Here is a 331,308-nt window from a genome sequence, read left to right as displayed (position 1 = left end):
GGCCCGGCCCGATGGCACTGGCGCTGCCCCTGGCACCCCCGGCGAAGCCCGGCCCGAAGGCGGCAACCGCAACCGCCGGCCCGCGGGTGAGGGCGGCGAACCCCGGCCCCGCCGCGAAGGCACCGAGCCCCGCGCCGAGGGCGGCGAGCGCCGTGAAGGAGGCACTGAGCGTCGCGAAGGGCGGGGCGGCCGCAATCGCCGCGGCGGCCGGGGCCCGGCGGGCGAAGGCGGCGCGCCGGCCAGTCCGGCGCCGACGCCGGCCGGCTCGTAATTCCTGCTTGTTTACCGAATGCCAGCTATTTGCATGACTCAACGCTTTGCTTTTCGTGCGGCCATTGTGGCCGCGCTTCTGTGCGCGCTCACGGGCTGCGACCCCAACCGGGTGTTTGAGCAGAACATTGACTTCGCCAACTACTCCTGGGACGTGCAGCAGAAGCCCGCTTTCACGTTTGCCATCCAGGACACGGCGGCGCGCTATGATGTGTATTTCAACGTGCGGCATGCCTCGGCCTACGGCTACTACAACCTGTACGTGAAGCACACACTGGTGGGCCCGGCTGGCCCCGTGGGCAAGCCGCTGCTGCACCAAATGCTGCTGATGGACCCCAAAACCGGCGAGCCCAAAGGCAGTGGCACCGGCGATATCTACGACATTCAACTCCTGGCCCTGCCCAACCAGCATTTTGCCAAAGCCGGCAACTACACCCTCACCCTGGAGCAGTACATGCGCCAGGACCAGCTGCCGGGCCTCATGGCCGTGGGCGTGCGCGTGGCCAAGCACGAGGCGAAGAAGTAAAATGGGCGAAGGCACGCAGGCCTAAAAGCCAGAACGTCATGCCAAGCGCCAGCGAAGCATCTTTACCGCAATAGTAATTAAGAGTTACTGCTACAGTAAAAATGCTTCGCTGGCGCTCGGCATGACGTTCTTTTTTGCCAAGCGACTCGGCTTTTCTCGGCTTACACTATGCGGGTGACTTCCACCGCGTTCGGGCCTTTTTTGCCGGCTTTGATATCGAACTGGACCCGGTCGCCTTCCTGGATTTCGTGGATGAGGCCGGTTTGATGGACGAAGATTTCTTCCTGGTTGTCGTCGGCGACGATGAAGCCGAAGCCTTTGGTGTCGTCGAAAAATTTAACGGTGCCGGTGAGCATGAGCGGGTGAATGGGGGGTAAATGACTTGCCGGGCATAACGTGCGGCGCCGGGTGCGAGTTGGCAGCCCGCGGCGCCGGAAGGCTCGCGGCGCCGCAAAGGTAAAATTGCCGGACCGAACGCTTTGCCGGTCTGAAATTGACTCCGGCCGGGGAAGGCGCCCGGAAAACAACGGGTTGACCGGCGCGTATAGACGAGCAGTTTATTCTTCACCGAATTCTGGCCCCGTCCTCATGGAAAACGAACCGCTCAACCTCAACACCGAAGACAACGACATTGCGGGCAACCGCATCGACGGGCCCATTGGCAACACGGCCGCCCGGCCCACCGCGCCCAATGCCGGCGTGGGCATCCCTGGCGGCCCGCCCACCACGGGCACGCCCGACGTTGACAGCCCCGAAGCGCCCGCGTCGAGCGAGTCGTTGGCCGACGCCGAAACCGGCGCGGGCCAGGGCGCGGTGGAAGCCAATCCTGCCCAGCAGGAAAACAAAGAAGCCGACCCCGCCGACCTCACGCCCGGCGACACCTACGGCGGCAATTTCAGCAACAGCACCCAGGACAGCTACCGCGACCAGGCCCGCCGCGACAACCAGGACAGCGACCCCAACCGCGGCGAATTTGGCGCGCAGGACCTGGCAGGCACCACCCACGGCGGCTTCGGCAACCAAAACCGCGTAGTGGAATACCAGCCCCATCACTCGGCCGAAGACCAGTATTACGGCGGCGCCGGCCGCCCCGGCGTGCAGGACAACGCCTACCGCCAGTACGACGGCCGCGACGAGCGCCCCGATACCGGCAGTGGCTACGGCTTTGAGCGCGGGCCCGTGCTGGTCAGCGCCCCCGGCGGCCCGGCCACGGGCGCCAGCACCGCGCGCGGCGGCGAGTTTGCAGGCCCCAACGGCGACAACCGCAACCAACCCGACCGCGCCGACGTCAACAGCGCCCGGCAGGTCGACAACGGCTCGGCCAAAAGCCCGACCGATACTGGCTTTGCCCCCGATTACGGCCACACTTCCCTGTGGGGCGCCGCTGAAACCAACGCTGGCCAGCCTACCGGCGAACACCGCAACCAGACCGAAGATTACCTGCCCACGCCCGGCGGCTCTGACAAGCAGGGCCGCCCCGATGCCAACGACCCAACCTACGCCGCCGATGCTCCCGCGGCCAGCGACGAGCGCGGCGAGCGTCCCGCCAGCAGCACGGGCTACGGCGACCGGGGCCGCGAACAGCCCCGCCAAACCCCGGATTTTGGCACCGGCGACGACCGCAACGGCTACGTGCAGCCGCAGGCTAATAACGGCGACTCGGGCCAGGGCGTGGGCTCGCGCGGCGGCTCCTACAACGATGCCTACGACGACAGCCAGCCCGGCAGCAAGGCCGGCTCGCCCGCCCAGGGCGAGCAGCGCAGCGAAGACCGCGCCCAGAACTACGGCCAGGAAGCCCGCCAGGAAAACCGCTCCGGCCAGGGTGATGACGAAGCCGCCGACCACGGCGCGCCGCGCCGCAACGCCGGCCGCGACGGCGAAGCCGACGAATAGTTTTTAGGGCAGGAGGCAAATAAAATCAGAACGTCATGCTGAGCGCAGTGAAGCATCTTTACCGCACAAGTAATTCATTTACTCTCTGCGGTAAAGATGCTTCGGCTGCACTCGGCATGACCTTTTCTTGGTTATCCTCAAACGCACTCTACCGGTGCACCTTTACCTTGATATCGTATTGATAGCGAGGCGGGCCGCCCAGCGGAATGGCGAAGAAGGGCAGCGCCGTGTCGTACTGGTCGGTCACATACATCACCATGTCGTTGGGGGCTGGCTTGGTGGAGGTGAGGCGGAAGTCGAGGCTGAGGCCGTGCTCTTTCTCCGCAATGGGCAGCGTGCTGCTGACCCATTCGCCGTCGCCGCTCATGGCACCGGGCTGGCCGTTTTTGGCAATGCTGAACACATTCAGGGTGGCCGCGTTGTCCACGTCGAAATTGCTTTGCTTGATGCTTACCACCTTGTCGTTCACAAAAGGGTAGAGGTGCACGGTGGTTTTGCTGGCGGTGGCGGGCAGCCGGAAGCAGTACTCGTAGGTGAAGGCATTGCCACCTTCCACCGACACGTTTTCGGTGGGGCTGGTGCTGAAAAAATAGCGGTACAGGTTGCCGTCGTTGCCGCTGAGGCCGCGCGCTACCAGCTTGAACACGTGGCCTTTGAATTCGTCGACCTGCTCGCCTTCCAGCGGGTTCAGCGGGCCAAAGGTGTACCACTTGCCGTCGTACTTGGCGTCTTGCCCGAAGGTGACGCTCTTGAGCAGGCGGCCGGTGGGGGTGGGGTTGGTGGGGCGCGGGTCGCGCGCCTGCGGGCCGCTGAAGGTGCCTGGGCCGCCGTAGAGGCTGAACGAGGTGGTGGTGTTGGCGGGGCCCTTGAGGTCGTCGTTTTTGCCGCCGCAGTCGGGGTCCCACACCCGGATGTAGACGGGGGTGCGCTGGTTTTCAGGGACGAGGAAGAAGAAGGTCTGGCTGAAGTCGTCGTCGCCCCACTGCTTGTCCGACTGCGCGCCGAAGGTGACCAAGCTTTCCACCCGCTCGCCGGGGTTGGGCACGGCCTGGGCGCGGGCCGGCACGGCGGGCAGGGCCAGCAGGCTCAGAAGTGCACTAGTTCCTAAAATCCGGTGTTGAAGCATGCAGCCAAGATACCGAGCGGCAACCAATTGCCGGGTTTGTGGGCCACCGCCTGCGGGAAAACTGTTCGGAATCAGTTGCTAAATTGTATGTTTACGGCTTGTTAACTCCCGCGCCCATGCCCGCTGTCGTTCGCGCCACCTCCGACTTTTTTGACCAACTCACCAACGACCTGCTGGTATTGCGGGTAGTGGCGCAACAGCGCTTCCGGCCCCTGAGCGCCGAGGAACTGAACCGCCGCCCCAGCCCCAGCCGCTGGAGCGCCGGCCAGTGCCTGGAGCACCTCAACATCGTGGGCGGGTACTACTTGCCCAGCATCGCGGCGCGCATTGCCAAGGCCCAGGCCCGCGGCTCGAAGCCGGCGGCCACCGTGAAGCAGGGCTACTTCGGGCGCAAGTTTATCGAGGCCATGCGCACGCCGGCCAGCGTCAAAACCTACGAGTCGCCCCAGCGCTACGCGCCCACCGGCACCCGCCTGCCGCGCACCGTGGCCGAGGTGTTTAGCCGCCAGATTGATGAATTGCTGCGCCTGGTGCTGCTGGCCCGGCAGGTGAACGCCAACGCCATCCGCATTCCGAACGCCATTTTTCCGCTGCTCTTGTTCCGCCTCACCGACCAGCTCGAATACATGGTGGTGCACATTCAGCGGCATATTGCCCAAGCCGAGGCCGTGCTGCTGGGCAACGGCGTGACCAGCGGCGCTAACGCGGCCTGAGGCGCCGCGGCATTCGCTTTTCGACCCAAAAAAGCCCGCCCCGGAGAGTCCGGGGCGGGCTTTTTAGCAACAGCGCCGCAGTGGGTTATTTGCCGCCGAAGAAATAGTTGGCCGACAGCTGAACCACGCGGTTGTAGCTTTTGGCGCCGGTGTCGTTGCCGTCGGGGTCATTAGGCGCGAAGTTCACGAGGCCCAGGCCGTAGCCCAGCTGCGCCTGAAACGGCCCGAAGCGGTAGCCCACGCCGGCGTTGAGGCCGGCGTCGAAGCTGCGCACCGTGAGGGTGGCCGTGGGCGTGCCGGAGGTGCCGGGGTTGTTGTTGGCGTTGTCGTTCTGCTTGTCGCCAAACTCTACTTTGAGCTTAATCGGAATTGACCCCGTGACGCCCAGGGCCAAGAGGTCGGGGTCGTTGGTGTCGATTTTGGCACTGGCCGAGCCGCTGCCGCTCACGCCGAGTGCCGCGTACGGACCGGCAAACACCTGAAAGCCGTCGTGCCCGCCAAAGGTGTACACGAAGTTCAGCGGCAGTTCCAGGTAGCCGACTTTGGGCGTGGCGCTGACGTTGATGGCGGTGTGGTAGGAAGGGTTGCTGCCGGGAAAGTCGGTGCTGCCGGTGTACTCGGCGCCTTTGCTGGAATAAATGAGCGAGGGCTGGAACGAAAAATTCTCGTTGATGCCCACGTTCAGGGTGGCGCCCACCTGCACGCCCGTAATGGACTTGATTTGCTCGTTGAAGCCGGAGTCGGGCGCGCCGCTCTCCTTCACCGTGGAAACGTTCAGGCCCAGCCGGGGGCCGAACTCAACCGAAGACTGGGCTTGGGCGGTGCCAGCGGCTCCGGCAAGGCCCGCCGTGAGGAAAAGGGCAGAGAAAAAGTTTTTCATAACTGGGAACTGAAGAAAGGGGATAAGGGGAAAAATGCCGGCCTTTTGGCCTGGCTGTGAAAGACAAAGGTACGGGGCCGGCCCGAATGGCCCGCCAACGCACTGGACCCGGAAATTCGTCTGTGGCGTGTGCAATAAAATTGCGACGGGCATCTTTAAGGGCGCAATCACCCTGGTGCGTTTCCCCTTGCCTATGCGTTTTCTCCTGTTTTTTGGCCTTATGCTAACCGCTTTTTTTGCCGCCGACTCGGCCGAGCCCACGCCCCCCGGCCCCTACGCTGCCCGCTGGAAGAAAATAGATGCCCTGCTGGCCAAAAGCCAAACCGCCTCGGCGGTCCCGCTGGTCGAGTCCATCTACCAGCAGGCCAAAAAGGAAGGCAACAGCCCGGCTTACGTGCGGGCGCTGCTCTACAAAATCCGGCTGCTGGAAGCAAAAGAGGAAGACGCCGAAGAAAAGGGCATTGCCCTGCTGGAGAAGGACGTGCAGACGGCGCAGTTCCCGGCCCGGCCCATCCTGCACTCGCTGCTGGCCGAGCTTTACACCCAGTACCTCAATGAGAACCGCTACCGCCTCTACCAGCGCACCGCCGGCGCCAAACCCACCGCCGACGACCAGCAGACCACCGACGCCGGCACCGGCCTGGCCACCTGGGACATGGGCCGGCTGGGCGCGGCCATCGTGCGGCACTACTATCAGTCGGTAAAAGACGAGCCCCAACGGCAGCTGAAAACCACCCTGGCCGACCTCGGCGACCTGGCCGTAGGCGGCGATGCCGAAGGCCGCGCCCTGCGCCCCACTTTGTACGATTTGCTGGCCCAGCGCGCCATCGAGGGCCTGAAGAATCAGGAGCTATACGTCACCAAGCCCGAGCAGCAGTTCCAGCTTACAGAGCCTAAGCTGTTTGGCCCGGCCGCCGAGTTTGCGGCCCTGCGCCTGCTCGCGCCGGAGGGCGACTCGCTCAACGGCCAGCTGCACGCACTGCACTTGTTGCAGCGCCTCACCGCTTCGCGCCAGCAGCTGGCCCCCGAGAACCTGGCCGCGCTGGCCGATGTGGACTTGCAACGGCTCGACTACCTGCACGGCATCACCCAGGGCACAGATTTGGCCGCGCAGTATGAGCCGGCACTGGCGCGCCTGGCCGAGACGTACAAGACGTTGCCCATCAGCACGGAGTTTATGGCGCGGCGGGCCGAGGCCGTGCACGAAGCGGGCGACAACGTGGCGGCGCTGGCCCTGGCCAAAGAGGCCGAAGCCCGGTTTCCGAAGTCGCGCGGCGCGGCGCGGGCCCGGCAGCTCCGCGAGCAGATTGAGCGGCCGGAGCTGGCATTTTCGGCGGCCGATATCCTCATGCCCAACCAGCCCTGGCGGCTGGACCTGACGGCCCGCAACGTGACCGAACTGCACGCTTGGGCCTACCGCATTTCGCTGAAGGAGTGGGAGAAATCGGGCGAATACGACGAGAAAAGCCGCACCGTGGCCCAGCGCTACGCCCGGGCCCTGCGTGCCAGGCCGGCCGCGACCTGGGCCGTGCCGGTGCCCGCGCACCCGCAGGACTACAAGGAGCAGAAGCTGGCGGCGGCGGGTGCCGCGCTGCCCATTGGGTATTATCTGGTCATCATCAGCAACCAGGCCGCGAAGCCAACCGAGCAACGGCCGGGCGCGGTGACGAGCTACGGCTTTGTGGGCGCCAGCGAGTTGAGCGCGGTGAACCGGCGCGACCCGGACACGGGCGCTATGCGCCTGCTGGTGCTGCAGCGCCAGAGCGGCGCGGCGCTGGCCGGGGTGCAGGCCCAGGGCACGTACCAATATTACGACAGCAAGAAAGGCAGATGGCTGACCCGCACCGGCAACGTGACGCAGACCACGGCTACCGGCGAAGCCCGCCTGCTCACGCCCGAAAACACCGCGGCCGATGCCCTCGACTACAACAGCCGCATCACGGGCGTGCACCTCTGGCGCGACCAGGATACGCTGCTCCTAAACAACGTGGGCGGCTACTACCGCCCCGACCGCCCGCAGCCCGAACAGGCCCGGCGCCGCACCTTTCTCTTCTCCGACCGTGCCATTTACCGGCCCGGCCAGACGCTGTATTTCAAAGGCATCCTGACCGAAACGCTGCGCGCCAAAAGCAGCCTCGTCACCGGCCAGTCGGTGAGCGTGCGGCTGGTGGACGTGAACGGCCAGACCGTGCAGACATTGCCCTTCACCACCTCCGAATTCGGCTCCTTCAACGGTTCCATCGTGCTGCCGGCGGGCTTGCTCAACGGCGAGTTCCAGCTGCAAACCGACCACGGCAGCCTCAGCTTCGCGGTGGAGGACTACAAGCGGCCCACCTTCCTCGTGACCATTGACTCGGTGCCCGGCCGGCCGCAGCTGGGCCAGCCGCTCACCCTCAGCGGCCGGGCCCGGGCCTACGCCGGCCAGGCCACCGACGGCGCCACCGTGAGCTACCGCGTCACACGCCGCGCGCTGTGGCCACTGTTCGACTACGGCTACGGCGGGCGGGGCCGCTTCGTGCCCGGCGGCAACCAGGGCACCCAGGAAATTGCCCACGGCAGCACCACCACCGACGCCGAGGGCCGCTTCAGCCTCACCTTCACGCCGCCGCTGTTGCCCCAAGCGCCGGGCGGGCGGCGCGGCTGGGAGCCGGGCTACCTGTTTGAAATAACCGCCGACGTGACCGACGCGGCCGGCGAAACCCGCACCGGCACCCGCAGCGTGCCCATTGGCCGCAACCCGCTCAGCCTGCGCCTGGTGGGACCCGAGGTGGCCGACAAAGCCCACCTGCCCACTTACACGCTGCTGAGCACCAACGCCACCGGCGAGCCGCTGCCCGCCGCCGGCACCCTGCGCCTGCTGGCCCGCCGCTTCCGCCCCAACCCGCCCGGCGTGCCCGGCCCGGCCCCCGAAACGCCCGAAAACGAGGCCGCGCCGGAGCTGGTCCGCACCCTGGCTTTTGACACCAAAGCCAGCGCCGTGCTCGACCTGCCGGCCGCGCTGGCTGCCCTGCCCACTGGCCGCTACCGCCTCGAAGCGCTGGCCGCCGAAACCGATACGGCGCGGCTCGACTTTACGCTCTACGACTCGCGGGCAGCCACCGTGCCCTTCGCGACGCCCGACTGGTTTGTGGCCCTGGCCGATACCGTGGCGCCCGGCCAGCCGGCCAGCGTGTTGCTGGGCAGCAGCGAAGCCGGTGCCCGCATCCTGCTGGAAGTGGAGCGCGAGGGCAAGCTCCTGCGCTCGGAATGGCTAACGCTGCGCGCCAACGAGCAGCGCCGCCTCAGCATCGAAAGTGGCCCCGCTACGGCTCTGGGCCCGCTCTACGTTCACACCACGCAGGTGCGCGACAACCGCCTCTACCGCCACGACGCCACCGTGCAAGTCGCGGAGAAGCCGCAGCCGCTCCGGCTGGCCATTGCCACGTTCCGCGACAAGCTCCAGCCCGGCCAGAAGGAAACCTGGCGCGTCACCATCCGCCAGGCCAACGGCAAGGCCGCCGACGCCGAGCTGCTGGCCACGCTGTATGACCAGAGCCTGGACATTTTCCGCCCGCACAGCTTCATGGGACTGGAACTGGGCCCCGGGTATTACCCGGCGCAGCTTGGCTGGCAGGGCAGATTTGGGGAGCTTACCTCAAATGAACTATTCGAGGTAAGAGACCTGGAAGGTCCGAAACAATTAGAATATCCGGAGTTAAATAATTGGGATGGGTATGAATATGCTGAAAGAGGAGGCTTTGGTCGCCTATTCGAGCGTCGAATTCAGAACCCCAAATTCTCATCATCCGGGGGGAGAGCTGGCGGGGTCCAATTAAATGAAGTGGTAGTAGCCGATAAGGCAATGGCCGCGCCCGCGCCAAGGGCTTCGGCCGCAATGGCGAACGCTGCACCGGGAACGAGCACCCAGATTACGCTTCGTGGCAGTAGCGTCGGGGCTCCACCGCCTCCGCCACCCGCCGAAAAGCCCGCCGCCCCCGACCTCGCTGCCGTACCCGCCCGCGCCGACTTCCGCGAAACGGCTTTCTGGCAGCCGGCTCTGCACACCGACAAAAACGGCGACGTGGTGCTCGAATTTCAGATGCCCGAGGCCGTGACGCGCTGGCAGCTGCTGGCCCTGGCCCACGACCGCACCCTGCGCAGCGGCCAGCTCGCCCGGCAGCTCGTCACGCAGAAGGAAATCCAGATTACGCCCAACGCGCCGCGCTTTTTCCGGCAGGGCGACACCTTTACCTTCGCCGCCAAGTTCTCGAACCTGACCGACCACGCCACCCGCGGCACCGCCCAGCTGTTCCTGCTGGATGCCGCCACCGGCCAGGACCTCACCGCCCAGCTGCTGAAAGGCCCGGCGCAGCAAGCCGTGTCGGCCGCCGCGCACCAGAGCGCCGCGCTGGGCTGGGAAATCAGCCTGCCCGGTGATTTTGCACCGGCGGCGGTGACCTACCGGGTAGTGGTTTCGAGCTCCGGAGAGCCGGTTCCGGACCTTAAAGGAGCGAAATCGAAGCGCAAAGGGTCGAAATCGGACCTTAGAGAAGCAAAATTGGACCTCGAAGGGTCGAAACCGGGTCTTTTACTGCCAAAACCGGACCTCGGAGGGGGGATTATGGCAGAAAAAGGGTCGAAATCGAAGCAAAAAGGGTCGGAATCGGACAATATGACAGGTGTTTTTTACTCCGATGGGGAGGAAAGCACCCTGCCCGTGCTCCCCAACCGCATTTTGCTCACCGAGAGCCTGCCGCTGCCCATCGTGGGGCCCGGCACGCGCACGTTTGAGCTGAGCAAGCTCACCAGCACCAGCAGCCCCACACGCCGCAACTACCGCCTCACGCTGGAAATGACGGCCAACCCCGCCTGGTACGCCGTGCAGAGCCTGCCCTACCTCATGGAGTACCCCTACGAGTGCTCCGAGCAGGTGTTCAGCCGCCTATACGCCAACCTGCTGGCTGCCCAAATTCTCCGGTCCAACCCGCGCTTCAAAACCGTGCTGGCCGAGTGGACGCGCCAGGCCCAAAACGGCACCGCCGCCCAGAAAAATGCCCTCGAAAGCAAGCTGGCCCAGAACCAGGAGCTCAAGAACCTGCTGCTGCAGGAAACGCCCTGGGTGCGCGACGCCCAGGGCGAAAACGCCCGCCTGGCCCGCCTCACCGAGCTGTTCGATGAAACCCGCCTGAAGGGCGAAACCAGCCGGGCCCTGCTCAAGCTGCAGCGCATGCAGCTGCCGGGCGGCGGCTTCCCGTGGTTCGAGAAGATGCCGGATGACCGCTACATCACCCAGCTCATCGTGGCCGGCTTCGGCAAGCTGAAAAAGCTGGGCGCCTTCGATGCCAGCCAGGACGCCACCGCGCAGGCCATCCTGCAACCGGCCCTGCGCTACCTCGACGCCGAACTGGCCGACGACTACACTCAGCTGCGCAAAATCAAAGGTGTGAAGCTGGCCGACAACCACCTCGGCGACCAGCAAATCCAGGCCCTGTACGCCCGCAGCTTCTGGCCGAAGCAAGCGGAGGCCGCCGCGTCAAAATCGGCCTTCGCGTACTACCGCGAGCAGACCGCCAACTACTGGCCCGCCCAGACGCGCTATCTGCAGGCCCTGGGCGCCCTGGCCCTGTTTCGCCACGACGCGAAGGCCCCGGCCGCCGCCGAAATCATGCGGGCACTGGCCGAAAACGCCCTGCACTCGCCCGAGCTGGGCATGTACTGGAAGGAAGTGCGCGGCGGCTACTACTGGCGCGAAGCCCCCACCGAAACCCAGGCCACGCTCATCGAAGCCTTCGATGAGGTTCAACACGACCAGAAAGCCGTGGACGAAATGAAGCTGTGGCTGCTCAAGCAGAAGCAAACCCACAGCTGGGAAAGCACCCGCGCCACCGCCGATGCCTGCTACGCCCTGCTGCTACGCGGCTCCGACTGGCTGGCCCCTTCGCAGCCACTGCAAGTTGCGGTGGGCGGCCAGGCCATCAGGCCCGAGGCCGCGCAGGCCGGCACCGGCTACTTCAAAACCAGCTGGCCCGCCGCCGAAATTCAGCCCGCCCAGGGCAAAGTCACCCTCACCAAGCCCGACGCGGGCGTGGCCTGGGGCGCGCTTTATTGGCAGTACTTCGAGGACATCGACAAGGTGACGCCCGCCGCCACGCCGCTCAGCCTGGAGCGCGAGCTGTACCGCGAAACCCGCACCAGCGGCGGCCCGGTGCTGGAAAAGCTCACCCCGGCAGCGCCCCTGAGAATTGGGGATGCGCTGGTGGTGCGCCTCGTGCTGCGCACCGACCGCGAGCTGGAATACGTGCACTTGAAAGACCAGCGGGCGGCGGGGCTGGAGCCCATCAGCCAGACGAGCGGGTACCGCTACCAGAACGGGCTGGGGTATTATGAGTCGCCGCGCGACGCGGCCACCAACTTCTTTTTGGGCCGCGTGCCGCGGGGCTCGCACGTGTTCGAGTACCGGCTGCGGGTGAGCCAGGCGGGCGACTTTTCGGGCGGCCTCAGCCAGGTGCAGTGCCTGTACGCGCCGGAGTTTGGGGCGCATTCGGCCGGGGTGCGCGTTCGGATAGCACCGGCGGCGGTTCAGGGGGAGAAATAGGCCCTTGGGCCGCGGAAAGGGTCTTTGCAGCGTGTAAAACCGCTTTGGGCTTGCATTTAAACGGGGTAGCCTGTAGATTTGTCTTCCGTTGGTTACACAGTATTCGTTTATGAAGCACCTATTTGTCTTCCTTTCGCTGCTGCTCGCGTGGAGCGGCGCCCAAGCCCAAAACGGCGTGCAAACCCCCGTTACGAAGCTTCCCGGCGAAGAAAACCTGAGCTTGCGCGAGCGCGCCGAACGGGACTTTCTGATGCCGGTGCGCCGGAAGAAAATAGTGGCCGAGGCCCCCAAGCCCGCCGCCGACGAAAGCACCGCTTCGCCCGAAACCGACGCCACGGCCCACAACGAAGAAGCCACCGGCGAAGAAGCTGCGCTGACTTCCCGCACGGCCCGCAGCTACGAGGTGCGCCACGCCGAAGCCATGGCCGCCCGCCGGGCTGCCGCCCGCCGCGAAGAAGCCCGCGAAGAAGCCCGGGCCGAGGCGCGCGCCGAAGCCCGCCGTGCCGCCCGCCACGCTTCCTCGCGCAGCCACAGCAGCAAGTCGAAGTCGCACAAGTCGTCATCGCACAGCAGCAAGTCGAAAGCTCACAAGTCTTCTTCGGGCAGCAAAAGCAAATCGAGCAAGGCCAAGCACAAGTCGAAATCGGAGTCCAGCAAATCGAAGGCGAAGAGCAAGAGCAGCAAAAGCAAAGCCTCTTCCAAAAAGAGCTCTTCGCATAAGTCTTCCAAGAGCACGCCTTCAAAGTCGAAGAGCAAATCGAAGAAGCACCGCCGCTAATAGCAACTTGATTGAATCAAAAACAGCAACGCCCGATACTGATGTGTCGGGCGTTGCTGTTTTTACGCGTGGTGTAGAGACGCAACATGTTGCGTCTCGTCGTTGAACGGCCGCAACTGCGCATAACCGCGCAGAGCTAACAACATCAGCAACGACGAGACGCAAAGTATTGCGTCTCTACCTCGTTCTAACAAAGAGGCCCGGCTGTCCTTATAGACGACCGGGCCTTTTTGTTCCGGGGAAACCAGCTTACCGCTTGTTGCGGATAATCAAATTATTGAAGGTGGCCACGTTGCCTTCAGCGCCCTGGGCTACGAGGGCCACGCGCACGCCCCGGTCCCAGGGCGGGAGGTAGGTGCCATTGAGGCTGAAGCTTTCGGTGGGCAGGGGCTGCCAGGTGGCGCCGTCGGTGCTGTAGGCGAAGCGGTAGCGCTGGCCGCCCCACACTTCGAGGCGGAGCGAGAGCGTGTCGCAGGGCGCGTCGAGGAAGACCTGGGCGAGGCACTGCTGCAGGCCGCTTTTCACGTGCCAGATTTGGACCTGGCCGTTGCCGGCCATGAGGGCGAGGGCGTTGTAGGGGTCGCCGACGGCTGCGATGCCGGCGTAAGTGTCGGCGGGCAGGGCGGCGAAGTCGAGGGTGGTGGCGGCTTTGTAGGTGGCCACGTGGGTGCGGCGGGCCACCAGGTTGCCGAGGCGCGAGGCGCCAGCGGCGAGGTGCAGCTGGCCGGCGCGCAGCTCGGTGGCGGGCTTGGGCGCGCTGATGGGCCACTGCCATTCGAGGCCGAGCTGGTCGCCTTCGAACTCGTCGGCCACGTTGAGGCGGGACACGTCGGCGAGGGGGGCGGCCTGGGGGCTGCGGTTCACGAACTCGGGCCACTCCTGCTCGTTCCAGGTGAACTCGGAAAGGAGGCCCTGGCGGCCCACGAACTCGTGGCTATCGGCGAGGTAGGCGTGGTGGAGCAGGAACCAGCGGCCGTCCATTTCGGTCACGGTGCCGTGGCCGGGGCATTTCCACACGTCGTTGCGGTCGAGGATGGGGTTTTGCTGGTGCTTTTCCCAAGGACCCAGCAGGGTGCGGGAGCGGGCCACGCCGGTGGCGTAGTTGCAGCCTTTGCCGCAGCAGGAGTTGCCGGCGAAGAAGTGGTAGAACCAGCCGTTGTGCCGCACCAGGGCCGAGCCTTCCACGAGGGGGCCTTCCCACTTGGCGTCGTTGGTGAACAGCTCGGTGGCTTCGCCGACGAGGGCGGTGCGGTCATCGTTCAGGCGCTGGGCCCAGATGGGGGTTTCCTGCTGGCAGGAGTTGCCGTCTTCTTTCCAGACGAGGTAGAGGTCGCCGTTTTCATCGGGCATCGCAAAGCCGTCGATGGAGCCGGCTTCCTGGCCCACGAGGGGGCCGTGGTCGCGGTAGGGGCCTTCGGGGCGGTCGGCGCTGGCCACGGCCACGCACAGCATGCCGCCCTTTTTGCTGCGGGCGGTGTAGTACAGGTAGGTGCGGCCGTTTTCGTGGTGAAATTCGGGCGCCCAGAAATTGGAACTGGCCCAGTCGGGCTGCTTGTCGGGGAAAACGTGGCCGACCAACTCCCAATCCAGGAGATTATGGGAGCGGAAAAGAGGGAAGATGGCGCCCCACTCGGCGGTGGTGGCGCTGGCCCAGTAGGTGTCGCCAATTTTGGTGACGGTGGGGTCGGGGAAGTCGCCGGGCAGCACGACGTGGTCGTAGGCGGTGCGGGCCGGAAACGTTTGGGGGGCGGCGCCGACGGCAACGGGGGCCAGGGGGGCGGTGAATTCTAGTTCGATGGACACGGTGGGAGGGTGCAAAGAGGATAGAAAAGAAAGCCGGCCGCGTAGGGTTCAGCTTTTCATGCTAGCAAGGTAGGGGTTTGAGTCGAAACCTGCGCTCGAAATGGGATTTTTTAGGATGAGCCCCTGGAAAGAATCGGCGAATAAATGATTTCGCCAAGCGAATTATTTGCGGGTAAACACGTAGGGAATTGGCTGCCGGGTGGGCCTGGGTAATCGGGAGGGGCAATGGATGGCTGGCCCCGGCTGAGAAGTACGTATGCAGATTTGAGGCCAGGCTGGTGACAAGAGCAGCCTTGGGGCCAGGAGGAATTAAACTTTACGAAGAATGCGGATGCTGCTTGCTCCAGGGTTGGGCTTTTGCGGCAGGGGGCAAGGAATAAAAAGTGACGGTTTTATCGGACAGGCGGTGCTGTTGGAAGGGGGAGGCGCTTCAAAACTGGTGGTTTGCGGCGCCCGGGGGGGGGAGGAGTGGCCGGGAGGTGTTGGGGAGGTGCCGGGGGGTGTTTTGGCGAAGTCGGCGGCTGTTTGGACCCGTCCGGACGGTGTTTTGGAAAGGCTGGGGGGTATTTTGGGCGGGGCGGGGCGTGTTTGGGGGCAGCCGGGGGGTGTTTTGGGGAGGACCGGGGGTGTTTGGGCGATGTCGGAAGGTGTTTTGGAAAGGTCGGAGAGTGTTTTGGAATAGTTGGGGGGTGTTTCTGGATTCCGGAGGGTGTTTCCGAATGCCGGAAGGTGTTTTCGAATTCCGGAGGGTGTTCTGGAATGCCGAAGGGTGTTTGGGGTGGCCGGCAGGGGGTGGCGGGCAGGCAGTGTTTGTGCTTAATTCCCTGTACATTGGCGGCCGCAAGGGGTGGCTTGCAACGCTGGGTGGAGCGACTCTACCAACTACTTTACCCCCAAGAGATGGAGCAGTACAAAGAAGACCAACTGGTGATGGTGGGCCGCACGGTGGCCTACCTGACCGAAAACGAGGCGTCGATTGCGGAAAGCGAGGTGGCCGACGCGCAGGCCAAGGACGTGGTGGCGCTCTACACCAAGGTGGCGGGGGCGCGGGGCGGCACGGCCAAGCGCACCAAAAAGCTGACCGAGGCGGCCCTGGCGGCGCGCGCCACGGTGCTGGACCTGCTGCCGGGCCTGCTGGGGCCGCTGGGCCGGGTGGCGGCACGGCTGGACGACACGGACCTGCAGGCGTCGGTGACGCTGAGCAACAAGCAGCTGCGGAAGCTGCGGCCGCTGGCGTTTCAGGGGGAGGTGGGGGCGGTGCTGGGCAGCGCGGCCCGCGCCGACGTAGTGCCGGAACTGGCCAAGCAGGGCCTGCAGGCCAAGCACCTGAAGCCGCTGGCGGCTGCGCTGGATGCTTTCCGGACGGCGCTGCCGGCCGCGCGCAAGAGCATCGACGAGCGGGTGCTGTCGGGGGCGGCGCTGGAGGACCTGCTCGCGGACCTGATGGAGGAGGTGCGCACCCTGGACGAGGACATGAAGGCGTTTAAGCTGATTGACCGGCCGCTTTATGACGGGTACGTGCAGATGCGGATGATACTCGACTCCGGGGGCGGGAAGGCGAAGGAGGAGAAGCCGAAGGTGGCTTAGTTGCTGGGTAGGGCTGGAAATGAGGCCGCCCGCTTCCGGTTGGGGAGCGGGCGGTTTTTTTGTTTTAAAATGGAGTTTGGAATGCTACTTATTGTCGGTTGTTGCGCCGACAATAAGTAGCGTGTTTTGAGGGTGCGGAAACAAACACTAAAAGCATTTGGGCAGGAGGTACGCCACTGGCGTATCGGGCAGCATCTTTCGCAGGAGGAATTGGCTAGCCGCTGCGGTTTTCACCGGACGTACATTGGCCAGATTGAGCGCGGGGAACGTAACCCGTCGTTGCTTAATGTTCTGACCTTGTGCCAGACGCTGGGGGTTTCGTTGCCGGAATTTTTCACCCGTTACGAAGCAGCTCTTGATACGGCCCTTTAATACATCTGGCGGCGGTGCCAATACGAACCGCAACGGGTTGGAATTTGAACGCAGCACGGAACTGCGCGATGCTTTTTTGGAGCATCCGCGCTACGCGCTGCACGGCGACACGGTGGTGGACCGGGCCACCACGCTGCCGGTGGGGGTACTGTTCGAGAAAAACAAGCTGTATAAAAACCTGCTGGCAGCCCGGGGCGTCGATTATACCCAGTTGGTGAGCAAGCGGCTGCTCCCCGATGGGGCCGTATTGGTCGGCGGCACGCTGTACATCATCGAGAAGAAATTTCAGGCCGGCTCGGGCTCGGTGGACGAGAAGCTGCAGACCTGCCACTTCAAGAAGCGGCAATACGAAAAGCTGGTGGCGCCGTTGGGCCTACGTGTGCAATTTTATTACTTGCTGAACGACTGGTTCCGGGACCCGTCTTACCGGGACGTGTTGGAATACATTGAGGAAGTGGGTTGCCGCTATTTCTTCAAAGAGATTCCTTTGGAAAAATTGGGCTTGTAAGCCGTTGCTACTGGTGCATCAAGCGAACTGGGCTTCCGGCGTGGGTGCGTAGTTGCTAATCAATAGTTCACTGATTTTGCCTCGGCCTTTGGCTTTCGAGTTGATGTGCCGTTTGGCCTGGACGCGTCGAATAGTGAAGGCGGCGTATAAGTCATCGAAATACGAGTCGGCAGCATCCGTGTTTTGTGGGTCGGAGTTGCTCAAAAGCCATTGGTGGCCCCTCGCATCTAACCCGTGGCAGAAAGCGGCTAGCCGCTCCTGGGAGGCGGCATCGAAGGTTTCGGTGGCGTAGGCGTTGAAGGCTGCGGTTTTGCTTAAGGGCTTGTAGGGCGGGTCGAGGTAAAAAAAGCTATTGGCGGGCGTATGGTTTAGCACCTGCGCAAAATCGCCTTGCAGGATGGTGACGCGGCTCAAGAGCTTGCTATTGGCCAGAATGGTTTGCGGATGGCAGATGACGGGCTGGTCGTAGCGGCCAAACGGGACGTTAAACCCTCCTTTGCTATTGACGCGGTAGAGGCCATTGAAACACGTCCGGTTCAGGAACATGAGCACGGCGGTGTTGCGCACAGCTTCCAAGGGGCGGGTGTTGAATTCGGTGCGTACATCCTCGAAGTAAGCGCGGCGAGCGGCTTCGGAAGGCAAGAGGCGGTAAGCTTCCTGAATGGCCGAGAGTGCTTTGATTAATGCTTGCGGGCGCTGCTGAATCACCTGATAAGCCGTGGTCAGGTCGGGGTTGACATCGTTGATGATGGCCTGCCTGATATTTGGGTAAGCCTGGAGCATCCAGAACAGGACTGCCCCGCCACCAATAAATGGCTCTACATAAGTGAGGTTGCGCGCATGGCGCAGGCTGTCCGGCAACGCTGATTGAATGGCTGGAATCAACTGCCGTTTCCCCCCTGCCCACTTCAGAAATGGCTTAGCCCCCTGCATTTCTTCAAACAAGTCCATAGCTCAAAGATATAAAGGAAGTAGGCTATTGACAGACAATAAGTATCTTTTTTTGCTGAATGATACGATAAGAAACCAGGATTTTCCGTCAACTGCATCCTTATCACAAATATTGGCAAGCTGCCTTTTTCCACTGTTGCTGCCCCAGAAACGGCGGCGGGCGGGGCGGGCCGTTGGGGGCGGTGGGTGGCGGCGTCAGGCGGCCGTGTCCAGGAGGCGGCGGTGGTAGTTGATTTGGCCGAGGTGGTAGGCCAAGTGGGTGGCGAGGTGCACCAGAAAGTGCCCCGTGGAGGTTTTCGCTTCGAACACCAGCAGGGGGTACTCGGCGTCGAGCTGGGCGTCGGAGAGGCGGGCCAGGGCGGCATCGACCACGGCACGGGTGTCGGCAATTTTGTGGAGCAGCTCGGCGCGGGGGACGTCGCGCAGGGAGAATTCCAGGTCGCGGTGCCGCACGTAGCCGGTGCGGCCCAGCTCGGCGCCGATGTAGGTGTTGAGGTTGCCCACCAGGTGCAGGCACAGGTTGCCGGCCGGGTTGCTGATGCCCGGGGCGGTGCGCCACAGGGCTTCTTCGGTTGGATAGGCTTCGATTTCCTGGTGCAGCTTGTTCAGGTCGCGGGCGAAGAGGGTGCGGAGGGTGGCGATGAGCATGATGAGCGGAAGGGTTTGAGGGTTACGCAAAAGCCACCAGCCGGCCTTCGAGGACGATGCGGGCCTGGCTGGTGAGCAAGACCTTGTCGGCGTGCAGCTCGACCTGCATGGCGCCGGTGCGGGCCGATGATTGGAAGGCCTGCATCACGGATTTGTGGAGGCGGGTGGCCCAGTACTTGGCGAGGAAGGTTTGGACGCCGCCCGTGACGGGGTCTTCGTTGGTGCCGGCCCAGGGCCAGAAGTAGCGGTAGTGGTAGTCGTAGTCGTAGGCGGGGGTGCGGCCGGGGGCCGTCACGAGCACGCCGTTGATGCCGGTGTGGGACTGGAGCAGGGCGGCGAAATCGGGCCGGAGGGCGGCCAGCTGCTGGTCGTCGGCGATTTCGAGGAGGACAATCTTGTTCTTTGGGCTGTAGGCGGTATTCGTTACCGCGGGCAGGCCCAGGGCGGCCAGCAGGGCCGGCGGCGCGGCGACGGGCACGGTGTCGTACACCGGGAAAGTCATGGTGATGTCGTCGGCGCGGCGGCTGATGGGCAGGTCGACCTGCTCGTGGGTGAGGAAGTGGATTTCCGTGTGCAGGGTTTGGCTGAACAGCACTTTGGCCGCGGCCAGGGTGGCGTGGCCGCACAGCGGAATCTCCTGCTTGGGCGAGAAATACCGGATGGCGTAGACGCCGGCGGCGCTGGTTTCGCGCACAAAAGCTGTTTCGGAAAGCCCGAACTCCTGGGCTATTTTCAGCATGGCCTCGGCGCCGATTTCCTGCTGAGGGAAGCACACCCCGGCCGGGTTGCCCTTGAATGGTTCTGTGGTGAAGGAGTCGACGATATAGGTTTCCATCGGCGGTTTCGGTGGGAAGCAACAGCGGCGGTGCTGCGGCGGCGGCAAAGGTAGCTGCCGCCTTATGCCGTCAGAAAAGCCTTCAAATTGCCCGGCCGCCCGCGCCACGGCGGCTACCCGCCGGCCCGCAAGCTACTCAACTCCGGCGGCGGGGGCGGCCAGGAGAAACCGGCCGTGGCGTACGTTTCGGCAGGGTTGGAAAGGAAGCCGCCCGCTTCCGGTGGGGGAGCGGGCGGGTTTTGGTTGAATTTCCCGTGGGCATGGTATCCACAGTTTATAGCAAAATAAAATCATGAAGGTTTATCTTCAATTTTTGCATTCGAGGCATTTCCATTGATTTGCATATCCGCATTAGTGGAGGGGGCAGGATGAATAAAGGTGACCACTCCAGCACAAAGCATACTGGTCAGGGCCAAGCCAAATGATAAACCTGAAAGGATAAAACAAATAAAAGACGTTCTGTATAGGTCCACATTGTCTGGGCACGGTACGTAGATGGCTTGGTTAAAGCATGCCGCAAGAAATGCCAGCCCTGTTCCTGTTAAAACGATGCTTAGCAGAAGCAATATCCAGCAAACAATTAACAAGGATTTACCCCACCAAGATGTTGTGCTATAATTAACGATTTTCTCAGAAAAAGTAATAGACGCAACAAAAGAGGCAACCAATATCGTAAGGAAAGACTTGCCCAAATCCTTTAGCTCAGTATATTCTGTCGCAACAAAATTTTGGTTAAACCTACTTACAAATTGCCCTTCGTAATTTCCGTTTATGTAGCAGTATGGGTGGAAATAATCCACAATTAAATAGGCTATAAACCCAGAGCCTAAGAATATCACCAATATTGTAAGTATTAGAAGTAAAGTGCGTTTCATGGTTTGAGGATGACGCACCAGCCTTGCTTAAAAGGGATGCTGCCTATAGGTTAAAAGAATGATGGCGGCAATTTACTTTGAAAAATTGGTATAATTAAATGTTTTAACGAGTGTTAAGAGGCTTGCTGTTTTACAGGAGTTTCGTGCCTAACGCCAGCCGCCCTTCGCCCTTTCCCGCTGCCCCAGAAACCCCAGCGCCCGCCGCTGCCCGCTGAGCCGGCCCCAGGGTGGGGGCCAAAATGAAGCCGCCCGCTTCCATTGAGGAGCGGGCTGCTTTACTTTCGTACTAGCCCGTGCCGAAACGGCTTGGGCGGGTGAACCCCGACGTTTTAACGCTTCCGGATATGAGCAGCACGAACCCCGCAGTTGATTTTTATTTCAGCAAAAACAAGCAGTGGCTGGCGGAGCTGGAGCACCTGCGGACCTACGTGCTGGCCTGCGGGCTGACCGAGGAATTGAAGTGGGGCGTGCCGTGCTACACGTTTGAGAAGCGAAACATCGGGTTGCTCCACGTTTTTAAGGACTACTGCGCGTTTCTGTTCGTGAAGGGCGCCTTGCTGAAAGATGCCGAGGGGCTGCTGGTGCAGCAAACGCAGAATACCCAGGCGCATCGCCAGCTGCGGTTCACCACGCTTGGGGAGGTGAAGGCGCGGGAGGCGGTGCTGAAATCCTACATCCGGGAGGCCATTGCGGTAGAAAAGTCGGGGTTGAAAGTGGCGTTCAAGCCGAGCGCGGAATACGACGTGCCGGAAGAGTTTCAGCAAAAGCTTGCCGAAACCCCGGCCCTGCAAACGGCTTTCGCGGCCCTCACGCCGGGGCGGCAACGGACTTATCTGCTGCACTTTGCCGCCGCCAAGCAGCCCGCCACCCGGGCGGCGCGGGTGGCAAAATGCACGCCGCTCATTCTTGCCGGCAAGGGGCTGAATGATTAATCCCCCGGCTACGTAGGGCTAACCCGAGGCAGGGCAGCGGAATTACCTTCGCTACGCCCGGCGGCTGAAGTACCGGCTGCACCCGTTGCGGGCTATTCCTTCGTTTTGAACGCTACCTGGTAGGGAACCAGGGGGTGGCCATCGAGGGACTTGAAACCGCTTTCCAGGACGAAGCCGTAGGCGTGGCCGGGCCGCAGGTCGACTTTGTAGGTGTAGGATTTTTGGTCGGCGGAAAAGCCGACGCGGCCGGTGACGGGAAATTGCTCCCGGCCGCCGGGGCCGAGGCCGGTGCCCGTGTTGGGGCTCATGGGGGCAGAAAAGGTGAAGCGCAACTCCTTCACGGAGGCGTCGAGGAAGCCGTCGGGCGAGGGGGCGGGCGTCATGCTCACCACCACGGGGTTGTGGGCGGCGTAGGCGCGCAGCAGCTGGGCTTTGTCGAGGGGCCCGGGGTAGTAATGGGTTTCGCGCAGGAAGGCTTCGACGGCAGCGTCGTTGCCGTAGTCGAGCTCGATGAGGCGCTTGAGGGCGGCGGGCTTGTCTTTGGCTTGCCCGTAGTAGGCTTTGCCGATGGCGTAGCCCAGGTAGTAGCCCAGGTCGGAGACGTGGGCGGGGTCGTCGGGGGCTGGGTTGTAGAACCAGTTGCTGATGGCGGGCGTGAACATCTCGGCCTTGAATTGCTCCTTAAGCTGGGCTTCGTGGGCGGGGCCGTAGGTCATGTAAGGCTGGGCCGGCACGCGGCCGGTTACCAGCTCGGCTATCATGTCGCAGGTGCCTTCGTAGAGGGCCAGGCTCAAGAGCATGTCGCCGGGCTCTTTTTCCTGGGTGTGCACGTATTCGTGCACGCCGGTGAGCACGGCTTTGGCCACGGGGGCGCCCTGGTAGCTGCGGGCGCGGGCGGCGCGGACGGCGGGCGGGAATTCAGACAGGTCGAGGCCCGGCCCGCCCAGGGTCAGCTCGCTGCCGATGAGCACGGCGCCGTCTTTGATGGTGCCGCCGGAGCGAAACAGCCCCACGGTGAAGTAGATGGGCGCCGGGCGCAGGGCGGGATAGAGCTGCTTGAGCTTCTTTAGGTAGGGTTCGAGGCCGGCGGCCACCTCCGGGGCGCGCCGCGTGAAGGGCCGGAGGGAATTCCAGAACTTGGGGTAGCGCCGGATGGCGTGGACGTATTCGGGGGCCGTGTAGCCGCGGACTTCCACCATGCTCTTCAAGCCCGGGGTGGCTTTGGCGATGTAGAGCCGCTGCAGGTACCCGAGCTGCCGGAGGCTGTCGGGGGCGGTGCGGATGCTGTCGTAGGCCACCCAGAAGTTGTCGAGGTCGGAGAAGAAAACCTGGGGCTTCTGGGCGGGCTGCTGGGCGAAGGCCGGGAACAGGCTCAGGAGGGATAGAAGGGTCAGGTAGCAGGTTCTCCGAATGGACATTGGACGTGACCGGGGAAGTGAGGAAGTAGGCTAAAGGTAGCGCGGGGCTGCTTAGGTGGGGCGCCGGGCGGGGGCGCCGGCCGCTTTCGGTTGGGGACCGCCGGGGTTTTGTTGGGATAAAATTCCGGCGGCCCCAACCGTTACGGAGGGAAGCTGTTTAGAAAGCGCTGGCCCAAGCCGGCAGCGCTGAACCGTAAAACCAGAGGCTGTGAGTATTCCATTTGTGACTGAGCACGTGTATGCTGCTTCACTTGAAAAAGTATGGCGGGCGCTGACCGAGAAGGACAAAATACAGGAATGGTATTTCCCTCAGGTCCGAAAATTCGAGCCGGTAGTCGGGTTTCGGTTTGAATTCACCGATGACGGCTCGCCCTACGGGAAAGAATGGGTGGTGACGGAGGTGGTAGACGGGCGGAAACTAGCGCACACCTGGGCTTACAGGAACTATCCCGGCAGCTCGGAAGTGACCTTTGAATTAATAGAACAGGGAGACAAAACCAAGCTTGCGCTTACCCATACAGGCCTGGAGAGCTTCCCGGACGACCCCCACTTTGCAAGAAGTAGGTTCGAGAATGGCTGGGCCCAGATTCTGGGCAGCAACCTGAAGGACTACCTGGAAAGGAAGGGCTGATGAGCTTGTTGGAAAGAAGGCCGCGCCTCTGCAACGGCTACTGCATACCCGCCAGATTACGAACTTAGCAGCCGGCGCCCACTGGCTCGGGGCGAGCCGGAGCGGGGCGGGCAAGCGCGGCTGCGGCCCTGCTTTTGGGCTTGAGCCCGAACAGGATGCGCAGCACTGCAAACCGCTCAATTATCAGGTAGAGGAGCAGGCAGCCGCCGAACGTGCCCAGGGCGATAACCACGAATTTGGCGGCGTTGGTGGCGGGCCACTGCAACACATAGTAGCCCAGCGCGATGAGGACGGTTTGGTGCAGGATGTAGAAGGGAAACACGGCCTCGTTGGCGCGTTGAAGCAGAGACGAGTTGCGGTTGAGGTAGCGCCGGCCGAATCCTGCGCACACCAGTATCCAGCACCAGCAGTTGACGCCCTGCACGGCGCGCTTGATGGCCCCGCCGAGGAGGGCGTAGTAGTAGTCATCGCCCCAGTAATAGAAGCTGAACGCGGCCAGGCCCAGCGCCAGCAACAGGTAGCGCTGCCGCTCGGCGGCCTGCCAGAAGCCCGCCAGCGGCCCCAGCAGGAAGCCGTAGAGGAACAGCGTGAGGTAGAAAGCGAAGTTGAACCAGTCGGAAACCAGGTTGCGGGTATCGGGCCAGTAGGGGCGCAGCGTGAGCTGGATGAGCACGAGCGGCAGGGCAAAAAGCAGCACGGTGCCGTTGCGGCCCAGCCACCGGTTCAGCCCGGCCAGAAAGGGCTGGGCGCCGGGCTTGCGGAGCTGCACAAACAGCGGCAGGCCGAGCAGCGAAAACGGCAGCAGGTAGGCAATAAACCAGAGGTGATTCCAGGTGAAATTGCCCTTCGGCGCGGTGCCGTTGAAGTAGTGCGGGTAAAAGTCGAGCAGGGAAGTGTAGTGCGCACCCTCGGACAGGCGCTGGTAGTACACCTGCGGCACCACTACCACGCACATGCCGAATATGAGCGGCAGTAGCAGGCGCTGCACCCGCTCGGCGGCAAACTGGCCGGCGGTGCGGCGCCCCAGCGCGAAGGTGACGCCAACCCCGGATATCACAAACAGCAGCGGCATGCGCCACTGGTTCAGAAACTCCATGGGCAGCTTCAGGGCGGGGCTGCTGGTCTTGCTCGTGATGTGGAATTCCCAGCCCACGAACACCAGGCCGGTGTGATAGAGGATGAGCAGCCCGAAGGCCAGGACCCGGAGCCAGTCGAGGTCGTAGCGGCGGGCGGCGGGGGCGGGAAATGCAGTGGTGGGGCTCATGGCCAGCGGGGGGTAGGTGAATCGATGCTCAAACCTACCGGAGGCCCTCCCCGCGCCACGACACGCCTCGCAAACCAGGCGTACTACCTTACGAATCCGGACGCGGGGAATCTGCTAACGTGTTGAAATCATTGCGCTAAAGAATTTTTGCGAAACTGCGAGGGCGTGGTGTCGGTGTTCTTTTTAAAAGCCGCGTTGAAGGCCGATTTGGAGTTGAAGCCGGCGGCAAAACCGATTTCCTCCAGCTTGAGGTGGCTGGTTTCGGGCAGTTGGAGTTGCCGTTTTACCTCCTCGATGCGGTAAGTGTTAATGAAGTCGAAGAAGTTTTGTTGACACTGCTCGTTGATGACCTGGGAGAGGTGGTGCGTGGGCACGCGGAGCTGGCCCGCCAGCTCGGTCAACGACAGGTCGGGGTTACGGTAGGGCTGGCCGGCGACCATCAGCGTGCGCAGCCGGCTCAGGATTTCGGTAGAAGCTTCGGGGCTCAGCGCGGTTTTTTCATATTTCCTGCGGGGCGCAGCGGCCTCGGCCGGGGCCTCTTCGGGGGTGGACAGGGCCAGCAGGCTGGACTGCCGGATGGCGTTGCCACTCATGCCGTAGAATAGCAGGGAAATGAGCGCACCCACGTACACGTCGCCGGCATCGTTGACGTCGCCGGTCTGGCGGCGGTAGTAGGTGGTAGCGCCCACGTACACGAGCAGTAGCAGGCCAAAGGACACACCCAGGCCATTGAGCCAGCTAAGCGCCGGGGCCTGGCCGGTGGGCCGTGCGGCGCGGTGCCGGCGGTAGCGCCGCAAGGTGTGCAGCTGCAGGCCCACATACAGCAAAAGGTAGGCACCCAGCACCAGGTGGAAAACCGGGTAAAACTGTTTGTAGGTGGCGAACCACCAGAAGTTGCGCATGGCTTCCGGAGCGGCCGGATGCGGCTGATGAAACGACTCCGCCACGGTGCGCAGCTTCCAGGCGTTGCTTTGGGCAAAAAAGGGAATCAGGTAGATGGCGTGGGCCACGGCGGGCAACCCCAGCAGCCAATAGCGCGGCCGCCACCGAAACGCGGGCTCGGTGAGGCTGCGCGCATACAGCAGCAGCAGGGGCGACACCACAAAGGTCAGTGGCTCGGTGAGGCTCACGAAAAACGGCGCGTACCGGATGTAGCCGGAGTAGCAGAGCAGAATCTCCGTAGTGAGCAGGGCCAGGCTGAACGTGATGGCACCCAGCAGGCGGTTGCTGAGGCGCGCGCCCTGCGTGGAAAAGAGGAAGGTACCGCTCAAAAAGAACCCCTGCGCCGCCCCCAGCAGCATCCACACCGACCATAGATTGAGAAAGGGCTGCATGGGTAGGTGAAGGATTTTTGGTCTCGGCAGTAAGGGTGTTTTGGGTAAATATAGGGGGGTATGGTAGGCGGCTGGCTGTTGGTTTTGGCGTCACTGAGTACGCAGTGGCAGTTTAGCGGCCGGATTACTTCGCCTTGCTAAGGCTACGCAGGCCCGCATAATCCTCAACTCCGGCGGCGTAAGTTTCGATAGAATTGAAAATGAAGTCGCCCGATTTTGGTTGAGTAGCGGGCGGTTTTGTTGTTCGAATGTATGATTACTACAGTTCTGGCGTTCGAGAGCTATTGGCCTAACTTACAATAAGTATCAGTATGCTAAAAATAGTCTTGGCGCTTTGTGCCTTCCTACAAACTCTTTGCGCTTGCGGGCAGTCCGTGACTTTTAATAAGCACGGGTTTTATGTACCGCAGAATTTGACCGAAGCGGACGAGCAATTAGACAAAACGCTGACCGCAAAGGCAAAGACGAAGTTTAAGGCGCTTAGTGAAAGCGACCTGGAGAATGTGAGCGGGGTATTCGTTGTGGAAGAATGGGACGAGGCAGGCAGCCAATTTGTAAAGTTCTTTAGCCAGTATGTAAACCCAAAGCAGGATGCTTGGGGCTATTTGGATTGGCAGGTGCGCAATCGCCTCACTTACTTATCCTATCTGCGCCATCTTAATCATCAGCCGTTCGATTTGGCAAAAGAAGCCCGTAGGATTAATGCCCAGGCGGACTCTGTGGCACGGGCGGATGAACGGAGAAGGCAGCGCAATATTCTGGCAGATTCTATCAATGGGGTATATATCCCCCGAAACCTAAAAGACAGTTTCAGGCGCCTCGATGAATTGCTTTCGGATACGCTGAAGCAAAAGCTCCGGCACCCTCACCCTGAATACGGGTTGGCAGAATTCCACTTCGGCCTTGGGCTCTGGATGCGGAACAGTTGGCAGCTATGGGGCGGGTCCAGGCTGCAGCAGTATTTCGAGGGGCTGGGCGTGCATCACCCCGACGACATGTCGGGCATTATTTTGCGCACTTATAGCGAGCACCTAAACGGAAAAATACTGGATGAGGCGTCTATTAAACCGCTCACCGTGCCTGCGCCCGCCGATGAGCAAGTGCCTGCGGAACCAGTGATTTCCCCGGAAGCACAGGATGATGGCAAATCGTATACGAAAGAGTATAGACGGTTCTTGCGCAAGCGGCGAATAGATGATTTTCAAAGTTTGCCACCAGAGGCCTACGCGGAGTAGTTACCCCATGGCCGCGCCGGTAACGGCTGCGCCAACCGCGGCCGTGGGGCTACAGTGGCTCCCACGTTCCTTTTTTAAAATACATGTTGCCGAATTTGGGAGAGTTAAACACCAGGAAGAAGCTCCACACGTCGCGGTAGACGGTAGGGTCGGTGGTTAGAATGTGATGCGTCGGCGCGGGCATGTGGATAATCAAACGAGCGGAGCCATAGGGTGCGGAAGAAGAAATATACCCTTTATACACGGTTGTCGGCCCATCCTTGGGAGTTGAGTAGAAATGGATGGAGTTGTCGGGATTGATGGTGAAATGGAAATTGTTGTATTGCCAGTCCGCTTGTTTGCCAGGGAAATAGCGGCGGTCAATGACATACTCACCGTAGTAGTCTTCCTGCGTAAGCACCTTCTTCTCGGACAGGGGCCGGGCAACCATTGAAAAGGCACCAAGCGCAATAATGGAAAGCCAGATGATACCCAGTGCTTTGCCAAAAATTGCCTTTTGGGTTAGCGCCCAAATGACCAGCAGAATCAGGGTCAGGGGTATTAGAAATAATCCAAAAAGCATATTGAAACCGAAGCCCGTTGGTATGTTTGATTACGCGGGTTGCTATGATGGCGCTGCCTGCTTCCGCATTGGCCATGCTCCGTTACAAGCACCAGCGTCCCGCCCTGCGCCACGTTCTGCTGCGCCAGCCGCTGCCCGTTGAGCGTGGCCAGAGCGTCAAAACAAGCCTGCTTTAGAAACGCTGTGGAGCGTTGCAAGAATAGTATAGATTAGGCAGCAGCCTAGGAGATTAAAAATAATAAAGCCCGTTCTGTTTCTATTTGTTCTTATGAAATAAAAAACCGAGAATAGTAAATTTAAACTGATTTGGATAGCAAAAAATCTATTGTCCAAGCGCTTTACGCATTCTCCGCCAGCAAAACCTTCAGTGCACATGAATGAAGCAGCTATCATAAATGAAAGCATGAAAAATGCATTGATGGCTAGTATCTGACGGAGTGAGATTCCCTTTAATTTATCGGTCAGCATGTGCGGTTCAGTGTAGGCTGCTGTTAAGTAGGCCTATTCTTTATGCTAGGATTGAAAGAAATGCGCGATAGCGAATTGTTAAATTATTTGGTTTTAACTGGTTTTGCTCCCATCACAAACACCAGCGTGCCGCCCTTCGCCACATCCGCCTGCGCCAGAAACGGCTGCGCCAGCCGCTGCCCGTTGAGCGTGACCGACTGCACGTAGACGTTTTTGGGGCTTTGATTTTTGACCTGGATGGTGAACTCCTTGCCGTTTTCGAGGTGCAGTACTGCCCCGTTCACGAGCGGGCTGCCCAGCGCGTACTGGCCCGACGACGGGGCCACCGGGTAGAAGCCCAGGGCCGAGAAGATGTACCAGGCGCTCATCTGGCCGCAGTCGTCGTTGCCGCCGAGGCCGTCGGGGGTGGGGTGGTACTGGCGGGCGAGGATGTTGCGGACCTGGGCCTGGGTTTTCCAGGGCTGGTCGGTGTAGTCGTAGAGGTAGGCGGCGTGGTGGGCGGGCTCGTTGCCGTGCACGTAGCCCCCGATGATGCCCTCGCGGGTGATGTCCTCGGTTTCGGCGAAGAAGCTGTCGGGCAGGTGCATGGTGAAGAGCGAATCGAGGTGGGGCACGAAGCGGCGGTTGCCGCCCATGCGCGCAATCAGGCCGGCGGGGTCGTGGGGCACGGCGAGGGTGTAGTTCCAGGCGTTGCCCTCGATGAAGCCCTGGCCGTTAGTGCTCAGCACGTCGAAGGTGGGGCGGAAGCTGCCGTCGGCCAGGCGCGGGCGCATGGCGTTCACGTGCGGGTCGAATACGTTTTGCCAGTTGCCGGCGCGCTTGCTGAACTCCTGGTAGATGTCCTGGTGGCCGAGCTTTTGGGCGAGCTGGGCAATGCACCAGTCATCGAAGGCAAACTCCAGTGTGTTAGAAACGGAGGTGCCGCTGCGCTCGCTGGGCACGTAGCCGCGGCTGATGTAGCTGTCGAGGCCGTCGTACCAGCCGTGGCGGGCGGTGGCCACGCAGGCGGCCAGGGCGCGCTCGGCCTGGGCGGGCGGCACGGCGCCATTCAGCACGGCATCGGCCACTACGGATACGCTGTGGTAGCCGCTCATGCACCAGTTTTCGTTGGCGTGGTGGCTCCACACGGGCAGCATGTGCTCGGGGCTCTGGTCGTAGTGGGCCAGCATGGATTGCACCATGTCGGCATTGCGGCTGGGCTGGAGGAGGTTGAAGAGCGGGTGCAGGGCCCGGAAGGTGTCCCAGAGCGAGAAGGTGGTGTAGTTCACGAAGCCTTCGGCGCGGTGGGTTTGCTGGTCGAGGCCGCGGTACTGGCCGTCGGCGTCCTGGTACACGGTGGGGCTGAGGCAGGCGTGGTAGAGGGCCGTGTAGAAGTTCTCCTTGTCGGCCCGGTTGGGCGTCTGGATGCTGACTTTGGCCAGCTCCTGCTGCCAGAGCTGCTGGCCGGCGCGGCGGGTCTGGTCGAAGTTCCAGCCGGGCAGCTCGGTGCGCATGTTGGCCACGGCGCCGGCCGCACTCACGGGCGAGAGGGCGAACTTGACCTTGATTTGTTCGCCCGCCACGGTGGCGAAATCGAAGTAGAGGCGCAGCTGGCGGCCGGCCTGCTCGGGCCAGTTCTTCGTCTGGTCGAAGCGGCCCCAGAAGCCGCGGTAGGTTTCCTTGGCGTCGTACTTGCGCGCGCCGTAGCTCCTGAACGGTTTTGAGAACTGCATGGCGAAGTACTCGGTGCGGGTGCGGCCCCAGCCGGTGGTTTGGCGGTAGCCGGTCACGAGCGAGTCGTTTTCGATGCGCACGTAGCTCCACACGTTCTTGTCGGGGTAGTTGTAGATGCCAGCCATCATATCGAGGATGACATGCGCCGGCTCGGTACCCGGAAACGTGTACTGGTGGAAGCCCACGCGGGTAGTGGCCGTGAGCTCGGCGAGGATGTTGTGGTCGTCGAGCTTCACCCGGTAATAAGCCGGCTCGGCCACTTCGTTCTGATGCGAGAAGGCGGAGCGGTAGCCGCGCTCGGGGTGGTCGGCGGTGCCGGGGTTAAGCTGCAGCGGGCCGGTGGTGGGCATGAGCAGGAAGTCGCCCAAATCAGAGTGCCCCGTGCCGCTGAAGTGGGTGTGGCTGAAGCCCACGATGGTTCGGTCGTCGTAGTTGTAGCCCGCGCAGTACTTGTAGATGTCGGGGTTATACTTGCCGTTCTGCTCGTAGCTCAGCGTGTCGGTATCGGGCGAGAGCTGCACCATGCCGAAGGGCACGGTGGCGCCGGGGTAGGTGTGGCCCATCTTCTGGGTGCCCACCATGGGGTGCGCGTACTGCACGAGGTTTTCTGGGGCGATGGGGGCTTTTTGGGCGAATGTGGGGAGGGCAACGGCCGCGAGTAGCGCCAGGAGAGCTTGCTTCATGCAGCAAGTTAAGCGGAGGCGTCATGGCACGAACCCCCTAAGCTATTCTCCGGTGGCAATGGGGCGCTGCGTGCGCGACCATTCGCTCCAGGAGCCCACGTACAGGTTGGCAATGGGCAGGCCCGCTTGGGCAAAGGCCAGTAGCGTGTGGCAGGCCGTGACGCCCGAACCGCAATGCACAATCACTTCCGACGCAGGACGAGGGCCCAGCACTGCCGTGTATTTCTCCTGCAGCAGCTCCGGCGCCAGATAAGTCCCATCGGCGGCTAGGTTGCTGCCGAAGGGCACGTTGATGGCCGTGGGAATGTGCCCGGCCACCAAATCAATGGGTTCGGTTTCGCCATGGTAGCGGGCGGGCTCGCGCACGTCGATAATCAGGTGCGAGCCGGTTTGAGTCGCACGTTCTACGTCCTCAATCGTGACGGTTGGCAGGCGCCAGCCCGTGGCGCGGTAAGGCGGGGCCGGCGCGGGCACCTCTGCTCCGGCGCTGGTGGGATAGCCGGCCGCGAGGGCCGCCGGGAGGCCCCCATCGAGCACCTGCACCGCTGTGTGGCCCACCGCCGTGAGCATCCACCAGAAGCGCGCGGCGGCGTTGGCGCCCGACTTGTCATCGTAGACCACGACGTGCGAACCAGGCCCGATGCCTAATTGCCCGAGCACATGCGCGAAACCTTCGAGGGAGGGAAGGGGGTGGCGTCCGCCCACGGCCGCATCGGCGGCGGGCGCCGCTAAGTCCCGGTTCAAATCGACGTGACGCGCCCCTTGCAGGTGTTGCGCCTGAAAGTGGTCGTAGGCAGTGCTCCCGCTACGGGCGTCGACGAGCACGAGCGGCTGGGTGGAAACCAGGGCAAGAAGGTCGGCGGGCGTGATGAGGGGCTGCGTTGTCATAAAGCGGCAAAATCCATGACACTGTTATAAAATAAGGCTGCCTTCGAACTCGAAAACAGCCTTATTTTGCAAGCAAATACAAGTAGCCGCGACGGGAATCGAACCCATATCAAGCGTTTAGGAAACGCCTATTCTATCCGTTGAACTACGCAGCCGTAGCGCAAAGGTAAGAACGGGCGCCGCCACCTACGACTTATACAGCAGCGCGATGCCGAACGACAGCGCCGTGAGAATAAGCCCGACCATGAAAATGGTGTAGCTGGTGCGCAGCAGGCCGTACTTGCGGTTCAGCACCTCGCCCAGGTAATAAATGTCGGTGACCATGTTGGTATAAAGGCCTTCTTTTTGGCGCATCAGCTCGCGCATGCCGCCCTGGAAGTTGTCGAGGCTGAGCTTGGTGAACTGCCCGAAAAACAGGAGGTTGACGCGCCGGTTGGTGGCAATTTCCGGGCTTTTCTTTAGCCACTTGAAGGCCGTAACGTCGGGCTGGGCCGAGAGAATGGCCGTGGTAACCGAGCCCAGGGCCGTAATCAATAGGATGGTGATGGGAATGGTGAGCACCGGGTTGCCGCGCAGCAGCGGGCTGAAGGCGGCGGCCTTGCCCATGTTGGCCCCCAGGTAGGTGATGATGACCGAAATAAGCACGGCGTTGAGCTGAATCATCATGCTGGCCTTTTTGTCGGCCATGTCGCTCAGCTTCATGTGGTTCGAGTACATGGTGCGGAACATCGTCTCGATGCCGCGCTTGGGTTCGGCAAAGGTTTCGCTTTGTTCCTTGTGCTTCTTCTTCTGCTTTTTCTCGCTCTTTTTGAGGGCTTCGCGCTGGGCGTCGAGGTTTTCCTTGAAAGCTTTTTTGTAGCGCTCTTTGCCCGCGTCCGACTCGTACTTGTGCTCCAGCATGAAGTTGAGCTGCAGCTCGGCCCATTCCGGGTTGGTGTAGGTTTTGCCCAGCACCAGCTCCCACTCGGTGCGCAGCAGCTCGGCGCTGCTGCGGAAGTCGTCGCGGGCCAGGTTGCTCATGTCGGCGTCGGTGAGCAGCTTTTTCAGCTCCGTGTCCGATTCCTCGTCGCGGTGCGTGGCCTTTATCAGGTCTTTCACCAGCTGCACGCGGCCGGCTTCCACGCCGTGCTCGGCCAGCCAGGCGCCGGCCCGCTCCATGCTGCGGAACTCGTGGCCGTCGTACACGTCGAGGTAGCCGGCGTCGTGAAACCACGCCGCCAACAGCAGAGCCTCGGCGTCGTCGGGGGTGAGGCCGGCGGCGGCGGCCAGCACGCGGCATTCCTTCACCACGGCCTCGGTGTGGCGCAGCGAATGGTAGCTGAGTTGGGCGGGCAGCTCCCGGGCAAACAGGTCGGTGACGTAGGCCTGGGCTTCCTTCACCAGGGGCGAGGCTTTGGCTTTGGGCGGCTTGTCGGCGGCGTCCGCGTCGGGGGCCGGGGCGGGGCTGGCCGGGGCCGCGGCACTGGGCAGGGCAACGGCGGCGGGGGTACTTTCTTTCATGGTGGGCGAAGCTACGGCCGGCTCATCCGGCCGGGGCGCCGGCTTTCAACGCGAAGCGCCGGGCGGAAGTTAAAAAGCCCGGCCTAACCGCACTGCTGCGCTTTGCGTAACGGGCCCTATCCGGCCGGTTCGCAACGGCCGGCTGCTTCCTTATAACGCCGGGCGTTTTGCTTCGGTGCCCCGCCTCGTACCTCATTACATGCACCTACTTCGCCGCCTCACTTTTCTGCTTGCCTGCTGCTTGCCCCTGGCCGCCACGGCCCAGGCCCCCAAGCCGCCCAAACCGCCCAAGGAAACCCAGAAGGAAATTCCTTCGCCCGGCGAGTCGGACCAGAACCCGCACCGCAGCCGCCCCAACTACCGCAAAACCGGCGTGAACTGGGAGCGCAACCTGCCGCCCGACTCGACCCGCATTCGCTACCGCGTGTTCCTCATCGGCGACGTGGGCAACCCCATTCTGCCCGAAAAAGGCGGCGAGCCCAGCCTCAACTTCCTGCGCCAGGAAATCCTGAAAGCCGGCAAAAACAGCACAACCATTTACCTGGGCGACAACATCTACAACTACGGCATGCCGCCGGAAGGCTCCTACGACCGCAAAATTGCGGAAAAGCGCCTCACCACCCAGCTCGACATCTTCAAGGGCTACCCCGGCGAAAAGTACATGACGCCCGGCAACCACGACTGGATTCAGGGCAACCCCGGCGGCCTGGAGCAGGTGAACCGCGAGCAGGCGTTCGTGGAGCAGTACATGATGAAGGACTCGACGGCGTTTTCTTACACCGGCGACTTTTTTGTGCCGCGCGACGGCTGCCCCGGCCCGTTTGAGGTGCGCGTGCAGGACGACCTGGTGCTCATTGCCCTGAACTCGCAGTGGTTTGTGACGCCGCCCGCCAACCGCCCCTCGGGCCGCGACGGCGGCTGCGGCGCCGAAAACGAAGACGACGTGTACGCCGCCCTCGAAGAGGTGATTACCCGCAACAAGGACAAGCACATCATGGTGTTTGCCCACCACCCGCTGTTCTCCGATGGCATTCACGGCGGCTACTTCACCCTGGCCGACCACATTTTCCCGCTCAGCATCGTTTTCAAGTACGCCTTTCTGCCGCTGCCCATCATCGGGTCCATCTACCCGTTTGCGCGCAAGTACGGCGGCATCAACCAGGACATTCCGCACCCGGCCTACCAGGCCTATCGCAAGAACTTGCTGGAAATTTTCGGGCGTCACCCCAACGTGGTGTACGCGGCCGGGCACGAGCACAACCTGCAGTACTACAAGGAAGGCAGCACCCACTTCATCGTGAGCGGCTCGGGCTGCAAAACCCAGCACGTGAAGCCTGGCGACGGCGGCGGGGCCATTTTTTCAGACAAAGAGAAGGGCTGGGCCGAGGTGAACTACTACGACGACGGCCAGGTGTGGACCGAGTACTTCATTCCGCAGGGCAACGGCACCACGGCCCGCCGGGTGTTCCGCACGCCGCTCTACGCCAAAACCACGGGTGCCATTGCCACCAACCCCGCCCAAGCGCCCTCGGAAACCGCGCTGACCACCACCACCGGCGAACCCAACGGCAAGAAGCTGCCCGAAACCGAAGAGGCCCTCAAGCAGGAGAAAAAGGACAAGAAGAAAAAGCGGGAAAAAACCGCCGAGGCCATTGCCAAGGCCCCCATTCCCACCAAGCGGCCCGACTTCAAGGACAGCACCGTGACCGTGGCCATCAACCCGAACTACGACCGGCACGGCGGCTTCCACAACTGGCTGCTGGGCGACCATTACCGCAAGGAGTGGGCCACGCCCGTGAAGTTCCGCACCCTGGACCTGGCCAACGACAAAGGCGGCCTGATGCCCTACAAAACCGGCGGCGGCAAGCAAACGGCCTCCCTCAAAGTGCGCAACGACGCCGGCTACAACTACACGCTGCGCGGCATCGACAAAGACCCCGCCGCCGTGCTACCCGAGCAGCTGCGCACCGGCCTGGCCAAGGCCGTGCTGCAGGACCAGATTTCGGCCCAGCACCCCTATGCCTCGTTTGTGCTGCCGCCGCTGGGCACGGCCGCCGGCATTCTGCACACCAACCCCGTGCCGGTCTACATTCCGCAGGACCCGCTGCTGGGCCAGTACTACGCGCAGTTTGCCAACCTGCCCGCCGCCCTGGAAGAAGACGCCAAAGACAGCCAGGACAACGTGGCCAGCCTCGACTTCGCCACCAAGCTGGTGAGCACCGATAAGATGCTGACCCGCCTGCTCGACGACAACGACAACCAGGTGGAGCAGGTGGCCTTTGCCCGCTCGCGCCTCTTCGATATGTGGATTGGCGACTGGGACCGGCACGAGGACCAGTGGCGCTGGAGCGAAACCAAGCAGAAGGACGGCGACCGCCGCTACACCGCCGTGCCCGAAGACCGCGACATTGCCTTCTTCAAGGGCGATGGGGTGCTGCCCTACCTGATTTCGCGCAAGTTTGCGGTGCGCAACTTCCAGAACTTCGGCTACGACTACGCCGACTACAAGGGCCTGAACCAGACCGGCCTGAGCAACGACCGGGTGTTCATGAGCGGCGTGACGCGCGAGCAGTGGATTGCCCAGGCCGACTACATGAAAAGCCACCTCACCGACGAGGTGATTGAAAAGGCCTTCCGCGACAAGTGGCCCAAGGAAATCTACGACCTGCACGGCAAGGAAATCATCGCCAAGCTGAAAAGCCGCCGCGACCTGCTGCCCGACCTGGCCGGCAAGTACGCCGACGTGCTGGCCGAAATCGTGGAAGTGCGCGGCTCGAAAAAGAACGAGAAGTTCACCGTGGAACGCCTGCCCGGCGACAAAACCCACGTGGTGATGCGCAAAATTAACAAAGAGGGCAAGCTGACCAAGGTGCTCTACGACCGCACCTTCGACAACAAAGTGACCGACGAGGTGCGCCTCTACGGCATTGCCGGCAAGGACGTGTACGACGTGCGCGGCGACGTGAAAAAGGGCCTGAAGCTGCGCATCATCGCCGGCACCGGGCGCGATTCCATCACCACGCGCGACCACGTGGGCGGCCTGCTCCACAAAACCCAGATTTACGACGCCGACACCGGCAACGTGGTCAACGCCAGCGCCGAAGCCCGCCTGCGCCTGGAGCCCGGCTACGAAGTGAGCCGCTACGACTACCCCCACCGTTTCGACCTCAAAGACTACCGCCTCGACTACTTTGGCCCGGCCCTGTACTTTGGCTACAACATCGACGACGGCGTGCTGGTGGGCGGGGGCGTCACCTACCGCCACTACGGCTTCCGCCGCGAGCCCTACTCCTGGGAGCAAACCATCACGGCCAACTTCGCGCCGGCCCGCGAGGCCTACAACTTCCGCTACACAGGCCAGTTTACGCGCATTTTCAAGAAAACAGACCTGCACATCGCGGCCCAGTACTACGGCCCGCAGCTGCTCTATAACTTCTTCGGCATCGGCAACAACACCGTGAACCTGGCCGCCGAAGACGCCGAACGCGGCGTGGTGACCAACCGCACCGTGAACAACTCCTACCGGGTGCGCTTCCAGCGCTTCACCATCGCGCCCACCTTCGAACGCAAGCTGTTCACGTTCCTCAAGTTCGGCATCGGCCCGCAGTACGACCAGTTCCGCATCGAGCGGGACCCCATCGGCACGGCCATCAAGGACAGCCTGACGCAAGGCGGCGCGACCACCTACGAAAACCGCCGCTTCGGCGTGCGCGCCTCCGATTTTCAGACCAACCAGTACCTCGGCGGGCTGCTGTACCTGAACCTCGACGCCAGCTCCTCGGCCAAGAACCCGCGCATCGGCCTGCGCTGGTACAACGAGTTTCAGTACAACTGGCAGCTCAACCAGGAAAGCCTAAGCTTCGGGCGCCTCAGCACCGAGTTCCGGGCCTACCTCACGCCCAACTTCCCCTTCCACCTCACCTACGCCGGCCGCATCGGTTACCAGCACAACTACGGCGACTACCGCTTCTACCAGGCCAACACCCTGGGCGGCACCACTAACCTGCGCGGCTACCGGCGCACGCGCTTTGCGGGCCGCACGGCCATTTACGCCAACTTCGAGCCCCGCCTCGAAATCCTGTCCTTCAACGCCTACCTCTTCCCCGGCAAGCTCGGCATCATGGGCCTGGCCGACGTGGGTAGGGTGTATTCCGACAACGACACCGGCACCTACACCGGCCTCAACGCCTTCCACAGCGGCTTTGGCGGCGGCGTGTACGTCGACATCCTCAAGCAGGCCGTCATCAACGCCACGTATTCGGTGGGGGAAGAAAAGCTGGTTTTTGTCGGCTTCGACTTCCTGTTCTAAGGCGCGCCTCCCAAGCCTGTCACCCAAAAGCAACGGCCACGCTTCATCATTTGATGAAGCGTGGCCGTTGCTTTTACGCCCTGAAAAAATAGGAAATGAATACCCAATCGATTGTGGAAAATGAATGATTGGTGAATTATTGGGTTATTGTAATAAAAATTAATAAAATAATAGAATAATTAACAAAAATTATTTTAAAGCCCTGAATTTTATTGCTGGAAATGCGAAATTATCAATAGCTTGCCGACGTAATTCTTCACATCCCTAAACAAAATTTTCCACATGAAGAAAAATGTTTACGCAGTAGCCCTGAGTTGCTTAGGGCTGGCATTGGCCGCTGCCCCGGCCCACGCCCAAACCCCCACCCACCGCACCTGCGCCTCGCAGGAAGTGCTGGAAGCCCAGCTGGCCGCCGACCCCGGCCTGGCTCAGCGCATGGCCGCCATCAACAACCAGGCGCTGCAGTTTGCCGCCAACAAGGCCGGCGCCGCGCAGCAGCGCACCTCAGCCGTCACGGTCACCATTCCGGTGGTGGTGCACGTGGTGTACGGCACAACGTCGGAGAACATCTCCGACGCCCAGATTCAGTCGCAGATTGACGTGCTGAACGAGGACTACCACAAGCTGAACGCCGACTACACCAAAACCCCCAGCGCCTTTGCCGGGCTGGTGGCCGACGTGGGCATCCAGTTCACGCTGGCCAAGCGCGACCCCAACGGCAACGCCACCACCGGCATCGAGCGCAAAAGCCAGGCCGCCCCGAGCGGCGGCTGGGGCACGGCCGACAAAATCAAGAAAACCACCTACGGCGGCCTGGCCGCCTGGCCCTCCGGCCAGTACCTGAACCTGTGGGTGGGCACCATCGGAGGCGGCATTCTCGGCTACGCGCAGTTTCCGGGCGGCGCGGCGGCCACCGACGGCGTGGTGATTTCGCCCGTGTACTTTGGCCGCACCGGCACCGTGACGGCGCCTTACAACCTGGGCCGCACCGCCAGCCACGAAGTGGGCCACTGGCTGAACCTGAACCACATCTGGGGCGACGACGGCACGGCCTGCACCGGCACCGACAACGTGAGCGACACGCCCAACCAAGCCGATGAAAACTACGGCAAGCCCGTGTTCCCGCAGGTGTCGTGCTCGAACGGCCCCAACGGCGACATGTTCATGAACTACATGGACTACGTGGACGATGCCGCCATGTTCATGTTCTCCACCGGCCAAAGCTCGCGCATGAACGCCCTGTTTGCCAGCGGTGGCGCCCGCGCCAGCTTGCTCACTTCGCAGGGCGGCGTGGCCCCCGGCGGCACCACTACGCCGCCCACCACCGTCACCTATTGCGCCAGCAAGGGCAGCAGCGTGGCCTATGAGTACCTCGACCTCGTGCAGTTGGGCAGCATCAACCGCGCCTCGGGCGCCGATGGCGGCTACTACAACGGCACGGCCCTGAGCACCAGCGTGGCCGCCGGCTCTACCCAGACCATCAGCTTCTCCACGGGCTTTGCCACGTCCTCCACCTACACCGAGTACGTGAAAGTGTACGCCGACTGGAACCAGAACGGCGTGTTCACTGACGCCGGCGAGCTGCTGGTGAGCGCCGCCGGCAGCACCAGCGCGGCCACCCGCACGGGTTCCTTCGCGGTGCCGGCCACGGCCATAAGCGGCAACACCCGCCTGCGCGTGACGCTGAGCGACAACTCCGGCACCACCAGCTGCGGCAGCTACAGCTACGGCGAAACCGAAGACTACACCCTCGTGGTGACCGGCGGCACGGCCCGCACCAGCGGCAGCACCGCCCGCCAGGCCGGCGGCAACGGCGCCGCCGACCGCTACACCCTGTACCCGAACCCGGCCACCGAGGTGCTGAGCATTGCCCGGCCGCTGGGCGCCGACCCGGAGCAGGCCTTCACGGTGCGCGTGTACGACCTGCGCGGTAGCGAAATCCAGGGCCTGGCCTTGGACAACGGCCAGCTGAACGTATCGGCGCTGCGGGCGGGCATCTACCTGCTCAGCGTGAGCGACGCCAACGGCACCACGCACCAGCGGTTTGTAAAAGAATAGCCTAAACCAGCGTGGCGGCCCGCAGCTGCGGCGCTACTAGCAACAGGCAAAAAGAAGGCCCTGACCATCTGGTCGGGGCCTTCTTTTTTGGGCTAAATGGGTCGGGTAGTGAGTTGTGGATAGCAACCATTTAGGAGCACTGGACGAGTTGCGGGAGGCGGAAGATGAAGAAATCAGTAAGAAAATTCATCTAAGCCATAATTGTGTTCGTCTTGAGGGATTAATAAAAAATTCAGAGATGAACAGGCGGATTTTCTCAAAATGAAGAAAATTTTAAGAATATGCTAGCTCAAAAACCAAGCAGGGCGATTATTAAAATTAGATTAAAAGGCGTCATTATTGTCATTTTGCTAAAAATGATGTAACTATGGTGATTGGTTTTGTAATATTTATAAAGGTCCTTCTTTCTATCTGCCGCTCATTTTTCATCACCCATTTTTCTTTTATGAGAACAGCTACTTGGCTAAAAACTTTTACGCAAACGGCGAGCCGACCGCTTTCCCGCGTCAGCGGGCTGGCGGCGGGCCTGCTCCTGATGGGCACCACGGCTTTTGCGCAGCTGGCCGGCACCTACACCATCAACAAAAACCTGCCCACGGCGGGCACCAACTTCGCCAGCTTCACGGCGGCGGCGGCGGCGCTGAATGCGGCGGGCATTTCGGCCCCGGTGCGCTTTAATGTGCTGAACGGGCCCTACACCGAGCAGTTTTCGCTGGGCCAGGTGGCGGGCGTGAGCGCCACCGACACCATTGTGGTGGACGGCGGCGCCAGCAAGCAAACCCTGAGCTACACCGGCGTGGCTGCGCAGCCAGCCGCCGTGTTGCTGAACGGCACGGATTACGTGACCATTCAGAACATGACCATTGACGTGTCGGCGGGCGCCACCTACGGGGTGGGCGTGCTGCTGGTGGGCCAGGCCAACAACAACCGCGTGGCCAACTGTGTGGTGATGGGCACCACGGGCGCTACTTCCACCACCGCCAACGCGGCCATTGCGGCCAGCGGCGGCGTGGCGTCGGGCACCTCGGCCGGCGACGCCAACAACCTGCGCATCGAGAACAATGTGCTCAGCGGCGGCTACTACTGCGTGATTCTGACGGGCACCAGCACCACGGCCCGCACCACGGGCATCCGCGTGACGGGCAATGAAATCCGGGATTTCTACCTCTACGGGCTGGATTTGGAGAATACCAGCGGCATTCAGGCCACCGGCAACGACATCCACCGCAGCACCCGGACCAACGTGAGCACCTTTTACGGGGTGTACCTGATTGGCGCGGTGGGCGCGGCCATTGAGCGCAACCGCATCCACGACACCTTTACGGGCAACCCGGCCAGCACCTCGACGGAGTACGGGATGTACTTCTCGACCGACGGCACGGCCGGCGCCGAGAACGACGTGGTGAACAACGTGCTCTACAACTTCAACGGCTCGGGCACGGAGTACGGCTTCTACAACGTGGGCTCGGACTACGCCCGCTACTACCACAACACGATTTCGCTGGACAATGCCTCGGGCGGCGCCACCCAAACCACCTACGGCTTCTACCAGACCACGGCGGCCACGGGCATCGACTTCCGCAACAACATCGTGAGCGTGACACGCACCGGCGGCACGGGCGAGAAGAAAGCCCTGGGTTTCAACACCACGACGTCGACCATTGCCTCGAACTACAACGACCTGTACGTGCGCACCGGGGCCACCTACTACACCGGCGCCTACGGCACGGCCGACTACGCCACGCTGGCCAACTGGCGCACCGCCAACGGCGGGGCCTACGACCAGAACAGCCTGCAGGCGGAGCCCCAGTTTGTGAACCCGGCCAGCAACCTGCAGCCCACGGCCAACGCCCTGAACGGCGCGGCCCAGCCGCTGGCCCGCGTGCCGCGGGACTTCACCAACGCCGTGCGCAGCACTACCGCCCCCGATTTGGGCGCCTACGAGTTTACGCCGGCCAGCAACGACGTGGCGCTGGAAAGCATTGACGCGCCCACCGCGCCGGCCGTGCCTGGTGCCCGCACCGTCACGGTCACCATTCGCAACAGCGGCCTGGCGCCGCTGACCTCCGTGACCCTGGCCTACACCCTCAACGGCGGCACGCCGGTAACCCAGACCCTGACGCTGACCCCGGCGCTGGCCACCGGCGCCACCCGCGCCGTGTCGTTCAGCACCCAGGCCACCATCGTGGCGGGGGCCAACGTGCTGACCGTGACGGCCAGCCTGCCCAACGGCACCGCCGACGCCAACCCCGGCAACAACACCCAAACCGTGACCCTGTTCACGGCCCTGGCCGGCACGTACACCATCAACAAAAACCAGCCCACGGGCAACGCCAACTTCGCCAGCTTCGCGGAGGCGGCGAGCGCGCTGAACACGAGCGGCATTTCGGGCAGTGTGCGTTTTAATGTGCTGAACGGGCCTTACACCGAGCAATTTGCGCTGGGCCAGGTGGCCGGTGTGAGCGCCACCGACACCATTGTGGTGGACGGCGGCACCGCCAAGCAAACCCTGAGCTACACCGGCACCTCCACCCAGCCAGCCGCCGTGCTGCTGAACGGCACCGACTACCTCACCCTTCAGAATCTGACCATCGATGCCTCGGCGGGCGCTACCTACGGGGTGGGCGTGCTGCTGGTGGGCGCGGCCAACAACAACCGCGTGGCCAACTGCGTGGTGATGGGCCCCGCGGCGGCCACGTCGAGCACGGCCGACGCCGCCATTGCGGCCAGCGGCGGCGTGACGTCGGCTACCTCGGCCGGCGACGCGCGCAACCTGCGCATCGAGAACAACGTGCTCAGCGGCGGCTATTACGGCGTCATTGTCACGGGGACCAGCATTACCAACCGCGCCACCGGCCTGCGCGTGACCGGCAACGAAGTGCGCGACTTCTACTTCTACGGCATCGACGTGGAGAACCAGACCGGCGCGCAGGTGCTGGGCAACAACGTGCACCGCAGCACCCGCGCCGACGTGAGCACCTTCTACGGCGTGTACCTGGTGGGCTCCGTGGGTTCGGCCATTGAGCGCAACCGCATCCACGACCCGTTCACGGGCAGCCCCAGCGACACGGGCATAGCCTACGGCATCTACTTCACGACCTCAGACGGCGCGGTAGGTACCGAGAACGATGCGGTGAACAACCTGCTCTACAACTTCACCGGCGCGGGCACCCAGTACGGCATCTACAACGGCGGTTCGGACTTTGCCCGCTACTACCACAACACGATTTCGCTGGACAATGCCTCGGGCGGCGCCACCCAAACCACCTACGGCTTCTACCAAACCACCCTGGCCACGGGCATTGAGTTTCGCAACAACCTGGTGAGCGTGACGCGCACCGGCGGCACGGGCAGCAAGTACGCCCTGTACTTCGTGACCGCCACCTCGGCCATCGCCTCCAACAACAACGACTTGTTCATTGGCACGGGCCCGCTTTACTTCACGGGGCGCTACACCACCATCAACTACACCGACCTGGCCAGCTGGCGCACCGCCAACAGCGGGGCCTACGACCAAAACAGCGTGCAGGCCGACCCCCGCTTCGCCAACGCCGCCCAGGCCAACTTCCAGCCCACCACGGCCCCGCTCAACGGCGCTGGCGTGGTGCTGGCCCGCGTGCCGCGCGACATTGCCGGCGTGCTGCGCTCGACCCCGCCCGACCTGGGCGCCTACGAGTTTGCGCCCGTGACCGACGACGTGGCGCTGCTCAGCATCGACTCGCCCAACACCACGGCCACGCCCGGCGTGAACGTGCTGCGCGTGACCATTCGCAACAACGGCGTGGGCCCGCTCACGTCCGTCACGCTGACCTACGTGCTGAACAACGGCACGCCGGTGGCCCAAACCTTCACGGGACTCGCCTTGTCCCCGGGCGCCAGCCAGCCGCTCACCTTTTCGCCCGGCGTGAACGTGCCCCAGCCCGGCACCAATACCCTGACCGTGACGGCCAGCCTGCCCAACGGCAACCCCGACGGCAACGCCTCCAACAACAGCCAGACCATCACCTTCGACCAGCCCACGCCGCCCAACGACGAGCCCTGCGCCGCCGTGCCGCTGTCCTTCGGGGCGCCGGCCATCACCTCCTCGAACCTCGGCGCCAGCACCAGCGTGCAGAACGGCATCAACACGCCCGCGGCCTGCGGCGGCGGCAACCTGCCCCGCGACGTGTGGTTCACCTTCACGGCCTCGCCCAGTACGTACCTGTCGCTGACCGGTACCCCCGCCGGCACGGTGCGTGTGTTCAGCAGCCCCAACTGCTCGGCGGGGCCGTTTACGCAGGTGGTGTGCCAGGGCAGCGGCGCGGCCAACACCAGCGTGGGCGACATCGTCTTGACCGGCCAGAACCTGACGCCGGGCCAGACCTACTACGTGGCCGTGAGCGGCTTCGGGGCTTCCGACACGCCGGGGCCCTTCACCATCCGGCTGGCGGTGGTGTTGGGCACGCGCAGCAGCGCCAGCACCGCCCTGTCGGTGTATCCCAACCCCAGCGCCACGGGTGCCCTCACGCTGCGCCTGGCCACGGGCACGGCCGGCACCGGCACCGTAGAATTGCTCAACGCCCTGGGCCAGGTGGTGAAACACCAGGCCCTGGCCGGCACCGGCGAGCAGCAGCTTGCCACCCGCGGCCTGGCCGCCGGCCTCTACACGCTGCGCGTGCGGGCGGGCGCCGAAGTGCTGACCCGCAAGGTGGTGCTGCAATAAGCGGCGCGCCTGCAATGGCATGAGAAGCCCCGGCCGGTTGGCCGGGGCTTTTTTATGGGGTGGCGCGGGCGACTGCTGAGAACGTCGTGCCGGGCGTAGCAGGGCTGCTTGCATGCAGCGGGCTTAAGTGTCGTTTTCGTTGGGCTGAGTCCGGCGGTTGGAGACCTGCGCCTTGCGTCCGGCAACGATGCCGGCATCGTTTGCATAACTTTATCGGGGCCCTGCTATTTATAAATGCTCATTTGCTGACGCTTAGCCGGTAGGTTTGTGTAACTCTATTCCCTCACTGGCTTCGGCCGCACCCACCCCCAATACTTCCTCTATGAAGCACTTGCTTTCTTTACTCTTGCTGTTGCTATTGCCGCTGGCCATGCGGGCCCAGGCGCTCACCATAGTGGAATCGGCCGGCTGGCAGGAGTCGGCCTACGTGCGGTGGCAGCCGCTGGCCACGGCGCAGAGCTACAACGTGTACTACACCGGCGCCGGCGTGGTCAACCAGAAGCTCGACGACCAGCTCATTCGCAACTACGGCTCCTTTTACCGGGCTGATGCCCTGGGCCTGGCGCCCGGTTCTTACACCCTTAAAGTGGCGCCCGTCAGCGGCGGGGTAGAAGGCGCCGCCACGGTGACCGGCTCGCTGACGGTGCAGGCCCAGGACCGCACCGGGTTTGCCTTCAGCAACGGCCGGGTGCCGGGCGCCTACAACGCCAACGGCACCGTAAAGAGCAATGCCGTGATTCTCTATATCACCCAAAACAGCAAAAACACCGTTTCGCTCAACGTGACCGGGGCCACCACCAACCCCTGCGTGGGCCTGCAAACCATCCTGGACGGCTTCAAAAAGGGCCGCGATGCCCGCCCGCTGATTGTTCGGTTCATCGGGCAAATCACCGACCTGAGCTACATGCTGAACGGCGACCTTGTGGTGGAGAACAACAATTTTGCTTCCAGCTACATCACCATGGAAGGCGTGGGCAACGATGCCGTGGCCGACGGCTGGGGCATTCGCATAAAAGGCGCTTCCAACGTGGAAATCCGCAACATCGGCACGATGAACTGCGACAGCGACGAGGGCGACAACGTGGGCCTGCAGCAGGACAACGACTACATCTGGGTGCACAACTGCGATTTCTTCTACGGCCACGCCGGCAGTGCCGCCGACCAGGTGAAGGGCGACGGCGCGCTGGACTGCAAAAAGTCAACCTACGTCACGTTCTCCTACAACCACTTCTGGGATTCTGGCAAGTGCAACCTGCTGGGCCTGAGCGAGAATACGACGCAGGGCTTGTACATCACCTACCACCACAACTGGTACGACCACTCCGATTCGCGCCACCCCCGGGTGCGGTTCTACTCGGCGCACGTGTACAACAACTACTACGACGGCAACGCCAAGTACGGGGCCGGCTCCACGGAAGGCTCCTCGGTGTTCATGGAAAGCAACTACTTCCGCAACTGCAAGTACCCGATGCTGACCTCGATGCAGGGCACGGACGTGTACAACCCCACCACGCAGCGCAACGACTACAACACCATGCCCATCTTCTCGAACGAGGACGGCGGCACCATCAAGGCGTTCGACAACTACATGGCCGGCCAGCAGCGCTTCGTGCCCTACGGCGCCACCGGCTTCCCCAACTCCACGGTTGACTTCGATGCGTACGTGGTGACTTCCCGGACGCAAACCGTGCCCAACACCGTTCATTCGGCTTACGGCAACAACACCTACAACAACTTCGACACCAACCCGGCCGTGATGTACACCTACACGCCGGAGGCCCCCGCCGCGGCCCAGGCCACCGTAATGCTGTATTCGGGGCGCGTGAAAGGCGGCGATTTCCAGTGGACCTTCAATAACTCGGTCGATGACGCCTCTTCGGCCGTCAACGTGCCCTTGCAGAATGCGCTGGTAAACTACCGCACCGGCCTGGTTTCGGTGCAGGGCGATGCGCCAACTCCCGGCGGCGGGGGCGGCACGGGCGGCGGCGGCACCGGTGGCGGCGGCACGGGCGGTGGCACGAGCACGGCCGGCATGGTGCACAACTTCACCTTGTCGGGCACCAGCAGCACGTTCTACACCATCAGCGGCAACCTGTCCACTTCGCAGGGTTCGGTGACGTACAACAGCCTGAACCTGACGCAGTGCCTGAAACTGGAGTCGGCGACGCTGATTTCCTTCACCACCACCGCCACTGCCACCCTCACGCTGGTGTTCAACACCGGTTTCAGCGGCACGGTGAAAATTGACAACGTCAACCAAACCGTTAGCGGTGGCTTGTTCACGATGAGCCTCCCAGCCGGCGCCCACCAAATTGCCAAAGGCACCACCGCCAACCTGTACTACATGAGCACGGTCTACACCGGCGCCCTGGCCACGCTGAAGCCGCAGGCCGAGCTGTCGTTGCAGGTGTCGCCCAACCCGGCCGCCGACGAAATGGTGGTGGGCTGGAAGAGCAAGCGGGCGTTTTCGCTCTACACCGTCACGGGCAGCCTGCTGAAAACCGGCTTCACTAACCAAACCGTTGACCTGAAAGACGTGAAACCGGGCATGTACCTCATCCTGATTCGGGACGAAGAAGGCTACGTGCGGACGGGCCGCCTACTCAAGCAATAGAGGATAAGCACTTATAGCAGCCCGTCATGCAGAGGGGCGCGAAGCATTTTTACCGCAGTAGTAATTAGTTACTATCGCGGTAAAGATGCTTCGCGCCGCTCTGCATGACGGGCTGCATTGGTTTCAGTGCAAAAGCCGTCCGATTTCCTGGCGCACGGCCTGGCCCAGAAAAATCTCGTGGCCCAGGCCGGGCAGCTCAACCACCGTGGCCGGGATGCCTCGCTGCCGCAGCTGCTGGTAATACTCCTGCGTCAGGGCCCGCGGAGCCGTGGAGTCGGCGGCGCCCACCAGCAGCGTCACCCGCGTGCGGGCCGGCACGCGGGCCACCACCTGTTCCGGCGACACGCTGGCTACGGGCTGGTCCCAAATGGCCCCGCCCACGCGGCGCTTCATGTGGGCGCGCCAGGTGGCCACGTTGCAGGGGCAGGAGGCCAGCAGGGCCGCATCGGCCAGGCCGGGGTGGCGGCCCAGCAGGTCGGCGGCGATGGCGGCCCCGCCCGAGTGCCCGGCCACCACCACCCGCCCCGCGTGGTAGCGGGCCCGGAGCGTGGTGAGCGCGCCCGCCACGGCGTCGATAACGGCCGGGGTGTAGTTGTCGCCGGTGGCTTCGCCGCGCTCGCCGTCCGACTGGTGGCCGGCAGGGTCGGTATAGCCGGGGCGCAACAGGCCCACGGCTACCACGTCGGGGTTGGCCCGGGCCACCTCGCGGGCCAGGGTGTACTGGTAGTCGGGCTTGTTGAAGGGGGCATCGCCGTGCAGCACCAGCAGCAGGGTGGGGTGGGGGCTGAGGGTGGCGCTGCGGTAGATTTCGGCACGCAGGCGCTGCTCGCCGGTGCCCACCCACTGGCCGGTTTCGGTGACTTCCGGGGCCTGGGTGGCTTTTGGTGCCGACGGCTGGCAGCTGCTGAGCAGAAGAGCCAGCAGTCCGCCGCTGCTGCTCAGGAAGTTTGGGTAAGTGCGCATGACACAAATAAAAGCCGTCGAACGCAGGCAGGAACAATGGGCTGCTAAACGACCTGCCGCAAACGGCAAACCGACCGGCCGCAACTGCCGCCGGAATACGCTCCATCCCAAGCCAGGCAAAGAGAATCCTAAGCCGCTGCGGTAGCCGGTGCTGCAGTGGCCGGCCAAATGAAAGGCTACTTTTTAGCCGGCGCTTTTCTGGCTGCCGGCCTTTTAGGAGCCGGAGCATCAGCAGTGGGCTTTTTAGGCGCCGAAGCCTTGGAACTCGTCTTTTTGGCGGCGGTGGCTTCGCTTTTGCGCTTGGCAATGGCCCGGCGCCGGGCAATGGCGGCGGCCGTGAGGGGCGGGGCGGGTTCTGGAGTAGCTGCCGTTGCTGCGGCTTTGGGCTTCCTGGCGGCAGCGGCGGGCTTGGCGGCAGCGGGCTTGGCAGGTTTCAGGTTCAGCAGCTTGCTGATTTTCTCGCACAGGCGCACCATCTCCTTGTCGCGCTGCGAGGGCGTGAGGTCGGCCAGCGGCTTGTCGGGCTTGTTGAAGGCCTGCAGCTTGCCCAGCGGCGAGCCTTTGAAGGTGCAATGCCCCACGATGACCGGGAGCAGCGTCACGCCTTCTTCCTTGGCCGCGGCCAGCAGGGGCGGCAGCTCATCGGAATGAATGAAGTCGGAAGCCATGAAGTGGCGGCTCACCAGCAGAATGCCCACCTTGGCCGTGGCCAGCTCCTCCCGGATGCGGGCCAGCCAGGGCTCGCCCTCGTTCAGGTTCTGGTCGCTCCAGATGCGCAGGTTCTCGTAGTGGCGCTTCAGCGGCGCGAAGTGGGTTTCCAGGAGCTTGCGCCACTTTTCATCGGCGTGGCTGTAGCTGATGAAGACGCTGGTTCGGGCAGATGCGGGCATGAGGCGAAAGTACGGCACTCGCCCCATCGAAACCAGCCGGTGCAGCCCGGCCGCACCGGCCGCTTTTGCCGGCCCAATCATTGGTGCCCACCAGGTTTCGGTAAATGGTTGGCTCGGGGCCGAAATAGCCGGTGCGGCCGGCCAGAATGCCCTCGCCGGCTGCCGCTGGCTAAGCCGTTGCGGCTTCTCCGGCGGCGGCCTGCTGGTCATTCAGGCGCTGCTGGTGCTGGGTGCCCCAGGCTTTCAGCACCTCAATCACGGGGTCGAGGGTGCGGGCGTAGGGCAGCACGTGGTAGTCCACCACCACGGGCGGGCCCGGGTGCACCGTGCGCTCGATGAACTGATGCGCCTCCAGCTCCTTCAGCTCCTTGGCCAGCACTTTGGTGGAAATGCCCGGCACGCTGCGCTCCAGCCCGCGAAAATGCCGGGTGCCAGTGCTCAGGGCCACAATGATTTGCAGCTTCCACTTGCCGTTCACCACCAGCAGGGCATTGCGCAGGGCCTGCATGGTGGGGGCGCATTGGGAATGGTCGTCGGGGCGTTTCGTCATGGCAGCAGAAGGGGAGTGGTGAAGGGCGAAGCATGCCTGATTACCAGCAGGTAATCAGGCTACCGCCACGTAATCTGAAGTGGCGGCAAGGTACAAACAAACGGCAACCTGATTACTTGAGGTAACCAGAGTGACGGGCGCAACCAGCCCGGTTGCTTCGCGGGCAAGCCCTTGTCATTGGCCGGTGGGCCAAGGGGCTGGCGCGCAGTTTATCACCTTTTTTCACCCCTTTTGTTTTATGCAGATTCTGCAAGTCATTTCCAGTATTCAGGGCGCCAAGTCGTACAGCACGCGCCTCAGCCAGGGCATCATCGACAAGCTCCTGGCCGCGCACCCGGGTAGCACGGTGGTCGTGCGCGACCTGGCCCGGCACCCGTTCCCCCACCTCGAAGAAGCGCACCTGAATGCCTACTTCACGCCCGCCGAAAGCCGCTCGCCCGAGCAGCAGGAGGCCGTGCGGCACTCCGATGAGGCCATTGCCGAAGTGATGGCGTCCGATGTGCTCGTCATCGGGTCGCCGTTCTACAACTTTAGCATCACCTCGGCGCTCAAGTCCTGGCTCGACCACCTCACCCGGGCCAACATCACGTTCCGCTACACGCCCAGCGGGCCGGAAGGGCTCATCAAGGGCAAAAAAGTGTACGTGGCCATTGCCAGCGGGGGTATTTACTCTGAGGGCCCCATGCAGCCCTACGATTTCGCCGCGCCCTATCTGCGCCAGATGCTTGGCTTTCTGGGCATGCGCGACGTGACGGTGGCCCGTGCCGAAGGCCTGAAGCTGCCCGAATTTGAGCCCACCGCCCTGCAAAAAGGAATTGACAGCGTAGCCGTATAAAAGCCGCTGGGCTTGGCCGGATAGGGCGGCGGCGGAGTAGTCCCGGCGGTGGTTTCCTAGTGTGGAAGCCACCGCCGGGACTATTCTTTGGCTTTGCGGCGCGCCACGCAAGGCCCGGCGGCACCCACGGCGCGCCCATAACCTTTTCCTAACGCCCGGGGTAAGCCAAACGCCGTTAGCTTCGCCCCATGAAAACGCTTTACCTCCTTCGCCACGCCAAATCCAGCTGGAGCTTCGACGAGCTCAGCGACCAGGAACGTCCCCTCAACGACCGGGGCCGCGACGATGCCCCCCTCATGGGCAAGGCCCTGGCCAAGCGCCGCATCTGCCCCGATTTGGTGGTGAGCTCGCCGGCCGTGCGCGCCATGAGCACGGCCGTGCTGGTGGCCCGCGAAATGCAGTACCCGCACGACAAAATCGTGGTGGAGCCCGGCATCTACGGCAGCGACGTGGATGGCCTGCTGGCCATCATTCGGGCTCTGCCCGACACGGCCGCTTCGGTGCTGCTGGTGGGCCACAACCCCACCATCACCGAAACGGCCAACGAGCTGTCGCCCTCGCCCTTCAACGAGATGCCCACCGCCGCCGTGGCCTGCCTGCGCTTCGACACCGATAAGTGGGAGGAAGTGAGCAAGGCCAATGCCGAGTTTTACTTCTACGACTACCCGCGCAACGCGAGCTGAGGAGGCGCTCGCAATGATAAAACCCCTTCTATGAAAGTCCTTTCCCGCGACCTGAGCTGGCTGCGTTTCAACGCCCGCGTGCTGCAAGAAGCCCAAAGCCCGGCCGTGCCGCTGCTGGAGCGGCTCAAGTTTCTGGCCATTTTCAGCAGCAACCTCGACGAGTTTTTCAAGGTGCGGGTGGCCACGCTGCGCCGCCTCACCAAGCTCAAGAAGAAAACCCGCGCCAAGCTCGGCGAGCGGCCCAAGCGCGTGCTGAAGGAGGTGCTGGCCGAAGTGGCCCGGCAGCAGCAGGAGTTCGGGGCCACGTTCCGGGAGCAGCTGCTGCCCGAGCTCAACGCCCACCACATTCACCTGCTGAGCGAAGCCCAGCTCGCCGACAAGCAGCGCGCGTGGGCGGCCCGCTACTTCCGCGACCACGTGCGCGACCTGCTCTCGCCCGTGGCGCTGGATGAAACCCTGCACCACCTGTTTCTGAAGGACCAGGCCGTGTACCTGACCTTCTTCCTGAGCCAGCCGCGCGACCCCAAGGCCAAAGCGGAAGCCGAGCGCGTGCTGGTAATGGAACTGCCCACCAAGCGCCACGGCGGCCGCTTCGTGCGCCTGCCCGATGAGGGCGAAGAGCGGTTCGTGTTGTTTCTGGACGATGTTATTCGGGTGGGCGCGGCCGAGCTGTTTCCGGCCTATGCGCAGGTGGAAGTCAACGCCATCAAGCTCTCGCGCGACGCCGAGCTGGACATCGAGGAAGAGGTATCGGGCGATTTGATGGAGAAAATTCGCAGCAGCCTGGCCAAGCGCGCCACCGGCTTCCCCGCCCGCCTGCTCTACGACCCGCAGATGCCCGCCGAAGCCCTGCGCGCCCTCAAGCAGAAAACCGGCATCACCGCCGAAGAACTGGTGGAAGGCAGCCGCTACCACAATTTTCGCGACTTTTTCGGCTTTCCGGACTTTGGCGAAACCAGCTTTCACTACCCCGAGTGGCCGGCGCTGGCCCACCCCACGCTGCCGCGCACCGGCAGCCTGCTCGATGCCATTGGGCAGCGCGACCACCTGCTGCACCCGCCCTACCAGAGCTTCGACTACGTGACGCGCCTACTGCGCGAAGCCGCCACCGACCCGCGCGTGTCGGCCATCAGCATCACGCTCTACCGCGTGGCCAGCAAAAGCACCGTGGTGAAAGCCCTGCTCAAAGCCGCCAAAAACGGCAAGCAGGTCACGGCCGTGGTGGAGCTGAAAGCGCGGTTTGACGAGGAGTCCAACCTGTTTTGGGCCGACAAGCTGAAGCGGGCCGGCGCCCACGTCGTCTTCACGCCGCCCGAGTTGAAGTGCCACAGCAAGCTGCTGCTCGTCGCGCGCCGCGAAGCCGACGAAACCACCCGCCGCTACGGCTACTTCAGCACCGGAAACTTCAACGAAAGCACCGCCGGCCTCTACACCGACCACGGCCTGTTCACGGCCGACGAGCGCCTTACCCGCGAGTCGGCCGCCGTGTTTCAGTACCTGCTCGACCCCACGGCCGCACCGCCCAAGCTGGAGCACCTGCTGGTGGCGCCCTTCGGCCTGCGCCCCGGCCTCAACGCCTTAATTGACCACGAAATCAAGCAGGCCAAAAAAGGCAAGGACGCTTCTATTATTCTCAAAGTCAATGCCATTGAGGACGAGGGCATGATAGCCAGACTCTACGAAGCCAGCAAGGCCGGCGTGCGCATCGAGCTCATTGTGCGCGGCATCGGCCGCCTGCTGCCCGGCCTGCCCGATTGCAGCGGCAACATCCGGCAGCGCGGCCTCGTGGACCGCTACCTGGAACACAGCCGCGTCTACGTCTTCGCCCACGGCGGCGAGGAAAAAGTCTACGTCTCCTCCGCCGATTGGATGACCCGCAACCTTGACCGGCGCGTGGAAGTGGCCTTCCCCATCCTCGACAACGGCCTGCGCGCCGAAGTGCGCCAGCTGCTCGATTTCCAGCGCCACGACAATGTGAAAGCCCGCGATTTCGACAACCAGTTCATCGCAGCCGCAGAGGGTGAAAAGCCACTGCGGGCGCAGGAGGCCACGTACGCGTGGCTCAAGGGCCTGAAGCGGCGGCAGCGGAAAGCGTAACTTCTAAAACGTCATGCCGAGCGCCAGCGAAGCATCTTTACTGCGATAGTAATTATTTACTTCTGCGGTAAAGATGCTTCGCTGGCGCTCGGCATGACGTTCTTTTTTATCGTCGGCAGGGCTCTGTGCTGCTCCCCTTTACCGCCGCACGCCCGACTTCTCCAGCAGCTTGCGCGGCGGGGTGATGAACAGCTCCAAACTCGCATAAGGCGCGCCATTCAGCTGCGAGTCGATGATTTTTTCGCGGTCGGCGTTGGTGCGGTCAAAGGCGTCGAAGGCGTAGTTGTAGCGGTAGCCGCCCTCGGCGCCCAGCCACAAGAAGCTCAGCAGCTCCCGCTCCCAGCGCAGGCGGAATTTTACTTCGGTTTCGCGCAGCTCCAGCGTGCTAAGGGTGGCCTTGCTGAGGTCGGGCGAGCCGTCGGCGTTCTTGCGGGTGAGGGGCGCACGGCTCAGGTTTACGATGTAGTTGTAGCCGTCCACGGTGTAGCCGGCGTAGAGGATGGAGCTGGGGTTCACGTTGTAGCGCAGCGTGATGCGGGCCGGGGCCAACGCCTCCACGCCCCAGCGGCTGTTGAAGGTGCGGTTGTACACCAGCGCGGGGTAGATGCTGAGCCGCCCGAACGTGTAGCCGTACTGGAAGCCCACGCCCCATGAGAAATTCGGGCTGCGCTTCCAGCCGTAAATGGCCTCGGCCGTGAAGCGCGAATAGTCCGATTTGGTGAGCTCGTCGGAGGTGTAGTCGCCGCTCAATTCGCCCTTCACGCGGGCCAGGTACCAGTGCACGGCGTCCACGGGCCGGATGATGGCAATCTGGGCGGCGGTGCTTTTCAGGCCTTTGTTTTCGATGTTGTCGTAGAGCTCGTAGCTCGTCGGGAGTTGCGCAAACTGGAATTCCTCGCGCTCGTAGCTCAGCCCCACGATGACCTTGAGGTGCGGGTGGTTCCAGGCCGGAATGTAGCCCTTGATGGACAGGCGGGCGTTTTTGGTGGCCTCGGTGCTGAAGTCGTTCAGGCCCTGCACCTGCGCCGACGACGACACCCCGAAGCGCGGCATCCGCTCGTAGCGCACTATCAGGCCCTTGCTCGGGCCCATGCCCAGCACCGAAGGGTTGGCAAACTGCTGCTTGTCCTCGGTGCTGTCGCCGGCCGCGGCCGTGGCCGGCGGGTACACCCGCTCCTGCACCTGGGCGCGCGCCGCGCCGGCCGCCCCCCCAACCACGGCCGCAAGCAGCCCAACCCGAAGAATAAAAGGAGATGACATGGCACGTACCGGGCCCTTATGGCTCGGTTCGGTCCCTTACGCGAAAACTGCCGTTGCGGCTAACGGCCGGGGTTATCAAATGAAGAATAAATGAACCCCAAAACCACCCGAGCAGAAAACCAAAGGGCCCGTTTGCTGGCAAACGGGCCCCTGGGGCAGCGCATGGCGGCCGGCTTACTGCTGCTCGTAGTCGGCGTTTTGGTAGGGGTAGCGCTGCTGGTGCAGGGCGGCCACGCGCTTGCTCAGCAGCTCGCGCAGCTCTTCCAGGTTGGTGCGCTCCTGGGCCGACACGAACACCACCGGGTCGTGCAGCTTGGCCATGTAGGTGGCCTGCAGCTGCTCCAGCGGCGGGCGCGGCGCGGCGGATTCTTCGTCTTCCGCCTCGTGCACTTCGCCAAAAGGGTCTTTTTCGGCCTCGTCGGGCCTGTACTGGTCTATCTTGTTGAACACCAGCAATACCGGCTTATCAGCCGCGCCGATGTCGGCCAGCGTGTCATTCACCACCTGAATCTGCTCCTCGAAGCCGGGGTGCGAAATGTCGACCACGTGCAGCAGCAGGTCGGCTTCCCGGATTTCATCGAGCGTGCTCTTAAAGCTCTCAATCAGCTTGGTGGGCAGCTTGCGGATGAACCCGACCGTGTCGGAGAGCAGGAACGGGCGGTTGTCGAGCACCACCTTGCGCGTGGTGGCGTCTACGGTGGCGAACAGCTTGTTTTCGGCAAACACGTCGGCCTTGCCCAGCACGTTCATCAGGGTGCTTTTGCCCACGTTGGTGTAGCCCACCAGCGCCACCCGAATGCTGCCGCCGCGGGTTTTGCGCTGGGTGTGGGCCTGTTTGTCGAGGTCTTCGAGCTTCTCTTTCAGGAAGGCGATGCGGTCGCGCACGATGCGGCGGTCGGTTTCGATTTCCGTTTCGCCCGGGCCCTTCATGCCCACGCCGCCGCGCTGCTTGTCCAGGTGGGTCCAGAGGCCAGTGAGGCGGGGCAGCAGGTACTGGTACTGCGCCAGCTCCACCTGCGTGCGCGAGGTGGCCGACTTGGCCCGCAGTGCGAAAATGTCCAGAATCAGCAGCGAGCGGTCCACAATTTTCACCAGCAGCTCGGCCTCCAGGTTGCGCAGCTGCGAAGGGGAAAGGTCGTCGTCAAAAACGACCATGCTGCTGCCCTCGTGCTGCACGTAGGCCTTGATTTCGGCCAGCTTGCCCTCGCCCACGTAGGTGCGGATGTCGGGCTTTTCGAGGCGCTGCACGAAGCGCTTGGTGGCAGTGGCGCCGGCCGTTTCAATCAGAAACGCCAGCTCGTCCAGATATTCCTGGGTTTGGGCTTCGGACTGCCGGCGGGGCGGCACCGATACCAGCACGGCGGTTTCCTGCTCCTTGGCGGTTTCGTAGGTGCCATTGTCGGCGGCTTTGGCGAGAATGCGGCCGGCGCGCCCCTTCACGTTATCGGTCGCGCCGATGTGGCGGGTGCTGTTGCTGTGTTTTCTGCCGCCGGATTGGGTGGTTGCCATGGGAAGTTGTCGGAATTGGAAAGGAGTGGCTAAAGCCGTAAACGCAAATTCAGCCAAAAGGAACGTCATGCAGCGCGCAGCGAAGCACCTTTACCGCAGCAGTAATCTAGTCAATTGAGTCACTACAGCAGTAAAGATGCTTCGCTGCGCGCTGCATGACGGGCGTGCCCCGCGCCCCTGCTACTTCAGCGTGAGCGAATACGCCACCACCTGCTGCACCTGCTCGGGCGTGAGCATTTTGCCGAAGGCCGGCATCTTGCCCATGCCGTTGGTCACCAGGTAGGTGCGCCCAAAGGCGTTGAGGTTGCTCTTGGTGAGGTCGTGGGCGCCGTTGGCGCCTTTCTTGCCGTTGGCGCCGTGGCAGCGCACGCAGTTTTTTTGGAAGAGGGCCTGGCCGGGCAGCACCTGCGGCGGTCCCGCCAGCGCCGGTTGCGGCAACAGGAACAGCAGCGTCAAAAGTCGAACATTCATACCGGGGCTAACACAAAATCAGGCCGCAAAGTACCGGAATATTGAGGGAATGAGGGTAGGAGGGGATGGGGGTGGGAGGGAAGGCAGGAGGCGTGGGCGCCCAGACACTAGTTGTAAACGCGCCGTAGGCCCGACCTTTGCCCCCTCATACCCGCCTACCCCCGTACCCCCTTACCCCAAAAAAGTGCGCGTCGCCCTCGTCATCAACACCAGCTGGAACATCTGGAATTTTCGCGCCAGCCTCGTGCGGGCCCTGCAGGCCGCCGGCCACGAAGTGCTGGCCATTGCCCCGCCCGATGACTACTCGCAGCGCCTCGAAACCGAGCTCGGCTGCCGCTACGTGCCCATTCTGATGGAAAACAAGGGCACCAACCCCGTGAAGGACGCCGCCCTCACGCGCCGCTTCTACCAGATTTACAAGCGCGAAAAGCCCGACGTGGTGCTGCACTACACCATCAAGCCCAATATCTACGGCAGCATCGCGGCCCGGCTGGCCGGCATTCCCAGCATCAACAACGTGAGCGGGCTGGGCACGGTGTTCATCGTGAAAAACTTCGTGAGCAAGGTGGCGCTGGCGCTCTACCGCTTCGCCTTCCGCTTCCCGGCCAAAATCTTCTTCCAGAACGGCGACGACCGGCAGCTGTTCCTCGAAAACGGCCTGGTGCGCCGCGAAATCACCGACCTGCTGCCCGGCTCCGGCGTCGACACCGACCGGTTCCGGCCGGCCGCGCAGTTCGTGCGCCAAACCCCGTTCGTGTTTCTGATGGTGGCGCGAGTGCTCTACGAGAAAGGCGTGGTGGAGTATTTCGAAGCCGCCAAAATCGTTCGGGCGGCCGTGCCGGGCACCCGCATCCAGCTGCTGGGCGGGCTCGACGAGGCGGGCGGCGTGGGCGTGCCGCGCGCCACGTTTGAGGAGTGGCTGAAGAGCGGCGACATCGAGTACCTGGGCCGCTCCGACGACGTGGCCGCCCACCTGCACCGCGCCGACTGCGTGGTGCTGCCCAGCTACCGCGAAGGCACACCCAAAACCCTGCTCGAAGCCGCCGCCGTGGGCAAGCCCCTGGTAACCACCGACGTGCCCGGCTGCCGCGAAACCGTGGTGGACGGCCGCAACGGCTTCCTCTGCCAGGTGCGCAGCGGCCCCGACCTGGCCGCCAAAATGCTGCAAGTGCTGCGCCTGAACGACGCCGACCTGCGCGGCATGGGCCAGAACAGCCGCTACCTGGCCGAAACCAAATTCGACGAAAAGCTGGTGCTCGACAAATACGTTTCGGCCGTGGCCGAGGTAAAGAAATGACCCCGCCGGAGGCCCGGGCCCGTCCTACCTTTGCCTCAATGCAAGCTAAACCCCACGCCCTGCCCGGACTCATCGAATTTATTCCCCGCCTCTTCGGCGACCCGCGGGGCGTGTTCTACGAAACCTACAGCGCCCGTCAGATGCAGGCGCTGGGCTTGCCGTCGGAAATTAACTGGGTGCAGGACAACCAGTCGAAGTCGCAGCCGGGCGTGGTGCGCGGGCTGCACTTCCAGCGCCCGCCCCACGCGCAGGCCAAACTCGTGCGGGTGGCCCAGGGCCGCGTGCGCGATGTGGTGGTGGACCTGCGCCGCACCTCGCCCACCTACGGCCGGCACTCCCAGGTGGAGCTCAGCGCCGCCGTGGGCAACATCCTGTTCATTCCCGCCGGCTTTGCCCACGGCTTCATGGCCCTGGAAGACGACACGCTCTTCCTCTACAAATGCTCGGACTACTACGCCCCCGCCAGCGAAGGCGGCCTGCGCTGGAACGACCCCGCCCTGGGCATCGACTGGGGCATCACCGACGCCCTGGTGTCGCCCAAAGACGCCACCCTGCCCACCCTGGCCGAGTTCGAGAGCCCCTTTTAGTAGTGGGTTGGTGAAATGGTGCGGTAGAACGTCATGTCGAGCTTGTCGAGACATCTCGCCGCGGAAAACTAATTACTGGCAGCACGCGAGATGTCTCGGCTGCGCTCGACATGACGTTCTACCGCCGCGCCAACCCACCATCACAGCAGCGGCAGCAGCGTTTCCAGGCCCATGCCGCGCGAGCCTTTGAGCAGGATTTGGCGGCCCGTGAGGGGCTGGCGTCGGAGCCAGTCCACGGCGGCTTCTTTGGTGTGGAAGTGCAGGGTGTTGGCCGGGGCGCACTTGTTCCAGGCCTGCGCCATTTCGGGGCCGATGAGGATGGCGCCGCCCAGCCCCAGGCCAAGAAGCAGCTTGCCCAAAGCGCGGTGCTCGGCGCGGCTGGCGTCGCCCAGCTCGAACATGTCGCCCAGAATCACCAGCTTGTCGGCCGGGGCGCCGGGGCGAGCGGCGAAGCTGCGCAGGGCCGCCGCCATGCTGCTGGGGTTGGCGTTGTAGGCGTCGAGGATGAGGTCGTTGCCGCGCGCGGTGCGCAGCAACTGAGAGCGGTTATTCTGGGGGTTGTACTGGGCCAGCGCGGCGGCCACACGCTCCGGCGCCACGCCGAAGTGCAGGCCCACGGCGGCGGCGGCGGCCAGGTTGGGGAAGTTGTAGTCGCCGGTGAGCTGGGCGGCCACGTCGGTGCCGTCGGCCAGGCGCAGAGCCACGGCGGGCGCGGCCGCAAGCAGCGTGGCCGGATAGGTATCTGCGGGGCCGGGGTAGGTGAGGCGGGTGGGCACGGCCGCGGCCAGGCCGGGCAGGCGGGCGTCCAGCGTGTTCACAAAGGCCGTGCCGCCGGTGCGGGCCAGGTAGTCGAACAACTCGCCCTTGCCCAGGGCCACGCCCTCGGGCCCGCCGAAGCCTTCGAGGTGGGCCAGGCCGATGTTGGTGATGAGGCCGTGGGTGGGCCGGGCCCACTGGCAGTAGTCGGCGATTTCGCCCCGGTGGTTGGCGCCCATTTCCACCACCGCAAAGTCGTGCTCCTCCAGCCGCAGGCGCAGCAGCGTGAGCGGCACGCCGATGTGGTTGTTGAGGTTGCCTATCGTGGCCAGCACCTTGAACTGCTGGGCCAGCACGGCCGTGAGCAGCTCTTTGGTGGTGGTTTTGCCGTTGGAGCCCGTCACGGCCAGCACGGGGTGCTGGAACTGCGCGCGGTGCTCCCGGGCCAGCTCCTGCAGCGCCCGCAGCGGGTCGGGGGCGAAGGTGTAGCGGGCCGGGTCGGTGGCGGCCAGGGCTTCGTCGTCCACCACGGCGTGGCGGGCGCCCTGCGCCAGGGCCTGGGGCGCGAAGGCCGCGCCGCGGAAGCTGGGCCCGTTCAGGGCAAAAAACAGGGTGCCGGGCTGGGGCTGGCGCGAGTCGGTGCTGACGAGGCCACCGGCGGCCAGATAATGGGAGTAAAGCGGGCTGGGCATGAACGGAAACGGGTTGCCGGGTGTAACTTGCTGCAAAGGTGGGCGTGATTTTTGTACTGCGCCGGGCAGTCCTTCTTTCCTTACGTCCGCTCTTGCTGCTTATGCTTCGTTCCTACGTTTTTTTGCTGGCGCTGCTGGCTTTTTCTTTCGCGGCGCGCGCCCAAAGCAACCGCTTTGGATTTGAGTACCGCGCCGCGGCCAAGGTGGTGCACGGCACCGACACCCTGGCCAACGCCTGGGCCGGCGGCCTCAATTCGCCCCAGTTCAGCACCATCGACCTCGACAACGACGGCCAGCAGGACCTCTACGCCTTCGACCACGAAACCAGCCGCAGCTACACGTTCCTGAACGTGGCCGCGCCGGGCACGCCCGCCGACCGCCGCTGGCTCTACGCGCCGCAGTACGAGTCCATTTTCCCGGACAGCCTGCGCGGCTGGGTGCTGCTGCGCGACTACGACTGCGACGGCCGCCCCGACATCTTCACCTTCTACCAGGGCGGCAACATCGTGGTGCTGCGCAACGTGCTGGTGAACGGGCAGGTGCAGTTCCAGGTGGCCAGCCGGCAGCTGCGGTACTCGGGCCCTTTCAGCGGCACGGCCAACCTGCAGATAGGCGGCTATAACCTGCCCGCCATTCAGGACGTCAACGGCGATGGCAAGCTCGACATCATGACGTATGATTTCATCAACTCCATCTTCATCGAGCAGTACATCAACACCAGCCCCGGCACCTGCGGCGGCGCCCTCACCTTCGAGCAAACCGCCACCAACTGGGGCGGCATCCGGGCCGCCTGCGCCTCCTGCGCCGCCTACCAGTTCAACAACCAGACCTGCTTCACGGCCAACAAGACCACGCACACCGGCGGCCATAGCCTGCTGCTGATAGACCTGGACGGCGACGGCGACCAGGACCTGCTCGACGGGCGCGACAACTGCCCCGAGCTTGCGCGCCTGCTCAACCAGGGCACCACGGCGGCGCCGCTGCTCACCCAGGCCGGCATCAGCGCCAGCTTTCCGTCGGCGGCCGCGCCGGCGCGGGTGCCGGTGTTTCCGTCCGGGTATTCCTTCGATGCCAACTTCGATGGCCGCCCCGACCTGGTGGTGGCGCCGAATATGGTGAGCAACACGTCGGACTTGGTGAGCATGCGCAACCACATCCAGCTCTTCACCAACTCGGCCGCCAGCGGCGCGCCCGCGTACGCCTTTCAGCCCAACGGCTTTTTGCAGAACACGATGATTGACGTGAGCGAAGGCGCCGCGCCGGCCTTCGGCGACATCGACGGCGACGGCCTGACCGACCTGCTGGTGGCCAACCACGCCGACCGCGTCAACGGTGCGTACCGCGCCACCATTGCGTACTACCGCAACGTGGGCACCCGCACCCGGCCCGTATTCAAGCTGATAACCGACGACTACCTGGGCTTCAGTGCCCGGCAGCTGCTGGGCATCAAGCCCGCGCTGGTGGACCTGAACCGCGACGGCGCCCTCGACCTGGCGTTTGCCTCCTGGGACCGGGCCACCAACGTGATTGCCTACGTGCTGAACACCGCGCCCGCCGGCGCCCCGGTCGCCTTCAACCAAGCGGCGTCCGTCATTTTCCAGCCGCAAGGCCCGGCCACCTCCACCAAGCCCACCAACCCGGCCCCCACCGACGGCGTGCTGCCCTACGAGCGGGAAGACACGCCTTATTTCACTGATGTGGACAACGACGGCTTCGTCGATATGCTCATCGGCACCAACGAAGCCCGCGAGCCGGGCATGGCCCTGCGCTACTTCCGCAACCGCGGCCGCGGGCCCCTCGACAGCGCCTTTGTGCTGGTGGATAACGACTTTGGCCACATCCGCACCGCCGACGGCTCCCGGCCCGAGAACCTGGCCCCCACCGTGGCCGACTTCGACGGTGACGGCCTGCCCGACCTGCTCACGGCCGACGCCACGGGCTACCTGCGCTTCTTCAGCAACTACCGCACGCAGGTCGGCATCTTCCTGGAACGCACCGATTTGCTGTATAACACTCGCACCAATGCCTACGAGCCCACCCGCCTGGGCCTCGACTCCTACGCCTTCTACGGCCTGGCCGCCGCCGACCTCAACGCCGACGGCGCCCCCGAGCTGCTGGTGGGCACCCAGTCCGGCGGGCTGCTGAGCTTCGCCACCCGCAACCGCACCATCACGGCCACCCGCACCGAAGCCGCGGCCGCCCTGGCCCTGAGCGTGTACCCCAACCCCGCCACGGCCACCGCCACCGTCGAAACCGCCCGCCCCACCCGCCTCACCCTGCTGGACCTGACCGGCCGCGTGGTGCGCACCCTCGACGAGGCCCAGCGCCGCCACGCCCTCAACCTGAGTGGTCTGGCCGCCGGCGTATATCTGGTGCGCGCCGTGGGGCCCGATGGCGCCACCGCCGTGCAGCGGCTGGCCGTGCAGTAAGGCGAAAGGCAGCAGGGTGTGTCATTGCGAGCGCAGCGAAGCAATCCGTTCTGTTCTCAGCGACCCGCCTATCAATGTGACAAAGCCCCTTTGCTAGGCAATAACGAAAGCCCCGACACTGCACAGTGCCGGGGCTTTTTGGTGAAAGGAAGAGTCTGGTGTTGAGGAAGGATTGCTTCGCTGCGCTCGCAATGACAAACGCCCCGCCCCCTACGTGCGCAGCTCAAAAGCGTCCCCATCGTTCAGCGCCGCGAACCGGGCCCGGAAGCCGTCCAGCTCGGCCCGGCGCAGGGCGTGGGTGAAGATGCCGGCCTGGTCATGGGCCTCCACGAGGTAGTTGCCCTGAGCGTCGAGCAGGGCCGAGTCGCCGCTGTAGACGTGGCCTGGGCCGTCGTGGCCGATGCGGTTCACGCCCAGGGCGCAGGCCACGTTCTCGATGGCGCGGGCGCGCAGCAGGGTGGTCCAGGCGGTGCGGCGCACGGCGGGCCAGTTGGCCACATACAGGAGCAGGTCGTAGGGCGCGGCGGGCTGGTTGCGGCTCCACACGGGGAAGCGCAGGTCGTAGCACACCAGCGGGCAGATGCGCCAGCCGCGCCATTCCTCCACCAGGCGGGTGCGGCCCGGGGTGTAGGTGTGCTGCTCGCCGGCCAGCGTGAAGAGGTGGCGTTTGTTGTAGTAGCTCAGGCTGCCGTCGGGCCGCACCCACAGCAGGCGGTTGTAGTAGGCCCCGCCTTCTTCGATGATGACGCTGCCGGTGACCACGGCGTTGTGAGCGGCGGCGTGGGCGCGCAGCCAGGCCACGGTGGGCCCGTCCATGGGCTCGGCCAGGGTGGCAGCGTCCATGCTGAAGCCGGTGGTGAACATCTCGGGCAGCACGATGAGGTCCGTCGGGGCATCCAGGCGGGCCAGGGCCAGGTCGAGGCTGGCGCGGTTAGCGGCGGCGTCCTGCCAGTGCAGCTCGGTTTGGAGGAAGGAAACGGTGAGGTCAGACATGGGAGGAGGTTGTAGCGTGGACTCTGCGAGTCCGCGCCCGGGCGAACGTTCTGGTAATGCGCGGACTCGCAGAGTCCACGCTACAGCTACCGCAGCCGCGCCGCCGCGGCCTCCAGCGTGGTGGCTTCTTTGGCGAAGCAGAACCGAATCAGGCCCTCATCGAACCCGTTGTGGTAAAAGGCCGAAACCGGAATCACAGCCACGCCTTTTTCGCGGGCCAGGTGCTGGGCAAAGGCCAGGTCGGAAGCCGGGGAGAAGGCGTCGTAGCGGGCCAGCTGGAAGTAGCCGCCGGGCACGGGCAGCAGGTCCCAGCCGCCGGCCGTGAGCAGGGCCCGGAACCGGTCGCGCTTTTCCTGGTAAAACGGGGCCAGGCCGCGGGCGTGGGCGTCGGTGGGGTCGGCTTCGAGGGCGTCGGCGAGGGCGTGCTGGGTAGGCGTGCTCACGGCGAAGGTGAGGAACTGGTGCACCCGGCGCACCTCGGTGGTGAAGGCCGGCGGGGCCAGGCAGTAGCCCACCTTCCAGCCGGTGGCGTGGTAGGTTTTGCCGAAGGACGAGAGCACGAAGCTGCGCTCGCGCAACTCCGCGTGCTGGCGGGCGCTGCGGTGCGGGGTGCCATCAAACACCAGGTGCTCGTACACCTCATCGCTGAGCACCAGCGCGTTGGTGCCGGCCAGCAGCTTGGCCAGCGCGTCCCAGTCCTCGGCCCCGAACATGGCGCCGCTGGGGTTGTGGGGCGTGTTGACGATGACCAGCCGGGTGCGGGCCGACACCACGCGGCGCACGGCGTCCCAGTCGGGCCGGAAGTGCGGGGCGGGCAGGCGCACGTAGCGCGGCACGCCGCCCTGCAGCCGGATGGCCGGGCCGTACAAATCATAGGCCGGCTCGAACACCAGCACCTCGTCGCCGGGGCGCACCACGGCGGCCAGCACCGCGTACAGCGCCTCGGTGGCCCCGGCCGTGATGGTGATTTCGGTGGCCGGGTCGGGCGCGGGGGCGTCGGGCTGCAGGCGGGCCACCTGGGCCGCAATGGCCTCGCGCAGCCGCGGCAGCCCGGGCATGGGCGCGTACTGGTGGTGGCCGGGGGTGCGGGCGTGGCGGGCCAGGGCCTCCAGCAGGGCCTGCGGCGGGTCGTAGTTGGGAAAGCCCTGGGCGAGGTTGATGGCGCCGGTTTCCTGGGCCAGCAAGGTCATTTGGGTGAAGATGCTGACGCCGACGTCGGGGAGTTTGGAGGGAAGCAACATGGCAGGGGTTGAAGGCAGGCCACCGGCCGCCGGAGGGTGGTGCAAAGTAAGGGATGGCGAGGCGCCGCCCAAGCCGGGCCAGGCCCGTTGAAAAACACGCGAATCCCGCTGCAGGTTGGGGGGGCCTCCCCCAACGTTGGGCAACCCTCCCCCAAGGCTTGGATTGGGTCCCCTAACGTTGGGGGAGGGCCCCCCAATGTTAGGGGAGGGTCGCCTAATGTTAGGGGAGGCCCCCCCAACGTTAGGGGAGGGTCGCCTAACGTAGGGGGAGGGTCCCCCAACGTTAGGCGACCCTATCCAAGCCATGGAGGAGAAACTCTTTTACAAGTACATGTGGAAGGTGGTGCCCTCGTCCACGGCGCTGCTCACTTCCAGCCGCCCGCCGTGGATTTGCACAATGCGGTTAACCAGGTACAGGCCCATGCCGGTGCCTTCCACGTGGGTGTGGAAGCGCCGGAACAGCTGGAAGAGCTGCGTGCCGTAGCGCTCCATGTCGATGCCCAGGCCGTTGTCCTGCACCGTGAGGATGGGGCGGCCGCTCACCGCGTCGGGGGTGCAGCTGAGGCGGATGAGGGGCACGCGGCCGGGCGCGGCGTACTTCAGCGAGTTGCTGAGGAGGTTGAAGAGCAGGCTTTGCAGGTTGGGCCGCACAAACTGCACGGTGGGGCAGGTGTCAAAATCGAGCTCGAAGCGGGCACCGGCCTGCTTCACCTGGTCCTGCAGGCTGTTGATGATTTCGGCCACCAGCGGCGCGAGCGATACGGGCTCGGCGGGCACTTCCTGCTGCTGGCGCTGCCCGCGCACGATGGCGCTCAGGTCGTCGATGGTACCAAAAATCTGGGCCAGCGCCCGCTCAAAATAGGTGATGAGCTTGATGGCGTCGGGGTCGCGGAAGTAGGCCGTGCGGGTCAACTCCTCAAAGATGCCGGCCATGTTGTTGATGGGCTGCTTGAGGTCGTGGCTGGCCGTGTACACAAAGTTGTCCAGGTCCTCGTTGGTGCGCAGCAGGCGGGCGTTCTGGGCCTCCAGCTGCTGCTGCACCTGCTTGAACTCGTGCACGTCGGTGTTGGCGCCCACCCACACGGCCACCGCGCCGGCCTTGTCCCGGATGGCTTCGGCGCGGGCCAGAAACCAGCGGTACTCGCCCTGCAGGTCGCGCCAGCGGTGCTCGGCCTCGAAAGGTTCGCCGCTGGCCAGGCTGTGCTGCCAGCGCCGCAGCGTGCCGGGCAGGTCGTCGGGGTGAATGAACCGCTCCCAGCCCCAGTCCTGCAGCTCCTCAAGTGTGCCGCCCGTGAAGTCGTACCAGCGCTGGTTGTAGTAGCTCACGCTGCCGTCGGGGCGCGAGGTCCAAGCCATCTGGGGCAGGGTTTCGAGCAGCTGCTGGAAGCGGTTTTGGCTGGCCAGCACCTGCTCCTGCAACTGGCGCTGCTGGTGCACGTCGGTGCTGGTGCCGTACCACTTCAGCACCTGGCCGCCGGGCGCGCGCCGGGCCTGGGCCTGCCCCAGAAACCAGCGGTACTGCCCGTCGTAGCGGCGCAGCCGGAACTCGGCCTCGTAGTAGCGCTGCGAGGCAATGGCCTGCTCCCAGCGCGCCTGCATGTGGGCGCGGTCGTCGGGGTGCACAAACTCCAGCCAGTGGGCGGCGCCGTTTTTCTCCATGGCCACGCCCACGTAGGCCGCAGTGCGGTGGTTGTAGAAGTCCACCGTGCCGTCGGGCTGGGCCGTCCACACCTGCTGCGGAATGCTTTCGGCCTGAATGCGCAATTCTTCTTCGCCCTCGGCCAGGCGCTCCTGCAGCTGGCGCAGCTCCGTCACGTCGGTGTTAGTGCCAAACCAGCGCAGCACCGCGCCGGTGGCCGCGTCCCGGATGGGCCGCGCCCGGCTCAAAAACCAGCGGTACTCGCCGTCGTGCCGGCGCAGCGGGAAGGTATCCTCCCACGGCTCGCCCGCCGCCACGCTGGCCAGGTAGCGCGCGTTGATGCCCTCCACCAGGGCCGGGTCGTGCACCTGCTTCCAGCCCCAGCCCTGCATGGTGGCCAGGTCAGAGCCGGTGTAGTCGTACCACTGCTTATTGTACCAAAAAATACGGCCCGTGGGGTCGGCCATCCAGGCCAGCTGGGCGATGTTGTCGGCCAGGGCGGCAAAGTCGAGGCGGCTGCGCGTCAGCTCCTCGGTGCGCTCCTGCAGCTCGTGGATTTCCACCGTGGCCGCGCTGAAGCCCGCCAGCTGGCCGGCTGCGTCGGGGTAAGGCTGGGCCTTGGTTTGAAACCAGCGCAGCTCGCCGTCGCGCCGCCGCACCCGGAACGTGGCCTGCCAGGCCTCGCCCCGCGCCATGGCGGCCTGGGCCACGGCTCCCACCCGGGCGCGGTCGTCGTCGGCCAGCACCCGCCAGGCGTCGTCGGGCGCGCCGGCGGGGTCCAGGCCGGTGTACTCGTAGAAGTACGGGTTGGTGTAGGTGATGCCGCCGGCGGGGTCAAAGTTGAAGATGAACACCGGCACCGACGCCGTGAGGGCGCGCAGCTGCTCGTCGCGCCGGTTCATCTCCAGGGCCAGGCGCTCGGCCTGCTGGCGGGCGCGCACCCGCTCGGTCACGTCCACGGCAAAGCCCAGCACCCCGGTCACCCGCCCGGCCGCGTCGCGCATGGGCTGGTAGGTGAAGTCGAGGTAGTACTGGGTGAGGGGGAGCCCGCCGTCCGGTCCGGCCAGCGCCAGCGGCACTTCCTGGCCCTCAAAGTTTTTGCCCGTGTGGTACACGTAATCAAGCAGGCTGACGAGGCCCTGCTCCACCACTTCGGGAAAGCACTCGGCCAGCGGGCGGCCCAGCTGGGCGCGCTGGTGCGTGAAGGCGTCGTAGCCCGGGTTGGCAAAGGCAAAGCGGTGCTCGGGGCCCTCCACGGTCACAATGAGCCCCGGCGTCTGGCTCAGAATGGGCCCGAGTTGCTGGTTTTCCGCTTCGAGGCGCTCCTGCGTCTCGTGCAGCTCGTGAATGTCCAGGTCCGAGCCGAACCACTGGCGCGGCCGGCCGGCGGCGCGGGCGTCTTCCAGCGGCTCGGGCACGCCCTGGCTCACAAACCAGCGGTACTGCCCGTCGTACCGGCGCAGGCGCAGTTCGTAGCGCCAGGGCGTGCCGGCGGCCAGGGCGGCGGCGTAGGCGGCGGCCACGCGCGGCCGGTCGTCGGGGTGCAGGCTTTCGCGCCACGCCCGGTCGAGGTCGTCGTCCGGGCCGGTGCCGGTGTAGGCGTACCACTGCGGGCTGATGTAGAGCACCTGCTCCTCCTGGTCGCTGATGAAGGTGATGCTCGGCAGGCTCTCGGTCACGCGGCGCAGGCGCTGGTCGGCGGCCCGGGCTTCGGCCTGCAGGGCTTCGCTGCGCTGGCGGGCCAGCACTTTGTCGGTCACGTCCAAGCCGTAGGCCAGCACGCCGGCGCCGGACTCGGCGCGCAGGGGCAGGTAGCCGTAGTCGTAGTAGCGCGGCTCCACAAGGCCCGTGGCCGGGTCCGGCAGCTCGGTGCGCTCCTCGATGCCGTACCGGGGCTGGCCGCTGTCGCGCACCTGGTTCAGCAGCTGCAGGTAGCCTTGCGCGGTGGCCTCGGGCAGGCTCTCGGCCACGGTGCGGCCCACCACGGCCCGGGGGCCCATGGTTTCGCGGGCTTTGGCCGAGAGGAAGCTGAACGCCAGCTCCGCCCCCTCCATGGTGCTGATGGTGAGCGGCAGCTGGTCAAGAATGCGCTGCATGAACCGCTGCTGGCTTTCGAGCTGCAGCTGGGCGCGGTGCTGGGCGTCCACGTCGGTGCAGGCCCCGAACCAGCGCCGCACCTGCCCGTCGGCGTCGTGCTGCGCCATCACGTGCGACAGAAACCAGCGGTATTCGCCGTCGGTCCCGCGCAGCCGGAATTCTACCTCAAAGGGCTGGCCCGTGCCCAGGGCCGTGCCCCAGCGCGCGTACATGCTGGGCAGGTCGTCGGGGTGGATGATGTTGCTCCACAAAGCGGCGCGCGCGGCTTCGTCGAGCTGCAGCACGTCGTGCCCCGTGTAGTCGATGAAGCGCTGGTTGGTGAATTCGGGCTCGCCGTCGGCCCCCGTGGCCCACACCAGCTGGGGCAGGCTTTCGGCCAAAAAGAGAAACTGCCCGGCCTCCTGCTCGGCGGCGAGCTGCTGCCGCAGTTGCGCGGTCACGTCCAGCAGGCGCACCAGCAGGTAGCGCGGGTGCTCCTGGGGCACGGGCTGCAGCGTGGCCTGCCAGTAGCCCACGGGCTGAGGCCCGGCGGCTTGCAGGGCGGGCGTCAGGGTGTGGGGGGCGCCGGCTTGGGCGGCGGCCAGGCCAGCGGCCCAGGCGGCGGCATCGGCCAGCCGGGCCCCGCCGGCTTCGGCGGCGGCGCAGAGCGCGGGCAGGGGCTGGCCGGGCAGGCCGGTGGCCGCGCCGGGCAGCAGCAGGTGGGTCAGGGCCGCGTTCAGGCCCAGCACGGTGCCGTCGGGGCTCAGCACGGCGTGCGGGGCGGGCAGCATCTCAAAGAGCAGCTCGAAATCCGGAGCGGGCAAAACGGCAGAAACGGGCATAACGGGCAGGCTCAGCAGCAGCAGCCGATAATGTGCCGCTTCCGTTTCCAAAGATAGGCCCGCGCGGGCGGAGGCGGCCCGCGCCCAAAAAAGCCCCGACCGGAGCGGTCAGGGCTTTTTTGAATGAGCAGTGGGGCCCGGCCCTACAGCGGGTTCTTCAGGTCTTTGGGAAAGGCTTTCTGCACGTGCTCCACCTTGGCGGCCGACACGTGGCCGATGTAAGGGTTCTCGGGGTGCAGGCGGTAGTAGCCCTGGTGGTAGTCTTCGGCGGGCCAGAACTTCTGAAACGGCACCACTTGGGTCACGATTTTGCCGCTGTACTCCTTGGAAGCATTCACGCGGGCAATGGTCGTTTCGAGGATTTGCTTTTCCTCCGGCGTGCGGTAGAATGCGGCCGAGCGGTACTCGGGGCCGGCGTCGGGGCCCTGGCGGTTGAGCTGGGTGGGGTCGTGCGAGGCGGTGAAGAAGATGTCGGCCAGCTTCTGGTAGCTCACCACTTTGGGGTCGTAGTAAATCTGCACGGTTTCGGTGTGGCCGGTGGTTTGCTGGGCCACTTGCTCGTAGGTGGGGTTGGCCACGGTGCCGCCGGCGTAGCCGCTCACCACCTGCTTCACGCCCTTTATCTGCTCAAAGGCTTCTTCCTGGGCCCAGAAGCAGCCGCCGGCGAAGGTGGCCATGGCCAGGCCCGTGAGGTTGGCGGGCGCGAAGCCGGCCGTGGAGCGCGGCGGGTTCTGGGCCTCGGCGGCGGGGTGCGAGCCGCAGGCAAAGGCAAACGCCAGCACGCTCAGACTTGTCAGGGATTTCAAACGGTTTTTCATGGCTTGGGAAGTGAGAAACGGCGGCCGGGCGGGCCGGCTTGCGGACAGGTAGACGCGCCCGCGGCCCGGGCCTTACAGCCGGAACGGCCGGTGGCTCAGCTATACGAAATCGGTCCCCGTCCGGCTTGCCCACAAGCTAAACCAACCGGCGAAAGTTCGCTTTGAAAAGCAGGCATTTTGCGGACGGGCGGAAAGGCGGCTGCCGCGGGGAAGCCGGCGCTATAGTACGTATTTATCCAAGCGCCTAAAGTCCGCCTGTAGGCGTTCAATTAAGGGTCGCGGTTAAATTTGCCCGGTTGCGTATCCCTGCCTACGTATTTACCGTAGCAAAGAAACCTGCCCTTCCTTTTCCGCTATGGCCCTACAAACGCTACTTGAAGAACCTCACATCACCATTTTCTACGACCACCTGAACGAATGGCTGCTGGCCGACTGGCACGGCAACCAGGACCTGACCACCGTGCAGCACGGGTGCCAGCAGATGCTGCGCCTGCTGGCCCAGCAGCGCTGCCGCAAAGTGCTGAACGACAACACCCGCGTGACCAGCATGTGGAGCGAAGCCGCCGAGTGGGGCGGGCGGGTGTGGTTTCCGGCCATGCAGGAGGCGGGCCTGCAGTACTTCGCCTGGGTGTATTCGCCCAACGTGTACAGCCGCCTTTCCACCGACCTCACCCTGCAGTTCACGGCCGGCCACTCCGTCGTCGCCACCTTCGACGACCTCGACACCGCCAAAGCTTGGCTCAAGCAGTTGTAGTGGCGCCGGCGCGCAAGCTGAACCTATTTGCCGTATTTTTGCCTGAAAGCCCAGGCCGGCTGCATTTAGCCGCGCCTGTTTTTCAGCTCTTTCGTATGGCTTCAGCCCCTACCGCTTTCACCCTGGTCACGGCCACCGAGCCGCACCGCGTGCGCACCCGCCAAATCATCAAGGCCCACCCCGAGGTGAAGCAGCTGATGACGCGCAACCCCACCACCTTCCTCATCGGCCTGGGCTGCGTGGTGGCGCAAGTGGCGCTGGCCTGGTTGCTGCGCGACAAGGCGTGGTACTGGACCATCCCGGTGGCCTACCTGGTGGGCGCGTTTTTCTCGCACACGCTGTTTGTGGTCATTCACGAAGCGGCCCACAACCTGGTGTTCAAGAAGCTGTGGCAGAACGTGGCCACCGGCATCTTGGCCAATTTTCCGTCGGTGTTTCCCACAGCCATCAGCTTCAAGAATTTCCACATCAAGCACCACGTCTTTCAAGGCGTGCACGAGCTGGACGCCGACCTGCCCGACTGGTACGAGGCCAAGCTGATTCACAACTACAGCATCGGCAAGGCCATCTGGCTGTTTTTCTTTCCGCTGTTTCAGGTTATTCGCACGGCGCGCTGCCGCGAGGTGGCCACCATCGACAAGTACGTGGCGGCCAACATTGTGGCGCAAGTGGCTTTCGATGTCGCCATTGTTTATTTCTTCGGCTGGACCGCCCTGCTGTACCTGTTCCTGAGCTTCTGGTTTTCGGTGGGCCTGCACCCGCTGGGCGCCCGCTGGATTCAGGAGCACTACCTCACCCTCAGCCCCGAGCAGGAAACCTATTCCTACTACGGCCGCTTGAACGGCATCAACATGAACGTGGGCTACCACAACGAGCACCACGACATGCCCAGCATTCCGTGGAACAACCTGCCCAAAATCAAAGCCTTGGCGCCCGAGTTCTACGAGCCGCTGCTGGCGCACACCAGCTACACCAAGCTGTTTTTCCGCTTCCTGTTCGACCAGGAAATCAGCCTCTACTCGCGCATCACGCGCAAGGAGCGCGGCAATGCGACGCTGAAGGACCAGAGCGTGCCGGACAAGGAACTGCTGTCGGTGTAAGGCTGAGTATCAATGCAAGAGCGGCTGCTTCGGGTGAAGCAGCCGCTTTTTTTATGTAGCGTGGACTCTGCGAGTCCGCGCCTGGGCGAACATCCCCACAATGCGCGGACTCGCAGAGTCCACGCTACAGCACCTACGCCTGCTTGGCGAACTGCACGTTGGCAATCAGCTTCACGTCGTCGCCCAGCACGATGGCGCCGGCTTCGGTGATGCCGCCCCAGGTGAGGCCGAATTCCTTGCGGTTGATTTTGCCGCTAACTTCGAAGCCGGCCTTGTGGTTGCCGTAGAAATCGACGGCCGAGCCGCCGTATTCGGCTTCCAGCGTCACGGGCTTGGTCACGTCTTTCATCGTGAGGTTGCCGGTCACTTTATAGGCGTCGCCGTCTTTCACGAAGGCCGTCGACACGAATTTGATGGTCGGGAATTTGGCTACGTCGAAGAACTCCTCGCCCTTGAGGTGGCCGTCGCGCATTTCCTGGTTGGTGTCGATGCTGTCCACGTCGAGCGAAAATTCGAGTTGGGCGTTTTCAAAGTTGTCGTCGCCCGGGCTTTCCATGGTGCCTTGGAACGACTTGAACGAGCCCGTAACGGTAGAGATAACCAGGTGCTTGATTTTGAACTGCACTTCGGAGTGAGTGGGGTCGAGGACCCATTTGGTGGCCGTGGCGGCGGTGGCGGTTTCAGACATGGCGTTTGAAGTTGGTTGGGTGAATAATGAATGCAAAGATAATCAGTGTTGCTACATTTGATGTCGATACATCAATTATTTTTTAGAAGTTCATTTTGACTTGGCTTAAGGCCTGTTGGCAACGGTGCAAACGCTGGCGTACCGTTCTTTAAGGCGCGTTTTCTGCTGACCCGTTTCCCTATGCGTCGTTTGCTCTTGCTGGGGCTGCTGAGTGGTTTGGCCACTCCGCTGGCTTTGGCCCAAAGCCTGCCCGTTCTCTCTCAAAACCCGCCCGGCTTGCGCTGGCACACCGTGCGCACCCCGCATTTCCGGGTGCTGTACGCCGACGGGCTCGACTCGGCCGCGCAGCGCACCGCCGCCCGGCTGGAGCGCTTGCACGACCCCGACGTGGCCACGCTGGGCGTGAGCCCGCGGCCCATTTCGGTGGTGATGCAGAGCCAAACCACCGTCAGCAACGGTTTCGTGACGTTTTTGCCCCGGCACGCCGAGTTTTTCACCACGCCGCAGCAGGGCCTGGGCCTGGGCACCGTGGACTGGCTCGACGGGCTGGTGGTGCACGAGTTCCGGCACGTGGGGCAGTTCGAGAAAGCCCGGCAGGGCATCGGCCGCGTGCTGGGCCCGCTGCTGGGCGACGGCGCCCTGGGCGTGGCCGCCGTGGGCGTGCCGCAGTGGTTTTTCGAGGGCGACGCCGTGGGTACCGAAACGGCCCTCACGCGCAGCGGGCGCGGGCGCATCCCCAATTTCGGCGTGGGCCTGCGCGCCAACCTGCTGGCCGGCCGCCGCTACTCCTACCAGAAAGCCGTGAACGGCTCCCTGCGCGACCACGTGCCCGACTGGTACGTGCTGGGCTATTTCATGACGTCGTACCTGAAAACCCACTACGGCCCGAACATCTGGGCCAAGGCGCTGGACGAATACTACAAGTTTCCCTTCTACCCGTTCTCGTTTTCCAACGGCATCAAGCGCACCACCGGCCTGACGGTGGAGCAGGTCTACGCCCGCGCCATGACGGAGCTGGACTCGACCTGGCGCGCCCAGCAAGCCGCGCAGCCTGCGCCCACGCCGGCGCGCGAGCTGCGGGTAGAAGCTACCGAGCGGGTGTTCACGCAATACGAATACCCGCAATATCTAACCGACAGCACGGTTTTGGCCCTAAAAACCGGCCTCGACTACATCCCGCAACTGGTGCAGCTCAGCCGCCACGGCGCCGAGCAAAAGGTGTTCACGCCGGGCCAACTGAACCTTCCGGAAATGCTGTCGGTGAACGGCGGCAAGGCGGTGTGGCCCGAGTTCCAGCAGCACGCCCGCTGGGGTCAGCGCATTGCTTTGGAACTGAAGGTGTTAGACTTGAAAACCGGCCGGCTCACGCGCATCGGGCGGAGTGGGCGCTACTCGGCTGCGGCCCTCTCGCCCGATGGCACCCGCCTGGTGGCCGCCCGTACCGATGCCAGCTACCACCACGCCCTCTTCATCCTCGATGCTACAACCGGCGCCGAGCTGCAAACCCTGCCCAACCCCGCCAACGACCTATACCTGCAGCCCCGCTGGCACCCCGACGGCCGCCGCCTCGTGGCCGTGACGCTGAGCGCCGCCGGCAAAACCGTCGTCCTCCTCGACCCGAGCACCGGCGCCGCCCGCCCGCTGCTGCCCGTGGCCAACGTGAACCTGGCCAATCCCCAGCCCTGGCAGGGCTTTGTGCTCTATAATTCCGCGCAGTCGGGCATCGACAACATTTACGCGGTGAGTGCCCGCACCGGCCGCACCTTCCGCGTCACGGCCCGGCCGCTGGGCGCCTACCATGCCGCCGTGGCGCCGGACGGCCGCACGCTGGCCTTCCACGACTACCGCGCCACCGGCGCTCGCGTGGTAGAAATGCCCCTCGACAGCACCAGTTGGGCGCCCGTGCCGGTGGCAACTTCTGACGCCCTCGGTCCCTACGCCGATGCCCTTACGGCGCAGGAGCCGGCCGGCCGCGAAGTGGCCCGCCTGCTGGCCCGGCCCGACTCGGCGGCGCCGCGCTACGGGGTGCGCCGCTACTCGCCGCTGGCGCACGCCTTCAACCTGTTCAGCTACGGCGTGGTGCAGAGCCCGGCCGGCAATGCCGTGGCCGTGGGCCTGCGCTCGCAGGATTTGCTGAGCACCACGCAGGTGTTCGCCGGCTTGGGCTACGACCAGACGGAGCGCACGTTCAGCGCCATTGGGGCGCTGAGCTACCAGGGCCGCTTCCCGGTGCTGGACGTGGACGTGACCTACGGCGGGCGCGACGCGGCCGTCATCTCCCAGGGCCGCAGCTACCGCGACCAGTGGCAGTACACCCGCCTCACGGCCGGCTTGCGCCTGCCGCTCAACCTCACGCATTCCAAGTATTTGCAGGCGCTGACGGTGGGCACCTATTTCCTGCATGAGGATGTGCGCAACTACGACCTGCCCACCCGCAAAGTCTCTGAGCCCGCGCCCAACGCCTCGCTCAACGCCATCCAGACCACGCTCAGCTACGCCACGCAGCTCAAGCGCAGCGCACGGAGCGTGGCCCCGAAGTGGGGCGGCACCCTGCTGGGCACCTGGCGCACCACGCCCTTCGGCCAGGGGCTGGAAGCCACGCAGCTGGCGGCGCAGGGCAGCGTGTTTCTGCCGGGCTTGTCGCGCAACCACGCCGTGCGCCTGCGGGCCGGCTACCAGTGGCAGGACCAGTCGGGCGGGCCGCGGCTGTACCAGTTTGCGGCGGCCGTTTCCTTCCCACGCGGCGAGGGCTACACCAGCTTCGACCGGCTGCGCGCGGCCAGCTTCGATTATTACCTGCCGTTGGCCTTCACGCATTGGGAGCTGGGCCGCTGGCTCTACGTGCAGCGCCTGCGGGCCACGCTGTTTGGCGACTTAGCGCAGGGTGACGCCATCCGGGGGCTCGATTTTAAGGTCAATTACCAGAACGTGGGCGTGGATGCGCTGGTGCAGTTCAACGTGCTGCGGCTGCGCACGCCCATTGAGGGCGGGGTGCGGGTGGTATATAGCTCGCAGCTGCGGCAGTGGCTGGTGCAGCCGCTGGCGTTCGATATCCGGATTTGAAGCGGCCATCTGTCATTGCGAGGCCGCAGGCCGTGGCAATCCGTCCTCTCAACACGACCAGCCCCGAATGGTGAAAAAGCCAATTAAAAAGCCCCGGCACCACTGCGGTACCGGGGCTCTCTGATAAAAGGGTGCGTCTGGTGTTGACAGGACGGATTGCTTCGCTACGCTCGCAATGACACGACCCCTACGCCCGAATAACCTGCGGCTTGAGCGTCGTGAGGTCGCCAATCTTCACGGGCTTGCCCGTGTCGATGCTGTGGCGGGCGGCAATGCCGACCAGGCAGGACATGGCCCCGTCGCGGGTGCCGGCCGACTGGCGGTAGGGGTCGGCGCCGGGCTGGAAGATTTGCTTGCGCAGGCGCACGTCGCCGCCGCCGTGGCCTTCCTCGTTGTTAGGCACGCGGATGAGCTCGCGCTTGCCGAAGTTGGGCGTGAACTGGATTTCATCGAAGGGCTCCTCGTCCCAGGTCTGGCGCTCCTTAATCCAGGCTTCGAGGCGGCCCTTGGTGCCGTTGAAGGCAATGCGGTAGCCCTCGTAGGGCGAGTAGGTGGTGAGGCTGTAGCTCACCTGCACCTGGTTGGCGTACTTGATTTGCACGGCCATCTTGTCGAAGATGTCGATGTCTTCCTTCCACACGCAGCCGTCGCGCAGGTAGCCGTCGTACTGCTCGTTGTCGACGTAAATCTTGGTCAGGCGCGCGTCCTTGGTCACGTCCCAGTAGAACTGGCACTTGTCTTTGTGCGGGCAGGGGCGGCAGTGGGTGTGCCGGAACGAGTTGTTTTTGCCGTAGAAATTGAGCTGCCCGTAGGCGTACACTTCCTCGGGGTCGGAGTCGAGCCACCAGTTCAGCAGGTCGAAGTGGTGGGTGGCTTTGTGCACCAGCAGCGAGCCGCTGTTCTGGCGCAGGCGGTGCCAGCGGCGGAAGTAGTCGGCGCCGTGGTGCACATCCAGGTACCAGTGGAAATCGGCCGAGGTGATGTTGCCGATGACGCCCGAGCGCAACATCTCGAACAGCTTCTGGCGGTGCGGCGAGTAGCGGTAGTTGAAGGTGACTTTCACCTTCTTGCCGGTGCGCTTTTCGGCGTCGATGATTTCCTGGCACTTTTTCTCGTCGGTCGTCATCGGCTTTTCGGTCACGATGTTGGCGCCGTATTCCATGCCGCGTACGATGAACTGGTTGTGCGTGGCGTCCACGGTAGTCACGATGAGGACGTCGGGCTTCACCTGCTTCATCATCTTATCGAAGTCGGTGAAGGTGGGGCAGCTCACGCCCAGCATCTTCTTGCCGGTTTCCACGCGGCCGGGGTTGATGTCGCACAGGCCCACGAACTCCATTTTGTCGCCGTGCTCCTTTAGCACCTCCACGCCCCACATGCCCAGGCCGCGGTGGCCGGTGCCCACCATGGCCACGCGGGTTTTGCGGGCGGGCGCCAGGGCCGAGGCCAGCGCATTATTGGTGAGCAGCGAGCCGGCCAGGGCGCTGCCGGTGAGTTGGGTGAAAGTGCGGCGTTCCATGAGGTGCGGTGGGAATGATTGTTGAGGTGAATTTGCCGGTCTTTCCGCGGAAAAGCACCATGCGCGGGCGGGAATAATTGCGCAATCGTTCCCGACGGCGGGCACGAAAAAGCCCCCGCTGCTGGGCGGGGGCTTTTTCGTGGGGTCAGGCCGTAAGGCGGTCAAGCGGTAAGGCCGTCATGTCGAGCTTGTCGAGACATCTCGCGTGGAATAGTAATCAATCAAATAAAAGAATTACTCTAGCACGCGAGATGTCTCGACAGGCTCGACATGACGGTTCTTGGGCTTTTCTCGCCCTTACCGCAGGCGGGTTTCCTGGTGCAGGAAGTGGTCGACGGCGGAGAGGGTTTCCTGGGGGGCGCTGAGGTGGGGGCAGTGGCCGCTGGTTTCCACCACCTTCATGCGGCTGTCGGCCAGCTGCTCGTTGATGTAGTGCCCCACGGCCAAGGGCGCGATGATGTCGTGCGCCGACTGCACGATGAGCGTGGGGATGGTGAGGAAGCCCAGTTCGGCGCGGGTGTCGGAGAAGAAGGTGACGCGGGCGAAGTGCTTGGCAATCTCAGGGTTGGTGCGCACGAAGCTGTTGGTGAGCTCCATCACCAACTCGGGGCTTTCCTTCTGGCCCATCATCACGGGGGCGAAGCCGTGGGCCCAGCCGGTGTAGTCGCCTTCCATGGCGGCCAGCAGCTCGTTGATGTCTTTTTGCTCGAAGCCGCCGGCGTAGCCTTTCTCGTTGATGAAGCGGGGCGAGGGCGACACCAGCACCATTTTGGCAAACCGCTCGGGCTCGCGCACGGCCGCAATCACGCCAATCATGCAGGCCACCGAGTGGCCCACAAACACCACGTCGTGCAGGGCCAGGGCGCTGAGCACTTGCAGCAGGTCGTCGGCGTGGCCGGCCAGGGTGCTGTGCTTGGCGTTGGGCTCGTACGCCTTTTGGTCCGACTTGCCGGCCCCAATCAGGTCGAGCAGCACCACCTGGTAATCTTTTTCGAAGTGGGGTACCACGAGGCGCCAGTCGCTTTGGTCGCCGCCGAGGCCGTGCAGAAACACGATGGTTTGGGTGTTGGGGCCTTTGGCACCGGAGATGGTGACGTGGCTGCGCTCAAGGACGGAAGTAGCAGTTGTTGTCATGCTAAAACAGAAAAAGGGTGAACAATTGGGGATGCAACATACGCCGGTTCCGCACAATATGGATTTCGGGGATGTGAAATATCACAAAAGCACAGCTGTAGGTATAGCATTTGTTGGTTTTTTACCAACGGGAATTCAGTTGCTTAGCCGGAGTCACGGTTGGGCTGCGAGCAGCAGACTATTTTCCGGGCTGGCGGTTACTGCTTTGTGGTGCCGGCTAAAATGGCCTTGCCGGGGCTGTCAGGCAATAAACTGAGCCATAACCTTTGGCTCGGCGGCCAGGTAAGCTAGCCTGTCCATTGCCTTCCACTTTCATCCTTCCTCCTCATGAAATATTCTCTTTGCTGGGTGGCCCTGCTGCTCGGGTGGCTCAGCGCCTGCGCGCCGGCCGTGAACGTTGAGCAGCGCGCCAACGTCGACTTCAACAACTACCGCACCTATGCCTGGGCCGAAACCGAGGTGAAAACCCCGGGCGACCAAAACCCGCTGCTGCGCAGCCCCATCGCGCAGGCCAACATCCAGCAGGCCATCGAGAGCGAGCTGGGCAAGCGCGGCCTGCGCCGGGTGGAGCGCAACCCCGATTTCCTGGTGACCACCCACCTGTTTGTGGAGCAGGCCGAGCGCACCGTGATGAACCCCACGCCTCCGCCATCGGCCTTTGCCTACCCTTACCTGGTGCGCTACCGCGGCGCCCTGCTGCCCGTCAACTACGGTTACTATTACTCGCCGGCCTACTACCAGGGCACCCACACCGAGCAATACCGCGAGGGCACGCTGGTGCTCGACTTCATCGACGCGCGCACCAACAATCTGGTGTGGCGCGGCTCAATGGCCGACCCCGTGAACGACCCCGCCCGCCTGGGCTCGCAGTTTGCCGACGCGGCCAAGGACATTCTGGAGAAATTCCCGAAAGGCAAAACCGGCGGTTCCTGAGCCGGCCCGCCCCGAATGACAACGCCCGACCATTCCTGGCCGGGCGTTGTCATTCGGGGCAGGGCCGAAGACGGGGATAGCGCTAGCGGTTGCCGCCGATACCGGTGCAGCTGGTGGCCGACAGGTTGCTGAGCACCAGGTGCGGCACTTGCAGCCGCGTGCCGATGGCGGGGCAGGGGCGCAACGGGTATTGCTGGTTGGGGTCGTTGCGATAAAAGAAAAACACGCGCTGGCCCACGCGGTTGAGGCTGCCAAAGTCGGGCACGTTGACGGCGGCCACCACATTGGCGCCGAGGCTGCCGGCCGCCTGGCCGATGGGCGTGGCGGCGTCCACGTCAATCAGCACGCCGTCGGGGCAGGCGTCGCCGACGATGACGCCGGAATAGCACCGGGGCGCAGGGAAGCAGGTGGTGGGTTGCGGGGCGGGGTCCTCGCATTTGCGGTGGTGGCAGCCGAGCGTGGCCAGGGAGCCAAGGGCGAGGGCAAGCGTAACGAGTGGGCGCATGGCGGGAGCGGGGGTAAAGGGCTGAAATTCGGTTTCAGGGGCTTGACCGGCCGCGGGGCTGCAAGGTTGCACGGGCGCCGGAGAAGAGGTAGAGCGCGCCATTCGGCCGTCATGTCGAGCGCCGTTTGGCCGTCATGTCGAGCTTGCCGAGACATCTCGCGTGAGATAGTACGTGAGATAGTAACTCAATCGAAAGAAAAGGATTACTATCACGTGCGAGATGTCTTGACAAGCTCGACATGACGGCCAAACGGCGCTCGACATGACGGCTGACCGGGCCGCGCTAGGCTGGCTTGGCGCTGCGGGCGGCGGTGGCGTTGGGCTTGCGCGCCGACTGGAAGGCGGCGAACAGGGTGGGCTGCCGGGTTTCGTAGCGGGCCAGCTGGCGGTCGATTTGGTCGCGGAGCAGGGCCTGGGCTTCGCGGTAGGTGCGGGCGAGGTCTTTGGTGTCGGCGGCGCCTTCGGCCCGGGCGGCGCGGGGGGCGGCCTGCTCGGCCTTGAACTGGGTGAGGGCGTCGCGCAGCTCGATGAGGTCGGCGGGGGCCACGTCGAGGTCGAGCAGGGCCTGGGCGTGCTCGGTGCCTTTGGCGTGGATGAGGGCGCCGAGGCGCACGAGCTCGGCGTCGGGCTTGCGTTCGAGGGTGCGCTGGGAGTAGTCGACGGCGGCTTGCAGGGCCAAGTCTTCGTGGGCGGGGTCGGCGGCGAAGGCGAAGAGGGCGGCGCCGATGTTGTGGGCCGCGGCGGCCACGCGCTGGCGGGTTTTCTTCTTGACGAGGGTGAGGCCGCCCGACTCGGGCCGCTGGGCCTGGTGCTCGGGGTCGAGGATGTTGACCTCGGTTTCGAAGGTGGCCACGGCGGCGGTGAGGGCTTTGTTGCCGGCGTAGTCGGCGGCGTGGTCTTTCAGCACGCGCAGGGTGGTTTGGAACATGGCCAGTTTGGCCCGCTGCTTATCATTCATGGGGAGAATTGGAAAAAGGGTGAACGTGAAAAAACAGCGGAAGCCCCGGCCGCACCAAACGCGGCGGAACTGACAACGATGCCTGCCGCGGCCGCGACGATGGCGGCCGGGCTGGCAAGCCTGCCGGCCAAGCCGACAAGCATAGGTGCGGAGGTGACAAGGGTAGCAGCGGTGACGTCATGTCATGCTGCCGAGGCGTCAAGCATATTTACCATGACGTCATGTCATGTTGCCGGGCTGGCTATCGTGGTGGCCGGGTTGGCAAGCACGGTAGCGGTGCCGGCGAGTGGCGCGGCCGGGGAATGGGGCATCCCGGCGGCGGTTGGTAGCGTGGGGGTTAGGGGTGAGAGCGTGGGGGTAAGCGGTGCGGGAAGGTAGGGAGGATTTGGGAGAATGCAAGTTCCGCCGCGGACTACTTCGACCTACCGCCTTACTTTGTGGAAAACCCTGCTCATTATGCCCACCCCCGCCCAGGCTTCTCCGGCCGTGCCCCGCCTCACCTACCTGCGCATCAAAAACTACCGCGCCCTGCGCGACGTGGAGTTTCGCGACCTCACACCCCTCACGGTGCTCATCGGCCCGAACGGTAGCGGGAAGTCCACGGTGCTGGATGCGCTGGATTTTCTGGCCGAGGCGGTGCGGGGGAATCTGGTGGGGGCGTGGGAAAAGCGGAACCGGTTCCAGGGAATGCGGACGCGGGGGAGTGAGGGGAATATTGAGTTTGAGGTTCACTGTATTGTAGAAGAGGGCAGTATTATATATAATCTATCAGTTGGCGGAGAAGAGGAAACGATTAATGTGGTCAATGAAGTGCTATCCCTAAATAATGGAAAGGACATTCAGCGCATATTCTACTCCGTGCGCGATAAGGCCAAGAAACGCGACTCTACAAGCCACAGAAACGAGTATAGTTCTGATGTGGAAAAATCATACCGCGCAGGCGTACGGGGCGATTTATTAAATCTTTTCATACTTCCAAAGTCACATTGGGAGGTTATTGAGTCTAATACTGACCTAATGGTTAGCGCTATTACTTCCTACCGCTACGTCCACCTCACCGACGACCACCTAAAGGGCTATTCCGACGCCGGCCCGCGCGAAAAACTTTCGCCCAACGGCGACAACCTGCCCAACGTCCTCTACTACCTGCACACCAGGCACCCGGAAACCCTCGCCAACATCACGGCGCAAATGCGGCGCTGGGTGCCGGGCCTGGCCGACATCGTGCCAGAAATCACCTCCGATGAGCGGCTGCTGCTGCGCTTCAAGGACGCGCCGTTTGAAAAGCCGCTGCCGGCGCAATACATGTCGGACGGCACCATGCGGCTGGCCGCGCTGCTCACGCTGCTCTACGAGCCGGATGCGTCCGGGCTGCTGGGCATTGAGGAGCCGGAAAACGAGCTACACCCGCGCTTGCTGACGCGACTAGCAGAGGAGTTAATGAAAGCTTCCGAACAGCGACAGTTGCTGGTGGCTACCCATTCGCCCTTTCTGCTGGATTCATTCGAGCCCGAAGACGTGTGGATTTTGGACCGGGGCCCCGATGGCTACACCAAGGCCACGCGCACGGCCGACATCCCCAACGTGAAGCAAATGGTGGAGGACGGTTCGCCGCTGGGATACTTGTGGACTAGCAATTTCTTCACCGTGGGCGACCCGCTGGCATCCCCCCGTAACGCGGCTCCCGATGCACGTTGAATTTTTGCTGGAAGAGCCTTCAGCCGAAGCGGCGCTGCATCAGTTATTACCTCGCCTGCTGCCACCCGGCGACACGTGGCGCTGTGTGCCGCATCGGGGCAAAGACGCCCTGTTGCTCCGGCTGCCATCCCTGCTGAAAACCTACGCCAGCCGGATTCCGCACGAGCCCGAATTGCGCGTGGTGATATTGATGGACGCAGACTCAGATTGTCGCAAAGTAAAAAAGAAGCTCGAAGACCTAGTGGGCGCGGCGCATCTGCTTACCAAAACAACCGCCGGGCCCAATCAACCTTTTCGGGTGCTGACCAGATTGGCCGTTGCAGAACTGGAAGCATGGTTTCTAGGCGACCGGCAGGCTATTCAAACGGCTTATTCGCGGGTGCGTTCGCATCACTTCAAAGGACTGAACCGTGACCCGGACGCGATAGTAGACACATGGGAAACCCTGCACAAAGTGTTGAGAGAAGGGGGTTATTACGTCAATAAATACCTCAAAATAGAAGTAGCCGAACGAATTGCGGAACAGCTAAGCACCGACTTGGCCCGCAATACCTCCGCCAGCTTCCGCTACTTCTGCGAGGGTTTGGAAGCCCTGCGCTAGCCTCACACTATCGCCTTGCCCTCCACGTCCGCTTCTACCAGCGGGGCCCGGGTCTTGCCGATGATGTAGCGCAGGCCCTTGTCGTAGCTGAAGTAGCTCCAGGTCCACTGCAAGAGCACCATCAGGCGGTTGCGGAAGCCGATGAGCGACACCACGTGCACCACGCTCCAGGCCAGCCAAGCCAGGAAGCCGTCGAGGTGGTATTCCTTGCCGAAGAGCTTGATGTCGGCCACGGCGTGGTTGCGGCCGATGGTGGCCATGGCACCCTTGTCGTCGTAGTGAAAGGGCTCCATGAGGCGGTGGGTGAGCACGCGGTGCAGGTTTTCGCCCAGCCGGCGGCCCTGTTGCAGGGCGGGCTGGGCCACCATGGGGTGGCCGTCGGGGTACTCGGGCGTTTTCATCAGGGCAATGTCGCCGACGGCGAAGACGTTTTCGTAGCCCTGCACGCGGTTGTACACGTCCACGGCGTAGCGGTTGCCGGGCAGCAGGCAGCCCGCGTCGAGGCCCTTGATGGGCGCCCCCGTGACGCCGGCCGCCCAGATGAGGGTGCGCGCCACCAGCTGCTGGCCGGTGTTGAGCGTGGCCGTGTAGCCGTCGTAGGACTTCACCCGCGCATCGAGCCACACCTGCACCCCAAACTTCTGCAAGGACTTCAGGGCCTGCTCCGAGGCGTTGGCCGACATGCCCTTGAGCAGCACCGGCCCGCTTTGCACCAGGTGAATGTCCATCTCCTTGAAGTCGATTTCGCGGTAGTCCTTCGGAAACACGTGGGTGCGCAGCTCGCTCAGGGCCCCGGCAATCTCGACGCCGGTGGGGCCGCCGCCCACAATCACGAAGTCGAGCAGGCTGTTGAGCTGCTCCATGTCGCCGAGCTGCAGGGCCTGCTCGAAGTTGGACAGGACGGTGTTGCGCAGCTCCAGGGCGTCTTCCACGCTCTTGATGGCGATGGCGTTTTTTTCCATCTGCGCGTCGCCGAAGTAGTTGGTGGTGGCGCCGGTGGCCAGCACCAGGTAGTCGTAGCGCACGCAGCCGATGCTGGTTTCCACAATCTGGGCCTGGGCATCCACGGACAGCACCTCGGCCAGCCGGAAGTAGAAGTTGTCCTGCTCGTTCAGGATTTTGCGAAACGGCGACACGATGTCGCCTTCATCCAGCCCCGCCGAAGCCACCTGGTAGAGCAGCGGCTGAAACGTGTGGTAGTTCTGCTTGTCAATCAGCACCACCTGCACCGGGGCGTGGGCCAGCGCCTTGGCCAGCTCCAGCCCGCCGAAGCCGCCGCCCACAATCACCACGCGCGGCTTGCCGAGGTCGTCAATTTTCGTTAACCCTTCCATTGCCATAAAGCTGCGGGCCGGATGGCGGCCGCATGGGGTGGCTTTACCCCGTTTGGGGGAATGGGGTTGTGTTGCGGGGCCGTTCTATGCCCGGGCCAAGGCAACACGTCGCCCGTCATGTCGAGCTTGTCGAGACATCTCGCCCGCTTCGTTGCGCGCTAATCATTCTTAGCCGGCTTTGCAAAGCTTCGCCGCTGATTTCCGTCCCGCCATCCCACGTTTCCAACTCAATGGCCGCCCACGTCGGGTTGAGGCTTTCAACAAGCGCCTCTTTCTTCGCCCTTTCCCACTTCTTGAGTTGCTTTTCCCGCGCAATGGCCTGGTTTGCATCGGGCAATAATTCTGCATACACCAGCAGATTGCATTGGTAATGGCCGGTGAATTTGCCCGTTTCTCCCAACCCGCTGCTATGCTCATCCAATCGCCGGGGCAGGTCATTGGTCACGCCAATGTACAGAACCGTGCGCTTGGGATTGGTGAGGATGTAGACGTACATCGTGCAAGCTTCGTGATTTGCCAGTTCGCCGGCCCATCAGTCATGTCGAGCTTGTCGAGACATCTCGCGTGCCACGACTAATTCCTGATGATTGGATTACTCTCCCACGCGAGATGTCTCGACAAGCTCGACATGACGTTCTTTTTTGTTCTGAACCGCTAATCCGCAGCGCCTACTTCCCGGCCCGGTGAAACACCAGCCGCGGGGCGGCCTTTTCCTTGTCAAACAACCGCAGCTCCTCGCCGCTGATTTCGTAGCGCGCCGTCAGGGCCAGGTTGGTTAGGTAGTGGTTTTCCAGGTCCTGCACCGGGCACGGCACGCGGGTGGGGATGGGCGCCGAAAGCGCCAGCTGCTGCCCGCCGCCGAGCGTGAAACGGCCGCTGAAGTTGTTGCACGGCCCCAGGCCCACGGTGCAGGTGCCCAGCCCCACAAACTCCAGGTAGGAGCCGGCGGTGCCGGAGTAGCTGGCGGCCGCCACCGGAAAGTCGTCGACCTGCGCCAGCATCCAGCGGGCGTCGAGCAGCGTGGCGGCGGTGGGAGAGCCCAGCTCCTCCTTTTCGCAGCTGCTGAGGGCAAGAGTGGCCAGCAAGGCCAGGGGCAAAAGGCGGCGCGAAGGCGTCATCGGAAAAGCAGGCGAAAGAGCGAAGGAGAAATGCAATAATAACAAAAAACCGGCGGCGCGCCCGCGCATTTCGGCATACGGCACCAAGGCAAAACCAGTTGTTTCCGAACTCTTTGCGTAAGCACGGGTGTTGCCGGCCTACTTCCACTGATATTCTTTCCGCTTATGACCGTATTGCCCCTTGCCTCGCTGCTGCTGAGCGGTTTGCTCCTGACCGCGGCCGCCCCCGCGCCCGCCGAGCCCCAGTCCGTGACGGTCACCGTCACGTCCCTGGTATCGACCACGGCGGCCGTCCGGCTGTATTTCTACAACACCCGCGAAGGTTTTTTGAAAAGCGGCAAGTGGGCGTTTTCCAAATCCGTAAAGCCGGCCGGCAAGAGCGAATTCACGCTGCCCGTGGAGCTGCCCCGGGGCGAGTGGGCCGTGGCCATTACCCAGGATTTGAACAACAACGACAAAATCGACAAGAACTTCCTCGGCATCCCCACCGAGCCGTATGCTTTTTCCAACAATGTGCGCCCCACTGTGGCCGCGCCCGGTTTCGATGAGTGCAAATTCATGGTCGACGGGCCCGGCAAGGTCGTCAGTATCGTGTTGAAAGACTAAACGGCATCCCAGTTGCCATAATCCATTCCAAAGTGCCCCCGAAAAGCCGCTTAGCGCCCCCGCGCTGGCGGCTTTTTTGTGCATGGTATTTCTGGCAATAATAATATTTACTCGTCTATGAGTGGGAAGGCTGTGCTATCATTTGTCAAATAATCAGAACTTTAACTGATGCTACGCTTGTACGGAAATGGGAATGGCCTTTAATTTTGCGCAAACATTGCTGTATTCACCTAAATACCAAATCCTATGATGCAAGCCTTTACCCTCCTTCGTGCGTTAGTCGTGGGGAAGTTGGTGCTCTTCTGCGGAGCAGTGGCCTTGGTTGGCATGACCGGTGAAGCGCACGCCCAGTGCACCACCTGCAACATTACCATCACCGCCGCCAATGCCGGCAACAACTTCAGCCCCAGCAACGGCACCATCTGCATTGGAGCAGGCGTCAACTTCACGGGCACCATCAACGTGGCCGGCGACAACGTCACCATTTGCAACAGCGGCACCATGAACGGCACGGTGAAGGTGCCGAACAACACCGCCAACACCATCATTTACAACGGCACTGCCGCAGGCTCGGGCGCGGTCTGGAACTCGTACGTGGGCAATAACTTCAAGGACCCGGTCGTCATCAACAACTATGGCACCTGGAACGGCAGCATTCAGCCCCTGGCCGCCGGCAGCACCGTCAACAACAAGGCCGGCACGACCTGGGCGGTATACACGACCTACGCCGGCAACGTAACCGTGGTGAACGACGGCACCTGGTCAGGCAGCTTGCAGCCGTCGAACGGCGTGGCGTCCGCGATGTCCATCACCAACACGGGCACCTGGTCGGGGTACATCGAGCCGAAGGGTACCATTATTCTCAACAATAGCGGCACGTGGAACGCCACGAGCGTTAACTACACGGGCAGCCTCACCGTTAATCACACGGCCGGCGCCTGGAGCACGGGCCTGACGCCCAGTGGCTCCAGCTCCATCGCGGTCAGCAACAGCGCCAACTGGACGCAGGGCTTCAACTTCCCCAGCCCGGGCCCGAGCCAGTTCACGAACGCCGCCGGGGCCACGGCCACGTTTGGCAGCTACCTCGGCATCGCGGCTTCGACCACCCTCGTCAATAACGGCACCATGAACCTGAATGGCGGTATGGCGGCCATTACCAGCAACTCCAGCCTCACCAACAGCAGCGGCAGTACGTTCAGCGTTACCGGCGGAATCGTGAACAACGGCACCATTACTAACGCCAGCACCATTTCCGCCAGCGGCAATTTTAACAATAACGCCGGTGGCAGCCTCACCAACAGCAGCGGCAGCGCGTTCAGCGTGGGCGGTGAAACCGTTAACAGCGGCACCATTGCCAACGCCGGAACCCTCGCCGTGAGCGCCAATTTTACCAACAGCGCCAGCGGCGTTGTCACGGGCCCGGCGGCGCCCCAGCGCGGCACCATCACGGCCGGCGGCTACACGCAGAACAGCGGCGCTTTCGGCGTGACCGGGCGGCTGAATTTCTGCGACGCCGGCAGCCCCTCCAACGGCTTCGACGCGGCCGGCGGCACCATTGGCAGCGCCACCATCTTCTGCTCGGCCGCGCCGCTGCCGGTGGTGCTCACCTATTTCTCGGCCCAGGCCAGCAAAGGCACCGTGCAACTGCGCTGGGCCACCGCCACGGAGCATAACAGCAAAGCCTTTGTGATAGAGCGCAGCGCCGACGGCGAGGTCTTCGCCGCCGTGGCCGAAACCAAAGCACAAGGCAGCTCGACGCGAGCCATGGAGTACGCCGCCGTGGATGCCAAACCCCTGCCGGGCACCAGCTACTACCGCCTGCGCCAGGTAGACGTGGACGGCACCACCACCTACTCCAAAGCGGCCACCGTGAGCGTAGCCGTCCCCAACCAGCCCGTTGATTTCTACCCCAACCCCGCCGCCGACCGCCTCACCCTGGACCTGAGCACGGCTCCCGCCACGCCCTGCGAAGTGCGCCTCGTGCGCCTCACCGGCCAGCTGTGGCTGCGCGCCAGCCTAACTGGCGGCCGGGCGCAGGAACTGCCGCTTGCAGGCGTGCCCGCCGGCCTGTACCTGCTGCACGTGCGCACGGCGCAGGGCAGCACCGTGCAGCGTCTGGAGAAGCAGTAAGCCCTAAAATCAATCGCCCCGAAAGGGGTGCAGGCCCCGCGCCAGTCGTTCCGTGAGTGTCACGGCGCGGCGGGCGCGGGTTTCTTTTTGCTTGGCCTCATCCACCCAGCGGGCCATGGCGCGGCGGTGGGCACCGCTGTAGTTGTGGAAAGCCGTTTCGGCCTCGGGCCAGGCGGCCAGGGCTTCGGCCAGCTCCGGGGGCAGGTCTACGTGGTCGGGGTTGGGGTCCGGGGTAATGTCGATGTCGAGCCACTGGCCCAGCTCGATGCCCACGGCGCGGCACACGTCCTTGTTCAGCATGAGGTAGCGCCCGCCGCCTTCCAACGGCAGCAGCCCCAGCCGCAACGCGTGCCCCCGAATGCTGACAATGACGCGCTTGGCCGCCTTGCCGCCCAAGGCTACCAGCACCTCGGCCGGCACCACAATGGTTTGAGTGGGCATAAAGCTGGGGCCGCCCGGCTCCAACTGGGCCCGGAAATGGATGGGTTCGGTCATGGCGTATGAATGTTGAGCTGGCCGGTGCGGCCAAAGCTAGCAGCGGCGCTGGTTTTTGCACGCCTTCTTGTCTTCGCGCGCCAAAGCGTTGTCCGCAAACGCCACCAGTTGGCTGGCCAATGGGCGCCGGGTAGTTTTGCCAAAAACGCCATGCCCCCTTCTCCGCAGCAGCAACTTGCGCTTTCCCTGTTTGCCTACGCGGCCCAGCGCGGCACGGCGCCGGCCCGCCTGGAGCAGCTGGCCGGCGTTAGCCCAACGGCGCTGCTGAACGAGCCGGCTGGCCCGCTTTCGGCCAAGCAATGGCACGACCTCTGGCTCAACGCCGCCCACCTGACCGACGACCCCCTGTTTGGCCTGCATTTTGGCGAGGCTGCCACGCCCATGGCCCTGGGCGTGGTGAGCCAGCTGGTGCAAAGCAGCCGCACCGTGGGCGAGGCCCTGACCCAGGCGGTCCCGCTGCTACCCCTGTTTACCGACCAGATTGGGCTGGCAATAACCCATTCGGGGCAACGCTTCTCGCTGCGGTTTCACTTTTTGCCCGGGGCGTCATCGGCGGTGCCAGAAGCGTTGGGCCACCTCATGGAATTCTTTTTGGCGTTTGTGCTACACGAACTGGACGGGCTGGTGCTGGAGCGCATCCGGCCGGACGCGGTCTGGTTTCCGCCCGCCGCGCGCCGGCTGCCCGACCACGCCCGGGCCTTGCGGGCCGCCGCAATTGCCGACGGCCAACCGGGCGAGTACGTGCTGGAAATCGACAACTGCTATTGGGACTTGTCCATCCTCACCGGCAGCTACGAAATGCAGGCGCTGCTGCTCAAAAAAGTGGCGGCGCTGACGGCGGAAAAGCCCGCGGCCGCGCAGCTAAAGGACCGAATAAGCGGGCACCTGCTGGCCAACGCCTATCTGGGGCTGCCGTCGCTGGAAGCGCTGGCGGCCAACTTCTGCCTCAGCCCGCGCAGCCTGCAACGCAAGCTGCAGGACGAAGGCACCACCTACCAGGAAGTAGCCGACGCCGTGCGCAAAACCTTGGCCCTTCACTACCTGCAGGCCGGCCACCACCCGCTGAAAGAAGTGTCCTACCTGCTGGGCTACAACGAGGTGAGCGCCTTTAGCCGGGCCTTTAAGCGCTGGACCGGGCAAAACCCCGGCAACTACCGGGCGGCATAGCAGCAGGCCGCAAACACGGGTTTGATAAGGTGACGCAAACTGGTAACGGGTTGGCGGAAAAAGGTACGGAGCAGGCGGGCTCGGGAGCGAAAATTTGCAACCATGAAACAGCGCTTGCTTCCCCTGCTGGCCATTGGCTTACAGCCGCTTTCGATGGCCGCACCGGTGGGTTTGCCCCCGGCCCAAACCACTTCTCTTTCACCAGCCACCGTCTCATTTTTCACCCCTTTTCCAACACTCCGTTTTATGGAAACCCAACCCCAACAAGTCGTTCACGACTTCCTGACCGCCGTGCAGCACGGCCAATTCGACAAAGTAGGCGCAGCCCTGCACCCCCAGGTGCAGTGGAGCCAGCCCGGCCGCAACCGCCTCTCCGGCCTCAAGCACTCGCGCGAGGAGGTGTTTGGCATGGTGGGCCAAATGCAGGAGCTCACCGCCGGCTCGCTGGTGCTCACCGCCGCCGACCTGATGAGCGTGAACGGCAACCGCGTGGCCTGCCGCGTGCACTGGAAAGCCGCCCAGCCGCCCGGCGCCGTGCTCAACGTCGACAACATCGACGTGTACACGGTTGAAAATGGCCTGATTACGCAAGTACAGGTTTTCTCGGCCGACGCTGCCCAGGAAGACGCCTTCTGGGGCCAATAGCCGGCACGTTTGCCGCTTGGGCTATGGGTGACGCTCCTGAAGCGGCAACCAGCAAACGGACCTGCTTCGCTGAGCTAATGCCAGCCCAGCGGAGCAGGTCCGTTTTTTATGGCTCAATGGAGTTGCTACGCTGCGGCCGGCGCCAGCTCCCGCAGCTGCTTGTTGATGAAGTCTACTTCCTCAAACGTGAGTTCAAAGTCCATGGCGCGGGCGTTTTGCACGGCCTGCTCGGGGTTGCGGGCGCCCACCAGCGCCACCGAAATGCCGGGCTGCGCCAGCGTCCAGCGCAGCACGAGCTGGCCGAGGGTGGCGTTTTTGGTTTCGGCCAGCGGGCGGATTTTGTTGAGCACGGCGTTCACGCGCGTCACGTTTTCGGGCGTAAAAAGACGATGGCCCCGGCGCAGGTCGCCTTCGCCAAACTCCTGGCCGGGCTTCATCTTGCCCGTCAGCAACCCCAGCTGCAGCGGGCTATACACCAGAATAGCCTTGTGGTTTTCGATGCAGTACGGCACCACGTCCTGCTCAATGTCGCGGCGCACCATGCTGTAAGGCACTTGGTTGGAGGCCAGCTGCACCGTCTTTTCGGCTTCCTGCATCTGGGTCACCGAGTAGTTGCTCACGCCGGCGGCGCGCACCTTGCCCTGCTCGATGAGCCGGCTCACGGCTTCCATGGTTTCGTCAATCGGCGTGGTCACATCGGGCCAGTGCTGTTGGTAGAGGTCAATGTAGTCGGTGCCGAGGCGGCGCAGGCTGTCCTCGCATTCCTTGATGATGCTGTCGCGGCCGGCGTACTTGTACACGTCGAGGTCGCGGCCGTCGTTGTCCTTGGTTTTCATGGCGAAGTCGCCCTGAGCCAGGTCCCAGCGCATGCCGAACTTGGTGAGGATTTGGACCTTGTCGCGCGGCAGGCTTTTGATGGCTTCGCCCACAATTTGCTCGCTGAAGCCCATGCCGTACACCGGCGCCGTGTCGATGCTGGTCACGTCGAGGTCATAGCTGGCCTGGATGGCGCCCACGGCGTCGTTTTGCTCGGTGCCGCCCCACATCCAGCCGCCGGCTGCCCAGCTGCCGAAGGTGATGCGCGAAACCGAAACGCCGGAGCTGCCTAATTCTTGAAATTCCATGAGGGGTAAGGGTAAAGTGAAGGCCGGGCCGCAAAGCCGCGCCCAGCGCCAGGGGTGCTAACTGCGCCGCGCGACCGAATGTTGCGCCCCGTGCGCAGCCCCATGAGGTCTGGGTGCCCGGCACCGGTAATTATTTACTCTTGCGGTAAAGATGCTTCGCTCCACGTTCTTGTGCTTACTGCGAAGAAACCAAACCTTTCTGGTGCTTATAATTGTTGTACCTACATCAATTTATTAGGCTATTCCATCATGAAAGTTGAAATCTGTTCCGACGTCGTTTGCCCGTTCTGCTACATCGGCAAGCGCAAGTTTGAGAACGCGCTGAAAGACTTCGCGCACCGCGACGAAGTGGAAGTCGTCTGGCACAGCTTCCAGCTCGACCCCAATTTCCAGCCCACGCCGGGCGAGAGCACCCACGAGGCGCTGGCCAAAAAGAAAGGCGTTTCTACGGACGAAGCCCGCAACATGGGCGCTTACGTGACCAAGGCCGCCGCGGAAGTGGGCCTGCATTACGATTTCGACCGCACCATACCGGCCAATACTTTTCTGGCGCACCAGCTCATCCACCTCGGTGCCCACCACGGCCGGCAAGACGCCACCAAGGAGCGCCTGATGGCCGCCTACTACCTCGAAGGCCAGAACGTGGGCGACCTGGAGACGCTGGTGAAGCTGGGCGCCGAAGTGGGCCTGGACGCCACCGAAATTCGTGAAGCCCTCAAAGCTGGGATGTATGCCAACGCCGTGCGCCTTGACGAGTACCAGGCTCAGCAAATCAACGTGCGCGGCGTGCCGTTCTTCGTGTTTGAAGACAAATATGCGGTGTCGGGCGCGCAGCCCAGCGAACTGTTTGCCGAAGTGCTGGAGAAGGTGTACGACGAGTTCAAGCCCGCGAAGCCGGCGCCGGTGCTGGTGGCCGACGGGCCGGCCTGCGGCCCGGAAGGCTGCGATTAAACATTTTTTAAGTTTGGAACGTCATGCTGAGCTTGTCGAAGCATCTCGCGTGCGGTAGTAAATGATTTACTATTGCACGCGAGATGCTTCGACAAGCTCAGCATGACGTTTCTTTTTGTTTCAATTTCAACGTCGTGTTGAGTCGCGCTCAGCCGCGCCGCATGGGGATGTGCGGGATGCCATCCTCCACGTACATCGGGCCGCACTGCTCGTAGCCGAAGCCGTTGTAGAACGCCTCCAGGTGCTGTTGCGCGCCGATTTTATTGGGTTGCGGGCCGAACAAGGCGTCGGAATGCAACAGGGCCTGGCGCATGAGCTCGCGGCCCAGGCCGAAGCTGCGGTAGGGCTGGGCTACGATAACGCGCCCGATGCTGGCCTCGTCGTAGCACTTGCCGGCGCCGAAGAGGCGGGCGTAGGCCACCAGCTCACCGGCTTCATTGTAGCCCAGCAGGTGGTAGGCGTCAAGGTCCTGGCGGTCAATGTCCTGATACGGGCAGTTTTGCTCCACCACAAACACCTCGGAACGGAGGCGCAGCACGTCGTAGAGAATGAGGGGCGGAAACGAGTCGAAGGCGATGCAGTGCCAGCGGATGGTCATTGAGCGAGGGTTAGTCTTTGGGCATTTGGGCAACTTCCGGCAGCGTCACCACGCGGTAGGCAATGCCGAGGATGGCGGCATTTTGCTCCAAGGTGGTGGTGAAACCGGCCTGGCGGCGGCGCGCGTTCACGCCTGCCGGGTCTTTGATGGGCCAGATGAACGGCGGCTGGGCCTCGCGGCGGCCGGTGGCGGGGTTGGTGTGGCTGTAGCTCATGCCCTGGGTGCCGTAGCGCTGAGGCTTGCCGGCCCGCATGAGTTGGCGGTCCAGCATCTGGGCGTAGAGGCGGAAGGGCAATTCGCCTTTGGCGGCGGCTTTTTTGATGAGGGGCAGGTACTGGCTGATGGCGTCGGAATGCTGGACGACGTTCCAGACGGTTTCGTTCGTGGGCTCGCCCACCAGGCTCTTGCCGGGGTAGCCGTACTGCTTCACAATGGCGCGCACCCGCACCAGGTTGGATGAGTCGGTTTGCAGCATTCGCCGGATGGCGTAGGGCTGCAGCTGGTCCTTCGGCACGCCCAGGGCAGCCGCCAGCGAGTCGGGGCGCCGGCTGAGGCGGCGGTCGAACAGCAGCAGGCGCCAGCGCTGGTCGGCGGCGTAGAGGCTGTCCAACTCGCGTTTCAGCGCGGGGTTCGGCTTCGTTTGGGCCCGCACCGAGCCCGCCGCCGACAGCAGCAACAGCACCAACACAACAACTTTCATACGCGGCGGCAAAGGCAGGAGCGCAAGATAAGAACCGGCCCGAAAAAAGCCCGGCCCGTTGCGCAAACAACGGGCCGGGCCCAACGATTAATTCCAGCCGTTTATTTCTTCGCGCCCGGCTTGTCCTTCTGGGTTTTGGAGAGCGACTCGATGTTGCCGCTGCCCGTGCCCACGCCCTGGTTGGCCGACTTGGTGGTGGAGCTGGACCGCGACGCCCGCGTGGCGCCCGTGGCCGGCGCTGTGTTGATTTTCTTGCCCGTGCGCTGCCCGTTGCCGGCCGACACGTTGGGCGCCGAAACAGTGGGCGAGGGCGCGGACGCATCGGAGGTGCTGCTGGAGGCGCGCTGCGCCGCCGACCCGGACTTGCCCTGGGAAGTGGGCGTTTGGGCCGAAGCCGTGGTGATGCTGGCGGCCAAAGCAGCCAGGATGAGAAGATTTTTCATGAGTGGGAAGGAAGTTGAAATGCGGAAAGGATTATGAACAAGGGATACGGCTTTGGGGCCGCGACTGTTGGTTTAAAAACTACTGTTGCGTTTACCCGGCGCTTTAATAGCTGGCGGCATTAGCGGCATTCACGCGGGCCCCTTTTTATGGCTGCGCGCCTGCCTGAACGGATGCCGGGCTAAGACCGTAGGATGATGACCTTTCCACTCGTAGTCACTGCCTGGTTATGAAATTTTCGCTCAAAACTGCTGCCTATAGCGCGCTGACTGCGGGCTTGCTGTTGGCCGCCGCGCCCGCGGCCCGCGCCCAGGATGCGCCCGTCATGTTTGAAGGGCTGGCGGGCCAGCTGGCCATAAACAACATGCTTTTTGAGAATACCGTGGGCCGCAGCCTGCGGGAAAACGCCACCAACAGCAAGCCCGCCGCCCCGAAAACAACGGTTGCCGCCCTGACTTACACCTCTACGCCCGCGCTCCGGCAAAAAGCTGTGGCCAGCTACGCCACCCAGCTCGCGCGCACCAATCCAACGGCGGCCCAAGGCGTCCGCGAGGGTTTTGGGCCCGGCAAAACCGACTACGGACAAGTGTATGCCAACATCGTGCGCGGCACCGGCCTGCGCGAAAACTCCGCCGCTGATGCCCTGGCGGGCTTCTTGGCGCTCGGCACCCTGATTGCGAACAACGGCCAGGACCGAGCGGCCATCACGCCGGCCATGGCCGGCAGCGTGCGGCGCCAGGCCCAGGTCGTGCTTACGCAAACCCCCACGCTGAGCGCGCCCGGCGCCGCAGCCGAGTTCGGCGAGGCGCTCAAGCTGCAAACCGTGATGCTGGAAGCCGGCTGGCTGGGCGCCTCCCAAAACAACACGCTACCCGCTTACCAGCAAACCATCGCGGCCTTCCTCAAAAAGCAGTATGGTTTTGACGTGAGCCAGCTGACCGTCACCGACCAGGGCCTCACGAAGAAATAATAGGGCCACCGCGCCGCCATCATTCACCATGAAACAACTGCCGCTGCTGGCGCTCCTGCTGGCCACCCAAACCGGCCACGCCCAACCCCGCGTGACGAAGCTGACCGCCACGGGCATTCCCAAAAGCATTGCCTACGCCGGCCACGTGGTGGACGCCGCCCGCTGGACCGACACCCAGGGTGACCACCTCGTAATTGCCACCGAAACCGGCGCCACCGCCAGCAAAAGCCCCGAGGCTGAAGGCGCGCGCGACGCGGCCCTTTACGCCAGCCACTACCTGCTGCAAGGCGCCGCCTGGCAGCCAACCTGGAAAGTGACCGACTTCGTGAAGGAGTGCCCGCTGGACATTGAAGCCAACTTTGTCCCGCATTCCTTCGCCGTGACCGACCTGGACCGCAACGGCCAAGCCGAAGTGTGGCTGATGTACCAAACCGCCTGCCAGGGCGGCGTGGACCCGAACAGCCTGAAAATCATCATGTACGAGGCCGGCCGGAAGTACGCCGTGCGGGGCACTACTCACATCAAGGTATCGGCCACCACTTACGATGGCGGGCAATTTACCTTTGATGAGGCGTTTGGCAAAGGCCCGGCCGCCTTCCGCTCCTACGCCGCTCAGCTCTGGACCAAGTACCGCGGCAACGCCGGCAAATAGCCCCGCCTACGCTGCTACCGCTTCCTCGCTGCCCAGCTCGCTGAGCACCCGCTTGGCCTGCTGAATGGAGCGCACCTCGTCAAACGTCACAATGAGCTGCTCCTTGTGCTCTTTCAGCTTGGCCGTGCGCGGGTGCGTCTGCACGTAGTTCAGGATGGTGCCGAACTGCTCGCCCTGGAAGTAAGCCTTGTGGTCGTCATCAGCGGCTAAGTAGCCTTTCAACGTGTCGCGCTTGAGCGTGATTTTGGTGAAGCCCACCTTGCAGGCCTGCCAGCGCAGCCGCACGATGTCGGCCAGCTGCTCCACCTCGGATGGCAGCGGCCCGAACCGGTCCGTCATGCTGGTGAGCAGCTTTTGCAGCTCCTCCGGCTTCTGGGCGCGGTCGAGCTTGGCATAGAGCTGCAGGCGCTCCGACACGTTGCTCACGTACTTTTCCGGGATGAGGACCTGCTGGTCCGTCTCCACGTTGCACTCGCGCGAGCGGCCCGCGCCGGCCGCCGCTTGCAGCCGCTGGTTGGAGTCGCCCAGGAAAAGGTCCCGGAATTCGGTTTCTTTGAGCTCCGTCACGGCCTCGTCCAAAATCCGGTGGTAGGTTTCGTAGCCCAGGTCGTTGATGAAACCCGACTGCTCGCCGCCCAGCAAATTGCCGGCACCGCGAATGTCGAGGTCGCGCATGGCCACGTTGAAACCCGCCCCCAGGTCCGAAAATTCCTCCAGCGTGCTCAGCCGCTTGCGCGCATCCGAGGGCAGGTTGGCCACCGGCGGCGTGAGCAAGTAGCAGTAAGCTTTGCGGTTGGAGCGACCCACGCGGCCGCGCATCTGGTGCAAGTCGCTCAGCCCGTGCAGGTGGGCGCGGTTGATGATGATGGTGTTGGCGTTGGGAATATCGAGGCCCGACTCAATCAGGTTGGTGCTCACCAGCACGTCGTACTCGCCCTCCACGAACTTCATCATCCGCTTTTCGAGCTGGTCGCCCTCCATCTGCCCGTGAATGGTGGTGATGCGGGCATCGGGCACCATGCGCAGTATCATGGCGGCCTGCTCGTCGAGGTCCTTCACGCGGTTGTGCACGAAAAACACCTGCCCGCCACGCTTCAATTCCCGCGCCACCGCGTCGCGAATCAGAATCTCATCGAACACGTGCAGCTCGGTTTGCACCGGCTGTCGGTTAGGCGGCGGCGTCGCAATCACGCTCAGGTCGCGGGCGCCCATCAGCGAGAAGTGCAGCGTGCGCGGAATGGGCGTGGCCGAGAGTGTGAGCGTGTCCACGTTCACCTTCAGCTCCTTGAGCTTGTCTTTGGTTTTCACGCCGAACTTCTGTTCCTCGTCAATCACCAGCAAGCCCAGGTCCTTGAACTTGATGTCCTTGTTGGTCAGCCGGTGCGTGCCAATCAGAATATCGGTTTTGCCCTCGGCCACGCGGGCCAGCGTCTCCTTGATTTGCTTGGTCGACTTGAAGCGGTTGATGTACTCCACCGTCACGGGCAGCGTGGCCAGCCGGTCGCGGAAGGTCTTATAGTGCTGCATGGCCAGGATGGTAGTGGGCACCAGCACAGCGGCCTGCTTGCCATCGGCCACGGCCTTGAAAGCCGCCCGAATGGCCACTTCGGTCTTGCCAAAGCCCACGTCGCCGCATACCAGCCGGTCCATGGGGTGGGGCTGCTGCATGTCGTTTTTCACGTCTTCGGTGGCCTTGGCCTGGTCGGGCGTGTCCTCGTAAATGAAGCTCGATTCCAGCTCGGCCTGCATGAAGCCATCGGGTGAAAAGGCAAAGCCCGGCGCGGTCTTGCGCTTGGCGTACAGCCGGATAAGGTCGGCGGCAATGTCCTTCACCTTCTTCTTCACCGACTTCTTCTTGTTTTCCCACTCCGGCGAGCCCAGCTTGCTCATCGTCGGCGGCGAGCCCTCCTGGCCACTGTACTTCGCAATCTTGTGCAGCGCGTGGATGCTCACCGTCAGCACGTCGTCGTCGCGGTACACCAGTCGAATGGCCTCCTGAATCTGCCCGTTGATGTCGACCTGCGTCAGGCCTGCGAAGCGCGCAATGCCGTAGTCCTGGTGCGTCACGTAGTCGCCGGGTTGCAGCGTCTTCAACTCGCGCAGCGTCAGCGCCTTTTTCTTCGAGAATTTCTTGGTTTCCTGGGCCCGGTAGTAGCGCTCAAACAGCTGGTGGTCGGTGTACACGGCCAGCTCCAGCTGCTCGTCCACGTAGCCCTCGCGCAACGCCAGCAGCAGGTGCTGAAACTGCACGTTGTTGTCCAGTTCATCAAAAATCGTGCGCAGCCGGTCGGCCTGGCGCACGGTGTCGGCAGCAATAATGGTGGTGAAGTTGCGCAGTTGGTTTTCGCGCAGGTTCTTGGCCATGCGCTCAAATTCCTTGTTAAAGCTGGGCTGCGGCTTGGCCGTAAACTGAAACGTCTCGGCGTTCTTGAAGTGGAAGCGCTTGCCAAACTCCACCACCGCAAACTCATCGAGCAGCTTCTTGAAGTTCTTGCCCGACTCGAACAAATCGGCCGGTTTGCTCACTATTTGCATGCCGTGCGCCTCGCTCAGCATCTGCTCGAAGTTGGCTTCGGCCTTCTCGTACAGCTCGCTCACCACGTCCAGCGTCTGCCGCACGTCTTTTAGCCAAATGCAGGCCGTGCGCGGCAGAAAATCAAAGAAGGCCTCCCGCGTCTCGTGCAGCATTTTGGTCTGCACGTTGGGGATAATGCTGATGCTGGGCCGTGGCTCCACCGACAGTTGCGTTTCGGGATTAAACGTCCGAATACTCTCAATCTCATCGCCGAACAATTCCAATCGAAACGGCAGCTCATTCGCGTAGCTGAACACGTCCACGATGCCGCCGCGCACCGCGTATTGCCCCGCCTCGTACACGAAATCCGTCTTCTCGAAGTCGTACTCGCCCAGCAGCTCACCCAGGAAATTCACGTCCAGCTTGTCGCCCACCTTCGCGTTGAAGGTGTTCTTCACCAGACTCTGCCGGTTGATTACCTTCTCCGTCAGCGCCTCCGGGTACGTCACGATGAACACGCTGTTGCCGGCCGCGGCCACGCGCGTCGTGTTCACCCGGTTCAGCACTTCGGCGCGCATCAGCACGTTGGCGTTTTCCGTTTCGTCGAACTGGTACGCCCGCTTGTAGGAGCTCGGAAACAACAGCGCCTCCGGCCCTTCCGGCAGCAGGTGCTGCAAGTCGGACAGAAAGTAGGCCGCCTCGTCCTTGTCGTGCAGCACAAACACGTGCGGGTGCTGGCCGTGGGCCACGGCGGCGGCCACCACGGCATCCTGGCTGCCCACGAGGCCGCGCAGGTGCAGGCGCACGCCGCTGGGGTCGGGTTTGGCGGCGCCGCGCAGGCGCGCGGCCAGGGTTTGCAGCTCGGGCGAAAGGCGATAGAGGCGGAGAAAGTCGGCTACTTGCACAGAAAAGTGGGCTAGGCGGGCAAATGAACTAGCCCGGCCAGAGAAATTTCCGGTCGGGCTGCGGGGGTAAATACACCGGAGCGGCGGCGAAGGTTTCCGGGGCTGCCCGTAGCTTCGCAGCCCCCGTTCGTCATCCTGAGTGTAGCGAAGGATGACGAACGGGGGCGTGTTCCACAGCAAACATACATTACCCTATAAATGCGCGGCTCTTCTCACCTGGCCATCGGCCTCATCACCGGCGTGGCCATTGCGGGGCTGGTGCCGGGCCTGCCGTTTTCGGTGCCGGGCATTGCCCTGGCCGGCTTTTCCAGCCTCGCCCCCGACCTCGACCACCCCGAAAGCCGCCTCAGCAAGCGCCTCGGTTTCACGCAGAACTACGTGCGCTGGGCCTTTGCCGCCGGCGCCCTGGCCATTGCGGCCTACGCCTACCTGCAGCTCGCGCCCGGCGCCGAACAGCGGCTCTATTACACGGTGGCGTTGGCGTTTGGGCTCATTGGGGTGGGCATGCAAGGCGGCTCGGCGCGGCGGCTGGCGCTGCTGTTCACGGGCCTGGCCACGGTGGTGGCGGGGCTCTACACCGAGCAGCTGTGGCTGAGCTTGCTGGGCACGTTTGTGGCGCTGGCGCCCTTCACCTCGCACCGCTCCTGGACGCACACCATCTGGGCCACGGCCCTCTGGACCTACATCGGCCACTTGGCCAACCAGCACCTGGGCTGGCACGGCGTGGCGCTGTTTGCCGGGGGCGGCTACGCCTCGCACCTCCTGGCCGATACCCTCACCAAAGCGGGCGTGCGGTGGTTTCTGCCGGTTTTCGACTATTCCTTTAAAATTCCGCTCATCAGCACGGGCTCGGCGTCCGGCAACATGCTGGAGGTGGCCATTTGCACCGGCTACGGGCTGCTGGTATTAGGCCTGGTCATAGGCCGAATGGGGTTTTAGCCGGTGAGTAAGCCCAACGCTGGGCGAGCCTAATCGCCAGACCGCGCAACGGCTCGGTTCGGCCCGGCCGGCTTACTGTTGCATAAGTCAGCCAAGACCATTAGCTTCGCAGCAGATATACCGACAAATTACGGCCGTGTTCGCCATGAGACGTGCTATTATCCAGCGTTTTCAATCGATTTCGGACCTTGTCATTCTTTTAGCTACCAATTAACCTAAACCCTTCGAGCAACCGGCCCCTATCCTTAGGCCGCACCCCGCTCTTCAAGTAGTATTACCCTGGCTGGCAAGACGGACAATGGCCTTTTAACGCCGTATCATCGCTGGCTTTTCTACTTCATTCACAATAACTTGTCCCACTCAAAGCACTTTTTCTAACTTTACCCCATTCCATACTCATGAACCAGATGAACAGCCCTTTGATTCGGGTTGGTGTCTTCTATGACGGCAACTATTTTCTAAAAATCAGCGACTATTATTATTTCCAGCACGAGCGCAAGGCCCGCATTAGCCTCGAAGGACTGCACGAATACATCCGCCACCAGGTAGCCGAAGAAGAAGACGTCGACGTGCGCCTCGCCCAAATCACCGACGCCCATTTCTTCCGCGGCCGCCTTTCCGCCACCGAAGCCCGCGACAAAGACCGGCTGTTTCACGACCGCCTGCTCGACGACATTCTGATGAACCTGGGCGTGCAAACGCACTACATGGCCCTCAAAACCCGCGACGGCCGCCTGCAGGAAAAAGGCATCGACGTGTGGCTGTCGCTCGAAGCCCTAGAGCTGGCCCTGCACAAAACCCTCGACGTGGTCGTCCTCATCGCCGGCGACTCCGACTACGTGCCCCTCATCCGCAAACTCAACACCGTGGGCACCCGCGTGATGCTGCTGAACTGGGACTTCAAATACGAAGACTTCAAAGGCGAAACCCGCGTCACGCGCGCCTCGCAGCAGCTTCTGGAGCAGGTGACTTACCCGGTGGCCATGCACGACGTGATTGACCGCGGCCTCGCGCAGCAGGACGAAGTGGTGGAAGCCCTGTTTGTGAACCAGACCGAGCCCGCCGCCTTCGCGCCCAGCACCGCCGCCGCGCCCAAGCTGGCCCGCCCCACCGGCCCCACCGCCGCCGGCCCCGTGGGCACGCTCGGCATGAGCACCATCAAAAACCTGAAAAATGGCTTCGGCTTCGTGGTAATGCCGCCGAACAACCTGTTTTTCAGCTACGCCGACCTCACCGAAGGCGATTTCAACGACCTGCGCGAGGGCGACTGGGTAGAGTTCACGGTGGGCCGCAACCACCGCGACGAGGATTGCGCCCGCAACGTGCGCAAAGTGCCAGCCCCTCAGATGACCGACGGCGACGACGAGTACGAGCCCGTGGGCGTGCACGCCTCAGCCGAACTGTAGGAATCCCCTGTCATTGCGAGCACAGCGAAGCAATCTGTCCTGTTCTCAGCGACTAACTTTTTAATGTGAAAAGCCCCTACACTGCACAGCGTAGGGGCTTTTTTGCGGTTGGTAAAGGCTACATCGCTTAGTCAAGGCTTGTTGCATTGAGAGGACGGATTGCCACGGGCTGCGCCCTCGCAATGACAGGTGGCCCGTCACTCCATCACCAGCTTGGCGAAGTCGCGCTTGTTGGCGGGGTAGCGGTTGAAAGTGCCCAGGCCGCGCGCCACGGCTACGTCTTCCTCGCCTTCTTTTACTCGGTAAATAACGCAGCTACTCACCACCAGCGAGTTGCCGGCGTGGTCGACCACACCGCGGGCCACCAATTTGTCGTGCAGGTGCACGGCGTGCAGGTAGTTTATCTTGAACTCGACGGTGGACACGAATTCCAGCCTGGTGAAGGCCAGGGAAAGGGCCGCCGCGCCCAGGGCCGCGTCCATCAGGCCGGCCAGCACGCCGCCGTGGCAGGTGTTGGGGGAGGAGAGGTGCTCGTCGAGCACGGTCATGCGGTAGTCGGCGCGGCCGGGCCCGGGCACGCTCAGGGCCATGCCGTTGGCGCGGCCGTAGTGGTTCATCTGGTTGTAGGCGGCTATCATGGCGGCCAGCTCGGGCGCGGGACGGGGCGAATGGGGTTCGGACACGACGGGAAAACGAGGGTTGGTTTCGGTTGGCAAGTTTGGTGAAAAATCCGGGGCATTTGCCGAACTTGAGCGAGTTGTTGTTGGCTTGCCGCTCGTGTCACCTCTTGTATTCCTGTTCTATGTCCGCTTTGCCGCTCACTTTCGCCGAGTTTTACCCACGCTACCTGCGCGAGCACAGCCAGCGCGGCACCCGGATTCTGCATTTCGTGGGCACTACGCTGTTGCTTCTTTGCCTGGTGATGCTGTGCGCGAGCGGGCGCTGGGGATGGCTGGTAGCAGGCATTGTGGCGGCTTATGGCTTCGCCTGGGTGGGTCACTTTTTCGTGGAGCATAACCGGCCCGCCACGTTCCAGCACCCGTGGTTCTCGCTGTTGGGCGATTTTAAGATGTACGCGGACTTGTGGCGCGGCCGCGAGAAATTCGGCAGCAGCTAAGTTGCCTGAAACCACAGTGGGTTAGCAATGAGAAGCAACTATAACTGCTTGCGCATCAGAAAATGCGGAATGACGCCGAAGAGCAGGTGCGATGGCTCTACCACCGCGTAGCCCAGCTTTTCATAAAAGCCCACGGCGGATTCCCGCGAGTGTAGCACCACTTCGACAAGCCCTGCCGCGCGGGCTTGCGCCTCCAGATAGGCCACCACCTGGCGGCCCAGGCCGGCGCCGGCGGCCTCGGGGGCTACGGCCATAAAACGGATTTGGCCCTGCCTCTGGCCGGTGGGTTGGAGCATGCCCACGGCCAGCGCGGCAGCGGCGTCATCAGCCAGAATGAGGGCGTGCAAGGTGCCCGGCTCGTCGTCGGCGGGCACGCGCTCGGAGCCGGGGGGCTGCTGCCAGGGCTGGCGCAGCACTTCGTAGCGCAAGCGGTAATAGGCGGCCCACTCGGCGGGCGTGCGGGGCGGGCGAACGGCGGGGGAGGAGGGCATGAGGAAAGAATGAAATCCGGCGCAACTCCGGCCCGTGCGGGGCGTTACCTTTACGCCCCGGCCGCGGCCGGCTTTTCTTCCCAAAACTACTTCTCTTCCCGCTATGGCCTCCTTCGACATCGTGAGCAAAGTGGACCCGCAAACCTTGGAAAACGCGGTGAACACGGCCCAGAAAGAACTCCAGACCCGCTACGACCTGCGCGACACCAAGGGCGGCATCGAGCTCAACAAAAAGGAAAACACCATCCTGCTGTCGTCCGAAAATTCCATGCGCGTGAAGGCGCTGGAAGACATCCTGCTGGGCCGTGTGGTGAAACAGGGCATCGACGGCACCAGCCTCGATTTTACGGCCGATGAGCAGCCCAGCGGCCAGCTCATCAAGAAAACCATCAAGGTGCGCGCCGGCGTGGACAAGGACACGGGTCGCAAAATCATCAAGGCCATCAAGGACGCTAAGGTGAAGGTGGAAGCCCAGATGCAGGACGACCAGGTGCGCGTGACGTCCAAGAAAATCGACGATTTGCAGGCCGCCATCGCCGTGCTGCGCAAGGCCGACATCGGCCTGCCCCTGCAATTTGTGAACATGAAAAGCTGATTTGCTGATTGGGCAATGTGCTGATGTGCTGTGGTGAATGGTCGGGTCTGGCCGACGGTTTTACCCCGCAGCGTTGGCTCATCAACCAAAAAGCACATCCGCACATCATTCAATTAGCAAATCAACATAGTGTACGATTTCGGCGCTTTTGCCCACCCGGCCACCTGGGTTAGCTTGTTGACCCTCACGTTTATGGAAATCGTGTTGGGCATCGACAACATCATTTTCATTTCCATCGTCGTCAACCGCCTGCCGCAGGAGCAGCAGGCGCGGGGCCGCACCACCGGCCTGCTGCTGGCGCTCCTGTTTCGCATCGGCCTGCTGCTGAGCATCTCCTGGATTGTGAGCCTGCGCAATCCGTTGTTCAACCTGCCCGATTTTCCGTGGCTGGACCAGCCCTTTGGCGTGACCGGGCGCGACCTGATTCTGCTGGCCGGAGGCTTGTTTTTGATGTACAAGAGCACCACCGAAATCCACACCAAGCTGCAGGGCGAGGAAGAGGACGAAGCCGGCAGCGGCCCCAAAGCCACGATGATAAGCGTGATTCTGCAAATCATCGTCATCGACATCGTGTTCAGCTTCGACTCCATTCTCACCGCCGTAGGCCTCGTCGACAACGTGCTGGTGATGATTGCGGCCGTGATTTGCGCCATGGGCATCATGCTGGCCTTCAGCGGCGCCGTGGCCAATTTTGTGAACAACAACCCCACCATCAAGATGCTGGCGCTGTCGTTCCTCATCATGATTGGCTTCATGCTGGTGATGGAAGCCGCCCACAAGGAAGTGGAAAAAGGCTACCTCTATTTCGCCATGGCCTTCTCGCTGGTAGTGGAACTGCTGAACCTGCGCCTGCGCAAAAAGACCAAGCCCGTAAAGCTGCGCGACTCGCAGTACGACTAAGCGCCGCCCTCAGGCCAGCAATTGCACCAGCGTGGTGAACAGAAACGCGGCGCCCAAAAGGCAGATGGAGAGCCGGCCTTCAGTGCCTAAGCCCGGCAGCAGGCCCAGGGCCGCGCAAGCCAGCAAGCCTAGCCAAAAGAAGTTGCGCGCCCCCTCGTAGATGGACGCTAGCTCATCAGGCGAATCCGTGGCGGAAAATGCGATGGACAGCGGTGTGCGTAGCAACGGCGTCCGACGAACCCAGGCCGTGGTACCCACCGGGTAGGCGTCGCGCAGTTTCAAAGTGCCGCGGTTCGTTCGGTGAGAGGTCGTTTCGTAGGAGCTGCTTCGGGTATAATGAACTGTTGTTTCGCGCGCCAGCACCTGCTCCACCTGCGTCGAAGCCAGCGCAAAATCGACGGCTAATGTGCCGCACAAAAGCAGCGAGGCCACGAGCAGCGGCCGGGCCAGGCGAAAAAAACGGGCGTATTCCTCCGCATACTTCTCGGCAAGCGGCACCGCACGAGGCCGGGGCGAGCGCCGTCTGGCCGCTTGCCGCGCGGCATCCCGGGCCCGGCCAGGCGAGGAGGGAATGAAAGCCGGCTGTTCTTGAAAACTGGTGTCATAAGCCTGTCGGCGGGCCGGGTCGCTCAGCACCTCATACGCGGCGTTGATGGCCAGGTAGCGGGCGTGGGCGGCCGGGTCGGGGGTGCGGTCGGGGTGGGTGAGGAGCACGAGGCGGCGGTAGGCGCGGCGGACATCGGCGGCCGGGGCATCGGTGGGCAGCTCCAGAGCTTGGTAGTGCGTCATTCGTTCGGGTCCTATGCCACTACCGCGTGGGGCTGCCGCCCACCAGCGCCACCACCTGCAGGACTTGGTCGAGCACGCGGCGCTGGGCCAGCTCCAGCAGGCGCCGGTTAAGCTCTGCCCGGTGGGCGCGGTAGAAAGCATATTCTTCGGCGGTGAACAGGCCGGTTATCAGGCCCGCCACGGTGTAGCGTAGCTTGGTGTTGCGGGCCAGCAGCTCGGCCAGCTGACGCTGCTGGTCGGTGGGGCCGGCCGTCGCCAGGGGCATGTGGTGGTCGAGCACAAAATCGGCCACCACGCTCAGCAGCAGGTCGTTTTGCAGCTTCAGTACGGGGCGAAGCGTGACGTGCAGGAACTCTCCCACCGTGCCTGGCTCCGGCAGGCCAGCAGTGACGGTGGGAATAGACGGCCGCAGGCCAAGCAGTGCCGCTGTCCGGCTATCGCGGCCGGCATCATCAGTGAGAAGAGGATTCATAAATTACTGAGAGGAATAGATGCGAGATGATGAAGAAACTACAACAAAAAAGCGGGCCCGACGCTTCCGCCGGGCCCGCTTCTCAAGCGCTAAGCTAAACCGTTAGTGTTTCACCTGCACTTTGGTGGTGAAAATGCCTTCCGACGTGGTGAGGCGCACCACGTAGAGGCCAGCGGCCAGGCCGCTGGTGTTCAGCTCCACACCGCGTTGCACGGCCGTCACGTTGGTGGTGGTCGAGATAACGGCCTGGCCCACCAGGTTCACCACGCTCAGCTGCACGTCCGACGTGCTGGCCAGCTGGGCCTGTACGGTCAGCACGTTCTGGGCCGGGTTGGGGTAAGCTGATACCATGCTGCCGTTGATGGCGTTGGCGCTTTGGGTGCCCAGCGGCATCGTGGTCGGGTTCAGCAGGCCCACCGGGCGCACGCCGGTCGGCATGTTGAAGGCCGAAGTGATGCCCGTGAGGCCAGGCAGGCCGCCGGGGTAGCCGGTCACCGTCACGCGGGGGCCAGCGTTGGCGCTGTAGCCCATGCCGCGACGGGCAAACACCGTCCAGATAAGGGCCGAGTTGGCGTGGTTGTTTACTATCGAGTCGGCACGCAGAATGGCGTCGCGGGCATCGAGGAAGCTCGGGTTGCACACCTGCAGCTTGCAGCCTTCCAGCACCAGCTTCAGGAACTTGTTGTTGCCGCCGGTTTGCGCCAGGAAGTCGGGGTTGAAGCCATAGCGGTAGATGAACTGCCAGTTCAGGTCCCACAGCGCGGTGGCCCACACTTCGCCAATGTTATGGGTTTCGGTGTAAGCGCCGGTGCCTACTACGCCATAGTCGTAGTTGTTCACGGACAGGTCGTCGGAGTAGGTTTTGATGCGGATGCCGGCGCCGGTGGTGGGCTGGCCTTCTACGTACGAGCCCATGCTGCGGGGCGTGCGGCCCACGTCGCCGACGCGGGTGGTCATCCACAGGGCAAAGAAGTCGCTCCAGCCTTCGCCCATGCCTTGGGTAGTGGCGGTGGTGGTGCTGCCGTTGGGGGTGTATTGTGAAGTCACGCAGTTCGAGTTGGCCGGGCCGCCGGTGAGGCGGGTGCTGATGCCGTGGCCAAATTCGTGGGATACAATGCTGTTGTCCACGGAACCGTCAAAGTCCTGTGCCGCCGCGGCGCAGCCCGTAACCACGGTGCCGGCCCGCAGGGCCTGGAGAACGGTTGCCCCGTCAACCCCGGTGAGGAAGATGGACGGGATGCGAATGCCCACCGTGTCCGTGCCCGTCATGTTCGAGAGCACGGTGGTTGTGGCCACCGAGTCGATGATGATGGCCATGATGGCCCCGTTTTGCTGAGCGCGGCGCACTTTGCCGGCAAAAGAGCTGGGCGTGCGAACGCCGTTGGCGAGTTGGGCGCAGCCGCCGCGCATAATCAAGGCAATCTTGCCGTTCACGTCGCGGGTGTTCACGTAAGGCGTGGCGCAGCCGTGCAGGCCGCCATTGCCCGAAACCCCATCGTTAACAGCCACAACCTGGCCGCACACGCCGTTGGGGTAGGCCGTCAGGGGGCGGCCAAAGTCGGCCGTGCCGAAGGTGAGGGAGCCGGCCAGGGCCGCTGGCGCGGTGATGGTAAAGCTGGGACGCAGGGGGTTGTCAAACAGATACATCTGCATGCGGCCCGACTGACCGTCCACTGGCGTCGAGAAGTTGGCGTTGTTGCGGCCGCTGCCGTCCTGGGCTTCGGCGCGCACGTAGTCGCCGCCCAGGCCCTGCGTAGTAGCGTTCTTGTACTGGAAGTTGCCGGATGCTTCGTCAAAGCCTTTGCTCTGCATCACGTCGTGGAGCATGTTGTTCCAGTAGAACAGGTCCGTGATGGCGGCCGGCTCGTTCGACTTGGCGCTGTTGCCCTGCACGAAGGGAAAATCGAAGTTCAGCGTGGACCCGCCGTCGGGCGAGTTGGTGTTCGAAAGAATGTTGCCGGGGCCGCTGGTCGTGGTCGGGCTGTCGTCGTAGGCCACCACGTTGTTGCCGCGGGTCAGGTACACACCGGCGCCGAGGCGGCTGTAGTTGTTCGGGAAGATGCTGCCGTTGGAAGTGGTGGGGTCAGCAGCGCGGGAGTCCGAAACGTGCCAGCCGTAGGGCGAGAACGCGGCGTGCGGGCTGCTGGCGCCGGGGAAGGTAACGAGGGCACGCGGACCAAACGTGGGGGCTTCGAGCGGCACGGGCCATACGTTCATGGTGTTAGGCGCCCCGAGGGTGCCGCGGCTGGCGGCCGCCTTGGTGGCCGGGGCCGAAACGGCTGCTGGGCGCGAACCCAGGGCGCGGGCCGTGATTTCGCGGAACGAAATTTCTTCGCTCACCACAAAGTCCGACTTGTCGAGCATCTGACCGGTGTGGGCGTCTACGCGCACGGTCCAGTGGTGCTGCTGGTCGAGCTGGGCAATGTTGACGTCCCACACCAGCTTCAATTGGCCGTTGATGGGCAGGTACATCAGGCGCACCGGAATGTCGTACTCCGAGATGCCACCGTTGTTGAACAGGATGCCGTCGGCGGCGCGGGCGTCGCGCACCAGCGTCAGGCCCACCGGCTTGGGCAGGTGCAGCGCGGCGGCGGCGGCATTCACAGCCCCCTCGGCCGTGAGGCTAGGCACGGGCGAAGGCGCCAGGTGGGCGGCGTCTACCACGAAGCCCTGGTGCATGAACAGGGGCTTGCCGTTGCGGTCGCTGTGCACGTCGCCCACGGCGCCGTACACGTCCAGGCCGTTCACGCGCTGGCGCAGGTAGGTGTGGGTGAGGCCGGTGCTCGCGTCAACATACGAGCTGGTGACCGACGGATTGGCGGCGTCGCCGCCGTGCAGGCCCTGCCGCTCGGCTTGCGAGGAGAAATAAGCCAGGGCCTGCGCCGAAGGCGCCCCCGACTGGGCCATGGATACCCCGGGGGCCGCCAGCGTCAGCGCCAGCAACAACCCGCCATGGGATTTGGTAAAGGAAAATGCCATAGTTAAAAAAAGAGAGTGAAGAGGAATTTACAACGTCAAACCGCCCAGGAGTCAGGACAGCACTGCCAAATTTAATATAATCTTTTCACTTGGAACGCATAAGGGAGACAGTATCTCGCTGAAAGTTGCACGCGGCTTACACCACGCCCAGCTTCACCAGCGCGTCCCAGAGCACCACCCCGGCTGCCACGCCCACGTTGAGCGAGTGCTTGGTGCCAAACTGGGGGATTTCCACGGCCAAATCGCACAAGGCGAGCACGGCGTCGTCTACGCCGAACACTTCGTTGCCCAACACCAGGGCCAGGGGCCGCCCCGGCACGGGTTGGAATTTCGGCAACGCCACGCTGCCCGTGGTTTGTTCCACGGCTATGACTTGATAATCAGATTTTTTTAGCTCGGCCACGGCCGCCACCGTTTCCACCCGGTATTCCCAGGCCATCGATTCTTCGCTGCCCAGCGCGGTTTTGGTGATTTCGCGGTGCGGCGGCCGCGGCGTGATGCCGCAGAGGTAGATTTTTTGGAGCGCAAACGCGTCGGCGGTGCGGAAGATGGCGCCCACGTTGTGCATGCTCCGCACGTTGTCGAGCACCAAAGCCACCGGGCTTTTGGGCGTACTTTTGAAGTCAGCCACCGGCAGGCGGTTTAGCTCGGCCATCGTGAGTTTTCGCATGGTCAATTGCGCGAACTTTGTGGCTCGCATCATCGGTTTAAACGTTGCTGATTGATTGGTTTGAGCCGTTTCCCTGCTCCGTGGCGCGGGTTGCCCGGGCCCGACTAAGCCTTTGATATCTTCTCAAAACGCGGACTACAAAGTTCGCGCTACTTTGCTACTTGCCTTGTCTGCACCCAAAAAACAGTTCGTCATCAAGTCCGTCGGTCCCGACCACATCACGCCCGGCTCGCCCGTCGACACGCCCCTGATGAAGCAGTACTACCTGCTCAAGCAGCAGCACCCCGGCGCGGTGCTCCTGTTCCGGGTGGGCGACTTTTATGAGACGTTTGGGGAGGACGCCGTGACGGCCGCGCGCATCCTCGACATCACGCTCACCAAGCGCGGCGGCGGCACGCCCAACGAGATTCCGCTGGCCGGCTTCCCGCACCACGCCCTCGACAATTACCTGCCCAAGCTGGTGCGCGCCGGCCAGCGCGTGGCCATCTGCGACCAGCTCGAAGACCCCAAGCTGGCGAAGGGCCTGGTGAAGCGCGGCATCACAGAGCTGGTGACGCCCGGCGTGAGCATGCACGACAACGTGCTGGAGCGCCGCGCCAACAACTATTTGGCCGCCATTCACTTCGGCAAGGCCGAAGCCGGTATTTCGTTTCTCGACATCAGCACCGGGGAATTTCTGGTGGCGCAGGGCACCCTGGACTACCTCGGCAAGCTGCTGCAGAATTTCAGCCCCGCCGAGGTGCTGTTCTGCAAGAAAAGCCGCGGCGAGTTCGAGCAAACCTTCGGCCCCGATTATTGCACCTACGCGCTGGACGAATGGGTTTTCGGCCCCGACTACGCCCACGACACCCTCACGCGCCACTTCCGCACCACTTCGCTGAAAGGCTTTGGCGTGGACGGTTTAAAAGAGGGCGTCATTGCCGCTGGCTGCATCCTGCACTACCTGGCCGAAACCAAGCACACCGACATCCAACACATCGCCAGCCTCGGCCGTCTGGAAGAAGACAAGTACGTGTGGCTTGACCGCTTCACGGTGCGCAACCTGGAACTGGTGCACGCCCAGCACCCCGGCGGCGTGCCCCTCATCGACGTGCTCGACCAGACCCTGACGCCCATGGGCGCGCGCCTGCTGCGCAAGTGGATAGTATTGCCGCTCAAAGAAGTAAGTCAGATTCAGCGGCGCCTGGACACGGTGGCCGCCCTGGTGGCCGACGACGAGCTGCTGGCCGACCTCACCCAGCACCTGCGCCAGATAAACGACTTGGAGCGCCTGATTTCCAAAGTGGCCGTGCGCCGCGTGAACCCGCGCGAACTGCTCCAATTGGCCCGCGCCCTAGAAGCCGTGGCGCCCATGCGCGAGCGGCTGGCCGCCTCCGGCGTGAAGGCGCTGGTGAAGCTGGCCGACCAGCTCAATCCCTGTGCCACGCTGCGCCAAGACATTCTTACCAAAATCAAACCCGACGCGCCCATCCTCACTAACCAGGGCGGCGTGCTCAACTCGGGCATTGATGCCGAGCTGGACGAGCTGCGGGCGCTGGCGTTTTCGGGCAAGGACTACCTATTGCAGCTGCAGCAGCGCGAGCAGCGCAACACCGGCATCTCGTCGCTGAAAGTGGCTTACAACAAAGTATTCGGCTATTACCTCGAAGTAACTAATGCTCACAAGGACAAGGTGCCAAGCTCTTGGATTCGCAAGCAAACGCTGGTAAACGCCGAGCGCTACGTGACCGAGGAGCTGAAAACCTACGAAGAGAAAATTCTCAACGCTGAAGAGCGCCTGTTCGTCATCGAGCAGAATATTTATAACGAGCTGGTACTGGCGGCGTTGGATTTCGTGCCCCAGATTCAGCAAAACGCCCGCGCCATTGGCGTGATGGACTGCCTGGCCAGCTTTGCCCTCACGGCGCGGCAGCAGCGCTACGTGCAGCCCGTGGTGAACGACGGCACCGTGCTCGACATCAAAGCCGGCCGCCACCCCGTCATCGAGCGCCAGCTGCCGCCCGGCGAAAGCTACATTCCGAACGACATCTGCCTCGACCAGGACGAGCAGCAGATTGTGGTGATAACCGGCCCCAATATGGCTGGCAAATCGGCCCTGTTGCGCCAGACGGCCCTTATTGTGCTGTTGGCCCAAATCGGCTCTTTCGTGCCGGCCGAGGCGGCCACTGTGGGCATTATTGATAAAATTTTTACCCGCGTGGGCGCCTCCGACAACCTAAGCAAGGGCGAAAGCACCTTCATGGTGGAGATGACCGAAACGGCCTCCATTCTGAATAATTTATCAGATAGAAGCCTGGTGCTGATGGACGAAATCGGGCGCGGCACCAGCACCTACGACGGAATCAGCATTGCCTGGGCCATTGTGGAGCACCTGCATAACAACCCCAAAGCCAAGGCCAAGACCCTTTTCGCCACCCACTACCACGAGCTCAACCAGCTGGCCGACGACTGCCCGCGGGTGCGCAACTACAACGTGGCCGTGAAGGAGGCCGATGGCCGCATCCTGTTCCTGCGCAAGCTGCAGCCCGGCGGCTCCGAGCACAGCTTTGGCATCCATGTGGCGCGGCTGGCGGGCATGCCCACCTCGGTGGTGCTGCGGGCCAACGAAATCATGCACCACCTGGAAGTGGAGCGCACCAGCGGTGCGGTAGAAAGCGACGTGCCGACGGATTTTGACGACGTGCTGGCCGGTATTGAGGCCGGTGGGGGCCGTCAGGCCCTGGCGGTGCCGCCGGCGCAGCTACCCGCCGCGCCCAAGCCCCGCACCACGGCGGCCGTGGCCACGGCGCCGCGCGCCCAGCTCAGCATTTTCGAGCCCAGCGACCCGGCCCTGGAGCGCATCCGGGAGCTGCTGCAGCACCTCGACGTGAACACGCTCACGCCCATTGAGGCGCTGATGAAACTGAACGAACTGAAGCTGACGTTAGGGAAAGGGTAATTTTTTTGACCTGAAAATGAAGCTCAAAGGCCGCCGGAGAGAGAAATTCCACTTTCAGCGCTTGCGTCGCCAAAAAAACGCCTTACCTTTGTCGCACCATTCAGCGCTACGCAAGTAGTTCTGAACCTCCCGCGAGAGTAGCTCAGTTGGTAGAGCGCGACCTTGCCAAGGTCGAGGTCGCGAGTTCGAACCTCGTCTCCCGCTCCAAAATAAAAAAACGCTGTCTTCGGGCAGCGTTTTTTATTTATCCGCTTCCGACATGGCCGCTGCGCGCAAATGCCTTAGCTCCGATGACGAATTTCGGCGGGCCGTGGCCGAGAGCTTGTCGGTGCGGCAGGTGTTGGGCCGCATCGGACTGGTGCCAGCCGGCGGCAACTACAAAACGGTACACAGCCGCATTGCCAAGCTTGGGCTTGACACCAGCCATTTCACCGGCGCGGCCTGGAATCAAGGGGGGCGATACCGTAGTTTCGGTCGCAAGGCCACTTTGGCAGAAATACTTGTTGAGAACTCTCCTTATGCATTTACCCACGGCTTACGTGGTCGACTGCTCAAAGAAGGGTGGAAGAAGCACGAATGCGAGGAGTGTGGGCTAAGCAAGTGGCGTGATAAGCCGATTCCGTTGGAGCTTCATCATTTGAACGGAAAGCCGAATGACCATCGAATAGAAAACTTGCAGTTACTTTGTCCTAATTGTCATGCATGCACCAGTAATTACAGAGGTAGAAACAACCTAAGTCGTTGAGCCAGAGTGGTGTAATGGTAGCCACGAGGGACTTAAAATCCCTTGTCTTCACGGACGTACGGGTTCGAGTCCCGTCTCTGGTACTTAAAAGGCCCTTCATTGCAACGTGAAGGGCCTTTTGCTTTGCAGATGCGACGGGCCATGTGTCCAGGCTTGCCTTGCCGCTTCCGCCAGGAAACCGGACCTTTGCCGGCCTGGGTAGTCCTAGAAGGCGCTCAGTTTTAGCCACTGGAAATCGTATGAGCGCATTGTTCGGCCGTTGGGCCTTGGTGGGGCTGGGGGCCCTTGCTTTCTCCTTGCCCGCGCGGCCGGCCCTGGCCCAGGCGCGCCAGGAATACCTGCTTACTACCGACTGGAAATTCAGCAAAGGCGACGTGCCCGACGCTGCCAAGCCCGAGTTTAAAGATGCCAAGTGGCAAACGGTGAGCGTCCCGCACGACTGGGCTATTTATGGCCCGTTCGATGGGAACAACGACTTGCAAAAGGTCAAGATTGAGCAGAACAACGAGCAAACGGCCACCCTGAAAGCCGGGCGCACGGGCGGCCTGCCCTTCATCGGCACGGGCTGGTACCGGCGGCGGCTGGCGGTGCCGGGCTTTAGGGCGGGCAAGCGGGCGGTGCTGCTGTTCGACGGGGCCATGAGCAACGCCCAGGTTTTCGTGAATGGGCGAGAGGTGGGCCGCTGGCCCTACGGCTACAACTCGTTTTCCTTCGACATCACCGCTTTTCTGAAAGCCGGGGCCGACAACACGCTGGCCGTGCGCCTGCAGAATCAGCCCGAAGCTTCGCGCTGGTACCCCGGCGCGGGCCTCTACCGCAACGTGCACCTCCTCCTCACCGACGACGTGCACATTCCCGTGTGGGGTACCTACCTCACCACATCCGACATCACGGCCCAAACAGCCCGGGTGAAGCTGCGCACGCAGGTAGAAGCGCCCACCGGTGCCCGGCCGGCCCTGCGCCTCGTGACCGAAATCCGCGACGCGGCTGGCAAAGTGGTGGCCACGAGCACCAGCAGCCTCGCGGCGGCCGCTAAGCCGGATTTTGAGCAAAACCTGGAAGTGCCGCAGCCGAAACTGTGGTCGCCCGAGACGCCGGTTTTGTACACGGCTTCCTCCCGGCTCTACGCCGGGCAAACGCTGAAAGACGAGTACCGCACGCGCTTCGGCATTCGCTCGTTCAAGTTTGAGGCGGGCAAAGGCTTCTCGCTGAACGGGCAGCCGCGCAAGTTCAAGGGCGTGTGCAACCACCACGACCTGGGCCCGCTGGGTGCGGCCGTGAACCCGGCGGCCCTGCGCCGGCAGCTGGCCTTGCTAAAGGACATGGGCTGCGACGCCATCCGGACTTCGCACAACATGCCCGCGCCCGAGCTGGTGAGCCTGGCCGATGAGATGGGCTTTATGCTGATGGTGGAAGCCTTCGACGAGTGGAAATCGCCGAAAGTGAAAAACGGCTACAGCCAGTACTTCGACCAGTGGGCCGAAAAGGACCTGGTGAACATGGTGCGCCGCGACCGCAACCACCCGTCCGTCATCATGTGGAGCATCGGCAACGAGGTGCCCGACCAAAGCAACCCCAACGGCCCCGTGCTGGCCAAGCGCCTGCAGGACATCGTGCGCCGCGAAGACCCCACGCGGCCCATTGCCGCCGGCATGGACCGGTTCGACGACGATTTCAAGTACGGCTTGGCGCCGGTGGTCGAAATTCCCGGCTTCAACTACAAGCCCCACCGCTACGCCGAGGCGCTGAGCAAGCTGCCCCAAGGCTTCCTGCTGGGCTCCGAAACGGCCTCCACGGTGAGCTCGCGTGGGGTGTACAAGTTTCCGGTGGTGATGGCCAAGGAAAAGAAATACGACGACAACCAGTGTTCGTCTTACGACCTGGAGGCGTGCAGCTGGTCGCAGACGCCGGACGAGGAATTTGCCGCGCAGGACGACCTGCCCAACGTCATCGGCGAGTTCGTCTGGACCGGGTTTGACTACCTCGGCGAGCCCACGCCTTACGACGAGAAGTGGCCTTCGCACAGTTCCATGTTCGGCATGCTGGACCTGGCCGGCCTGCCCAAAGACCGGTACTACCTCTACCGCGCCCGCTGGAACACGGCCCAGCCCACCCTGCACCTGCTGCCGCACTGGACCTGGCCCGGCCGGGAAGGACAGACCACGCCGGTGTTTTGCTACACCAGTTACCCCTCGGCCGAGCTGTTCGTGAACGGTGTGAGCCAGGGACGCCAAACCAAAGCGAAATCCGACCGGCCCCAAACCCGCTACCGCCTGATGTGGAACGACGTGAAATACGCGCCCGGGGCCATCAAAGTGGTGGCCTACGACGCCCAGGGCAAGGCCGTGGCCGAAGAAACCGTGCGCACCGCCGGCCCGCCCCACCACATCAAACTATCCGCCGACCACACAGCCCTCGCCGCCGACGGCCAGGACCTGGCCTACGTCACGGTGCGCGTGGAAGACGCCGAAGGCAACCTCTGCCCCGATGCCGCCGACCTGCTGCAAGTGGCGGTGAGCGGGGCCGGCCGCTTCCGCGCCATGGCCAACGGCGACCCCACCAGCCTGGAGCCATTCCACCAGCCACAGATGCACGCCTTTCACGGCCAGGTGGTGGCCATCATCCAAGCCTCCAACCAAGCCGGCGCGGTGCAGCTCAACGTGAGTGGCGCGGGCCTGCAGGTCGGTGCTATGCAGTTAAAAACGGCCATTAAGTAAAAACTTTGGCCACAAAAAAGCCGGCTGCTTGAGTAAGCAGCCGGCTTTTTTGTGGCCAATTAAGATTCAACCCAAGCTATTCGCGCACGATACGGCGAATTTCGAGGCTGTTGGCGGTACGCACTTGCAGCAGGTAGATGCCGGCACCGCAGCCGTTCAGGCTCAACTCCTGGGCAGTGCCCTGCGGGTTGGGGACAGGTACGGCGGTTTGCGTCACCTGGCGGCCCAGGGCGTCGAAGACGGTGAGCGTGACGGGCTGGGCGTAGCCGGTCAGGGCCACGCGCAGGCGGCCGTCGGGGGTGGGGTTGGGGGCCACGGCCAGGCTCGTGCCCGGCAGCGCCCGCACAGCCGACAGCACCGTCAGCGCCGCCGACATGGGCGAAGTACAGTTAACGCCCCCCGTCGTAACAGTGGCCGTGACGGCGTAGGCTCCATTTGTGGTAATCGCAAGGCTTTGGCCAGTAGCCCCCACCAGAGATTGACCATCACGGAACCATTGGTTACCGATGGCGTAGCTGCTGGTCAGGGTGTTGCCGTTGCGCGTCACAACGGGGGCCGTCACGGCTGGCAGCACGCGCACGACCACCGAAGCCGTGTCGGCGCAGCCGGTGGCCGGGTTGCCCGAAGCCGTTACGCGGTAGCGGGTCGTCACCAGCGGGCTCACCGTGGGGTTGGCCTTGGTTTGGTCGGCGGTGGCCAGGCCCGGGGCCGCGTCAAAACGGAAGGTGTACGTATCGGGGATGCCCGAAGTCGTGGCCGTGGCCGAGAGCACCACCGGAGTGCCGGGGCAGGAGAACTGCGACGCGGCGGTCACGCGCACGGTGGGCGGCGGCGTCACGGTCACCTGCACGGTGTTGGTGGCCGAGCAGCCGTAGGGCGAAGCCCCGGTGGCGGTCACGGTGTAGGTATTCACGCCCACGGTGGTGGGGCGCACGGTTAGGGTCGCCCCGGTGGTGTTGGCCGGGATGCCCGGGCCCGACCAGCGGTAGGTGTACACGTCATTCACGCCAGTGGGGGCATTGGGAATGGATGCCGTCGCGACCAGGTTCACGGCCGCGCCGGCGCACACCTGCGGCAGGCTCCGCGTGATGGCCACCACCGGCGGGCCCACCACGCGCACCAAGATGGACGTCGTGTCGCCGCAGGAGCCTTGGGCGAAGCCCAGGGTCGGCGCAATGGCCAAGCGGTAGCGGGTCGTCACGGTGGGGTTCACGGTGATGTTTTGCGTGTTGGTCACGGCCGGCAAGCCGCTACCCCCCGGAGCCACCGTCCACTGGAAGAAATATTGCTGCGCCTGCGTGGTGTTGGTGGCAATGCGGCGAATGGAGTCCGGGCGTTGCACGTTGCCTTGCAGCGTGAGCGAGCCGCCCGCGCAGATGGCGGGCAGCGTGGCGCCGCCAATTCCCGTGGCGGCGGCGGTGGCCGCGTTTCCTTTCACAATGCGAATCACCACCACGCGGTTCTGGATTCCCTTAATAGGGCAGGCGTCGTCCTCGACGCGGATGTTGAGGCGGATGATGCGGCCCACGGTGGTGGGTGAGGGCTGGAAGAAGAACACGCCCCGGGGATTGGTCGAACCGTTGCCATTCAGGCTGAAGGTACCCACGTCGCCCGAGTCGAGCAGGTTGGGGTCGGTATTGATGTTGGCCGGCAGCGTCACGGTCAGGTGCTGGTTGCGGCTGGGTGTGCGCAGGTTGTCGGGGTCGGTGAAGTTGAGTTCCACGCGCGAGTAGTTGCACGAGCGCACGTCGATGCGGGTCGTATCGGCCGTGTTCACCGTCGTGGTCGTGGAGTTCACGGTCACCGGATTGGACTGCACGGGGTTCGGGGTGCTGTTGGTGCCGCAGTCGATGACGATGATGTTGGCCTCGCGGCGCACCGTGCCAATGACGCGGCGCACGCCGTTGATGCGGCGGTACTCGGTAATGAGCATGGCAATCTGGTACTTATTGGCGCCAGAGTTCGGCTGGGCCGTGGCGTCGAATATGCCGGGCGTAAATGTTAGCGTGCGCGCCTGCTGGTTGAAGCGAACCGTACGCGCCACCTTTGTTTTTAAAGGACAGGTGCCCACCGTATCGAAGCCCAGCTGGATGGGGTGGGTGGGGCTATAAGTGCCGCCCGGAACTCCGGGATAGTTTAAGAAACATGGAGCCGGATTACCGGGAATGGACCCGATGGAGGGGAAGCGGTCAGGAACGGGAAGGGCATTGTACGTCACCGGGGCACCGCAGCCCTGCAGCGGGGCGGCCAGTTGGTACACGAGCGAGTCGCCGTCGGGCTCGGTGGCGGAGTAGGTGATGGTAGTGGGCTGCTTCCAGCACACGTACTGAATCGGAATGTCCTGCGGGTCGAACTGGGGCGAGTTGTTGGCCACGGCCGTCGTGCCCTGGTTGCGGTTGTCGAGCGTGGCTTCCACGTACAGGTCACCAGCCACCACATTGGCCAGGGTGGGGCGGGCGTTGGAGAAGGTACTCAGCGTCCAGTTGCCGGGGGGCAGCGTCACGGTGGTCAGGAAGTTGTACACGTCGTAGTTGGGCAGGCCGGTCGGGCCCTGGCAGGGGCCGGCCGAGGCGGCCGCGCAGAAGGGGTTGCCCGCTTCCACGGCCCCCTGCTGCACGAACGTGGCCGTAACCGAGGCCGTCACGTTGCAAAAAGGAGGCGCGGTGTTGCCGCCGTTGCGGCAGGCCAGCACGAAGTCGCCGGGGGTGGGCAGGATGCCCGTGCAGTCGCGGTAGAGGCGGAACTTGACCCGGTACTGGTTGTTGCCCAGCGACACGTAGGTCATGTCGCCCCCCAGCAAGTGGGAAGCGCGCGCCTCCTGCGCGCTGCCCAGCAGCAAGCTGCCCAGAACCAGTAGAAAGGAGAGAAACGGTAAACGGTTTTTCATAAATGGGAAAAGAAAAAGTGAAAAGAATAAGCGTAAAATCATGGTCAGGCACCGTCTGTGGCCGGGGCGCAGAGCAAAAACAGCCTGGGTATTACCGACCACAGCTTGCCGCAATTGCGTTTCATGCACTTTGCTGCCAACCTGTAGTTGGGTTGGCAGGCTGAATTAATGCGTTGGAAGACAGAGGTAAAAAGGTTTGTGTAGTAGCGCAAGGTTCGGGGCTATAGAGTGACAAGGCACTCTTTTGCCCCCGATAAGAGCATGGACCAGTAAGTGATAATATGCCCATCCTTTTGTATTTAATTAATCCGCAATTTTGGTTCCATAATTCGCCAGTTTGTTTCCGCGTATGACTCTCCCACTACCCGAGCCCGGTGCTCACCTCCTCATTTTCGCCCGCGAGCCCGCGCTGGGCCGCGTCAAAACCCGCCTTGCGGCCGACATCGGCCCGGAGGGGGCGCTGGCGGTGTACCGGGAACTGCTGGGCGTCACGGCCGCTGCGGTGCAGGCTGCCCGGGTGCCGGCCACCGTCTGGCTGGCCGAAGCCCCTGCTCCGGCCGCCGATGCCGCCCGGCCCCGGCCCGAGTGGCCCGGCCTGCCCTGGCGCGTGCAGCCCGCCGCCGGGGACCTGGGCGAGCGCATGAGCCACGCCTTCAGCGAGGCGTTTGCCAGCGGGGCCTCCCGGGCCGTCGTCATCGGCACCGACTGCCCGGGCCTGACACCGGAGCTACTGCTGGCAGCTTTCGACGCCCTGGCTGCCCACGACGTGGTGCTGGGCCCGGCCGACGACGGCGGGTACTACCTACTGGGAATGCGGGAGTTACAGCCAGCGCTTTTTGCCAACAAAAACTGGAGCACGGCCACCGTACTGCCCGATACGCTGGCCGATGCCGCCCGCCTGGGGCTCAGCGTGGCGCAGCTGCCGGTGCTGCACGACGTGGATTCGGGCCGGGATTTGGCGAAGTGGCGGGGTACGGCGAACCAATAAGAACGGTCATGTCGAGCGTGGAGAACGGTCATGTCGAGCTTGTCGAGACATCTCGCGTGAGGAAGTAATTATTTACTCCGGCACGCGAGATGTCTCGACAGGTTCGACCTGACCGTTCCTAATTGTTCGCTAAATCAACAGATGGCCCTTACGCTACGGTGCCGCCGCAACTGGAGCCGCTGCCGGCCGTGCAGCCGTAGCAGTGCTGGTTGATGACGATGGGGCGCTGGGCCAGGGCCGCGGCATCGAAGTCGCGGATGTGCTGCACGGTGCTGGCCACGTGCAGGTCCAGCATCTGGTTGAAGTCGCAGTCGTAGAGGCCGCCGTCCCAGCCCACCGAAATGGTGTTGCGGCACATCACGCCGGCCGCCGCCACGGGGTTGAAGGCGTTGACCAGCTTTTCCATGTAGCCCGCGTAGTTGCCGGACTCAATCAAATAGTCCAGGTAGCGGCTCACCGGAATGTTGGTGATGGCGAACAACTCGTTGAACACGATGCCGTGGTTTTTCAGCAGCGCCTTCTTGAACTGGTCCTGCAGGCCCTTCTGCGAGCCTGGCAGGAAGGCCCCGGCGGGGTTGTACACCAGGTTCAGGACCAGGCCGGAGCCGGGCTGGCCGTAGCCCACAGCGTTTAGCATTTTCAGGGCCTTGATGGAGTCCTCGAACACGCCGTCGCCGCGCTGGCTGTCGGTTTTGGAGGCGCTGTAGAAGGGCAGGGAACTCACCACTTCCACGCCGTGCTTCTTGAAGAACTCGGGCAGGTCGTGGTATTTCTTGTTGGCCACGATGATGGTGAGGTTGCAGCGCACCAGCACCTTGCGGCCCAGCTTGCTGATTTCCTCTACAAACCACCGAAAATCGGGGTTCATCTCGGGCGCGCCGCCGGTGAGGTCCACCGTCGGGATGTCGGTTTGGGCCAGCGCGTCGAGGCAGTACTGCATCGTGTCGCGGGTCATGATTTCCTTGCGGTCGGGGCCGGCGTCCACGTGGCAGTGCTTGCACACCTGGTTGCACATCTTGCCCACGTTGATTTGGAGCACGGCCGGGGCCACGGGCAGCAGCGGAAACAGCGCCGCCTCGCGCAGCTTCTCATGAAACAGCGGCAGGTGCAGCGTCTCGGCCACCTCGCGGCGCAGCACGGTGAGCTGGAAAGCAGAATCAGCCAGTTGATTGCCAGTGGCTTTGAGTGACTTAATCATTCGACTTAAGAAAGAACACGCGGATGGCGACGAAAACCCAACCGTAAGAATAAAAGCAAGTTAATGGACGGAGCCGCCCGCTGAACCTTACGAGAAAGCGGAAGCCCGCAGATTTAACAACCCCGTCATTCGTAGAAATGTCGCATTCGGCGCATGGTAGTCCGCACCACCCAGTCGCCGAGCCGCGGGAAGTAGGTGTGCACCAGCACAATCAACTGCCCCAGGGCCGAAATGACGGTGCGCTGCCGCCGCCGCCGAATGTGCTCCAGGATGATGGCCGCCACCTCGGCCTGGCTTTTCTGCCAGCGCGGCGGGCGGTGAGCTATGGGCACCGGCTGCCCGTCGGCGGCCAGCACGCGCTTCTCGGGGTCGTTTTGGGTGAAGCCGATGTGCACCACCCCGAAATGCACCCCCGTACCGGCCAGCTCCAGCCGCAGGGTGTGGGCCAAGTTGGCCACGGCCGCCTTGCCCGCGCAGTAGGCCGAGCCGCTGGGCATGCCATTGAGGGCCGAAATGGAGGAAATAAACGTGACGCTGCCCCGCGACTTCAGCAGCTGCGGCAGCGCGGCCTTGAGCGGAAACACCGAGCCGTACACGTTGCTGTCGAGCACCTGCTTGAAGACTTCCGGCTGCATGTCGGCGAAATAAGCGCGCTGCGAAATGCTGGCATTGGTGACCAGAATGTCAAGCCGGCCGAAAGCCTCAACGGTCGTTTTGACCAATTGCTCGCAAGCCGCGTAGTCGGTGACGTCGGCCACGCAACTGGCCACGGCAAAGCCGGCCTCAGCCAGCGTGCGGCGGGTGTGCTCCAGCCGTTCGGCGTTGCGGCCGTTGAGCACCACGGCAGCGCCCTGCGCGCAAAGCAGGCGCGCCGTTTCGCGCCCAATGCCCGATTCGGACCCCGTGACAATGGCCACCCGGCCGGCAAACGGGCCCGGCCGGGCATCAGACGTAGCGGTGGGCTTTAAACCAGGCGAAGGATTCGGCAACGGCTTGGGCAATGGGGGTTTGGGGCAGGGCCAGCTCGGCGCGGGCTTTCTGAGCGGTAAAGTAATGGCCGTCGTTGGCCACGGCGGCCATGGCGGCGTTCAGCGGCGCCGGGCGGCCGGTCAGCTTAGCCTTTACGTCGCAGAGCTGGCCATAGATTGTGGCCAGGCCCGCCGGAATGGGCCAGCGCGGCGTTTTTACACCCAAACAACCGGCTATCAACGCAAAAGCTTCGCGGTAACTCAGGTTTTCGTTGCCCAAAATGTATGACTCGCCCACCCGGCCCATCGTCAGGGCGTTGATGGTGGCCGTGGCCACGTCGCGCACGTGCACGTAGTTTTTGCCGCCGGGCGGGTAGCCGGGCAAGCGGCCGTGGTACAGCTCCAGCAGCAGGGCGTTGGAGGTCGGCTTCGCGTCGCCGGGCCCGAGCATGAACGTGGGATGCACCAGCACCGCCGGCAGCTGCCAGCCAGAAACGGCGCGACGTACTAATTCAGCAGCAGCTACTTTGCTGTCCATGTAGTCGAGGCCGTAGCGCTGGCCGGCGTAGGGCCGGGTTTCGTCGCCGGGGCTGCTTCTGGAGCCAAAGCCGAAAACGTTGGCCGTGCCCACGTACACGAAACGGCCCACGCCAGCTTCGCGGGCCATACGCAGGGCATTTTCGGTGCCGCCGATGTTTGCCAGCAGCACGTCGGGGTTGCGCGCCGGGTTCACCTGGGCCAGGGCCGCCGCGTGAATGATGGATTCGCAGCCCCTGACTAGGGTAACCAGAGTGGCCATGTCGATGGGGCGCGCCAGGTCCTCTTCGCAATATTCCACTGCCCACTCCGCCGGGAAAGGCGGCGCGGTGCCGGGCCGCAGCAGCGCCCGCACAATGTAGCCGCGCTGCACCAGTTCCTGCACCACGTGGCGGCCCAGGAAGCCATTGGCGCCGGTAACGAGTGCGCGGCCGGCCATTAGCGGTAGTTGAGGAGGGCCTTGTAGGTGCGCGCGATGCGGGGCGGCGACACGTTGAGAAAGAACATGGCGAAGGCCGTGAGATTGGCCAACTGCACGCGGAGCCAACTGTTGGTTTCGTACTTGCGGGCCGACACCACCACGTCCTGCGGCACGATGTAGAACGAGGCTACCCGCCGAATGTGCCGGATGATTTCGAAGTCTTCCATGATGACGAACCGCTCGTTGAACCCGCCCAGCCGCTGAAACAACTCTTTGGTAATGAATAAGGTCTGGTCGCCACCCCGGCTCATGATGCCCTTAAAGCGCGTGCCGTAGCTGTTGATTCGCAGCAGCGGGTGCCGCGAATCGAAGCGGAAGCGGTAGCAGCCGGCTTCGTGGCCCGCCGCCACGGCCTGTCGGATGGTGGCCACGTAATCGGGGTGAATGCCGACGTCGGCGTGCACAAAGTAGAGAATGTCGCCGGTGGCGTGGGCAGCGCCGAGGTTCATTTGAGCGGCGCGGCCGGGCCGCGGGCTGAGCAGCACGGTGGCACCGGCCCGGCGGGCCAGTTCGGCGGTGCCGTCGGGGCTGTGGGCGTCCACCACCAGTATTTCCGCCTCGCCGCCGGGGGCGTGCCGGCGCAGGTCGGCCACGAGGCGGGCAATGCCGGCGGCTTCGTTGAAGGTGGGAATGATGACGGTGAAGGACATAGGCGGAAAGAAAGCGCAACTTCCGGATTTTTTCAAACCCGAAAGCCCCGTTGACGCCCCGCTTACGCAAACGCGGCCGCAGAGAGTTGGGCCGCTGCCAATCTTTGCGACCAACCGCCGCCGTATATTCCAGTCAACAACCCGAATTTATGAGAAAAAACCTCTTTCTGATGTTGGCCGCAGCCGCCTTCGCTGCCGCGCCGGCTGCCGGGGCCGCGCCGGGGCCGGTGGCTGCGCCCGCCGCAATGCCCGCTCCGGCCGCCGTCGACCATTCGGCTTTCGACAAGCTGCTGAAAAAGCACGTCAGCGCCAAGGGATTGGTGGACTACAAGGGCTTCAAAGCCGACCAGGCCGCCTTCAACCAGTACCTCGACCTGCTCAGCAAAAACGCCCCGGCCGCCAGCTGGAGCAAACAGGAGCAAATGGCCTATTGGATAAACGCTTACAATGCGTACACCATCCGCCTCATCCTCGACCACTACCCGGTGCAGAGCATCAAGGACATTGGCTCGAAAATCAAGATTCCGTTCGTGACCACGCCTTGGGCCATCAAGTTTTTCAGCATCGGCGGCGAGAAGATGAGCCTGGATAACATTGAGCACGGCACGCTGCGCAAGAAGTACGACGACCCGCGCATTCACTTCGCGCTGGTGTGTGCTTCCATGAGCTGCCCGCGCCTACGCAACGAGGCCTACACCGCCGCCAAGCTCGACAGCCAGCTTGATGACCAGGGCCGTGATTTTCTGAACAATCCGGCCAAAAACAAGATTGGCAAAGGCAGCGCCCAGCTCTCGAAATACTTTGATTGGTACAAGGGCGACTGGACCAAAAACGGCCAGTCGGTGGCGAAGTGGGTCAACAAGTATTCGACCACCAAAATTGACGACAAGACGCCCATTTCCTACCTCGACTACAACTGGAGCCTGAACCAGCAGTAGAAGAGCGTCATGCCGAGCGCAGCGAAGCATCTTTATCGCAATAGTAAACCTGATTGCTGCTGCGGTAAAGATGCTTCGCTGCGCTCTGCATGACGTTCAGAATTCAATCGAAACTCTAACATAGCCCTTAATTCTTCTAATGAGTTACCTCGAAACCACTGCCGACGTGTACCGCCAGGCGGCCCAGGAGCCCCAGGTGGGCCTGTGCTGCACCACCAACCCCGTGTGGCAACTGCCCGGCCTCAGCATCCCCAAACGCATGCTGGCCATGAACTATGGCTGCGGCAGCACCGTAAACCCGCGCGACCTCACCAACAGCCCCACCGTGCTCTACGTGGGCGTGGGCGGCGGCATGGAGCTGCTCCAGTTTGCCTATTTCAGCCGCCGCCCGGGGGCCGTCATCGGCGTGGATGTGGTGGACGAGATGCTGGAAGCCTCGCGCCAGAACATGGAAACGGCCGAGCAGGAAAACGACTGGTTCAAGCGCGAATTCATCGACCTGCGGGCCGGCGACGCCCTCAGCCTGCCCGTGGCCGACGAAAGCGTGGACGTGGCCGCCCAAAACTGCCTCTTCAACATTTTCAAGGCCGACGACCTCCGGCGTGCCCTACAGGAAACCTACCGCGTGCTCAAGCCCCACGGCCGCCTCGTGATGTCGGACCCTACCTGCGAGCAGCCCATGTCGGCCGAACTGCGCGCCGACGAGCGCCTGCGCGCCCTCTGCCTCACCGGCTCGCTGCCGCTGCAGGAATACTTGCACATGATTACGGAAGTCGGTTTCGGCACCGTGGAGGTGCGCGCCAAGCGGGCCTACCGCGTGCTGGCCCCCGGCCACTACGCCACCGATGAGCTCATTTACATCGAAAGCGTGGAGGTGTGCGCCATCAAAGACCCGATGCCGGCCGATGGGCCGTGCATTTTCACGGGGCGCACCGCCATTTACTACGGCGGCGAAGAACTGTTCGACGACCAGAAAGGCCACGTGCTGATGGCCAACCAGCCCCTGGCCGTGTGCGACAAAACCGCTGGCGCCCTGCTCGCCCTCGGCCGCGACGACATTTTCGTCTCGCCGTCGACCTACCACTACGACGGCGGCGGTTGCTGCTAGGCAACAGCGCCGGTCAATAGTCGCTTACCCGAACGTCATGTCGAGCCTGTCGAGACATCTCGCGTGCCGAAGTAATCCCTACGTTTGGGTTACTACCCCACGCGAGATGTCTCGACAAGCTCGACATGACGTTCTTTTTTCTCTTCCATTTTTGACAGCGGCTCGCCCTCTACTTCATAGGTTCTTGCTCGCAGTGCTTTGGCTTTGCGCGCTGCCCGTGGCTGCCCACGCCCAGGCCGCCAAACCCGCGGTGGCCGAAACCCGCCGCTACGCCATCGAAGTGGCCGGCATTCAGGTGGGCACCATGACGGCCACGCGCCAGCCACCCGTGGGCCCGGAGCAAGTGTACACGCTGGTGAGCGACGTGAAAGTGAACTTCCTGTTCTACCACCTGAAGATTTACTATCAGGTAATGAACCGCTTCCGCAACGGCCAGCTGTTGCTTTCGACCGTAGAGGCGCACACCAACCAGGGCGATTTTGCGTCGCGCACCGAGTGGAAAGGTGACCATTACACCATCCTCGCCGACCAGTACAAGCACCACTACGAAGCGACCCAAGCCCAGCCCATCCGCTACACCGTCACCGATTTATTTTTTGCCGAGCCCGCCGGGCAGCCGCGCGCTTTCGGGGAGTATTTTGGTGATTATTTCGCCCTGAGCCGAGCCAAAGACGGCACTACCCGCGCCCTGCGCGACGGCCGCGAAGACGAGTACCAGTACGCCAACGGCCAGCTGGTCACCATCATCAAGAAAAACCCGCTCAAAAACTTCATCATCCGGCTGCTGCCGTGAAGGGCCGGGCTACCGGGCCGCGAACGTTTCGCCGGCCCGCACCATGCGGCGCAGCAGCGGGCTGGCGCGGTACCGGTCCTCGTGGTACTCGTCGTACAGGCCATCGAGCGTGGCCAGCACCTGCGGCAAGCCCAGCTCATCGGCCCAGGCCAGCAGGCCTTTGGGGTAGTTCACGCCCTTGGTCATGGCCAGCTCCAGGTCCGTTTTGGATGCCACGTTGAGGGCCAGCGCATCCACGGCTTCGTTGATAAGCATGGCCAGCACGCGGGTCAGAATCTGCTGGCCCAGCTGCTCGTCGCGCGTCGGTTCGGGCGGCGTGGCGTCGGTGGCGTAGCTGTAGAAGCCGCGGCCCGACTTGCGGCCGTAGTAGCCGGCTTCAAACAGGCGCTTCTGGGTGAAAGAAGGCTTGAAGCGCGGGTCGAAAAAGAAAGCGGTGAAGACTGATTCCGTGACGCGGTAGTTCACGTCGTGGCCGATGAAATCCATGAGTGCGAACGGGCCCATGCGGAAACCGCCCAACTCGGTCAGGGCCCAGTCGATGGTCGCCATGTCGGCCACGCCTTCTTCCAGCAGCCGGATGGCCTCGCCGTAGAAGGGCCGCGCCACGCGGTTCACGATGAAGCCGGGCGTGTCCTTGGTCAGCACCGGCAGCTTGCCCCAGCTCTGCACCAGGCGGCGAATTTCCTCGGCCAAGCCTTCGCGCGTTTGCACGGCCGGGATGATTTCGACCAGCGCCATGAGCGGGGCTGGATTGAAAAAGTGGATGCCAATAAACCGCTCCGGCCGCTGACAGGCCGCCGCAATGGAGGCGATGGACAGCGACGAGGTATTGCTGGCCAGCACGCATTCGGCCGAAACCACGGCCTCGACTTGCCGAAATACCTGCTGCTTCACCGCCAGCTCTTCCACAATGGCTTCGAGCACCAGCCCGCAGCCGGCAAAGTCCTGCATGTCGGTGGTGGGGCGCAGCCGGGCCACGGCGGCCTCGGCGGCTTCGGTGCCCATTTTGCCTTTCTCAGCCAGCTTGCGCAGGGCGCTGCCGATGCCAGCCGTGGCTTTTTCCAGCGCCGTGGCGCTTTGGTCCAGCAGGTACACGTCGTGCCCGGCCACGGCCACCACTTGCGCAATGCCCGCGCCCATGGCCCCGCTGCCGATGATTCCAATAGTCATGCTTTCAGGCTAGTTGTGGCATTTGAAGTAGTCGAAGGGCTCCAGGCAATCGTCGCACTGGTAGTGCGCCTTGCAGGCCGTGGAGCCAAACTGGCTCACCAAATGCGTGTGCGTCGACTTGCAAACGGGGCAGCGCACGGCCGTGTCTTTTCCAAAAAGGTTGAGTACGTGGCCGGTAGCCGTGCCGTCCACGGGCGGGGCAATGCCGTAGGCTTCCAGCTTCTCGCGGCCGGCCTGGCTCATCCAGTCCGTCGTCCAGGCCGGGCTGAGTTGGTTGTGAATCACCACGTTCGGGTAGCCCTCGGCCAGCAGGCGCAGCCGGATTTCGGTGGCAATGACGTTCATGGCCGGGCAGCCCGAATAGGTGGGCGTGATGGTCACGGTAATCTGCTCGCCCGCTATGGTCACTCCGCGCACGATGCCCAAATCCAGGATGCTGAGCACCGGCACTTCGGGGTCGCTCACTTCTTCCAGCAGTTGCCAGATGTGGGCTTCGGTAGGAGCAACGGCGTTTACCACGTCAGGCCGGGGTAAGTGCGCTGCATGTATTGCAGCTCCGACAATAAATAGCCCAGATGCTCGGTGTGGCGCCCGTTTTTGCCGCCCTGCTGCGCAAACACCTGGGTCGGCAGCGGCAGCGTGGCTTCGGCAAAAACGTACTCAGTGTGGGCTTGCATGGCCGGCTTCAGCGCCGCGTAGTCGGGCAGCACGCCCACTTCCTGCAGGGCCTTTTCCATAGCCGTGGGCGTAGTCAATTCCTCGCCAAAGCGCCAGAGCGTAGCAATGGCTTTGTCCAGCCGCTGCCGGCTTTCGGGGGTGCCATCGCCGAGGCGAATGACCCATTCCGAGCTCCACTTGAGGTGGTAAGAAGCCTCTTTCACCGACTTCTCCGCAATGGCGGCCAGCTGCGCGTCGGGGCAGGTCAGCAGCGCCTTTAGCAGGTGGTAGTGGAAATTATCGAACAAAAACTGCCGCAGAATGGTGTGCGCAAAGTCGTGGTTGGGCTGCTCCACCAGCAGCGGGTTGCGGTATTCCACGGCGCTGCGCAGGTAGGCGAGGTCGTCTTCGGTGCGGCCCTGGCCCTCCAGCTCGGCGGCGTATTGGTAGTAGCTGCGCGCCTCGCCCAGCAGGTCGAGCGCAATGTTGGCCATGGCCAAATCCTGCTCCAGCACGGGGCCGTGCCCGCACCATTCCGAAAGGCGGTGCGCCAGAATCAGGCTGGTGTCGGCCAGCTGCAGCACGAAGGGAAACAACGGCGCGGTGGCCGGAGCAGCATCAGCAGCGCTGAAATGGTTTTGCGGCAGCATGGCGGTTACATGTGTTTGATGGAATTCGGCACCTCGTAGAAGGTAGGGTGGCGGTACACTTTGTCGGCGGCTGGGTCGAAGAAGGCCTCCGAGTCGTCGGGGTTGGAGGCGTGGATGTGCTTCGACTCTACCACCCAGATGCTCACGCCTTCGAGGCGGCGCGTGTACACGTCGCGGGCGTTTTGCACGGCCATGGTGGCGTCGGCGGCGTGCAGGCTGCCCACGTGCTTGTGGTCAAGCCCCTGCTTGCTGCGGATGAAAACCTCCCAGAGAGGCCATTCAGACTGGTTCATTTTGATTGATTCGACAATTTTTTCTGTCATCCTGAGCGCAGCGAAGGACCTTCTCACGCCGGGATAGTTTGGAGCATTATGATTTGCGCAAACGCGAGAAGGTCCTTCGCTGCGCTCAGGATGACCGACGTTGTGGTTTACGCCACCACCGCTTCCCGTGCGGCGCGCTTGGCCGCGTGGGCATTGGCCGCCTCGCGCACCCAGGCGCCTTCCTCATGGGCTTGCACGCGGGCCTGCAGGCGCTCGTGGTTGCAGAGGCCGTTGCCCTTCACCACGGCCCAAAACTCGTCCCAGTTCACTTCACCGAAGTCGTAGGCTTGGCGCTCCTCGTTCCATTTCACCAGCGGGTCGGGCACGGTCAGGCCCAGAAATTCGGCCTGGGGCACCATCATGTCCACGAATTTCTGGCGCAACTCGTCGTTGGTGAAGCGCTTGATGCGCCAGTTCATGCTCTGGGCCGTGTTGGGCGAGTCGGCGTCTTTCGGGCCGAACATCATCAGCGTGGGCCACCACCAGCGGTTGAGGGCTTCCTGGGCCATTTCCTTCTGCACCGGCGCGCCTTCGCACAGCGTCTGCATCACCTCGAAGCCCTGGCGCTGGTGGAAGCTTTCTTCCTTGCACACCCGCACCATGGCCCGGGCGTAGGGGCCGTAGCTGGTGCGGCACAGCGGCACCTGGTTCAGGATGGCGGCGCCGTCCACCAGCCAGCCCACGCAGCCCATGTCGGCCCAGCTCAGGGTGGGGTAGTTGAAAATGCTGCTGTACTTGGCCTTGCCGGAGTGCAGGTCGGCCAGCATCTGGTCGCGGGTGGTGCCCAGCGTTTCGGCGGCGCTGTAGAGGTAGAGGCCGTGGCCGGCTTCGTCCTGCACCTTGGCCAGCAAAATGGATTTGCGCTTGAGCGAAGGCGCCCGCGTAATCCAGTTGCCTTCGGGCAGCATGCCCACCAACTCGGAGTGCGCGTGCTGCGAAATCTGCCGAATCAAGGTTTTGCGGTAAGCGTCCGGCATCCAGTCCTTGGGCTCGATGCGGATGTCCGCGTCGATGCGGGCCTGAAACTGTTCTTCCGGGGTGAGGACTTTTTCGAGCGTTTCCATGGGACTGGGTGGGGTTTAGAGTGGAAGGATGGACAGTGGAGTACTAATTCAGAACGTCATGTCGAGCTTGTCGAGACATCTCGCTCGGAGTAGTAATTCAATCGTTTCAATCGTTGAAAACGAATTAGTAACACCACGCGAGATGTCTCGACAAGCTCGACATGACGTTCCTTACTGCTTGCTACTGGTCGAAGTCAACCGTGACTTCTGGCGTGGTAGGCCGGGCCTGGCAGGTAAGTACGTAACCTTTGGCCAATTCGGTGTCCGACAGCGAGTAGTTTACGTCCATCTCGGCCGTGCCGGCCGTGACGCGGGCGCGGCAGGTACTACACATGCCGTTTTTGCAGGAATAGGGCGCATCCACGCCAATGGCCAGCAGGGCATCGAGCACCGTGTCGCCGTAGTACGACATGGCCAGCGGGTAAGCGCGGCCGTCGAGGCGCACCGTTACCTGACTTTTTTGGTCGTCGTCGCCTACCGGGCGCGGCGCGGTAGCTTTGGCATTGGCCGGGCTGCTGGTGGAAGCAAACAGCTCAAAATGAATTTTTTCCGGGGCCACGCCGGCCTCGGCCAAGGCCTGCTTCACGCCGTGAATCATCTCCTCCGGGCCGCAGATGTAGGCTTCGTCGAGTTGCGTGGCGGGCACAATCTTTTGCAGCAGCTCCGTGGCCTTGGCGTAGTCGAGGCGGCCGAAAAACAACTCGCTGTCGCCCTGCTCGCGGCTCAGCACGTGGTACACGCTCAGCCGGTTCAGGAATTTGTTTTTCAGGCCCTCAATGGCTTCCTTGAAGATAATAGAGTTGCGGCCCCGGTTGCCGTACACCAGATACACGTGGCTGCCAGGCTCGGTCAGAAGTACTGTTTTGGCAATGCTCAGAATGGGCGTGATGCCGCTGCCGGCCGCAAACAGCACGTAGCGCTTGGCCTGCGTGGGGTGCAGGCTGGGCGAGAAGCGGCCCTGCGGCGGCATCACCTCCAGGGTGTCGCCGGCGTGCAGGCCGTCCACGGCCAGGGTCGAAAACCGGCCTTCGGGCACTTTCTTGATGGCCACGCGCCATTCGTCATCGAGCGGGCTGCTGCAGATGGAGTAGGAGCGCCGCAATTCCTCGCCCTGGTGCTCGCGGCGCAGCGTCAGGTACTGGCCGGGGGTGTAGCGAAAGGTTTCGCGCAGCTCGGCCGGCACGTCGAACGCCAGCGAAACGCAGTCGGGCGTTTCGCGGCGAATGTTTTTGATTTTGAGTTTGTGAAACCGGCTCATGGGTGGGAAGGGGATGAGCTGCGTAATTGACTGGCTAGTCGGGTACTGGCCAGTGTTTGCAAGCAGAAAAAGAACCTTCTGACTGCACTGCAAAGGTAATCAAATAACTGGAAAAGCTAACGAGTGTTTGTTTTGTGGTAATAAGGAAAAATGGATAGCCGGCCAGCTTTTGCCCGCTTCAATTCTGCGCCCGGGCCCCAAAGCCGGAGCGCAGCAGCACGTAGAGGCCGGCCACGGGCAAGGGGCTCACCACAAAATCCAGTAGCTGCCGGCTGAGCCGGTACGCCCAAGCCACGTCGCCGCCCAACTTGCCAAACGCCACCAGCGCCACGTACACCGCCAGCGTGCCTGCATACAGCCACAGCACAAGGCGCCACTGCGCGGGCGACGGCAGCAACAGCCGCAGCAGCAACAAGCAAACGCCCAGATAAACAACCGCATACGTGGCCACGGCGGGCAGCAGCCGTTTCACCACGCTTCCGCTGATGCCCTGCTGCAGGGTTTCGACCTGCTGGCGCAGGCCCACGGCGGCTAGCGCCCACAGCCACCATTTGGTGAGGAAGGCCAGCACCGGCACGTCGTAGACGCCAAGCAGGAGCAACGCGGCCAGCAGCGCGCCCACCAGCGCCCAGCGCACGGGCGCGCTCAGCGAAGGCCCCGGCCGCAGCACCGCGTCAGGCACGGGCGCGGCTGGTTGAAGGTGCTACCGCCAAGCGACGGGCCCACAGCATCCAGAGACCGAAAATGCAGCCGTACACCACGAAATTGAAGGTGTAGTGGTGGTTGAATTCGACGGTTTGGTGGGAGTAGTGGTGGTTGAGGGCCAGGGCCGCCACGCGCAGCACGTTCAGGCCCCAGATGACGGCCACCCCCACCGGCACAAACCACGCTTTCCGCCGCCACGGTCCCGGAAACGCCAGCACAAAGCCCGCAAACAAGGCATACAAAACCAAGCCGTTGCAGGGCGGGTACACGATGACCGAAGGCTGTCCATTCATCAGCACCAGTTGGTCGTAGGTCGGGCCCACGGCCGCATCAAAGCCCAGCGCTTGCAGCAGGCCCACGCTGGCGCGGGTAATCTGGGCACACAGCACCGCATCGAGGCGCCCATCGGGCCCCAGCCACTGCTGGTAGCCAAAAAACCACGCCAGGTACAGGGCCACGGCCACCAGCAAAAAGCGGAACAGCAGCCGGTTGTCGGGCAGGGCGCCGGTGGTGGGAGCAGAAGGAGTCATAAGGCCGGCAAGATACAGGGCGGGCAGCAAAAAAAGACGGCCCTCCCCATTGGGAAGGCCGTCGGAGGGCGCGGGCGTGCCGCAACCGCAATGCTACGCCTTCTTGCGGCGGTCGCGCAGGCGCTTGAGACCGTAGGCCACGCCGCCGGCCAACAGCAGCGAAGCGCCACCGTCGAGCGGCACGTCGGTGGCGGCGGGGGTGCCGGGGGCCGGGCCACCGGTGACGGGGCCTTGAGCCAGAACAGTTTCAGCAAATGCCACAAGCATAACGCATACCGGTAGCAAACGAGTTAGGAAAAATGATTTCATGCGAAATGCTGTAAAGGTGAACGAGGTAAGTGAAATGTCGGCAGTGGTAAATCAGCAAGAGTAAATGTAAAGCAATGTTTTGGAATACAAACCCAGTCCGCACAGGTTATTTGAATTAGCATTCCAAATTCATCCTATTATTATTCAATAACAGTACATTCGATGAGGGCTGGCATGGGAAGAGCATGTATACGCCATCGGCTGCAATCGGGTGTTAAAATTTGCGGTAGCGTCGGATAAAACCTGGAATCTAACGAGATAGGCTTTCCTCTTGGCGGCCGCAACATTGGTACAGGCGTTCGTAATAGTCGCAAATCCATCGATTGCTGCCAGCGTAGAGGCTACTGGTGCTGCTAAGTACGGCAAGGTCCCTGGCCCGCTGAATTGGTCGATAGTGACGTGAAAGAACGCATAAGGCAAAAACAGCCCGTAGCGGAGGCCCCGAAGCTATTCCTTTAGGAGCTTTAAGGGACTTCAATGAGTTAAGGTACCGCTTTCTACAATGGAAAGCTACGTTTCCGCGAAAGGCTCGTCCCCAACAATGTGATTGTAATAACTCGCTGGTAAATAGTTGAAGCAAGTAAGCCATAACATGATGCGTTCTGCACTGGCGGATATTTCTCGGGATAGTTCATATTTATGAAGTAATAATATTTTCTCTTCTCACAGCTGGCAGCTCAACCGGTGCGTGGTGGAGCGGCAAAGGCCAAACCCCAATGGGAACCTACCTTGCGGCTCCTTTTCAGTTCGTTATTTCGTTATGCTCCCTGCTTCCGATACCTCCATTCCAGTGGCTTCCCCCGCCGATTATCACCCCCTCATCCGCCAGGTATTTGCCGAGATGGGCAAGGTGGTGGTGGGCCAGCAGCCGCTGCTCACACGTCTGCTCATTGGCTTGTTCACGGGCGGGCACATCCTGCTCGAAGGCGTGCCCGGACTGGCCAAAACCCTCACCATCTCTACATTGGCCAAGGTGCTGCACCTGCACTTCCAGCGCGTGCAGTTCACGCCCGATTTGCTGCCTTCTGACCTAGTGGGCACCATGATTTACAACCAGAACCAGTCCATCTTCGAAGTGAAGAAAGGACCGATTTTCGCCAACCTTGTGCTGGCCGACGAAATCAACCGCTCGCCGGCCAAGGTGCAGAGCGCTCTGCTCGAAGCCATGCAGGAAAAGCAGGTCACCATCGGCGATACCACTTACCCGCTCGATTTGCCCTTTCTGGTGCTGGCCACCCAAAACCCCGTGGAGCAGGAAGGCACCTACCCGTTGCCCGAGGCCCAGGTCGACCGCTTCATGCTGAAAGTGCACGTCGACTATCTCAAGAAGGCCGACGAGCTGGAGGTGATGCGCCGCATGGCCAACCTCAGCTTCGTGGAAGACGTGCAGCCCGTGCTCACCCAGGCCGACATCTTCGGCATCCGCCAGCAAATCAACCAGGTGCAGATTTCTGACACGCTGGAGAAATACCTCATCGAGTTGGTGTTTGCCACGCGCCGCCCGGCCGATTATGAGCTGCCCGAGTTTGCTCAGGCCGTGCAGTTTGGCGCCAGCCCGCGGGCCAGCATTGCCCTGCACCGCGCCTCCAAGGCCGTGGCCTACCTCGAAGGCCGCGACTACGTACTGCCCGAGGACATCAAGGAAGTGGCCGCCGACGTGCTCAACCACCGCATCCTGCTCACCTACGAAGCCGAGGCCGACGGCATTCGCACCCAGGATTTGATTGAAGCCATCCTGCGCAAGGTGCCCATCAGCTAGCCGCCGCGAAACACTAGGGCATAAAAAAAGGGCTGACCATGCGGTCAGCCCTTTTTTGTGCGAAGTGCGGCAGGTTATTCAACCACCACGCGCTTCACCACGAGGTCGTTGCCCGACTTCAGCTGCAGCGAGTACACGCCAGCGGCGAGGCGGCTCACGTCGAAGTCGGCCGTACCACCAGCCGCCGGCAGGGCCAGCTGCTTGGTCAGCACGGTCTGGCCGAGCGCGTTGGTGAGGGTAGCCGTGGCGGCGTGCAGGCTGCCGGCGGGCACTGCCACTGTGAAGCGCTGGTGCGCCGGGTTGGGGTACAGGCCCACGGTAGCAGCCAAGGCTTCGTTGCGGCTGGCCGTAATGATGCTCACGCGCACGTTGTCGATGCCCATGTCGTCGTTGCCGAAATCGGAAGTGGCCTGGAAGCGAATCACCGCCGTAGCCGAGGTGCTGGGGATAACCACCGATTTGGCCGTAAAGGTCGTGTTGGTGGTGGCCGTCAGCAGGGGCGTGGTGGTGAACGTTGCGCCACCATCGGTGCTGTAGAAAACGTCCACTTTGTCCGTGCCGCTGGGGTTGATGAAGTCAAACGTCAGCGTGCGGCTGCCGGCGCCACCGCTCAGGTTGGCGTAGAGGTCAAACTTGCCCTGGGCACCGATGGCCGAACCGAAGGTGTGGAAACGAGCCGAGTGGCTGCCGGTGCTCGAACGCGTCACGTAGGGAGGGGGGTTGCCGGTCGGAGGGGTTTCGTAGGCTTCGTACTGCCAGCCAGCCGAAGCAAAGCCGTCGTCTTCGCGGCGCCAGGAGTTGTCGCCCGTGGCGGGCGTGTTGCGCCAGGAGTTGCTCGGCACGTCGCGGGTGCCGCCCACGTTAATCCAGGTGCCCTCAAAGCCTTCCGAGATGGGCAGCGCGGCAAAGGTGGCGGGGGGCAGCAGGGTGGTGAAGGTGGTCGTCACCGGGATGGAGTTGGCACCGGCCGAGCAGGAAGTAACCACGCTCACGGTGTAGGTAGTGCCCGAAGCCAGGCCCGACAGCACGATGGGCGAGCCCGTGGGGGCCGGCGTGATGGTGACGGGCGTGCCGTTAGCGGCGGTGTAGGTCACCACGTAGCCGGTGGTGCCGGTGGGCGCCGTGAAGGTGATGGTGGCACCGTTCTGCGTAACGGCGGTCGAGGCGATGCCGGTAATCGGGTTACAAGCCGGGGCGCTGGTCGAAGCGGTCACGGCTTCCAGCATGAAGCGGTAGTCGCGGGTAGCCGCGGTCACGGTGGTTACGTCGGTTGGGGCAGCGGCCGTGATGGCCGAAGCGGTGTAGTAGCGGCCAGCCTGGGTGAATACTTCGGCCTGGGTACCGATGGGGAAGTACTGCAGGGTCTGACCCGTCTGATAGGTCTGGGCCAGGCCCACCAGGAAGTCGCCGGCGGGCAGGGCCACGGGCGTGTTCAGCGTGAAGGTGGTGTAGGTGTCGACGTTGGCGGCGGCTACCACCAGGTCGGCCGAGCGGCCCAGAATGGCGCCTGTGGTGGGGTTCATCACCACGGCATATACCGTTTTGCCGATGGTGGGGCTGGGAGCGCCGGCAAAGTTCACCAGGTAAGCGCGCACCTGGGTCACGTTTATCGACGTGTTGGCCGTGTATTTCACCAGGAAGGCGTTCGTCGAAGTCGTGCTGGCGCCAAAGCCACGAGCCGAAGTTGGCGTGGTGCCGTCAGCGAACGAGTAATCCGAGGTGTTAACAACCTGGGTCACGCTCGAAGAGTTGTTGCCCGTGTTGTCATCGGCGGGCACCGAAACCGTGACGGTGTTATTGCCGGCGGTGGTGGGCACGTACGGGTCAAAGGTTACCGTGGTGCTGGCGCCTACGGCCAGCGAGGCCACCGTCCGCGTGCTGGTGAAAGTGTTGGCACCCGTCACGTTCAGGGTTACCACAATGTTCGTCTGGGCGGTGGTGCCGGTGTTGGTAACGTAGGCGCTCACGGTGTGCGGCGCGCCTTGCGGAATGGGCAGTTTGGTGAGAGCGTACACCATGCGCACGGCTGCGTCGTTGGGCGCGGGCGTGGTGGCGCAAATGTTAAACCGGCCAGCGTCCGTGCCGGGGTAGGTGAACACCCGAACGTAAAGCGTCGAGCCTGGGGCCCGGCCCGTTACAGTCGCGCTCGAAAACTCGTTGGAGGCAGAAATGGCGTCGCTGCAACCAACTTCGGTGAGGGCGCTGCACGTACCGGAGTAGATGAGGATGCCGGTGTCGTCCACGGTAGAACCCGTGAGGGCGCTGGTGGTGACGGTAACTGTGCCGGTGGCGGGCACTACCACGGTGTACCACACGTCGTTGCCGATGGTCAGGGCGGGGTTGAAGCAACCGGTGGAGGTGAGGGCCGGAGCACCCGTCGAAGCCGTAGCTAGGCTGTTGTCAACCACGACGTTGGTGCAGGACGACCCCACCGTCAGCGCGGCGGCGCCAGCGCAGTTGTCGTTGGCCGGGGCCGTGATGGTGCCCGGCGCGAAGCGGTAGGTAACGCCGGCCGTCGGGGGCACGGCATTGCGGATGTTGAGGGTGTTGAGCGTGGTGCCGGAAATGGCATTAGCAAACGTGGCCGTGTTCCAGGCGGCGGCCGACTGCTTGAGGGCCTGCACAAATTGCCCGTTGGCGAAGCCGGAGCCTTTCATGCCGACCTGGGTGAAGCGCAGGGTCGAAGCCGCAGTGCTGGCCGTGGCCGCGCTGTACACGAATTCCACCACGTTGGTGGTTTCGTACAGCTTCACCTGAAAGCTCATGTTGGCGTACTGGGTGGGGTTGGTGGCGGCTTTGTCGCTCACGTTGGTCCACTGAATGGTCGTCACGCGGTTGGGCGCGGTGCCGGTGGTGGCCACCTGGTAGCCCGCGCCGCCGGCGCCGTTGCCCGCCGTCAGGTCAATATTGAACGGAGCGACGATGTTGACGTCGGCCGCGTTGGGGCTTTGGAAGGGGTCAATAATGGTGGAGCCCACCGGCTCGGCGATGAACATGGCCGTGGCCGAAGGGGCCGTGGTGCCGAGCTTCAGGAAGCCGTTGGTGTTGAGCACGAAGTCCGTAAACGTTTGGCCGTTGAAGCTAAACGTGAAGCCGATGGGCGTAGCAGCCGAGTTGGCGTCGTCCGTGCTGGTGGTGGTAATGGCCGTGCCGGTGGTGGCAATGCTGGTGAAGGTGCCGTTCACCACCGTCGCGCTGCTCGCAGGATAGTTGAGGCTCTGAGCATTTGCCGCGACTGGCAGCAGGGGCAAAACCGCCACCGGCAACCACCGACTAGCGGCTTTTAGCCGGGTCTGTAGGTTTGTAAACATGAAAAAGGGGAAAAGTGGGTAATATGAAAATGGAGAAATTAGGCAGTGTGGGTACTGGGAAGTGAGGCAGTGGGCTGATACGATAAACGCCAACCTGCGCCCAAATTACGCATTAGCGGCCAAACCCGTGGGGGCAGCCGGCATTCTAGGGATGGAGAGCCGAAATTAATCGACCGAGCTTACGTAGCGCGCACCAAAGTAGCTGCATTGGCGGCGGGGTTGCAGCCGGCCACGGGCACGAAGGTGCGGGCCGGCTCGCCGGGGCGTTGGGCCAGGCCGTAGGTATAGGTCTTGTCGTAATAATCGAGCACCAACTCCACCATGCGGGCAAAGTCGCCGGCTTCCACGGCGGCCAGGGCCTGCTGGGTGGCCAGGCCGCCCAGGCGCTTGCGCAGCCGCTCGATGGCCGCCGCCAGTTCCGCAGGGTTTTCGGCACCGTACTCGGCGGCCAGCTTGGCCACGCGGGCGGCGCGGGGCACTTCCAGCACGTAGCGCGGGGCGGTGCGCAGCTGCTCAAACAGGGCGGGCGGGATGGTGAGGCGGCCAATCTGACGGCTTTCGTCCTCCACCCACACCGGCGCGTCGGGAGGCAAATCGACCAGGGCGGCGGCCAGGTTGTTTTCGAACTGCTCCTGTGTGGGCTGGGCCGGCTGGCCGATGGCCCCGAAGGCCGAGCCCTTGTGGTGGGCCAGGCCCTCCAGGTCGAGCACGGGCTGCTGGTGCGGCGCGGCGGCCAGGGCGTGCAACACATCGGTTTTGCCGCTGCCGGTGAGGCCGCCCAGCACGCGCCACAACCGGGGCTCGGCAAACGAAGCCAGCACGGCGCGGCGGTAGTCTTTGTAGCCTTTATCTAATAAATGCACCTTAAAGCCGGCCAGCTCCAGCAGCCACAGCACGGCGCCGCTGCGCATGCCGCCGCGCCAGCAGTGCAGGCGCACTTCCTTGCCGGGCGCCAGCTTTTTGGCCTGCTTCACCATCGTCGACATCTTCGGCCCGAAAAACTCCAGGCCCAAATGCACGGCCCGCTCCTGGCTCACCTGCTTATACGTAGTGCCGATGCGGGCCCGCTCCTCGTCCGTGAACAAGGGCAGGTTGAGCGCGCCCGGCACGTGGCCCTGGGCAAACTCAATCGGAGCCCGCACGTCCAGAATGGGGTAGGGCAGGGCCTGGAAGTCGGCAAGGGAATGGCGGGGCATGGGCGGGAAGGTGGAAGGAGATGCCGGCAAAAGTAACGGCCCGGCCCGGCGGAGAAGCCACCGACAGAAACAAGTGAGGCCGCAGCCACAAGTAGCCCAAACGAGACCGGGCAGCGCTGCCCGGTGCCTCTCACCTCCTTAAGAAGCGTCCGGCAGCGCTGCCAAACGCCTCTTACCCTCTTAAGAACAGCCAGGCAGCGCTGCCCGGCCTATTTTACCCCCTTCAGACAGGCCCGGCAGCGCTGCCCGGTGCCTCTTAAGGGGGTAAGAGGCACCGGGCAGCGCTGTCCGGCCCTTCCTACCCCCCTAAGAAGCACCTGGCGCCGACGTTCGGTGCATTCTACCCCCCCCTTAAGAAGCACCAGACGCGCGCGTCCGGCCCTTCCTGCCCACCTAAATTGTGGCCGGACGCGCGCGGCCGGTGCCTCTCAAGCTCTCCGGAGGAACCAGACGCGCGCGTCCGGCCTACCGCAGCTGCCGCCGGTACAGCTGCACCGTGTTTTCGAGGCCTAAGTACAAGGCGTCGCACACCAGGGCGTGGCCGATGCTCACTTCGGCCAGCTCGGGCAGCTGCTGGTGCAGCCAGGCCAGGTTGTCGAGGTCGAGGTCGTGGCCGGCGTTCACGCCCAGGCCCAGCTGGCCGGCGCGGGCGGCGGCGGCGCGGTAGGGGGCCACGGCGGCTTCGCGGTCGTGGGAGTACTGCACCGCATACGCTTCGGTGTAGAGCTCGATGCGGTCGGTGCCGGTGGCCACGGCGGCTTCCACCAGGGCCAGGTCGGGGTCGAGGAAGATGCTGACGCGGGCGCCCTGGCTTTTCAGCTCCGCCACCACGTCCTGTAAAAAGCTGCGGTGCGTAATCACGTCCCAGCCCGCGTTAGAAGTGATGGCGTCGGGGGCGTCGGGCACCAGCGTCACCTGCTCGGGGCGCACTTCGCGGCACAGGCCCAGAAAATCCGGCGTGGGGTTGCCTTCCACGTTGAGCTCGGTGGTGACGATGGACTTGAGGTCGCGCACGTCCTGGTAGCGGATGTGGCGCTCGTCGGGCCGCGGGTGCACTGTGATGCCCTCGGCCCCGAAGCGCTCGATGTCGCGGGCGGCCTGCAGGATGTCGGGGCGGTTGTGGCCCCGGGCGTTGCGCAGGGTGGCCAGTTTGTTGATGTTGACGCTGAGCTTGGTCACGGGTGTTGGGGGAATGAGAGCAGGAGGGCGTGAGGGTAAGAATTGTTGGGAAAGGCTGTCATCCTGAGCGCAGCGAAGGACCTTCTCACGTTTGCTTTGGCTGATTGGTGCTACTCCTTCTGCGTTGGTAAGGTCCTTCGCTGCGCTCAGGATGACAAGCGGGGCCGTAGCTTCGGGCCAAATTTACGCCTCCCTTTCCCCGCAGCCTCTCTCCCTCCGGCCTGCTTACCCTCATTCCTTCATACCCCAGATAACGCCATGCTCAAAGACACCATCGACGCCGCCATCAAGCAAGCCATGCTGGCCAAAGACAAAGTGCGCCTCACCGCCCTGCGCAGCATCAAATCGCAAATCATGCTGGCCGAAACCGCCGAGGGCGCCCACGGCGCCGCCCTCACCCCCGACGCCGAGCTCAAGCTCCTCAACAAAGCCGCCAAGCAGCGCCGCGACGCCGCCGCCATTTACAAGGAGCAATTCCGCTCCGAACTCGAAGCCAACGAGCTGGCCGAGCTGGCCATCATCGAAGAGTTCCTGCCCGCCCAGCTCTCCGAGGCCGACCTCGTGGAGCGCCTCGTGCACATCATCCAGCGCGTGGGCGCCACCGGCCCCTCAGATTTGGGCAAGGTGATGGGCGTGGCCGCCCGCGAGCTGTCCGGCCAGGCCGACGGCAAGCGCATCTCCGACGTGTTGGGCCACTTGCTGAACAACACCAATCTTTGATTTGCTAATCGACTGATGTGCTGATGTGCTGCGGCAAACCGGAAAACAAGACGCATCAACACATCAGCACATCAAATAATCAGCGAATCAACCAATGACGGCCCTGGACATTTTGCTGCTCTTGCCGCTGGGCATCGGGGCCGTGAAGGGCTACCGGCGCGGGCTGGTGCTGGAAGTGGTATCGCTGCTGGCCTTCGTGCTGGCCGTGGTGGGGGGGCTGAGCCTGCTGTCGGCGGCCGTGCCGCTGGTGCGGCAGTACGTGGGCAACGCGTTTGGCCTGTTGCCGCTGGTGTCGTTTGCGCTGGTATTTGTGGGCATCATGTGGGGCGTGCACCTGCTGGGCGGCCTGCTCAAAACCGCCGTGCACCTCACCCCGCTGGGCGTGCTCGACAACCTGCTCGGCGGCGTGGCCGGCGTGCTCAAGTGGATAGTTGGCCTGAGCCTGCTGCTGCATGGCACCCGGCTGGCGGGCCTGCCGCTGCTCTCACCCGGCCTCGTGGCGGGCTCGCAGGTGCTGCCCATCGTGCAGCAAGCCACCCCGCTGGCTCTGCAAATCACGGGCTACGTGCTGCCCTTCGCCCAGGATTTGCTGGTGCGCATGCGCACGGCGTTTGTGAAGGGGTAGCCCGAACGGAGCCAGAACAGTCATGTCGAGCTTGCCGAGACATCTCGCGTGCCACCACTAAATCTTGGGGTAAGAGTTAGGTAAAGCATGCGAGATTTTTTGGCAAGCTCGACATGACGGGCTTTTGCCTCATTCTAAAAGTCTTCATTCAACCCATGCGCCTGCTGCTGCTCGACAACTTCGATTCCTTCACCTTCACTTTGGCCGACTACCTGCGCCAGCTGAACGCCGAAGTCACGGTCCGGCGCAACGATGTGCCGCTGGCCGAACTGCAGAAGCTGCCCTTCGATGCCATCGTTCTCTCGCCCGGCCCCGGCACACCCGCCCAGGCCGGCGTCATGCCCGCCGTCATCGAGCGCTACCACCAGCAGGTGCCCATGCTCGGGGTGTGCCTCGGCCACCAGGCCCTGGGCGAGTTCTTCGGTGGCACTGTGGCCCGGGCGGCGCGGCCAGTGCACGGCAAGGTGTCGGAAATGCGGTGCGAGCCCGATGAGGCGCTTTTTGCGGGCCTGCTGGCCATCCAGCCGGTCACGCGTTACCACTCGCTGCTGCTGCGCGAGCCCCTGCCGCCGGCCCTCGTGCCGCTGGCCCGCACCACCGGCCCGGTGCCCGAGCTCATGGCCCTGCGCCACCGCACGCTGCCGCTCTACGGCGTCCAGTTCCACCCCGAAGCCCTGCTCACTCCGCACGGACTGGCCATTTTGGCCAATTGGCTCCGCTGTTGTATCATTGCCAAAACCGCCGGCAACTGACGAGAAACGAGATGGAATTGCGCCACCAGCACCAACACGGGTACGAGTACGTGGACGAAGGCCAGGGCCCCGTGCTGCTGCTGCTGCACGGCCTCTTTGGTGCCCTCAGCAACTGGCAGGGCGTGGTGCAGGAGTTTGCGCCCGACTACCGCGTCATCATCCCGCTGCTGCCGGTCTACGACATGCCCCTGACCCAGGCCGGCGTGCCGGGCCTGGTGGCCTACGTCGAAGGTTTTGTGAAAGCCCTGGCCCTGCCGCCCACGTTCACCGTGCTGGGCAACTCGCTCGGCGGCCACATTGCCCTGGTTTATACCTTGAATAACGCTGCCCGCGTCAGCCGCCTGGTGCTCACGGGGAGCAGCGGCCTGTTCGAGGACAGCATGGGCGGCTCCTTCCCCAAGCGCGGCAACTACGCCTACGTGCAGGAGCGGGTCGGCTACACGTTTTACGACCCCGGCGTGGCCACCCAGGAGCTGGTCGATGAAGTCTTCAACGTCACCAATTCCAACGCCAAGTGCCTGCGCATTATCGCCATCGCGCGGTCGGCCCAGCGGCATAATTTGAGTAAGGAGTTGACGAAAATCACCGTGCCGACGTTGTTGGTCTGGGGCCTGAACGACACCATTACCCCGCCGCCCGTAGCCCACGAGTTTGCCCGCCTGCTGCCCCACGCCGAGCTTCGCTTCCTCGACCACTGCTGCCACGCCCCCATGATGGAACGCCCTGCCGGCTTCAACGCCTACCTGCGCCGGTTTTTGCGTACTACCGAAGCAGCCATCGCCGTTGCTGCCTAAACGGCGGTTATCTTTTGGCCGGCTCGATTGTTGTTCTTGCCTATTGCCGCCTTTCACCTGCCAATACCCAAGGCATCCACCCGCATTTTCCTATCCCTTTCACCCACTTCATAAGTTATAATTCAACATTCATCATTACTGAGAATTATGCCTGCCCTGCTCGCCGAGGACTTACTCAACGAAATGATTCCGCCCCTGAAAGGCACCGATTCGGCGGGCAAAGCAGCTCGCTGGCTCGATGAATTCCACGTGGCCCAGTTGCCCGTGCTCGACAACCGCCACTACCGCGGCCTCGTCACCGAGTCCGACCTTGCCGATTTCGACGACCCCGAAACCCTGCTCTCCGAACTGCCCCTGGGTTTCGCCGAGGCTTACGTGCGCCCCGACCAGCACTTCTACCGCGTGATGGAGTTGGCCATTGAAAATAAAATTCAGTTGGTGCCTGTGGTCGATGAGCGGCACGAGTACGCCGGCGTCGTCACCATCGCCGACGCGCTGGCCGCGTTCGGCCAGCAGCCGGCCGGCGGCCAGGGCGGCATCATCGTCCTCACGATGGAGGAGCGGGACTATTCGCTCACCCAAATCAGCCGCTACGTTGAGGAAAACAACGCCAAAGTCATCAGCGCGTTGGTGGCGCAGGATGAAGTCGACCCCCAGCGCATTCGCCTCACCCTCAAGCTCAACACCGACAACCTGACCCGCATCACGGCCACGCTGGAGCGGTTTGGCTACGTCGTCACGGCCCAGTTCAGCGGCACCGCTGCCCCCAACGAAGACGAGCAGGAGCGCTACGATGCCCTCCTGCGGTACCTGAGCGTCTAACCACGGGTGCTCGGAGTTATCTTACTGTTTTTCCGGACGCTGCTCTGCCAGGCCCCCGGCCTGGCACCCGTCGATACGCTGCCCCATGCTTTGCGGCCCACCGTGGCGCCCGCCGATACGCTGGTGCGCGTGCTGCCCTGCCCCGGCGTGCAGCGCGCGGCGGTGGGTACCATCCTGTTTCTGGGCAATGCCGTTACCAAGGAGCGCATCCTGCGAGTTGAGCTTGATTTCCGCGAAGGCGACACCCTGGTCGTGGCCGATTTGGCCGCCCGCCTCGAAGCCAACCGCAGCCGGCTGTTCAACCTGCAGCTGTTCCACGCCGTGGTGGTGCAGGCCAGCTGCGCCAGCGGCAAGTGGCTCATCGTGTTTGGCGTGCAGGAGCGGTGGTACCTGTTTCCCGTCCCCATCCTTTCGCTGGCCGACCGCAACCTGCGCTCCTGGCTCGACCGCTCCGACCGCTGGCAGCGCCTCGATTACGGCGTGCACGTGGTGCGCAGCAACTTTCGCGGCCGCAACGAGCAGGTAATGGCCAACCTGCAGCTCGGCTTCAACCGCAAGTATGAGCTGTTCTACGAAGCTCCCGGTCTGGGCCGCCGCCGCCGGCTGGGCTTCGGCGTCGGCGCCTCCTACTACCAAAGCCATTCTTTGGACTACATCACCCGGGCCGACCGCCTCGTGCCCTTCCGGGCCGATGAAAACTTTCCCATTCAGCGGTTTTACGTCATGGGCGGCCTGCGCTTTCGGCACACCGTGCAGTTCCTCACCGCCTTCGACGTTTCTTATCACCGCGAGCAAATCAGCGACTCCATTAATTACCACAACCCAGACTACTACCTGGGGCGCACCCAGCGCGAATACCTAGACTTTACCCTCACCAGCACCCGCAACCAGCGCAACACCTTCGCTTACCCACTCACCGGCCAGTATGCGCAAGTCAGCCTTTCGCACCGGGTTTTCCTCCATGGCGCGGCACCGGGCCTCACCACGCTCCACGCCACCTACTCGCGCTACCTCGCGCTGGGGCATCGGTTCTACTATAGCCTCGGCTTGAGTGGCCAGGCCCGCCTCACCCAGCGGCAGGCCTACGCCGATGTGCGGGCGCTGGGCTACACCGATTTGGTGCGCGGCTACGACGAGTACGTCATCGACGGCCGCCACTACGGGCTGGTGCAGCAGGGCGTTTCTTACCAGCTGCTGCAGCCCCGCGTCATTCAGCTGGGAGCCGTCGACAACCCCAAAATCAACGCCATTCCCATCGCGGTTTACCTTAATATCTTTACCGACGCCGGCTACGTTGTCGCGCCCCATCCATTGCCCCAAAACCGCCTTCCCAATCACCTGCTCAGCGCCGTTGGCCTCGGCTTACATTTAGTTACCTACTACGACCGGGTATTCACCGTGGAATATACGCTGAACGGCTTGGGCCAAACCGGCTATTTTTTCCGGGCCGAATTCCCTATTTAATGGGTTCGTCTCGCCGGTTAGGTTATTTATTTGTTGTGAATCTTCCGGCGGAAACGCGCCCGTTCTTGCGCAATCCATCCGCTGCTCCCGCATGAAAATCGCCATCCTTGGCAAGCCCTTCGACGACGAAGCTGCCCCCGCCATTCAGGCGCTGCTCGATGACTTGGCCGCCCGCCGGGCCGAAGTGCGCATCGGCGAAGCCTTTCGCACCTTCCTCGACAACCGCCTGCGCCTGCCCCCCGGCACCACCGAGTTCCGGCGCGGCGACTCGCTGCGCGGCGTGCAGTTCGTGCTCAGCATCGGTGGCGACGGCACCTTGCTCGACACCGTCACCTACGTGGGCAGCCTGCAAATCCCCATTCTCGGCATCCACACCGGCCGGCTCGGCTTTCTGGCCACCATCACCCCCGACCGCATTGCCCAAGCCATCGATGCCCTCTACAAAGGCCACTTCAACATTGAAGAGCGCAGCCTGATTCGCGTCGATACCGACCCCGATGTGTTTGGCAGCCTCAATTTCGGCCTCAACGAGTTCAGCGTCCTCAAGCGCGACACCTCGTCCATGATTGTCGTGCACACCTACATCGACGGCGAATACCTCAATTCCTACTGGGCCGATGGCTTGGTAGTGGCCACACCCACCGGCTCCACGGGGTACTCGCTCAGTTGCGGCGGCCCTGTTATGCTGCCCCAGACAAACAATTTTATTATTGCTCCCGTATGCCCCCACAATTTGAACGTGCGCCCACTCGTGGTGTCGGACCAAAGCGTGATTTCCTTCGAAATCGAAGGCCGTAGCACCAGCTACATGCTGGCGCTCGATTCTCGCTCCCTGCCCGTCGAAGCCTCCGTTCAAATTGCCGTTCGCCGCGAAACTTTCAACGCCCGCCTAGTAAAGCTCAACCACGTTAACTTCCTTAGTACTTTGCGCAGCAAGCTCAATTGGGGCCTCGACCGCCGCAATCCAGCAGGAATTTAAATAGAAACGGATAGCCTTTTTTGGGAAAAAATCGTTGAAAGTTTTTTTAGTTCCCGATTACGCCTACTTTTGTCACCGTCTGAAACTGTGCATTCACTGCATTGCCCTCAACACCCTGAAACCCGCTTCATCATTTTCGTTGCCTTATGAAAAATATTTTCACTTATTCTTCGGCACTTGTGCTGGGCTTGGCCTTGGTGGCGACGCCTGATGCAGATGCTCAGCAGTTCAGCAAGCGGAAGCAATACAACTCGATTGGCTTCAGCCTGAACGCCATGAACTATTTCGGCGACGTTACGCCGGTAACCAACTTCACGAGCTTGCGCCTGGGCGCTACCCGCGTGGGGGCTGGCGTTTCCATTACCCGCCGTTTTTATCCGCGTATCTCCGGCCGCTTTGGTGTTTCCTACGGCCGCATCAGCGGCGATGACTCGCAGGCTGCTAACTCCAGCGACCCGGATGCTCGTTTCCGCTACAACCGGAACATGACCTTCCGGAACGACATTCTGGAAGCTTCAGCTGTGGCCATCATCGACCTGATTGAGAACCGCAACAACTACCTGAAGCGCCCGGACTTTGTGCCGTATGTGTTCGTGGGCGTGGCTGGCTTCTACCATAATCCCAAAGGCCTCGTAGGCCCCGGTGCTCCCAGCAACCTCACGCAAGGTGAATACGTGGCTCTGGCTGACCTGAAAACGGAAGGCCAGTCGAGCGCCTACGGCCAGACGCAGTTCTCCATTCCCTTCGGCGGTGGTATCCGTTACCGCATCAACCGTAACTTTGACGCCAGCCTGGAAATCGGATGGCGCAAAACCTTCACCGACTACCTGGATGACGTAGGAGGCAAATACGCCGACTTGTCTACCGGCACGCCTGCTCAGCAATACTTCGGTGGCGGCATCACGCGCAGCATCTCGCAGCCGAATGCTGACTTCAACCCCACAAAATTCCCGGGTTTTAACACGCCGGGCGTTGCGCAGCGCGGCGACACGGGCAATAAAACCGACTGGTACATCGTTACCGGCGTAACGTTGAACTACATCTTGACGCCCCGCATCAAGAACCCGAAATTCCGCTAGCCAGCGGCGGCTGGCTGAAACGGTACTTTCCTAGCCAGCAACATACTTTAGATGACAAAGTCAGTTTTCCAAAGTGCACTCCTCGTTTGCCTCGTGCAAGCGGGGAGTGCACTTTTTTGTGCCTCGGCCAATGCCCAGAACACCAGCGAGCTTGGCATCGGCCTGGGTGCGACCAACTACCGCGGCGAAATCTCTCCTGATTATCAGTTGCAGAACAACCGGCCGGCTTTCACGGTCTTCTACCGCAAAGACGTTTCGGTGCCCGTCACGCTCCGGGGCGGCTTCACGGCGGGCTTTCTGCGGGCCGATGATGGCAACGTGACCGGCACGAATGGCGGCGTTCCGCCGCTATTGGCGTACCGGCAGGCCAACACTAAGGGCAGCATCCTGGAAGCTTCGGCCGTGGTGGAGTACAACTTTATGGACTACCATTACCGGAACGATAAAATCCATTTTACTCCCTACCTGTTCGCCGGCGTAGCGGCCTTTTATGCCAGCACTTCCACGGTTAGCAATAGCCTCGGCGGCGATTTCAACCAGGATGGCTCGATGCTGGGCTTCTCCATTCCGGCGGGCGTTGGCTTCAAGTATGCCTTGTCGCAGCACATCAACCTGGGCCTTGAGGTAGGAGTGCGCAAAGCATTCACGGACGAGCTTGACCATTTATCGAAGCAGGACCCATTGCTGGTGAACTCCCACGACCAGGACTGGTACTATTACAGCGGACTCAGCCTGTCGTATACTTTCTATAAAATACCTTGTCCTCCCCAGTACAAGAAGAATAAAAGGCTGCTGAAGTAGCCTCAAACTTGTATTTGGGCATTCTGCCCCGCGGGCCCAAGAACCAGCAGAATAGGCAGGCCGCACCGTGGACGGCGGCTTAATGCAACCATTTCCGTAACTTGCGGGCTCTTTTAGCGAAACCGCAAAGATGACCGGCAAAGCCGAAATTGATACTCAAAATATTCCCGCCCACGTGGCTGTTATCATGGACGGTAACGGGCGCTGGGCGAAGCAGCGGGGCGGCCTGCGCGTGTTTGGGCACCAAAGCGCCATTACGGCTGTTCGCGAAACCGTGGAGGAGGCGGCGGAACTTGGCGTGCGCTACCTCACGCTGTACGCTTTCTCAACCGAAAACTGGAACCGTCCGGCCCTGGAGGTGATGGCCCTCATGCAGTTGCTGGTGCACACCATTCGGCAGGAGACGGCCACACTGCTCAAAAACAGCATCCGCCTCGAAGCCATTGGCGACATCAGCACGCTGCCCAAGAACTGCCAGCGGGAATTGAGCGAAGCCATGGAACTAACCAAAGCGGGCAGCCGCATGACCTTGGTGCTGGCCCTGAGCTACAGCGGCCGCTGGGACCTGACCCAAGCGGCTAGGCGCCTGGCCGCCGATGTAGCTAGTGGCAAGCTGCAGCCCGCCGACGTGAGCGAAACGACCGTGGCGGGCTATCTGGCCACGGCGGGCATGCCCGACCCGGAGTTGCTTATTCGCACCAGCGGCGAGCAGCGCATCAGCAACTTTTTGCTTTGGCAGTTGGCTTACACGGAGTTATACATCACTGATTTGCTGTGGCCGGATTTTCGGAGGGAGCACTTTCAGGAGGCCATACGGTCTTATCAGCGCCGGGAACGGCGGTTTGGCAAAACGAGCGAGCAACTCGCTGTCTCTTAAATTCTTGTAATGTTTCTTGTGCGTAATTTAGTTGTAAAGTTATTCCTGGCCCTGGTGGTTGTGGCGAGTGCGGTGAGCAGTCCGGTGCGGGCGCAGCAAGTGGACCTGGGCGGGACCGATGAGCCGAAAAAATACGAGCTGGGCGGCATCACGGTAAGTGGCGCCCGCTACCTCGACCCCAACACCCTCATCAGCCTGACGGGCCTGCGGGTGGGCGACCCTATTTCGGTGCCGGGCGAGGAAATTGGCAAGTCCATTCGGAAGCTGTGGGCGCAAGGCATTCTGGGCGATGTGAGCGTGACCATTGCGCGCATCGAAGGCACGAAAATCTTTCTGGACTACAACCTGAAGGAGCGCCCGCGCTTGTCGAAATTCACCTTCACGGGCATTCGCAAAGGGCAGACCGAGGACCTGACCAAAAAAATTACCTTGATTCGGGGGAAGGTGGTGACCGATGCGTTGCTGAACAATACCCGGACGCAGGTGCGCAAGTTCTTCGTTACCAAAGGCTACCTGGATGCCAAGGTGAACGTGGTGCAGGTGGCCGACTCGGCGCTGGCCAACAGCGTGGCCTTGCGCATTGACGTGGACAAGGGCTCGAAAGTGCGCATCCACGACATTGCGTTTGAAGGCAACAAGGCTTTCTCGGACCGCAAGCTGAAAGGCAAGCTGAAGAAAACCAAGGAGCGCAAACCCTACAAGTTCTTGACCGCCGGCAAGTTTCAGCGCAGTGAGTACGAAGAAGACAAGAAGAAGCTGCTGGAGTTTTACAACGCTGAGGGCTACCGCGATGCGGCCATCGTGCGCGATACGCTGACGCGGGACGCCCAGGGGCTGGCACTGCGCATCACCGTGGACGAGGGCCCCAAGTACTATTTCCGCCACATCACGTGGAGCGGCAATTACCTCTACGACGACAAGACGCTGGCCAACATCCTCGGCATCAAGCCGGGCAGCCCGTACAGCAAAGAGGTGCTGGACAAGCGCCTGAACTACAACCCCACCGGCCAAGACATTTCTTCGCTGTACCTGAACGACGGCTACTTGTTTTTCACCGTTGACCCGGTGGAAACGAAAGTGGAGGGCGACTCCATCGACATCGAAATGCGCTTGAGCGAGGGCGTGCAGGCGCACATCAAAGACATCAACATATCGGGCAACACCAAAACCAGCGACCATGTGCTGCGCCGCACCCTGCGCACGCTGCCCGGCGACAAATTCAACCGCGAGCTGCTCATTCGCTCGCAACGCGAGATTGCCACGCTCGGCTACTTCGACCCGGAGAAAATCGGCATCAACCCCATCCCCAACCAGGCCGATGGCACGGTGGACATCAACTACACCGTGGTGGAAAAGCCTTCCGACCAAGTGACGCTTTCGGGCGGCTGGGGTGGCTATGCCGGCTTCATTGGCACAGTGGGGTTGGTGTTCAACAACTTCTCGTTGCGCAAAGCCGGGACGCTGCGCAACTGGACGCCGGTGCCCGCCGGCGACGGCCAGCGCCTGGCGCTCAACGTGCAGGCCAACGGCGTGCAATACCAGGCCTATTCGCTTTCGTTCACGGAGCCTTGGCTGGGTGGCCGCCGGCCCAATTCGTTCTCGTTCAGCCTCAACCACAGCGTGCAGCGGGCCGGGGCGGCTTTGGATGCCTCCAACGACCAATTCATTAAAGTGAACAGCGCCACGGTGGGCCTGGGCCGTCAGCTGCGCGTGCCAGATGACTACTTTACGCTCAGTAATTCGCTGTCGTACAGCCAGTACCAGACGCAGAACTACGTAAATATTGCCGGTGCTACCACGGGTACGTTCAACAACATTACGCTGAACACTACCCTGGCCCGCAACAGCATCGACAATCCCACCTACACCCGCCGGGGCTCGTCGTTGAGCCTGAGCCTGAGCCTGACGCCGCCTTACTCGCTGCTTAACCAGAACCACATTAGTAACCAGTGGATTGAGTTTCACAAATGGATGTTCGACGCCTCGTGGTTTACGCCCATTGTGGGCAAGCTGGTGCTTAATACCCGCGCCCACTTCGGCTTCCTGGGCACTTACAACTCGAACCGCGAGATTGGGCCGTTCGAGCGCTTCAAGATGGGCGGCGCGGGCCTGGGCTACAACGGCGGCGGCAACTTTCTGGTGGGCACCGACTACGTGGGCCTGCGCGGCTACGACGACCCCGGCGCCACCTATGCCATTCCGACCGCGCAGAACTCGCAGGCCGGCGGCATTGCCTTCAACAAGTATGTGGTGGAAATGCGCTACCCTGTCAGCCTCAACCCCGCCGCCACGGTGTACGTGCTGGCTTTTGCCGAGGCCGGCAACTCGTATGATTCTTACAAAAACTATAACCCCTACAAGCTGTACCGTTCGGCCGGGGTAGGGGCCCGCATCTTCATGTCGGCATTCGGTTTGCTGGGCTTCGACTTCGGCCACGGCTTCGACAGTGTGATTCCGAGCCTGCCCGACAACTCCAAGCAGGACCCCAACCACTTCCACTTCATCATCGGTCAGCAAATTCGATAGCCGGGCACTAGCGGGCCGCATTTCACGTTTCCTCCAGTATGAAGAACATCGGTGGCCTGCTACTGGCCTTATTGTTGCTGCTTGCCGCTCCGGGCGCCCGGGCGCAGAAGTTCGGCTGGGTTGATTCGGAGTTTATTATGGGCAAGATGCCCGAGTACGCCAAGGCCCAAGTGGAACTCAACGCGCTGTCGGACACTTGGCAGAAGGAGCTCGAAGCCCAGAAAAAGGACCTCGACAAGCTCTACCGCACCTACCAGGCCGAAGAAGTGGTGCTCACCGAGCCCATGAAAAAGAAGCGCCAGGATGAAATCCTGAAAAAGGAGCAAGACATCAAGGCATATCAAAACAAGCAGTTTGGCTACGAAGGCCAGATTTTCAAGAAGCGCCAGGAATTGAACAAGCCGGTGCAGGACAAGATTTTTGAAGCCTGCGAAAAGGTAGCCAAGAAGAAGGCGCTGGCCGTGCTGTTCGATAAATCGGGCGACATGACCATGCTCTACACCAACCCGGCGCACGACTACACCGAGTTTGTGCTGGAAGAACTCGGCCTCGGCGCCGAAGACCGCAACCAACCCGCCAAAAAAGGCCCGGTGACCACCGTGGCCCCGCCCAAAACCCCCATTGACCCCAATTTTGAGACAGATTCCGGCGCGCCCGAGCCAGCGGCCGGCACCAAGGCTCCGCCCAAAACCACTCGGCCCGTGAAGAAGGGCGCGAAGTAATTACCTTTGTCCCAACATTTTTCTGACCCTTTTTCTTTTTGATGAACCTCGTGAAAATTTTTCGTCTGACGCTCGCCGCCGCTCTGCTGACCGCCGGAACCCTGGCCGCCACTTCCGCGCAGGCCCAGGCCCCCCTGAAGATTGGGTACACCGACGTGCAGTACGTGCTGGCCCAGATGCCCGAAAGCAAGCAAATTGAATCGCAGCTGAAAACGTACAACGACCAGCTGGCTGCTCAGCTCAAAAGCAAAACAACTGAGTTTGAAACGAAGGTGAAGGATTACCAGCAGAAATCTGGTACCATGACCGACATTGTGAAAGCCGATACGGAGAAGGGCTTGCAGAGTCTGCAGCAGTCCATCCAGGAATTCCAGCAAAGCGCCCAGCAGTCGCTGCAGCAGAAGCAGCAGACCCTGCTGAAGCCGGCCCTCGACAAGCTCCAGAAGAACATCGACGACGTGGCCACTGAAAACGGCTTCACCTACGTGTTCAACTCCGACGGCGGCGGCAGCCCGCTCTTGCTACACGCCCCCAAAGAAGGCGACATCTCGGACCTTGTGCTGAAGAAGATGGGCATCACGCCCGGCGCCGCGCCGGCTCCCGTCATCAAGACGCCGAGCACCACGCCGACGCCCGCGCCGGCTCCCGGCAAGACCAAAACCAAGACCAAGAATTAAGCAGCACCCGCTGCCCACCCGCCAGAAAGCCGGAGCGTTTGCTCCGGCTTTTTTCGTGTAGCAATCCGCCGATGATACCCAACGACTTAGCAGCAGACGACGACCTCGACGCCGGTGGCGCGGACGGCGACGACCTGTATGAACACCACCGCATTGTGGTAGACCGTGGCCAGGAGCTGCTGCGCATCGATAAGTTTTTGCACGGCCGCTTGCGCAACACCTCGCGCAACAAGGTGCAGGAAGCCATTCGCGCCTCGGCCGTGGAAGTGAACGGCACGCCCGTGAAACCCAACTACCGGGTGAAGCCGCAGGACACCATCACCGTGACCCTGCCCGAGCCGCCGCGCGACGACCGGGTGGTGCCCGAGGAAATGGCGCTGGATATCCGCTATGAAGACGCGGATTTGCTCATTGTGAACAAGCCGGCGGGCCTGGTGGTGCATCCAGCCTACGGGCACTGGCAGGGCACGCTGGTGAACGGCCTGGCGCATCATTTGGCCAACCTGCCCACCGGCCGCAACGGCGAAATCCGGCCCGGCTTGGTGCACCGCATCGATAAGGACACTTCGGGCCTGCTGGTCATCGGCAAAACGGATTTTGCCATGACGCACCTTTCTAACCAGTTTTTTCACCACACCATTCAGCGCAGTTACCTAGCGCTGGTGTGGGGCACGCCGCCTGGGCCTACGGGCACCATTCGGGGGAACATTGGGCGTAGCGTGCGTGACCGCAAGGTGCAGGCCGTGTACCCCAATGGCGAGCAGGGCAAAGCTGCCGTGACGCACTACGAAATTCTGGAGAGCTTTGGCCCCGTCACCTTGCTGCGCTGTGTGCTGGAAACGGGCCGCACGCATCAGATTCGGGCGCACATGCAGTACCTGGGTCACCCACTCTTCTCAGACGCCACCTACGGCGGCGACCGCATTCGGGTGGGGCAGAACACCGGCGCCTACCGCGACTTTGTGGAACGTGCCTTTCAACTCATGCCCCGGCAGGCCCTGCATGCCCGCTCCCTGGGCTTTGTGCATCCAACTTCCGGCGAGCACCTGTTTTTTGAAGCCGAATTGCCCGAAGACTTCGCCGCAGTGCTGGAAAAATGGCGCGCCTGGGCCACTACCTGAGCTAGTTCATCGTGCATACAAAAAGCCCCGACAAATCAATGTCGGGGCTTTTTGTATGCAACCTAAAAATTAGTCAGCTATTTTTTCTTGACCGTGGTGGTCGTTTTCGTAGCCGTCTTCGTGGCGGGCTTCGTCGTCCGGGCAGGGGCTTTCAGAATTTTGATATTGTCCTGAGCGCCTTTGTTGGTGGGGTCGACGGTGAGAACCTGCTCAAAGTACTGGATAGCACCGGCCTTGTCGTTGGCCGTGGCGCTGTACACGCCGAGTTGGCCGTACGACTCAATGACGCCGGATTTGAATTTAGCCGGGTCAGCGCCTTCGGCTTTCGACAGCTCAATGTACTTCTCATAGAAAGGCTTGGCTAGACCTTTCTTGCCCTCCGGGTCGAGGTTGTTATTGACGCGGGCCCGCTCCAGCCAGCCCGGGGCGTAGGTGGGCTTTGCGGTCAGGATGATGTTGTACACGCTGTCGGCACGGGTGTATTGCTTGTCGGCCGAAAGGGCAGTGGCAAGGCGAAATTGGTCCGTGAGGTCGCCTTTGCAGCTAATCAGCTTGTACTGATACACGCTGATGGCGCCTTTGTAATCCTTCTTGTTGGCATAGATGGTCGCCAGGTCGTTCTGGAAGTCGCAGGCCTTTGAAGGGTCTTTGGCGATGATGTTTTTAATGAGCGCCAAAGCTTCGTCGCCCCGGCCCGTTTTGCTCAGGATTTTTGCCTGGTAGATGTAGTCCTCCGAGATAATCTTGTCGGCAGGCGTCACCTTCATGTACGTCTCCATGGCTGCACCAGCACCGGTATAGTCACCGGTTTCGTACAGCAGATAGGCTTTCAGGCGGTTCATCGTGGTGTTCTTGGGGTCAGAAACCAACACTTTGTTCACCTCCGTCAGCGCTTCCGGGTACTTCTTGGTCAGGTACAGGAACGAGGCGTACTGAGCGTCCGTGGCGGGCGAGTTTTCAGCCAGGTCTTTGTACTTCTGAAAGCTGCTCAGCGCGAGGTCGTACTGGCCGGCGTAGTAGTACATGTCGGCCAGCTCGCGGTAAGCCGGCGCGTAGCTGGGGTCCAGCTCAGTGGCTTTGGTCAGGGCCGTGCGGGCTTCGTTGAAGTTGCGCGAGCGCACGTTCAGCACGCCTTTCTTGTAGTAAGCCTGCGCGTAGCTGGGGTTGGCCGCAATGGCGCGGTCGAAGCTGGTCATGGCTTCGCCACCGCCCTGGTCGGAGTGCAGGTAAATATCGCCACGGGCCACCATCAGGGCCGGGTCGTCTTTCTTGAAAGCCGTTTGAGCGGCTGTAAGGTAAGTCTGCGATTTGCCGGCGTCCTTGATGTCGGCTTCCCCGTAGGCCTGCGCAATCATGGTCAGAACCTTGGTGTCTTTGTTTTTGGTGGCTTTGGCTGCCGCGTCAAACTGGGCTTCGGCCGGGCCAAGCTGGCCTTTAGCCAGTAGCGCACGGCCGGCAGCTACCTGGCCGAAGGGCGAAGAGCCGGCGGCCTTGTTGAAAAAGAAAGCAGCCGAATCCGGCATGTCGCGCATCTGATACAACCGGCCCAGCTCGAAAGCTGATTCGGGCGAGGAGCCGGGGCGCAGCATGGCGCGGGCTTCGTTGTAGCGACCCAGCTCGATGGCGCGTTGGGCTTTCTGAACGTCTTGGGCGGTGGCCGCCGTGGTGCCTGCCGCCACAAGCAGGGCGGCGAGCAGCGGCTGTTTCCAGGGCTTGAAACTCATAGGATGGAGAAAAGATGAAAAAGCGTGAGTGAAAAGGGGTACGCGCGAAGGGCGCTTACAGTTTAGGCGTGGTCACGATACGGGCCTGCATTTGGGCGGGCAATAAGCCCGACTTTTGAAATATCAGCTGCCCGTTCTTGCCGGCTATGAAAGATGCAAACCCCGTGCCCAACCCCGCGCGCGCTTCCCGACTGATGACGTAAAGGTTGCGCCGCAGCGGGTAATTCTGCAACTCCGGGTGCTCGGCGATTTGTTCCGGCGTCTTCTCGGCCAGATACACTTGGTAAGGCTGAATGTAGTCGTCGGGGGTGGGGTTGGGGCGGGCCGTGATGCTGGCCACCCGCACCTTGTTGGCAAATTTCATGGCCGCCGGGTCGTCGCGGTCCGAAATCCAGTTCACGCCCACCACCCCGATGGCACTGGGGTGCGTGGCCACGTAGTCGAGCAGGGACGGGTTGGAAGCGGCGGCAAACACTCGCTTCGTCAGGGCGGCGCCGTGGGTCACGGAGTCGCGCACAAATCGCGCCGTGCTGCTGCGGTTGGCGTCAAACACCACGTTGATGGCGTCTAGGCCCTTCTTGCCGCTCACTTGGTTCCAGGTGCTGGTTTTCCCCGTGAAAATGTCGGCCAGCTGCGCCACCGTAAACAGAGAATCCGGATTGGCGCGATTCAGCACGATGGCTAAGCCGTCGATGCCAATACGGGTGATGCGCGGGGTGATTTTCTGCTTTTCAAAGTCGGCCTTTTCCTCGGCATTCAACTCCCGCGACACCACGGCCAGCTTAATCTGGTCATTAATCAAGTCGACCATCACTTTTTCCTCCGGCTGGAAGCTCATCTTGACGTGGGCGTTCGGGTACAGCTTGCCAAATGTGTCAATCTGGGCTTGCAGGATGGGCGCAAACGTTTCGTCCACGCCCACGGCCACCGTGCCGCTGGTGGGCGTGTCCTGCGCGCCCGGCGAGCCCGGCCCGTTGCAGGACAATACGGTAACGGCTCCGGCCAGCACGGCCAGGGCACTGCCAGTCAGCAAGTGCGTGCGCTTAATCATGGTCATCAGAAAGAGGTTTTTTGCGGAAATAGGTCTGGTAGCCGCGGAAAAACCGCAACAGGCCGTAGAGAACGAACACCGAGCCGAGCACCCGGCGGGCGGTTGGGCTCAGGCTGATGATGCCCCCACCAGTAGCCGTGTCGGCCGTCCACCAAAGCCAGACGCCCAGGCCCAGATACACCAGGGCCATGACGAGCACAAAGTAACGCACCAGCCGCTGGGGCGACTTTCCCAGGCGTTCTTCAGTAGTGGGAAGGTTAAGCATAATGAAAAGAATGCAGGAATGAAGATGTATAAACCCGCAAAATGCCGCTAAAGGTTCGGTTAAAAGCCAAAGCGGTACGGCAACCAGCCCACAAAAAAGCCGAAAATTAGCCGCTTTTCATAGCTGCGGCTAATTTTCGGTTTCCGCCCGGCAAATGCAATCAGTGGCTCCGTACCGAAGCTATTATTCAAATTGAAACGTGATGGGCAGGGTAAAGCGCACGGGCACGGGGTGGTTGTTTTGCAAGCCGGGCGTCCAGGCCGGCATCTCGCGCACTACCCGAGCCGCCGCTTCCTCTGTGCCGAAGCCCAAGCCCTTGAGCACCGTTACCTCGCCAATGCTGCCGTCCGTCTGCACCACAAACGAGACGAATACCTTGCCGGAAGCTTGCGCGGCCATGGCGGCGGCCGGGTAGCGCAGGTGCTTTTGCAAGTAGCGCATTAGTGCCGTCCGGCCACCCACGAAATCCGGCATCACTTCCGGCGCCAGCATCGGCGCCACGGGCGCGGCAACAGCCGGGGCTGCCGAGTCCGGCGCCGTGGAAGCCGTACTCTTACCACCGGTACTCCCCGTAGGGTTCTCCACCCCATCCTTGGCTGGGCCTGCAGGTCCAATGTCCGGCGGCAGCGTGGACTCCACCGTGGGCTTCACTTGGTCGTCGGGCGCCACCCGCGTTCTAATAACGTCGTGTGGCGTTACCTTCACTTCGGGCTGGGAAGCCGCGGGCGGTGGAGTCATTGGCTTCACTTTTTCAAGCTCATAGTATCTCGGTTGGGTCGGCTGCAGAACGTCAACAATGGGCGGTGCCTCCACCACATCCGGCCACAGCAGGTTCACTGCCACTGGCAGCAAAAACAGCAGTGTACAAGCCGTCAGGGCAATCAGCAACGCCGACCCTAAGTGGCGCTGGTAAGAGCGGCGTTGCTGATAGGCGCCGTAGGCCTGGTTGCGGCCCTCGAAAACGATGTCATCGAGCGAGCCGGTGAGGGAAGTGAGCGTGGACATGGCAATAGTGGGTTGAAGTGAATGAATCGAACCCAAGCCACGCGGGCGGGGGCCCACCGCCACTGGCTTGCCCTTCCTCAACGTCCAACATATTGGTAATAGTATGCTAGCCTACAATATTTTTTCAAATCAAAAAGACATGCAAACGAAAAACCCCGGACCAAGCCGTGAGGCTCAATCCGGGGTTTCTGTTGCTACGGCCCGAAGGCCATTCGCGGGAGTTATTGAATCTTGAAGGTAATCGGCACCGTGAACGATACGCTAACCGCGCGGCCGTTTTGCTTGCCGGGGATAAACTTGGGCAATGTTTTCACTGCCCGAATCGTCTCCTCGTCCAGGCCGGAGCCCAGGCCTTTCACCACTTTCACGTCCGAAACGTCGCCTTGGGCATTCACCGTGAAGCTCACGAAAATACGGCCTTCGACTTGGTTGCGGAGCGCCAAGGGCGGGTACTTGGTGGCTTTCTGGATGGCGGCTACGATGGCGGCGTTGCCGCCGCCGCCGGGCAGGGTCGGCATCTGCTCCACGTAGGTGTAGACTTTGTTTTCTACAACCTCTTCCACCACTTTGTCGCCTTCACCCGAGAGTTCGGTCAGGTCCACAGCGTCGGTGTTGCCTTTTACGGTCACGGTGGCTACGGTCTTGTCCTTTAGCTCTTCCTGGTCCGGCACCTCCTCCTTTTTCACTTCCTCATCCTTTTTCACCACCGGGGGGGTGAACTTGATGGTGGTAAGCTTGGGCGGCGGGGGCGGCGGAGCCTCGGGCGGCGGGGGAGGGGGTGGCGGTTTGGTTTCGTCCAGGGGAGGAGCGTCCATCAGCACGTTCTCCTGCAGGTTTTTCTTGGGCTCCTTCGGCATCTTATCTTTTAGATACTGCGCGATGAGCGGAAAGAAAACCAACAGCGCGAACACAGCCGTGGCGATGATGAGTGCCCGCGTGACGTGCCGCTGGTACAAGCGGCGCAACACGTAGGCCCCATACGCCTTGTTGCGGCCCTCAAAAACGATGTCGTTTAAGCTGGCCTTGGCGATTTGCGCGTTATCCATCATAAGCCAGATTCTTTAATAAGTTCTAGGTCGTCTTTGGGAGCTTTCACCAAGGCGTACTTCTTCTGGTTCGTGATGTTCATCTCGTCCAGAATGTCTACCATGTTCTTGTACTTGCCATCATCGGTCGGCTTGATGAGGATGATGGGCTCAGGGCGCTGGCGCTGGCGCTCCAACAGCACCTGCCGGATGCCATTCGGGCCGAAATTGGTCACCTTCAATTCGGGCTTGGCAACGCTCTTGTCATTTGGCGTGTTCAGGCCGAAGTAGTAGTACGCCTTGTTGTCTTTGCCGAGGAGGATGGTCATGGCCTGCGAGGCCTTGATTTTGGTGTCCTCCACGTCGTCGGTCTTCTTCACCGGCATCGTGAGCTGCATCACGTTGGGCTTGGCGAAGGTGGTGGTCAGCATGAAGAAGGTGAGCAGGAGGAAGGCCAAGTCCACCATTGGGGTCATGTCGATTTTGGTCGACATTTTCTTGGCCCGCTTCTTCCCACCTTTTCCACCGGAATCGGCTTTGCCTTGAATTTCTGCCATGGGATTTAAGTGAGTGAGGGAAAGGAATTCAGCTCGGTAAACTGCTTATTTGGCAGCCACCGGCTTATTTTCCATGTCCGTAATGAGGTTGAAGCGGTTGATGTCCTTCTCCTGGAGCACCTTGATAACTTGCTGCACCGTGGGCACATCCGCGTCGCCGTCGCCTTTAATGGCGATGTAAGTCGGCTTGTGGAAGATGGCTTGGTTGGCGCGGCGCGACTCCAGCACCCAGTCAACCAGCTGGTTGTTGAGCGAATCGAGGGGCACGCCGGGCTGCTGCTTATTCACCTGCTTGCGAGCTTCCTTGTCCATGTTGAGGTAGGAGCCAAGCTGGTTGATGGGCAGGCCGAAGTTGGGCAGGTCACCGAATTCCTTGGCTTGCTGCGCGGTGAAGTTCACGCCGTACTTGGCGCCAACCCGCTGCAGGGCCTGGATTTTGGTTTGCTTGGCGTCGACGCCAAAAAAGACGCGCTTGTTTTTGTCGACGGTCAGCGTAATCACGTTGTTTTCGGGCAATTTCAGCTCCGAGATGGACGACGGCGTGTCCACCACCACGGATTCCTCGGGGGCAAACTTGGTGGTGAGCATGAAGAATGTCACCAGCAAGAAAGCCAGGTCCACCATCGGCGTCATATCAAGCGACGGCGAGGTACGGTGCGGTTTTACTTTAGGCATTGCGAGGTGGGGTTTAAAACGGGGAGACTCGTTGGCTAGAACGAACCTCCCCGCGTTTTAGTGCATCAGCAAAGGCGCTGACCACACAGAAAATTAAACCGTGCGGGCCGGAGCCGTGGCCGTGCTGCCGTGCTGGCCAGCGAAGGTCTGGATGATGCTGAAACCGGCCTCGTCGATGCTGTAGGTCAGCTCGTCAATTTTGCTGGTGAAGTAGTTGTAGGCAATGATGGCCAGGGCCGAGGTACCGATGCCCAGAGCCGTGTTAATCAGAGCTTCCGAGATACCGTTGGCGAGTGCCACAGCGTCAGGAGTACCGGCCTGCGCCAGAGCGGCGAAGGCGCGAATCATGCCGAATACCGTGCCGAGCAGACCGGTCAGCGTGGCGATGGAGGCGATGGTCGAGATGATAACCAGGTTTTTCTCCAGCATGGGCAGCTCCAGCGCGGTGCTTTCCTCGATTTCCTTCTGGATGGCGAGGACCTTCTGGTCGGTGGTCATGTTGTTCTCGCGAATCATCTCGTTGTACTTGAGCAGGCCGGCTTTCACCACGTTAGCCACCGAGCCTTTCTGCTGGTCGCACACGGCCAGGGCGCCGTTGATGTCGTTGGCGTTCAGCTTCTGGCGCACCGAGCGCACGAAGCTTTCGATGCCTTTCGAGCCTTTGGCTTTGGCGATGGTGAGCATGCGCTCAATGGAGAAGGTGATAACGCAGAGGAACATGGTGAGCAGGAACGGCACGATGAAGCCGCCTTTGTACACCACGCCGAGGTAATCGCCGGGGTTGGGGTTGTTTTCGTTGTTGCCGCCTTGGAAGTGGCTGGCGTCGCCGAACACGAATTTGTAAACGCAGTAGCTAACGACGAAGGCTAGGATAATAACCAGGACGGAGAACAGCGAGGCTCCACCGCTGCTTTGGGCTTCGGCTTTGGCGGCCGTAGCGGCGGGCCGGGGGCTCGTATTCATGGCATTTTTCTGTTCCATTGTTCCGGAGTGTTTGGGGTTGTTGTGTGAAGTAGGTTGAATTGAGTGGGTAAAGAAAAAGCAAAAAGTTGGTTAGAAGCGCAGCAAGCGGCAAAGAACCTTGTCAATCCCGCAATGAAAGTGGACTAGAATAGCACTTACCAAAGTCCGAACTGCTCCAGTGCCGTCTTAGCTGGGCAAACCTAACCAAAAAGCACGGCCCGACCAAAGAAAACTTGGCCGGAGCCAATTGAAGTATAGCGTGAGCGCGGTAGAAATAGGCCAACGCTAATTGGCGCCCTTGGGTTGGGCCAGACGCCGTTTTGCCTCTTCCCAGTACCCGTCCATTTCCGCCAACGTGAGGTCGGCCAGCCGCTGGCCGTTGGCCGAAGCCGCACCTTCCAGGTACTGAAAGCGGCTGATAAACTTGCGGTTGGTGCGCTCCAGGGCTTCTTCGGGGTTAATGCCGGCGAAGCGCGCAAAGTTCACAAGCGAAAACAACAGGTCGCCGAACTCATCGGCGGCGCGCTCGGCCTGCATTTGCCCAGGGTTGCCGTGGCCGTACTCTTCGCCAAATTCTCCTAATTCTTCCTGCACTTTTTGCCACACTTGCTCGGGCTGCTCCCAGTCGAAGCCGGCGCCGCGGGCTTTTTCCTGGATGCGCATGGCCTTTACCAAGGCCGGGAGGGAGGTGGGCACGCCGCTCAGTACCCCTTTGTTGCCTTTTTCCTGGAGCTTGAGCTGCTCCCAGTTGCGCTTCACGGCGTCTTCGTCGTCGGCTTGCACGTCGCCGTAGATGTGCGGATGGCGCGAAATGAGTTTCTCACACTGGGCGTTTAGCACGTCGGCGATGTCGAAAGCGCCTTTTTCGGCGGCGATGCGGGCGTAGAAAAGCAGGTGGAGCATGACGTCGCCCAATTCTTTTTTCAAATCGGGCAGGTCGTCGCGCAAGATGGCGTCACTTATTTCGTACGTCTCCTCGATGGTAAGATGACGCAGGCTGTGCAGGGTTTGCTTTTTGTCCCAGGGGCACTCGGTGCGCAAGCGGTCGAGGACGTCGAGCAGGCGGCCGAAAGCTGCGAGCTGGGCCGGACGGCGAGCGTTGGTAAGCAGGGCCGTAGGGTCGGATGCGGAATTTTCCATTGTTCCAAAGATAAATCCGGCGTCGGCAACCGCCCGATAATGCCTAATTTTGGTCTTTCAAAAAATCTACTGCGTGACTCTCATTAAATCAATATCCGGCATTCGCGGCACCATTGGCGGGCCGGTTGGGCAAGGCCTGACTCCGCTCGACGTGGTGAAGTATGCCGCCGCTTATGGCACGTGGGTGAAATCCCAGGCCACCGCCAGCAAGCTCATCGTCATTGGCCGCGATGCCCGCCTCTCGGGCGACATGGTGAGCCGCCTCGTGGCCGCCACGCTGCAAGGCCTTGGCCTCGACGTGTGCGACCTCGGCCTGAGCACCACGCCCACCGTGGAAATGGCCGTGCCCGCCAAGAACGCGGCCGGTGGCATTATCCTTACTGCCTCGCACAACCCCAAGCAGTGGAACGCGCTGAAGCTGCTGAACGCCAAGGGCGAGTTCATTTCGGACACCGACGGGCAGCAGGTGCTGGCGTCGGCCGAAAGCGAAGACTTTGACTTTGCGCCGGTGACCAAACTGGGCCAGTACACCACCGACAATACCTTCCTCAAAAAGCACATCAAGGCCATTCTGGCGCTGCCGCTGGTGGACGTGGAGGCCATCAGGGCCCGCAATTTCCGGGTGGTGGTGGACGCGGTGAATTCCTCGGGCGGCATTGCGGTGCCGCTGCTGCTGGAGGCGCTGGGCGTGACCACCATTGAGAAGCTGCACTGCGAGCCCACCGGCGACTTCGCCCACAACCCCGAGCCGCTGCCCGAGCACCTGCGCGACATCGCCAAAATCCTGGAAAAGGGCGGTTTCGACCTCGGCATCGTGGTGGACCCCGACGTGGACCGCCTGGCCCTGGTGAGCGAAAACGGCCAGATGTTTGGCGAAGAATACACGTTGGTGGCCGTGGCCGACTACGTGCTCAAAACCCTGGGCGGCGGCAACACCGTGAGCAACTTGAGCAGCACCCGCGCCCTGCGCGACGTGACCGAGAAAGCCGGCGGCCACTACGCCGCTGCTGCCGTGGGCGAGGTGAACGTGGTGACCAAAATGAAGGAAACCAACGCCGTGATTGGCGGCGAGGGCAACGGCGGCATCATCTACCCGGAGCTGCACTACGGCCGCGACGCCCTGGTGGGCATCGCCCTTTTCCTGTCGCACCTGGCCAAAACAGGCCTCACCATGAGCCGGCTGCGCAACTCTTACCCCAGCTACTTCATCTCGAAAAACAAGATTGAGCTGACGCCCGAAATCGACACCGACCAGGTGCTGGTGCAGATGGAAAAGCGCTACGCCAAGCAGCCGGTGAACACCATCGACGGCGTGAAAATTGAGTTCGACAAGGAGTGGGTGCACCTGCGCAAGTCCAACACCGAGCCCATCATCCGCATCTACGCCGAGTCCGATTCCAACGCCACGGCCGACTACCTGGCCCAGAAAATCATCGGCGACATCAAGGAAATCATTGCTGTAAAGGCGTAATCGAGCAGCAAAAAGCTTGTAAAGGCTTCGCAAGGGTCTTTTGCGCACACAAAACCGGTTTGCGAAGCTTCGCAAGCCACTCTGGAACCAACAAAAATGCCTTGCGAAGCTTCGCAAGGCATTTTTGCGTGAATAAAACAGGGTAGCGAAGCTTTGCTAAGCTGTTTTGTGCGTGCAAAAGACCCTTGCGAGGTTGTGGGTGCCTCCGGAGCCGCCCTCGCGTCTGCGTTTTACCTTTGCGGCATGGCCCTCACCACCCCCCCCGCCCCCGCCTTCGTTTACTTCGACAACGCCGCCACCACGCCCCTCGACCCGGAGGTGCTGGAGGCCATGCTGCCCTTCCTGCAGCACCACTACGGCAACCCGAGCAGCCTGCACGGCCCCGGCCGGCAGGTGCGCGCCGCCATCGAGAACGCCCGCAAGACGGTGGCCCACCTGCTGAACGCCGCGCCGGCCGAAATCATTTTCACCAGCGGCGGCACCGAGGCCGACAACTACGCCGCCTTTGGCAGCATTCGCACGCTGGGGCTGAAGCACGCCATCACCTCCAAGTTGGAGCATCACGCCGTGCTGCACCCGCTGCAAGCGCTGGCCAAGACGGGCGAAATCGAGCTGCACTACCTGAAGCACGACGCCCAGGGGGCCTTGGATTTGGGCCATCTGGAAGAGCTGCTGGCCGGGCAGTCGCGCACCTTCGTGAGTTTGATGCACGCCAACAACGAGATTGGCAACCTGAACGATATTGAGGCTATCGGCGAAATTTGTGCCCGCTACGATGCCGTGTTCCACACCGACACGGTGCAGACCATGGGGCACTACCGGCACGACGTGCAGCAGCTGAAAAACCACTTCCTGGTGGGTTCGGCCCACAAGTTTCACGGGCCGAAGGGCGTGGGCTTCATTTACACGCGCAGCGGCCTGCGGGTGAGCCCGCTCATCCACGGCGGCTCGCAGGAGCGCAACGTGCGCTCCGGCACCGAGAATGTGTACGGCATCGTGGGCCTGGCCAAGGCGCTGGAAATTGCGGTGCGCGACCTGGCCGACCACCAGGCCCACGTGCAGGGCCTGAAAACCCGCTTCATCGAAAAGCTGCGGGCCGAGATTGACGACGTGCAGTTCAACGGCCTCTCCGAGCACGCCAACCAAAGCCTCTACACGGTGCTGAGCGTGAGCTTGCCGCCGTCGGCCATCAGCGAAATGCTGCTGTTTAACCTGGACATCAGTAAGGTGGCGGCGTCGGGCGGTTCGGCCTGTACCAGCGGGGCGCAGGCCGGTTCGCACGTGCTGGAAGCCTTGGGCTGCGACCCCGACCGCGCCACCGTGCGCTTCTCGATGAGCAAAATGAACACCGCAGCCGAGGTGGACTACGCCGTGGAGGCGCTGGCCAAGCTCTACCGCCAAGTGGCGGTGTAGGGGAAATTTATCGGGTTTAAATACAGTTTCTGGCCGACGCTTAATTTAATGCTGCCCTAAACTCGGCATCAATAAGTTGAACTGGGTGCCGGGACGAGGTTATTCGAGGGAAGCGTTGGGCTTAGGAGGGGGGCAAAAGACTGGCCCGGTCTAACGCCCGGGCACGTTTGGGCGTAGGAAGGACTGATTTTATCAACTTCCTGTTTTCAAGCGCCAATACTAATGGACCCAACGACCACCTCCCCCGAAGCCACCCCGACTTCTGCCATCAACGACGGAAACGACAACGCCACGCCCAACGGCACGGCCGATACCAACGCCAGCGGCGGCAGTGCCGCCGGCGATTTGCTGGCCAAAGCCCAGCCTTTGCTGGATAAAGCCCAGCAGTGGCTCAAAGACGGCAACGCCAAGGAATTGCTGAACAAGGTGCCGGCTTCGCTGAAGAACGTGGGCACCAGCGCCACCACCGGCTTTAATAAGCTGAGCACGACCCAAAAAGTAGTGGGCGGCGCCCTGCTCGTAGCCGGGGCCACCTACTTGGCGCGCCGTGGCAAAGGCAAGCGCGCCCAGGCCACCACCGTCAACGAGCTGCTGTACTTCGTGAATGACCGCATCGAGGGCTACCGCCGCGCCGCCGACGAAAGCCAGGACGGTCAGCACCGCAGCTTCTACCTGCAGCTGGTGAGCCAGAGCCAGCAGTTCGCCAACCAGCTGAATGCCTACCTCGACCAGGAAGGCCGGGGCCGCCAAAACAGTACCACGCTCAAAGGCAAGCTCTACCGCGCCTTCATGGATGCCAAAGCCGCCGTGACGGGCCGCGACGAGAAGTCCATCATTGGCTCGAACATCTACGGCGAGGAGTGGGCCATCAAAGCTTACGAAGATGCCCTGGACAGCAACACGCTCACCGGCCCCATCCGCCGAGCCGTGGAGCACCAGTTCGCGCAGTCGAAGAAAACCTACAACGACCTGAAGCGCATGGACACCGGCAACCGGTAAGCGGCGTCCAACTTGCGAGTATGTGAAATCCGGCCGTGCGTTGCGCGGCCGGATTTTTTTGTGGAGCATAGACGCGCCAGCCAAGCGGCCGGGGCAGCCGGAAAAAACCGCTCCGGTACATTAGCGTACAGGGAGGGAGATTTTTATTTTCTGCTTCAGCATGGCTGATATCAACATTCAACGCAAAAAGGCCTCGCCGAGCCCCTGGCTGCTGGTGCTGCTGGCCGCGGTAGCGCTGGCGGTGGCTGCATACTTCTTCCTGCGCCCCGACCCCGCCGACGAGCCCACGCCGCCGGCCAGCGCCGCCGGGGCCGCCGCCGACACCGCCGTGAGCACCACGGCGGCCGACACCCTGCCCCGGCAGCCGCTGGGTTCGGACACCGCCGCGCGCACCTTCGGCCAGTCGCACAACCCCGCCGGCCCCGGCGGCACCCCCGACGCCGACGCCGCCAGCACCGAAACCGCCGCCTCGCTGGCCGCCCAGGCCGCTTCCAACCCGGCCGCGCCCGACTACGCCCGCAACGGCCTGCAAAAGCTGACCGGCGTCCTCGTCTCGCTCACCGACCGCGACGACCTGCGCGACGCCGCCATCGCGGAGCAGCGCGACAACCTCACCAGCGCCACCAGCCGGCTGGGCGAGCCCAACATCAGCCTGCGGCCCGGATTTGTGGCGGCGGCCAGCCTCATTCGGGCCATGCAGCAGAAGGCCTACCCCAACCTGGAAAGCCAGGCCAACGAGCTGACGCAGCTGGCCGACCAGCTCTCGGGCCGCAGCGCCACCGCCGCCGACCAGCAGCAAAACAAACGGTTTCTGACCCAAGCCGCCGCGGCCGTGCAGGTGCTCAGCGAGCCGGCCTCCACTTCGTTGAATTAAATAAATCCGAGCTATGGAAACTCCCGTGCTGCGCCGCCTGCGCGACTTAACCGATTTTGAAGTGGCCGACGACAACCCCGACGTGCGCGGCTGGACCGTGCGCGGCGCCGACGGCCAGGCCCTGGGCACCGTGCACGAGCTGATAGTGGAGCCCGAAGCCCTGAAAGTGCGCTACCTCGACGTGGAGCTGGACTCGCGCTTCCACATCAACGAGCACGAAAACCACATCCTGTTGCCCATTGGCGTCGCCGCCATTGATGCCGATGACGACAACGTCTTCGTGCCCGCCCTCAACGCCGAGTCGGTGCTGAACTACCCGCCCTACATCGAAATTCAGATAACCCGCGAGTACGAAGAAGCCATGCTGCGCGCCCTGGGCCAGGAGCCGGCGGCCAATAACCCCCGCTTCTACGAGCAGGAATCTTTCAGCGACGAGAGCTTCTACAGCCGCCGCAAGGCTTCGTAGGGCAGCCCCGCGAAGCTAGTAGAACGTCATGCAGAGCGCAGCGAAGCATCTTTACCGCGTAAGTAATTCCAAATAGCAGGATTAGTTGCGCAGTAAAGATGCTTCGCTGCGCTCGGCATGACGGGCTTGATTAGTGCCACTCGCCTTATTCGCCCAAGTGCTAATTCCGCCGAATCATGTCGGCGACGGCTTCCACCCAGATGGGTTCTGAGTTCAGCGACGGCACCAACTGCCAGTGCTTGCCGCCGGCGGCCTCGAACAACTCCTTGAATTCCTCGCCCACTTCGATGGTGGTTTCCAGGCAATCGGCTACGAAGGCGGGACTGAACGCCAGCACATTGTGGATGCCTTTGGCGGGGAATTCCTTAATGACTTCGTCGGTGTAGGGCTGGAGCCAGGGGTCGCGCAGGCGGCTTTGCAGGCGGCTCTGGAACGTGACGGTGTATTGGTCGTCGCGCAGGCCCAGGGCTTTGGCCAGCAGGCGCGAGGTGGCAAAACATTGCGCCCGGTAGCAGTAGCGGTTGTTCTTGTTGTAGCTAGCGCAGCAGGTGCCCAGCTTGCAGTAGCCCTTGAAGCTGCCCTTGAGCACGTGCCGCTCCGGAATGCCGTGGTAGCTGAACACGATGTGGTCGTAGTCATGCCGGGCCATCTCGGCCTTGCCCCGCGCCGCAAAGCTGCTGATAAAGCCCTCGTCGTCGGCAAAGGTGCTGATGAAGCTGATGCTGGGCACCACCCACCAGTCCTTCACGATGTCCATCACTTTCTCCTGCACCGAGCCCGTGCTGGCTGCCGCGTACTGCGGAAACAGCGGCAGCACGATGATGCGGTCCACGGCCGCGTCGCGCAGCTCCTCCAGCGCCTTCTCAATACTGGGTTTCTGATAGCGCATCCCGAAGGCCACCACGTACTCCGGGCCCAGCGCGTCCTTTAGTCGGGCCTGCAAATCGAGCCCGTGGAAAAGTAGGGGCGAGCCCCGTTCGGTGTCCCAGAGCTGCTGGTAGATTTTGGCCGATTTCGGGGCCCGCAACGGCACCACGAGGCCCTGAAAAAGCGGGTAGCGCACGGCGGCCGGCATGTCAATCACGCGGCCGTCGGTGAGAAATTCGTTCAGGTAGCGGCGCACGTCGGGCGTGCTGGGCGAGTCGGGCGTGCCGAGGTTGACGAGGAGGACGCCGATGCGGCGCGAAGAAGTAGCAGGGGAATTCATTAAGGCAAAGTTCGGAACTGTAGCGTGGACTCTTCGGGTCCGCGCCTGGGCGGACGTTCTCGCAACGCGCGGACTCGCAGAGTCCACGCTACAGGCGCTTGCTCTGCAAACAGCCAGTGGCAGTCTTGGTTCGGAGCCGAAGCCGTAATTGCGCCCGGATTTGCCGCCCAACCCATGACGCCGCCCGATACCCTCGCCGCCTCCTCTCTGAACCTGCTGCTGTGGGTGGCCGGCCAGCACGGCGCCGACGTGCCCGCCCTCAGCCAAGCCATCGGCTTCGACCCCGCCGCCACGGCTGGGCCCGATGCCCGCGTGCCCATTGCCACCATTCAGCGCCTCTGGCCGCTGGTGATGGCCGCCACCCACGACCCGTATTTCGACCTGCACATCGGCGGCCACATCAACTTTGCCACGGCCGGCACGCTGGCCTATGTGCTGATGCACGCACCCACGGCGGGGGCCGCCATCACGCAGCTCTGCCGCTACCAGGACATTGCCTGCCAGGGCGTGCGCACCTTTCAGACGCCCGCCGCCGAGTGGCCCGGCGGCATCTGGCTGAACCTGGAGCTGACCAGCCCCGCCATCGTGCACCCGCGCTACGTGCTGAATTCGGAGCTGTCGATTTACCTGGCCGCCTTTGCCACGCTCACCGGGCAGCCTGTGGTGCCCAAAGCCGTGCGCCTGGCTTACCCACGTCCTGCCGATATCCGGGAACACGAGCAAACCCTCGGGACGACTAATCTGGTGTTCGATGCGCCATTCACGCAGGTTGCCTTTGATGCGGCCACGCTGGCGCTGCCCATCCCGCACGCCAACCCGGCGCTGTTTCCGCTATTCGAGCAGCACGCGGCGGCCCTGCTGGCCCAGCTGCCCACCCAGCAGCCGCTAACGTTGGCCGAGCGGGTGCGCGCCGAAATTGTGCGCCTGCTGAAAGGCGAAGCGCCCACCCTAGCCGCCGTGGCCGACTGCCTGCACCTGGGCGTGCGTACGCTCCAGCTCAAGCTGAAAGAAGCCGGCCACACCTACCAGCAACTGCTCGATGCCGTGCGGAACGACTTGGCCCAGCGCCACCTGCGCGAGCCTCACCTCAGCATCACCGACGTGGCCTTTCTGCTGGGCTTTTCCGAGCCGAGCGTGTTCGTCCGCTCCTTTAAGAAATGGACGGGGCAGACGCCGGGCGCGTTTCGGCGGTAGCTTCCCGGTTGCGGTCGACCCAATAACCCAGCAGCACCGTCAGCCACATGAGTTGCGCGCCCCAGCCAATGAAGGCGACCGAAGTCGGCGGCGGGCTGAAGATGCTGGCCAGGTGCGACACCACCAGAAAAGCCACCAGCCCCAGCAGGCCGTAGCGCCCCACGCCGTTGCGGGCCCGCGTGCGCCGCACATACAGCCCCAGCCCCAGCCCCAGCAGCGCAAATTCGACCACCTGCGTAAGGGCCAGATGATTCCATAGCCCCAGCCCCAGCAGCGGCGAGTGCCCGGGATACAGCGGCAAGTCGGGTTGGTGCACCACCAAGTCGAGCAGCCAGTGGCTGGGCACCAGCAGGCCTACCAGCACCGCGCCCGGCACATTGCGCCGCACCACCCAATAAATCAGGCCCAACAGCAGGCCGCCCACCAGCTCGGCCAGCAAGCTGTGCGTGAACGGATAGTGCACGAAGTCCAGCGCATTGGCCGCCGTGGCGTGCGGCACGATGTTCACGCGCTCCACGCCCAGCAGCAGCAGCGTGGGCCACACCAAATCGGCCAGCTGCGCGGCCAGAAACAGAGTGCCCAGCGACACGCGGGGCTGTTGCGTCTTGGCGCCGAAGGCGACGCCGAAATGTCCGAGAAACATACAATTGCGGGGTTGAAGGTGGATGAGTTGGAGAACAAGACAAAGGTCCGACCCCACCCAAAGGCGCTTGCTGACGCTTTCCGCAAATCGAATTGACCAAAAGCGAAAATCTTCGGCTTTAATGAGCAAACGGGAACGTTAGGCTAAGCTTGTCGAAGCATCTCGCAGGCCACCACCAATTCTCTTTCTGGTCCTTGAATTACTACCTCAGGAGAAATACCTCGGCTGCGCTGGGCACGACGTTCGGTGCGGCTACTTCAGGGCCACCGTAGCTTTTCCGCTCCGAAGGCCGTACCTTTGCGGCCCTGATTATCAAACCCATCCCTCGTGAACCCCGAACCCAAACCCCACCGCGCCGGCTTTGTGAGCATCATTGGCAAGCCCAACGTGGGCAAGTCCACGCTGATGAACGCGCTGGTGGGCGAGCGGCTGAGCATCGTCACGAGCAAGGCCCAGACCACGCGCCACCGCATCCTGGGCATCCTCAACGGCGAGGATTTTCAGCTGATTTATTCCGACACGCCCGGCATCATCCAGCCCAAGTACGAGCTGCACAACGCCATGATGTCGTTCGTGTACTCGTCGCTGGAAGACGCCGACGTGGTCCTTTTCGTGACGGACATCTACGAAAAGCACGACGAGGAACCCGTAGTAGAGCGCCTGCGCAAAATGGTAGATACGCCCATCATCCTGCTGGTCAATAAAATTGACCAGGCCGAGCAGGCCGACGTGGAAGCCAAGCTGGCCTACTGGAAAGAGCAGCTGCCCAACGCCACCGAGGTGCTGCCTATCTCGGCTCTCAATGCCTTCGGCACCGACAACGTGCTGCGCCTCGTGCTCGACCGCCTGCCTCTGCACCCGCCCTACTACCCCAAAGACGAGCTAACCGACAAGCCCGAGCGCTTCTTCGCCGCCGAAATGGTGCGCGAGAAAATCTTCAAGCTCTACAAAAAGGAGATTCCCTACAGCTGCGAAGTGGTCATCGAGGAGTTTAAGGAGGAAGAAACCATCATCCGCATCCGCGGCATTATTTACGTGGAGCGTAGCTCGCAGAAAGGCATCATCATCGGCCAGGGCGGCGAGGCGCTGAAGAAAGTAGGCACCTGGGCGCGCGAGGAAATGGAGAAGTTTTTCCTTAAAAAGGTGTTCCTGGAGCTGCACGTGAAAGTGAACGAGAACTGGCGCACCGACCCGAAAGCGCTGAGCCGGTTCGGGTATCAATAAACAACTGCGTCTGTCATCCTGAGCGCAGCGAAGGACCTTCTCACCGAGGAACGTATCATTCTAACGTGAGAAGGTCCTTCGCTGCGCTCAGGATGACAGAAAAGAATTTCCGGCCATCCATAATTAAATAACCCCGGGCACTGCCGAATCTAGGTCGGGTCGGCGGCTGGGGCAACCAACATGTCAAAGCAAAACACCATCGCCATCGTGGGGCGGCCCAACGTGGGCAAATCCACGCTATTCAACCGCCTCGTGGGCCAGCGCAAGGCCATCATGGACAACGAGAGCGGCGTGACCCGCGACCGTCACTACGGCTACGGCGACTGGATTGGCAAGAACTTCACCGTCATCGACACGGGCGGGTACGTGCACAATTCGGAAGATATTTTCGAGGGCGAAATCAACAAGCAGGTGAAGCTGGCCATTGAAGAAGCCGACGTGGTGCTCTTCATGGTGGACGCTGACGCCGGCGTGCACGGCCTGGACGAGGAGTTTGCGCACGTGCTGCGCCGCTACATCGGCAAAAAGCCCATTTACCTGGTGGCCAACAAGGCCGACACCAACCTGCGCGCCAACGGCGTGGGCGAGTTCTACTCGCTCGGCCTCGGCGACGGCGAAATCTTCGCCATCAGCAGCGCCAACGGCCACGGCACCGGCGAGCTGCTGGATGCCGTGGTGAGCCATTTTGAAGACCCCGGCGTGGAGGAGCCCGAGTCGGAAATCCCGCGCATTGCCGTGGTGGGCCGCCCCAACGTGGGCAAGTCCAGCCTGGTAAACCTGCTGCTGGGTGAAGACCGCAGCATCGTGACGGACATTGCCGGCACCACGCGCGACTCCATTTCGGCCCGCTACAATGCCTTCGGCAACGAGTTTATTCTGGTGGACACGGCCGGCCTGCGCCGCAAAGCCAAGGTGAGCGAAGACGTGGAATTTTACGCCAACATGCGCAGCCTGCGCGCCTTGGAAGAGTCCGACGTCTGCATCGTGATGCTCGACGCCAGCCGCGGCATCGAGGCGCAGGACGTGAACATCATCACCCTGGCCGACAAGAACCGCAAAGGCATCGTCATTTTGGTGAACAAGTGGGACCTGGTGGAGGACAAGCAGACCAACACCGCCAAGGAGTTTGAGGCGAAAATCATGGAAAAGCTGGCCCCCATTGCCTACCCGCCCGTCATTTTCATTTCGGTGCTGAACAAGCAGCGGGTGCACAAGGCCATCGAAACGGCCATTGAAGTGTACCAGAACAAGCGCCGCAAAATCCCGACTTCGCAGCTGAACGACGTGATGCTGAAGGAGATTGAGAAGTACGGCCCGCCGGCCGTGAAGGGCAAGATGATACGCATCAAGTACGTGACGCAGCTGCCCACGCACAACCCGGTGTTTGCCTTCTTCTGCAACCTGCCGCAGTACCTGACGCCGAGCTACACGCGCTACCTTGAGAACCGGATGCGCGAACATTTCGACTTCAAGGGCGTGCCCATCGGCATTGTGTTCCGCAAGAAGTAGCGTCCGTAGATTGAGGAAAATAGCTCGTTCATAAATTCTTCACAAATTTTTGAACGAGTGGGTTACCTAAACAAAGCTGAGGTATAAAGCCCCGAATTTGAAGGTTTGCCTGGTGCAGGGCTTCAGAAGTTGCTTCGTATCTCACCCCACATTTAACCCCAACCCAAGATGAAAAAAGTATTGTTCCTCGCCCTGGCCGCTGCCTCGTTCTCGTTCACCGCTTGCGAAAGCAAGAAAGAAGAGGCCACCGAGCAGGCTGCCGACAACGTAGAAAACGCTGGCGAAGCCAAAGCCGACGCCATGGAAAACCAGGCTGACGCCGTGCGTGACTCGGCCGATGCCAAAGCCGACAAAATGGAGGATGCTGCCGACAAGATGGCTCCGGCTACCGAAACCCCCGCCGAAGAAGTTAAGAAGTAATTCTTGACCTTAACGCCTAAAAAAGCCCCACCGGCAACGGTGGGGCTTTTTTTGTGAAATTACAATTCCGTTTCCGGGGCGCCCAGGCGGCGGTTCAGCACGTTGTCGACCACCTCGAACAAGCGGCGCGGCTCGTAGGTGCGCCAGGGCAGGTCGTCGAGCTGCCCACCGAAGTTGATGTAGTTGTCCACGTTGTACTGCTTCATTTCGCGCTGCACGTGCTCTAGGAAGTTCACGCCCGCAATCCAGCCGTTCTCCACGTCTTCATACCACTCCTCGTAGTACTCGTCGTCGGAACCGTGGAAGTTGAACACGTTTTCGCCCACCAGAATGAACTTGCGAATGCCCTCGTGCACCAGCACATCGATGATGTTGCGCTTGAGTTCCATGATGTCGTTCTCGATGGCGTCATTCCACTCGCCAATGAATTCGAGGATGGCAATGCCGTCTTCGTAATCGGCAAACAGGATTTTGAAGAACAGCGTGTCGGAGCCCAGGCTGTCCCACTGCGGGTGGATGTAATACCCGTAAATGGTGTTGGTGTAGGCTTCCAGGCTGTTTTCGGCCTCGAAGAGGGGCGAGCGGGGGTCTTCGGAAGCAGAATACTGGTCAATCCAGTTGTAGTGCGGCTCGATGGTGTGCATGCGGCGAGAGGGAGCAACGGTTGGTTTGCTCATTCCTAGAAACGACGCACGGCCCGAATCGTTCGGCGGGAAAACTAAGCGGGTGAGGCACAGGCGGTATTTTCAGCTACGCCCGGGCGTCCAGCGCCGCCCGCACGCTGCCGTGCTGCTTCAGCAGCCGCGCCGCTTCGGCTTCTTCGATGCCTAGCTCGTCCATCAGCATCTGCTCGCCGCGGTGCACCAGCTTTTCGTTGGAAAGCTGCATATCGACCATTTTATTGCCTTTCACGCGGCCCAAGCGAATGAACGTGGCCGTGGTAAGCATGTTCAGCACCAGCTTTTGGGCCGTGCCGGCCTTGAGACGCGTGCTGCCCGTGAGGAACTCCGGTCCCGTCACCACTTCCACCGGAAACTCGGCGGCGGCCGCCACGCCGGAATTGGCGTTGCACACCACGCAGCCGGTGGCCAGGCCCGCGGCGCGCGCCCGGTTCAGCCCGCCGATGACGTAGGGCGTGCGCCCCGAAGCCGCAATGCCCACCAGCACGTCGTTGGCGTTGATGTTGTGTTGCTGCAAGTCGGTCCAGGCTTGTTCGGCATCGTCCTCGGCGCCTTCCACGGCTTGCCGGATGGCGCCGTCGCCGCCTGCCATGATGCCCACCACCAGCCCGGCCGGCACGCCAAACGTGGGCGGACACTCCGAGGCATCCACCACGCCCAGGCGCCCGCTGGTGCCCGCACCGATGTAGAATAAGCGCCCGCCATTGCCCAGCCGGGCCACAATGGCTTCTACCAGCCGCTCAATCTGGGGCAGGGCTTGGGCCACCGTTTCGGGCACCGTGCGGTCGAGCTGGTTCATGCCCGCCAGCAGCTCAGCGGTGGAGAGGGTTTCGAGGTTATTGTACTCGGAAGGCGATTCGGTGGTCATGCAGCGGGGTTAAATCAGAAGCCCAATGACGGGAAAGTTATCGAAAACGTTGGCCGTGTGCGGCGCGTCTTTCTCGAGCTCGGCGGTGAGGTCCTGGCCGGCCCAGTGCTCGTAGTGGTTGCCGCGGCGCCACAGCCGCGAGCGACTCACGTCGTAAATCCGGCCCTGGTACGCCACCCAGATTTCGTCGCGGTCCTGGCCGTTGCGCAGGGCCAGCTGGCGGCGGGTGTACGTGGGAAGAGAGTTCATAAGCGAAGCGAGGCGCAAAAAAACGTCATGTCGAGCTTGTCGAGACATCTCGCGTGCTTTCACTAATTAGTTACCCCAGGCGAGATGTCTCGACAAGCTCGACATGACGTTTTTTTTGGTGCCTTATCAGTGCAGCAGTACTAGCTCAGCAGCGCCTGCAGCCGAATCCAGCGTTGCGGCAAGTCGCCTTGTGAGGCGTTCAGGTAGTCTTCATAGGTGCAGGGCACCACGCGCTTCACCGCGTTGTCGCCGAGGCGTTCCACCTCCATCCACCACTTGTCGGCGCGGCGCGATTTGTAGAACACCAGCTTGTCGGGGTTGCCGGGCAGCACCACGGTGTAGGTGAGGAAGCGGAAGGTGCCGAAGCCGGTTTCGGGCCGGCGGTGGTAGAAGCCCTCCACAAAATACCAGAGCATGGTGGCCAGCGTGGCAGCGGCCATGCCGTTGGTGTCCTGGTCGGTGCGGTAGCCATAGAGGCCGAAGGAACTGAGCTGCTCGTTGTGCCCGGCGTACCAGCACAGTTGCGTAGCTTCTTCATTGCCGAGGCCAAACGGGTAGGCCGGGTAGTAGCCCGGCGCGTCCTGCCAGCGAATGGCGGCAATGTCGACGCTTATAAAATCGGCCTGGCGCACCAGCGGCTCGGCCATGCGGCGGTCGGCCCGCACCTCGCCCACGCTCATGGTTTCAAAGTGCATTTTCTCCAGCGCCACCAGTACTTCGGGCGGCGTGAGGTACTGCTGGTGCCCCAAATGGGCCAGGCTGAATACGAAATTGGGCTCGTGCACCAGCATGCGGCGCAGGTGGCTGTCTTCGGGCGGCGTGCCGGGGCCGGGCTCGGCCATGTCGGGCCGCGAGTCGACCAGGGCGAAGCTGATGGCGCGGTTCTGGGTTTCGTAGGCCAGAAACTGGCCGTAGTCGAGGTCGTGGCTGCCGCCGAGCAGGATGGGCACCGTGTTTTCCTCAATCAGGGCGGCTACGATTTCGCGCAGGCGCTGGTAGGTGTCTTCCAGCGTGAGGCCGGGGCGCAGGTTGCCCAGGTCGACGAGACGCAGAGCGCCGCTGCCTTTCTGCAGGCTGTAGAAGCGGTGGCGCACCTCGTTGGCGCCGTGGCGGCTGGGGTGGCCGGTGGCGCTGCCGCGCCATTCGTCCAGCCCGATGAGGGCCAGGTCGGCGGCGCGCCAGTCCGGAAACGTTTCGGTGAAGCGGGTGGCGTAGGCGGCCAGCGTGGTGGGCGCGGGCGCGGCGGCGGTCAGCGTTTCCGGCAGCGGGTCAAAAAACAGGGCCAGGTTCATTCGGGGCGGAAAAGCAAGCGGCCCAAAATTACACAGGAAAAGGGCGCGCCGGCGGTTTTTTGACCGTTTTTGCGGCTCAATTGGTTTTTACCCGTAAGCGCAACGCTGCCCCTGTGCTCCACGGCCGTAGCTTGCCCGCGAAAAAAGCTTTTTATTTAAGGTGAATTTCATTCGCCTGCATTAGTCAATCCCACCCAATGGACGTTCGTCGCGCCTTCGATATCCTCCCGCATCAAGTAGCCAACGCGCCCAAATCGGACGCCCTGGCCTCCAAAATAGATGGCCAGTGGGTGCCCCTCAGCAGTCAGCAGCTGCTCGACCAGGCCAACCTCGTCAGCCTCGGCCTCGTGTCGCTCGGCCTCAAGCGCGGCGACAAGGTGGCCATCATCAGCATGAACCGCCCCGAGTGGATGCTGGCCGACTTCGGCATCTCCCAAATCGGCGCCACCAGCGTACCGATGTACCCCAGCATCACCGTTGAAGACTACAAATACATCTTCACCGATGCCGGCGTGCGCGCCGTGTTCGTGGCCGACCACAAGCTGTTCGACAAGGTAAAAGAAGCCACCCAGGGCCTTGACATTCCCGCCGAAAACGTGTTCACGTTTGATAAAATCGACGGCGCCCGCCATTTTAGCGAGCTGCTGGAAATGGGCAAAAAAGGCAACGCCGCCGACCTGGAGCCGCTGAAAGCCGCCGTGGAGCCCGACGACCTGCTCACGCTCATCTACACCAGCGGCACCACCGGCAGCCCCAAAGGCGTCATGCTCACGCACGACAACATCCTGAGCAACTGCCGCAACTCGCAGCGTTTCGTGCCGGTGAACAAGAACGACAAAGCCCTGAGCTTCCTGCCGCTCTGCCACATTTTCGAGCGCATGGTGACTTACCTGTACATGATTAACAGCGTGAGCATCTACTACGCCGAAAGCATGGACGTCATCGCCGACAACCTGCGCGAGGTGAAACCGCAGATTTTCACCACCGTGCCCCGCTTGCTGGAGAAGGTGTATGACAAAATCGTAGCCAAGGGCCACGAGCAGGAAGGCATCAAGAAAAGCCTGTTTTTCTGGGCCCTGGATTTGGGCCTGAAGTTCGACACCCAAAAAGACCAGGGTTTCCTCTACAACACCCAACTCGCGCTGGCCAACAAAATCATTTTCAACAAGTGGCGCGAGGCGCTGGGCGGCAACCTGCGCTGCATCGTGAGTGGCGGCGGCGCCTTGCAGCCGCGGCTGGCACGGGTGTTCTGGGCCGCCGGCATCCGGGTGATGGAAGGCTATGGCCTCACGGAAACCTCGCCCGTAATCGCCGTGGGCGGCTACGAGCCCGAGAATAACATGATTGGCACGGTGGGCCCGCTCATCGACAACATGGACGTGAAAATTGCCGAGGACGGCGAGATTCTAACCAAGTCGGCCTCCGTGATGAAAGGCTACTACAACAAGCCCGACCTCACGGCTGAGGTGTTCGACAAGGAAGGCTGGTTCCACACCGGCGACATTGGCGAACTGGTGAACGGCAAGTTCTTGAAAATCACCGACCGCAAGAAGGAGATGTTCAAGACCTCGGGCGGCAAGTACATCGCCCCGCAGGTCATCGAAGGCAAGCTGAAGGAAGACCCGCTCATCGAGCAGGCCATGGTGGTGGGCGCCGACCAGAAATTCCCCTCCGCACTGGTCATCCCGGCTTTCTCCGACCTCAAAGGCTGGTGCAAGCGCAACAACGTGAACTGCGACTGCTCCAATGAGGAACTCGTTAAAAAAGAGCAAGTCGTGGACCTGTACGAAGGCTTGGTGAAGAAATACAACCAAAGCTTCGCGCAGTGGGAACAGGTGAAGCGCATCGTGCTGCTACCCGAGCTGTGGAGCGTGGAAAGCGGCGAAATGACCCCGACCATGAAGGTGAAGCGCAAGGTAATAACCGAGAAAAATAAGGACCTCATCGACAGCCTGTATATGCAGGCTGAGAAGCGGTAGGGGCCGCTGGTTGCATTGAGAACGTCGTGCTGAGCGCAGCCGAAACATCTCTACCGCGAGACCAACTCTTGCATGAGGTAAAGATGCTTTGGCTGCGCTCAGCATGACGTTCTGCTTTATCGACATCGTCTCGTTAGACATCCTCTTTACAAAAGATATAGTATGCAAGCCTAACAAATTTTTCGTAAGTTTACCGCACTTACCGCCCGCCCATGAAACCCGAAGAAACCGTCGATTACAACATCAAAGTGGCCTGGCACGCGATTTCGCGCATGTACAACACCCAGGCGGCCCAGAACGACATCACGACCAGTATCGGCTTCGTGCTGCTGAACATCGACCAGGAGAAGGGCACGCCGGCCACCAAAATTGCGCCGCTGCTCGGCCTCGAAACCCGCAGCCTGACGCGCATTTTACGCAGCATGGAGGAAAAAGGCCTCATCTACAAGCAGGCCGACTCGGTGGACAAACGCTCGGTGCGCATCTTCCTCACGCCGCTGGGCCTGGAGAAAAAAGAGGTGTCACGCCAGACCGTGCGCCACTTCAATCTGAAAATCCGGGAGAAAATCCCGCAGAGCCAGCTGGATAACTTCTTCAAAGTAGCGGCCCAGATTACGGGCATGATTGAGGGCAAAACCCTCTTTGAGGACTTCGTGCTGAAACCTTTGCGGCAGGAAACCTCCGCTTCGTAAAAACGAAATCATTGTCATGCTGGCGAAGGAAGCATCTTATCACGGCGGCTTTCGTCAGATTACTCACTCACTTGCGCGGCGGGCGTGATAAGGTCCTTCGCTGCGCTCAGAATGACAGTTTAAAACCACCTTATGAAACGAACCATCAAGAAAGTTGCCGTGCTCGGTTCCGGCGTCATGGGCTCGCGCATTGCCTGCCACTTCGCCAACATCGGCGTGCAGGTGCTGCTACTCGACATTGCGCCCAAGGAACTGCTGCCGGATGAAGAGAAAAAAGGCCTGAAGCTGGATGCGCCCGCCGTGCGCAACCGCATTGTGAATGCCGCCTTGCAGGCCGCCATCACGGCCAACCCGTCGCCGCTCTACCGCAAGGCCGACGCGGCCAAAATCAAAACCGGCAACCTCGACGACAACCTGAAAGACATTGCCGGCTGCGACTGGACCATTGAAGTGGTGGTGGAGCGCCTCGACATCAAAAAAAGCCTCTACGAGCGGGTGGAGCAGTTCCGCAAGCCAGGCACGCTCATTACGAGCAACACCTCGGGCATTCCGATTCACCTGCTGGCCGAAGGGCGTTCCGAGGATTTCAAGAAGCATTTCGCGGGCACGCACTTTTTCAATCCGCCGCGCTATTTGAAGCTGTTGGAAATCATTCCGACGCCGGATACTGACGCGGAGGTGCTGGATTTCCTGCAGCACTACGGCGACCTGTACTTGGGCAAGACTGTCGTGCTAGCCAAGGACACGCCCGGCTTTATTGCCAACCGCGTGGGCGTGTTCGCCCTGCTCGATGCCATGCAGACCATGCAGAAGCTGGGCCTGACCGTGGAAGAAACCGACAAGCTGACCGGCCCGGTAATTGGCCACGCGAAGTCGGCCACGCTGCGCACTTCCGACGTGGTGGGCCTCGATACGACCATCAACGTGGCCAACGGCCTGGCCCAGGGCCTGCCGAACGACGAGGCCAAAGACGTATTCGTGCTGCCCGACTTCGTGAAGAAGATGGGCGAGAGCAAATGGCTGGGCGACAAAACCGGTCAGGGCTTCTACAAGAAAGTGAAGGGTGAAGGCGGCAAGTCGGAAATCCACGCGCTGGATTTGAACACGCTGGAATACAAGCCGAGCCAGAAGGTGAAGTTTGCCACCTTGGAAATGACCAAGAGCATCGACAAGCTGGCTGACCGATTTAAAGTGTTGGTAGGCGGCAAGGACAAAGCCGGCGAGTTTTACCGCCTGAGCTTCGGCAGCCTGTTTGCCTACGTGAGCAACCGCGTGCCGGAAATTTCCGACCAACTCTACAAGATTGATGACGCCCTGCGCGCCGGCTTCGGCTGGGAAATGGGTCCGTTCGAAACCTGGGACGCGCTGGGCCTGCAAGCCGGCACTGACCTGGCCAAAGCGGCTGGCCGCAACGTGGCGCCGTGGATAGAGGAAATGCTGGCCGCTGGCAACACGACCTTTTATAAGGTAGACGCCAGCGGCGCGCGCCAGTTCTACGACCTTGAAAGCAAGAGCTACCAGGCCATTCCGGGCGTGGAGAATTTTATTATTCTCGACAACCTGCGGGCCAGCGGCAAGGTGCTCTGGAAAAACTCCGGCGCCTCGGTGGTCGACCTCGGCGACGGCATCCTTAACGTGGAGTTCCATTCCAAGATGAACGCGCTGGGCCAGGACGTCATCGAAGGCTTGTTGCGCGGCGTGGACATGGCCGAAAAAGGCTACCGCGGCCTCGTGGTGGGCAACGACGCCCCGCAGTTCTCGGCCGGCGCCAACCTGGGCCTTGTGTACATGCAGGCCCTGGAGCAGGAGTTCGACGAGCTGAACCTGATGATTTCGCAGTTCCAGAACGCCATGATGCGGATGCGCTACAGCAGCATCCCGGTGGTGGGCGCCCCGCACAGCCTCACGCTGGGCGGCGGCTGCGAGCTGAACCTGCACTGCGACCGCGTGGTGGCCGCGGCCGAGTCCTACATCGGCCTCGTGGAGTTCGGTGTGGGCCTGATTCCCGGCGGCGGCGGCACCAAGGAAATGACCCTGCGCACGGCCGCCAAGTACGAAGAAGGCGAGCCCGAATTCAACCTGCTGCGCAACACCTACATGACCATCAGCACGGCCAAAGTGTCGACCTCGGCCGCCGAGGCCATGGACTTGGGCTTCCTGCGCCGGGGCGACGAAATCGTGGTGAACTCGAACCGCGTTATCGCCCAGGCCAAAGCCGCCGCGCTGGAGCTGGCCGACGCCGGCTACACCCAGCCCACCCAGAAAACCAACATCAAGGTGCACGGCAAGGGTGCGCTGGCTATGTTCAAGACTGGCGTGTACGCCATGCAGCAAGGCAATTACATCTCCACTCACGACCAGCTCATTGCCGACAAGCTGGCCTACGTGATGTGCGGCGGCGACCTGTCGGCGCCCACCGAAGTGAGCGAGCAGTACCTGCTGGATTTGGAGCGCGAAGCCTTCCTGTCGCTGTGCGGCGAGCGCAAGACGCTGGAGCGGATTCAGTCGATTTTGACGACAGGTAAGCCGTTGCGTAACTAACGGAGTAGGGGCGGGGCTTGCCCCCGCCCGGACGTTCATATCATAAAAAAGAAGTCGTTCAACGACGGGCGGGGTCAAGCCCCGCCCCTACATCACTTATCATGTCTCAACAAGCATATATCGTAGCCGGCTACCGCACGGCCGTGGGCAAAGCCCCGCGCGGCGGCTTCCGCTTCACCCGGCCCGACGACCTCGCCGCCGCTGTCATCAAATACCTCGTGGCCGAAGTGCCCGCCCTCGACCCCACGCGCATCGACGACGTCATCGTCGGCAACGCCGTGCCGGAGGCCGAGCAGGGCCTGCAAATGGGCCGCCTGATTTCGCTGCTGGCCCTGCCCATCAACGTGCCCGGCCTCATCGTGAACCGCTACTGCGGCTCCGGCGTCGAAACCATTGCCATGGCCGTGGGCAAAATCTCGGCCGGCATGGCCGACTGCATCATCGCGGGCGGCACCGAGAGTATGAGCATGGTGCCCACCGTGGGCTGGAAAACCGTGCCCAACTACCAGTTGGCCATGCAGCACCCTGACTATTACATGGGCATGGGCCTCACCGCCGAAGCCGTGGCCAACGACTACAAAATCAGCCGCCAGGACCAGGACGAATTCTCCTACAACTCGCACCAGAAGGCCATCAAAGCCATCGAAGGCGGCAAATTCAAGAAGCAAATCGTGCCCGTGACCGTGGAGGAAACCTACCTCGACCAGGCTACCGGCAAGAAGAAAAACCGCTCCTACGTAGTAGACACCGACGAAGGCCCCCGCGCCGACACCTCGGTGGAAGCCCTCGCCAAGCTGCGCCCCGTGTTTGCTGCCAATGGCACCGTGACCGCCGGCAATTCCTCCCAAACTTCCGACGGCGCCGCCTTCGTGCTGGTAATGTCGGAGCGCATGGTGAAAGAGCTGAACCTGGAGCCCGTGGCCCGCATGGTGAACTATGCTTCCGAAGGCGTCGACCCGCGCATCATGGGCATGGGCCCCATCAAAGCCGTGCCGAAAGTGCTCAAGCAAGCCGGCCTCAAGCTCGACGACATCGACCTGATTGAGCTGAACGAAGCCTTCGCCTCGCAGTCCATCGCCGTGGTGCGCGAGCTCGGCATCGACCCCGAGAAGCTGAACGTGAACGGCGGCGCCATCGCCCTGGGCCACCCGCTGGGCTGCTCCGGCGCCAAGCTCAGCATCCAGCTCTTCGACGAGCTGCGCGAGCGCGGCAAGAAGTACGGCATGGTCACGGCCTGCGTGGGCGGCGGCCAGGGCGTGGCCGGCATCTACGAGCTGCTGAAGTAACCGTCGAATGGTTGGGTGAAGCGCCGAATGGAATTCATCCGACCATTTTCGCTGAACATTAAGAATTGAATAAAGATGGCAACTAATATAGCAGTGGAAAACTCCGTTTTTGACCTTCTTAATGATATCAGAAAGCGTCCAGCAATGTATTTGGGGAAGCCTTCAATACATCATCTGCGATGTTTTCTAGGCGGCTGGTTCTACGGCAAACACCATGAGATTCAAGATGCGGCATTGTTTGATGAATTCGCTTCTTGGATAGAAAAGAAATACGAAGTCAATCAACACAAGGATGGGCAAAGATTATTGAGTTTTTGAGCACTGATGAGATTGATGCTTTAAAGCAATTCTTTGTTCTTCTAGATGAATTTCACGCTTCTCAGGAGAAGTAGTCTACACAAAATAAAAACCCCGCGCAACCGGGGTTTTCTTTCACCGATATAGTAGGCACGCCTAACATTTTTTCTTACCTTGCAACACTAAAACCGCTGGCCCGTTGTTTCTCAAAATAGTAGGCGTGCCTAACACTTTTAACATTCAATATCCAACTCAACCGTCATGGAAGTAACGCAGAATGCCAGCCTGAAAGGCGGCGAGTTCATCATCAAGCCGACGGATGCGCAGAGCGTCTTCACACCGGCTGACTTTACCGAAGAGCAGAACATGATGTACCAGACCTGTCTGGACTTCGTGCAAACGGAAGTGCACCCGCTGCTGGAGCGCCTCGACAACCACGAGGAAGGCCTTATGCGCGGCCTGATGGAGAAGGCCGGCCAGCTGGGCTTGTTCGGCGTGAGCATTCCGGAGCAGTACGGCGGGCTCGATATGGACTTCCCCACGGCCCTGCGCGTGACCGAGGGCGTGGGCGGCGGTCACTCGTTCCCGGTGGCGTTTGCGGCCCACACGGGCATCGCCATGCTGCCTATTCTGTACTTCGGCAACGACGAGCAGAAGGCCAAGTACCTGCCCGGCCTCACCAGCGGCGAGCTGATGGGCGCCTACTGCCTCACCGAGCCCGGCTCCGGCTCCGACGCCCTGGGCGCTAAAACCAAAGCCGTGCTGAACGCCGAAGGCACGCACTACGTGCTAAATGGCCAGAAAATGTGGATTACGAACGCCGGCTTTGCTGATGTGTTCATTGTGTTTGCCAAGATTGACGGCGAGCAGTTCACGGGCTTCATCGTGGAAAAAAACACGCCCGGCCTGAGCCTTGGCAACGAGGAGCACAAGATGGGTATTAAGGGCTCCTCGACGCGTCAGGTGTTTTTGACCGATGCGCTGGTACCCAAGGAAAACGTGCTGGGCGAGATTGGCAAAGGCCACCTCATTGCCTTCAACGTGCTGAATATCGGCCGCATCAAGCTGGCCGCGGCCTGCCTGGGCGCCACCAAAATGGCCGCTTCGTTGAGCGTGAAATACGCCAACGAGCGGGTGCAATTCAAGCTGCCGATTTCGAAGTTTGGCGCCATCCGCGCCAAGCTGGCGCAGCAGGCCATCCGCATTTTCGCCGTGGAATCGGCCATCTACCGCGCCGGCGACGACATCTACCGCATGGAGCAGAAGCTGATGGCCGAAGGCAAAGGCTCGAACGAGGCCCTGCTGGGCGCCGCCCGCGAGTTTGCCGTGGAGTGCGCCATTCTGAAAGTAGAAGGCTCGGAAGTGCTTGACTACGTGGTGGACGAAGGTGTGCAGATTTACGGCGGCTACGGCTTCTCGGCTGACTACCCGATGGACCGCGCCTACCGCGACTCGCGCATCAACCGCATTTTTGAGGGCACCAACGAAATCAACCGCCTGCTGGCCGTTGACATGATTCTGAAGAAGGGCCTGAAGGGCGAAATCGACCTGATGGGCCCGGCGCAGGCCGTGCAGCAGGAGTTGCTGAGCATCCCGAGCCTGAGCCAGGACGAGGAAACCGGCCTGTTTAGCAAGGAATACAAGACCATTGCCAACCTGAAAAAGGCGGTGCTGATGGTGGCCGGCTCGGCCGTGCAGAAGTTCACCGCCACCCTGGCCAAGGAGCAGGAGCTGCTGATGAACATCGCCGACATGGCCATCAAAACCTACATCGCCGAAAGCACCTTGCTCCGCGTGGAGAAGGAAGCGTCGATGAAAGGGGAGGAGGCCGTGGCCGCGCAAATGGACATGGCCCGCGTGTACCTCGCCGACGCCGTGGACATCGTGGAGAAGGCCGCCAAAGACGCCATCGGCAGCATGGCCGAAGGCGATGAGCAGCGCCTGCTGCTCATGGGCCTCAAGCGCTTCACCAAAACCGAGCTGCTGAACGTGAAGGAAGCCCGCCGCCGCGTGGCCGCCAAGCTGATTGAGGCGAACGAATTCGTGTTCTAGGCTGCGTGACACGCAGGTAGTCAGACCATCGTGCAGAGCGCAGCGAAGCATCTTTACTGCCACGAGTAAATGAATGGATTGCGCGGTAAAGATGCTTCGCTCTGCATGACGGGCTAGATTATTATTAAAAAAAGCCGCTCCTGATTTCAGGAGTGGCTTTTTTTATGGCGAAATGACAAGTATTGATGAAATTATATAAAAATGTGGGATAGGTAAGAAGCCTTTGGCAAGCTTGGTTGGTCTGGGAGAAAGAGCAGGGCACGGTGCCGGGCTTGCGTTTCTTTCACACTTTCCTTTTACGGTTTATGAAAAGCTTTACTTTCCTTCTGGTATTGCTGGTGGCAGCGCTGAGCTGGCTGGCCCCCGGCGCGCAGGCGCAAACGTGCGCAGCACCTACTAACGTCAGCGTGACCAGTTCCTCCGACTCGACGGTGGTGGTGACCTTCACGCCCTCGCCCAATGCGGTGAGCTACACGGTGCGCTATTACTGGACCGGCGACAGCACCGCCACCGGCATCCGGACGGTCACCACGACCACGTCGCCGATGACGCTCTGGGGGCTGCACGTGGGCAGCTACTACGTGGTGAGCGTAGTGAGCAACTGCGCTGGCGGAGGCACCGCCGCCAGCCCCACGCAGGTTGTGTTGATAACCGGCACCACGACCACCGTGTGCGCTGCTCCCAGTGCGGTGACGGCCACGGCCACCGGCACCACGACGGCATCGGTGAGCTTCGCAGCGGTGGCCGGGGCCAACGGCTACCAGGTACAGTATTATCCGTTGGGCACGGCCCTGACGACGACCGTTAACACCATTGCATCGCCGGTGGCGCTGAGCGGGCTGCAGCCGAATACGCAATACGGCATTCGCGTCATCACCAATTGCGGCAGCGGGGCTCAGTCGGCGCCGGCTACCGCTACGGTGCGCACCAACGCGCCGGCTGCTCCCTGCGCCACGGTGGGCAACATCAGCACTTCAACCACGACCAGCACGGCAACCCTGAACTTCACGCCGGTTTCGGGCGCTTCGAGCTATACCGTGCAGTACTACGCGGTGGGCGACAGCGTCAACACGCATACGATTGTGGTTTCCGGCTCGCCGGTTACGCTCGCCGGCTTGCTGCCCAACACCAGCTACGTGGTGCGCGTCTTCACCAACTGCACTGCTACCAGCACTTCGGGCCCGAGAATGGTAATTGTGCACACCGCGGCGGTGCCGGTGCCCTGCGGCGCGGTGTCGAACATCGTAGTAACGGGCACCAGCGCCACCAGCGCCACCGTGAGCTTCACGCCGGGCCAGAACAACACCAGCTTCCGGGTTTCTTATTACACCGGCACCGATTCGGCGCGCTGGGTGCTATCCACTTCGTCGCCGGTGGTGCTCACCGGCCTAGTGCCCGGCCAAACCTACACCATCACCGTTTCGAGTGCCTGCGGCACGGGCGGCACGGTGGTCTTCACGGCCGGGGCACCGGTTACGTATTCCTTCCGCGGGGTGTTGGCCCGCCGCAACGCGCTGGATACTGGCAGCGTGAGCGTGTTTCCGAACCCGGCGCATCAGGCGGCCACGCTGGTGCTGCCCGCCGCGGCCGGCAATGCCCAGGCCCGCCTGCTTTTGCTGAATGCCATGGGCCAGCAAGTGCGCACCCTGGCCGTGCCGCTGGGCGCTACCGAAACCCGCACCCAACTCGACCTGGCCGGCCTGGCGCCGGGCCTATATACCGTGCAGGTGCGGGTGGGCAGCCAGACCGCCAGCCAGCATCTGGCAGTAGAATAGCTCCTCGATTGATATTATAAAAAAGGCCGCTCCTGGATTCAGGAGCGGCCTTTTTTCAGTAGGTGGTTTCGGTACTATTCGCGCACCAGCTTTACCTGTTGCGGGCGGCCGTCCAGCGTAAGGTGCAGCAGGTAGAGGCCCGCGGGCAAGCCGCTGAGGCCGCTCACGGTGAGCTGTGCGCTCCCAGCGGGCACGGTCAATTCCTGCGTGCGCACAGTCCGGCCCAGCGCGTCGGTGAGGCGCAGGGTGGTGCGGGCGCTGGCGTTGGCCTGGGTGGTGAGGGCAACGGCATCGCTGTGGAAGGGGTTGGGCGAGACCTGCAGTGCGGTGGCGGTTCCACCGTCAAACAGCACGCTTCTCAGGGAAGAGTAGGTTGTGGTGCCGTCTTTGTCGACCTGCCGGAGGCGGTAGTAGCGCAGGCCTTTTTTGCCTTCTTCCGTATCCAAAAACTGATAAGTGTGAGCGGTTTGGCCATTGCCGGCACCGGCCAGCCGGCCGATGGAGCGGAACTGGGTTTGGGTGCCCGTGGCTACTTCCACCTCAAAGGCCTCGTTATTTATTTCGGTGGCCGTAGTCCACTTGAGGGCCGCGGCGCCGCCCTGGCGGGTGGCCGTGAAGCTGGTGAGCGTGACGGGCAACGGCGTGACGATGGACTGGCCGATGGTGTACACGTCTTTCAGCAAAGCATAGCGGCCATTGGAGCTGCTGCCGGTAGAAAAATACACCCGCACGGTGAGGCTGTCGCCGGGGTGCAGCGCCACGCCCGCTGCCGGCGCGGCGCCCGGGGTGTTCAGGGCAAAGCGGTACGCTTGGTTGGGGCCCGTGTTCTGGTTGGCCAGCGCAACCGGCGCGGCAAAGGCCCCGCTGGCCGAGCCCGGCAGCGCGCCGCTAGGGCCTTTGCCCCCCGCCACATCCACCGAGTCGAGCGCGCCGCCGGGAGTGCTGGGCTTGAAGCCGGTTTTGGAATAAACCACCGCCATTTTGCCGGTCGTATTGTACATGGCTGCCCACAAAACGAGCGAGTCGACCCGCACCGAACCCATGCCGGGCTTGATGACGAACTGCCGGTAGATGGTTCGGTTGGGGTTGCTGCCGGGGCCGCCAACGGCGGTGGTCCACAGGCCGTCGGCCGTCGGCGCAAACGCCTGGCCGTAGCGCGCCGACCGGGCCGGATAAGCGGCCACGGTGGTGCCGTTGGACGGCACCAGCTGCCGCATCGTCGAAATGCTCGCGGCCACCGCCGCCGACCGAATGCCCGCGCTATCGGCGTCCGATACCTTCAGCGACCATTGCTGCAGGAAATTGGGAATAAGGGTGGTGAACGTAAGCGTCTGCACAGCGCTGAGCTGGCCGTTGCTGCAAGTGCTCTGCAGCGTCACGGTGTACGCCGTATTGCCCGTCAGGCCGGTCAGGGCCACGGGCGAAGCGGTGGGTGCCGGGGCCACGGTGATGGCCGAAGCCGGCGTGCTGGTCGGGTAATAAGTCACGACGTAGCTGGCATTGCTGGCGCCCGGCACGAAGCTCAGGCTGGCCGAAGTGGCGGTGATGCTGCCCACGGCCGCGCCTGTAGGGGCGTCGCAGGCCGAAGGGGCCAGGGTCGTGAAGGTTCTGGTAATTACCGTGCCGGAACTGCCGTTGCTGCAGGTGCTTTGCAGCGTCACGGTGTAAGCCGTGTTGGCCGTCAGGCTCGTGAGCGCCACCGGCGACGCCGTGGGTGCGGGCGAAACCGTGACAACCGCCGCGGGCGTGGCCGTGGGGTAATAGGCAACGGTGTAGCTGGTATTGCTCGCCCCCGGCGTGAAACTCAGACTGGCCGAGCTATTCGTAATGCTGCCCACGGCCACACTGGTCGGGTCGGCGCAGGCCACACTTGGCGTAGAAAAATTGCGGTTGATGCCCGTGCTGGTGCCGCCGTTGACGCAATTGCTCTTGATGTTTAGCAGATAAGAGGTGTTGGGCGTCAGGCCCACGAGGTCGATGGGCGTGGTGGACGAGGTGACCGTTACCGTGGCCCCGGGGTTGCCCGACGGATAATACGTCACCGCGTAGCTGACATTATTCGTGCCGGCCACAATATCTACCCGGGCCGTGGTGCCGGTAACGTTCGTGATGGCCGTGGCGCTGTTGGGGTTAGAGCAGCTAAGCGAGGCGGTGGTGAAAGTGGTGGTTTGCACCGAGGTACTGGCGCCGTTGCTGCAGATGCTTTGCAGGGTCACGGTATAGGGCGTGCCAGCCGTCAGGCCCGTGAGCGCTACCGGCGAGGCCGTGGGCGCAGGCGAAACCGTGATGGCCGAAGCCGGGGTGCTGGTCGGGTAATAAGTCACGACATAGCTGGCATTGCCCGCCCCCGGCGTAAAGCCCACGCTGGCCGAAGTGCTGGTAGCACCGCTGACGGCCAGGCCCGAGGGGTCGGCGCAGGCCACGGCCGTGGTGGTAAACGTTTGGGTGGACGTAGCGCTGATGCCGCCGTTGCTGCAAGCGCTTTGCAGCGTCACGGTGTAAGCCGTGCCGGCCGTGAGGCCCGTGAGCGCCACCGGCGAGGCCGTGGGGGCCGGGCTAACCGTGATAGCCGAGGCAGGCGTGCTGGTCGGGTAGTACGTTAGGGTGTAACTGACATTGCTGGCGCCCGGCGTGAAGCTAACGCTGGCCGTTGAAGTCGTGATGCTGCCCACGGCCAGGCCGGTAGCGGCGGCGCACGGCTGGGACGACGACTGCGTCGTGAAAGACGCACTGGTAATGGTCGTGGTGGTGGGAGCGGCCGAGCGCGTGCCCACCACCGTGGCCGTATACGCGGTAGCGGGCGCTAAGCCAGAGAGGTCATAGGTTGCCGTGTAGCCATTGGCGCTGCTGGGCGCAGTTGCCAGCGTGGCGGTGCCGCCCGCCGGCGTCGTGCTGATGGCGTAGGTGTAGCCGCTGGCCGCTGCAAAAGTCGCACTGGCGGTAGTGGCGCCCACCGAGCCAATGGTAATGGACTGACCTTTCACCGAGAAGCTCCGCAGCAGCGCATAGCGGCCGGTGTTGCTGGTTGACACGCCGTAGTAAAGCCGAAAGGCCACCGTGCTGCCGGCTGCCAGCTTCAGGCCGGTGCTGCCGCTCAGCGCCAAGCGCACCACCGTGTACGCGTCGGTAGCGGCCGTCACGTTGTTGGTGGCGTTCAGGCTGGCGCCGTTGCTGACCAGGCCGCTGCTCAACGAACCCGATAAGTAAGTGGTATTCGCGAAGCCATCGATGGAATAGCTCACGCCGACCCGTCCGTTGCTGCCCCCGGAAAGCGCCGTCGAGAACACCAGCGAATCGAGCCGGGCGGCGTAGCCCGGCGCCACAGTGTAAGTAAACTCCTCGTAGCGCGTGGGGGGCGAGGCCGTGCTATTGCCCCAGCTACCTCCATCAGCAGCCGGAGCAAGTGCTTGGCCCAGGCCCGAATACGCCGCCACAGCCGGCACCGTCGTCCCGTTGGCCGTGGTCAGGTTGTTGGTCGGCAGCGGGGCGGCGGCTCCCGTGGTCAGCGTGGGCACCGTGGCCACGGTGCCGGCCGATGCCAGCGTGGCGCTGTTGTTCGCCGTCAGCGCCCACTGCTCCAACACTACTGATTGTGCCCGTCCCGCCCGGGGCAGCACCCCCATCAGCAAGAGCAAAAAGAGGGAAACACGAAGAGTACGCGGGTGTGCTGCAGCCCTGCGGCAAAGAAGTAAAAAGTGAGACATAAAAGGCAAAAAGGGGTGGGATAGGGCATTCCTGGTAAGAATGCATCCGGCAAGGTCTCTTATAAAAGGCCTGTCTTCCCCTCTTTATGCCAGCTTTATTTCCGCAATCGATGTCGGGAACGTTGTCGGAACTTGATTATCCGATTTTCGGAATGTTTACATTCTTCAAAAGCTATTCCCGCGGGTTTATCTCGCCACAATCTTCTCCAGCTGCAACGCCGCCGATTTCTTGCTCGGCCGGCTCACGCCGACGATGGTTTTCTCGTTCAGCCACGTCGTGAAATCCTTCACGTAGGCCAGCTGCTGGTCGTCGGCCACGTTCAGCTTGAGGCGCTCGGGGGCGCCCACCACGCCGGTTTGGGTGTTCACGCGGCGCAGGTAGAGGTCCGATTTCTTGTTGAGGTTTTCCAACGTGAGCAGCTGCAAGGTGTTGCCGAACACGGCGGCCCGGAAACCGATGCCCGTGTAGGCGTCCACGGCCGGGGCCACCTGGTCTTTGGCCACGAGGCTGTGCCAGGTGGGCGCGCCAAACTCATTATATCCAAACAGGTGCAGCTCCCGCGCGTGCACCGGCGACTCGCTGCCGCCTTCCTCAAAATGCTTTTCGGCGATGACTACCAGTTGCTTGTCGGCGTTCAGCAGCATGTCGGCCAGGTACACGTCTTCCAGGCGCTTCACGTCGAGGCCGCTGGCCTTGCTCACTTCGGCCAGGTAGGCTGGCGTAAACCGAAATTCGGGCGAGAACTTCATGTCGCCGCCGCTGAAATCGTATTTCACCACTTTCAGGCTGTAATACTCGCCGGTGGCGTAGTCGGCGCAAAGGGCGGCCGCGTACAGGCTGCCGTCGCTCAGCACCGTGAATTTGGTGTCGCGCACGGTCACGGTGCGCCCGCCAAACACGCCGCCCACGGGCACGCCCAGCACCTTCACTTCGCCCGTGGGGCCGGCCGGGTAGCGGCGCACGGTCAGCTTTTTCATGCCGTCGCTCACCAGCGTCACGTACTGCGTGCCGTCATTGGCCACGTGCACGGCGGGCGAAAAAAAGTCGCCCAATTCGCGGAAATCGTAGGTCTTTTCCTCTAGTTTCAGCAATTCCTGGTCGAAGAGCGTGGCCGCGATGCTCTTCACCTGCTGGCCGTAGGTGAGGTAGCGGAAGGCCAGCAGCCGGCTGCCATCGGGCGAGATGGACACGCCCGGGCGGCGGTCGCGCGGCGCCACGTTCATCACCACTTTGGCGGGGCTGCGCTGGCCGGTTTGCAGGTTCACGCCCACCACGGCCAGGTTTTGGCCGGCGTCGTCTTTGTGGTGCAGCACCACCAGCGCCTGCTTCGAGCCGCGCCCGAAGGCTTCCAGGGTTTCGTCGGGCGTGACGGGAATGGCGGTGCTCCAAAGCTTTTTCAGGTCGGCGTCGTAGCGCTCCACGGCGTAGCCGCCGGCGCTTTGGTGCGCCAGGATGACGAAGCCCGAGCCGTCGGTCAGGGCCAGGGTCTTGCGCGGCACGCGCATGTCGTAGCGGTCGGCGCCCTGCTCGGGCAGGTAGCTAAATGGAGCCGACTTCACTTTCTGGGCCGCGGCCTGCTGCTGGGAGAGGGCCCCGCCCAACGCGCCCAGGAGCCACGCCCGGCGCAGGATATAATTTAAACGCACTCGAATCATAAGAAGAAATTTGAGCCCCTATAGGCCTTCAAAAGTAGCCATTCTACCGTTCGTAATGGCATTTTTCTGGCTTCTCCCCGCAAAGGCAAGGCACTCGTAAAAAAAAGTTATCCCAACCATAACCTGTTTGCAACGCCTCCGTACAGGGAACCCGTTTCCTTTGTAGGGGCAAAAAGCTCACGCAAAATGCCCGCCTCACTCATGGTTTCCTCAGCCCCGCTCACGGCGTAGCTCTTCAGCCCGGACTTGACAAACTCCAGGTTATGAGTTACCTTTGACCCCGCTGTTATATATAGTTATTATGAAATCCCTGCTTAAGTTCTCTCTTTTATCAGCCCTCATCATCGGGGGTAAGTTTGCCAAAACGACCCTCCCGGCCACTGTAGCGCAACCCAATGCCGTTCAAACCCGGCCCGATACCTCTTCCGTTGTCCTGGTGCATCAGGTGCTCACTTCCGAGCCCGTGAAGCCGGCCCGACAGCAAAACCCACCGCAGCAGAGCGGCAGCGGCTTCATAACGGAAATGTTTTAGCGATATTTTTCAACGACTTGTAACAAGGTCGTTTTTTTTTTGCCCGGTTCCCCGGCCGCCGCCCACGGCCGCCTCTTCAGCTGATTCGGCTCCAGTTCACGGCCGTGGCCGGCAGGCTTTCGATGTGCCGCCGAATGTTGGCGTTTTCGGGCTGCATCAGGTTGGGGTCTTCCGTGAGCAGGGCCTGCGCCGCCGCCCGGCTTTCGCTCAGAATACGGCCGTCCTTGGCCAGGTCGGCAATCAGCAGGTCGAGCACGCCGCTTTGCTGGGTGCCCATGAGGTCGCCGGGGCCGCGCAGCTTGAGGTCGATGTCGGCAATTTCGAAGCCGTTGTTGGTGCGCACCATCGTTTCGAGGCGGGTGCGGGCGTCTTTGCTCAGCTTGAAGCCCGTCATCAGGATGCAGTAGCTCTGGTCGGCACCGCGGCCCACGCGCCCGCGCAGCTGGTGCAGCTGCGACAGCCCGAACCGCTCGGCACTTTCAATCACCATCACCGAGGCATTGGGCACGTTTACGCCTACCTCAATCACGGTGGTGGCCACCATAATCTGGGTTTCGCGCTTGATGAAGCGCTGCATTTCGAAGTCCTTTTCCTCGGCCTTCATGCGCCCGTGTACGATGCTGATTTGGAACTCGGGAAAGGCCCGGCTAACGCTCTCGTAGCCGTCGGTCAGGTCCTTGTAGTCCATCGTTTCCGATTCCTCAATCAGCGGATACACGATGTACACCTGCCGTCCCAGCTTCACCTGGTCCCGAATGAACTCAAACACCTTCAAGCGGTTGGCGTCGTAGCGGTGCACCGTCACAATGGGCTTGCGGCCGGCCGGCAGCTCGTCAATCACGCTCACGTCCAGGTCGCCGTACAGCGTCATGGCCAGCGTGCGCGGGATGGGCGTGGCCGTCATCACCAGCACGTGCGGGATGACGTGCGGGTTTTTCTGCCACAGCTTGGAGCGTTGCGCCACCCCAAAGCGGTGCTGCTCGTCCATGATGGTCAAACCCAGGTTGCGGAACTGCACCACGTCTTCGAGTAAGGCGTGGGTGCCCACCAGCATGTGCATGGTGCCGTTGCGCAGCTCCTCGTGCAGCACGCGGCGCTCGCGGGTGGGCGTGCTGCCCGTCAGCTTGCCCAGCTTGATGCCCAGGGCGTCGGCGTACACTTTCAGGCCCACGTAGTGCTGGTCGGCCAGGATTTCGGTGGGCGCCATCATGCAGCTTTGGGCCCCATTGTCGGCCGCCATCAGCATGGCAATGAAGGCCACGATGGTTTTGCCCGAGCCCACGTCGCCCTGCAGCAGCCGGTTCATCTGCTGCCCGGCGCAAAAATCTTTGTAGATGTCGTGGATGACGCGCTTTTGCGCCCCGGTCAAATCAAACGTGAGGTGGTTTTTATAAAAGTCCACCAGCGTCGGCACCTGGTTGAAAATCTGCCCGGCCAGCGTCACCTTGCGCTGGTCGCGCTGCCGCAGCAACTTCAGTTGCACGTAGAACAATTCCTCAAACTTCAGCCGGAACTTGGCCGCCGCCAGCAGTTCCGGGCTCTGCGGGAAGTGAATCTGCTGCAGCGCCTGCGCCTTGGGCATCAGCCCGTAGTGCTGAATCAGGGCCGGCGACAACGACTCCGTGATGTGCGACTGCGCCAGCTTCAGCAACTCCGCCACCATGCGCATGATGGCCTTGCTGTCAACCCGATGATAATTTTTGAGCTTCTCCGAGGTGTTGTACACCGGCTGCAAAAAGCTCTGGCCCGGTTTGTTCTCGCTCACCTCCTCCAGTTCCGGGTGCGCCATCTGCGGGCGGCCGTTGAACATGGTAGGCTTGCCGAAAACGATGTATTCCTGGTTGTTTTTGGCAACCTGCTGCACCCATTTAATGCCCTTGAACCACACCAAATCCAACTCGCCGGTGCCATCGCCCACCTTGGCGGTCAGGCGTTGCTTGGGGCCTTCGCCCACCAGCTCTTTGCCGCGCAGCATGCCCTTCACCTGCACGTAGGGCAAGTCTTCGTTGAGGTCGGCCACCTTATACACCTGCGTCCGGTCGAGGTAGCGAAACGGGTAGCGCTGAATCAGGTCACCGTAGGTGAACAGGCCCAACTCTTTGCCCAGCAGCTGCGCCCGCTGGGTGCTGCCCACCGTGCGCAAAAACTCCAGCCGGGTGTTGAAGAAGTTACTCATTGGTTAGCTATTAGCTGCGAGCCATTAGCCGTTAGCCTGCTAATTATAGATGAACGAAAAGGCCATAAGCTAACAGCCAATAGCTCTCAGCTTAGTTCTTATACTTAAGCGTGTTAAGCATGCGCACCATGTCCGTCTTCACGTACTCAATCACGGGCGCCAGCGAGTCGTTGGCCGTGGCCGTTTTGAAGTACAGGGCGCCCCGCAGAAAGTGGTGCGTGCTGTCGGTGGTGTAAAACTGGAACTGGCTCGGCACCTCGCCCTGCAGCTCAAACACCGAGGCGCGCATGCCGCTCGGCGTCTTCAGAATGCGCTCATCAATGGCCGTGGCCTTGATTTCGTGCTTGCCGGTGAGCTTGCGGGCGTCCTCCATCATCTTGTTATAGAGGCGGCGGTCACGCTGCACGTCCATGTAGGTAATCTGCACGTTGGCGTGCAACCGCGGGTAGTACACGTTTAGCCAGTGCGGCTGCGCCATGTAGGAAGAGTCGCGCTTGATTACGGCTTCCTTCGAGTACTCAAACGAATACGGGTGCCCGGCCGGCAGCTCCTGGTAGCGGTGCGGCGGCAAATCGATGCGGTTGTAGCCCTTGGGCTTGGGCGTGAAGTCCGGCGCCGACGAGCAGGCCGCCAGCAGCGCCAGCGCCAGCAGCCCCGGAAGTTTTTTCAGGTTCGACACCACGTAGAGTAGGTTGATAAGATGGCGGCGCCCGGCCTGCGCCCGCGTCCCAAGCCTCAAAGGTAACCGTTGGCTTGTGCCGAAGGCAACGAAAAAAGCCCCGGGCTAGTGCCGGGGCTTTTCCTGAAAATTGCGAGCCAATTGGAAGAATAAGGCCTAGAAAGGCAACTGGTCCAGCTCCGGCTCTTGGCGAAAGGTTTGCTGGGCTTCGGCCGCACCGGCGCCGCTGGCTTCTCCGGCCGCGCCGGCGGAACCTTGAGGCCGGCCGCCCAGCATCGAAATCTCGTCGGCGATGATTTCGGTGATGTAGCGCGTCTGCTGGTCCTTGTCCTGGTATTGGCGGGTGCGCAGCTTGCCCTCGATGTAGACTTGCTGGCCCTTTTTGAGGTATTTATCGGCCATGTCGGCCAAGCCGCGCCACGCCGAGATGTTGTGCCACTCGGTCCGCTCCACGCGGTTGCCTTGCTTGTCTTTGTAATAGTCGTTGGTAGCGAGGGTGAAGTGAGCCACGCTCACGCCGCCTTCCAAATGCCGCACCTCGGGGTCTTTGCCCAGGTTGCCTACCAAAATCACTTTGTTCACTCCGGCCATATTATTGCACGTTAGGAAATACAGAATCGAAAGGGCCACCCGGCCCTTTCTTGCCTTAAAGTTAAGAACTAAAATGCGAGTCTCCTAATATTTTGCCAAAAATAAAGGCACAAATTTCTAACCGGAATAGCAATTGTGCCCTTACAAGTTCTGGCTGCAATAATTAGCAATCAGCTTGGGCTTAGGCAACGCCTCAATTTCAGCGGCAGAATAGGCGCGCAGGCCTAGGTCGCGCAACGTGGCTTCCGGCAGCGGCTTGGTAAGCGCCAGGGGGTGGAACCTAGCCTCCAGCTTTTGGTGGCTTAGCACGTGGCGGTAAGCCGCGGTAGGCTCGGCGGCCTGGCTGGTGTCGAGGTCGGCGCCTAGCGCATCCAAGTGGCGCACTAGCTCGGCCGGCGCCAGCTCGGGCACAGTAGTTTCGGCCAGCGCGAAGTCGTACAAGCCCTGCCAGATATCTTTCTCGCGACGCTCTCTTAAATAAGTCTGTTCGCCGTGGCGAAGCACGAAATAATGGAAGTAGCGCGTCCGCGCGGCTTTGGCCTTGCTCTTGACGGGCAACAGCGCCACTTGCCCGTGGTTGAAAGCCCAGCACTGGCTTTGCAACGGGCAAAACAGGCAGTCCGGCTTGGCCGGCGTGCACTGAATGGCCCCAAACTCCATAATGGCCTGGTTGAAGTCGGCCGGCGCGGTGGCGGGAATGTGCTGGTCGGCCACGGCCTGAAACTCCTTGCGCGAACTCGGCGCCGCGATATCCGAATGCAGCCCGAAAATGCGGGCCAGCACCCGGTACACGTTGCCATCGAGCACGGCCACGGCTTCATCAAAGGCAAAGGAGGCAATGGCCGCCGCCGTGTAGGGGCCAATGCCGCGCAGTTTCAACAGTTCGGCATAGGTGTTTGGAAATTTGCCCCCGTGCTCGGCCACCACTTGTTGGGCCGTGCGGTGCATGTTGCGGGCCCGGGAGTAGTAGCCCAGGCCCTGCCAGTAGCGCAGCACTTCGGCCTCGGGTGCGGCGGCCATTTCCTGCACCGTAGGGTAGGCCGCCAAGAAGGTTTCGTAGTAGGGGAGGCCCTGAGCCACACGCGTTTGCTGCAAAATCACTTCCGACAGCCAGATAGCGTACGGGTCGCGGGTGTGGCGCCAGGGCAGGTCGCGGTGGTGCCGCGGGTACCATGCCAGCAGGGCGGAGGCCAGAAAGGAAGGGCGGGGGACAGTTTTGGTCAAAATTTTGAAAGAGAATAATTTGGGCCCACCCTTTGTTTAGGAGGGGTGATTGGTAAAACAAAAAAATGGGGTTACCTTTGTGGCCCCAATTCGAGGGCGAACCGCCTACGAGGCAAAGGCTTACGCTGGAATTCGGGACTTTTTTGCCTAAAAACGTAATTTTTTCAACCACCTAAGTACCATACCAACGTGACTAAAGCTGAGGTAATCGCCGAAATCTCCACCAAGACCGGCATCGAGAAAGCAGATGTATTGATGACTGTTGAAGCTTTCTTCAAAGTCGTGAAAGATTCCATGACGGAAGGCAACAACATCTATGTGCGCGGCTTCGGCTCGTTTGTGAACAAAAAGCGCGCCCGGAAAGTGGCCCGCAACATCTCGAAAAATACGTCGCTCATCATCGAGGAGCACTACATCCCGAGCTTCAAGCCGTCGAAAACCTTCGTGGCCAAAATCAAAAACAGCAAGAAGGTAAAAGCCACCGCGGCCAAAGCCTAGTTATCTTAGCGGTTAGCGGTTAGTGGTCAACGGTTAGTGATAATTATTTTAACCACTGGCCATTAACTGCTAACCACTGTAGAATTGCCGGCCGCGCCGCCGGTGTCTTTTCCGCAAGGGAAAGCCCGGCGGCCGGCTTTTTTCAGCCCATGGCTACTACCCGTTCAGCTTCTCATCAATTGGTCGTCCTCGCCGCCGCGCTTGCGCTGGTGGGAGGGCTTTTTGTGTTGCCGAAGGGCATCGTGAAGCCCAAGGAAAGCCGTTCGGAGTTGAGCAAGGACGCTGCCGCCACGGCCAACCGCGACGGCGGCGGACCCGCTACTAACGGTTCCAAAACGGAGGCATCCTCGGGGCCCGTGCCGGCCACGGCCACGGGAAACAACGGCCCGAACGCCGCCGCGCCGCACACCACGGCCACCGCCACCCAGCGGCAGGAACTCAACCGCCTGCTGAAGGAATACGCGGCCGCCACGCCCGCTACCAAAGCCGCGGTGGCCACCACCCTGGCCCGCCGGTACAACGGCGTGGAGCGGTTTGACAGTGCCGGCTATTATCTGGAACAAGTGGCGCTGGCCAAGCCCACGGCTGCCAACTGGCAGCAGGCAGCCGATGCTTACTACCAGGCCTATAGCTTTGCCACCACCGACGAGCGGGTGAAACTGCTCGGCGGCAAGACGCGGGAACTCTACGCCAAGGTGCTGGAAAAAGAGCCCGGCAACCTCGACGCCAAAACCAACCTCGGCATGGCCTACATGGCCTCCGAGAACCCCGTGCAGGGCATTTCGTACCTGCGCGAAGTGCTGGAAGCCGACCCCCGCAATGAGAAAGCCCTCTACAACATGGGCATTCTGGCGGTGCAAAGCAACCAGTACGACAAAGCCGTCCAGCGTTTTAAGGATTTGGTGAAAGTCAATCCGAAAAACGTGAACGGCCAGTTTTACCTCGGCGTAACTTTGGCCCGCACCGGCGCCAAGGACGAAGCCAAACAAGCTTTCCTCGCTGCCAAAAGCCTGAGCAACGACCCCGCCCTGGCCGCTTCGGTCGACGAGGAAATTGCTAAGCTGAAATAGATACCACACAAACAATCACCAACTTAACCCCAAGCATCATGCCCTGCGGTAAAAAAAGAAAGCGTCATAAGATTGCCACCCACAAGCGCAAGAAGCGCCTGCGCAAGAACCGCCACAAGAAGAAGTAAGCCTCACGGGGCGTAGCGGCGGCCGGCAGTTTTCCTAACGGGAAAGGAGCCAGCCGTCTATCTCTCACGTAGCCTCCGACGGAGGCCGCGCAGGTGCTTTTCCCGTGGCTCGCGAGGGAAGCCAGAACTTATGGTTCTGGCTTCCCTTTGCCGGTTTCGGGGTAGGGGTTTGGCGGCATCGTCGGCGGGTTACTTTAACTAAACCAAGGCTTTGAGTAATGAATTAGTCATTAATTCTACTCAGGAAGGCGAGCGGATTGCGTTGCTGCAAGACAAGCGGCTGATTGAATACCATTTCGACCGCAACGACACCAACTATTCGGTTGGCGATATCTTCCTGGGCACCGTGAAAAAGGTGATGCCCGGCCTGAACGCTGCTTTCGTAGACATCGGCTACGAAAAAGACGCGTTTTTGCACTACGGCGACCTCGGCGAGCAGTACAACTCCTTCACGAAGTGGGCGCGCACCGTCCAGAGCGGCCGGGCGCCTAGCGCCGGGCTGGAAAAATTCACGTTTGAGCCCCCGCTGGACAAAGTGGGCAAGGCCGAAAGCGTATTTAAGAAAGGGCAGCAAATCGTCGTCCAAATCATCAAGGAGCCGATTTCGACCAAAGGCCCCCGCGTGAGCACCGACATTTCGATGGCCGGGCGTTATCTCGTGCTGATGCCGTTTTCGAACACCATCAGCGTGAGTAAAAAGATAGTGAGCAAGGCCGAGCGCGACCGTCTCAAACGGCTCATTGCCAGTATTAAGCCGGAGAACTTCGGCGTCATCATCCGCACGGTGGCGGAGGGGCGTGAAGTGGCCGAACTGGACAAGGACATGCAGGACATGGTGGCCAAGTGGGAGCAGATGTACACCACGCTGCGCACTGCCAAGCCCAATGATAAGGTGCTGGGCGAGCTCGGCCGCACCTCTTCCATGCTCCGCGACATGCTGAACGAGTCCTTCGACAGCATCATGGTCGACGCGCCGGCCATGTACGAGGAGATGCGCGACTATATCCAGAAAATCGCGCCCGACAAGCTCGGCCTGCTGAAGCTGCACAACTCGAAAATCAAAATATTCGAGCAAACCGGCATCGAGAAACAGCTCAAAACGTTGTTTGGTAAGACGGTAACCGTGCCCGGCGGCGGCTACCTCGTGATTGAGCACACCGAGGCCCTACACGTCATCGACGTGAACTCGGGCAGCAAGAGCAATCAGGAGAACGACCAGGAGGCGACCGCGCTGATGATTAACATGCTGGCGGCCAAAGAGGTGGCCCGGCAGTTGCGCCTGCGCGACATGGGCGGCATCATCGTGGTCGACTTCATCGACATGCGGTCGGCGGAAAGCCGCAAGAAGGTGGAAGACGCCGTGCGCGACGTGATGAAGCACGACAAGGCCAAGTTCACGGTGCTGCCCATCACCAAGTTTGGCCTGCTGCAAATCACGCGGCAGCGCGTGCGGCCGGCCGAAAACATCGTGACCGGCGAGGTGTGCCCCACCTGCGGCGGCACAGGCAAGATTTCGGCCTCCATCCAGGTTACGGACGACATCGACAACAGCATCGACGACCTGCTGGTGAACCAGAACCAGTCGGGCATTACGCTGTCGGTGCACCCGTTCCTGCACGCGTACTACACCAAAGGGCTGGTTTCGCGTCAGATGAAGTGGTACCTCAAGTACTACAAATGGGTGAAGGTGGTGAAAGACAGCAGCCTGGGCCTCACCGACTACCGCATCGAGGACGAGCGGGGCGAGGAAATCCAGCTGCGTTCGTCGGCCGCCGCCATGAGCCGTTTGCAGGACCGCGAGGTGGAAATTGTGGACTAGCTTTGGCCGGTTTGCAAACAGCTTGAGACAACCAAAAAAGCCCCAGCTTCTCCGGAGGCTGGGGCTTTTTGCTGGGTAATGCAGCGTTAAAACTTGATGCCCACGTCGAGGCCGAAGGAGCTGTTTTTGATGGTGACGTCCTTGAAGCCCCGGTTGCTCTCAAAGTAGTGGTCGATGTCGACTAAGCCGCGGTGGTAGCTGAGGCCGGCGAAAAGCTTCGTGCTTTTGCCTAACTGGTATTCGACCCCGGCGCCGGCCATGATGTCGGCATCGATGAAGTAGATGTATTCGCTGGCCTTGTTTTCTTTGCCGGTAGCGGGGTCGGTGAAAAACTTGTCGCCGTTGATGCGCGTGCCAATGGGCACGTTCAGCGTGGGGCCAACCTGGAAATACAGGCGCGTGGCGGGGGCAATTTCGTTGGTGAAAAGCTTGATGGTAACCGGCAGCTCCAGGTATTGGGTGCTGATTTTGGGCTTTACCGCCAGCGGCGTGTTGCCGGAAATGTCCGTGTAGGAAATGGTGCCGCCTTTGCCGGTGAGCCACAGGCCGGTGCTGAAGGCGTAGTTTTCGCCAAAGAAATAATCGACTACCAGGCCCCCGCCGAAACCGAGCTGGCTGCCGTCGCTCTTGAAAGAGTTGGCCGAGGTAGATTCGGCCCGCAGGCTGGTGATGGATGGCGAGACTTTAAGGCCGATTTCGACCTGGGCGGAGGCCGTGCCAACGGAGGCAAAGAGGGCCAGTGCGGCGAGTACTATTTTTTTCATGCGTACAGATACGGCTACTCTGATGGAAACTACCGACTGCCGGTAGGTTTTTGGCTAATTTTACTCCAAAGTAACGAGCGTGGATACGAATAATTTTGCCTGGCGGCGCTGGCTGCCCCTGTTTTTAGTAGGAAGCCTGGGCCTTGCCGCCTGCAAAAAGGGCCCGGCGGAAAGCTGCCGGGTCGACGCAGCGGCCGATGCGCCGACGGTGCCTGTGAAGGTGCAGCGCCTCGAACAGGCATTTTTTGCTATCAAGGCGCCCGCGGATGCCCAGCAGTTTATGGCGGCGCATCCGGCCTTTGCGCGGTACTACCTGCAGCGCCAGCCGGCCAACGGAAAGGAGCTGGAAAGCAGTTTGACGCAGCTGGCCACCAATGCCGCCTTGCAGCAGCTGGGGCGCGAAACGGCCGCAGCATTTCCAGACAGCGCGGCCCTGCGGCACGACTTGAGCGAGGTATTCCGGCGGGTGCACTACTACTTTCCTGATTTTCGGGTGCCCCCGGCCAATACTTATGTAAGTGGTTTTCTGGCGAAAGATATTTATGTGAACGACAGCTTGTTGGTAATGAGTTTGGACTGGTTTGTGGGGCCTAAAGCCAGCAAGCGGCCCGACCTGCCCCAGTACATGCTGCGGCGCTACACGCCGGCCGGTCTGATGCCGCTGCTGGCGCACAACGTGTCGAGTAAATACAACCGCCACGAGCTGACCGCCAACACCATGCTCGACGCCATGGTGCACGAAGGCAAGGCCCTCTACTTCGCCAGCCAGATGCTGCCCTGCACCCCCGATTCGCTGCTCATGGGCTACACCCGGCGCGAAATGGCTGGCCTGGAAGCCAACGAACCGCGGGTTTGGGGCCATTTTCTGGAGAAAAACCTGCTGTACTCGACCACGCCTTTCCTGCTGCAGAAATACGTAGGCGAGCGGCCCAACGTGCCCGAAATCGATAAAACCTGCCCCGGCCGGGTGGGCCAGTGGGTGGGGCTGCAAATTGTGCGTAAATACATGTCGCTGCACCCCAACGTGCCCCTGGGCCGCCTGATGGCCGAAAAAAATGCCCAGCGCATCCTGAACGAGTCGCACTACCGGCCCATGCACGAGTAACGGCAATCCAGTAATGCCCCAGCTGTCATCCTCATCTGGCGTCCGCGCAGCGAAGGATGATGGCCCCTCGTCATACTCATGCATATTGCCGTTTTCAGCCAGTACCACACCAGTCCCGACTGCCCGGCCACCAGCCGGCACTACACGCTGCTGGCGCATATTGCCAAAACGCACCGGGTAACGCTGCTGACTACGCCCGCCTGGAAAGGCCAGCAGCTCACCCATGAGTTTCCGTGGGTGCCGGCCGGCGTGGAAATCCGCGAAGCCCGCATTCCTTACGACAACAAAATGGGCCCGGCCCGGCGTGCCCTGGCTTTTGCCCAATACGCGGCCTGGGCCGTGCGCGAAGGGCTGCGCATCGACCAGCCGGACGTGATTTGGGGCATCAGTACGCCGCTGACGGCGGCCTGGGCGGCGGCGCAGGTGGCGCGGTGGCGGCGGGTACCGTGGGTGTTTGAGGTACAGGATTTGTGGCCGTCGTTTCCCATTGCCATGGGTGCAGTGCCCACTGCGCTGGCCCGACAGCAGCTTTTTCGGCTGGAAAAACGGCTGTACCAAAGTGCCCAACGGGTGCTGCCGCTCTCGCCAGATATGACGCGGTACGTGACTGATTTGGGCATCGCGCCCGGGAAAGTGGCGACGGTGCTCAACGGGACGGACCTGGATTTGGCGGCCCGGGCCACGCCGGCAGCGGTTGAGGAGCTACGGCGGCGGCAGGGGCTGGTGGGCAAGCAGGTGATTCTGTACGCCGGGACTTTTGGCCGCGCCAATGACATTCCCACGCTGGTAGCGGCGGCCGAAGCCATGGCTGAACAAGGCGGCGAGGTGGTGTGGCTGTTTCTGGGCCACGGGTTTCATGAGCCGCTGATTGCGGCGGCGGCGCGGCGTTGGCCAGCGCATATTCGCTTGGTGGGCGGGCAGGCGCGGCATCAGGTTTTCAGCTGGTTTGCGCTGGCTGAAATTTCGGTGGTGTCGTTTCTCGATTTGCCGGTGCTGGATGCCAATTCGCCCGCCAAGCTGTACGATTCGCTGGCCGTGGGCACGCCGGTTATCGTCACCAACCGGGGCTGGACCAAAGCGCTGGTGGAGCAACACCGCTGCGGTTGGTATGTGCCCGCTGGCAATGCCGACGCACTGGCTGCGAAGCTACGCGAGGTGCTAGCGCAGCCCGGGGCACTGGCTTATGCTGGTGAGCAAGGCCACCGTCTGGCCGCGCAGCAATTTGACCGGCAGCAACTGGCCATAACCGTGCAAACGATGCTGGAGAAAGCTGCTCGATAAATTTTGTACTAAAGCAAAGGAGGTTTGTGCTCCGTTGTGCTGCAAATTGAACTTTGTGTGCTGAAAACCGACGTGGTAGCCGTCAAAACTGACCGATTGAGGCCAGTTAAGCTATTTTCCGGAAATCGGTACATAAGCTGCCGCTTTCCCAAAGTGCTTTTCAAAATAGGCGCAGCTGGGCGCCAGCGGGCAAATGCTGCACTTCGGCGAGCGCGCCACGCAGATGTAGCGACCGTGCAAAATGAGCCAGTGGTGAGCCTTGGGAATTACTTCTTCGGGGATATACCTCACCAAGCCTTTCTCAACGGCCAGTGGCGTGGTGGCCGTTTTCGGCACGAGGCCGATGCGGTGCGATACCCGGAAAACGTGCGTATCCACCGCCATGGTGGGCTGGTTGTAAATGACGGACGCCACCACGTTGGCGGTTTTGCGGCCCACGCCCGGCAGGCGCTGCAACTCATCAAGCTGGCTGGGCACTTCGCCGCCGAAATCTTCGGTGAGCATGCGGCCCAGGCCGGCCAGGTGCTTGGCCTTGTTGTTGGGGTAGGAGATGCTGCTGATGAAGGGCAGAATTTCCTCAGCCGAGGCGGCACCCAGGTGCGCGGCGGTGGGAAACTGGGCCAGCAGCGGGGGCATCACCAGGTTCACGCGCTTGTCGGTGCACTGCGCGCTGAGCACCACAGCCACTATCAACTCGTACGGGTTGCCGTATACCAGTTCCGTTTTGGGCTCCGGGAAGTTGGTGGTGAAGTAGTCGATGAAGTACTGAAAGCGGTCGGCGCGGCGCATGCGGAAGGGAGGCTAGAGCGGGCAAAAATAGAACGGTCATGCGGAACGCAGGGAAGCATCTTTACCGCGCAAGTAATCCGGTTATTCGGGTTTTACTAGTGCGGTAGAGATGCTTCCCTGCGTTCCGCATGACCGTTCTATTGCGGGCGGCTGAAACAGCTGTTTCCTTCAACTCTTGTGCTTGCGGCTCCAGCGGCGGGGCTGCAGCGGCTGCCACAAAAAGTTGAACGGACTCAGGATTTGGCTAAAAAAGTGCGCGAGTAGCGCAAAATGGCCTCGGAGGTGTGGGCCCGCGGCTCGCGGCGAACGCCGTCGAGTGCCCGCTGGGCCAAAAGGAGGTCGGCGCACGTGGCTGCCAGTTCCGGGTCGTGCTGCAACGCCTCCTCTACCTCGCGCTGCCTTTCAGGAGGCAATTCGTTGTACACATACTGGAGCAGTGTCGAATGGGGTAAGGTTTGAATCATAATGATGCAGGGAATTCGCGGTCATTTTCTTCCGCAGGTTTATCAGCGCGTAGCGCATCCGGCCCAGGGCCGTGTTGATGCTCACGCCGGTTGCGTCGGCAATTTCCTGGAAGCTCATGTCGCCGTAGTGGCGCATCAGCAACACCTCCTTTTGGGCGGCGGGCAGTTCCTGGATTAACGCCCGAAGGCGGGTATGGGTTTCCTCGCGGGCCAGGAGGTCGTCCGGGCCGTCGTCGGCAAGGGTGAGGGTGTTGGCCAGCCGGTCGTTGTCGCTGAGGCTGACGTGGGGCGTCCGCTTGCCGCGGCGGAACGAGTCGATGGCTAGGTTGTGGGCGATGCGGCAAATCCAGGGGGCAAACTTGCCCTCTTCGTTGTAGCGCCCGCCTTTCATGGTGTGAATGGCCTTGATGAAGGTGTCCTGCAACAGGTCCTCGGCCACGTCCTCGTCGCGCACGATGAGGAGAATGGTCGTGAACACACGACTGCGGTGCCGCTCCAGCAGGATGGCGAAGGCGGATTCCTGGCCAGCCAGGTAGAGCGAGATGAGCGCGGAGTCGCTCGGTTGCAAGAGGTCCATAAAGGGCTACGGAATAAGGGAACGTAGAGCTTTAGGCCATAGTATGCAGTTACCGAGAAAATTTTTTGGGAGCGACCGGGAGTCGGGTGTTTTACCCGCTAGAATCGTTCCAAATGTAGAGTGATGAAATGCACTTGCGCAAGAGGTGAAAAATAAAAAATGACAAAATTCTGTAGCTTTATCGGAGCAACCTTCCTCAAAACTTCATCTACGCTATACTGGCGCAGAATTGCGCTATAAAAATTCTGAAAAAAGTTTCAAAAATATTTTTTCTTTTTCAACGCCGACGTCGGGCCCACTCGCTTAGCCAGTTACCGATGCGCCCAAGCGGCTGCTGACCTACTGCCCCAGCCACTGGTAAGCGGCCGCTTCTTCGGTAAACAAGGCGGTGAGGTAGCCCTGGCCGGGGCGGGCCGTGGCACTGAGAGCGGCCACTGAGCTGACCGACTGCTGCTGCTGGGCCCGCAGCGGCGAAATCAGAAACGCAATGCGCACCGGCACCGGGTAGCGGCCCGGAAGCTTGGGGAAAAATTCCGTGTTCATCCAAACCGTGAGCTCGGGCGTGGCCAGCTCGTCGCGGCGGCGCAGGTCGAGCAGCCAGCGCCAGCAGCCGAGGGCATCGGCGGCGGCGAGGATGGCGAAGTAGCCGGCTTGCAGCTCGGGCGCGGTGATTTCGCGCTGCCAGCGGGCCACGATGGCCGGCAGGTCGGGGCGGGGCGTTATTTCCAGGCCAAAATCGGGCATGAGCGGGCAGCGGGCAGGCAGTGAATACCAGCCAACAAGATAGGCCAAACGGGCGGGCGGCGCCACGGGCCGGCCGCGGGCCGGCTACCTTTGCCACTGGTTCGCCGTACAGGCGTTTTTCTGAGTGATATGCTGCCTTCCGCTGATTCGGCCCCGGCCCACGACCCCTACGCGGCCCTGCGCGTGCCCGATTTTCGCCGGCTGGTGTCGGCCCGCACCCTGCTCACGGTGGCCACGCGGGTGCAAGGCCTGGTGGTGAGCTGGCAGATTTACCACCTCACCGGCGACCCGCTGGCGCTGGGGTTGATTGGGTTGTCGGAGGCCATTCCGAGCATTGTGGTGTCGCTCTATGCCGGGTACGTGGCCGACACGGTGCGGCGCAAAAACATTGTGGTGCTGGCCCTGGCGGTGCTGGTGCTGTGCGCGGCGGCCCTCACGGCGCTGGCCAGCCCCTACGGCATCGGGCTGCTGGCCAAGGGCGCGCTCTACACGCTGCCGCTGTACGTGGTGATTTTTGTGAGCGGGCTGGCGCGGGGTTTTATGGGGCCGGCGCTGTTTTCGTTTATGCCGCAGCTGCTGCCCGACCGCGCCCTGCTGCCCAACGCCATCACCTGGAACAGCACCACCTACCAGGCTTCGGCGGTGCTGGGGCCGGCGCTGGGCGGCTTTCTCATCGAGCCGCTGGGCGTGGCCAGGTCCTACGCGGTGGGGCTGGCCCTGCTGGTGCTGGCGCTGCTGCAGTTCGTGCGCATTGCCGACCGGCCGCTGCCGCCCATGGAAGGCGAGCGGCTCAACCTGAAAGACAGCGTGCTGAGCGGCCTGCGGTTCATTTTTGGCAACCAGCTGGTGCTGGCGGCGCTGTCGCTCGATATGTTCGCGGTGCTGTTTGGCGGGGCGGTGGCGCTGCTGCCGGTGTTCGCGTCGGACATTCTGAAAGTGGGGGCACGGGGCTTTGGCCAGATGGAGGCAGCGCCCGCCATTGGCTCGGTGCTGATGGCCATTTTCCTGACGTATTACCCCCTGAAGCGCCGGGCTGGGCTGAAGCTGCTGGGGGCCGTGGCAGGCTTTGGGCTGGCCACCGTTTTCTTCGCGCTGTCGAAAAACTTCTATCTGTCGCTGTTCCTGCTGTTCCTCACGGGCGTGTTCGATTCGGTGTCGGTGATTGTGCGCTCCACGCTCATCCACGTCTACACCCCGGAGTACATGAAGGGCCGGGTGTCGGCGGTGAACAACATTTTCATCGGCTCCAGCAACGAGATTGGGGCCTTCGAGAGCGGCGCGGTGGCGCGGGTGCTGGGCACGGTGCGCTCGGTGGTGTTTGGGGGGCTGATGACGCTGCTGGTGGTGGCCATCACCGCCTGGCGGGCCGACAAGCTGCGCAAGCTGGAATCGGGCACGAAGTAGCACCCCCCGGGGCACTGCTCCCGGACCAGCGCGCCGGAGGCTTTGCCCGATGGGCAGAGCAGTGGGAATAAAAAACCGGAGGCTCCGCCCACTGGGCAGGGGCCTGGAAATATGAATCCAAGTGCTCTGCCCATCGGGCGGTGGCCTTGGCGCGTTGGTCCGGGCGCTCTGCCCCTTTGCCTGGCCACCCGCTATAAATCGGGCTCCCGCAGCAGCGCCGCGTATTGTGCGGGCGTGTCCACATCGAGCAGGCCGGCTGGAAAATCCACGCGTTCCACTGCCGGCCCGTGGCTGGCAATGAGCCGGCCCGCGCCCGCTTGGCCCTGCAGCTTCAGCAACTCCGGAAACACGGTTTCGGTGAACACGGCGGGCACGCCCAGCGTGTCGCCATACGCGGCGGCCACGATGGGCGCCTGGGTTTGCCGTTGTTGCTGCACCAGTTGCCGCAGCAATTCCGGCGTCAGCAGCGGCTGGTCGCTGAGCATGATGACGACGGCCGCCGGCTTCGCGGCCTGCACCGCCGCCAGGCCCGCGCGGATGGAGGAGGCCATGCCCGTTTCCCAGTCCGGATTGTGCACGGTTCGGATAGGTAGGCCAGCTACCTCGGTTGCCAAAGCTTCATTTAGAGCGCCCGTTACTAGCACAATGGGGCCGCAGCCGCTGGCCACGGCCGTTTCGGCGGCGTGGCGGAGCAGGGTACGGCCGCGGTAGGGCAGGAGCTGCTTGGGCCGGCCCATGCGGGTGGAGGCGCCGGCGGCCAGGAGGAGGAGGGCGGTGGGGGTAGGCATTGAAAATGGAACTGTCATTCTGAGTGCAGCGAAGGACCTTCTCACGTTGAAACGACTTGTTCAACCGCGATAAGGTCCTTCGCTGCACTCAGGATGACAGCCGGATAAACCGACAGGTGGGTAAACTTACACTGCCTTAGTGCCCAGAATTTTATCTGGCGTGATGGGCAAGTCGCGCACGCGCTTGCCGGTGGCGTGAAACACGGCGTTGGCCACGGCGGCCGACACGCCCACCATCGAAATCTCGCCGATGCCCTTCACGCCCATGGCGTTGATGTAGGGGTCGTGCTCGTCGATGAATTCCACGGTCATGTCCGGGATGTCGGCGTTCACGGGAATGTGGTAGTCGCCGAGGTCGGCGTTGGTGTAGCGGGCGTAATGCGGGTCGCGGGCGGTGGCCTCCATCAGGGCCGCGCCGATGCCGAAGATGCTGCCCCCAATAATCTGACTGCGGGCCGTTTTGGCGTTTAGAATGCGGCCGGCGCCGTGCACGCTCACCCAGCGCGTGACGCGCACGGTACCCAAATCGGGGTCCACCTGCACTTCGCAGAAGTGCGCGCCGAAGGAGTGCATCGAGTGCTTGGCTTCCGATTCGGTGTTGTTCTGGGGGCCGGCGGGGTTGCTGGGGCGGCCGGTTTCGTAGCCCGCGCCGTACTTGCCCTGGCCGGTGCCCTCCACGTCGTCCAGGCCGGCACGCTTCATCAGGGCCATGAAATCTTCGCCCTTGGAAGCATTTTTCTTTAATTGCAAACGGCCTTTTTCCACCGCCACGTCTTCGGCTTTGGCCTGGAAAAGCGGCGATTTGGGGTCTTTGATGGCCATTTTGGTGAGGCGCTCCCACACGTCTTGCGCGGCCATGTAGACGGACGACGACACCGTGCCCGCCGCCACCGAGCCACCCGAGTTGGGCGCCGTGGGCAGCTTGGTATCGCCCAGCTCGAAGCGGATTTTGTCGGGCGCCAAGCCTAGCGAGTCGGCTGCCACCTGCGTCATCACGGTGTAGGTGCCGGTTCCGAGGTCGGTGGCGCCCGCCTGCACCACGGCGTGGCCGTCGGCGTAGAGGCGCACGCGGGCGGTGCCTTGGGAATTGTGCACCGGGTAGCTGGCCGTGGCCATGCCGTAGCCCACCAGCAGGCGGCCGTTGCGGGTGGCGCCGGCTTTGGGGTTGCGCTTGCTCCAGCCGAACAGCTCGGCGCCGCGGGCGTAGCACTGGCGCAGGCTTTTGCTGCTCCAGGGCTGGCCGGTGCTGGGGTCTTTTTCGGCGTAGTTCCGCAGCCGGATTTCAAGGGGGTCAATGCCGAGCTGGTAAGCCAAATCATCCATCGAGCACTCGATGGCGAACGAGCCCGGCGCCTCGCCGGGGGCGCGGGTGAAGGTGGACGTCATCACGTTGGCTCGGCCCAGCTGGTAGTGCGACTCGAACGTGGGGCAGTCGTACAGCAGGTTGATGATTTTGCTGTTGGCCTCGGCGTAGTTGTCCCAGGGCGAGGTGGTGGAAGTTTTCTCGTGGATGAGGGCCAGCAGCTTGCCTTCCTTGCTCGCACCCAAGGTTAGGGTCTGGGTCTGGTCTTCGCGGTGGCCCATGCTCGTGAATTGCTGCTTGCGCGAGAGCACCAGCTTCACCGGCCGGCCCACGGCTTTGGCGGCCTGCACTGTGAGTACGGTGTGCGGCCAGCACGAGCCCTTGCAGCCAAACCCGCCGCCCAGAAACTTGGTAATGACGCGCACCTGGTCCTGCGGCAAACCCAGGTAGGCCGACAGCGACTTCTGCGTGCGCGTCACGCCCTGGGTCGACTCATACACCGTCACGCGGTCGGGCGCTTCCCAAATGGCAGTGGTGGAACCGGGCTCCATGGGGTTGTGGTGGTTGATGGCGTGGGTGTACACGGCCGTCATCTTGATGGGCGCGCTGGCCAGGGCGGCCCGGGCGTCGCCGCGGCGGGTGTAGCCGTCAGCCTTGCCGTCCTGAATTTTCTCGGGGTTGAACAGCTCGGCCCGCTTGTCGGTGTAGGCCGCAATGGGCGCCTCGGCGGCATAGCTCACGCGCACCAGGGCGGCGGCCTGGGTGGCGCGCTCAAAGGTGTCGGCCACAATTAGCGCCACCGGCTGGCCGGCATAATGAATGACGTCCGACGTCATCGGCAGGAAGCCCATGGGCGCGCCAATGGCCTTTTTGCCCTCGGGGTCGTTGGGCGTTTTCGCCAGTTTGGGCAGGTTGAGGTGGGTGAGAATCTGGACCACGCCGGGTTCCTTCAGCGCCAGGCTGGTATCGATGCTTTGGATGCGGCCTTTGGCAATGTCGCTGGTTTTGAGCACGCCGTACACCAGGCCTGGCAGTGGGTATTCAGCGGAATATTTGGCCTTGCCCATCACCTTGTCGCGGCCGTCCACGCGGTTCAGCGGCTGGCCCACCACGCCGGGCGTGGGGGAGGTTTCAAAAAAAGCGGGTTCGTTTTCCATGACCGTTTGATATTGGTTAGAACGACCCGGCAGGCCGTCATGCAGAGCGCAGCGAAGCATCTTTACCGCTTCGTTGTCTCGATTGATTTACTTCCGAGGTAGAGATGCTTCGCTGCGCTCTGCATGACGACCTGAGGGAACCGTTCAGCCTACGCCGCCGACAATTCCAGCAGCGCCCGCACCAGCGTGTTCTGGGCCAACTCTACTTTGAAACGGTTTTGCTCGCGCGGCTGGGCATCGCGCACGGCCGCGGCGGCCGCGGCCCGGAAGGTGGCTTCGGTAGCCGGGGCACCGGTCAGAATTTTCTCGGCCGCCACCGAGCGCCAGGGCTTGGTGCCCACACCGCCCAGCGCCACCCGCGCCGAGCGAATCTGTCCGCCCTGCACATCCAGCCCCACCGCCGCCGAAGCCAGCGCGAAGGCATACGAGGCCCGGTCGCGCACCTTCAAGTACATCGACTTGCGGGCGTGCGCGGCCGCCGGTATCGTCACGGATACAATCAGCTCGCCGGGCTCCAGCACCGTTTCGCGCTGGGGCGTGGTGCCGGGTACCACGTGAAAATCGACCAGCGGCACGCGGCGTTGCTTGCCTTTGGCGTTTTCCAGCAGCAGCACTGCATCGAGGGCCGCGAGGGCCACGCTGAGGTCGCCGGGATGGGTGGCAATGCAGGCTTTGCTGCCGCCGAGGATGGCCAAGTTACGGTTTTCGCCGTCCTGGGCCGGGCAGCCCGAGCCGGGGTTGCGCTTGTTGCACGGAAACGCCACGTCGCGGAAGTAGCCGCAGCGGGTGCGTTGCAGCAAATTGCCGCCGATGCTGGCCATGTTGCGCAGCTGTGGCGAGGCGGCTTGCAGCAGCGACTGCGACACAGCCGGATAGTTCTGCACCACCAGCGGGTGTTCGCCCACGTCGCTCATGCGCTCCAGCGCGCCGATGCGCAGGCCGTCGGCCGTCTGCTCAATGCCCTTGAAGGGTACCAGGTTGATGTCGACCAGCTGGCTGTGGTTTTCCACGTTCAGCTTCATCAAATCGAGTAGCGTGGTGCCGCCGGCGATGAAGGCGGCGCCTTTAGTGCCGGTCACGGCGGCCGTGGCGTCTTTGGCCTGCGCGGTCTGGAGGTAGGAGAAGTTGTTCATAACTCGCTTCTGATTACAGAAAAAACGTCATGTCGAGCGCAGTCGAGACATCTCGCGTGCATCGTCTGACGATTGATTTACTCTGGCACGCGAGATGTCTCGGCTGCGCTCGACATGACGGGCTAATACACACCCTATTACTACCCCTTAAACCCGCTCTTTTCCACCTCGCGAATGGCGGCCACAATGTTGGGATAAGCGCCGCAGCGGCAGAGGTTGCCGCTCAGCCATTCGCGCACGTCGCCGTCGGTTTTGGCGTGGCCTTCCTTGAGGCAGGCCACGCCCGACATGAGCTGGCCCGGCGTGCAGTACCCGCACTGGAAGCCGTCGTGGTCGAGAAACGCTTGCTGCAGCGGGTGCAGTTCTTCGCCTTTGGCCAGACCCTCCACGGTCGTAATTTCCTTGCCCTGCGCCATCACGGCCAGCGTGAGGCAGCTGTTCACGCGGCGGCCGTCCACCAGCACGGTGCAGGCGCCGCACTGGCCGTGGTCGCAACCTTTTTTGGAGCCGGTCAGGTCGAGGTGTTCGCGCAGCGCATCGAGCAAACTCACCCGCGGCTCGGCCTTGATGGTGCGCACGGCACCGTTCACCTTGAGGCGCATCTCGCTCACGCCTTCCACCTTTTTGGACATGGCCGTGAGGCGCTCGGCCTGGCCCATCAGCGGCGGCGCCAGGGCCAGCCCCAGCAGCCCCGAGGCCTGTTTCATGAACGTGCGGCGGCCGTCGTTAGACGGAAGCTCGTCGGAACCCGTGGGGGAGGGGGTTAAATCGTCAGTCATAGCGCTGGGGAGTTGGCTGGACTGATACTACTTGATTCGGGCAGGAATTGTTGGCAGAAGGCCTCAGCTTATTTGCCGGATAACGAATGGATTAAATAGCGAACTATGGTGAGGCTCCAATATTTCAGACCACAGCTGAAGCACCCGGTGCTTCCTCATTTCAACAGCAACCTTGCAGCGGGATTAAAGCACTACGCAACCCGGCTGGCAAGCCTTAGCGCTAAATCCGAAGCCTATTCAAAGCGTAGATAAGGCCGCATCTTCTCAATGTCCGCCGGCTTCAGAACCGGGACCTGCTTCAAATCCTCCACCGTCTTAAAGGGCCCGTGCTGTTGCCGGTAGGCCACAATCAGGCGCGCCCGCGGCTTGCCGATGTAGGGCTGCAAATACATTTCATCGAAGGTGGCCGTGTTCACGTTCAGCGTTTTGGGGGCAAAGCTGGGCGAAACAAACGTGTATTTCTTGAGGCTGTCGCGCAGGTCGGGCGCATCGCGCAGCACAAATACTTCGTCGAGCTGGTCTTTCCGCAGGTAGCCGCCCAACTGGTTACGGTACTTCACCACCCACCGGGCCCGGCCTGCGCCAATGCCGCGAATCTGCATCAGCTGGGTGGTGTCGGCCTGGTTCAGGTCGAAGGGCTGGAGGTTGCGGGGCTTGCGTGGAAACTTGCTGGCCGTGGCGTCGCCTGCGGCAAATGGCGGGAACTTGCCGTCCGGTCCCGGCTGGTTGGCGGCGTAGTCGCGCCTGGGCGCTTCGTCGGGCAGCTGCATGAACGGGGCCAGCCGCTGGTACACGGAGTCTTCCAGCCCGTACATTTTCTTCACCTGCGCCTTGGCCTTGAAGCCGCCGGCGGCCTGGCCGTATTTCACCATGCGGGCCGCCACAAAGTGCGGCACACCGCGCGCCTCCCAGCCTTCGGCCGTCAATTGGTTGGGGTCGAAGGGCGCCAGTTTTACCTGCGCCACCACCGGGTAGCGCGGGCCACGGCGCTCAAATTTCTGGTACTCGCGTTTGGGGTAGCGGGAGGCAAAGCCCTGCTCCATCGTGCGGTGGTCTTTGAGCTGCGCGGCCATTTCGTTCACGCCTTTCTGGTCGGCTGCGGGCAGGTACACGGGCAGCTCGGGCCGCAGCACAACGGGTGCCACAATGGTCAGCAGCATCAGCGCCAGCAGGCCGGCCAGCCCCTTGGCCTCGCCGCGCGAGTAGCCGAAGGAGCGGCGCACCCAGCGCATGGGGCGCGAGTCGGCCCAGGACCAGCGGGGGCGGGGAGGGGAGGGAACTGCCATGCGCGGGCGGGGCCGGCGGGCGGCTCCAGGGGGGTAGAAGGAGAGCAGAAAGCCAGTTCTTTAGGCTGGCACTGCGCAATGATAGGAATAAATCTATCAGTTCTGCTACCCCGCAGTTCGGCTACCCCGGCGGGGGCGCGCTGCCCCGGGCCTAGCTGCGCGTGCGGTTGGTGCTGGGCGTGCGGTTCACCTTGCGGGCGGGGCCGGGGCGCTTCACCGTGACGGGCACGGGACCGCCCGGCAGCCTGGTTTCCGAAGATATCCAGCCGTATACCAGCTTTAACGCCTCGGGAGAGAAGACGGCCTGCGGGGCCGCGTTCACCAGCGGCCACTGGGCCGGCGGGGCCTGAAACAGGTGGTTCACGCCGTTGAGCTTGTAGGAAGTGGCCGTGCGCTTGGCGTGGCGCAGGGCCTTGTAGAGCGGCGCCATGTTGCGCCGAACCGACACCTGCAAGTCGGCGGTGCCGTTGAGCAGCAGCACCGAGCACTGCACCTTGTCGAGCTTGGCCTGCGGGTCAAAGTCGAAGAAATAGCGGGCCCAGGGCGAGGTGAGCTGCACGGCGCGGGCGCGGGCCATGCTGCCGTCGAGGCCCATGTTGGCGCCGGCCAGCAGCGCGGCCACCTTGGTGCGGGCCGCGGCATTGTCGGGCGTCTGGCGGATGACGTTCACCGTGCGCTGGTACACGTCCTGCGCGGCTTTCACCTGGGCCGGGTCGGCGCCGATGAGGCGCATGATTTCGCCCTGCTGGCGCAGCAGCACGTCGTAGCCCGTTTGGCCGTAGCCCGCCAGCGACACCACAAACGCCGGGGCCCGGCCCGGCCCGGCCGCGGCCAGCAGGGCCACGTTGGCGCCCTCGCCGTGGCCCAGCAAGCCCACGCGGTGCGCCGACACCAGCGGGCTGGTGCGCAGGTACGCCAGCGCCGCCTGGGCATCGGTCACCAGGTCGGCGGTGGTGGCGTTGGCGTAGGTGCCGCCCGACTTGCCCACGCCGCGGTCGTCGAAGCGCAGCACGGCCACGCCGTGGCGGGTGAGGTAGTCGGCCAGCTGGCCAAACATGCGATAGCCGGGCACTTCTACCTCGCGGCTCTGCGGGCCCGAGTCGGAGAGCAGCACCACGCCCGCGAAGGGGCCTTCGCCGGCCGGCACCGTGAGCGTGCCAGCCAGGCGCTGCTTGGTGGCGGGGTTGGTGAAGGTGATGTCGGTTTGGCGGTAGGGCGGCGCGGCTTTGAATTTGGTGGCGGCCTGCGCCGATGCCATGGCCCGCTTCAGCACCATGGGCGCCGTCACGCCGGGTTGCTTCCAGGTGCCGCTGAGGGTGGCGCCCTCGTCCTGAATTTTCCCCACGAAGCTGCTTCCCGCCTGCTCAATGCGCAAGGTGAGGTTGTCGTCTTTCACTTCCACATCCACCGGCATGCGGCTGATGCGCTGCTGGGGGGCGTCGAGGGCCGCGTAGTAAGTGCCGTTGGTGAGCGGCACAATGGTAATAACGATGGTGATTTCGCCCCCCAGCAGCTTCAAGGGGCCTCGCCACTGGCCGTTGAGCGGGGCCGGGACCGGCGGAGCCGCCAGTGCCCCGGAGAACGGGATAATCGAAACCAGCAAAAACAACGCGGCTTGTATAAATCGTATCATGGAATCAGACAATAAAACGGAGGCTGAATAGCTTATTAAAGCAAAGCTAAACTGAAAAGTACAACAAAGATTAGGGCGAATGCCTAACGAAGAACTTTAATTCAGCCGGTTTTGAAATAAAAAAGGCCGCTCAAGCGGAGCAGCCTTCAGGGGCAAATTCCAGACTTAGCCCTCGGCTACTTCCTGGTGTGTTGCGCTATCCAGTCGCCGATAAGCCGGAGGGCTGCCGGCGAAAAAGTCTCTTCGATAGTGCCGTACTCATCCGGCCCGCCGGTGTTGGCCGTTTGAAAAAGATGATTCAGGCCGGGCAATTCCTTCGCCGTCACGTCGCGGTTGCCGCCGGCTTTTAAGGCCGCTGCCGTGGCGGCCAGGTTGGGGGTGGCGGGCACCTGCACGTCCTTGCTGCCGCCCAACGCCAGCACCGGGCAGTGCACCTTGGGCAGGGTTTGGGCCGGGCGGTCGGCCAGCAAGTGGCGGTAGAAGGGCGAAGTGGCCACATCGATTTGCGCCTCTACCTGGGCCAGAAAAGCAGGGTCGGTGGAGTTGCCATGATTGAGGAGTGGGCGCAGCTTGGCGCGGGCCTGGGCGTTGTCGGGGTTCTGCTCCACAACTTGTATGACTTGCCGCTGGGCCTTTTCCACGGACAGTAATTGCACGGCGTCGACCCCGCTCAGCTTGGCCAGCCCCAGCACCTGCTGCACTATCAGCTCATCGCCGGCAATGCCGGGCGCCGCCAGCAGCACCAGAAAATCGGGCCCGGCCGGCTGAATGGCAGCCCCAATGGCCGCCGTGCCGCCTTCGCTGTGGCCCAGCGCGCCCACCTGGTTTTTGCGAATGCCTGGCTGGGCGCGCAGCCAAGTCAGGGCGGCCTGGGCGTCGGTGGTGTAGTCGGCGCTGGTCAGGCCTTGTTGGGTGCCGCCGCTCTGGCCCACGCCGCGGTCATCGAAGCGCAGCACGGCCACGCCGTGGCGGGTGAGGTAGTCGGCCAGCACCGCGAAAGGCTGGTGGCCGAAGATGGTTTCGTTGCGGTCTTCGGGGCCCGAACCGGTGAGGAGCACCACAGCGGGAAAAGGACCTTTGTCGGCCGGTACGGTGTAGGTGCCGGCCAGGGTCACGCCGGCTTTTTCGTTGCGGAAGGTGACGTCGGCCGACTGGTAGGGGAAGGGCGGCTGCGGCGTTTGGGGGCGGCGCGCCGCCGGTTTGGCCGCTCCTCCGCGGGTGAGGGTGAGCGGAAATGCCCGCAGGCCCTGCTGCCACTCGCCCACCAGCTGCTGGCCATCGGCCGAGCGGCGGCCGGCGAACTGAGCGGTGGGCTGGGCCAGGCGCAGGTACACGCTGTCGTCCGGCGCGGTGAACTGAATGGGCAGGCCTTTCGCACCTTGCGCCGGGATGTCGAGCGTGGCCGTGCGTGGGCCGGTGGCCGGGTCGGTGAGGTGCAGGATGAAATCGATGGGTCCGACTGCGCCTGTCCAGTCGCCGGTGAGGCTGGGCCGGGCCGTTTGGGCGCAGGCACCGAAGCTGCTGAGCAGCGCGGCAGCGGCGGCAAGGCAAAGGCGAAGGAGCGTGGACATAGGGGAAGATGAGTTATGATGCCAAGACGCTTCGATGAATTTTAAATTGCTCTAAAAGCTCACGGCGAGGCTCACTTTTTTTTGATTTGCTGGCAACTGCGACAACGCATAAAGTGCATTGGCAACGCAATCGGCTGCGCTATAATGAGTGCCAATAAAAACGGACTGTCCATTATAAGAGGCGAGGGTGCTCGAACCCTTTTCTGGTTTTGTGTTAGAAATGAGAAAACGTTTTTTGCCAGCTTTGTCTGGCAATGGAAGGTGAAGGTTCGGATTAGTAGCCAGCACCAAGCAACATACCTCAAGTAGTATGTCCTTCCAAGTAAAAACAGAATTGATATTGCCGTTAGGAAGCCTGAGCTTCTCAGGTTTTTGGCCAGGCTTAAGTGAGGGCAGATGTAGCTGGGCTAAATCGGTGAAGTCATCATTACGATTCTTCTTTAAAACTGCAATACGTGCTTGCTGCGCCTGAGCAACGTCTTTAGTAGATACTAAGGCTGATGAATTACTTTTAGCAGGTCCGCTCGAAACTGTGGTTATACCATGTCCGCTTTGGGCTGCGTCGAGCCATTGTATGAGTTGCAAAGCACAGTAAATGGTGTCGTCTTCGAGCAAGTTGAAGTGAAAGTCGGAAGCAGAATGGCCGGGTTTAAACTCGCGGTAGAAGTGCCAATTAATGCCGTCAGACAGAACGACTTTTAACACGTCGAATCCAAAAGCATAACTCAATAATTGTTGTACAACAGCGAATTTCTCTAGGTTTGAACCTAAGCATTTGGCCTCTAATAAGAGGTCAATTTTGCCAGCAGAGTTGTTTAGAGCATAATCTGCTCTCCAAGCTGTGTTAATGGTTTTTTCTGGCTCAACCATTTGCACGTTTTCGGTATCCCAGCCCAATGCACGTAAGACGGGTTCGATGAGTGCAGCACGAGTGGCAGCTTCACTTTTACGCAGCATTTCAGCATGGACCTGAGCCGAGGCGCGAACAGTTAATAGAACCTGATGTAGCCCGGCAAGTGGGCTTGTAATGGACATGAATTGGCTGAACCTGATTGAATGAAAAGATGCGAACCGTAATGTTAAGGAAAGGAACCCGTATTTGATTGAGTTGCCCCTCTCGCCAAAGCCGTACCTTCGCAACCCCAGCAATTGCCCGCGGCCGAAACCTTCCGGCCCCTCCGCGCTGTTAGTTCGTTTATGCCCAAAAAAGACGCTTTGCAAGTTTCGGCGCCGTCCGACAACGCCATTGACCACCTCGACCCACGCGAATTCATCCTCATCAAAAACGCCCGGGTTCACAACCTCAAAAACCTCAGCGTGGCCCTGCCGCGCAACCAGTTCATCGTCGTGACGGGTCTCTCGGGCTCGGGCAAATCCAGTCTGGCCTTCGATACCTTGTATGCGGAGGGCCAGCGCATGTACGTGGAAAGCCTGAGCAGCTACGCCCGCCAGTTTCTGGGCCGCATGGACAAGCCCGACGTGGACTACATCCGCGGCATCTCGCCGGCCATTGCCATCGAGCAGAAGGTCAGCATTAAGAACAACCGCTCGACGGTGGGCACCAGCACCGAGATTTACGACTACCTCAAGCTGCTGTTTGCGCGGGTGGGCAAGACGTTTTCGCCCGAAAGCGGCGAGCAGGTGCGCAAAGACAACGTGGCCGATGTGGTGGATTTTATGGCCGGCTTGCCCGACGGGACCAAGGCCATGATTCTGGCCCCGCTGCACCGCGCCGACAAAACCCGGCCCATGAGCAAGGAGCTGGATTTGCTGCTGCAAAAGGGCTACAGCCGTGTGGTGGTGGACGGGGTGACTTCGCAAATCGAAGACCTGATAGGGGAGGGACAGCCTGAAGTAAAGGGCGACGTCTACATCATGATTGACCGGGCCGTGCTGCGCCCGAACGACGAGGACCTGCTCTTTCGCCTGTCCGACTCGGTGCAAACGGCGTTTTTTGAGGGCCACGGCACCTGCGTGCTGCGCCTGAACGAGGACGAGTCGCGGACCTTCTCCGACAAGTTCGAGCTCGACGGCCTCACCTTCGAGGAACCCAGCGTCAACTTCTTCTCCTTCAACAACCCCTACGGCGCCTGCCAGACCTGCGAGGGCTTCGGCTCGGTGCTGGGCATTGACGAGGACTTGGTGATTCCGGACAAGAGCCTGACGGTGTACGAAGGCGCCATCGCGCCGTGGCGCACCGAAAAGCAGGGCGAGTGGCTGAAGCCCCTGCTGAAAAACGGCATCCGCTTCGACTTCCCCATTCACCGCCCCTACAACGAGCTCAGCGAAGCCGAGCAGCGCCTGCTCTGGACCGGCAACAAGTTCTTCCAGGGCCTGAACGCCTACTTCAAGTGGGTGAGCGAGCAAACCCACAAAATCCAGTACCGCGTGCTGCAAAGCCGCTACCGGGGCCGCACCACCTGCCCCGACTGCCGCGGCACCCGCTTGCGCAAAGACGCGCAATACGTGAAAATCGACGGCCGCAACATCGCCGACATCGTGCTGCTGCCCATCTCGGAGGCGCTGGCGTTTTTCGAAAACATGAGCCTGAGCGAGCACGACGCCAAAGTGGCCGAGCGCCTCGTGACGGAAATCACCAACCGCCTCGGCTACCTCAACCGCGTGGGGCTGGGCTATTTGACGTTGAACCGCCTGAGCAACACGCTGAGCGGCGGCGAAAGCCAGCGCATCTCGCTGGCCACCTCGCTGGGCTCGGCCCTGGTGGGCTCGATGTATGTGCTTGATGAGCCCAGCATCGGCCTGCACCCCAAGGATGCCGAGCAGCTCATCGGCGTGCTGCGCTCGCTGCAGCAACTCGGCAACACCGTGGTGGTGGTGGAGCACGAAGAAAAGATGATGGAAGCCGCCGACCAGATTATCGACATCGGCCCCGAAGCCGGCAGCGGGGGCGGCAACCTCATGTTTCAGGGCACCATGGCGCAGCTGCTGCAGGACACCGAAACCTACACCGGCCAGTACCTGAGCGGCAAAATGGAGGTGCCCGTGCCCAAGGTGCGCCGCCCCTGGCGCAACGCCCTGGAACTGACCGGTGCCCGCGAAAATAACCTCAAAAACGTGAGCGTGAAGGTGCCGCTGGGCGTGATGACCGTGGTAACCGGCGTGTCCGGCTCGGGCAAGTCCACGCTCATCAAGCGCATTTTGGCGCCGGCCCTGATGAAGCAACTGGGGGGCGGCGCGGGCGAAAGCACCGGCAAGTTCGACCGCCTGACGGGCGTGAACGGGCAGGTCACGCACGTCGAGTTCGTAGACCAGAACCCCATTGGCAAATCGTCGCGCTCCAATCCGGTGACCTACGTGAAGGCCTACGACCAGATTCGGACGCTCTTCTCGGAGCAGCCACTGGCCAAGGCACGGGGCCTCAAGCCCTCGCACTTCAGCTTTAACGTGGACGGTGGGCGCTGCGAAGTGTGTCAGGGCGAGGGCCAGGTGAAAATCGAGATGCAGTTCATGGCCGACATTTACCTGACCTGCGAAGGCTGCGGCGGCCACAAATTCAAGCAGGACATTCTGGAAATAAAATTTCAGGAAAAGGGCATCGACGACGTGCTGGAAATGACCGTGACCGACGCCGTGGAGTTCTTCAAAAGCCAGCCCAAAGTAGCCGAGCGCCTCAAGCCGCTCGAAGACGTGGGCCTGGGCTACATCCGGCTGGGGCAGTCGGCCAACACGTTGAGCGGCGGCGAAGCCCAGCGCGTGAAGCTGGCTTCGTTCCTCACCAAAGGCGCTACCCTTCAGCAAGATAAAATTTTGTTTATCTTCGACGAGCCCAGCACCGGCCTGCACTTCCACGACATCAGCAAGCTGCTGACGGCCCTGAACGCGCTGGTGGAGCAGGGCAATTCAGTGCTCATCATCGAGCACAACGTTGACATTATTAAGTGCGCCGACTGGCTCATCGACCTCGGCCCCGAAGGCGGCCTCAACGGCGGGCACCTGCTGTTTGAAGGCACGCCGGAAGAGCTGGTAAAGCTGAAGGATACCAATCATACTGCGCGGTTTTTGGCCGAGAAAGTGTAACGTTGTGGTCCCAAGCGGCTACCCGTAAGCAACGGAGCGGCGGGGGCATCCGGTTTATGTCCGGATGCCCCCGAGGCTTACGGCGGGCCGGTTGGGCAGCCCCGCGCCTAATCCGCCTTGCCGATAGGTACGTAGATACTTGATTCCCACCCCTGTCTTCGTATGCCCGCCACCGTCACCGCTCCCGACCATTACGCCGCGCCAAACCTCACGACCACCGGCCGGGCCTGGCGCTGGCTGACTGCCCTGGCCATCTGGGGCACCATTTTCCTGAACTATTACGCCAACACCCACCCCTTCAACGGCCAGACCATGGGGCAGGTGTCGGCCAAGTACCCCACGCTGCTCACGCCGGCGGGCTATGCGTTCGGCATCTGGGGGCTGATTTTCCTGGGTTTGCTGGTGTATTCGGTGTGGCAGTTGCTGCCGGCCCAGCAGAAGCTGTCGCTGCCCGACGCCGTGGCCCGGCCGCTCGTCCTGGCCTGCGTGGCCACCAGCGCCTGGGTGGTGCTGTTTGCCTACGAAATGATTTTGCCCAGCGTGGGCGTGATGTTGCTGTTGCTGGGTTGCCTCATTGTGACCTATGGCCGGGCCCGCCGCCGCATTTTTGCCGACGCGGCCCCGGTGTTGGTGGGCGTGCCTTTTTCGCTTTTTTTGGGCTGGATATCGGTGGCTTCGGCCATCAACATCACCGTCGGGATGCGATACTTGGGCTGGCAAACCGCTGAGGGTCTTTCCGTGGTGCTGGTTATGATGCTGTTTTTCGTGCTGGTGGCGCTGGCCTTGCTGATGAGCCGCATTTTCCGCGACCTGGTGTTCCCGTTGGTGGTGGCCTGGGCGCTGGTGGCCATTTGGGTGGTGCGGCTGCGCGAGGTGCCGGAACTGGGCTGGGCCGCCCTGGCGGCGGCCACGGTGGTAGCCATTGCCGGCGTGGTGCTCTCGCGCCTGGGCGGGCGCAAAACGCCCTGGCAGCTGCGCGACGAGGCCGCCGCCGCCATCGAAGCCGAGATTGCCGCCCGCAAAGCCGCGCGCAACGACTAGCCCATACCCCGAAGCGCGGCTTCGGCTTACCCGGCCAATTTATTCCCACAGGCGTATGCGCCGCTTCGGGGTGCTTGGCTTGGCGTAGCTTTGCGGGCACATCCCACCACATTCGCCCCGCTTAGTATGCGCCAAAACCTCGTTGCCGGCAACTGGAAAATGAATCTGACCTACCCCGAGGCCCAGGCCCTGGTGCAGGAAATCGTTAGCCTGGCCGGCGCCAATGCCGCCGGAGCCAACGGCCCCGAAATCGTGATTTGCCCGCCCTTCCCGCTGCTGCACGGCGTGGGCCAGGCCTTGCCGCAGGGCAGCAAATTTCACCTGGGCGCGCAAAACTGCCACCAGAAAGAAAGCGGCGCCTTCACCGGCGAAGTCTCGGCCAAGCTACTGGCGTCGGTGGGCTGCGAGTACGTGATTCTGGGCCACTCCGAGCGCCGCCAGTACTTCCGGGAAGACGATGAGCTGCTGAGCCAGAAGCTGAAAGCCGCGCTGGCCGCCGGGCTGAAGCCCATTTTCTGCGTGGGCGAGTCGCTGGACACCCGCGAGGCCGACGAAACCTTCGACTTCATCGGCAAGCAGCTTGCCGACGGCCTGTTCCACCTCTCCAACGAGGAGTTTGACCAGGTCACCGTTGCCTACGAGCCCATCTGGGCCATTGGCACGGGCCGCACCGCCACCAGCGCCCAGGCGCAGGAAGTGCACGCCTTCATCCGCGAGCGCATTGCCCGGGCCTACGACGCCCAGGCCGCCCTCGACACCACCATTCTCTACGGCGGCTCGGCCAATGCCCAGAACGCGCGGGAGCTTTTTGCCCAGCCCGACGTTGACGGCGGACTGATTGGCGGCGCGGCCCTGAAAGCGGCCGACTTCACGACCATCATTCAGTCGTTCTAATCGTGGCGCGATAGTAGCGTGCGCGCTATCGTTGGCGCTACTGTCGGCGCTGCTTATTCCTGCTGCTATGTTCTTTTCTTTTCTCCTGACCGCCGTTTTGGCGCTGGGCCCAGCCCAGCCGGCGGTCCTGGCTTCGCCCGCGGTGGCCCGCGTGCGGGCCGCCGGTCCGCTGGAGCCCTGCAAGATATTCGGCTCGGTGTACCTCGAAACCGACCCCAGCCGCCGCGGCTACTGCCACGGCACGGTGTACGTGGAGCCCGAAGAAGCCTTCGCCGATGTGCTCGTGTTCAAAGAAAACAACAAGCTTTTTGCCGACAAAGCCGGCCTCTGGGCCGACGCGCCCGCCCGCGACTTTGCCGACTATGTGCTGCTGGTGGTCACGGACCGCAGCCGGGCCGATTTTAGCATTCACTACACCAAAGTGCGCTCCTTTGCCGGCTGCAAGACTAATTGAGTTGAGAGTTAGGAGTTAAGAGTTGAAATCCCAACTGCGGGTTTCCAATTCCTAACTCTTAACTCCTAACTCTTAATTCAACCCAAATGGATTTTATTGAACTGACCGTGGAAGCCCCGCGCGAGCTGGCCGACATTCTCGTGGCCGAACTGGCCGAAGTGGGTTTTGACACCTTTGAGGACAACGACGCGGGCTTCTGCGCCTACACCACCGAAGACGCCTTCAACCCCGACGCGGTGGAGGAAATAATGGCCCGCTACTCCGGCATCGGCGACTTAAACCACTCGCACCGCGTCATCACGCGTCGGAACTGGAACGCCGAGTGGGAGAAGAACTTCCAGCCGCTCGTCATCGCGGAGCGGGTGTCGGTGCGGGCGCCGTTTCACCCCGAGCCGGCGGGTGTCGATTACGACATCGTGATTATGCCGCGTATGTCCTTTGGCACGGGCCACCACGAAACCACGGCTTTGATGATTGAAAACCAGCTCGATGTGGACCACAAAGGCCTGCGCGTGCTGGACATGGGCACCGGCACCGGCATCCTGGCCATCATGGCCGAAATGCTGGGCGCCCGCCAGGTGCTGGCCGTGGACACCGAGCCCTGGACCGTGGAAAACGCTCGCGACAACGCCGCCGAAAACCAGTGCCACAACATCGAGTGCCGCCTGGGCGGCGTGGAAACGCTGGCCCAGGAAGCGCCCTTCGACCTGATTCTGGCCAACATCAACCGCAACGTGTTGCTGGAAGACATGCACGAGTACGCCCGCCTGCTGCCCGGCGGCCGGCCCATCCTGTTCAGTGGCTTTTACGAAGAGGACCTGCCCAAAATCACGGCCGAGGCCGAAAAGCACGGCCTGCGCTACCAGCGCCACCGCACCTTGCGCAGCTGGGTGTCGGCCATTTTTGAGAAAGAGTAGCATGAGGGTTCGGTGAAGGGTGCAAAATGGCATCGTTCCCGGCATCGATTGCGCGAATAAAATCCCATTCGGCGGGGCAATAGGGGAGGGGAGGGGCGTAAGTTTAAGTGGGAATCGGCGGGCGGCTGTGGCGTTTTGGCGCTTGCACAGCCCGCTAGTTCTCGCTCAGACTCCCAACCCCTTCGCAATGATTTCTTTTTCCGCAACTCCTTTTTCTCGTTTCTCGCGGGCTCGTCTTGGCGTGGCCGTGCTGGCTGCGCTGGGCGGCCTGGCCACCGCGCCCGCGCAGGCGCAGCAACTATCTTTTCCGGGCGTGGAAGGCGCGGGCCGCTTTGTGAGCGGCGGCCGGGGCAAGGCGGCCGTGCCCACCACGGTGTATGAGGTGACGAGCCTGGCCGACACCAACACGCCGGGCACCCTGCGCTACGCCCTCAGCCAGTCGGCCACGGTGGCGCCCTACCGCACCGTCGTGTTTCGGGTGTGCGGCACCATTCACCTCACGGCCCGGCTGAACATTCCGGCCAACACCACCGTGGCGGGCCAGACCGCGCCCGGCGACGGCATCTGCGTGGCCGACCGGCAGGTGACGGTGAACGGCAGCAACGTCATCGTCCGCTTTGTGCGCTTCCGCACCGGCGACCGGTACCCGCAGCAAACCGGCATCGGCATGACCAACGGCAACGGCGACGAGGACGCCCTGAGCAGCCAGGAACGCAAAAACATCGTGATTGACCACTGCACCATGAGCTGGAGCATGGACGAAGCCTTCACCTTCTACGGCGCGGCCACCGACTCGATGACCTTGCAGTGGAACCTGATTTCGGAGCCGCTGAACTACTCCTACCACTTCGAAACCGGCGACGCCGACTACGAGCGCCACGGCTACGGCGGCATCTGGGGCGGCCGGCGGGCCTCGTTCCACCACAACCTGTTTGCCCACTGTAGCAGCCGCACCCCGCGCTGGAACGGCACCCGCTACGGCGCCACCATCGGCTCCGAGAACTGCGACTTCCGCAACAACGTCATCTACAACTGGGGCACCGGCGCCAACGCCTACGGCGGCGAAGGCGGGAACTACAACATGGTGAACAACTACTACAAGTACGGCCCCAACAGCGGCACCAGCACCAGCGGCCGCTCCCGCGTCTTCAACCCCTATAAGCAAACCACCGCCCCGGTGCTGCCCTACGCGCAGGTGTACCTGGCCGGCAACTACGTGGACGGCAACCCCACCGTGACCAACCGCAACTGGCTGGGCGTGACCATGCAAGGCGGCAGCCTGGCCGATACTGTGCAATCGAAGGTGAGCACGCCCTTCCCCATTGCGCCCCTCAACACCCAGACGGCCACCGCGGCCTACGCCGCCGTGCTGCAGGGCGTGGGCTGTGTGCTGCCCGCCCGCGACGCCGTGGACCAGCGCATCATCCAGGACGTGCAGAACCGTACCGGGGCCATCATCGACGTGCAGGGTGGCTACCCGCACGGCACGCCCATCAGCACTTCGGAAGGGGCCTGGCCCGTACTCAACTGCGGCCCCGCGCCCGCCGACTCGGACCACGACGGCATGCCCGACGCCTACGAAGCCGCCAACGGCCTGAACCCCAACAACGCCGCCGACCGCCAAACCCTGGCCGCCAATGGCTACACCAACCTCGAAAACTACCTCAACGGCATTGTGGCCGTGATTTCGGGCACCCGGCCCACCGGTGCCACCGTCGAGCCGTTGCACCTGTTCCCGAATCCCGCCGCCGCGCAGCTCACCGTGGAGCACCCCCGCGCCAGCGCCACCGCCCGCCTCACGGTCTACAACTTCGTGGGCCAGCGCGTGGCCTCGTTCGCGCCCGCCGCGGGCGGCCTGAATACGCCCGTCGACCTCGGCGCCCTGGCCAAAGGCAACTACCTGGTGGTGTACACCGACGCCGCCGTGCGCCTGACGGCCAAGTGCACCCACGAATAGGCGAAACGGATACTAACCAGCAAGGCCCCGAAGATGCTCTTTGAGTATTTTCGGGGCCTTTGCTATTTGTGGCCAGACGGGCCTGCTAACTAAGGCTTACGCGCTGCAACAGCGTGCGTGCCAAAAGTAAATTATGCCTACTTTGCTGCGCACCCTGCCGGCCGGGCAGGACAGCTACCGTTTCGTAGTGGATGGCAAACCCCAGGCCCCGCATCATTTCATCGTGCAATGAACCTGTCCATGAACACGAGCCGGGGACGCTCTGCAGGCCCCGGCTCGTACCATTTTCGATGCCTCAGATTAGCCGGCTGGCTGCTGTTGCTGCTGTGCGGCCTGCGTGGGCATGCCCAGCGCATTACGCGGGAAAAAATTGTTAACCGCAGCAGTACACTTCCGTACGTTGGCGCTTTGTACACGCCGGCGGGCGCGCTGCTGCTCACCCACGCCACGTCGCGTCCGGTGCCCACCATCTTCGGACACTATTTTCAGCTGGTATCACGGCAATTAGATTCTTTGGGCAGTGGTCCCGTGGTACCCAATTCCGAATGGCAATCACGGGCCACCGTGCTTGCGCCCACGAGCGGCTACGCGGTGGCCACTACTTTGGCGAGCCCCAACTGGCCGGCCGAGCGAACAGACCTGGCGTTTTACCGTTATGGCAACCCTCTGGCTTTGCCGCGCCTGAGCCGCATTCAGGACCTGGACGGGGGCAGCAACGACTACAGCACCGACATTCTGGCGGCCCCGAATGGCTATTTCATCAGTGCCCAGGTGGGAAACCGGGCCATTCGAAAACTTTTCCGATTGCTCCGAACCGATACGGCCGGGGCCATCCTTTGGCAACGGAATTACGGGGTGGGCGTCAATGATTTTATCACCGGCATGCGCTACACGGCCGACGGCAACTTAGTGCTGGCCGGGCAAAGCTCGGCGGGCCCCAACAACGACCTGCGCCTGCGGCTGCTGTTGGTTAATCAGCAAGGCGACTCGTTGGCCGGCTTGCAGTACGCCTACCCGCCGTCCGCCCCCACTGGTAACGTGCGAGCCAATGGAGCATTTGAAGACCGGCTCCTGGCCCTGCGAAACGGCCATTTTGCTTTGCTGGCCGAATTCGACACGACCGGGGCCACGTATTCGATGCTGCTGAACGTGGACCGTCGCCTGCAGCCGCGGTGGCAGTACATTTTCCGCGCCCCGCCCTTGTTTGGCGTGAGCCGCCGCATGTTTTTTGCCGGGGCCTGCGAGCTGCGCGACAGCTCGGTGCTGGTGCTGGCCACCAACCAAAATAGCTCGGGCCACAACAACCCCTTCTACCTGCTGCGGCTGGACGGGGCCACGGGGCAGCTGCGCAACACTTACCCGCTGCTGAGCAACCTCTGCGCCCAGTTTCACGCCACCAAAATGCTGCCCGACGGCGACAGTGCCCTCTTTGTGCTGGGCACCTGCGTGGGGGGCACGGGTGGGGGCACCTACGCGGCCCACATCAGCCTGCGGGGGCTGCCGGGCGTGGTGCCGCCGCCGGCCGTGCTCGCCCAGCGGCCCGCCCTACGGCCGCAGCTGGAAACCCTCTACCCCAATCCCGCCGATGCCTCCGCCACGCTTACCTATCGCTGCCCGCCGGGCCTGACCGGCGCGGGCACCCTGCGGGTACGCGACGTGCTAGGCCGTGAGGTGCAGCGCCTGCCCGTGCCCGCCCGCCCCACCGGCATGCTGCCGCTGCCGCTGGCCACCCTAGCCAGTGGGCTCTACCTGTGCGAGTTGAGCTGGCCCGGCCAGCCGCCCGCCACCCGCAAGCTGCTGGTGCGGCACTAGCTGCGCCGCGGCATCTCTTCCTTTTCACGATAACCCAATCATGGCCATGCCCTCTGCTACTCTTTCCCGCGTTGCCCTTGCCTTGCTGCTATGGGCCGTAAGGCTTGCGCCCGCCACGGCCCAGGCGCCTCTGAACGATGACCCCTGCGGCGCCATCGTGCTGACCCGTAGCGGCAACCTGTGCACCAGCCCCACGGTGGGCACCAACGCCGGCGCCACCACCACGGTGGTCAGCGGCCACGCCAACCCCACGCCGGGCTGTGGCGGCGGGCCACAACCCCGCGACGTGTGGTACGCGTTTCAGACGGCCGCCACTGGCCTGGCCAGCTTCGGGGCCACCCTCACCGTGACGGGCCACCCCGCCGGGCAGCTGCGCCTCTACGCCGCCCCCAACTGCACGGGGCCCTTCACGTTGGTGGAATGCAGCGCCGCTACTACCTCCAACACCGCTGCCCCGCGCCTAGTGACGGGCGCGCTGCAAGCCAATCGCTACTACTACGTGGCCGTGAACGGCTACGCCGATGCCGACCAGCCCGGCGCCTTCACCATTTGCCTCACCGACGGCCCCGGCGCCCCAGTGTGCGGCGCCCCGTATTTCCTGGGCTCGGGCTCGGTGAATGCCACTTCGGCCCAGATTGGGTTTCAGCCGGGTGCCAACGGCGCCGGGCCCTACCAGGCGGTGCTCACGGGCGGCGGCACCACCCAAACCGTGTCGGTGGCCGCTTCACCGCTGCAGCTTACCGGCCTGTTGCCCGCCACTACCTACCAACTCACCCTCACCGGCCAATGCGCCAGCGGCGGTGCCACACCCAGCGTCGGCTTTTCCTTCACCACCCCCACGGCTTATTGCCTGGCGGGGCTGGGCGGCAGTTGCAGCGGCAACTACATCACCGGCTTTGCCCTCCTCAACACCTCGCTCAACAACTCGACGCAGCTTATGCCCTGCGAGGACGGACGCGGCGCGGGCACACCCACGCTGCCGGCCTACACGTACTACGCCCCGGCCAGCCGGCCCTCCTACACCGCCACGCTGCTGGCCGGTGCTACTTACCAAACCGCAGTGAGCGCCGACGGCAACAGCAGCGTCTCGGCCTGGCTGGACAGCAACCAGGACGGCGCCTTTGATGCCTCCGAGTGGACCCAACTGGCGGTGTCTACTCAAAACGGACAGCCCACCATTGCCACACTCATCGTGCCCGCTACGGCGCTGCCCGGCCCCACGGGCCTGCGCATCCGCAGCCGAACGGCCGGCAGCCCGAACACGGCCGGAGCACCGTGCGCAAATTTTAATTCCGGCGAAGTCGAGGATTATACGGTAACGGTTGCCCTGCCCACTGCCACCCGGCCCGTCGGCGCTGTGCCCGCGCCGCTGCACCTCTACCCCAACCCCGCCGCCGGACAGTTGACCGTGGAACACCCCCGCGCCAGTGCCGCCGCCCGCCTCACGGTCTACAACTTCGTGGGCCGGCGCGTGGCCTCGTTCACGCCCGCCGCGGGCGGCCTGAATACGCCGGTTGACCTCGGGCCATTGGCCAAAGGCAACTACCTGGTGGTGTACACCGACGCCGCCGTGCGCCTGACGGCCAAGTGCACCCACGAGTAGGCTGAGTTTTCTGGGATAGAAAAGCCAGTCATGCAGAGCGCCAGCGAAGCATCTTTACCGCAAGGGTAATTTGATTTACTGCTGCGGTAAAGATGCTTCGCTGGCGCTCTGCATGACGGGCTGATATTCTTATTACTACACCGCCAGCTTCGGCACGGCCGCCGACGACTCGCGCACCACCAGCGTGGTGGGCAGCTTCATGGTGCTCGGGCCGGTGCTTTTGTGCTTGCGCTCGATGAGCTCGATGAGCCGCTCGGCGGCGAGCTGGCCGATTTCCTGGGCCGGCTGGGTCACGGTGCTCAGGGGAGGGTTAAGCAGGTGCGCCGACTGCGAGTTGGTGAAGCTGAGCAGCGACACCTGGCCGGGCACGTCGATGCCGCGCTGGCGCAGCGCGGCCAGGCAGCCCAGGGCCAGCCGGTCGCTGGCCGTAAAAAACGCGTCCGGGGGCGGGGAGAGGGCCAGCAGCTCGTCCACCAGCGGCAGGGCCTCGTCGGGGCCGAAGGTGCCGTAGCGCACCAGGCTTTCATCGAAGGGCACGCCGTATTGTTCCAGAGCGGCGCGGTAGCCGGCCAGCCGTTCCTGCGTGATGCTCAGGTAGGGCGGAATGGTGAGGTGGGCAATGCGCCGCCGCCCCGTCTGGAGCAGGTGCGACGTGGCCGCGTAGGCCCCGCCAAAGTTGTCGGCCACCACCTGCGTCACGTCCAGCTCGGGCGCCACGCGGTCGAACAGCACCAGCGGCATGCCTTGGTCAATCAGGGCTTTGAGGTGCTTCACGTCGGAAGTTTCGCTGCTCAGCGAGAGCAGCAGGCCGTCTACGCGGCGCGACACGGCCTGCTGCACGTTGGCCACTTCGCGCTCGTAGCTTTCGTGGGTTTGGAAGATGATGACGTGGTAGCCGCGGTTGTAGGCAATGGCCTCGATGCCATTAATGGCCTGCGAAAAGAAGTTGTTCGCAATCTGGGGCACTATCACGGCCAGGGCCTTGCTGCTGCTGCCCTTCAGGCTGAGGGCAATGGGGTTAGGGCGGTAGTTGAGGCGCTCGGCGTACTCCATCACCAGCCGCTTGGTTTCGGGGCTGATTTCGTAGCTGTCGCGCAAGGCCCGGGACACCGTCGACGTCGACAGGTTGAGGGCGTGCGCAATGTCCTTGATGGTGACCGGGTCCAAGCGCTTGGGGGTTGGGAGTGAAAATATCGGCAACGGCCCGCGACGCCCGCTGGCCCAAGACTGGACCGAAGCAGCGCCCCGAATGGTTCCGGCCGCCGCGCCCCCGGCCCCAATCCGCACCACGAACCGGGCTGCCGGGGCCGCTGTTTGCCCTTTTGGAAGCCGTAACCGGCCCAAATCTATTACAAGAGTAACGAAAATCCGACTAGGAAGCCGCCCATTGTCGCCCCGGGGCCGCCAGAGCCCGCCAAAAAAGCGGCCGGGCGCTGGCCCGAACCGCGGCTTGCTTCACGGCATCACCATCTTTGTGTTATAATCTCGCGGCGGGCCCTGGCAACGGTCCCGCTCTTTCCCGACCGAAAACAATCATGAAAATAGCGCGTGTGCAAAAAGGAGTAGCGGCCGCCGTATTCGCCGCCGGCGTGGCCCTGACGGCCTTTCGCCCCCGGCCCACCGACGAAACCCTGCTGCAGCGAATTGCCCGGCAGGTGGCCGAATACTACACCGCTGCCCGGGGCGAAAAAGCCTACCTGCACCTCGACCGGCCCGTATACGCCACCGGCGAAACCATTTGGTTCAGCGCCTACGTGGTGGACGCCTCGCAGCACCGGCTCGACTCGCTTAGCCAGGTGCTGCACGTCGATTTGGTGTCGCCGCAGCACCAGGTGGTGGCCCGGCGCACGTTGCAGCTGCGCGGCGGCCGCGCCACCGGCGACCTCGACATTGCCGACTCGCTGGCCGCCGGCACCTACGTGCTGCGCGCCTACACCAACTGGATGCGCAACGCCGGCGACCAGTTCATCTACAGCCGCCGCCTGAGCGTGTGGCCCGCCTCGCCCCTGAGCCCGCCCGACGTGCCCCAGGGCACTCCCGCCACCGGCAGCAAAAGCAAGCCCCTGGCCAGCGCCAGCCGGCCCGACGTTCAATTTTTTCCGGAAGGCGGCTACCTGGTGGAAGGCTTGCCCGCTGTGGTGGCTTGCAAAGCCACCGACGCCAGCGGCCGGGGCCTCGACGTGCGCGGCCAGATACTGGACGCCCAGAACAAGGTGGTGGTGTCGGCTTTCAGTAGCCGGCACGGCGGCATGGGGCGCTTTCCCATGGTGCCCGGCGCCGGCCAGCGCTACCACGCCCACATCGCGCTGCCCAACGGCAGCACCGCCGACTACCCGCTGCCGGCCGTGCAGGCCAGCGGGTACACCCTGCACGTGGTGGAAAACGCCACCGATTTTCTGGTGGAGGCGCGCTACCGCGGCGCTGCCGGGGCCCCCGCGCCCGGCCCCGTTCAGCTGATGACGCAGGTGCGCGGCGTGGTGGCCTACCCCGGCCCGCGTCCCGTGAGCGCCGAGGCGCCGGCCACCTGGCGCATGCCCAAGAAAAACTACCCCACCGGCATCGTGCACTTCACGCTGTTCGACGCGCAGGGCGCGCCGCGGTGCGAGCGGCTGGCCTTTGTGCAGAACGGGGCGCCGGGCCTGCGCATCAGCCTCACGCCCGACCAGGCCAGCTACGGGCCGCACGCTCCGGTGCAGCTCAGCGTGCGCGTGACCGATGCCGCCGGGCAGCCCGTGGCCGCCAATTTCTCGGTGGCCGTGAGCGACGCCGCCCTGGCCGGCCTCGACCCCAACGCCGAAACCATTGCCTCCAACCTGCTGCTGACGTCCGACCTGGTGGGCTACGTGGAAAACCCGGGCTACTACTTCCGCAACCAGTCGGCCGCCACCGCCCAAGCCCTCGACGACCTGCTGCTGACCCAGGGCTGGCGCCGGTTTGTGTGGAAAGAAGTGCTGGCCGGCCAGGCGCCGCCCGTCACGTTTTCGCCCGAGCAAAGCATATCCCTCACGGGGCAAATAGTGAGTGCCAACGGTAACCGGCCCATTCCCAACAGCCAGCTGACTTTCCTGCAAACCCGGCCCGAGAAAAACCTCACCACCGCCACCACCGACGGGCAGGGCCGGTTCAGCTTCGTGGGCATTCCGGTGCGCGACACGGCCATCATTACCCTGCAGGCGCGCCGGGCGCAGGGCGGTTCCAACGTCCTCATCAAGCCCGATACCGGCCCGCCCGTGGGCAGCGACCCACTGCCGCAACTGCCGCAGCTATCGGCAGCTCCGGCCGGGGTGGCGGCCTTCGTGCGCCGCAGCCGCCAGGCCCAGGCCGCTGAGCTGGACCTGCACCCCGAAAAGGCCGTTCGCAACATCAACCTCGGCAACGTGTCCGTGACGGCCAAGCGCGAGGCTGTGCCTCGCGACGACCCGCGCCGCCTATATGGCGCCTCCGGCGGCACCGTCGTCGACTTCGCCAATGACCCCTCGGCTAATTCTGGTATAAATATTCTTCAGTTTCTGCAAGGCCGCGTGGCTGGGCTCGTCATCAGCGGCAACGGGCCCGACATGTCGGTCCAGATTCGGGGCAGCGGCACGCCGCAGTTCATTCTGGACGGCATGAAAGTGGATGTGGACGTCATTACCAACCTGAGCGTGTCCGACGTGGAAGCGGTGGAAGTATTTAAAGGGGCACAAGCGGCCATTTTTGGCGGTAACGGCGGCGCCATTGCCGTGTACACCAAGCGGGCCAACCCCAACTACAAAGGCGCCGACCGGCCCCCGGCCCCCGGCATTGCCACCGTGAAGCTGCCCGGGTTCTACCCCGCCCGTGAGTTTTACCAGCCGCGCTACAACGCCCTGCTCACCAACCCGCCGGCCGACCCGCGCACCAGCACCCTCTACTGGAACCCCACCGTGCGCACCAACGCCAGCGGCCAGGCCGAGTTGCATTTCTTCACCGCCGACGGCGGCGGCACCTTCCAGGCCGTGGCCGAAGGCCTGAGCCAGGGGGGCATCCCGGCGCAGGGCTCCTCCGGCCCCATGGTGGTGCGGGGCAAGTAATTTAGCCTGATTTACCAACTAAGAGGCCCCGCTGACAATGCCAGCGGGGCCTCTTTGAGTAAGTAAACGTAACCCTGGCTGTGCTATTCGCGCACCAGCCGTTGGGTGAGCGTTGCGTCAGCGTTGGCGACGCGCAGCAGGTACACGCCTTTGGCCAGGTGGCTCACGTCGAGCAGCACGGGTGCGCCGGTGCCGGCCAGCGGCTGTTGCTGCACTACCTGGCCCAGCGCGTTGAGCACGGTGAGCGTGGCCGCTTGCCGGAAGCCTGCCAGCTCTACGGTAGCTTTGCCAGCCGTGGGGTTGGGGTACACACTGAGGCTCATGCCATTCCGGGCCGCGCGCGAAGCCGAAATCAGTCCGCTCTGGCCCTTGAGCACCACGTCTTTCAGCAGAGCGTAGCGGCCCGAGCTGGAGCTGGCGCAGGCGAAATACAGGCGCACCGTCAGGGTTTGGCCAGGGCTCAGCGTGGTGCCCGAGGCGTTGTTCAGGGCGAAGCGGTAGGTTTGGTTGGGGCTGGTGTTCTGGTTGGCCAGCGCAATGGGCGTGGCGAAGGCGCCGTTGGCGGTGCCGGGCAGCACGCCCGCCGGGCCCCGGCCCCCGGTCACGTCCGTCGAGTCGCTCACAAAATTGCTCTTGGAGTACGCCACGGCCAGCTTGCCCGTGGTGTTGTAGAAAGCCGACCACAACAACACCGAATCAACCCGCACCCCCGCGGTGGGCGGCGCCGTGATGGTGAACTGCTCGTAGTGGCGGCGGCTCACGCTGCTACCGGGGCCGTTGGTGGGAGCAGCGGTGCCCCACAAGCCGTCGGCGGTGGGCGCAAAGGCCTGGCCGTAGCGCGTGGAGCGGGCCGGGTAAGCCGTCGCGGTAGTGCCATTGGAGAGCACAAAGCGCCGGAACGTGGGCGCGCTGGCCGGCGTGCCCGCTGCCCGAATGGCGGCGCTGTCCTGGTCACTTACTTTCAACGACCACCATTTCACCGGGTCCGACACGGGCGCCGGAGTATTCACTTTCGAACCGGTCACGGCCACGTTTTGCGGGGCGGCCGCCGTGCTGGTGTGCACAATGTTGCCGGCGTAGAGGCCCGCCGTTGCCGCGTTCAGCCGCACGCTGATGGTGGTGGCCGCCACCGTGTTGGCCGTGGGCGCGAGCACCAGCGGGCTGGCGCTGCCGAACCAGGTGGTGCCGCCGTTGGCCGATATTTCGTAGCCCGCGGGGGGCGTCACGGTCAGGTTGGCCGTGAGGTTGGTGGCCGACAACGAGTACGTCTGCACCGCCGAGGTGCCGGTCTGGTATTGTGCAAAAGCGCCCAGCGCCGCCGTATTCGTCACAATAGTGGCCACGCTCGACACGGTGGCCGGCAGCGTGGTGTGGGTGGCCAGGCCTGCCTTCGACGCCTGCACTTTGTAGTAGTACACGTTGCCGGGCGTGGGCAGCACGTCGGTCATCTGGAAGTTGTAGGTCGAATCGTTGGTGGCCGTTACCGTGTTAATCGGCGTGTAGGTCACGTTGTCCGTCGAGCGCAGCAGGTCGTAGCGAATGCCCGCCATGGCCCAGCTGATGTTCCAGTCCAGGGTGGTTTGGGTGGCGCCCTTGGTGGCGCGGAAGTTCGACACGGCAATGTCCGGCGTGAAGGCCGTGCACACGTTGCTGGCCACGGCGCAGGGGTTCCAGGTGCCGAATACGGTGCTGGTTTGGTACTGGGCCGTGTCGGCCACGGCCAGCTGGCGCGACCACGCCACGCGCGGCGTGGTGTTCACGTTGCGGCCGCTGAAGTACTTGGGCCGAAACTCGCCGTAGGTAATCAGGCTCACGTCGGTGCCGGCGTCCCAGGTGGTCCAGCCCGCGGGCTGAATCTGGTTGAAGCCCAGCGTCGGCTTGATGAGCACCACCTTGTTCTGGGCCAGGGGCGCGCTGCCAGTCGAGTTCTGCCAGGGGCGGCCCAGGTAGTACAGCGTCGCGCCGGTGTTGGCGGGCAGCTTAGCATCATGAAAAATAAAGCCATAGGCCTGGCCCGGCGGCGTGTTGGCGGCCGTGATGTAGGAGGCGCCGGCCGCCGCGCGCGACTTGGCGTACACCACGCAGCGGTCGAACACGTCCACCGAACTGCCGAAGATGAAGTCCACGTTGCCGTCAATGTAGCAGTCGCGGAAGTAGTGCATCGGCGTGCCGCTGCCCTTCACGTAGAGCGTGTCCTGGTTGCCCAGGAAGCGGCAGTTCTTGAACACGGCGTGGTCGGCATTCAGCAGCACCGCCACCGCCTGGGAGCCATCGCCGAAAGCATTTTCGAAGGTGATGTTGAGCGCCGAAAAATCGGGCGCGTTCACGCTGAAACTGGCCGAGTTCTGGGTGCCCAGGGCGACGCCGCCCACGAGGGTACTGGCGCCGTCGTCATACGTCAGAATGGTGTTGGCCACGCTCTCGCCCACCAGCTGCAGAAACGGTTTGTTGGCCGGAATGTTGATTTTTTCGCGGTAACGGCCATTTTTGATGAAGATGGTGTACACCGTCGTGCGGCCCGTAGGCGCCGCGTTGATGGCGGCCTGCACCGTGGTGAAGTTGCCGGTGCCGTCCTGGGCCACGGTCACGTCGAAGGCAAAGGCCTGCGAGCCAACGGCTAGCAGGAGAAAAGCCAACAAGGCCCAGAAGCGGGCCGCGGGGCGGGGCCAGGTGAACTGGGTGCGGTAAGAGTGTCTCATATAAAAACGAGGGGGTGTTAGATGGGAATTCAATTGATATTAGACCAGTAAGCGCGCAAAGCGCGTTGGATTCAATGGCTCAATTGGAAAATCATTGCCGAAAGCGTTGTCGCCCTGCGGCCCAACGGATTATCCAAGAAAGCAACCTCTGAAACCAGCCCGCGCTGCTTTAGAAGCCGCGCCAAGCCCAGGGATTAGCCCGTTGCTTTTCAAGTAAAAAAGCGCCTCCGGATGGTCCAGAGGCGCTTTTTTATTTAGTAGGCAACCAAGACCGTCTATTCCTTCACGATGCGGGCGCTGCTGCGCTGCAGGCCGTCGGCGTACTCCACCAGGTAGAGGCCTTTGGTCAGGCTGCTCAGGTTGAGGGCGGTTTCGGTGCTGCCGGGCTGCGCGGCAAAGGCCGCCACTTTGGCGCCCGTCACGCTGAACACGGTTACGCGGGCGTCGCGGCTGGCGGCGGCGTGGGGCACGGTCAACTGGCTCTGGGCCGGGTTGGGGTACACGCCCAGGTTGGTGGACACCATCGAGCGGGCCGCGAGGATGTTGGCCACGTAGGCCTGACGGCTCTTAAACGTCACGTTGCGCAGCAGCACGTAGCGGCCAGCGGTGTTGCTGCCAATGGCCGGGTACAGGCGCACCGTCAAGGTTTGGCCGGCGGCCAGGGTCAGGCCGGTGGCGCTGTTGTTGAAAGCAAAGTGGAAGTCGTCCTTGGGGTTCAAGGCGTTGTCCTGCGGCAAGTAGGCGTAGTTCAGGGCTGCGCTCGTGCTCGAAGTGACGGCGCCGAAAGTGCCGTTGTGAGCCGTCGGCAGGGTGCCGCCGGGCGTAGCCGGCACGCTCGTGCTGCTGCCCGGGTTGGTGGTGGGGCCTTTGGCATAGCTGAACTCGGTGGAGTCGCTGGTGAACCCGTTCAAGGACCACAGCAGCGCCAGACGGCCGTTGGTCGTTTGGGTGGTGCGGATGTTGAAACCGAGTGAATCGACCCGCAGCGCTGCCGTGGCCGTGATGGAAAATTGCTCGTAATAAGCGCCTTTGGGCGAGCTGGCCAGGGTGCTGAACCCGCTGCCGTCGGGTGCCGCGCCGAATGCTTGCCCTTTGGAAGAATAAGCAGGCACCGAGCCGCCAGCAGTGCCGCCATCGGACAGCACCAGTTTGAGCGAGGTGTTATTCGAGGTATGGAGCAGGGGAGTACCGGCTGTCACGCCCGCCGAGCGCACCGCCGAGTTGTCGCTGTTGTTGGCGGTCAAGGGATACTGCACAAAGACAGCAGTTTGGGCGTGCGCCGCTTGCACAAAGCCCAGGCCTCCGGCTACCAGTAGCGTCGTAAGTAGATGATTTTTCATCGGTTTTAAAAATAAAAATGAAACAAAAAGAAGAAATTTAGTGATTTTAGGCGCCCCTGATATGATTAAAGAAGGCTTTACCTCTGCAATCTGGGATTTTATACGTCAAAAGGCAAGCTTGCATTCACTTTTAATTGCGCAATCGTTGCCGGGAACGATGTCAGAAGGCCATTTTTATGGGGTGAGTTTCCTCGCCAACAGAGCCGGATAAAGTCAGGACTTCCTCACCGGTGAGACATCAGAAGTAGGGCGTAATGGGTGTGGCTAAGACGGACGCGACCGGGCAATGCGAGAACGTTCCCGGCAACGATTGCGCAATTAAAAGCGGTTTTTAAGCCAATTGCAAGGGCTTATCGGTTCGGAACGGGCCTAATATTGCTAGGGCAATACCGCTCTTTTTTCTTTTCAACGGCTTGCCCTGGCGCGTGCAGGCCCTTCCCAATCGTTTCTATATGAAATCAACCTTGATGGTGCTGCTCGGCGGGGCCACGGCCTGCCTCACGGTAGCTTTCCGGCCCGCGGCCGGGCCCTCCGCGCAGCCTTTGCCAACCGGAAGCTCCGCCGCGGCCGACCTCCCCAACCTGCCGCCGGTGCTGCAGGCCTCTTTTCCCAAAGACACCTTTAACCTGACCAAATACGGCGCCGTGGCCGACGGCCAGACCCTGAACACCGAGGCGTTTCGCAAAGCCATTGAGGCCTGCGCCGCGAGCGGCGGCACCGTGCTGGTGCCCCGCGGCCTGTGGCTGACCGGCCCCATCACCTTGAAAAACAACGTGAACCTGCACCTGGCTGCCGGCGCGCTGGTGCAGTTCACGGCCGACCGCAGCCAGTACCCGCTCATCAAAACCAGCTGGGAAGGAGAGGACGCCATCCGCAGCCAGGCCCCAATTTCGGGCGTGGACCTGACCAACATTGGCATCACCGGCAAGGGCACTTTTGACGGGGCCGGCGACGCCTGGCGGCCGGTGAAGAAGAGCAAGCTCAACGAGACGCAGTGGCAGAAGCTGGTGGCTTCGGGCGGCGTGCTGTCGGAGAAAAAGGATGCGTGGTACCCGTCGGCTGCCTCGCTGAAAGGCAACCAGCTGGCGGCGGCCGGCACGCCCCGCAAGAGCCTCAATCCGGCCGACTTCGCCGACATTCGCGATTTCCTGCGGCCCAATATGCTCAGCCTCACGCGCTGCAAGCAGATTTTGCTGGAAGACTTCACTATTCAGAACTCGCCGGCCTGGACCATTCACCCGCTGCTGTGCGAAAACATCACGCTGCGCCGCGTGACGGCCAAAAACCCCTGGTACGGCCAGAACACCGACGCCTTGGACCTGGAATCGTGCCGCAACGGCCTGGTGGAGGGCTGCACGTTTGACGTGGGCGACGACGGCATCTGCATCAAGAGCGGCCGCGATGAGCAGGGCCGCAAGCGCGGCGTGCCCACCGAAAACTTCATCGTGCGCGACACCAAAGTGTACCACGCCCACGGCGGCTTCGTGATTGGCTCCGAAATGTCGGGCGGTGCCCGCAACATCTACGTCAGCAACTGCACCTTCATGGGCACCGACGTGGGCCTGCGCTTCAAAACGGCCCGCGGCCGCGGCGGCGTGGTCGAGAACATCTTCGTGGACGGCGTGGACATGACCGACATCGCCGGCGAGGCCATCCTGTTCGACATGTACTACGCCGCCAAGGACCCCGTGCCGCTGCTGGGCGAAAGCACCGCGCCGCTCGTCATTGCCCCGCAGCCGCTGAACGAGGGCACGCCGCAGTTCAAAGGTTTCCGCATCAAAAACGTGACCTGCAAGGGCGCCACCACCGGCATTCTGGTGCGCGGCCTGCCCGAAATGAGCATCAAGGACATCAGCATTGAGAACGCCGTGCTGGAAAGCAAAAAAGGCCTCGTGTGCCAGGAAGCGGAGAACATTCGCCTGAAAAACGTGGCCCTGATTTCGACTGACACCGCGCCGGTGATGGAAGTGCAAAACAGCCACAACATTGCGCTGGACGGCATTCGCTACACCAGCGGGGCCGAGTTGCTGCTGCGCGTGACCGGCGACCGCAGCCAGGACATCCGCATCACCAACACCAACACCAAGCTGGCCAAAAAAGACGTGCAACTGGGTGACAAACTGGCCAAGAAAACGGTGCTGATGTCGCAGAAATAGCCCCGCGTAAATTAATTCGCCTGGCGTAGCCCGGCCATGGCTTGCTTCACGAAGCGGGCCGTGGCCGGGCTACTTTTTGCTTCATGCGTTTTTCATAAAGCCGGTGAGTGGTGATTCACCTACCGGCCGGGCTGCCGGGAACGTTCCCGGCATCGTATGCGCAAATAAAAAGGGGTTGTCGGGCCTGAAAATGAGGTTGTGCCTATAGGAGTAGCCTAATATTGGTTAGTCCATCGGTGGGCAAAAGTGCTGAGTGCCACCGAGGAGAAACGTATTGCTCACCTCATTTCCCTTTACTGCAATGGCACAACCTCTACTTCGATTGTTCATGCTGGCGCTGCTCCTCGGCAGTGCCCTGCTGAGCCAGGCCCAGGCCGGCCGCCAGCTAAAAGGCCGGGTGCTCGACAAGAGCTCGGGCACGGGCCTGCCGGGCGCGGCCGTGGTGGTCGAAAACACCAACAACGGCACCAGCACCGATGCTGATGGCGGCTTTACGCTCCAGGTGCCCGGCGCCGGCCCGGTGCGGCTGGTGGTGAGCTACGTGGGCTACGTGGCCCAAACCGTGACGGCCACCGACGGCGCAGCGCTCGACGTGGCGCTGTCGGCGGACCAAAAATCCCTCAATGAAGTGGTGGTCATCGGCTACGGCACCCAAAAGCGGAGCGACGTGACCGGTTCCATCATCTCGGTGAAAGAGGAAGACTTGAAAAAGGTGCCGGCGGCCAACGTGATGGAATCGTTGCAGGGCCGCCTGCCGGGCGTGGACATCACCCGCAGCAGCGGCGCCTCGAACTCGGGCGTGAACATTACCGTGCGCGGCAACCGCTCGCTCACCGCCAACAATGGCCCGCTGTTCATCGTGGACGGTATCCAGTACACGTCCATTCAGGATATCAACCCGAACGACATCGCCTCGATGGAGGTGCTGAAAGACGCGGCGTCGACAGCCATTTACGGCTCGCGCGGGGCCAACGGCGTTATCATCGTGACCACCAAAAAGGGCGCTTCGGGCAAAACCACCGTCACGGTGAACTCCTACGCGGGCGTGACCGACGTGGCGCTCTACCCGCTGGTGAACGACGCGGCCGGCTACATTGCCCAGCGCCGCGAGGCCTACCGCACCACCGGCCAATGGAACAGCCCGGCCGACGACTCGAAAATCTTCTCCACGTTTCAGCAAAAGTCCATCGCCGACGGCGTGTCGACGAGCTGGCCCAAGGAGTTTTTGAAGCAGGGCATGCAGCAGGAGCACCAGGTGGGCCTGGCCGGGGGCGGCGACCACACCAAGTTCTACCTCTCGCTGGATTACTACAACGAGAAAGGCAACCTGCGGCTCGACAACCTCGACCGCTACTCGGGCCGCATCAACCTGGAGCACGCCGTGTCGCCCAAGTTCAAGGTGGGCACCCAAAGCCAGCTCACTTACTTCAACCAAAACAACCGCCGCGACCCGCTCAACATCGCCAACAAAGTGGACCCTTTGGCCGCGCCCTACGATGCCAGCGGCAACCTGGCCGTTTACCCCAACAGCGGCAGCTTCATCAACCCGCTGTCGGACGAAGTGAACGGCAACTACGAGAACAACATCCGCACGATGCGCACCTTCATCACGGCCTACGCCGACTGGCAGGTGCTGCCGGACCTGAATTTCCGCTCCAACGTGGGCCTGACGCTGGGCAACGCCCGCACCGGTCAGTTTCAGGGTTCCAACACGGTGGACCGCAACGGCTCGGTGCCGCTGTCGTCCTACGCCACGCAGTTTGACACGAACTGGAGCTGGGAAAACATCCTGAACTACAACAAAACCTTCGGCGACCATTCGCTGACGCTGACCGGGGTGACGTCGCTGCTCACGTTCAACACCGAATCGAGCCGCGCCCAGGGCGCCAACCAGCTGCTGGGCTACCAGCTCTACTACGCGCTGGGCAACGCCAACCAGCAGCTCAACATCAACAGCGGCTACTCCAACAGCAAGCTGATTTCGTTCTCGGGCCGCGCGCAGTACAACTACAAGAGCCGCTATTTGCTGACCCTGACGGGCCGCTCGGACGGTTCTTCCAAGCTGGCGAAGGGCAACAAGTGGGCCTTCTTTCCCTCGGCCGCCGCGGCCTGGCGCATTTCGGAAGAGAATTTCCTGAAAGACCAGACCCTGATTAGCGACCTGAAGCTGCGCGTGAGCTACGGCCTGGCCGGCAACTACGACATTCCGCCCTACTCGTCGCAGTCGCTGCTCACGCGCATTCCGTTTGCCTACGGCGAGACGTCGGCCCCCGGCTACGCCTTCAGCAACCGCATCGGCAACCCCGACTTGAAGTGGGAATTGTCGACCACGGCCAACGTGGGCCTAGACTTCGGCCTGCTGAAAAACCGCCTCACGGGCTCGGTGGACGTGTACGAAACCAACACCCGCGACCTGCTGCTCGACCGCGTGCTGCCCTACACTTCCGGCGTGAGCGTCATTACCCAGAACGTGGGCAAAACCCGCAACCGCGGCGTGGAGCTGGGCCTGAACGCACTGGTGATGCAGCGCGGCGATTTCCGCTGGAACGTGGCCGCCACGTGGTACAAGAACGTGGAAGAAATCGTGGCCCTGAGCACCGACGCCAACGACATTGCCAACGGCTGGTTCATCGGCTCGCCCACCCGGGTGTTCTACGACTACGAGAAAATCGGCATCTGGCAAACCGGCGACGACAAGCCCGCCGGTGTGAAAGCCGGGCAGATTAAGGTGAAGGACCAGGACGCCAGCGGCACCATCACGGCCGCGGCCGACCGCAAGGTGCTGGGCTCGGCCCTGCCCAAGTGGAGCAGCAGCCTGAGCACCGACGTGAGCTACAAAGGCTTTAGCCTCGGCGCCCAGATTTTCGCCCGCTACGGCCAGATGATTAACTACGAGTACGACCAGCTGTTCGACCCCCAAGGCACCGAAAACAGCTCGCGCCAGGACTACTGGACCCCCGAAAATCCCACCAACAGCTTCCCGCGCCCCGACGCCAGCCTGTCGAAAACGACCCTGCAAAAAAGTCTCTACGGCACCACGCTGGCCTACCGCGACGGCTCCTACGTGAAGCTGCGCGCCGCCACGCTGGCCTACAACCTGCCCGCCGGCCTGCTGAGCAAAGTGGGCGTGGCCTCGGCCCGCGTGTACGTGCAGGGCAAAAACCTGCTCACCCTGAGCCACATCCCCAACTACGACCCCGAGCGCGCCGCCTCGGCCGCCGCTTCCTCGGCTGAGCGCACGGTTACGACCTCGGACACCAGCACCAGCAACGGCGTGGGCCTGGCCCCGCTCTCCAACCCCATTCCGCGGGTTATCATCGTGGGCATCAACCTCGGCTTTTAACTCCCACCCACCTTTTTAGTCGATTTCATCCGATGAAATACACTGCTTCCATTCTAAAAAAAGCGCTGGTGGCCGGAGTGCTGCTGAGCGTGCTGCCGGGCTGCGAAAAACAGCTCGAAGAATACAACCCTTCCGGCGTGACGCCCGAGGCGGCCTACGCCACCCCCGCCGGCTTCGAAAGCCTGGTGAACTCGGCCTACTCCTACAACCGCTGGTGGTACGGCAAAGAAGACGGCTACAGCATGTCGGAAATGGGCACCGACCTGTGGCACCGCGGCGCCGGCGACGTGAACCCCGACCTGACCGACTACGCCACCCTGCAGTCGAGCTCGGTGGCCGTTGAAAGCCTGTGGGGCAAGCTCTACGCCGCCATCAACATCTGCAACGCAGGGGTGGAAAATGTGGGGAAATCGGGCTTGCCGGCCGCTACGCAGAAAATCCGCGAGGGCGAACTGCGCTTCCTGCGCGCGTTCTACTACTGGCACATCGTCGAGACCTGGGGCGGGGTGCACTTCACCACGCAGTCGACCACCGGCGTGCAAACCACCGCCAACCGCACTCCCGTCGAGGTGTTCTACAAGCAGATTATTGACGACCTGACCATCGCCATTGCCAACCTGCCCAACACCACCACCGACTACGGCCGGGCCACCAAGCCCGCCGCCGAAACCTTCCTGGCCCGCGTGTACCTCACCCGCGGCAACAACCAGGACGCCGCCACGCTGGCCCAGCGCGTCATCACCGCCTACAGCTTTCAGCTGCAGCCGCGCTTTGCCGACCTCTGGAACATGGCCAACGAGCAAAACCGCGAGGTGATATGGGCCGTGAACTACGCCAAAGACCTTAGCCTGAACGACCTGGCCGATGCCACGGCGTACCCGAACGGCCACCCGCGCGGCAGCAACAACGGCCACCTGATGTTCTTGATGAAGTACGACGACCAGCCCGGCATGGTGCGCGACATCGCCAACGGCCGGCCCTTCAACCGCTACATGCCCTCGCTGTTCCTGCTCAACCTGTTCGACGAAAGCAAGGACTCGCGCTACCTCGCCACCTTCAAAACCGCCTGGATTGCCAACGTGGCCGTGCCCGGCAGCCTGGCCGTGGGCGACACCGCCATCCTGGCCACCAAGCGCGTGGTGTCGGCGGCCCAGAAAGCCGCCAAAAAGTACCGCACCTGGGACCAGAGCGCCGTGTACCGCGCCAACGGCACCGTGGGCGGCGACCGCCTGCATTACGTGTGCCTCAAGAAGTTCGACGACCCCACCCGCCCCACGCTCAACGAGGCCCAGAGCGCCCGCGACGTGTTTGTTTTCCGCCTGGCCGACGTGTACCTGATGGCGGCCGAAGCCAACTTTAAGCTGGGCAAGCTCACCGATGCCGCCACCCAGATTAACGCCGTGCGCGTCCGGGCCGCCATTCCCGGCAAGGAAGCCCAGATGCGAATCGCCGAATCCGACATCACGCTCGACTTCATCCTGGACGAGCGCGCCCGCGAGCTGGCCGGCGAGCAAATCCGCTGGTTCGACCTCAAGCGCACCGGCAAGCTGGTCGACCGCGTGCGGCGCTTCAACCCGGAGTCGGGCCCCAATATCCAGTCTTACCACGAGGTGCGGCCCATTCCGCAGCGCCAGCTCGATGCCATCACCAACAAAAGCGAATTTATTCAAAACCCCAGCTACCGCTAGTTCTTAGCGGCGTAGCAAAAAGCCGTCTGGATAATTCCGGACGGCTTTTTGTCTGTAATCTTAAAAGCAGCGCGAACTTTGCAGCGCGCGTTCCTGTGTCGCTGTGGTTTCGTGGCGAGGCACCGGCCGTAGCATCCGCGCGGTTTCGCGCCACCGCCCCATTCATTTCCCCGCATCCAATTTCCTCCTATGAACCCTCGCTTGCTTGGCGGCTTACTGCTGCTAACCGCTTCCCACTCCTTGTGTGCGCAAACGGCGCCGGTGGCCACGCCCATGTCGCAGCGCATGGCCGACGCGTTCATTTCCTGGCACCCCGATTCCATCGTCATCGGCAAAAACAAAACCGCCCGCTGGGACTACGAGCAAGGCCTGATGATGCGCGCCTTGGAGCGCGTGTGGCAGCGCACCGGCGATGCCAAGTATTTCGCCTACATCCAAAAAGACCTCGACCAGTTTGTGCAGAAGGACGGCAGCATCCGCACCTACAAGCAAGAGGATTACAACCTCGACAACATGACCACCGGCCACGCCCTGTTGCTGCTGGCCCAAACGTCGGTGCCGGGCAGCGACAAGTACGTGAAGGCCGCGCAGTACCTACGCAAGCAACTCGACGGGCAGCCGCGCACCAAGGAGGGCGGCTTCTGGCACAAGAAGGTGTACCCCAATCAGATGTGGCTCGACGGCCTCTACATGGCCGAGCCCTTCTATGCCGAGTACAGCCAGGTGTTCAACCAGCCGGCCGGGTTCGACGATGTGGCCAAGCAGTTCGCGCTGATTGAGAAGCACTTGGTGGACCCCAAAACCGGCCTGCTCTACCACGGCTACGACGAAAGCAAGGAGCAGGCCTGGGCCAACAAAGCCACCGGCCAGAGCCCCAACTTCTGGGACCGGGGCATTGGCTGGTACAGCATGGCGCTGGTCGACGTGCTCGACTACTTCCCCCAGAACCACCCGCAGCGCCCGGAGCTCATCAAAGCCATTCAGCGCCTGGCGCCGGTGCTGGCCAAGTACCAGAACCCCAAAACCGGCACCTGGAGCCTGGTAATGGGCCAGGAAGGCCGCCAGGGCAACTACGCCGAAGCCTCGGGCAGCAGCATGTTCGTGTACGCGCTGGCCAAGGGAGTGCGCAAGGGCTACCTCGATAAAAAGTACGCCGAAGTGGCCAAAAAAGGTTATTTCGGGGCGATAACGGCCTTCGTGGAAACCCAGCCCACCGGCGCGCTGGCCTTCAACGGCACCGTGAGCGTGGGCGGCCTGGGCGGCAAGCCCTACCGCGACGGCTCCTACGAGTACTACCTCTCCGAGCCGCTACGCAAAAACGACCTCAAGGGCGTGGGCCCGTTCATCCTGGCCAGCACGGAAATGGAAATTGCCGCCGAAAACGCCATCGGCCAGGGCAAAACCGTGGGCCTGGACTACTACTTCAACCACGAGATGCGCAAAAGCCCCGTGACGGGCGAGCCGGAGCAGTGGCACTACACCTGGGAGGAGCGCCAGCACGGCGGCTTCTGGCTGTGGGGCAACCAGTTCCGCGAGCTGGGCGCCAAAACGGTGGCCGTGCCCGCCGCGCCCACGGCTGCCAGCCTCAAGCCGCTGAGCGTTTATATCATCGTCGACCCGGACTCGCGCAAGGAGTCGCCCAAGCCCAACTACGTGCAGCCCGCCGACAGCAAGGTCATCACGGAATGGGTGAAGGGCGGCGGCACCCTCGTGCTCCTGGCCAACGACACGGCCAACTGCGAAACCAAGCATTTCAACGAGCTGGCCAAAAACTTCGGCGTGCAGTTCACCGACCAGAGCGTGAACATGGTGCAGGGCACCCAGTTTGAGCAGGGCAAAGTGGACTTGACTTCGGGCAAAACCGTGTTCAAAAATGCCAATACCGCCTACGTGAAAGAATTGTCGGTGCTGTCGGTGGCCAATCCGGCCAAACCGCTGGTCACCAACAACGGCAAGGTCATCATGGCCACGGCCGCGCTGGGCAAGGGCCGCGTGTTCGTCCTCGGCGACCCGTGGCTGTACAACGAGTACACCGACGGGCGCAAGATTCCGGCCTCGTTCCAGAACTTTCAGGCCGGCAAAGACTTGGCCACCTGGCTGCTGAGCAAGTGAACCCGGAAATACAGTTACAAAACAAAGCCGGCCGGGAGTTTCCCGGCCGGCTTTGTTTTGTGGCTTTGGCAAGTGGGGACTCACTGCCCCGGCACCTATCGGCATCGGTTGCGAGAACGATTACGCAAGTAAAACCAAGATTTTCCTTTCAGAAGCCGTTTTTTTACCGCAACATTACCTTTCCATAGCTTCGCCAGCCTTGCGCCCGTCGGCGCGGGAGGCGGCGCCACCTTCATTTCCTCTCTTCTTTCAATGAACAAGCACGCCCTCGATACGATAGACTACATCGTATTCTTCGTCTACTTTCTCATCGTATCCGGCTACGGCGTCTGGGTGTACCGGCGCAAAACCGGCCACGACGGCACCCTGGAGGGCGATTCCAAAGATTACTTCTTGGCCGAGGGCTCGCTCACCTGGTGGGCCATCGGCTCTTCGCTCATCGCCTCCAACATCTCGGCCGAGCAGTTTGTGGGCATGTCGGGCTCGGGCTTCAAGATGGGCCTGGCCATTGCCACCTACGAGTGGATGGCGGCCATCACGCTGGTCATCGTGGCCGTGTTCTTCATTCCGGTGTATCTGAAGAACCACATTTTCACCATGCCGCAGTTCCTCAACCAGCGGTACAACGGCACGGTGGCCATGATTATGGCCATTTTCTGGCTGGCCCTCTACGTGGTGGTCAACCTAACGTCCATTCTCTACCTCGGCGCCATTGCCATCAGCAGCATCGCGGGGCTCAACCTCGATTTTTGCCTGTATGCGCTGGCCGCGTTTGCCGTCATCATCACGTTGGGCGGCATGAAGGTGATTGGCTTTACGGACGTTATTCAGGTCTTCTTCCTCATTCTGGGCGGCCTGGCCACTACCTATTTGGCCCTGAACCTGGTGGCCGAGCACTACCACCAGTCGGGCGTCATCAACGGCTTCCACCTGATGACGCAGAACGCCGGCGACCATTTCCAGATGATTTTCAAGAAAGACAACCCCAACTACCTCGACCTGCCCGGCCTTACGGTGCTGCTCGGCGGCATGTGGATTGTGAACCTTAACTACTGGGGCTGCAACCAGTACATCACGCAGCGCGCGCTGGGCGCCGACCTGCCCACGGCCCGCGGCGGCATCCTGTTCGCGGCCTTCCTCAAACTGCTGATGCCCGTGATTGTAGTGCTGCCCGGCATTGCGGCCTACGTGCTGTATAAGCAGGACGTGTTCGGCGCGGCCGAATTTGGCGCCGGCGCCGACCTGAACCCCGACCGCGCCTACCCGGTGCTGCTCAACATCCTGCCCATCGGCCTGAAAGGCTTGTCCTTCGCCGCCCTCACGGCCGCCGTGGTGGCCTCGCTGGCCGGCAAGGCCAATTCCATTGCCACCATCTTCACCCTCGACGTCTACAAGAAGGTCCTCAACCCCAACGCCTCGGAAAAGACGCTGGTGGCCACCGGCAAAATCACCGTCGTGGTGGCCATGATTCTGGGCGTGCTGATTGCGCCGCACCTGGGCATCGACAAAAAAGGCGGTTTTCAGTTCATTCAGGAGTACACCGGCTTCGTGTCACCCGGCATTTTTGCGATGTTCATCTTGGGCTTCTTCTGGAAAAAAACCACCTCCAGCGCTGCCCTGTTTGCTACCATTGGAGGTTTTGCCGCATCGGTTTTCTTAAAGGTGCTGCCGCTGCAACTGCACGCAGATTTGTCTTGGCTGGCGCCGTTCGGTTTCGCGTCGGTTAGCCAAGACCCCAAAGAGCACGGGGCGTATGTGATTCCTTTCCTTGACCGCATGGGTTTCGTGTTCGTCTTCTGTGTGATTGGCATGGTGCTCATCAGCCTGTTTGAAGCCAGCCGCGGCGTAAAAACCAAGGGCCTGGAAGTGGACCGCAGCATGTTTGTGCCGCAGCGCAGCTTCGCCATCGGCGCCATGACCATCGTGGTTATTCTCACCACGCTCTACACCATTTACTGGTAAGCCGGCAACTCTTCCGGGAGTGGCTGTTGCGGCCCGCTGGCACCTGCCGGCGGGCCGCTTTGCTTTGGGCGGCTGTGCCGGGGCTAAAGTAAAAATACAAGATGTCAGATGTTGCTATCAGGCATGAAGCCGGCTGGCCGGTGAAGTGAATAAAGTGGATGAAGCGCGGGATGAATTGGTTTATTTTGTAGTGAAAGGGCCCTGTCGCTTAATTGAGCTGTTATTAATTTGGACTGTCTCGGAATATTCGCTTAAATTCGCACTACCCACAGAAGCGGCTCGCTCCTGAATTATTCTCCCCACCCACCCCTTTCCCATGTCCAAAGTTCTACTCTTCCTGCTCTTGCTGACCAGCCTCTCCGGCTGGGCCCAAACCAAAACCGTGGTGGTGGCCCAGGACGGTTCCGGCAACTTCCGCACCGTGCAGGCCGCCCTCGACGCTGTGCCGCTCAACAACAAAACGCCCATCGTCATTTTCATCCGCAAGGGCATTTACAAGGAAAAGCTGAACCTGGCCAAGAAGCAAACCTTCGTGAAGCTGATGGGGGAGGACCTCAACACCACCATCCTCACCTACGACGACTACAACGGCCGCACCCCCGCCAACGGCGAGCCCCTCGGCACGTCGGAAGCCTCCACGTTCCGGGTGTTTGGCAACGACTTCTCGGCCGAAAACATCACCTTTGAAAACACGGCCGGCACCGTGGGCCAGGGCCCCGCCATGTGGGTGTACGGCGACCGCGCCAAGTTCGTGAACTGCCGCTTCCTGGGCTTCCGCGACACGCTGTACGTGTACGGCTACGGCAGCCGGCAGTACTACAAGAACTGCTACATCGAAGGCACCACCGATTACATTCTGGGCTCGTCGACGGCGTTTTTTGAGGAGTGCACGCTGTTCTGCAAAACGGGCGGTACCGTCATCATCGCCGCGTCCACCCCCGACACCATTCGCTACGGCATCGTGATGCAGCGCTGCAAGATTGGCGGCGAAGCGCCGGCCGAGTCCTATTTCATTGCCCGCCCCTGGAAGCCCTTCGGCAAAACCGTGCTGCTGAACTGCGAGCTGAGCAACATCATCAAGCCCAAGGGCTGGGACCACTGGGGCAAGGAAAGCAACAAGCAGGACGCCTTTTTTGCCGAATTCAAGTCGACCGGCGACGGCGCGGCCCCCAAAGCCCGCATCCTGTGGTCGCGCCAGCTCTCGCCCCAGCAGGCGGCCTTCTACACCCGCGAAACCGTGCTGGGCAACTGGAACCCCCTGGCCACGGACTAAGCGCGCGGCAGCAACCCCCGAACGGCACCTGGTAGCAATCAGCGCCGTCGCGCAACCAGCAAACACGCCCAGGAGGCCGAAGGAAGGAGATTCGGCGCGAGTAAGCAATGGAAAAAATTCCGACGCGCTTGCCCAGTGAATAAAGTATTTATAAGACCAGATTTATTGGTATAGTACAATAATGGTTGCCATATCAGCAGAAGAGGAGAGGAGCGTTTAAGAATAAGGTTTTGCGGCCCTGCAGCCGCTTTTTCGCGGAATACGGCGGGTGGTTCAGCCTATGGCATCGTTCCCGGCAACGATTGCACAAAAATAGATTGTCCAACTCTTGCTTTTGGCTGGCCCGCTATGAAATCTTTATGAAGCAGGACCGGCCCCAATAGCATTGGCCCGCCGAATCCGGCCGCTTATTCTTCTCCGCATTGTCCCTTTTATGACTGCATTCTCTTCTGCGTTCAGCCTGGCTGGTAAGCGTGCCCTCGTCACGGGGTGCGACCGTGGTATCGGCCAAGCCATTGCCCTGGGCCTGGCCGAAGCCGGCGCCGACATCATCGGCGTATCCATTCACATGCCCGCTGGCGGCGAAACCGAGCTGGCCGTGCAGGCCCTGGGCCGCGAGTACAAGGGCTACCAGGCCGATTTTGGCAAGCTGGATGAGCTGCAGGGCTTCATTAAGCAAGTGCAGGCCGACTTTCCGGTCATCGACATTCTCTTCAACAACGCCGGCATCATCAAGCGCGCCCCCGCCGCCGAGCACTCCGACGAGGACTGGGACGCCGTGCTCAGCATCAACCTCGACGCGCCCTTCCGCCTGGCCCGCGCCATCGGCGGGCAGATGCTGCAAAACGGCTCTGGCAAAATCGTGTTCACGGCCTCGTTGCTCACCTTTCAGGGCGGCATCAACGTGCCCAGCTACGCGGCCAGCAAGGGCGGCGTGGGCAGCCTGGTGAAGGCGCTGGCCAACGAGTGGGCCGGCCGCGGCGTGAACGTGAACGCCATCGCGCCCGGCTACGTGGCCACCGACAACACCGCCGCCCTGCGCCAGGACGAGGAGCGCAGCGCCGCCATCCTCTCCCGCATTCCGGCCGGCCGCTGGGCCCTGCCCTCCGACTACGCCGGCCCGGCCGTGTTCCTGGCCTCGGCGGCCTCGGACTACGTGCACGGCACCATCCTCACCGTCGACGGCGGCTGGATGGGACGGTAGTTTAATTATGAATTAGGAATTATGAATGAGGAATTCATGGTTCTTCAAAAGGCTTAATTAACTACTTGTTCCTAGGCCGATTGACTCAATTCATAATTCATAATTAACCATTCATAATTCCCCATGACTCAGCGCTTTGCCATCGGCCCCCGCGAAACGGCCACGCTCAACACGAGCGGTATCCGCGAACATTTCCTGATTGAGAACATCTTCGCGGCCGGCGAAATCGAGCTGACCTACACGCACTACGACCGCATGATTGTGGGCGGCGCCCAACCGGCCGAGGCCGCGCTGTCGCTGCCCTGCCCGGAGTCGCTCAAAGCCACCTTTTTCCTGGAGCGCCGCGAGCTGGGCGCCCTCAACGTGGGCGGCGCGGGCACTATCACGGTCGATGGCACGGTGTACGCGTTGGGCAACCAAGACTGCCTTTATGTAGGAATGGGCGCCAAGGAAGTGGCGTTTGCCAGCGCCGACGCGGCCCAGCCGGCCAAGTTCTACCTGCTGTCGGCCCCGGCCCACGCGGCGCACCCCACCACCTTGCGCACGCAAGCCGAAGCCACGCCCGTGGAAATGGGCGCTAAGGAAACGGCCAACGAGCGCACCATCTACAAATACATCTACGCCGAGGGCATCCAAAGCTGCCAGCTGGTGATGGGCCTCACGCAGCTCCGGCCCGGCAACGTGTGGAACACCATGCCCAGCCACACCCACGACCGGCGAATGGAGGCCTACCTCTACTTCAACCTGCCCGAAGGGCAGCGCGTGCTGCACCTGCTGGGCGAGCCCCAGGAAACCCGCCCGCTGTGGGTGAGCAACGAGCAGGCCATTCTCTCGCCGCCGTGGAGCATCCACACCGGCTGCGGCACGGCCGCCTACGCCTTCATCTGGGGCATGGCCGGCGAAAACCGCGAATACACCGACATGGACGCTGTGCCCCTCCCAGCACTGCGCTAAGAATTTTAAAAAACTCCCACCCATCTTTTTCCACTCATGAAAAAACATTTTCTACTGGTCTGGCTCCTGTTTTTCGGGAGCATCGGGCTGGCAATGGCCCAGAATCGTCAGATTCAGGGCGTCGTCAAATCGGCGGAAGGCGAAGCCCTGCCGGGCGTAACGGTGCTGGTAGAAGGCACCACCAACGGCGCCTCTACGGGGGTGAATGGTGACTACAGCCTCACGCTGCCCGCCGCCAGCGCGGCCACGGCCAAGCTGCGCTTCAGCTTCGTGGGCTTTGTGTCGAAGGAAGTGACGGTGGGCGACCAGTCCACCATCAACGTGACCCTGGCTTCGGACAGCAAGCAGCTGGAAGACGTGGTGGTGATTGGCTACCAGGAGGTGCAGCGCCGCGACGTGACCGGCTCGGTGGCCTCGGTGAGCGCCCAGCAGCTGAAAGACATTCCGGTGAACTCGGCCGCTGAAGCCCTGTCGGGCCGTTTGGCCGGCGTGCAGGTGACTTCTTCGGAAGGCCAGCCGGGCTCGCAGGTGCAGATTCGGGTGCGCGGCGGCGGCTCGATTACCCAGGACAACTCGCCGCTGTACGTGGTGGACGGCGTGCAGGTGGAAAACGCGCTGAGCGTAATTTCGCCCCAGGACATTGCCTCGGTCGACGTGCTGAAAGACGCTTCGGCCACCGCCATCTACGGCGCCCGCGGGGCCAACGGCGTGGTCATCATCACCACCAAAGGCGGCCGCGAAGGCCGCACCAACGTGAACTACACGGGCTTTGCCGGCTTCCGCCACATCGCCAAAACGCTGCCGGTGCTGCAGTCGGCCGACTACGTGGACTACGCCTATGAGAAGTCGCGCATTTCGGGCGGCACAGCCCTGAGCAGCTTCAAGAGCCGCTTCGGCACTACCAATTTCCGCAGCGATACGCTGAACAACTTGCGCAACTCCGAATTCCTCGACTGGCAGGAGAAGGTGTTTGGCCGCAATGCCTTCCAGCAAACCCATAACCTGTCGATTTCGGGCGGCAACAAGGGCACGACGTACGCGCTGAGCCTCACGCGCAACGACGAAAACGGCATCCAGATGGCTTCGGGCTTCACCCGCAACCTCGTGAACTTCCGCTTCGACCACAAGGCCAGCGACAAGTTCCGGGTGGGCTTCTCGACCCGCCTCACCGACCAGGTGATTACCGGCACGGGCACCTCGCCTTCGTCGAACGGCAGCAACAGCACCACCAGCACCCGCCTGCGCAACGCGCTGATTTACCAGCCCATCCTGACGCCCAACCAGAGCAACTCCGGCGTGCCAGTGGAAGATTTTTCGGATGATGAATTCTTTCAGAACTCGAACTCGCTCTCGAACCCGGTGCTGACCATCAACAACGAGTTCCGCAAAAACCGGAGCCGGGTGTTCAACTTCGGCGTCAACGCCACTTATAGCTTCACCAAAAACCTGTCGTTCCGCACCACGGTGGGCTTCGACAACACGAACCTGCGCCTGGAGGATTTCTACGGCCAGTTCTCGCCGGCCATCCGCACGGTGAGCAACCTGCCCTACCTCAACCTCAACACGGGCCAGGCCCTCACGCTCAACAACTCGAACGTGCTGAGCTATTCGCTGAAGTTCGGCAAGCACAGCTTCGACGGCGTGCTGGGCGAGGAAACTTACCAGCGCCGCAGCACCTACGTGAACATCACGAGCCAGTTCTTGCCCAAGACGATTTCGTTTGAGCGGGCCGTCGACAACATCGCCCAGCGCGACCCCAACGCCCCCAACACGCCCCAGCCCGCGCCGCAGTCGGGCGTGAACGAAGACTCGCGTCTGCTCTCGGGCTTTGCCCGCCTGAACTACAACTACGACGGCAAGTACCTGTTCACGGCCACGTTGCGCGCCGACGGCTCGTCCAAGTTCAAGGGCAGCAACAAGGTGGGTTACTTCCCGGCTGCTTCGGCCGCCTGGCGCTTCTCGCAGGAAAACTTCATGCAAGGTGTGTCGTCTACGCTCAACGACGCCAAGCTGCGCCTGAGCTACGGTCTGTCGGGCAACAACCGCATCAACGACTTCCTGTATGACCCCTTGTTCGGCATCGGCCTGACGCAGAGCAGCAACCCGACAAACACCTATTACGCGCTGAATGACGTGCCCTTCCCCGGCGTGGCCGCTGTGTCGCTGGCCAACCCCAAGCTGAAGTGGGAAACCACGGCTTCGAGCAACGTGGGCCTGGACCTGGCTTTCTTCAACAACCGCCTGCAGTTCACTGCCGATGTGTACTACAACCGCACGTCGGACCTGCTGCTGAACCTGGCCATCAACCCCACCAGCGGCTACCTCACGCAGCTCATCAACGTGGGCGCCACTTCCAACCGCGGCCTCGAACTGCAACTGAGCGGCACGGTGATTCAGACCCCGGACTTCAACTGGACGGCCAACACCAACTTCTCCTTCAACCGCAACCGCGTGGAAGACCTCGGCGGCGGCAACGCCCTGCCCCTGCAGTACTCGGGCTGGGCCGGCACCGGCACGGGCCTGAGCAGCGGCGACTACCTGGTGCAAGTGGGCCAGCCCGTGGGCCTGATGTACGGCTACGTGACCGACGGCTTCTACACCGCCGATGATTTCAGCGGCTACAACACGTCTACCGGGCAGTGGGTGCTCAAGGGCGACCGGGTGAGCGACCGGGGCATCACGGGTTTCAGCAACGTGGGCCAGGAAGTGACGCCCGGCACCATCAAGCTGAAAGACGTGAACAAAGACGGCCAGATTACGGCCGACGACCGCCAGGTTATCGGCAATGCCAACCCCAAATTCACGGGTGGCCTGAACCAGCAGTTTTCCTATAAAGGTTTCGATGCCAGCTTGTTCCTGAACTGGGTGGTGGGCAATGACATCTACAACGCCAATAAAATCGACCTGACGTCTTACCCGGCCAACAGCAACTTGGCCAACGGCCTGGCCATCATGAAGGACCGGTACCGCCAGATTGACGAAAACGGCGCCATCATCACCGACTTGGCTACTTCGGCCCGCGTGAACCAGAACGCCACCATCTGGTCGCCCACCCGCACCACCTTCCTGCACTCGTGGGCCATCGAAGACGGCTCGTTCCTGCGCATCAACAACCTGACCGTGGGCTACACCCTGCCCAAGTCGATTTCGTCGTTGGCAAAGCTGCAATCGGCCCGCTTCTACGTGACGCTCAACAACCTGTATACGTTCACCAAATACACCGGCTACGACCCCGAGGTCAACACCCGCCGCGCCACGTCGCTCACCCCGGGTGTCGACTACGCGGCTTACCCGCGCAGCCGCGCTTACCTGTTTGGCATGAACCTGAATTTCTAATAGCTATCCGTCATGACTGCAATAAAACATATATTCCGCCCCGCCCTCGTGGCTTTGGGCCTCGCTGGAATGGCCAGCCTGGTGTCGTGCAAAGACTACCTGAACGTGGAAGCCACGGCCGTTGATACCTCCGAAGCCGTGTTCAGCACCACCAGCGGCGCCTACAGTGCCGTGATTGGGGCCTACGCGCCGCTGGCCGGCGACGTAGCCTACGGCAGCCGCATCAGCACCTACTTCCCCTACGATTCGGAAGACTTCCTGAACTCGCCCACTGGCATCGACGCCGGCGACGGCCGCCGCGGCATTGCCCGCTACGGCTCTATCACAAGCAACGTGGAAGTGCGCAACCCCTGGAATGCCCTGTACCGCGGCATCGAGCGCGCCAACATTTGCATCAAGTACATCCCGGGCATGGACCAGTACAAGGGCGGCAGCGACCAGGCTGCCGTGCAGCGCCTATACGGCGAAGCCCTGACCCTGCGCGCCCAGTACTACTTCGAGCTGGTGCGCAACTGGGGCGACGTGCCCGCGCCCTACGAGCCCACCGTGACCGGCGCCGACCTGAACCTGCCGCGCACCAAGCGCAACGACATCCTCGACCGGATGATTGCGGACCTCGACCTGGCCGCGCCGCTGGTGCCGTGGCGTTCGGCCGCTACCAACGACGAGCGCATCACCAAAGGCGCCGTGAAGGCCCTGCGCGCCCGCCTGGCGCTGTACCGTGCCAGCTACTACTTCGACCCGGTGAGTGCCAAGATGGAGCAGGCCGCCGACCGACAGAAGTACTACGAAATCGTGCGCACCGAGTGCCGCGACCTGATGAACAACCGCTCGGAGCATGACCTGAACGCCAGCTTCGAAGAGCCGTTCCGCAGCATCTGCGAGTACCGCCGCGACCTCAAGAACGAAATCATGTTCCAGGTGGCCATGGGCGGCACCGCCAACGGCAGCTCGACGGACAGCAAGCTGGGCTACGCCAATGGCCCGCGCGTAACGGCCACTTCGGCGGCTTTCGGGGCCACCACGCAGGGCTCGCTGGTGGCCGTGCCCACCTACTTCTACGCCTTCGACTCGACCGATACCCGCCGCGACGTGACGCTGGCGCCGTATAGCATCGACGCCGGCCCCAAGCGCCTGCACACCAACTCGGTGACCATCTACGACGGCAAGTTCCGCCGCGAGTGGAGCAGCAACGCCACCCTGCGCGCCAGCGCGGCCCAGGGCCTGGGCTACAACTGGCCCCTCATCCGCTTCTCCGACGTGCTGCTGATGTTTGCCGAAGCGCAAAATGAGCTGGCTGGTGGCCCCGACATTGCCTTCAACGGCGTGACGGCCCGCCAGGCCCTGATGGAAGTGCGCCTGCGCGGCTTCGGCGGCAACGCCACCCGGGCCGGCGTGGTATCGGGCAGCAAAGCCGGCTTCTTTGAGGCGGTGGCTACCGAGCGTAACCTGGAGTTTGGCGGCGAAGGCATTCGCAAGTACGACCTGATTCGGTGGAACCGCCTGGGCTCAACCTTCCAGACCATCAAAGCCACGCTGAACGCCTGGACGGCCCCCGGCGCCCTGAACACGCGCTACCCGCAGTACATCTACTACACCACACCCACCACGCTGGGGCCGCTGCAAATCCTGAACTCGTACTACAAGCCCTCGGCCACCGTGTCCGCTCCCGCGCTCACCACCCGCGTGGACTGGATTACGGTGAACGCGACCAATACCTCGGGCATCACCACCACCCGCATCAACGACATCGCCTCGGCCTACACCGAAGCGCACCAGTTGCTGCCCATCCCGGCCGAGTCCATCAACCTCAATCCCAAGCTGACGCAAAACCCTGGCTACTAAGCCAGACGTGCGCAGGTTGACGAAAAGGGATTGTTAACTAAAGGCAAATTGCGGGCTTGCGGCCCGATGCTGTTATGAGAATGAAGTTGCAGATGCTTTTCCTGGTGGGCGGGCTGACGGGGACGGCTTTGGGTTCGGCCTGCGCCCGCAAGGAAGTAGTGACGGAAGACGCCGGCAAGGCGTCGGTCAGTGCGTCCACGGCCAGCGCATCCAATCCGCAAGCCCCCGTGCTGCTGGACAGCACCGCCGAAAAAATGCTGGTCTTCCAGCGTGCCATCGGCGGCTGGCCCAAAGCGGTGGGCACCGCGAAGGTGGACTATAAGCACCCGCTGAGCGCCGCCGACCGTGCCCGCACCCTGGCCGACAAAAACCGCAACGACGCCACGATTGACAACAACGCGACGAGCCGCGAAATCATTTACCTGGCCCAGGCCTACCAAAAAACCAACAACCCGGCCTACCGTCAGGGCGCCGAAAACGGCCTCCGCTTCCTGCTGAAAATGCAGTACCCCAACGGCGGCTTCCCGCAGTACTATCCCGATTTCAGCAACTACCGCCACCAGATTACCTACAACGACAACGCCATGGTGCGCTGCCTGGAGGTGCTGCGCGCGGTGGCCCAGCAAAAAGCTCCCTACAACGGGCTCGATGCCAGCCTGGTAGCACCGGCAAAGGACGCCGTGGAGCGCGGCGTGGACTGCATTCTGAAAACGCAGTACGTGCGCCAGGGCCAGCCCACGGCGTGGTGCGCGCAGTACGACGAGAAAACCCTGCAGCCGGCCAAGGCCCGCGCCTTCGAGCTGGCTTCGCTGAGCGGGGATGAGTCGGTGGAAATCGTGCGCTTTCTGATGGGGGTGGAGAAGCCCTCGCCGGCCGTGCGCAAGGCCATCGACAGCGCCATGGCCTGGTTCCAGAAAGTGAAGCTGACCGGCTACACCATGAAGGAAATTGCCGCCCCCGGTGAGAAGACCGGCCGCGACCGGGTCATCGTGCCCGAAGCCGGCGCCACCATCTGGGCCCGGTTTTACGAGCTCGATACCGACCGGCCCATTTACGTGGGGCGCGACAGCCAGGTGCATTATCAGTTGTCCGAGATTGAAAACGAGCGCCGCGCCGGCTACCTCTACGCCGGCACCTGGCCCGCCAAGCTGCTCGAAAAAGAATACCCCGCCTGGCAGAAGCGGGTAGGTACGGGAGAGAAGCCCTAACGTGCTACCCTAGCTTCGTTGCGCACTAGTTATTTACTCCGTCTTACTTCCACCCCGATGGACACTTTGAATCAACCGCTGGCCTTGGCCGCTCCAGCCGCGGGCAGCGCCGCCTCCGTGGCCTGGCCCGCCCAAGCCCTGTTTGACCTGCCCGAAAAGGTTCTCCAGTTCGGCACGGGCGTGCTGCTGCGCGGCCTGCCCGATTTTATGATTGACGAGGCCAACCGCCAGGGCGTGTTCAACGGCCGCGTGGTGGTGGTGAAAAGCACCGACGGCGGCGACGCCACCGCCTTCGAGCGCCAGAACGGCCTGTACACCGTGTGCGTGCGCGGCGTGGAAGACGGCAAGCCCGTGGAAGAAAACGTGGTGTGCGCCAGCATCAGCCGCGTGCTGTCGGCCAAAAGCCAGTGGGCTGAAGTGCTCGAATTTGCCGCTAGCCCCGACCTGCAAGTGGTGATTTCCAACACCACCGAAGTCGGCATTCAGCTGGTGAACGAGGACATTCACCTCACGCCGCCCACGTCGTTTCCGGGCAAGCTGCTGGCTGTGCTCTACGCCCGTTTCCAGGCCTTCAAGGGCGACGTGAACTGCGGGCTGGTGATTGTGCCCACCGAGCTGATTCCGGACAACGGCCGCAAGCTCGAAGCCATTGTGCTGGAGCTGGCCCACCGCAACGACCTCGGCAGCGCCTTCATCGACTGGCTCGAATCGGCCAACCACTTCTGCAATACGCTGGTCGACCGCATCGTGCCCGGCCGCCCCGAGCCCGCCCTGTACGCCCAGCTGCAAACCGAGCTCGGCTACAAAGACGAGTTGCTCACCATGAGCGAAGCCTACGCCCTGTGGGCCATTGAGGGCGGCGAGAAGGTGCGGGAGGTGCTCTCGTTCCACGCCGTGGCCAAGGGCGTGGTGGTGCGGCCCGACATCACGCTGTTCCGCGAGCTGAAGCTGCGCTTGCTCAATGGCACGCACACGCTGAGCTACGCCCTGGCCCACCTCGTGGGCTGCGCCACCGTGCGCGAAGCCCTGGAAAACGAAGACCTGGCGCGCTTCATCCACAACCTGATGCTGGCCGATTTGCTGCCCGGCATCCCGTACCAGGTGGACGAGAAGGTGGGACAGCGCTTCGGCATGCAGGTGCTTGACCGGTTCCGTAACCCCTTCCTGGAGCACCGCTGGCTGGCCATTGCCATGCAGGGCACCGCCAAGATGCAGATGCGCAACGTGCCCACGCTGCTGCACTACTACCAGACGCACAACGCCGTGCCGCACTACATGGCCCTGGGCTTTGCGGCCTACCTGCTGTTCATGCGCAACACGGCCTCGGCGCCGGGTGTGGGCCAGGGCGAAGCCAACGGCGAGCCCTACACCATCATCGACGACCGCGCCAGCTACTTTGCCGACCTGTGGGCCCGTCTCTCGCCCGAGGAGCTGACCACTACCGCCCTGCGCAACACAGTGCTGTGGGGCCAGGACCTGACCCGCCTGCCCGGCTTTGCCAATGCCGTGACCAACTACCTGACCCAGCTGCTGGAGGAGGACCCGGCGGGCACCCTGGCGGCTTTTTTCACCAAAAAAACAGCTTTGGCTAATTAGTTGCGGCCGTTTTCTGTTTGAATACTATGAAACATCAAGTTGCTCGCATTCACCCCGCCGACAACGTATTGGTTGCCCTCGTCGACCTGCCCATCGGCACCGAGGTGCCCTGGGAAGGCGGCTACGTGACCACCACCGAAGCCATTCCGGCCAAGCACAAGCTCACGCCGCTGGGCCTGAGCGTGGGTCAATCCGTGACGATGTACGGCGTGCTGGTGGGCAAAGCCAAAGAAGCCATTCGCCCCGGCGGCCGCCTCACCACGGCCAACATGCAGCACGCCACCAACAGCTACGACGAAAACGCCCACCAGCGCGCCGCCTGGCAGGCCCCCGACGTGTCGGGCTGGCAAAACCGCACCTTCCTGGGCTACCACCGCGCCGATGGCCGCGTGGGCACCGCCAACTACTGGCTGGTGATTCCGCTGGTGTTCTGCGAAAATCGTAATATCCAGGTGCTGAAAGACGCCCTGATTACCGACCTCGGCTACGAGCGCCGCAAGAACTACCAGCCCGAAACCCGTAAATTGCTTAGCCTGCTGCAAGCCGGTAAGTCGGTGGAGGAAATCCTCAGTGCCGATTTGGCCGCCGGGGAGGACGTGGCCCAGAACCAGCGCCCGTTCCCGAACGTGGACGGCATCCGTTTCCTCTCGCACGAGGGGGGCTGCGGCGGCATTCGTCAGGATGCCCAGACGCTGTGCGGCCTGCTGGCCGGCTACATCACGCATCCCAACGTGGCTGGCGCCACCGTGCTCAGCCTCGGCTGCCAGAACGCGCAGGCCAGCATGCTGCAGGAGGAAATCGCCAAGCGCGACCCCCATTTCAGCAAGCCCCTCTACATCCTCGACCAGCAAAAGCTGGGCACCGAGGAAGCCCTCATCAGCACGGCGCTGCGCCAAACTTTTGCCGGCCTGATGATTGCCAACCAGGCGCGCCGCGAGCCCGCACCGCTGAAGGCCCTGAACATCGGCCTAGAGTGCGGCGGCTCCGATGGGTTCTCCGGCATCTCGGCCAACCCGGCTTTGGGTCATGTTTCGGACATGCTGGTGGCGTTGGGCGGCTCGGTTATCTTGGCCGAATTCCCGGAGCTGTGCGGCGTGGAGCAGGAACTCGTGGACCGCAGCGTGGAGCCCGCCGTGGCCGAGCGGTTCAGCAGCCTGATGAAGGCCTACGGCGACAGCGCCGTGGCCGTGGGCTCGGGCTTCGATATGAACCCCTCGCCGGGCAATATCCGTGACGGTTTGATTACGGACGCCATGAAATCGGCCGGCGCGGCCCGCAAGGGCGGCTCGTCGCCGGTGGTGGCCGTGCTCGATTACCCCGAGCCCGTGACCAAGCCCGGTTTGAACCTGCTCTGTACGCCCGGCAACGACGTGGAATCGACCACGGCCGAAGTGGGCTCAGGCGCCAACATCGTCCTGTTCACCACGGGCCTGGGCACGCCCACCGGCAACCCCATTGCCCCGGTTATTAAGGTGGCCAGCAACACGGCCCTCGCCAAGCGCATGCCCGACATCATCGACGTGAACACCGGAACGGTGATTGACGGCGAAGAAACCATCGAGCAGGCCGGCGAGCGCATTCTGGACTACGTCATCCGGGTGGCCAGCGGCGAGGAAGTGGCCGCCGTGCGCCACGACCAGACCGATTTCATCCCGTGGAAGCGCGGGGTGAGTTTGTAACATTTCCCGTCTGTCATCCTGAGCGCAGCGAAGGACCTTACCGCGCCAGCTTCGGCTGAATTACCATAAGTTGTTTCTGTGTGAGAAGGTCCTTCGCTGCGCTCAGGATGACAGACGAGTTGATTTATTTACGCAACCGTTTTCGCTAATTAAATCCCGCTTTGTGAAGGATACGGCCCCCGCGGCGGCCTACCTTCGGTTCTCGAAGCAGCCGCACTAACCGGGTTCCCACCCATCCCAACCTAGTTGCTTATGAAGCCTTTTCTCTCCGACGATTTCCTGCTGCAAACGGCCACGGCCAGCACGCTCTACCACGAGTATGCCAAGCAGATGCCCATCATCGACTATCATAACCACCTGCTGCCCGACCAGATAGCCGAGGACAAGCAGTTTGAAAACATCACCCAAATCTGGCTCTACGGCGACCACTACAAGTGGCGCGCCATGCGGGCCAACGGCGTGCCCGAGCGCTACATCACCGGTGATGCCTCGGACTGGGAGAAGTTTGAGAAATGGGCCGAAACCGTGCCCTACACCCTGCGCAACCCCCTCTACCACTGGACGCACCTGGAGCTGCGCCGCTACTTCGGCATCACCGAGCTGCTGAACAAGGACAGCGCCCGCCGCATCTACGACGAGTGCAGTGCCAAGCTGCAAACGGCCGAGTACTCGGTGCAAAACCTGCTGAAAATGATGCAGGTGGAAACCCTCTGCACCACCGACGACCCGGCCGATTCGCTGGAGCACCACCAGGCACTGGCCGCCTCGGGCTTTGCCGTAAACGTGCTGCCTACCTTCCGCGCCGACAAGGCGATGGCCCCGGAATCGGCCGCGGCCTACAACCAGTACCTCGACAAGCTGGCCGTTGCCGCTGAGCTCGACATCCGCACCTTTGCCGACCTGGAAAAGGCCCTCCGCCGCCGCCATGATTTCTTCGCCAGCGTGGGCTGCCGTCTGTCGGACCACGGCCTGGAGCAGATTTATGCCTCTGAATACACCGACGCGGAAATTGACGCCATCTTCTCGAAAGTGCGCGGCGGCGCCGAGCTGACCGCCGACGAGGTGTTGAAGTTCAAATCGGCCATGCTGGTGCTGCTGGCCGTGCTAGATTGGGAAAAGGGCTGGACGCAGCAGTACCACATCGGCGCGCTGCGCAACAACAACTCGCGCATGCTGCGCGAACTGGGCCCCGACACGGGCTGGGATTCCATTGGCGATTTCCCGCAGGGCCGCGCGTTGTCGGCTTTCCTCGACCGCCTCGACGGGCAGGACAAGCTGGCTAAAACCATCATCTACAACCTCAACCCGGCCGACAACGAACTCATTGCCACAATGATTGGCAACTTCAACGACGGTTCGGTGGCGGGCAAAATCCAGTTCGGCTCCGGCTGGTGGTTTCTCGACCAGAAGGACGGCATGGAAAAGCAAATCAACGCTCTGAGTAACATGGGCTTGTTGTCGCGCTTCGTGGGCATGCTCACCGACTCGCGCAGCTTCCTCTCGTACCCGCGCCACGAGTATTTCCGCCGCGTGCTCTGCAACCTACTCGGCAACGACGTGGAAAACGGCGAGCTGCCGGCCGACATGGACCTGCTGGGCCGCACGGTGCAAAACATCTGCTACGGCAATGCCAGGGAGTATTTCGGCTTCGGCAAAGTGGTAGAAGCCGCGGCCGTAACGGCGTAAATACTGGAAAAACCGAACGTCATGCAGAGCGCAGCGAAGCATCTTTACTGCAAGAGTAACTAGTTGCGTTGTGCAGTAAAGATGCTTCGCTGCGCTCTGCATGACGTTCTACCAATTCCCTCAGCCCTTAAGTACCCAATTCCTTACTAAATGAAGCAAGTTGTCACGTTCGGCGAAATCATGATGCGGCTGTCGCCGCCGTTGAATTATCGGTTCGCCCAAACGCAAAGCCTCGAAATCACCTACGGCGGCGGCGACGCCAACGTGGGCGCTTCCCTGGCCGGTTTTGGAGTGCCCGCCGCGCACGTTACTTGCTTTCCGGCCAACGACTTAGGCCGCGCCGCGGCTCAGCAGTTCCGCGCCCTGGGCGTGAACATGGACGCCACCATTTATCAGGGCGACCGCCTCGGGCTGTATTTTCTGGAAGTGGGGGCGGGGATGCGGCCCAGCAAAGTGGTGTACGACCGCGCCAATTCGGCCTTCGCCAACCTCGACCCGGCGGCCTTCAACTGGGATGAAATCCTGAAGAATGCCGGCTGGCTGCACTGGACGGGCATCACGCCCGCCATTTCGGCCAGCACGGCCGAGGCCACGCGCCAGGCCATTGCCGCCGCCCGCCGCCTGGGCATCACCGTTTCGGCCGATGTGAACTACCGCCGCAACCTGTGGCAGTACGGCCAGACGGCCCAGTCCGTGATGTCGGAACTGGTGGAAGGTTGCGACGTGGTGGTGTGCTCCGAAAACGACGCCGAGGACCTGTTCGGCATCAAGCCGCAGCCCGGCACCGACAGCAAGTTTGTATCGGTGGCCCAGCAGGTGATGGCGCGGTTTCCGCAAATCAAGCAGGTTGTCACCACGCGCCGCAAAACGCACAGTGCCTCGCACAACGGCTTGAAAGGCATCTATTACGACGGCCAACAGTTTCTCGAAACCGTTACCTACGACATCAACCCCATCGTCGACCGCATTGGTGGGGGCGACGCCTTCATGGCCGGCTTCATCTACGGCTCGCTGGCGTACGACAACCCCCAGCAGGCGCTTACCTTCGGAGTAGCGGCCTCGGCCCTGAAGCACACCGTGCACGGCGACGTGAATCTGGTAACAGTGGCCGAGGTGGAAGAAATTATGAAAGGCAACACCAGCGGCCGGTTACTGCGCTAAATTAAGTTATTAGCTGATGGCGGTTAGCTATTAGCTTTTTAAATCCTGAAAATCAGCTAACGGCTAGCAGCTAATAGCTAACAGCTCAAACTATGCCCCGACACTCCGCCGAAGAAACCCTCGCCGCGCTGCTCCGCTACCCGGTGGTGCCCGTGTTCTACCACGCCGACGTGGCGTACGCCCAGCGCATTTTGCAGGCGTGCTACACCGGCGGCATTCGCGTGTTCGAGTTTGTGAACCGGGGCGAGCAGGCGCTGGAGGTGTTCACGCAGCTGCAGGCTTTCGTGGCCGGGCAGTGCCCGGATATGATTCTGGGTATCGGCACCATTTACCAGGCCGAAGACGCGGCTAAGTTCATTGCCGCGGGGGCTGAGTTTGTGGTGCAGCCCTGCGCCACGGCCGAGGTGGCCGACGTGTGCCGCAGCCGCAACATTCCGTGGCTGCCCGGTGCCATGACGCCCACCGAGATTTACCACGCCAGCCAGTTTGGCGCGGCCGTGGTAAAGATTTTCCCCGGCAACGTGGTGGGGCCCGACTATGTAAAAGCCCTGCGCGGCCCTATGCCTCACATCAAGCTGATGGTGACGGGAGGTGTGGAGCCGACCGAAGAAAGTGTGAGCGCTTGGTTTGGCGCGGGCGTGAATGCGGTGGGCATGGGCTCGCAGCTCTTCAAAAATGCCGACGATACCGATGCGCTTTCCGCCAGCATCAGCCAGCTGATGCAGTTTGTTGAAACACTGAAAAAATAGTTTCTGATGGCACGCCCGGCGTGCCATTGGCTGGTTGCCGAGTATTGCCCTGGTTTCAAATTCCCGAACTCGATGAAAACAACTTCCGCCCAGGCGCCGCCTGATTCCCCGCTGACCACTGCCAATGCCGCGATGGGCAAATACCGCTGGACCATTTGCGCCCTCGTGTTTTTTGCCACCACCATCAACTACCTCGACCGGGCGGTTATTTCGCTGCTGAAGCCCAATCTGGAAAAGGTGTTCAGCTGGACGGCGGCCGACTACGCCAACATCGAGATTACCTTTAAGCTAGCCTATGCCGTTGGCATGGTGGGCGTGGGGCGCATCATCGACAGGTTGGGAACCAAGCTTGGGTATGGCTTGGCCACGGCGCTGTGGAGCCTGTCGGCCATGGGGCACGCCTTTGTGAGCAGCACGCTGGGCTTTGGCGTCGCCCGCGGGTTTCTGGGCATCACGGAAGCCGGCAACTTCCCGGCCGCCATCAAAACCGTGGCCGAGTGGTTTCCGCAGCGGGAGCGGGCCCTGGCCACCGGCATTTTCAACTCGGGTTCCAACGTGGGCGCCATCATCGCGCCGTCGGTTCTCTACATTGCCGCCACAGGGCCCAATGGCTGGAAATGGGCCTTTATCATTACCGGTGCGCTGGGCTTTATTTGGCTGATGCTGTGGTATTTAATATACGAAACACCGGCTAACAGCAAACGGCTGAGCAAAGCCGAATTTGATTACATCAATGCCGACATTCCGGTGGGCCTGCCGGCCGAAGGGGTGGTAGAAGAAAAACCCAAAGCCTCGTGGGCCACGCTGTTGGGCTTCCGCCAAACCTGGGCCTTCGTGCTGGGCAAGTTCCTGACCGACCCCATCTGGTGGTTCTACCTGTTTTGGTTGCCCGACTTTTTGGGCAAGCAGTACCACCTCAAGGGCACGGACGTGGCCCTGCCGGTGGCAGCGGTATACATTTTGTCGAGCATCGGCAGCGTTGGCGGCGGCTATTTGCCGCTGGGCTTCATCAAGCGCGGAATGCCCGCGTTTCAGGCCCGCAAAACGGCTATGCTGATTATTGCTTTCTGCGTGCTCCCCATCGTGGCCGCACAGTGGCTGGGCAGCCTGAACATGTGGCTGGCGGTGCTGGTCATTGGCATTGCGGCGGCGGCCCACCAGGCCTGGAGCGCCAACATCTTCACCACGGTATCGGACATGTTTCCGAAGCGCGCGGTGGGCTCCGTCACGGGCATCGGCGGCATGGCCGGCGGCCTGGGCGGCATCGCCCTCACGGCGCTGGTGCAGAAGCGCATGTTTGTGCACTTCGAGAGCATTGGCCAAATCGACAAGGCGTACTACATCATGTTTTTTATCTGCGGCGCGGCCTATCTGCTGGCCTGGGTGCTGATGTTCACGCTGGTGCCCCGCATGGAGCCCATCCAGCTCGAAGACGAATAAAACCCTTCAAACGGCGCGGTTTTCAACGGAGGCCGCGCCGTTTTGCTTTCCTTCCAAACCCCTTTCCGGATATGAAAACGCGGCCCCTGCTGCTGGCGCTGTTGCTGGCTTTGCCTTTGTTCGCCCTCGCCCAGGCGCCTAATCAGAAAAGTATGGCCACTGTTAAGGAAGTTGAAGCCCTGGAGCGGCAGCGCTTTGAGGCGCAGGTAAAAAAGGACTACGCGTTTCTGGAAAAGGTTTTCGCCGATGACCTGGTGTACACGCACGGCAGCGGCCTGCAAAACACCAAGTCGGAATACATCCAGAGCATTAAGGACGGCAAAAGCCAGTACGGCAAGATTGACGTGGACGCCCTGAACGTGCGCCTGTACAACGACGACAAAACGGCCGTCGTGAACGGCACCATCCGCATCACCTCGCCGCCCCAGCCCGACGGCAGCACCAGCGTGGCCCGCATCAAGTACGTGGTGACGCAAATCAAAGACAAGAAAAAAGGCTGGCAGGTGGTGCTGTGGCAGGCCCAGAAGCAAGCCAGCTAAAACCGTAGCGTGGACTCGGCGAGTCCGCGCGCCACCCTCACGTCAGAACCAATCTATGCGCGGACTCGCCGAGTCCGCGCCACAAGTCTCCCCCATGTCTCAAGCCCAAGCCACCGAAAACACCCTGGCCACCCCCGTTGGCACCACGCTGGAACGCTACATCAAGCGCAAAGAATCTGAATTTGCCTACGCCACCGGCGAGCTGAGCCAGCTACTGCGCGACATTGCCCTGGCCGGCAAAATCGTGAACCGCGAGGTGAACCGGGCGGGCCTTTCGCGCATCACCGGGGCCATGGGCGAAAGAAACGTGCAGGGCGAGCACCAGCAAAAGCTCGACGTAGAAGCCAACATCCGCTTCATCCGGGCGCTGACGAACGGGGGCGAGGCCTGCGCCGTGCTGTCGGAAGAAGACGAGCACATCATCGAAACCGGCAACACCCACGGCAAGTACGTGGTGGCCATCGACCCGCTCGACGGCTCCTCCAACATCGACGTGAACGTGAGCATCGGCACCATTTTCAGCATCTACCGCCGCGTGTCGCGCATTGGCGGGCCGGCGCGCAAGGAAGACTTTTTGCAGGGCGGCCGCTCGCAGGTGGCTGCGGGCTACATTCTCTACGGCTCCAGCACCATGCTGGTGTACACCACCGGGCACGGCGTGGCGGGCTTCACCTACGAAAACTCGCTGGGCGAATTCTTCCTCTCGCACCCCGACATCAAGATTCCGCGCCAGGGACCAATTTTTTCCTGCAACGAAGGCAACTGGTTCGACTACCCGGAGTTTGTGCGCACCTTCCTCACCACCTGCAAGGAGCGCCGCCTCACGGCCCGCTACGTGGGTTCGCTGGTGGCCGACTACCACCGCAACCTCTTCACGGGCGGCATTTACCTCTACCCGCCCACCACGGACAAGCCGGCCGGCAAGCTGCGCCTGCTCTACGAAGGCTACCCGTTGGCCTTCCTCATCGAGCAGGCTGGCGGCATGGCCGTGACCGGGGCCGATGTGGTGCTCGACGTGCACCCCACCGCCGACCTGCACCAGCGCGCGCCACTGTTTGTGGGCTCCGCCGATTTGGTGCAGGAACTGCAGGCCGTGGCGGCCCAATAAGCCCGCTTGGGGCAAGAAGCCGACTTTTTAGGGTTTCTTAAAGCTCCAATCAGCGGGGGCTTCCAGCAGCTCGTTTTGCCAAAGCAATTGCTCGTTGGTGATGGGGTAGGGGGCGCCGTCGCGAATGGTTTGCTGCACGGCATCGAACAGCCCGAGGTAGTTGCCGGGCGCGGCCGGGTCCGGCTGGGTCGTTAGCGCTCCGTCCGGGCCGGCCAGCGTCAGGCGGCCTTCTTGGCCGGGTTTTTCGCGGCCGTACTCCAGGGCCAGGGGCGACATTCCCGCCAGCAGCTGAGGTTCCTGCGGGTCGGTGCGGCCTTTCTGGTAGCTGCCCTGCGTGCCGTGCAGCACGTAGGCCGGGCCGGGGTCGGCGATGAGCAGGCCGGAGGTCAGCCACACGTTCAGGCCTTGCGGGTAGCGCAGGTGCAGCGAAAAGTAGTCGTCGACCTGGGTGCCGACGCGGTAGTGCCCCGCGGTTTTGTGGTAGCTCAGCGGCTGGCCAAACAGGCTGAGCGCTTGGTCGCTGAGGTGCGGGCCGAGGTCGTAGAGCAGGCCGCTGCCGGGCAGCACTTCCTCTTTGAATTTCTTGGGGTTCAACGCGGTCTTGTAGCGGTCGAAGCGAAAATGCACTTCGATGAGCTGGCCCAGCTGCCCGCTTTCCACCACCCGGCGCACGGCGCCGAAGTCGGTGTCCCAGCGCCGGTTGTGGTAGGCCAGCAGGTGGCGGCCGGCCGCTTGGGCAAGGGCGAGAAGCTTCTGAAACTGCGCTGCCGACGTGGCCACGGGCTTTTCGAGCAGCACGTGCTTGCCGGCGCGCAGGGCCTGGCTGGCCAGGTCGAAGTGGGTGTTGCTGGGCGTGTTCACCACCACGAGCTCGATGCCGGGGTCGGCCAGTAGCTCGGCCACGCTGGGGTAGCTGCGGATGCCGGGGTAGTCGCGGTGCATGCGCTGCTCGGTGCGCTCGGCCACGCCCACGAGGTCGAACCCGGCGTGCGCCGAGAGAAAAGGAGCCTGAAAAAGCTTGCCCGACATGCCGTAGGCGAGCAGGGCGGTGCGAATGGGAGCGGCGGAGGTGGTCATGGCGCCAAATGTAAACCGCGGCCGCGGCAACGCGCCGGGGACGGAACGGTGCAAGGCCAGCCGGTGACCTTTGGAAAAGTGAACTATGGCAAGGACAGAAACCGGATGATGGCCAGAATAATGCTGATAATCAACAGGTATTGCCTGTCGGGAATATTGATTAGTAGATTGATTTTTTGATTTTGCCTAACTTGTACCGGGTTTTTTAGCGCAACGCTGGGCACTATCCTTCGTGCCAGGTGTTTGCGTTCAAAAAAGCAGCCCGTGGGGTGGAGGCCGCGTCGTTGGCGGCGGCGGCCGCAAATTCCAGGGGTTGAGAGAGGTAACATGCGATGCTTTGCGAAGCGGCCCGGGCTTGCGCAACGGCCCACAAGGATTGAAAACTGACTTTATGAAGCCATATATTATTCTGACGGCGTGGTTGAGCCTGATGCTGGGCAGCCATTCGGCGGCGCAGGCCCAGACGAAGGCGGCCACCCCGAGCACCGCGCCGCCCGCCGCCCCGCGCTACCGCGTGGGCACCCTGGCCACCGACCCGCTCCAGTACATTGCCGACGTGCAGAGCATGATGGCCGCCACCAAAAACGCCGGCGCCATGGCCACCGCCGCCCGGCTCAAGGAGCTGTGGGGCACCAACCGGCTCACCTCGTCGCAGCAGGCGCGCATCGTGGCGCTGTCGCAGGTGATGCTGACCCAGCACTTCCGGCCCCGGCCGCATTTCGAGAGTCTGTTCGGCGCCATCCTCGGCGGGGTGAACACGGCCAAGCTCAGCGACGCGCAGATGGACCAGTTTCTGGAAGTGCTGAGCCAGACGCTGGCCAAGGAGCAGCCCACCGAAACCGAGAAATTCATCAACACCACCAACCGCTTTCTCAACGGCGGCTACCTCTACAAAACCGGTTACAACACCTTGCGGGCCGTGGGCGGCACCGTGTCGTTTGCGTATTCCCCCATCGCCGCGCCCGTTTCCAACCTGGATTTTGGCACCGCTGCGCCGGCGCCCAAAGAGGAGCCGCTGCCCGCCGCGCCCAAGCCCGCCGCCAAGAAAGCGGCGCCCAAACCCGTGGCCAAAGCCGCACCCAAGCCTGCACCCAAGAAAAAAGCCAGCAGCAGTGGCTGGGACACCGCCGACTTGTGGTCGTCGCCGTCGGGTGGCGGCTGGGGCGATGCCGACGACGGCTGGGGCGCGCCCGTGAAAAAGAAGGCACCGGCCAAAAAGCCTGTAGCCAAAGCCACCCCGGCCGCTGCCAAAGCCAGCCCGGCCGCCAAGCCTACGGCCGCCGAGCTGGCTGCCAAAGCCGCCGATTTTGAGACGCCCACGGCCAGCTTCACGCCCTCGGCGCTGCCCTACGAAGAATATCTGGCGCCGCCCGCCCGCGGGGCCGTGCTCGTTATTAAAGATGCCGACCTGTTCATGGCTTCGGCCGGCGACTCGGTTTTTCTGAAGAAGGTGAGCGGCACGGCCGTGCCCAATACCAACCGCTTCATTGCCACCGGCGGGCAGTTCACGTGGTCCATCAAAACCAATCTGGTGACGGCCGATTTGGCGGGGTTCGACTTCGACATGGCCAAGCCCGAGTTCACGGCCCAGCCCGTGACGCTGACCTACCCGGCCGTGCTGGAAGCCCCCGTGAAAGGCGCCCTCAGCTACAAGGCCGTGCGCCGCAAGCCCGGCCAGACCGACAACGGCTACCCGCGCTTCATCTCGCTCACCAACGACGCCCGCATCAAGAGCTTGGGCGACAACATCTCCTACCGCGGCGGCCTGTCGATGGCGGGCAGCAAGGTGCTGAGCGCGGCCCTCGACGGCTCGCTCTCCAACCTCACGGTGAGCCTCGACGGCAAGCCCAAGTTCAAGGCCGCGTCGCGGGCCTACGTGCTCGGCGACTCGCTGATTACGGCCAGCCGGGCGGCCATCACCATCTACCAGGGCGCGAAGGACTCGGTGACGCACCCCGGCGCCCAGCTCAAGTATTCCAAAGCCAAGCAGCAGCTCAAGCTCTCGCGCGAGGAAGGCCTGTACAAGAACACGCCCTACAGCGACTCCTACCACCAGATGGAAATCCGGACGCAGGCCCTGACCTGGAACCTGCGCCAGCCCACGGTCGACTTCGAAGTATTGTCGTCGAAAAACCAGCAGTCGGCGGACTTCGAGAGCAAGGAGTTCTTCACCAACAACCGCTACCAGCAGCTCAAGAGCATCAACCGGCTGCACCCGCTCCAGATGCTGGTGGGCTACAGCCAGGCCCACGGCAACGTGAAAACCATCAACGTGAGCGACCTGGCCCGCGACCTGCAAACCTCGGAAGACAACATGCGCAGCGCGGCTTCGGGCCTCACCCGCGACGGCTACGTGGGCTGGAACGCCCAGACCGGCGAGGTCACCATTCTGCCCAAGGGCTTCCACTACGTGGCCTCGGCACGCGATAAGAAGGACTACGACCACATCGCCATCAAGTCCTTGTCGGGCTCGGGCCGCAACGCCACGCTCAACCTGAACACCAACGAGCTGCTGGTGCGCGGCGTGGACCGGTTCAACTTTTCCGACGACTCGGCCACGGTGTTCGTGAAGCCGGACAGCGCCATCATCCGCATCCAGAAAAACCGGAACATCGATTTCAGCGGCACGGTGGTGGCGTCGGCCATGCGCTTCAAGGGCCGCGAATTCAAGTTTGACTACGACGGCTTCTACGTCGACATGGCCAAGATTGACTCCATCGTCATTCGCAGCGAGGCCAAGGACGCCAAGGGCAAGCCCACCGGCAAAAGGGCCGACTTCGCCCTCACCAACAAGGGCAAGACCTCCAGCGGCCGGCTGTTCCTCAACGACCCCAAAAACAAATCGGGCCGCAAGAAAAAGCCGAATTATCCGTCGTTCGATTCCAAAACCGGGTCCAACGTGTACTTCGGCAAGCAGGACGTGCTGGGCGGCGCCTACGACTCCACGATGGTGTTCGACATTCCGCCGTTCAAGCTCGACTCGCTGAATGGCATCGGCAAGGCAGCTTCCGGGTTCGACGGTACCTTCCGCAGCGGCGGCATTCTGCCCGACCTCAAAACCAAGCTCACCGTGCAGCCCGACGGCTCGCTGGGCTTCACCTACGACGTGCCCAAGGACGGCTTCCCGCTCTACAAGGGCCGCGGCCGGGTGTTCAACAAGGTGAAGATGGACGGCAAGGGCCTGCAGGCCGACGGCACCGTGACCTACCAGTCGGGCACGTTCACTTCCAACAGCTTCGTATTTTACCGCGACTCGGTGGTGGCCGTGGGCAAAACCGGCGCCATCGCGGCCAAGAAAACCGCCACCGCCGACATTCCCAAGATGAGCCTGCCCGCCGGCTACCTCATGAACTGGAACGTGCGCCAGGACTCGATGTACCTGACCACGCCGGCCAGCGGCGAGGCCATTCGCCTCTACTCCGGCCCCGCAGACCCCAAAACCAAGACGGCCTCGGGCTACAACTTCAAAGGCACCGCGCTGCTGACGCCCCGCAACGCCGGCGGCGCCGGCCGCCTCGACGGCCCGCAGACCTTCATCAAGTCGCCGGAATTCACGTTCAAGTCGGACAGCTACTCCGGCCGCAAGGCGGCGCTGAGCGTGAAATCGGCCGAAGCCAACAAGCCGGCCCTCACCGCCAACGACGTGGCGTTTGAGTACAACATGCAGAAAGGCTACGCCGACTTCAAGCGCGAAGACGGCAGCAAGGCCAGCATCGACCTGCCGTATTCGAAGTTTAAAACCACGCTGAGCGACGGCCACTGGGACTTCAAGAAAAAGCAGGTGAAGCTGCGCGTGGCCGCCAACGCCGACTCCACCCGGTCGTACTTCTACTCCACCAACCCCGACCAGCAGGGCCTGAAGTTCAAGGCCGCTACTGCCACCTACGACCTGGCCAAGTACCAGATGAAGGTGGGCGGCGTGCCCTACATCGCCGCCGCCGACGCCTGGGTGATGCCCGACTCCGGCAAGGTGAACATCGGGGCCAACGGCAAGATTGGGCGCTTCAAAAACGCCACGGTGCTGCTCGACTCGCTGGCTAAGTTCCACCGCCTCAGCAAGGGCAGCATCGACGTGCTGTCGAAGGCGGCCTTCAGCGGCACGGCCGAGTACACCTTCAAAACCGCGCGCGACTCGGTGGCCTTGCGCTTCTCCAACTTCGAGCCCGACCCCGGCGCCCTGCTCGCCAGCACCGACAAGGGCAAGAAGGGCGGCCTGCTGGGCAGCCGCAAGCGCGAGTCGGACCTGGGCGACGCCCCCGGCCCGGCCACCCTGGCCACCGCCGTGGTGGCCACCAACGGCAAGTTTCAGCTCACGCCCCGCATCGGCTACCGTGGCAACGTGCAGCTGAACTCGCAGCGCCGCGGCTTCGCCTTCGACGGGCAGGTGCAGCTGCAGTTCGGCAAAACCCGCACCGCGGCCGAGTGGATTGCGGTGAAAGACTCCATCGACCCCAAAAACTTTAGCCTCAACCTGAAGGACATCAAGGCCGAGGACGGCACGCCGCTCGTGACCGGCCTGTTCTTGTCGGACCAGAGCAACAAGCTGTACCCGCTGTACGCGGCCACCGTGCCCAACCCCACCGACGTGGCCCTGTTCAAGGTGGACGGCAAGCTGCGCTACGACGACAAGAAGGGCGTGTACAGCATCTCGCGCCGCGACCTCGACGACGTGAACGCCTACGAAGGCGCGGCCCTCACCTACACCGACGAAACCAACTCGCTCAGCTTCCGCGGGCCCATGTCGTTCATCGGTGCCAGCAAGGACTACAAGATGGTGGCCGCCGGCGTGGGCACCGCCAACCCCGACAGCGCCCGCTACTCGGTGGACGCGCTGCTGGGCATCGACATCACCATGCCCCCAAAGGCCGTGGACGTGATGGGCGCCGAGCTGGTGCGCGTCACCAAAGGCTCGGCCGAGGCGCAGGACGGCTCCAGCAACGAGTTGTACAAGCTGGGCCAGTTCATCGGCGACAAGGGCGTGGAAGGCTACTCGTCGCACCGCGGCGCCGCCGACCCGCTCATCAAGCTCTCGCCCAAGCTGGCCCACACCCTGCTGCTGAGCAAGGTGAACCTGCGCTGGAACGACAAGAAGCGCGCCTGGTACTCTGTGGGCGAAATCGGGGTGGCCGGCGTGGGCAAAACGCCCCTCAACGCCCTGATGAACGGCTACGTGGAAATCCGCCGCGAAAACTCGACCGACGTGGTGGAGGTGTACCTCGAGCCCGAGCCCCAGACCTGGTACTACCTCAAGTACGCCAACAACCTGCTCAAGGCGAAATCATCCAGCGAGAGCTTCGACGCCGAAATCGGGGGCAAGCAGAAGGGCGACTACGAAACGGCCAGCAGCTACGGCGTCTTCCTCGGCGACTTTGGCGACGTGGACGGCTTCCGCGCGCACTTCCAGAAGGACTACCTGGGCAAAACCGGCAAGCTGGCCGCCCGCCCCGCCGCCCCCACGCCCACCGGCAACTTCGACGTGTTTGAGGACAAGAAGAAAAAGAAGAAGAGCAAGGACGAGGACGCCTTCGGCGCTGACCCCAACGCCAACCCCGGCAGTGCCCCGGCCGAAGCGCCCGTTTCGACCAAGAAAAAGAAGAAGAAGGACAACGACCCCTTCGGCGACGGCACCGTGGACGAGCCGGCTGCCGCACCCGAGCCTAAAAAGGAAAAAGCCAAGGACAAAGACAAGGCCGCCGACGCCCCCGCCGCTGAGCCGGAGCCCAAAAAGGAGAAAGCTAAGGACAAGGAAAAAGCCGCCGAACCCGCCGCCGACGCCCCCGCCGCCGAACCCGACGCCGCCCAGACCAAGAAGGAAGCCGAGCGCCAGGCCAAGGAAGCTGAAAAGCTGAAAAAGGAGGAGGAGAAAAAGAAGAAGGAGGAAGAGAAGAAGAAAAAGAAAGCCGCCGACGACCCGTTCGGGGATAGTTAAGGCCAATCAAACGGTTGCTTGGCTCGTAACAGAACGTCATGTCGAGCGTAGCCGAGACATCTCGCGTGGGGTAGTAACTCAATCGTCCAACGAAAGAATTGCTACCCCACGCGAGATGTCTCGGCTGCGCTCGACATGACGTTCTGCTTTATGCGTTGCCTTCATAATGACGCATTCCCCTACATTTATCCCCGCATGAATTACCTCTACATCGCCCTCGCCCTCCTCACGGCCTATCTGCTCGGCTCCATTCCCACGGCCCTGTGGGTGGGCCGGCGCTTCTTCGGCCTGGCCGATATCCGCGAGCACGGCTCCGGCAACGCCGGCGCCACCAACACCTTCCGGGTGCTGGGCCCCAAAGCCGGCTCGGCCGTGCTGCTCGTGGATGCGCTGAAGGGCTTTGTGGCCGCCTATTTCCTGCCGCGGCTGCTGGTGACGCACGGTGCCATCGCGCCGGAGCACGAGTTGTATTTCAAGCTGGCCTGCGGGGTGCTGGCCGTGGTGGGGCATATCTACCCGGTGTTTGCGCAGTTTCGGGGCGGCAAGGGCGTGGCCACCATCCTGGGCATGATGCTGGGCGTGGCCCCGGCCACGGTGGGCGTGTGCCTGGGCGTCTTCGTGGTGATGCTGCTGCTGTTCCGCTACGTGTCGTTGGCCAGCATGACGGCGGGCGTCAGCTTCGCGCTGCTGCAACTGCTGCCCCAGTTTCGGCCGCAACAGTCGTTCATGGTCTACGTCGGCTTCGTGCTAGCGGCGCTGCTCATCTACACCCACCGGGCCAATATCGGGCGGCTAAGGAACGGCACCGAGAGTAGGGTGCCGCTGTTTGGGCGAAGAAGTAGAAAGGGGCACAAAAACGACAACTGCCATGAGCTATAAATGTCATTGCTGCGGTGAGATTCATCAAGACTTGCCGGATATCGGAATAGATAAGCCTTTTCTAGCCACTGAAATTTTGGAGGAAGACTGGCCTGGGCGCGTCGAGCTCACCGCCGACACCTGTATCATCGATGGCAAGGATTTTTTTATTCGCGGTGTCCTTATTATTCCGGTCCATGAGGATGAGAACGGATTAGGTTTCGGCGTTTGGGTAAGTCAGAAAAAAGAGAACTTTCAGACCTATGTTGAAAATTCTGATAGTGCTGAAATTGGTCCTTATTTCGGCTGGTTCGCGAACGAACTGGGACCCTATGCTCCTACTCTCAGCTTAAAGACAATGGCCCATTTTCAGGGTAATAACCAACGCCCACTAATAGAATTAGAGCCAACAGACCATCCGCTTTCCATCGATTATCAAAACGGCATCAGCATAGAGCGGGCTTGGGAAATTGTTCATGAATACATGCCAGCTTAGCTGGTGCGCGTCTGCGACGCGCTGCCCACTGGTTTCGCGTCTCTGACGCGGGCCGTGCGCCGTTTCCCAGTCGTTCCAATGCCCGCGCCAGAGGCTCGCCGCCAGTCGGCACGCGTCAGAGACGCGCGCCAGCGGGTGTGCCGGCAGTCCCCAACTTACCGCCCGGCGCCCCCAAAACCCCGGAAATAGCGCCGATAAATGCATTGGCCGTGCCGGGAAGAGCATAGAGGATGCCGGGAAGTGCATAGAAGCCGCCGGCCGGAGCATCGGGGAGGCCGGCGGAATCATCGAGGCGGGCGGGAGGCGCGTTGGTCAAGCCGGGCAGTGCGTCGGGGGCGGCGGGAGGTGCTTGGGAGGGGGCGGGGCCACGGGGCAGCAACGGCGCCCTACCTTAGCGAAGGCGGCTGCCAGCGTGGCAGTTGCGCGTTCATCCTTACCCCATTTCCCATGCTTGACAAAGCGCCGTTGCCCGAGTACCCTTCTACCCAAGCCGCCCTCTGGGAGCGCTGCCTGGCCCTGAGCCCCACCGCCCACCGCGACGCCGCCGAGCTGGCCAAGCGCGGCATCACGGCGGCCATGCTCACCAAGTTCGACGCCGACACCGCCGCCTTTGGCGCGATGGACCCCGACACCGTGCTGGTGCAGGAAGGCAAGGTGGTGACGGATGAAAAAGACACCACCGAAACGGCGCTCGAAACCGCCATTCAGGCCGTGATGGACTGCGTGGCCCTGAAAGACGACCCCCGCACGGCCGCCTACAAGCGCTTTGGCGTGAGCGACGTGAGCGGCCTGAGCCAGGCCAAGCTGCACCTGGCCGCCACCATGGCCGTGAAGCAGGGCCGCAAATACCTGGCGGAGTACGCCGACAAAGGCCTCACCCAGGCATTGCTTGATGAGGTGGCCCGGCAGGACGGGCTGTTTGTGGACCAGATGACCGACCGGCACGAGGCCGTGAGCACCCGCGCCGGGGCCACCCGTGCCCGCATCGTGTTTGCCAACGGCCTCTACCGGCAGCTGGTGGCCATCGCCAACGCCGGGCAGGCCGCCTGGCGCCTCACCGATGCCCAAAAAGCCCACGAGTACGTGGTTGACCCGGCCGGCGACACGGGCCCGGCCAAGCAGCCGTAGCGCGGACTTTGTAGTCCGCGTCCCCGCGCCGTTAGAGTCATCCAAACAGCGCGGGGACGCGGACCACAAAGTCCGCGCTACGGTGCCGCGGCCACCTTACTAACACACCCCGGCCCCGCCATCGTATAGCCAAGCTCCACCAATCATGCTTCATCCTATGATACGTCCCGCCCTGTTTGCCGTGTGCAGCCTGTTGCTGATGCGCCCGGCCGCTGCCCAAACCTCGCCTCCGCCCACTGCCGGCCGCACGGTGGCCGCGCCCGTGGGCTACAACTGGCAACTGCTGCCCGAAGTAAACGCCGCCGTGCTCAAGCCCTTCACCTGGAACTACAAGGCCGAAGCCAGCCGCGACGCGCAGGCCTACTTCGTCACCCGCGAAAAAATACTGCCCGGCAAGCAGTTCCAAACCGGCCTTTCCCTGAACGTGGTGCGGCAGATGAGCGCCAAATCCAAGCAGCCGGCCGACGCCTACGCCCAGGCCTTCACGGCCAAAAGCGGGCGCGGGGCCGGGCAGCAGGTGCTGGGCCAGGAGCGCAAAGCCCAAGGCCCGCTGCGCCTCTACGGCGTGCGCTACCGCGTGGCCAACAGCGGGCCCGACGCCAAAATCATCCAGCAATGGGCCATTGCCAATACCACAACGGACACGTTTTACCTGCTACTCTTTGAGAGCCCCGAGAAGGACTGGCCGTTGGCCTGGAAGTTTGGCGAGGAGATGATACGGCAAATCCGGCTCGATGGCAAGGTGTAGTGGGTGGCAATGGCTCCTCTGGCCCGTCATGCAGCGCGCAGCGAAGCATCTTTACCGCCACCACTAATCCTATTGGTTGAATTACCGTTGCAGTAAAGATGCTTCGCTGCGCGCTGCATGACGTTCTTATGTCTCTATGCTCCGTTTCCTCCTAATTTGGGCCTTGCTGCTTGCGGCCTGCGCCCGGCCCGCTGCCGCCCAGAAATACAACGTGCCGCTGGGTGCAGCGCCCGCTGGTTTCGCCTGGCAGGCGCTGCCCGAAATAAAAGCGGCCATGCCCTTGCCGGCCGGCTGGTACTTCAAGACTGCCGGCGAAAAGGGCGCGCCCACCTACTACCTCACCCAAGAAGAAATGGGCGAAAGCGAGGAGTTCCAAACCGGCCTGTCGCTGCAGGTGGTGCGCAAGGCCAAAGCCAAAACCGGCCGCCCCGCCGCCGACTACGCCGAATTGCTGATGATGCGCACCGGCTTTGGCCCGAGCCAGAAACAGCTGGAAAAAACCGCCACGGTGGAGGGCGCCTTCTACAAGCGCACCGTGCGCTACCGCGACGCCCCGCCCGAAGCCGACCCCCGCGTGGTGTACCAACTGGCCCTGGCCAACGCCAAAACCGACACCCTCTACCTGCTCACTTTTGAGAGTCCCGAAAAGGACTGGGCCGCCGCCTGGAAGCTGGGCGAGGCGATGGTGAGCGGCTGGGTGCTGGACGCGAAACAGTAGCCAGCCGGTGTGCAAAACTGCCCGCGAAGACATCGCCGTCTTACTAATCGCCACCCGGGCGGTCATTCAAAACTTCACCGTTTGAAAACGAAACTGCTGTGGCTGCTGGCCACCTGCCTGCTGGGCGCTGCCCCCAAAACCCCGTTGCTGGCCCAAGCCATGGAAGACCACCTGCTGCCCTCCCAGGGATACTTTGCCAGTTACGCGCACGAGCGCCCCTACTACCCCAAAGTGCAGGAGGCGCTGTGCGCCGGCCTGAGTGACACGCCCCTGGCGCGGGTGGTGGTGCTGCCGTCATTCTCGCCCGAATATGCCCTCTCGCTGGAGGAAAAAGCCCACAAGTACTACCTCACGTATCGGGTGTGCCTGACCAGTGCGTGGGGCGCGCTGCAGCGCAAGGAAACCAAGCCGGTGGCCGTGAGCACCGTCACGGTAGAGCTGGGCGCTCCGGCCGCAGTCGCCGTAGCCAGTGCGTTCAACAAGGCCATTTTGCAAACAAAATACCCCGCGCCCACCGAGGGCTTTAGCGTGAGACTGGACGGCACGACGTACGCATTTATTACGTTTCAGCGGGGCGTGGGCTTGCAAAGCGGCGAAACCTGGTCGCCCGTCGCGGGCACGAAGATGGGCAAGCTGGTGGCCATCGTGGAAACTTTGAAGAAAGTGACGATTACGCCGGCCGACCAGCCGCTGCAAGCCGAGCTGCTGCAACAGGCCCGGCAGCTACTCGCCACACTGGAAGCTGAATAGGCCGTAAGTCGCCCGGCGGGCCGTTCTTTCGGCACCGCCGGCCTGATACCTTTGCGCTTCACGGTATTCCTCCTCACCGCCGTCGCCATGGGAAAACAATTCACCGACATCGACGCCGCCCGGCAGGCGTTTATTGAGCAGCAGCCGTTGTTTTTTGTGGGCACCGCCGCGGCCGATGGCCGCGTGAACGTGTCGCCCAAAGGCCTGGACACCCTGCGCGTGCTGGGCCCCAACCAGGTGGTGTGGCTCAACCTGACCGGCAGCGGCAACGAAACCGCCGCCCACCTGCGCGAGCTCAACCGCATCACGCTCATGTTTTGCGCCTTCGAGGGCAAGCCTAACATCATGCGGCTCTACGGCACGGCCGCCGTGCTGCACCCGCGCGACGCTGGCTGGGACGAGCTGATTGGCTTGTTTCCGGACTTGCCCGGCGCCCGCCAGCTGGTGGTGGTCGACGTGGATTTAGTCACGACGGCCTGCGGCTTTGCCGTGCCCTTGCTCGACTACCAGGGCGAGCGCCAGGAACTGAACCGCTCGATGGAAAAGAAAGGCCCCGACGGCGTGCGCGACTACTGGCAGCAGCGCAACCAGCTCAGCCTCGACGGCCGGCCCACGGGCATTTAGGGCGCGGCGCATCTTGCCGGGCTGCCTACTTTTACTCCACCATTCCCAACCCCAATTTTGCTCCGCATGGCCTCTTACCTCGCCGATAATCAAACCCGCTTCCTCGATGAGCTGCTGGACTGGCTCCGCATCCCGTCCGTTTCGGCCGACCCCAAGTTCCACGCCGACGTGCTGCGCGCCGCCGACTACCTCAAAACCCGCCTTGAAGAAGCCGGCGTGCAAAACGTGGAAATCTGCCCCACGGCCGGCAACCCCATTGTGTACGGCGAATATCTGGTGAGCCCGGAAGCCAAAACCGTGCTGGTGTATGGCCACTACGACGTGCAGCCCGCCGACCCTTACGAGCTGTGGACCTCACCGCCGTTCGAGCCGGTGATTAAGGACGAGAAAATCTACGCCCGCGGCGCCTGCGACGACAAAGGCCAGGTGTACATGCACGTGAAGGCCTTCGAGATGATGATGCGCGACGGCCAGGGCGGCGTGCCGTGCAACATCAAGTTCATGTTTGAGGGCGAAGAGGAAATTGGCTCCAACAACCTCGAAATCTTCGTGAAGGCCAACAAGGAGAAGCTAAAAGCCGACGTCATCCTCATCTCCGACACCGGCATTCTGGCCAACGACGTGCCCAGCATCGAAGTGGGCCTGCGCGGCCTGAGCTACCACGAAGTGACCGTGACCGGCCCCAACCGCGACCTGCACTCCGGCCTCTACGGCGGGGCCGTGCAAAACCCCATCAACGCCCTGTGCGAGATGATTGCCAGCCTGCACGACGCCAACGGCCACATCACCATCCCCGGCTTCTACGACAACGTGGACGAGCTCAGCGCCGACGAGCGCGCCGAAATGGCCAAAGCCCCGTTCTCCGAAGAAGAATTCAAGCAGAGCATCGGCCTGCCCGACAGCTACGGCGAGAAAGGCTACAGCAGCATGGAGCGCACCAGCATCCGTCCCACGCTCGACGTGAACGGCATTTGGGGCGGCTACACCGGCGAGGGCGCCAAAACCGTCATTGCCTCGCAGGCCCACGCCAAAATCTCGATGCGCCTGGTTCCCCACCAGACCTCGGCCGAAATCACCGAGAAATTCCAGCGGCACTTCGAGAGCATCGCGCCGCAGGGCGTGACGGTGGAAGTGCGCCCCCACCACGGCGGCGAGCCCGTGGTGACGCCCACCAACTCCGTGGCCTATAAAGCCGCCGCCGACGCCATGGAAACCACCTTCGGCAAACGCCCGGTGCCCACGCGCGGCGGCGGCTCCATCCCCATCGTGGCTATGTTCAAGTCGGAGCTGGGCCTCGACACGGTGCTGCTGGGCTTTGGCCTCGACTCGGACGCCATTCACTCGCCCAACGAGCATTTCGGGGTGTTCAACTTCCTGAAAGGTATCGAAACTATTCCCCACTTCTACCGCAACTACGCGGCGGCGGAGTAGCCGTTGGGGAGAAAACCTGTGCAAGTAAGAACGTCATGCAGAGCGCCAGCGAAGCATCTCGCGTGTGCTAGTAATTAGTTACAGCATGCGAGATGCTTCGCTGGCGCTCTGCATGACGTTTTGGTTGGCTCAGACCCAACTACCCGCCGAACGAATACGTCAGGTACAGCTGAAAAGCGCTGTTGCGGATGCGGTTTTGCACGGTGGTGTTGCCGGCCGTCACTTCTTTGGGCAGGTTGGTGAAGGCGCCGTTGTAGCGCAGGCCAATGCCGGGACCGGTTTTGCGCTGGTAGCCCAGGCCGAACAGGTAGCCGAAATCGACGGCGTTGGTGGCGTCCTTCACGTCGACGGATGTGTTGCCGAATTTGTATTTGGCCGCTAGCAGGAAGCCCACTTGCGGGCCGGCCTCGAAGAAGAGCCCGTCGGCGTTGACGTGGAACGCCAGCGGCACGTCCAGATAGTCAACGCGCGAGCTCACGTCGGTGGCATCTTTCACCTTGGAGCCTTTCTGCGAATACAGGATTTCAGGCTGGAAGGCGAACATCTTAGTAAGGCCGATGTTGGCAAACCCGCCGGCGTGGAAGCCGAACACGCCGGACTGCTCGCCGGCGTCTTTGCCCACAAATGAGGCGTAGGAAGCGCCGGCCTTCAGGCCCAGCGACACATTGCGTTGGGCCTGCGCCGCGCCGCTCAGGCCGGCAATGAGTAGAAAAGAAAGCGCGATTTTTTTCATGTCTCGTCGGGATAGATGGAGCCACGAAGGTACAAGCACCGCCGCGCCGGGCCGGTAAATGGAGCGTCAAATGCCAAAATTCCCGGTTTCGGCCCACCGAAACCGGGAATTTCACAGGCCCGCAGCCACTACTCATTAGCCCCTAGCCGCCGAAGGAGTAGGCCAGCACCAGCCACACGGCGCTCGTCTTGAACTTGCCGGCGCCCAGCACCGTGGCGGTGTTGCTCTTGAACACGTTGCTGGCGCCGCCGTCGTAGCGCACGCCCAACGACGGGCCTTTGCCGAACCGGTAGCCCACGCCGGCCACGTAGTTCAGCACCACGCTGTTGAGCTCGTCCTTCACGTTGTCGGCGTCTTCGTTCACGGCTTTGATGGGAAAGCCCACTTCCGGCCCGGCCTCGAAAAATAGGCCGCCTACGCGGTAGCGCGCCAGCAGCGGCACGTCGATGGACGTGACGTCGCGGTTGAGGTCTTCGTCGTTGGAGGTGTCGAAATACCGCATGCTGTACAGCACTTCCGGGTGAAACGACAGGTTATCCGACAAGCCAAAGTCGGCGGTCAGGCCGGCTTGGTACGCTGAATGGCTCACCGAAGTGTACTGGTTGTTGCTCAAAATCCGGTCGCGGCCGTAGGCCGCCGTGAGGCCAAAGGAAGGCGCGTGCTGAGCCTGCGCCGCGCCCGCGGCGCCCAGCAGCAAAGCGAGGGTGGTGAGGGTTTTCTTCATGACAATTGCAGCAAGATGAAGGTTAAATGAAGTTGATTATGTGTTAGTTATGAATAACACAAGCGTATACTGCCTGCTGCTGCAATTGGTTGTAGCTGGCCGCTGCGCCGGCTAGCCGGCACAAAAAAGCCCGGCGCTGCACGTGGCGTCGGGCGAAGCCATTGGGCACAAAAAAACCGGCCTTTTAAGCAAGGCCGGTTTTTTGAGTGCTGCTCGGGGAAGCTTATTTGCCGCCGAACATGTAGCCCACGTACAGCTGGAACGCGTTGTTACGAATCTTCGCGGCGGTGGTGCCGGACTCTTCCTTGTCGATGCTGGTGATGCCGCCGTTGTAGCGCAGGCCAATCATCGGGCCCGACTCCAGTTTGTAGCCCAAGCCCACGGCGTAGCCGAAGTCAATCGTGTTGAGGCCGTCCTTGACGTCGATGTCGGTAGAGCCGTCCGTGGCTTTGGCCGATGCCAGGATGCCCAGCTGCGGGCCAGCTTCGAAGAACAGGCCGTCGGCGTTGTACTGCAACATCACCGGAATGTCGATGTAGTTGAAGTTGTATTTTACTTTGGTGTTATCCGACAAAGCGGCGCCCTTCATCGAGAACAGCACTTCCGGCTGCAGCGAAAGGGCATCGCCGAAGCCCAGGTTAGCCACTACGCCAGCGTTGAGGCCTACCTTGTTAGAAAAACCGGAAGCATCAGCACCGCCGAGGGTGGTGAGCGAAGCACCGGCTTTCACGCCGAAAGAAGCTTGCGCCGAAGCCGTAGCGGAAACGCCAGCAGCCAGCGCAAGGGATAGAATAACTTTTTTCATGATTGTAGAAAAAAAGTGAAATGATGAAATTTGGCACAAAGCTACGCGCAAACTTCATCTCAATCTTCCCGAGAGTCTATATTAATCTTTGACCCGAACGGCTGGGATAAAAAAAAGCCCGGCGTCCATGCGGACGCCGGGCTTTTTACTTGATGGGATGGGGCAATTACTTACCGCCGAACATGTAACCCAGCTGCACCGAGAACACGCGGTTGCGCTGCTGGTCGTTCACGTCGTCGTCCTTGCCCACGCTGTTGATGTCGCCGTTGAAGCGGCCTTCGATGCTCAGGCCCGAGGGAAGCTGGTAGCCCACGGCGGCCACGTAGCCCAGCGCGATGTTCTGGTAAGCGTCGTTGTCCAGGTCAATATTGTTGCCGTCGCCGTCAGAAAGCTTCACTTTGGCCAGGTAGCCAATTTGCGGGCCGGCCTGCAGGAAGGGGCCTTTGCCGTCGCTCAGCGTGTAGCGGAACATGATGGGCAACTCAATGTAGTTCAGCTTGAAGTTGAAGTCAGTGCCCTTGATTTCAGCGCCTTTTTGCGAGTAGAGCAGCTCGGTCTGGAGCGACAGCGACTCGGAGAAACCGAAGTTGGCCGCGAGGCCGCCCACCGCGCCGAACTTGTACTTGGCGTTCTCCACGCCGTCGCCGGAGAAGGTGGTGTAGTTAACGCCGGCTTTCACGCCAAAGCGGGTGGTGGTTTGCGCGTTGGCCACGGCAACGGTGCCAGCCAGTAGCGCCACGGATAGCAATACTTTTTTCATGAGTTAGAAAAAATAGAAGGGATAAGGCGGGGAGCTGCAGAAATTACTTCCCCAAACCGAGGCGTATACTTATGGGCGGCAGGCTGAGTTGTCGGGCGGGGCAAGTATTTTTTGTTGTGCCAGCCCGGTGGTCTTTTTGCCGGGTATAACGTGCTTGCTGAAAGAGGAATGTGTTCTTGCTGGAAGAGCCAAAAAAAGCCCCGCCGGGCGAGGCAGGCGAACAGGGTAGGGCCGAATGGGGGAGTGCATAGGACGGCAAGGGGTTGAGCAGCAAGCCCGGGCGCGTCCTAGAAAATGCAGCACAACAGCGTTTGGAAAGCGGCATTTGTACCAGCTTTATGCAGCTAGCAGCTACCCGAAAGGGAAATATTTTTCGACATAAACTGCTGTCAACGCTACTGTTGGGCTGTATTTTTGGGGCTATTCCTGAGCTTGGTGTATGGGGCTACGTGCGTTACTTCAGGTGCTGTTTAGCGCCTTACAATTTTTGCTGCTGACCCTGGCCGCGCGCCCGGCCGCGGCGCAGCTTGATTCCGCAAACGCTTTGGTGGCCGCGCCGCGCATGCCGCTGGTAGTGGGGGCCTACGCGCAGGGCAGCATCATCATGGCGCACACCTACGCCATCCGGCACCTGGTGGCCTCGCACCCCACGGGCTTCGAAATCAACTTGCAGCGCCAAACCACCGGCGCCGCGCCCTGGCACGGCTGGTACAAGTTTCCGAAGGTGGGCCTGGCCCTCACGTACTACGATTTTCACAACCCCGTGCTGGGCTACGCCTTTGCGGCCAGCCCCTACATCAGCAAGTCGTTTTCGCGCGGCGAAAAGCACGATTTCGCCTTCCGGCTGGGCGCCGGGCTGGCCTACCTCACCAACCCGTATAACCAGGAAACCAACCACAAGAACACCATCGCCAGCTCGGCCCTGAACGCCACGCTGCAACTGCGGTTTGAGTACGACTACGCCCTCACGCCACACCTGGGCCTGCTGGCCGGCCTCGGGCTGAACCACTACTCCAACGGCGCCACCACCAAGCCCAACTTCGGGGTAAACCTGCCTTCGGTGGTGTTGGGCCTGAACTACCACGAGCAGCGCCACCCCACGCAGGTGAACCCCTACGCGCCCGCCCCCGAAGACGTAGGCCGCGTGTTCTACAACGTGAGCACCAGCCTGGGCTTCAAGCAGCGCACCGAAGGCGACAAGCAGAAGTACCTCGTGAACTCGGTGACGCTGGCCGTGGGCCGCCGCATGAACCGCAAGTCCAACCTGCTGCTGGGCGTGGAAGGCTTCAACGACCGCAGCCTGAAAGCCACCCTCGACGACACCACCCGTGCCGGCCTCAAGCAGCCCGACGTGAAGAAAGCGGGCGTTTTCATCGGCCACGAGCTGTTGTTTGGCCGCCTGGCGTTCGATTCGCACCTGGGCTTCTACGTGTACGCGCCCTACAAATCGAGCACACCCTACTACGAACGACTGGGCCTGAAATACCACTTCACCAACCTGCTCTTCGGCGCGGTGGACCTGAAAATCCACCGCGGCGCGGCCGATGTCATTGAGTTCAAAGTAGGAGCGAAGCTATAGAGGCGCGTATTCGCGTCTCGTCGTCCGGGCCGTTCGGGCGGTATCGTTCAACGACGCGACGCGAATACGCGTCTCTACATCGTTCTATCGGGGCGGGAAGACGATTCGGGCGCTGAATCAGGCGTTTGGGTCAGCTTTTTCAGGTTTGCCGGAAGCGGCCTGCCATCTTTCGGTCGCGGTTCAACCAAACCCGCGCCGAACTCATGGAAACCTTCTTTCAGGCCAACCGCTTCCTGCACATCTCCGCCGGATTTATTGGGTTTTTTGTGGCACCCGTGGCCCTGGCCGTGCGCAAAGGCGGCCCGGCGCACCGCCGCTGGGGCAAGGTGTTTTTCTGGGCGATGGCCGTGGCAGGCACCACGGCGCTGGTGGGCTCGCAGCACATTCACAGCACATTTTTGCTGCTCACGGCGGTTTTCAGCCTCTACATGGCCTGCTTCGGCTACCGCTCGCTCTACCTCAAGCACCTGGCCTGGGACGCCGAAGTGGCCGCCTTTGACTGGGCCGTGGCCGGCGTGGGGCTGCTGGTGTTTCTGGGCACGGTGAGCTATGCGTTCGTGGCCCGCAACATTCCCGTGGGCGTGTTCGGCACGCTGGGAGCCCTGACGGCGGCCCGCCAGCTGCGCGGCTACGCCAACGCCGGGCACTGGACCAAAAACCAGTGGCTGCGCAACCACATTTCGGGCTTTATGGCTTCGTACATCGCGGCGGTGTCGGCATTTTCGGTCACCAGCCTGCACTTCATCCCGTTCCCTTATAATTTTCTGTGGCCTACCGCGCTGGGCGTGCCCGTCATTGCGTGGTGGCAGCGCCGGGTGAGTGCGAAGAAGGTTGCGCTGGCACCAGGCTCCGGTTTATCCGGCTCACCAGTGCCGGGCCTTCGTAAATAAAGCCGGTATACAGCTGAATCAGCGAGGCGCCCGCAGCCAGCTTTTCCTGCGCATCGGCTGCCGAGTGGATGCCGCCGGCCCCGATGATGGGCAATGCCCCCTCGCTCCGCCGGTGGAGGTAGCGGATGACCTCCGTGGCCCGCGCCCGCAACGGCCGCCCGCTGAGCCCGCCCGCGCCCAGCGAGGCCACGTACTGGCTTTCGGTACCCAGGTTATCGCGGCTGATGGTGGTGTTCGTCGCTACCAGGCCGCTCAACTGCGTTTCGCGGGCTATTTCCAGGATGTCATCGAGCTGCGAATCGGAGAGGTCGGGCGCGATTTTCAGCAGCAGCGGACGCGGTACCGGGCGGCCCAGGTTGCGGGCCTGCACCTGCTGCAGGAGTTCAATAAGCGGCTTTTTCTCTTGCAGCTGCCGCAAGTTGGGTGTGTTCGGCGACGACACGTTGACCACGAAATAATCGACTACCTCGGCCAGCGCCTCGAAACCGGCCACGTAGTCCTCGGCCGCGCGCTCGTTGGGCGTGTCCTTGTTCTTGCCAATGTTGCCGCCGATGATGAGTTGCCGGTTGCGGCGCCGGGCCAGCCGCGCCGCCACGGCCGTCGCGCCTTCGTTGTTGAAGCCCATGCGGTTGATGAGGGCCTCGTCCTGCGGCAGGCGAAACAGGCGCGGCGCCGGGTTGCCGGGCTGCGGCCGGGGCGTCACCGTGCCGATTTCCACGAAGCCAAAGCCCAGGGTGCCCAGCTCGTCGGTGAGGGCCGCGTTTTTATCAAAGCCCGCCGCCAAGCCCACGGGGTTGGGAAACTTCAGCCCGAAAACTTCTCGCTCTAACCCAGGGTGCTGAAAGTCGTAGAGCCCGCGCAACAGGGCCTGGGTGCCCGGCACGCGGGCGGCGCGGCGCAGGTTGTCGAAAACCAGGTGGTGGGCGCGCTCGGCGTCAAGGTTGAATAGGAGGGGTTTGACGAGCGCCTTGTACATAAGAAATTAGCCGGCCCAGCCCTCGCGGTCGAGGCTGCGGTACTGAATGGCTTCGGCCAGGTGTTGAATCTGAATGTCATCGGTGCCGGCGAGGTCGGCAATGGTGCGGGCCACTTTCAAAATCCGGTCGTAGGCCCGGGCCGAGAGGCCGAGGCGCTCCATGGCCGTTTTCAGCAGCGTGCGGCCTTCCTCGCTGATGGCGCAAATGTCTTTCACCATCTGCGGCGGCATCATGGCGTTGGAATGAATGTCGGCGTAGTCCTGAAAGCGGGTTTCCTGCACGGCGCGGGCCTTGTCCACGCGCGGCTGAATGTCGGCGCTGGTTTCGGCTTTGCGCGTTTCCGTCATCTGGTCGAAGGTCACGGGCGTCACTTCCACGTGCAGGTCGATGCGGTCGAGCAGCGGGCCGGATACCTTATTCAGGTACTTCTGCACCACGCCGGGGCCGCACACGCATTCCTTCTCAGGATGATTATAATAGCCGCACGGGCAGGGGTTCATGCTGGCAATGAGCATGAAATTGGCCGGAAACTCAGTGCTGACCTTAGCCCTTGAAATGGTGACGCGGCGCTCTTCCAGCGGCTGGCGCATCACCTCCAGCACCGTACGCTTGAACTCCGGCAGCTCATCGAGAAACAGCACGCCGTTGTGGGCCAGGGAGATTTCGCCGGGCTGCGGGTTGCCGCCCCCTGTGAATTTCCATGGTAAATACGACCATTTTCGGACACGTCGGTAACGAGCGCCAGAGTTACTGCGTCTTAGTACCATAGAAGATGCGAACCCATTGGCTTTTCGCCAAAGATACTGCGACTCTTTTATGCAAATACCCACCCGAAAGATTGGAATTGGTTACAGTGGCTCCCTGCGTGGAGCTCTTCCTTCCTCGAAAGCCGACCATGTAGTTCGCGTCGAGTCCGCGCTTGAACGCAGTTTGTGCTTACTGCTGGAGTTTGACCCCCGCGTTCGCTACTTCTGCGAGCAACCCGTCACCATTCCCTATCATCCCCCGGGCGGTTCCCGGGGTGTGCGACACTACACACCGGACTTTCTTATTCAATACGAAGACGAAGTGCAAGCTGTCCTGGCGGAGGTGAAATACCAGTCGGAACTTGACGCCAAGGCCGCCGAACTGGCGCCCAAATTCGATGCTGCCCGGCACTACGCCGCAGAGCAAGGCTGGGCCTTTCGGGTATTCACCGAAGCGGATATTCTCGCAACTCCCTTACTGGGCAACGCCCGGCTGTTGCTCCGTTTCCGCACCGCGCCCGTGCCGTCCTGCCATACCACCGCCTTGCTGGACCTGCTCACTCGGGCCCAAAAGTCTACACCTCAAGACCTGATTACCGCTGGTGCTTACTTCACCGGAGCGCAACCGGAGGAGCTATTGCCGCATTGCTGGCACCTGCTCAGTTGCGGCCGCATCGGCGGAGACCTGACCGCCGCGCCCTTGGCAATGAACACCCCTCTCTGGTCGCTCTAACTAATTTTTGATTCGGATTATGGACCAATCACTCCGATTGGTCCCGGGGGAGCGTTGCCGCTACCAAGGGGCCGTCGTGCGCGTTCGTCGCGTGCAAGACCTGCAACACGTGCTTGTTGAATACGAAGCCACCGGGGCCGTAGTCCCAGCGCTTATCGCCGAATTGCGGCCGTTAACCGAAGGGGAGGCCCCTTCGGAAGGAGCACCTGTGGATACTGTTCTTCACCTGCCCGAGGCCACCCTGCAAAAAGCCCGGACCAAATTGGCTATCCTCGCGCCGTTGCTGGAGGGACCCCGTACCCAGCAACGGGTAGAAGCCGTGGCTCGCCAACACGGGCGGCACCCTGCTACCCTATACCGGTGGCTTCATGCTTACTCAGAAACCGGTTCGGTTGTCTCCCTCGTGGAAGGTATCCGGGGCGGCAAAGGTCAGCAGCGTTTGCCTTCTCCCATCGAAACCCTGGTCCAGGACGCCATCGACGCCCATTACCTAACGAACCAGCGCAAGTCGATAGCCAAGGTCATTCTGGCCGTTCGGCAGCAGTGCCACCGGGCCGGACTTGTTCCTCCAGGAGATAACACCATCCGGCGCCGCATCCGCGCCCGTCCCGCCGAAGAGAAGGTGCGGCATCGGGGTAGCCCCAAGCAAGCACGAGAGCAGTTCACTCCGTTGCGCGGTAGCTTCCCAGGAGCCGATTTCCCCCTGGCTATGGTGCAGATTGACCACACCCTGGTGGACCTGATTCTGGTGGACGAACAGTACCGACGCCCCGTGGGGCGCCCCTGGCTTACGGTTGCTCTGGATGTGTTTTCCCGCATGGTGGTCGGGTTTTATTTGTCCTTCGATTCACCTGGCGCCGTAGGAACGGGCTTGTGCTTGGCCCATGCCATTCTTCCCAAAGAAGTCTGGCTAAGCAAGCTGGATGTGGCTGGGGAGTGGCCCTGCTGGGGCGTGATGAGCACTATTCACGCCGACAACGCCAAGGAGTTTCGCGGGGTGACGCTGCAACGGGCCTGCGAGAAGTACGGCATCAACTTGGAGTGGCGGCCAGTGGGCAAACCCCATTGGGGTGGGCACATCGAGCGCCTGATGGGCACCTTCATGCAGGAGGTCCATAGCTTACCGGGAACCACTTTTTCCAACGTGCGCGAGCGGAAGGATTACGACAGCGAAAAAAAGGCGGCCCTGACACTCCCCGAGTTCGAGCAATGGCTGACTACGTTCATCGTGCAGGTGTACCACAAGCGGGTCCACCAGGGCATTCAGCAAGCGCCCTATGACCGGTACCAGGAAGGCATTTTGGGCAGTGTCCGACAAGTCGGAACGGGGTTGCCGGCCCGGCTCACCGACGAACTGCAAGTACGGGTGGATTTCATGCCGGCCGAAGAGCGCACCATCCAAGAGTATGGGGTCGTCATCGACCACGTGTTTTACTACGCCGACGTGCTGCGGCAATACGTCAACGCCCCAGACCCCGACGCACCGGCAAAATCCCCTCGGAAACGCCGTTTTGTGTTCAAGCGGGACCCTCGGGACATCAGCTTTCTCTACTTCCTGGACCCGGCTACCCAGCAATACCACCGCATTCCATACCGGGACACTTCCCATCCAGCCATGTCCGTCTGGGAGTTCCGCCAAGCACGAGACTTAGCCGTCGCTCAACTGGGCGATGCCGTGAACGAACGGGCCATTTTCGAGGCGTACGACCGGATGCGGGCCGTGGAATTAGCAGCCGTACAGCAGACTAAACAGGTCACCAAGGCCCGCAACCGGCTCCTAAGTGGAGCGCCTCGCACAGAAGCAGACCGCCTGCTGGATGCCCGAACGCCCCGTCCCACTCCGACACCTTCGGAGGAAACAACCCCTCCGGCTTCTACCTCTCTTCAACCTTTTGACGACTTGTTTGATGACGCCTCATTTGCATCCTAACGTACTCCGGTTATTGGAGCTGCCGGATGCGGAGCGGCAACGCGCAATCCTGGCGGAGAAGTGGATTCCGTACACCCGGGCCCAGCAAGCACTCGCCAAAATGGAGGCTTTGCTGCAACACCCCACATCCCACAGGATGCCAAACCTGCTCCTGGTGGAGGACACTAACAACGGAAAAACGGCCATTTTACGCCGCTTTTGCCACGCGCACCAGCCGCAACCCTTGGAAGACGATGGCCGGCTTCAATGGCCGGTGCTGTACGTGCAGGCTCCTCCAGAGCCCGACGAGAAGCGATTTTATAACATCGTGCTCGACCGAGTGAATGCTCCGCACCGAATCAACGACCATGTGGGCAAGAAACAGCTCCAGGTTATCCACGTGTTGCGGCAATTAGGGGTTAAACTGCTTGTCATCGACGAGATTCAGCACATTCTGGCTGGGAATCAGGGAAAGCAGCGGCAGTTTCTAAATGTAATCAAGTACTTGTCCAACGAGTTGATGGTCCCCCTTGTGTGTGCGGGCATCCGCACGGCTTTTAGTGCTGTGCAAAGCGACGAGCAATTAGCCAACCGATTCGAGCCAGTTCCCTTGCCCAAGTGGGTCATCGGCGATGATTACTTGCGCCTACTGCTCAGTTTCGAGCGGCTGTTACCCTTGCGGGAGCCGTCTAACTTGGCCGACGAAAGCATTGCATTGAAGCTGCTGAGCATGAGCGAAGGAACCATTGGCGAAATCTCCAAAATTCTCAAGCTCGCGGCCGTTTTAGCGATTGATTCTAAGAAGGAACGCATCACGGCGGCTGTGCTGAACAAGGTCGATTATACCACCCCCTCGGACCGAATGAAGTTTCACAAGCTCATCTAGACAGCTATGCACTCCACCACCCAATTACCCTGCGCAATGCGCCCCCGCCCGGATGAGTTGTTGTCCAGCTGGCTGGTTCGGCTGGCCCATGCCCACCTTATTAAGGTGTACACCTTTGGTAGGTTAATCTTTCCCACCCCCAACATCTGGAATCGGGACGCGGATAAAATTGCCCACCCCGAGGTATTGGCCATTTTGGCGGCCCGAACCCCAGCGTCGCTTGAGCAGGTATTCGCCACGACGTTGAAAAGTTACGAGGGGCGATTGTACTTGCGGCACAACGTGAACGGCAATACGCCATGGATTCTACCCTTGGGCGTCTACCACCGGACCCGCCGGCGCAATGGGCTGTTGTTTTGCCCGTCGTGCTTGCGGAAGGACGGCGATACGCCCTATTTTCGCAAGCAATGGCGGTTAGCACTGTCCGTAGCGTGCCCAGTCTGTGAAATGCGGCTGGAGGACCAATGTCCGCAATGCGGTGAGCCAGTGGCGTTTTTTCGTGCGGAGTTAGGACAAAAATCAACTTTGCCAGGTCGTTCCTTCACGATATGCCACCGTTGCTTGTTTGATTGGTGCAATACTCCGGCGGTTCCAGCACCGGCTGCCTTGGTACAATGGCAAAGGGAGTGTGACCGAATATTGGCCGAAGGGTGGCGAGCGGAGGTTTTCCATCCGCATCTCTACTTTCAGGTTCTACACCACTTGGTGCGGATACTATTCAGCAGCCAACACCGTACGGAAGCTTTGCAGCAGTGCGTGGTTGAACAAGCAGGTGTTGAGTTGCCTCCCTCGTATTTCCAACTGCCCAAGGGCCGTCTTCCGTTTGAAATGTTGCCTTTGGAACTGCGAGCTGCTTTGTTGCAGCAAGCTGGTTGGCTGCTGGAAGAGTGGCCTCATCGGTTTATCGAACGAGCGAGCAAAGGCAAACTCACCAGTACTCCTTTGCTGCGAGACATGGAAGAGGCTCCTTTCTGGTATCATACGGTCGTGATGGACAACTTCTACGTGTCCAACCTGAACAGAAAATTTAACGCGCACTATCAAGGCCCTTACTAGAGACTGGAGCACTTCAAACTTCCTTTTCAATGCCCTCGAATAGCTCACCCAGCGTGATATGGTAGTGGGCGCAAAGTGTTATCAGCGTCTTTACCGTCATGTTTTGCCGGTTGGACTCCACGCGTGCGGCATTGACGTTGGTGGTGTCTAATACTTCCATCAGAGTGAGATGCCGGGCTTCCCGTAGGGCTTTCAGGCGCCGCGCTAATGCGACCAGTACGGGGTGAGTCTCTTTGCCTGCCATCCAGTAGCAAAGTGCGACCCCATTCGCGCTATTGACAATAACATAAAAGTTATTGTAAAAACAGTTTTGACTACTTTTGAATACGATTTTTCCTCTTCACCTTTTCTCTTTTTATGAAACCCTTCGCGTTACTGTTACTGAGTGGAAGCCTGTTGCTGGCCGACTGCTCAAAGAAATCTGCTGACCCAACGCCCCCTGTGGTTGATAAGCCTGCATTGCTCACCGCGCACGATTGGCGCATCACCGCTTACACGCTGGACGTGCGTGGCCAAACGACTGATGTGTATTCCGTGATGACGTGCGGTACAGATGACTACTACCATTTTGACACCAACGGGACGTGGCGGTACGACGATGGTGCTGTGAAGTGCAGCCCAACAAGTCCCCAAACAAGGTACTTCGGTACCTGGCGGTATGATGCCCGGCAGGACTACCTCTTTATGACCGGCATGCCTTTCTTGATGAACAACAGCAGAACCCGGGAGGACTACTTGGACCCCTTCACAGTATCGGCTAACGAGTTGAAGATTGTCTTCAACTGGAACGACAACGGTGCCCAGACGAAGGAGACCATCACAATGGTACCAAAGTAGCTCTGAGTGTTCATTATAAATGTATAACCCCCAGCCCTCTCAAAAGGCTGGGGGTTATACATTTAGTGCCACATGCCCCCTTAAGGGTCTACATGCTTGACAATCCTACAGATTCGCAAAAGCCTCTCCCTGATTTTAGTTCTAATCGATTTGGGCACCGCAGCCTCTACGCCTTCCAACGTGACTACCATCTGGGAATGAGGATACATGCACTCATTTGGCACGTGAGCAATAGTTACATGAAATTGGCGCAAGTCTTTGGGCTCATCCAGTTCATAGATAGCCGTAAAATCAGCGTGCGCAAATTCTGCTACACCCCATTTAGCAAAATAATGCGTGTTATTCTCTTTTGTTTCGTCGTATAGCACATCCTCGTGGTGGCGGCAGAACAGGCCCCGATTATAAGAATCATCACGCAATGGGAAAGCACTTGCGCTGACTGTTTTTCCATCAGGTGAAGCTAACGGCTCTTTTTCAAACCGTCGGTACATTATCTCGTCTGGCGAAAAATAGTCAATAACTGGCCTGCCGTCCCTATGGAGATGCTCTGGCACCGTTTCATTACTACACATTCGTTCGTTATGCGGCAGTAGCGTCGTGTATAGAACGAATTTTCCCGTAAATATCTTCCGGGCTAATGTCGTAGGCTAAGGCATTAGAGTCACCTTGTCTGCTCAAGTAGACAATGTCTCCATCGTCGAATACTTCCAGCGAAAAATAGGAGTCTTTGTGAAATAACTCAAATAGAATACTGTCATCAGCAGTGAAATAGGTTTTCACTCCTTCAATGCCAAAAGCATCAAAAGCCGAAGCTGCTTTGAAACATATATCTCTAATGCCCAAGGGAGCCATGGCAGTTTCGTTGAAAATAGCGCTGAGGTCTTTGTAAGTGAGCGATTCTGATTCAGATGAATTAACTACAGACTCATCTATAGTCCCGTGTGCAGCTACTTTGTCCCCCCATGAAGTCATAGAATTCAGGAAGACAAATTCGTTGCCCAGATAACTGTATCCTTCGTCAAGCGAAGTGGACGTAGGATTTGCCTCATTATTCAAGTCGTTGAATGGCGATTTCGGCAGCGTAGGGCTGGTAGCCGCCGCTGCCCATTCAGTGATTTGAGCCACTTGGCTTATCGTTGCATAGCCTTGGGGAGTAACAAAAGTATTGTACTCTGTTGAAGCACATACTGGTGGTAAAGCCAGACACAAAATAAGTGTACCGTGTTGCAACAAGGTGCCACGTTTTTGTTTGATGTAAGGGGTAGTAGAACCAGTCGTAACAGCAAAATCATGCCATCTTTTGTGAATGTCCTGTTCCAATTCTGGTTGAGTTGCTGCAAAGGAAAACGTTTCGGTTGAACAAGTCTGCATGGCTTTTTCTTTTATGGTAGAACAAAAGGTAAATTATATTCACGCAGAGAGTATAGATATTAAAGACGGTTGCAGTGACCAAATGAAAATATTATAGATAGCATCGTTTATTAAATTGAAATTAGATTTTATTTCTTCGATGGAGGAATGAGTCGAGCTATTGAAAAGGTCTATATCCAAAAGCAGGTGGCTAGAATCAGGCTCAAAATCCTGTTTAGGTAATAAGCCATATACTATGTTAAGCGTGTTGTCACCCTCGACAAAACGAGAGTTTGTTATTGATGTCAAAAGGTGCTCCGCAGCAGGCATATTAAATACTGACGTAAGGAGGTCATTATTAAAAACTCCTTTAATCATTTCCTTTGCCTTAGGCGAAACGACTTTTGAACGAGCTGATACGAGATTGATTTTGCGTATTGCTACACGCGAAAAGGTTTTGATTTGAAGTAATTCAGTAACTGCGTATATCGACGCGTTGAGGTCATTCTGTACTTGTCTAAAATTGGTATAAGCAGCTCCAGAGATAGTCAACGACAAAGTGTCATTTGAAACATTAAAAATCTTTTGGCGAGAAGTATCATGAAATTCCATTGTTCCTGGTACCCCCTCAGCTGGCGTTATCACAGGTGTGCCCGAATCAAGCGTTATCTGGAAGGTTTGCTCATCTGTTGCCGCAACAAAAAACGTCGACTTAACCGCATCTTGTATCTCTGACTGCCTTGCAGCGAAATTCTCAATTGTGGGAAACTTGACCTGAAAGACAACAGTCCTTAGGAAGTTGCGCACAAATTTGAAATTTTCGTCCTTTTGTTGAACCGGGAATCCGAACATTCTTCGACAAGTATGATTGCTGGGTATGCTGAGTTATGGTGTGGTTTTAGTGCGTTCAGGAACTTACTAAATCAGTGCTTTACTAAGTATCATAGAAAATACCAAAAAAACTGGTATTACTAGGAGGAAAAATGATGAAATTCTAATTTAATGCAAACGAAACTAGCAATGGTACAAATGTATTCATTCTAACGCGCGGATACAACTTTCAGTTGCCAGCTACTTCCATCCGTGAATGGTATTTCCACAGTAGCCTAGAATTTATCGACAGGCTCTTACAACTCTTCCGGAAGCTGGACATACGCCGCGTAGTCCCCCAGTGGGTCCGAACTGGTGAAGCTTTTCAACTGGGTAATCTCCTTGAGGTGGGTGTCGTAGTACAGCTCCACGAATATCCCCCCGGGAAGCCAGTAGAGGTTCACCCAGTCCTCTTCCTCCCAACGGGTCGCCACTTTGTGACCTGCATCGAACACGGCCACCAGTTGCCGGTCGTAAGGGAGTAGGTTGAACTTGTAGAGAGTCATAAAATGACCGAAGAGGCGTCAAAGCAATAAAGGAGTGGGAAGTTATTTATCACTGGTGATAAATAACGAAAAAGTTATCCACATTTCGTGCTTTAAACTACCACCGAAACTACTACCTGTACATATGTACAGGTTGAATTAAAGCGCTGAATTAGATAGCGTTAATTGTAAATGCCCGCTGTCAAACTGGAAGCAGGCTTCTTTTTGGTCTTGCGGTATTGGCCAAAAAGCTGCCTACCTTTACCCCATCGCAGGGTTTGTCACCCCGCCAAAGCGTTACCTGTAAAAAGGTGAAGCCCCGGCGTCGGCACAACGCTAGGGCTTCAAGAAGGCGGGTGTTTTTCGCACCACATCTTCCGTCTAATGAAAGAGGAACCTGCGAAATCAAAACCGAAGGCCCGACTACGGCTGGACCTTCAACTATCTGATGAGCTAGTCAAATGGCTCATCATCCTTGCAGCGGCAGCAACTGGCGTTTTATCAACGGCAGTTCTACGTCAGCTGTAAGACTCAAATCGAGGCCGGCCCCCTGGGGTTCGGCCTCTTTTTGTATCGTACGTTACAAAGATATTGAATTCAAATTTAATTCAACGGATAAATCGGCCGTAGATTCAACGTTCGTTGACCGAATGGTCGAAACAGTAGGGCAAGGTGCCGTTCGTAGGTAGGTGTGTGTGCCCCACACACAACCAAATTTCTTTTTTAGTTCACGTAGGGGGGTACGCCATCAAGTTTAGCGTGCCGTATGGGCCAAAAAAAGCCCTATTTGGCTCCGGCGAATTGAGTGTATGAAACGGTGACTGTGCTGCCAATAGCTCGATTGACCGTTATCGTGGCTCTCAATAGCCTGAAAAGCCAAAAAATGTGTGTGCAGGTGTCGCCGACCGGCAACAAGCAGTGTGCCACCCCCCACCACCGGCATCGTTAACTGTCGGTGGGGACCGACATCGGTTGAAATCAAAAAGCTCCCACCGGTTGGTGGGAGCAGTGGGTTTTGTTTGGTCAAGAGAGCCGGCTTTAGGCTAGTAGTTGTCCGTTGCCAGCGAGTAAGTAGAAAGCAAGTGTCGAGCCATATACTCGGCTTCCTGTTGCCCGAATGTTCTGAACCGCCTTTCTGTCGCGGCTTGGCTGTCGTAGGACTCGGTCATCCACGTTTCGCCTGTCAGGTACTTGCGAGGGGTGAAATAACCCGTAATTCGCAACCGGATGTTTCCAGTATCAAAGTCGTTTTCGTACTTGATTTCCAGGTTTCCCTCTTCGACAGAGAATGACTTGCTGGTGATGAACTTGTCAAACGGCTCTGGTTGACCCGCCTCTTCGCGCACCATTTTCCTAACAAATTCCCACGGATAGAGCGTGCCGTCATAGTTCACCCCAGCGCCGTCCTCAAATTGCCAAGTATTCTGCAATGACCGGTAAAAGGCGGCCCAGGTGGAATATGGAGAAGGAGGAGCTGTCACGTTAATCAAGTCAGGAAATGAATTTATGCCCAAACTACGAAGTCCCAGCTTTATAAAGCTGGGACTTCGGGTCGTAAAAGCGCTTACTTCTGTTGAATCTGTGGCCGTGGCGGTGCAACTGGCGGAGGCGTCAGCTCTCTGATTTCCCTTTGCGGCGGAGGCGGTGGGGGCGGTGGGGTCGGTTTGCTCATTTGCTGGGCTTAGGCAGGGGTTGGGGGAGGGGCTGGGTTGGCCGTGGAAGGTCTAGTATTTGCCGCTCCATCGGTGGCGGCGGCGGCAAAGGGGATGTGGTCTCACTCATGGCGTTTGCTGAATTAGGGAGGATGGTAACTTGATACGTCGGGTCCGGCTTTCTTAATTGGTTAGTCAAGAAGCCAGGCATGGTCAAGAGCAACCCCAATAGTGCGCCCATTATGGGGCCCTTCGACTTCTGAATGTTAATCGTGCGGTCGTCGTTGTTGACCACATTCACGGTGATTTGGTCCGCCAGCAATTCTACGAAATATTCCTTAAATTTTTGCACACCGTCTGATGCCGGGTCGTGCTCTTTGTAATGAGCAACCAGGTTGTCCATGTGCCGACGGAGAAGGGCAGCGTCCGGAATGTTCTTGTACACACCTTTTTTCACCACCGCGTAGGACCTATACACAAAAACAGCAGAACGAAAAGCATAGCCAAGCGCGACCGCTAAGGGTATCAGAAAAAACAGCAAGTAGTATAAGCTGCTGTGTTTATAATCGAATTGGGTTATGAGTAAGTAAGACAAGCCGAACACCCCAGTCAGGAGTGTAATCGGCGTCGTCACTACGTTTTCGAGTGTATATCGGCGGTCATACTCAGTCTCATGCCATTTCGACAAAAAGGCTAGCCAATCCCAGTCTTCTTTAGGGTCTTCCATCACAAGTCAAGCTATGCAATTAAGCGATGCGGCGCATTTGGCTCAGGTGCTCCATTAACCATTGCTCCTGATAGCCAGGCTTAGCTAAATCCATCATGCGGATAGGGCGCTGAACAGTGGCTCCTCCAAAATGAGTTGAGATGACAAGAGGTAATTCATTTGACCAGGTAAGTTGATGTTGCCACCCTTGAGGGGCAGTTGGGCCACGTAATCCCCAGCTAATCCCATTGATAACGAACGCATTCCACACATTGCCAATAGGTTTTAGGAAGCCGTATCGTTGCAAATCAGACAGAAATCGAGTGACCGAATCGGTTTGCATCTGCTGGCCAGTCTGGGCCAGTACCTGTTGAGCAAATTGCTCCATAAAGGCTGTTGTATTAGAGGTGGGAGGCAAGCCCAGCCCGTCATCTTGCAAGATGGAGAGAAGCTCTTGGTCAAAATTTGCCTTTACGTGGCGTCCACCCGGAATTTCAAAGGTCATCGTCGTTAGAAAAAAGTTAGTTTCTTGGTCGCTACGCTGATTCTCTACCCCAGCCCACCAGTCGCTAGCAATGTGGGAGCTTGTTTGAGGAGCTCAAAAACGGCATGCCCAGCCGTTGCTCCGGCACTGTCCGCTGCAAGCTCCTGTAGCGAGTCGAAGGCCCGTTTGAGGATGCTTTTTTTGGGTTCAGGCTTTTGCAACTGCAAATCAATGCTTTGAACTTGGTGGTCTATCTCTTCCCGGTGAGAATCAAAAGCTGGGTCCTGTTGAAAAGCCTGCTTGATTTGCTCGACCAATTCGGGCAAGGAAGCAACTTGCCCTGATGCAATGGATTGAGAAATAGCTTCACCGCTGGCCACATTGAACTGCGCAGCATCACCGGTATTCGCGGCTTGTACGGACCCATCACCATGGGAGACATTCACGATGCCACCAGCAGTGACGGTAATTGAGTGGAGGGCTTTGCTCACGGTGTCGTCGATGAGTTGTTTCTGTTGTAGGGATTGCAAAGAGACGTCGTCCCATTCGCTTAGTTCTAACAATAAATCTAGCAGGGTAGCACGGACAGTAAACAAAACCCCCTTGAAGAACGGTGCTGAGAGAGGTTGCCAGGCTTTATAAAGAATCCACTCGCTCCTCTTGCTTCTGTACAGTTTGTGGTTGAGAAAGCTCCGCTGCGCATTGGATAATTCATGTAACCCTCCCTGTTCAGAAAGGGCCCATTCTTCGATTTCAGTTATACTCATCGAAAGATTCCTTTCGCCAACGTTTGCTCGTTCTTCTTCTGTGAGATACTCCATTGGCACCAGTACATCGTTCTGACGAGCGCCATTATAGGAAAAGTTTACATGTAGTAATGTAGCGTATACTGGTATGTAAGTCTTCCTGTATGAAGGGACCTCGCTTCCATCATCGTAACCCTTAAGCTCGAAGTTTACCCATTCCTTCAATTGCTGGTTTTTGATTAAAAAAGCAATTGTTTTGACCTTAAGTAAGGCTGTAGATAATGCGGCTGTACCGTGCAATTCATCTATTGCAGCATTAATGAGTTCGGACGCTTTCATCGAAGTCGACTGATATTGCACAAAAAAACGGGCCAAGCCCCTTGTGGAACCTGGCCCGCCGAGACAGGAGTACTAGTTCTTCCGTACGCGCTCCTTCTCCGTGGTTTTAGGATGCTTCTCAGCATACTCCTTTTTGACGATTCGACCACTCTCCGAATCACGGTAAATGGTCTTCTTGGGTTCCGGTGCTTTTGGCATAACGGGTATGGTTTTGGTTAGAAGAAGCATAAAGATAAAAAGTTGCTTCTAACAATCCTAGTATTTGGTACTAATATATGTAGCATGTCAAAAAGAAAAAGCCCCACCGGTGAAGAGGGGCTTTCTTTGGTCGAAACGTAGTATCCTGTTAACTGCTGTAAGGCGAACGGATTTTCACGTATCGAATGATGAATACCAAAACAAGGGTGCTGAACACGAGGCTCCGGCCGGTAACGGGTCCTACCATCCAGCTTTGAAACACCGGAAGTAATCCGACAGTGTATTCCAAGACGAGGTACAGACCCGAGAAGACCATCACAAACGTAGCGACCAGCGACACCCAATGGTGTATGATTCTCATGCTATCAAAACACCGTTTAGTCGTTGGAAAGTTCACGTTATCAGATGTCTAAATCTTGTTGAGATGGGGGCAAGGTTGGCAGTGTGGAGCTATTTGGTGGCAAAGGTGGAGTGGGAGGCGAGGAAGCAGTAGAAGGGTTGGACGGCGATGAAGGGGCCACTCCGCTCAGCCTAAGTACGAGGTCAGCTGCGACGTTGGCATCCATTGCGTCAAGTTTTTTCTCAAGAATCGTATTGATGGCTTTGCGCTTTGTATTCGCCATTGCAAAATCCATCACGGCCCTAAGTAGCCCGTTGCTTCCGATGGTGATGCCCCCGAGCTTTGCCGCGACTGCGTGGCCGCCTGCGAGCGCCACTATGGCCAGTGAGCCAAGAAAAGCGGACAGCACTTGGTTGTGGCTGATGAACTCCACCATCCCCGGAGACTGGACGTTGGTCCTAATTTCAATTCGGTTGCCAGCCGCACGCATACCGGCTTCTTCGCGGAACTCCTGACACAACTCCAACAAGTAGTTGCCCATCGCAAAGTAGTCTTCTCCGTCAATTCCTCCTTTGGTTTGGATGTCCAATCGCACATGGGTTTCTTCGCCCTTCGTATAGATGGCGTATATCTCTCTGTCCAAGTAGTCTCCGAACCGGGTGATTGACGTCAGCGCCTGGGTGGCCGCGAAAGCCCCATACAGATTTGAGTCGAGTTCTCCCCATCCTTTTTCTGCGAGCCAGTTTACACTACGCCGTTTTCTATATACAACATCTTCATCCGTTGTACTTGTTTCTACTTCAAAGGGAGCACCTGTCGTAACTTCTCCAAACGCAAGTTTATTGGAGCCGGCACTGGGCATAACGACAATGTCGCCAGGTGCCATGTCAACCAAAAAGCGCCATATTAAGCCCGTTGCCTTGCCGATGTTTTCATCCTTGTACTTGGCATAAACCGCGGCTTGCAACTGCGAATAAGAGTCGGATTTATCGGCGAATGCTTTATTGACAGCCGCCAGCGTGACCAGATTGTAGCCGATGCCAACGCTTCTGGTCTTCCAGAAGTCGTCATAAAAAGCACCGCCGTTGGTGCGGATGAACCAGTACTGACGCTCGGGATTAATAACGGGAATGCGCGCAACGGCTTCGTCGAGAGCTAGCAGTAAATTTTGGTCCATTTAGAAACTGATGAAAAATATTTTTGCGCTTTAAAGGCAACGAAAGTAAAGCGAATTGTTGGAACGATATGCAGCTAGCAAAGAACAAGTTGAACTATCCCAGTTTGGGAATGCTTCCATATTGTGGAATGACAAGTATGTTGTGATAGGGATGTAACGTAAGTCAATGACTTACAATGTTACTCGCAAAAAGTATAGCGGATTCGCGTCAACTATGGCAGATTCTCATTTAGTAGGGAATTTCACACCCCCGCCCACCAGCGCCACGTCCGAAATGGTGTGGTGCGGGCTCCGGAACGGCCGCGTGCTGAGCAGGCCGCCCCCGCCCAGCTTGCCAGCCACCGAGTGGATTTTGGTGGTTTCCAGTGCTTCCTGCATGCTCAGCGGCGGCAGGATGCTGGGCAGGCGCTTGGCCAGCATGGTTTTGCCGGCGCCGGGCGGGCCTATCATAATCACGTTATGACCGCCGGCCGCGGCTATTTCCAGCGCCCGCTTGATGTTTTCCTGGCCCTGCACGTCGGCAAAATCGGCCGTGTATTTATTGACGGAATGCTGGAATAGGTCGCGCGTGTCCACCTTCGTGGGCGCAATTTCGTGGCGGCCTTCAAAGAAGTCGATGGCCTCCTGCATGCTGCCTACCGGAATCACGTCGAGGTTGTTGACGATGGCGGCTTCCTCGGCGTTTTCCTTCGGCAGAATAATGCCCCTGAAGCCTTCCTTGCGCGCCTGAATGGCAATGGGCAGCACGCCCTTAATGGGCCGCAGCTCGCCATCAAGCGCCATTTCGCCCATGATGATGTATTCCGGCAGCCGTTCCGTGTTCAGCTGCTGCGAGGCGTGCAGGATGCCCAGCGCAATGGGCAAATCATAGGCCGCGCCCTCTTTGCGAATGTCCGCGGGGGCCATATTCACCACGGTTTTGGTGCGCGGCATGCGGTAGCCGCGAAACTTCAGTGCCGCCTCAATCCGCTGCTGGCTTTCCTTGATGGCATTATCGGGCAAGCCCACCACGTTGAACCCCGTTCCGGCCGAAACTACCACTTCGATGATGATGGTGTAGGCGTTGACGCCCTGCACGGCCGAGCCGAAGGTTTTGGTGAGCATGGTAGAGGGGGAGGTGGGACGTTGAGAGGTGAGAAATGAGACAATTATGCCCAGAGGCTCTTAAGCCCTTTCACAAACCTACTACGCAACTGTCTGATATCTCACCTCTCAAATCTTAGCGTTTCACTTCTCATGTCTCCTCGTCTCGCCGCTCAAATCACCAGCTTCTCAATCAACAGAATCAGGATGTGAATCACCTTGATGTGAATTTCCTGAATCCTGTCCGCGTAGCCAAAATGCGGCACGCGAATCTCCACGTCGCTGAGGCCGGCCAGCTGGCCGCCGTCCTTGCCGGTGAGGGAAACCACCCGCATCCCGGCTTCTTTGGCGGCTTCGGCGGCGCGCAGGATGTTGGGCGAGTTGCCGCTGGTACTGATGGCGAGCAGCACGTCGCCGGGGTGGCCGAGGGCCTGCACGAAGCGCGAAAACACGAATTCAAAGCCGTAGTCGTTGGCCACGCAGGTCATGTGCGAGGCCTCGGTGAGGGCGATGGCGGCCAGCGCCCGGCGGTCGTTGCGGTAGCGCCCGCTCAGCTCTTCGGCAAAGTGCTGGGCATCGCAGAGGCTGCCGCCGTTGCCGCAGGTCAGGGCCTTGCCGCCGGCGCGCAGGCTGGTAGCGAATACGTCGGCGGCTTCGGCGATGCGGGCCAGATTGGCCGGCTCGGCCAGAAAGCCGTCGAGCACGGCGCGGGCTTCGCTGAGCTCGGCGTGGATAAGGTTGGTTAGGGCGGAATCGGGCACTTGGGACAAGTATGGTTAGAAAAATCTTCTGTCATCCTGAGCAGAGCGAAGGACCTTCTCACGTGAGAACCTTTTGGCGCGACAAGGTCCTTCGCTGTGCTCAGGATGACAGCTAAGCGGTTAGGCCAGCGGTGGGCGCTCGGCGGGCGGCGTGTTGGTCAGGCTGGGGTCGCTTTGCGGGAAGGTGGGCTGGGGCAGGTGGTCGGTGGTGCGGTTTTCGGTCGCGCTCACCGTGCCGGCGGCCTGGCTTTGGGTGAGGTGCGCCGTGGGCACGGGCTCGGCTGCTACCCGGCCGTCGACGGTGCGGGCAGTGGGCACGCCCACCGGCGGGGTGGCGCGTTGCTGCTGGTCGTAGAGCTTGGCCTTGAGCTCATTAATTTTATTTTCGTGCTGGCTCACCGAGCGGCGCAGCATCACGCTGTCCAGGTTTTCGGTAATCAGGTGCAGGGCCAGAATGCCAGCCCCAATCAGGAACATGGTGTAGTAGAAACTGCGCTCCTGCTCCAGCGCCGACAGGCCGGTGCCCATGCCCATGACGGAGGCGCGCACGGCCGGCGCGAGGACGAACAGCAGCGCCAGCAACAGGTAAACCATTACTGCGACGGTAACAATGCGTTTGAGAGCGAGCATGAGCGGGGGCGTAAAGTGAGGAAAAGAGGTAGTAAAAACGGCTACCCCGGAAAAACGGCTAAAAATAGTCCGAGTAAGCGGCCGGTGAGTAAACCGGCTATTTTACCACGGCCGCAGTGTCGGCGGCCAAGATGGACGAATCGGCCACGACGACGGTGGCGCCACGAGCGCGCTGGTCGTCTTGGTCGGCTTCAATCGAGTCACTGAGCGCCTGCACGCGGGCTTTGATATCGGTCAGTTTCGTTTCGTATTCGGGCCGTTGCTGGCTGCGGTAGTATTTGTATCCAACCCGCAACACGAGCAGAAGCAGAATGAGCGAGCCAAGCCAGTAGGAGGTTTTTTGATTGAGCATCGGGCAAAGGGTTCTGTCTCTTGGCCTACACCAAAGCGGCGTTGGTTTGCATCGAGCTCAGGCGCTGGTACACGCCGCCTTCGCGCCGAATGAGCTCTTCGTGGGTGCCGCGCTCCACGATGCGGCCGTGCTGCAGCACCACGATTTCGTCGGCGTGCTGCACCGTGCTCAGGCGGTGGGCGATGACGAGCGAGGTGCGGTTTTGCATCAGGCGCTGCAGGGCTTCCTGCACCAGCTTCTCGCTTTCGGTGTCGAGGGCCGAGGTGGCTTCGTCGAGAATGAGGATGGGCGGGTTGCGCAGGATGGCGCGCGCGATGCTCAGGCGCTGCCGCTGCCCGCCCGAGAGGCGCGAGCCCCGGTCGCCGATGACGGTTTGGTAGCCGTCGGGGCTGGCCACGATGAACTCGTGGGCATTGGCGATGCGGGCAGCTTCCATCACCTCGGCCTCGGTGGCGGCGGTGTTGAAGCGGATGTTGTTGAAAATGGTGTCGTTGAACAGGATGCTTTCCTGGGTCACGATGCCCATCTGGTCGCGCACCGAGTGCAGGGTGCAGGCGCGCAGGTCGTGGCCATCGATGAGAATCTGGCCGGCGCTGGGGTCGTAGAAGCGGGGCAACAGGTCGGCCAGGGTGCTTTTGCCGCCGCCGCTGCCGCCCACCAAGGCCACCGTCTGGCCTTTTTTGATGGTCAGGTTGATGTCGTAGAGCACCGGCGTCTCGCCGTAGCTGAAGTTGAGGTCGTGAAACTCAATTTCGCGTTCAAAGGGCGGTAGCACCGCCGCGTCGGGCCGGTCGCGGATGGCCGGCTCCGTGTCGATGATGCTCAGCACCCGCTCGCCGGCCACCAGCCCGCGCTGGATATTGCCGAAGGAGGCCGACAGCGCCTTGGCCGGCGTGAGCACCTGCGAAAACAGAATCACGTAGCCAATGAACGTTTCGCCATTCAGGTCCGAACCGCCGCCCAGAATCAGCGTGCCGCCGAAATAGAGCAGCCCGGCCACCACCGACACCCCCGCAAACTCGGAAAACGGCGACGCCAAATCCCGGGTGTTGTCGATGCGGCGCGAGGTGCGGGCGTACTGGTCGTTTTGCTCGGCAAACTTGCCCTTGATGTATTCCTGGGCATTAAAGGCCTTCACTACCCGGATACCGCCCAGCGTCTCATCAATCACCGATAGCATCGAGCCCAGTGTTTTCTGGCTTTGCTTGGCCTGGGTGCGCAGGCGTTTGGCCACGCCGGCGATGATGCCACCCGAAATGGGCAGCAAAATGAGCGTGAACAACGTGAGCGGCACCGAGATGTGAAACAGCACCGCGAAGTAGGCAATGATGGTGAGCGGCTCTTTGATAACGGCCGTCATGGTGTTCACCACCGAAGTTTCCACTTCCTGCACGTCGGCCGTGAAGCGCGACATCAAATCGCCCTTGCGCTCGCCCGCAAAAAAGCCCAGCTGCAGGCTCAGGATGCGGTGGTACAAATCGCGCCGCAGGGTCTGGATGACGCGGGCGCGCACTTTGGCCAGCAGGCGCAAGCTCAGGTAGCGAAACACGTTGCTGAGCAGCACCGACACCACTACCACGCCGCACACGAAGGCCAGCGCCCCCAGCTTGCCATGCCCGGCCAGCACATCGGCAAAAAAGTAGTTGAACGTGTCGGTGACCCACTGAATGGTGGGCTGGAAATCGGGCAGCCGAGCCGGGGCCGTCAGCTTCACGGTGTTGGTTTTGTCGAACAACACCTTCAGCAGCGGAATGATGAGGGTGAAATTGGCAATGCTGAAAATGATGGTCAGCACCGTGTAGAGCAGGTACTGCGGCAAAAACAGCGCCCAGGGACGGGCATATTGCAGGATTCTTAAGTAGGTCTTCACGAAGTCATTTAACAATTATCATTTAACATTTATCAGGTATTGAAGCCGCGCGAGTTAAATAGAATTGCGCAGTTGGCGCGTGGAGCGAATAGTTGTGAACAGCATTTTGCCTAGCTCATCAGCATCAGCAAACATGCTTTCGAACAGTTTAGGCGTAATAAAATCGGTGTCATGAAGAAGTTGAAGCCAGTATTTGGTTTCAAGACACTCCTTGATAAGCAATTGAAATTTTAGCAGACAAATCGGAGTCTGAAATGGCTCCATTGGCTTCGGTCACATTGGCGCCGATGCTGGTGCCACAACGCAGCAGTTGTTTCGACAAAACGTACTCGCGTTTTTCAGTAGAAAGAAACTGGTACGCCTTCACCACCCGCACCGCAAAGGCATACGACTTCTCATAAAGCACATTGCTCTTGCCGCCTATCATTTCAGAACTACTGTTAAATGTTAAATGATAATTGTTAAATGATTAAAACTCGTGGAGGCGCTGGGCGATGTTCCAGCGCACGGCCACCGAGGCGTAGGTTTCGTTGCCGTTGAGGCTGGGGGTGAGGCTGTAGGTCTGGTGCCGGGCGATGAGCTTGGCGTCGAGAAACAGGTTGAGACGAGGCTGGTAGGTGGCCGTGAAATCGGCGTGCAGCAGGCGGCTTTTGTTGCCCTGGCCGGTTTTGTTGCCGTACTCGCCCACGCGGGTGTTGTAGGACTTGAGCACGTTGCCGCCGTAGTTGGCGCCGTTCGCGTCGTCATTGATGACGTCCAGGCCCTGCTCCGAATAGAAGGCTTTGCCCACCAGCATCAGGCGGGGCAGCGGCTGGTAGCTGAGCACGCCCAGCAGCTCGGTCAGGTTGGCGCCCATGGGGTGGGCCAGGGGCTGCTGGTAATGCTCGTAGCTGGTGTAAATGTCCTCGTGCTGGTAAGTATAGGGCCGGACGTAGTTGAATTCCACCTGCAGGTCGAGGTTGCGCAGGCCGGCCACGTCAATGTACTTGCCGCCCAGTTGGAAGGCCTGCTTGTTGCCCCACCAGCCGTTGCCGGCGCGCACCTCGCTGATTTTGAACTCGTCGAGCACCAGCTGCCCGTAGAGCTGCGCCGTGTGCGCAAGGTTCCACTTGAAATCCAGCCCCAGAATGGCGTTGTCGGCCGAACCCACCTGCTGCTCCACGGCGCGGTAGAAGATGACCGGGTTCAGGTACTGCAGCTCAAAGCCCTTGCGCTGGCGCACAATTTTGCCGTTTACGACGGTGCTGTCCACGCCGCGCCCGCCCAGAATCGTGCTTTCAAACACGCCGATGTTAAAGTTCGGCGTCACATCGAAGCTGAGGTGGTGCAGCGCCATGTACTTTTTGGGGTACACCTGGTCGTCCCGCTCTTTCTGGGCCGTGAGCTCGGCAAACAAGTTCTGGTAGTTGAATTTCCAGACCCGGGTGTTGATTTTCAGGAAGAAATACGGCGTGCTGTAATCCGAAAGAATGAGCGAGCGGTAGCCGTTGCCGATGAAGTTGCGGTCGTGGGCCAGCTGCAGGTTGATGTGCTTGCTGGCGGCGTAGGTGATGCCGCCCCGCGCCGTGAAGAAGTCGTACTGGTCGGGCTTGTTCTTGTAGTACTTCCAAAAGCCCTCGTGCGGCACAATCTGGTCGCGTTGAATGCGCGTCTGCACGTAGGCCGGCACGGCTTCCTGGTTGTCGGCCAGAAAGGTGTAGAAGCCCAGCTTCTGGTCGATGGTGCCTTCCAGCTGCACGCCGCGCGTGTTCACGTAGCGCAGGCCGTCGCTCTGGTTGTCCTTGCCGCCCTCCAGCAGCAGCACCGGGTTCACGCGCAGCGTGAAGTCTTCGGTCTGTACGCTGTAGAGGTCGGTCTGGTCGCGGTAGAAGTAGGTCAGCACCGGCTGGGCGCTCTGGTTGAGGGCCGCGCCGCGGGCACTGTTGGCCCAGTTGTCTTTCAGCAGGTATTGGGCGTTGAAGCGGTCGGCGCGCGAGAGGCTGCCCCCCGCGCGGGTGATGCTGTCGCCGGACAGCAGGCGCTCGCCCAGGCGGGCCACGGCGGCGCGGGTGTAGGGCCGCACGCTGGTATGCGGGTCGTTCAAGGAGTCAGGCCCGAACTTGATGGCGTACCGGTCAATCAGCCGGTAGGTGTTCACGTCGAGCGGCACGTAGTTGGCGCCCTGGGTGGTTTTGCTGGGTTTGCGGGGCGGCGTATCGGTGGCGGGCACGGGCTGGTCGAACACCAGCCACGGCGATTTGGCTTCCGGGGCCGCCGTGGCGGCCGGCACTGGGGGCGCGGGTTCGGTTTGGGCGGCCACGGGGCCCGCTAATAGCGCCAATCCGGCGCAGGGCAGCAGATATTTATGCATAAATAGGGATAGGTCTCCGAAAGAGCGAAGCGGCGTGCCTGGGCAGCCGCTCCGGGCGGTAATTTCTCAACAAACCTACGCAGCAAGGCGTTGGCAAAGTTCGGCCGGCCCACCCGGCGGGCCCGCCGGTAGCGCCGGAAGCCCGCAGACCCACGAGACGAATTCCGGCGTCATTTCTTGCCCGCCGCCACTTTTTGTGCCAACTTCGGGGCCCCGGCCGGGTGCTGTTGCCCCGCGCTGCTCTCCAATCCCTTTCCGCATGGCCACCACTCCGCTCCCCACTTCCGCCGCCGTCCCGCAGGGCACCGATGCCGCCGAGGCCCAGGCCAACATTCACGTGGTGTGCGCCGAGCCCAGCATCGCCAACCACTTCCTGGCCGAGCTGCGCGACAAAGAAATCCAAAAGGACAGCCTGCGCTTCCGCCGCAACCTGCAGCGCCTGGGCGAAATCATCGCCTACCGCATCAGCGCCCACCTCAGCTACACCGAGCAGTCCATCCAGACGCCCCTGGCCGAAACCCGCGGCAAGCTCCTGCACGACTTCCCCATTCTGGCCACCGTGCTGCGCGCCGGCCTGCCGTTTCACCAGGGCTTTCTGAATTATTTCGACCAGTCGCCCAGCGCCTTCGTGGCCGCGTATCGCATCGAGGGCACGGCCCAGGTGCAGGTGCAGGTCGACTACCTTTCGGCGCCCAGCCTCGATGAGCGGGTGCTGATTCTGGCCGACCCCATGCTGGCCACCGGCAAAAGCCTTGTGCAAACCTACCGGGCCATGCTGCGCTTCGGCATGCCGCGCCAGGTGCACATCGCGGCCGTCATCGCCTCGCCGGAGGGCCTGGCCTACGTGGCCCGCGAAATCCCGGAGGCCACCCTGTGGGTGGCGGCCATCGACGAAGGCCTGAACGAGCACGCCTACATCATGCCCGGCCTCGGCGACGCCGGCGACCTGAGCTACGGCAGCAAGCTGTAGCGCCGGCAGCGGCTCAAAATCCTTAACATGGGGTTGAGCCCTTGCACTCGGAAATGGGTATCTTTGCCACGCGCCCACCCCGCGTTCGTTGCCCTCTTTCCACCGCCTGCTTTCCGCCCCCCAGTGCTGCACCCCGCTGTTAAATGCGCGTCCGTGTTCTTGTTGAGCACGGTCAAGTTTTTGGGCGGCCCGTTGGCCGGCACGTCCATGGGGCTGCACTTCTGGCCCACGCTGGCGCTCACCGTGGCCGGCATGATGACCAGCGTGTTCGTGTTCTCGGGCGTGGGCCGCGCCTGGATGCAGCACCGCCAGAAGCAGCGCCGCCTGCGCCGCGAGCCCATTTTCACGAAACGCTCGCGCAACATCATCAAGGTGTTTCGCAAGTTCGGGATGGGCGGCATTGCCTTCCTCACGCCCATTCTGCTGTCGCCCATCGGCGGCACGGTCATCGCCACGCTGCTGGGGGTGCCGCGGCAGCGCATCCTGCTGCACATGTTTCTGAGCGCGGTGTTCTGGGGTTCGGCCCTCACCTTTGCCAGTATGCATTTCGGGCATTTGCTGCATCACGGCAAATAATTGCCTGGTACCGGCCGTATTGCTTACGTGTTCAAGCTACGGGCATGTGCAAAACGGGCGCATCAGGCATTGACCCAGCATTAGCATTCCCACCCAGACCGTTTTGTGATGAAAGCAATTATACTAGCTTTAATCTGTTTTGCGTATAGCCTGCATGCTTTAGGGCAAAAGACCCCGCCAGAAATTGCTGCCGAAGGCAAACTGCTTTACCGGTCGGAAGCAGCTTCCTGGCACGGGACGGATATCTTCTTGGCAAAGCTGAAAAGCAAAAGGCAGTACTCGGGCGGCTACCTTTCTTATCCCACCGCCACCGGCGGCCGGTGCATTTTCTTCTCAAGGGGCGACGAGCCGGAAACCCTTGCTGTCATCACGTTTGATAGCACCTTCAGTACCCAAGCGGCGCAAATTGACAGTGTGCCCCGGCCGCTCGATGCGCATGAAAAGGACTTGTTTGCCATCAGGCGAAAAGCACTTGATGTCGTTAGCAAAGACACGCTGTTCAGGCATTTTAAGAATACCAATCTCAATCTCATCCCCCTCATCACGAAGGATGGTCGGAAGGTATATGCGCTGACTGGGCCCCAAGTGTCGGGCGTAGTCGTTTTTGGCAATGACTATCGAATTGATTTCGATAAGAACAATAACATCGCTGGCATGACTCGCCTGCACCAGAATATCATTCCCATTAATTACGGCAAGAGCGAAACGCAAACGTCGGCCATGCACAGCCATTTGCCTTCAACGGGAGACTACATCACCGCAACTGATATCTGCACGCTGATGCTTTACGAGAAATTTCCCGGTTGGAATCAATACTACGTGATTTCCAAAGACTACATTTCCATCTGGGATTGTACGAAGGATGAACTAGTTGTAATAACCAAAAAGGCCTGGGAACGAATAAGCAAAGACCAAAAGAAGCGCCATCCCCAGCTATTTAAAGAGTAGCCCGTTTTACCGCCCGCGCCGCTTCAGCGCCTTCACGCCCGGGTTCGAGCCGCCCTTCTTGCCCACAAAGGCCTTCGAGCCTTTGGTGCTTTTTTTCTGGCCTTCTACAAAGGGCTTGCCGGTGCGCTTGTCAATCGTCACGCCGGGCTTAATCCACTCCTTGCGCTCGTGGAAGGCGCCTTTGAACTCCGGGTCCAGCTTTTTGCGGCGGTCGTCGAGCTCGCGGCTCATCTTCTGCTTTTCCTCAAACGGGGTTTCTTCGATTTTCACTTCCTCGGGCAGCGGCAGCCGCTCAATCTGCTGGTCGATGAGCTGTTCAATCTCGCCAATGTGCACCATCTCGGCCTCGTTGGCGAAGGTGATGGCCGCGCCAATGTGCTGGGCCCGGCCCGTGCGCCCGATGCGGTGCACGTAGTCGTCGTGCACGATGGGCACGTCGAAATTGATGACGTGCGTCACCTGCGGCACGTCGATGCCGCGCGCGGCCACGTCGGTGGCCACCATATACCGCACCTCGCCGGCCCGGAACGAGTCCATGCTGTTGATGCGGGCGTTCTGGCCCTTGTTGCCGTGAATCACGCGGACTTCGCCCACCGGCGCCTTGCGCTCCAGGAAGTGGGCCACTTGGTCGGCGTGCTCTTTGGTGCGGCAGAACAGCAGCACGCGCGTCATGGTGTCGGCGTCGCGGTGGAGCAGGAAGTGCAGCAGGTTGATTTTGGTGAGCAGGTTGGGCGCTTCGTACAGCACCTGGCTCACGGTGGAGGCCGTTTTGGCCGGCGGGCTCACCTCCACCCGCATCGGAAATTCCAGGAACTCCTCGCTCAGCGTGGTCACGCGCTCCGGCATGGTGGCCGAAAACAGCGCGTTCTGCCGCTTGCGCGGAATGATTTCCAGAATGCGCCGAATCTGGGGCATGAAGCCCATGTCCATCATCTTGTCGGCCTCGTCCATCACGAAGGTTTTCAGGTCGGTCAGCCGCACCGCGCCCTTCAGGTAAATTTCCATCAATCGGCCCGGCGTGGCCACCAGCACGTCGATGCCCTGGGCAATGGTTTCAATCTGCGTTTTTGGCCCCAGCCCGCCGTAAATGGCGAAAATGCGCAGGTCCGTGTTCACCGCCATCGCCTTCAAATGCGTCTCGATTTGCATGGCCAGCTCGCGGGTAGGGGCCAGCACCAAAGCCCGGGGATTCAGGCCCTGGGCATATTTCGCCTTCATGAGCAGGGGCAGGCCGAAGGCGGCGGTTTTGCCGGTGCCGGTTTGGGCGATGCCCAGCACGTCGTGCCCCGCCAGCAGCAGCGGGATGGTTTGCTGCTGCACCGGCGTGGGCTCGGTGAAGCCGGCGGCGGCCACGGCGGAAAGAAGTTGTTTGTTGAGCTTGAAATCGTTGAACGACGGGGCAGTAGTGGGTTCCATTCCGCAAAGGTCGGCTTTTTGAAACGGAGAGAGTTTACCTCGGCGCAAAAAGGCGGTCATGCAGAGCGAAGCGAAGCATCTTTACCGCTTCGTTGAGCCGACCAGTTACTGTTGCAGTAAAGATGCTTCGCTACGCTCTGCATGACGGTTCAACTGAAAAACGTTTCTGCCGAATACCTCCTGCAAGAACTTTTTTTGCTCCATCCCGCTTCTTTTTCTATCTTTGCCCCACCAAAACCAACACGGTAGATATAGCTCAGCTGGTTAGAGCGTCGGATTGTGATTCCGAAGGTCGTGGGTTCGAGCCCCATTATTTACCCACCAAAAAATGAGTCCCCGGAGAATTATCCGGGGACTTTTTTGTTGCTTGCTTTAATACCGTTTTAATCCGGTGTTAATTTCGACCGTTTTTACCCACCACAATCCACAGTACATGAGTCTTCTCGTCATCGGCAGCGTTGCGTTCGACGCCATCGAAACGCCCTTCGGCAAAACCGACAAAATCATCGGCGGTGCCGCCACCTTCATCAGCCTGTCGGCTTCCTACTCGCTGAAGCCCGTGAAACTGGTGGCCGTGGTGGGCGAAGACTTCCCGCAGGCCGACATCATGCTCCTCGAAGAGCACGGCGTGGACGTGGAAGGCCTGCAAATCAAGGAAGGCGAAAAGTCGTTTTTCTGGTCGGGCAAGTACTCGAAAGACCTGAACTCGCGCGAAACGCTGGTGACCGAGCTCAACGTGCTGGCCGATTTCGACCCCATCATCCCGGACGCTTACCAGGACTGCAAATACCTCATGCTGGGCAACCTGGCCCCGCAGGTGCAGCGCCTCGTCATCCAGCGCCTCGTGAACCGGCCCAAGCTGATTGTGATGGACACGATGAACTTCTGGATGGACATTGCCCTGGAAGACCTCATCGCCACCATCGAAATGGTGGACGTGCTGAGCATCAACGACGAAGAAGCCCGCCAACTGTCCGGCGAGTACTCGCTGGTGAAGGCCGCCAAGAAAATTCTGGCCATGGGCCCGAAATTCCTCATCATCAAGAAAGGCGAGCACGGCGCGTTGCTCTTCCACAAGAACAAGGTGTTCTACGCCCCGGCGCTGCCGCTGGAAGAAGTGTTTGACCCGACTGGTGCCGGCGACACCTTCGCGGGCGGCTTCATCGGCCACTTGGCCGCTACCGACGACATCAGCTTCGAAAACATGAAGCGCGCCGTGATTCACGGCTCGGCCATGGCCTCATTCTGCGTCGAGAAATTCGGCACCGAGCGGCTGCTGAACCTGAGCACCGAGGAAGTGGAAGCCCGTGAGGCGCAGTTTGCCGAATTGGTGAAGGTGGTGCCCGCTGCGGCAGTAGCCAACGTGGCCTGAGCCGCGGGCCGCAACGGCTCAGCTTAGCCGGGAATTTGCAAAAGGGTTTTGGACGGGAAGTAGATATATTAGAAATAATATACTATTTTCACCCAAAACCCTTTTGCTTTTCCGCCATGCGTTACCTCTCGTTTCCCTTGCTAACCATTGCTTTGGGGGCAATGGCCTGCGGCAATGCCGCGACCACCACCGAGGTTGCCGACGCCAGCGGCCGGGGTGCAGACCGGCCCGCAAGCCCAACCGAAGCCCCGGCCGACGCCGCTGCCAACGCGCCGACGCAAGCCAGGCCCCAGCCCAAAACCGACCAGTACCGCCTGCTGGGCGTGCTCGACCCGGATTTTAAAAACATGGTGGCCTTCGCCCTGAAAATGCCCCGCGGCTGGCAGGCCAGCCAGTCATTTAAGCGGGCCTGGGACGGGGCCGTGCCCACGCCGCAGATTTACATCAGCTTCCGCTCGCCGGACGCCACGCAGCGCATCGACTACCTGCCCTCGACGGGGTATGTGTACAGCGACGGGCCCAATTCGCAGGCGCTGCGGGCGCAGAAGCAGCAGTTGGGCATGCAGGACGTGCGCATTTCCGCCAACGAGCTGGCGCCCATGCCGGCGCTGGCTTACCTCAAGAAGTTTTTATTGCCCCAGCTGGCGCAGCAGGGCGTGCAGCTCCGCAACGTGGGCAACGAGCGCAGCACGCCGCCGCACCCATCCAAGGACAGCCCGGGGCGCACGGAGTCGAGCGCTTCGGTGGATGGCGTGCTGGCCAACGGCCGCAAGGTGCGGGTGGAGGCGCGCCTGGGCCTGAGCCAGACGCCGATGAACGGCGACACGTTTTATAGCTGGTCGGTGGTGCCGTCGCTCACCCAAACCAGCGGCGACCTGGCGGCCACCTACGCCCACACCAAGGCGGCCCAGGAGTCCATCACCGTGAACCCGGCGTGGCTGCAGAAAAACAAGGAGCTAGTGGCCAAAGGCCAGCAAGCCAATTTGGAAGCCAGCCGCCGCAATCACGAAGCCGTTATGGGCAACATTGCCGCCAACACGGCCGCCAGCACCGCCGCCCACAACCAGCGCATGCGCGACATTGCCGCCGTGGGCGCTGCCAACACGGCCCGGTACAACGACCGCATGAATACGATGGACCAGAACATGGCCACCTACAAAGCCAACGAGGCCCGCAAAGACGGCCAGCACGAGATGTACGTGGACAACGTCATTCGCAACGAAACCAAATACGCCGACCCCGGCACCGGCGAGCGGGTGAAGCTCGACAACCGCTACGAGCACGCTTACACCGATGGCAAGGGCAATTATTACCAGAGCAACACGCCCATTCGGGCCAGCGACGTGAACTGGCAGGAACTGGGCAAGGTGTCGGCCAACGACTACTAAGGGCGGGGTGAAGCCGGCTGGGCGGGAGCTGCGGCCGGGCCGCACAACTCTTTCGCCCCAGCGCGGGTACAAGGAATATCCATCCACTTTTCCTTCCCACGCCATGGCCACCAAAAAAGAGTCTGACCTGACCAACGAGCAAACCTCGGTCAACCCGTTCGCCAATACCAAAACCGGCGGCACAATGAACCAGAACCCCAACCAGAGCGACCTGACCCAACAGGGCAACCAAACCAAAGGCAGCACGCCCGGCGGCAACTTCAACGAAATCCGCCACACCCAGGCCAACAAGCCCCGCAGCAACCCGCAAGGCAACTCGCCGATGTCCGTCGACACGAACAGCGGTAAAAAAGGCCCGGGTAAAAAGGCCAACTAGATTTTCTGAGCAGAAAAAAGCCCCGCTGAATTCATTCGGCGGGGCTTTTTTGCTTTAAAGTTTTATCCGCATGTAGCGGTTGGCAATGATAAAGTCTTCACAAAAAAGCAACGTCTTGTCGTTTTCCCACCGTGGACCGAAAGCGGATATCCCCGGTTGCATGGAGTTGCTAATGCGCTGCCAGCGTAGTTTAGGCGGCGAACCCAACGGCTTTACCCATAGCTGAATGCCTGCTAAGTCATAGCCCGTAGGACTGGAGTTGGCGCAAGCAAAGTGTTGGCGGTCTGGTGAGATAACCGGGTAGCTGATTAAGTCCGTTCGCTTGCCTGTTTGCTGGTCAATAAGCAAATAATATCGGCCTTCCCATTTGCCAACTTCGACCAGCCATTGCTCGATTGGGTCGAGGCGGTCAAGAAACCTGTACCCTTCATAACTGTCTTCGGCATCCTGATAAGTCGGCCCGTTCTTCAGCTTTATTATCGTGCCCTGCTGAGTTTTGAAGAAAAGCGTATCAGCCTTGCGCCACACGCGCCCTGCTGCCGTTTGGAGGTAAGCCGCCTCGGTTGCTACCGCAGCGGTTGAATCGGCCGGAAAGCCTTTCTCTTTGCCTGGATTCACCGCCTTATCGTATTGGGTTTCAGAGATTTTTTCCATTCGGAAAATCCGGCCGGTATTCACTCGGAAAGTATCGGCAGCAGTCGCTAATATGGCTAGACTATCACGCACAGTTTCCGCTTTGGAAGAATCAATTGCCGAAGTAGCCGGAACTATCTTCTCCTGAACCGTGGATTTTGATGAAGTGCGAGAATTGCACCCCAACACGAACAGCGCATTCGCGCCAATTAAGAGTAGGCACCTGTGCCTCCGTGAGCGTGTCATAGTTAAAATTTAAAATTCCCAGCCCAGCCACTGCTGAAACCCGCGCTGCTGCGCCGCCTCGGCCGTTTCCAGCGGGCTCACGGCGTAGCGCTGTCCGAAGCCGACGCCCGGCACGGCCGCCAGCGGCACCGTCAGCAGCCGGTTTTGGCGGAACACGCTTACCTCATAAGCCGCTTCCTCGCTGCTGAGCAGGCTTTGCAGGTTCATGTCCACGCGACGGCCGTTCACGGCCACGATTTCGTCGTCTACGGTGAGCGCCGCGGCGGCCGGCGAGTTGGGCCAGATGGCCGTTACCTCGGTCCGCTCGTTTTTCACCACCGTCCGGAAGCCGAACGTGCCCTCCGATGCGGAGGCGTTTTCGCCCACCAGCAGCTGGCAGCCCACGGTGCGCAACACCCGGTCCAGCGGTTCCTGCAGCGGCGCAGTGCCGTAGATAAATTTGTCGAAATAGGCGTGCATGTCGCGCCCCGCTACTTCGTTCACAATGCGCACGTAGTCGGCTTCGGTGTAGCCAACGCCCGTTTTGCCGAACTCCTCGTACAGCCGCCGCATCACGTCATCGAGGCTGCGGGCGTGGCCGGAAAGCTGCCGCAGCGTGAGGTCCAGAATGAGCGCCACCAGCGCGCCCTTGTGGTACACCGATACTTTGCGGTCGGGCACACCGGACTTGTAGCCGTCCAGCCACAGGTCCATGCTGGCGTCGGCCAGCGAGAGGTTGTCGCCGCCGGCATCGTCGTAGTGCTTGCGCAGCACCGTGTTCAGTTCCTCAAAATACTGCGCCGGCGTGCGCACGTGGCTGCGGGCCAGCAGGTATTCGCCGTAGTAAGTGGTGATGCCCTCGGCGATGAAGCAGGTGCGGAAGTAGTTCTCGCGGCTGTAGTCGTAGGGCTGCATCTCGGCCGGCCGAATGCTCTTGATGTTCCAAGTATGAAACAACTCGTGGCAGCTCACGCCCAGCAATTCCTTGTACAGGCCCTCGCTCATAATGAGTTCCGCCGGCCCCAGCGTGATGACCGTGGAGTTGTGGTGCTCCACGCCGTGGTAGTGCTTATAAGGCAGAAACTGGTTCAAAAAATGGTAATCGGCCACCGGAAAGCCGCCAAACATCGCCAGTTGCACTTCTGAGAAAGCCTTGAAATCGGCCAGAATTTGCGGCCAGTTCAGTTCCGCCTCGCCCTGCACCCAGATGTGAAAGGGCAGCCCGCCGGCTTCGTACTCCTGATGCGTGAGCGCAGGGCTGGCGATGAGCGGCGAGTCGGCCAGTTGGTCGAAGTTCTGCGCGGAAAGCACATTTGGTGCGGTTTGGGGCAGGCCGCAGGCTATTTGCCAGCCTTCCGGAATGGCCAGTGTCAGCTCGCACTCCTCCTGCTGGCGGCCTGCCGCATACATCAGCGCCTGCACGGGGTTCAGGTACAGCTGTGTCTCGTCGAGCCAGGAGCCGCCGGCGTCCATCTGGTGGGCGTAGAAATTGTAGCGCACTTGCACGGTGCGGCCGGCGGCGTTGGCCACTTCCCACCGGTCTTTGGTGAGCTTGCGGTAGGGGAGGGGCTGGCCGGTGGCTGCGTCAAAAACCTCAACCTTCTGAATCTTCTGGGCAAAGTTTTGCAGCTCGTAGCGGCCCGGGCGCCAGGCCGGCAGTTGCAGCTCCAGCGGCGCGGTGGCATCGGCGGCCACGTCCAGCGTCAGCTCAATTTGCAGGTAAAACGTGAGGGGATTTTCGTAGGAAACGCGGTAGTGAATCATCGCCAAAACGGGTTAGAGGGGCTTAAAGCTACTGCCCGCTAACGTGCCCGGCGTAAAAGTGACTAAGGCCCTTGCCTTTTCCAGGCACAACCCGTACCTTTGCCGGCCCAACTCGAAACTCGTCTTTTTAAGATTCCTTGATATGAAACGTACCTTCCAACCTTCGAAGCGCAAGCGCGTCAACAAGCACGGCTTCCGCAGCCGCATGGAAACCGCCAACGGCCGTAACGTATTGGCCCGTCGTCGCGCCAAAGGCCGCAAGCGCCTCACCGTATCCGACGAAGGCAAGCACAAGCGCTAGTCTTTTTAGCCGTTAGCTGAGAGCGGGGCCTTCATTCGGCCCTTAGCTGTTGGTTAGCAGATTGCCGCATTGCTGAGACAGTATATCCCTGTCGCCGCAATGCGGCTTCGCTATTTTTGGGCTTCTCAGAGTGGTTATGCGGTAAGCGCGACAGCCAACAAGTACGCATCGTGAACGAGCTAGCAGCTAACAGCTCTCAGCTAACAGCTAAGAGAAAATACACCTTCCCGAAAGAGGAACACCTGTGCCGCAAGAAGCTCATCGAAGAGCTTTTTGGGAAGCAGGGTTCCTCTTTTGGCGTCTACCCCCTGCGCATCGTGTGGGTGAAAGCCGGTGCGCCCACCACGGCCCCGCCGCAGGTGCTCATCAGCGTGAGCAAACGCAACTTCAAGCGAGCTGTCGACCGCAACCGGCTCAAACGGCTCATCCGGGAGGCGTATCGGCTCAATAAATATCGGCTAACAGAGCAACCAAACGGGCACCAAGTCGCTCTGCTGGGTATTATCTTCACGGGGAAGGAAAAAAGTCCACTCGCGTTGGTGGAAAAAAAATTAATTTCCGCCATCCATCGTTTGATGGGCACGACTATTGACGCATCCGCGCCAGCGTCGGCCCCGTAGATTCGCCTAGCCGCTATCCGCACCGTATGACTATCCGCAAAAAGCTACTCGCTACCCTGGCTCTGAGCACGCTGGGTTTGGTTTCCTTCCGGGCTGCTTCTGACAACGAACGGTACTTCGAAATCGCGAAGAACCTGGACATTTTTGCCACGCTCTTCAAGGAGGTCAACACCTATTACGTCGACGAAATCACGCCCGCCAAGCTGGTAAAAACCGGCATTGACGCCATGCTGCGCTCGCTCGACCCCTACACCAACTATATCCCGGAAGACGACATCGAGGATTTCCGCACCATGACCACCGGGCAGTACGGCGGCATCGGGGCCTCGGTGGTGAAGCGCAACGGCAAAACCGTGGTGCAAAGCGCCTACGAAGGCTACCCGGCTCAGAAAGCCGGCTTGCTCCCCGGCGACGAAATCCTCGACATCAACGGCGTGGTGGTGGACAAAAAGTCGAACGCCGACATCAGCAAGCTTCTCAAGGGCCAGGCCAACTCGATGGTGAAGCTCATGGTGACGCGCTACGGCCAGGACAAGCCCATCGAAATCGACATCACCCGCGATAAAATTCAGGTCGACAACGTGCCGTATACCGGCATGATTTCCGGCGACGTGGGCTACTTCCAGCTCGGCGGCTTCACGGTGGATGCGGGCAAGGAAGTGCGCGCGGCCGTGACGAAGCTCAAGGAGCAGGGCGCGAAGAAAATCGTGTTCGACATTCGCGACAACCCCGGCGGCTTGCTGAATGAGGCGGTGAACATCTCCAACCTCTTCATCGATAAAGGCCTCGACGTGGTGAGCACCAAGGGCAAGGTGACGGAGTGGAACAAGACCTACAAGGCCCTCGACGTGCCGCTCGATACCCAGATTCCGATTGCCATCATCACGAGCAACCGCTCGGCTTCGGCCTCGGAAATCGTGTCGGGCGTTCTGCAGGATTACGACCGCGCCGTGCTGGTGGGCGAGCGCACCTTCGGCAAAGGCCTCGTGCAGGCCACGCGCCCCCTCAGCTACAACTCGCAGCTGAAGGTGACGACCGCCAAATACTACATCCCGAGCGGCCGCTGCATCCAGGAAATCGATTACGCGCACCGCGCCGAGGACGGCACGCTGGGCAAATTCCCCGATTCGCTGCGCACGGCTTTCAAAACCACCGCCGGCCGCACCGTATACGACGGCGGCGGCGTAGCCCCCGACATTGAGGTGCAAGACCGCGAAATTGCGGACATCACCCGCATCCTGCTCCAGAAAAGCTACCTCTTCGACTACGCCACCCGCTACCGCGCCGAGCACGCCACCATCGCGCCGTCCCGGCAGTTCAAGCTCACGGATGCGGAGTATCAGAAGTTCGTGGCCTACCTGCAAGGCAAGAACATTAGCTACAGCACCGACGCCGAAAAAGCCCTCACCGACCTCAGCAAGAAGGTAAAAGAGGAAAAGCACTACGACGATGTGAAGCTGGAACTCGAAGCCATCCGCAAGAAAGTGACCGTGAACAAGGCCAACGACCTGCAACGCTTCAAGCCCGAAATTAAGGAATTGCTGGAGCAGGAGATTGTGTCGCGCTACTACTTTGAGAAGGGCCGTACCGAAGCTGGCTTTGACGACGACCCCAACATCATCGCCGCCGTGTCCGTGCTGAACGACCCGAACCGCTACGCTGCGCTGCTGAAACCCACGGGCCAGGCCGCCAGCGCCCGCAAGTCGGCCGGGACGAAGTAATTTTGAGCTGCGTTACATTGAAAAAGCAGGCGCTGAAAGGTGCCTGCTTTTTTGTGGTCTGTATCGAAAGAGAAATGTCAATTAAAGAACTTATCAAGCGGCCAAGCATTCTGGCAGAGGTTATCAATTCACCTACAGAACTAGAAAATGTTGGTGTGTCAAGTGAATTGCGGTCAGAACTTGCGCAGCGGTTAGAATTTCTAGAAACTGAAGCTTCAAAAAGTAGAGCAGCTTTCATTCAGAGTCAAGACGCTGAGAATTTTAACCAAAACCGGGAATTATGGGGAATACCTAACTTCTCAGAAGAGCTAGTTGAAATTGACGATTTTAAGGATGGGTTCCTGTGGAGATTTCGAGCACACAGCACTTCTTGGGGTGATAATCAGTATGCCGATGAATGGTTTTACACTTCTCTAGAAGCCAGAAGTGTCATACGATATGAGTTTTGGGATTGCGACGAGGGCCCGGAAAAAGCCGACGTGGTTTTCACAGGCACTTATAAAGCCATTTTGCAGCAGCTTCTCGCTGACCACGTTCATGAAGTTCTAATTAGTCCGGTGTTTTCGACGGATGAACTGAATGAATACATTGACAATTTCTCTGAGGATGAAGAAGACTATTTGTTGGAGGATGTGATAGAGGATTACATCAGCCGCAATCCAAACTACAGTGTCCAATAATTACCAATGCTCCTCCTCTCCCTCGAAACCTCTTCCCCCGTCTGCTCGGTTGCCCTGCACCGGCTCGAAGACGGCGCCCTCATCGGCCAGTCGGAGTTGCGGCTGGATAAGTCGCACTCTACCCACCTCACCGTGCTCATCGAGCAACTGTTGGCCAACACTGGCCACGCGCTGGCTGACCTCGCTGCCGTGGCCGTGAGCGACGGGCCCGGTTCCTATACCGGCCTGCGCATTGGCGGGGCCGCGGCCAAGGGCCTGTGCTTCGCGTTGGATATTCCGCTGGTGGTCGTGAGCACGCTCAAAGCCTTGGCGGCGCAGGTTGCAGCGGGCACCGCGCGGAACGAAAGCTGGCTCTACTGCCCTATGCTGGACGCCCGGCGCACGGAAGTATACGCCGCCCTCTACACCCACGAGGGGCAGGAGGTGCTGGCGCCCACGCCGCTGCTGCTTGACGCCGATACGCTGGCCGAACAATTGGGGCACCGTTCTGTGTTATTCTTCGGTCACGGCGCAGCCAAGTTTCAGGCGGTGCTGGGGGAGCATTCCAACGCCGGTTTTCTGGCGGGGATTGAGCCTTCGGCGATTTCGGTAGGGCAGCTGGGCGTGGCGGCATTTCACCGGCAGGAATTTCAGGACGTGGCGTACTACGAGCCGTTTTACTTGAAAGAAGTGTACACCACCACGCCGAAAGCGAAGTAGTGCGGACGTAGCGCGGACTCTGCGAGTCCGCGCCCTCGCGCCGGCCGAATTATTCACCAATCAATACGCGGACTCGCGGAGTCCACGCTACAGTATATGGAACCCCTCTTCGTCAACCGCGTTGCCAACTCCGGCCTCGTCACCCTCAACCTTGAAGAAATGCTCCACCCCGGCGAGCGGGTGGTGTACGACATCAGGGACAACCTCTTTCACGGCCTGATGCTGCGTGAAAAGGACTTCCGCGAGTTCGTGAAAACCCACGACTGGACGCAATACGACGGCAAAAACGTCGCCATCATCTGCTCGGCCGATGCCATTGTGCCCACCTGGGCCTACATGCTGCTCGCCACCAAACTGCAGGGCCACGCCCACCGCTACGTCTTCGGCAACCTCGACGCCCTGGAGCAGTCGCTGTTTGAAGAAGCCATTGCCTCTATTAATACCGAAGAGTACCGCGACGCCAAAGTGGTGGTGAAGGGATGCGGCGACAAGCCCGTGCCCACTTTTGCCTACGTGGCCATCATGCAAAAGCTGCTGCCCGTCACGAGCAGCATCATGTACGGCGAGCCGTGCAGCACCGTGCCGCTCTATAAAAAGCCGAAGGCTGTGAGTGCCTAAAAACGAGTTCCGACGCGTCTTCCCGAGCTGTAGTTGGTTCTTCCCGTCTTCTAGTTACCGCTTCCCGCCTCGTAGTTGGGGGTTCCCGCCGACGAAACCCCCCAACTACGAGGCGGGAACTTGCTTTTAAGGCTCGGGAACCGACAACTAAGTGGCGGGAAGAGCCAACTACCGGTCGGGAAGACTCATCAGAATGCCGGGAACGGGCAGCGGAAGCCGACGGCCGTACTTTTGGGCTTTCGTTGCTTCCTTCATGCCCGATACGTCGCCCACCAGCCCTTATAAAATCACCTTTCTCACCGGCGCGGCCATTGTGGTGGCCAACATGGTGGGCACGGGCGTCTTCACCAGCCTCGGGTTTCAGGTGCTGGGTATTGAGAGCGGCTTTGCGCTGCTGATGTTGTGGCTGGTGGGCGGCCTCATCGCCCTCTGCGGGGCCGTGAGCTACGCCGAGTTGGCGGCGGCCATGCCGCGCTCAGGTGGCGAATACCATTACCTGAGCCAGATTTATCACCCGGCGCTGGGGTTTTTGTCGGGCTGGGTGTCGGCCACGGTGGGCTTTGCGGCGCCCACGGCACTGGCCGCGCTGGCCCTCGGCCAATACGCCAAAAGCGTGTGGCCGGCACTGGAACCGCAGTGGCTATCGGTGGCGGTGGTGCTGGCCCTGACCCTGGTGCACGGCAGCAGCACGCGGGCGGGCAGCCGCCTGCAGGTCATCGTGACGGCCCTGAAAGTGGTGGTGCTGGTGGTGTTCATCGGGGCCGGGCTGGTGGTGGGGGAGGGACAGCCCATCCGTTTTCTGCCCGATGCCGCCGGGTGGCGGGCGCTGCTCAGCCCGGCTTTTGCCGTGAGTCTGGTGTATGTGAGCTACGCTTACTCCGGCTGGAACGCGGCCGTGTATGTGACGGGCGAGATTGAAAACCCCAAGCGAAACCTGTCGCGCATTCTGCTGCTGGGCACGGCCGTGGTGCTCCTTTTATATGTGGGACTGAATTATGTATTCCTGCGCTCCACGCCGCTGGCGGGGCTAAAAGGGCAATTGGAAGTGGGGTTTGTAGCGGCCACCTCGCTTTTCGGCCCCGTAGGTGGGCGGCTGATGGGCGGTATTATCGCCGGGTTGCTGGTTTCTACCATCAGTTCGATGGTTTTCGCCGGGCCGCGCATTGTCCAAACCATGGGCGAAGACATTTCTGCCCTGCGCTTCCTTGCCCCCAAAAGCCGGGCTGGCATCCCCGTGCGGGCCCTGGCGCTGCAAACCGTCATCACCCTGGCCTTTATTCTTAAGCCGAGTTTCCAGGGCGTGCTGGTGTACGCGGGCTTTATTTTAAATTTATTCACCTTTCTAACGGTGCTGGGGCTGTTTATCCTGCGTTGGCGCCGGCCCGAGTTGCCGCGGCCGTACCGGGCCTGGGGCTACCCGTTCACGCCGCTGCTGTTTCTGGGCCTGAGCGGCTGGACGCTCGCCTTCATCCTGCGCGACAAGCCCTGGGAGTCGTTTTATGGGCTGGTCACCCTGGCCGTGGGGGGGCTGGTTTACTTCCTGACCACCGCCCTGCCCAAGCCGCGCCCCGCCGCCAGCTAAAGCGTTGCCGTAACTTGCGGGCTCATTGAGGGCCTGGCATGGCCGGGCCCGTTTTTACGCATACTATATATAATGTACCTCCGCACCGCTGCACTTCGGCTGTTGCCGGCCGCTCTGCTCTGGCTCACCGCCTGCTCCGAGTCGAATACGAATACCAAAGCCGGTTCCGTCAAGGAAGAAACGATGGCCTCAACCGCCGATGCCATCGACAAAACCAAGCCGGCGCCCGCCACCGCGGCTCCTGCCGCTGCTTCAGGCACCGCCACTCGCCCCGACCGGATTGCCGCGCCCGACACCGCCTATGCCCAGGACGTGGCCATGTTCCTCGGCGGCCTGCAGCCCAGCCAGCACAGCAACCTCACTGCTCTGGCCGCCACGCCCGCCTGGCAAGCCTTCGCCAAAGACCAGGACAAAAGCTGGGATAAATACCGCGCCACCCACACCACGCGCATGACCAAGTGGGCCAGCACCGAGCTCGATTCGGTGCACGCCAGCAGCCCCACCATCTTCTACCCTTTCAGCGGCCCCGATTTCCTGAACGTCTTCACGATGTTCCCCACCAGCCAAACCTACGTGCTGATGGGCCTCGAACCCGTGGGCAGCATCCCGGCCCGCACTTCCCTCGAAAACCCCAAACTGCTGCCCGCCGTCAAAACCTCGCTCTGGTCGGTGCTTAACTTCAGCTTCTTCCGCACCAACGACATGGCCGTGGACCTGAAATCCGTCGAGCTCGACGGCGCTCTCCCGCTCATGATGCTCTTTGCCGCCCGCACTGGCAACCAAATCACCGGCATCCGCCCCGTGCAGCTCGACGCGGCCGGCCAGTTGCAAGATGCTCCCAAAGACAGCATTCAAACCCCAGACCCGAAAGCCATTCCCGGCGTCGAAATGAAGCTCCGCGGCCCCGACGGCCAGCCTAAAACCGTCTACTACTTTTCCGCCGACCTCAGCGACTGGAAACTCACCGCCAAAAGTGCCCCGCTGGAGTTCGTACGTCACCTTGGCCCCCTCACCACCTACGTAAAGTCGGCCACCTACCTCATGCACAAATCGTACTTCAATAAAGTGCGCCGCACCGTGCTGCGCCGCAGCCGCTACATCCTGCAAGACGATTCCGGCATTGCCATGAAGTACTTCCAGAAAGGCGCCTGGCAGTTCAACTACTACGGCACCTACCGCCGTCCCATCAACCTCTTCGCCAAGCAGTATCAGCCCGAACTCACCGCCGCCTACCACGACACCGTTAATAAGCCCAAGCCCCTCCCGTTCGGCACCGGCTACAACTGGCGCCAAACCGATTCCAACCTCCTCCTCGCCAAGCGTCTGATTCCCCTGGCCGACTAATCCCCGCATAAACTCAGCCCACAGGGCCGTGGTGGCAACATCACGGCCCTTTTTATTTCGATATCCTATGAAAATATATTCTCAATCCCGTCCCACCCTTTATTATATAACGGGAGCCGCACTTCTATTGACGATGACTACCTGGGCCGTAAGCGTCCGTCTGGCGCCCCCTTTTTCGGGGAGAGGGTTGCGGGAAGTGAGACTAGCTTCAGAAGATTCTCCACTACTGGATTCCATAGTAAAAGCCAACCCGCAATTATCCAGGGTTGCCACCAACCCCAAATACGAGTTCCAAATCATCTACACCCAAATCAACCGCGACGCCCAGAATCGCCCCTCGTTCGTTCCCCACACCTACCACCTCAACCCCCGCCAATACTTCAACCCCGCCAGCCTCGTCAAGCTTCCCGTCGTCCTCCTCTCCCTCGAAAAGCTCAACGACCTCCACAACCCCACTGTCACCCGCCGCACCATTATGGCCACCGGTACCGCCTGGCGCTGCCAAACCCCCGTTCCCTTCGCCGCCCCTGCCGATTCCGACCGCACCGCCACCATCGGCAACTACATCAAACGGATGCTCTTGGTCAGCGACAACATCGCCTACAACCGCCTCTACGAATTTCTCGGCCAGCGCCCGCTCAACCAACGCCTCCAGGAATTAGGCTACCCCAACGCCCGCATCACCCGCCGCTTCGCCCCCTGCGACACCGCCGCCAACCGCCACACCAACCCCATCAGCTTCCACACCCCCACCGGCGACACTCTATATAGGCAGCCCGCCCAATACAACCCCACGCCCTACCAAAGCCCCCTCGGCCGCGTCCTCAAAGGCCGCGCCCACCAGGCCGGCCGCCGCCTCATTCCCGAACCCTATGATTTTACCACCGCCAACCACCTCCCACTCCCGGACATCACCGCCCTCCTCCAAAGCATCCTCTTCCCCGAATCGGTTTCTGCCCCCCAGCGCCCCCACCTCACCGCCACCGATTACGCCTTCCTCCGTCGCTACCTCCACGCCACCCCCCACGAATCCGGCTTCCACCAATACGCCCCTGCCCGCTACTTCGACGCTTACAAAAAATACCTCTACTACGGCCGAAACCCCGACCTCCCTCAACAATCCACCCTCCGCATCTACAACATCGTCGGCATGTCGCACGGCTACCTCTCCGATGTTGCCTACTTCGCCGACTCCCTCCACCAGTCCGAATTCCTCCTCAGCGCCGTCCTCTACGTCAATCAAGACGGCATCATCAATGACGGCGCCTACGAGTACGACACCATCGGCCTGCCCTTTCTCGCCCAACTAGGCCGCCAAATCCAGCAATACGAAGCACAACGCCCCCGCCAGTACCACCCCAACCTCACCGAATTCTTCGCCCCCGAGCCCATTCGCTAGAAAAACCGAAATTTATTCACCCCGCTAAGTCGCTGATTCCTAACCAAGATTTATCCAAAATTGCTCTCACGAACGCCAGAGCAAGTAAAAATCTTTGCGCCACTCCTTGCATTCTCAAAAAGCCCCACTACTTTTGCAGTCCCAAATCGTCAAACGGACAGCGGGTCTTCAAAAGCAAAAGCTCTCGAAGAAATTTTGAAAGCTACGGAACTTCACGAAGAGCAAGAGTGTCTTACTTCCCGTGCTGCCTAAGCAAAGTCCTAGAAAGAATATTTTTCGAAAGGCTTGCAAAAGCCGAAAAAAGCCCCGTATCTTTGCACCCCGCTTCGATAGGAAGCGAAAAGATTTGAAAAGCGAAAAGAAAGAAAATTAAATTTTTTCTCAAAAAAGCTTGACAAATCAAAAAGTCTTCTTACCTTTGCACTCCCAAATCGAAAGAAGGGAAACAAAACGAAGAAAGATGCCGGCCGAAACGCCACACTGTTACCTCAATTGGAAGTGACAAAAGTTCTTTGAATGACTGGAAAAGACAAATGGTAAGGTTTGTTTTTACGCAAGTAAAACAAACCGACAACAAACGTAACATTGATTTGAACTCGTCAAATACGAGTCGGATTAGCACTCGACATCAGCCATGGTTCGCTATGGTGTAGGAATATTTTACAATGGAGAGTTTGATCTTGGCTCAGGATGA

The 331,308-nt window shown here is 61.8% G+C and carries 268 protein-coding genes, 4 tRNA genes and 2 pseudogenes; 146 read left to right on the top strand and 128 right to left on the bottom strand.

The window, feature by feature from the left end; all coding sequences use genetic code 11:
- Positions 1-304: 304 nt before the first annotated feature.
- Positions 305-796 (top strand): gliding motility lipoprotein GldH, encoded by a 492-nt coding sequence (locus tag I2H31_RS12905; RefSeq protein WP_196293445.1) that lies wholly within the window; start codon positions 305-307, stop codon positions 794-796.
- Positions 797-957: 161 nt separating this feature from the next.
- On the opposite strand, the gene I2H31_RS12900 is transcribed toward I2H31_RS12905, so the two are convergent.
- Positions 958-1,152 (bottom strand): cold-shock protein, encoded by a 195-nt coding sequence (locus I2H31_RS12900; RefSeq protein WP_196293444.1) that lies wholly within the window; start codon positions 1,150-1,152, stop codon positions 958-960.
- 232 nt (positions 1,153-1,384) lie between these two features.
- Here I2H31_RS12900 and I2H31_RS12895 point away from each other — a divergent pair, with 232 nt between their 5' ends.
- Positions 1,385-2,689, top strand: a complete 1,305-nt coding sequence (locus I2H31_RS12895; protein WP_196293443.1) for a hypothetical protein — start codon at positions 1,385-1,387, stop codon at positions 2,687-2,689.
- 148 nt (positions 2,690-2,837) lie between these two features.
- On the opposite strand, the gene I2H31_RS12890 is transcribed toward I2H31_RS12895, so the two are convergent.
- Entirely contained in the window at positions 2,838-3,815 is a 978-nt protein-coding gene (locus I2H31_RS12890) for a hypothetical protein (protein WP_196293442.1), read from the bottom strand.
- 116 nt (positions 3,816-3,931) lie between these two features.
- Between I2H31_RS12890 and I2H31_RS12885 the strand changes: the two genes are divergently transcribed.
- The gene (locus tag I2H31_RS12885) at positions 3,932-4,528 is read left to right on the top strand and encodes a DinB family protein (RefSeq protein ID WP_196293441.1); all 597 of its coding nucleotides are present in this window, start codon (positions 3,932-3,934) and stop codon (positions 4,526-4,528) included.
- An 85-nt stretch (positions 4,529-4,613) separates the two neighbouring features.
- On the opposite strand, the gene I2H31_RS12880 is transcribed toward I2H31_RS12885, so the two are convergent.
- The gene (locus tag I2H31_RS12880) at positions 4,614-5,408 is read right to left on the bottom strand and encodes an outer membrane beta-barrel protein (protein ID WP_196293440.1); all 795 of its coding nucleotides are present in this window, start codon (positions 5,406-5,408) and stop codon (positions 4,614-4,616) included.
- 220 nt (positions 5,409-5,628) lie between these two features.
- Here I2H31_RS12880 and I2H31_RS12875 point away from each other — a divergent pair, with 220 nt between their 5' ends.
- Both I2H31_RS12875 and I2H31_RS12870 read left to right on the top strand, forming a co-directional pair.
- Complete coding sequence (locus I2H31_RS12875; RefSeq protein ID WP_196293439.1) at positions 5,629-11,982, top strand: alpha-2-macroglobulin family protein; 6,354 nt, start codon at positions 5,629-5,631, stop codon at positions 11,980-11,982.
- A gap of 109 nt (positions 11,983-12,091) precedes the next feature.
- Positions 12,092-12,760 (top strand): hypothetical protein, encoded by a 669-nt coding sequence (locus I2H31_RS12870; protein ID WP_196293438.1) that lies wholly within the window; start codon positions 12,092-12,094, stop codon positions 12,758-12,760.
- 249 nt (positions 12,761-13,009) lie between these two features.
- Here the strand turns inward: I2H31_RS12870 and I2H31_RS12865 are convergent, their stop codons facing one another.
- A complete protein-coding gene (locus tag I2H31_RS12865; RefSeq protein ID WP_196293437.1) occupies positions 13,010-14,578 on the bottom strand; it encodes a family 43 glycosylhydrolase in 1,569 nt (522 codons plus the stop codon).
- Between the two features lie 885 nt (positions 14,579-15,463).
- On the opposite strand from I2H31_RS12865, the gene I2H31_RS12860 reads away from it, so the two are divergent.
- The 3 genes from I2H31_RS12860 (at position 15,464) to I2H31_RS12850 (ending at position 17,030) form a co-directional block, all read left to right on the top strand.
- A complete protein-coding gene (locus I2H31_RS12860) occupies positions 15,464-16,150 on the top strand; it encodes a hypothetical protein (protein ID WP_196293436.1) in 687 nt (228 codons plus the stop codon).
- Positions 16,151-16,282: 132 nt separating this feature from the next.
- Positions 16,283-16,522 (top strand): helix-turn-helix domain-containing protein, encoded by a 240-nt coding sequence (locus tag I2H31_RS12855; RefSeq protein WP_196293435.1) that lies wholly within the window; start codon positions 16,283-16,285, stop codon positions 16,520-16,522.
- 37 nt (positions 16,523-16,559) lie between these two features.
- Complete coding sequence (locus tag I2H31_RS12850; RefSeq protein ID WP_230687748.1) at positions 16,560-17,030, top strand: hypothetical protein; 471 nt, start codon at positions 16,560-16,562, stop codon at positions 17,028-17,030.
- An 18-nt stretch (positions 17,031-17,048) separates the two neighbouring features.
- Here the strand turns inward: I2H31_RS12850 and I2H31_RS12845 are convergent, their stop codons facing one another.
- From I2H31_RS12845 to I2H31_RS12830, 4 genes are all read right to left on the bottom strand, one after another.
- Complete coding sequence (locus I2H31_RS12845) at positions 17,049-17,981, bottom strand: DNA adenine methylase (RefSeq protein WP_230687747.1); 933 nt, start codon at positions 17,979-17,981, stop codon at positions 17,049-17,051.
- 195 nt (positions 17,982-18,176) lie between these two features.
- On the bottom strand, positions 18,177-18,629 hold the full coding sequence (locus tag I2H31_RS12840) for a DinB family protein (protein ID WP_196293433.1): 453 nt from the start codon (positions 18,627-18,629) through the stop codon (positions 18,177-18,179).
- Between the two features lie 22 nt (positions 18,630-18,651).
- The gene (locus tag I2H31_RS12835) at positions 18,652-19,464 is read right to left on the bottom strand and encodes a PhzF family phenazine biosynthesis protein (protein WP_196293432.1); all 813 of its coding nucleotides are present in this window, start codon (positions 19,462-19,464) and stop codon (positions 18,652-18,654) included.
- Positions 19,465-19,754: 290 nt separating this feature from the next.
- Positions 19,755-20,339, bottom strand: coding sequence for a hypothetical protein (locus tag I2H31_RS12830; RefSeq protein WP_196293431.1), 585 nt, complete (start codon positions 20,337-20,339; stop codon positions 19,755-19,757).
- Between the two features lie 344 nt (positions 20,340-20,683).
- Between I2H31_RS12830 and I2H31_RS12825 the strand changes: the two genes are divergently transcribed.
- Complete coding sequence (locus I2H31_RS12825) at positions 20,684-21,271, top strand: YdeI/OmpD-associated family protein (RefSeq protein WP_196293430.1); 588 nt, start codon at positions 20,684-20,686, stop codon at positions 21,269-21,271.
- Between the two features lie 92 nt (positions 21,272-21,363).
- Here the strand turns inward: I2H31_RS12825 and I2H31_RS12820 are convergent, their stop codons facing one another.
- On the bottom strand, positions 21,364-22,689 hold the full coding sequence (locus I2H31_RS12820; protein ID WP_196293429.1) for an Ig-like domain-containing protein: 1,326 nt from the start codon (positions 22,687-22,689) through the stop codon (positions 21,364-21,366).
- 208 nt (positions 22,690-22,897) lie between these two features.
- On the opposite strand from I2H31_RS12820, the gene I2H31_RS12815 reads away from it, so the two are divergent.
- Positions 22,898-23,320, top strand: coding sequence for an SRPBCC family protein (locus I2H31_RS12815; RefSeq protein WP_196293428.1), 423 nt, complete (start codon positions 22,898-22,900; stop codon positions 23,318-23,320).
- 64 nt (positions 23,321-23,384) lie between these two features.
- Here I2H31_RS12815 and I2H31_RS12810 read toward each other — a convergent pair whose 3' ends face one another.
- Both I2H31_RS12810 and I2H31_RS12805 read right to left on the bottom strand, forming a co-directional pair.
- Positions 23,385-24,584 carry an acyltransferase family protein gene (locus I2H31_RS12810; protein WP_196293427.1) on the bottom strand — a complete coding sequence of 400 codons (1,200 nt, stop codon included), beginning with the start codon at positions 24,582-24,584 and terminating at the stop codon, positions 23,385-23,387.
- Between the two features lie 128 nt (positions 24,585-24,712).
- Positions 24,713-25,918: a helix-turn-helix domain-containing protein gene (locus I2H31_RS12805; protein ID WP_196293426.1), complete on the bottom strand. Its 1,206-nt coding sequence runs from the start codon at positions 25,916-25,918 to the stop codon at positions 24,713-24,715.
- 311 nt (positions 25,919-26,229) lie between these two features.
- On the opposite strand from I2H31_RS12805, the gene I2H31_RS12800 reads away from it, so the two are divergent.
- A complete protein-coding gene (locus I2H31_RS12800) occupies positions 26,230-27,153 on the top strand; it encodes a DUF6794 domain-containing protein (RefSeq protein ID WP_196293425.1) in 924 nt (307 codons plus the stop codon).
- 49 nt (positions 27,154-27,202) lie between these two features.
- Here the strand turns inward: I2H31_RS12800 and I2H31_RS12795 are convergent, their stop codons facing one another.
- From I2H31_RS12795 to I2H31_RS12775, 5 genes are all read right to left on the bottom strand, one after another.
- On the bottom strand, positions 27,203-27,715 hold the full coding sequence (locus I2H31_RS12795; protein ID WP_196293424.1) for a hypothetical protein: 513 nt from the start codon (positions 27,713-27,715) through the stop codon (positions 27,203-27,205).
- A 551-nt stretch (positions 27,716-28,266) separates the two neighbouring features.
- Positions 28,267-30,579 (bottom strand): GH92 family glycosyl hydrolase, encoded by a 2,313-nt coding sequence (locus I2H31_RS12790; protein ID WP_196293423.1) that lies wholly within the window; start codon positions 30,577-30,579, stop codon positions 28,267-28,269.
- A 42-nt stretch (positions 30,580-30,621) separates the two neighbouring features.
- The gene (locus I2H31_RS12785) at positions 30,622-31,467 is read right to left on the bottom strand and encodes a sulfurtransferase (RefSeq protein WP_196293422.1); all 846 of its coding nucleotides are present in this window, start codon (positions 31,465-31,467) and stop codon (positions 30,622-30,624) included.
- Positions 31,468-31,550: 83 nt separating this feature from the next.
- Positions 31,551-31,622: transfer RNA gene (locus I2H31_RS12780), tRNA-Arg, on the bottom strand.
- Positions 31,623-31,653: 31 nt separating this feature from the next.
- Positions 31,654-32,967 carry a Pycsar system effector family protein gene (locus tag I2H31_RS12775; RefSeq protein WP_230687744.1) on the bottom strand — a complete coding sequence of 438 codons (1,314 nt, stop codon included), beginning with the start codon at positions 32,965-32,967 and terminating at the stop codon, positions 31,654-31,656.
- Positions 32,968-33,166: 199 nt separating this feature from the next.
- On the opposite strand from I2H31_RS12775, the gene I2H31_RS25180 reads away from it, so the two are divergent.
- The 4 genes from I2H31_RS25180 to I2H31_RS12755 all read left to right on the top strand — a co-directional run bounded on the left by I2H31_RS25180 (position 33,167) and on the right by I2H31_RS12755 (position 46,650).
- On the top strand, positions 33,167-37,276 hold the full coding sequence (locus tag I2H31_RS25180; RefSeq protein WP_230687742.1) for a metallophosphoesterase: 4,110 nt from the start codon (positions 33,167-33,169) through the stop codon (positions 37,274-37,276).
- 282 nt (positions 37,277-37,558) lie between these two features.
- Positions 37,559-39,334, top strand: coding sequence for a GEVED domain-containing protein (locus I2H31_RS12765; RefSeq protein ID WP_196293421.1), 1,776 nt, complete (start codon positions 37,559-37,561; stop codon positions 39,332-39,334).
- Positions 39,335-39,779: 445 nt separating this feature from the next.
- On the top strand, positions 39,780-44,036 hold the full coding sequence (locus tag I2H31_RS12760; protein ID WP_196293420.1) for a T9SS type A sorting domain-containing protein: 4,257 nt from the start codon (positions 39,780-39,782) through the stop codon (positions 44,034-44,036).
- A 322-nt stretch (positions 44,037-44,358) separates the two neighbouring features.
- Positions 44,359-46,650 carry a pectate lyase family protein gene (locus I2H31_RS12755; protein ID WP_196293419.1) on the top strand — a complete coding sequence of 764 codons (2,292 nt, stop codon included), beginning with the start codon at positions 44,359-44,361 and terminating at the stop codon, positions 46,648-46,650.
- A gap of 123 nt (positions 46,651-46,773) precedes the next feature.
- On the opposite strand, the gene I2H31_RS12750 is transcribed toward I2H31_RS12755, so the two are convergent.
- From I2H31_RS12750 to I2H31_RS12740, 3 genes are all read right to left on the bottom strand, one after another.
- Positions 46,774-47,613 carry an alpha/beta hydrolase family protein gene (locus tag I2H31_RS12750; protein ID WP_196293418.1) on the bottom strand — a complete coding sequence of 280 codons (840 nt, stop codon included), beginning with the start codon at positions 47,611-47,613 and terminating at the stop codon, positions 46,774-46,776.
- A gap of 176 nt (positions 47,614-47,789) precedes the next feature.
- A complete protein-coding gene (locus I2H31_RS12745; protein ID WP_196293417.1) occupies positions 47,790-48,503 on the bottom strand; it encodes a toll/interleukin-1 receptor domain-containing protein in 714 nt (237 codons plus the stop codon).
- 169 nt (positions 48,504-48,672) lie between these two features.
- Complete coding sequence (locus I2H31_RS12740) at positions 48,673-49,053, bottom strand: winged helix-turn-helix transcriptional regulator (RefSeq protein ID WP_196293416.1); 381 nt, start codon at positions 49,051-49,053, stop codon at positions 48,673-48,675.
- A gap of 238 nt (positions 49,054-49,291) precedes the next feature.
- Between I2H31_RS12740 and I2H31_RS12735 the strand changes: the two genes are divergently transcribed.
- From I2H31_RS12735 to ppk1, 3 genes are all read left to right on the top strand, one after another.
- Positions 49,292-49,888 carry an FMN-dependent NADH-azoreductase gene (locus I2H31_RS12735; RefSeq protein ID WP_196293415.1) on the top strand — a complete coding sequence of 199 codons (597 nt, stop codon included), beginning with the start codon at positions 49,292-49,294 and terminating at the stop codon, positions 49,886-49,888.
- Positions 49,889-50,076: 188 nt separating this feature from the next.
- Positions 50,077-50,571 carry a SixA phosphatase family protein gene (locus tag I2H31_RS12730; protein ID WP_196293414.1) on the top strand — a complete coding sequence of 165 codons (495 nt, stop codon included), beginning with the start codon at positions 50,077-50,079 and terminating at the stop codon, positions 50,569-50,571.
- Positions 50,572-50,601: 30 nt separating this feature from the next.
- On the top strand, positions 50,602-52,668 hold the full coding sequence (gene ppk1 / locus I2H31_RS12725; RefSeq protein ID WP_196293413.1) for a polyphosphate kinase 1: 2,067 nt from the start codon (positions 50,602-50,604) through the stop codon (positions 52,666-52,668).
- A gap of 138 nt (positions 52,669-52,806) precedes the next feature.
- Here ppk1 and I2H31_RS12720 read toward each other — a convergent pair whose 3' ends face one another.
- From I2H31_RS12720 to I2H31_RS12710, 3 genes are all read right to left on the bottom strand, one after another.
- The gene (locus tag I2H31_RS12720; protein WP_196293412.1) at positions 52,807-53,928 is read right to left on the bottom strand and encodes a DUF6268 family outer membrane beta-barrel protein; all 1,122 of its coding nucleotides are present in this window, start codon (positions 53,926-53,928) and stop codon (positions 52,807-52,809) included.
- A 174-nt stretch (positions 53,929-54,102) separates the two neighbouring features.
- Positions 54,103-55,437 (bottom strand): GTPase HflX, encoded by a 1,335-nt coding sequence (gene hflX / locus I2H31_RS12715; protein WP_196293411.1) that lies wholly within the window; start codon positions 55,435-55,437, stop codon positions 54,103-54,105.
- A 180-nt stretch (positions 55,438-55,617) separates the two neighbouring features.
- Positions 55,618-55,908 carry a c-type cytochrome gene (locus I2H31_RS12710; protein ID WP_196293410.1) on the bottom strand — a complete coding sequence of 97 codons (291 nt, stop codon included), beginning with the start codon at positions 55,906-55,908 and terminating at the stop codon, positions 55,618-55,620.
- A gap of 184 nt (positions 55,909-56,092) precedes the next feature.
- Here I2H31_RS12710 and I2H31_RS12705 point away from each other — a divergent pair, with 184 nt between their 5' ends.
- Both I2H31_RS12705 and rfbC read left to right on the top strand, forming a co-directional pair.
- Complete coding sequence (locus tag I2H31_RS12705) at positions 56,093-57,205, top strand: glycosyltransferase family 4 protein (RefSeq protein ID WP_196293409.1); 1,113 nt, start codon at positions 56,093-56,095, stop codon at positions 57,203-57,205.
- 38 nt (positions 57,206-57,243) lie between these two features.
- Positions 57,244-57,792 carry a dTDP-4-dehydrorhamnose 3,5-epimerase gene (gene rfbC, locus I2H31_RS12700; protein ID WP_196293408.1) on the top strand — a complete coding sequence of 183 codons (549 nt, stop codon included), beginning with the start codon at positions 57,244-57,246 and terminating at the stop codon, positions 57,790-57,792.
- A 140-nt stretch (positions 57,793-57,932) separates the two neighbouring features.
- On the opposite strand, the gene I2H31_RS12695 is transcribed toward rfbC, so the two are convergent.
- Entirely contained in the window at positions 57,933-59,240 is a 1,308-nt protein-coding gene (locus I2H31_RS12695; protein ID WP_196293407.1) for a UDP-N-acetylmuramoyl-tripeptide--D-alanyl-D-alanine ligase, read from the bottom strand.
- A 101-nt stretch (positions 59,241-59,341) separates the two neighbouring features.
- On the opposite strand from I2H31_RS12695, the gene I2H31_RS12690 reads away from it, so the two are divergent.
- A complete protein-coding gene (locus I2H31_RS12690; RefSeq protein WP_196293406.1) occupies positions 59,342-61,669 on the top strand; it encodes a T9SS type A sorting domain-containing protein in 2,328 nt (775 codons plus the stop codon).
- Between the two features lie 210 nt (positions 61,670-61,879).
- Here I2H31_RS12690 and I2H31_RS12685 read toward each other — a convergent pair whose 3' ends face one another.
- From I2H31_RS12685 to msrA, 4 genes are all read right to left on the bottom strand, one after another.
- Entirely contained in the window at positions 61,880-62,662 is a 783-nt protein-coding gene (locus tag I2H31_RS12685; RefSeq protein ID WP_196293405.1) for an amidohydrolase, read from the bottom strand.
- An 86-nt stretch (positions 62,663-62,748) separates the two neighbouring features.
- A complete protein-coding gene (locus tag I2H31_RS12680) occupies positions 62,749-63,903 on the bottom strand; it encodes a methionine aminotransferase (protein ID WP_196293404.1) in 1,155 nt (384 codons plus the stop codon).
- Positions 63,904-64,224: 321 nt separating this feature from the next.
- The gene (locus I2H31_RS12675; RefSeq protein WP_196293403.1) at positions 64,225-68,460 is read right to left on the bottom strand and encodes a PAS domain-containing sensor histidine kinase; all 4,236 of its coding nucleotides are present in this window, start codon (positions 68,458-68,460) and stop codon (positions 64,225-64,227) included.
- Between the two features lie 143 nt (positions 68,461-68,603).
- Entirely contained in the window at positions 68,604-69,278 is a 675-nt protein-coding gene (gene msrA, locus I2H31_RS12670) for a peptide-methionine (S)-S-oxide reductase MsrA (RefSeq protein WP_196293402.1), read from the bottom strand.
- A 355-nt stretch (positions 69,279-69,633) separates the two neighbouring features.
- On the opposite strand from msrA, the gene I2H31_RS12665 reads away from it, so the two are divergent.
- Both I2H31_RS12665 and I2H31_RS12660 read left to right on the top strand, forming a co-directional pair.
- Positions 69,634-70,032: a hypothetical protein gene (locus tag I2H31_RS12665; protein WP_196293401.1), complete on the top strand. Its 399-nt coding sequence runs from the start codon at positions 69,634-69,636 to the stop codon at positions 70,030-70,032.
- Between the two features lie 95 nt (positions 70,033-70,127).
- Entirely contained in the window at positions 70,128-71,132 is a 1,005-nt protein-coding gene (locus tag I2H31_RS12660) for a fatty acid desaturase (RefSeq protein ID WP_196293400.1), read from the top strand.
- Between the two features lie 133 nt (positions 71,133-71,265).
- On the opposite strand, the gene I2H31_RS12655 is transcribed toward I2H31_RS12660, so the two are convergent.
- Positions 71,266-71,820, bottom strand: coding sequence for a YceI family protein (locus tag I2H31_RS12655; RefSeq protein ID WP_196293399.1), 555 nt, complete (start codon positions 71,818-71,820; stop codon positions 71,266-71,268).
- Positions 71,821-72,000: 180 nt separating this feature from the next.
- On the opposite strand from I2H31_RS12655, the gene I2H31_RS12650 reads away from it, so the two are divergent.
- Positions 72,001-74,883, top strand: coding sequence for a TolB-like translocation protein (locus I2H31_RS12650; protein ID WP_196293398.1), 2,883 nt, complete (start codon positions 72,001-72,003; stop codon positions 74,881-74,883).
- 187 nt (positions 74,884-75,070) lie between these two features.
- Here the strand turns inward: I2H31_RS12650 and I2H31_RS12645 are convergent, their stop codons facing one another.
- Complete coding sequence (locus I2H31_RS12645) at positions 75,071-76,402, bottom strand: Gfo/Idh/MocA family protein (RefSeq protein ID WP_196293397.1); 1,332 nt, start codon at positions 76,400-76,402, stop codon at positions 75,071-75,073.
- 297 nt (positions 76,403-76,699) lie between these two features.
- Entirely contained in the window at positions 76,700-77,536 is an 837-nt protein-coding gene (locus I2H31_RS12640) for an alpha/beta fold hydrolase (RefSeq protein ID WP_196293396.1), read from the bottom strand.
- Between the two features lie 327 nt (positions 77,537-77,863).
- On the opposite strand from I2H31_RS12640, the gene I2H31_RS12635 reads away from it, so the two are divergent.
- Entirely contained in the window at positions 77,864-78,469 is a 606-nt protein-coding gene (locus I2H31_RS12635; RefSeq protein WP_196293395.1) for a DUF4136 domain-containing protein, read from the top strand.
- Between the two features lie 82 nt (positions 78,470-78,551).
- On the opposite strand, the gene I2H31_RS12630 is transcribed toward I2H31_RS12635, so the two are convergent.
- Together I2H31_RS12630 and I2H31_RS12625 are read right to left on the bottom strand one after the other, a co-directional pair.
- Positions 78,552-78,974: a hypothetical protein gene (locus I2H31_RS12630; RefSeq protein ID WP_196293394.1), complete on the bottom strand. Its 423-nt coding sequence runs from the start codon at positions 78,972-78,974 to the stop codon at positions 78,552-78,554.
- A gap of 283 nt (positions 78,975-79,257) precedes the next feature.
- Positions 79,258-79,932, bottom strand: coding sequence for a hypothetical protein (locus tag I2H31_RS12625; protein WP_196293393.1), 675 nt, complete (start codon positions 79,930-79,932; stop codon positions 79,258-79,260).
- 393 nt (positions 79,933-80,325) lie between these two features.
- On the opposite strand from I2H31_RS12625, the gene I2H31_RS12620 reads away from it, so the two are divergent.
- Together I2H31_RS12620 and I2H31_RS12615 are read left to right on the top strand one after the other, a co-directional pair.
- Positions 80,326-81,630 carry an AAA family ATPase gene (locus I2H31_RS12620; RefSeq protein ID WP_317192225.1) on the top strand — a complete coding sequence of 435 codons (1,305 nt, stop codon included), beginning with the start codon at positions 80,326-80,328 and terminating at the stop codon, positions 81,628-81,630.
- A complete protein-coding gene (locus I2H31_RS12615) occupies positions 81,620-82,231 on the top strand; it encodes a DUF4276 family protein (RefSeq protein ID WP_196293391.1) in 612 nt (203 codons plus the stop codon). Before I2H31_RS12620 ends, I2H31_RS12615 begins: the two co-directional genes overlap by 11 nt.
- Before the next feature lie 2 nt (positions 82,232-82,233).
- On the opposite strand, the gene I2H31_RS12610 is transcribed toward I2H31_RS12615, so the two are convergent.
- The 3 genes from I2H31_RS12610 to I2H31_RS12600 all read right to left on the bottom strand — a co-directional run bounded on the left by I2H31_RS12610 (position 82,234) and on the right by I2H31_RS12600 (position 84,683).
- The gene (locus tag I2H31_RS12610; protein ID WP_196293390.1) at positions 82,234-83,565 is read right to left on the bottom strand and encodes an NAD(P)/FAD-dependent oxidoreductase; all 1,332 of its coding nucleotides are present in this window, start codon (positions 83,563-83,565) and stop codon (positions 82,234-82,236) included.
- A gap of 115 nt (positions 83,566-83,680) precedes the next feature.
- Entirely contained in the window at positions 83,681-84,061 is a 381-nt protein-coding gene (locus I2H31_RS12605) for a GIY-YIG nuclease family protein (protein ID WP_196293389.1), read from the bottom strand.
- A gap of 172 nt (positions 84,062-84,233) precedes the next feature.
- Entirely contained in the window at positions 84,234-84,683 is a 450-nt protein-coding gene (locus I2H31_RS12600; protein ID WP_196293388.1) for an META domain-containing protein, read from the bottom strand.
- A gap of 165 nt (positions 84,684-84,848) precedes the next feature.
- On the opposite strand from I2H31_RS12600, the gene I2H31_RS12595 reads away from it, so the two are divergent.
- Positions 84,849-85,289: a DUF2141 domain-containing protein gene (locus tag I2H31_RS12595; protein ID WP_196293387.1), complete on the top strand. Its 441-nt coding sequence runs from the start codon at positions 84,849-84,851 to the stop codon at positions 85,287-85,289.
- Between the two features lie 246 nt (positions 85,290-85,535).
- Positions 85,536-87,419, top strand: a complete 1,884-nt coding sequence (locus I2H31_RS12590; RefSeq protein ID WP_196293386.1) for a T9SS type A sorting domain-containing protein — start codon at positions 85,536-85,538, stop codon at positions 87,417-87,419.
- 9 nt (positions 87,420-87,428) lie between these two features.
- Here the strand turns inward: I2H31_RS12590 and I2H31_RS12585 are convergent, their stop codons facing one another.
- Positions 87,429-87,914 (bottom strand): YdeI/OmpD-associated family protein, encoded by a 486-nt coding sequence (locus tag I2H31_RS12585; RefSeq protein WP_196293385.1) that lies wholly within the window; start codon positions 87,912-87,914, stop codon positions 87,429-87,431.
- 150 nt (positions 87,915-88,064) lie between these two features.
- On the opposite strand from I2H31_RS12585, the gene I2H31_RS12580 reads away from it, so the two are divergent.
- On the top strand, positions 88,065-89,081 hold the full coding sequence (locus I2H31_RS12580; protein ID WP_196293384.1) for an AraC family transcriptional regulator: 1,017 nt from the start codon (positions 88,065-88,067) through the stop codon (positions 89,079-89,081).
- A 246-nt stretch (positions 89,082-89,327) separates the two neighbouring features.
- On the top strand, positions 89,328-89,726 hold the full coding sequence (locus tag I2H31_RS12575) for a nuclear transport factor 2 family protein (protein WP_196293383.1): 399 nt from the start codon (positions 89,328-89,330) through the stop codon (positions 89,724-89,726).
- Positions 89,727-89,851: 125 nt separating this feature from the next.
- Here I2H31_RS12575 and I2H31_RS12570 read toward each other — a convergent pair whose 3' ends face one another.
- Positions 89,852-90,850, bottom strand: coding sequence for an aldo/keto reductase (locus tag I2H31_RS12570; protein ID WP_196293382.1), 999 nt, complete (start codon positions 90,848-90,850; stop codon positions 89,852-89,854).
- Positions 90,851-91,099: 249 nt separating this feature from the next.
- Between I2H31_RS12570 and I2H31_RS12565 the strand changes: the two genes are divergently transcribed.
- On the top strand, positions 91,100-91,801 hold the full coding sequence (locus tag I2H31_RS12565) for a DsbA family oxidoreductase (protein ID WP_196293381.1): 702 nt from the start codon (positions 91,100-91,102) through the stop codon (positions 91,799-91,801).
- Positions 91,802-91,949: 148 nt separating this feature from the next.
- Here I2H31_RS12565 and I2H31_RS12560 read toward each other — a convergent pair whose 3' ends face one another.
- The 3 genes from I2H31_RS12560 to I2H31_RS12550 form a co-directional block, all read right to left on the bottom strand.
- Positions 91,950-92,399, bottom strand: coding sequence for a GNAT family N-acetyltransferase (locus I2H31_RS12560; RefSeq protein WP_196293380.1), 450 nt, complete (start codon positions 92,397-92,399; stop codon positions 91,950-91,952).
- Between the two features lie 10 nt (positions 92,400-92,409).
- Positions 92,410-93,099, bottom strand: a complete 690-nt coding sequence (locus tag I2H31_RS12555) for a DUF6624 domain-containing protein (protein ID WP_196293379.1) — start codon at positions 93,097-93,099, stop codon at positions 92,410-92,412.
- Positions 93,100-93,200: 101 nt separating this feature from the next.
- Positions 93,201-93,542, bottom strand: a complete 342-nt coding sequence (locus tag I2H31_RS12550; protein WP_196293378.1) for a hypothetical protein — start codon at positions 93,540-93,542, stop codon at positions 93,201-93,203.
- 227 nt (positions 93,543-93,769) lie between these two features.
- Here I2H31_RS12550 and I2H31_RS12545 point away from each other — a divergent pair, with 227 nt between their 5' ends.
- Both I2H31_RS12545 and I2H31_RS12540 read left to right on the top strand, forming a co-directional pair.
- Complete coding sequence (locus I2H31_RS12545; protein ID WP_196293377.1) at positions 93,770-94,510, top strand: hypothetical protein; 741 nt, start codon at positions 93,770-93,772, stop codon at positions 94,508-94,510.
- 28 nt (positions 94,511-94,538) lie between these two features.
- Positions 94,539-95,162 (top strand): M949_RS01915 family surface polysaccharide biosynthesis protein, encoded by a 624-nt coding sequence (locus I2H31_RS12540; protein ID WP_196293376.1) that lies wholly within the window; start codon positions 94,539-94,541, stop codon positions 95,160-95,162.
- Positions 95,163-95,168: 6 nt separating this feature from the next.
- On the opposite strand, the gene mfd is transcribed toward I2H31_RS12540, so the two are convergent.
- Positions 95,169-98,582, bottom strand: coding sequence for a transcription-repair coupling factor (gene mfd / locus I2H31_RS12535; protein ID WP_196293375.1), 3,414 nt, complete (start codon positions 98,580-98,582; stop codon positions 95,169-95,171).
- Between the two features lie 198 nt (positions 98,583-98,780).
- Between mfd and I2H31_RS12530 the strand changes: the two genes are divergently transcribed.
- Positions 98,781-99,521: a metal-dependent hydrolase gene (locus I2H31_RS12530; protein WP_196293374.1), complete on the top strand. Its 741-nt coding sequence runs from the start codon at positions 98,781-98,783 to the stop codon at positions 99,519-99,521.
- 407 nt (positions 99,522-99,928) lie between these two features.
- The gene (locus I2H31_RS12525; protein WP_317192224.1) at positions 99,929-100,927 is read left to right on the top strand and encodes an NYN domain-containing protein; all 999 of its coding nucleotides are present in this window, start codon (positions 99,929-99,931) and stop codon (positions 100,925-100,927) included.
- Between the two features lie 197 nt (positions 100,928-101,124).
- Here I2H31_RS12525 and I2H31_RS12520 read toward each other — a convergent pair whose 3' ends face one another.
- A complete protein-coding gene (locus I2H31_RS12520) occupies positions 101,125-101,610 on the bottom strand; it encodes a PaaI family thioesterase (RefSeq protein WP_317192223.1) in 486 nt (161 codons plus the stop codon).
- Between the two features lie 119 nt (positions 101,611-101,729).
- Between I2H31_RS12520 and I2H31_RS12515 the strand changes: the two genes are divergently transcribed.
- Positions 101,730-102,044 carry a DUF962 domain-containing protein gene (locus I2H31_RS12515; RefSeq protein WP_196293372.1) on the top strand — a complete coding sequence of 105 codons (315 nt, stop codon included), beginning with the start codon at positions 101,730-101,732 and terminating at the stop codon, positions 102,042-102,044.
- Between the two features lie 38 nt (positions 102,045-102,082).
- On the opposite strand, the gene I2H31_RS12510 is transcribed toward I2H31_RS12515, so the two are convergent.
- Positions 102,083-102,535, bottom strand: a complete 453-nt coding sequence (locus I2H31_RS12510) for a GNAT family N-acetyltransferase (RefSeq protein WP_196293371.1) — start codon at positions 102,533-102,535, stop codon at positions 102,083-102,085.
- A gap of 103 nt (positions 102,536-102,638) precedes the next feature.
- Between I2H31_RS12510 and I2H31_RS12505 the strand changes: the two genes are divergently transcribed.
- Together I2H31_RS12505 and I2H31_RS12500 are read left to right on the top strand one after the other, a co-directional pair.
- Positions 102,639-103,130 carry a YajQ family cyclic di-GMP-binding protein gene (locus I2H31_RS12505; protein ID WP_196293370.1) on the top strand — a complete coding sequence of 164 codons (492 nt, stop codon included), beginning with the start codon at positions 102,639-102,641 and terminating at the stop codon, positions 103,128-103,130.
- A 129-nt stretch (positions 103,131-103,259) separates the two neighbouring features.
- A complete protein-coding gene (locus I2H31_RS12500; protein WP_394368960.1) occupies positions 103,260-104,030 on the top strand; it encodes a TerC family protein in 771 nt (256 codons plus the stop codon).
- 9 nt (positions 104,031-104,039) lie between these two features.
- On the opposite strand, the gene I2H31_RS12495 is transcribed toward I2H31_RS12500, so the two are convergent.
- From I2H31_RS12495 to I2H31_RS12480, 4 genes are all read right to left on the bottom strand, one after another.
- Complete coding sequence (locus I2H31_RS12495; RefSeq protein WP_196293369.1) at positions 104,040-104,819, bottom strand: J domain-containing protein; 780 nt, start codon at positions 104,817-104,819, stop codon at positions 104,040-104,042.
- A 19-nt stretch (positions 104,820-104,838) separates the two neighbouring features.
- A complete protein-coding gene (locus tag I2H31_RS12490; RefSeq protein ID WP_196293368.1) occupies positions 104,839-105,291 on the bottom strand; it encodes a hypothetical protein in 453 nt (150 codons plus the stop codon).
- A gap of 102 nt (positions 105,292-105,393) precedes the next feature.
- The gene (locus I2H31_RS12485; protein WP_196293367.1) at positions 105,394-108,270 is read right to left on the bottom strand and encodes a M36 family metallopeptidase; all 2,877 of its coding nucleotides are present in this window, start codon (positions 108,268-108,270) and stop codon (positions 105,394-105,396) included.
- A gap of 136 nt (positions 108,271-108,406) precedes the next feature.
- On the bottom strand, positions 108,407-108,940 hold the full coding sequence (locus tag I2H31_RS12480) for an RNA methyltransferase (protein ID WP_196293366.1): 534 nt from the start codon (positions 108,938-108,940) through the stop codon (positions 108,407-108,409).
- 250 nt (positions 108,941-109,190) lie between these two features.
- Here I2H31_RS12480 and mutS point away from each other — a divergent pair, with 250 nt between their 5' ends.
- The 5 genes from mutS to galB all read left to right on the top strand — a co-directional run bounded on the left by mutS (position 109,191) and on the right by galB (position 115,340).
- Positions 109,191-111,878, top strand: a complete 2,688-nt coding sequence (mutS, locus tag I2H31_RS12475; RefSeq protein ID WP_196293455.1) for a DNA mismatch repair protein MutS — start codon at positions 109,191-109,193, stop codon at positions 111,876-111,878.
- A 131-nt stretch (positions 111,879-112,009) separates the two neighbouring features.
- Positions 112,010-112,085, top strand: a tRNA-Gly gene (locus I2H31_RS12470).
- Between the two features lie 52 nt (positions 112,086-112,137).
- Positions 112,138-112,623: an HNH endonuclease gene (locus tag I2H31_RS12465; RefSeq protein WP_196293365.1), complete on the top strand. Its 486-nt coding sequence runs from the start codon at positions 112,138-112,140 to the stop codon at positions 112,621-112,623.
- A tRNA-Leu gene (locus I2H31_RS12460) sits at positions 112,624-112,706 on the top strand. It begins immediately after the preceding gene.
- A 156-nt stretch (positions 112,707-112,862) separates the two neighbouring features.
- Entirely contained in the window at positions 112,863-115,340 is a 2,478-nt protein-coding gene (gene galB / locus I2H31_RS12455) for a beta-galactosidase GalB (protein ID WP_196293364.1), read from the top strand.
- A gap of 76 nt (positions 115,341-115,416) precedes the next feature.
- Here the strand turns inward: galB and I2H31_RS12450 are convergent, their stop codons facing one another.
- Complete coding sequence (locus I2H31_RS12450; protein ID WP_196293363.1) at positions 115,417-118,227, bottom strand: T9SS type A sorting domain-containing protein; 2,811 nt, start codon at positions 118,225-118,227, stop codon at positions 115,417-115,419.
- A gap of 349 nt (positions 118,228-118,576) precedes the next feature.
- Here I2H31_RS12450 and I2H31_RS12445 point away from each other — a divergent pair, with 349 nt between their 5' ends.
- Positions 118,577-119,215 (top strand): TIGR04282 family arsenosugar biosynthesis glycosyltransferase, encoded by a 639-nt coding sequence (locus tag I2H31_RS12445; protein ID WP_196293362.1) that lies wholly within the window; start codon positions 118,577-118,579, stop codon positions 119,213-119,215.
- 148 nt (positions 119,216-119,363) lie between these two features.
- Here I2H31_RS12445 and arsS read toward each other — a convergent pair whose 3' ends face one another.
- The 4 genes from arsS to I2H31_RS12425 form a co-directional block, all read right to left on the bottom strand.
- Entirely contained in the window at positions 119,364-120,410 is a 1,047-nt protein-coding gene (gene arsS, locus I2H31_RS12440; RefSeq protein ID WP_196293454.1) for an arsenosugar biosynthesis radical SAM (seleno)protein ArsS, read from the bottom strand.
- Positions 120,411-120,538: 128 nt separating this feature from the next.
- Positions 120,539-121,402 (bottom strand): SDR family oxidoreductase, encoded by an 864-nt coding sequence (locus tag I2H31_RS12435; RefSeq protein ID WP_230687736.1) that lies wholly within the window; start codon positions 121,400-121,402, stop codon positions 120,539-120,541.
- On the bottom strand, positions 121,359-122,357 hold the full coding sequence (locus I2H31_RS12430; protein WP_196293361.1) for an NAD-dependent epimerase/dehydratase family protein: 999 nt from the start codon (positions 122,355-122,357) through the stop codon (positions 121,359-121,361). Before I2H31_RS12430 ends, I2H31_RS12435 begins: the two co-directional genes overlap by 44 nt.
- On the bottom strand, positions 122,357-123,049 hold the full coding sequence (locus tag I2H31_RS12425; RefSeq protein ID WP_196293360.1) for a TIGR04283 family arsenosugar biosynthesis glycosyltransferase: 693 nt from the start codon (positions 123,047-123,049) through the stop codon (positions 122,357-122,359). The genes I2H31_RS12430 and I2H31_RS12425 overlap by 1 nt, the downstream gene beginning before the upstream one ends.
- A gap of 149 nt (positions 123,050-123,198) precedes the next feature.
- On the opposite strand from I2H31_RS12425, the gene I2H31_RS12420 reads away from it, so the two are divergent.
- The 3 genes from I2H31_RS12420 (at position 123,199) to I2H31_RS12410 (ending at position 125,888) form a co-directional block, all read left to right on the top strand.
- Positions 123,199-123,987, top strand: coding sequence for a DUF547 domain-containing protein (locus tag I2H31_RS12420; protein WP_196293359.1), 789 nt, complete (start codon positions 123,199-123,201; stop codon positions 123,985-123,987).
- Positions 123,988-124,126: 139 nt separating this feature from the next.
- Positions 124,127-125,095 carry an arsenosugar biosynthesis arsenite methyltransferase ArsM gene (gene arsM, locus I2H31_RS12415; RefSeq protein ID WP_196293358.1) on the top strand — a complete coding sequence of 323 codons (969 nt, stop codon included), beginning with the start codon at positions 124,127-124,129 and terminating at the stop codon, positions 125,093-125,095.
- 193 nt (positions 125,096-125,288) lie between these two features.
- Positions 125,289-125,888: a DUF6134 family protein gene (locus I2H31_RS12410; RefSeq protein ID WP_317192222.1), complete on the top strand. Its 600-nt coding sequence runs from the start codon at positions 125,289-125,291 to the stop codon at positions 125,886-125,888.
- Between the two features lie 9 nt (positions 125,889-125,897).
- Here I2H31_RS12410 and I2H31_RS12405 read toward each other — a convergent pair whose 3' ends face one another.
- The 9 genes from I2H31_RS12405 to I2H31_RS12365 form a co-directional block, all read right to left on the bottom strand.
- A complete protein-coding gene (locus I2H31_RS12405) occupies positions 125,898-127,058 on the bottom strand; it encodes a 3-hydroxyacyl-CoA dehydrogenase NAD-binding domain-containing protein (protein ID WP_196293357.1) in 1,161 nt (386 codons plus the stop codon).
- A gap of 9 nt (positions 127,059-127,067) precedes the next feature.
- Positions 127,068-127,577: a 1,2-phenylacetyl-CoA epoxidase subunit PaaD gene (gene paaD, locus I2H31_RS12400; RefSeq protein WP_196293356.1), complete on the bottom strand. Its 510-nt coding sequence runs from the start codon at positions 127,575-127,577 to the stop codon at positions 127,068-127,070.
- Entirely contained in the window at positions 127,571-128,365 is a 795-nt protein-coding gene (gene paaC, locus I2H31_RS12395; RefSeq protein WP_196293355.1) for a 1,2-phenylacetyl-CoA epoxidase subunit PaaC, read from the bottom strand. Before paaC ends, paaD begins: the two co-directional genes overlap by 7 nt.
- 5 nt (positions 128,366-128,370) lie before the next feature.
- Positions 128,371-128,658 carry a 1,2-phenylacetyl-CoA epoxidase subunit PaaB gene (paaB, locus tag I2H31_RS12390; protein WP_196293354.1) on the bottom strand — a complete coding sequence of 96 codons (288 nt, stop codon included), beginning with the start codon at positions 128,656-128,658 and terminating at the stop codon, positions 128,371-128,373.
- A 137-nt stretch (positions 128,659-128,795) separates the two neighbouring features.
- Positions 128,796-129,752: a 1,2-phenylacetyl-CoA epoxidase subunit PaaA gene (gene paaA / locus I2H31_RS12385; protein ID WP_196293353.1), complete on the bottom strand. Its 957-nt coding sequence runs from the start codon at positions 129,750-129,752 to the stop codon at positions 128,796-128,798.
- Between the two features lie 181 nt (positions 129,753-129,933).
- The gene (paaE, locus tag I2H31_RS12380; RefSeq protein ID WP_196293352.1) at positions 129,934-131,010 is read right to left on the bottom strand and encodes a 1,2-phenylacetyl-CoA epoxidase subunit PaaE; all 1,077 of its coding nucleotides are present in this window, start codon (positions 131,008-131,010) and stop codon (positions 129,934-129,936) included.
- Positions 131,011-131,188: 178 nt separating this feature from the next.
- Positions 131,189-131,692 (bottom strand): XrtX-associated membrane protein, encoded by a 504-nt coding sequence (locus I2H31_RS12375; protein ID WP_196293351.1) that lies wholly within the window; start codon positions 131,690-131,692, stop codon positions 131,189-131,191.
- Positions 131,685-132,245, bottom strand: a complete 561-nt coding sequence (gene xrtX, locus I2H31_RS12370) for an exosortase X (RefSeq protein WP_196293350.1) — start codon at positions 132,243-132,245, stop codon at positions 131,685-131,687. Before xrtX ends, I2H31_RS12375 begins: the two co-directional genes overlap by 8 nt.
- A gap of 93 nt (positions 132,246-132,338) precedes the next feature.
- Positions 132,339-132,506 (bottom strand): PID-CTERM protein-sorting domain-containing protein, encoded by a 168-nt coding sequence (locus I2H31_RS12365; RefSeq protein ID WP_230687733.1) that lies wholly within the window; start codon positions 132,504-132,506, stop codon positions 132,339-132,341.
- A gap of 808 nt (positions 132,507-133,314) precedes the next feature.
- On the opposite strand from I2H31_RS12365, the gene I2H31_RS12360 reads away from it, so the two are divergent.
- Positions 133,315-134,313 (top strand): AAA family ATPase, encoded by a 999-nt coding sequence (locus tag I2H31_RS12360; protein ID WP_196293348.1) that lies wholly within the window; start codon positions 133,315-133,317, stop codon positions 134,311-134,313.
- Positions 134,314-134,387: 74 nt separating this feature from the next.
- Here the strand turns inward: I2H31_RS12360 and I2H31_RS12355 are convergent, their stop codons facing one another.
- From I2H31_RS12355 to I2H31_RS12345, 3 genes are all read right to left on the bottom strand, one after another.
- Positions 134,388-137,624 (bottom strand): T9SS type A sorting domain-containing protein, encoded by a 3,237-nt coding sequence (locus I2H31_RS12355; RefSeq protein WP_196293347.1) that lies wholly within the window; start codon positions 137,622-137,624, stop codon positions 134,388-134,390.
- Positions 137,625-137,803: 179 nt separating this feature from the next.
- Positions 137,804-138,820: a tRNA 2-selenouridine(34) synthase MnmH gene (mnmH, locus tag I2H31_RS12350; protein ID WP_196293346.1), complete on the bottom strand. Its 1,017-nt coding sequence runs from the start codon at positions 138,818-138,820 to the stop codon at positions 137,804-137,806.
- Positions 138,821-139,285: 465 nt separating this feature from the next.
- Entirely contained in the window at positions 139,286-139,999 is a 714-nt protein-coding gene (locus I2H31_RS12345) for a pyridoxine 5'-phosphate synthase (protein ID WP_196293345.1), read from the bottom strand.
- 258 nt (positions 140,000-140,257) lie between these two features.
- Here I2H31_RS12345 and I2H31_RS12340 point away from each other — a divergent pair, with 258 nt between their 5' ends.
- The 14 genes from I2H31_RS12340 to I2H31_RS12275 all read left to right on the top strand — a co-directional run bounded on the left by I2H31_RS12340 (position 140,258) and on the right by I2H31_RS12275 (position 153,958).
- Positions 140,258-140,719 (top strand): GatB/YqeY domain-containing protein, encoded by a 462-nt coding sequence (locus tag I2H31_RS12340; protein ID WP_196293344.1) that lies wholly within the window; start codon positions 140,258-140,260, stop codon positions 140,717-140,719.
- A gap of 94 nt (positions 140,720-140,813) precedes the next feature.
- Positions 140,814-141,344: a CvpA family protein gene (locus tag I2H31_RS12335; protein ID WP_196293343.1), complete on the top strand. Its 531-nt coding sequence runs from the start codon at positions 140,814-140,816 to the stop codon at positions 141,342-141,344.
- A 155-nt stretch (positions 141,345-141,499) separates the two neighbouring features.
- On the top strand, positions 141,500-142,096 hold the full coding sequence (locus I2H31_RS12330; RefSeq protein ID WP_196293342.1) for an anthranilate synthase component II: 597 nt from the start codon (positions 141,500-141,502) through the stop codon (positions 142,094-142,096).
- Between the two features lie 11 nt (positions 142,097-142,107).
- A complete protein-coding gene (locus I2H31_RS12325) occupies positions 142,108-142,890 on the top strand; it encodes an alpha/beta fold hydrolase (RefSeq protein ID WP_196293341.1) in 783 nt (260 codons plus the stop codon).
- Positions 142,891-143,037: 147 nt separating this feature from the next.
- Entirely contained in the window at positions 143,038-143,712 is a 675-nt protein-coding gene (locus I2H31_RS12320; RefSeq protein WP_196293340.1) for a CBS domain-containing protein, read from the top strand.
- Positions 143,713-143,718: 6 nt separating this feature from the next.
- A complete protein-coding gene (locus I2H31_RS12315; RefSeq protein ID WP_196293339.1) occupies positions 143,719-145,176 on the top strand; it encodes a BamA/TamA family outer membrane protein in 1,458 nt (485 codons plus the stop codon).
- Between the two features lie 91 nt (positions 145,177-145,267).
- A complete protein-coding gene (locus tag I2H31_RS12310; RefSeq protein WP_196293338.1) occupies positions 145,268-146,155 on the top strand; it encodes an NAD kinase in 888 nt (295 codons plus the stop codon).
- Positions 146,156-146,301: 146 nt separating this feature from the next.
- Positions 146,302-147,234: a DUF6089 family protein gene (locus I2H31_RS12305; protein WP_196293337.1), complete on the top strand. Its 933-nt coding sequence runs from the start codon at positions 146,302-146,304 to the stop codon at positions 147,232-147,234.
- A gap of 93 nt (positions 147,235-147,327) precedes the next feature.
- Positions 147,328-148,035, top strand: coding sequence for a type IX secretion system protein PorG (gene porG, locus I2H31_RS12300; RefSeq protein ID WP_196293336.1), 708 nt, complete (start codon positions 147,328-147,330; stop codon positions 148,033-148,035).
- Between the two features lie 130 nt (positions 148,036-148,165).
- Positions 148,166-148,912, top strand: a complete 747-nt coding sequence (locus I2H31_RS12295; protein WP_196293335.1) for an isoprenyl transferase — start codon at positions 148,166-148,168, stop codon at positions 148,910-148,912.
- Between the two features lie 9 nt (positions 148,913-148,921).
- The gene (gene bamA / locus I2H31_RS12290; RefSeq protein WP_196293334.1) at positions 148,922-151,438 is read left to right on the top strand and encodes an outer membrane protein assembly factor BamA; all 2,517 of its coding nucleotides are present in this window, start codon (positions 148,922-148,924) and stop codon (positions 151,436-151,438) included.
- A 38-nt stretch (positions 151,439-151,476) separates the two neighbouring features.
- Positions 151,477-152,160 carry an OmpH family outer membrane protein gene (locus I2H31_RS12285; protein WP_196293333.1) on the top strand — a complete coding sequence of 228 codons (684 nt, stop codon included), beginning with the start codon at positions 151,477-151,479 and terminating at the stop codon, positions 152,158-152,160.
- 41 nt (positions 152,161-152,201) lie between these two features.
- Positions 152,202-152,837: an OmpH family outer membrane protein gene (locus tag I2H31_RS12280; RefSeq protein ID WP_196293332.1), complete on the top strand. Its 636-nt coding sequence runs from the start codon at positions 152,202-152,204 to the stop codon at positions 152,835-152,837.
- Positions 152,838-152,908: 71 nt separating this feature from the next.
- A complete protein-coding gene (locus tag I2H31_RS12275; RefSeq protein ID WP_196293331.1) occupies positions 152,909-153,958 on the top strand; it encodes an RluA family pseudouridine synthase in 1,050 nt (349 codons plus the stop codon).
- Between the two features lie 77 nt (positions 153,959-154,035).
- On the opposite strand, the gene I2H31_RS12270 is transcribed toward I2H31_RS12275, so the two are convergent.
- The 9 genes from I2H31_RS12270 to mazG form a co-directional block, all read right to left on the bottom strand.
- The gene (locus I2H31_RS12270) at positions 154,036-155,682 is read right to left on the bottom strand and encodes a tetratricopeptide repeat protein (protein ID WP_196293330.1); all 1,647 of its coding nucleotides are present in this window, start codon (positions 155,680-155,682) and stop codon (positions 154,036-154,038) included.
- A 55-nt stretch (positions 155,683-155,737) separates the two neighbouring features.
- Complete coding sequence (locus I2H31_RS12265) at positions 155,738-156,733, bottom strand: PstS family phosphate ABC transporter substrate-binding protein (RefSeq protein WP_196293329.1); 996 nt, start codon at positions 156,731-156,733, stop codon at positions 155,738-155,740.
- Positions 156,726-156,998, bottom strand: a complete 273-nt coding sequence (locus I2H31_RS12260) for a hypothetical protein (protein ID WP_196293328.1) — start codon at positions 156,996-156,998, stop codon at positions 156,726-156,728. Before I2H31_RS12260 ends, I2H31_RS12265 begins: the two co-directional genes overlap by 8 nt.
- A gap of 183 nt (positions 156,999-157,181) precedes the next feature.
- A complete protein-coding gene (locus I2H31_RS12255) occupies positions 157,182-158,003 on the bottom strand; it encodes an energy transducer TonB (RefSeq protein WP_196293327.1) in 822 nt (273 codons plus the stop codon).
- A 221-nt stretch (positions 158,004-158,224) separates the two neighbouring features.
- Positions 158,225-159,052 carry an energy transducer TonB gene (locus tag I2H31_RS12250; protein WP_230687729.1) on the bottom strand — a complete coding sequence of 276 codons (828 nt, stop codon included), beginning with the start codon at positions 159,050-159,052 and terminating at the stop codon, positions 158,225-158,227.
- Complete coding sequence (locus I2H31_RS12245; RefSeq protein ID WP_196293326.1) at positions 159,049-159,585, bottom strand: ExbD/TolR family protein; 537 nt, start codon at positions 159,583-159,585, stop codon at positions 159,049-159,051. Before I2H31_RS12245 ends, I2H31_RS12250 begins: the two co-directional genes overlap by 4 nt.
- Positions 159,586-159,630: 45 nt before the next feature.
- On the bottom strand, positions 159,631-160,260 hold the full coding sequence (locus I2H31_RS12240; RefSeq protein ID WP_196293325.1) for an ExbD/TolR family protein: 630 nt from the start codon (positions 160,258-160,260) through the stop codon (positions 159,631-159,633).
- A 93-nt stretch (positions 160,261-160,353) separates the two neighbouring features.
- A complete protein-coding gene (locus I2H31_RS12235) occupies positions 160,354-161,241 on the bottom strand; it encodes a MotA/TolQ/ExbB proton channel family protein (protein WP_394368959.1) in 888 nt (295 codons plus the stop codon).
- A gap of 267 nt (positions 161,242-161,508) precedes the next feature.
- The gene (gene mazG / locus I2H31_RS12230; protein ID WP_196293324.1) at positions 161,509-162,363 is read right to left on the bottom strand and encodes a nucleoside triphosphate pyrophosphohydrolase; all 855 of its coding nucleotides are present in this window, start codon (positions 162,361-162,363) and stop codon (positions 161,509-161,511) included.
- A gap of 73 nt (positions 162,364-162,436) precedes the next feature.
- Here mazG and glmM point away from each other — a divergent pair, with 73 nt between their 5' ends.
- From glmM to I2H31_RS12205, 5 genes are all read left to right on the top strand, one after another.
- Complete coding sequence (glmM, locus tag I2H31_RS12225; protein WP_196293323.1) at positions 162,437-163,834, top strand: phosphoglucosamine mutase; 1,398 nt, start codon at positions 162,437-162,439, stop codon at positions 163,832-163,834.
- Between the two features lie 243 nt (positions 163,835-164,077).
- Positions 164,078-165,247: a cysteine desulfurase family protein gene (locus tag I2H31_RS12220; RefSeq protein WP_196293322.1), complete on the top strand. Its 1,170-nt coding sequence runs from the start codon at positions 164,078-164,080 to the stop codon at positions 165,245-165,247.
- Positions 165,248-165,469: 222 nt separating this feature from the next.
- The gene (locus tag I2H31_RS12215) at positions 165,470-166,246 is read left to right on the top strand and encodes a PA2169 family four-helix-bundle protein (protein WP_196293321.1); all 777 of its coding nucleotides are present in this window, start codon (positions 165,470-165,472) and stop codon (positions 166,244-166,246) included.
- 160 nt (positions 166,247-166,406) lie between these two features.
- On the top strand, positions 166,407-167,120 hold the full coding sequence (locus I2H31_RS12210) for a hypothetical protein (RefSeq protein ID WP_196293320.1): 714 nt from the start codon (positions 166,407-166,409) through the stop codon (positions 167,118-167,120).
- A 13-nt stretch (positions 167,121-167,133) separates the two neighbouring features.
- Positions 167,134-167,586 (top strand): PRC-barrel domain-containing protein, encoded by a 453-nt coding sequence (locus I2H31_RS12205; protein WP_196293319.1) that lies wholly within the window; start codon positions 167,134-167,136, stop codon positions 167,584-167,586.
- Between the two features lie 160 nt (positions 167,587-167,746).
- Here the strand turns inward: I2H31_RS12205 and hemH are convergent, their stop codons facing one another.
- Positions 167,747-168,793 (bottom strand): ferrochelatase, encoded by a 1,047-nt coding sequence (gene hemH / locus I2H31_RS12200; RefSeq protein ID WP_196293318.1) that lies wholly within the window; start codon positions 168,791-168,793, stop codon positions 167,747-167,749.
- A gap of 174 nt (positions 168,794-168,967) precedes the next feature.
- Between hemH and I2H31_RS12195 the strand changes: the two genes are divergently transcribed.
- Entirely contained in the window at positions 168,968-169,987 is a 1,020-nt protein-coding gene (locus I2H31_RS12195; protein ID WP_196293317.1) for an AraC family transcriptional regulator, read from the top strand.
- Here I2H31_RS12195 and I2H31_RS12190 read toward each other — a convergent pair.
- Positions 169,944-170,630: a hypothetical protein gene (locus I2H31_RS12190; RefSeq protein WP_196293316.1), complete on the bottom strand. Its 687-nt coding sequence runs from the start codon at positions 170,628-170,630 to the stop codon at positions 169,944-169,946. The genes I2H31_RS12195 and I2H31_RS12190 overlap by 44 nt on opposite strands.
- 327 nt (positions 170,631-170,957) lie before the next feature.
- Here I2H31_RS12190 and era point away from each other — a divergent pair, with 327 nt between their 5' ends.
- The 3 genes from era (at position 170,958) to I2H31_RS12175 (ending at position 173,783) form a co-directional block, all read left to right on the top strand.
- Positions 170,958-171,854, top strand: a complete 897-nt coding sequence (gene era, locus I2H31_RS12185) for a GTPase Era (protein ID WP_196293315.1) — start codon at positions 170,958-170,960, stop codon at positions 171,852-171,854.
- Between the two features lie 180 nt (positions 171,855-172,034).
- Positions 172,035-173,363, top strand: coding sequence for a ribosome biogenesis GTPase Der (gene der / locus I2H31_RS12180; RefSeq protein WP_196293314.1), 1,329 nt, complete (start codon positions 172,035-172,037; stop codon positions 173,361-173,363).
- 168 nt (positions 173,364-173,531) lie between these two features.
- On the top strand, positions 173,532-173,783 hold the full coding sequence (locus I2H31_RS12175; RefSeq protein ID WP_196293313.1) for a hypothetical protein: 252 nt from the start codon (positions 173,532-173,534) through the stop codon (positions 173,781-173,783).
- A 59-nt stretch (positions 173,784-173,842) separates the two neighbouring features.
- Here the strand turns inward: I2H31_RS12175 and I2H31_RS12170 are convergent, their stop codons facing one another.
- The 4 genes from I2H31_RS12170 to I2H31_RS12155 all read right to left on the bottom strand — a co-directional run bounded on the left by I2H31_RS12170 (position 173,843) and on the right by I2H31_RS12155 (position 176,872).
- The gene (locus I2H31_RS12170) at positions 173,843-174,427 is read right to left on the bottom strand and encodes a hypothetical protein (protein WP_196293312.1); all 585 of its coding nucleotides are present in this window, start codon (positions 174,425-174,427) and stop codon (positions 173,843-173,845) included.
- A 106-nt stretch (positions 174,428-174,533) separates the two neighbouring features.
- Entirely contained in the window at positions 174,534-175,331 is a 798-nt protein-coding gene (gene murQ, locus I2H31_RS12165) for an N-acetylmuramic acid 6-phosphate etherase (RefSeq protein WP_196293311.1), read from the bottom strand.
- 9 nt (positions 175,332-175,340) lie between these two features.
- On the bottom strand, positions 175,341-175,580 hold the full coding sequence (locus I2H31_RS12160) for a cytochrome b5 domain-containing protein (RefSeq protein ID WP_196293310.1): 240 nt from the start codon (positions 175,578-175,580) through the stop codon (positions 175,341-175,343).
- Between the two features lie 140 nt (positions 175,581-175,720).
- The gene (locus I2H31_RS12155) at positions 175,721-176,872 is read right to left on the bottom strand and encodes a formimidoylglutamase (protein WP_196293309.1); all 1,152 of its coding nucleotides are present in this window, start codon (positions 176,870-176,872) and stop codon (positions 175,721-175,723) included.
- Positions 176,873-177,069: 197 nt separating this feature from the next.
- Between I2H31_RS12155 and I2H31_RS12150 the strand changes: the two genes are divergently transcribed.
- The 7 genes from I2H31_RS12150 (at position 177,070) to I2H31_RS12120 (ending at position 187,494) form a co-directional block, all read left to right on the top strand.
- Positions 177,070-178,851: an AMP-dependent synthetase/ligase gene (locus tag I2H31_RS12150; protein WP_196293308.1), complete on the top strand. Its 1,782-nt coding sequence runs from the start codon at positions 177,070-177,072 to the stop codon at positions 178,849-178,851.
- A gap of 212 nt (positions 178,852-179,063) precedes the next feature.
- Positions 179,064-179,543, top strand: coding sequence for a MarR family winged helix-turn-helix transcriptional regulator (locus tag I2H31_RS12145; protein WP_196293307.1), 480 nt, complete (start codon positions 179,064-179,066; stop codon positions 179,541-179,543).
- 132 nt (positions 179,544-179,675) lie between these two features.
- Positions 179,676-182,084: a 3-hydroxyacyl-CoA dehydrogenase/enoyl-CoA hydratase family protein gene (locus tag I2H31_RS12140; RefSeq protein WP_196293306.1), complete on the top strand. Its 2,409-nt coding sequence runs from the start codon at positions 179,676-179,678 to the stop codon at positions 182,082-182,084.
- 101 nt (positions 182,085-182,185) lie between these two features.
- Positions 182,186-183,370 (top strand): acetyl-CoA C-acyltransferase, encoded by a 1,185-nt coding sequence (locus I2H31_RS12135; RefSeq protein WP_196293305.1) that lies wholly within the window; start codon positions 182,186-182,188, stop codon positions 183,368-183,370.
- A 75-nt stretch (positions 183,371-183,445) separates the two neighbouring features.
- The gene (locus I2H31_RS12130; RefSeq protein ID WP_196293304.1) at positions 183,446-183,688 is read left to right on the top strand and encodes a hypothetical protein; all 243 of its coding nucleotides are present in this window, start codon (positions 183,446-183,448) and stop codon (positions 183,686-183,688) included.
- 240 nt (positions 183,689-183,928) lie between these two features.
- Positions 183,929-185,719, top strand: coding sequence for an acyl-CoA dehydrogenase family protein (locus I2H31_RS12125; protein ID WP_196293303.1), 1,791 nt, complete (start codon positions 183,929-183,931; stop codon positions 185,717-185,719).
- A gap of 305 nt (positions 185,720-186,024) precedes the next feature.
- Entirely contained in the window at positions 186,025-187,494 is a 1,470-nt protein-coding gene (locus tag I2H31_RS12120) for a fibronectin type III domain-containing protein (RefSeq protein ID WP_196293302.1), read from the top strand.
- A gap of 74 nt (positions 187,495-187,568) precedes the next feature.
- Here the strand turns inward: I2H31_RS12120 and I2H31_RS12115 are convergent, their stop codons facing one another.
- Entirely contained in the window at positions 187,569-191,129 is a 3,561-nt protein-coding gene (locus tag I2H31_RS12115) for a beta strand repeat-containing protein (protein ID WP_196293301.1), read from the bottom strand.
- Between the two features lie 255 nt (positions 191,130-191,384).
- Complete coding sequence (locus I2H31_RS12110; protein WP_196293300.1) at positions 191,385-192,845, bottom strand: hypothetical protein; 1,461 nt, start codon at positions 192,843-192,845, stop codon at positions 191,385-191,387.
- A gap of 310 nt (positions 192,846-193,155) precedes the next feature.
- Between I2H31_RS12110 and I2H31_RS12105 the strand changes: the two genes are divergently transcribed.
- Positions 193,156-193,386 (top strand): hypothetical protein, encoded by a 231-nt coding sequence (locus tag I2H31_RS12105; protein ID WP_196293299.1) that lies wholly within the window; start codon positions 193,156-193,158, stop codon positions 193,384-193,386.
- Positions 193,387-193,462: 76 nt separating this feature from the next.
- Here I2H31_RS12105 and recG read toward each other — a convergent pair whose 3' ends face one another.
- The 4 genes from recG to mutY form a co-directional block, all read right to left on the bottom strand.
- On the bottom strand, positions 193,463-195,562 hold the full coding sequence (gene recG / locus I2H31_RS12100) for an ATP-dependent DNA helicase RecG (protein ID WP_196293298.1): 2,100 nt from the start codon (positions 195,560-195,562) through the stop codon (positions 193,463-193,465).
- Positions 195,563-195,653: 91 nt separating this feature from the next.
- Entirely contained in the window at positions 195,654-196,241 is a 588-nt protein-coding gene (gene gldD / locus I2H31_RS12095; protein ID WP_317192220.1) for a gliding motility lipoprotein GldD, read from the bottom strand.
- 156 nt (positions 196,242-196,397) lie between these two features.
- Positions 196,398-196,832, bottom strand: coding sequence for a single-stranded DNA-binding protein (locus tag I2H31_RS12090; protein ID WP_196293297.1), 435 nt, complete (start codon positions 196,830-196,832; stop codon positions 196,398-196,400).
- Positions 196,833-196,973: 141 nt separating this feature from the next.
- Positions 196,974-198,056, bottom strand: a complete 1,083-nt coding sequence (mutY, locus tag I2H31_RS12085) for an A/G-specific adenine glycosylase (protein WP_230687726.1) — start codon at positions 198,054-198,056, stop codon at positions 196,974-196,976.
- Between the two features lie 189 nt (positions 198,057-198,245).
- On the opposite strand from mutY, the gene I2H31_RS12080 reads away from it, so the two are divergent.
- From I2H31_RS12080 to I2H31_RS12070, 3 genes are all read left to right on the top strand, one after another.
- On the top strand, positions 198,246-198,554 hold the full coding sequence (locus tag I2H31_RS12080; protein WP_190928317.1) for an HU family DNA-binding protein: 309 nt from the start codon (positions 198,246-198,248) through the stop codon (positions 198,552-198,554).
- Positions 198,555-198,703: 149 nt separating this feature from the next.
- Entirely contained in the window at positions 198,704-199,624 is a 921-nt protein-coding gene (locus I2H31_RS12075) for a tetratricopeptide repeat protein (RefSeq protein ID WP_196293296.1), read from the top strand.
- 339 nt (positions 199,625-199,963) lie between these two features.
- Complete coding sequence (locus tag I2H31_RS12070; RefSeq protein ID WP_196293295.1) at positions 199,964-201,571, top strand: Rne/Rng family ribonuclease; 1,608 nt, start codon at positions 199,964-199,966, stop codon at positions 201,569-201,571.
- Between the two features lie 86 nt (positions 201,572-201,657).
- Here the strand turns inward: I2H31_RS12070 and I2H31_RS12065 are convergent, their stop codons facing one another.
- The gene (locus I2H31_RS12065) at positions 201,658-202,335 is read right to left on the bottom strand and encodes a porin family protein (RefSeq protein WP_196293294.1); all 678 of its coding nucleotides are present in this window, start codon (positions 202,333-202,335) and stop codon (positions 201,658-201,660) included.
- A gap of 79 nt (positions 202,336-202,414) precedes the next feature.
- Between I2H31_RS12065 and gldB the strand changes: the two genes are divergently transcribed.
- Both gldB and I2H31_RS12055 read left to right on the top strand, forming a co-directional pair.
- Positions 202,415-203,440: a gliding motility lipoprotein GldB gene (gene gldB / locus I2H31_RS12060; RefSeq protein ID WP_196293293.1), complete on the top strand. Its 1,026-nt coding sequence runs from the start codon at positions 202,415-202,417 to the stop codon at positions 203,438-203,440.
- A 78-nt stretch (positions 203,441-203,518) separates the two neighbouring features.
- Entirely contained in the window at positions 203,519-204,721 is a 1,203-nt protein-coding gene (locus I2H31_RS12055) for a glycosyltransferase family 4 protein (protein WP_196293292.1), read from the top strand.
- 111 nt (positions 204,722-204,832) lie between these two features.
- Here I2H31_RS12055 and nth read toward each other — a convergent pair whose 3' ends face one another.
- The 3 genes from nth to I2H31_RS12040 form a co-directional block, all read right to left on the bottom strand.
- Positions 204,833-205,510 (bottom strand): endonuclease III, encoded by a 678-nt coding sequence (gene nth / locus I2H31_RS12050; protein WP_196293291.1) that lies wholly within the window; start codon positions 205,508-205,510, stop codon positions 204,833-204,835.
- 402 nt (positions 205,511-205,912) lie between these two features.
- Positions 205,913-206,551: an RNA polymerase sigma factor gene (locus tag I2H31_RS12045; RefSeq protein WP_196293290.1), complete on the bottom strand. Its 639-nt coding sequence runs from the start codon at positions 206,549-206,551 to the stop codon at positions 205,913-205,915.
- A 339-nt stretch (positions 206,552-206,890) separates the two neighbouring features.
- A complete protein-coding gene (locus I2H31_RS12040) occupies positions 206,891-207,295 on the bottom strand; it encodes a hypothetical protein (protein WP_196293289.1) in 405 nt (134 codons plus the stop codon).
- Between the two features lie 129 nt (positions 207,296-207,424).
- Here I2H31_RS12040 and I2H31_RS12035 point away from each other — a divergent pair, with 129 nt between their 5' ends.
- Positions 207,425-208,699: an MFS transporter gene (locus tag I2H31_RS12035; protein ID WP_196293288.1), complete on the top strand. Its 1,275-nt coding sequence runs from the start codon at positions 207,425-207,427 to the stop codon at positions 208,697-208,699.
- A gap of 191 nt (positions 208,700-208,890) precedes the next feature.
- On the opposite strand, the gene I2H31_RS12030 is transcribed toward I2H31_RS12035, so the two are convergent.
- The 8 genes from I2H31_RS12030 to I2H31_RS11995 all read right to left on the bottom strand — a co-directional run bounded on the left by I2H31_RS12030 (position 208,891) and on the right by I2H31_RS11995 (position 219,384).
- Positions 208,891-209,487: a nucleotidyltransferase family protein gene (locus tag I2H31_RS12030; protein WP_196293287.1), complete on the bottom strand. Its 597-nt coding sequence runs from the start codon at positions 209,485-209,487 to the stop codon at positions 208,891-208,893.
- A 126-nt stretch (positions 209,488-209,613) separates the two neighbouring features.
- Positions 209,614-211,947, bottom strand: coding sequence for a xanthine dehydrogenase family protein molybdopterin-binding subunit (locus I2H31_RS12025; RefSeq protein ID WP_196293286.1), 2,334 nt, complete (start codon positions 211,945-211,947; stop codon positions 209,614-209,616).
- A 149-nt stretch (positions 211,948-212,096) separates the two neighbouring features.
- Positions 212,097-213,080 carry an FAD binding domain-containing protein gene (locus tag I2H31_RS12020; protein WP_196293285.1) on the bottom strand — a complete coding sequence of 328 codons (984 nt, stop codon included), beginning with the start codon at positions 213,078-213,080 and terminating at the stop codon, positions 212,097-212,099.
- 140 nt (positions 213,081-213,220) lie between these two features.
- On the bottom strand, positions 213,221-213,859 hold the full coding sequence (locus I2H31_RS12015) for a (2Fe-2S)-binding protein (protein ID WP_196293284.1): 639 nt from the start codon (positions 213,857-213,859) through the stop codon (positions 213,221-213,223).
- Between the two features lie 233 nt (positions 213,860-214,092).
- Positions 214,093-215,145 carry a ComEA family DNA-binding protein gene (locus tag I2H31_RS12010; RefSeq protein WP_196293283.1) on the bottom strand — a complete coding sequence of 351 codons (1,053 nt, stop codon included), beginning with the start codon at positions 215,143-215,145 and terminating at the stop codon, positions 214,093-214,095.
- A gap of 151 nt (positions 215,146-215,296) precedes the next feature.
- Positions 215,297-216,778 carry an alpha/beta hydrolase family protein gene (locus I2H31_RS12005; protein WP_196293282.1) on the bottom strand — a complete coding sequence of 494 codons (1,482 nt, stop codon included), beginning with the start codon at positions 216,776-216,778 and terminating at the stop codon, positions 215,297-215,299.
- Positions 216,779-216,954: 176 nt separating this feature from the next.
- Positions 216,955-218,349 carry an alpha/beta fold hydrolase gene (locus tag I2H31_RS12000; RefSeq protein WP_196293281.1) on the bottom strand — a complete coding sequence of 465 codons (1,395 nt, stop codon included), beginning with the start codon at positions 218,347-218,349 and terminating at the stop codon, positions 216,955-216,957.
- 51 nt (positions 218,350-218,400) lie between these two features.
- A complete protein-coding gene (locus tag I2H31_RS11995) occupies positions 218,401-219,384 on the bottom strand; it encodes a hypothetical protein (protein ID WP_196293280.1) in 984 nt (327 codons plus the stop codon).
- Between the two features lie 162 nt (positions 219,385-219,546).
- Here I2H31_RS11995 and uvrA point away from each other — a divergent pair, with 162 nt between their 5' ends.
- The 8 genes from uvrA (at position 219,547) to I2H31_RS11955 (ending at position 231,065) form a co-directional block, all read left to right on the top strand.
- The gene (gene uvrA, locus I2H31_RS11990; RefSeq protein WP_196293279.1) at positions 219,547-222,387 is read left to right on the top strand and encodes an excinuclease ABC subunit UvrA; all 2,841 of its coding nucleotides are present in this window, start codon (positions 219,547-219,549) and stop codon (positions 222,385-222,387) included.
- A gap of 162 nt (positions 222,388-222,549) precedes the next feature.
- Complete coding sequence (locus tag I2H31_RS11985; RefSeq protein WP_196293278.1) at positions 222,550-223,428, top strand: hypothetical protein; 879 nt, start codon at positions 222,550-222,552, stop codon at positions 223,426-223,428.
- Between the two features lie 126 nt (positions 223,429-223,554).
- A complete protein-coding gene (gene tpiA, locus I2H31_RS11980) occupies positions 223,555-224,322 on the top strand; it encodes a triose-phosphate isomerase (RefSeq protein ID WP_196293277.1) in 768 nt (255 codons plus the stop codon).
- 67 nt (positions 224,323-224,389) lie between these two features.
- On the top strand, positions 224,390-224,776 hold the full coding sequence (locus I2H31_RS11975) for a hypothetical protein (protein WP_230687725.1): 387 nt from the start codon (positions 224,390-224,392) through the stop codon (positions 224,774-224,776).
- Positions 224,777-224,862: 86 nt separating this feature from the next.
- Positions 224,863-225,693, top strand: a complete 831-nt coding sequence (gene prmA / locus I2H31_RS11970; RefSeq protein WP_196293276.1) for a 50S ribosomal protein L11 methyltransferase — start codon at positions 224,863-224,865, stop codon at positions 225,691-225,693.
- Positions 225,694-225,880: 187 nt separating this feature from the next.
- Entirely contained in the window at positions 225,881-227,650 is a 1,770-nt protein-coding gene (locus tag I2H31_RS11965) for a pectate lyase family protein (protein ID WP_196293275.1), read from the top strand.
- Between the two features lie 408 nt (positions 227,651-228,058).
- The gene (locus I2H31_RS11960) at positions 228,059-229,462 is read left to right on the top strand and encodes a T9SS type A sorting domain-containing protein (protein ID WP_196293274.1); all 1,404 of its coding nucleotides are present in this window, start codon (positions 228,059-228,061) and stop codon (positions 229,460-229,462) included.
- A gap of 40 nt (positions 229,463-229,502) precedes the next feature.
- Complete coding sequence (locus I2H31_RS11955; RefSeq protein ID WP_196293273.1) at positions 229,503-231,065, top strand: GEVED domain-containing protein; 1,563 nt, start codon at positions 229,503-229,505, stop codon at positions 231,063-231,065.
- Positions 231,066-231,200: 135 nt separating this feature from the next.
- Here I2H31_RS11955 and I2H31_RS11950 read toward each other — a convergent pair whose 3' ends face one another.
- Positions 231,201-232,232, bottom strand: coding sequence for a LacI family DNA-binding transcriptional regulator (locus I2H31_RS11950; protein WP_196293272.1), 1,032 nt, complete (start codon positions 232,230-232,232; stop codon positions 231,201-231,203).
- Positions 232,233-232,600: 368 nt separating this feature from the next.
- Here I2H31_RS11950 and I2H31_RS11945 point away from each other — a divergent pair, with 368 nt between their 5' ends.
- The gene (locus I2H31_RS11945) at positions 232,601-235,117 is read left to right on the top strand and encodes a TonB-dependent receptor plug domain-containing protein (RefSeq protein ID WP_196293271.1); all 2,517 of its coding nucleotides are present in this window, start codon (positions 232,601-232,603) and stop codon (positions 235,115-235,117) included.
- 83 nt (positions 235,118-235,200) lie between these two features.
- Here the strand turns inward: I2H31_RS11945 and I2H31_RS11940 are convergent, their stop codons facing one another.
- Positions 235,201-237,816, bottom strand: a complete 2,616-nt coding sequence (locus I2H31_RS11940; RefSeq protein ID WP_196293270.1) for a pectinesterase family protein — start codon at positions 237,814-237,816, stop codon at positions 235,201-235,203.
- Positions 237,817-238,091: 275 nt separating this feature from the next.
- Positions 238,092-239,156, bottom strand: coding sequence for a T9SS type A sorting domain-containing protein (locus I2H31_RS11935; RefSeq protein WP_196293269.1), 1,065 nt, complete (start codon positions 239,154-239,156; stop codon positions 238,092-238,094).
- Positions 239,157-239,608: 452 nt separating this feature from the next.
- On the opposite strand from I2H31_RS11935, the gene I2H31_RS11930 reads away from it, so the two are divergent.
- From I2H31_RS11930 to fbp, 19 genes are all read left to right on the top strand, one after another.
- Complete coding sequence (locus tag I2H31_RS11930; protein ID WP_196293268.1) at positions 239,609-241,312, top strand: glycoside hydrolase family 28 protein; 1,704 nt, start codon at positions 239,609-239,611, stop codon at positions 241,310-241,312.
- 301 nt (positions 241,313-241,613) lie between these two features.
- Complete coding sequence (locus I2H31_RS11925) at positions 241,614-244,655, top strand: SusC/RagA family TonB-linked outer membrane protein (RefSeq protein ID WP_196293267.1); 3,042 nt, start codon at positions 241,614-241,616, stop codon at positions 244,653-244,655.
- A 32-nt stretch (positions 244,656-244,687) separates the two neighbouring features.
- Positions 244,688-246,343, top strand: a complete 1,656-nt coding sequence (locus I2H31_RS11920; protein WP_196293266.1) for a RagB/SusD family nutrient uptake outer membrane protein — start codon at positions 244,688-244,690, stop codon at positions 246,341-246,343.
- A gap of 189 nt (positions 246,344-246,532) precedes the next feature.
- A complete protein-coding gene (locus tag I2H31_RS11915; protein ID WP_196293265.1) occupies positions 246,533-248,455 on the top strand; it encodes a glycoside hydrolase family 88/105 protein in 1,923 nt (640 codons plus the stop codon).
- 252 nt (positions 248,456-248,707) lie between these two features.
- Complete coding sequence (locus tag I2H31_RS11910) at positions 248,708-250,417, top strand: sodium/sugar symporter (RefSeq protein WP_196293264.1); 1,710 nt, start codon at positions 248,708-248,710, stop codon at positions 250,415-250,417.
- A gap of 316 nt (positions 250,418-250,733) precedes the next feature.
- On the top strand, positions 250,734-251,690 hold the full coding sequence (locus I2H31_RS11905) for a pectinesterase family protein (protein WP_196293263.1): 957 nt from the start codon (positions 250,734-250,736) through the stop codon (positions 251,688-251,690).
- A gap of 433 nt (positions 251,691-252,123) precedes the next feature.
- Positions 252,124-252,894, top strand: a complete 771-nt coding sequence (locus I2H31_RS11900; protein ID WP_196293262.1) for an SDR family oxidoreductase — start codon at positions 252,124-252,126, stop codon at positions 252,892-252,894.
- Between the two features lie 123 nt (positions 252,895-253,017).
- Positions 253,018-253,848: a 5-dehydro-4-deoxy-D-glucuronate isomerase gene (gene kduI / locus I2H31_RS11895; protein ID WP_196293261.1), complete on the top strand. Its 831-nt coding sequence runs from the start codon at positions 253,018-253,020 to the stop codon at positions 253,846-253,848.
- Positions 253,849-253,884: 36 nt separating this feature from the next.
- Positions 253,885-257,184 (top strand): SusC/RagA family TonB-linked outer membrane protein, encoded by a 3,300-nt coding sequence (locus I2H31_RS11890; protein WP_196293260.1) that lies wholly within the window; start codon positions 253,885-253,887, stop codon positions 257,182-257,184.
- A 12-nt stretch (positions 257,185-257,196) separates the two neighbouring features.
- Entirely contained in the window at positions 257,197-259,029 is a 1,833-nt protein-coding gene (locus tag I2H31_RS11885) for a RagB/SusD family nutrient uptake outer membrane protein (RefSeq protein WP_196293259.1), read from the top strand.
- Between the two features lie 80 nt (positions 259,030-259,109).
- Positions 259,110-260,237, top strand: a complete 1,128-nt coding sequence (gene pelA, locus I2H31_RS11880; RefSeq protein ID WP_230687722.1) for a pectate lyase — start codon at positions 259,110-259,112, stop codon at positions 260,235-260,237.
- Between the two features lie 57 nt (positions 260,238-260,294).
- Positions 260,295-261,833, top strand: coding sequence for a tagaturonate reductase (locus I2H31_RS11875; RefSeq protein WP_196293258.1), 1,539 nt, complete (start codon positions 260,295-260,297; stop codon positions 261,831-261,833).
- Positions 261,834-261,859: 26 nt separating this feature from the next.
- Positions 261,860-263,512: a UxaA family hydrolase gene (locus I2H31_RS11870; protein WP_196293257.1), complete on the top strand. Its 1,653-nt coding sequence runs from the start codon at positions 261,860-261,862 to the stop codon at positions 263,510-263,512.
- A gap of 252 nt (positions 263,513-263,764) precedes the next feature.
- On the top strand, positions 263,765-265,198 hold the full coding sequence (gene uxaC / locus I2H31_RS11865; protein WP_196293256.1) for a glucuronate isomerase: 1,434 nt from the start codon (positions 263,765-263,767) through the stop codon (positions 265,196-265,198).
- Between the two features lie 150 nt (positions 265,199-265,348).
- Complete coding sequence (locus I2H31_RS11860) at positions 265,349-266,359, top strand: sugar kinase (protein ID WP_196293255.1); 1,011 nt, start codon at positions 265,349-265,351, stop codon at positions 266,357-266,359.
- 92 nt (positions 266,360-266,451) lie between these two features.
- Positions 266,452-267,108: a beta/alpha barrel domain-containing protein gene (locus I2H31_RS11855; RefSeq protein ID WP_196293254.1), complete on the top strand. Its 657-nt coding sequence runs from the start codon at positions 266,452-266,454 to the stop codon at positions 267,106-267,108.
- A 72-nt stretch (positions 267,109-267,180) separates the two neighbouring features.
- Positions 267,181-268,548: an MFS transporter gene (locus tag I2H31_RS11850; protein ID WP_196293253.1), complete on the top strand. Its 1,368-nt coding sequence runs from the start codon at positions 267,181-267,183 to the stop codon at positions 268,546-268,548.
- A gap of 71 nt (positions 268,549-268,619) precedes the next feature.
- Positions 268,620-269,087 (top strand): nuclear transport factor 2 family protein, encoded by a 468-nt coding sequence (locus I2H31_RS11845; protein ID WP_196293252.1) that lies wholly within the window; start codon positions 268,620-268,622, stop codon positions 269,085-269,087.
- 94 nt (positions 269,088-269,181) lie between these two features.
- Positions 269,182-270,195 (top strand): class 1 fructose-bisphosphatase, encoded by a 1,014-nt coding sequence (gene fbp / locus I2H31_RS11840; protein ID WP_196293251.1) that lies wholly within the window; start codon positions 269,182-269,184, stop codon positions 270,193-270,195.
- A gap of 27 nt (positions 270,196-270,222) precedes the next feature.
- Here fbp and I2H31_RS11835 read toward each other — a convergent pair whose 3' ends face one another.
- The gene (locus I2H31_RS11835; protein WP_196293250.1) at positions 270,223-271,272 is read right to left on the bottom strand and encodes a Gfo/Idh/MocA family oxidoreductase; all 1,050 of its coding nucleotides are present in this window, start codon (positions 271,270-271,272) and stop codon (positions 270,223-270,225) included.
- A 391-nt stretch (positions 271,273-271,663) separates the two neighbouring features.
- On the opposite strand from I2H31_RS11835, the gene I2H31_RS11830 reads away from it, so the two are divergent.
- The 9 genes from I2H31_RS11830 (at position 271,664) to I2H31_RS11790 (ending at position 283,954) form a co-directional block, all read left to right on the top strand.
- A complete protein-coding gene (locus I2H31_RS11830) occupies positions 271,664-277,201 on the top strand; it encodes a hypothetical protein (protein ID WP_196293249.1) in 5,538 nt (1,845 codons plus the stop codon).
- Between the two features lie 195 nt (positions 277,202-277,396).
- Complete coding sequence (plsY, locus tag I2H31_RS11825; RefSeq protein ID WP_196293248.1) at positions 277,397-278,080, top strand: glycerol-3-phosphate 1-O-acyltransferase PlsY; 684 nt, start codon at positions 277,397-277,399, stop codon at positions 278,078-278,080.
- Positions 278,070-278,555, top strand: coding sequence for a DUF2199 domain-containing protein (locus I2H31_RS11820; RefSeq protein ID WP_196293247.1), 486 nt, complete (start codon positions 278,070-278,072; stop codon positions 278,553-278,555). The genes plsY and I2H31_RS11820 overlap by 11 nt, the downstream gene beginning before the upstream one ends.
- A gap of 447 nt (positions 278,556-279,002) precedes the next feature.
- Positions 279,003-279,683 carry a hypothetical protein gene (locus I2H31_RS11815; RefSeq protein WP_196293246.1) on the top strand — a complete coding sequence of 227 codons (681 nt, stop codon included), beginning with the start codon at positions 279,003-279,005 and terminating at the stop codon, positions 279,681-279,683.
- Between the two features lie 157 nt (positions 279,684-279,840).
- Positions 279,841-280,431 carry a hypothetical protein gene (locus I2H31_RS11810; RefSeq protein WP_196293245.1) on the top strand — a complete coding sequence of 197 codons (591 nt, stop codon included), beginning with the start codon at positions 279,841-279,843 and terminating at the stop codon, positions 280,429-280,431.
- Positions 280,432-280,567: 136 nt separating this feature from the next.
- Positions 280,568-281,149, top strand: coding sequence for a hypothetical protein (locus I2H31_RS11805; RefSeq protein ID WP_196293244.1), 582 nt, complete (start codon positions 280,568-280,570; stop codon positions 281,147-281,149).
- A gap of 81 nt (positions 281,150-281,230) precedes the next feature.
- Positions 281,231-281,899 carry a hypothetical protein gene (locus I2H31_RS11800; RefSeq protein WP_196293243.1) on the top strand — a complete coding sequence of 223 codons (669 nt, stop codon included), beginning with the start codon at positions 281,231-281,233 and terminating at the stop codon, positions 281,897-281,899.
- 87 nt (positions 281,900-281,986) lie between these two features.
- Entirely contained in the window at positions 281,987-282,523 is a 537-nt protein-coding gene (locus I2H31_RS11795; protein WP_196293242.1) for a pyridoxamine 5'-phosphate oxidase family protein, read from the top strand.
- Between the two features lie 66 nt (positions 282,524-282,589).
- Positions 282,590-283,954, top strand: a complete 1,365-nt coding sequence (locus tag I2H31_RS11790) for a dipeptidase (protein WP_196293241.1) — start codon at positions 282,590-282,592, stop codon at positions 283,952-283,954.
- 139 nt (positions 283,955-284,093) lie between these two features.
- Here I2H31_RS11790 and I2H31_RS11785 read toward each other — a convergent pair whose 3' ends face one another.
- From I2H31_RS11785 to I2H31_RS11770, 4 genes are all read right to left on the bottom strand, one after another.
- Positions 284,094-284,687, bottom strand: coding sequence for a porin family protein (locus I2H31_RS11785; protein ID WP_196293240.1), 594 nt, complete (start codon positions 284,685-284,687; stop codon positions 284,094-284,096).
- Between the two features lie 142 nt (positions 284,688-284,829).
- A complete protein-coding gene (locus I2H31_RS11780; protein ID WP_196293239.1) occupies positions 284,830-285,411 on the bottom strand; it encodes a porin family protein in 582 nt (193 codons plus the stop codon).
- A gap of 223 nt (positions 285,412-285,634) precedes the next feature.
- Positions 285,635-286,216 carry a porin family protein gene (locus I2H31_RS11775; RefSeq protein ID WP_196293238.1) on the bottom strand — a complete coding sequence of 194 codons (582 nt, stop codon included), beginning with the start codon at positions 286,214-286,216 and terminating at the stop codon, positions 285,635-285,637.
- A 166-nt stretch (positions 286,217-286,382) separates the two neighbouring features.
- Complete coding sequence (locus I2H31_RS11770) at positions 286,383-286,976, bottom strand: porin family protein (protein WP_196293237.1); 594 nt, start codon at positions 286,974-286,976, stop codon at positions 286,383-286,385.
- Between the two features lie 487 nt (positions 286,977-287,463).
- Here I2H31_RS11770 and I2H31_RS11765 point away from each other — a divergent pair, with 487 nt between their 5' ends.
- Positions 287,464-288,555: an acyloxyacyl hydrolase gene (locus I2H31_RS11765; RefSeq protein ID WP_196293236.1), complete on the top strand. Its 1,092-nt coding sequence runs from the start codon at positions 287,464-287,466 to the stop codon at positions 288,553-288,555.
- Between the two features lie 203 nt (positions 288,556-288,758).
- On the top strand, positions 288,759-289,445 hold the full coding sequence (locus I2H31_RS11760; protein ID WP_196293235.1) for a DUF2306 domain-containing protein: 687 nt from the start codon (positions 288,759-288,761) through the stop codon (positions 289,443-289,445).
- On the opposite strand, the gene I2H31_RS11755 is transcribed toward I2H31_RS11760, so the two are convergent.
- Positions 289,348-290,421 (bottom strand): quinone-dependent dihydroorotate dehydrogenase, encoded by a 1,074-nt coding sequence (locus I2H31_RS11755; protein ID WP_196293234.1) that lies wholly within the window; start codon positions 290,419-290,421, stop codon positions 289,348-289,350. The genes I2H31_RS11760 and I2H31_RS11755 overlap by 98 nt on opposite strands.
- 6 nt (positions 290,422-290,427) lie before the next feature.
- Positions 290,428-291,111 (bottom strand): annotated as a pseudogene (locus I2H31_RS11750) (YifB family Mg chelatase-like AAA ATPase); the annotation flags it as partial.
- A 127-nt stretch (positions 291,112-291,238) separates the two neighbouring features.
- On the opposite strand from I2H31_RS11750, the gene I2H31_RS11745 reads away from it, so the two are divergent.
- Genes I2H31_RS11745 through I2H31_RS11730 form a run of 4 tightly spaced genes read left to right on the top strand, consistent with a single transcriptional unit; the run spans position 291,239 to position 295,752 of the window.
- Complete coding sequence (locus tag I2H31_RS11745) at positions 291,239-291,901, top strand: TnsA endonuclease N-terminal domain-containing protein (protein WP_196293233.1); 663 nt, start codon at positions 291,239-291,241, stop codon at positions 291,899-291,901.
- A 19-nt stretch (positions 291,902-291,920) separates the two neighbouring features.
- Entirely contained in the window at positions 291,921-293,831 is a 1,911-nt protein-coding gene (locus I2H31_RS11740; RefSeq protein ID WP_196293232.1) for a Mu transposase C-terminal domain-containing protein, read from the top strand.
- A 13-nt stretch (positions 293,832-293,844) separates the two neighbouring features.
- On the top strand, positions 293,845-294,696 hold the full coding sequence (locus I2H31_RS11735) for a TniB family NTP-binding protein (protein ID WP_230687721.1): 852 nt from the start codon (positions 293,845-293,847) through the stop codon (positions 294,694-294,696).
- 6 nt (positions 294,697-294,702) lie between these two features.
- Positions 294,703-295,752, top strand: a complete 1,050-nt coding sequence (locus tag I2H31_RS11730) for a TniQ family protein (RefSeq protein WP_196293230.1) — start codon at positions 294,703-294,705, stop codon at positions 295,750-295,752.
- Positions 295,753-295,765: 13 nt separating this feature from the next.
- Here the strand turns inward: I2H31_RS11730 and I2H31_RS11725 are convergent, their stop codons facing one another.
- The gene (locus tag I2H31_RS11725; RefSeq protein WP_196293229.1) at positions 295,766-295,912 is read right to left on the bottom strand and encodes a hypothetical protein; all 147 of its coding nucleotides are present in this window, start codon (positions 295,910-295,912) and stop codon (positions 295,766-295,768) included.
- Positions 295,913-296,109: 197 nt separating this feature from the next.
- Between I2H31_RS11725 and I2H31_RS11720 the strand changes: the two genes are divergently transcribed.
- Complete coding sequence (locus I2H31_RS11720) at positions 296,110-296,589, top strand: hypothetical protein (protein ID WP_196293228.1); 480 nt, start codon at positions 296,110-296,112, stop codon at positions 296,587-296,589.
- 80 nt (positions 296,590-296,669) lie between these two features.
- Here I2H31_RS11720 and I2H31_RS11715 read toward each other — a convergent pair whose 3' ends face one another.
- From I2H31_RS11715 to I2H31_RS11640, 17 genes and pseudogenes are all read right to left on the bottom strand, one after another.
- Positions 296,670-297,080, bottom strand: a complete 411-nt coding sequence (locus I2H31_RS11715; protein ID WP_196293227.1) for a hypothetical protein — start codon at positions 297,078-297,080, stop codon at positions 296,670-296,672.
- Positions 297,081-297,168: 88 nt separating this feature from the next.
- Positions 297,169-297,909 (bottom strand): hypothetical protein, encoded by a 741-nt coding sequence (locus tag I2H31_RS11710; protein ID WP_196293226.1) that lies wholly within the window; start codon positions 297,907-297,909, stop codon positions 297,169-297,171.
- Positions 297,910-297,999: 90 nt separating this feature from the next.
- Positions 298,000-298,746, bottom strand: a complete 747-nt coding sequence (locus tag I2H31_RS11705; protein WP_196293225.1) for a TIGR04255 family protein — start codon at positions 298,744-298,746, stop codon at positions 298,000-298,002.
- A gap of 320 nt (positions 298,747-299,066) precedes the next feature.
- A complete protein-coding gene (locus tag I2H31_RS11700; RefSeq protein WP_196293224.1) occupies positions 299,067-299,315 on the bottom strand; it encodes a hypothetical protein in 249 nt (82 codons plus the stop codon).
- A gap of 1,022 nt (positions 299,316-300,337) precedes the next feature.
- Positions 300,338-300,775 (bottom strand): hypothetical protein, encoded by a 438-nt coding sequence (locus tag I2H31_RS11695; protein ID WP_196293223.1) that lies wholly within the window; start codon positions 300,773-300,775, stop codon positions 300,338-300,340.
- A gap of 187 nt (positions 300,776-300,962) precedes the next feature.
- Positions 300,963-301,673 (bottom strand): hypothetical protein, encoded by a 711-nt coding sequence (locus I2H31_RS11690; RefSeq protein ID WP_196293222.1) that lies wholly within the window; start codon positions 301,671-301,673, stop codon positions 300,963-300,965.
- 19 nt (positions 301,674-301,692) lie between these two features.
- Entirely contained in the window at positions 301,693-302,157 is a 465-nt protein-coding gene (locus I2H31_RS11685) for a hypothetical protein (protein ID WP_196293221.1), read from the bottom strand.
- Positions 302,158-302,201: 44 nt separating this feature from the next.
- The gene (locus tag I2H31_RS11680; RefSeq protein ID WP_196293220.1) at positions 302,202-303,221 is read right to left on the bottom strand and encodes an AbiTii domain-containing protein; all 1,020 of its coding nucleotides are present in this window, start codon (positions 303,219-303,221) and stop codon (positions 302,202-302,204) included.
- A 599-nt stretch (positions 303,222-303,820) separates the two neighbouring features.
- Complete coding sequence (locus tag I2H31_RS11675) at positions 303,821-304,936, bottom strand: hypothetical protein (RefSeq protein ID WP_196293219.1); 1,116 nt, start codon at positions 304,934-304,936, stop codon at positions 303,821-303,823.
- A 246-nt stretch (positions 304,937-305,182) separates the two neighbouring features.
- Positions 305,183-306,040 (bottom strand): annotated as a pseudogene (locus I2H31_RS11670) (YifB family Mg chelatase-like AAA ATPase); the annotation flags it as partial.
- Positions 306,041-306,192: 152 nt separating this feature from the next.
- Positions 306,193-306,780: a D-sedoheptulose 7-phosphate isomerase gene (gene lpcA / locus I2H31_RS11665; protein ID WP_196293218.1), complete on the bottom strand. Its 588-nt coding sequence runs from the start codon at positions 306,778-306,780 to the stop codon at positions 306,193-306,195.
- Between the two features lie 120 nt (positions 306,781-306,900).
- Positions 306,901-307,410, bottom strand: coding sequence for a hypothetical protein (locus I2H31_RS11660; RefSeq protein ID WP_196293217.1), 510 nt, complete (start codon positions 307,408-307,410; stop codon positions 306,901-306,903).
- A gap of 97 nt (positions 307,411-307,507) precedes the next feature.
- A complete protein-coding gene (locus tag I2H31_RS11655) occupies positions 307,508-307,762 on the bottom strand; it encodes a hypothetical protein (RefSeq protein ID WP_196293216.1) in 255 nt (84 codons plus the stop codon).
- A 25-nt stretch (positions 307,763-307,787) separates the two neighbouring features.
- Complete coding sequence (locus I2H31_RS11650) at positions 307,788-309,632, bottom strand: ABC transporter ATP-binding protein (RefSeq protein ID WP_196293215.1); 1,845 nt, start codon at positions 309,630-309,632, stop codon at positions 307,788-307,790.
- A 54-nt stretch (positions 309,633-309,686) separates the two neighbouring features.
- Positions 309,687-309,896 carry a four helix bundle protein gene (locus I2H31_RS25495; RefSeq protein WP_262895786.1) on the bottom strand — a complete coding sequence of 70 codons (210 nt, stop codon included), beginning with the start codon at positions 309,894-309,896 and terminating at the stop codon, positions 309,687-309,689.
- Entirely contained in the window at positions 309,832-310,059 is a 228-nt protein-coding gene (locus I2H31_RS25490) for a four helix bundle protein (RefSeq protein ID WP_262895785.1), read from the bottom strand. The genes I2H31_RS25495 and I2H31_RS25490 overlap by 65 nt, the downstream gene beginning before the upstream one ends.
- Positions 310,060-310,101: 42 nt before the next feature.
- Positions 310,102-311,982: a capsule assembly Wzi family protein gene (locus I2H31_RS11640; protein ID WP_196293214.1), complete on the bottom strand. Its 1,881-nt coding sequence runs from the start codon at positions 311,980-311,982 to the stop codon at positions 310,102-310,104.
- A gap of 259 nt (positions 311,983-312,241) precedes the next feature.
- Between I2H31_RS11640 and upp the strand changes: the two genes are divergently transcribed.
- The 3 genes from upp to I2H31_RS11625 all read left to right on the top strand — a co-directional run bounded on the left by upp (position 312,242) and on the right by I2H31_RS11625 (position 314,476).
- Positions 312,242-312,952: a uracil phosphoribosyltransferase gene (gene upp / locus I2H31_RS11635; protein ID WP_196293213.1), complete on the top strand. Its 711-nt coding sequence runs from the start codon at positions 312,242-312,244 to the stop codon at positions 312,950-312,952.
- A gap of 123 nt (positions 312,953-313,075) precedes the next feature.
- The gene (locus tag I2H31_RS11630) at positions 313,076-313,528 is read left to right on the top strand and encodes a small multi-drug export protein (protein WP_196293212.1); all 453 of its coding nucleotides are present in this window, start codon (positions 313,076-313,078) and stop codon (positions 313,526-313,528) included.
- 108 nt (positions 313,529-313,636) lie between these two features.
- Complete coding sequence (locus tag I2H31_RS11625; protein WP_196293211.1) at positions 313,637-314,476, top strand: hypothetical protein; 840 nt, start codon at positions 313,637-313,639, stop codon at positions 314,474-314,476.
- Between the two features lie 6 nt (positions 314,477-314,482).
- Here I2H31_RS11625 and I2H31_RS11620 read toward each other — a convergent pair whose 3' ends face one another.
- Complete coding sequence (locus I2H31_RS11620) at positions 314,483-315,892, bottom strand: DEAD/DEAH box helicase (protein WP_196293210.1); 1,410 nt, start codon at positions 315,890-315,892, stop codon at positions 314,483-314,485.
- Between the two features lie 244 nt (positions 315,893-316,136).
- Between I2H31_RS11620 and I2H31_RS11615 the strand changes: the two genes are divergently transcribed.
- From I2H31_RS11615 to I2H31_RS11600, 4 genes are all read left to right on the top strand, one after another.
- Positions 316,137-316,212: transfer RNA gene (locus tag I2H31_RS11615), tRNA-His, on the top strand.
- Between the two features lie 113 nt (positions 316,213-316,325).
- Complete coding sequence (locus I2H31_RS11610) at positions 316,326-317,264, top strand: PfkB family carbohydrate kinase (RefSeq protein ID WP_196293209.1); 939 nt, start codon at positions 316,326-316,328, stop codon at positions 317,262-317,264.
- Between the two features lie 116 nt (positions 317,265-317,380).
- Entirely contained in the window at positions 317,381-318,652 is a 1,272-nt protein-coding gene (locus I2H31_RS11605) for a hypothetical protein (protein ID WP_196293208.1), read from the top strand.
- A 103-nt stretch (positions 318,653-318,755) separates the two neighbouring features.
- Positions 318,756-319,028 (top strand): hypothetical protein, encoded by a 273-nt coding sequence (locus I2H31_RS11600; protein WP_196293207.1) that lies wholly within the window; start codon positions 318,756-318,758, stop codon positions 319,026-319,028.
- A 54-nt stretch (positions 319,029-319,082) separates the two neighbouring features.
- Here the strand turns inward: I2H31_RS11600 and I2H31_RS11595 are convergent, their stop codons facing one another.
- Together I2H31_RS11595 and I2H31_RS11590 are read right to left on the bottom strand one after the other, a co-directional pair.
- The gene (locus I2H31_RS11595) at positions 319,083-319,682 is read right to left on the bottom strand and encodes a hypothetical protein (RefSeq protein WP_196293206.1); all 600 of its coding nucleotides are present in this window, start codon (positions 319,680-319,682) and stop codon (positions 319,083-319,085) included.
- Positions 319,683-319,916: 234 nt separating this feature from the next.
- Positions 319,917-321,650 carry a M61 family metallopeptidase gene (locus tag I2H31_RS11590; RefSeq protein ID WP_196293205.1) on the bottom strand — a complete coding sequence of 578 codons (1,734 nt, stop codon included), beginning with the start codon at positions 321,648-321,650 and terminating at the stop codon, positions 319,917-319,919.
- A 142-nt stretch (positions 321,651-321,792) separates the two neighbouring features.
- Here I2H31_RS11590 and rpmH point away from each other — a divergent pair, with 142 nt between their 5' ends.
- The 9 genes from rpmH to I2H31_RS25485 all read left to right on the top strand — a co-directional run bounded on the left by rpmH (position 321,793) and on the right by I2H31_RS25485 (position 330,614).
- Positions 321,793-321,951 (top strand): 50S ribosomal protein L34, encoded by a 159-nt coding sequence (gene rpmH, locus I2H31_RS11585; protein ID WP_190928465.1) that lies wholly within the window; start codon positions 321,793-321,795, stop codon positions 321,949-321,951.
- 170 nt (positions 321,952-322,121) lie between these two features.
- Positions 322,122-322,571 (top strand): ribonuclease P protein component, encoded by a 450-nt coding sequence (locus I2H31_RS11580; RefSeq protein ID WP_196293204.1) that lies wholly within the window; start codon positions 322,122-322,124, stop codon positions 322,569-322,571.
- Between the two features lie 26 nt (positions 322,572-322,597).
- Positions 322,598-324,292, top strand: a complete 1,695-nt coding sequence (locus I2H31_RS11575; RefSeq protein ID WP_196293203.1) for a S41 family peptidase — start codon at positions 322,598-322,600, stop codon at positions 324,290-324,292.
- Positions 324,293-324,309: 17 nt separating this feature from the next.
- Positions 324,310-324,972: a hypothetical protein gene (locus tag I2H31_RS11570; protein WP_196293202.1), complete on the top strand. Its 663-nt coding sequence runs from the start codon at positions 324,310-324,312 to the stop codon at positions 324,970-324,972.
- 6 nt (positions 324,973-324,978) lie between these two features.
- Positions 324,979-325,671 carry a tRNA (adenosine(37)-N6)-threonylcarbamoyltransferase complex dimerization subunit type 1 TsaB gene (gene tsaB, locus I2H31_RS11565; RefSeq protein ID WP_196293201.1) on the top strand — a complete coding sequence of 231 codons (693 nt, stop codon included), beginning with the start codon at positions 324,979-324,981 and terminating at the stop codon, positions 325,669-325,671.
- Between the two features lie 96 nt (positions 325,672-325,767).
- Positions 325,768-326,289, top strand: coding sequence for a DUF2480 family protein (locus tag I2H31_RS11560; RefSeq protein ID WP_196293200.1), 522 nt, complete (start codon positions 325,768-325,770; stop codon positions 326,287-326,289).
- Between the two features lie 253 nt (positions 326,290-326,542).
- Positions 326,543-327,871 (top strand): APC family permease, encoded by a 1,329-nt coding sequence (locus I2H31_RS11555; protein ID WP_196293199.1) that lies wholly within the window; start codon positions 326,543-326,545, stop codon positions 327,869-327,871.
- Positions 327,872-327,943: 72 nt separating this feature from the next.
- Positions 327,944-329,215: a hypothetical protein gene (locus I2H31_RS11550; RefSeq protein WP_196293198.1), complete on the top strand. Its 1,272-nt coding sequence runs from the start codon at positions 327,944-327,946 to the stop codon at positions 329,213-329,215.
- Positions 329,216-329,411: 196 nt separating this feature from the next.
- Positions 329,412-330,614, top strand: coding sequence for a serine hydrolase (locus I2H31_RS25485; protein ID WP_196293197.1), 1,203 nt, complete (start codon positions 329,412-329,414; stop codon positions 330,612-330,614).
- The last annotated feature ends 694 nt before the right edge of the window (positions 330,615-331,308 follow it).

Origin of the sequence: Hymenobacter ruricola (assembly GCF_015694525.1) — a bacterium.
Classification (GTDB): Bacteria; Bacteroidota; Bacteroidia; order Cytophagales; family Hymenobacteraceae; genus Hymenobacter; species Hymenobacter ruricola.
This window is presented reverse-complemented; position numbering and strand designations above follow the sequence as displayed.

Coding starts and splice junctions, on each gene's coding strand:
- I2H31_RS11605 (WP_196293208.1), top strand. CDS start 317,381: ATGCGTTACCTCTCGTTTCCCTTGCTAACCATTGCTTTGGGGGCAATG.
- I2H31_RS25495 (WP_262895786.1), bottom strand. CDS start 309,896: ATGGAGCCATTTCAGACTCCGATTTGTCTGCTAAAATTTCAATTGCTT.
- I2H31_RS12540 (WP_196293376.1), top strand. CDS start 94,539: ATGAAACAACTGCCGCTGCTGGCGCTCCTGCTGGCCACCCAAACCGGC.
- I2H31_RS12030 (WP_196293287.1), bottom strand. CDS start 209,487: ATGCCTACCCCCACCGCCCTCCTCCTCCTGGCCGCCGGCGCCTCCACC.
- I2H31_RS12145 (WP_196293307.1), top strand. CDS start 179,064: ATGAAACCCGAAGAAACCGTCGATTACAACATCAAAGTGGCCTGGCAC.
- I2H31_RS12280 (WP_196293332.1), top strand. CDS start 152,202: ATGAACCTCGTGAAAATTTTTCGTCTGACGCTCGCCGCCGCTCTGCTG.
- I2H31_RS12260 (WP_196293328.1), bottom strand. CDS start 156,998: ATGCTTAACCTTCCCACTACTGAAGAACGCCTGGGAAAGTCGCCCCAG.
- I2H31_RS11900 (WP_196293262.1), top strand. CDS start 252,124: ATGACTGCATTCTCTTCTGCGTTCAGCCTGGCTGGTAAGCGTGCCCTC.
- I2H31_RS12250 (WP_230687729.1), bottom strand. CDS start 159,052: ATGATGGATAACGCGCAAATCGCCAAGGCCAGCTTAAACGACATCGTT.
- uvrA (WP_196293279.1), top strand. CDS start 219,547: ATGCCCAAAAAAGACGCTTTGCAAGTTTCGGCGCCGTCCGACAACGCC.
- I2H31_RS12680 (WP_196293404.1), bottom strand. CDS start 63,903: ATGTTGCTTCCCTCCAAACTCCCCGACGTCGGCGTCAGCATCTTCACC.
- I2H31_RS12175 (WP_196293313.1), top strand. CDS start 173,532: ATGAAAAAAGTATTGTTCCTCGCCCTGGCCGCTGCCTCGTTCTCGTTC.
- I2H31_RS11655 (WP_196293216.1), bottom strand. CDS start 307,762: ATGCTCAATCAAAAAACCTCCTACTGGCTTGGCTCGCTCATTCTGCTT.
- I2H31_RS12875 (WP_196293439.1), top strand. CDS start 5,629: ATGCTAACCGCTTTTTTTGCCGCCGACTCGGCCGAGCCCACGCCCCCC.
- I2H31_RS12655 (WP_196293399.1), bottom strand. CDS start 71,820: ATGTCTGAAACCGCCACCGCCGCCACGGCCACCAAATGGGTCCTCGAC.
- kduI (WP_196293261.1), top strand. CDS start 253,018: ATGACTCAGCGCTTTGCCATCGGCCCCCGCGAAACGGCCACGCTCAAC.
- I2H31_RS11760 (WP_196293235.1), top strand. CDS start 288,759: ATGGAAACCTTCTTTCAGGCCAACCGCTTCCTGCACATCTCCGCCGGA.
- I2H31_RS12035 (WP_196293288.1), top strand. CDS start 207,425: ATGCTGCCTTCCGCTGATTCGGCCCCGGCCCACGACCCCTACGCGGCC.
- I2H31_RS12285 (WP_196293333.1), top strand. CDS start 151,477: ATGAAGAACATCGGTGGCCTGCTACTGGCCTTATTGTTGCTGCTTGCC.
- I2H31_RS11795 (WP_196293242.1), top strand. CDS start 281,987: ATGGGAAAACAATTCACCGACATCGACGCCGCCCGGCAGGCGTTTATT.
- I2H31_RS12845 (WP_230687747.1), bottom strand. CDS start 17,981: ATGGACTTGTTTGAAGAAATGCAGGGGGCTAAGCCATTTCTGAAGTGG.
- tpiA (WP_196293277.1), top strand. CDS start 223,555: ATGCGCCAAAACCTCGTTGCCGGCAACTGGAAAATGAATCTGACCTAC.
- I2H31_RS11920 (WP_196293266.1), top strand. CDS start 244,688: ATGAAATACACTGCTTCCATTCTAAAAAAAGCGCTGGTGGCCGGAGTG.
- I2H31_RS11745 (WP_196293233.1), top strand. CDS start 291,239: ATGCAAATACCCACCCGAAAGATTGGAATTGGTTACAGTGGCTCCCTG.
- I2H31_RS12495 (WP_196293369.1), bottom strand. CDS start 104,819: ATGACGCACTACCAAGCTCTGGAGCTGCCCACCGATGCCCCGGCCGCC.
- I2H31_RS12870 (WP_196293438.1), top strand. CDS start 12,092: ATGAAGCACCTATTTGTCTTCCTTTCGCTGCTGCTCGCGTGGAGCGGC.
- I2H31_RS12405 (WP_196293357.1), bottom strand. CDS start 127,058: ATGACTATTGGAATCATCGGCAGCGGGGCCATGGGCGCGGGCATTGCG.
- I2H31_RS12245 (WP_196293326.1), bottom strand. CDS start 159,585: ATGGCAGAAATTCAAGGCAAAGCCGATTCCGGTGGAAAAGGTGGGAAG.
- I2H31_RS12310 (WP_196293338.1), top strand. CDS start 145,268: ATGAAAATCGCCATCCTTGGCAAGCCCTTCGACGACGAAGCTGCCCCC.
- recG (WP_196293298.1), bottom strand. CDS start 195,562: ATGAGTAACTTCTTCAACACCCGGCTGGAGTTTTTGCGCACGGTGGGC.
- I2H31_RS11850 (WP_196293253.1), top strand. CDS start 267,181: ATGAAAACAACTTCCGCCCAGGCGCCGCCTGATTCCCCGCTGACCACT.
- galB (WP_196293364.1), top strand. CDS start 112,863: ATGAGCGCATTGTTCGGCCGTTGGGCCTTGGTGGGGCTGGGGGCCCTT.
- I2H31_RS12210 (WP_196293320.1), top strand. CDS start 166,407: ATGGCTGATATCAACATTCAACGCAAAAAGGCCTCGCCGAGCCCCTGG.
- I2H31_RS11830 (WP_196293249.1), top strand. CDS start 271,664: ATGAAGCCATATATTATTCTGACGGCGTGGTTGAGCCTGATGCTGGGC.
- paaC (WP_196293355.1), bottom strand. CDS start 128,365: ATGCTGCCGCAAAACCATTTCAGCGCTGCTGATGCTGCTCCGGCCACC.
- I2H31_RS11985 (WP_196293278.1), top strand. CDS start 222,550: ATGCCCGCCACCGTCACCGCTCCCGACCATTACGCCGCGCCAAACCTC.
- I2H31_RS12650 (WP_196293398.1), top strand. CDS start 72,001: ATGCGTCGTTTGCTCTTGCTGGGGCTGCTGAGTGGTTTGGCCACTCCG.
- I2H31_RS12635 (WP_196293395.1), top strand. CDS start 77,864: ATGAAATATTCTCTTTGCTGGGTGGCCCTGCTGCTCGGGTGGCTCAGC.
- I2H31_RS12025 (WP_196293286.1), bottom strand. CDS start 211,947: ATGGAAAACGAACCCGCTTTTTTTGAAACCTCCCCCACGCCCGGCGTG.
- I2H31_RS12830 (WP_196293431.1), bottom strand. CDS start 20,339: ATGAAACGCACTTTACTTCTAATACTTACAATATTGGTGATATTCTTA.
- I2H31_RS12205 (WP_196293319.1), top strand. CDS start 167,134: ATGGAAACTCCCGTGCTGCGCCGCCTGCGCGACTTAACCGATTTTGAA.
- I2H31_RS12810 (WP_196293427.1), bottom strand. CDS start 24,584: ATGAGCCCCACCACTGCATTTCCCGCCCCCGCCGCCCGCCGCTACGAC.
- I2H31_RS12265 (WP_196293329.1), bottom strand. CDS start 156,733: ATGATTAAGCGCACGCACTTGCTGACTGGCAGTGCCCTGGCCGTGCTG.
- I2H31_RS11935 (WP_196293269.1), bottom strand. CDS start 239,156: ATGAAAAATCATCTACTTACGACGCTACTGGTAGCCGGAGGCCTGGGC.
- I2H31_RS12730 (WP_196293414.1), top strand. CDS start 50,077: ATGAAAACGCTTTACCTCCTTCGCCACGCCAAATCCAGCTGGAGCTTC.
- I2H31_RS12555 (WP_196293379.1), bottom strand. CDS start 93,099: ATGAAAGTTGTTGTGTTGGTGCTGTTGCTGCTGTCGGCGGCGGGCTCG.
- I2H31_RS12675 (WP_196293403.1), bottom strand. CDS start 68,460: ATGCCCGTTTCTGCCGTTTTGCCCGCTCCGGATTTCGAGCTGCTCTTT.
- I2H31_RS11855 (WP_196293254.1), top strand. CDS start 266,452: ATGCCCCGACACTCCGCCGAAGAAACCCTCGCCGCGCTGCTCCGCTAC.
- I2H31_RS12425 (WP_196293360.1), bottom strand. CDS start 123,049: ATGTCCTTCACCGTCATCATTCCCACCTTCAACGAAGCCGCCGGCATT.
- mazG (WP_196293324.1), bottom strand. CDS start 162,363: ATGGAAAATTCCGCATCCGACCCTACGGCCCTGCTTACCAACGCTCGC.
- I2H31_RS25490 (WP_262895785.1), bottom strand. CDS start 310,059: ATGATAGGCGGCAAGAGCAATGTGCTTTATGAGAAGTCGTATGCCTTT.
- I2H31_RS12735 (WP_196293415.1), top strand. CDS start 49,292: ATGCAGATTCTGCAAGTCATTTCCAGTATTCAGGGCGCCAAGTCGTAC.
- I2H31_RS12820 (WP_196293429.1), bottom strand. CDS start 22,689: ATGTCCATTCGGAGAACCTGCTACCTGACCCTTCTATCCCTCCTGAGC.
- I2H31_RS11885 (WP_196293259.1), top strand. CDS start 257,197: ATGACTGCAATAAAACATATATTCCGCCCCGCCCTCGTGGCTTTGGGC.
- msrA (WP_196293402.1), bottom strand. CDS start 69,278: ATGAAAAACCGTTTGAAATCCCTGACAAGTCTGAGCGTGCTGGCGTTT.
- I2H31_RS11725 (WP_196293229.1), bottom strand. CDS start 295,912: ATGGAAGTATTAGACACCACCAACGTCAATGCCGCACGCGTGGAGTCC.
- I2H31_RS12505 (WP_196293370.1), top strand. CDS start 102,639: ATGGCCTCCTTCGACATCGTGAGCAAAGTGGACCCGCAAACCTTGGAA.
- I2H31_RS12320 (WP_196293340.1), top strand. CDS start 143,038: ATGCCTGCCCTGCTCGCCGAGGACTTACTCAACGAAATGATTCCGCCC.
- upp (WP_196293213.1), top strand. CDS start 312,242: ATGGCCACCACTCCGCTCCCCACTTCCGCCGCCGTCCCGCAGGGCACC.
- I2H31_RS12895 (WP_196293443.1), top strand. CDS start 1,385: ATGGAAAACGAACCGCTCAACCTCAACACCGAAGACAACGACATTGCG.
- I2H31_RS12055 (WP_196293292.1), top strand. CDS start 203,519: ATGCATATTGCCGTTTTCAGCCAGTACCACACCAGTCCCGACTGCCCG.
- I2H31_RS12150 (WP_196293308.1), top strand. CDS start 177,070: ATGGACGTTCGTCGCGCCTTCGATATCCTCCCGCATCAAGTAGCCAAC.
- I2H31_RS11945 (WP_196293271.1), top strand. CDS start 232,601: ATGAAAATAGCGCGTGTGCAAAAAGGAGTAGCGGCCGCCGTATTCGCC.
- I2H31_RS12215 (WP_196293321.1), top strand. CDS start 165,470: ATGGACCCAACGACCACCTCCCCCGAAGCCACCCCGACTTCTGCCATC.
- I2H31_RS11965 (WP_196293275.1), top strand. CDS start 225,881: ATGATTTCTTTTTCCGCAACTCCTTTTTCTCGTTTCTCGCGGGCTCGT.
- I2H31_RS12800 (WP_196293425.1), top strand. CDS start 26,230: ATGCTAAAAATAGTCTTGGCGCTTTGTGCCTTCCTACAAACTCTTTGC.
- I2H31_RS12010 (WP_196293283.1), bottom strand. CDS start 215,145: ATGGCAGTTCCCTCCCCTCCCCGCCCCCGCTGGTCCTGGGCCGACTCG.
- I2H31_RS11730 (WP_196293230.1), top strand. CDS start 294,703: ATGCACTCCACCACCCAATTACCCTGCGCAATGCGCCCCCGCCCGGAT.
- I2H31_RS11595 (WP_196293206.1), bottom strand. CDS start 319,682: ATGGAAAAAATCTCTGAAACCCAATACGATAAGGCGGTGAATCCAGGC.
- I2H31_RS12605 (WP_196293389.1), bottom strand. CDS start 84,061: ATGTACGTCTACATCCTCACCAATCCCAAGCGCACGGTTCTGTACATT.
- I2H31_RS12040 (WP_196293289.1), bottom strand. CDS start 207,295: ATGCCCGATTTTGGCCTGGAAATAACGCCCCGCCCCGACCTGCCGGCC.
- I2H31_RS12360 (WP_196293348.1), top strand. CDS start 133,315: ATGCTCCCTGCTTCCGATACCTCCATTCCAGTGGCTTCCCCCGCCGAT.
- I2H31_RS12720 (WP_196293412.1), bottom strand. CDS start 53,928: ATGTCATCTCCTTTTATTCTTCGGGTTGGGCTGCTTGCGGCCGTGGTT.
- I2H31_RS11775 (WP_196293238.1), bottom strand. CDS start 286,216: ATGAAAAAAGTTATTCTATCCCTTGCGCTGGCTGCTGGCGTTTCCGCT.
- I2H31_RS11785 (WP_196293240.1), bottom strand. CDS start 284,687: ATGAAAAAAATCGCGCTTTCTTTTCTACTCATTGCCGGCCTGAGCGGC.
- I2H31_RS11975 (WP_230687725.1), top strand. CDS start 224,390: ATGTTCTTTTCTTTTCTCCTGACCGCCGTTTTGGCGCTGGGCCCAGCC.
- I2H31_RS12325 (WP_196293341.1), top strand. CDS start 142,108: ATGGAATTGCGCCACCAGCACCAACACGGGTACGAGTACGTGGACGAA.
- I2H31_RS12020 (WP_196293285.1), bottom strand. CDS start 213,080: ATGAACAACTTCTCCTACCTCCAGACCGCGCAGGCCAAAGACGCCACG.
- I2H31_RS12785 (WP_196293422.1), bottom strand. CDS start 31,467: ATGACAACGCAGCCCCTCATCACGCCCGCCGACCTTCTTGCCCTGGTT.
- I2H31_RS12160 (WP_196293310.1), bottom strand. CDS start 175,580: ATGAACTCTCTTCCCACGTACACCCGCCGCCAGCTGGCCCTGCGCAAC.
- rfbC (WP_196293408.1), top strand. CDS start 57,244: ATGCAAGCTAAACCCCACGCCCTGCCCGGACTCATCGAATTTATTCCC.
- I2H31_RS12825 (WP_196293430.1), top strand. CDS start 20,684: ATGAGCAGCACGAACCCCGCAGTTGATTTTTATTTCAGCAAAAACAAG.
- I2H31_RS11555 (WP_196293199.1), top strand. CDS start 326,543: ATGCCCGATACGTCGCCCACCAGCCCTTATAAAATCACCTTTCTCACC.
- I2H31_RS12740 (WP_196293416.1), bottom strand. CDS start 49,053: ATGACGAAACGCCCCGACGACCATTCCCAATGCGCCCCCACCATGCAG.
- I2H31_RS11860 (WP_196293255.1), top strand. CDS start 265,349: ATGAAGCAAGTTGTCACGTTCGGCGAAATCATGATGCGGCTGTCGCCG.
- I2H31_RS12490 (WP_196293368.1), bottom strand. CDS start 105,291: ATGAATCCTCTTCTCACTGATGATGCCGGCCGCGATAGCCGGACAGCG.
- I2H31_RS11815 (WP_196293246.1), top strand. CDS start 279,003: ATGCTTGACAAAGCGCCGTTGCCCGAGTACCCTTCTACCCAAGCCGCC.
- I2H31_RS12305 (WP_196293337.1), top strand. CDS start 146,302: ATGAAAAATATTTTCACTTATTCTTCGGCACTTGTGCTGGGCTTGGCC.
- I2H31_RS11905 (WP_196293263.1), top strand. CDS start 250,734: ATGTCCAAAGTTCTACTCTTCCTGCTCTTGCTGACCAGCCTCTCCGGC.
- I2H31_RS11720 (WP_196293228.1), top strand. CDS start 296,110: ATGAAACCCTTCGCGTTACTGTTACTGAGTGGAAGCCTGTTGCTGGCC.
- I2H31_RS12560 (WP_196293380.1), bottom strand. CDS start 92,399: ATGACCATCCGCTGGCACTGCATCGCCTTCGACTCGTTTCCGCCCCTC.
- uxaC (WP_196293256.1), top strand. CDS start 263,765: ATGAAGCCTTTTCTCTCCGACGATTTCCTGCTGCAAACGGCCACGGCC.
- I2H31_RS12065 (WP_196293294.1), bottom strand. CDS start 202,335: ATGAAAAAAATAGTACTCGCCGCACTGGCCCTCTTTGCCTCCGTTGGC.
- I2H31_RS11600 (WP_196293207.1), top strand. CDS start 318,756: ATGGCCACCAAAAAAGAGTCTGACCTGACCAACGAGCAAACCTCGGTC.
- I2H31_RS12745 (WP_196293417.1), bottom strand. CDS start 48,503: ATGCCCGCATCTGCCCGAACCAGCGTCTTCATCAGCTACAGCCACGCC.
- I2H31_RS11915 (WP_196293265.1), top strand. CDS start 246,533: ATGAACCCTCGCTTGCTTGGCGGCTTACTGCTGCTAACCGCTTCCCAC.
- I2H31_RS11780 (WP_196293239.1), bottom strand. CDS start 285,411: ATGAAGAAAACCCTCACCACCCTCGCTTTGCTGCTGGGCGCCGCGGGC.
- I2H31_RS12005 (WP_196293282.1), bottom strand. CDS start 216,778: ATGATACGATTTATACAAGCCGCGTTGTTTTTGCTGGTTTCGATTATC.
- I2H31_RS12890 (WP_196293442.1), bottom strand. CDS start 3,815: ATGCTTCAACACCGGATTTTAGGAACTAGTGCACTTCTGAGCCTGCTG.
- I2H31_RS11955 (WP_196293273.1), top strand. CDS start 229,503: ATGGCCATGCCCTCTGCTACTCTTTCCCGCGTTGCCCTTGCCTTGCTG.
- I2H31_RS12465 (WP_196293365.1), top strand. CDS start 112,138: ATGGCCGCTGCGCGCAAATGCCTTAGCTCCGATGACGAATTTCGGCGG.
- I2H31_RS12295 (WP_196293335.1), top strand. CDS start 148,166: ATGACCGGCAAAGCCGAAATTGATACTCAAAATATTCCCGCCCACGTG.
- I2H31_RS11835 (WP_196293250.1), bottom strand. CDS start 271,272: ATGACCACCTCCGCCGCTCCCATTCGCACCGCCCTGCTCGCCTACGGC.
- I2H31_RS12645 (WP_196293397.1), bottom strand. CDS start 76,402: ATGGAACGCCGCACTTTCACCCAACTCACCGGCAGCGCCCTGGCCGGC.
- I2H31_RS12545 (WP_196293377.1), top strand. CDS start 93,770: ATGAAATTTTCGCTCAAAACTGCTGCCTATAGCGCGCTGACTGCGGGC.
- der (WP_196293314.1), top strand. CDS start 172,035: ATGTCAAAGCAAAACACCATCGCCATCGTGGGGCGGCCCAACGTGGGC.
- I2H31_RS11870 (WP_196293257.1), top strand. CDS start 261,860: ATGAAACATCAAGTTGCTCGCATTCACCCCGCCGACAACGTATTGGTT.
- paaA (WP_196293353.1), bottom strand. CDS start 129,752: ATGGAAACGCTCGAAAAAGTCCTCACCCCGGAAGAACAGTTTCAGGCC.
- I2H31_RS12685 (WP_196293405.1), bottom strand. CDS start 62,662: ATGTCTGACCTCACCGTTTCCTTCCTCCAAACCGAGCTGCACTGGCAG.
- I2H31_RS11810 (WP_196293245.1), top strand. CDS start 279,841: ATGATACGTCCCGCCCTGTTTGCCGTGTGCAGCCTGTTGCTGATGCGC.
- I2H31_RS12195 (WP_196293317.1), top strand. CDS start 168,968: ATGACGCCGCCCGATACCCTCGCCGCCTCCTCTCTGAACCTGCTGCTG.
- plsY (WP_196293248.1), top strand. CDS start 277,397: ATGAATTACCTCTACATCGCCCTCGCCCTCCTCACGGCCTATCTGCTC.
- I2H31_RS11820 (WP_196293247.1), top strand. CDS start 278,070: ATGAGCTATAAATGTCATTGCTGCGGTGAGATTCATCAAGACTTGCCG.
- I2H31_RS12710 (WP_196293410.1), bottom strand. CDS start 55,908: ATGAATGTTCGACTTTTGACGCTGCTGTTCCTGTTGCCGCAACCGGCG.
- I2H31_RS12900 (WP_196293444.1), bottom strand. CDS start 1,152: ATGCTCACCGGCACCGTTAAATTTTTCGACGACACCAAAGGCTTCGGC.
- I2H31_RS12775 (WP_230687744.1), bottom strand. CDS start 32,967: ATGAAAGAAAGTACCCCCGCCGCCGTTGCCCTGCCCAGTGCCGCGGCC.
- I2H31_RS11805 (WP_196293244.1), top strand. CDS start 280,568: ATGCTCCGTTTCCTCCTAATTTGGGCCTTGCTGCTTGCGGCCTGCGCC.
- I2H31_RS12575 (WP_196293383.1), top strand. CDS start 89,328: ATGGAAACCCAACCCCAACAAGTCGTTCACGACTTCCTGACCGCCGTG.
- I2H31_RS12235 (WP_394368959.1), bottom strand. CDS start 161,241: ATGGAACAGAAAAATGCCATGAATACGAGCCCCCGGCCCGCCGCTACG.
- arsM (WP_196293358.1), top strand. CDS start 124,127: ATGAGTTACCTCGAAACCACTGCCGACGTGTACCGCCAGGCGGCCCAG.
- I2H31_RS12485 (WP_196293367.1), bottom strand. CDS start 108,270: ATGGCATTTTCCTTTACCAAATCCCATGGCGGGTTGTTGCTGGCGCTG.
- I2H31_RS12625 (WP_196293393.1), bottom strand. CDS start 79,932: ATGAATGATAAGCAGCGGGCCAAACTGGCCATGTTCCAAACCACCCTG.
- I2H31_RS11625 (WP_196293211.1), top strand. CDS start 313,637: ATGAAAGCAATTATACTAGCTTTAATCTGTTTTGCGTATAGCCTGCAT.
- I2H31_RS12905 (WP_196293445.1), top strand. CDS start 305: ATGACTCAACGCTTTGCTTTTCGTGCGGCCATTGTGGCCGCGCTTCTG.
- I2H31_RS11940 (WP_196293270.1), bottom strand. CDS start 237,816: ATGAGACACTCTTACCGCACCCAGTTCACCTGGCCCCGCCCCGCGGCC.
- I2H31_RS12090 (WP_196293297.1), bottom strand. CDS start 196,832: ATGGCCGGAGTGAACAAAGTGATTTTGGTAGGCAACCTGGGCAAAGAC.
- tsaB (WP_196293201.1), top strand. CDS start 324,979: ATGCTCCTCCTCTCCCTCGAAACCTCTTCCCCCGTCTGCTCGGTTGCC.
- I2H31_RS11770 (WP_196293237.1), bottom strand. CDS start 286,976: ATGAAAAAAGTATTGCTATCCGTGGCGCTACTGGCTGGCACCGTTGCC.
- I2H31_RS11890 (WP_196293260.1), top strand. CDS start 253,885: ATGAAAAAACATTTTCTACTGGTCTGGCTCCTGTTTTTCGGGAGCATC.
- I2H31_RS12045 (WP_196293290.1), bottom strand. CDS start 206,551: ATGGACCTCTTGCAACCGAGCGACTCCGCGCTCATCTCGCTCTACCTG.
- mutS (WP_196293455.1), top strand. CDS start 109,191: ATGAAGCAGTACTACCTGCTCAAGCAGCAGCACCCCGGCGCGGTGCTC.
- I2H31_RS12480 (WP_196293366.1), bottom strand. CDS start 108,940: ATGCGAAAACTCACGATGGCCGAGCTAAACCGCCTGCCGGTGGCTGAC.
- I2H31_RS12665 (WP_196293401.1), top strand. CDS start 69,634: ATGGCCCTACAAACGCTACTTGAAGAACCTCACATCACCATTTTCTAC.
- pelA (WP_230687722.1), top strand. CDS start 259,110: ATGAAGTTGCAGATGCTTTTCCTGGTGGGCGGGCTGACGGGGACGGCT.
- rpmH (WP_190928465.1), top strand. CDS start 321,793: ATGAAACGTACCTTCCAACCTTCGAAGCGCAAGCGCGTCAACAAGCAC.
- I2H31_RS11910 (WP_196293264.1), top strand. CDS start 248,708: ATGAACAAGCACGCCCTCGATACGATAGACTACATCGTATTCTTCGTC.
- I2H31_RS12565 (WP_196293381.1), top strand. CDS start 91,100: ATGAAAGTTGAAATCTGTTCCGACGTCGTTTGCCCGTTCTGCTACATC.
- I2H31_RS11590 (WP_196293205.1), bottom strand. CDS start 321,650: ATGATTCACTACCGCGTTTCCTACGAAAATCCCCTCACGTTTTACCTG.
- I2H31_RS12795 (WP_196293424.1), bottom strand. CDS start 27,715: ATGCTTTTTGGATTATTTCTAATACCCCTGACCCTGATTCTGCTGGTC.
- I2H31_RS11610 (WP_196293209.1), top strand. CDS start 316,326: ATGAGTCTTCTCGTCATCGGCAGCGTTGCGTTCGACGCCATCGAAACG.
- I2H31_RS11560 (WP_196293200.1), top strand. CDS start 325,768: ATGGAACCCCTCTTCGTCAACCGCGTTGCCAACTCCGGCCTCGTCACC.
- I2H31_RS12880 (WP_196293440.1), bottom strand. CDS start 5,408: ATGAAAAACTTTTTCTCTGCCCTTTTCCTCACGGCGGGCCTTGCCGGA.
- I2H31_RS11685 (WP_196293221.1), bottom strand. CDS start 302,157: ATGACCTTTGAAATTCCGGGTGGACGCCACGTAAAGGCAAATTTTGAC.
- I2H31_RS12630 (WP_196293394.1), bottom strand. CDS start 78,974: ATGCGCCCACTCGTTACGCTTGCCCTCGCCCTTGGCTCCCTGGCCACG.
- I2H31_RS12690 (WP_196293406.1), top strand. CDS start 59,342: ATGCTTCGTTCCTACGTTTTTTTGCTGGCGCTGCTGGCTTTTTCTTTC.
- I2H31_RS12595 (WP_196293387.1), top strand. CDS start 84,849: ATGACCGTATTGCCCCTTGCCTCGCTGCTGCTGAGCGGTTTGCTCCTG.
- I2H31_RS12420 (WP_196293359.1), top strand. CDS start 123,199: ATGAGAAAAAACCTCTTTCTGATGTTGGCCGCAGCCGCCTTCGCTGCC.
- I2H31_RS11690 (WP_196293222.1), bottom strand. CDS start 301,673: ATGGAAGACCCTAAAGAAGACTGGGATTGGCTAGCCTTTTTGTCGAAA.
- I2H31_RS12590 (WP_196293386.1), top strand. CDS start 85,536: ATGATGCAAGCCTTTACCCTCCTTCGTGCGTTAGTCGTGGGGAAGTTG.
- I2H31_RS12580 (WP_196293384.1), top strand. CDS start 88,065: ATGCCCCCTTCTCCGCAGCAGCAACTTGCGCTTTCCCTGTTTGCCTAC.
- I2H31_RS12135 (WP_196293305.1), top strand. CDS start 182,186: ATGTCTCAACAAGCATATATCGTAGCCGGCTACCGCACGGCCGTGGGC.
- I2H31_RS12550 (WP_196293378.1), bottom strand. CDS start 93,542: ATGAAAAATCTTCTCATCCTGGCTGCTTTGGCCGCCAGCATCACCACG.
- I2H31_RS12220 (WP_196293322.1), top strand. CDS start 164,078: ATGGCCCTCACCACCCCCCCCGCCCCCGCCTTCGTTTACTTCGACAAC.
- I2H31_RS12515 (WP_196293372.1), top strand. CDS start 101,730: ATGTCCGCTTTGCCGCTCACTTTCGCCGAGTTTTACCCACGCTACCTG.
- I2H31_RS12075 (WP_196293296.1), top strand. CDS start 198,704: ATGGCTACTACCCGTTCAGCTTCTCATCAATTGGTCGTCCTCGCCGCC.
- I2H31_RS12585 (WP_196293385.1), bottom strand. CDS start 87,914: ATGACCGAACCCATCCATTTCCGGGCCCAGTTGGAGCCGGGCGGCCCC.
- mnmH (WP_196293346.1), bottom strand. CDS start 138,820: ATGCCCCGCCATTCCCTTGCCGACTTCCAGGCCCTGCCCTACCCCATT.
- I2H31_RS12015 (WP_196293284.1), bottom strand. CDS start 213,859: ATGACTGACGATTTAACCCCCTCCCCCACGGGTTCCGACGAGCTTCCG.
- I2H31_RS11755 (WP_196293234.1), bottom strand. CDS start 290,421: ATGTACAAGGCGCTCGTCAAACCCCTCCTATTCAACCTTGACGCCGAG.
- I2H31_RS11845 (WP_196293252.1), top strand. CDS start 268,620: ATGAAAACGCGGCCCCTGCTGCTGGCGCTGTTGCTGGCTTTGCCTTTG.
- I2H31_RS12835 (WP_196293432.1), bottom strand. CDS start 19,464: ATGGAAACCTATATCGTCGACTCCTTCACCACAGAACCATTCAAGGGC.
- I2H31_RS12860 (WP_196293436.1), top strand. CDS start 15,464: ATGGAGCAGTACAAAGAAGACCAACTGGTGATGGTGGGCCGCACGGTG.
- I2H31_RS12155 (WP_196293309.1), bottom strand. CDS start 176,872: ATGAACCTGGCCCTGTTTTTTGACCCGCTGCCGGAAACGCTGACCGCC.
- I2H31_RS12140 (WP_196293306.1), top strand. CDS start 179,676: ATGAAACGAACCATCAAGAAAGTTGCCGTGCTCGGTTCCGGCGTCATG.
- I2H31_RS12615 (WP_196293391.1), top strand. CDS start 81,620: ATGCACGTTGAATTTTTGCTGGAAGAGCCTTCAGCCGAAGCGGCGCTG.
- I2H31_RS12660 (WP_196293400.1), top strand. CDS start 70,128: ATGGCTTCAGCCCCTACCGCTTTCACCCTGGTCACGGCCACCGAGCCG.
- I2H31_RS12640 (WP_196293396.1), bottom strand. CDS start 77,536: ATGACAACAACTGCTACTTCCGTCCTTGAGCGCAGCCACGTCACCATC.
- I2H31_RS12525 (WP_317192224.1), top strand. CDS start 99,929: ATGAACAGCCCTTTGATTCGGGTTGGTGTCTTCTATGACGGCAACTAT.
- I2H31_RS12330 (WP_196293342.1), top strand. CDS start 141,500: ATGCGCCTGCTGCTGCTCGACAACTTCGATTCCTTCACCTTCACTTTG.
- I2H31_RS12130 (WP_196293304.1), top strand. CDS start 183,446: ATGGCAACTAATATAGCAGTGGAAAACTCCGTTTTTGACCTTCTTAAT.
- I2H31_RS12620 (WP_317192225.1), top strand. CDS start 80,326: ATGCAAGTTCCGCCGCGGACTACTTCGACCTACCGCCTTACTTTGTGG.
- I2H31_RS12610 (WP_196293390.1), bottom strand. CDS start 83,565: ATGGAAGGGTTAACGAAAATTGACGACCTCGGCAAGCCGCGCGTGGTG.
- I2H31_RS11995 (WP_196293280.1), bottom strand. CDS start 219,384: ATGTCCATTACAAGCCCACTTGCCGGGCTACATCAGGTTCTATTAACT.
- I2H31_RS12275 (WP_196293331.1), top strand. CDS start 152,909: ATGATACCCAACGACTTAGCAGCAGACGACGACCTCGACGCCGGTGGC.
- I2H31_RS11790 (WP_196293241.1), top strand. CDS start 282,590: ATGGCCTCTTACCTCGCCGATAATCAAACCCGCTTCCTCGATGAGCTG.
- paaB (WP_196293354.1), bottom strand. CDS start 128,658: ATGAACCAGTCTGAATGGCCTCTCTGGGAGGTTTTCATCCGCAGCAAG.
- I2H31_RS12570 (WP_196293382.1), bottom strand. CDS start 90,850: ATGGAATTTCAAGAATTAGGCAGCTCCGGCGTTTCGGTTTCGCGCATC.
- I2H31_RS11700 (WP_196293224.1), bottom strand. CDS start 299,315: ATGACTCTCTACAAGTTCAACCTACTCCCTTACGACCGGCAACTGGTG.
- I2H31_RS12755 (WP_196293419.1), top strand. CDS start 44,359: ATGAAGCACTTGCTTTCTTTACTCTTGCTGTTGCTATTGCCGCTGGCC.
- I2H31_RS12125 (WP_196293303.1), top strand. CDS start 183,929: ATGGAAGTAACGCAGAATGCCAGCCTGAAAGGCGGCGAGTTCATCATC.
- I2H31_RS12120 (WP_196293302.1), top strand. CDS start 186,025: ATGAAAAGCTTTACTTTCCTTCTGGTATTGCTGGTGGCAGCGCTGAGC.
- hflX (WP_196293411.1), bottom strand. CDS start 55,437: ATGGCAACCACCCAATCCGGCGGCAGAAAACACAGCAACAGCACCCGC.
- I2H31_RS12450 (WP_196293363.1), bottom strand. CDS start 118,227: ATGAAAAACCGTTTACCGTTTCTCTCCTTTCTACTGGTTCTGGGCAGC.
- I2H31_RS12695 (WP_196293407.1), bottom strand. CDS start 59,240: ATGCCCAGCCCGCTTTACTCCCATTATCTGGCCGCCGGTGGCCTCGTC.
- I2H31_RS12170 (WP_196293312.1), bottom strand. CDS start 174,427: ATGCACACCATCGAGCCGCACTACAACTGGATTGACCAGTATTCTGCT.
- I2H31_RS11575 (WP_196293203.1), top strand. CDS start 322,598: ATGACTATCCGCAAAAAGCTACTCGCTACCCTGGCTCTGAGCACGCTG.
- hemH (WP_196293318.1), bottom strand. CDS start 168,793: ATGAATTCCCCTGCTACTTCTTCGCGCCGCATCGGCGTCCTCCTCGTC.
- I2H31_RS12255 (WP_196293327.1), bottom strand. CDS start 158,003: ATGTCCACGCTCACTTCCCTCACCGGCTCGCTCGATGACATCGTTTTC.
- I2H31_RS25180 (WP_230687742.1), top strand. CDS start 33,167: ATGCACCTACTTCGCCGCCTCACTTTTCTGCTTGCCTGCTGCTTGCCC.
- ppk1 (WP_196293413.1), top strand. CDS start 50,602: ATGAAAGTCCTTTCCCGCGACCTGAGCTGGCTGCGTTTCAACGCCCGC.
- I2H31_RS11875 (WP_196293258.1), top strand. CDS start 260,295: ATGGACACTTTGAATCAACCGCTGGCCTTGGCCGCTCCAGCCGCGGGC.
- I2H31_RS12270 (WP_196293330.1), bottom strand. CDS start 155,682: ATGAGTTTCAAGCCCTGGAAACAGCCGCTGCTCGCCGCCCTGCTTGTG.
- I2H31_RS12790 (WP_196293423.1), bottom strand. CDS start 30,579: ATGAAGCAAGCTCTCCTGGCGCTACTCGCGGCCGTTGCCCTCCCCACA.
- prmA (WP_196293276.1), top strand. CDS start 224,863: ATGGATTTTATTGAACTGACCGTGGAAGCCCCGCGCGAGCTGGCCGAC.
- I2H31_RS12765 (WP_196293421.1), top strand. CDS start 37,559: ATGAAGAAAAATGTTTACGCAGTAGCCCTGAGTTGCTTAGGGCTGGCA.
- I2H31_RS11740 (WP_196293232.1), top strand. CDS start 291,921: ATGGACCAATCACTCCGATTGGTCCCGGGGGAGCGTTGCCGCTACCAA.
- murQ (WP_196293311.1), bottom strand. CDS start 175,331: ATGACCACCGAATCGCCTTCCGAGTACAATAACCTCGAAACCCTCTCC.
- I2H31_RS12445 (WP_196293362.1), top strand. CDS start 118,577: ATGACTCTCCCACTACCCGAGCCCGGTGCTCACCTCCTCATTTTCGCC.
- I2H31_RS12885 (WP_196293441.1), top strand. CDS start 3,932: ATGCCCGCTGTCGTTCGCGCCACCTCCGACTTTTTTGACCAACTCACC.
- I2H31_RS11550 (WP_196293198.1), top strand. CDS start 327,944: ATGTACCTCCGCACCGCTGCACTTCGGCTGTTGCCGGCCGCTCTGCTC.
- I2H31_RS11715 (WP_196293227.1), bottom strand. CDS start 297,080: ATGTACCGACGGTTTGAAAAAGAGCCGTTAGCTTCACCTGATGGAAAA.
- I2H31_RS12600 (WP_196293388.1), bottom strand. CDS start 84,683: ATGACGCCTTCGCGCCGCCTTTTGCCCCTGGCCTTGCTGGCCACTCTT.
- I2H31_RS12240 (WP_196293325.1), bottom strand. CDS start 160,260: ATGCCTAAAGTAAAACCGCACCGTACCTCGCCGTCGCTTGATATGACG.
- I2H31_RS11675 (WP_196293219.1), bottom strand. CDS start 304,936: ATGGACCAAAATTTACTGCTAGCTCTCGACGAAGCCGTTGCGCGCATT.
- paaE (WP_196293352.1), bottom strand. CDS start 131,010: ATGAGCCGGTTTCACAAACTCAAAATCAAAAACATTCGCCGCGAAACG.
- I2H31_RS12000 (WP_196293281.1), bottom strand. CDS start 218,349: ATGTCCACGCTCCTTCGCCTTTGCCTTGCCGCCGCTGCCGCGCTGCTC.
- I2H31_RS12355 (WP_196293347.1), bottom strand. CDS start 137,624: ATGTTTACAAACCTACAGACCCGGCTAAAAGCCGCTAGTCGGTGGTTG.
- I2H31_RS11930 (WP_196293268.1), top strand. CDS start 239,609: ATGAAATCAACCTTGATGGTGCTGCTCGGCGGGGCCACGGCCTGCCTC.
- I2H31_RS12750 (WP_196293418.1), bottom strand. CDS start 47,613: ATGCGCACTTACCCAAACTTCCTGAGCAGCAGCGGCGGACTGCTGGCT.
- fbp (WP_196293251.1), top strand. CDS start 269,182: ATGTCTCAAGCCCAAGCCACCGAAAACACCCTGGCCACCCCCGTTGGC.
- xrtX (WP_196293350.1), bottom strand. CDS start 132,245: ATGACTCCTTCTGCTCCCACCACCGGCGCCCTGCCCGACAACCGGCTG.
- I2H31_RS12530 (WP_196293374.1), top strand. CDS start 98,781: ATGCGCGGCTCTTCTCACCTGGCCATCGGCCTCATCACCGGCGTGGCC.
- I2H31_RS12760 (WP_196293420.1), top strand. CDS start 39,780: ATGAGAACAGCTACTTGGCTAAAAACTTTTACGCAAACGGCGAGCCGA.
- I2H31_RS12105 (WP_196293299.1), top strand. CDS start 193,156: ATGAAATCCCTGCTTAAGTTCTCTCTTTTATCAGCCCTCATCATCGGG.
- I2H31_RS12335 (WP_196293343.1), top strand. CDS start 140,814: ATGACGGCCCTGGACATTTTGCTGCTCTTGCCGCTGGGCATCGGGGCC.
- I2H31_RS12430 (WP_196293361.1), bottom strand. CDS start 122,357: ATGGCCGGCCGCGCACTCGTTACCGGCGCCAATGGCTTCCTGGGCCGC.
- I2H31_RS11925 (WP_196293267.1), top strand. CDS start 241,614: ATGGCACAACCTCTACTTCGATTGTTCATGCTGGCGCTGCTCCTCGGC.
- bamA (WP_196293334.1), top strand. CDS start 148,922: ATGTTTCTTGTGCGTAATTTAGTTGTAAAGTTATTCCTGGCCCTGGTG.
- I2H31_RS12510 (WP_196293371.1), bottom strand. CDS start 102,535: ATGCCCTCCTCCCCCGCCGTTCGCCCGCCCCGCACGCCCGCCGAGTGG.
- I2H31_RS11620 (WP_196293210.1), bottom strand. CDS start 315,892: ATGGAACCCACTACTGCCCCGTCGTTCAACGATTTCAAGCTCAACAAA.
- I2H31_RS11640 (WP_196293214.1), bottom strand. CDS start 311,982: ATGCATAAATATCTGCTGCCCTGCGCCGGATTGGCGCTATTAGCGGGC.
- I2H31_RS12190 (WP_196293316.1), bottom strand. CDS start 170,630: ATGTTTCTCGGACATTTCGGCGTCGCCTTCGGCGCCAAGACGCAACAG.
- I2H31_RS12805 (WP_196293426.1), bottom strand. CDS start 25,918: ATGCAGCCCTTTCTCAATCTATGGTCGGTGTGGATGCTGCTGGGGGCG.
- I2H31_RS11680 (WP_196293220.1), bottom strand. CDS start 303,221: ATGAAAGCGTCCGAACTCATTAATGCTGCAATAGATGAATTGCACGGT.
- nth (WP_196293291.1), bottom strand. CDS start 205,510: ATGCGCCGCGCCGACCGCTTTCAGTACTTCATCGACTACTTCACCACC.
- I2H31_RS11660 (WP_196293217.1), bottom strand. CDS start 307,410: ATGCTCGCTCTCAAACGCATTGTTACCGTCGCAGTAATGGTTTACCTG.
- I2H31_RS12840 (WP_196293433.1), bottom strand. CDS start 18,629: ATGCTCATCGCCACCCTCCGCACCCTCTTCGCCCGCGACCTGAACAAG.
- I2H31_RS12340 (WP_196293344.1), top strand. CDS start 140,258: ATGCTCAAAGACACCATCGACGCCGCCATCAAGCAAGCCATGCTGGCC.